This is a genomic window from Corynebacterium tardum, from assembly GCF_046717785.1.
Taxonomy (GTDB): domain Bacteria; phylum Actinomycetota; class Actinomycetes; order Mycobacteriales; family Mycobacteriaceae; genus Corynebacterium.
Window position 1 is genome coordinate 903495 of record NZ_CP177104.1, and the last position, 461373, is coordinate 1364867.

Here is a 461373-nt window from a genome sequence, read left to right on the forward strand (position 1 = left end):
ACCAGCCGACGCGAGCGCTCACGAGCCTGAGCCGGCGGCGGCCGTGCCCGCTTCCGAGGCCGACGCTGCTGAGGTTATCGACGCCGAGACTGACGACGCCGAAAGTGACGACGCCGAAACTGACCACGCAGAAGACGACGCAGAAATCGTTGAGCCTCACGCTGACGGCACTGACGGCACTGAAGGCACTGAAGACGCTGACGAGGCTGTCGACGCCGATGAGGCTTCAGAAGGGGAGACCGCGGCGGCTGCGGTGCCGGTGTCCCACATGGTGGCTGCCGAAGTCGATACTGATGCTGACTCAGAAGACGACACTGCTGCCGGCACTGATGCCGACACCGAAGACGAAGAAGAAGCGTCCGAAAAGGTGCCGGAGAGCGAAGAAAAAGACACGTAAATTCCGCGCGGCGGTGCTCACCGGCTAGGCTGTAGCGCGTGACTACACCGCACCAGCCCTCCGCTTCTGCCCGCCTGAACGTCGTGGTCCTCGTTTCCGGGACCGGTTCTTTGCTCCAGGCCATCCTCGATGGCCAGGATGAGAACTACCGCGTGGTGAAGGTTGTGGCGGATGTGCCGTGTATGGGGGTGGAACGCGCGGCGTCGGCAAGCATTGCCACCGAAGTGGTGGAGATGGGTGCTGACCGCGCCGAATGGAACCAACGTCTGGTTGCTGCAGTTACTGCTGCGCAGCCAGACGTTGTTGTTTCTGCGGGCTTCATGAAGATTCTGGGACAGGACTTCCTGGACCGCTTCGAAGGTCGCACCATCAACACGCATCCGGCCCTGCTGCCCGCCTTCAAGGGCGCGCACGGTGTGCGCGATGCGCTGGCCTACGGTGCCAAAGTCACAGGCTCCACCGTCCACTTTGTGGATGCCGGCGTGGATACCGGCTCCATCATTGCCCAAGAACCCGTGCGAATCCTGGCTGAGGACGACGAAGCCAGCCTGCACGAGCGCATCAAAGTGGTCGAAAGAGAACTCATTGTCGCAGTCCTGCGCGCCACCCGCGTGCAGGGTACAGCACTTAGCATCCAGCTCTAACAACCTCAGGAAGGCTTAACGTCCCCACACCATGAGCGAAGACCGTAAGAATATCAAGCGCGCCCTGATTAGCGTCTACGACAAGACCGGTTTGGAGGACCTTGCCCGGGCCCTCGATACGGCTGGCGTGGAGATTGTCTCCACCGGTTCCACCGCGAAGAAGATTGCGGACTTGGGCATTGAGGTCACCCCGGTAGAAAAGCTCACCGGCTTCCCGGAGTGCCTCGAGGGTCGCGTGAAGACCCTGCACCCGCGCGTGCATGCGGGCATCCTGGCGGATACCCGCAAGGAAGATCACCTCAACCAGCTTGCTGAGCTGGAGGTCGAGCCCTTCCAGCTCGTCGTCGTGAACCTGTACCCGTTCCGTGAGACGGTTGCCTCCGGTGCGGACTTCGACGGCTGCGTGGAGCAGATCGACATCGGCGGCCCGTCCATGGTGCGCGCGGCTGCGAAGAACCACCCGTCTGTGGCAGTCGTCGTGGATCCGTCCCGCTACGGCGATGTGGCTGAGGCCGTGGCCAACGGTGGTTTCACCCTGGAGGAGCGCCGTGGCTTGGCTCGTGATGCCTTCCTGCACACTGCAGATTATGACGCCGCTGTCTCCTCTTGGTTTGTGGAGCAGCTCAGCGAGGGCGAGGTGACCACTCCGCTGCGCTATGGCGAGAACTCTCACCAGTCCGCGACCGTGACCCGCATCGGTACTACCGGTCTGGCCAACGCGACGCAGTTCAACGGCAAGGAAATGAGCTACAACAACTACCAGGATGCCGACGCCGCGTGGCGTGCCGCCTGGGACCATGAGCGCCCGTGTGTAGCGATTATCAAGCACGCCAACCCATGCGGCATCGCGGTGTCGGAGGACTCCATTGCGGCTGCCCACCGCGCGGCACACGCCTGCGACCCGATGTCCGCCTTCGGCGGCGTCATCGCCGTGAACCGCGAGGTCACCGTGGAGATGGCCGAGCAGGTCAAGGAGATCTTCACCGAGGTCATTGTGGCTCCCTCCTACGAGGAGGGCGCCATTGAGGTGCTCAAGGCCAAGAAGAACCTGCGCGTGCTGCAGGCAGAGCACGAAGCACCGGAGGAGGAAGTTAAATTCATCTCCGGCGGCATGCTCACCCAGGAGCCGGATACCTACCAGGCCGAGGGCGATAACCCTGCCAACTGGACGCTGGCTGCCGGCGAGGCCCTGAACGAGTCTGACCTGGCACAGCTCGAGTTCGCCTGGCGCGCTGTACGCGCGGTGAAGTCCAACGCCATTCTGCTGGCCAAGGACAACGCCACCGTGGGCGTGGGCATGGGTCAGGTCAACCGCGTGGATTCGGCCAAGCTCGCCGTCGAGCGCGCGAACACGCTGGCCGACGGCGCCAACCGCACCGAGGGCTCCTTCGCCGCCTCCGACGCCTTCTTCCCGTTCGCCGATGGCCTCGAGGTGCTCCTCGACGCCGGAGTTAAGGCCGTGGTTCAGCCGGGTGGCTCCATCCGTGACGAAGAGGTCATCGAGGCCGCCAACAAGGCAGGCGTGACCATGTACTTCACCGGTACCCGCCACTTCTTCCACTAAGGCTTGAGTCCAGCTTAAGAAAGAAGCCTAAAAAGGCCGCCCTGCGCACTGCGCAAGGCGGCCTTTTTAGGTGCTGGATGGCTGTATCCGGGGCCCGATGGGTGGGCTAAGACGCAGGGCCTAGAGCACGTGGAGGGAGGCCACGGCGAAGCCAGAGTCCTCCACGGGATTGCCGTCGGAGTCCTTGTACGTGAAGGTAAAGCTCAAATCAGTGTGGCCGTTGATATCGATGGGCATCTTCAGCGCCTCGTCAGCGCTGACCTCGAAGGTGTTGAGCTCTTCGCCGTCAGGGGTGTTGATGTTGACCGTGGCGGTCTGGGCGTCCTGATTTACGCGGTCATCCACGAAGCCATAGACGGCAATGAGCTGGCTGGCGTCGTCGGTCAGCTTTACCTCGGCAACGTTGGTGCTGCCGCCCTGAGATACGTAGGAATCAGGGAACTCAATTCCGGAAATGGTGACGGTATCGGCCTGCAGATCCGTATCGATGCTGCCGTGCAGGGGCAGCGGTGAGCCCTCAACTGTGGTTGTGGACTGTTGCGCCGACGAGGCAGACGAGTCCGACGCAGAGCCCGAGCCCGAGGAATCGCGTCCCCAGATAAACCAGGCGCCCACGCCCAGAACGATGGCGAGGACCACCAGGATGGCCAGAAGGGCGCCGATTGCCGCGCTGAAGCGGCCCCTGCCTTTCGCCGGTGTAGCGGTAGGGCCCTGCTGCGGGCGGCCCGCAGCAGGGTTAGGAGGCGGCGGTGTCGGCTGGCCGCCGGGCTGCGCCGGTGCGCCACCAAACGCGGGCCGGGAGTTCGCACCACCCGGACGCGCGCCGAACGGCGGCTGGTTACCCGCGCCACCGAACTGCGCACCGCCGCCCACGCCAGACGACGGGCCCGGAGAACCAAACCCGGAGGAGGGGGAACCAAACCCGGACGGGTTGCCGCGATTGTTCGAAGAGGAGCCCGACGGGCCGGAAGGAAACGTCATGAGAGAAAGAACACCTTTCCGCAAGTGAGGGTCTGTCCCTAACAACTTAAACCCAAAACCCACCCGCGTGTGCACCACAGCAGAAAATAAGGGGCATTCCCCGCGCGATGGCGGTGGCTTAGGGAGCACACGACGGCGCGCAGTATCTTGGTAGTACAGACAAGGCCACAGCGAACATGGAGGATTCGGTGACTGATCCATTCCACAACCAAGGATTTGGCTCGCCCCGCCCGCAAGGATGGGGCGACAACGCCGCGCCGCGCAATCAGGAGACCCACCCTGAGACCGCGGACTTTGAGGCAGCGCCGCCCACCCAGCAGCGTCCCAACAGCTACGCGAATAGCGAGCCTCAGCATTCCAATCCCTTTGCCGGCAACGGCGGCCAGGCCCTACAGCCGGAGTATGGCCAGCCCTCCGGGCAGCAGCCCGGCGGCGCCTACCCCTCCGGCTACGCGCAGAGCGCGCCGTCGGGTGAGGGCCCGGGTAACGGCGGCAAGGCGGTGCTCATCGGCGTGCTGATCCTCGCCGTGCTCTTGGTCATCGCGGCGCTGGCCTACATCCTCTTCTTCAAGAACTCTGGCACCGATGAGGCAGCGCCCGCCCAGACGAGCACCGCGGCGGAGGCAACCGGCCAAGCCCAGGATTCGGCCGCTGCCACCACCGAGGAGGCCACCGCGTCCTCGGAGGAACCGGCCACGACCTCCACGGCGAAGAAGCGCCCGGAGCACCCGCAGCTGCCCAACGGCGCGGTGCCGGTCAACGACGCCGCACGCAACAACGAGCCGGCCGGAAACTTCAACAGCGTCTACCGCGACTCCGCCCTGACCACGGCGCCGTTTGCGGAGGTCGTGCGTGATGAATACGTCAAGCACTACCTAGAGACCCGGGAGCTCAACGCCACCATCGACGCCTATAGTCCGATCACAGGAATCACCTACACGATGACCTGTGCGGATAACGGGGAATTCGTTACCTGCAAGGGCGGCAACAACGCGATTGTGTACATCCTCTAATGCGCTCTCTGCCGAATTCGCCGCGGGCGAAGAAGCACACAACCGTTGTCGCTGTCGCTGCCGCCGCGGTGCTGCTGAGCGCGTGCACCATCGGTGATGTCTCTGCGCCGGAGCCGGCATCTGACTCGGAGGCCGCCGGTCCGGAGCCCACGCTTTCGGTCGGCTCCTCTGCCGCACCGACCGCCCACACAACGCATCCGGAGGACACCCCAGTGAGCACCGCACGCACGCCCCAGGAAGCCATTGAGGCCATCGTGGCCGACAACCCAGGCACCGGGATAGCGGTAGCGGGTGGAGGCGAGGTCGTTAGCGCGGGCGTTACACAGCCCGTAGCGGCGTGGTCGACGGCGAAGGTGCCGCTGGCCATCGCCGCGGAGCGCGCCGGGGTGGCGGACCCTGAGGTCGTATCGCGGGCCATTACCTTCTCCGATAACGCGGCCGCCGATACGCTGTGGACTAGCCTCGGGGGCGGCCAGCAGGCGGCACAGGCAACCCAAGCCATCATCGGAACGGCTACGGTTCCGGCCACGCCGCCGCGCGAAGGTTTTAGCGCATTTGGCCAAACCCAGTGGTCGGTGGCAGACCAGGCGGAGTTTGCGGCCTCCCTGGGGTGCCTCGACGGCGCCGAGCCCGTCCTGGCCGCTATGGGAGTGGCCGATCCCGCGCAGGCCTACGGCCTGAGCACCCTCGAAGGCGCGCTGAAGAAGGGCGGCTGGGGTCCCGGCACCGACGGAAGCTACGAGGCTCGGCAGATGGGGCTGGTCACCTTGAGCGGTAAGACCGTTGCCGTGGCCATCTACGCCAAGGCTCCCACAGGAGACTACGGTCAAGCACAACAGATGCTCACGCGGCTTGCCCAGCAGCTGGCGGCTGCCGACGTCACCTGGCCCGAGGCCGACTGTCAACAGGCGGCGGTGTAGGCCGCCGCCTTCTGACGCGCCCGGCTAGTTGCTCCAATGGACATCGAACGTGCCGGCGTCGCCGTCGATGTCATAGTCGTTTCCGCGGATGCTGAGAATCAGGCCGGAGGAATTTCCGTTCTCCGGGTTGAGCACGTCGACGCTAAACGTGTCACCACCGCCCTTCGCCGGGCCAAAAGCGGCACCCTTGGGCCAGACCCCGCGGTAGTACAGTCCGCCCGCCTTGTCGCAGATGACGATATACGCCTGAGGATCACTGTCAGACTTGGCAGCGAAGACCATGTCCTCGTCGTTCTGGCAGCGGGCACCAGGCTGGCCGGACCAACCGCTGGCTGCAAGTCCCGCCGGACGATCGTCCGAGTCCTGCGACTGAGTGCGGGTGGAGGTCTTCTTCGCAGGAGAAGAACGAGTCGTCGGCGGCTGCGGGGACGGGTTCTGCACAGCGCTCTCTGCCGGAGGCGTCGGACCGGAAGCCTCGGTGTCCGGAGACTGCGAAGCTGCGCCCTGCGCCGCGGAGTTGCCGGCGTTCTCGGGAGCGGAGGTCGGGGTGAAGCTCTTCGCCACGGCAGCGCCGCTATCAGCGCCGCCCGGCTGATTCTGGCTGGCGGAGCGGGCGTCGTTCCAGATGACCACTCCGGCAATAACGAGCGCGAGGAGGATGGCTATGGCACACACGACCGGGACGAGGCTGCGTTGACGGGGTTGACGGGGTTGATTCGCAGGATTGGGTACAGGAGCTGCCGACGCCGGGGTGGGGGTAGGCGGCGTCGGCGTTGGTGGCTCGGAGAAAGGGTTAGTACCAAATCCTGGGGTGGTCATAGAATCCTTGGAAATCAGCGTGAGAACAACACGTAGCATAACGGGTGTTGCCCGCGGGGCTGGAACCGCGGGGGATTACCCTCCATTCGGGGGAAGAGGGGCCGGGGGATCCTTGTCACACGCTGCGCTTATGGTGCAATGGTGCAGTGACTAATTCCTATTTCGCCGAGTGGCTAACCCAACACAAGCGCTGCACAGACGTGTATCTGCTGGGTGAAGGCGGTATGGGACAGGTCTTTCACGCCACCGAGCCGGACTTGGCGCGCGAGGACGCCGTGAAGTTTTTGCTGGAAGGCGTTGGCGATGAGGCGTCGACCGCCCGGTTCAACAATGAGATGCGAGCGCTGACCAAGATTGGGCAGCACCCCGGAGTGGTGAAACTCTATTCCAAGGACACCACGCCGCAGGGCGATGCGGCAATGTTCATGGAGTACGTCGATGGCGGAACTCTGGCCCAGGCCATCCGGAACCGCGCCGAGACGCGCACCGGTTTCTCGATGGCGGAAGTGGTCTACTACCTTCGGCCCATTGCCGCGGCGCTGGACTACATGCACCATGAGCTAAGCCCGGGGTGGGTCCACCGCGACCTCAAACCGGCTAACGTGCTTCTGCGCCGCAACCCCGGCTCCTTGGCGCCGGCGGTACTCAGTGACTTCGGCATCAGTATCCAAGAGGGCCAATCGCGCATGACCAAGATTGGCCATATCGTGGGCACCGAGAAGTATGCCGCCCCGGAGAACAACGGCCAAGCGTATGGCGACGACGACTTATCGGCGCGGGCGGACGACTATTCCTTGGCGCTTATCGCGTTTGAGATGCTTACGCTGCATCATCTCAAGGACACGATGCCGCGCAGCGAGTGGTGGGGAACGCGGCGCGTGCCGGACCTGACCAGCGATGCCTTTGCAGCGTTCCTCGAGCCGGGGACTGCTCGCGTTGCCGGGCAGGTGCACCAGGTGATGGACAAAGCCCTCGATAGCGTGCCTATGCGGCGTTTTCCCAAGGCGATGGACTTCATCGACGCGCTAGAGCGCAGCGCTCAGGTGGGCAGCGGTGAGGCGTCGGCAAGCGCGGCTACTGCAGAGCATGCGCCGGCCCCGCAGTTCCAGTACGCTGCGAATCCGTTTCACCTCAACTCCGCGCAGCGCCCTGCCTACCACCCACAGAATGTTCAGTACGACGGCGCGGTGACACCGTCTGGGAATGCTGTGTCCTTTGCCGCCTCGCCCGGTGCTCAGAGCAGTCCCGTAAAGAAGGACAGCACCAACGCGCTGATCATCGCCATCACCGTCGTGGTCATCATCCTCATCGCGTTGGTGACGTGGGCCATAGTGGCGTAGGGGCGGCCTAGACCGCACCGAGCGCTGGCCTAGCGCGGCGCAGAACGCTGCAGCCGCTACACTGTGTGTAGTTTCCGGTATGGCCTTTCGCCATGCCTGCCGCGCAATTCGGAGGTGTCCCGCACATGAGCCAGCACGAATCCCGTCCCCAGCCAGGGCAGCACACAGGGCCGAGGCTGCGCATTGATGACCTGATTGGTGGCGTGCGGATCATCGCTCCGGGAGAGGAAATCGTCGTCGGGCGTGCCGGTGACTTCCGCGTCGGCGAGGACGACTTGTCACTGCATCGCCAGCTTTTCCAGCTCTGGTACAGCGGCCAGGGCTGGATGATCACTAACATGGGGCGCCACATTCCGCTGCGCATTGACCTGCGCGGGGTCAGCGGGTTTTCCCGCATCGACCTCGGCCCGCGCGCGGTAGCTGCTGTGCCGCCGGGGCCGTCGCGCATCACGTTCGAGACCCCCGAATGCCCCTATGAGCTTTACCTCGACGTCGAAAACGCCCACAACGCCCGCCGCACCCAGCGCACGTATGAATTCGATGAGGATGAGCGCACCCGCACCCGCCACGTCCCCAACGACGAGCAGGAGGAGCTGTTGCGCCAGCTAGCCAGCTACCTGCGCAAGCCCGGCGCCACCGACGCGGACATTCCTTCTGTCCGGGAGGTCGCCGAGGCCCTGGGCTGGACGGAGAAGAAGACGAACCAGAAGATGGATCGCTTGGTCGAAAGCCTCAAGGCTGATGGGGAGAAGGTGTACAAGCCTTATAAGACCTACCTCGCGCACTACGCGCTGCAGCGACTGCGCTAGGACTTCTTCGGCGCTTTCTTCCGCGCCGCGGCGGCTGCGGCGGCGGAGGAGATGGAATCATTGCGATTCTTGAGCAGCTCCAGCGTCTTCGCCTCCGCATCGGCAGGAGGGGTGGAGCCGAGGACGGCCAAGGCGGCGTCCGCCAACATGGCGGACTGCTCAGGCACCCGCTGCGAGGCATCGAACGGGGCGGTGCCGTCGTTGGGGCGCATCTCGATCACGGAGAGCGCGATGTGGAACGGCAGCTCAATGCGCGGGTCTTCCGCACCCACGATGCCGGCGGCGGCGGAGCGGAAGTGCTCCCGCAGCTTGTCGCGCTGCGCGTGGAACTCACCAAACTCCGGGGAATTAGCCACCGGGAGCTGGTACAGGCGGCCGACGTTCCACGCTGAGGTGAGCAGCAGGCGTGACTCTGCGGCCACGAGGGACCACAGGCGCTGGGCGGAATCCGCGTCGGAGGCGGCAAGCTCTTCTGCCAGCTCCAAGGAGGGCTCAATCGTGGCGTTGAGCAGCGTGAGGAAGATGTCCGTCTTCGAGGGGAAGTGGTAATACAGGGAGGCCTGGCGGATACCTACAGCGTCCGCGATCTGGTGCGTGGACGTGGTAGCAAAACCCTGGGTGGTAAAAAGCTCCGAGGATGCGTCCAGGATCTCCTCACGCGCGGTGTTTCCGCGGCGGCGCGGACTGTTCTTGCGCGGCCTGCCTACCGTACCTGCCATGCGGCGAACTCCCTTCGACGAGGATCAGACAACAACTATTTTCAACTCCGCTATCGTACTCCGCGGGGTGCAAAGAATTTAATTCGGTCCCGTACGCGCTCTTAGCTCCTACCGACCACACTACCGTGCCGGGCCACAATCGATTCGACAGCAGCGGAGACGGTACGGCACGCCGAGCCGTAGGCGGTGCGATCCAGCGGAGCGAGGTCCGCCAGGGTGACGCTGTGCTTGTCGACGCCATCGTGCCACCGCCCCAGCTCTAGCGCCACACCCGTGCCCCACGCCAGCGTGAGGCCCTCGGCTTCACCGGTAGTGAGCAGCTCGCGCTCTACGCCGATGGCCAGGCGGTCCGGGGTGGGGCGGGGCGCCGGCGCAGCCCACCGCGCGAGAGCAGCCACCGGTGCCAGCAGCGATGGGCGCACCGCGACCCGTGCGGTGCGGTCCGGTAGACCATCGACCAACTGCAGCGGGGCCGGGCGCTTGGCCAGGGCGTCCGCATAGAGCTCGTCCTCACCACCAGTACCCAGCGGAAGTCCCGCGTCGGCGCGCGTGGCGGCAGTCTCCTCGACGGCCGCGCAGCGCAGTCCGGCGTCAGTAATCACGCTTAACAGCTGTTCGTCGTGGCCTAGTCACGTGATGCGCATGGAAGGCAGCAGGTCGCCGCGGGCAGCCGGGCCGGTGAGGCGGACAGAGCTAGACAGCCCTGGCGAGCGCACCACGTCCGTGACAATCCGTGAAAACCACGCGGCCAACTCCACACCGTCAGCGCGGTGCTCGGTGGCGTTGCGGATAAGTGACTGGGCCTCCTCCAGTACTCCCCGGGCATGGGCAGGGGAGTGGCAGCGGGCGGCTAGCTCGCTTAAGTCAGTCAGTGACTCGTGCAGCGACATGAAAGTGGTGCCCCTTCTATCGAGCGGATCGTTCTAGCCCTTCAATCTAGCACTGGATGTTAGCTGGCCAGAACAGATTTGCTGGTGTGAAAACGACAACCGCCGCCTTGCCTCCACGGTGAGCGGAGGAAGGCGGCGGTTGGGAAGCTCTTTTGTCCTGTCCTAGTGAGTCACGAGTACAGCGGCAAAAGTGCGCTGTTGAAACCAGCTAGTGTTTAGCGGGACGTGAACGGCAGGAGAGCCATTTCGCGAGCGTTCTTGACGGCAGTAGCAACCTGGCGCTGCTGCTGCGGGGTCAGACCGGTGACGCGACGGGAGCGGATCTTGCCACGATCGGAGATGAAAAGACGCAGGGTCTTCACCTCCTTGTAGTCGACCTTCTCAATGCCTTCGGCCTTGAGCGGGTTCTTCTTCGGGCGGCGGGTCTGCTCCATACGGAACTTCTTGTGGTTATTACGCTTGACAGCCATTGTGTGGTTACCCCTTTACCAGCTGGACTTGCGAACGCCCGGCAGCTCACCACGGTGAGCCATGCCGCGCATACGGACACGGGACAGACCGAACTTGCGGAGGTAACCGCGCGGGCGGCCATCAGCTGCATCGCGGTTACGGACGCGGACGCGGGCGGCGTCGCGCGGCTGACGGTTCAGCTCGAACTGCGCGTCGAGGCGCTCGTCGTCCGGCGTGTTCGGGTTCTTGATGATTGCCTTGAGCTCAGCGCGACGCTCCGCGTAGCGGGCGACGATTTCCTTGCGCTGCTCGTTCTTGGCGATCTTAGACTTCTTAGCCATAAATTATCGCTCCTCGCGGAATTCGACGTGCTTGCGGACAATCGGATCGAACTTCTTCAGAGTGATGCGATCCGGGTTGTTGCGCTTGTTCTTACGGGTCACGTAGGTGTAGCCGGTGCCCGCAGTGGACTTCAGTTTGATGATTGGACGGATGTCATTACGTGCCATCTTTAGATCTTCTCCCCACGTGCGCGAATCTTGGCCACAACGGACTCGATGCCGTCACGGTCGATGATCTTCATGCCCTTGGTGGAAACATTCAGGGTGATGGTACGGCCCTCAGAGGGCAGGTAGTACCGACGACGCTGCACGTTGGGGTTCCAACGGCGCGAGGTGCGGCGGTGCGAGTGCGAGACCTGCTTGCCGAATTCCGGCTTGCGGCCCGTTACCTGGCAAATAGCCGACATGGGTCTTCTTTCTCCTAGCCGCCCACATCGAAAGCGACTAACGGAGTGCCTATATCCGCGGTGAGGCGCGGCGCTCTAAAAAGTGAGGTTGAGCAGGAGGCATATATCCGTTGAACACCAGTTGATGGGGCGTAAAACGATTACTTTGACAACAGCAAGGGGAAATCTTACATGCCAGCTGGCGCAGAACCTAATCGCTGCCTCGCATCCCCCGAGTCGGCGCGATAAAGGGATAGGGAAGCGGTTGCGGGACGGGGATTTAGCTTTTTAGCCGTAGACCTGTAGGATATCTCAAGTTGTCGGCTTAAGCCGCACAGTTTGTAAGCATTGAGACCCAACTCGGGCACGATCCACACCCAAGGCGTGTGGAACCGACCCGAAGTTCAACCCTGAGGGAATCGACATATGAAGAAAGATATCCACCCGGATTACCACCCGGTGGTCTTCAAGGACGCCGGTACCGGCCACTCCTTCCTGACCAAGTCCACCGCCACCTCCGAGCGCACCGTTGAGTGGGAAGACGGCAACGAGTACCCGCTCATCGTCGTCGACGTGACCGCTGAGTCCCACCCGTTCTGGACCGGTGCACAGCGCGTCATGGATACCGCCGGCCGCGTTGAGAAGTTCAACCAGCGCTTCGGCGCAATGGCCCGCCGCAAGAAGAAGAACGCGTAAGGAGGATAGGAAAAGATGGCAACTCCTAAGTTTAAGAAGTCCCGCGCGAACACCCACTCTCGCCGTTCCCAGTGGAAGGCAGACAACGCTGCCCTCCAGGAAGTCACCATCGACGGCCAGACCGTGCGCATCCCGCGCCGCCTGGTCAAGGCTGCCAAGCTCGGCCTCGTCGACGTGGAGCAGTTCTAAGCCCATTGTGCCCGCTGTGGCTTAACGCGGCTTAACGCTTTCATACAGAGCGCAACCCCGGAATCGTCCCGTGTAATGGCGGACTTTCCGGGGTTGTTGTCGTTTTATACTTATGTATTTTCCTAAAAGTGCTTCGTGAATACAGTGGTAGTGCCGTGAGGGGGGAATTTAAGGGGGCAAAATCTTACGTGAAACTTCGTGAAAATGCCCTGAATAAGCCATAATTGACACCATGAAGATTCTAGTCGTGGATGACGAGCAAGCTGTACGCGAATCCCTCCGCCGATCCCTCAAGTTCAATGGCTACGACGTCGCGCTAGCTGCTGATGGTGTCCAAGCGGTCGAGGCCGTACACAGTGACAACCCAGAGCTGCTCATCCTCGACGTGATGATGCCCAACATGGACGGCCTCGAAGTGTGCCGTACCTTGCGCAGCGAGGGATGGGACCGTCCCATCCTCGTCCTCACCGCGCGCGATGGAGTCTCGGACCGCGTGGCCGGCTTGGACGCCGGTGCGGATGACTACCTGCCCAAGCCCTTTGCGCTCGAGGAGCTGCTCGCTCGCGTGCGCTCCCTCGTCCGGCGTGCCGCTGCTGATTCCATCGGCGCCAAGCCTCCGGCAGAGACCCAGCTGAGCTTCGAGGACCTCAAGCTCGACGCCGATACGCGTGAGGTTACCCGCGGTACCCGCCAGATTTCCTTGACGCGTACCGAGTTTGCCCTGCTGCACCTGCTGATGAAGAACCCACGCAAGGTGCTGTCCCGCAACACCATCCTCGAGGAGGTGTGGGGCTACGATTTCCCCACCTCGGGCAACGCCCTCGAGGTGTACATCGGTTACCTGCGTAAGAAGACCGAGGAAGACGGCGAGTCTCGCCTTATTCACACCGTGCGTGGCGTGGGCTACGTGCTGAGGGAGGCCACCGCGTGATTTTGCGAAGGCCCGTGCCTGGCGCGGTGCCTTCTGAAGCCGAGGAGGCGGCCCCCGGGCTCGCCCTCTCCTCCCGCCGCCGCGGGTTCGCTTCACGGGCGCCGTTGCGCTGGCGCTTGTCCTTAGTCACGGGCGCCGTCGTGGCGATTTCCGTGGCGCTTATGACGCTGGTGACCTATTGGTTGGTTGCTGCGTCCATGACAGCGAGCGTGGACAAGCAGATGGAGCAACAGGCCGATCTGCTGATTCACCAGGCGCAGGATCCAGTGTTCATGCAGAACATTGATCAGGAGATCGCGTCCTTCAAGCTGTATAACCCTTCCACGCGGGTTTCTATCTCCCCGCCGGAAGGAATGTTCACCTACGGTGACGCGCTGCCGGTGGGCGGAGACTTCAAGCGTGACGGTGACACCACCGAGACCTCGATCCGCACGGTGAGCGGCGAGCGCGTGGTGGCCAAGCGTCAGGACGACGGGGCCGTGGTGGTCCTAGCCAAAGTGCTTTCCTCCACCGAAGACCTGATTTCTGCGGTGGGTTCCGTGCTGCTGATTATCGTGGCCTTCGGCGTGCTGCTCGCCATCTTCGCCGGCATGGTGGTGTCCAAGACGGGTATGCAGCCCATCGCCCGCCTGAAGCGCGCGGCGGACTACGTGACCCAGACCAATGACCTGCGCCCCATCGAGGTAGAGAACAACGACGAGATGGCGCAGCTGACCGTCTCCTTCAACCGAATGCTCTCTGCCTTGCAGCACGCGCGGGTGCAGCAATCGCAGTTCGTCGCGGACGCCGGCCACGAGCTGAAAACGCCGCTGACGTCGATGCGCACGAACATTGAGCTGCTCATGATGCTCAATAAGTCTGGCGGCGGTTTCGGCATTAGCGCCGAGGACCGGCACGATCTTGAGGAAGACGTGATGGCGCAGATGTCTGAGTTGTCGACCCTCATCGGTGACCTCGTTGACTTGGCGCGCGAAGACGCCACGGAGAAGGAACCGGAGCCGGTGGAGCTCCACGAGGTGCTGGAGAATTCCCTCAACCGCGCCCGGCGGCGCCGCCCGGACGTGGACTTCCGCGTGCGGTTTATTCCGTGGGAGTTGGACGGCGACCCGTTTGCGCTGGGCCGCGCCACGCTGAATCTCATGGATAACGCGGCGAAGTGGTCGCCGTCGACAGGCACGGTGCGTGTGTCCATGCGCCAGGTGGCCCCGGACAAGGTGTGCCTGCGCGTGGATGATTCTGGTCCGGGCATCGCTCCGGAGGAGCGCGAGAAGGTCTTCGAGCGCTTCTACCGTTCTGCGGAGGCTCGCTCGATGCCGGGCTCTGGCTTGGGCCTGGCCATTGTTAAGGCGGTGGTGGAGCGCCATAAAGGTGACATCACCATCAAGGAATCGGCCGATGGCGGTACCCGCATGGAGGTCATCCTGCCAGGCAAGCCGGGCGAGGGTGAGGCCATGGTTGACGGGTTGGAGGAACAGCCCAATGATTTCGATAACTATGAGCAAAAGGACCGCGGAGCCATCTTCGCCGAGCGGTGGTTCAACCAGGGTTAAGCAGGCGGCGTGACGCGTGTGCTTGGCGACGTTAAGCTGGCTAACACCCCAGGTCACTCCATACAGGAAACGTTCAGCTTTTCCTAGCACACTTGCAGTGGAGTAACAGACGCGCGTCAGCACGATGGTGCAGACTAAGAGGCATGAACATGAGGAACTCGAACATGGATAACCCGCAGGGCAACGGCGCACACAACGCAGCTCGCAATGAAGCTCAGAATGCGGCCCACAATGCAGCTGGGAACTCTGTGGGACACAACGGTGCCACCTCGTCGAATGGATGGAACCAACCGCGCTCCGACACCAGCGCAGGTCAGTCACACAGCCAGCAGGCTGGTCAGGTGCCTTACGCAGGGCACACCCCCTATTCCGGCCAGCAGCCGTACGCCGGCCAGGTGCCGGGTAACCAGGGGCGCGCCACCGGCTTCGGTGGCCAGCCGGTACCCGGCCAGCACACCCAGGGGCAGCAGACGCGGGAAATTCCGGCGTATGCAGGGCAGCCCTACACCGGGCCTCACGGTGCGCAGGGCCTGCAGGCCCGGATTGCGGAGGAGCCCAAGAAGAAGCGCTCCGTAGGACTGGGCACTGCCTTCATGATGCTGGTTGGTGCCGTCGCTGCCGGTGGTGTCACAGGTGCCGTCGTGGGGGCTGCGGCCAACGACAATGATTCCACGGCCACGGTCAACGAGGTCCTGCAGAATCAGCCGGTGGCCAACAGCACGGGCAAGGAACCGGCGGATGGCTCGGTCGAGGCAGTGGCGGCAAAGGTGCTGCCTGCAGTGGTGTCCATCTATAACCTCAACCCCAGCGGCGGGGCAGAGGGCTCCGGCTCTGTCATTTCGCCCGACGGCTACGTGCTGACTAACCACCACGTGGTCGCCGGTGCGGACCACGGCGGCCACCTTGAGGTGACCATGAACGATGGCTCCCGCCACACCGCCACGTTTGTGGCCTCCGATGCCACGACAGACGTTGCCGTGATCAAGATCGACGACGTGAAGGATCTGCCGTACCTGCAGTTTGGTGACTCCGACGCTGCGACGGTGGGACAGCAGGTCGTCGCCGTGGGCTCCCCGCTGGGCCTGAACGCGACGGTGACCTCCGGTATCGTCTCGGCGAAGAACCGCCCAGTGCGCGCCTCCCAGGAGGGAGGCGAGTCCTCGCTGATCGACGCTATCCAGACCGACGCCGCGGTCAACCCCGGTAACTCGGGTGGCCCGCTGGTGGATATGGACGGCAACATCGTGGGCATGAACTCGATGATTGCGTCGCTGGCAAGCAGCGTGAGTGGTGAAGGCGGCTCCATTGGCTTGGGCTTTGCCATCCCCTCCAACTTTGCCAAGCGCATGGCCGATGAGCTCATCAACAACGGTGAGGTCAAGCATCCCACCTTGGGCGTGAAGGTGCGCGCGCAGAGCGACGTCTACGGCGCGCAAATCGTGGAGGTCGAACCCGATAGCCCGGCGGACAAGGCAGGACTGAAGTCCGGAGACGTGGTCACCCGCGTTAACGATCGCCTCATCGAGAGCTCGGACTCCCTCATCGCGGCCACCCGTTCCCAGGAGTTCGGCGCGAAGGTCACGCTGGAGGTCAAGCGCGAGGATAGCGATGAGACTCGTCAGGTAGAGGTAACGCTGGCAAGCGAGTAAGTTAACAGTCAGCCGGCGGTGTCGCGTACACCGCACTAAGGGGCGCCCTGTGGGGCGCCCACTCAATTCAGAGAGCACGACACAGGCACCGACACCTTCCACCCACTAAGGAGACCTCCCGTGGCAGAGAACAACGACGCGACCAAGCTGCTGGGGCGTGATGCCTCGCACGAGCTGGATAACGTCACCGAGCCCGATGATGCATTTCTCATTGCGAGCGAGCAGGAGCAAAGCGTTCAAGCGCCGCGCCGCGCGCTGGTTGTTATCGTGACGGACCATCCGGATGACTCTGCGCAGGATACTTCCCGCCTGGCGGGTGAGCTGCTCACAGAGGCGGACTTTACTGTCGACGGTGCTGTCATTGTGAAGTCGAAGAAGTCCAAGATTCGCCAGGCCATCGAGACCGGCGTGGTCGGCGGCGTCGATCTTGTCCTCACCATTGGCGGTACCGGAGTGGGCCCGCGAGATAAGACCCCGGAGGCCACGCGGGCAGTGCTGGATCAGATGGTTCCGGGAGTGGCGCAGGCGCTGCGCTCTTCCGGGCAGGCCTGCGGCGCGGTCGATGCGTGCACGTCGCGCGGCATCTCGGGCGTTTCCGGCTCCACGGTGATCGTCAACGTGGCGTCGTCGCGTGCAGCCGTGCGCGATGGCATGGCCACGCTGACCCCGCTGGTTCATCACCTCGTCGATCAGCTGCAGAAGACCAGCGTCTAATGCCGCAGGAACACCGTCCGGGGCGGGGGCCGCGACAGCGCCGCCGCGCTACCCGGACCTCCACCGCGGAGAACTACGACCGCAGCTTCGACACCCCCACGGGCCCAGGTGCTGCGGGAGTATTCGCCGGGCAAGGTCGTAGCGGGGATGACGAGATGCGCTCCGTCGTCTTTGACGACGCCGACGTGGCGTCAGCTGCCGCGGCGGGCGAGGACGACCCGACCGGGGAGGCCTTTTACCGCGAAAATATTCCTCCGCACTTCGGAACGACGCAGTAGCGTCTCTCCAATAGCGTCATTACAAACGCCACTAAGCGTCACCATAGGAAAAGCCGCATGTCCCACGTGGGGAGCATGCGGCTTGTTATATATGCAGTGCCGGCGGGGGCTTACTTCGCGGTCGGCGGGGTGGTGCCGGTTCCGGTGGAGCCAGCCTCAGTGCTGCTGGTGCTGGTGCCGGTGCCGGCGGTGGTGCCGTTCTGAGCTGCGAGCAGGTCACGGATGTCGGACAGCAGCTGCTCGGTGGTCGGCGCCGGCTCCTCTGGGTCCACACCTTGGCGGCGCTTGGCGCGCTCGGTCAGCGCGTTGATCGGGGCAACGATGCCGAAGTACACAACGGCAGCGATGATCAGGAAGTTGATGGCGGCGGTGATGACTGCGCCGAAGTCTAGGAAGGTGTCCGGGCTATCGGTGATAGCGAAGCCTAGGCGGCCCACGTCGGCCGAGCCTACAGAGTTAATCAGCGGCCGAATGAGGTGGTCGGTCACTGCGGTGACGATGGCGGTGAATGCGGAACCGATGATGACAGCGACGGCCAGCTCGATGACGTTGCCGCGCATGATGAAGTCTTTAAAGCCCTTGAGCATAGGTATCCCTTTTCTGACTAGGTGAAAACTCGTGAAAGTGGTGAAAACACTGTGGAGACGAACCGCGCGGGGGCGCTGCTGCGCAGGCCGCGATAAGGGAGCCGTGCTGCACCCAGAATCCGTGCGGTCAGCACATAGAGTAGTACGCACAAGTTGGCGTCACCAACATGTGCCGAGCGTGCGGGCTAGCCAGAGGCGCGGTCGCCGACGATGACGACGGTAAGAGGTCGGGCCAGGGAAGCCGCCGCCACTGTCTCTGCTGCCTGCGCAGGTAACGCTACGAGCAGTGTGGTGCGCCGGCCGCTGTCCTCTGCCGCACCTACCGACACCACGCGCGCTCCAGTAGCGATGGTGGAAGCTGCTGCATCGAAGACCGCGCCGTTAGCGTCAACGTCAGTCACCGGAGCAGGCGCGGGGCCGGGGCCGGCGTCGCCGGCGACGATGTTGACGGTATCTCCATGGTGTAGGTTGCCGGCGATCTCCGGCTCCGCCAGTGTGATGGGGATAAGGTGTGCTTCCTCCATCCCAAAGTTGGCGACCAAGTCGGCGCTGAGCAATCGCGTGGTGGTGAGGATTTCTCCGGCCCCGGCGGAGGCCACGAGCACGCGGCCGACGGCTTGTTCGGGATTGCTGCCCAGGGCCGTGGCGGGCAGTGCGGAGGAGGGGATGCGGGCCACGGAGACGTCGCCCAGCACCAGCTCTTGCCCCGCCGCCACGTCGCGCGCCAGCACCACCGTGCGGGGCTGCTCCTGGGCGGCCGTCACCGCGCTGATCGCTGCAGCCAGCAACAAGAGTAAAGCCACCATGCGCCGCACAAGGACGCTGCGCCGGTGGCCCGGGGTGCGCAGGACGGAAAGCAGGTTCATGTCCTTCTTAGACTGCACCCAGGGCGACACGGTTCCCGGCCCGCAGCGATTGGACTTTAGAACCAGCGCAATTCCTGCTCCGTGAGGACGCCGTCCACGGGCCGGTCGTGGTCATCGAAGGGGACCGCACGCACCTCGGAGGAGTGCACGAGGGCGACTACCGGTGGGCATCCCGCCGGCAGGGGGTCAAGCGCACGATCGTAGTAACCCGCGCCCTTGCCTAGGCGCATGCCGCTGCTGCTGACGGCGAGGGCGGGGGCGAGGATGAGGTCGAGCTCTGCCAGAAGTGCGCTGGGGTGGCGTTCTCCGACCGGTTCCGCAATGCCCAGCGCACCGGGCACCATGTTCTCGGCGCCGGTATACCGCGTCCACGTTAGCTCCCCTGCGTCACCGGAAAGGGGCAGGTAGACCTCGCTGCACAGGGCGGCGACGGTGTCGACAAACTGCGGACCGCCGGGCTCGCTGCCCAAAGGAGAATAGGCGGCCACCCGCATGCTCGGGGTGAGGAGCTCGCGCACTCCCTGGCACCACGCCGCATTGTCGGCGGCGCGCTGCTCCGGGCTGCGGCTGCGGCGGGCGCTGGTTAACTCTTTCCTTACAGCGTCCTTGGCGGAAGTTGTCATGGATATAAATCATAGATGCACCGCGTAGCGCACCGCAGGAGTGCGGAGGCCGCATTGTAGACTGGCCTTTATGGCTATTGCACACGAGGATTCCCAATCCGGAATCACTACGGTTGTTGTCCCCGCTGCTGGCTTGGGTACCCGTTTCCTGCCAGCCACCAAAACCGTGCCGAAAGAACTGCTCCCCGTTGTGGACACGCCGGGTATTGAGCTCATTGCGGAAGAGGCCGCATCTGTGGGCGCTCGGCGCCTAGCAGTCATCACCGCCCCGAATAAGCAGGAAGTGATGCGCCACTTCGAGGCCTTCCCGGAGCTGGTGGAAACCCTGGATGCGCGTGGCAAAGACGAGCAGGTGGCAAAGGTCAAGCGCGCCGGGCAGCTCATTCACCCCATTTCCGTGCCGCAGGAAAAGCCGTTGGGCTTGGGCCACGCTGTGGGCCTGGCGGAATCCGTGCTGGAGGAGGACGAGGAGTTCTTCGCCGTTATGCTGCCGGATGACATTGTGCTTCCCGCTACGGTGATGGGGGAGATGGCACGCGTGCGCGCCGCACTGGGCGGCAGCGTGCTCTGCGCCTTTGAGGTCTCCCGCGAGGAGACTTTCAACTACGGCGTCTTTGACGTGGAGGACACCAATGTTCCGTGCGTGAAGAAGGTCGTGGGCATGGTGGAGAAGCCGGATCCGGAGGATGCGCCGTCGAACCTCGTGGCCACGGGACGCTACCTGCTGGACCGCAAGATTTTTGACGCGCTGGGCCGCATCAAGCCCGGCAAGGGCGGGGAGCTGCAGCTTACCGATGCCATCGAGTTGCTCATCCAGGAGGGCCACCCGGTGCACGTGGTGGTTCACCAGGGCAAGCGTCACGACCTGGGTAACCCGGGCGGCTACATCCCGGCCAATGTGGACTTTGGCCTGCACGATAAAACGTATGGTCCGGCGCTGTACAAGGCGCTCAAGCACATTTTGAGTGAGTATGAGGCAGAGAAGGGCCTGACGGACAGCTAGACTCGAGGGAAGATTTCCACGCTCCGATAGATCCCAGAAGAAAGGGCAGGCGGTTCATGCGTTCGGTCGATGACCAGCTGGCGTTCATTCTTGATGCGGCGGTGACTCCGGAACCCGTGCGCATCGCAATTGCGAACGCGCTGGGGCTCAAGTGCGCCGAGGAAGTGCAGGCCAACCAGCCGCTGCCGGGATTTCCCCAAGCGGCCATTGATGGCTACGCGGTGCGTGCCGTGGACGTGGGCGGCGAGAAAGCATTGAAGGCGCGTCCCCGGCCAGCCGGTGATGCCGACGATGCCACTGCAGAGCAGGAATCGGCAGAAGTCGAGCGTTCCCTTCCAGTGGTGGGCGAGGTTCCAGCAGGTTCCCGTCAGCCGCTGCGCCTGCAGCCCAAGCAGGCGGTGCGTGTGTACACCGGGGCGCCGCTGCCGACGCTTGCCGACGCCGTCTTGCCCCTCGAATGGTCCGACCGCGGACGCAAGCGCGTCACCTCGCACCGTCCGGTGCGCTCGGGTGACTTCGTCCGCCGCGTGGGCGACGACATTCAGCCGGGCGATGTGGCGGTGTCGTCCGGAACAATCCTGGGGCCTGCACAAATTGGCCTGCTCGCCGCCGTGGGCCGCTCCAAGGTGCTGGCCTATCCGCGCCCGCGCGTGACCATTGTCTCCTACGGCAAGGAGCTCGTGGACATTGACCGGGAGCCGGGATTGGGGCAGGTCTTTGACGTGAACTCCTATTCCTTGGCTGCCGCGGCGAAGGAGGCCGGCGCGGATGTGCACCGCGTGGGTATTGCCGCCGGCGAGCCGCGCCGCGTGCGCGAGGCGTTGGAGACCTACCTGTCCCGCAGCGAAGTCCTCGTCATCTCCGGCGCGGTAGGCGGCGCCGGCGCTGAGGAGTTGCGCGCTGTCCTCGATGAGCTGGGAGATGTTGATACGTCCCGCGTGGCCATGCACCCGGGTTCTGTCCAGGGCTTTGGCTTGCTGGGGGAGGAGCGTATCCCCACCTTCTTGCTGCCCTCGAATCCGGTGTCCGCGCTGGTCATCTTCGAGGTGTTTGTGCGGCCGCTTATCCGCGTGTCTTTGGGCAAGCGTAAGGGGCAGCGCCGCGTCGTGCGCGCCCGCGTGCTCAACCACATGGAGTCTCGTCCCGGGCGCCGCGGGTTTATCCGTGCCCGCTTGATGCGGGATGCGGAGACCGCCGACTATTTGGTGGAGGGCCTCGGCGGCGCAGCCGGTGCGCCGGCCCACTTGCTCGCCGGCCTGGCGGAGGCAAACGCCATGATCCGGATCCCGGAGGACGTAACTGAGATCCGCCCCGGTGACGTGGTTGACGTCCTGTTCTTGACCCAGCGCACCTAGGGCTATGCTCGATCCTTTTGGTACCGCCGCAGGGCGGATGGCGCACCCTGCCGTGGGGGAGGTGAATCCGGATCACCCGGGTTGGCCGGAGGCGACGCCGGCGGTGCGGCTGAGCCCCTCCGACGTTTTCCCGCGCGGTGCCCAGGTGCGCCTGCGCCCACTGATGCGCCGTGATGGCGAGGCGTGGCGCACCCAGCGGCGCGCCGACCGTGACTTTCTCAAGCCCGTGGAGCCTACCTTGCCGACCTCCTGGGAGGAGGCGCATAACCAGACCGCCTGGTGGAATCACCTCATGTACCTGCGGGAATCTGCCCGCGCCGGCACGGTAGTGCCCCTCGTTATTGAGGTGCAGGGCCGCTTTGCTGGGCAGCTAACCCTGGGAAATATCCAGCACGGCGGTGTCAGCGAATGCTGGGTGGGCTACTGGGTGCATTCCGCAGTCCACGGCGCCGGTGTGGCCACCGCTGCGTGCGCCCTAGGCGTTGACCATGCCTTCCACCGAGTGGGTCTGCACCGAGTGACGGCAACCTACCTGCCCGATAACCCGGCCTCCGGCAAGGTGCTGCACAGCAACGGCTTCCGGGATGAAGGGTTTCTGCGGCGCAACCTTCACATCGACGGCGCCTGGCGGGATCATCACTTCTTGGCTCTTAACCGCGAAGATTTTGCGTCCGGGGCGGTGGAGCGCCTGCGCGCCGCAGGGCGCGTGGACTAACCTTCGACCGACTCCACTCCGAGGTCGAATCAGCCCCCAGCGCGTCCGCGCGCTTGAGGGCTACTACCTCTGCTTTCACATGAGTCACAACCTTGTAATTTTCGGCCTGGTTGGCCCCATGCCGGCCCCGCGGAGCGATAGGGTGGTGGACGAGCTTTAGCTATATTCCGCCCCTTTTTCCCTTCGTCGACACTTGTGAAAGTGGGAATCCCTCTCATGATGACTACCGTCCCCATCATCCTCGTCATCGTCGTGTGGCTGTTCATCCTGGCTCCGATGCTGCTGCGTTCTCAGCGCCCGATGAGCCACACCGGTGAAGCCTTCGAGGAGACCCGCGTTCTCTTTGAGGGCGATTCGGGAGAGGTAGCTGGTCGCCGCAAGCCACGCCTGGGCAAGGGCGATGTGCGCGCGCGGAGCAACCGCGCGGCGGAGGCGGAGGAGAACTACGAGCTCGTCTCCGCAGATGAGGTGGACAGCGATGCCGCGAAGGCGGCCCGAAATTCCGACGGGGCCCAGGCGGGTGCCGAGGAGACCATCGAGGGCGAGCTGGTGACGAGTGGTGATGTCGACACCACCAACACCACCAACGATGCTGACGGCGCAGACGGCGCAGCCGGCGCGGATAGCAAATCCTCGGGGGCGGAGAAGAGCCGCACCGTGGGGGCACCTCAAGCAGAGCGCGTGAAGCCCATCGCGGCAGCCACGGCACATGACGCCGCTGATGACGCGGACGACGAGGACGAGGATGACCTCATTGTTGATGACGAGCCCACGCAGCTTGTCGACGGCGCGGATGCGGAAACTGCCGATTCTGCGGCGGCGGGTGATGTCGACGCCGTCGACGCGGAGGTGTTCACCATCCCGGCTGGTGCCACCGTGGCGGAGGACGCCTACGATCTCGACGACTCTTACACCTCCCCGGTCGATTTGATGTACCCGGGTGCAGTGGACGCGGAAGAGGAGAAGGCCGGCGCCGAGAACGAGGCCGACGACGCTGCCGCTTCGACTGCGGAAGGCTCCGCGGTACCGGTGAGCGCTGATAGCGCGGACGAGGACTCCACGCGCGATGTCGATAGCGCGGAGAACACCGAGCTTTCTGCGGAAGAGGTTGCTTTCGCGCAGCGCCGCTTGGGCCGCGGTGGCTGGGATCCGGTCAAGGAGAAGGAGGCGTCTGCTACCCGGTACCAGCGCCGCCAGCGCACCCTGATCGGTCTCGCGGTGGCTGTGGTGGCCACTGTGGCCCTGGGCATCGTCGTCGGTGGCTGGACCTGGTGGTTGGCCGCCATCGCGGGTGTTATCACCGTGGTCTACCTGGTTGCCTTGCGCGCACAGGTGCGCCGCGAGCAGGAGTTGCTGCGCCAGCGCGTCTATCACCTGCGCCGCGCCCGTCTGGGCGTGCGTCACGCGGACAACCCGGCGGAGACTCTGCCTCGTAACCTGCGCCGCCCGGGTGCCCTGGTGCTGGAGATCGACGATGAAAGCCCGGACTTCGACTACCTGCCCGTGCACGACGGCGATGACACCGACGGCGGCTTCGACGGGCCGCATGCCTCCTCGCGCCAGCGCCGCGATGACCTCGCAGCACGCCGCGTGGGCTAGTTCTCCCAGACCCCGGAGCAGCCGCGCCGGTGTGAGCCCACCAGGTGCGTATCGATCATGCCAATGGCTTCCATGAGGGAGAAGCACGTCACCGGCCCGACGAACTTGAAGCCGGCCTTCTTTAGCGCCTTGGACATGTCCACGGCCTCATCCGTGTACTTGGGAATGTCCTCGAGTTTTTCCGGCGCAAGTGTCTGCTCCGGCAGGAAGCTCCAAATAAACTCGTCCAACCCGCCCTCTTCGCGCAACGCAACGGTGGCCCGCGCGTTGGCGAGCGTGGCGGTGATCTTGAGCCGGTTGCGGATGATATCCGGGTTGGCCATGAGCCGTTCTACTTCCTCCTCCCCAAAGCTGGCGACGAGGTCGGCGTCAAAGCCGGCAAACGCCGCGCGGAAAGCCTCACGCTTGCGCAACACCGTGGCCCAGCTCAGCCCGGACTGGAATCCCTCGAGGCAGATGCGCTCCAGGAGCGCGGACTCTTCGTGGACAGGCATGCCCCACTCGGTGTCGTAGTACTCCTGCATCAGGGGTGAGGTCACCGCCCAAGCGGGCCGCCCGCGTCCCTCGGCGTCAAAGACCAATCCGGTCTCGTCGCTCATCTGTGTCTCCTCTCTGTGGTGCGGTGAGTCTGGTGTTGCATTGACGTGGTGAGTTTCGTGCGTGAGTGTCATGGACTTTTAGACTGTGCAACGTGTGCCCAGGTTCCCAAATGGTGTGGAAGTCTCACTAGCGGGGTGGGCGCTTTGGTTTCTACGGGGTGGCGCGTATCGCGGACTCGTGGTCGAGGAGGAAGCGTTTGGCCTCACTCCCGCCGCGGTAGGAGCCGATGGTTCCGTCGGCGCGCACGACGCGGTGGCACGGCACCACAATCGGCAGCGGATTGGTGGCGCATGCGCTTCCTGCCGCGCGCACCGCGCCGGCGCTGCCGGCCGCCCGGGCCAGCTGCGCATAGGTCCACCGCTCACCGAACGGAATGGTGGAGAGCGCGCGTTGGGCCCGGGCGCGGAAGGGAAGCGGTGAGGCAGTGGGGAGGTCGAGCTTCAGTGAGAAGCTGGTTCGTTGTCCCGCAAAGTATTCGGTGATCTGCCGGGCGGCGTCGGCCAGCGCTGGGCTTGGCTCCATCGCCGATAAATCGGGTGACTCGGTGCTGAAGTACACGTTGGTGAGGCCCGTGGAGCTGCCCACGAGGGTAAGCCGGCCCAGCGGGGATTCCACTGGCATCCACGTCTGCATGGTGCGAGAGTCCTTTCGTTCGCGCGTGGGCATCCAGGGTAGTCTATGAACCATGAATAACCCCGCCGTACGTGATGCCGCCCTGTTCATTTTTCGGGCTGTGCTGGGCACCATCTTCGTCGCGCACGGTGTGGACAAGATGTTTTTCGCCGGCATGGAAGAGACCACCGGACAGTTCTCTGCAATGGGTATCCCGCAGCCCCAGCTGTCGGCGTATTTGGCGGCGATCTCGGAGATGCTGGGCGGCGCCGCACTAGTCGTGGGGCTGCTCACCACCTTCGTGGCGGGCGCATTGGCCTTGCTGATGGCCTGCGCGCTGTACTTCGTGCACTTGGGCCACGGGCTGTTTGCCGCCGATGGCGGATTTGAATACCCCCTCGTCCTGATTGCGGGATTGCTCATGATCGTGGTGTTCGGCTCCGGCCGCGCCAGCGTCGATGGGGTGTTGAGCCGTGCTGACGCATGAGCAGGTCCAGGCGGCGATTTCCGCGCAGCTCGACGGTGAAGAGCCGCAGCTTGCGCCTGATGTAATTGAGGCGCACATCGCGCACTGTGCCGAGTGCGCCGCATTTCGGGACAAGGCGGCGGCCTTGTCCCGCTCCCTGAACTTCGTGGAACCAGACGGCGGAATGGCTCCGCCGAAGGATCTGTCTGACATCATTCTGGCCGGCGTAGAGCCGGAGTGGCAGCGCGCCTCGAGTGCCCGGCAGGCTTCGCTCACGCTGGCGCGCATCGCGCTGGGGCTGCTGGCTCTCGTGTTCGCAGTGTGGGCCGTGGTGGTCGTGGTGAGCGCCTCCGGACTGGCAACGACCGGCACGGAGGGCACCCTGGCTGCCGACGCCGACCCGGAGCGAGCCCGCTTGCTCATGGAGGCCGCCGCCTTGCGTTTTGCCTTGGCCAGCGGCCTGGGCTTCGCCGCGTGGCGGCCGGCGTCCGCCCCCGGTCTCATGCCGGTGGCCTGCACCATGTTCGCGTTCCTGTGCGGCTTTACCATGCGAGATTTCGCCCTGGGCACCGCCAGCGCCGGTCAGGTCTACATCTTGGTAGCCACCGGGCTGGCTACCGCGGCGCTGGGCTGGGCCTGGGCCGCCGACCGCGGGTTTGTGCCGCGCGAGGTCTTCCGGGGGCTAAGCGCCAACCCGCGCTAAGCCGCGGGCTGGGCGTAATCCTGGTTCACCGCCTGCTAGCGCCAGGAGGGCAGCCACATGAGGGACTGGTACCACGATTCCGGAATGGCATAGCCGTAGAGAATCGGGGAGAAGTAGATAAACATCGCCACCACCAGCGCGACGTAGCAGACCGCCACCACGGTGCCGACCGGGACCGAACCGCCGTAGAGGGAGCGGAAAAAGCCCCACTGCAGCTTGTGCCCGCGGCCGATCATCTGCCCCAGCGCCAAGGAAATTAAGACGATGACGAAGGGGATGAAAGCGGTGGCGTAGAAGAAGTACATCTGGCGGTCAAAGACTGTAAGCCACGGCAGGAAGCCCGCGGCCGCGCCGATGAGCGGGATGAGGAACGCACGGTTGCGGCGCACCAGCAGGGACCACAGGCCCCACAGCACCGCCGGGATAACCAGCCACCAGATGGCCGGGGTACCGAAGAGGAAAAGCATCTCGCGGCACGAGCCACCGCCCCGGCACGTGGCCTCCGTATCGGAGTAGTAGAGGATAGGGCGCGCAGCCACCAGCCATGCCCACGGCTTGGAATCCCAGGGGTGGTGATGCCCCGCCGAAGACGTCAACGAGGCGTGGAATTCCAGCACGGAGATGTGGTAGTGCAGCCATCCGGCTACCGGCTCAGGAAGATTGAGCAGCCAGGAACCGTCCTCAATCGTGCCGTCGACCTTGGCGTGGCGGTACACCGCGGTTTCGTCCGCAAACCATGCGCGCCACGACCACACATACAACACTGCGGGGAGGAGGACGAGGGAGGCCAGTGCGGCAGGCGTATCGCGGAGCAGGGTTCCGGTGACGTAGCGGCGCACCCCGTAAAGGCGGCGAAGGGCGAGATCAGAGAAGACGCTCATGAGGCCGAAGAACATGATGTAGTACAGGCCGGACCACTTCACCGACAACGTCAGCCCCAAGAAGATGCCGGCGGCAAAACGCCACCAGCGGAAGCCAAAGCGCGGACCAAACGGAGAATCCCCCATGCTGCCGTTGAGATAGGCCGCGTGCAGGCGCTCCCGCATCTGCTGGTGGTCACGCGCCAAGGACCAGGCGGCGGCGACGACGAAGAAGACCTGGAAGATGTCGAGCATGCCGAACTTCGAGGACACGAGCAAGACACCATCGCACACGGCGATAAGACCGGCCAGGAAGCCCACCTGCCAGGAACCGGAGACGCGGCGCGCTAGCGCCATGGTCAACAGCACCGTGCCCACGCCAAAGAGCGCTGTCATAAAGCGCCACCCCAGCGGGGTGTAGCCAAAGACGGCCTCCGAGATGGCAATGATCTGCTTGGCCAACGGCGGGTGGACCACCAGGCCGTAGCCCGGGTTGGTCTCGATTCCGCCGAGGAACAGGTTGGTCCAACTCGTCACGATGTCCCAGGCCTGCGGGACGTAGTGCTTCTCATCGAAGACCGGGGTTCCGTCAGAAACGCGGTCGGTGAGACCGACGTAGCGCGTAATTAACGCCAAGAGTGCTATCACCAGCGTGCTGATGGTATCTGCCCTGCCCCACACATAAGGGCGGGGTGCCGGCGGTGCTGGGCGTGGGTGCTCGCCGCGCTGCACGGGGCGGGCGGCGCGGTGGGGAGCGGGGGACGTTGCGATACTCACCCGGAAGAGTCTAGCGTGCGCCGCCGACAGGGTGTGCCATGCTGGGGTGTATGAGTATTCAGCTTGATCCCCTGCCGCGCGGTGTCATCCTTGCCGCCACTCCCTTGGGCAATCCGGGTGATGCCTCTGCGCGTCTCATCCACGCCCTGGCGAACGCCGATGTGGTTGCAGCGGAGGATACGCGGCGCGTGCGGAACCTCGCGCAGGCATTGGGCGTAGAGATTCGCGGCTCGGTGGTCTCCAACTTTGACCACAATGAGGCAGAGCGTTCGCAGCGGTTGGTGGAGCAGGCTCGTACCGGCAGTGTCTTAGTGGTCACTGATGCCGGGATGCCGTTGGTGTCGGATCCCGGGCACTCCATTGTCTCCGCCGCGGCTGCAGCGGGTGTGCCGGTGACCTGCTTCCCGGGGCCGTCGGCAGTGCCTACGGCGTTGGCCCTGTCTGGGCTGGGCGTGGGGCATTTTCTTTTCGACGCCTTCCCGCCCCGCAAACCCGGTCCGCGAGCGGCGTGGTTGGAGTCGCTGGTGGGGGAGCGCCGTGCCATCGTCTTCTTCGAATCCCCGCACCGCGTAGCGCAGACGCTGGGCGACGCCGCCCGGATCCTCGGCCCCGACCGCCCCGCCGCCGTCTGCCGCGAGCTGACCAAAACCTACGAAGAGGTACAGCGCGGCACCCTGGGGGAGCTTGCCGAGTGGGCCCAGGACAACGCGCGCGGTGAGATTACCGTTGTTATCGAAGGCGGGGCGGCGGAGCCGGCCTCGCTGGAAGAACTGGTGGCACAGGTCGTGGCCGAGGTAGGGCGCGGGGTGCGCGCGAAGGAAGCCTGCAAGCACGCGGCGGCAGGCACCGAGTGGTCCAACCGTGAGTTGTACGATGCGTATCTTGCCGCCCGCGACAAGGAGGCTGAGCAGTAGGGAGGCCGTGTCGGTGTCAGTGGTCGTATGTGGTGACCCGAAAATACGCGACTGTTACGAAATTGTTATAGATTTCAGCTGTGAGTAGCCTGCCAGTGCTCGTAAAATCCGCCGCTATCTGCGTCATTTACGAAAATGCGGGAGAGGAAAGCGGTATAGGGGGAGGCGCTGGCATGGCGCTTATGCGGTGAAAGGGCGTGGACTTGTGCCCGTTTCGGTTTGACTCGCTGCGGAGATGTTACCAAAGTCAGGTCTATGACAGACTCGACCAATAGTGACAATGTAAAGGATGTGGGTTCCTCGCCCAGCGTTCCCAGTTCGCACACTGACCGCACAGACTACGAGACCGTCGACGAGCGCCTTGAGGCGGCGTCCGCCACGAGTCAGCTCCAGGACATGCTGTCCAACAAGGATTTCAATCCTGCGGCCGCCCCGGCCGTGGAGGAGCAGTACGACGAGGACGAGGAGTTCGGCCCTGGCGGCATCGACTCGCCCATTGATTGGGGCATCGTAGGTGTCGCTGGCATCCTGGTTGCCGCCATTGTGGCGTGGGGCCTTGCCGCTCCCGACAACTTTGGCTCTTTTGCTAGCGATGCTCTGAACTTCGTAGTCACTGACTTTGGTTGGGCATACGTGCTGTTCGGCACCGTCTTTGTGGTCTTCGTGATCTACATTGCCTCGTCCAAGTTCGGCACCATCCGTTTGGGCAACATCGACGAAGAACCTGAGTTCTCCACGGTGTCCTGGATTGCGATGATGTTTGCCGCCGGCATGGGCATTGGTCTGATGTTCTACGGCGCCTCCGAGCCGCTGAACTACTTCAAGAACGGCGTGCCGGGCCACGGCGAGCACGAGGTGGGGACTTCCATGGCCACCGCCATGTTCCACTGGACGCTGCACCCGTGGGCTGTCTACGCCATCGTGGGCCTTGCCATTGCGTACTCCACCTTCCGTATTGGCCGTAAGCAGTTGCTGAGCCAGGCCTTCGTGCCGCTCATCGGACAGCGCGCCGCCGACGGTGCGGCAGGCAAGATCATTGACATTCTGGCCATCTTTGCCACTGTCTTCGGTACCGCCTGCTCCCTGGGCCTGGGCGCTACCCAGATCCAGGCCGGCCTGCAGGCCTCCGGCATCATCCAGAACCCGTCCCAGGGTGTTGTCGTCGGCATCGTCCTGGTTCTGACCCTGGCCTTCATCCTCTCCGCCATGTCGGGCGTGGGTAAGGGCATCCAGTACCTGTCCAACGCCAACATGATCCTGGCAGCACTGCTGGCCATCTTCGTGTTCATCCTGGGCCCGACGGTTTCCATCCTTAACCAGATCCCGGGTTCCATCGGTAACTACCTGGCCAACTTCACCGAGATGATCGCCCGTACCGCGGAGTCCAACAACGGCACCGCCGGCGAGTGGCTGTCCACCTGGACCATCTTCTACTGGGCATGGTGGGTGTCCTGGTCCCCGTTCGTCGGTATGTTCCTGGCACGCATCTCCCGCGGTCGCTCCGTGCGCGAATTCTGCATCGGCGTGCTGCTGGTTCCGGCTGGCGTGTCCACCATCTGGTTCGCCATCTTCGGCGGCACCGCCATCCACATGGAGCAGAACGGTCAGTCCATCTCCGGCGACTCTTCCGAGCAGGAGCTGTTCAACCTGCTGCACAACCTGCCTGGCGGTTTCATCGCCGGCATCATCGCCGCCATCCTGCTGGCCACGTTCTTCATCACCTCGGCCGACTCGGCGTCGACAGTCATGGGCTCCATGTCCCAGTCCGGCGCCACCACCGCTAAGCCGTGGCTGTCCGCCGCGTGGGGCCTGCTCACCGCAGCTGTTGGCCTGACGCTGCTGCTGTCCAGCGAGGACTCCCTGTCCAACCTGCAGAACGTCACCATCGTGGCAGCGCTGCCGTTCCTCTTTATCGTAGTGGGCCTCATGTTCGCCATCTACAAGGATCTGAGCAACGACGTCATCTACCTGGAGTACCGCGAGTCGCAGGCCTTCCAGCGCAAGCTGGCCCGCGAGCGCCGTCTGCACCGCGAGTTCCAGCGCGAGCAGGCCTACAAGGCCCGCCGTCACCACCACAAGCACAAGGCTTAATCAGCCCGCGCTTGTCCGCTAGGCCCTAGAAGCCTAGCCTGCATCAATCACCCCCTCACTGTGTATACGGTGAGGGGGTGTTCGATAGAGTAGAGGCCATGACTGAGACAGTTGTCGTTAATGTTGCTTGGCCCTACGCCAACGGACCCCGCCACATCGGACACGTGGCGGGTTTCGGCGTTCCCTCCGATGTGTTCGCTCGTTTCCAGCGAATGCGTGGCAAGGACGTCCTCATGGTCTCCGGTACCGATGAGCACGGCACTCCGCTGCTGGTCCAGGCCGACAAGGAGGGCGTGACCGTCCGCGAGCTGGCGGACCGCTACAACCGGCAGATTGTTACTGACTTGGCCGGTCTCGGCCTGTCTTATGACCTCTTTACCCGCACCACTACCCGCAATCATTACGCGGTGGTGCAGGAGCTGTTCAAGGGGCTGTACCAGAACGGCTACATGATTAAGGAGACCACCAAGGGCGCTATCTCGCCCTCGACCGGCCGCACCTTGCCGGACCGCTACATTGAGGGCACCTGCCCCATCTGTGGCGCCGACGGCGCACGCGGAGACCAGTGCGATGAGTGCGGCAACCAGCTGGACCCGATCGACCTCATCAACCCCGTGTCCAAGATCAACGGTGAGACCCCAGAGTTCATTGAGACCGATCATTTCCTGCTCGACCTTCCCGCGGTCAAGGACGCCCTGGAGGAGTGGCTGAAGACCCGCGAGGACTGGCGCCCCAACGTGCTGAAGTTCTCCCTCAACCTGCTCGAGGATATGCGCCCGCGCACCATGACTCGCGATATCGACTGGGGCATCCCGATTCCGGTCGAGGGCTGGCAGGACAACGGCGCGAAGAAGCTCTACGTGTGGTTCGACGCGGTGATCGGCTACCTGTCCTCCTCCATCGAGTGGGCACACCGCACCGGCAACCCGGAGGCGTGGAAGCAGTACTGGCAGAACCCGGAAGCCCGCCACTACTACTTCCAGGGTAAGGACAACATCACCTTCCACTCCCAGATCTGGCCCGCCCAGCTGCTGGGATACGCCGGAAAGGGCGCCAAGGGCGGTGATCTGCACACCTACGGCGAGCTGAACCTGCCCACGGAGATCGTCTCTTCCGAGTACCTGACCATGTCTGGTTCCAAGTTCTCCTCCTCCAAGGGCGTGGTCATCTACGTCAAGGACTTCCTCAAGGAGTTCGGTCCGGACGCGCTGCGGTACTTCATCTCCGTAGCCGGTCCGGAGAATAACGACACGGACTTCACCTGGGATGAGTTCGTCCGCCGCATCAACAACGAGCTGGCCAATGGCTGGGGCAACCTGGTCAACCGCACGGTGTCGATGGCGTACAAGAACTTCGGTGAGGTCCCCGCCCCGGCCGCGCTGGAGCAGGCCGATACGGACATCCTGGCCTTGGCGGAGGAGACCTTCGCTACCGCCGCTGAGTTCCTGGAGCAGTCCAAGTTCAAGCAGGCCATGACGGCCATCATGCACGTGGTGGGCGAGGCCAACGCGTACGTCGCCGCCATGGAGCCGTGGAAGCTGGCCAAGGATGAGACGCAGCGCGAGCGCCTGGCTACCGTCCTGTGGACGGCGCTCCAGGTGGTCTCGGACTGCAACGTCATGCTCACCCCGTTCCTGCCGTTTACCGCGCAGAAGGTGCACGAGACGCTGGGACGAGAGGGCGAATGGGCAGCGCAGCCGCGCATCGAGGACGTGGTGGACGACATGCCCGTTGAGCTCGTCGGCGTGGGACTGCCGCCGGAGAACCACCCGTACCCGATCATTACTGGTGACTACTCCGCGCAGCAGGCCTCCTGGCAGCGCGTGGACGTTGCCCCGGGCACCCCGCTGCAGAAGCCGAAGCCGCTGGTGGCCAAGCTCGATCCGGAGCTGGGGGAGACCGGCCCCGAGTGGGCGCCTGTTCAGAAGTAGCCGCGGAGGCTAATAGTGTCCGCATCTACGGCGCGCAGGATCGCGCCCGCACTCGCATTTGCCGTCGTGTGTCTTACGGCGGTGAATCTGCGCTCCGGCATCGCCTCGGTGGCGCCGGTGTTGGGGCAAATCCAGGACTTCTTTGGTATTAGCTCCGGGCAGGCCGGCCTGCTGACCGCATTGCCGGGACTGTGCTTTGCCGTCATGGGGTTGGCGGCCGTACCGATTGCCCGCCGGTTGGGGCTAAGCCGCACCCTGGCGCTCGGCTCGGTGGCGCTTGTCGCGGGCTTGGCGCTGCGCCCCTGGGTGGGAAACTTTGCGCTCTTTGTTGCGCTCACCGTCTGCGTGGTGGCGGGCATTGCGCTGGCCAACGTGTTGCTTCCCGCGTGGGTGAAGCAACATGGCTCGGGCCGCTTTCTGGTGGCGCTGATGACCACCTACACCACCATGCTGGGCGTATCCAGCGCGGTGGGGCCACTATCTGCCGTGACCAGTAACTCGTGGCAGTCGGCGCTGTGGATCTGGTGCTTGCCGGCCGCCGCGCAGCTGGCGGTCTGGCTGGTTATCCTGCCGCGCGCGGGCAAGGACGTCGCGCACGGTGCGGTCGACGGTGCGGAGGCCCCGCGGCCTATCTACACGTCTGTGACCGCGGTGGCCATGCTGTTCTTCTTCGGGCTGCAATCCACCATGGCCTACGTCCAGATGGGCTGGTTGCCGCGCATGCTCGTGGAGAAGGGCGTGGGCGAGAACACTGCGAGCGTCGCGCTTGCCGTCATCGGCGTGTTCAACATTGTTGGCGGTGTGGTCATGCCGTGGCTCATCGCCCGCCTGGACCGCCTGGCGCCCGTGCCCGTGGTGCTGGCGCTGAGCACGTGCGCCGGCTGGGCCGGGGTGCTCTTGGTCGCGGAGCACGCCCCGCTGGTCTGGGCCACGCTGCTGGGCATCGGCGGAATGTGCTTCCCGCTCGCCTTGGCGCTGCTGACCGCCCGCACTCGTACCGCGCTGACGACGGCGCGCTTATCCGGGTTTGTTCAGCCGGGCGGCTATATCCTGGCCGGTCTCGTGCCGCTACTGGTGGGAATGGTGCGCGGTGCTACCGGAAATTGGAACGCCGTGCTCATCGGGCTCATGGCGCTCACGCTCGGCATGCTGGTCGCCGGCCTGCGGGCGACGAAGCACGTGTATATCGACGACGAGCTCGCCGGCGCCCACTAATAAGCCCGCTTCCGCTACCAGGGCACGCCCTGCTAGGAGCGGTCGAAATCGCGCTGCAGGTGCACCAGGCCCAGGCGCTGGCCGTCCTTGGTGTGGATGTTGGGCATCCGGCCGGTCTCCACAAAGCCGAACTTCTTGTGTAGCGCCAGCGATGCTTCGTTGGTGTCCACGATGTAGGTGATCATGGTCTGGACGTAGTCGTTGTCCTTGGCATGCTCCATGAGCGTGTCCATGAGCTCCCGGCCCACGCCTTTGCCGCGCGCGGACTCGGCGATGTAGATGGAGTCCTCCGCGGTGCCGTAGTAGATGGCGGGGGTGACGAACTGGAAGTAGGCGGCCCAGCCGACGACTTCGTCGTCGTGCACGGCGACGTAGACGGGGTAGTCGTCCTTGTCCATCTGGGCCAGCCACTGTTCGCGGTCTTCAACGGATTCCTGCCACGTCACCAAGTTCGCCGCGGGCTTCGCGGCGGAGGCGGCGTTATAGATGGCGGCGATCGCGGGGGCGTCGTCAAGCACTGCGGGACGAACGTGCATGATTCTCCTTAAACCATGAGCTGCAAATGGGTGGGGTCGAGCCAGCGCCCAGCTTTGCGGGTGACTTCCTGGAACGTACCTACACTGGCAAAGCCGAACTTTTCGTGCAACTTGATGGACGCCACGTTGTTGGCCACGATGAGTGCCAGCAGCGTATGGACGTTCTCCGCCGCGCGGGCGTGGGACACCAGGGCGTCGAGCAGGCGCGTGCCCACCCCGCGTCCCTGTGCCGCGGGGTCGAGGTAGATGGTGGTGTCGTAGCAGCCCACCCACACTTTAGGGTCGCGGTAGGGGTGGTAGAGCGCCCAGCCCAGATAGGTGCCGTCGTCGGCGCAGGCAATGAAACAGAGGCAGTTGTTGCGGCGCAGCTGGTGGAGGTGTTCCGTGCGCTCTTCCACGGTGGCGGGCTCGGTGCGAAAGTTGTAGGAAGACTACACTCGCAGCCATGTCCAAGAAGAAGCCACGCCCCACGCCCGTGCCCGCCGAGGGCCTGAGCCAGCTTATCGACGCCCACACGCACCTCGCCTCCTGCCGCGATGCCGACGCCGACCTCGTGGCCCGCGCGCACGACGCCGGAGTGGAGCGCCTAGTGACGGTGGGTGACGGCCTCGCGGAGGCCGAAAAGGCCTTGGCCGCAGCCCACGAGTTCGACAACGTGTTTGCCGCCTGTGCTATCCACCCGACGAAGGCCGGGGAATTGGATGCGCAGACCCGGGCACGCCTGAGCGAGATGGCCGCCGACCCGCACTGCGTGGCCATCGGTGAAACCGGCCTGGACACGTACTGGATCCATCACGAGCCGGAGACCACGGCACCCCTGGAGGTCCAGGAGGAAGCGCTGCGCTGGCACGCCGAGCTGGCAGCCAAGGTGGGCAAGACGCTCATGATTCATAACCGCGAGGCGGACGAGGAGCTCATGCGCATCCTGGGGGACTGCGCTGAGCCGCCGACGGTGATGCTGCACTGCTTCTCCTCGCCGCTTAAGGTGGCCAAACAAGCGCTGGAGCGCGGATTCGTGCTGTCTTTCGCCGGCAACGTGACCTTTAAGCGCAACGAGGAGATGCGCCGGGCCGCGGCATTAGCGCCGGCGGGCCAAGTGCTCATCGAAACGGATGCGCCGTATATGACTCCGGAGCCCTTCCGTGGTGCGCGTAACGAGCCGTCCCTCATAGGGCACACCTACCGCTGCGTGGCCGAGGCGCGTGGCCAGGCGGTAGAAGATCTGGCCGCCGAAGTTCAGGAAACCTTCGGCCGGGTATTCGGTGTGTGACGATCTTCACTTTGGGAAAACGCGCTGGCCACCGGTGGCGGGCGTGCCTGTTGTGACGAGAGTGTTGCCAGTGCATGCGGCGTGGGATTACTCCTCGATCGCTTGACGCTGTTACCGTAATGTTATTCAAAGTTGCCCGGCCCCTGTTACGGCTAGGGCGCGCGAATCTTCGCGCCTTCACCAGATGCCGGCTGAAAGCCCGGCTCTTATCGTTGCACAGAAGAGTAAGAGGTTTATGTCCCCGAAGAAGCAAATCAAGCGTATTAATCGCTCCCGCTCCTTGCCGCTGCGCGTGGCAACCGGCGGCGTGTTGGGCACGCTCGCCGTGGGCGGCGTCGTAGCCGCTGGCACTCAGAAGGACATCACGCTGGATGTCAACGGTGACACCACCACGCTGGCTACCTTTGCGGGCGATGTCAACGGTGCGCTGGAGGCCGCCGGCGTCAGCGTCGAGGGCGACGACGTTGTGTACCCGGCCCTGACTGAGAAGGTGGCCAACGGTGACTCCATCACCGTGCGCACCGCCAAGCCGGTCGCCGTGACCATCGATGGCGTACAGAAGCAGATGTCCTCCACCGACCTCACGGTGTCGGACCTGCTCAACGGCTTGGACGGCGTAGTGCCGGGTGCGGCGGTAACCTCCGGGGAGAAGGCCGTAGACGAAGACGAGGTGGTGACCGAAGGAATGGATATCGAGGTCGTCTCTCCCAAGATTGTCAAGGTCTCCGATGGCGGCCGTGTGTCCTACGCCAACGTGGCGGCTAAGGACGTCAAGGGCGTGCTGGAGGCCCGCGGCATCACCGTGGACAAGGATGACCGTGTCAGCCCCAGCCTGGACACCAAGGTCACCCCTGGCATGGCCATTACCGTGGACCGCGTCGAGGTGAGCGAGGAAGAAAAGACCGAGGACTTCGACGCGCCCGCTAACTACGTCGATGACCCGGAGCTGGAGGAAGGTACCGAGGAGGTCCGCGAGGAAGGCACCCCGGGCTCGCGCACGGTGACCCACAAGATTGTCAAGGTCAACGGCAAGGAAGAGTCCAACGACGTCATCAAGGAAGACGTCCACACCGAGCCCGTTGCCGCCCTCATCGCACGCGGCACCAAGCCGAAGTCCACCGCGCCGGACGTTGCTGCAGGGTCTGTCTGGGATTCCATCGCGCAGTGCGAGGCCACCGGCAACTGGTCCATCAACACCGGCAACGGCTTCTCCGGCGGCCTGCAGTTCACCCCGTCGACGTGGGCATCCTTTGGTGGCACCGAGTACGCGCCGGAGGCGTGGCAGGCCAGCCGCGAGCAGCAGATCGCCGTGGCTCAGAAGGTGCAGGCAGCTCAGGGCTGGGGCGCATGGCCCGCCTGTACCGCCAAGCTCGGACTGCGCTAAAGCTTCGTCAGCTTTGTCAGCTTTGTCGCGGCGCGTATTAGTCTGGAAGACATGACACAACCCCACCTGCTGGGCCCGGTGGAGATCCGTGAGCTCGCTGCCGAGCTCGACGTGACTCCGACGAAGAAGTTGGGCCAGAACTTCCTGCATGATCCCAACACGATCCGCCGCATCGTCGCCGCCGCGGAGCTCAGCCCCGAGGACCGCGTGGTGGAGGTCGGCCCCGGCCTAGGCTCACTCACTCTGGGCCTGCTGGGGGAGGTCGAGCACGTGACCGCCGTGGAGATCGATCCGCGCCTAGCACAGAAGTTGCCCGATACCGTCGCCAAGCGCGCCCCAGAGCAGGCTGATCGCCTGAGGTTGGTCCACAAGGATGCGCTAGCCGTCGAGCCGGGCGAGCTTGGTCAGCCCACCGCGCTCGTGGCAAACCTGCCCTATAACGTTGCGGTGCCGGTGCTGCTGCACCTGCTTGAGCTCTATCCCTCGATCCGCCGCGTGCTCGTCATGGTGCAGCTGGAGGTAGCAGAGCGCCTCGCCGCCGCACCGGGCAGCAAGGTCTACGGCGTGCCCAGCGTGAAGGCAGCCTTCTACGGTCCGGTGCGCCAGGCCGGCACGATTGGTAAGAACGTGTTTTGGCCAGCGCCCAAGATTGAGTCCGGCCTGGTGCGCATCGACTGCACCCACCCGTACGACGACGCGCTACGTTTGCAGCTCTTCGCGTTGGTTGACGCAGCCTTTGCGCAACGCCGCAAGACCTTGCGCGCGGCTCTGGCCGGGCACTATGGCTCCGCCGCCGCGGCCGAGGAAGCGCTGCGCGCAGCGGATATCGATCCGCGCCTGCGCGGCGAGAAGCTTGCGGTGGAGGACTTCGTGCGTCTGGCGGAGAACTCATGAGCAGCCGGTGGACTGCGCGCGCACATTCCAAGGTCAACCTGCACCTCGGCGTCGGTGACGCCCGCGAGGACGGCTTCCACGAGCTGGCCACGGTGTTCCAATCGCTGGAGCTGCACGACGAGGTCTCCTTCACCCCTGGCCCCGAGACCGAGATTGTGGTTACCGGCCCGCACGCCGCTGGTGTTCCGACCACGCCCGACAACCTGGCCTGGCGCGCGATCACTGCCGTGGCAGAGACCCTGGGCAAGCCGGATGCCGCCACCGGCACGCTGCGCCTGACTAAGAACATCCCCGCCGCCGGCGGGATGGCGGGCGGTTCGGCGGATGCCGCGGCAGCGCTACTCCTGGCCAACCAGGCCATAAGCGAAGAGATCGGCTGCGCCCCCGTGGCCCACAAAATCCTCTACCGCATCGCCGCAGACCTCGGCTCGGACGTGCCTTTTACGCTCATGGGCGGCACGGCCCTGGGCCGCGGCCGCGGCGAATTGCTTACGCAGATGCTGGCGCGCGGTCACTACACCTGGGCCATCATCACGAACGCGCAAGGCCTGTCCACCCCGAGCGTGTTCCGCAAGCTCGACGAGCTGCGCGCCGCCGGCCGCGGCAGCTCCCCGCACCTTGATACCGAGGCGGTGGGCAAGGCGCTGGTAAGCGGGAGCCCGCACGAGCTCGCGGCCGCGATGCACAACGACCTACAGGCAGCCGCGCTGTCCCTGCGCCCAGACCTACGCAAGGTCCTGGATACCGGAGAAGCCGCCGGCGCGCTCAAGGGCATGGTGTCAGGCTCGGGCCCGACGTGCGCCTTCCTCTGTGAGGATGCGGACACCGCCCACGAGGTGGTAGCCCAGGTGTGCGCCGATAACCGCGGCACCCGCGGACTGGTCACCACTGGACCCGCCAGTGGCGCAGCGTTGGTGGAGTAGTCCCTGGCCCGGTAGCGCTGATCTAGTTCTGGGGCATGCGCCGCGAGGCACTAAGATGGACTCTCGTTATGGCGAACCTCATTAACCTGGAAAACGTATCCAAGTCCTTCGGCCTCAAGACCCTTCTCAACGGGGTCTCCCTCGGCGTTCAAACGGGGGACCGGATCGGCATCGTCGGCGTCAACGGCGGCGGTAAGACCACCCTGCTGGAGGTCCTCACGGGGATCGAGCCACCGGATCAGGGGCGCGTGTCCCACAACTCGGACTTGCGCATGGCGGTGGTGACCCAGCGCTTCGAGCTGGACCCTGCCCTTACTATTTCCCAGGTCATTATTGAGCCGCTGGGCTTAGAGACCTTCGAGTGGGCGTCCAACGCCAAGGTCCGCGACGTCCTTGGCGGCCTCGGCATCGTGGATCTCGGGCTGGAGACTCCCGTGGGTTCGCTGTCGGGCGGTGAGCGTCGCCGCGTGAACCTGGCTGCGGCCTTGGTCCAGGACTTAGACATCGTGGTGCTGGATGAGCCCACTAACCACCTCGACGTGGAGGGAGTGCAGTGGCTAGCCCAGCACCTGCTGGACCGCAAGCTAGCCGTGGTCGTGGTGACGCACGACCGCTGGTTCCTGGACACCGTGGCCACCACGACGTGGGAGGTGCACGATGGCGTGGTGGATGCCTACGAAGGCGGCTACAACGACTGGACCTTCGCCCGTGCCGAGCGTGCCCGTCAGGCCGATGCCATGGAGCAACGCCGCCAGAACCTGGCGCGCAAGGAGCTGGCCTGGCTGCGCCGCGGTGCGCCGGCGCGAACCTCGAAGCCGCGCTACCGCATCGAGGCCGCTGAGGCGATCATCGCCGACGTACCCGCGCCGCGCGACAAGGTTGAGCTCATGGCCTTCTCCAAGCAGCGCCAAGGCCGCGTGGTGATCGAGCTGGAGGACGCCACGGTGACGACGCCGGACGGCCGTACCTTGGTGGACCACCTCACGTGGCGGCTGGCGCCGGGCGAGCGCATTGGTCTTGTCGGCGTCAACGGCTCCGGTAAGACTACTTTGCTGCGCGCGCTCGCCGGTGAGGTGTCGCTGGCTGCCGGCAAGCGCATCGAGGGCAAGACGGTGCGCCTGGGCTGGCTGCGGCAGGAACTCGATGACTTGGATCCGCAGCGCCGGCTTCTCGACGCCGTGGAGGACGTCGCCACGTACGTCCAGCTGGGCAAGAAAGAACTGTCGGCCTCCCAGCTAGCGGAGCGCCTGGGCTTTTCCGCCAAGCGCCAGCGCACCCCGGTGGGCGACCTCTCCGGTGGTGAGCGCCGCCGACTGCAGCTCACCCGCGTGCTCATGGCCGAGCCGAACGTGCTGCTTCTCGACGAGCCCACGAACGACCTCGACATCGATACCCTCCAGGAACTGGAGTCTCTCTTGGACTCCTGGCCGGGCACCATGGTGGTCATCTCGCACGACCGTTACCTCATCGAGCGTATTGCGGATAACACCTACGCCCTCTTCGGAGATGGCAGGTTGACGAACCTGCCCGGCGGCATTGAGGAGTATCTGCGCCGCCGCCAGCAGATGGAGGCCGGTGCCGGGCGCGGTCCCATTGACCTGGGAGAGAAGTCTCCGGCAGGGGAGGACTCGGCCGATGCCGCCGACTCGACCGACACTGCCGGCACTGCCGGCACGGCTCCCGCGAAGCGCCTGAGCTCTCAGGAGGAGCGCGAGATCACCAAGAAAATGAACTCCCTGGAGCGCAAGATGGCCAAGCTGGACGCGCAGACGGAGAAGCTCAACGCGCAGATGGCTGAGGCCGCAGAGAAGATGTCCTCCGGCGAGGGCGATTCCGCCGAACTGGCCCAGCTCGATGCCGATGTGAAGGCCGTGGCCGGCGAGCGCGAAGAGCTCGAGATGGAATGGCTCGAGCTAGGGGAGAAGCTGGAAGGCTAGCCAAAAAGCGCGGCGATACCCAGCATGGCAGGCAGGGAGAGAAACGTGGTGAGGAAGACCGTATCGCGCGCCACGGTTTCTCCCACCTGGTAGGTCGCGGCGTAGTTGTAGACGTTCTGCGCGGTGGGCAGCGCCGCCAGAATGAGCGCTGCGTACAGCTCGTTGCCGCCCAGACCCAGCGCCAAGCCAGCGGCGAGAGCGATGGCCGGCATGCCGACGAGCTTGAGTGCCGTCGCGGTCAGCGAAGGCAGACGGTCGTGGGCGAGGAGGCCCTCGCCCTTGAGGGACGCTCCAAAGCTCATGAGAATCATGGGAATGGAGGCGCCACCGAGGATTTCCAGCGGAGCCATGATGACCTCAGGCGTCTGCCAGCCCGCGGCGGAGACAATAAATCCCAGCACGGCTGCAACGACGACGGGGGCGGTAATGCCTGATACCACTGACTGTGTAACTGAACGCAGGCTCGTTCCCTGGGCGTTGAGGCCAGCAATGATGAAAGGGGAGAGCACCGCCATCTGCAGCACCAGCGCAGGGACGACAAAGGTGGCATCACCGATGACATAGGTGGCAATGGGAAGGCCGATGTTCACGGAGTTGTAGTAGCTAGAGGCCGCAGCACCAGCCATGGTCTCCGCGCCGCTGCGCCGGAAGAACAGCAGGCTCAAGAGCGCGTAGAGGCACATGGTGGCCACCGATGCGATCGCGATAACCGCCACCACGGGCGAGGCGAAGGCGGAGGTATCTGACTTCGCCACGCTGGAAAAGATCAGCGCCGGCGTCGCCGCCCAGAACGCCACCCGGTTGAACTGGAGTCGCGCTTCTCCTTGGCCAATCACGCCGCGGTGCGCCAGCACGAAGCCCACCCCGATGACCACGAAGATGATGGCAAAGCCTGTTAACACGTCCAGCACGAGTGACTTTCCTTTCGAAGTAGGGAGTTGCGGCAGCGAGTACAGCGAGTCAACGAGTAAAACAGCCCCGAAGAGGGCAAAACAACTCCGGAGAATAACAATGCCATATCGAATTCCCGGGCAGACAGTGAGACCGCTTCCCAGCTGCGGCGCAGGTGTGGCACGGTAGAGGTCATGAATGCATTCCGTCGTGTTTCCCGTCTCACTACTTCCGCTGTAGCCGCAGCCGTCGCGCTCAGCGGCGCCACCGCGGCCCAGGCTCAGGCCCAGGACCTCAATCAGCTGTCCTCCCAGGCAACCCAGCAGATCAACTCGCTGCAGATCGAGCTGCCGGCGCAGGCCTACGATCTGGCGCAGCAGTACAACGTGCAGCTGCCGGACTTCATCAAGAAGCCGACCCCGGCCGTTGCCGGTGAGTTGGTCACCGCCACCCACGATCACCTGATCAAGCAGGGCCACCACGATGACGCTAATGCCAAGAACATTGCGCAGGAGTGGGCTAACCAGGCCGCTGCCGGCCAGGTGACTTTTGAGGGCAACGCGGGCGATGGCCTGACCCACCTCGAAGAAGGCACCGGCAACATTTACAAGCTCACCGTGTCTGAGGCTCAGGACCGCGTTAACTGGCTCAACCGCGATGTGCCGGTGACGAAGTCTGACGGCACCGGCTTCGGCGTTGCCCAGTCCTTCGACGGCACCTACGTCTACGTGGCGGAGTACTTCTTCAACAAGTAGATAGCCACGCTACAACCTGCCTGTCGCGCCCCAGACCACGCATTTCCTGTGCTTGAGCCGGGGCGCAGCGCGTTTTCTACAGACGCGCTACAGTGGGCGGCATGATTTTGATCAACGTACAGTTCCACGTCAAGCCCGAATACGCTGAGACCTTCCTCGATGAAATCGATTGGTACACCTCCGCGTGTGCTGCTGAGCCGGGCTGCATTGACTTCAAGTGGTTCCGTGATCCGGAGGATCCCCAGCGCTACTTCCTGCTGGAGTCCTACGCTGACGGCAAGGATGTCGACCATGTCAATACCGACCACTTCAAGCGTTCCTGCGAGGAGCTGCCGAAGTACCTCGTGGAGACCCCGAACATCATCAACACCCACATCGACGGCAAGACCGAGTGGGACAAGATGGCTGAGTTCTCCGTTGAGTAATTCCGGCGGTCACCACACCGGCTAGACGCCTACACGAAGGGGCGCCGCACACAGTGTGCGGCGCCCCTTCTGTCATTTCCAGGTTTCGTTCCTCTGCCTTAGCCGCAGCGGGAGGTGAGGTTCTTGTCGTCGTTGACGTACTGCTCGAGCGCATCCTCGAAGGCGTCCGCGTAGAGACCCGCACCCTCGGGCATCGGGTGAATGCCGTCGTCGTAGACCATCTCGGGGTGCTCCTGAGCAATGCCGCACCAGTCGGCCACATAGACGTTGTCGTGCTCGCGGGCAGTGTCGATGATTTCCTGGCGTGCCGGAACCATCCACTCGCGGTCGCCGTTGGGCAGCGCCATGATGACGGTACGGTCGGGGCCGATGATGTCGAGCATTTCGTTCATCTGGTTGTCCAGGGACGCGCCGTTAGTGCCCAAACCAATGAGCACCGTGGAGCGCAGCTGGCCGGAGTCCTTGAGAGCCTGCAGAATCGGGATGACGGCGGTGTAGTGGCGGGAGATAGCCGCGTCGATGACGATGCCCGGGAACCTCTCATTCAGTCCCTCAGAGGCCGCGAGCATGACCGAGTCACCCACGGCGTTCATCTCGGCGCCGGTCGGCATCGCGCGCTTCGGCGCTGCCTCCGTGGTCGGCGGCTGCGTCGTGGACGGCGCCGGGGCAGCGGACTCGGCAGCCTGCTGATTCGACTGCGCCATGCGCTCCAGCTCCTGCTCCAGCTCCGTCTTATCGTTCGACGTCACTAGGCCGTAGCCAACTCCCACCAAGGACAGGATGACGAGCACCGGCACCAGCGGCCACATGGTTTTGCCAAAGCCTTCCTTGAGCTCGTGCAGCGTCGGGCGTGCCGCCCAGAACCCGCGCCACGTCTTGAGGTAGCCGCCGCGGCGGAAAGGGTTCTCCACGAATTGGTAGGAGATTTCCGCCAGCACGAAGGAGAGGGCGAGTGCAATGAGTCCGAGGACCCACCCGGGTGCGTCAAACAGCTCCCGCAGAATCATCACGACCGGCCAGTGCCAGAGGTACAGGGAGAAGGAGCGCTGGCCCAGCCACCGCATCACCCGGGTGCTGAAAATCCACTTCAGCGGGCCGGCCTCACGCACGGTTCCCCAGATCATGGCCGCGCCCAGAACACTGGTGAGGACCAAGCCACCGCGGTAGGTGAAGTCGAGGTCTGCACCCATCATGAACAGCTGCACAACGTAGGCAATCAGCGCCAGGGCGCCCACCGTTCCAGCGAGACGACCCTTGCTGCGTGTGGGCCAGGAATCCGCCCGCGGGTCGTTGGCCGGGGAGGTCAACAGGAAGGACAGGAGCGCGCCGATGAGCAATCCGAAGGCGTGGGTATCGGTGCCGTAGTACACGCGCGTGGGGTCCTCACCCGGCACGAAGAGCAGCGCCATAGCGACGGCAGAAGCCACAGCCAAGAAGATCGCTAGTGCACTAGGCAGGCGCTTGGGCTGGCGCCGCGAAATCACAAAGGCACCATAGGCCAACAGTGGCCAGATCAGGTAGAACTGCTCTTCCACGGCCAGGGACCAGTAGTGAGCGAAAACCTGTACCTCATTGGGGGCGAAGTACGTCTGGCTGGTGGCAATTTGCGTCCAGTTGTTGACAAAGAAGAAGGTGCCCAGGAACTGCTCGCGAATGCCCACGGCGAGATCGCCGCCAATGGCAGACACAATGGCCGTACACACAATGAGCACCACGAGCGCAGCGGGAAGGATGCGGCGGAAACGCCTGATCCAGAAGTCCTTGAGGCTGATGCGTCCCGAGACGTTGAATTCACGAACAAGCAGGGACGTAATGAGGAATCCGGAGAGGACGAAGAACATGTCCACGCCCAAGTAGCCGCCGGGGAGGAGATCACCAAAGAAGTGATAGATCACCACGGCCAGAACGGCGAGACCACGCAGACCGTCCAGTCCTGGGACCTGACGCAAGCGTGCGCGGCGCTCTCGCTTTACCGCCGCGGACTCCTTCGGCACAGCCAGAACGTCAGTGTGGTGGTGCGCTTCCGGTGGGGCAGCAGGTACCGCTGCGGGCTTGGCTGCCGGGGCTGGAGCGAATGCCTGCGGTGCAGCTTTAGGCTCTGTCGGTTGCTGGCGCGCAGGGTGGCGCTGTTCCCGCGTGGGCTTGGAGGCCTTGAGCTGCTTGGAGGACGGCGTTCCCACGGACTGGGAGCGTCGCGCGAGCGCCTGAGCGATCTCTTGGTCAGAGTGCGGCTTCTGTGCTGATGGCGTTGCCGGTGCCGCCTGCGCCGACTGTGCCGTGGGCTTGTGTCCCGACTGCGGCTGCTGCGGAGCTTGTCGCTGCTGTGGCGCTTGGCGCTGCTGCGGCGGCTGCTTGACCGACTGCTGAGCGGTCTTCGGCGCAGAATCCTGGCGGGGTGCAGAAGGCTTTTCGGACGCAGGCTTGTGCGGTGCGGGGCGCTGAGGCTGCTTCTGCTTCTGTGCGGGCGCAGGACGCTGTGCAGCCGGCTGCTGTGTCGCTGGCTTCGTGGTCGGCTCCTGCTTGGGGGCCGACTTCTTTGGCTCGGGGCGCTGTGAAGCACGTTGCGCGGCAGCTGCAGAAGCCGCGCTTGCCGACGCCACCCCGGCAGCACTCGCCGCCGCAGTTGACGGCTTCGGCTGTGGGCGCTGAGGCTTCTGCTGCTTCTGCGGGGCAGCTGGCTTTGCCGGGGTCTGCTTCGGGGCGGCTTGCTTGGGCTGCGGCTGCGACTGTGGCTGTTTGGGAGCCGGCTTCTGTGCCGGCTTCGCGGGTGTTGTGGCCTGGAGGCGCTGGGCCTTCTGCTGTTTTTGCTGAGCAGTTGGCTTTGCCGGGGTCTGCTTTTGAGCAGCTTGCTTGGGCTGCGCTTGTGGCTGTGGCTGCTTGGGTGCCGGCTTCTTCGGCTCTGGTCGTTGTGCTTGTGCCGGCTTCGCGGGCGTCGTGGCCTGGGGGCGCTGAGGCTTCTGCTGCTTTTGCTGAGCAGCTGGCTTCGCCGGGGTCTGCTTCTGAGCAGCTTGCTTGGGCTGCGTCTGCGACCGCGGCTGCTTGGGGGTCTGCTTCTGTGCCGGCTGTGCGGCCTTGGACTTCTGCGATCGTGCCGGGGTGGTGGAGGGGCGGGGAGTACGAACTGCGGAAGCGTCGCGGCGTGGCTTGCGTCGGGATGCAGGAGTGCCGCCGGGCTTGGGCGTCGTGGAATCGTCGCGAGTCTTGGCTAGCTTGGCTTTCTTCACGGCTGAAGCCTTGGGCAGGGCGCCGGGAACGAACTCCAGAGAATTGTCGCGGTCGCGGTGCGGCTTCGGTGCCGCAGGCTTGCGGGATGGGTGCGGTGCAGCCTTGCCGCTCTTTGTGGCGGCTGGCTTCGCAGAGGGCTTCTTCGCCGCCGGCTTCTGTGCGGCGGGCTTTTGTGTAGAGGGTGTAGCGCCCTTAGTCGGCGTCGACGCTTTAGCAGCAGGTTGTGCTGGGTTCTTCGCAGCGGTCTTCGCCGGGGTAGCCGCCGCGGTCTTGGCGGCTGCCGGGGCAGGGGTGGCCGGCTTTGGCGAGGGGGCCGGGCGCGTCGCGGATGTCGCCGGTTGCGTGGGGTGTTTTGTCGTCGGCTTCGTGCGCCTCAAAGGGCGAGGCAATATCGACTTCAAGAGGTTCTTCACAACTCACTCCACAAACGAGCATCCCGGGCACTGAACTTCGGTAATACTACTCCCCAGCCCAGTGAGGGACGCGAACGTGCTAGGTCTGCGTGTTAGAAATATAAGTATTAGTTGACGTCGGACTCGCCCAGTAGACGGCGCAGAACAACGCTGACGCCGTTGTCTGTATTTGCGGGGGCGATGATGTCCGCTACTTCCTTCAGCTGCGGGTGAGCATTCTCCATCGCCACGGCGGTGCCGGCAGCGCGAAGCATCTGCAGGTCATTGAGATAGTCACCAAAGGCCACGGTGCGGGAAATGGGGACGTCGATAAGCTCCGCCAACTGCGTGAGTGCTGCGCCCTTGTCCACATCACGCGCCATGACGTCGAGCCACACCTTGCCGGAAATTGCCACGTTGTCGTTCGGCACCGCCCGCGAGATAGGGCCATAGATGTGTGCTTCCGTGCCGGCCGCACAGAAAATGGCGATCTTGATGATTCCCGTGTTGGGGACCACGTCCAAGGAAGGGACCCACGTGACGGCCTTGTAGTACTTGGCAATCTCTGCGCGCGCGGTGGCGTCAGCGTCCTCGGCCACAAAGGCGGTCTCCGGGGTGCACAGCACGGTGGTGTGTGGCTCCGCGATGTCAGCCGCGGCGGCGCGAGCGGCGGCCACCGTGTCCTCATCAATGGGGGAGGTGGCAATGAGATTTCCAGCGTGGACCACGACGCTGCCGTTTTCTGCAATAAATGTGCCCCCGTTGGGGAACATGTCCTGCAATGTGGCCAGCTGGCGGCCCGAGGCCGGCACGAGCTCGCAGCCGCGCTGGGCGGCGAGGGCGGAAAGCTCGGGGAAGTCAGCGGGCAGCTGGCCGTGGGCGTTAAGAAGCGTGCCATCCATGTCGAGGGCTACGAGCTGAGGGAGCAAAAACACACCGTCCTGAACAGAAATATGAGGTAGCCGGAAGCTTTGTGATGTGGAACACTGGTGCGTATGACTACGACTGACCCAGTACTCGTTTCCGTACGTAACCATACCGGAGTACTCGAGCTCAACCGCCCGCAGGCGCTTAATTCCCTGAACCCGGAGATGATCAACATCATCCGTCGCGCCCTTGAATCATGGCGCGAGGATCCGGCTATCGAACAGGTGCTGATCCATTCCGCTAGCCCGAAGGCATTCTGCGCGGGCGGGGACGTTCGCCACGCGCGCGAGGGGATCGAGTCTGGTCAGCTCGAGGCCGTCGATGAATTCTTTGCCACGGAGTACCTCACCAACGGCGATATCGCGGAGTTTCCTAAGCCCTTCATCGCGGTCATCGATGGTGTGGCTATGGGCGGCGGATTGGGCATCTCGCTGCACGGCTCGCACCGTGTGGTCACCGAGCGTGCGTTTGCCGCCATGCCGGAGATGAACATTGGCTACGTCACGGACGTCGGCGTGGCATTTGCCGCCCAGCGCATGGTGGGCACCCGCGGGGTGGCCTCCCCAGGCTTGGCCAAGTTCTGGGGGTTGACCGGCTACCGGATGTACGCCGCGGACATGCTGTGGACCGGCGTGGCTACACACGTGGTCAAGGACGCCGGGGCGTTTATCGACGCCACACTTGCCCATGGTATCGATTCCGCAGTAGCGGAGCTTGCCCTCCCCGCGCCCGCCGAGCCCGCGCCGCTGGCGCAGGTCGCCCACGACCTAGAGGAGACCTTTGCGCTGCCCACTTGGGAGGAGATTTCCGCGGAGCTGGATAAGCGCCCGCAGATTGGCGGTGAGGTCCGCCGGCTGATGGAAAGAGCGTGCCCGGCGTCGGTGGTGGCGGCCAACGCACTCTTCGAGGCAGAGGCGCAGCTGGAGGACATCCGCGAGGCGCTGCTGCTCGAACTCAAGCTCGGCATGCACATGTACCGCCGCCCCGACTTTGCCGAGGGCGTGCGCGCAGTCCTCGTGGACAAGACCCACGACGCGCAGTTTGCCCCCGGTACTACCGCGGAGGTTGACCCGGAGGAGTTTCGGGCTGTCCTGAAGGCTTAGGTTGAACGCCTAGAACTGATTGCGCAGGCGCTGGTAGGCGGCGCGAGCGCGCTGTTCGTCCACGCCCGGCGGCACCGGTACCTCGAGCGTTCCTTGCGTGGCCGCAGGGGTGGGCGCGGGAAGGCGGAACGCTGGGGCGTCGGACAGCGCGAGCCCCTGGCGCGAATCCGGCAGGCGCACCGGAATGAGCGTCCACAGGTTGGTGATGGGCATGGCCAGCTGCGGCAGGCGGCTGCGGCGGGCGACGGCAATAGGAACGCGTGGGCGCAGTAGTTCCGGCACGGCGTGGTCATAGCCAAAGCGGCGCAGGTTGGCCGCGGCCGCTGCCGCGGGGCTGGCGGAGAAAGCACGGTCGGCCCAGGCCCAGGTAAACGTGTCGCCGCTGAGCGTGGCGATGAGATGGGACATGACCGTCACCGAACCATGCGCCGTGGTCACCACGGTGCGGGCCGAACCGGGATCGAGGTCCGCGGTGAGCTGCGGGAAGCGCGCCTCAAGGAAGAAGTTGTGCTCGGCGGCGAGGAAGTGCGCGTCAGCCAACACGTCGCGGGCAGACAGCCCGCCCGGCAGATCGGCGATATGGGAGCCGTCGAAAAGCGCCAGCGAATCCCGCTGCGCGGCAGGAATGCCCAGGTAGTTTGCCAGCCCCGCCACCGCGCGCCGCTCATCGACCATGCCGCTGTGCTTTTCCAAGCCGGCCAGGATGCTGGGGCGCGGATCCGGGTAGATGTCGAGGACGTCCACTGCCACGAGTGCCTCGTGTTCGCCCTGCGCCACCAGGACAGCGGGGCGATTGTCCACCAGGCGGCGCGCCAGGCCCCGCACGAGGTCGGAGTCCGGCTGCGGGGAATTTTGGGAGGAGTCTTTCAGGGCAGTTGCCCAGTGGAACTCGCCGTCCTTGAGAACGGCGAGGCGCAGGCCCTGAAAGTCGCTCACGCCGCGATCCGAAGTAATCCGGACCGTGGCAGCCTGGTCCAGCACGGAGGGGTCACTGGGGCCGTCGAAGTTGACCTCCACGCTGGTGACCCGGCCAAGGCGGTCTGAGAAGGCCAGATCCACCCCGGCTTGGATGAATGCGCAGTCCGAATAGGTGCTCATCGCGGTATCCATGACTAGTCTTAGCGGTCCTTAGTGGTCTCGGCGGAACGGGTGCTCAATCGCCTCCTCGTAGGCGGCAAGGAGGGCTTGGGTGGATTCTACCCAGGAGTACTTCTCCGCTTCGCGTCGAGCCGCATCTCCCATCGCCTTTCGCCGGGATGGATCGCGCAGAAGGCCCAGCGCGGCGTTCGCCCAGGCGGAATCGTCAGCCTCGTCTGCGATGAGGTGCCCGGTCACTCCCTCCTCGATGACAAAGGGGATGCCGCCGGCATTGGTGCCGATGACCGGCACACCGGATGCAAACGACTCCAGGGCCACCAGGCCTAGCGTCTCCGTGGCGGAAGGGAAAAGGAACACGTCGCCGACGGCGAAGGCCGCGGCTAGTTCCTCGCCCGACAGGTAGCCAGTAAAGACCGTGTAGGCGGGGTCGAAGGAGTTCCTGAGCTCCTCCAGGGAGGGGCCGTCGCCGACAATGGCCAGGCGGGCGTCGCTATGCTCGGCGCGTACTAGCTGCATGACGTGATTGAGACGCTCCAAGTCCTTTTCCTTGGACACGCGGCCGACATAGGTGAGCAGCGGTGCCTCGGGATTGCCGCCAGTGAGCCGCTCACGCATGGCCGCGGTGGCACGGGAAGGCTGGTAGGCCTGCGTGTCCACCGCCTTGGGCCACAGCTTCACGTTGCGGATTCCCACCGCACGCGCCTTGTCCACCATGGGGCCCGACGTGCACAGGTTCACCGCAGCCTGGTTGTGCAGGTACTTCAACGCGGCTTCCGTCAGCGGGCGGGTCCACCCAATGCCGAGTGCGTCCACGTACTCCGGAACGTTGGTGTGGAAGCTCGCTACCAGGGGAACGGCATCGCGCTGCGCGGCGAAGACGCCCAGGGCAGCGGTCCAGATCGGGTTCACCGCATGGATGACGTCCGGATCGAAGTCCCGGATCTCCTTAAAGAAAGTCCAGGAGGGGAGACCGAACTTGATTTCCGGGTACACCCACAGAGATAGGCTCGGAATGCGGGTGACCTCGAATCCGGCGTAGGTGGCCGGAGCCTGGCCCGTGGCGAAGATGCGGACCTCATGCCCGAGGGCAGCGAGTTGGTCCAGCGTGCGCGTGAGGCGCGTGACCACACCGTCGATTTTGGGGAGGAAGACCTCAGTAACAATGGCGATGCGCATGGAGGGACTTAAGCCTCCGCCGCGCCGGGCAGGCCCGCATGCTGCTGCTTGGTCCACAGGGACTGTGCTGGAATCTTGGAGCGGTCCGCGCGGTCGGCGTACTTGCGGGCAACTTCTTCGACCTCATGGAGCAAGCCTTCCGACAAGGTAGTGGGCTCAAGCCCCAAGGACAGGAACGTGTCATTGGATACGAAAAGCTCGTTTTCCGCGGACTCCTTGCGCGGATTCGGCACGTAGGCCACCTCCGCGCCAGAGATCTTGGACACCAGCTCGGCCAGATCGCGCACGCGGTGGGTTTCCGTCATCTGGTTGATGATCTTGACTCGGTCGCCGCGCTCCGGCGGGTTGTTGAGTGCTAGCTCGATGCAGCGCACCATGTCCCGGATGTGGATAAACGCGCGGGTCTGGCCGCCGGTGCCGTGGACGGTGAGGGGGTAGCCAATACCTGCCTGGATGAGGAAGCGGTTGAGCACCGTGCCGTAATCGCCATCGTAGTCGAAACGGTTGATGAGGCGCTCGTCGCGCGCGGTCTGCTCGGTGTGGGTGCCCCAGATAATGCCCTGGTGCAGGTCGGTGATGCGCAGCTCGTCGTTCTTGGCGTAGTAGGCAAACAGGTGCTGGTCCAGCACCTTCGTCATGTGGTAGACCGACCCCGGGTTGGAGGGGTAGAGGATTTGTTGCTCCACCACGCCGTTATCCCCGGTATCCACCTGGACGTCCAGGTAGCCCTCCGGGATCTTCATGCCGGCGGTGCCGTAGCCGTAGACGCCCATGGTGCCCAGGTGCGCAACGTGAATGTCCTGGTCGGACTCCACGATGGCGGCGAGCAGGTTGTGGGTGGCGTTGATGTTGTTATCCACCGTGTAGCGCTTGGTGCGAGAGGACTTCATGGAGTACGGCGCGGCGCGCTGTTCGGCGAAGTGCACAACGGCGTCAGGGCGCTCGGTGGACAAGAAATCCAGCAGGGCATCGTAGTCCTGCGCTACGTCGATGTTGCGGAAACTAATGGTCTTGCCGGTCACTTCATTCCACGCGGCAAGGCGTTCGTCGATGCCCACGATGGGGGTGAGGGACTCAGCACCCAGCTCCGTGTCGATAGCGCGGCGGGAGAGGTTGTCCACGATTGTAACCTCGTGGCCTTGGTCGGAGAGATAGAGGGAGGCGGGCCAGCCGCAGAAACCGTCGCCGCCGAAAATCGCTACCTTCACTGTTTGTTTTCTCCACATCACTTGGTCGGGGGGCATTACCTACGGCGCCTTGTGCTCCGCCGTTTTGCTCCCGGACAGAGGGGAGTGGGGCGATACAGAACTAGCCGCCGGATGTGGAAGATCCACGCCGCGGCGGCAGGCACACTTTTAGAAACGATACCCGCCGGGCGCCTCCTGAGAGGGCCCGGCGGGTAAACAGTGAGTGAATGTTTCCTAAGGGTGTAGAAAATACGTGCGCCTAGGGCGCAGGAGAGACAGTGCGCAGGGCCGAGAACGCTCGCTTGACCAATTCTTCGGCACCGACCGAGTCATTGGTGAGCTGGTGCGTGGTGCATTCCTTCAGCGCCACGATGGCGGCACCGGCGCTGGCCTGCAGGAGAACTGCTACCTCGAAGGAGTCACGCGCGGGGAAGCGTGCGTGGAAGGCATCCAGGACGCCGTGTGTCACGGCTTCGTACTTCCTTTTCTCCTCGCTAGAGGTGCTGAGGTTCTCCAGGGCCTCGCCGACGCGGAACAGGGAAGGCAAGGAATGCAGCTGCGCCTGTTGGTCGCCGAGGGAGTCCACGACAATGGACTCGAAGAGCTCGGTCACCCCGCGTGCCTCCGGGAAGAGCCCGGGAACCTTGGCACTGAACTCTTCGAGGACGTCAGCAGTGAAGTACAGCAGCGCGTCGGCCGCGGAGGTGAAGTAGTTGTGGAAGGTGCGGGCGGAGACCCCGGCGGCCTCGGCGATGGCGCCGACGGTGACCGCATCGCTGCCACCATCCAGGGCGAGGCGCGCGGCGGTGTCGGCCAGCGCGTGGCGCGTCGCTTCCTTCTTGGTTTCGCGCAGGCTAGCCATTGCGCACCTTTTCCTGCTGGAAGGCCAGGAGCTCGTCGCGGTTGCGGGACAGGGCTTCGCCCTCGATGTCGAGGTTCGGGGTGATCTTGTCCAGCCACTTCGGGTAGTACCACGCGCGGGAATCCAGGATGAACATGGTGGCCGGGATGATGAGCATGCGGACCACGAAGGCGTCGAACAGCACGCCCACCGCCAGGGCAAAGCCCATGGTCTTGATGAAGGGCTCATCCATGAGGATGAAGGCGGCGAAGACCGAAATCATAATCAGGGCGGCGGCGGTCACCACGCGGGCACCGTGCTTGAAGCCATTCGAGGTGGCGTTGCCCGCCGTCTTGCCGTGCGCATAGCCCTCGCGCATGCGGGTGACCAGGAAGACCTGGTAGTCCATGGCCAGGCCGAAGGTGAGGCCGATGAGCATGATGGGCAGGAAGGACAGCAGCGGCTGCGGGTCGTCAATGATGCCCAGCATGCCCTCCTGGAAGATGGCCACGGTCACGCCGAAGGCAGCACCCATGGACATAGCGAAGCCAGCCGCGGCGATGAGTGGTACCCACAGGGAGCGGAAGACGAGCATGAGCACGAGGAAGGCCAGGCCCAGGACGATGGCGATGTAGGGGACCAGGACGTCGCTCAGCTTTTGCGAAATGTCGTCGAAGATCGGGGTAATGCCCGTGATGCCGTAGCTGCCGCCGGTGGAATCCTCGAACTCCTGCTGGTAGTCGCGCAGGTGGTTGAGGGTCTCGGTGGTGGCCGGGTCAGTAGCGCCAGTGGTCGGGGTGATCATGACCTGGGCGGCGTCGCCGTTCTCCGTGGTCTGGACAATCTGGGCGTTCTCCACGCCCTCGGTGCCCTGAATCTTGGTGAGCAGCTCCTGGAAGGCCGGCATGCGGTCCTGCTCGGCCACGTTGGCGACGTCCACGAACGCGATCATCGGGGCATTGCGGCCAGGGCCGAAGGCCTCCTCCGTCATCTCGTAGGCGTCGCGCTGCGGCGTGCCGAGCTTCGCGGTGCCGTCCGTGGGCATGGCCAGGCGCAGCTGCGCGGCCGGGATGGTGAGAATACCCAGCAGGACCACGCCCGCGATGAGATGCAGCCACGGGTGAGCACGGATGCGGCGCACCCAGAGCAGGCCCATGGTCGGCTTCTCGTCCTCCGGATCCGGGACCTTGGGGCCGGGAACGCGGCCAGCAAAGATCTTCGTGCCCAGCAGGCCGAGCAGGCCCGGAATGAACGTCAGCGCCACGCACACCGCGATGATGACGGTGGCGGCCGCGGCCAGCGCCATGGTGGACAGGAAGGGGATGCCGATGATAATTAAGGCGGCAAGAGCAATGACCACGGTGATGCCGGCGAACACCACGGAGGAACCGGCGGTACCCAGCGCGATGCCCATGGCGTGCGCGCGGGTGGCTTTATCCATCTTCTTCAGCTCCTGAGCCAGTTCCTTCGGGCTCAGGTTATTGAGGCCAGAGGAGGTAATGAGCTCGTTGCGGAAGCGGTTCACAATGAACAGGGCGTAGTCAATGCCCACGGCCAGGCCGATCATGGAGGCCAGGGTCGGGGTCATATCAGAGATGGAATCCGTAAACAGGGTGCACAGCTGCACGCCCAGGATGCCCACGCCGACGCCGATTACGGCGGAGAGCAGCGGCATGCCGGCGGCGACGAAGGAGCCGAAGGTGATGAGCAGCACCACGGCGGCGACGATGAGGCCGATGATTTCGGCGGAGCCGTTCATGCCCTCGGCCGCGCCGTTGAAGGCGTTGCCGGAGTACTTCACGGTGAGATCGCTGCCCTCGCCATCGAAGTCCTTGAGCACGTCGGTGACTGCGGTGAGGTCTTCGTCCGGAATGTCCATGACATTCTCGGAATCAAAGGTCACAGACACGGTGCCGGTGCGCTTGTCCGCGCTGAGCGGGGAGAGCTGCTGCAGGTTCTTCTCAATCTGCTCCTGCGGCATGCCCTGCGCGGCCATCTTCTCGCTCATCTGCTGCTGCATTCCGGCGGCCGCCATGACGGGGCTGACCAGAGCGTCAGTATCGGTGAGAACCCCGGTGTCTTTGAGCTCACCGAGCAGCTTGTCGACGTCCCCCGCAACCTCCGGGTCCTCCAGAGTCTTTCCCTCGGGAGCCTGGATGAGCACGGAGCCCGACGGCTCGCTCATGGCATCGGTCTCGGTGCCGAAGCGCTCCATCATCTCCTCTTGGGTGACGGTGGAGTCCATGTCCGGCATGGAGAAGTTGGGGTTAGGGGATTTGGCAAAACCCGCGGCGAGGCCGCCGAGGGCGATGAGTAGTACCAACCAGAAGGCAAGGAAGGGCCATACCTTGCGGTATGACCAGCTGCCCAGGCGGTAGAGGAAGGTTGACATTGGATAGTCCTTTGCAGACGCGATGGGAAATTTCAGTATCAATGAAACTTTGCGCAGTATATGTAAGTTTGCGGGGTGGGTGCAACTTGAACGTGGTTGCTCGGACCCCGTGCCGGCACGTCACGGTCGCGCTGTAGACTGGCCCGCATGCTTGAAGCCGTGCTCAATGCCTTTGCCGATTCCGTCAACGCGCTGCTCATCGGCATCCTCGTGGCCATCGGCATCATGCTCCCGCGCGGCAGCTACCGGAAGATCGCCGCCCTGGTCATCGTGGGGGACTGGTTCGGCGTGCTCACCGCCGCCGCCGTGGTCATGTTCATCTTCGTCGGCATCCAGGACAAGGTCGCCGCCGCCTTGGGGTCACCGCTCATTGGTTTTGGGCTTATCGTCATCGGTGCGGCCTTGGGCCTTCTGGCCTGGCGCTCGAAGGGCGAGCCGAACGAGATGGTGCACAAACTCCTCGGCCCGCTGCGCACCCCGTCCCCGAAGACCGTGGTGGTGGGCTACCTCATGGGCGTTATCCAGTCCCTGACTTCCGTGCCCTTCTTTTACGGGCTGATGCACCTGGCCGCCGGGGACTTTAGCCGCACCGTGAAATACGGCGGGCTCTTCTTCTACGCCACCTTCGCGCTCTCCCTGCCCACCCTGTGCGGCCTGTTCATCGCGGTGGTGCGGGCCAAGCCGCACTCCTGGGCCGGGCGCGCCTTTTCTTGGGCGCGTGAGAACTCCACCGCCGTCTCGCTGTGGAGTGGCTACGGCGTGGCAGCCTTCCTCATCATCATGGGTGTGGTGTCCCTCCTGACGGCCTAGGCGGCCTCGATCGATACGGCAAGGGTGTTAGAGATTTCATAGTCGCCGGGTGCAGCGCTAAGCTCTGCCAGCCGTTGCTGCTCGCCGGCGTTCAGCGGAATGACCCAGCCTTTCGACGGAACATGCACCGCGCGCTCCTGTGCGCCGGTGGGGGAGAGATGCACGGTGGTCTGCGGCCCGCGCAGCCGCGCTGGCTCGCCAGCGCGCCCCACTTCCGCCAGCACCCGGGCCCCGGCCGGGGAGGTCACCAGGATGATGAGGTCCTCTGCGGTATGCACGGTCAAAGAATCCACCTCCACCTGCACCGCATGCGGATCGGGCGAGGCTAAGCGTGCGCCGGGCGTGGACACCAGATTCTTCAGAGCTGACAAGAGACCCATGGCGCGATCCTAGCCCGCGGGTACCATCGTTGACTGTGATTGACGCGAAAAATACAGCACTGGTCATCGAAGGCGGCGGGATGCGCAATTCCTACACCGCCGCCTGCATTGTCAAGCTTCTGCAGGAAGAGGTGGAGTTCGGCTGGGTCGGCGGCGTATCCGCCGGGTCCTCCCACACCGTGAACTTCCTCTCGCGCGACCCAATCCGCTCCGAGGACTCCTTCGTGGACTTTGCCAAGAACCCCAGCTTCGGCGGCCTCGGCTCGCTGCTGCGCGGCACCGGCTATTTCAATGCCGAATACATCTACGAGAAGGCCGCCGATCAGGACATGCCCTTTGACTGGGAGGCCTTCCGCAGCAATCCGGCGCAGGTGTGCATCTCCGCTGCCCGCGCCGATACCGGGGAGACGGTCTATTGGGGGCGCGAGGACATGCCAACGCAGGACGACCTTATGGTGCGCGTGCGCGCATCCTCGACGCTGCCGCTTATCATGCCCATGCGCATTATCGACGGCGCCCCGTACGTCGACGGCGCAATGGGCGAATCCGGGGGACTCCTCATCGAGCAGGCGGAGGAGGCCGGCTTTGAGAAGTTTCTCTTCCTCGGCACCAAGCCCCGCGGCTACGTTCGCCCAAAGGTGGGCCGCCCCACCGCGTTGCGCCGCATCTTCCGCAAGCACCCGGCCGTGGCGGAGGCCATGATTGCGCGCCCCGCCAAGTACAACGCGTCTAAGGACCGGCTCGTGGAACTGGAGAAGCAGGGCAAGGCCCAGCTCTTCTTCCCCGAGGACATGCAGGTTGCTTCCACCGAGCGCGACGTGGCCAAGCTCCGCTCCAACTTTGAAGCCGGCCGCGCGCAGACCTATGCGGAGTGGCCGGCGTGGCGGGAGTTCCTCACTTCCTAGCAGAAAACCAAGTGGGGCCTGCCAGTGTGGAGGGGGCGGGCGGATTTCCTAGAATATTATTCCGTGTTGTCAATATTTGATGGAAATATTTGGCTGAGCATCTTCTTTATTGCTCTGCTCGGCACGCTATTTGGAATGATTCCCTTCGGCCCCCTGCGCTTTGGCGCGGCGGGCACGCTGTTTGTCGGCTTGGCCATCGGCGCCTTTATAGACCTCGATGGCACGATCCTAAGCAGCCTGCAGGAGATGGGGCTGGGCCTCTTCATCTACATGCAGGGCCTGGCTGCCGGCGAGAGGTTCTTCAAGGGCTTTTCGGAGCAGCTCAAGCACATGATTACTGCGGCAGTCGCGGTCGTCGCCGCCGCCGGTGTGGCCCTGCTCGCGGGCGGCTGGCTGGGGCTATCGCCGCTGGCGTCTGTCGGTGTGTTCTCTGGCGCGACGACGTCGACGGCGTCGCTCGCCGTGGCTCAGCAGCAGACCGGCGAGGATCTTCCCGCCGTGGGCTACTCCCTGGGCTACCCCGTGGGCGTGGCGGTGGCCATCCTGCTCGTGGCAGTACTGCTCAAGCAGTCCTGGCCCGGCACCAAGGACAAGGACACCTCTGCAGAAGAGATCTTCCGCTCGCGGACCATTCGCGTGACGAAGAACATTTCCTACGAGGAGCTGGTGGAGCGCTTTGAGGATCACTTTGTCATCGCCACGATTCGCCGCGGCAATTCGGTGCGCGTGGCCGGTGATCACCCGGAGATCCGCAAGGGAGATATCCTCCGCGTGCTCGTGACCAAGGCCAAGCGGCATGAGCTTACCCACGCCCTGGGCAAGCGCCAGCCGCAGGTGCCTTTCGTGGACAAGCGTCTCACCATCGAAACCGTCGTCGTCTCCAACACTGATATCGCCGGACACACCGTGGAGGAGCTCGACCTGTTTAAGCGCTACGGCGGCCGCATCATCCGAATCCACCGCGGCGACGACGAGTTCCTCGCCGCCATGGATACCCACCTGGACGCCGGTGACCGCGTCGACCTCATTGTGCAGCAGGATCGCTTGGGCGATATCCGCGATTACTTTGGTGACTCGGTCCAGGCCTATTCGCAGTTGAACTGGGTGGCCGTCGGCGGCGGCCTGTTCCTGGGCTACCTTCTCGCGCTCGTCGTGGTTCCCCTTCCGGGCGGCACGTCCTTCGAGCTCGGCTTCGCGCTCGGCCCGCTCATCGTCGGTCTCATCCTTGGCGCGCTGCACCGCACGCGACGCGTGCCGTGGAAGGTGCCGGCCTCCATTAACACCGCGTTCCAGCAGTGGGGCCTAGTCATCTTCCTGTCTTCTGTGGGTCTTGCCTCTAGTGAGGCGTTCCTCTCCACGGCCTTCTCCATGACGGGCCTGAAGTGCATGGTGCTCGCAGCGATCATCACGGTGGCGGCCATTGCCATCTTCGCCGGGGCCAGCCGCCTGCTGGGCCAGTCCGAAACCCGCACCGCTGGCGGCATCTCCGGTGTGTTTGGTCAGCCCGCCGTGGTCAACTACGCCACGGAGATGAGCTCCGACTCCCGCATTATGACCGGCTACGCCGCCACCATCGTGGTGGCGCAGGTGGTCAAGATCGCGATTATTCCCATCATGCTGACGCTGTAGCGGGCTAATCCGCCACGAGCGTGTCGATGGTGAGCTCCGGGTGCTCCTTCTCCACGAAGGCCAGCTTCCACTTATCGCCGAAGAGGGCGATGAGCTCGCCATCGCTGCGGGTAAAGATTTCTACGCCGCGCTGGCGACCCAGCTCGGGGGCGGACTCGGCGTCGGTGCGGCGCGCCACGGAGTAGGGGATGGGCTCGGTGACGGTCTCCACGTTGTATTCGACCTCCATGCGGGCCTGCATGACCTCGAACTGCATGGGGCCGACGGCGGCCATGACCGGGGCGGCGTCGCCGCGGGTGTCGTTGCGCAGGATCTGGACCACGCCCTCGGCGGCCAGCTGATCCAGGCCCTTACGGAAGGCCTTGTAATCGCCCAAGGACTTCGCGCGCAGAATGCGGAAGGCCTCCGGTGCGAACTGCGGCATCGGCTTAAACTGCACCTTCTTGCCCGTGTAGATGGTGTCACCCGGGGCCAGCGAGCCGGCGTTGACCAGGCCCACGATGTCACCCGGGTAGGCGGACTCCACGGTGTCACGCGTGCGGCCGAAGACCGTCAGCGCGTACTTGGTGGAGAAGCTGCGGCCGGACTGGGCGTGGCTGACCTGCATACCACGCTCGAACTCACCGGAGACGACGCGCATAAACGCCAGGTTGTCGCGGTGCTTGCGGTCCATGCCCGCCTGCACCTTAAAGATGACGCCGGAGAACTCGTCGGTGACCTCACGGGTCTCATCGATGGCGGAGGACGCGGCCTCAATGGCCTTCGGATCAGACTCGCGCGAGTGCGGCTGCGGGGCAATGGCGCACAGCGTATCCAAAATCTGGTGCACGCCGAAGTTGAGCATGGCGGAGGCAAAGATGAGCGGGGAGGTCACGCACTGCTCGAAGAGCTCCTGGTCGTGCAGAGCGCCATCGGCAGCCAGCAGCTCCGCTTCCTCCACGGCGGTCTCCCACGCGTCCTCTTCCTTGTCCGCGGCCGCAGCGGGCGCGTAGTGCTCCTCCGGGGCAATGGTGGAACCACCGGCGGTGCGTAGGAAGTGAACGTATTCGTCGGCCTCGCCGTCATCATTGATGTGGGCTAGCCCGCGGAAGTCGCCGGCGATACCCACCGGCCAGTAGAGCGGCGTAGGTTGCAGCTGGATTTCGTTCACGATCTCGTCGACAAGCTCCAGCGGCTCCCGGCCCGCACGGTCCCACTTGTTGATCACGGTGATGATGGGCAGCCCGCGCGCCTTGCACACGCGGAAGAGCTTGAGGGTCTGGGGCTCGAGGCCCTTCGCGGCGTCGATCAGCATGACCGCCGCGTCGACTGCGGTGAGCACGCGGTAGGTATCCTCTGAGAAGTCCGCGTGGCCCGGTGTATCGACGAGGTTGATCATGTACGGCTCGCCCTCGTGGCCCTCCGGGGCGTACTCGAACTGCAGCGCCGAGGAGGCCACGGAAATACCGCGGTCCTTCTCCATCTCCATCCAGTCAGAGACCGTGGACTTGCGGTTGCCCTTGCCGTGCACCGCGCCGGCCTCATTAATAACGTGGGCGTGCAGCGCCAGCGCCTCCGTCAGCGTGGACTTACCAGCATCCGGGTGGGCGATGACGGCGAATGTGCGGCGGCGGGAAGCTTCGGAGGCAATACTCATGCGGGCTAGTTTAGCCGCTGGGTGCTACCACTCCACATCGAGCTGGCGTCCCAGATCATCAAAGATGCGGCGCGCCACGGAGAGCTTCTTCGCAATCGGGCGCCGCAGTCCCGGCTTGCGCTTGTTGGTGTAGTACTCACCGGACTCGAAGTGGATGCCGGGAGTGCCGGTAAGGAAGAACGCGAGGTTCTCGCCGCCCTCCTCGGCCTTGCCAAAGCGCTTGCCCACCACGCTGGCGTAGAGCTTGCTGGTGGCGCTTGTCGACGTCGTCCCGAACCCCGTCTTCAGCACACCCGGGTGGAAGGCCACGGCGGTCAACCCGTGCGAATCCAGGTAGCGGGTGAGCAGAATATCTCCCAGCTTGGCGTTGCCGTAGGCGCGCTCCGCAGTGAACTTCTCAAACGTGTTGGGATCACCCGGATCGAAAGAGGACATGAGCATGTTCGCCACCGAGGAGGTCTGCACCACGGTGGCGTCGCTATCCCGCAGAGTATCCCGCAGCAGGGACGTCAGCAGGAACGGGGCCACCACGTTGACCTGCCAGGTGCGCTCGAAGCCATCGGCGGTGGCAAAGGGGCCGTCGAAAATGCCGCCGGCGTTGTTAGCCATGGCATCGATCCGGTCGTACCTGCCCAATTCCTCAGCCAAGCGCCGCACCTGGCCCAAGGACTCGAAGTCCGCCACGTGATAGCTGGCGCCAACCTCATCTGCCACGGCCTGAATCTTCTCCGGGTTGCGGCCAACGAGCACGAGCGTGTCCTGCGGGCGGCGTTGGCGCAGGATGCGCGCGGCGGATGCTCCAATGCCGCCAGAGGCTCCGGTGATGACGATGGTGCGGGGTTCGTGCGGGGAGGATGGGAGGTGGCTCATAGTTGTCCAGTTTAGGGCGAACTCACCGAACTCGCCGTGGCTTTACTGCGCTTTGACGGCTTTGACGGCTTTAACGCCGCGAGTGGATCTCGTTCTGGGCCTTGCCCAGCCCCTGGGCGATGATAAACCGCGCGGCCTGGGCGGCAGTGGCGATGGAGGCATCGAACTCCGGGGTGGCGTCGACAGGCGCTAGCACCCAGTCCGAAATGGAGCCGCCCTTGGCCGGGCGGCCGATGCCTACGCGCACGCGCAGGTAGTCTCGGGTGCCCAGGCGCTCGGTGAGGGACTTGAGCCCATTGTGGCCGTTTTCGTTTCCGCCCTTTTTCACGCGCACCGTGCCGGCGGGCAGATCCAGCTCGTCATGAATGACGATGATGCGCTCCGCTGGCACTCCCAGCTGCTGGGCTAGGGGAGCGATGGGATCCCCGGACAAGTTCATGTAGGTGTGCGAGCGCAGTACGACAACGGGGGTGCCGGCGACATCGATGCGCGCGGCACTGAGCTGGTGGCCCGTGACCGGCTCGAGCACGTCGCCCGTCTCCGCCAGCAGATCATCTAGTGCCATGTAACCCACGTTGTGGCGGGTCGCCGCGTACTTCGCGCCGGGGTTGCCCAGGCCCACGACGATCCACTCGGCGCTCAGGGACGCCGGATCGATGCCCGAATCTGCGCGCCGAGAGGACGCCGTGGATCCAGCGGAACCAGCGGAGCCGCCGAAGAGGCGGGTGAAGAAGTCACGGAGGGTGGACACAACTACTCCCTTCAGGGATTGTCTTTAAGCTTGGGGCCATGAGCCAGCTTCTTGAGACTATCACCTGCCCCGTCCTACCTGCCCCGATGGCCGGTGGGCCCACCACACCGGCGCTCGTGCGCGCCGCGGAATCCGCCGGTTCCTTCGGCACTCTGGGGCTGGGAAGCGCCACCGTAGCCTCGGCGCAGGAGTCCATTCACGCCTGCGGGGGTACTCGTTTCGGCGTCAACCTCTTCCACCCGCAGCGCGCGCTTACTGCTACAGAGATGGCGGCCGTGCGCGACCTAGCGGACCACGAGGGCGCCGTGCCCGGCAACGTCTCCCTGGACTTCGGCTGGCACGACAAGCTCACCGCGGCACTCACCGGTGGGGCAGCGGTTCTGTGGTCCATGTTCGGCACCTTCAGCGCCGAGGAGGTCGAGCGCATCCATGCACAAGGCGCGGAGGCGTGGACCACGGTGACTACCCCGGAGGAGGCGCGTAGTGCCGCCGAGCGCGGCGTCGACGCGTTGTGCGTTCAAGGCCCGGAGGCCGGCGGCCACCGCGGAGTGTGGGACCCGGGTGCGGAGCCGGACCAGCGCCCGCTGGCAGAGCTCGTGAGCGCCGTGCACGCAGTGGTGGACTTGCCGCTCATTGCTGCGGGTGGGCTGCGGACCAGGGAGGACGTGGCCCGCGCCCTGTCGTGGAGTGGAGTTCGTGCGGTTAGCTGTGGCTCGGCCTTCCTGCTGGCCGACGAGGCCGGAACCAGCCCCCACAACCGCGCGCTGCTGCGCCGGGGTGGCGCCACTGTATCTACCCGCGCATTCTCCGGGCGCTATGCCCGCGGCCTAGAGACCCCCTACACCCGCGCCCACGCGGAGCTGCCGCTGGTGTACCCCTACCTCAACGCGCTGCTCAAGCCGCGTCGTGCCGCCCACGATCCGGAGGTGGACTACTGCCTTGTCGGCACCGAGGTGGAGAAAATCAACGGGGGTAGTGTGGCGCAGATCCTCGCGCAACTGTGCCCAAACGGACATCCTTAATGGTTAATATTTACGGTTGGACAGAGTTATACACCCCCTTATTAATTAGAAAAGGAAACACAACACGTGACTGCGAACGCGCACATTGGACACGAGGACTGGAACGAGCGCCTGGAGCTGGCCCAGGAGATGATTCCGCTCATCCACCAGTTGCACCGCAACAACAATGTCGTGACCTCCATCTACGGTCGCCTCCTCATCGGCGTGACGGACATCGACATCATCAAGGCGCACCGATACGCCCGCCGTATCGCCGAGCGTGAGCTTTCCACCGCGGAGACCCTGCCCATCCTCAAAGAACTGTGCGCGATGAACCTGGGTACCGCGTCCGTCGACCTGGGCCGCCTGGCCACAGGCTTTGCCGAGTCCGGTTCCGACAACCTGCGCAAGTACCTGGAGGAGACCCTCGTGGATCTCGTCGGTGCCGGCGTAGACAAGGAGACCACCGACGTGGTCCTGTACGGCTTCGGCCGCATCGGTCGCCTCCTCGCCCGCATCCTCATCGCCCGCGAGGCCGCCTACGGTGGAGTGCGCCTGCGTGCCATCGTGGTGCGCAAGAAGGGCGACATTGACATCTTCAAGCGCGCTTCCCTCCTGCGCCGCGATTCCGTCCATGGTGCCTTCAACGGCACCATCGCCGTGGACGAGGAGAACGAGGTCATCTGGGCCAACGGCACCAAGATCCAGATGATCTACGCCAACGACCCGGCGGAGATCGACTACACCCAGTACGGCATCGACAACGCCATCGTTGTCGACAACACCGGCGTGTGGCGCGACCGTGAGGGCCTGTCCCAGCACCTTGCAGCCAAGGGCGTGTCCCGAGTGCTGCTCACCGCGCCGGGCAAAGGCGACCTGAAGAACATCGTCTACGGCATCAACCACGGTGACATCGACGACACCGATCAGATCCTCTCTGCCGCATCCTGCACCACCAACGGCATCACCCCAGTACTCAAGGTCATCAATGACCGCTACGGTGTTGTCCACGGCCACGTGGAGACCGCTCACTCCTTCACCAACGACCAGAACCTCATCGATAACTTCCATAAGGGAGATCGCCGCGGCCGCGCCGCCGGCCTCAACATGGTTCTCACGGAGACCGGCGCAGCAAAGGCCGTGGCCAAGGCCGTTCCGGAATTTGAGGGCAAGCTCACCGGCAACGCTATCCGCGTTCCTACCCCGGACGTGTCGATGGCGGTGCTCAACCTGGAGCTGGAGAAGGAAGCAGACCGCGACGAGGTTAATGACTTCCTGCGCAACGTCTCCTTGCACTCCAACCTGCGCCAGCAGATCTCCTATATTGCCTCCCCGGAGGTCGTCTCCTCCGACTTCGTGGGCTCTACCCACGCCGGCGTGGTTGACGGACTGGCCACCATTGCCTCAGGCAAGCACCTCGTGCTCTACGTCTGGTACGACAACGAGTTCGGCTACTCCAATCAGGTCATCCGCATTGTGGAGGACATCGCCGGTGCCCGCCCGGAGGTCTACCCCAAGCGCGTTGACGTCTCTGAGCTCTAAGCGCTAGAAAACGAACACCGCCCACACCATGCAGCGCGGGCGGTGTTTCGCTGTTTTAGGGTCCTGCTCGGTCTGCGAGCTAGCTTTGCCAGGATGCTTCAAACGCGCAACTGCCCGATCTGCCAAAAGTACGGGCCAAGATCGAAAAATCTAGACTGCTTTTGTCAGATTCGTCAGTTTTAGCGGGGAGACAGCGCACGCGTGTGGAGCAGACGCCGTGCGAGCAACGCGGCAACCACACAGAGCACCGCGGTCAGCGCCATGGCGATGGCGTAGCGCAGAGGCGAGTGCGCAACTAAGGGCCAAGCAGGGAAGGCAAGGAGCCAGAGGCTGGTTTCTGCCAAGACATCGCCGCCCAAGGTGACGGAGACGATCGTGCCTACGATGGTGAGGGCGATAGCGCTCACGGTGCCGAAGCGAATAACCAAAACGAGTGACACAGCCGCGATGACAAAGCCCACCCCAACTGCAAGGGGGAATGCCGAAAGCTGGGCAGCGACATTGCCACCTGCGAGCGCACTGGCCAGGTAAGCGGCAGCGCATACCGCCAGGATGACACACAGGAACCAGAGGAGAATCCCGGATGTGCCGAACCGTGTTTCCATATGGACCAACGGCCATGAATCAGCTACACGGGGCCAAACGAGGACCGGCAAGATACCTGCGCCGACCGGAAGCAGAAAGAAGTGAAAGAAACCTTCGACGTAGTTAGCGGGATGCAGAGCTACAAAACCGAGCGTGGAAACGCTGAGCAACAGGCAAGATAACACCGCTGGGCTAAAAGCCGCGTGGTGCAGCCCCAACAATGTGGACCACGGCGAGGACTGCGCTGCGGCACGGGAATGTTCCGTTGGTTTCCATGATTGGGCTTCTTCCACGGTGGCATTAGTCCGCGTCGCCGTAGACCGTGCGACGGTGAAACGCAGCGGGAACACTGGCCGGTATCGACGCGGCGTGAAGACCGCAGCTAATGACCCAAGCAGGGCAAGGATGACACACAAAACGAGAGCTGGAAACGGACTGCTGGTCAGTAGTGGGTCGTGTGGCTCAAGAGGCACCGAGTTCTGATGAATACGCAGTGCGGGCAAAAGAAGCCGTTGCGGCCATGCTGGTGGAAAGGCCCACCACCTGCCTGTTTCGACAGTGCTCGGAAGGACGCTGACTATTTGCCACAGGACCGCTGCCACGAGTGCTAATGCGAAGCCCAGTCGACGGGCACAGGCTGCGGAAAGCCCAGCAATGCCAAGCGCACCAAGGAAGGAGTAGAGCCCAGCTACGAGGATAAGTTCATGATTCTCGCGCCCCTGGGCAGCGACAACGAACCAGGAAACACCAAAGTTCAGAATATGGAAGACCGCAAGGCTGACAATGACAACGATAAAGCGGGCAGCATTCTCGAGACGCGGGTTGAGGTTTCTCCATTGCGTTCCGCCGCTGCGAGTGATGGTCTCGCGGCGTTCTGGAATGGCAGCGAACAGCCCAGTAAGAGGGGCATACATGCCGGTAACAAACAAGGATTGCCAAGCCAAGACGCCCGTGGCATCAGTGCGTGCTGAGGCCATTAAGGAGAAAATGATTGTCATGATGACCAGCGGTAGCGCCAGCAAAGGCAACCACTGTAGGGCACTTCCGCGGCTGCGTAGTAGTTCTGCCGAAAGGTAACTCGGGCGAGGTGCTGTGGTGTGCTTAGGCACGTGATTCCCCTTCCCGAGAGGTAGGTGCTTGGGAGGCATGACCCGGTGAGGTAAGCCGGAAGAATTCCTCTTCCAACTGGCCACGGGGTGCTAGCTGGTGCAGGGAACCGGAATATCGAATCCTGCCCTCGGCCAAGACCGTGATGTCATGTGCAAGATGCAAAACTTCACCAAGCTGGTGGGAGCTTACGATAACGGTGTGCCCAGCCGCGGCCAGTTGCTGTAGTAGCTCCCGCAACTCCATGATGCCTTGGGGATCGAGGCCATTCTGAGGCTCATCAAGGACAAGAATCTCTGGATCACCGAGGAGTGCTTGTGCCAAAGCCAAGCGGGCCTTCATACCGGTGGAAAAGGATTTCGCCTTCTTAGTGCCTACGCCGCTGAGCCCAGCGATGGAGAGAACCCGATCAATCTCGGAATCAGGAAGGCTCAGAAGTCGAGCGTGAACGCGAAGATTCGCCGTGACAGACAGATGACCATAAAAAGCTGGCCCGTTCACAGTGGCACCAATACGGCGAAGCACATTGCGGTTCCAAGGTTGGCCCGCCACGTTGATGGAGCCCGAGTCAGGCGGCAGGAGACCTAAGAGGATGGAAAAGAGCGTCGATTTTCCTGCCCCGTTGCGCCCGAGCAGTGCATGCACGCGGCCCGGGGAGATGCGGAAGGAAACATCATCGAGGACTCGTTGCCGACCAAAAGATTTCGAAATGTGCTCAAAAGAGATATCGCAATTCATAGAATGCAGTATCGCCGGGGCGCATCATAAAGTAATCCGCCTGCATGATGGTCTTCAGTGAGCAGACCTCCTACCGTGGTAGGAGCTTAGGCAACCCCAGCACGCTGCGCTAAGAGAACGAGGGCCACTCGGTCACGTGCGGCGAGTTTAGACATGAGTGCGGAGACGTGAGTTTTCACCGTGGTTTCTGCGATGACCATGTCGGCGGCTATCTCCGCATTTGTAGCACCACGCGCGATGAGCGAAAGCACTTCCATCTCGCGGCGCGTTACGAGGCTGAGTCCTTGGCGTTCCTGGGCGCTGAGGTTTTCGCGCGTCAGCGCCGAGCGATAAGCTTCCAGCACTGGGCCGGTTACCTCGGCGGCCAGCACCGATTCTCCTTGCGCCACGTTGCGAACGGCGGACACAAGAACCTCTGGGTCGGCATCCTTCAGCAGGAAACCGTGGGCGCCAGCGGAGATGGATCGCGCCACGAGCTCTTCATCATTGAATGTGGTGAGCATGATGATGCGGCACTCGGGCTTGCGTTCGAGTATGGCCTGAGCCGCTGCAATGCCGTCCATACCGGGCATGCGAATGTCGAGGATAGCCACATCAATGTGGTGGCTCAGCGCTGCTGTCACGGCGTCCGCCCCCGTGGCCGCGGTGGCCGCGACCTCGATGTCTTCTTGCGCAGTGAGGATGGTAGACAACGCTGAGAGCAGCATTGCTTGATCATCGGCCAATAAGACGCGGATTCTAGAGCTGCTGGGATGCATCCTTGGTCTCCTTCATCGGTATCTGTGCATGCAAGGAAAAGGAATGAGCATCGCCGGAATAGTCGAGGCGACCGCCGAGCGAACGGGCTCGTTCCGCCACTCCGACTAAGCCCACGCCGCTTCCCGCGACGTTGCTTGGTGTGGGATGAGGATTGGTGGAGGTGAGGGTGAGCGTGGCGGCGTCATCAAGTACAAGCTCAACGAAGACGCGCGTGCCGACGCCCTGATGGCGCAGAGCATTCGTCAATCCTTCCGTGATAATGCGTACCAAAGCCATCTGCACCAACGATGGAACGGCGTATTCAGGCGGGAGGTTGGCGTCCACCTTTAGCCCTGCAGCGCGGAAGCCTTCGAGGATCCCTTCGATGTGCTCAAGCTGTTGAGCAGGCTCAAGAGCCGTGGGACCGGGTGAGCGCAAGGCAGCGACGATTCCGCGAACCTCGCCCAGGACGGTATCCGCATTATCGCGGATAGAAACAAGTGCTTCTTCAGCCGCGCCGGAGTCCGCAGTCGCTGCAACGATGCCTGCATTAGCCTGAACCTTAATCAATGTGAGGGAATGGGCGAGGACATCGTGTAACTCCCGCGCAATGAGGAGGCGTTCTTCTTCTTGTGCCTGGTGGAAGCGCTCGCGGGCCAGTACTTCTCGTTGGCGATCACGGTCGAAATAGCGGGCAGCAATGAAATATGTGCTTCCTAGTACCGTCCAGTGAGCCACAACCATAGCAAGGAAGGGTGTGTCAACCTCATAGCGCAGAAGATAGGACTCAGCATCGATCCGCCACATGAAGGGGGAGATGAAGGTACCGAGCGCAGTGATGAGGAGGACCGCCCGAGGAAGTAGCCTGTGGTTTATGTACCGTGAGGTGGTGTACACGGCCATCGGGGCGGTTAATGCCCAAGGCGTCAAGCCGCTATTAGTAGGAAGCTGGCTCATCCATATGACAGCCCAGGCCAGGAGAAGAACTAAGAAGCCTGTTGCGCTCACGATTGGCCTCGAGCGCCACACTAAGAAAAGCGGTATGAACAGCAGCGACAAGAGAGCCTGGAGAATTTCCACCGTTCCGGCAGAGGGAAACGCCAAGGCACAATAAAAGGCCGCTACGAGCCCCGCGACTCCTGCGAGCAGCGCGTCACCCAAACGCACCGAGGACAGGAAGGCGCGCGCGGTGCGGGAAAAGCTCATAGACGGCCATGGTAGTACATACAGAAAGTACTACTTCTTCTTTTTGTCCTTCTTGGACTTCTTTTTCTTGCCCTGCTTCTTGCCGTCGCCGTTGACCTTGGCACGCTCCAAGTCGGCAGCGACATCCGGAACGTAGGCGAACTCGTTGCGCGGCGGGCGCACGTACTCGGCCTCCAGGTCGGGGCGCTGAGGGATCTTCGGGACGTCCTGCTCCACGTGCTGGTAGGGGACAGTCTTCAAGATGTGGTTGATGACATTAATACGGGAGCGCTTCTTGTCTTCTGACTCCACGGTGTACCACGGCGAGATCGGGGTATCGGTATGGACGAACATCTCATCCTTGGCGCGGGAGTAGTCCTCCCAACGGGTGATGGACTGCAGATCCATAGGGGAGAGCTTCCAGCGGCGCAGCGGGTCATTGCGGCGGGACTTGAAGCGGGCAATCTGTTCCTCATCGGAAACGGAGAACCAGTATTTAAGCAGGATGATGCCGTCCTCAACCAGCATGCGCTCCAGGATGGGGGCCTGGTGGAGGAAGCGCACGTACTCCTGCTGGGAGCAAAAGCCCATGACGCGCTCTACACCGGCACGGTTGTACCAGGAGCGGTCAAAGATGACGATCTCGCCAGCGGTGGGCAGCTTTTCGACGTAGCGCTGGAAGTACCACTGGCCAGCCTCGCGGTCCGTGGGCTTGGGTAGTGCTTCAATGCGGCAGGAGCGCGGGTTGAGGTACTGCGTGATGCGCTTGATGGCAGAGCCCTTGCCGGCGGCGTCGCGGCCCTCCATGATGATGACCACGCGCGCGCCGGTCTCTACCACCCACTGCTGCATCTCCACGAGCTCCGCCTGCAGGCGCTTGAGCTCGCGCTCGTAGGCCTCCTTGTCGAGCTTCGGAGGGGTAGAGGGGGACTTCTTTGACGTTGAACTCATACCCTCAACGCTACCCCCTACCAGGGAAAATCCCTAAACCGTCGGAGTGCGGTACGTGGGGGTTCTCCCACACGGGGGCGGTTGGGCTACCTAGTCAATCTCGTGGTTGCGGACTTCACCGGTGGCGGCGTCCACGTCGAACTCATGCTCCTGGCCATTGGCCTTGAATTCGATCTCCCAGTGCGGGCCGAATCCGTCGTCGCCGTCATCCAGTTCCTGCTCCAGCTCGGAAACATCAGACTCCTGGACACCGGCCTGGGCGTAGGCCTTGGCAAGGGCGTCCTCGCGGCTAACCTGCGGCGAGCTCTGTGCCGCCTGGTCATTTCCGGCTGGCGCAGCAGCTGCGGTGTCGTTGGTGTCGTCAGCGTCGTCGGTGTTAGCAGTGGCGGTGTTGGCTGTGGTGTTCTGCTCAGCCACGGTTTCCTTCACCGTCGTCGTGGCCGCCGTCGTGGCGTCAGAGGAGTCCTGCGAGGAGCACGCGGAGAGGGCAGCCGCGGCGGTGACAGCGATGCCGATAGCGGTGAAGCTCGTGCGAAGAGTCATAAAAGGCTCATCCTTCTAGATCGGGGAAAATGTGGTTCCCTACAGTATCGATACTTCTCGTGTGCCGCAGAATTAATAAAAGGTCTAGTCCGTTGTACAGGTGCAGTTCGGGCCGCATCCGCCGGCGGGCGGCTCGCCAAAGCGGGTGGTGTTCTCGATTGCGCCTAGGCCCTCGATGCTGATGTGGGTCACGGAGCCGTCGCCCAGCAGCGCGTCCTCGCCCCGCGCAAAACCTACGCCCTCCGGGGTGCCGGTGGCGATGACATCGCCCGGGTTGAGTGGGTACAGCGAGGAGCAGAAGGCAATGAGCTCGGCCACGGAGAAGATGAGGTCATCGGTGTTATCGTCCTGGCGCACGTCGCCATCGACAGTCGTGGTGAGCCGTGCCCCGCGCCCAGGTGCCCACTCGTCGGCAGTAGTAAGCCACGGCCCAAAACCAGCGGTGCGGTAGAAGGACTTCCCGGCGTGGAACTGCGTAGTGGCACGCTGATAGTCACGCAGCGTGTAGTCATTCATAATGGCGTATCCGGCGACGTGGTGCAGCGCCTCCGCCACGCGCACGCGGTGCGCGCGGGTGCCTATCACTGCGGCGAGCTCGCCTTCATAGTCCAGCTTCTGCGTGGCAAAGTCGGGCACATAGACATCGTTGTAAGGCCCGGTGAGCGCCTCCGGGAACTTGATGAACAGTGTGGGCTGCGTGGGAAGCTCGCGGCCCATTTCCCGGGCGTGCTTGGCGTAATTGACGCCCACACAGATAATCTTCCCGGGATTCGGAACGACGGGGGCAAGGTCGGCGTTGTCGAACACGACGGGCTCGCCCGACAGTTGCGCGGCCTTGCGCCAGTCCGGGCTGGCCAAGAGCTTGCCGACGTCCTCGTAGTCCAACTCCGTGCCCACATTCGGGCCGTCGATGCGGATTGCGGAGGTACCAAAACTGGTGCGTAGGGTAGCAAGCTTCATAGCGGTCAGTCTAACGCGCGCAGAATCTCATCGACCGCGTCTGCGCACATAATGGGAATCTCCTGAGACTCCTGCTTGGTCCACTGCTTGAGCACGAAGGAGGCCGGGTCCATGCGGCCAGGCGGGCGGCCGATGCCCACAGAGAGGCGCTGGTAGTCCTTGGTTCCCAGGGACTTCGTGGTGGAACGCAGGCCGTTGTGGCCGTGGTCGCCGCCGCCCACGCGGAGCTTGATGGTGGCGAAGTCGCGCTCCAGCTCGTCGTGCACCACGATGATGTGTCCTGGGGCGATGTGGAAATACTGGGCGAGGGCCTTGATAGGCCCGCCGGAGAGGTTCATGAAGCTGCGCGGCTTGGCAATGATGACCTTGGCCGCACCGCGGCGTGCCTCGGCAACGTCCGTGTTGGTCTTTTTGTGCACGGAGAAGGACGCGAAGAGTTCGTGGGCCAGTTCATCGACCACATCGAAGCCAATGTTGTGGCGCGTACCGGCGTACTTCGGGCCGGGGTTGCCCAAGCCTACGACAAGGAAAGAAGAATCACTCACGCCGCCCATTCTAAACAGCGGGTGGGTGAAAACGGCGAACCGCGCCCCGCCTCCCACGATAGGGAAGCAGCGGCGCGGTGCGGGTAGGAGGGGAGAGGTTTACTCCTCGTCGCCCTTCTCCTCGGAAGCCTCTGCGTCGTCGTCAGCGGACTCGGCGCCAGCCTCAGCGCCGCCGTCCTCGGCGGCCTCAGCAGCTGCCTCGAGCTCCTCATCAACCTCCGGCTCGGAGATGGAGACGATGACGGTGTCTTCCTCGGCGGCCAGGGTGGTGCCCTCCGGCAGGGTGACATCGGCAGCGGTGACGACAGCGCCATCCTCGAGGCCCTCGATGGACACGGTGAGCTCTTCCGGAATGTTGAGAACGTCTGCCTCGACGAGGAGGACGTCCGCATCCTGGATGGACATGAGGCCCGGAGCCGGCTCGCCCTCGAGGACGACCGGAACCTCAACCTCAACCTTCTCGCCACGCTTAATGGAGAGCAGGTCGATGTGGTCGATGTTGAAGGTCAGAACATTCTGGTCAATGTTCTTGACCATGACGAGGTGCTGCTCGCCCTCGAGCTCCAGCTCGAAGACGGCGTTGACACCGTTGTTGCGGACCAGAGCGGTCATCTCCAGGCGGTCAACGGCGAAGTGCAGAACGTCGACGGCGTGGCCGTAGACAACGCCCGGGATCTTGCCGGCAGCGCGCAGGCGGCGAGCGAAGCCCTTGCCGAACTCAGTACGAGCTTCAGCCTTGAGAACAGGACGGGTGTTAGCCATGTGTAATCTCCTTGAAGTATTCGGTGCGGCGAGGGCTTTTAAAGCCGTATAGATACGACAAAAGCCTGCCGATGGACGTCTTGGACGAGTCATCGCAGGCTTGAAAAGAATTCCTCAACAAGAATTCACTGCTTAACTTATGTAATCGCGTCGATAACGGATTTCTCCCTCGCCGAGACCATAAAAATCTAGCACGGACGAGGGGAAAGAAGCAAACTTCTCTCTAGTGCGGCAGCAGGCCAGCCAGCTGCGGCGGCAGCAACTTGACCAGCTGCGGGCCAACGACGGAGCCGATACCGAAGAGGGCGAGGATGGCGGCGATGACGCCGCCCACGATGACGCCAGTCTGCAGATCGTCACCGCTGGAGGCCGGCTTATCCGGATCGCCGTCCTTGGAGCTCAACGAGCTCATGAGGTCAGCGCCAGCCGCCGCCTGATCAAAGCCCTTGGAGCTGCCAGCCAGGGATCCGCGCGGGGTAGCCGTGACCAGGCCACAATCCTGGGCGCGGTCCGCAATGTCATCGAAGTACTCGGCACCGATCAGCTTGCCAATCGGCTCCTCCGACATGTTCGTGCGGCGCAGCTTCTTGGAGAGTTCTGCGTGGTTGTACTCGGCGGTATCGATACCGGACTTGCGCAGGGCGTCATCGAGCGTGCCGCACGGGACGATTGCGTTGAGGCCCGGCTTGTTCAGCTTTGGCACGTCGGTGGTGACGAAGCCGCAGTCCACGGCCTTGTTCAGGCGGTCCTCCCAGACGTTGCGCAGTACCGCGGAACCGGTCTCGCCGCGCTGGTAGTTCACGGCGTCGAGGATGGCGGTGCGCAGGGCGGAATCGTTTGTGTAGTCATCCACGTCCACGCCGTGGGCGGAGAACTGGCTCTTGTTGAGCTTGCACAGCGGCTTGAGCGCCGGCTCATCTTCAGCCGGGGTGGCAGGCTTATCAGCTGGCTTGTCCGCCGGCTTCTCGGTGGGCTTCTCGGTGGGCTTCTCGGTGGGCGCGTCCTCCGGCGGGGTAGAGGGGTCGGTGACAAAGCCGCACGAGGTGGCCTCGCCCACGCGGGCCGTCCACCAGTTCAGCTGGACCTTGGCGCCAACCTTGCCTTCGGTGTAGCCCACGGCGTCGAGCGTGGCCTGGAGAAGCTCGTCGGGGGTGTCGTAAGCGGTGACATCGACCCCGTAGTCGTTGAAGTGGGACTGGGTGACCTTGCACCCAGTGGACACGGTGGAGGGTTCGGCGGCGTGCGCTGCCGGGGCAGCGACGACTGCGCCAGCAAAGAGAGACGTGGTGGCTGCGGCAATGAGAGCTGTGCGCAGCGAGGTTTTAGCGTAAGTGAGCATGTGCTTAATCTAACACTACTGGTGAAGGTAGTGGACACTTTTTGGCTCAAAAATTCACTAAATTCTAGCCGCGCAGTGACAAGCCGCAGCCACCACGGTGGTAACTAGTGAGCCTCGAAGAGGGTGGTGACAGAACCGTTCTCGAAGATCTCGTGGATGGTCTTTGCCAGCAGCGGGGCGATGGAGAGCACCGTGAGGTTGCTCCAGTCCTCCGTGGACTGCGGCAGGGTATCGGTCGTGATGACCTCCTCCGCGCCGCACTCGGACAGGCGCTCGCGTGCCGGGTCGGAGAACACGCCGTGGGTGCAGGCGATGATGACGGACTTTGCGCCGGCCTCCTTGAGGACGCGGACCGCGCCGGCGATGGTGCCACCGGTGTCAATCATATCGTCGAGAAGCACGCAATCCTTGCCCTCAACGTCACCGACCACGCGGTTGGACACCGTCTTGTTGGCCTCGGTCTTGGAACGGGTCTTGTGAACGAAGGACAGTGGGGCATCGCCCAACTCGTGCGCCCACTTCTCCGCCACCTTGACACGGCCGGCATCGGGGGAGACCACCGCCAGGTTGTCCAGCGAGTAGTTGTTCTTGATGTAGCGCGTCAGGATCGGCTGCGCGTGCATGTGGTCCACCGGGCCGTCGAAGAAGCCCTGGATCTGGTCGGTGTGCAGGTCCACGGACACAATGCGGTCCGCGCCGGCGGCGGCGAGCAGGTCTGCCACCAGACGGGCGGAAATGGGCTCGCGGCCCAGGTGCTTCTTGTCCTGGCGGGCGTAGGGGTAGAACGGCAGGATGGCGGTGATGCGCTTAGCGGAACCACGCTTGAGCGCATCAATCATGATGAGCTGCTCCATCAGCCACTTGTTGAGCGGCTGGGTGTGGGACTGCATCACGAAACAATCGGCGCCACGCACGGACTCCTCGAAGCGGATGAAGATTTCGCCGTTGGCGAAGTCCCGGGCGGTGGTCGGAACCAATTCGGTGTTGAGCTCCTTAGCCACAGCCTCAGCCAACGCCGGGTGTGCGCGGCCGGTGAAGAGCTTCATGTTTTTGCTGCTGCCGGTAACCTTGCCAGTCATCAGTACATATCCCTTTGCTTGTTGTTAGTTAGTGGTCTCGTCGTCTGCTGCAGCACCCTGTGCCTTGTCGGCGGCTTCCGCCGCCGGCGTGCCCGGGCGCTTCTTCTGGACCCAGCCCTCGATGTTGCGTTGCTTGCCACCGGAGACCGCGAGCGCTCCCGCAGGAACGTCGTCCTTGATTACTGTACCCGCCCCGGAGTACGCGCCATCGCCCACGGTGACCGGCGCAATGAACATGGTGTCGGAGCCGGTGCGCACGTGGCTGCCAATGGTGGTGTGGTGCTTGTTCACGCCGTCGTAGTTGACGAAGACGGAGGACGCGCCGATGTTGGAGTAGTCACCCACGGTGGCGTCACCGATGTAGGTGAGGTGTGGAACCTTGGTGCCGCGGCCGATCTGCGCCTTCTTGGCCTCCACGAAGCCGCCGAGCTTGCCTTCCTGGCCCACGATGACGCCCGGGCGGATGTAGGTAAACGGGCCAACCTGTGCGTCGGTGCCAATGACGGAATCGAAGCCGTGCGTGCGCACGACGCTGGCTCCCTTGCCCACCTGCATGTTGGTCAGGGTGGTATCGGGGCCGATCTCGGCGTCATCAGCAATGGAGGTGGCACCCCACAGCTGCGTGTTGGGGTGAATGACAACGTCTTTGCCAATGGTGACGTTGACGCCGATCCAGGTGGTCTCCGGATCCACAATCGTGGCGCCGCCGCGCATGGCTTCTTCCACCACTCGGCGGTTGAGCATGCGGCCGGCAGCGGCGAGCTGCACGCGGTCGTTGACGCCGGAAAGCTCATCCGGGTCCGCGGCGACGTGTGCCCCCACGTTGTGGCCGCCTTCGCGGGCAATCTCGAGCACGTCGGTGATGTAGAGCTTGCCCTGTGCGTTGTCGGAGTTGAGCTTGGTCAGGGCGTCACGCAGCACAGCCCCGTCGAACGCGAAGACGCCGGAGTTAACTTCGCGCACTGCGCGCTGCTCCTCGGTGGCATCCTTCTGCTCCACGATGGCCGTCACCGAGCCATCCTCGGCGCGCAGCACGCGCCCGTAACCGGTCGGATCCTCCAGGGACATCGACAGCACCGTGACCGCGTTGCCCTGGGAAGTGTGAGCCTCGTGCAGCTGGCGCAGAGTCTCCGGGCGCAGCAGCGGGACGTCACCGTTGGTGACGATGACGGTGCCGGTGAAATCCGGCAGGGCGGTCAGGCCGCACTGGACGGCGTGGCCCGTGCCGTTCTGCTCTTCCTGAACGGCCTGGGATACCTCACAGTTCAGCTCTTGCGCGATGGCCTCGACGGCGGGGGAGACCTGGTCGCGCTGGTGGCCAACGACGACCACGAGGTGCTGCGGGTTTAGACCCGCCGCGGCATGGAGCGCGTGGCCAAGCAGGGACCGCCCGCCAATCTCATGCAACGTCTTTTGGGTCGAGGATTTCATGCGGGTGCCCGCGCCGGCAGCAAGGACAAGTGCGGCGCAGTCAGTAGTTTCAGCCACGGGTGTGTGCGTCTCCTGTAGTTGGGTGTCAGGACTTACAAACAAACATCATAACGCGTATGTATCACTTTCCGTGCGAGACCTCCGGCAGGGCCCGGGCACGCCACGCTCCGAGCAACCCGACGATGGCCAGAAAGAGGATGGCGGCAGATGGGCCAGCCAGCGAAATGACCGCGGAAATACCGCCGACTACGAGCAGGATGACGCCCATCATGGTGTTCGCCGCGCCCACGTAGCGGGTGCGCTTGTCCTCACCGGCCATGTCCACCACGTAGGTCTTACGGGCTACGCGGATAGCGGCGTGGGCGAGGTTTACCAGGAAGAATCCCACGGGCAAGGCCCAGGCGCTTACCGACGCCGACGCCCACGCCGCACACGCCACAATTGCCAGGAGGATGAGCGCTGCGGCTCCAGCTGCGAAGGACATCACCAAGCGCGAGGACCTATCAGAGAGCACGCCTGAGACGCGCCCGCCGACAAGGCTGGCCAGGCCGGAGGCCAAGACGAAGCCACCGAGCCCGCTCAGCGTCTGCGAACCAACGGACTGGGAGAGCACCACGATAAAGGACGTCGACAGCGCGGAAACCAGCAGCAGCGCGCGCACGTTGACGAAGTTGCGGAAGCGCGCGTCCTCGGTATAAAGCTGCCACGTGTCCTTCCACCAGCTCTTATCCAGGCCCTGGTGGCTTGCGTCCTCCGGCACGGGCTCGTCAATGTGGCGGAAGACCGCCGCCGCAATAATCCAGGTGACCGCGCCAATGGCCAGCAGTAGTGCCAGGCCCCAGCGGGGCAGCTCCCCCCAGGAAGGCCAAAACGCCGCCGGTCACCAGAGTGACGGCGCCGCCCAACTGGGTAGCCCTCCCGGTAACCAGGCCGCGGCTGCCCTTGGAAATGGTACGTCCCTGCACGTCCTTGCCGGTCAAGGAACACAGGGCTCGCAGCAGAGCGAGCACGGCGAGCGCGACGCACACGATGACGCCGAGCAGTGGACCACTGACCAGCACTGCAGCCGCAGCAATCACGGCTGCGCACACGCCCTGGCCCACCGAACCCAGGATCCACAGGCGCTTGCGTGCCGGGTGCGAGGTCACCCACGGGGTCAGCGCAGCCTGGGGCAGCATGGACCCGGACTCGCGCAAGGGGACGAGCAGGCCGGTGAAGAAGCCAGGCACGCCCGCAGCACTGAACAGCCAGGGCAGTACTGTCTTGCCGGAGAGAAGTTGATCACCCACGCCCTGCAGGCCGTTAGACCAAATGAAGCGACGGGCATTGGCGGATTCCTGTGCAGGAAGAGACATGGCTGTGATCTTAAGCCCGGTGCGGTCAAAGCGTGGATTAAGGATTACCTGACCGCCTAACGTGAGAGACATGTCTGTCTCACGTCGTGTATTTGTCCAGGGAACGGTTCTTAGCGCGGCGGGCGTCGCCCTCGCCGCGTGCTCGAGCTCCGCGGATCAGCCTGCTCCCCAAGGGTTCGACGGCGAGCCGCGCGCCCTGCCCATCCCACCTGTTGAGGAGGGAGTGATGGACGGTGATACCCGAGTCTTCACCCTCACCGCACAAGCTGGCCACTCGGAGATTCTGCCGGGCAACAACAGCACTCGCACGTGGGGCTTTAACGGACCCTTCCTCGGCCCAACGCTGCGGGCGCGCCGCGGAGAGAAGATTCGCGCGGAAATCAGCAACGACCTGGAAGAGATGACCACAGTCCACTGGCACGGGATCCAGCTGCCTGCCTATTGCGATGGCGGCCCCCATTCGCCCATCCAGGTCGGTGAGACGTGGAAGCCCGAGTGGGAGATAATCCAACCGGCCGCCACGGTCTGGTACCACCCGCACCCGCACCTCGCCACGGCCACCCACGCCTACCGCGGGCTTGCTGGCATGTTCATCCTCGATGACGACACCTCCGACGGACTCGACCTGCCACACGAGTACGGAGTGGACGATATCCCTGTGGTCATCATGGACGCGAAATTCACCGAGGATGGCCAGATGGATGAGGAAAGCGATGGCACACTGGGGCTTCTGGGCACGACCCCGCTGGTCAATGGCATCACCAACGCCCGCTTCGAGGCGACGACGCGCCGGGTTCGCCTGCGGCTGCTCAACGGTGCGTCCATGCGCTTTTACACCCTGGAGCTGGGGCAGAGGCCGTTTCACGTCATCGCGACGGACGCTGGGCTTCTCGACGCCCCCGTGGAGGTCGACTCCCTCCTGCTCGGTCCCGGCGAGCGCGCCGAGGTGATCGTGGACCTGGAGCCGGGGAAGGACGTGCAGCTGCGCTCCGTTCCACGCAAGGACAACTTCGGCGTCCCTAAGGACGACAACGCCGCCGACTTCGGCTTCCGCGACTCCTTCGATCTACTTAGCATCGCCGGCCCCGACGAGTCCGCCCCCGAGCCGCCGGCGCTACCCGCGACACTGGACCCCGCTGCGGCTAAAACTCCCTCCCCGGAGGGGCTCACCGAGCGCGAGTTCGTCCTCAATACCTTCATGATCAACGGCGAACAGATGGACATGACGCGGGTCGATACCGTCATCGACCACGCAGCGCCGGAGATCTGGACCGTCACGAACGAAAACTCCGATTGGCCGCACAACTTCCATATCCACAACGCCCGCTTCCAGGTGCTGGACTGGGATGGGGAGGAGAAGATGAAGGTCTTCAACTCCGGCTGGAAGGACATTGTCAACCTGCCGCCGAAGGTCACTGCCCGGCTGCTGGTGGAATTCGGGCACTTCCCCGACAAGACCATCCCGTACATGTATCACTGCCACATGCTGCTGCATGAGGACCAGGGGATGATGGGGCAGTACGTCATCGTGGACAAGGGCGAGAAACCCGACGTGCGCGTCAAGCCCGGAGCCCTAGTCTTCGACAAGGACGCCGGCGACCACGCCGGGCACGCCAACCAGGTCGTGGACTCCTCGCGCAGCCCGTATGCCTCACCCGAGGGCGGGGCGTAGCCCAGCGCTGAAACCTGCCGAGGAGACCACGCGCGAAAGGTGGATCGTCGGCGTTACTCGGTAGTTTTCGCCGGTTGCCACCCTCCCGCGCGGAGCCCGAATTACGCTATGGTCAATACCTGTGATTCAGGACGTCGACCCACTCATCAACTCTCTCTACCAAGCCTTTGACCTCATCGGCGTGGTGCTCAACGGCATCATTGGCGGCACCATCGCACGCCGGCGGGAATTCGACATCATCGGCTTTGTCTTCCTCGCCCTCTTCTCTGGCCTCGCCGGCGGCATGATTCGTGACATGCTCATCGCCAGCGGCCCGGCGGCGGCTATTTCTGACCCGCTCTACCTCACGCTTGCTTGCGTGGGCGCGCTGATCGCCTTCCTTACTGATCTCAAGGGCAAGGCCTGGGAGATCTTCCGCGAGCACGGCGACGCCATCATCTTGGGCGTGTGGTCGACCACCGGTTGCGTGAAGGCGCTGGCCAATGGCATGCCACTCATCGCCTGCGTCTTCCTGGGCGTGCTTACCGCGGTGGGCGGCGGCATGGTGCGCGACGTGGCCTCCGGGATGATCCCCGCCGTCTTTGGCGGCACGCCGCTCTACGCCGTCCCCGCTGTGCTCACCGGCGTGGTGATGGTCGGGTTCGCGCACTTCGATCACTTTGCCCTGGGCATGATTATCGCGCCGATTGTGGGCAGCGGCATGGCCATCACGTCCTATTGGCGCGGGTGGGTGCTGCCGCGCGCGGGCGTGGCGCCGGTGAACGACACAGCGGCTCAGGTCGCTGCCATTGCGAAGAAAGCGGAGCTTAAGGGCTTTCGGCGGGGGCATGGAAAACGCAAAAAGCTTCCCCACCAGGACTCGAACCTAGAATGACGGTACCAAAAACCGTAGTGTTGCCGATTACACCATGGGGAAACAGCACTCTGCGCGAGCGCTGGATGACATGTTACCTGACGCGGGGCGGACAGACCTAAACGCCTCCACCCCACAGGGCGTGTCCGACGGGGGATATACAGTAGGGGCATGGTTCGACAGAGGATGACCGGCCGCGAGCGCCGTGAACAGTTGATTTCCGTCGGCCGGGCGGCGTTTGCTGAGCTCGGATTCGACGGCGCCAGCGTGGAAGAAATCGCTGCGCGGGCGGGCGTGTCCAAGCCCGTCGTCTACGAGCACTTCGGGGGCAAAGAAGGCCTCTATGCTGTCGTCATCGACCGCGAACTGGTGGCCTTGGAAAAGGTCATTACAGAGTCGCTGGAAACCGGCTCGTGGCGCGAGCGCATCGAGCGCGCTGTGGTGGCGATCCTGACCAACGTGGAGGAACAAACGGATGGCTTCCTGATCCTCGTGCGGGATTCCAAGCCAGGGGATGAGCGCAGCTTCTCCACGCTGCTTAATACCGCAGTCAATCAGGTCGCACACATTCTGGGAGAAGCCTTCGAACACCGCGGTCTGGACCCGGAGCTGGCCACGCTGTATGGCCAGGCGCTAGTGGGCATGGTTGCCACCACTGCGCAGTGGTGGTTGGATGAGCGCGAACCGTCGCGCGAAACTGTCGCGGCGCACATTGTTAATCTGTGCTGGAACGGCCTGTCCGGGATGCAAGCCGCGCCGAAGCTGAAGGGAGAAAACTAAATGACCACCCCGATGCTGGGCGGGCTGCTGAAAGTCGCCGCCTCTGATCCGAAGCTGAAGGGACTGGCTTCGCAGGTAGGCACCCAGTCCCTGCACATTACGGGCATTGACCAGGCGCGTCCCTGGGCCATTGGCACCGTGGCGCACCACGCGCCCGTCCTCGTCGTCACCGCCTCCGGGCGCGAGGCGGAGGATCTCTCCGCGGAGCTGTCCGCGATGATGGGGGATAAGGTGGCGTATTTCCCCGCATGGGAGACCCTCCCGCATGAGAGGCTGTCGCCGGCTCCGGATATCGTCGGCAAGCGTGCGCGTGTGCTGGACCTCGTCGGCGCAGGCAAAGCTCAAGTGGTGGTGACCTCCGCGCGCGGTTACTGCCAGCCGGTTCTCAGTGAGGTCGAGGGCCGCGCGCCCATCTTCCTCAAGGAAGAAGAGGAGCACGAGTTCTCTCATATCGTCTCTGAGCTGGAGTTTCGTGCCTACAAGCACGTGGATATGGTGGCCAAGCGGGGCGAGTACGCCACCCGCGGCGGCATCCTCGATATTTTCCCCACCACCTCGGATTACCCGGTGCGCGTGGAGTTCTGGGGCGATGAGATTACGGACATCCGCCAGTTCTCCGTGGCGGACCAGCGCGCCTTTAGTGAGATTGAGGTCGGCGAGGTAGCCATCTACCCGGCCCGCGAGCTGCCCATCACCAACGAGGTCGCAGCCCGCGCGCGCGAGCTGTCACAGAAGTTTGGCGGCAACGCGGCGTTGGCGGAGCTGCTCACCAAGGTAGGCGAGCACATTCCGGCCGATGGCATGGAGGCCCTGTTGGCAGTGCTGGCCGAAGGCTCCTTTGTCACCCTCCCCGAGCTGCTTCCCACTGGCACGCACGTGCTGCTCGTGGCGCCGGAGAAGATCCGTACCCGTATCGCAGATCTGGAATCCACCGATTCCGAATTCCTGGCCGCCGGTTGGGAAGCCGCGGCTATGGGTGCGGACGGCCCGCTGGCTGCCGAAGGATTGGATACTGAGGCCTCCAGCTACCGCTCCTACGAGTCCCTGGAGGCGACGTGCGCTGCCATCAACGCGCCGCTGTGGACCTTCGCGCCTCCGGGGATGTTCGCCGCCGCCGAGTCCGAAACCTTGCCGCTGGACTTTGAGCCAGGACCCACCCCGCGCGGCGACATCGAGCAGATCGACGCCATGATGGCGCAGCTGCTTGCCCACACCACCGCGGGTGGGCGCGCTGCCTTCATCGCCCCCGCCCAAGGTGCGATCAAGCGCATGGTGGAGCGCTTCGCGGAGAAGGGAATTCCCACCAAGGTGGCCACACCTGGTTGGGAGCCGAGTCCCGGCGAGGTCACGCTCTACCAGGCACTGAGCCACGCTGGCCTGGTCTTTCCCAAGGTACGCAAGCTCAAGGACGCCGAGGCGCTCCCGCTCGTCGTTGTCACGGAGACGGATCTCACCGGTAACCGCGTGGGCGATATTGCGGGCGCCAAGCGCCGCCCGGCCAAGCGCCGCAATCGCGTCGATCCGCTGGCGCTCAAGCAGGGTGACTATGTCGTGCACGAGACGCATGGCATCGGCAAATTCCTCAAGATGGCCGAGCGCACCATTCAATCCGGCGATGAGACCTCGCGCCGCGAGTACATCGTGCTGGAGTACGCCGCCTCCAAGCGCGGCCAGCCGGCAGACCAGCTCTGGGTCCCCATGGATTCGTTGGACCTGCTGAGCAAGTACACCGGCGGCGAGGCACCGACTCTGTCCAAGATGGGCGGCTCCGACTGGAAGAACACGAAGAAGAAGGCGCGCGCCGCCGTGCGCGAAATCGCCGGCGAGCTGGTGGAGCTCTACGCCAAGCGCCAAGCCGCGCCCGGCCACCAGTTCAGCCCGGATTCCCCGTGGCAGGCGGAGATGGAAGACAACTTCCCCTTCGTCGAGACCGAGGACCAGATGCTGGCCATCGATGCGGTCAAGCACGACATGGAATCGACGGTGCCCATGGACCGCGTCGTCGTAGGCGACGTGGGCTACGGCAAGACGGAGGTGGCCGTGCGCGCTGCCTTCAAGGCTGTCCAGGACGGCAAGCAGGTCGCGGTGCTCGTGCCCACCACGCTGCTGGCGCAGCAGCACACCGACACCTTCCGCGAGCGCATGCAAGGCTTCCCGGTAGACATCGAGGTGCTCTCGCGCTTTACCTCCACCAAGGAGTCAAAGGAGATCCTCGCCGGCCTGGCGGATGGCTCCGTGGACATCGTCATTGGTACCCACCGCCTGCTGCAGACCGGCGTGCAGTGGAAGAACTTGGGACTCATTGTCGTCGATGAGGAGCAGCGCTTCGGCGTGGAGCACAAGGAACACATCAAGGCGCTCAAGGCCAGCGTGGATGTGCTCACCATGTCCGCCACCCCGATTCCCCGTACCCTGGAGATGTCCATGGCGGGCATCCGCGAAATGTCTACCATCCTCACCCCGCCGGAGGACCGCCACCCGGTCCTCACTTACGTGGGCGCGTACGAGGACAAGCAGGTTGCCGCGGCCATTCGCCGCGAGCTCTTGCGCGATGGCCAGGTCTTCTTTATCCACAACAAGGTCGCGGACATTGAAAAGAAGGCCCGCGAGCTGCGAGATCTCGTGCCGGAGGCGCGCATCGTGGTGGCGCACGGCCAGATGAATGAGGAGGTCCTGGAGCAGACCGTGCAGGGCTTCTGGGACCGCGAGTTCGACGTGCTGGTCTGTACCACCATCGTGGAGACCGGCCTGGACATTGCCAACGCCAACACGCTCATCGTGGAAAACGCCCACCACATGGGCCTGTCGCAGCTCCACCAGCTGCGCGGGCGCGTGGGCCGCTCCCGCGAGCGCGGTTACGCCTACTTCCTGTACCCCAAGGGCGCCACGCTGACCGAGACCTCCTACGACCGCCTGGCCACCATCGCGCAGAACAACGACCTGGGCGCCGGCATGGCCGTGGCCATGAAGGACTTGGAGATGCGCGGTGCCGGCAATGTCCTCGGTGCGGAGCAGTCCGGCCACATCGCCGGGGTGGGCTTCGACCTCTACGTTCGCCTCGTGGGCGAAGCCGTGGAGACCTTCAAAGCGCTGGCCAGGGGAGAAGCCCCAGCAGTCACAGAGGAGGGCCCGAAGGAAATCCGCATCGACCTGCCTGTTGACGCGCACATTCCGGAGTCCTACATCAACTCCGAGCGCCTGCGTCTCGAGGTCTATCGCAAGCTGGCGGCGTCCAAGGACGACCAGGACCTGCAACAGGCGGTGGAGGAGATGGAGGACCGCTACGGTCCCGTCCCGGAGCCGGTGCAGCGGCTTCTGGCCGTGGCCCGCTTGCGCCACCAGGCACGCCGGGCCGGTGTTTCCGACATCACGGTGCAGGGCACGCGCATCAAGGTCCACCCAGTGGAGCTGGCGGATTCCAAGCAGATTCGCCTCAAGCGCCTCTTCCCGGGCTCCAACTACCGCGCGGCGGCCAAGGCGATCCAACTCAGCTTCCCCAAGGCCGGGCGCAACGTCACCGACCCGAAGCTGCGCGACGTCGAGTTGGTGCAGTGGATGGCAAACTTCTTGAGCTCCATGTTTGAGCTGGACCACGTGGACGTGACCGGCGGAAAAGCCGAGAAGAACGTCATTAGCGTAGGGGAGAAGTAATGAAGGCGGCCAACCTCCGCATCGTGTTGCTGGCAGTGTGGATGGTTGCAGCTGTGTTGACTATTCCGCTCTCGATTGCAGTGAAGTTGTTGGGTAAAAGTGGGGGCTGGCTAGTCATCGTTGTGCTGTTCTACGGGTTGTTTATCGTAGGCATCTGGATTGCTCTGGGCTTACTCCCCTTACTTATTCGTAGAGAATTCCCTAGCAAGCTTGCGTGGGCGTGGGCGGGGTTAGTCATGACCTTTATCGGCTTCGCGGTGTTCTACTCGAACATGCCTGATTTTGGTGATTATGGACCCGTTTCGGTTCCTGCCTGGTGGTTTGGAAATGAGAAGGCTGCTGTTGTCACAGCCTGCGTTGGCCTGGGGATCAGCGTCGTAGGCCACCTTCTGTGGATTGGCTCCTGTCTCTTCTACGCGGTCCGCTCGCGCTCCAAGCCAGAAGTGCTGTAGAGCATCCCCTTTAGCGCGCCCGGGTGTCGTCGATTGTCGCGGCAGTAGAGTTCATACTTCACTGCCGCCTGTGGATGGCTGGACCGCGTGGACGCGACCGGTGGAAAGGCGAAAAAATACGCCCTCAGTGTCGAGGGAATGACATACTAAGGGCGTGAGACCTGTTAACCACAGAATGTGGCTGTTTATCACCTGGTTAGTGTGCTCCCTGGTTGTCATTCCCTTCGCCCTTCTCATCAAGTTGCTGACACAGAACGGCGGTTGGCTGTGGCTCCTCCTCGGGCTGGGGGCATTTATCCCTGTCGCGTTCTGGGTGGCGTTGTCGGCGCTGCCGTTTCTTATCCGCAGCGGCTTTGTGTTTCGCCCGCGCGTGGGCTATCTCTTCTGCGCGCTGTCCTTCTTAGGTTTTCTGGTCTTTATCACCAGCATGCCGGACGCCGGTGACATGCCGACCACCTTTTATCCGCCGTGGTGTGGACCGGATACGTGCGGGGCCTTTGTCAACGTCGGGCTCGCGGTGTCGGTGGCGGGCCATCTGGGGTGGGTGGTCTGTTGTGTGATGTGGGCCGTACAGTCGCGCCGAGTCCCGAAAACGCCCGAAAGCTGGGACAACGCGGCGTAAGAACGGGGTCGCAGGGTCGTTTCTGGAAAGGAGACATCACATGTCTGAGAAATTCACCGCGGCAGTCGTGGAGGAATTCGGCCCCACCCTCACCATCCGTGAAGAGGATCTTCCCGAGCCTGGCCGCTTCCGGGCACTGGTCAAGAATGTGGCGTCGGGAATTTGCCACACTGACGTGCACGCCGCCGGGGGGAGAGATTGGCCCGTCAAGCCCCCCGCTGCCCTTCATTCCCGGCCACGAAGGTGTCGGCGAAGTGGTCAAGCTGGGCCCCGGTGAGCACGACGTCAAGGTCGGTGACATGGTGGGCAACGCGTGGCTGTGGTCCGCGTGCGGTACCTGCGAATTCTGCCGCACCGGCCGCGAAACCTACTGTCCCAACGCGGAGTACGGCGGATACACCGTCAACGGCTCCTTCGGCGAGTACATGCTCGTGGACACGCGCTATTGCGCCCGGATCCCGGAAGGCTCCGACCCCCTTGAGGTCGCGCCCATTCTGTGTGCCGGCGTGACGGTGTACAAGGGGCTGAAGGAAGCCAATACCCGCCCCGGCGAGTTCATGGTCATTTCCGGTATCGGCGGTCTGGGCCACGTGGCGGTGCAGTACGCGGTGGCCATGGGCATGCGCGTCATTGCGGTAGATATCGCCGAGGACAAGCTGGCCCTGGCCAAGGAACACGGCGCGGAGTTTGTGGTGAATGCGAAGGAGCAGGACCCGGCTGAGGCGGTCACCGCCTACACCCAGGGCGGCGCTCATGGCGTATTGGTGACCGCGGTCCACCCGCAGGCCTTTGGCCAGGCCATCGGCATGGCGCGCAAGGGCAGCACCATCGTGTTCAACGGCCTGCCGTCGCGTCATTCGCTACTAGGAGCTAGAGCGTAAGTCGGCCGGTGCTCAAGCCCCAGACGGCAGCGACGGCACCGGCGATGACGAGGACGACGACGACCCACTCGAAGGAGTTGAACACCCGCTCCTTCTTGTATAGGCGCGTGGCCACGTACGGCAACATGCTCGGTACGACGGCCAGCGCGCCCAGGAGCACGTAGACCGGATCGGCGGCGTAGATGAGCCACAGGGAGTAGACGAAGGCGATGATGGCGATGCCCAGGTGGCGTCGATTGTCGCGGCGGCTGATCTCCGGTCCGGACAGATCAAACTGCACTCCCGCCTGCGGGTGGCTGAGCCCCGTGCCACGCACCGTGAGCAGCAGAAGGTACAGGGAAGAAAAGATGTAGGGCAGCAGGTACATGATGGTAGCCAGCTGCACCATGGCGTTATAGGACGTCTCGTTGAGGAAGAAGACGAGCACGAGGAGCTGAATAGCCAGAGTGGAAATCAGCTGGGCCACCCACGGCGCGCCGGCGACGTTGATGGTGCCAATCTTGCGGGGGAGCAGGCCATCGATGGCCATCATGACAATCGGTTCCGCGCAGAGCATCTGCCACGAGACGTAGGCGCCGAGCACGGAAAGGCACAGGCCCAGCGAGATGAGCGCGCCGCCCCACGAACCGACGGCAGCGGTGAGCACGGAGGCCATGGAATTATCCGGAAGCGCCGCCAGCTCTTCCTGGGTGAGCACGCCGAAGCTCAGCGTAGAGACGGAAACTAGGAGGGCGAGCACACTAATGAAGCCGATGACGGTAGCGCGTCCGACGTCGGCTCGCGTGCGCGCCTGCTTGGAATACACGGACGCGCCCTCCACGCCGATGAACACCCACACCGTAAAGAGCATGATGCCCTGGACCTGCTCAAACAGGGACTTATCGGAACGCTCTCCCCAGAAATCCAGAGTGAACTTGTCCCAGCTGAACCCTAGGAAGGCGATGAGCACGATAAATGCCAAGATAGGCACGATCTTGGCCACCGAGGTCACCATATTCATGATGGCGGCCTGCTTAATGCCGCAGGCTAGCACGGCGAAGATTCCCCAGGATAGCAGGGAGACGGCAATGGCGGACACCCATTGGTGGTTCGCATCGAAGAATGGCAGGTAGTGGCCAATCGTGTTGAAGAATAGGGTGGCGTAGCCCACCTGCGCCATGACAGAACCTAGCCAGTAGCCCCAGCCGGAAGTAAAACCAATGAAGTCTCCCAAGCCGGCGCGCACGTAGGAGTACACGCCGGAATCCAGGTGCGGCTTACGGTGCGCCAAGATCTGGAAGACGAAGGCGACAGAGAGCATGCCCACTCCAGCGATAAACCAGCCCAGCAGCATGGCGCCGGGGCCGGCCACGGAGGCGATGTTCTGCGGCAGGGAGAAAATGCCGGCGCCCACAGTGGAACCGATGATGAGCGCAACAAGCGTCCACAGCGTCACGGAGTGCGGACGCGGCGATTCGGTGATGGGTGTAGTGGTCATGGGTCAAAACTACCCTTTATGGCGGGCTGGTGCGTAACCGTGGGGAAGCCTCGGTAGGGCACGGCTTATACTAAGGGCTTATGACTGTGCTGTTGCTCGATCCGCGCTGGCCCACGATGATCCCCATGGAAGCCTACGGAAAGCTGCGCGGACCTGTGGTTTTTACTGGCGAGGTGCCGGTGAAGGTGCGTTGGAATTTCGACGACTTATTGTGCGGTGAGGATCCGCAGGGCGAGGGTACGCTGGTTAGCACAGACGCCACTGATCCGCAGGTGCGGGCGCTTATCGACGCCAACGTGGACGTTATCGAGGCGCCCTCTCGGCAGGATCCGCTGTGGCAGGCGCGCGCGGTGATGTCGCGGGCGCGGAGCATTGGTGAGTGGGAGCGCGAGCAAACTCATGAGAGCCTCCTGCCTTACCTGGAGGAGGAATCCGCGGAGTTCATACAGGCAGTCCGGGGCCGAGCCGAGGAGGCCGAACTGTTGAAGGAACTGGGGGATGTGTTCCTGCAGGTGCTGTTCCACGCAGAGATTGCCGCACGGCGTGGCGCGTTCACGCTTGATGACGTGGCCCAAGCCTTTGTAACAAAAATGCGCTCCCGCGCGCCCTACCTTTTCGACGGCACGGAGGACGTCGTCGGGGTAGAGGCGCAGGAGCGCCTGTGGGCCGAGGGGAAGGCCCGAGAGAACGCTTAGTTCTTCGTCAGCATGGAGGAGAGCATCGGGGCGTAGTCCGCGATCTTGGAGGACAGGCCGGTGCCGCCGGTGAGGAGGGTATCTTCCTTGACGATCTTGCACTCCTGAGCGCGGTCAGCAGTCTGGCTCGCGTACTTGATAGCGACGAAGCCGAGCGGGCCTAGATCCTGAGTGGCGCCCAGCCCGGAGAGGTTCTGAGAGAGCTGGTTGCGGGTGGTGTCCGCCGTGAGGAGCTCGCCCTCAGTGGAGGCGTCAATCAGGTTCAGCGTGCTGCGCAGGGTGTTGCAGTCTACGGTCTCGATGCCCTGGGACAGGACGCCGCCCAGCTCGTCGAGAGGTGTGGCAGACGCGGAAGCAGGGGCAGCGGCGCCCAGGGTGAGGGCTGCGGCCGCGGTGGCGGCAATTCGGCGGATGGACATAGAACTCCTTGGTGCTTGCGGGGGATACTCCGGATCCCGACGTGAAACGACAGATGACTTTAAGGTGCGAACGGCGAGGACGTAGGGCGCCGCTCAAAGGAGAAGTCTAATCCACGGTGTTAAGGATGGGAATTCTATGACATAACATTTTGACAACAATGGGCGGTGTCGCATCCCGTCGGCTGCAGGGTTGGCCTGTACTATTCCTCGGTATGACCAAGGGGATGCGAAGAATCGGGGGCTGTGGCCTCGCCATCGTTCTGGCCATCATCCTGATCATCTCCATGGTGGGATGGGCGCTTTCTTTCTTGGATAAGCCCACGCCATTCCAGCAGCTTGATCCCGTTCCGGAGGCATTGCCGCCGGTGGGTGGGGCAGAGGTTCCGGATATCAACGTCGATGCCCCGGGGCGTACGTCGGACAAGCTGACGTGGTGGTCGGAGCGGCTGGCGAATGACACCAGCATTCCTGACCAGGCGCTGCGCGCGTACGGCAACGCCGAGCTCATCGCGCGTGAGTCGTGGCCGAAGTGTAACCTGCGTTGGAATACCCTGGCCGGAATCGGCTGGGTGGAAACCCGGCACGGCACATATAACGGAAACCTCTTCCACCGTTCTTCACTGGATGAAGGAGGCTACCCCCAGCCGCCGATTGTGGGAATTGCCCTCGATGGCTCGAACAACACCACCGTCGTTCCGGATAGCGACGGCGGCGCGATTGACGGCGACACCGAGTTTGATCGGGCAGTCGGCCCCATGCAATTCATCGCCTCCTCGTGGGAACATTTAGGGCGCGATGCCAACGGCGACGGCGACGCCGATCCCAACCAAATCGACGATGCTGCACTAGGTGCGGCCGCCCTACTATGTTTCGGGGACCGAGATTTGTCCACCGAAGAGGGCTGGCGTGCTGCGGTGATGAACTACAATCAATCCGAGGATTACCTGCGTAAAGTGGCTGCTGCGGCGAATTCTTATGCCATCCAGCAGCCGGCGACGTCCTAGCGCAGCCTAGATCTTTGTCACGTTGCCCGTTTCTGCCCGACACGGTCCGAGATTTTCTGGAACAATTGGCTCCAAGTGGTTTGGGACCAACTCCCGAAGCACAAACCCAAAATCAATTTAGCTCAATAGGAGTGAAAGCAGCATGGCTGACATCATCCACGTAATGGCACGCGAAATTCTTGATTCCCGCGGTAACCCGACCGTTGAGGCAGAGGTCTTCCTGGACGACGGCGCACACGGCGTCGCTGGCGTTCCGTCCGGCGCCTCCACCGGTGTTCACGAGGCTCACGAGCTGCGTGACGGTGGCGACCGTTACCTGGGTAAGGGCGTGCTCAACGCGGTGAAGAACGTCAACGAGGAGATCGCCGACGAGATCGCTGGCTTCGAGGCTGATGACCAGCGCCTCATCGACCAGGCCCTCATTGACCTGGACGGCACCGAGAACAAGTCCCGCCTCGGCGCTAACGCCATCCTCGGCGTGTCCATCGCCGCTGCAAAGGCTGCCGCTGAGTCCGCTGGCCTGCCGCTCTACCGCTACGTTGGTGGCCCGAACGCTCACGTCCTGCCGGTTCCGATGATGAACATTGTCAACGGTGGCGCACACGCTGACTCCGGCGTTGACGTGCAGGAGTTCATGATTGCACCGATCGGTGCAGAGAGCTTCAAGGAAGCCCTGCGCATGGGCGCTGAGGTGTACCACGCACTGAAGTCCGTGGTGAAGTCAAAGGGCCTGTCCACCGGTCTGGGCGACGAGGGCGGCTTCGCCCCGGAGGCTGAGTCCACCAAGGCTGCTCTGGACCTCATCATCGAGGCTATTAAGAAGGCTGGTTTCGAGCCGGGCAAGGACGTTGCCCTGGCGCTCGACGTTGCTTCTTCCGAGTTCTTCAAGGACGGCAAGTACCACTTCGAGGGCGGCGAGCACACCGCTGAGGAGATGGCCAAGGTCTACGAGGATCTCATTGCCAACTACCCGATCGTCTCCATCGAGGACCCGCTGCAGGAGGATGACTGGGAGGGCTACACCAAGCTCACCGAGACCATCGGCGAGAAGGTCCAGATCGTGGGCGATGACTTCTTCGTCACCAACCCGCAGCGCCTGGCCAAGGGTATCGAGGAGAAGGCCGCTAACGCTCTGCTCGTGAAGGTTAACCAGATTGGTACCCTGACCGAGACCTTCGACGCCGTCGACATGGCTCACCGCAACGGCTACCGCACCATGATGTCTCACCGCTCTGGCGAGACCGAGGACACCACCATTGCTGACCTCGCTGTCGCTCTGGGTTGCGGACAGATCAAGACCGGTGCACCGGCTCGTTCCGAGCGCGTTGCCAAGTACAACCAGCTGCTGCGCATCGAGCAGGAGCTGGGCGAGGCTGCCGTCTACGCCGGACGCTCCGCATTCCCGCGCTTCCAGGGCTAATTCCCTAGACTCGCATTAGAAATAACAGGTGCCACAGGAAACTGTGGCACCTGTTATTTTTGTGACTTGTGAGCGCGCCGTCTAGTCAGCGAGCGCACGGGCGATAGAATGGCACAACAATGGCACGCACTACCTCCACCCGCAGCACACGCCGGACAACCGTTCCGGTTCACACGCGTGCGCGAGATGCTCAACGTGCGAAATTCCACAAGTCTCTGAAGGCTAAGGGAGGCCCGAACCAGCCAAAGGGTCTGGACATCCTTGGCGTAGGCGTCATCATCGGCGTGCTCCTCTTGGTGCTGTTGGCCATCGCGGTGCCGCTGCGCAACTACTACCACGGGCAATCGGAGATTGCGCGCTTGGAATCTTCCATCGTCGCAAAGCAGGCAAAGAAGAATGAACTACTCACGGAGATTGATAAGTACAAATCCGAGGAGTACATCAAGCAGGAGGCGCGCCGCCGTTTCGGCGTGATGGATGAGGGCGAGATCGCCTACCGCATCATGGACCCGCGCATGGACTCCGGCGACACCGTGACGTCGGACCACCGCGAAGAGACGGACGACCGAGACTGGTATGCGGTCCTGTGGGATTCTGTTGCCGACCCAGACGAGCAGGTCGAGCCGCCGGAGACGTCGATGAAGCTGCCCACGGAGCCGACGGCGGAACAACCAGCTGAATAGGTCAAGCCCTTCCCGTCGTGTCACAATGGTTCCATGACCGTGACTGATGCAGACCTTGACGTCGTCCGCGAGCAATTGGGCCGCACCCCACGCGGCGTCGTGGACATTGCCTACCGCACCCCGGACGGTGCCCCCGCGGTGATTAAGACCGCGCCCAAGCTTCCCGACGGCACCCCGTTCCCCACGTTGTACTACCTCACCGACCCGCGTCTGACGGCGGAGGCTTCCCGCCTCGAGGTCGCGCACGTGATGAAGTGGATGGAAAAGCGGTTAGGGGAGGATGAATCTTTGGCCGCAGACTATCGTGCCGCACACGAGCACTACCTGGCCGTACGCAACGACATGGAAGACTTGGGCACCGAGTTCTCCGGGGGAGGGATGCCGGAGCGCGTGAAGTGCTTGCACGTGCTCATTGCGTACGCGCTGGCTGAAGGCCCGGGCCGGGTTCGCTTCGGCGCCGAGGCCGTCGCCATGGCAGCGGAGCACGGTAACCTGCGGGGCAGCGCCATTCCGGAAGACTGGCCCACCGTGGAGGACCTGGGCATCGACATGTCTCAGTTCGACTTTTCCAACGCCGGCTAAGAAGCGGCACTACAGAAAGGCTCATAGATGACTCGTGTTGCAGCTGTCGACTGTGGAACCAACTCCATCCGCCTCCTGATTAGTGAAATCCAGGAGGACGGCAAGATCCGCGATATTTCTCGCACCATGGAAATCGTCCGTCTGGGCCAAGGCGTCGACGCCACTGGTGAATTAGCCCCCGATGCGCTGGAGCGCACCCGTGTGGCCTTGGAGGGTTATGTCAAGCAGATGAAGTTCGAGAAGGTTCAGCGCGTGCGCATGGTGGCCACCTCCGCTACGCGCGATGCGAAGAACCACCGCGAGTTCTTCGACATGACCTCGGAGCTGCTGGGTCAGGTCCAGCAGGGCGCCCGCGCGGAGGTCATTTCCGGTGAGGAGGAGGCGTTACTGTCCTTTACCGGCGCAGTGGCGGACCTGAGCTCCGAGAAAGGCCCTTATTGCGTCATTGACTTGGGTGGCGGGTCCACCGAGTTCGTCGTCGGTACCATCGACGGCGACATCTTGGGCTCTCACTCCGCCCAGATGGGCTGCGTGCGGCTGACCGAACGCATCATGCGCAGCGACCCGCCCACCGAGGCGGAGATTGAGATCGCCACAGACTACGTGGCGGAGCGCATGGCGGATGTGGAAAAGATCGTCCCCATTGATAAGGCGGTCACGTTCGTTGGCTGCGCCGGCACGTTTACCACACTTTCCGCGCTGGCCCAGGGGATGGAGCGCTACGACGCCGACTCCATCCACGGCTCCGAGCTGCGTTTTGACGCTTTGCGCGTGCTCACCCGGCAGCTCATCGGTATGTCGTCGGATGAGCGGGCCCTCAATCCGGTGATTCACCCCGGCCGCGCCGACGTCATCGGTGGTGGGAGCGTAGCCGTCGAGGGCATCATGAGCATGATTGAGCGCAACAGTGATGCCCGTTCCTTCTTCATCAGTGAGAAGGATATTCTGGATGGCATTATCGCCGGCCTTGCGGCTGGCTGACCCTATTGTCAGGTTCCTGGCCACGGTGCCCTAAGATAGTAGGGCGCCGCTTGGCCCCTATAGCCCAATCGGCAGAGGCAGTCGACTTAAAATCGATTCAGTGTGGGTTCGAGTCCCACTGGGGGCACCATCGCTCCAGCTCAGGGCGTACTGGAAGTGTTCAGTAAACGCCCTGGAAACGTGTCGGTACCGTTCCGGAGATGTTTCGGCACCCGTCGACGGACGCACACGATCGGCGCTTACCTCGAGTGACATGAGCGCACACACAAGCATCTATTCGAAGGTCGGCGACTAGCCCGCCCGCGGGAAGATATCGAAGACCAAGGTCTCACATTCGACCTTCAGACGGTCCTGTTGCGCCGCCGCATGCTGGGCTAGCGATGGAGGCCTGTTCAACGTCGGCCGAGGAGGCGTCGTCAAGCACTGCCTCCTCTGATGCCGCAGAACTCTCTACGGAGACCTCCGGTCCCTAACCAGGAGTGGAAGCAACGGCCCCGACGTCCTCGAGAAAAGTGGCATCGAACGTCGTGACCTCACCCGCTCCATAGCCGGAAATGGCACTGCAATTCCGAAGGTCAGTACTCCACGTATTCCTACGGTGTTACCGACCAAACCTGGCTGCTACGAAGGCCGATGGCCGCACATCCACTTCGAGGTGTTTAGCTTCAATAAAGTCATCTCCGATGCCACCACCAATGTGCTGACCTCACAGATCGCCCTGCCAGAATAGGTGGCGCAGGAAGTGTACAAGGATTCGCACTACGTGGACTCCGCGGACAATCTGGCTGGCGTCTCTTTGAGCAGCGACATGGTGTTCTCCTACGGCTGGGATATGCAGTTGCCGCCCATGACTGGAGACGCCTCCCGCGGCTACACCTTTAGCATCGACGTCAGGGGGGGAGCCGCCTGCAGGGCCGCCGCCGACGGAGCGCTAAGAAAAAACTGCTTTCTTTGGAATTTGTGGGAACTTCCTTGGAGCACAAGGCGTTAACACTTGTGAGACCATGATTACGACGGCCCGCGCGCGGGCCGAAAATGTACAAAGACTGTGAAAGGAATCGGGATTCACGTGCGTTCAAGCAACCCCGTCATGAGTTCCCTCACCTCCAATCAGAACAACGGCCAGGTTCAGGGCAACAACCCCTTCGGCCAGGCTGGCAGCCCTTTTGGACAGGCCGATAACCCATTCGCTGAGCAGGGCCGTTCCTCGGAGCGTCCGCTGACTGTTGATGATGTGGTGACTAAGACCGGCATCACCCTCGGCGTCATCATTGTGATGGCCGTGCTGAACTTCGCTATCGGTACCTTGATTAACCCCGGAGTCGCCATGCTTCTCACTCTGGTGGGTGCAATCGGTGGCTTTGTCACGGTTCTGGTATCGACCTTTGGCAAGAAGTACGGCTCCGCCGCTGTCACTCTGATTTACGCGGTGTTCGAGGGCCTCTTCGTGGGCGGCTTCTCCTTGATGTTTGCCGGCGTGGCCTTCGGTAACTCCGATGGCATGGCGATTATTGGCCAGGCCATCATGGGTACGGTCGGCGTATTTATCGGCATGCTCATGGTCTACAAGACCGGTGCGGTGAAGGTTACCCCGAAGTTCAACAAGATTATGTTCGGCCTCATCGCCGGTGTCGCCATTATGGCGCTGGGTAACTTCCTGCTGGCCATCTTCTTTGGCATGAGCCCGCTGCGCGATGGTGGCATCCTGTCCATCATCTTCTCCCTGGTCTGCATCGTGCTCGCGGCCCTGTCCTTCATGACTGACTTTGACCAGGCTGACCGCCTGATCCGTCAGGGTGCTCCGGCTAAGTACGCTTGGGGCGTGGCCCTTGGCCTGGCCGTGACCCTGGTGTGGCTGTACACCGAAATTCTGCGGTTCCTGAGCTACTTCAGGGACTAGGATTCGCTCTTGTAGCGACACTTAAGTAGAGCCCGCTCTTTCTCCTACTTTGTGGGAGGGGAGCGGGCTTTCGCTGTGTGGGGCGTGCTGAAGGGGGCTGGCGCGAGTGTCCTCTCGGAGGCTCGACTGTGATACTGGACACGTTTTGACGGCATCGCGGGATATAATCCGCCGTTTATAAATCCAGTTGGGAAAAGTGTGTTTCAAGTTCGAATGTGTATTTGGTCTAGGGGGCCTGTCGAGGGCGTGAAAAATATACCTCTGGTGCATGTCCGGGTTGATGTTTAAACTCGAGGGTAGAAAATCTGTTCTACTCTCCATTTGGGAGACTCCGACTTCAAGGGGGTGTCACGATTGTGGCAACGTCAACGACAGCGGTAGACCCACCGCCTTACTTCTCACATTCGAATCCGCGGGATCCTGTCTGCACGGCAGGGATAGCCATGCGTCGGGTGGAGTACGAATTCTGGAGTTCGGTTGTGCCAGTGCTTGACGACGACGCCGACGTTGCCTTTAGTCGCATCGCCGGCAAGACGGGGAAGACACAAAGTCAGGTAGCGCGTAATGTCTTGGCGATATTTCGGCTCGGGGAGCTGCCGAAAGTCAAAGCGCTGCAGGACGCGGGGTTCATCCTAGACATGCAAGCCTTGGTGGCTATCGACCAAGTGCTGGCGAAGTTGGGGAAGGTTGAGGGGGATATTCTGGAGCAGATCGATAACCTGCTAGCGGCTTATCTGACGCCTACCAAGCCGAACCAGGTGTTCCCGACTGTGGGAAAGATTCGCCGTCGTCTGCGGGATATTTGCCAGGCGCTTGACCCGACCATTGCCTTCTATAATCCCCAGAAAAAAGATGCGTACCGGTGCACGGTAAGTGGCAGCAGAGCCTACATTGAACTTGACGTGGAAGCCGCTCACGGGGTGGTGTTGCACGAGATTGTGGCGCAGGTGGCTAAGGAGCATCAGGTAACACTCGCCGAAGCGCTCGTGCTTCTGATTTCGGGCTCGGTCACACCGGAGGCCGGGAAGGTGGTCATCTATTCCTATCGTGCGTCTGACGTTGAGAATGGCCCTACGTACGTGCAGGGCCATGGGTGGATGATTGGAGATATCCCCGCCAAGCGAGAGCGGCACCGAGACTTTAGCGAAGCACCGAAGGAAACAGCAGGGTACGGTCCGTCCGAGGACGTGCGAAAATACGTTGAAGGACGGGATTTAACCTGTCGTGCTCCTACCTGTGACCAGCCGGCCTACCTGTCGCAATTGGATCATCGGATCAACTACCGGGATGGTGGAAAGACGCATCCATCGAACATGGTGGCCCTATGCCAGCACCACCACAATATGAAAACTGACGGCCGCGCGTTCTATATCTTGGACCCGGACACCGGTGATGTGGTGTGGCTGTTCGAGGACGGAACGTGGCTTATTACCGAGGCTGAAGGGCCCTTGGCACCGAAGGCAAAGCGCTGGGCACAGACCGTGGGTCAGCTCATTACTGCGAACCGTACGAAGGCTCACGAACGGGCTCAGGCTCTCAAGGAGGAGTTTGAGCAGGAGGCGGCGAAGCCAAGTGCGAAGGGTGGCGTCGACGGCGGCTACGGCGGAAAGGGGTGCGACGAAGACATTCCGTTCTGACCCACTAGGTGCTGACGAACTTGCAGGGCCGATCTGTAATTTACCGGGGAAGTTTGTGGGCGAATTGGCTTCAAAGTTGACGGTGGTAAATTTGCAAAACCCCAGGATACAGCTTTACAAGCTTGTAATTTCGGGTGTACCCATGAAGTTTTTTTCACCGAAATTTGGAAAAATTTTCCCAATCTGCATCCAGTCGGTGCACAGGGTCTAACCAGCGAGTATTTAAAATATTTCTAACAGAGAGTTCTTATATGTGAGGATGCGTGAAATTTCGATTGCATCGAGGTGTCAAAAATTGGCGCGACAAGCCGTGAAGTTTCGTGCATTCTTGTTGCAGAAGCCACTGGCGGAGTCACACTCCAAGAGCTGGTTTCGAGAAGTTGGTGAAATGTATTGAAGGGAAACCATGAAGCGAATCGGGGGCCTGGTGCTGGGAGCCGTGGCTTGCACAGGGGTGCTAGCGAGCTGCGCGCTGCCAGGTGGCCTGGGTGCTCGCGTTCATGGTGGTGAATCCGGGGGACTTCATGATTTCGCCGACGGGCAAAGCGGCGGTGGCTCAGCGGACTCGGGGGTCGCTGATGTCACCGCCACGACCGTGGAGGAGTCGGACGCTGCGGCTGACGACGCCGACACAGGCAGAGGGGTGCTGCCGCCTTTGGGCACATTTGACCGCACTGTACCGGGGTTTCGGGTCTTTGACCCGTGTAGTGAGATACCGAGCGAGGTGCTTGCCGAATTGGGGTTGGAGCCAAACTCTGAGCCCGAGAGGGAGAGTGGCTATCGCTCGTGTCATTTTTCGACGAAGTACTCACAGACGGGTCAGGCTGATGTACTGATTGCATCGGACCACGAGAGTATTGAGACCGTAAAGAATGGGGACCCTATTATTTTTAGAGGGCTGAAAGGGGAACAGGAAGAAATTCTCGTTATCGAGGATACTTTCATCAGAGATGTCAGCTGTACTTCATATGTTGAAACAAAAAGGGGGATGGTTTCGTTGTCGTGGACTGAGTTGAGCCGCGATGTGTCAATGAATGAACGTTGCCAAGCTTCTCTCGACTTATTAAAGGCACTCATTTAGTGAGGAATTTAAGATGATCATAAACGGAAAATCTATTGCGCAAGAAGTATCTAACATTGTTAATTTGGGACGTCGGGTGGGTAGTTCCTCAGCAAAGGCTTTTTCCCCGCTAGACGGCGGATACTCACCAGTCGCGGGGCTCAGCGAGGTGGGTACGATTCACCAAAGGGTGCTCGCCACTGACCCTGGCTCAGCGCGGAATTCGCTAGAGCGCTTTCGGGAACAGGTGGCGTGGCTGGGGGATACGCTGCAAAGGGAGCTTGCGGGGTTAGAAGCGCAGGATGAGCTCAATAGTCGGGGGTTGGACGTAGCAGACGCCGGGGGAGGCGGGGGACAAGAATCAATGCCAATCATGAACCAGCCGGACCCTGGATACAGCCCCTTTGGGTTTGTGGTGCCGGTGGTGCAGCCGGGGACCAACATGGTGAAACTGGCGGTTGACTTAACGAACACCAATTACTGGCATGTGTCTTCGGCGAAGGCACGGTGGAATGAGCTGAGCGCCGAGGTGATGGATATTGTTGCGGGGCTCCAGGAGTCTGCAACGGCGCTCGAATCTGACAATGACAGTGAGACGACGACTCGGGCGGCGCAGAAGATTAGGGAAGTCGCACAGGCGGGCACGCACTTCATTGCGAATTCGCAGGTGATGCAGGGAAAGCTGTTTGGCTTCCATTCGCACCTTATCGGCGCGCAGGCGAAGGCGTGGGCGATGGCGCTGGAGATCACGGCAATTCCAGAGCCCGCGGTGCGAACTGCAGCCGAGCAGGCGGCGCTGGCCCATATGCAGGCTATGTTGCAAAGGGGTGCGATTGCTGCGATGCCCTATCAGCATGCGCTTATGGAGTCGGCACCACCGAGCGGCGGCGGTGACGCCAGCGCGGAGTTTGGCGCGGTGGCTGGCGACGGCACCCGTTTCACAACTGACGGCGTGATGTGGCCGCGGGAAATCCAAGAAGCAATGAAGAGTGGCCAGATGGGGCCCGGTTCCTTTGATGTGGCGAATGGCCAAATTCAGGGGCTGCACAAGCTGGGGATGAGTGCAGAAGACATTGCCCAATTCCACGCGGATCTGCGCAACCAAGGGCGTGCGCTGCTGAGTGAACTGGGGTTTGGGGATGAGCTGGCGCCAATCGACGCCTCGTCGCTCAGCACAACCAGCGCCACTGCGGGAACATTGTCGCCCGGGCCGATGAACGGGGTCGCGGGGTCGGTGGCGGGAGGTGCAACGTCTATGGGTGCGGTGGGAACGCCGAGTGCGGCCGGACTTTCAGACGGGGCCGGGGTAATCGGGAGGGGTGCAGGGCGCTTGCCTGGCGGCACAGTGAATGCACCTGCACACCCGGCAGCCAATCCGACGACGGCTGCGGCCGGAGTGGGCGGTGGTGCAGCGGCTGCGGGTGCTTCCGCCGGTACTGGTACTCACCCCATCGTCGGCGGCTTGCCCGGTGCTGCGGCTGGTGGTACGGGGCAGAAAGAAGGAAAGGCGTCGTCAAGCACGGGCTCTGGTGGTGGCGCTGCACTTCCCGTAACCGGTGGCAGGCAGAGCGTTGTCGGAGGTAGCGCCGCGGCTGGTGCGCGGGGAGTTGGCATGCGCGGGATGATGCCCATGATGGGCGGCGCCGGACGAGGCGGTGACGGCGAGAAGCGGATCAAATCGGTAACGACGCAGGTAGAGCGCGATCCGAATCGACGTGACCTGCTGGGGGAGTCGCCCGCGGTGGTGCCCGGTGTCATTGGTGACTGGGCACGGGAACAGTAAGAAACGGCGCCACGGAAAATAACCGTGGCGCCGTTTCGACTCTGCTCTTGAGAGTTACTGCTGAACCGGGGTGGTGTAGGGGGCCACCTCAGAGTCGGTCACTACCTCAGTGTTGGTTGCTACCTCAGTTTCGGTCTCGGTGACCGGGGCGACGCTGGACTCGGCGCCGGCGCCAGGGGCCTCACCGGTGTAGGTAGCACCGGTGTCGATCTTTTCCTCAGAATCCTTCTGGTTCGGAGGGTGGCAGGCAGCGAGCGAGAGACCGGCGGAGAAAACCAGGCCGGCAGCAGCGAAACGAGTGAACTTCTTCATGGATGAAACTCTTTCTCAGAAATACGGTGATATAGAGCAGTATAAATTAGGACTCGCGCGGCGTCGCGGCCTTTGCGGAATCGTACGGTGCGGCGGAGACCACGGTCACGGAGATGGTCTTGCCATTCGGTGCGGTGTACTCGCGGGTCTCGCCCTCAGCGGCGCCCAGCAGCGCGGCGCCCAGCGGGGACTGCTCGGAGTAGGTCTCCAGATCCTTGTTGTCGGAGGCAGCGGCGCGGGTACCAATAAGGAAGGTCTCACGATCCTCCTCGTCGCCGTTGTAGTACACGTGAACCACGGAACCGATGTGAGCAACGCCCTCCTGGACGGCGGTGCGCTCGGTGGTGGAGTTCGCCAGAACCTCGGAAATCTGCTTGATGCGGGCCTCCTCCTGGTCCTGCATCTCACGAGCGGCATCATAGCCGGCGTTCTCCTTCAGATCGCCTTCCTCGCGGCGCTCATTGATCTCCGCGGCGACGACCGGGCGGTGGTCGATGAGGGACTGCAGCTCGGCCTCGAGCTTGGCCTTGGTCTCCGGGGTGATGTACTGCTTCTGCTGCTCAGCCATGGTGCAACCTTCCGTGTAACGGTCTAACTTTCAAAGAATGGGCCTCATAAACGCAGGTGGCGCGGCCTATTCTGAACGCTCAACATACTAGCATAGCTGGGCGTTTACTCGGCCGTAGCGTCCTCGGATACGTCCGCCGTATCCATTGTGTTCATGTCCAGATAAGCGGGGATGTTGCCGGAGCAGCCATAGACGCCGCCGGCGACGGCGCGGTGGTTGGTGGGGATGTCTACCGCAATGCGCTGGGCCTCCTCGCCACCGGCAGGGACGGCGATTTCGCGGCGGCCTACTTCCGCCTTGGAATAGTCGAAGGCCTGCACGATGCAGTAGGCGGGCTCCTCCACGCGGTTGCGAGTGATATCTGCCCACACCCGCGTGGTGTCATCGGAGAGGATCTCGTGGGTGACGTAGGAGATGTTGGCGTTGACCTTCTGCTGGGAGCGGAAGTATTGCACACCGAAAACGACAAGTGCGATGAGCATGGCGGCAAAGACGAGGACGAGGGCGCGGTTGGTCCACGATCCCTTGGAAGTAGGGGCGGAGCCGTAGCGCGAGGAGGGGCGAGCAGAACCTGCAGAAGTCATGAGCTTTAGTCTATCCAGTCCGTCCGACAGCAGGGAAACCCACGCCATCTACTACACTGGGCCACTGTTTCTAGATCAGACTGAGGGAGATGTTTCACCGAGTGAGCAGCAAGCGGCTTCTAGCTATTCACGCGCACCCCGACGACGAGTCCTCGAAGGGTGCGGCCACGACCGCCAAGTACGCCGCTGAGGGCGGCGAGGTCCTCATCGTGACCTGCACCGGCGGCGAGCGTGGCGACATCATCAACCCGGCGATGGATCGTCCCGGCGTATTGGAGAACATCGGCAGCGTCCGCCGCGAAGAGATGGCGAAGGCTGCGCAGGCGCTGGGGGTGGACCACCAGTGGTTGGGCCACGTCGACTCCGGCCTGCCGGGCGATCCGCTGGCCCCCAATATCAAGGACTTGCTGCCGGAGGGATGTTTCGCCCTCATGGAGGATGACGAGGTGGCCCAGGAGCTGGTGAAGGTCATCCGTGAGTTCCGCCCGCAGGTCATCGTCACCTATGACGAGAACGGCGGCTACCCGCACCCAGACCACTTGATGGTGCACAGGGCGTCGATGATCGCGTGGGAGAAGGCCGGGGACGCTGACTATCATCCGGAGCTTGGTCAGCCGTGGGAGCCGAAGAAGCTCTACTACTCGCACGGCTTCGTGTACCAGCGGATGAAGATCTTCCACGATCTCCTTCTGGAAGAGGGCAAGACCAGCCCGTATGAGCCTATGTTGGCGCGGTGGGACACCACGTTCGGAGACATCATGGCGCGCGTGACCACCCAGGTGGAGTGCGCGGAGTACTTCCAGAACCGCGAGGATGCTCTGCGCGCACACGCCACGCAGATCGATTCGGCGGGTGCCTTCCTTGCTACGGCGGTGAGTGTTCAGCAGGAGCGGTGGCCTACCGAGGAATTCGAGCTGGCGAAGACTCGCGTGGCGACGGAGCTCCCGGAGAACGATTTATTTGCGGGAATCCCGGAAGTAGGGGAGTCTTAAAGCATGACTGCTTATTACCTTGCGGCGCACGACGTCGCCCTGCTGGCACAGGGAGCTCAAGGCGGTCCGGTGGGGCCGGAATTTGGTAAGGCCTCACCCATCGGCCTGCTCATCCTCGCTCTGATGGGCGTGGCCGTCATTTTTGCGGGGTGGAACTTTCACCGCCGCTATTCGCGCTTCCGCCGTCGCACCATGTTTGCGCAGGACCACGGCATCGATCCTTTCGACGACGCCGCAGTGGACGCGGCGATGAAGGAAGCCGGTATCCTTGACACCAGCAAGAAGTCCATCTTCTAGGCACGAGGGGAGGCTGACGCACCGTGAAGTTCTTGAGCCAAGCGCTCTACCCCCTCTATGAGGCCCGCCTGGCGCGCGAAATTAAGGGCAAGCCGCAGCCGCGGCACGTGGCCATCATGGCGGACGGTAACCGCCGGTGGGCGCGGGAGGCCGGGTTTACGGATATCAGCCACGGCCACCGCCAGGGCGCGCGGAAGATTAGTGAGATGATCTCGTGGTGCCAGGGCACCGACATTGAGGTTGTCACCATCTACCTGCTGTCGACGGAGAACCTCAAGCGCAGCGAGCAGGAGGTGCAGCTGCTTTTCGATATCATCTCGGACGTGGTGACGCACCTGTCTGAGGGCGATCTCGATTGCCAGATCCGCTTGGTGGGCCACCTGGACCTGCTGCCGGAGGAAGTGACAGCCAAGATGCGTTGCGCCGCCGAGGCCACGGAGGACCACAAGGGTGTCATCGTCAACATCGCCGTGGGCTACGGCGGACGCCAAGAGATTGTTGACGCGGTTCAAAACCTCATCCGCAGCGAGGCCAGCAAGGGACTCAGCGCCGAGGAGATCGCCCAAGGTGTGACGGCAGAAGCGATCACCAGCAACCTGTACACCAAGGGCTTGCCGGACCCGGACCTGGTTATTCGTACCTCTGGCGAACAGCGCCTGTCTGGTTTCCTGCTGTGGCAGGCGGCCTATTCCGAAATCTGGTTTACGGACACTTATTGGCCGGCGTTTCGGCGCGTGGACTTCCTTCGCGCGCTGCGCGACTATACGCAGCGCTCCCGTCGCTTCGGCCGCTAAATCTTGCGCATCCGCACCCGGTCCACCAGGTGGTGGGAACCCTTGCACAGCACCAAGGAGGCGCGGACGCGGGTGGGCAGGATGTTTTCGATGAGGTTGGGCAGGTTAATGGACTGCCAGATTTCGCGTGCCTGATTGAAGGCTTCTTCATCCGTCATGTCGGCGTAGGCGGCGAAGTGGGCTCCGGGCTCGCGGAAGGCGGTGTGACGGAGCTGGAGGAAGCGGTCGATGTACCAGTGCTCAATGTCGTCCACGCGCGCATCGACGTAGACCGAGAAATCGAAAAGATCGGAGACCATAAGGGTGGGCCCAGTCTGCAACACGTTAAGGCCCTCCAAGATGAGAATGTCGGGCTGGTGCACTTCTTGGAACTCGTCCGGCACGATGTCGTAGGTCACGTGCGAATACAGGGGAGCTTTGACCACAGGCTTGCCTGACTTGACGTCGGTGACAAAACGCATGAGGGCGCGGCGGTCGTAGGACTCCGGGAAACCCTTGCGATTCATCAGCCCGTGCTCTTTGAGGTGCGCGGTGGGGTAGAGGAATCCGTCGGTAGTCACTAGGTCCACCTTGGGGTGCGATTCCCAGCGCTGGAGCAGCACTTGGAGAAGTCGCGCGGTGGTGGACTTGCCCACTGCTACGGAGCCGGCCACGCCGATGACGAAGGGTACGTGACTGGGCGGATTGCCCAGGAATGACTCGGTGGCAGCGGTGAGATTCTGCCGCGCCTTGACCTGCATATGGATGAGACGGGACAGCGGCAGGTAGACCTCCGCCACCTCCGTAAGATCGATGCGGTCACCGATGCCCCGGAGCTTTTCTACTTCCGTTTCCGTGAGCACCTGGGGCATGGATTTACGCAGGTTGCGCCACGTATCGCGGTCAAAGTCGAGGTACGGGCTAGCATCGGTCATTCGCGCCATGCCGTCATTGTCCCATTGTGACGCCGCGCTCATGCAATTAAAGGGAATCCAAAATCCCCCGGCCGGGGGAGGAGGGCGTTAGGATGAAGGGCAAGCTTTTGTAGGCGACAATTCTCCAGAAGGGATACCACGCTTTCATGACCACTTCGAACTCTGCTGACGTGCGCTACCAAGAGATGCGCGAGCTTGACCCCGAGGTCTTCGACGCCATCTCTGGCGAGATCGCCCGCCAGCGCGGCACCCTCGAGATGATCGCCTCGGAGAACTTCGTTCCGCGCGCCGTGCTGCAGGCGCAGGGCTCCGTGTTGACCAACAAGTACGCCGAGGGCTACCCGGGACGCCGCTACTACGGCGGCTGCGAGCACGTCGACGTGGTGGAGGACCTGGCCCGTGACCGCGCCAAGTCCCTGTTTGGTGCCGAGTTCGCTAACGTGCAGCCGCACTCCGGCGCGCAGGCCAATGCTGCGGTGCTTGCTTCCCTGATCAACCCGGGTGACAAGATCATGGGCCTGTCCCTGGCCCACGGTGGTCACCTCACCCACGGCATGAAGCTGAACTTCTCCGGCAAGCTGTACGACGTCGCCGCGTACGAGGTTGACCCGGAGACCATGCGCATTGACATGGATAAGGTTCGCGAGCAGGCCCTGGCGGAGAAGCCGCAGGTCATCATCGCAGGTTGGTCCGCCTACCCGCGCACCATTGACTTTGAGGCATTCCGTTCCATTGCTGATGAGGTCGGCGCGTACCTGTGGACGGACATGGCTCACTTCGCAGGACTCGTCGCCGCCGGTCTGCACCCCTCCCCGGTCCCGTACTCCGACGTTGTCTCCACCACGGTGCACAAGACCCTGGGTGGCCCGCGCTCCGGCATGATCCTGGCTAAGCAGGACTTTGCCAAGAAGATCAACTCCAACGTCTTCCCGGGACAGCAGGGCGGCCCGCTCATGCACGTCGTAGCTGCCAAGGCCATTGCGCTGAAGATCGCGGCGACCGAGGAGTTCAAGGAGCGTCAGGAGCGCACGCTGGAGGGTGCTCGCATCCTGGCTGAGCGCCTTACTGCGGAGGATTGCACCAAGGCCGGTGTCGACGTACTCACCGGCGGCACCGACGTACACCTGGTGTTGGCGGACCTGCGTAATTCCGAGCTCGATGGGCAGCAGGCAGAGGATCTCCTCCACGAGGTCGGCATCACCGTCAACCGCAACGCCGTGCCGAATGACCCGCGTCCGCCGATGGTGACCTCCGGCCTGCGCATTGGCACCCCGGCGCTGGCTACCCGCGGTCTTGATTCCGCCGCCTTTACCGAGGTCGCGGACATCATCGGTACTGCGCTGGCGAATGGCAAGAATGCCGATGTGGCCGCCCTGCGCGCCCGCGTGGACAAGGTTGCCGCGGACTTCCCGCTCTATGACGGCCTCGAAGATTGGAAGCTGGTCTAAGCCTGGTCCGGAGTGTTTTCCGCGCGCTCCTCGGCGTGAGCCTTACGGGCGGCCTCGAGCCACTCGGGCATCGCGTCGAGGAGTTCTTTGATCTCAGCGGTGGTCAGCGGGCGGTCCATGTCGTTCTTCTTCAGAGCGGTTACGGAAATGCCCAGTTTTTGGGCCACCACGGGACGGGGGTGGGGTCCTTCGCGGCGGAGGGTTGCGAGCCACTCGGGCGGGTTTTCTTGCAGGTCGCGCAGCTCGGCGTGGGTTACGGCGTTGGCCTGAAACTCTTCCGGCGTCGCGGGCAGGTAGATGCCCAGCTTCTTGGCGGCGGTTTGCGCGCGCATGGCGGTGCCGGAGGGCTGCGGCGTGTCATTATTCGTGGTATCAGTCACGCCCACCACGGTAGCAGCCCCGTATTATGAGATGCATGCTTCGCCTCGTCTTTTGCACTGGAACTGAACCGGGAAAGTGGTTCCGCCGCTACCGCGATTCGCACGCACCTGATGCTTTGCAGACTGTCGACGCCGACGATGCCGCCACAGTGCTCCTCTCCGGCGACGCAGATCTAGCGCTGATGCGCTTACCGGATGCGCGCATCGACGAGTCCTTTCACACCGTGCGCCTGTACGAGGAAGCCCCTGGCATCGCCGTGCCCAAGGACTCCGTCTACGCGGAGGTCGGGCAGGAGGTAGCTCCGGCAGACGTGGCGGATGAGATTGTGAACTATCGGATAGGGCCGGACGCGCTTGTCGACGTCGCCGCGGTCCGCACCGCCCTCCAAGTCGTGGCCGCCAACGTGGGCGTGGCCATCGCTCCACGTCCACTGCTCAAGGTGCTGAGCAAGAAGCAGGTGGTGCCGCTGGGGTTTGCTGATCCTACGGTGACGCGCACGGAGATCGCCTTGGTCTGGCGCAAGGACGATGACAACGATGAGATTCAGGATTTCGTTGGGGTAGCGAAGGGTCGCACTAAGAATTCCTCCCGCAATTCGGCGCCGAAACGCAGTGCCAGCCAGAAGGCGAAGGACAAGCAAGCACGACGCGCTGCTAGCTACAAAAAGGGGAACAAAGGCGCGATTCCCAAACCGTTATCAAAAAGATACAAGCCCTCTAAGCAGCGTAAACGTCGCTAGTGGCCACATTTTGTTGTCGAATCATAGGGTTGCTGGTGGCGAATAGCTTGGTGGGGTGTTTACGGTGGGTTCCGTTCTCGTAAGTTACTGAGAAAGGATTTAAGTAATGAAGAAGATGACTCGTCGTTTCGCTGCCGGTATCGCCGCTGCAACCCTGTCCCTGGGCGTTGTAGCCTGCTCCGATGCTGAGGACGCTGCTAAGGATGCCGGCGACGCCGCCAAGTCCGCTGCCACCGAGGCCACCGACGCCGCTGGTTCCGCTGCCAACGATGCCAAGGACTCCATGAAGTCCTCCGATTCCGCTGAGGCTTCTAACTCCGAGGACGCAGATGCTTCTGAGGGTGTTGACTCCTCTGAGGCTGAGGGCGCTGAGAACTCTGAGGGTGCAGACTCCTCCGAGTCCGCCGACGCTGAGGGCGACATGGTTGGCGTGTCCACCGCCGACGGTGAGGTAGAGGTCTCTTCTGACTTCGCAGACGCCATCAAGGAGAAGGCTGGCGAGTGGGGCGACCCGCAGTCCATCGAGACCTCCGCTGACGGCGACGTTGCTACCTTCGCCAAGGACAAGCTGATGACCTACAGCAAGGACGCTGGAGCCCAGCCGATCATCGGCAAGATTGCTGAGACCTGGACTGAGGACGGCGGCCTGCAGAACAAGGTTGGTCTGCCGACTGGTCCGGAGCAGGAATCTGGCGACGGCTGGGTGCAGGAATTCACCAACGGCACCATTTCCTGGATGAAGGGTGAGTCCGGCAAGTACGAGGCTACCGTCAAGTAAGGCTTCATCTGCCCACTGATTGTCCCCGGCGCTCCACCGTCCCCCGCGTTTAACGCGTGGGAGAGGTGTGACGCCGGGGATTGTCGTTTTAGTACTGTTCATCTTCCACCCATGTAATTTCAACCTTTGGTCTCTAGTTTGGGTCGTGTCCGGAGGTTTCCACAGCCTCTCTGGATAGTTTGAAAACCACCAGCTTCACCACGCCGCCCCGGTTCGATGAGTTGGGGCGGCACCACAAGGGAGAACCCTGCCGCTATGACCACTCCTTCCGTCCTGACCGAGCAGCCGTACGAGGCCACCGTGGCCACCAAGACCTACGTCATCGATACTTCCGTCCTCCTTTCCGATCCCTGGGCACTGCGCAAGTTTGCAGAACACGATGTGGTGCTGCCCATCGTTGTTATTTCCGAGTTGGAAGGAAAACGTCATCACCCGGAGCTTGGCTGGTTCGCCCGTCAAGCTCTTCGCTATTTGGAGGACCTGCGCTCTACCTACGAGGCTCTGGATCAGCCCGTACCGGTGACGGCGGAGGGCGGCACGCTGCGCGTGGAGCTCAACCACCAGGACCAGTCCTTGTTGCCGGCGGCCTTCCGCGGCCCGGAGGGTGATCACCGCATCTTGGCCTGCGCACTGAACCTGCAGCACGAGGGCAAAAACACCGTTCTGGTGACCAAGGACGTGCCGCTGCGCGTCAAGGCCGGAGCCGTGGGCCTGCAGGCCGATGAGTACCACGCGCAGGACGTCGTACTCACCGGTTACACCGGTATGGCCACGGTCCAGACCTCGGCTGATGTTATTGATGCGCTGTACCGCGATGGGGAAGTCCTCATTGATGGTGCTGTGACCGATGCCGGGACCGCCGCCGAGGAGCTGCCGGTGCACTGTGGCGTGACGCTGCAGGCGGGCGGGCAGTCGGCGTTGGGACGCGTTACTGCCGACGGCGCCGTGCGCCTCGTCCGCGGGGACGCTAACGTCTTCGGCCTGCAAGGCCGCTCCGCGGAGCAGCGCGTTGCCCTGGACCTGCTGCTGGACCCCTCGGTGGGCATCATGTCCATCGGCGGGCGCGCAGGAACCGGCAAGTCGGCGCTGGCACTGTGCGCCGGACTGGAAGCGGTGCTGGAGCGCGGTGAACACCGCCGCATCGTGGTCTTCCGCCCGATGTATGCGGTGGGCGGGCAGTCCCTGGGCTACCTGCCGGGCTCTGAGAGCGAGAAGATGAATCCGTGGACGCAGGCGGTGTACGACACCCTGGAGGGCCTCGTGTCCGACAACGTCATGGAGGAGGTCCAGGACCGGGGACTGCTCGAGGTGCTCCCGCTGACGCACATCCGAGGCCGCAGCCTGCATGACTCCTTCGTCATCGTGGATGAAGCCCAGTCCTTGGAGCGCAACGTGCTGCTCACCGTCCTGTCCCGCCTGGGCCGCGGCTCGCGCGTGGTGCTCACGCACGACGTTGCACAGCGCGACAACCTGCGCGTGGGCCGTCATGACGGCGTGCAGGCGGTCATTGAGAAGCTCAAGGGCCATGAATTGTTCGCCCACGTGACGCTGCAACGCTCTGAGCGCTCTGCCATCGCGGAACTGGTCACCGACCTTCTGGAAGGCGAGAACTAGCGCGTTCGCACGTGGCGATCATCGCCCCGTGTAGCTTGGCAGAAATGCCACTAGCCCAGTAATAATGGTGAGCATGAGCGAAACCGCTAAAGACAAGAAGAAGGATTTCCGCATCCGCCCGTTCACCGCAGCGGATTACCCGCAGATGCGCGAAATTTACGAGCAGGGCCTCAACACCGGCCACGCCACGTATGAGACCCGCTCGTTGACCTTCGACGAGTTTAAGTCCGCGAAAATCATGGCCTCAGTCCATGTCGCCGTCGAGGAAGACGACGACTCCAAGGTGCTGGGCTGGGTGTCGGCCGCGCCGATTTCTTCGCGCACCGTGTTCCACGGAGTGGTGGAGGACTCTATCTATCTGGGCACGGAGGCCCAGGGCCGCGGCATCGGCGGCGCCCTGCTGGACCGACTTATTGAGGTGTGTCAGGACCTGCACAAGTGGGCCATCCACTCGTGGATCTTCCCGGAGAACGCCGGTTCTGCCGGGCTGCACAAGTCCCGCGGCTTCGTCAAGGTGGGCACCTACTCCCACATGGCGAAGATGACCTACGGCGAGCTGGCCGGCCAGTGGCGCGACACGGATGTGTACGAGCTGCTTCTTCCCAAGCCGGAGGAGAAGCGGGCGCGCGCCGCCGAGAGCGTGAAATAGTCCTCACATTTTCGGGATAGGAGAGCGTGTGGCGCTAGAGTAAGGACTGTTCCCGTTCGTACTCTCTCGCAAGGTGTCACATGTCTCTTCGTACATCTATCCTTTCCCTTACTACCGCCGCAGCCGTGACGGCCGGTGCCTTCACCGCACCAGTCGCCACGGCTGCATCGTATCCGTCGGCCGGCTCTGTCCCGGTGGCCCAGCTCGACGTCAACCAGCCCGATGGTGGCTTGGCTTATGTGTATGCCGAGCCCGTCATGGAGTCAGATATCGATCTCATGGTGCGCCAGATCCGCGCTATTCGGGCCCGCGCATGGGACACAAACCTTTCAATCGAAAATGTTCCACTGCGTGAACTAGCACGCCGCCAGGGATTAGGATCCCGTGAAGCCTACGTCAATTCCATTTCTTGGAGCCGCGGTCTCGAGCACGCTGCGCTGCAGCGGGCAGCGGAAGAAAACGCTGGGCCGCAGTTGGATCACGAGCGTGTTCCCGGCGTTGAGTGCTGGACCGTCACCGATGCTTTTAAGAGCGCGGAGAATATCAACTACCTCGGGGCGGATGAGGCGATTGATGGGTGGGCCGACGAATGGTCTAACAAGGTTAGTGGGCATGGCATCACGGGCCACCTCGACAATATGATTGCCCCGACCCACAGGTATTTCGCGGTTGCAGAAGTAGGCACAGCCACGGCCGGTCTGTTCTCAGACGGGCGTTTTGAAAATTCGGCGGAGAACCGCACCTCTACTCGCCTTGATCAAGGCCGGCATGCCTTCCCCATTGCCGTCCCGACGAGCAGTATTGATGATGCCGAGTTGTTCTTTTCCGGAGGAAGCACACCGGGTGCGAAGGGAAGCATTGGCCTTAGGATTGAGGGCTTCAACGGGGCTCGTTTGGGGATTCCGGCGGCGTCGCCAAGCTCGAGCGACCCGGACATTCTCCAGGTCAACGATGACGGCACCTACGAGGCCAAGTCTGAAGGAACCGCAACCATCACGCTCGACACGTATGAACTGCGCAACGGACAGCCCACGTTGTCGGGTAATACGGTGACCAAGCAAGTAACCGTGAAGAAGAAGTCCGTGATCGGGGACCTGAGCTCCGGAGGAACAGATGTCGGAGCGATCATGGGCATCATCACCGCAGTGCTCGCGCTCCTCGGCGTGGCTTCTCAGGTGTCTCGCCAGTTCGGGCTTTTGCGTTAAACCTAGAAACTAGAAAATCCTCGCTGCGTTAATACGCTAGCGAGGATTTTTCTTTGCACGTTCTACGTTAGGAAATGGTCTCCTTGAGGTGCTCCTCGCGGACCGGAAGGATGAAGAGGAGAGCGATGATGGCCATCGGAACCATGAGCAGGATGACCGGGGTCAGGCCATCGTTGTAGGCGTTGAGGATGACGTCCTTAATCGGATCCGGCATCTGTGCAACGAGGGCCGGGGTCAGGTTGGAGGAACCGCCTTCAGCACTGGCGAACTTCTCCGCGAAGGGCTTGCCAGCCTCACCCATGGACTTGATAGCGGCAGGCATGTTGGCGGCCATTTCGTCCTTCATGTTGTGGATGAAGAGGGAACCCACCAGGGAAGCGCCGATGGCGGAACCGATCTGGCGGAAGAAGTTGTTCGCTGCGGTAGCGGTACCCACCAGGGAGACCGGGAAGGAGTTCTGGACAATGAGAACCAGAACCTGCATCACAAAGCCCAGGCCGATGCCGAAGACGAGGAACTCGCAACCCAGGTGGACCAGGGAGGTATCCGCAGTCAGGCGGGACATCCAGAACAGTGCGCCGGCGGTGATGGCCAGACCAATGATGGGGTAGCGCTTGTAGTGACCGGTGCGCGCAATGATGAAGCCGACGCCGGTGGAGGTACCGATCATGCCGACCATCATCGGGATCATCATGAGACCCGCCTTGGTCGGGGTCAGGGTGTGGACCATCTGCAGGTAAGTCGGCATGTAGCCCAGGACACCGAACATTGCCAGACCCAGCACCATGCCGGCAGCGGTGGTGAGAACCATGTTGCGGTTCTTGAACAGCTGCACCGGGATGAGCGGCTCCTTGGCCTTAGATTCGACGAAGACGGTGATGATGGCGCCGATGACCACGGTGATGCCCAAGCCGATGATGATCGGGTCGGACCACTCGTACTGGGTGCCGCCCCAGGTCGTCATGAGGATCAGGGAAGCGGTGGTAATAGCGATGAAGATGGCGCCGAGGAGGTCAAACTTGCGCAGATCGGTGTCGCCCACGCGCAGGTGGAGCACCAGGGTGCACACGGTGATGGCGATCAAACCGAGCGGGATGTTCATCCACATGCCCCAGCGCCAGCCCGGGCCGTCCGTGAACCAGCCACCCAAGACCGGGCCCAGGACGGAGGACAAGCCGAACACGCCACCCATGATGCCCATGAACTTGCCACGCTCGCGGGAGGTGGTGACCTCCGCAATGATGGACTGGGAGGAAATCATCATGAAGCCAGCGCCGAAGCCCTGCACGGCACGGCCGATGATGAGCAGGTTCATGGTGTGGGCAAAGCCGCCGAGGGCGGAGCCGATGACGAAGATGCAGATGCCACCGATGTAGAGCCACTTGCGGCCCATCATGTCACCGAGCTTGCCGGAAATCGGCATCGCAATCGTCATCATGACAAGGAAGGCGGAAATGACCCAGCTCATGTGGTCCACGCCGCCGAGCTCGCCCACGATAGTGGGCAAAGCGGTGGAGAAAATCATCTGGCCCAGGGAGCTCATCAGCATGGTGAGCACAAGGGCGGAGAAAACGAGGGCAAGGTTGTTATCGGGCTTGCCGTCGTCGGCCTGTGAGACCGGCTTAGCCGCGGTATCTACCATGTCAGTCCTTTCGAAAAATCGTTAATGAGTGTGAGCGCAGATTCGAAGCGTTGCTCAAAGGGAATGTCGCAGCTGAAATCCGGCGACGCTGTAGCTATCCAGAAGGCTTCCCGGATGGTGGAGGCGATGAGTATGGCCTCCGTCTCCGCCGAGACCGCGGGCAACTGTCGCAAGCTGGGATCCTGATGAAGGCGCTCAGTGATGAGCCACAAGATCTCGTTGGACTTGGCTCGCTTTCGGCTTAACGACGCCGCCGCGGCGTCAGCGTCGGAGGAAATCCGGCGCCGGCGCTCCGTGATCACGTCGTTGACGTGTTGGCCAACGAGGTGGTCCTTCACGAGGTCGACTGCCAGGCTAAAGACGCTGTCAGTGGGGGCGTCGAGGAAAGTGCTCCTCTGTTCTTCCGTGAATTCGTGGCTCGGGGCACCGAGCACGGCGGAATCCTTGGAATCGAAATAGTTGAAAAAGGTGCGCCGAGAAATACCGGCTGCGTCGCAAATCTCCTCTACTGTCACGTCGGCGAATCCACGCTCGTCCACCAGTCGGGTGGCGGCGTCTTCGATTCGCAGGCGCGTCTTGAGGCGCTTCTGCTCGCGTAATGACATTTCTTCTTGCACAGAGTGCAAGACTACACCCGGTGCAAGTTTGCACCAAGTGCAAGTTCGGTGATTTTAGAGACGCGTAATTGAATATATGAAGGAAATCACATTTGGGTTCGTGCGAAAACGACGAAACCGCCCTCCGTGAGGAGGGCGGCATCGTGCGCGGAGGCGGCGGGGTTTAGAACTCGTCGCGGTCGCGGTTGGTCATAGTGAGAACGTTGAGGCGCTCATCCAGCTCCTCCTCGGTGAGGTTCTCGCCGTCGACGAAGCCCAAGTCGATGACTGCCTCGCGCACCGTGATCTTCTCGTGCAGTGCGTGCTTGGCGGCCTTCGCTGCGTTCTCATAGCCGATCTTGGAGTTCAGCGGGGTCACGATAGAGGTGGAGGACTCCGCGAACTTCTTCATGCGCTCCTCGTTGGCCTCGATACCATCGACGCACTTCTCGGCGAAGACGCGGGAGACGTTTGCCAGCAGGCGGGAGGACTCGAGCACGTTGCGGGCCATCATCGGGATGTAGACGTTGAGCTCGAACTGGCCGTTGGAGCCGCCGAAGGCCACGGCAGCGTCGTTACCGATAACCTGGCTGACCACCATGGTGGCGGCCTCACACAGCACCGGGTTGACCTTGCCCGGCATGATGGAGGAACCCGGCTGCAGGTCCTTGAGGTGAATCTCGGACAGCCCCGTCAGCGGGCCGGAGCCCATGAGACGAATGTCATTGGCAATTTTATTGAGGGAAACCGCCACGGTGCGCATGGCGCCGGAGAACTCCACGAGTGCGTCGCGGGCCGCCTGTGCCTCGAAGTGGTTCTTCGCCTCGGTGAGCTGCTCGACACCAGTGAGCTTCTTCAGCTCCTCGGTCACCTTGCCGCCGAAGTCAGCGGAGGTGTTCAGGCCGGTACCGGTGGCGGTGCCGCCGATGGCCAGCTCGCCTAGACGCGGAAGGGTCGCCTCGACGCGTTCGATTCCCAGCTCGATCTGGCGGGCGTAGCCGCCGAACTCCTGCCCCAGGGTTACCGGGGTGGCGTCCATGAGGTGCGTACGGCCGGACTTAACGATGTCCGCGAATTCCTTGGCCTTCTTCGTCAGGGACTCGTGGAGCACCTTGAGGCCCGGGATGAGGTCGTTGACTGCGGCCTCGGTCGCCGCGACGTGCGTGGCGGTGGGGAAGGTGTCGTTGGAGGACTGGCCCATATTCACGTGGTCATTCGGGTGAATCTCCACACCATTGTTGTGGGCAATGGAGGCGATGACCTCGTTGGTGTTCATGTTGGAGGAGGTGCCGGAGCCGGTCTGGAAGACGTCAATCGGGAAAGCATCATCGTGCTTGCCCTCAGCAATCTCGGTAGCGGCGGCGATGATGGCATCGGCCTTGTCGGCGTCCAGCTTGCCGGAGTCCTTGTTTACCTGAGCGCAGGCTGCCTTGAGCAGGCCGAGCGCGCGGATCTGCGCGGACTCGAGGCCGCGGCCGGAAATGGGGAAGTTCTCCACCGCACGCTGGGTCTGGGCGCGCCACAGGGCGTCTGCCGGGACCTTGACCTCACCCATGGTGTCGTGCTCAATGCGGTATTCAGTCATGAAGTCACCTTTTCTGTGATGAATAGTGATGAATTGTGATGCCTAATGAATCACTGTTTGATTTGTGTGCCGTGACACGGCGCTGCATGCCACGGTAGCACTGCTACTTCTCGTGCGGGTTGGTGTAGTCCACCACGGAGTATTCCTGCAGCTTGGGCAGCTGGTGGACGGAATCGACGTAGCGGATGGTGCCGGACTTGGAGCGCATGACCAAGGAGCGGGTGGTCGCGCTGTTCTTGCGGTAGGAGACACCGCGCAGCATGTCACCGTTGGTCACGCCGGTGGCGGCGAAGTAGCAGTTCTCGGAGGAAACCAGGTCATCGGTGGTGAGCACGCGATCCAAATCGTGGCCGGCCTGACGGGCCTTTTCTGCCTCAGCGTCGTCCTTCGGCCACAGCTTGCCCTGGATTTCCCCGCCCATGCACTTCATGGCGCAGGCGGTGATAATGCCCTCTGGGGTGCCGCCAATGCCCATCATGAGGTCAATAGAGTTGCTGTCCTGGCAGGTGGCGATGGCACCGGCGACGTCGCCGTCCATGATGAGGCGCACTTTCGCGCCTGCCTGGCGGATCTCAGAGATGAGCTGCTCGTGGCGCGGGCGGTCCAATACGACGACGGTGAGATCAGCCGGCCTGATGCCCTTGGCCTTGGCCACGGACTGCACGTTCCATTCCACCGACTCGTTGATGTTGATGGAACCCACGGCGTCGGGGCCGACGGCAATCTTCTGCATGTAGAAGACTGCAGAGGGATCGTACATGGTGCCGCGCTCGGCGGCGGCGATGACGGAAATGGCGTTCGGACGGCCTTCCGCCATGAGGCGGGTGCCGTCCACGGGGTCGACCGCGATATCCATCTCGGCGCCTTCGCCGGTGCCAACCTGCTCGCCGTTGAAGAGCATCGGCGCCTCATCCTTTTCGCCCTCGCCAATGACGACCACGCCGTTCATCGCAACGGAGTTGATCAGCTTGCGCATGGCGTCCACTGCCGCGCCGTCGCCCTCGTTTTTCATTCCACGGCCAACCCAGCGACCCGAGGCCAGGGCCGCGGCCTCAGTGACGCGCACCAGCTCCATAGCGAGGTTGCGGTCGGGGATGTATGACGTGTTATCGGACATGTGTGCTCGATGCCTTTCTCGTAAGGGGCTCAACCCGGGGTGAAGTGAACCCGGAATACACACACTATTGTTCCACTTTTGTGGTGGATTCAAGCCCGAATGGCTCCCCCAGATGTGGGATGGGGGTGGTGTGGGCAGAAAACGCTGGTGGCTGGCGGTGTCGCGCGGGGAATAGGCGGCGTGAAATACTGGGCGGGTGGCAGCTGAAGAGAAACCCAAGATTTTTGAGGGCGCGCGCGACATCATCCTGACGGTAGGCGGCATCCTCATCATGATGTTCCTCGTCGTGGGGGCGACCGGTCTATGCACCGTCAACCCGGAAAAGACGGGGCCGGTGCAGGACGTCGACGCCTCGACCTTCCTGGAGATGGAGGCGCGCACACAGGGCGCGGTGATTCGGGAGCCGCAGTTGCCGGAAGGCTGGCAGCCCACCGCCGCGCGCCGTATGCAGATGGGCGCGGAGTCCGGCGCAGTCGTAAGCTGGCTCACCCCGGACGAGGGCTACGTCGAGTCCGTGCAGACGCAGGTAGCGCTTGACGACGTCCCAGCGGCCTACGATTCCACCTATCGTGCAAACTCCGAGCAGCGCCACGTTGCCGGCCACGACGTCCAGGTGCTCACCAGTGACGACAAGGGCGTGCGCCCGCTGTGGATCACCGACCTGGGGGATGCCCGCCTGATGCTGACGGGCTCAGCCGCCGACGCTGACTACGAGACGGCGCTGGCCGCGTTCGTTGACGCCGCACCGCTGCGCATCGCCGAAGACGGCAGCGTGGTTAGCCAGTAAAGGAGACCTGTTCCACCGCGCCGTCGCGGACGACGGCATCGACTCCCGCGGCGAGGTCTAGCGGATCTACCTCGCTCAACCGCGTCTTGCCGACGTAGACGTCGACCTTTTCGTGCCGGGACCTGGCCGGATAGATCGTGACGCCGGACAGTGCGTCGTCGCTAAAGCTAAGCACGAGAGAACCAGAGAAGTAGCTGATGTCGGTGCCCTCTACTGCGTGCGGGGTGCCGAAGAATTCTTCTGCCAACTGGCGGGAATCCCCGAAGACCAAGGATCCGGCGCCGCCAGACTTGGAGACGAAGTCCACGCGTTCCTTCGGGTAGCCGTAAATCTTCACTTAGGCCTCCTCGCTCTGCTCGCTCTTGTTCAGTGCCTCTTCCACGCGCTTGGCGGCACCGTCGAGGTGCTCCTCGCAGGCCTTGGCCAAGGCCTCGCCGCGCTCCCAGTACTTCAGCGACTCGTCCAAGCCCATCTGGCCTAGTTCGAGGATCTTCACGGTTTCAATGAGCTCGTCGCGCGCCTGCTCGTAGCTCAGCTCCGCAATGGGCGGGAAGGCGTCCTGGCCGGGCTGTCCGGCTCCGATGGTGTTAGTCATAGTGTTCCTCTTCTTTTAGGGTTTTTCTACGGGGGTTGTGGTTAGAGTCAGTGTTCTGGGGCTAGTCGGCCGCCTGGGAGGCCATCGCTGCGGCGGTGATGGAGCCATCGCCCACGCGGATGCGCAACTGCGAGCCCGGTGGGGATTGCTCAAAGCTTGTGACCACCTCTGGCCCGCTCCCATCGCGCGGTACCACCTGCACGATGGCGTACCCGCGCTCGAGCGTGGCCGAGGGGCCCAGGGCGGACACTCGCGCGCGCAGCGATGCGATCTGGTTCGTCTCGCCATCGATCTGGTGGTTGATGACCCGGCGAATGGCCACCACGTTGCGCTCCAACTCTTCACGGCGCGCGGTGATGGGCACCATCGGATCCGCCAGCACCGGGCGGGAACGAATGTTGTCTAGCCCGCGGCGCTCGCGCTCGACCCAGCCGCGCAGGGCGGCGGCCATCCGGGAGCGGGCCTCATCAATCAGTGCGTATTCTTCGGCAGCAGACGGGACGACGCGCTTGGCGGCGTCGGTGGGGGTGGCGGCGCGGAGATCTGCGACGTCGTCCAGCACCGGGTGGTCCGGCTCGTGGCCGATAGCGGACACCACCGGCGTGCGCGCCGCCGCGACCGCACGCTGGAGTGCCTCCTCGGAGAAGGGGAGCAGATCCTCCACCGAACCGCCGCCGCGGGCGATGATGATGACATCGACCTCCGGGTCGGCATCGAGCTTCTGTAGTGCGTCCACTACCTGCGTGACCGCCGTAGCGCCCTGTACCGCGGTATTGATGACCTCAAACTGTACGGCCGGCCAGCGGTCCTCGGCCACGGAGAGCACATCCCGCTCAGCGTGCGAACCGCGCCCGGTGATGAGACCAATCTTTTTAGGCAGGTAGGGAAGCGGGAGCTTGCGGGACGGATCGCACAAGCCCTCCTGCCGCAGGCGCTGGCGCAGCATCTCCACGCGGGCCAGCAGGTCACCGATGCCGACGTGGCGGATCTCTGTGACCCAGAGGGAGAAGCTGCCGCGGCCGGCATAAAACGCCGGCTTTCCGTAGACCACCACGCGGTCGCCGTCCTTCAACGGGGACGGCGCGTTGCGGATAAGTGAGGTGGCACAGGTGAGCTGGACCGATTTCTCCTGCTCCACGTCGCGCAAAGTGATGTAGGACAGCTTCCACGTCGGCTTCATGTTGAGCTGGGTGATTTGCCCTTCCACCCACAAGAAGCCGAGGCGTTCGATCCAGCCCTTGACCTGTTCGTTGACCTTGCCAACGGGCCACGGCGTTTCCGCAGAATTGGCTGGTTGGTTCACGCGCGGTCCTTTCTCTGTACGGTATTCTGCCCGGCTCTTTCCACCGAGTTGTCAGTTGGCTGGTGAGTTAGCCGTTGAGACCAGTCTATGAGGTGGCTCGGACACGCGTAGTGGCGGGCACGTAACTACAGTATGCGGACAATTTTCGTTACTCTAGGAGCCATGACTGAAACTGCCAAGAAGGTGCTCCTGGCGGCTCCCCGCGGTTACTGTGCCGGTGTGGACCGCGCGGTGGAAACCGTTGAAAAGGCCCTGGAAAAGTACGGCGCACCCATCTACGTGCGCAAGCAAATTGTCCACAACCGCTACGTCGTGGAATCCCTGGCAAAGCGCGGCGTCGTCTTCGTTGAAGAAGCCTCCGAGGCTCCGGAAGGTGCGCACCTGGTCTTCTCCGCCCACGGCATTGCGCCCACGGTGCGCGCGGAAGCGCAGGAGCGCAAGCAGCTGACGCTCGACGCCACCTGCCCGCTGGTGACCAAGGTCCACAACGAGGCCCGCCGCTTCCACCGCGACGGCTACCACATCCTCCTCGTCGGCCACGAAGGCCACGAGGAGGTAGAGGGCACCGCCGGAGAGGCCCCGGAGGTCACGCACTTGGTGGACGGCGTCGAAGGCGTGGACAAGCTGCCGGAGTTTCTCCAGGAGGAAAAGCTCATCTGGCTGTCCCAGACCACGCTGTCGGTGGATGAGACGATTGAGATCGTCAACAAGCTGCGCGAGCGTTTCCCACACCTGGAGAACCCGCCGTCAGACGATATTTGCTACGCCACCCAGAACCGTCAGGAGTCGGTGAAGAATATCGCCCCAGCCTGCGATCTCATGATTGTCGTGGGCTCGCAGAATTCCTCCAACTCCAAGCGCCTCGTGGAGGTTGCCCTGGAAGCTGGATCGAAGGCCTCCCATCTGGTGGACTTCGCCTCCGAGATCGATGAGGCATGGTTGCACGGAGTGAACACCGTGGGCGTGACCTGCGGCGCCTCGGTTCCGGAATTGCTGGTGCGCGAGGTTCTCGAATTTTTGGATGAGCGTGGCTACTCCGACGTAGAGCAGGTCACCACCTCTACGGAGACCATCACCTTCTCGCTGCCGCGCGACCTGCGCCCGGCACGCACCGCGCGCTAAGAGGTTTAATCCTCGTCGTAGAGGTTTTCCTCCAGCCGCGGCGGCCGCTTCTCGCGGGGCTCCGGGAACTCCACGTTCTCGTATTTGTCCCACTCGGCGGCCTGTTCGCGGCGTCGTTCCTCGCGGTCGCGCTCGCGTACGCGCCCGCTGCGCTCACCTTCGCGGGCCACTAGGTCGGCCACAGAGAGCCGCTCCGAGCGGTTACGCTCGTCCGCGGCGGCGTCGTTGCGGCGCTTCTTCTGGGCCTCGGCCTGACGGTTTTTAGATTGGGCGGAGCTGCCCCAGAGGCGGATGACGGCCAACAGTGCGCAAGCCAGCACGGTGACAATGAGCACGGGGAAGTGCTGGACCACGGGGAAGAACGACGTCAACAGTGCCGTCTTAGAAAACGGCGACGCGCCCTCCGGAAGGGAGGAGGCAGAGTTGATAAAGCCTGCGCCCGCGGTGGCTACCGCGTAAAAAAGCGGCAAGCTGATGACCAGCATGTACAGGCCGCGGGTCTCCACCAGCCAGGTGGCGGCGAGGCTACCGATGCCAAAAATCAGCGCGAAGGCTATCCCCACGCTGCCCATGACGCCCGAAACCGCCATGGCCACGAGCGCGACGACGAGCGCCACGAGGAGCGCTCTGACGAGCGGCATTCCGCGGCGGGGCGGGCGGCTTCGAAATTTGGCAAGTGACACGCCGAACGAGTCTACCGGTTACGGTGACCAAAACGTTATTCATTGCTCGCGCGCCGCGGCCAAGAATCCACACTCTGCGGCTCTATGGGGAGACGGTCCACGCGCCCCGGTACGTCCATCTCCTTCAGCCTCCGGGCAGTCACGCCGACGCGCGAATCTAGGCTGGCCAGGCTCGCGTTATAGGCCTCCACGGCCTTGGCCAGGCTGCGCCCCACCTTGTCATAATGCTGATTGAGCGTGCCCAGCCGCGTGTAGAGCTCACGCCCCAAGCGCTGCACCTCTCGGGCCTTCTCGGACACGTCCTCGTGCTGCCAGCTCACCGCTACTGTGCGCAGCAGGGCAAAGAGGGTGCTGGGGGTGGCGATGACGACGTTGCGCTCAAAGGCGAACTCCAGCAGTTCGGGGTCCACGCCCAAGGCGGCATCGACAAAGGTATCCGCCGGCACAAAGAGGACGACGAACTGCGGGGTTGGGGCGAAGGCATCGATGTATTCCTTGCCGGATAAGGCCTGAACATGGCTGCGCATGAGGTGTGCGTGGTGGCGGAGGAAGCCCGCGCGATCCTCCGGGTCCTCGCTCTCCATGGCGTCCAGATAGGAGCTGAGCGGAACCTTGGCGTCCACGATGACGCTGCGTCCGCCCGCCAGGTGGATCACCAGGTCGGGGCGCACGGCAGTGCCGTTGAGGTACGCGGTGACCTGCGAATCGAAGTCGACGTGCTTGCGCATCCCGCCGAGCTCGACGACGCGCTCCAACTGCACCTCGCCCCAGCGGCCGCGAACATTGGGGGAGCGGAGCGCGCCGACCAGCTTGTCTGTGCGGTCGGAGAGCTGCGAGGAAGTACGCGTGACTGCCTGCACCTGACTGCTCAGCGCTGCCAGGGAGGAGGTTCTGTCCGCCTCCAGCTCCTGGAGCTGCAGCCCGAGGCGGTCCATGGCTTTTTCCAGCGGGGCGAGTTCCGCCTGTCGGCGCTGGGACTCCTGGAGGGCGCGATGCTCCTCTGAAGGCTGGTTGGTGTGGGCGCGGGCGAGCCAGCCCAGCACCAGACCCAAGATCAGGCCCACAAACATCAAGAACACGGGAAGGAAAGACGTCATGCCTCACATCCTGGCATGCGCCTTGGACACCTACTTGCTGCCGTTGTCCTTAGGTTGCAACATCTGTTCGAGAGTTCCGATGGCTCGGCGAATTCCCGCGCGGGCACTGGACTCGCTATCGCTGAGGTCGGCGTCGACGTCGACTCGCCGGTCCAGCTCGCTCGAGCCGTCGGTGGCTACGTCCTCGGCGGCGCCGCCGGGGGCGGCATGGTCAGGGATGGCGAGCCACTGTTCGCGCTTACGATCGCCCTGTTCCTGGGTATAGCGTCCAATGAGGAAGCCAGCCACCGTGGAGAACTTCAGGTCCTCGGCAGTCTTCTCGCCGGATTGCAGCATCATCATGTCCTGGAAATAGCGGTAGCCCACGGCGATGGTGGCGGCGGTCGGCACCGCCAGGAAGCCGCCGATGAGCCCGAAGAGGGCGGAGCCCACCGTCACCGAGATGAGGACGACCACCGGGTGCAGGTTCATCGCCTTGGACTGCAGCCACGGCGAGAGGACGTTGCCCTCGAGCTGTTGCACCAGGATCACCAGACCCAAGACGAGCAGGGCCTTGGTGACTCCCAGCGAGACCAGTGCGATGGTCACGGACAGCGCGCCGGCCACGATGGCGCCGACGAAGGGGATGAAGCCGGCAATAAAGGTGATGATCGCCAGCGCCATGGCGAGGGGAACGCCGATGAGGGCGAGACCGAAGCCAATGAAGATGGCATCCACGAAGGAGACCATGGCCTGGGCGCGCACGAAGCCTCCCAGGGTCGTCCACGCGCGGGTGAGCAGCTCGGTGAGGTGCCAGCCGGTGCGCCGGCCCGTGGCCGCGCGCAGCCACGGGAGGAAGTTGTGGCCGTCTTTCAAGAAGAAGAAGGTCAGCACCATGATGATGAGCAGCGTGACGATGATGGAGGTCGCCGTGCCGATGCCGGTAAAGACCGAGCCTGCGATGGAGCCGGCCTGGCGCTGCAGCCACAGGGCGATCTCGTCGATGTAGTGCCCCATGTCGTCCGGGTCAAGGTTGAGCGGTGGACCCTGGGCCCACAGCTGCAGCCGCTGGATACCTTCGACGGTTTGCAGGTAGAGCGTCTGGGACTGTCGGGCGAAGTCGGGCGCGATGAACAAAAACAGCGACCCTACGGCACTAAAGGACACCAGGATGGTTACCACCGCCGCCAGAGCAGCGGGTAGCCCCTTCGTGCGCATCCAGCCGGCGACGGGGGCCAGCACCGTGCAGATGATGAGTGCAATGAGCACGGGCAGGATGCCGCGCCAGAAGTTGCCCAGCATACGGAAGGAGGCATAAAGGAAGAGGCCAATGATAAAGAGCCGCAGCGCCCAGAGTGAGGCGGACTTGATGACCTCGCCGACCACCACGGAGCGGTCGACTTGGTTGCCGGGCGGGTGCGGGGAGACGTCGTCAAGCGCGGCGGCGTCAACGGTACTGTCGAATCGCCCGTCGAGTTCTGGCGAGGACGCCTGGGGGGATTGCTGTTCGGAACTCACCCCACCATCTTGCCTTATAAAATCCGGGGTGCGTTAGGATTGGCCCCGTGAGTCTTACACTAGGAATCGTCGGCCTGCCCAACGTGGGCAAGTCCACTTTGTTTAATGCCCTGACCCGTTCCGATATTTTGGCTGCGAACTACCCGTTCGCCACCATCGAGCCGAACGTCGGACTCGTGGAGCTGCCCGATTCCCGCCTGGACCGCCTCGCGGAGATGTTCAGCTCCGAGCGCATCCTCCCGGCCACGGTGTCCTTCGTGGACATCGCCGGCATCGTCGAAGGCGCATCCAAGGGCGAGGGAATGGGTAACGCCTTCCTGGCAAACATCCGCGAGGCAGACGCCATCTGTCAGGTCGTGCGCGCTTTTGCCGATGACAACGTCATCCACGTCGACGGCGAGGTTAACCCAGCGCATGACATCTCCGTGATTAACACCGAGCTCATCCTGGCTGATCTCCAGACCATTGAGAAGGCCCTGCCGCGCCTGGAGAAGGAAGCCAAGAAGAACAAGGACTTGGGCGAGACCGTGGAGGAGACCAAGAAGGCGCAGGCCATCCTGGAGGATGACCGCACCCTCTTCGCCGCGTCCAAGAGCAATGAGATCGACCTGTCGCTGCTTCGCGAGCTGCACCTGATGACCGCCAAGCCCTTCCTCTACGTGTTCAACTCCGATGAGGCAGTGCTTACCGACGACGCTAAGAAGGACGAGCTGCGCCAGCTCGTCGCCCCGGCCGAGTGCGTGTTCCTCGACGCGCAGACCGAAACCGAGCTCCTGGAGCTTGACGAGGCCGAGGCGCTGGAGCTGCTGGAGTCCGTGGGGCAGGAAGAGCCGGGCTTGGCGACGTTGGCGAAGGCCGGTTTCGCCACCCTGGGCCTGCAGACCTACCTGACCGCGGGCCCGAAGGAGGCCCGTGCGTGGACCATCAAGCAGGGCTCCGCCGCGCCGCAGGCAGCCGGTGTCATCCACACCGACTTCGAGAAGAAGTTCATCAAGGCGGAAATCGTCTCCTTCGATGACCTCGATGCCGCCGGTTCCATGGCTGAGGCCCGCAATGCCGGCAAGGTCCGCCAGGAGGGCAAGGAATACATCATGCAGGACGGCGACGTCTGCGACTTCAAGATCGGCGGCTAGCCTCCGCCGTCCCGTGTAGCCTGTGGGCATGAGTATTGCCGATATTCTCGCCCACGCCTCCGACGCCACTGAGTGGCAAGAAGTCCTGTACAAGGACCTGCATCAGCACCCCGAGCTCAGCATGGCAGAGGAGCGCACCCGCGGTGTCATCGCGGAGAAACTCCGCGAGTTTCCCGGCGTAGAGGTGCTGGAGCTCGGCGGGGGAATAGTTGGCATCCTGCGCAATGGCGCGGGCGCGACGGTTCTCGAGCGCGCCGACTTTGACGCTCTTCCCATCGTGGAGGACACGGGGTTGGAGTACGCCGCCACGGGTGAGGCCATGCATGCCTGCGGGCACGACGCCCACGTCACCGGATTGCTGGGCGCGACCGAGGCGCTGGCGAAGGCTACCGATGCGTGGTCCGGTACCTTTATCGCCCTGTTTCAGCCGGGCGAGGAAACCGCTGAGGGCGCGCAGTCCATGGTGGAGGCAGGTCTTACTGACACAATTCCCACTCCCGACGTGGCTCTAGGCCAGCACATCTTCATCGACGAAAACGCCCCAGCCGGCACCGTCCTCATCGCTCCCGGCCCGGTGCTGTCCACGGCGACGTCTCTGACCGTCACGGTCTTTGGGCACGGCTCGCATGGCTCGATGCCGCACTTGAGCGTCGACCCGGTGGTGCTGGCCAGCTCCATTGTGCTGCGGTTGCAGACCGTTGTTTCCCGCGAGGTCGATCCCCACGAATTTGCGGTGCTCACCGTCGGCGCCGTGCAGGCAGGAACCAAGGCCAACATTATCCCGGATTCGGCCACTCTGCGCATCAACATTCGTGCTTATGACGAGAACATCCGAGCACAGATCGTGGAGGCTATCCACCGCATTATCGAGGCCGAGTGCCAAGCAGCGATGTCCCCGCGCGAGCCGGAGTTTGTACAGAGTGATAATTACCCCCTCACCGTCAACGATAAAGACGCGACCGAAAAAGTGCGCGCGCAGCTTATCGACGTCCTCGGTGGCGATAGTGTCCTCGACATGGAGCCGTGGACGGCGTCCGAGGATTTCTCTCGCATCCCCGATGCCTTCGGAGCCCCCTATTGTTTCTGGGGCTTCGGCGGGCGAACTGATGGCGCATCAATTCCCAACCACAACCCGCGATTTGCGCCGGAGCTGCAGCCGACGCTGAACACCGCGACCCAGGCGCTCATCGCCGCGGCCTACGCGTACTTGGGTAATTAATTCTCCATCGCCGATTGCAGCACAGTGAGCACCGTGCGCCGCGCCGCGGAATCATCGAGGTGGGAATCCACCAGCGTGACGAGTGCCTCCAAAACCAGCAGGAAGGCCACGCGAGAGGCATCCGCGAGTTCAGCGCGGAACGTTCCATCGGGGGAGGGAATGACCAGCGTGTAGGTGGCAAGATCCGCCAAGGGCGAAGATGTAAACGACGTCAATGCGATGATGGCCGCGCCCGACGCGTGGGCCGCGGTCGCAGCTTTGAGCGTGAGCGTGGTCGAGCCGGATCCAGAGACCACGAGGCATACGCACTCGGAATCCAGTTGCGTTGCTGCGATGTGCTGGCCCGTGGCCTCTCCCACGAACTCTGCAGGGCGTCCGATACTGGTAAGGCGCAGCGCCATGGTTTGGGCAAGTGGAGCCGATAGTCCGTTGCCCACGATGAGGACGCGCTTCGCTCCCACAAGTGATTCAACCGTTGTCGTCAGTTCTTTCTCATTGAGCAGCGTGGTGAGTCCGTGCAGATAATTGCTGAAGCTGGCAATCTCGGCGGACATGCGGCCGACGTAGGTCGAATCGACACCGGGAAGCTGCCGTGGGCGTTGCGCAATCTCCTGCGTGAGAGCTACGCGCAACTGCTGGTAGCCGTCGTAGCCCAGCGCCTGCGCCGTACGGATGACTGAGGTGCGGGAGGTACCGACTTTAGCCGCGAGCTGATCCGCGGTGGCGTGGAGGACAAAGTCCATGTCCTCCAAGATGGACTGAGCCACGCGCTGCTCGATGGGCTGCAAGCTCGGCATGCGTGTAGTGATGTGTGCAGAGGGTGGGGCGAAATCTGTCATAGGTGTTAGGCAAACTTGGCGGCGACGATCCGGCGGCGGATGGCTCCGGAGATCGCGTCGATCGACATGGTGATGACGATGACGACGATGAGGAGAACGCCCACGACGTCCCACTGACGGTACTGCGTGTAGCCCGTGAGCATGTCACCGATGCCGCCCACACCGATGAGGCCCAGCACGGCCGACGTGCGGACGTTGATCTCGAAGCGGTACAGCGCCAGGGAAGCCAACTCAGGTTGGACGATGGGCCAGGTTCCCCAGCGCACCATTTCCGCGAGGGTTCCGCCAGACGCCTTGACGGCCTCGGCTGGGCCGGTCGGCGCGGTCTCAATTGCTTCATAGGTCCATTTGGCATGCGTTCCAATACCGCCAATGGCAAGGGCCAACGCGCCCGTGAAGGGCGTGAGGCCGGTGACGGTCAGGATGATGATCGCGATGATGATCTCCGGCACCGCGCGGATGATGGCGAAAAGCGCACGTAATGGAAGGCATACCCAGCCGGGGGAGACGGTATTGGCGGCCAGCACACCCAAGATAGTTGAGAGCACCACGCCGAGGATGGCGCCGATCCAGGCCATAGCCACGGAGCGCCAGGTTTGGAGGAGGGCCTCGCCTAGTTTTGACCAGTCCGGGTTGGAGAACATGAGCACGAGGTAGTGCCAAATGTTGGTGGGCAGATCTTTTAACGCCGAGAGGTTGACGTCGATGTACCCAAAGGACAAGGCCAAGATGACAAGAATTCCGGCCCAGGAGGCGTAGGATGCCCAGCCACGAGAACGCCGCGACAGAGTGCTGGTGGGGACGGCGGTGGTCATCGTTGTAGTGCTCATCGCAGCCTCTTTCGCAGGTTGACGGATACGATTTCAAGGGCAATGACTACGACGAGCAGCTCCAGCACGATGGCGGAGAGCGCATCGTAGCGGTAGAAGCCGCGGACTTCGTCGATGAGCAAGCCGATGCCGCCCGCGCCCACGAGGCCGAGGACCGCGGAGATACGGACGTTGAGTTCAAGAGAGTAGATGACCTGGCTGGCAAAGGCGGGCCAGGTTTGTGGGAGAGCAGTCACGCGATTGATTTGAGTCTGCGTACCACCAGTGGCGCGGCCGGCCTCCATGTAGGAGTCATCAGCGGAGTCGATCGCTTCAGAGACGAGCTTGACTACGATGCCGACATCGAAAAGCACCAGCGTTACGACGCCCGGAAGGGCGCCGACGCCGAGCATGGCGACCAGAATGGTGGCATAGACGAGATCGGGCACCGCGCGGACAACGTTGACGATGCCGCGTACGAGCGTGCGCCACGGTGTCGAGGGATTCGTGGGGCGTGCCGCCCACAACGACAACGGCAAAGCGATGACTGCAGAAATGGCTGCGCCCACCACGGCCATGGCTAGGGTCTCGAGCAGAGGCTCCCACGTGCGCGGAAGGATCGACCAATCTGGGCTGAGCATCAGCGCTAAACGGTCGGCGCCGTTGCGCCAGTTGCGCGCGATCTGCCCCAGGTTAATCTCGATACCACCCCAGGCGGGGATGCACGTGGCGATGGTCAGCGCGATGAACGCGGCGAGCCCACCGAGAATGCCGGGCCAGTTGCGCTGACGAGGAGGAAGCACGGCTGTCATACTGTGCTCCCTTGGCTCCCCAGCTGGTCCTCTTCGCGGATCCGGCGGCCATAAATAGCCTCGAAATCCTCCACGGTGGACCCGTGTGCGGGGCCATCGAAGACGATCTTTCCGTGGCGAATGCCGATGATGCGGGTCGCATAGTCTTGGGCTAAGTCCACAAGGTGCAGGTTCACCAACGTGGTGAGGTCACGCTCGGTATTGATGCGGCGTAGATCTTTCATGACGGAGTGCGCAGTGGGCGGGTCGAGGGACGCCACGGGTTCATCGGCCAACATAATGGCCGGCTTCTGGGAGAGGGCGCGGGCAATGGCCACGCGCTGCTTTTGTCCACCAGACAAGGCGCCGGCCTTGTTCCATGCCTTATCGAGGATGCCCACGGATTCCAATGCCTCGGCGATAATCGCTTTGTCCTCCGAGGTGGAGACGCCCAGCAACGTGCGCCAGCCAGGGTTGTGGGAGAAGCGGCCAACGAGCACGTTGGCGAAAACACTCGCGCGATCTGCCAGGTTGAACTCCTGGAAAATCATGCCGATGCGGCCACGGAGTTTACGCAGCTGCGAGCCTTTCGCAGCGGATATCTCGTGGGGACCAACGAAGATTTTTCCCGACGTTGGCTGAACGAGCCCGTTAATGCTGCGGATGAACGTGGATTTACCGGAACCAGAGAGACCGACGATAGCGACGAATTCTCCGGGGGCGATGTCCACGGAGACGTCGTCAAGCGCCAACGTTCCGTTGGGGTAGCGCACCGAGACATTCTCGAAGCGAATGCCCCACGCCTTCTCCTCCGTCATGGCGAACCTTTCTGAGTAGGAAATGGACAGTGGAGGAGCGCGAACCTACTGGGCGAAGCGCTCGTTGACCTTGCGCGCCATGTCGATGGACTCTTTCTTGGCCGGAACCCAGTCGGTGATATCGAAGATGGCGGACATGGTGTCTGGATCCACCTCGGAGAAGCCGTCCATGAGGTCGGTAATTTCCTTGCGGCGCTCCTCCGGGACATCATCCGAAATGACGACGCCGCCGTTGGGGTACATCTCGGTGTAGCCGAAGACGACGAGCTTCTCAGCCAAGTCAGGAGCCTCGGACGAGTCGATGGTGGAGCGTGCGTCCCAGAAGCTAAAGCCAACCTCAGCGTCGCCGTTGTAGACAGCCATGATGGACGCATCGTTGGAGGTTACCGGGACCTTCTTGAGGCCATCGACGTCGATACCCTGGGACTCCATCGCCATGACGGGCAGCTGGTAGCCGGCCGGGGAGGTGGCGCCGAGCATCGCGACAGTGGTCTCACCATCGATCTTCTTTAGCGCCTCGAGGCCCTTCGGCCCCTGTCCCTTGTTGTCGTCTGCGGTGGCGGTGCCGTTGCAGTAGAGGTACTCAGCGCCGTTGGCAGCGTAGGTGGAGGCAACCGGCTCATCTTCGCAGTACTTGTCCGGGTTGTTGGTGACGAACTGGCCGGCGTAGGAATCTGCACCAAAGCGCTCATCCTGCAGCACAGCGTGGGCGCCGTACATGTCTTCAGCGGACGCTAGCTGTGCAGCGGAGGCAATGGCGATGTCAGCCTGGCCGGAGCCGATGGCCTCGACAGCGGCCTGGTAATCCTTGGTGACGACACCTTCAACCTCCACGCCGAGCTCCTCAGAGAGGTAATCGGTCAGCGGCTTCGCGGTGGTCACCAGGTCATTGACCTTTTCGTTTGGGATCAGCGCGAGGGTGAGCTTTTCATCGGAGCCCTGGGCAGAATCGGAACCGTTGTCGGAGTCGGAAGAGCAGGCGGTGAGGGAGAGGGACAGGGCAAGGGCGGTGGTAGCAAGAGCGGTGAAACGGCGCATGAGGAATGTCTTTCTGTGCGTGTGTTCTAAAAAGCGGAGGTCAGTTCGGGAAAGATGTCGGTGACGCGGGTGACGCGCCACGTCGGGTGTGCCTCAGGCGAGGTTGCGAAGGGGGAGTCAACGAGCACGGTACGTCCGCCCACGGCGGCCACGGGTGCGAGGTCGAATTCCCAAATATCGCCGAAGGAGATGAGGTGAGTCGGATCCGTGCCGGTCAGGTCGGTGTCCAGAATGCGGGTAAGGCCTTCGGGTTTGCCTACCCTGGTGTAGATGGCGTCGAAGGACCTGTCGAGGCCCAGTGTGTGAAGGGCAGCGCTCAGGCCAATCTCTGGAGAGTTCGTTGCCAGAATGGCGCGGCCGGGGTAGGAAGCAAGGAACTCGGCAAGCCCCTCAGGGGCGGTGATGCCGGTGTCAGCGAGGTTCTCCCGGGAAGCCATATATGCCTCCTGGCAGGTCTCTTCCGGCACGTCGAGTTCAGCGGCGAGAGTACGGACGAGGTGGTAACCGTCGCGTGCTGAGCCAACGTTATCGGAGTTCAGCAGCGCTTCGGCGTCATGAGCAATGGATGGGTGCCCGGCTTTCTCTGCAATAAAGTGCGCATAGGCCAGCACGGGGCCGTGGCCAAGGCTGACGGTCCCGTCAAAATCGAAGAGAAGAACTGGGCTAGTTATGTCTATGGACATGAAGTACAAACTAACGACGGTTTATGTACTTCGCGACCGCACGCGGTAAACATTCAGTGAACAGTGCGTGCACATCTGGCTTTGGTACTCTAAAGGGCTGTACAAATCTCTCCTCGAAGGCTGGACATGTCTCTTTCAAGTGAGCAGTTGTTGCTCGAGCGCTTTATGAAGCTCTCCATCGCTACTGCAGTGGCTACGATCGCGCTCAAGATTGTCGCTGCTGCGGTGACGGGATCGGTGGGCTTTCTCTCTGACGCTCTGGAATCTGGTGTGAACCTCGTCGCTGCCGTCGTGGGGTTCGTGGCCATCAAGATCGCAGCCAAACCTGCGGATGCGAATCACCAGTTCGGCCACGGCAAGGCCGAATATGTTTCCGCGTTGGTGGAAGGCGCAATGATCTTCGTCGCTGCGGCGATGATTATCTATACGGCCATTCGTCGACTTCTGGATCCGCAGCCGCTGGAGCAGCCGAGCCTTGGCCTCCTACTCTCGCTGCTCGCCTCCTTGCTCAACCTTGCGGTTGGTCTGCTCCTTCTGCGTGCGGGTAAGAAGTCCCGCTCGGCCACTCTGCAGGCGGATGGAAAGCACTTGCTTACCGACGTCTGGACGTCCGTCGGCGTCCTCATCGGCATCGCCGCCGTAGCTCTGACTGGCTGGCTCTGGCTGGACCCCGTCATTGCGTTCGCGGTGGGGCTTAACATTCTGTGGACCGGCTACAAGCTGTTGTCCGAATCCCTGAGCTCCCTGCTGTCGGAATCCCTTCCGAAGGAAGAGCACGCGCGGCTGGATGCCCTCCTCAACGAGCTCGAAGAGCGTCACGACGTGGAGTTTACGTCTCGCCGCACCGTAGCCTCCGGCCGCAACCGCTTGGTGTATCTCACCATGGACGTGCCGGGGGAGTGGACGGTGGTGCATTCCCACACCATCGCTGACCGGATCGAGGACGCCATCGACGAGCTCTTCTCCGGCTCCGAGGTGTTTATCCATGTCGAGCCCGCCGGCACCGTGCACCGCCGCATCCTGCGGATGCCCTAGTGATTTAGCGCAGGCTGGCCACCCCGCGGCCGCCCTCCATCACCCACGGCCAGCTCAGTCCGTTTCGGGTGAGAACGTGTGCCCGAATTTCATCGGGGACGATCCAATCCTTGTGGGAATATCCCAGCAAGTACTCGTCGAACGCTGGCAGTTCGATGCGCAGCGCGAGGGCAGCCCGGATTTCCTTCTCAGTGACGTCGCCCTGCCAGCGCGCCATCCAGATGTCGTGGCCGGCGTGGCGGGCCTTAATCCCATCGGCCGCCGCCAGGGCCTTGGTGGCCTGGGACTTGCTCAGCTTCGACCACGCCTGCAGGTCTGCTACTGAGACGGGACCGTGGCCCGTGAGGTACCGCTGGGCGAGCTCCCGCAGGGGCTCGTCGGGGCTGTGCTGGACGACGGGTAGGGCATCGACATGCAGGAACGTCTCTTGTTTTCCCTCCTTGGGGCCCTGGACTAGATCGCCGGCGCCGCCGAAAGCGCGCAGCAGGTGCGAGCCCCGGCCTTCAGTGGGGTCCACGCCCGATTCAGCGAAGAGCTCGTAGACCGCCGCGCGGGTCAGTGGCTTCGTCGCCGCTGCGTGGAGGGCCTCCGAGCTGGCAGCGACCATTTCTTCCGTTAGCCCCAGCTGTGGCCGACGGGACTTCTGGCTGGTGGCCACTCGGGGATACAGCAGGCGGGACATCCAGCGGACGTCGGCAGCCGGCATGAAGTGCAGTGTGCCGCGCTGCGGCCAGCAGCGCACCACCCGGTAGCGCGCGATGTCGTGCAGGACGTCGTCGTCCGTACAACCGGCACGCAGTGCGAGTGCGCGGATACCGGCGTCGTAGGTTTGGCCTTGTAGGGCAAGCAGCTGCTTGGCGACGTCTTCCGCCGTCGCCATGGAAGGCCGCGCCTGCGACGGCGCGAGACCTTGGGCGATAAGCCGGCGAGCGAGCAGCTCGTCCCGGGAGAGTTCATTCATGCTGTCTACATTAGAGGCGCTTGGTTGCGCACCTCGCGGGGGAGGAGTTTTCTCAACTTTGTAAAGGATTCTATGGTTTCTCGTACGGTGTTGTTTGTAGGATTTCTGGCGTCGTTTGTGACTTTTAACCTGCTATATTGCTTCAATTCCTAGGTGGTTCTAACCGGAGGGGGAGCGTTCCTCAATTCGAAAGTGTCTCTGATCTTTGATAGCGTGTTGAAGTCCAAATTCCATAGTGTTTATCAAAGAAGGTGTCCGAAACGTCCGCCGAAAAGAAGTCCCTCATTACCCCGACCTTTATTTTTGCCTGGTTGGTGAACTTTGCACAGTTCTCGGTTTTCTATCTGCTCGTCACCATCATGGCGCTGTACGCGGTTGAGCAGTTCCAGGCCTCAGACACTGCCGGCGGATTTGCCTCCAGTGCCTTTGTGGTGGGCGCGACGATTGCCCGCCTCTTTTCGGGCTACATCGTGGACGCGATGGGGCGCAAGCGCTCGCTGGTGGTCTCCCTTATCGTCGTGACCATTGCGATGGCGCTGTACTTCCCCGCGCAGTCCCTGCCGCTATTGTTCGGCGTGCGCATTCTGCACGGTCTGGGCTATGCAGTGGCCTCGACAGCTGTTATGGCGGTGGCACAGTCGGTCATTCCGGATCATCGCCGTGCTGAGGGTACTGGCTACTTTGCGTTGGGTACCACACTGGCCACCGCTTTTGGTCCCGCGGCGGGCCTGGCAATTGTTCATTCTGCAGGCTACAACAGCGTCTTTGTTGTGGCTCTGACTCTGACTGTGGTGGCGCTGTGCTTGGGGCTTATTGTGAAGGCGCCGGCCCACGAGACTCGCAGCGTGACCTTCTCCTTGGGAAACATCATGCACCCGGGTGTCGCGCCCTTCGGCGTGTTTATCCTCTTCGTGGGCGTGGCCTACACCGGCATCATTACCTACCTGAATGGATACTCCGCCGACGCTGGACTGGAGAAGGGTGCGAGCTATTTCTTCCTGACCTATGCTCTCGTGAGCTTGGTATTGCGCTTTGTGCTGGGCAAGGTCCAGGACCGCCGCGGTGACAACATTATTATCTACAGCTCCCTGGTTTTCTTCATCGCGGGCTTGTGTGTTCTCGCCGCCGCTGCGGCGGACTGGCAGGTGGTTCTGGCCGGTGCGCTCGTGGGCATCGGCTACGGCTCCATCCTTCCGGCGGGGCAGGCCATTGCAGTTCGCCTCGTGCCAGTGCATGAGATGGGTGCAGGTATCTCAACCTTCTTCCTGCTTCTCGACGTCGGCATTGGCTTCGGCCCCATCCTCCTCGGCCAGATCATTTCTGCCACCAGCTTCTCGATGATGTATTGGCTCCTAGCAGCGCTTATGGTCGTAGCTGCGGTGGTCTACTTTATTGTGCATGGGCGGAAAGATGTTGCTCGTGGGGATGTGCGCTACGAATAATTCGGGCTGCAATTTGGGGCGGTTGGCATGGTGCTGGCCGTCCTTCGCGCAGTTTTACCCCCGTGGTGGTTAGGGAGGGGGTGTAGTAAAGTGCCTGTTCGATCTGGTTCGAACACAAACCCTAAACTAATCTTCAACACCCCCGAATGAGCAACCGGAAAAGAATAATCCTGCTGGCTATAGCTATATCGTCCTTGGGTCGGTATAGTTGTGGGTAGAACACCTATTCTATATCCGCCTCGGGGGCACAATGACAACCACCACCACACCACCAGCACCACCAACCGCATTCTTCGCCCACACCAACCCCACCAACCCACTCGCCCAAGCCCGTCACGACGTCCGCCGCGCGGACTTCGCCTGCTGGCGCGCCGCCCAACCGCAGTTGGATGCCGACATCGACACCACCGCCTTGTCCCTAGTCAACACCTGGGGCCTCGGCGAAGGACTGATCACCGCCGGGCTGCGCGCCCTTTTCCGCCTCGATACCCTGCCTGGGCTTAAAGCCCTGCAAGACACCCATTGCCTGCTGGACATCCAGGGGCTTATCGCCATCGACAAACCCCTGTCTGCCCTGGCCGGACTGGATGCGGCAACACTCGCGCTGATCGATGCCACCCTGGTGTCCTACTTCACCCCGACCCAGCCGAATCAGGTTTTTCCCACCACCGCCAAAATCCGCCGCCGGGTGCGCGATCTGGCTAAAACCCTGGACCCGAGCATTGCTTTTCGTGATACCAGGTCTAAAGACACCTACACTTTCTCTTCCAACGGCACGAAAGCCTGGCTAGAGCTCGGCGTGGATGAAGCAACCGGCATTGCTATCGATGCCTTCATTCGGGAAACCGCTACAAAGCATGTTCTTTCGCTTACTGATGCGATAAAGAAGCTTCTTACTGGGGCGATTGAACCACCAGCAACCATTGTGCTGCACACCTACCAGGCTTGTGATGTGGACAATGCCCCGACCTACATCAACGGCTATGGGTGGCGCAGTGCGCCTATCCCACACACGAAGAAGCGGGACTTAACTGAGCGTGTCAAGTTGTTTGTGTGTGGGGGTTAGGTTTATAGGTATTTGTCGAAGCGGTCGGGGTAGGCCACGGCCATTTGGTTTATGGCTTGTTTCCAGCCGGAAACCCGGGCTCCTTCCATGAGTCTGCCGGCTGTCGCTGAGACTCGTTTGCCCTGCTTCGCCTGGGGTTGCCCGCAAATCGTGGACACGTAGTGGAGCTACCTAGTGGTTAGGCAGCTATTTCTTTTCTACTGGTGGTTAGACCAATGTGGTTTTCGAAGTCGACGGGGCTGACCATCCCGAGTGCAGAGTGCCGGCGTCGGCGGTTGTAGACGACTTCAATCCAGTAGGCAACGGCCTTGCGTGCAGCATCACGGGTCGCCCAGCGCTGCCGGTCATAGAATTCAGTCTTTAGCGTCGACCAGAACGACTCAGCCATCGCGTTATCGAAGCACACACCAGTACGCCCCACAGACTGGGCAATGCCCAGGTTGCGGCAGACCTCCCAGAGCTTCTCACTGGTAAATTGCGTTCCGCGGTCAGCGTGAAACACCAGCCCATCAGGAACATCACCGCGTAGCGTATGCGCCATCCGCAGGGCCCGTTCAACCAGGTGTGTGTCTTGAACGCTATCCATAGCCCAGCCCAGTACCCTGCGGGAATGACCATCGCGGACCGCGCACAAGTACAACCAGCCCTCACCGGTGCGCAGGTAGGTAATATCTGACATCCACACTCGGTTGAGCTGACCAGTATCAAACATGCGCTTGACCAGGTCAGGAAGAGTTGACTTACGCTTGGCTTGAATCGTTGTCACCGGGACAAAGGCACGCGGTGAAATCCCTTCAATGCCCATCATGCGCATCCGTTTAGCCACAGTCTTGCGATTCAAGGTGATCTGGTAGCGCTCGGCAAGCTCTGCGGTGATCCGCGGAGCACCATAAACCTCATCGGAGTCTTTCCAAATCTGATGAATCTTTCGGTCAACATCATCGTAAAATGCTGCCCGATCATCTTCGCCGGATAGTCGTTTCTGCTGCGCATGGGCCCATTTGTAGTATCCAGACCGAGATACTTTTAATAGTCGTGCCATGCGCTTGATGCTGTAGTTCGCCTTCTCCTGCTGCATTAGTTCGAACTTTTCTGCTCGCGTTGCTTCGCGGCGAAGAAGGCTGTCGCTTTTGACAAAAACTCGTTATCCATCTTGGCTTCTGCCAGCTCCCGGCGCAGACGAGCATTCTCAGCTCGGAGGTCAGCCTCGCTCATCCCATCGGAGGATCCTCGGCGTTCACGTTCGAGTTTGACCCACCGGCCCAAAAGCCCGGCGGAAACACCGATTTCCTTAGCCACATGAGCGATCGGTCGCTCTGACTCGATTACCAGGTTCGCGGCTTCACGCCGGTACTCCGGCGTGTACTTCTTGCGCTGTTGACTCACAATGAACATCCTCTCTTACGGACACAAGATCCGTACAAATAGGGTGTCCACTAAACGAGGGTAACCTCACGCCCTCTTTGCAGCGCGTTTGTCTTCGATATTGCAGATCATCAGCCACAGCGTCTTGAGCGCTGATTCATCGTTGGTGAACTGCACCCTGTTGCGGGTAGCTTTACGCAGTTCATTGTTGAATGATTCAATCGAATTCGTCGTATAGATAACCTTTCTGGCCGCTGGTGGGAACTGTAGAAACGGTACGAAACGCTGCCAAGCATCTCGCCAGACCTTGACTGAGCGTGGATACTTTTCTCCCAATTCAGAGGCTTCAAAATCGTCTAAGGCAGCCTTAGCTGTGGACTCATCCGCGGCGGTGTAAATCTTTTTCAACGCGGCCGATACGCCCCGGCGATCCCCGTAGGCTACCCACCGGTTAGCGGCACGAATCAGGTGCACGATACAGGTTTGCACCATAGAGTTCGGCCACGTTGCCTCGACTGCTTCAGGCAGGCCTTTAAGCCCGTCACAGCAGACGATAAAGACGTCTTTGACCCCACGATTGGAAAGATTGGCGCATACCTGCGCCCAAAATGAAGCGCCTTCTTCTTTGGCAATCCACAATCCCAAAATGTGCTTGATGCCGTCCAGGTCCACACCGATTGCCATGTACGCGGACTTATTGACCACTCGGCCACCGTCGCGGACTTTAATGCGCAACGCATCCAGGAAAATGACCGGGTAGAACTCGTCTAGCTGGCGGTTTTGCCAGACCATGACCTCATCGAGGACGGCATCGGTGACTGCGGAAATCGTCTCATGGGAAATATCAACCCGCATCGCAGTTGCCATATGGTGCTGGATGTCCCTAATTGTCATCCCACCGGCATACAAGCTGACAATCATGTCATCGACATCAGTCAAGCGCCTAGAACCTTTAGGAACCATAGTCGGCAAGAATGTACCAGCCCGATCCCTCGGGACATCAACGGTTAATGGCCCGTAGTTAGAATCCACGGTCTTTGGATACGACCCGTTGCGGTAATTGTCTGTCCCAGCAGCAGCTTTAGCGCTCCTGTCGCCAGACTCGTAGCCCAGGTGGGCATCCATTTCAGCATTGAGTCCCCTGGTAATCGAGGCCTGCAACATGCCGCGAACCAGGTCATTGGCATCCGTTGTAGACGTGCCTAGGTCATCAATCAGCTTCGCGATCTCAGGGTTAGCAAGCAGCTTCTTTTCAATCGCATCAATCTTGGCCTTATCAGCCGGATCTCGTCGTGCCACAGTAGTCATTCTGGTCCATCTCCTCATGCAGGTTGGGAACCCACACACAAACCATCAGACACTCTCACTTAACTACACCGGTGAAAGAGTCTGATTCTTACCAACCATCGGGAATGATTCGTAGCGTTGTTGAGGGCCGTGATGAGACCTGCCGGTTGAGTGGGTGTGACAGGCCGGCGATGTATTCGCAGTTGGATCATCGGCATAACTATGCCGAGGGTGGAAAGACGCATCCGTCGAATATGGCGTGCTTGTGTCAGCATCATCACAACATGAAGACCGATGGGCGGCTGGGCTATGTCATGGACCCGGATACCGGGGATATTGTCTGGCTTTTCGACGACAGCACCTGGGCAACCACCAGCCCGGAAGGCCCGCTTTCTGACGGGATGAAAAGGTGGGTGCAAACAGTAGGCCAGCACATCACCGCCTACCGTAAATTCGCCCGCGAGCAAGCCCAGTACCTCAAACAGCAACTCGATGACTACCACGCCGAACAACAAGCCGAAGAACAAGCCAACACCGAAAAGGAAGCCGACGGGGAAGCCGGCACCGACACCAAAGACGACATCCCCTTCTAAACCACCGTCGAAAACAACGACGTCGAAGAAGACGACGTCGCCCGCCACAACGAAAACACAAAAAATCCCCCGCACACAACGGAGGACTTAAGGAAGGAGCCAACTGAGTTCGTCGTCGTTGAGAACGACGAAGGGGAGAAGCTAGGCAGAGATGCCTACGTGCTCCTTCTCGTCGTCGTGCATGATGTCGGCGACGCCGTTTTCGGCAGCATCCCACACGGCTTGGTCCTGGATGCCGGCACGCTTGGCCACGATGGTGGCACAGAGGGACTGGCCGGTGACGTTGACGGCGGTGCGGCCCATGTCGATGATCGGCTCGATGGCCAGCAGTAGACCGACGCCGGCCAGCGGAAGGCCCAGGGTGGATAGCGTTAGAGTCAGCATGACGGTAGCGCCAGTGGTGCCTGCCGTAGCGGCGGAGCCGATAACGGAGACGAAGATGATGAGCAGGTACTGGGTGAAGGAGAGATCAACGCCGTAGAACTGGGCGATGAAGATGGCGGAAATGGCAGGGTAGACCGATGCACAGCCGTCCATCTTGGTGGCAGCGCCAAGGGGGATGGCGAAGGAAGCGTATTCGCGCGGAACGCCCATTGCCTGCTCGGTAAAGCGCTCGGTGACCGGCATAACGCCCATGGAGGAGCGGGTTACGAAGCCTAGGGAGAAGACTGGCCACACGCGCTTGTAGAAGCCCATGACGGGAATGCGGTTAAACGCGAGCACCGCCGGGTAGATGACGACAATGACCAGAGCGAGGCCGACGTACATGGCGAGCACAAACTTGCCCAGGGAGCTCAGGGCATCCCAGCCGTAGGTAGATACAGCCTTTCCGATGAGCGCTGCAGTACCGATTGGAGCGAGGCGGATGATCCACCACAAAACGACCTGGATGACCTTGAGGAAGGACTCGGTGAAGCGCAGGAACGGATCGGCAGCCTTGCCGGCCTTGACGGCTGCAATGCCCAGAGCGAGGGAGATGACCAGCAGCTGGAGTGCGCCGAAGCCGAGGGATACCTCGCCGTCGCTGAAGGAAGCGTTAAGGCCGATGAAGTTGGACGGTACGAGTTCCTGGAGGAATGCGGTCCAGGAGCCGACGTGGGAGGGGTCGACGGCCGTGGAGGCGTCGACAGTCGTGCCCACGCCGGGTTTCATGACCACCGCAACCAGGATGCCTGCCAGCACCGAGAAGAAGGCGGTGATGGCGAACCATACGAGGGTGGAAATGGCGAGTGACGCCGCGTTGGTGACTTTTCGCAGGTTAGCCACGGAGGTGACGACCGCTGCAAAGATCAGCGGCGGAACCATGACCTTGAGGAGCTGAACGTAGGCGCCGCCGACGCCTGTGAGTGTGTCAGAAAGCCAGGTTGACTCCATGCCGGAGGCGATGAAGCCGAGAATAAGGCCGACGATGAGGCCGGCAATGACTTGCGCGCCGAAGCCAGTGGCCCATTTCGGCAGTGCGCGAGAGGAAATGTTGGACACGGGATATTCCTTCTAGACAGTGTGGTATAGAAATGAACCGGATAGTTCGTTTGCGCTGAACTGATCGGTTCGCTAGAGACCTCAACACGTTACGTCCTCTGGAAATTCCTGTACAACTCTAGGAACTTTTTGGTTACGCGGCGCTGCTTGGCGACGTCATTCCTGTCCGCTCACATTCGACAACGGAAAGTTGTTTAGACCTTTTTCTCGATTGGGAGGGGGCGGGGGTAGCGAGCTTGTATTAGAAGAGCCTGTGAGTGGGGTGGCGGTTCGCCTTGAGTGGCGATGATAGGTGTTATGAATGCGCTTTGGTTTGGGTTGTGCAGGCGGCGGCTGCGTGGTGTCGAAATGGGTGGCATCGACGGGCGATAACGCCCTAAGGTGCAAAACGTTTCCGTTATAAGATTGTTATCAGTGTGATGACCTGCACTAAGGCGGGCAAATAGTGGCAAGTGTGGGTAGCCCGGTGGCGAAATGTTGATTTGTCCGTATCGTGGGAACCAGAGCAAACGAAATAGCAAATCGCCCGCCCCGGATGAAGATCTTCGGGGGTGGCTGAAGCTATGAAGGGTTTGCCGCTCGAAGATAGACCAATTAAAGAAAGGTTTAGCGAAACAATGGGTAAGAACATCAAGGATCTTTTCAACGCAACCGCATACGACAAGGCTGGCGAGAAGCTCGGCTCTGTCAAGGAGGTCTTCGTTGATGAGCAGACCGGTCAGCCGACCTTCGTTGAGGTCAACCACGGCCTGTTCGGCATGAGCTCCAGCCTGGTTCCGCTGCGTGGTCACGACTTCAACGGTGATGACCTGAAGCTGGCTTTCTCCAAGGACCGCATTGAGAACGCTCCGGACTTCGATTCCGACAAGCCGCTGACCCCGGAGGCACAGTCCGACATCTTCAAGCACTACCAGCTGGAGAACGCACAGGACGTGACCACCTACCAGGACGGCAACGTCGACGCTGAGCAGCGTCGTGACGCTGACCTGAAGACCGGTGCTGCAGGCGCTGGCGTTGCAGGTGCCGGCGTTGCTGGTGCTGGCGCTGCTCACACCGACACCACCGCTACCCACACCGACACCACCGCTCGTACCGGTGCTGCTACCGGCAACAACGCTGCCGACAACAACGGTGAGATCATCCGTTCCGAGGAGCGCCTGGACGTCAACAAGGAGCGCGTCGCTACCGGTGAGGCTCGTCTGCGCAAGTACGTCGTGACCGACACCGAGACCGTTGAGGTTCCGGTTGAGCGTGAAGAGGTTCGCGTCGAGCGCACCCCGATCTCTGAGGCCGAGGCTGCTAACTTCAACGGCACCATCGGTGACAACGACACCGAAGAGGCTTCCGTCACCCTGCACGAGGAGCGCGTGAACGTTGACAAGAAGACCGTCCCGGTCGAGAAGGTCAACCTCTCCAAGGAGACCATCAAGGACACCGAGACCCACACCGAGGAGCTGCGCAAGGAGCAGATCGATACCGACGGTATCACTGACACCCGCAAGTAATTCGGGATAGCGTAAAGGGCTTGGAGCTTAAATGCTCCAGGCCCTTTCGGCCGTTTTGGCGGTTTGCTAGCGAAGCGGGGCGGAAGCCAGTAGATTAATAGGCATGTCTCGTTTTAGTCCGCTGAACTGGCCGGTCGTGCGCCAGATCCGAAGCAAAGATGCCTTTGGCCGCGACCTGTCTACGCAGTCGGCACAGAGCGAAGAGCTGCGGGGGCGTACCGTCGATGCTGACCGCGTAGTGCAATCCGTGTGCCCTTATTGCGCTGTGGGCTGCTCGCAGCGCGTCTACGTCAAGGACGACAAGGTCATCCAGGTGGAGGGTGATCCGGATTCGCCAATCTCCCGTGGGCGTCTGTGCCCCAAGGGGTCGGCCTCGGAACAGCTGATTAACTCGGCTTCACGCATCACCACCATCAAGTACCGTGCGCCCTATGCCACTGAGTGGCAGGAGCTTGATGAAGAAACCGCGATGAACATGATTGCGGATCGCTACGTGGAGGCGCGGAGGAAGCACTGGCAAGACGTCGATAAGCAGGGGCGTCGTCTCAACCGCACCATGGGCATTGCCGGACTGGGTGGTGCGACGCTGGACAATGAGGAGAATTACCTCATTAAGAAGCTTTTTACCGCCACTGGTGCGATTCAGGTGGAAAACCAGGCGCGCATATGACACTCCGCAACTGTTCCTAGTCTAGGAACATCGTTTGGCCGCGGCGGCGCAACCCAACCGCTGCAGGATATGGCGAATGCGGACTGCATCGTCATTCAGGGTTCCAACATGGCGGAATGTCACCCGGTGGGCTTCCAGTGGGTGGTTGAGGCCAAGAAGCGCGGTGCGCGCATCATTCACGTTGACCCGCGCTATACGCGTACTTCGGCGTTCGCGAACCGTCACATCGGTATTCGTGGAGGCACCGACGTTGTCCTGCTGGGCGCAATCATCAAGTATGTGTTGGACAACGACCTGTACTTCCGTGATTACGTGGTGAACTACACCAATGCGGCGTCGATCATTTCGTCGGACTACCAGGACACCGAGGACCTCGAGGGTCTGTTCTCCGGCTACGACTCGGAGACGGGTAAGTACGTCACCGACTCGTGGCAGTATGTGCGAAAGCCAGAGGGATCGTCGTGGAACGTGGAGAAGGACCCGACGCTGGAGCATCCTCATTCCGTGTTCCAGATTCTCAAGCGGCACTACTCGCGCTATACGCCGGAATTGGTGGAGGAAACCTGCGGTATTTCGCAGGAGGACTTCTACTACTTGGCAGACTCCATTGCGCAAAACTCCACGCCGGAGCGCACCACCTGCTTTGCCTATGCCTTGGGCTTTACGCAGCACACCCTAGGCGCACAGTTCATCCGCACCGCGGCGATCCTGCAGCTTCTCATGGGCAACGTGGGCCGTCCGGGCTCCGGAATCATGGCGCTGCGCGGCCACGCCTCGATCCAAGGCTCGACGGATATCCCGACGCTGTTTAACTCCCTGCCGGGCTACCTGCCCATGCCGCACGTGAGCCAGGATGGCTGGAGCGACTATCTCGATTCCTTCCGCAAGGAAGACCAGAGGGCTTTTGGCAGCAGGGCGAGAACTACGCGGTGTCCTTGATGAAGTCCTACTGGGGTGACGCCGCAACCGCTGAGAATGACTGGGGCTTTGACCTCATGCCGCGGCTCTCCGGTGCGCACTCGACCTATGAGACGCTGCTGGCCATGCTGCGCCATGAGGTGGAAGGGTACTTCGTCTTCGGCCAGAACCCGGCGGTTGCGCAGTCCAACGGTGGCATGCAGCGTCGCGGCCTCGCTGCGCTGAAGTGGCTGGTGGTGCGTGACTTCCAAGAAATTGAAACCGCGAGCTTCTGGAAGGATTCGCCGGAGATCAAGAATGGCGAGCTCAAGACTGAGGACATCGCCACCGAGGTTTTCCTCATGCCAGCTGCTACCCACGTGGAAAAGTCTGGCACGTTTACCCAGACCCAGCGCATGGTGCAGTGGCGCTTCCAAGCGGTTCCGCCGCCTGGGCAGGCGCGCAGCGAGGCGTGGTTCTTCTACCAGCTGGGCAAGAAGATTAAGGAGCGCCTGGCGGACTCCACGGATCCGCGGGATCTGCCGGTTCAGGCAGTGACCTGGGACTACACCGAGGATGAGCACGGTGATCCGGACTCTGAAGAGATCTTGCGCGAGATCAACGGCTACTACCTTGATGGGCCTAAAAAGGGCGAGCTCTTGCCGGCGTTTACAGAAATGCGCAGCGACGGTACTACCTCCGGCGGCTGCTGGATCTACACCGGCGTGTTTAAGGACGGCATCAACCACGCAGCCAAGAAGGTGCCAGGCTCGGAGCAGAATGAGGTTGCCTTGGACTGGGGCTGGGTGTGGCCGGCGAACCGCCGCATCCTGTACAACCGTGCGTCCGCAAAGCCGGACGGAACTCCGTGGTCAGAGCGCAAGAAGTACATCTGGTGGGATGAGGCCCAGGGGAAGTGGGTCGGCGATGACGTGCCCGATTTCCCGGCAACCAAGCGCCCGGATTACGTAGCGGACGTGGACGCGGTGGGTCCCGATGCACTCGATGGCGACGATCCGTTCATCATGCAGGCGGACGGCCTAGGGTGGCTCTTTGCCCCGCAGGGGCTTTCCGACGGACCCCTGCCCACCCACTACGAACCCCAAGAGTCCCCGGTGCTCAACGCACTGTACAAGCAGCAGCAATCGCCGACTCGGTTGACCATCAAGCGCGCGGATAACCTCTCGCGTCCAGAGCCGGGAGAATTCGGTGCTGACGTGTTCCCGTTCGTCTTCTCGACGTACCGCCTGACGGAGATGTACACCTCGGGTGCGATGTCTCGCCGGCTGCCTTTCTTGGCGGAGCTGCAGCCGGGGCTGTTCTGCGAGGTGGACAAGGATCTTGCCGCCAAGCGCGGGTTGGTTAATGGCGAGTGGGCCACCATCATTTCCCCGCGCGGGGTTATCGAGGCGCAGGTGTTGGTGACGGAGCGAATGGAGATGCTCACCATCAATGGCCAGGAGTTCCACCAGATCGGCCTGCCGTACCACTACGGCGAGTCCGACACCACCGCGGTGGCGGGAGACGGTGCCAACGATTTGCTGGGACTGACCCTCGAGCCGAACGTGTTCATCCAGAACTCCAAGGTCGGTGCGTGCGATATCCAGCCGGGCCGGCGCCCGCGCGGAGAGGCACGCCTAGAGCTTCTGCGTGAGTACCAGAAGCGGGCAAAACTGACCGTGGAGTCCGGTAACCAGATCCTCGATGTTTCTGATGAGTTCACCACTCACGCGCAGTCTGTCGACGAAAACACGGGCGACGATTCGACCGCGGGCAACGTGGCTGATTACGAAGGTAAGGAAGGCTAGCAACCGTGGCGAATGCATTGACGGAAAAGGCCGATAAGCACGGCTACGAGCACTATGAGCGGATGGCGTTCTTTACCGATACGTCGATCTGCATTGGCTGCAAGGCCTGCGAGGTGGCGTGCAAGGAGTGGAACCGCAACCCCGTCGAGGGCTATGCGGTTACCGGAAACTCCTACGACAACACCGGCTCCCTCGGCGCGAATACGTGGCGGCACGTGGCATTTATTGAGCAGAACAACGAGCGCATCGAGCGCGCCCGCGAGGAAGGCCGCCAGCTTATCTCGCTCGGCATGCCCACGGTAGCGCCCTCGACGACGCCGCCGGATACCGACGATTTTCGGTGGCTCATGTCTTCCGACGTGTGCAAGCACTGCACCAATGCCGGCTGCTTGGACGTGTGCCCGACGGGTGCGCTGTTTCGTACCGAGTACGGCACCGTCGTGGTACAGGACGATGTGTGCAACGGCTGCGGCACGTGCGTCGCTGGGTGTCCCTTCGGTGTGATCGAGCGCCGCGACGACGGTGGCGTGACCCTCAAGGAAGACAAGACCGCGCTGGAGGACGTCCCGGATCATGCCGGCATCAACGTGCTGGCCAAGCTGAAGCAGCTCAAGCCGCAGGGCCCGGACCACGTGCCAGGGGAGACGATGCCGATTAAGAATTTGGGCGTCGCCCAGAAGTGCACCATGTGCTATGACCGCCTGAAGATCGGTGAGCAGCCCGCCTGCGCCAAGACCTGTCCCACGGACTCTATCCAGTTTGGGCCCTATGAGGAGATGCTCGCCGCGGCGCAGGAGCGGGTCCGCGTACTGCATGAGCAGGGGCTGACGGAGGCGCGCCTCTACGGCGCGAACCACAACGACGGCGTGGGCGGCACCGGCTCCATCTTCCTGCTGCTGGATTCGCCCGAGGTCTACGGCTTGCCGCCGGATCCGCGCGTGCCCACAGCGGATCTTCCGCAGATGTACAAGACCGCTGCCAAGGCAATTGGTGGCATGGCGTTGGCTGTGGCCGGAGCGTTTGTGTTGGGAGGACGCAAGTGAGCGAATTTGATGAGTACCGCCCGCCGCAGGAGCCGCGGCGCTACGGAAAGAAGAAGCGCGGTAAGCGGAAACGTCGAGGCGCCGGTGCTGTCGACGGTTCCAAAGAGGAGCGCATGGCAGAGGACTTTGAGTTCTCTTCCTATTACGGAAAGCCCGTGGTCAAAGCCCCGCCGTGGGAGTGGCCCATTGGCGCCTACCTGTTCCTCGGTGGTCTGTCGGGCGGCTCGGCGCTGCTGGCTGCGGGCGCGCAGGCAACGGGGAACCGTGCGCTGCGGCGATCGACGCGGCTGACGGCGTTCACGGCGGCGTCGGCAGGCTCGGTGTTCTTGGTATTGGACCTGGGACGCCCCGAGCGCCTGCTCAACATGTTCCGCGTGTTCAAGGTGACCTCGCCGATGTCCATCGGCTCGTGGATCTTGGGCGCGTTTGCCAGCTCGGCGGCGCTTCCAGCGCTGGTAGAGGCAGACGATCTCGTAGGCGGGGTGCTCCCGGGGCGCCGGCTTGTCGACGCCGCCGCGGGCCCGGCCGGAGTGCTGGCCGGCCTCCTCGGCGGCCCGCTGGCCGGCTATACCGCAGTCCTTTTGGCCAATACCTCGAATCCCACGTGGAATGACGCGCGCCGGCACCTGCCGTATGTGTTCGTGTCGTCGGCTGCGGCGGCGTCGGCAGGCGCGGCCATGGTTCTCACCCCAGTGGAGAACGCCGGTCCGGCCCGTGCGCTGGGGATGGGGGCTGCGGTCAGTGACCTCGCCGCCACCCGCATCATGGAAGACCACATGGAGCCCGAGCCCAAGCGCCCGCTGCACCAGGGCGTGCCGGGCAGGCTCATGCGGGCCTCCGAGTGGCTCATCGCCGCGGGCGGGGTAGGAACTGCGGTGGCTGCGGTGACCAAGTCCCGTGCCGTGTCGGTGGCGTCGGGATTGGCGCTCATGGCGGGGTCGGCGTGCACGCGTTTCGGCGTGCTCAATGCTGGGCGCGAGGCTGTCAAGGACCCGTCGACGACGATTGGGCCGCAGAAGCGACGCGCTCAGGCGCGCGCGGACCTGAGTACGTCGGTAGTAACCGGCGGGTAGGGGAGAATGCGCGGAAGCCCGTGGGCATTTTTAGAAGGGAAAGTGCGCGTTATTCGCAGGTAATTGACCGGTTAAAAACTAGTTGATACTCTCCTACGGTATTCTCTTCTAAGATTTGAAAAAGGAAAATATGTCTCTACGTTTCGCCCGGCGCTCCTCCGTCGGCGTCGCTGCATTCTTGACGGCCGTGAGCTCAGCAGCAGTTGCCGCTCCCACCGCTTCCGCCGCCCCGTATGGCGGGACCGAGGCCGTCTTCTTTGGAGACTCTTTCTTTGCTAACCCCTCCTACTTCCAGGTGGGGGACTGGCGTGGAGACCTTGCCCGCCAGGGCATGAGCAGCGAGCACTACATCGAATCGGAACCCGGCGCGCCGTCCCCGCAGGGCTGCCCGCAGGGAAAGAAGACGGTGGCCAACCAGTACGGTGCTATCACGGGCCGCTCCGTAGCGAACTACGCCTGCTCCTCGGCAAAGGCTATCGGTGATTCCAACCGAAAGAACTTCCAGCAGCAGATCGATGGCGCCGTGGCCAACCACGATCTCACTGGCGATACCAAGCACGTCTTCGTGCAGTTTGGCGCCAACAACCTGCAGGAAGTCTTACTGGCGGAGTTCAACGGCGACACCTACAAGCAGTCCCTGGTCAACAACGCTTGCCGCATCCGCCAGGTTGCACCGAACGCCACCATTACGTTCGTGGGCTACCCGGCCATTTCCGCCTCCAATGGCGCCGTGTGCCCGGTGCGCACCCGGCAGAGCAGCCAGGTCGGCCTCAATGTCGACGTGCTCGGCGCCGTCCGCGCGGGTGAGGACCGTATTAATTCCTCGATGTGGGATGCGGCCAACGCCGCCGGCGCGCGTTACGTGGATCTGCGCAGCGCTAGCATTGACCACAACATGTGCGCGCCCGACGATATCCGCTGGGTGGCGGGCGTGAGCGAGTACGCCGTACCGCACAACCTGTACAACCACCTCACGCACGCCGGCGTCGACGGCGTGGCGAACATCCTGAAGTCCCGCTCCTAAGCTTCTAGAGCTTCTAGGGGCGGATGGTGATGCCGGCGCCCGGAACGGTGCGGCCGATCACCGGGTAGCCAGGGACCTCGCCGATGACGAGGAGGCCACCGGAGGTCTGCGCGTCGGCGAGGAAGATGAGCTCCTCCTCACTCAGGGTCGTGCCGAGGTGGGGGCGGACCCAGTCCAGGTTGCGGCGCGAGCCGCCGGGGATGAACCCTTCCGCCAGCGCTTCCTTGGCACCGTCGATGGCGGGGACGGCGGAGAAATCCAGTTCGGCAGCGATGCCGGAGGCACGGCACATCTTGTAGAGGTGCCCCAAAAGACCAAAGCCGGTGACGTCGGTAGCCGCGCGCACGCCGGCCGCCACGGCTGCCGCAGCGGCGTCGCGGTTGAGAGTGGTCATCGACTCCACAGCCGCCTGGGAGACCTCGCCGGTGGCCTTGTGCTTGTTGTTGAGGATGCCCACGCCAATCGGCTTGGTGAGCGTGATGGGCAGCCCAGCCTCGGCGGCGTCGTTGCGCAGAATCTTGTCGGGGTGGACGATACCCGTGGCGGCCAAACCATACATCGGCTCCGGGGCGGTAATGGAGTGCCCGCCGGTAATGGAGATGCCGGCTTCGGTGGCGATGTCCATGCCGCCGCGCAGGACTTCGCGCAGAATGTCGAGGCCAAGCACCTCGCGGGGCCAGCCAACCAGGTTGATGGCGGTGATGGGGGTGCCGCCCATCGCGTAGACGTCGGAAAGCGCATTGGCCGCCGCCACCCGGCCCCAGTCATAAGGGTCGTTGAGCATCGGCGTGAAGAAGTCCGCGGTGGAGATGACGGCGAGGCCGTTTGGGATGCGCACGGCGGAGGCATCGTCGCCGTCATCGAGCCCCACCAGGACGTTGGGGTCTGCGGTGCCGACGAGGCCTTCCACAGCTGATTCGAGCTCGCCTGCGGGAATCTTGCAGGCGCAGCCGCCGCCGGCGGCAAAGGACGTGAGTTTGATGTCAGACATAGGTGCTATTTTACGCCCGTGTAATGTGTCCTTTCGGAGGCGTACGTGTCCTGGTGGGCGCCCCGGTCTTCAAAACCGGTGAGGCCGAGCATCTCGGTCTGGCAGGTTCGATTCCTGTCCGTCTCCGCCATCCGCGCTGCTAGGAGGACCCATGACGCCAGACCCCCGACGTTTCATTCCCAAGATGGATGAGATCCTCCAGTACCCGGCGGTACGTCACGCGCACGAACGCCTAGCGCCGCACAGGGTTCGCTCGGTAATTGACGCCGTGCTTGCCGACGCCCGCTCGGGCACCCTCGCACCATCCCGCATTGAGGAGGAGCTGACCGCGCGGCTAGACGATGTGCGCCCGTATTCCTTGCACCCCGTCATCAACGCCACGGGTGTTATCGTGCACACGAACTTGGGCCGCGCCGCGTTGCCGCCGGCAGCAGTCGACGCGCTGGTGGCCGCGGCCTCCTACACGGACGTGGAGATGGATCTGGGCAGCGGCCTGCGCTCCCGCGACCGGGGGCGCGCAGCAGTAGAGGCGGTGCTGGCCGCGTGCCCGGGCGCGGAGGACGCCCTCGTGGTCAACAACGGCGCCTCCGCGCTACTGCTGGCCACCGCGGCCCTGGCGCCGGGCAAGGAGGTCATCATCTCCCGCGGGGAGCTCATTGAGATCGGCGCGGGCTTCCGCCTGCCGGAGCTCATCGAATCTACGCCCACGCGCCTGCACGAGGTCGGCGCCACCAACCGCACCCACCCGGCGGATTATGAGCACGCGCTGGGGGAGAACACCGGTGCCATCCTCAAGGTCCACCCCTCAAACTTTCTCATCAGCGGCTTCACCTCCTCCGTCACGGTGGCGCAGCTGCGTCAACTTACGGACCTGCCGCTCATCGTGGACATTGGCTCGGGCCTGCTCTCGCCAGACTCGGCGTTGCCGGACGAGCCCTCCGCCAGCGAGGCCCTGCGCGACGGCGCCGACGTGGTGCTCTTCTCCGGCGACAAGCTCCTGGGCGGCCCGCAAGCCGGGGTGCTCGTGGGCACGAAGGAAGCAATCGCTGCGTGCAAGAAGCATCCGCTGGCGCGCGCGGTGCGCATAGATAAGCTGCGTCTCAACGCCTTGGAAGCGGCACTTTCTACCTCTGACAACGCGGTGCACCGGGCGCTGCACCTTAACCCCGCGCGGCACAGGGAGCGCACGGAAGCCATTGCGGCGGCCGTGGGTGCCCAGGTCGTTGAACACGACGGCCGCGTCGGCGGCGGCGGCGCCCCGGAGGTGCCGCTTCCCGGGTGGGCTGTTTCGCTGCCGGAGGAACTGGCGCGCCCGCTGCGGCTGGGGGAGACTCCTGTTATCGCGCGCGTGAGCCACGAGCGCTGCCTGGTGGACGTGCGCTGCGTGCCAGAATCCCAGGACGGCGAGCTCATCAATGCTATCCGGGCGGTGATGTAGGTGTTCGTCGTCGCTACGGCGGGCCACGTCGACCACGGCAAGTCGAGCCTGGTCAAGGTGCTGACCGGGATGGAACCGGACCGCTGGGAAGAGGAGCAACGGCGCGGACTCACCATCGACCTAGGATTCGTGTGGACCACGCTGGAATCGGGCGCGGACGTGGCCTTCGTGGACGTGCCGGGCCACGAGAAGTTCTTGGGCAACATGCTCGCCGGGGTAGGGCCGGCGCCGGTCGTGCTCTTCGTCGTCGCGGCCGACGAAGGCTGGCAGGCCCAGTCCGCCGACCACCGCGACGCCCTGCGCGCCCTGGGTATCCGCCACGGCATCGTGGCGCTTACCCGGGCCGATAGGGCGGACCAGCACCGGCGAGCTGAGGTGACTGCGCAGGTGCGTGCGGAGCTAGCGGGCACCGCGCTTGCCGACGCCCCACTGGTCACCGTCTCCGCGAAGAGCGGGGAGGGCGTCGATAAGCTGCGTGCCTCGCTGGATGCGGTGCTCGCCGGCCTGCCAGCGCCGGATAGCACCGCCCGCGTGCGTCTCTGGGTAGACCGCGCGTTTAGCGTCAAGGGTGCAGGCACCGTGGTGACGGGAACCTTGGCTGCGGGAACTATCGCGGTGGGCGATGAGCTCACGATCGGGGAGCGAAAGGCCGTGGTCCGCGGCCTGCAGAGTGAGAATACGTCCGCGGACTCGGTGGGGCCGGTCTCCCGCGTTGCGGTGAACCTGCGCGGCGTCGACGCTGACGAGATCCATCGCGGCGATGCGCTGTGCAGCCCCGGTCAGTGGGAGGTGCTGGACACGGTGGACGTGCGACGAACCTTCGGTACTGAACTGGCGCAGCTCCCGCAGAACCTCGTGGTCCACACCGGGACCGCGGGAGTGGGCGCGCGACTGCGCCCGCTGGGAGGCGACTTCGCTCGGCTAACCCTGGAGGAGGCGCTGCCGCTTACTCTCCTCGATAGATTCGTGGTGCGCAGTCCCGGCGGGCGACACGTCGTGGCCGGGGTAGAGGTGGTGGACGTGCACCCGGTAGAGCTCACCCGGCGCGGTGACGCGAAGCGGAGGGCCGAACAGTTGGCAGAGGTGTCGCCACTGGAGCCTTCCGACTGGCTCGCCCGCTGCGGTTACGACCGCTTAGAAAACCTCATGCGCGACGGCTTCTGTGTGCAGCAGCGGCCGGCCGGCATCATTGAGTTCCGCGAGTGGTGGATTACGGCCGGCCAGGTAGCCACGTGGAAGATGGCGCTGCTGCGCGCGGTGGCCGAGCACGCGGCGGCGCACCCGCTTGCTCCAGGTTTGCCGCGCGCTGCCGCCATGGATGCGCTTGGTCTCAGTGAATCCGCCTTGTTGGGCCTGGCGGTGGCCGCGTCTAAGGTCGAAGCTGTCGACGGGGTGCTGCGGCTGCCCGGCCATGCCGCGGACCTGGGCCCGGCGGAGAAGGGTGTTGCCGAGGTGGAAAAGCGCCTGCGCAGCCAGCCCTTCGCCGCCCCGGAAGCGCACGAGTTGAAGGAGCTGGGGCTCGGGCCCAAGGAATTGGCCGCCGCCGAGCGCGCCGGGCGCCTGCTGCGCCTGGCCGGTGGGGTAGTGCTCCTGCCCACGGCTCCGCGCGTGGCCCAGGACGTCGTCTCCGCGTTAGAGCAGCCCTTTACCCTCTCGGCCGCGCGCCAGGCACTCGGCACCACGCGCCGGGTTGCCGTCCCGCTGCTGGAGCACTTGGACGCTCTCGGGGTGACCCGCCTGGCGGACGGAATGCGGACGGTGCGCTAGGCCTGGCGCCGCCCGGCGAGGAAGTAGTAGTACGTGGGGTCTTCGCCCTTCCAGATGCCTTGTCCTCCCTCTGCCTCGGCCTTGCCTAGGGCTTCGGCGGCGGCATCGTTGTCGCCTAGTTCAAAATGGCACTGGCCTATTCGCAGCCACATAAAGGCCGTGTTACTTCCCCCGATGTCGTTGGCTGCGCGGGCGTGAGTGATGGCCTCGCCGAAGCGGCCGAGCACGAAGAAGGTAGTGGCCAGGGCCGCATGGAACGTGGCGCTGTCCCTGCTGACCGAAGGCGCCTTGAGGAGGTCGAGCGCATGCTCCCAGATGGCGATTGCCCCGGCGAAGTTACCCTTGAGCAATTCATCGTTACCCATATCAAACAGCTCGTCGGGGTTGACAATGCCATATAGATCCGGGGTGATGTGGGGAAGCAGGAGATCAAGGTATTTCGTAGCGGACCCGCGAAACGCCCGCCTGCTGCTCTTAAGGTAGCTTTCTGCAAAGGCAGCTACGGCGGCGCGTTCATCGCCTTCCTCGTACGCAAGCACCCCGTCAACGAACAGCAGCATCCCTTCGAAACCGGGATTGCTGATGTCGCAATGTGGCTCCATATAGAGCGCCCGGCTGCGATCCCGCCACAACCGCGCATACTCGGAATCTCCCCGGACCGCAGCGATAAACGAAAAGAGCACGGGCACCGAGGCGACGGTTGTCCACCGGCCCTTGGGAGCGGGCAGGCCCTCCCAGAATTCGCGGCTGAGAACGTGCGCGGCTATCGTATCGCCTCGGTTCCAAGCGGAGATGGCATCGTCGCCGAGCTTTTGCAGCGTGACGTGGAAGTAGGGATTGAGCGGCAGGTTCACGGAGGGGCCTTTCGCGCAGAGAGAAGGTAGAGCGTTGCTTCTAGGCTACCTGCGCCGCGGGCTGCGGGAGAGGGAAGTCGGTGGAGGGCAAAGGAACCAAACTAAAGATGCCTTTTGCGAGCTTTGGGGAGAGAAAGTCCAGGTCACTGGATAAGGTTGGGTGCATAAGGTGCTAGTGAAAAGGTGCCTTTGGGGCTATAGTAGAGCGCAAAAATAACGAATTCCGTTATTGACGGAAAGCGTTATGCTTTGTATGCTGAATTTATGATCCAATCCTTCGGTGATCGAGAGACCGAGCTGGTGTGGTTGCGCAAAGCGTCGCCGCGGATCGACTCAAGAATTTACAGAACTGCTAATCGAAAACTCCATCAACTCGATGCTGCTGTGTCTCTGCATTCCCTTCGTGTTCCGCCAGGCAACCGTTTGGAGGCGTTGAAAGGGGATCGGAAGGGAACATTTAGTATTCGAATAAACCAGCAGTGGAGGATTACTTTCCGCTGGACTGATGCAGGTCCGGCAGACGTTGCGATTGAGGACTATCACTAAGGAGTGAAATGAGTACTGTGTTGTATCCACCGATTCATCCCGGCGAAGTGCTCAATGAAGATTTCATCAAGGCATTTGGCATCACGCAGCACAAAGTTGCCATTGATATAGGCGTACCGCCCCGCAGAATCAACGAAATCGTTCATGGAAAGCGGGGAATTACCGCCGATACGGCGCTAAGACTTGGAAAGTACTTTGGGATTGAACCGCAATTCTGGCTTAACCTGCAAGGGCGCTATGAGCTCGAAGTTGCTCAAGATTCCATCGCTCAAGAAATCACCGAAATACAGCCGCTTGAAGTGGCGTAGCGGCAGGCCCTAGTAGCGCGAGCGGTTCGACTGGACGCGGCCTCCTGAAGACGATCGGACCGAATTCCGACTGCCCAAGTCTGGATCATCGCTGCCCCACGAATCTTCTGCCCACACTGCAAAGTCTCGTTCTGCGTAGCGCTGTTGTCTGCGAGCAAGGTGCTCCAGTCGGCGGTTGTAACGATCTATGGAGGCTTGGGCGAGGTCCTCTGGAGAGTGAGAGGTGCGTCTATTTTGCTTCTGGTGCGGCATGCGTTTACTCCTGGAGATGACGCGGCTTCCTACTCGTAGGGGACTCTACTCCTCACCGTTGCGGGTCTTAGTCAGGGAAGTCGGTGGAGGGCAAAGGAACCAAACTACAGGTACCATTTGCGGGCTTTGGGGAGAGAAAGCCCAGGTCACTGGATAAGGTTGGGTGCATAAGGTGCTAGTGAGAAGGTTCCTTTGGGGGCCTGGAGCTCGTGGGGTGCGCGAAGGTGCGTGCACCGGTGGGAAGGGGCGCGGCGAGGGGGTCGCCCGGGGCGGTGAACTCCCAGTCGGCGGAGAGATCGAGCGTAGGCGGGATGACGGGCTGGCTGTCTGCCAAGGGCAGGGGAGGAACCGCCGGTGCGAAGGGGGCCGCGGGATCGAGAGGCAGATCGACAGCGATGCGGCCTGCGGCAGAATAGGCGCGGGCCACTACAGACACGCCTGACTGGGACGCGGCAGTAAAGGCGGCGGAGAGAGCAGTGACAGGAGCCGAGGCAGGGGCGTCTGGGGCGAGGGAGAAGCACGGGCCGAGGACGAGCTCGCCCTGGGTGGCGAGGACTGTGCCTTCCAAGCGCACGAGGGTGGCGAAGAACTGCTGGGTGCCCATCCCGCGCAGCTGGTGGGCGGTGAGCTGGCCTGCGGAGACATCGACCAGCGCGCCGTGCCCGCCGGCGAGCAAGGCAGAGCCCTCCGGCTGATTGGAAGCGGGAACCATCCACGGATCGAGGCCGAGGGCCACGGCGACGTCAACCGTGCCGTCGACGATCTCGACCGTGGCGTGTGTCGCCGGGTGAAAACCGGCCGCGCGCAGCCGGGCGAGCGACGGGTACTCGGCGGACTCGCTCTCGTCCAAGGCCCCGAGAAAGCCGAAGGGCGAGTGCACGCGCCAACCGTGGGTGGCCGGGTTGGGGAGCAGGGAGACGTCGACAAGCGCGGGCTCCGTAGCCAACCCCGGGATGCTCAGCGCCGTACCGAGGCTGACGTGGTCCAATACCGCCACGTGCTCGACGCCGAAGTAGGAGGGGGCAAGTGGGTACAGCGCCATGGTCGGGGGAGTCACCTCGTGCGGGTCGTGGGAAGAGACGTACTACATCAATCTTACGCAGGAGAGCGGAAACTTCGTTACGTTCGAAGGAGTACCTTTCAACCGACCAGAAGAAGTGACCTGCTATTACTGGGGAATCGCGAAGTTCGGTGAACAATACTGACAAGAGTAGAAAGCGCACGCGCGAAGCCAAGCGAATACTCAAGGACATAATCTATCCTCACAACATTCACCCGGCGCTGGTGCCGGGCGTGTCCATTGAGGACCAGAAGGTCAAGTACGGAGTGGACAAACCCATCCTTATCGTGGTCGGCAGCCTCATCGTGGCCTTTGTGGCGTGGGGAATTTTCGCTCCCGAGCAGGTGTTTAACGCCTCCTCCGCGGCGCTGGATTGGGTCATGCGCAACCTGGGGTGGATCTTTACCACGCGGGCGACCTTCCTCATGTTCGTGCTCCTGATCCTTGCGTTTTCAAAGTACGGCAAGATCCCGCTCGGCGTGGACGGCGAGAAGCCCGAATTCTCCACCGTGAGCTGGGCAGCCATGCTTTTCGGCGCCGGCATTGGCATCGGCATCATCTTCTTCGGCCCCTTCGAGCCGCTGAGCTACTATCTCTCGCCCCGCCCGGGCGCCTACGAGGCCGCCAGCGATGAGGCAGTGATGGGAGCGATGGCGCAGGCGGCGATGCACTGGGGAATCAACGCGTGGGCCATCTACGCCATCGTGGGCTTGTGCGTGGCCTATGTGTCCTACCGGCGCGGCCGCGTGCCGCTGATGAGCTCCATCCTCATGCCGCTGTTTGGCAACCGCGATACGGATTCCGTGCCGGCGCGGATTATCGACGGCCTGGCGATCATCGCCACCCTCTTCGGCACGGCGGCCACGCTGGGCATCGGCGCCCTGCAGATCGGGCGCGGCGTGGAGATTGTCAGCGGCTGGTCCACCACGGGCAACACGGCGGCGATGATCATCATCATGGTGCTCTCCATCGGAACCATCTTCTCCGCGGTCTCTGGCGTGTCCAAGGGCATTCGGTGGCTGTCCAACATCAACCTGGTCCTCGCGGTCGGGCTGGCCGTCTTCTTCTTTGTGGTGGGCCCCACGGCCTTCCTCATGAACATGCTGCCCTCCGTCATCATCGAATACCTCGATGAGATGCCGAGCATGCTCTCCGCCAACATGGGCCAAGGCGAGGACATGGTCGCCTTCCTCTCGTCGTGGACCACCTTCTACTGGGCGTGGTGGGTGTCCTGGGCGCCGTTCGTCGGCGTATTCGTGGCCAAGATTTCCCGCGGGCGCACCATCCGCCAATACATCCTGGGCGTGCTGCTTATTCCTTCGGCCATCATCGTGTGCGCCTTCACCATCCTGGGAGGCACCACCATCTGGCTGCAGCGCCGCGACGGCGACATCGCCCCTGACGGCACCATCAACTCCATGCCGCCAGCGGAGGACATCTTCTTCACCGTCCTAGATCATCTGCCGGGCGCGCAGATCATGGCGCCGCTGGTACTGATCATGCTGGTAGTCTTCTTCATCACCACGGCGGACTCCGCCTCGCTGGTCAACTCCCAGCTCACCCAGCGCGGAAACCCCAACCCCAAGCCGGCGGTGACCATCTTCTGGGTGCTCTGCATGGCCGGTATCGCGGTGGTTATCCTCTTGGCCGGTGGCCGCAATGCGCTGCAGGGACTGCAGAACCTCATTACGGTCACGGCCTTGCCGTTCGCTGTCATCATTGTGTTCATGTGTATCTCGCTCATCCGGGAATTGCGCCATGATCCCGCCGCGATCCGGTCCTTCTACGAGGAACAGGCCGTCTCTAATGCCGTCATCCATGGCGTGCGCGAGCACGGCGATAACTTCGCTTTGGCTATTCAGCCCACGGACGACGATTCTGAATACGCCACCGGTGCCGAGTTCGACTCCACCGCGGCCGAGGTCACCGAGTGGTACGCCCGCACGGACGAAGAAGGCCACGCGGTGGGCTATGACTATGAGACCGGTGAGTACACCGACGATGACCCGACTGTCAGCGACGGCGAGTCACTGGTGTAGCTACTTGACGCGCTCTGCGGTGGCCTTGGCCGCCATGATGACGGTGGCCACGACGGTGCCCAGGATGAGGCCGAAGACCATGGACATGCCGGTATCCGCCAGCCAGGTCAGCGCGCCGTTGCTGATGTTGTCGGTCACGCTGTGGATGAAGCCGTAGGGCTGGTCCGCGCCGAAGTCGTGGAGGCCCTTAATAACGATGTGGCCGCCTACCCACAGCATGGCGGCGGTGCCGATGACACCGATGATGTCGAGCACCACCGGCATGCCCTTGACCAGGGCGGTGCCGAGGGCGGATTCGCCGTTGTTGCGCTTGAGCAGGCCCATGCCGATGTCATCCATCTTCACCAGGACAGCAACTGCGCCGTACACGCCGAGGGTGAGGATGATGCCCACGATGATGAGGGAGGCCAGGCGCATCCAGAAGGGCTGGTCAATGACCTCGTTGAGGGAGATGACCATGATCTCCGCGGAGAGAATCAGGTCCGTGGTAATGGCCGAGCGCACCAGCGAGTCCTCGGCATCCGCGCCTGACTCGCGGACGGGCTTTTTCTCCTCCTCGCCGCGGTGGAAGAGGAAGTGCAGGATCTTCTCGGCGCCCTCGAAACAGAGGTAGGTACCGCCGCACATGAGAATCGGAGTCAGTGCCCAGGGCGCAATCCAGGAGAGGATGAGCGCGATGGGCAGAATGATGATGAGCTTGTTGATGAGGGAACCCTTGGTGATGCGCCAAATCATCGGCAGCTCACGCTGGGGTTTGACACCATCGACAAACTGCGGGGTGACTGCGGCGTCGTCCACGACGACGCCCACGGATTTCATCGAGGTCTTGCCCGCGAGGGCAGCCACGTCGTCCACGCTGGAAGCGGCGGAGCGGGCGATCAGGGCAACGTCGTCAAGCAGGGCAAAGAGGCCTCCGGCCACGGTGAGATCACATCCTTCGAGAGTTATTCAGCAGGAATTAACTCTACCTTCTCAGCCCAGGTGAGGTCGATGCCGAGGGCGCGCAGCCAGCTCATGGCGTCATCGTCGTAGCGCGTGATGCCCTCCACGGCGTTGAGCGTGCGCTCCATTGCGCGTTCTGCCTCCTCGGCGCTGATGAGGCCCGTGGAGGTGGCGGCGGCCAGCTCGTCGATGTCGAGCACGTCCACCGGCTCGCCGGAGGTGGAAACGAGGTCCACGTAGAGATCCCGGGTGGTCCACACGTCCCCCTCCACGGCGATATCGGCCACGTCAATGTAGAAGTCCTGGTGCACGTCCACGTCCTCGCGGAAGTGGAAGATGTTGGCGCGCAGGCCGAGCTCCGGCAGTAGCCAGGATTCGAGGTAGCCAAAACGCGGGTGGTTCGCCCCGCGGGCCATGTAGAGGCCGAAGTCGGTGACGCGGTAGGTGTCTACCTCACGAAGGAAGCCCTTGGGGTCGACGTTGATGTTGTCGGCGGTGTTAAAGGTCTCTTGCTTGACTGGGTGCAGATCGACGCTCACTAGTTTACCTCGAGGAAGGCTGCGGTTGGGGGGAAGGAGCACGCGGATTCTGCGGTGTTGACGGCCCCGCTCAGTACGGCGACGACGGTGCCCTTGCCGGTGGCGGCGCGGCCGGAGACCGTGGTGGGGCCGTCGGTGTTGATGCCGTTGTTGACCAGGGGAGTGGTGCCAAACTGGAAGGTATCCAGGTTGAACCACTGCACGTTCATGGAACCCTGCTCTTCCGCAGCAGTGGGGGTGCCCAAGGCGGTGAAGAGGAAGACGGTTTCACCTTCCCCGGCGCCCGGCGCCGGCATATCCGTGGGGCCGGGCACCGCGATGGCGGAGCCCACCGAGTTGCCCTGCCCGCCGATGCACTGCGCGGAGACCGTGGGCCAGTAGAACTGGCGGAAGGCCGGGTTATTGCCCTCCGGCAACGGCGCGCCGCCCTCGCCCCCGCCGCTGGCGAAGTTGAGGGCGGTCAGGATAGTGGAGCGCGCGTCCTGCGGAACCCACGGCTGAGCGGCGAAGTCCCGGACGCGCTGCTGCGTCTCCGGGGTAGGCCGGCCCAGGCCGTCGAGTGGATTGCTGCTGGCCTCGCCGTTCAGCGCGGCCAGCGAGGAGAGGTCCGGCGCGTCCGCGTGAGCAGGGGAGATGCTCATGAACGCCATCAGTGCGGTAGCGGCGATCGCAGCTGCGCCGCGCGGGGCGGAGCTGGACGAGCGCTGGGCGGTGGTGAACATGGGCATGAAGAATCCTTGTGTGGGGGCAAAAAGTGAATCACAGAAAGCAACAACCGTCACTTTAGTATCTGGTGTCACAATATTCACTTTTTCGGAGTAGTCAACCCGCTATGGGTGCTACTGCCCGGTATGTCGGCCGCCGATACCGTTTCGTTACACACGGTCGCGGCGTCCGCGGCCCTCGATGCTGCGTGCGAGGGAACCAGCGGGTATATTTAAGGGCCGTTCACACGCACATCGCATTCTGCTTTAAGGAGCACCCCACACGTGAGTAACACTGAGTTCCGTAACGTAGCCATCGTCGCACACGTTGACCACGGTAAAACCACCCTCGTCAACGGAATGCTGGAGCAGTCCGGCGCTTTCGGCGACCATGGCGAGCACACGGACCGCGTCATGGACTCCAATGACCAGGAGCGCGAGCGCGGCATTACCATTCTGGCGAAGAACACCGCCATCCACCGCAAGGGCCTGGGCAAGGACGGCCAGGACCTCATCATCAACGTGATCGATACCCCGGGCCACGCCGACTTCGGTGGCGAGGTCGAGCGCGGTATCTCCATGGTGGACGGCGTCGTGCTGCTGGTCGACGCCTCCGAGGGCCCGCTCCCGCAGACCCGCTTCGTGCTCACCAAGGCGCTGGAGGCCAAACTGCCGGTCATCATTTGCGTGAACAAGACCGACCGCCCGGACGCGCGTATCGACGAGGTTGTTGCTGAGTCCCAGGACCTGCTGCTGGAGATCGCCGCCGGCCTGGAGGACGAAGAGGCCGCTGCCGCCGCCGAGGAGCTGCTGGACCTGCCGGTCCTCTATGCCTCCGGCCGCGAGGGCAAGGCATCCACCGAGAACCCGGGCGACGGCAACGTTCCGGCCTCCGAGGATCTGCAGGCGCTTTTCGACGTCATCTATGACGTCCTCCCCGAGCCCTCCGCGTCGGTGGACGGCCCGCTGCAGGCACACGTGACCAACCTGGACTCCGATGACTTCCTGGGCCGTATCGCCCTGCTGCGCATCTACTCCGGCACCATCAAGAAGGGCCAGCAGGTGGCCTGGATGCACTACGATGACGAAGGCGAGATGCACACCAAGACCGTCAAGGTGGCGGAGCTTTTGCGCACCGTCGGCTTCGAGCGCCAGCCGGACACCGAGGCCATCGCCGGTGACATCGTGGCGATCTCCGGTATCTCCGACATCATGATTGGTGACACCATCGCCGACGTGGAGGATCCGAAGCCGTTGCCGCGCATCAAGGTGGACGAGCCGGCCATCTCCATGACCATCGGCGTCAACACCTCCCCGATGGCGGGCCAGGGCGGCGGCGACAAGCTCACCGCCCGCATGGTCAAGGCCCGTCTGGACCAGGAGCTCATCGGTAACGTGTCCATCAAGGTGCTGCCGACCGAGCGCCCGGATGCTTGGGAGGTCCAGGGCCGCGGCAAGATGGCTCTCTCCGTGCTTATTGAGAACATGCGCCGCGAGGGCTTCGAGATGACCGTTGGCAAGCCGCAGGTGGTCACCCAGGTCATCGACGGCAAGACCATGGAGCCCTACGAGATGCTCACCATCGACTCCCCGTCGGAGTTCCAGGGTGCCATCACCCAGCTGCTGGCCTCCCGCAAGGGCCAGATGCAGTCCATGGACGTGCGCGAGGGCGACTGGGTCCGCATGGTCTTCCGCGTCCCCGCCCGCGGCCTCATCGGCTTCCGCACCCAGTTCCTCACCGAAACCCGTGGCTCCGGTATCGCCAACTCCATCTCCGACGGCCTCGACGTGTGGGCCGGCGAGATCAAGTCCCGCGCCACCGGCTCCCTCGTGGCGGACCGCTCCGGCCAGATCACCGCATACGCGCTGATGCAGCTGGCTGACCGCGGCGACTTCTTTGTGGAGCCGGGCATGGAGGCCTACGAGGGCATGGTCGTCGGCGCCAACAACCGTGATGAGGATATGGACATCAACATCACCAAGGAGAAGAAGCTGACTAACATGCGCTCCGCCACCGCGGACGCCACCGTCACGCTGGCCAAGGCCAAGACCCTCTCCCTGGATGAGGCCCTTGAGTTCTGTGGCAACGACGAGTGCGTCGAGGTCGGCCCGAAGGTCCTGCGCGTGCGCAAGGTCGAGCTGTCTGCCACCGACCGCAAGCGCGCGGCCGCCCGCGCCAAGCAGCTGAACAAGTAAGGCCGAACTGCAGCCCCTAACTGCAGCTTAAGAAAGCGCCGCCAGCACGGTGGCGACTGAGGCGAGGGAGGTGCGTTGGACGTCGCTAAGCTCAGGCTCTGCCTGCAGCGCGTCCATCCGCTCCCTCGCCTCGTGGCGATCTAGCCCCTCTAGCTCCTCCTGTAGGAGGGTGTAGGCCCCGCCGGCCTCGCGCAAAATGGACACCAGGATGACCGCCTGCAAAGACGCGGGGGCGGTGCCGTTGATGGCAGCAACCAACGTGCGCTTGAGCTCCTCCCGTGCGTTCGGGTCCGTGACCTGCAGGCGCTCGCTGCGCCACCAGCGCTCCTCCTCCACATCGACCGTGCCCTGCGCCGAGAGCGCCTGGGCTATCTCCGTGCGCGGGCTAAACCACTCCGCCTGGAGGAGCATGTCTGCATCGAGGTGTTTGTGATTGCGCATTTCCTCCACCGCCCAGGCCAGCACGGGATGCCTGGGCGTGGCGGTGGGAAGCACCTTGTGGTTGCCGTCGATGTGCGCGGCTTCCTCCAAGAGGAGATCCGCCAGCAGCGCGGCGCGCAACAGGACCTCGTGGTGGGCAATCGTGGTGTCATCGGTCAGGAGTAGGAACATCTCTTCACAGGCCAGCATGCGGGGTACCTTCCTCAGTGCAGTAATCATGCTCGGTTTATGTGCGCAGTGCGATGTGCCCACCAGGATAGTGAAAAATGGGTTCAGACAACGGCGGGTATTAAGCTAGAGCAGACAAGTGTGCCAAGCGTAAAGGTGTGTGGGCGTGGACCATTTCCTCCCTCGGCTGGCAGCGGTGCTCGCCGCCGGCGTGCTCGCGGGCTGCCAGGCCAACCCCGGACCACCCCCGGTGGTGGAAGCGGAGTCTCCTGATATGACCTCGGCGTCTCCGACCACGACCACCCCGGACGAGGCGGAGCAGGAGGAGGCGCTGCCGGAGCGCAGCACGGTGGCTATCGGCGTCGATCCGCTGCGCGGCGGGCTCAACCCGCATATCATGGCCAACAACTCCGAGCTGGTTAGCCAGATTGCGGAGCTGGTCTTGCCCTCTGCCTTCCACGGCGACGAGATGGACGCGGACGTGCTGGAATCCGCCGAGGAGATTGAGGCGCCCGGCAGCGTGGCCATGCGGGTGCGCTATACCATTGCCGCCCCGGCGCAGTGGTCGGACGGCACTCCCATTAGTGGCTCGGACTTCACCTACCTGTGGGAGCAGATGAACCAGACCGCCGGAGTCAATAATGCTGCCGGCTACCGCGCTATTTCGGCGGTGCGTACCTCCGGCAACGGGCGGGTGGTGACGGTGGACTTTGACCACCGCGTCAAGGACTGGCACGCGCTCTTTGCCCACCTGTTGCCCTCCCACCTGCTCGAAGACAAGGACTTTGTCTCCGCCTTGGCCGATGGGATCCCTGCATCCGCCGGCCGCTTCCTGGTCGCCGGGATGGACCGCAGTCGGGGCGTTATCACCCTCAACCGCAACGACCGCTTCTGGGGTAAGGAGCCAGCGCTTGTCGACGTCATCCAGCTCCGCGGCATCCGCGATACCGCCCAGGCCGTCAACATGCTGCGCTCCGAGCAGATCGGGTTTGCCGATATCACCCCGGAGCAGACCACCCTGGAAAATCTGGGGCTGCTCAGCAACGTCAACACCGGGGTAGTCACCCGCCCGCGCGAGCTGCGCCTGCATGTCTCGGCGCGTCCAGGTGCCCTGCCGGAGGAGTCGCAGCGCCGCGCGCTGGCCTCGCTGCTTGATACCGACCAGATCGCGCGCTTGGCCACTGGCCGCGCCTCCGAGCTCGAGGCAGGGGAGAACCCGTTCGGGGAGGAAGAAGACTTGAGCCCGCTGCGCGAGCGGGCCGGACGCCAGCCGCTGCGCATCGCCGTCGACCCGCTCAACCCGACGGCCCTGGCAGCGGCCAACACCATCGTGGACGTGCTCCGCTCGAAGGCCATCGATGCCGAGCTGGTCAGCGAGCGCCTGAGCACCATCACCTCCGAGTGGCTGCCGGATGGCACGGCGGATGCCGTGGTGTCCTGGGATGAGACCAGCGGTGGTGCCACCAACCTGGCGGACTACTTTATCTGCGAAACGCCGACCCGCCCGGCGGCTGATCTGTCCGGCTATTGCCCAGAGAATTCGCAAGCCGCGGCGATGGAAATTCTGTCCGGCGAGGTGGATGAGCGTGGAGCCGCAGAACGCGTGCGCCAGCTCAACGAGGACAATGTCCTCTTCGTGCCCCTGCTGGAGGAGGTGCGAATCCACGCCTTGGGCAAGGGTATTGTGGGGCCCGGACAAAGCATTGATGACTGGGAATCTGGCCTGGTGAGCGCAGGCCAGTGGAGGAAAGATGACTAAGCACGATTTGGCCGGCTACCGCGTGGTGGCCGTGCACGCGCACCCGGACGACGAGGTGCTTTTTACCGGTGGCACCCTGGCGGACATGGCCGCCCGCGGCGCCGAGGTCACCGTGGTGACCGCCACCTTGGGGGAGGAGGGCGAGATTATCGGAGAGCCCTACCAGGGCCTGGCGGTCACCGACCAACTCGGCGGCTTCCGTGCCTGGGAGCTCAAGCGCGCCCTCGACGCGCTGGGCGTGCGCGGCGTGCAGCTCGGCGGCTTTGGGCACTTCCGCGATTCCGGCATGGAAGGCTCTCCGGCGCACGATAACCCGCGCGCACTGGTCAACCGCGTCGACGAAGCCGCGCAGCTCCTCGAGCAGCAGTTCGCCGCCCTGCAGCCCCACGCGGTGCTCACCTACGGGCCGGATGGCGGATACGGCCACCCCGACCACATCGCGGTGCACCGCGCGGTGCACGCGGCCGCGCCCCAGGATCTCCACATCTGGTGGGCCGTGTTCGAGCGCGGCGCTCACTACTCCGGTCTGGAGTCCATAGATGCGCCGGAGGGCTGGAGCCTGCCGGATCAGGCCTACCTGGACAACTTCACCAACCGGGGCGCCGACGTGACCTACGAGCTCTCCAGCGAAGCCCTCGAGGCCAAGCGCGCTGCTATGCGCGCCCACGCTACCCAGATCTGGACGGCGGATGGAACGCTGAGTGCCGTGAACCCGTACGCGGCCCAGGCGGGCCTGCGCGCGCCGGCAGAGGTGCCCGGCGCCTACGCGCTGTCCAACCTTCTCACCATGCCGCTGCTGCGCCAGGAGTTCTACCAGCTGGGGCAGGGCACCCCGCAGGAAACTCTCTTGGGGCAGATGTGAGCGAGCGCGTTATCCGCACCGACTTTTCCCGCGCGGAGCAGGTAGGCGGACTTGCCTGGCTGGTCCTTGGCGCGCTGTGCTCGCTCACCCTCGAGGTGGTCTACCTGACGGCTCGCCTGCCGTGGCCGGGCGGGGCCAGTGTAGCCTTTCCCATCACGATCCTTATCGCCTTCTGGTTCAACGGGGTGCTCACGCGCACAGCGCGGCTGTGGAGTGAGAATCCCTACATTGCGAGCATCCCGGGCTTCGCGTGGATAGCCGGATTTTTCGCGTTCCTGCTGGGAGGCGCCATTGGGGGCGATACGCTGCTGGCCAATAATATTCTCAGCCTGCTGCTGCTCGGGGCTGGAATCGCGGGAAGCGTTTGGCCATTTTTTAAGCAGTAGTAGCATACTGTTAGCTGTAGAAAACCCGTGACATACAGGAGTTTGAACACCCTATGACTTACACCATCGCGCAGCCCTGCGTCGACGTGATGGACCGCGGCTGCGTTGAAGAGTGCCCGGTCGACTGCATCTACGAGGGCAAGCGCATGCTCTACATCCACCCCGACGAGTGCGTGGACTGCGGTGCCTGCGAGCCGGCATGCCCGGTGGAGGCCATCTTCTACGAGGACGACGTCCCGGATGAGTGGCTGGACTACAACGACGCCAACGCCGCCTTCTTCGATGACTTGGGCTCTCCGGGTGGAGCCGCGGCCCTCGGCCCGCAGGACTTCGACGTCGCAATGATTGCGGCGCTGCCGCCGCAGAACCAGGAGTAGGGCATGGCACGCACGCCGCTGGGAAGCATCCTTCCTGACTTCCCGTGGAACTCGCTCGCCGGGGCCAAGAAGAAGGCCCAGGCACACCCGGACGGCATCGTGGACCTGTCGGTGGGCAACCCCGTGGATCCGGTAGCGCCCGGCGTGCAGCTCGCACTTTCCTCGGCCGCCGAGGCCCCCGGCTACCCGCAGACCCAGGGCACCCCGGAGCTGCGTGAGGCCATCGCGAAAGCCTTGCGCCGCCGCTACAACATGGACGTCGACGCGGTCCTGCCGGTCGTCGGCACCAAGGAGGCCATTGCCTGGCTGCCTACCCTGCTGGGCATGCGCGGCCAGACCGTCGCGTTCCCCTCGGTGGCGTACCCGACCTATGAGGTCGGCGTGCTGCTGGCGGGTGCTAAGCCCCTGCGCGCGGATGCGGACTTCGAGGACGCCTCCCTGGTTTTCATCAACTCGCCGTCGAACCCGACGGGCGAGGTGCTAGGCGTCGAGAAGCTGCGCAGCATCGTGGCGTGGGCGCGCGAGCACGGCGCCATCGTGGCTTCCGACGAGTGCTACATGGGCCTGGGCTGGGACGACGAGAACCCGCCGGTCTCCATCCTGGACCCGCGCGTGACCGACGGCGACAATACCGGGCTCATCGCCATGCACTCGCTGTCCAAGTCGGCGAACATGGCTTCCTATCGCGCCGGTTTCTTCGCCGGCGATAACGAGCTCATCGCGGAGCTGTTGGAGCTGCGCAAGCACGCCGGGCTCATCGTCCCCGGGCCGATTCAGGCGGCCATGGTGGCGGCATTGGAGGACGATGCCTCGGAGGCTCTCCAGCGCCAGCGCTACGCTAAACGCCGCGTCCAGCTCATTCGCGCGCTCACGGACAATGGCTTCCGCATCGAGCACTCCGAGGCCGGGCTCTACCTGTGGTGCACCCGCGGGGAGAACTGCCGGGAGACCGTCGACTGGCTGGCGGAGCGCGGCATTCTCGTCGCCCCCGGCGATTTCTACGGCCCCGCCGGCGAGGAGTACGTGCGCATCGGCCTCAACGGTACCGACGAGCGCGTGGCCGCGGCCGTCCAGCGCCTGGCTCAGTAGTGGCGTTTCGCCCGCCGGCGCGCGACGGAATCAGCCCGCGCAAGGTGATGCTCAACGGCATCGTGCCTGCTTCGCCCACCTACGTGGCGGGAGAGGCGGGCGATTCCGCGTTTTCCCCCGGCACTGTCCTCGAGCCCGGAACCGAGCTGCCCGGCCCGACGCTGGCCTGGTACCACCCGCACGTGCCGGCGGAGCAGCCCATTCCCTTCGACTACCGCGTGCTTTACGAGGACTCGGATCTCATCGTCGTCGACAAGCCGCACTTTCTCCCCACCACGTCCAACGGGCGCCTCGTCCGCGAGACCCTGCAGACGCGGCTGCGCGTGGACTTCGGCGAGGAAGACATCGTGCCCTTGCACCGCCTGGACCGGCTGACCGCGGGGCTGGTGTTGTGCTCCCGCAACCCGCACACGCGCCCCGCCTACCAGCGGCTTTTTCAGGACCGCGCGGTGCTCAAGCACTACCGGGCCCGGCTGTCCTCGCCCTTGACCTTCGACGGCACCGTCCGCCTCGGCATGCGGCGTGTGCGCGGTGAGCGCCAGGTCCTCGTGGACCCCACCGCGACGCCGACGGTGACCCGTGTGCACGCTGTGGGCCTGCTTGCCGACGTCTACCCCCTCACCGGTCACACCCACCAAATCCGCGTGGTGCTCAACCATCTGGGCCATCCGATTGTGGGCGATGATACCTACCCCGTCGACCGTGGCCTGGACCTCTACGATTTCTCCACTCCGCTGCAGCTGGAGCACGTCGCGCTGTCCTTGAGGGACCCTTTCACCGGGCGGACCCGCCGATTTTCCCGCTAGGATGCGGCGCGCGTTTTCTTATCGGGATGGGGGAGCGACTAGAATCAATCGGAGTTTTATTCATTACGTGTTAGTTAGAAGGGCTCGTTCATGGCGGATCTGAGCTTCGCTCGCTTTGCCTCGAACCTAGGCCAGTTCATCAAGTTTGGTCTGGTTGGCGGTTCGGGGGCACTGGTCAACATTGCAACCTCTATCGTGGCCGCGAAGTGCGCCCTCAACTGGTGGGGTGCTACGCCGCACGACGCTATGTTCAACCTCTTCGGCACCCAGTTCCACGTCCGGTGGTTCATGCTGCTGTCCACCATTGCCTTCCTTGTGGCCAATACGTGGAACTACCAGCTCAACCGCATGTGGACGTTCAAGTCGGTGACGAAGGTGTCGTGGCTCCGCGGCTTCTTCCCTTTCCTCATCACCGGTTTCGGCGCCTACCTGGTCACTCTTGCTGTGCAGTACCTGCTCATGAACCCGACCTCGCCGCTGCAGCTGCCGCCCCACATCTTCGATGACTCGACCGGCTTCCGCACCATGTACTACTGGGCCAACGCCATCTCCATCGTGGTGGCTACGCCCATCAACTTTGTGCTCAACAAGCTGTGGACCTTCCGCTCGAAGCCTTCGAAGCCGGTCGTGGTGCACGAGACCGAGCCGGCTTAATATCGGCCCTTCGCCCCGCCTCGCCCCGCCTCGCCCCGCACCCGTCGCGCTCCCGCCCCGCACCCTTCGCGCTCACCAGCGTAAGGCTGCGGGGCCTTTTTATCGCGGCGGTGAGCGGGAGGGGAGGCTTGGGCAAGCTCCGGCCCCTTCGCGCTCACGGTGGGGTGAATCGTGGCGTCGGGTGGTCGCAGGGGTGAGCGCGAAGGACAGCCGGCACCCTTGCCGCTCACGGGGGGGATGTTTGGGCGCCGGGTGGTCGCGGCGGTGAGCGCGGAGGGTAGCGGGCACCCTTGCCGCTCACGGGGGCCGTAAAACGGTCGCTCCCGCCGTCCGCGGTGAGCGCGAAGGGCGGGAGGAGGGATGAGAAAGGCTAGTCTTCGAGCTCTGCGTCGAGGCGAGCCTGGTCGCGGCGGTGCTGGTGGCGTCGGATGAATGGGGTGAGGATAAGCACCGCGATGGCGCCGACGGCGGTTCCGGCTAGGTACGCGGCTGGGTTGTGGCCGTCGGCAGGCGCGTAGGCGTGGTAGGCGATGCCAGCAAACATGACGAACATCGGGATGAGGTAGATGGCCATCATGGTCCAATTGCGGCCGACGAGCGGGGTGGCGACGCGCTGGCGCAGCCATACCGTGCCGATGACGTTTCCGACGATGGAGGGGAGCAGAGCGAGGAAGCTCAGCAGGCTGAGTTGGCCGGGGAGGGCCCACGCGAGAATGGCGGCGATGACCAGCTCCGCAAACTGCACCGGGGGTGCGGCGATGGCGCAGGCCTTGTAGAAGGTCTCGCGCTCGTATTCGTCGTGGGCGACGCGTTCGATTTCGTTGAGGGAGTAGTTGGCAATGGCGTTAATCATGTTGTTCAGCTCCAAAAATTTCTTCGACGGACTTTCCTAGTTCGCGGCAAATGTCCAGCGCGAGGTGCACGGACGGCGAATAGTTGCCGCGTTCAATGTTTGCGATTGTTTGGCGGGAGACGCCGGCCCGCTCGGCGAGTTCGGCCTGTGATAGTTCGAGCCAGCGCCGCCACTTGCGGACCATATTGGGATGTTCGGGCACCTTTCCTCCTTTACGGCCTGTCGTGCCTACATGATTAAGTGTAAAGAATACTTGTCACTATGGCAACCTTTACAAGCACACGTGCCACGTCCAATAGGGCTGGGTCACCGATGCAGGCAGCCTGGGCTTGCGCCCTTTGAGCAGCTCGAGCATGGTTTTGATGAGCAGGAGCGCGTCGTCGAGGTGGTAGCGGATGTCGTCGGCTGTAAAGCGCAGAACCGTATAGCCGTGCGCGACCGCCGCGTTCTGCTTTGTGCGGTCCGCCTGGAAGCTCCGGCTGTGCTTGTGGTGCTCCCAACCATCAATCTCCACGACGAGCCGGCCAATCTTGATGTCGAAGTGATAGCCAGCAATGAGTGCATTGTGCTCAGGGACGATGCCGTCGCCACGCAGACTCCGGCTGAGGGTGCGCTCCGGCGGGCTGTCTGTGCCAATCGGCGTCTTGCGGAGTGCCTCCTTCAGCAGCCTTGGAATCCTGCGCATGCGCTGCCGGTCGGCGTCGAGGCGGTCCGGGCCCCGCTTGCCGCGATAGTGCTCTTCCAACAACTGCCCGCAAGCGGTAGCAATCCGCCGAGCCGCCCATAACACCTGCACAACGGGTAAGCCGTTGACCGTGGATGTTGCCGCGAGCCGAGAATGCGTCACGCGGAAATTCTTTCCCTCGAGCGTGCGCGGCCCCTCAGCTTCCAGCGGAAAAGTCAGCTCCCGGCCAAGGTGAATTTCCTGCGCAGTCTTGCCCGTATAGTGAATGCGTCTGAGCCCGTGCGCGAGCGCCCGAGCGACCGCCAGCGGCGAAGTGTCATCGCTATAAATCCCGCGGTGCACACGATGAAGTGCGCCCTCGCGCAGCTTCCGCCTAATCGCTTCCTTGCTCAACCCCATGTCGCGCAGCTCTGCAGTGGTCCATGCCTTCATAAGGCTTCAACGTATGCACTGCTTGGCGACGCGTCGATGCTCTCATCCTCGCCTGTGGATAACTCGGCATCTGGGTCCGGTTTTCGGTGCTTTATGTTGTCGTGTCCGCGATTTGTGCGGTTGTCCGCGCGCCTCTCTTCGCGCCCCGCGACCCCCGCTCCGCACCCTTTTGCGCTCACGGGGACGGGGCGGAATGACTGCGGAGCGCTCGCGGTGAGCGCGAAGGGTGGAGGGCGGAGGGGAAGGCGACGGAGCGAGGGGCGGAGGGGGTTGCGGCCGTAGCGCTGATGGGCTTTGCGCCCTTTGCGCTCACCGAGGGCTGCTTTCCGACGCCATGCCAGTCGCCGGTGAGCGCGAAGGGCGAGGGGGCGGAGAGGAAGGCGAGGGGCGAGGCGTGAAGGGCGCGGGCGAAGGGCGGGGAGGAGTGGAGCGGGTCGGGGTGCAGCGGGGTGGAGCGGGACGGAGCTAGGCGCTCGGCAGCGGCAGGCGCGCCGTGGGGGCGATGCCGCGCAGCTTGGCGTTGATGACCCCGGCGACGGCTAGCACGACGAACATGGCGGCGGCGGAGTAGAGCTGGAGGCGGGCGGAGGCGTCGGTAAGCATGAGCACCGCGATGGCCGCAAACAGTGCCAGGGCGAACCACGTGAGGTAGGGGAAGGCCCACATGCGCACCGGCAGCGGGTGGATGGCCTCCAGCTGGCGGCGCAGGCGCAACTGGCTTACGGCGATGAAGACCCACACGATGAGCAGGGACGCGCCGGCGGCGTTGAGCATGAAGGACAACAGCCAGCCGGTGTCGGCGTAGTTGAGCACGACCATAACCACGGACAAGGCGACGGACAGGGCGATAGCGGGGGTGGGCACGCCGCGGCTGTCGGTGGCAGCAAAGAGCTTCGGTGCCTCGCCGCGGGAGGCCAGCGAGTGCATCATGCGGGAGGAGGCGTAGATCTGCGCGTTGAAGGCAGACAGGAGTGCCAGCACGATGACGACCTCCATGATGGCGGCAGCGCCCGGGATGCCGGCGCGCTCGAGCACCATGGTGAAAGGCGACTCGGCGGCGGACTGCGCGGAGCCGAGCGACGAGTAGGGCAAGAGGAACGTGATGACGAGCACGGAGCCCAGGTAGAACACCGAAATGCGCGTAATCGTGGTGCGCACGGCATTGACCAGGGACTTTTCCGGATCCTCGGATTCGGCAGCGGCGATGGCCACGACCTCGATGCCGCCGAAGGCGAAGGCCACGGCGAGCAAGCCGGCCGCCACGCCGCCGAAGCCGTTGGGCATGAAGCCATCCTCGAGGAAGACCGAGGTGCCGATGAAGGAATGGCCGGGCAGGAGACCGAAAATGAGCAGCGCGCCGATGATGAGGAAGGCGACGATGACCGCGACCTTGATGAAGGCGAACCAGTACTCGAACTCGCCGAACATGCGCACGCGCAGCAAGTTGATGGCGCCGAAGAGGGCGACGCAGACGGCGGCGGGGATCCAGGGCGGGCAGTCAAACCAGGCGCCGATGAAGCCGGCGGCACCGGTGATTTCTGCGCCGAGGACCGCGACGGTGGCCAGCCAATAAATCCAGCCCTGGGTGAAACCTGCCCAGCGGCCGATGCCGTGCTCCGCGTACTCGGAAAAAGAGCCGGAGGCGGGGATGACCGTGCCCATTTCGCCGAGCATCTGCATGACGAGGATGGCCAGGAAGCCCGCGATGACGTAGGCCAGCAGCACGGCGGGGCCGGCGGCGGAGATGCCCACGCCGGTACCGAGGAACAAGCCCGCGCCAATGGTGGAGCCCAGCCCCATCATGGTGAGGTGGCGGACCTTGAGGCCGCTACTGAGCGAGCGAGTCGAGGAATCGTTTTGAGCAGTCACCTTTAGCATTCTAGGCAGCGGCGGGCCCGGGTACACACAAAGGCCCCCGCGGGCGGATACCCACGGAGGCCTCAGGAGCGCTAGTTCTTAGTTCTTGTGCAGGTCCTCGTTGAGAGCCACAGCATCGGACTTCCAGTCCACGGCCTCTACGGCGCCGGAGACTGAGTTGCGGCGCAGCAGCACGCCGGAGACGCCGGAGAGCTGGGAGCCCTTGATAGTGTCGCCCTCGGCAACCTCGAGCGCCTGGGCAATCTTGCCGTGGACGGCGATCTTGGTGCCGGCGGTGACGTAGAGGCCGGCTTCGACCACGGCGTCGTCGCCAAGCGAAATGCCAATGCCGGAGTTGGCGCCGAGCAGGCAGCGCTCACCGATGGAGATGACCTCCTTGCCACCGCCGGACAAGGTGCCCATGATGGACGCGCCGCCGCCGATATCGGAGCCGTCGCCCACGACGACGCCCGCGGAGATACGGCCTTCGACCATGGAGGCGCCGAGGGTGCCGGCGTTGAAGTTGACGAAGCCTTCGTGCATGACGGTGGTGCCCTCTGCCAGGTGGGCGCCCAGGCGCACGCGGTCGGCATCACCGATGCGCACGCCGGACGGAACCACGTAGTCCACCATGCGCGGGAACTTGTCCACGGAGTAGACCACAACCGGGCCGCGGGAGGCGAGACGGCCGCGCACCATCTGGAAGTCGGAGACGGCGCACGGGCCGTAATTGGTCCACACCACGTTGGCCAGCTTGCCAAAGATGCCGTCCACGTTCAGGCCATGCGGCTTGACCGCGCGGTGGGAGAGGAGGTGGAGGCGCAGGTAGGCGTCGTAAGTATCGGCCGGGGCCTCGTCGAGGTCCTTGATGGAAGTCTCCACCGCGATGCGGGCCACCCCGCGCTCATCGTCCGGGCCGACTAGTGCGGCGAACTGCTGCGGGGTCTCCTCCAGGCGCTCGGTGCCACTGGTTTCTACTGGGGTATCGGTGTGAACAGCGGGAAACCACACGTCCAAGACGGTGCCGTCGTGGGTAATGGTTGCCAGGCCGCGTGCGGATGCAGAAGTCATAGGGACACACCCTAGCAGCTACTGGGAGTCCGCGCGCTGTCGCGTACCTGGTAGCACGAAGAAGGCCACGATAAGGCCTACCGTGAGAATGAGCACAGCGATGACCTGGTTGCGGGCAGAAGGATCGAAGAGCATGAGCACCGTCAGGCCCACCAGGGCGAGCGCGCACAGCCACGGCAGCCACGGGTATCCGAACATCCGCAGGCTGGTGAGCTCGCCGTTGGCCTTGAGCTGCGGGTGCAGCTTGAGGTAGGAAGCCACGATGAAGAACCAGATGACCAGCAGGCAGCCGCCCACCGCGTTGAAGAGGAAGGCCAGTAGTCCCGGCGGGTTCCAGTACTGCAGGATCACGGACGCGAAGGCGAAGACGATGGACAGCAGCACCGCGAAGACGGGGGAGCCGGAGGTGTTGGTCTTGAGGAAGACGTGGTGCGCGCTGTGGTCCTTGGCCATGTCGAAGACTAGGCGCGAGGTGGCGTAGATCTGCGCGTTAAACGCGGAGAGCAGGGCCAAGGCGATAATCGCCTCCATGAATCCCGCGGCGAAGGGGATCTGGGCAGCGGAGAGAACCAGGGTGAAGGGGGAGTCGGCGGCAACGTCGGCGTCCTGGATGGAGCTAAACGGCAGCGCCATGGTGATGACCACGATGGAGCCGATGTAGAAAATCATGATGCGCACGATGCTGGCGCGCACGGCGGTGGCCACGTTGTGGGCGGGGTCTTCGGATTCGGCGGCGGCGATGGTCACTAGCTCAATGCCGCCGAAGGCGAAGGCCACGGCGAGGAGTCCGGCGGCGAAGCCGGGGCCGCCGTTGGGAAGGAAGTTTTCGGTGAAGTTTGTTCCGGCCTGGGAGAGATCCATACCGGGCAGGATGCCCAGCGCCATGAGCGCGCCGACCACGAGGAAGGCCACGATGGTGGCGACCTTGATGATGGCGAACCAGAATTCGAATTCGCCGAAGCCACCCACGGCGGCGAAGTTGACCACCGCGAAGAAGACCACGGCAATAAGGGCCGGTATCCACGGATCGATGCCGAACCAGCTGGAGATAATGGCGGCGGCGCCGGTGATTTCGGCACCCATGACCATGACCAGCATGAACCAGCAGATCCAGCCCAAGGTGAACCGCGCCCACGGCCCGAAGGCCTGGCCCGCGTAGGTGGAGAAGGCGCCCAGGGAGGGCCGCGCGGCGGCCATTTCTCCCAGCATCCACATCACCAGCGCAATAAGTGCGCCGGCCACGGAGTAGGACAGCAGCACGGAGGTGCCGGAGATCTGGATTCCGAGGCCGACTCCCAGAAAGAGGCCCGCGCCCACCGCGGAGCCGAGGCCCATCATGGTGAGGTGTCTAGATTTCAACTGTGCGGCCATGGGGAGATCACCTTCGGTAACAAATAAGTATTTAACAGTGGTTTTAAGTAGATAGGTGTACTTTACGCAATGCGGCCTCGCACCGGGGGCGCTAGCATGGCGGGTTGTGACTTTAGATCTTTTTGCCGACCCTATTGAGCTCACCAAGGCGCTCGTGGATATTCCCAGCCCCTCGCACCACGAGGAGGCGATTGCGGACGCCGTCGAGAAGGCCCTGCGTGGCCTGGACCAAGACATGGTGGAGGTGGAGCGCTTCGGCAACACCGTGTGCGCCCGCACCAACAGGGGGCTGGGGTCCCGCGTGGTGCTGGCTGGCCACATCGACACCGTGCCGCTGGCAGATAACGTGCCGCACTCCATGTCCGAGGACGGGCAGACCATGTACGGCTGCGGCACCGTGGACATGAAGTCCGGCATGGCCGTCTACCTCAATGCCTTCGCGCAGCTCTATGACTCCGCGGAGCTCAAGCACGATCTCACGGTGATTGCCTATGAGGGCGAGGAGGTCGCCACCGAGTTCAACGGCCTGGGTCATCTGCAGGAGCAGCACCCGGAGTGGCTGGAGGGAGATCTCGCCCTGCTAGGTGAGCCCTCCGGGGCCATGATTGAGGCCGGCTGCCAGGGCACGATTCGCCTGCGTGTGACCGCACACGGCACCCGCGCGCACTCGGCCCGCGCCTGGCTGGGCTCCAACGCCGCCCACACCTTGGCGCCGGTGATGCTGAACGTGGCGAACTACCAGCCGCGCGACGTGGAGATTGACGGCTGCACGTACAAGGAGGGGATGAACATCGTCCATCTCGAAGCCGGCGTGGCCACCAACACCCTCCCGGACGAGGCCTGGATGTTCGTCAACTTCCGTTTCGCCCCGGATCGCACGGCGGAGGAGGCCCTGGCGCACATGAAGGAGGTCATCGGCGAGCACGCTAATGTCAGCATCGAGATCGATGACATTGCCAGCGCCGCCAAGCCCGGCCTGGGGCAGCCGGCGGCGCAGGCGCTTGTCGACGCCGTCGGGGGCAACGTCCGCGCCAAGTACGGCTGGACCGACGTCGCTCGCTTCTCTGAGATGGGAACCCCGGCCGTCAACTTCGGCGCCGGCGACCCGGGTTTTGCCCACAAGAAGGACGAGCAGGTCCCCGTCGCCCAGATCACCGAAGTTTCGCACGCTCTCTTGACCTACCTGAAGGGATAAACACCATGACGCCTGAGCAAATCCGCACCCTGCGCGGCCCCCTCCTGGTTCGCACCGCCGGCGAGCAGTCCTCCACCTTTGACCAGCGCCTCCTGCAGTCCGGCGCGGACCACGAGTGGCAGCACGCCGACCCGTGGCGCGTCCTGCGCATCCAGGGCGAGTTCGTCGACGGTTTTGATGCCTTGGCTAAGCTGCCGAAGGCCGTCACCGTCTTTGGCTCCGCGCGCTCGAAGGAGGGTGACCCGAACTACGAGCTGGGCGTGGCCATGGGGCGCCGCCTAGCGGAGGCCCAGTACGCCGTCATCACCGGCGGCGGCCCCGGCATCATGGAGGCCGCCAACCGCGGCGCGCACGAGGCCGGCGGGCTCTCCGTGGGCCTGGGCATTGAGCTGCCGCACGAGCAGGGGCTCAACCCCTACGTGGACTTGGGCCTGAACTTCCGCTACTTCTTTGCGCGCAAGACCATGTTCCTCAAGTACTCCCAGGCCTTCATCTGCCTGCCGGGCGGCATGGGCACCATGGATGAGTTCTTCGAGGTCATGTGCATGGTCCAGACCGGCAAGGTGACCAACTATCCCATCGTGCTCATGGGGCGCGACTACTGGTCCGGCCTGGTGGAGTGGATGAAGAGCACCCTGGCGGAAGGCGGCTTCATCAGCGAAGACGACCTCGATCTCTTCCTCATCACCGACGATCCGGACGAGGCACTGGCCCACATCCTGGCCTCCCACAAGGTCATGTCGGACAAGCGCCTGCGCGAGGAAGCGGCCAAGTGAGCCCCGACCGCGGCCTTGCCCAGGTCATGGCGATTGTCAACCGCACACCGGACTCCTTCTACGACAAGGGGGCAACCTTCGAGCTGGACCCCGCAGTCCAGCGAGGGGAGCAGGCGCTTGCCGACGGCGCCTCGATCATCGACATCGGCGGTGTCAAGGCCGGTCCAGGCGAACACGTGGACGCAGCAGAGGAAATCGATCGCGTCGTCCCGACCATCGCGGAGCTGCACCGCCGCCACCCGGAGGCGCTGATTTCCGTGGACACGTGGCGCGCACCGGTGGCGGAGGCGGCCATTGCTGCCGGCGCCGGCCTGGTCAACGACACGTGGGCCGGCTGGGACCCGGAGCTCATCGAGGTCGCCGGCGACAAACAGGTGGGCTACGTGTGCTCGCATACCGGCGGGGTAGTCCCGCGCACCCGCCCGCACCGCGTGCACTTCGACGACGTGGTGGCGGACGTCATCGCGGAGACCACGCGGCTAGCGGAGCGCGCGGCCGGGCTCGGGTGCCCGGAAGAGCTGACCTTCATCGACCCCACCCACGACTTTGGCAAGAACACCTTCCACGGCCTGGAGCTGCTGCGGCGCGTCGACGAGCTCGTAGCCACCGGTTGGCCGGTGCTCATGGCGCTATCGAACAAGGACTTCGTGGGTGAGACGGTAGATAGGGACGTCGCCCAGCGCGTGCCCGGCACCCTGGCCGCCACTGCCTGGTCGGCCGCGCGCGGCGTGGCCGCCTTCCGCGTGCACGAGGTGGGGCCGACCCTCGACGTCATCCGCATGACCGCCGCCATCCAGGGCGAGATGGTTCCGCTGGCGACCACCCGCGGGCTGGCATGAGCGTTTCCGTCATTATCCCGGCACTGAATGAGGAAGCCACCGTCGCGCACGTGGTGCGCGCTTGCCTGGCGGACGGGCCCGATGAGGTGTTGGTGATCGATGCCGACTCGGAGGATGCTACCGCCGCCGAGGCCGCTGCCGCCGGCGCCACCGTGCGCAACTGGCGCGACATCCTGGAAGAGACTCCGCGCCCGGGCAAGGGCGAGTCACTCTGGCGTGGGGTCGCCGCCGCCACGAGCGACATCGTGGTCTTCGTGGACGCCGACCTCGAATCCGCCGCCCCGGGGATGGTTACCGCGCTTACGGAGCCCTTCGTGGATCCGCACGTGCAGCTGGTCAAGGCGCGCTACCGGCGCAGCTTCCAGGGTCGGCCCACCGGCGGCGGGCGCGTCACGGAGCTCACGGCCAAGCCGCTGCTGCGGCAGTTCTACCCGGAGCTCGGCCACATTGACCAGCCGCTGGGCGGGGAGTACGCGCTGCGGCGCGACACCGCGCGGCAGCTGCCCTTCGTCGACGGTTACGGGGTGGAGGCGGGGCTGCTCATAGACGTCGCCCAGCGCCACGGCGCACACGCCATCGCCGAGGTGGACCTGGGCACGCGTACCCACCGCAACCGCCCGCTGGTCGAACTTGCGCCGATGGCGGAGGTAGTGGCCGGCACCATCCTGTCGCGCGCCGGGGTGATTGGACCGGTGGCGCAGCGCCCGCCGCTGATGGGTAGGATTTAGCGCATGATGTCCTGGATTTTGCTCATCGTGGTCCTGCTCGCCCTCATTGTCATCGGCACGTGGGTCTCTGCGGTGATCTTTGGCCGTGGCACCGTGATGGAGACGCCGGACGCGGCCACCGACGTTACGGAAGGCAACCTCCGCGCGCTCTATTCTGGTTCCTTCGACGATCTGCGTTTTGACGTCGCCCCGCGCGGATACCGCCAGGATCAGGTAGACGAGCTGCTCGCAGCGGTGGAGACCCTCCTCAAGTCGCACCCGGAGTTGCTCACGGAGCAGACGCCGCAGCGAAGCGTGCCGGTTGGCGGCGAAAAGACGGTAGACTGGGCGGAAGAACAAAAATAGTCGAAGGAGACTCACTATGGCAGCGATGAAGCCCCGTACTACCGGTGGAGAGATGGAAGCAGTTGAGGAGTCCCGCAAAATTGTGATGCGCATCCCTTCCGACGGGGGTGGGCGCATCGTCATCGAGCTGAGCAAAGAGGAAGCAGCGCAGCTCGGTTCCCTCCTCGTGGAGGTTTCTAGCTAGTCTAGGTACATGCTTTCTCATATCGTCGACATTCTGGCCGATCCCGCCGATGGCAGCGCGCTGACAGGCGCCGATGACTTTGCTCGCCTCGTGTCGGAGACCGGCCACTCTTATGACGTGGCCAAGCAGGGCTACGTCACCCTTGCCGCCAGCGCTGGCCTCAAGCACCAGGGCGATGACGCCGCCATGGTGACCGCGCGCGAGACCTACCTGTCCATGGGGCATTTTGCGCCCTTCGTGGAGGCGGTGACCGGGGCGGTGCAGGATTCACTCGACGCAGCGCATCTCGACGATTCCGTGGCCCCCGCCCTCCTCGAGGTCGGCGCGGGCACGGGCTACTACCTGGCCCACACACTCGATTCGATTGCGGGCGCGCGCGGCGTGGGCCTCGATATTTCCACCCACGCGGCCAAGCACCTGGCTAAGTGCCACTCGCGCGTGGGCGCAGTGGTGGCGGACGTGTGGGAACGTCTGCCCATCCGGGATACATCGGTGCACGCGATTTCCGTGGTGTTCGCGCCGCGCAACCCGGCGGAATTCCAGCGCATCCTCGCCCCCGGTGGGGAAGTGATTGTGCTAACGCCACAGGCAGGCCACCTGGATGAGCTGCGCGAGCCGCTGGGAATCTTGGGCGTCGAGGCCGGCAAGGTTGACCGCATGTATGCCCAGGCGGAGGGGTACCTGGAGCAGGCGGCCGACCCGGTGGATATTTCCTTCCCCATCGAGCTGGACAAGCAGTCTATCGCCGCCCAGGTGGGGATGAGCCCGTCCGCGCGCCACATCAGCGCCGCGGAACTGGAGGAGCGCATGGCGGCCCTGCCGCAGACGCTGACCGTCACGGCCCGCGCCCGCCTGGACCGCCTGCGCGCGGTCTAGAATCGAGCGCCGGATCTAGCGGCGCGAGCCGGAGCGAGTCCAGGACTGCTCAATGACCGCCTCACCGGTGGCCTCCACCTCGATGGCGGAGCAGCCGCCGTCGAAGTAGACGCGGGAGCTCATGGCCACGAGTCCGCCGTCGACGAATACCTCCACCGTGGCGCCGTCCTGGATGATGGTGAGGGTGTCCGAGTCGCCTTCGGCGAGCTCGGCGACCGCCGGAGCCGAATCCTTGAAGTAGTGGTCGAAGGCCTTCGACATGGAGCGGTCCAGGCTGATCTGAGAACCCGAGTGGCAGATAACTGTGGCGGGATCGCCGGCGCCATCGCGCAAAGTTACGGTGACGCCGGAGCCCTCCGGCACCTCCAGCACGCCGGTCCACGATTGGGCGCGGTCCGATAGTTTCACTGCATCCGGCAGGCCGATGGCCGGAGTCTGATACAGCACGCCGCCCTGCAGCGTGACGGAGCGCGGCAGCGACAGGCTGTTGGCCCAGCCCTCTGCCTCCCACGTGGGGTGCTTCGTGGCGTCGTCGCCGCGGCCGTTGCCGTTGAGCAGGCCCAGGATGACGGCACGGTCGTAGCGGTGCTCCTGGTCAATGGTGCCCGTGGTGGTGTTGGTGTTGCGCGGCCGGGAAAAGTCGTGGCCAAAGTCCACGAGCTGGAAGCCAGTGGACACGGTGAACTCGGTGCCGTCGAGGCGGCCGACGATGTAGCCCGAGACGTCGCGCCCGGCGCGCTCGAGGGTGACAAAGAGGACATCGTAAATCTCGCCGTCAACCTCATCGCGCAGGCGCACCAAGCGCGGGGAGACCACCGGCGGGATGGCGGAGGTGGCCGGCACCTCACCCTCGTCGAAGCCCGGATCGCCCTTAAATGTCAGGGGGCCGAGGAGGTTCCAGGAAGAGCCGTTGGGGCTGTCCAAAATTACCGGAACCGGGGCGTCGGAGTGGCCGGTCAGTGCCAGCATGATCCAGCCCTCGTGGCCCTCCTCGCGGTCGCCCTCGGCCCAATCCGGTACCACCGACGGCGAGCGGAAGCGGTCGAAGCTGGTGCGGGCGCCGACGGCCTCACCGAAGCGGACGACGTTGGGATCGAGCGCAGAGTCATCGTCGGAGACCTCGCACTCGTCGCGGAAGTCGGTGTAGCGAGCCAGGCGCACCGAGGTTCCCACCGAGGTCACCGAGGTGAAGTACAGGTGGAGGGCGTCGGGGCCCTCAGCCACCGAACCGGCGCGCAGGGACAGCTCGCCGCCGACGGGGGCAAGGACATCATCGCAGTCGAGCCACGCGTACGGGGTTTCCGCGGAATAGGTGTGGCCCCAGCGCGCAGGCTGGCCGGCGTTCGGGCGGTACTGGTGGAACAGGTGCCACGTATCGCCATCGCGCACGATGCCCGCGGGGGCATCGAGGATTCCGGAATCTGGTACGAAGTGAAGTTCTGGGCGGTGTTGAGTCACGGCAGTCCTTCCTACATCAACGAGCGGTAAATGTCCACGGTCTGCTGCGCGATGGTGGCCCAGGAGAAGTCCTGGATGGCGCGCTCACGACCGGCAGCGCCGAAGCGCTGAGCTAGGCTTTTGTCCGCTGCGACGCGGTTGACGGCGGCCGCGATATCCTTTTCAAAGCTCGCCTCATCCGCGGCGTCATAAGGGACCAAAAGACCAGTCTCGCCGTCGACGACGACCTCCGGGATGCCGCCCACGTTGGAGGCCACCACGGCCGTGCCGCACGCCATGGCTTCCAGGTTGACGATGCCGAGGGGCTCGTAGATGGAGGGGCAGACAAACACGTCGGCACCGGAGTACACCTGCTTGATCTCCTCCCGGGAGAGCATGTCCTTGACCCAAAAGACGCCCTCGCGCTGCGCACGGAGCTTATCGACGAGTTCCTCCGTCTCAGCCGCGATCTCCGGCGTATCGGGCGCGCCGGCGCACAGCACAAGCTGGACATCCTCGTCGAAATCCTGCGCCGCCTTGAGGAGGTGCTTAACGCCCTTCTGGCGGGTGATGCGCCCGACGAACGCGGCGACGGGGCGCTGCCGGTCCACGCCCAGGCGGTCCAACACCGCGGACTCACCCGGCTGCCAGGTCTTGGTGTCAATGCCGTTGAGCACCACGTGGACCTTGTCGGCTTCAATGCGCGGGTAGGCCTCCAGGATGGACTCCTTCATGCCGGCGGAGACCGCGATGACCGCGTCGGCGTACTCCATGGCGTTCTTCTCCGACCAAGAGGAGATGTCGTATCCTCCGCCGAGCTGCTCGCGCTTCCACGGGCGGTGTGGCTCGAGGGAGTGGGCGGTGACTACGTGCGGGATGCCGTAGAGGCGCCCGGCCAAGTGACCGCCGAGGCCGGTGTACCAGGTGTGGGAGTGGGCGACGTCAATATCGGAGGCCGCGTTGGCCATCCGCAGTCCGGTGGAAAGCGTCTTGATGGCCCCGTTGGCCTCCGCCAGCTCCGGATCGACGCCGTGGACGAAGACGTCCTGTTCTTCGCGCGGGGACCCCATGCAGTGAACGGATACGTCAATAATCTCGCGCATGAAGCGGGTCAGCTCCGCCACGTGCACGCCCGCCCCGCCGTAGATTTCCGGCGGGTACTCCTTTGAAAAAATTCCGGCTCTCATACCTGCCCAGAATACGGATCTTCGCCCCCGCGTGCAGGAGTCACGGAGAAGGATTCGCAGTGGGATCCACGGGGCGGCCACAGATCCGTGCGGTCCCTCTCGTCATCCCCCCGGAAGTGGGGCGGACGTGGAGGTAGTGGGGGTAAAAGCGTGCATATTTCTCCTGCGAAATGTGGAAAATGTCTATAGGTTGGAAGGCGTGAGAAGCCTTCCAAATGTCCTTGCCATTGTCCTCGCCGGCGGTGAGGGAAAGCGCCTGTTCCCGCTAACGGAGGACCGCGCCAAACCCGCCGTCCCGTTTGGCGGTTCCTACCGCCTGATTGACTTCGTGTTGTCCAACCTCGTCAATGCCGGGTTCCTCAAGATTGCAGTCTTGACTCAGTACAAGTCGCACTCCCTGGACCGCCATATTTCCCAGGCCTGGAACCTGTCGGGGCCCACGCCGCAGTACATCGCTTCCGTGCCCGCCCAGCAGCGCCGCGGCAAGCGCTGGTACAACGGCTCCGCGGATGCGATTGTGCAGTCCCTGAACCTTATCTACGACGAGCGCCCTGATTACGTCATCGTTTTCGGCGCGGACCACGTCTACCGCATGGACCCGGCGCAGATGGTGGAAGAGCACATTGCCACCGGCCTGGAGTGCTCCGTGGCGGGCATTCGTGTTCCGCGCTCGGAGGCCACGGCCTTCGGTTGCATCCAGGCAGATGGCATGGGCACGATTACTGAGTTCGTGGAGAAGCCCGCGGACCCGCCGGCGACGCCGGATGATCCGAACATGTCCTACGCCTCCATGGGCAACTACGTCTTCACTGCGGACGCTCTCATTGAGGCCCTGCTGCAGGATGAGAAGAACGAGGACTCCGCGCACGATATGGGCGGGGACATCATCCCGTACTTTGTGAACCGTGGTCAGGCGCATGTCTACGACTTCATGGCGAACCAGGTTCCGGGCTCCACCGACCGTGACCACGGTTACTGGCGTGACGTGGGCACCATCGACTCGTTCTACGAGGCACACATGGACATGATTTCGGTGCACCCGATCTTCAACCTGTACAACCGCGCGTGGCCCATCCATTCCACGGATGATTCCAACTTCCCGCCGGCGAAGTTCGTGCAGAACGGCATCGCGCAGTCCTCGATGGTGGCGCCGGGCTGCATCGTCTCCGGCGGCACGGTGCGCAACTCCGTGCTGTCCTCGGACGTGCACGTGGCCGACGGCGCGACGGTCGAAGGCTCTGTCATCCTCCCCGGCGTGCGCATCGGCCGCGGCGCGGTGGTGCGCCGCGCCATCATTGATAAGAACGTGGTGGTCAGCGATGGCGCCATCATTGGTGTGGACCGCGAGCGCGATGAGCAGCGCTTCAAGGTCTCCGATGGCGGCGTGGTCGTCGTGGGCAAGAACCAAACGGTCTAGCTCAACGCAGACAGAAAGCGGGGTTGCTGAGCGCAGCCCCGCTTGTGCGTTTGTGCCTACAGCTTCGTGATGAGGGTGAGACCTGCGCCGTAGGGCAGGCGGGTGACGGCTGCGCCGTCGAGGGTGCGGGCCGCCTCGTCGGCCTCGCGGGCGGCGGCGGTGTCGCGGTCGGTGCGGGAGGAGTCGGCCACTGTGCCGTCGAGAAGCGAGTTCGCTACCACCAGCGTGCCGTGCTGGTGCAGCAGTGGCCACGCCGCCTTGATGAGCGCCGGCATATCGAGCGCCGGGACCTCGGCGTAGATGACCTGGTAGGAATCATTGGCCAGGCGGCCCATGATATCGAGCGGGCGCGAGGGCAGGAAGCGTCCGCGGCTGGCGGGGTAGCCGGCGTCCCGGAAGGCCTGCTTGGCGCTTGCCTGGTGCTCTGCCTCCGGGTCGATGCAGGTAAGAATTCCGTTGTCCGGCATGCCGGCCAGCAGGTACAGGCCCACGACGGAGGCCGCCGGGGTGATCGCCACCGCTTGGGGGCGCTCGGTGGTACCGGCGGAGATCGCTGCGAGGGTGCTCAGCAGCTGGCCGGTGGCCTCGTCCGGTACCGGCAATCCGTACTCCTCAGCGTGGGCGCGCGCACCGGCGAGAGCCTCAGAGACCTCGCTGGTGGATTCGATGTAGGTTCGCAGTGCTTCATATGCCGTAGTAGTCACAAACCACGACTTTACTAGACCCGTACAGCGCGGCCGCGGCGTTGCCCACAATCGACGGGAAATACGTGAGAGATGTGGCGCGTGAAGCGCGTGAAAGGGGAGGGATGGATTCACAGGGCGTTCACAGCACCGTGGCTGGAGATCCGGCAGGGACTATAGAATGATGTACTTCATGACCAAGAAGCAGCGTGACGTTGAGACCGCCCTTAACTCCACCTCTGATGAGGAGCTGACGGGCACCGCCGCGTTTGATGCTGGTGAGTCCGCAATGCCGTCGTGGGGCGAGCTCGTGGCCGAGCACGCCGACGGTGTCTACCGCCTGGCCTACCGCCTCTCCGGTAACCAGCACGATGCTGAGGACCTCACCCAAGAAACCTTTATGCGCGTCTTCCGCTCGCTGCACAAGTACCAGGCGGGAACCTTTGAGGGCTGGCTGCACCGCATCACCACGAACCTGTTTCTGGATATGGTGCGCCACCGCTCCAAGATCCGCATGGAGGCGCTGCCGGAGGACTATGAGCGCGTGCCCGGCACGGACATGACCCCGGAGCAGGCCTACTCCGTGGCCAACCTGGACCCAGCACTACAGACCGCCCTGGATAGCCTGGCCCCGGACTTCCGTGTCGCCGTGGTGCTGTGTGACGTGGTGGGTATGAGCTACGACGAAATCGCAGAAACCCTCGGCGTGAAGATGGGTACCGTGCGCTCCCGTATCCACCGCGGCCGTTCTCAGCTGCGCGCTGCCTTGGAAAAGGAAGCGCAGACCAACGCGGACGCCCGCATTCTGCTCCGCACGCGCTAAACTGGCGCGACAGTGCTAGGGCACGCGCTCTTGGAAGCGGAGCTGTGGCGCCCGGCTACAGCGAAAGGCAGGTCAGAATAGTGGAGGTGTAGGACCAGTGGAGTCATCGCACGACAAGGACCGCGCGCAGTCTCTCACTATGCCGGGGATCTTTAACGCCGCCCAAGCCAAGGTGCGCGATAAAGCTAAGGCACGCGCACGACGCGCTGACATCATCGGCCACTTGGGCCCGGAGGCGGTGGTTGCGTTTGTGGACGGGGAGATGCCCGCCAAGTCCGCGCACCGCGTGCGCATCCACCTTGTGCACTGCCCGGAATGCCGTGCCGAAATTCACCAGCAGCGCAACGCGTCCGAATGGGTACGCGAGTGCAGCGTGGAATCCCACGTCAAGGCGCCGGACTCGCTGATGGCCAAGCTGGCCGGCATCGCGCGGGAAGGCGCCGGTCCGGGGCCCGATGCCGCCACGCCAGCGCACCAGCCGCGCCAAGATTTCCTAGACAAGGTGGAGATGGTCGTGCGCGCCATCAAACACAATCAACGCGGCTAACCCGCGCGAGCACGCAATGAACCAAGAGCAGATAAGATAGGTCCGTGTTTTCTTCAATCGGTTGGGTTGAGATCATCGTGGTGGTGCTTCTTGGCCTTGTCATCATTGGCCCGGAGCGCCTGCCCGGCGTGATCATGGACGTGCGCGCCGCTATCTACGCCGCGCGCAAGGCTATCAACAACGCCAAAGCCGAGTTGAACGGGGAACTGGGTGGCTTGGGCTCCGAGTTCGATGATCTGCGGGTGCCGCTGTCCCAGGCGGCGCAGTGGACGCGGCTGGGCCCGCGCGGGGTGATTACGAAGGCGCTTTTCGACGGCGACGATTCCGCCTGGGACGACTTCAACCCGAAGAAGATGGCAGAGGACATCAAGTCCAGCACCGCGCCGGTCGAGCCGCAGGGCACGCCCGCGGACAAGCAGGGGCAGAACCCTCAACAGTCACCGCAAGCCCGGCAAGCTCAGCAGGCTCAGTCCCCGCAGCGGCCCACCTTTGACTACTCGCAGGTGTACGCCGAGCAGCCGGCGGCCAAACAGGAGCAGCCGGCACAGCCTGAGCCAGTAAAACCAGAAACGCCCCCTCGCGGTGGCACTGGTTCCACCGGCGGGGGCTTTTCGTGGGGAGACGTGACCTAGCGGCTAGCCCTTGCGGGTCACACCCAGGCCCAACTTCTTGCCCACCAGGGAATCGGAGCGCACGGCAATCGTGTCGGCCACGGCGTTGATGGCCTGCGACGCGGGGGAGCTGGGGTTCTTGAGCACGGTCGGGGTGCCTTCATCGCCGGAGGAGCGCACCTCTGGGTCCAGCGGGACGGACGCGAGCAGCGGGACGTCGTGGCCCAACAGGACGCTGAGGCGCTGGGCGACGACCTCACCGCCGCCCGAGCCGAAGACATCCATGGTGGAGCCATCCGGCATGACCATCGCACCCATGTTCTCAATCACGCCGGCGACGCGCTGGCGCGTCTGCTGGGAGATGGAACCGGCGCGCTCGGCCACCTCCGCGGCAGCGGCCTGCGGGGTGGTCACAATGAGCAGCTCGGCGTTGGGGATGAGCTGGGCCACGGACAGGGCGATATCGCCGGTGCCGGGCGGCAGATCGAGCAGCAGCACGTCGAGGTCTCCCCAGAAGACGTCCGCGAGGAATTGCTGCAGCGCGCGGTGGAGCATGGGCCCGCGCCAGACCACCGGGGCGTTGCCCTCCACGAACTGGCCGATGGAAATGTGTTTGATGCCGTGAGAGATTGGGGGAAGCAGCATTTCGTCGTCAAGCACTGTGGGGCCCGCCGTCGAGCCGAGCAGACTGGGGACGGAGTGGCCGTAAATGTCGGCGTCGACAATGCCGACCTTGAGACCCTTTTGCACCAGCGCGGCGGCTAGGTTGACCGTCATCGAGCTCTTGCCCACCCCGCCCTTGCCGGACGCCACGGCGAAGACGCGGGTGGTGGATTCCGGCTTGGCAAAGGGGATTTCCGGCTCCGCCTGCCCGCCGCGCAACTTCTGCTTAAGCTCGCGGCGCTGCTCGTCGCTCATGGGCGTCATGGAGATGGAAATGGCGCCTACCCCGTCGAGCTCCTCCACCGCCGCGCGGGTATTGGACTCAATGGTGCTCTTCATGGGGCAGCCCGCAATGGTGAGGTAGAGCTCGATGTCCACGTCCGCGCCGTTGACGGTCACGGACTTCACCATGCCAAGCTCAGTAATCGGGCGGCCGATTTCGGGGTCGTCCACGCGCTCGAGCGCGGAACGAATGGCAGATTCAGTAATAGCGCTAGTCATAACCCCACCTATTCTAGTCACCACACAGTGCGCGGGCGACACCGTGCCCCAGCGCTGGGCGTGTAGGATCAGCACGACACAATTAACCTCTTCCCGCGGCACCTCAGTAAGGACGACTTTGCTCACTATGCCACCCACCGTCACCTCGCACCGCACAGTCACCCGCGTTGTCGGAGCGGTGGCCTCGGTGGCCGCTGTGGCGTCGGCACTAGCCCTGAGCTCCTGCACCCACGCCACTCCGCAGCCTCCGCTGGACCCAGCAGCGACGGCTCCCATCACCATCATGATTGACCCGGATTCCTACGAGCAGCGGGTGGTGGCAGAGATCTACCGCCAGACGTTGATGGACTTCGGACGCAACGCCACCGTGGCCCAGGAACCCATGTTGGTGCAGCACGATGACCACCACGATGGGGTCAGCCGCAACGGAAACTTCTTCATCGGCTGCACCGGCGTCTTCCTTAATGCCTTCAATCCCACCGAGGCCCGCGCGGTGTCCAAGGACTACGCCGCCGCTCAGAAGGAAAAGACGGGTAGTGAGGACTTCTTGGCGCGCACTCATATTTCCCTCATGGCCTCGCTTCCGCCGGAGCTGGCTGTGGTGGAGCCTGCTGGGGCAGAGGGGTGCTCCTCCGCCGAGCCGGCGCTGCCGGAAAACTACGTGGTGGTCTACGCCGACGGCCTGTTTGACCGCGAGGAAAAGCTCGAGGTCGCGTCCTTCACCAAGTTCCTCACCGAGCAAGACTTGGAGGAAGTCGTCGAAGAGGTTAAGGAGGCCGATAACTTTGAGACCGCCGTGCGCTCGTGGATGGAGGCCAACCTCATGCAGAATCTCAATGAGGAGGGGGACTCCGATTCTTCTGGTGGATCGGATTTGGTGAACGATACAAGCCAGAAGTAGTCATTTATATCGGGGGAGATGGGCCCGTGTGGGCAAGTAACGGGTGCTCTCCGAAAACCCGCTGAAAGTCCGAGTGAAAGTTATTAGGCTGTGGGCAAGAGCTAAGTACTCACTGAGGCTCGCCTAGAGTGAATTCTTGTGAATACTTTTGGTTCCTTGGTAGTTCATGCGTAAAATTTCTAGCTAACGACCATGTTTTACGCCAAAAACTCACTAAGAATTTGGGCGCAGTCGCAACTATTTCTCCCTAAGGAAGGACTCTCTCACATGGCTTCTGACCCCAAGAAGCTCGCGGCTCGGCGCCGCGTCAAATCCAGCGCTAAGACTGGCATTGCCACGATGTCCGCCATCGCTATCGCACTGGGCTCCTCGGCGGTTATTCCCGGCGTGTACAGCGAACGCCACAAGTACGAAGCAGTCGATATCCAGCAGGTGGCGGAATCGGAGAACACCGGCGGAATCCGCGGGGCCGATGGAAAGGGCGCCATCGAGCCGGCGGACCAGCTAGCCTCAGATATCGGTTCCGGCAGCTGTACCGTCAATTTCAGCGGCCAGCAGGGAAGCAAGGGCGGGTTCAGCTTCTTAATTTCGGAACCGTCTAAGGATACCCCTAACAGGCGAGAATTCGGCGTCAACGTCAAAATGGACGGTTCTAAGGATAGAACTTGGCGCGATTTCCTTATCTTAGGAAACAATAATGGTGCTCCTGTGCGAACCCATACCGTTGCCGCGTCCGCACCGGGTGATAGCCTTACGGGTGAGGATATTACCCACTCCACCTCGTCGGTGATGAGCATTGGTCGGCAAGGTCCGCGCGGTCCACTCACTGCGACGATTGCGGCTGACCTGAGTGCCGACGATATTGCGGAGGCAGCCACGGAAACCGGCGTGTCCTACGGTTGGAAGGATTCCTACACGGAGGACAATACGGACTCCACCAAGCACATTTTTAGGACCCCCAACGCCGAGGTCTCATTTAACCCATGGCCTAGTGAGAACGATAACTGTTCTGCGATCTCGGTTGACTGGGTACCGAAGGAAAAGCTCGTCATTCGTCCTGGCGAGGAGCTGAAGGTCGGTCATATTAACGCTGATGCTAACTCCATGCCTCGTATGGTGGCGGAGGCTTATGACGCCCAGGGCAAGTACATCGGTTCGAGCAACACCACTGCCTCTGGTGGGGAGCAGAAGCTGCGCATCGACGACAACGGCGACATTTTCTACACAGTGCCGAAATATAAGGGCACGAAGCTGTCCGCGCAGCAGGGCACTCGCTTTAGCGTTATGGCCCAGCCGCGTACGGTCAAGCAGCTGCGTGATGCGATCCCCTCCGATGCATTTGGTCAGGTCTTTGAGGAGTCCAATGGCCCCGAGCGCTACAGCAAACCCAACGTCATTTCGGGCCACCAGTGGAGCTTGGACGATACGCAGTTCCATGATCCGGAGTACAGCCCTGCGCAGCAGGCCATCCTTTCCGGTGTGGATAGCGAAAACGGCCCCATCGCCACCGGACCGCAGTCGGTGACCTTCAAACAGAGCGGCGACAAGATTGCTGATTTGGTGAAGTCCCGCGATGAGGGCGGCGTCGAAGCCGAGGTCAAGCTGGATACCCGCTACGTCTACACCGGGTGGAAAGCCACCATGGATCCGAACACCTACGAGGTCACGGTCACCGCTCCGCCGAACCCCGCACCGGGTACGTTTGCGCAGCCGCGCGTCATCGTGACCTACTCCAACGGCTCGCAGGACATCATTCCGCTGCTTACCGTCGTTGACCCGAACGACACCCAGGTCACCAACCTCACCGGACCGGGCTTGGTGCAGGGCGTACCAGGCAAGCCGATGACGGGCACCATCGATGTCGCGCCCGCCATGGACGGTCACGATGCTTCTACGCCGACGAGCTTTGAGGTCGACCCGGACACTGTCCCGGAGGGGTGGACGGTGGAGGTCAAGAATGACGGAACGATCACCGTCACTGCTACCTCCCCGGAGAATGCTGCTAACAACAGCAAGATCACCCCGAAGATCACGGCTCGCTACCCCGATGGCACAACCGATGAGGTCGAGGCCGTATTCCAGGTGACGAATAACGTCAAGGTGCCTGACTACACCGCGGTCACCGGCAAGGCCAAGGAGGAGGTAAAGCTTCAGCCAGCCATGCCGAATATCGGCTTGGGCGGCAACGCTGACGACGAGGAGCCAAACCGCTACACCTTCCCGGATGGCTCTTTGGAATACAAGACCGGTGACTGGACCGTTACTATCGACGAAAACACTGGTGAGCTCACCTCTACCATCCCGGATTCCGCACTTCCGGGAGCACAGATCACGGTTCCGGTCAAGGCCTACTACCCGAGCGGGGCGAACCCGCAGGTCACCACCGGCGCCATCAACGTCATTGGTGACGGCACTGGTGAGGATGAGGCTTCCTACCGGCCGCAGGTGACTAAGTCCGGCGTTCCGGTGACCTCGGATATCAGCACGCAGCTCTCCGATCCGAAGCTGGGCACCTATAAGCTGCCCTCTAAGCTGCCGCCGAACTGGACGTTCTCCATCGATGAGAACGGTACCGTGACCGCCACCCCGGATGAGAGCGTTCCCAATGGATCGAGCGTGTCCGTCCCAGTTGAGGTCACCTACCCGGATGGCTCCAAGGCTACGGTGCTGGCGGACTTTTCCGTCGTGGACGAGTATTCGAGCGCGAACAGCCCGTCCTACCCGACGGTGACTGGCAAGCCCGGCACGTCCGTCACGAGCACGGTGAACCGCACGCACCTCAGCGATGCCGCAGAGCCGAAGTTCTCCATCATCACCGATCCGAACGATCCTTCCTACATTGCGCCCCCACGTAACCTGAAGTGGGAGGACGTCAAGATCGACCCGGATACCGGTGACATCATCACCCCGATTGCCCCGAATGCCCTGCCAGGTTCCTCGGCCGACATCCCAGTCCGCGTCACGTACAAGGACGGCTCATCGAACAACACCATCGCCACCGTGGTGGTTGTTGCCAACCAGAACCAGGTCTACGAGCCGCGCTACCGCCAGCAGACCACGATTCCAGGCCAGCCGGTAGATTCCCCGATCCCGGATGAGTCCAAGGTCCCGGAGCGTGACCTCATCCAGGATCCGTCCAAGCGTTACAGCGTGCCGGAGACCCTCAATGGGTGGACGCTTAGCGTCGATGAGAACGGCAACGTCACCGCCACTCCTCCGGAGGACGCCAAGCCTGGCGATGGCGTCGATGCCCCCGTTACGGTTACCTACATCGACGGCTCAACCGATACGGTCTATGCACCATTTAAGGTGAAGTCCCAGCAGAAGGACATCAATGAGCCGGTGTATCCGGTGGAGTCCACAAAGCCGGGAACCCAGGTGACTCGCAACGTCAACTTGAACAATGCGCCGTCCGATTCCACGTTCTCCTTCGGCGTGGGCGAAGATGGAAACCCGATCAAGAAGACGACTGTTGACGGGTGGGATTACGAAATCGACCCGCGTACCGGTGAAGTTTCGGTCACACCGCCGAGCACGGCGAAGCCGGGTGACAAGCAGATCACCAACGTCACCGTGACCTACCCGGACGGGTCTACCGATCTAGTCCCCGTGGGCACCGTGGTCAACCTGACGAAGAACTACGAAGCCGAGCCCACATACCCGCCGGAGACCGTTTTCCCGGGTGAGACCGCAACGGCGCCGCTGGACCTGAAGCTGCCGGATGGCATCAAGGTCGCTGAGGACGATCCGAAGACGGGCACGAAGCCATACCGCATCGAGCCCACGGACGACATGAAGCCGACGGGCCAGGACAACGAGTTCGGCAACCCGACGTACTACTACACGACCGATCACGGCAATTGGATTGTCGGTCTTGATGCAAACGGCAACGTCGTGGCCACGGCCCCGGACCAGGCCGAGCCGGGCGATTCCATTGACGTTCCTGTCACCGTGACGTACGACGATGGATCGCAGGACAAGGTCACCGCACCCATCACCGTCAAGGATGTGCCGACGCGCAAGGTGCCTTTCGACGTTGAGTACGTCTATGACCCGGCAATCCCCGCAGGCACCTACGAGGTCGTCACCGAGGGCAAGGCCGGCGAAGAGAAGCAGAAGGGTGACGGTACGTGGGTGCAGACCTCCGCACCGACCAACGAGGTCGTGAAGGTCGGCACCAAGCCGGCCGAAGCCGCTAAGGACGTCACCTGGACTGCGCCGACCCCGTATAGCACGGTGACCCGCCCGAACCCGGACTTGGCTCCGGGCGAGACCAAGGTGGTCCAGAAGGGTGTCAACGGCGAGCGTAAGTACACCGCAAAGTTCACCGCGACGGGCGACCAGGCCTCTGTAGCCGAGAGCGAGGAGACCAAGGCCCCAGTTGAGGAGATCATCGAGTATGGCCCGAAGGCCGAGGACACCTCCGTGGTGACCAAGACCGAGAAGCCGGTGCCGTTCGAGACGAAGGTGACGTTCGACGACACCTTGGAGGCGGGCCAGCAGGTTGTTGACAAGCAAGGCGAACTCGGCACCGACGTCGAGACCTCCACGCAGAAGATCGTCGACGGCAAGCCACAAGGCGACCCCGAGGTCAGCACCGAGCGCACTAAGGAGCCGGTCGCTGCTGAGATCCGAGTGGGTACTAAGACCACCGGTGAGAACACCGAGTCCTTTAAGGCGGAAGCACCGTACAAGGTCGTCGTTAAGTACGACCCGACCATGCCGGCAGGCGAGTCCAAGGTGACCACCCAGGGCGTGCCGGGCGAGAAGACGGTGACCATCAAGCGCAACATCACCAACTCCACCCCGGACGGTGAGCCGACCGTGACCGAGGAAATCACCAAGGAACCAGTTGATGAGGTCATCACCGTGGGCACCAAGCAGGCCACGGCGTCCGACACGGTGGAGTGGACCGAGCCGATTCCGTTCAGCACCACTGTGCGCCCGAACCCGGACCTTGCACCGGGCGAGACCAAGGTGGTCCAGGAAGGCAAGAACGGCGAAGCGTCGTATACCGCTTCCTTCACCGGAACTGACGGTAAGGCCGAGGTGACCGAGTCCAAGGATCGCACCGAGCCTGTCGAGCGCATCGTCGAGTACGGCCCGCGGGCCGAGGACACCTCCGTGGTGACCAAGACCGAGAAGCCGGTGCCGTTCGAGACCGAGATCGTCTTTGATGATTCGCTGAAGGCGGGCGAGCAGGTCGTCGACAAGCAAGGCGTGAACGGTACTGAGGTGGAGACCTCCACGCAGAAGATCGTGGACGGCAAGCCTTCTGGCGAGCCGACCGTGACCACTGAGCGCACCCAGGAGCCGACCAACGCGGTCATCCGCGTGGGCACCAAGACTGAGGGCACGAACACCACCGAGTCCGAGGTTGAGGTTCCGTTCGAGACCGAGATACAATTCGACGACTCCCTGCCTGCTGGAACCCAGGAGACCGTCCAGGAAGGCCAACCGGGCAAGGATAAGGTCACCACGACCCAAACCATCGAGAACTCGAAGGTCACGGGTACCACGACCGAAACCGAGCGCGTCAAGGAACCGGTGAAGAAAATCATCAAGGTCGGCACCAAGGGCGCGACCACCTCCAAGACTGTGGAGTGGACCGAGAACACCCCGTTCGAGGTGGAGGTTCGTGAGAACCCGAACCTCAAGGCCGGCGAGACCAAGGTGGTCCAGGAGGGCAAGCCGGGCGAGGTCAAGCACACAGTGACGGTGATTACCAACAACGGCGAGATCTCCACTGATGACTCAACCGAGACCGTCAGCGAGCCGACGAAGCAGATTATTGAGGTCGGCACCGCGCCGTCCCAGACCGAGCTGACCGATAAGCACACCGAGCAGCTGCCGTTCGAGACCCTCATTGAGGTGGACCCGAACCTGGAGGCCGGCAAGGTGGTCGAGGACCAGCCGGGTGCCTTCGGCTCCAAGGACGTCACCAAGGTCTGGCAGCTTAAGGACGGCCAGGTTGTGGGCGACCCGGAGGTTTCCGAGAACGTCACCAAGGAGCCGACCCCGCGCAAGCTGCGCGTCGGTGCCAAGCAAGCTACCGAGACCTCTGAGGTTCCGGTCCAGCAGGACCGCGGCTTCTACGGCGCCGAGCTGACCAAGCCTGGACAGTCTGCATCCCAGAGCATTCAGGACGGTGCTGAGGGCAACACCTACGAGATTGGTGCGCTCCCGGCCGGCTGGACTGCGACCGTGGATGAGAACGGTACGGTTACGGCCACGCCGCCTGCCGACGCTAAGTCGGGCGACTACGCCGAAATTCCAGTGACGGTGACCCCGAAGGGTGGCAAGCCCTATGTGGCCAATGCCGTGTTCATTGTCAAGGAGGACCAGGCGGTTGACCCGACGGACCCGACCGATCCGACTGACCCGGAGATCGTCACGGCCCCGACCTACAACCCGGACGTCATCACAGCCGGCGACACCAAGACGGTCACCATCAACACCGGCCACGTCGAGGGCAACTCCTACGAGCTGGGCGAGGTCCCGGCCGGTTGGACCGTGACCATTGATGAGACCACCGGTGAGCTGACGGTTACCCCGCCGGCCGATACTCCGAGCGGCACCATCAAGGAGATCCCGGTGAAGGTCACCACCAAGGACGGCGAGGTCTTCGATGTGAAGACCGTCATCGGCGTGGTGAGCGACAACTGCGGCTGCGACCCGGTTGAGCCGACCGATCCGACGGACAAGCCCGACCCGTCGGACAACCCGGACCCGAGCGAGAACCCGGCCCCGACGGACAAGCCGGACCCGACCGATAAGCCCGAGCCGACGGACAAGCCCGAGCCGACGGACAAGCCCGACCCGACCGATAAGCCCGAGCCGACGGACAAGCCCGACCCGACCGATAAGCCCGAGCCGACGGACAAGCCGGATAAGCAGAGCTCCGAGGGCTCGAGCGTTTGGCCGGTTCTCGTACCGCTGATCCTGGTTCCGGCGATCATCGGCCGCATCTTCGGCCACAACCAGGGCTCCTCGTTCCCGGACTTGAGCCCGAAGGATCCGTCGAAGCCGGAGACTCCGGCAAAGCCGACTGATAAGCCCAAGACGGAACCGAAGGACGAGCAGCCGAAGGACGAGGCGAAGGCCACGGAGTCGCCGGAGGCTCCGCGCACGGAGGACGTCGAGTCGACTGACGTGACCTCCACCGTCCAGGAGACCACCGCGCCGACTACTGGAGCGGCGCAGAACACGGCGGCACAGAGCACCGCGGAGACGTCCTCCACCAGTGCTCCGAGCTCCTCGTCGAGTTCCTCCTCGCGCCACCTGGCTAATACCGGTGCTAGCGTCCTAGGCATCATCGCAGCCGGCCTGGCACTGATTGCCGGTGCTGTGCTTATCCTGCGCCCCGGTCGTCGCAAGGAGTCCTAGAAAAGCTCTTAGAGCTTTCTAGGCCGCGGCCTGCTCGGCCGTGAGACAATGCCCAAGCCCTTCTTTGGGGCTTGGGCATTAGTCGTTTTCACCGCTGTGGCCGCTGGCAGCGCTGTGTAGCGGGGGGGAGGAGCACGACTGCAAGAATCCGACGCGATAGACCTTCTGGAGGGGAAGAATTCGGGGCTAGCGTGGAGAAAACTTGCGGTAAGGGGAGCGCAGCCGACGAAAAGAACACCTGCGCAGGACGCAACTGGGGGAGTAGCTGCGCTGATGGATAAGACGTGAGAAAGGGCCCCAGCACCATGCGCGGTGCTGGGGCCCTGAGCGGCTCTCGCAGCTAAAGACTAGACGTCGAACGCCTCGTCCAGCAGGTTCTTCTGCTCAATCTGGTGAACCTTTGCGTTACCGGTAGCAGTGGAAGACTGCGCACGGCGGGACACGCGGACCATCTCCGGCATATCCGGGATGAGCTCGCGCAGGTGCTCGTTGTAGAACGGCCATGGGCCCTGGTTGGCCGGCTCGTCCTGGACAAAGCGAATCTGCTCAGCGTTCGGGTAAGACTCGAAGGCCTCACGCAGACGGTTGAACGGAATCGGGTGGAGCATCTCCACGCGGACGATGGCGATATCGTCGCGGCCGTCGGCCTCCTTCTTCTTCGCCAGCTCCCAGTAGAGCTTGCCGGAGACCAGCATGATGGTCTTGACCTTCTCGGCGTCGCCCACCTTGGAGCCATCGACGTCGAAGAAGTTCGGGTCGTTGATAACGGACTGGAACTTCTTGACCTCGGTGAAGTCGGCGACGGAGGAGGTGGCAGCCTTGTTGCGCAGCATGGACTTCGGGGTGAAGACCACGAGCGGGCGCTTCATCTCACCGAGGGCCTGGCGGCGCAGCAGGTGGAAGTGGTTGGCCGGGGTGGAAGGCTGAGCCACGGTCATGGAGCCCTCAGCACACAGCTGCAGGTAGCGCTCGATGCGGGCGGAGGAGTGGTCCGGGCCCTGGCCCTCGTAGCCGTGCGGCAGGAGCAGGATCAGGTTGGAGAGCTGGCCCCACTTGGCCTCACCGGAGGAGATGTACTCATCGATGATGGTCTGAGCACCGTTGGCGAAGTCACCGAACTGTGCCTCCCAGGCTACGACTGCATCGGGGTTGCCCACGGTGTAGCCGTACTCGAAGCCCATGCCGGCGTACTCGGTCAGCGCGGAGTTGTAGACCATGAACTTGCCGCCGTTGCCCTTTTCGGCTGCCAGGTGCGCAACCGGGTTGTATTCCTCGCCGGAATTCGGGTCAAAGGTGACGGCGTGGCGCTGGGTGAAGGTACCGCGGCGAGAGTCCTCGCCGGCCAGGCGGACAACCTTGCCGGAGTTGGCCAGGGAGCCAAAGGCGATGAGCTCGCCCCAGCCCCAGTCGATGCCACCTTCGCGGGAGGTCTTCTGGCGGTCCTTGGCCACCTTGCCCACGCGCTTGTGGTACTCGAAGCCCTCCGGCGGGGTGCCGTAGGCATCGCCGATTTCGGCAAGTTCCTCGGCGGTGATGGAGGTGTCCAGGCCCAGGGTGAGCTCCTGGGAGGAGGTGATGCCGGTCTGCTCGGACGGGCGTGCCTTCTCGGCTTCCTTGTGCTCGGTGAACACGGACTCCATCTGGTCGTGGAAGTCGCGCGCTGCGGCCTCCGCCTCGTCGTCGGAGAGGTCGCCGCGGCCGATGAGCTCCTCAGTGTAGCGCTCGCGCACCGACTTGTGGTCATCGATGATGTCGTAGAGGCGCGGCTGGGTCATGGACGGATCGTCGGCCTCGTTGTGGCCGCGCAGGCGGTAGCACACCAGGTCGATGAAGACGTCCTTGCCAAAGCGGCGGCGGTACTCGGTGGCCAGCTTGCCCACCCAGACCACGGCCTCCGGGTTGTCGCCGTTGACGTGGAAGACCGGGCAGTCAAAGCCCTTGGCCAGGTCGGTGGCGTAGTGCGTGGAGCGGCCAGAATCCGGGGTAGTGGTGAAGCCCACCTGGTTGTTGACCACCACGTGGACGGTGCCGCCGTTGGTGTAGCCGCGCAGCTGGGACAGGTTGATGGTCTCCTGGACAATGCCCAGGCCGGCGAAGGATGCGTCGCCGTGCAGGGTGACCGGAACCACGGTGTGGCCCTCCGGGCCCTTGTCCAGCAGGTCCTGCTTGGCGCGGGCGATACCTTCCATGACCGGGTTGACGGCCTCGAGGTGGGACGGGTTCGCAGCCAGGGTGACCTTGATTTCGCCATCACCAAACATCTGCAGGTGCTCGCCCTCGGCGCCGAGGTGGTACTTCACGTCGCCGGAGCCGCCGAGCTGGCCGCCCTTGTAGTTGCCGTCGAACTCACCGAAGATGTCCGCCAGCGGCTTGCCCACGATATTGAACAGGACGTTGAGGCGGCCACGGTGCGGCATGCCGATGACGACCTCGTCGAGGTCCTGGCCAGCCGCGGTGTCCACGATGGAATCCAGCAGCGGGATGAGGGACTCGGCGCCCTCGAGGGAGAAGCGCTTCTGGCCCACGTACTTGGTCTGCAGGAAGTTCTCGAAGGCCTCAGCGGCGTTAACTTTCTGCAGGATGTACTTCTGCTCGGAGTTAGTCGGCTTCGGCATGCCAGCCTCGATCTGCTCCTGCAGCCAGCTGCGCTCGTCGCGGTCCAGGATGTGGGCGTACTCGGAGCCCACCTTGAGGGTGTAGGCGCTGCGCAGACGGGTGACCACCTCGCGCAGGGTCATGGTCTCCTTGCCGCCGAAGCCGCCGACGTTGAAAGTGCGGTCCAAATCCCAGATGGTCAGGCCGTGCGTGGCCAGATCCAGGTCGCGGTGGTCCGGCCAGGGCAGGCCCGGCTGCTTCCAGCCCAACGGGTTGACGTCGGCAAGCAAGTGCCCACGCGAGCGGTAGGACTCGATGTACTGCATGACGCGCGTGTTCTTATCGACGCCCGTGTTGGGCACGTCAGACGCCCAGCGGAACGGCTGGTACGGCACGCCCATCGATTCGAAGAGCTCGTCCCAGAACGCATCGTCCAGAATGATCTCGCCGATGGTGCGCAGGAACTCGCCGGACTCCGCGCCCTGGATGACGCGGTGGTCGTAGGTGGAGGTCAGCGTCACCAGGCGGCCGACGCCCAGGTCAGCCAGGCGGTCGGCGGAGGTGCCGGCGAACTCAGCCGGGTAATCCATGGAGCCGACGCCGATAATGGAGCCGGCGCCCTTGGTGAGGCGGGCGATGGAGTGGCGGGTACCGATGCCACCCGGGTTGGTCAGGTTAATGGTGACGCCAGAGAAGTCATCCATCGTCAGCTTGTTCTTGCGGGAGCGGTCAACGATGTCCTGGTAGGCGTCAATAAACTCGGCGAAGGACTTGTTCTCCGCCTCCTTGATGGCGGCAACCACCAGCGCGCGGGAGCCGTCCTTCTGCGGCAGGTCGATGGCCAGACCCAGGTTAATGTGCTCCGGCTGGATAACGGACGGCTTGCCGTCCTTCTCCTCGTAGCGCACGTTCATATCCGGGTGGATCTGGACAGCCTTGACCAGCGCGTAGCCCAGGATGTGGGTAAAGGAAATCTTGCCGCCGCGGGTGCGCTTGAGGTGATCGTTGATCATGGAGCGGTTTTCCCACATCAGCTTCACCGGGATATCGCGCACGGTGGTAGCGGTGGGGATCTCCAGCGACTCGTCCATGTTCTTGGCAATGGCCTTGAACATGCCCTTCAGCGGGCGAGCGCCCGGCTCCGGGGCCTCCTTAATGCGGTCCAGTGGGGACGGGGAGCCGGCGTCCTTCTGAGTCTTAGACTTTGCGGCGGCCTTGGACTCCTTCTGCGGGGCCTTGTCTGCCTTGTCGGCCTTCTTGTCAGCCGGAGCCGAGGCGGCCGGCTTCTGCGCCTTGGCAGACTTGGCGTCCTGCGAGCCCTTGGCGGACTTAGCGGACTGAGCAGCCTTGGCGGACGGTGCCGACTGAGTGGAGGATGCCTTGGGCTGTGCGGCTGGCTTCGGCGCTCCGTTGGCCTCAAAGTACTCGCGCCACTCCTGATCGACGGAGTTGGGGTCCTTCGAATACTGCTGGAACTGTTCGTCAATCAGCCACGCGTTCGGGCCGTAGATGCTCGAGTTGCTCACGGCAGGTGTTCGCCTCTTTCTGTGCTTCTAAGTTTGTCTTGTTCGACTGTGTAAAAAGTAGGCCTTTTCGCGGGTGCACTCGGCACCCCGAAAGTGTCTCCCCACATGATACGGCCCCTGTAACTTCCCCCACTACCCCGGGCTGGGGAATTGCCCATTTACTCCCCCTGCAAAGGGGAGAGCTGGGTGGAAGCATGGTCAATGACTTGGCGCGCCAGTTTGCGGTTTGCGGTTGTTCCCAGCACCGCGCCCACACCCATGGGTAGCAGCTTGGCCACCCACGCCCACTTCAGCTTCTTCGTGGCCTGCTTCATGAACAGCTTGGCCAGGCGGCCGTTGATGCCGCTGAGCGTGGGGCCGGAAAAGCGCGACAGGGTAGCAGCAGACGTCATTCCGGACAGCGTTCCCACGTCACCGATGAACGTATCCACCAAGGCGCTGCCCTGGGAGCCGGTGAGGACCATGAGCACCAGCGTGCGCCGGTGCTCCTTGTCCCGGATATCGTCGCCCCGCAGGTGGGAGGACGCCAGGATGTACCAGGCGGAGGCCTCGAGGAAGACCAGGGACTCGGCGCCGATGGCAGCCGCACCGGAGATAAGCCCGATGCCGGGGATGGCGGAGGAGGCGCCGGCAGCGGCACCCGTGCCAGAGACAATGTTGAGGTAGTGCTTGTCAATGAGCTTCTGCAGCTCGGCCGTGCTGGCGTTCTTGTTGCGCTTCTTGAGCTTATCGACGTATCCGATGATGACGGAGGACTGTACAGAGACGACCTTGTTGACAACGTCCATGAACCCCTGGCTTATGCGGTTGGCGTCCTGGGAATTGAGCTTGTCCAGCGTCTCTGCGGAGTGCTTCTCATCAGTCTTGAACAATGGCATGGTGAAACTTTCCTAACTCTATTGACTCTATTGCTGATGTATCCACTCCACCGTAGCTAATTTTGTGCGAAGGCCGCTTTTACCATTCCCAGCGCGTACACAGTCCGCGGGTTTAGGGTGGTGGGTATGAGTGAGCAGGAATCCGAGCGCGCGATGGCGGACGATGGCCTGACCGTCCGCACGCGTGCGGGATGGGTGCGGGGTTCCCGGGAAGAGGAGCTGCGTCCGGATACGCCGCTGACTAGCCCTGTGCGGTCGTGGCGCGGCATTCCCTACGGTGCGGATACCTCGGGGCCCAACCGTTTCCTGGAGCCACGCCCGGCCCCGGCGTGGGAAGGGGTGCGGGACTGCTGGGAGTTTGGTCCGGTAGCACCGCAGCCGGTGTATTCGTGGACCGACCGCATCGAGGGGGCGGAGGATTGCCTAACTCTCGACGTCGTCCGGCCCGACACCGATGCTGCGGGTGAGGGTGACCAGCTGCCCGTGGTGGTCTACTTGCACGGCGGCAGCTTCATCCTCGGCTCTTCCCACATGCTTATGTTGCGCGGCTACGAGTTCGCCGCGCGCATGGACGTGGTTTACGTATCCATCAACTTCCGCCTCGGCGCGCTGGGCTATCTGGATGTGCGCAGCCTGGGAGGCGAGGCCTGCGCTAATCCGGCGGTGGCGGACCAGGTCTTAGCTCTGGAGTGGGTACGCGACAACATCGCGGCCTTCGGCGGGGATCCGGACAACGTGACGCTCATGGGTGAATCCGCCGGCGGGGCAGCAGTGCTGACCCTGATGGCAGTGCCGCGCGCCGAAGGCCTCTTCCACCGGGCGATTGCGCAGTCCCCGCCGATCGGCATGATCCACTCCCGGGCGCAGTCGATGTTCTGGGCCCGAGAGCTGGTGAACAAGATGGCGCTGCCGCGCGATACCAGTGCGGACGATCTGCGCGCGGAAAACTTCGCGGATCTCGTGCGCTCCGGGCAGTCCATGATGTGGCGCGCCGGGGAGCTGATGTACCTCAACTCCTGCTATGCGCCGACTGTCGACGGCGACCTGATCCCGCAACATCCCGTCGAGGCCTTCGAGGACGGCGCGCAGCACCCGGTGCCGTTGCTGGTGGGCACGAACTCGGGTGAGGCGAGCTTTGGCAAGTTCCTGTATCAGCGGCAGCGCTCCCGGGAGCGCGCCGCTCTGCGCCTGTTGGCCAGCTTCGATCCGGATAGCGCCCCGGACGTCGTTGCGGCGTACGGCGGCGCGGTGTCGCGACAGGGCTTCGGGGACTTGCTTACCGACGCTCTCTTTTGGGCCCCCACCGTCCGGGTCGCCTCCGAGCACTCTCGCCGCCATCCGACGTGGATGTACCGCTTCGACTTCACCCCGGGGGCACTGCGCTGGCTGGGACTCGGCGCGATGCACTCGATGGAGCTGTCCAACATTTTCGGCGATCCGGGTGCCTCGCGAGTGTCCTTCCTAACCACTATGGGCAGCTCTGCTGACATGGAGGAGGTGACGCAGTCGATGCAGGCGCAGTGGGCGTCCTTCATCCGCACCGGAGCTGCGCTGGAGGAGTGGCCGCGCTATCGCGCCCCAGAGCGCTCCACCATGGTTTTTGACGTGGAGCCGCAGGTAGTTAAGGCCCCGATGGAAAAGCGCCGCCAGGCGTGGGAGGATTACGACATGCTGGAGTGGGGCACCGGCCGGCCGGAGATTCTCCAGCGTCTGGGCTTCGCGCCCGACGGCCCAGCCCGATAGCCACGATCGCGGGTAGGATGTGGGGGGCCTTGGCAGCTGCCGAGGTGTCACTGCCACATGGATGGATGTTTACCACATGAGCTTTTTTGAAGATATCGCTTCTGCGCTGGACGCGGAGGGCATTGAGTCCCGCGTTAACGACGATGTGATGTTTGTGCCCATCACCTCGGACCTGGAAATTCAGTTTGTGGAAATTGACCCGCTACTGCCGGCGGCCAACGTGTACATTGCCGCGGCGGATGTGGACGAAGACGATGAGGACTTCGAGGCGGTGCTGGTGTCCGTGGCGTTCTCCGTGGAGGATGCCGTCGAGGCCGTCTCCCGCCACATCGCTACCGACCAGGTAGTGACGGTGCTCCGGGACCTGCTCGAGGGCACCGATGAGCGCATTGCGGAGCTGGAATTCATGCAGGATGAGTTCAACCCGAACCTCGTCGTGGCGGAGGTGGCCACCGATTCGGAGCTGCGCGTGCTCGTCGAAACAATTGACGGTGTTCCGAGTGCTGTGGTGCGCTTCCTGTCCTTCGACCTCGACGAAGAGGAGCTGGAGGAGCTCGAGGATGAGGCAATCGTGGAGCTGTGGGAGAACGACCCGTTGGGGGAGTTCGACACCGACGATGAGGATGACAGTGACTTCGACGGCTTCGACCCGCTGGCATTGTCCCCGGTAATTGAGGTCCCCGCCGAAGCCCTTGAGCTGGGTACCTACACCGACTTCGACCGCCTCTTTGACGTGCTCAGCCTTGTCTCCGATCAGGCATTGGACTGGGAAGCCCAGTTGGTCAGCGTCGAAGACCCGGACTTTGACGAGCCGGAGGTCTACGATCTCTTCGGTGCTGACGACGATGATGACGACGTCTTCTTCGACGACGATGAAGAAGATGCAGATGACGAAGACGCCGGAGACGACGTCGAAGACGGCGATGACGATGCTGATGCGGAAGGCGAGCGCGCACGCGACTAGGTGATGACAAGGTGACTAGTCCGGTCACACCGCCGCGCTCCATCCCGCCTAGGCCCGACCTTGCCCGCTTGGCCAAGCATTTGGCCCCTTCACCGGCTTGGCGGTGAGCTGCGCGCTAGGATGATCGGATAAATATCCACGAGTTCTTGAGTTTGGTGAGGAGTGGGCAGTGACCCATCCGGTTGAAGTGCCCTTTCGCGTTCAACGCATATGCGTGGGAGTGGCCTTGGCATTCGCCGCCGTTGCGTGGTCGCTGACGCTACGCCCCGGCTTTGCGTATGAAACCCACACCTTTTCATCGCCCTTAGGCGCCTCGGTGTGGGGCCTAAGCCTTGTAAGCGCCGCGTTTTTCTTTGCTGCCCAGTGGCGTTCACTGCGCAGCTACGCGGTCATCAACCCACTCCTCGCCATAGTGGTCAACTTGGTGTTGTCCTCCATCATTTTTGATCTCAATATCCCGCTCTACCTGGATACGGTGGGAACCGCGTTCATTGCCATCATCTACGGCCCTATTTTGGGTATGGGCACTGGTGTGCTGTCGCTGACGCTCTTTAGCGTGAGTAGCCCTTTGCTGTTGGCGTATCTGCCGCCGGTTATCGTGGCGGCCTATTTGATTGGTTGGCTAGCTCGCCGCGGCGTTTTCAAGCGGATGATATCGACGCTCTTGGCAGGCTACGGTGTGGGCATCATCGCCGCCTTGCTGTCTGCGGTGGCCACCATTTGCTCGCTAGATGAAAACGCGCAGCGGGGTCCTCGTGAGCTCAAGAACTTCTACCTGCTTCTCGTTCACGAGGAAGGGGTGGCGAACTTACTCCAGGCCTTGAGTTCCGATCCGATTGATAAGGCCTTTACCGTACTTCTTGTATGCTTGGGAATCCGCTTTGCCCCTGAGCCGATCCGCAGGCTGTTTGACTCCCCAGAGACACACCCCGCGGTGGAACGCGTGCTGACGGAGGACAGGTTCTCCATCGAGCTCGACCCAGAACCACCCCGGACGCTCACGGATCGTCTTCAGCGCTACCTGTAGAGAGGTATCTCTGGCGGAATGGTACGGACAGGTAGTAGCAGAGCCCGTACTTAGGCCGCTTGGCTAAAGCCCTCAAAGAGCGATAGCGGAGAGTGGACCGGGGTGTAGGTGTTATCTACCAACCACACGAACGTGGCCGCGCTGCTGCTGGAAATCTCGTGGACAGCTGAAACCAGTCCGGGCGGAACCAGCGCGCGTACCCACGCTTCTGCCAGCGAGGGGGAGACGGTTCGGCCTGAGGGGTCGGTGACTCGGACAGTGATGAGATACGAGGGCACGCGCTTTTCGCCGTAGCCCAATACGCGCGCTCGTGCGCGCTCGCCTACGCGGTGACGGGACACCGTCATGTTCAGTTCAGAACTGCTCATTCCTGGCACTTCTGGGAGCGCCTTGGAAGGTGGACGCCACTGCGGCGTCGGCCGCGCCAAGGAACGCGGGTGGCGCATGATGCTGTCGAGTGCGTGCAGGGTATCGTCGTGGTGGAAGAGAATATCGGCGGTAAGTTGTGCGGTGCTCGGCGGAACGGGGGACGTGGAGTGAATGCTGTTGTAGTTCTTCATGCTGCACACACTAGGAGGCGAGGTCGACACCCCCTTCGTGCAATAGAACTCATGTTCGATAATTTGCACGGGTGGGTACAGTGAGAGTCGCTATGACAGATAAGAGCAGAGATATTAAGGGGGCTACGACGGCCACGGACGCAGTGAAGATCCCACGCGAGATCTGGGTGATGGTCACCGCGGCCTTCATTATCGCGTTAGGTTATGGCCTGATTGCGCCACTATTGCCGCAGTTCATTGTGAGCTTCGATGTCTCGATGGCCGCGGCAGGATTGGTCGTCTCCATCTTCTCCGCCAGCCGCCTCATCTTTGCGCCAGTCGCCGGAAGGCTGATCGACCGCGTGGGCACGCGCGGCGTCTATATCGGCGGACTTCTCACCGTGGCGGTGACAACGGGGCTTGTAGGAATCGCGCAGGACTACTGGCACATCGTGCTCCTTCGGGCCATCGCAGGAATTGGCTCGACCATGTTCACCGTTGCGGCAATGGGGCTAATCGTCCGGCTCGCACCCGCTGAGATTCGCGGCCGCTGCTCGGCTACGTATGCCACGGCATTCTTGCTGGGCAACGTGATTGGCCCTTTGGTAGGCGCCAGCCTGTCGTTCCTTGGCTTCCGCTGGCCGTTTTTCATCTATGGTGTCGGTGTTGCGCTGGCAGCAGTTGTGGTCTGGGCGCAGATGCCGGCGGTAGATTCCGCGTCGGAGCGCTCCCATCGCTTGCCACCGATGCGCCTTTCGGAGGCCTGGGGTGACACGGCCTTTCGTGCGGTGCTGACGTCGAACTTTGCCCAAGGCTGGATCAATATGGGAGTGCGCGTGGCGGTGCTACCGCTTTTCGCTGCAGCAATTTTCCACAACGGTGCGGCCGCGTCGGGTGTTGCGCTGGCAGTGTTCGCCGCGGGCAACGCTACGGTGCTTCAGTTCTCGGGAACGTGGTCTGACCGCTATGGCCGCCGCCCCCTCATCCTCATCGGGCTGGTGGGCTCAGGAGTCTTCGTTGGCACCTTGGGGCTAGCGGATTCCGTATGGCAGCTGCTGCTACTGTCTGCGCTCGCCGGCGGCTCGTCGGCGCTCATTGCGCCCTCGCAGCAGGCTGCCATCGCGGACGTCGTCGGCAGTACTCGCTCCGGCGGTCAGGTTCTGTCCGCGTTCCAGATGGCCGGTGACTTCGGGCAGATTATGGGGCCTATCGTGATTGGATTCCTGGCGGACCGCTACGGCTTTGCTGTGGCATTTGGGTTGTGTGGAGTGGTCGCGCTCGGCGGTGTTGTTGCGTGGGCATTCGGGCGCGATACGTTGGCGGATAGGAAGATTATTTTGCGTCCTCTGCGTCGTCGGTATAGCCGCAACCAATAGCTACTTGAAAGGTAATAAATTGCTTATCTTGTGGGAGGTAAACGGGGGAGAGGATCGTGAAAATTTATCTGATTTAGTCGCTATTGGGAAATTTTTTTGTTAGTATGGCCGTGTGAATTTTCAACAGAGGGTGGAGCGACACCGGTCGGAGCTGAGTAGGGCGGACGAGGCAGTTGTGGATGTCTTGTTGAGCCGCCCGCAGGAAGCTGCACTGTGGCGCGGTGAGGACGTTGCTGCCAAGGCTGGCGTGCACGGCTCCGCGGTGACGCGTACCGCGAAGAAGCTGGGGTACAAGGGCTACTTGGAGCTGCGCCAAGAGCTCCGCATGCTGCATGACCAGTACCTGGCTGCTGAGCAATCCAGCGGCCGCCGAGGGTTCCGCAACGACGCCGGACAGACCATCCTCGGCCGTCTAGTGACCCAGGAGATGGATTCACTCTCCGCGGCCTCGAGCAGCGTTGACCAGCACTCTGTGAACAAGGCTGCGGACCTAGTGATGAACGCGCGCGACATTTATATCTACGGCCGCGGCAACTCCATCCCGCTGTGCGATCAGGCTGAGCGCCGCCTGCGCTGCCTGGGCCGCTCCGTCCGTGGACTGGCCGGCAAGACCGATCAGGATATCGCGGAGCAGCTTCTGCTCATGGGGGACCGGGACCTTCTGATTGTCTTCGCATTCCGTCGCTCCACCCGTTCCCTGCGGCAGCTGCTGAACTACGCCGAAAGCGTCAATTGCATGGTCATCCTCATTACTGATGATCTGCGCATCGTGCACCCCGTGCCAGTGGTGACGCTGGCCGCACCGCGTGGCGATGAAGGATCGTTTACCACCCTGTCGGTCCCCATGCTCATGCTCAACGCCATCGTGCTGTCCATTCTCCAGCGCTACGAGCATGACGTGCAGCCTTACCGCGATAAGCTGCAGAATATCCTCTTGGGGTTTGAGGTCTAGGGTCCTCACTCACCGCCAGGGGTGAACATAAAAAGACCGCCGATACAGCAAGCTAAAAGAGCGGAGCTGTACCGGCGGTGTTGTTGTAAGTAGTGCCTAGCCAGTCGGGCGGGCCTTCTGGCTGCATGCTGCCCACCGTGGCGCGTGGCGCAGGGCCGACTTGAAGGAAGCGCGTTCGCGGTAGCGAGTGAAGCCGTAGGAAGAGGTGCTCCAGCCGCCGTCGGTTCGACTCGACGGCTTGCGGCTATGGTCGCTGGCGGCTTCCATCTCTCTCCTTCACGGTGGCAGTGGCTAGGGGCTATGTTAAGGCATTCCAAACGCCCATACTGATAAGAGAATGTTAAATAACAATTGGGTCTCCGTCAATCCGCGCGTTACTACTTTTGCCATTCGGGGGTAATTTATTGTTGCCACTGTCCACAATTACGAGCTCTGGAATTCCCGCTATGCAGTTAGTTTGTGATGACATCTCAGCTGACGGGGGGATAATTTCACGATGGATGGAACGAATATCCTAGGGGTCTGCTAAACCTGAAAATTCTTATTGCATTTCGATTAAACACGGATAATTCGTTTGCAAAATAGGAAGTGTGGAGCGCCGGTGCGGGTGCCAGATGAGGCCGTGCTTGGCGACGACATGGCGGTCGTCCGCCAGGCCTAAGCGACGGTCCGCCCAGCGGCATAGAGCTGCTTGGGCATGTGGCGGCGCAGGCTCCACTCAAACTGGATCGGCTTCTCTCCGCGGTGCGAGACGTAGTCGACACTTCCCAAGAAAGTGTAGGCAGCTGCCGTATCCACCCCATTTTTCTTATTAAATCGTGTGGCGACGATGATATTTCCACCCAATTCGTGGTGGTGGATATAGCGCTTCGCCATCGCAGATTTCAGTGACGTGGTGGACTGAGATTCCCAGTGCAGGCGGTCCGGAGAGAGGGGATAGTCCCGGTAATTTGTCGTTGCGCTGACGTTGTCGTCTTTGTGAAAGGTCACCAGGAACAGGTCGGTATTCGAGGCGTCGAAGCGCTTGACCCCCTCGCGGGGAAGGTAGGCGAGGGAGCTTAGTGGTCCGTCGTCCAGCGCGCCTACTAGCTCGGCCAAGCTGTAGTCCGCGTGGGTTTCCAAGATGCTTATCGACGATGGTTGGGGAATAACGCGGGAGCGGTCCACGCTAAGCCGCATTACCTGGTTGAGCTCAGCCGAAAACGCGGGATAACTCCGCAGAATTGCCAGGGCTTCGTTAAGAGTGGAAGGAATAGTGGTGTTGGAATTCGCCCACAAGGCGAGCACCAGCATGGTGGCATATCGCTTCATCTCCGGGGACATGTCGCGCTCTACCGGACCGTCCGGTGCGATGAGCTGTCTGTATGCGTTCATACGTGCAGCGTCGTTTACGTGGAGCAGGACTCGGATTCGGCTGAGCAGGAAAGCTTCCATCTCTACGGCGGAGCCTTCAGGTGCTAGGTTTACGTCGCGGAGGAGAGTTGTCCACGTGATTCCTTTGCGCCGGTAGATGTCCTCGACAGGTACTCCCGATCGATCAACGAATGCCGCGAGATCAGTAGTGTTCTGCTCCGAAACAAGTGCGCGAATCTTCTTTACGGAAGTGCGGGCAAGTCGACGGACGTTTGCGAGCACACGTTCCGTGGTGGCGCGGTCGAGCGTGATATTTGATCCGGGTGGGGCAGAGGGGAAGCCTCCCTCTATCTCTTCGACAAACCGCTTGCCGCGCGCTGGGGTAAGGGCCTTGAAGCGTTCCTCAAAGTTGAACTCCTCATGCTGCAGCCCGAGGAAGTCGAAGACTGTGCAGGCGTCTTTGCCGTGGTGCAGGCGCAGTCCGCGGCCGAGCTGCTGGACGAAGAGCACCGGGCTTTGCGTCGGGCGCAGCAGGAGAAGAGTGTTAACGGCGGGGATATCAACGCCCTCGTTGAAAATATCGACGGAGAAGATGACCTTCACTTCGCCGCTTTCTAGTTGGGCGATGGAATCCCGGCGCTCCTGCAGGCTTTGCTTCGAGCTCACGGCGAGGGACGGGATGCCGAAGTTCGAGAACTGCTCAGCCATGTATTCGGCGTGGTCAATGGATACGCAGAAGCCCAGGGCTTTCATCTGGTTGAGGTCGACAATGCGCCGATTGAGCTCGTTAATGATGAACCGGGTCCGCTTCTCGCCCGCTTTGATGTAGAGCTCATTCAGCTCTGAAGTCTTGTAGCCCTTCTTGCCGCGAACCCAGGTCAGACTGGTGAGATCTGTGTTGTCGTCTACTCCGTAGTAGTGCAGCGGCGTTAGGAGCTGGAGGCGCAATGCATCCCAGAGACGCAGCTCGTGCGCTACGCGGTAGTCGAAATATTTCTGAATGTTCTCGCCGTCGCCTCGCTCGGGGGTAGCGGTCAATCCGAGGAGCTCTCGCGGGTGCAGGTAGTCCAGGAGCGCGCGATACGTCGCGGCTTCTGCGTGGTGGAATTCGTCGATAACGACAACCTCAAAATGGTCGGCAGCCAGGCGGTTGAGCCGCTTCCCGCTCAGGGATTGGACGCTGGCGAAAACGTGATCCCACTGGCGGGGCTCGTCGCCGCTGACGAGAAGCTCACCGAAGTCTGAGGCTTGAAGCACTTCTCGGTAGGTGCGCTGCGCCTGCAGCAGTATCTCGCGGCGGTGGGCTACGAAAAGCAGACGTGGGCGGCGCCCGTATTCTTCGCACAACCGGCGATAGTCGAGTGCTGCCACAACGGTCTTGCCCGTACCTGTTGCTGCGATGAGCAAATTCTTGTGCCGATCGTGGACCTCTCGCTCCGAGCGCACTGCCTCCAGCATTTCTTCCTGGTAGGGGTAGGGCTCGACGCGGAGACCAGAGAGCTCGAGTGCTTCTGACTTCTTTCCGCCCAAGTGTCGGGCACTGCGGAGTGCATCATCGAGGCGCTCGAAGTCGTCCTTGGGGTCAAAGGGCTTGAAGTGGTTGTCGTACCAGTAGCTATCGAAGGTCTTGGTGAACTTCTCGATGATTTCCGGAGTCGAGGTGCGGGTGCCGCGGACGTTCCACTCCCAGCCGTCGACAAGCGCGGAGCGAGACAAATTTGAGCTACCGATGAAGGCGGTGTCGAAGCCGGACGTGCGGCGGAAGAGCCACGCTTTGGCGTGCAGGCGGGTGGATTTGTGTTCGTAGCAGATTCGCACCTCGGCGTTGTAGTCTTCCACCAGCCTTTGCACTGCGGCAGCCTCCGTGGCGCCGCAATACGTCGAGGTGATGACACGCAGTGGAATCTGGTGATCTCGCAGATACTCCAGCTCGTTGCTAATGACGGAGATGCCCGAGCCCTTGATGAATGCGCACAGCAGGTCCACCGAGTCTGCCGTGCGGATTTCGCGGGCAATTTCCACCGACATGTTCGTGTCCCCGACGCTATTGGTAAACAGCGCAGACTTGTTGAGCGATACCTCCGGAAGCTCTGGGGGCTGTGCCAGCTCTGAGTTGTACATGGCATAGAGCAGCTGTTCTGCAGTTATGGTCTCGTCGGCTCCGAGGTGCTGGGCCAGGTTGTTGATGAGGGCGACCCGGTCCTCGGGGTTGCGAATCTCGGTGAGGCGGTCTTCCAAAACACGCGCGAAGTGCTGCGAGACTGCGGCGGCAAAGCGGGGGCTGACTGATGCGGTTGCAGGTTCCGTGATGGCAGATGCAGCAGTGGGCACAGCTTTGATTGTTTCGGCAAGGCGTTCATGGACGCGCGCGGTTACCGGGGTTTCGTAAATGCCAAAGGGAAGGACGGAATCGGAAGTCATAGGTGAGAAGAGATGAGTTGGACAGCGGGCACGTCTGCCGGGGCCCACTCCAGTTCCAGGGCCTCGGCAGCGGTGACCCACCTCGTTGCGTCGTGGTCGGTGAGTAAGAGCTCTCCGGAGACGATGGTGCAGTAATAGGTGGAGAGCTCGATGGTGCCGAACTCATACTCATGCACGGTCGTGGTGACGGGATCTCCCACAGTGGCGGTCAGGGATAGCTCTTCGGCGAGTTCGCGGGCAAGTGCCTGCTGCGGGGTTTCGCCGGGCTCAATCTTTCCGCCGGGAAATTCCCATGTGCCAGCCAGCGGCTTTCCGGGGGCCTTGCGGCACGCTAGGAAGCGGTTGCCGTCGACAAAGACGGCGGCGACGACTCGTATGGGGGAGCTCATGGGAACAGTATGCCGGCTGGGGCCGGCCAGAGCGAGACAATTTATGCAGTGGCGCCTGAAAAGTGCGCAGTCACAATATCGTCGATAAGCCGCGCGGCCAGCTTGGCGGTGCGGGCGTCGAGGTCGAAGGTGGGGTTGAGCTCCACGACGTCGACAAGCGCGAGGCGTCCCGTGGAGGCGATGGTGAGCGCGAGCTCGCGGATGATGGCGGCCGGAACGCCCTGGCCGGCGGGCAACGCTGCCAGGCCCGCTGCCGCGCCGGGGCGGCCGTGGTTGCGCGCCACGCCCTCGTTGGATGCAAAGCCCAGCAGTGCAATGCCCGGGGCCGCATCCGGAGTGGCAGTGTCTAGCGGCTTGATCGTGCTGTGCCAGCGCGCGTGCTCACTGCCAGGGCCGTCGGAGCGCCCGGTCCACTCGGGGCGGAAATTCTGGAGGAACTTTTAGGAGCCGGCGGCCCCTGCCTCGGAGGCGGTGGCGCGGCTGCGGCGGCCGGTGAGGTAGAAGATGCCCGTCATGATGAGGATGAAGGCAACGCCCACCGCCAGTGCCGGACGATACTGTGCCTGCCATGCCATGATGCCAAAAGTAAAGGCGATGAAGGCGATGGCGAAGTATTGGCCCCACGGCCAGAACGGGACCGTGTAGGTGAGCTCGGCTTGCTCCCGGGTGGGCATCTTCCGGCGGGAGGCCAGGTGCGCGAGCAAAATCATCAGCCACACGTAGATGGTGGCGAAGGTGGCCAGGGAGGCGATGACCTCAAAGACGTTGTCCGGGATGAGCGCGTTGAGGGCGGTGCCAATGATGAGGACGATGAGGAGGATGACCATGGTCATGACCGGCACGCCGCGCGTCTTCTTCGCCATGACCTGCGGGGCGAGGTTCTGGCGAGCCAGCCCGGTGAGCACGTTGCCCGCACCGAAGAGGTCGGCGTTGATGGCAGAGACCGCGGCGGTGATGACCACGACGTTGAGGGCGGCCGCCGCCCAGGACACGCCCAGGGTGGAGAAGATTTGGACGAAGGGGCTTTCCGCACCCGTGATGCTGCGCCACGGATTGATCATGAGGATGACCAGGATGGCCAGCACGTAAAACAGGAGGATGCGCACCGGGATGGTGTTGACGGCCTTGGGCACGGACTTCTCTGGGTCTTCGGCCTCTGCGCTCGCCACGCCCACGATTTCGGTGCCGCCGAAAGCGAAGAGGACCAAGATGAAGGACGCCACCATGCCGGAGGGGCCATTGGGGAAGAATCCGCCGTCGTTGACCAGATTGGCCGGCCCGGTGGTCTCCGCGGTGGAGAGGCCGAAGACTAAGACGGCCACGCCGCCGAGGATCATCGCCACCACCGCGCCGACCTTGACGATGGTAAAGGCGAACTCCAGCTCGCCGAAGGCCTTGACGGTGGCCAGGTTGGCGCCGCCGACCAGCAGGAGGGTGGCCGCGACCCAGACCCATTGCGGCGAGCCGGGGAACCAGAACTGCATGTAGACGCCGATGGCGGTGAGGTCCGCCAGTGCCACAATGACCATCTCGAAGGCAAACATCCAGCCGGTGATGTAGCCCGCCCAGGGGCCGAGGAAGGTGCGGGCGTATTCGGCGAAGGAGCCGGTGACCGGGTGATGCACGGACATCTCACCCAGCGCGCGCAGGAGGAAGTACACCACCGCGCCGCCGAGGAAGTAGACCAGCAGTACTGAGGGGCCGGCGGCCTGGATGGCGCTGGCGGAGCCGTAGAACAGGCCGGTGCCGATGGCGGAGCCGAGCGCGATGAAGTGCAAGTGGCGATGTTTCAGGCCGCTTCGCTGAGGCGTGGATTCTGGCACTAGTCCTCCTTAGGCAGCTGGGTGCATGCTGGGCGGCATGGCGCGACAAAGGTCATGTGATGCTACTTTCCTCCTTGTTAAGCGCAGGGTCAATTTATTAGCTAAAGCGTGTGTGACCGGGTGCGTGTGGGGCGTTCGGAGTGGTCAGAGTAAAGGGACCGTACGAGTAGCACCCTATGAACGAAACCGCATGTTTCGGCCTGGGGTTTTGCAATTATGGGGTGATAAATGGTTCCTTTGCTCTCTCCGTGCCTGCCCGGTGTCCTCCCCAGGTGCAGAAAGTGCAGTCCTGTGCGGGGGGAATAGCTAATCTCACTGCAGTGCCGTACTCTGGTTTGGGCAATGAGCATTACCGATAACGCCACCGGCGGCGTGAACGAGCCGGAAGAATTCAATAAGTCGGAATCTCAGGAAAACTCGCAAGGTGGCGAGGCGCAGGACGCCTCGCAGGTGAACAACCAGGACACCGGGGCTGCGAATAACCCTGAGGACACCGGCGCTGAAGATACTTCAGCCACTGACAATTCCCAGGGTTTTGCACACCTCGGCCTGCCTGATGATGTTCAGGCCGCCGTCTCCAAGGTGGGCTTCACCCAGCCATCCCCAATCCAGGCAGAGACCATCCCGATCCTCATGGAGGGTCGCGACGTCGTCGGCCTGGCCCAGACCGGTACGGGTAAGACCGCGGCCTTCGCGCTGCCGGTGCTGTCCCAGATCGATACCGATGCCCGCCACCCGCAGGCACTCGTCCTCGCGCCCACGCGGGAGCTGGCCCTCCAGGTCGCGGACTCCTTCCAGTCCTTCGCCGACCACCTGGGCCGCATCGAGGTCCTGCCCATCTACGGCGGTCAGGCCTACGGCATCCAGCTCTCTGGCCTGCGCCGCGGCGCGCAGGTCATCGTGGGTACCCCGGGCCGCGTCATCGACCACCTGGAGAAGGGCTCGCTGGACATCTCGCAGCTGCGCTTCCTCGTCCTCGATGAGGCGGACGAGATGCTCAACATGGGCTTCCAGGAAGACGTCGAGCGCATCCTGGAGGACACCCCGGAGGACAAGCAGGTGGCACTTTTCTCCGCCACCATGCCGAACTCCATCCGCCGCCTGTCCAAGCAGTACCTCAACAACCCGGCGGAGATCACGGTCAAGTCGGAGCGCCGCACCAATGACAACATCACGCAGCGCTTCCTTCTGACCCCGCACCGCCACAAGATGGACGCGTTTACCCGCATCCTTGAGGTCATCGACTACGACGCCATCATTGTCTTCTGCCGCACCAAGCACGAGACCGAAGAGGTGGCGGACAACCTCAAGGACGCCGGGTACAACGCCGCCGCCATCAACGGCGATATTGCGCAGCAGCAGCGCGAGCGCACCGTGGACCAGCTCAAGGACGGCCGCCTGGACATCCTGGTGGCCACCGACGTGGCTGCCCGCGGTCTCGACGTCGAGCGCATCACTCACGTGGTCAACTACGACATCCCGAACGACACCGAGTCCTACGTGCACCGTATCGGCCGCACCGGCCGCGCGGGCCGCAGCGGTGAGGCGATCCTCTTCGTTACCCCGCGCGAGCGCCGCATGCTCCGCTCCATCGAGCGCGTCACCAACGCTCGCTTGGAAGAGATGGAGCTGCCTACTGCCGACGAAGTCAATGCGAAGCGCAAGGAGAAGTTCTTCGCCTCCATCGGCGCCTCCCAGCAGGATAAGCAGTTCGACTTCTTCCGCGACATGGTGCGCGAGTACTCCGCAGCGGAAAACGTGGCGATGGATGACATCGCCGCCGCTTTGGCCGTGCAGCTGCAGGGCGGACAGGACTTCCTGCTCAAGGAGCGCCCGGTCAGCAAGAAGGATCGCCGCGAGCGCGACCGCTTCGACCGCGACGGCCGTGGCCGCGACCGCGACCGTGGTGGGCGAGGACGCGACCGTGACCGCGGTCCGCGCCGCCCGGATGGGGACTTTGAGACCTACCGCTTGGACGTGGGCAAGCGCCAGGGCGTGCGCCCGGGTGCCATCGTGGGCGCACTGGCCAACGAGGGCGGTCTGATCTCCAAGGACTTCGGCCGCATCACGATTGCCGTGGGCCACACCTTGGTGGACCTGCCGAAGAACCTGGACCCGGCTGTGCTGGACCGCCTGAAGGATACCCGCATCTCCGGCCAGCTCATCAAGATCCAGAAGGACACCGGCCGCCCGCCGCGCCGCAACTTTGACAACGATCGGGATGGCCGCGGTGGCCGCGACCGGGGTGGCCGCGGTGGCCGTGGTGGCTACCGGGACCGTGACCGCGGCGGACGCGACAGGGACCGTGGCGGACGCCGCGGCGGCTGGCGCGACTAGTCTCCCCAGAACGCCAAAACCTCCCGAGCTCTACCCTTCCCCCTCACTCAGATAAACACTCTGCGTGGGGATGGGGGAGAGGAGCTCGGGAGGTTTTGCTCTGTGCGCGTTATGCGCGGAGCGTACTAGACATACATCAGGATGGCGCAGATAACCCACAGCAGGTTGAAGACGCCGGAGAACATGGCGATCTTCTTGCGCAGCTTCGTGATGTCAGCGCCAGCGCCCGGGGTGGCGATGGCGGCCATGGCCTTGTTCTGCTTCGGGATGACCACGACGAGCAGGATAACCCAGGCAACCACCGCCAGCAGCAGGGCGATGTGGAACTGGATCTCGGACTTGTAGGCGGAGAGATCCGTCAGGAAGATGGCCAGACCAATGACCGGCACGATGGCGGAGATGTAGCCGTAGGTCGAGGTGATCTTGTTCAGGATGCTCGCAGCACCGGCGGCACCGGCATCGCCCGCCGCAGCCTTTTCCAGCTGGCCCGGGAAGGCGGAGGTTGCAACGCACACCGTGCCGATGAGCAGGATGGCGGCGATAGCGTGGAGGAAAATGAGAAGTGAGGTCATGACGTAAATGTGTACCTTTCTTTGTGAAGGGTTTTGCCGTGCGAAAGTCTATCGGCGCTGCACAATGAAATCGAATCGACATTGGTGGCGCATGGCCTGGTAATCCCGGGCCGGGAGGGGAAGCTGATACTTCCGGGCCACGGCGGCCAGGCGCTGTGAGTAGTCGCAGCGCCCGGCGGGCGGGAGCCAGTCCGCCGGGAGCAGGTCGGACTTTGCTTGATTGAGGGCGCGGTCCGTTGCCACGAGGTTGAGCGGGTCGTTGGCAAAGGCCAGCTTTTTCTCTCGGGGCCAGGCAGCGGCGCCCAAGTCCCACGCGGCGGCCAGGGGGAAGACGTGGTCCACCTCCACGCGCGCGGGGGCGGGGCTGCGGGCGTAGGGGTCGTACAGTAAGCCGTTGACAAGCTGCGCGTCCTTGACCTTCTCCCGGGTGCCCGGCGCCCAGCCGCCGAAGTCCTCGCGCACGTAGCCCGGCTGCGGGATGCGGGCCGGGACGGTGGCTACGCCGAGGTCCGGTCCGGGGACTAAGTGGTAGGCCGCGTAGAGCAGCGTTGCAGTGATAAGGAGACAGAGATAGGCGCGATAGGCCGGGCGAGGGCTCATGCCCCATTAGACTGCCAGGCAGCGCTAGAGGTTCCCGTGGGGCTGGCAGCAGGGGGCGCCAGGAACGGCGAAACCCCGCCGAGAGCAAAAGCTGCTGCAGCGGGGGCTCGCGAAAGAGGAGGGAGGGGGGAGAGGCTACTTCTGGACCTTCTCCGCGGCCTCCTCGAAGTCGAGGTTCTTGTTCTCCTCCACCAGCTTGGCCAAGCGGGAGGCCTCCTCGAACTCCTGGGTCACCTTCGCGTCCGGAGCCTTGGTGGCAAGAGAGACGGCGACGGTCACGACGAGGGAGGAGATGAAGCCCGGAACTAGCTCGTAGAGGGAGTCACCCAGCGGGCTCATGCCCCAAGCAATGGCCACGATGGCGCCGACAGCCATGCCGAAGATAGCCCCGGTGGAGTTGAGGCGCTTCCAGTACAGGGACAGCAGGACCAGCGGGCCGAATGCGGAACCGAAGCCGGCCCACGCGAAGCCGACTAAGCCCAGGATGGAATCCGACGGGTTGATCGCGAGCACTGCGGCGATGACGGCGATGGCCACAACAGCAGTACGGGAGAGATTGATCAGTACGTCTTGGCTCGGCTTCTTCTTAGCGAAGATGAGGAAGAGATCCTCAATCAAGGAGGTGGAGACCACCAGCATCTGAGACGACATGGTGGACATGATGGCCGCCAGAACGGCGGTGAGAACCAGGCCGGCGAACAGCGGGTGGAACATGACCTGTGCCATGTCCAGGAAGATGGTCTCGTAGTTCTCCTGGTCCGTGATGGCGTGGTTGGTCTCCGTGAAGAAGACCGTGCCGGACAAGGCCACGAAGATGGCGCCGATGAGGGAGATGCCCATCCAGCTCACGCCGTAGAAGCGGCCCGCGCGGGCGTCGGAAGGCTTGCGCAGCGCCATGAAGCGCACGATGATGTGCGGCTGGCCAAAGTAGCCCAGGCCCCAGGCCAGGTTGCCGATGATCACGGCGGCGGACACGCCGGAGAACAAGGAGAAGTAATCCGGGTTCTCAATAACACCGTCGGTGGCGTACGGGTTGTTGGCCGCGAAGCTGAAGATGTCACCCGGGTTGTCCAGAGAGAACAGCACCATAATCGGCACGATGATGAGAGAGGCGAACATGAGCAGGCCCTGGACGGTGTCGGTGTACGACACCGCCAGGAAGCCGCCCACGAAGGTGTAGAACACCGTCACGGCTGCCACGACGAGCATGCCGACCAGGTAGTCGCCACCGAAGGTGGACTCGAAGTAGCGGCCGCCGGCGACCATGCCGGAGGAGACGTAGAAGGTGAAGAAGAAAATGATGATGGCCGCAGCGATGATGCGCAGCAGGCGCGACTTATCGTGCAGACGGTTTTCGAAGAAGGACGGCACGGTAATGGAGTTGCCGGCGATTTCAGAGTAGGAGCGCAGGCGCGGGGCGACCCACTTCCAGTTGGCCCAAGCGCCAATGAGTAGGCCGATGGCCATCCAGAGCTCCGACATGCCGGTCAGGAAGAGGGCGCCCGGCAGGCCCATGAGCAGCCAGCCGGACATGTCTGATGCGCCGGCGGACAGTGCGGCCACGAACGGGTGGAGCCCGCGGCCGGCGAGCACGTAGTCGTCGTATTCATCCGTCTGCTTGTAGCTCCAGAAGCCGATGCCGGCCATGACAAGCAGGTAGATGATCATTGCAACGACATACCAAGTCTGTTCTTGCACTGATCTCTCCTTGAGATTGAGATTGAGAGTAGGACGTACTCAACGTAACGAGGGGGTTCGGCCAACCCAACCGAGAAATTGGTTCCGTGACCAGTATCTGGTTACCTTCGTCACAGCCTATTGCATCGTCTTACTGGTGTTACGCCTTTGTGTAACGAAAATGTAACGATTGCGTATTTGTGCTGGATTGGGGAACTTTCTCTCGCCAGTGCCCCCGAATGGTAGGCTGCTAGACTGGCTCCTATGGCTTCTTACCTGCTGCACGGCCTTTGGCTGCCCGTCTCGGGCCTGAGTCTGTGGATCGAACAGGTTGAAGGACACAAGATCGTCATGCCCTCCAACGTCCCAGACGGCACTTTCCCCGACATCGTGGATTCCCTGTTGGAGAAAAAGTCCTTCCGCAACCGTGCGCGTGTCTCGCTGCGCACGCCCAAAGGCAAGGACGTATCCCTCATGGTGCCCATGGCCATGTTCGCCCCGGATGAAGCGGTGGCCACCCTGGCCAAGCTGGAGTACCTGGACACTGATAGCCAGGCGGCCACCGCGGAGCAGCGCGCGAGCATCGCCCCGGATCTCAAGTGGCTCATCCGTGTCTACCGCGGACTCTACCGTTTCGTCCGCGCGGGACGCGTGACCATCCGCCTGTCCTACCAGGCCGGGGAGTGGTACCCCATGTGGCAGCTGGCTTCCGGTCTGGGCGAGCGCAGCTGGCTGGCGGAGATGGTGGCCGCCGCCCCCGGCATCCTCACCATCAACAACCGGGCCTTGTCCGATGACATTGCAGATGAGCTCACGCACTGGATCGCGTACACGCAGTTGCAGCCGCAGATCGACGCCCCGCGGGCCGCACCCTGGCACGACTTTGCCCAGGCGCTGCTCAAGACCACCCCGGTCAAGAAGGGGCGCGCGCAGCTGCTGCGCGGGCTCAACGAGTGGAAAGACTCGATTACCTCGGTGGACCTGCAGTTGGTGTTCATCGTGGAGGAGCCGGGCCGCAATGAAGACCCGGAGGAGTCCATCTGGCCCATCCGCGTGCGCGTGCGCTCGGGCACCGATGCGCCCCAGACTGTCCGGCAAGATCAGCTGGACCGCGGCAGCGTGGAGAAGCTGCGGGATGCCCGTCGCCATGCCTTCGACGTGGCGCCGCGCCTGAAATACAACGCGGCCCCGCCGGACCGTGGGGCGGGGGACTGGGACGTCTTCCTCACTACAGATCAGCTGGTCGAGTTCATCTCGAAAGACGCGGCGGCGCTGCGCAAGGCTGGGTTTACCGTCCTGCTACCCAAGGCGTGGTCCCGCATGGAGACCAAGGCCAAGCTGGAAACGCGTGAGGCCCACGATCCCGCTGAGGCCGCCACGAAGGCGCATATGGGCATGGATCAGCTCGTCGAGTACGACTGGAAGCTGTCTGTGGGAGACACGCAGCTGACCGACGCCGAAATGCAGGAGCTCATCAACTCCAAGTCCGGCTTGATTCGCCTGCGCGGCGAGTGGGTCATGGCGGATACCCAGGCGCTGGGCAAGATCTCGGCGTACATGCGGGAGCTCGCGGATACCGCCCGCCGCCGCGCGCTCAAGGAGCTGGAGAAGCTCGCGGCGGCTGCGGAGATGGCGCGTCAGCTGGAGCAGCCCGGCTGGCAGGAGTTGGTCAAGGACGTTGAGCGCCGCCGCAAGGAGTTCAACGAGGAGGCCGAGGACGCGCCGGTGTCCCTGGCGAACCTGCGCGAGATGGCGCTGAAATCCATGGCGGATCAGCCGGTGGAGTTCACCGGCTCTAAGTGGCATACCTCGCTGCTGGGTGGGCTGGATACCACCGCGCCGGAGCGCGTGGAGATTCCCGCTACGGTCCATGCAGAGCTGCGGGACTACCAGCGCCGCGGCGTGGACTGGCTGTACTGGATGTCACGGAACAACGTTGGAGCCGTGCTTGCCGACGATATGGGGTTGGGCAAAACGCTTCAGCTGCTTTCCCTGCTCGCCGTGGAGAAGGCGGCATGGGAGGCGTCGGAAAGCGATGCAGAATGGCACCCCACGCTGGTGGTGGCACCTACCTCCGTCGTGGGCAACTGGGCGCGGGAGGCCGCGCGCTTCGTGCCGGACTTTAAGGTCTTGGTCCAGCACGGCACGGGCCGCCTCAAAGGTAAGGAATTGGCGGAAGCCGCCCAAGCCGCGGACATCGTCATCACCTCCTACGGCACCGTGGGCCGGGACTTCCTCACCTTGGGCACAGTGGAGTGGGATCGCGTGGTTCTGGATGAAGCCCAGGCCATCAAGAACGCCGCGACGCGCTCCTCCAAGGCGGTGCGCTCCATTCCCTCGCGCCACCGTGTGGCGCTGACCGGTACCCCGATTGAGAACCGCCTGTCGGAGATGCGTTCCATCCTGGACTACTGCAACCCCGGAATCCTGGGCTCGGCCTCTTTCTTCCGCAACCACTTTGCCAAGGCCATCGAGCGCGAAAACAGCGACGTGATGGCGGAGCGGCTGCGCCTGCTTACCGCGCCGTTCATCCTGCGCCGCTTGAAGACCGACCCCAGCATCATCGACGACCTGCCGGAGAAGTCCGAGCAGATCATCACCGTGCGCATGACCACGGAGCAGGCCGCGCTGTACAAGGTCCTGGTCAATGACGTCGAAGCCGCCCTCCAGAAGCGCGAGGGCATGTCCCGCCGCGGCCTGGTGCTGGCCTCGCTGACCCGCATCAAGCAGATCTGTAACCACCCGGCGCACTTCTTGGGCGATGGCAGTGCGGTCACTATCAAGGGCAAGCACCGCTCCGGCAAGGTCGAGGAGCTCATGCGGATTTTGGACCAGGCCATCGAGTCCCGCGAGCGGGTTCTCATCTTTACCCAGTACAAGGCCTTCGGAGACATTCTGCAGCCCTACCTGGAGGACCAGTTTGGCTGCGAGATTCCCTTCCTGCACGGCGGGGTGAGCAAGAACAAGCGCGATAAGATGGTGGAGGAATTCCAGACCCCGGACGGGCCGCCGGCGATGGTGCTTTCCCTTAAAGCGGGCGGCACGGGCCTGAACCTCACGGCGGCGTCAATTGTCGTGCACATGGACCGCTGGTGGAACCCGGCGGTAGAGAACCAGGCCACGGACCGCGCCTTCCGCATTGGTCAACAGCGCAATGTCCAAGTGTACAAGATGATCACCGCCGGCACGCTGGAGGAATCCATCCAGGATATCCTCGACGGCAAGACGCAGCTGGCCGGCGCCGTGGTGGGCGAGGGCGAAGGCTGGCTCACGGAGCTCAGCCCGGAGCAGCTGGCGGATCTGATGAGCTATAGGGGACAGGAGAGGTAAATGGCACCGCAGGATTCGGGCGAGAATAACGTCATCTACGCCAATTTTGGCACCCGCAAGCGCGTCAGCACGCCGGAGGAGGTCAACCGCGTCGACCGCGTGCGCACCATGCAGCCGGCGGCCACCCGCGTGGTCAACTTTGTCAACCAGCACGCGGATTCCGGACGCATCTCCCGCGGGCGCCAGTACGCCGCCGGCGGGCACGTGGTGGGCCTCGATGTGCGCAACGGCGCCGTGCACGGCAAGGTGGCCGGCTCCCAGAACGAGCCTTTTGCGGTGCTCATCCAGGTTCCTTACCGCAACAACGACGACATCGGGCGGCTGTCGGAGATGTTTGCGCGCACCGCCAACTCCGTGGCGCGGGCCCGGGAGGGCCTGCTTGACGACGGCGCCCTGGACATCCTCTTTGCGGAATTCCCCGACGATCTGCGCTTCTCCTGCACCTGCCCGGATCCGGAGTACGTGTGCAAGCACGTCGTGGCCGTGGCGGACCGCCTAGCCGCGCGCATGGATGCGGACCCGTCCGTCATCTTCGCCCTGCGCGGGCTGGACTTCGCCCGGTTGGAGCAATCCGTGATGGCACAGGCCAAGTCGGCCTCGGAGGATTCTTTCACAGCTAATGAGCTCTCCGCGGAGGAGCGCAACGCCCTGTTTTGGCAGGGGCGCGAACTCCCGCCGTTGCCCGAGCCCAAGTACGCGCCCGCCGTGGATGACTCGGACCCGGAGCTGCTGCGCAAGGCCATGCGCTCCGTCAGCCATACGAACATAGATTTGCTTCGGGCGGTCTCCGATGTCGACGACCTTTACTATCATCTGACGCATTAAGAGATTCCCCGCCCCGCCGTCGCACCTGAGGAGCACATAGTGGCAAAAGTAAAGTTCATCCATACCTCCGACTTTCAGCTGGGCATGACCCGGTGGTTCCTCAGCCCGGAAGCGCAATCCCGCTTTGACGATGACCGCCTGGAGGCCGTCCAACGGTTAGGGGAGTTGGCGCAGGAGACCGGCGCGGAATTCATCGTCGTGGCGGGAGACGTGTTCGAGCACAACGCCCTGAGCCGCTCCACGCTCCTGCGCGCCAAGGAGGTGTTCAAGCATCTGCCCGTGCCCCTCTACCTCCTGCCCGGCAACCACGATCCGCTGGTGGCGGATTCCATCTTCTTCAACTCCTTTGCGGACAACGTCCACGTGATCGAAAACAGCGATCCCATCGAGGTCCGCCCGGGCGTGGAGATCGTCGGCGCGCCCTACCTATCCAAGCGCGCGAACTACGACCTGGTGCGCCGCGCGTTGGAGCCCTTAGCACCGCAGGACCGCTCCGCTGGCGCGGTGGCCCGCATCGCGGTGGGCCACGGGCAGGTGCTTTCCCGGGCGGGTGAGGGGGACGAATCTGATGCCGACACCATCGACCTTGCCTTTGTAGAGGACTGCATTGACCGGGGAGTCATTGACTACCTGGCCCTGGGGGATACACATTCCACGGAGTCACTGAGCCGAACGGGGCGGGTGTGGTTCTCCGGCAGCCCGGAGACTACGGCTTTCGACGACCGCGAGCGGGACTCCGGCAACGCCTTGGTGGTGACCATTACAGATGGCACGCCGGAGGTAGAACGCCGGGCGGTGGGACGCTGGGAATTCCGCGCCATCGATGCGGACGTGAACTCCTTGGAGGAGGTGCAGGGCTTCCTGGACCAGCTGGAGGAGCTACCGAACAAGAGTCGCACCGCTGTGAAGTATAGCCTGCGCGGCACGGTGGGTCTTAACGCTCAGGCCCGCTTGGAGCAGGGCCTGGCAGATTTGGAAGAAGTCTTCGCCTCTCTGCGGCCGCGAGAGAGGACGATGGACCTGCACCTGGCGCCCTCCGAGGAAGAGCTGGGAGGTCTCGAGCTCAGCGGCTACGCCGCCGACGCGCTGGGGGAGCTGGTGGAGGAGCTGGATAACCCCACGGCGCGTGATGCCGCCAACCTGCTATTCCGCCTGACCGCGAAGGGAGCCTAAATAATGATGAAGCTGCATTCTGTTGAGCTGAGAAACGTCCGCGGCGTCGAGCACCTGTTGCTGGAGGACCTCCCGGAGACCGGCGTGGTGGTCATCGAGGGCGAGAATGAGGCCGGCAAGTCCACGGTGGTGGAGGCCATTGACATCGTTCTCACGGAGAAGCACTCCGCGAAGTCGAAAAAGATCAAGGCGCTGAAGCCAGTGGGGCGGGACGAGTCCCCGGAAATCACCGTGGAGGCCACAGTGGGCCCGCACCGCTTCCGCATTCATAAGCGGTGGCTGGGCAAGAAGGCCTCCGAGCTGCACGTGTTCACCCCACGCCAGGGCCAATGGACCGGCGCGGAGGCGGACAACGAGCTCGCCCGCATCCTGAATGAGCACATGGACCGCGCGTTGGTTGGCGCACTCTTTGTCCGCCAGGAAGACGGTAACGAAGGCATTGCGGCCGTCGGTATCCCCTCGCTCACTGCCGCCTTGGAGAAAGAATCCGGGGCTGAAGCGGTGGCGGAGGACTCCGAGCTGCTTAGCCGCATCGAGGCTGAATACACCACCTACTACACCGCCAAGAAGGAGCGGCCGGCGGGCGAGTATAAGGCGGCCATCGAAGCACGGGACCAGGCCGAAGAGCGGCACCGAGAGGCGCTCGCCGCGGTGCGCGAGCTCGACGGCGTGGTCGAAAGCTACGAAGCCGCCGAGCAGGCGCAGGCCGAGGCACAGGCGCAGCTCCCGGCCGCGGTAGAGGACTGCGAGAAGCGCAATGCCGAGCTGGCCCAGGCACGCGCAGCGCAGGAGAAGGTGACGGCGCAGGAAGCGGCTGTTGCGCGCGCGGCGGAGGCTGTCGATCGCGCCCAGGCAGAAGCCGCGCGCCGCGCGGGGCTCATCGCCGAACACACCGCTGCGGCGCAGGCGGCGGAGCGCGCCGCTGCCACGGTGACGGAGGCCGCGCAGCGCGCGGAGGCAGACGCTACGGAACGCAGGAAGCTGGAAGAGCAGCGGGCAAAGGCGCAGGCCTCCTACGCGGCCGTCCGCGCGGAGCTGCAGCGAGCCCGCCGTGCCCAGCAGCGCGCCGAGTACACGGCACTGGGCACGCGCCTGGAAGCGCTCAGCGAGCTGGAGGAGGCGCTGCGACAACGCCGCCGCGAGCTTGCTGTGGCTCCGGCCGTGAAGAACCTGCCCCAGCTGGAGGAGGCAGAGCGTGAAGTCACTATTCAGCAGCGCCTGCGCGCGGCCGCGGCAGCTAAACTGCACGTGTCCGGCACCGGGGTTATGAGCGTCGACGGTGATGAGCGCGAGCTGGGGAGCGAAGAAGAAGCCATCGAGCTGCGTGATGGAACCACGCTGCAGATCGGAACCGTGACCGCGCGCTACGCGGCAGCCGCCGGGGACTCCGGCGACGACGGGGTGGAGCGCACCCGCGCGGAGTTGACGCGCTTGCTCGAGGACGCCGGCTGCGAAGACGTGGATGCCGCGCGCGCCGCGCAGGAGAAGCATGCCGAACTCGCCGCGGCTGCCACCAACGCCGAGCGCGAGCTCGCCGCAGCTTTAGGTGGCGACGACATAGGGGAGCTGCGCGCGCAGTACGAGGCCTTCGCCACGGACGATGCGGACGATGCGGACCATGCGGAGTCAGACTCTGCCTCTGCGATTGAGCTGGAGACCGCGCAGGAGGACACCCCGCGCCAGGTCGCTGAGGTAGAGCGCGAAGAAGAAGAGCTGCGCCGGCGGCTAGATGAGCTGGACCGCGCCCTCGCCCCATATCGCGAAGACAAGGCCGGTCGCGCGCTGGATGTTGCCACTGTGCGCGCCGAGGAAGCGAAGTCTCAGCTGGAGCGGAAGTCGCAGGAGCTGGACGCTGCCCGCGAGAAGCGCGCGGATGCGGATATGGACAGCGCCGTGGCTGCCGCTGAGGCCGAGCACGCCAAGGAGAAGGCAGCGTTGAAGGAGCTATCCGGCGTGGACCTCGAGACTGCGGAGTCGCTGGCTCAGGGTGCTAAGGCCCACCTGGAATCGTTGAAGCAGGCGGAGCGCGACGCAGAAAGAGAACAGCTTTTGTTGAAGGGACAGATCACCCAGCACGAAGGCGCGGCCGAAGCACTGGAGAAGGCAGCGGCCGACCTCACCGTGGCGACGGAACGTCACGCTGCTGTCGAGCGCCGCGCACACGCCGCCCGGTACCTGCGCGCACTCATGCTCCGACACCGCGATACCGCCCGTCAGCGCTACGCTGCGCCCTTTGTCAATGCGCTTAACGCGCTGGCGCGCCCCGTCTTCGGCGGCGACGTGGACTTCCAGTTGTCCGAGGAGCTACAAGTGGAAACCCGCAGCCACGACGGGCAGACGATTGACTTCGGCGACCTGTCTGGCGGTGCCAAGGAGCAGCTGGGAATTCTGACCCGCTTCGCCATTGCGCAGCTCGTCGCTGGTGGAGGGGCACCGGTGGTCATCGATGACGCGCTGGGCTCCACCGACGCCACGCGTCTGCAACTTATGTCCACACTTTTCGACCGGGTGGGAAGGCAAGCGCAAGTCATCGTGTTCACGTGCATGCCAGGCCGCTTCTCCCGAGTGCCGGGCCGCACGGAGCTAAGTATGAAGAAGCTGAAGTCAGTGTAGGACCCACAGTGTAGGGTAATTGCCATGACAGCGGACATTCGATGGCTCAATGAAGAAGAACAGGACCTCTGGCGCCACCTGCTTGCCTCCATTCGCAAGATCAACCGGGGCATGGAAGAGACGCTCTTGGCCTGCGGCGAGATTTCTATCTCGGAGTATTCCGTACTGGTGTCGTTGTCGGAAGCGCCGAATAAGACCCTGCGCCTGCGCGAGCTGTGCTCGGAACTGGACTGGGACCGCTCGCGGGCCTCTCACCAGATCACCCGCATGGAAAAGCGCGGCCTGGTGCGCAAGGAGCGCTGCTCGGGCGACGCCCGCGGCGTCGAGGTGGTGCTGACGGACACTGGCATGGAGCGCCTCGAAGCATCCGTTCCGGAGCACGTGGAGTCGGTCCGCCGCATGGTCTTCGACCACCTTGATCCCGCCGATGCACCGGCTCTCAAGAGGTTCTGCCAAGGCGTGCTCGAGGAGAACAACCTCCCTGGCTACTCCGGCTTCGTGCCGGATGAGCGCCTGGGCGGAAAGAACTCCTAAGCAGCGCACACACCAACTCACCTGGAGGTGACCCCACGCCATGATGGGACAAGAATTATTCGAGCACCCGGAGCGTCAATACACGCAGTACCGCGTCACCGCGCTGCGAGAGCTCAGTGAACAGGTCGGCCGTGTCGAAGACGTCGAGGAGCTCAGCGACGAGCAAGCCGAGGCGATGGAACAGGTACTAGAGCAGCACCCGGAGGGCGCGCTGACCTTCGACGAGGCCTCGCAGCTGTGGATCATCGGCGCCGAGGACGACATCAACCGCATGTTCCAGGACCGCGAAGACTTCATCGAGGCTCTGGAGAACGACGAGGACCCCGGAGTCTAGACTGCGGTCCTAGTCACAGGGGGTGTCAAACTTCTGAAGGATTGACCCGAAAAATGGGCAGCAAACTTCGGACTAGTCTGCATAACCTGCTAACATACAGTGTGTTAAAGGGCGAGCACCCCTCTCGCTATTGGTCAGGGGAGCTAAGTGAAAGGACAAAACATGATCGACGAGCGCGATTTGGCTCAGGAGCAGCGCGAAGCTGCCGCACGTGACAAGGCTGACGGCTGGGTGTCCGTCTTCGTTCAGTGGATCCCCTCCATGCTTCTGGCCCTGGTTATGCTGCTCGCCATGTTCCTGGGCATGTACTACATCGAGCACGGCACGCTCGATATCACCCAGCAGATTGTGAACCCGTTCATCACCCAGTAAGAACGGTACGCGGCCCGTCGTTTAAAACGACGGCCTAGTGGAATCCACGCAGCCCGGCAGTATCACTGCACGGGCTGCTTTGTGGTTTTGCGGGTTTCACGTCCGGCGATTCTGGCGTGAAGGAGGCAAATCCTGCCTGCGGGATTAAGGTGAACGGCGTCTCTTCTCCTATCTCTTTCCGTATGGTATCTCCACGCGCTGAAAGGCTATCTCCGTGCCCCGCTTGTCACTTTTCCCTACACGTTCTTCAACCGCTTGCGCCCAGGCCACGCCTGGACCGCGCGGAGGAGCGAGTATCCGAAGTGCGCGTCGCTGAGCCGCGCACTTTCAGCCCGAAGACGTCTGGTGCCGCCGGTGGTAGCAGTACCGCCGGGACCGTCATCGGCATCATCGTCGCCATCCTAGCGGCGTTGGGGTTGGCCGCCACAGTCGCCCCGCAGACGGGAATCGATCTTTCCCAGTTTGGCTTGTAGCCCGTGAGCGAAAGTCTATACATAGATCTTAGAAACTTAGCGTTTCACGCTACCTCCGCGATCTGGTGCGGGGAGGGCCGCGGGCGCCCAACGCTACTGGGGTGGGGAGTTCATGTGGGCTCTCTGGAAGGGCGCAGGCGAGCGGATTCTTCGGAATTGCCTGGCAGTACCCTGTGTCATTACGGAGAGCGGGTAATTCTCCGGCAAAACTAGCCCCGCTAGAGGGAATAACATTCACTAACGCTAGCGCGGGTTGGTGGGTGGGTTTAACGTCAAAGGTGTCACCGAGTTGTCAACACAAGGAGTGCTGCCGTGCGCTACACCAACGGAAACTACGAAGCCTTTGCCCGCCCCCGAAAGCCAGAAGGCGCTGACGAGAAGACCGCGTGGATCCTCGGATCCGGTCTGGCAGGTCTTTCTGCCGCTGCCTTCCTCGTACGCGATGCCCAGGTCCCGGGAGAAAACATCCACATCCTCGAGCAGGCGAACATCGCCGGCGGAGCTCTCGACGGCATCAAGGAGCCGGAGGATGGCTTTGTCATCCGCGGCGGCCGTGAGATGGAGAACCACTTCGAGTGCCTGTGGGACCTATTCCGCTCCGTGCCGTCGCTGGAGATTGAGGACGCCAGCGTTCTCGATGAGTTCTACTGGCTCAACCTCGATGATCCCAACTACTCCCTGCAGCGCGCCACTGTGAACCGCGGCCAGGATGCGCAGACTGAGGGCAAGTTCACGCTGAGCCGCACGGCTCAGAAGGAGCTCATCAAGCTCTTCCTAGCTACGCGCGAAGAAATAGAAAATGTCCGCATCAACGAGTGGTTCACTAAGGATTTCCTGGAGTCCAACTTCTGGATGTACTGGCGCACGATGTTCGCCTTCGAAGAATGGCACTCCGCGCTGGAGATGAAGCTCTACGTCCACCGCTTCATTCACCACATCGTCGGCCTGCCGGACTTTTCCGCGCTCAAGTTCACCAAGTACAACCAGTACGAATCTCTCGTGCTGCCGCTGACGAAGTACCTGCAGGACCACGGCGTGCAGTTCGAGTACGGCACGCGTGTGACCGACGTGGACTTCCGCATCGCCGATGGCGAGAAGCAGGCTACCTACATCCACTGGGAAAAGAATGGTGAAGAGGGCGGGGTGGCCCTGACGGAAAACGACCTCGCCTTCCTCACCATCGGTTCCTTGGTGGAGAATTCCGATAACGGCAACCACCACCGCGCCGCCAAGCTCAACGAGGGCCCAGCCCCGGCGTGGGACCTCTGGCGCCGCATTGCCGCGAAGGATCCGTCCTTTGGCCGCCCCGACGTCTTTGGCAGCCACATCCCGGAGACTAAGTGGGAGTCCTGCACGGTGACCACGCTGGATGAGCGCATCCCGCGCTACATCGAGAAGATTGCCAAGCGCGATCCCTTCTCCGGCAAGGTGGTCACCGGCGGCATCGTCACCGCCCGTGACTCCAACTGGCTGATGTCCTGGACGGTCAACCGCCAGCCGCACTTCAAGAACCAGCCGGACGACCAGATCGTGGTGTGGGTCTACGCCCTCTACTCGGATAAGCCGGGCGACTACACGGGTAAGACCATCGAGGAATCCACCGGTGAGGAAATCACCCGTGAGTGGCTCTACCACCTGGGCGTGCCCGTCGATCAGATTGACGAGATGGCCGCCACAGGTGCGAAGGCCGTGCCTGTCATGATGCCGTACGTCACCGCCTTCTTCATGCCGCGCCAGGCCGGCGACCGCCCAGACGTCGTCCCGGAGGGCGCGAAGAACTTCGCGTTCATCGGCCAGTTTGCTGAGTCCGCGCAGCGTGACTGCATTTTCACCACGGAGTACTCGGTGCGCACCCCGATGGAGGCCGTCTACACGCTCATGGACCTCGAGCGCGGAGTGCCGGAGGTCTTCAACTCCACCTTCGACGTGCGCGCGCTTCTCGATGCCACCGTGCAGCTCCGCGACGGCCAAGCCCTCGGCTCCGGCCGCGATACCAAGGCGGGCCGCTTCATGCGCAAGCATTTCCTAGACAAGCTCGAAGACAACGAGATTGGCGAACTACTCCACGAGGCCGGCTTGCTCACGCCGCGCTCCTAGGTAGCATCGAGGGCTATGGGTGACAACGTTTACGTGCGCTATCTCAATGGCCCTCTCCAGTGGCTCGGCATCATCGTCGGCATCACTGTTGTGGCAGCGCTGGTACCGACGATGACCGATTCTAACTGGGCAGCTATTCTTTTCGGTGTGCTGGTCATCGCAGCAACGCTGGCCTGTATTGCCATGCGGGTTAAGCTCGTCGTGCGCGACGACGTCGTAACGGCATCTGTCTTGGGTGTTTTCAAGAAGACGATGCCGCTCGACGACATTTCCGGCGTGAGTGTCGGCCCAGAGACAGGGCTGAAAGAAGGCGCAGGCCCCCGTGTCGTCGATGGCGCGGCAGCCTATATCGTTTCAGGTCCCACCGTACGCATCGACTATGGTGCTAGCTCCTTTATCGCCTCGACGAAGAACCCAGAAGAAGTTGTTGCGGACATTCAGTCCCGCTTGGCGGCTTAAGCGGCAGGACGTGTTGGGGAGGGGGTAGCGCCCCTAATCTAGGCGATAAAAGGTATGAAAAAGTGCCCCTGACAGGGATCGAACCTGCGACCTTCGGTACCGGAAACCGATGCTCTAATCCGCTGAGCTACAGAGGCATAAGTGGCGAAATGCCAACGATGCGATTCTAGCGCATCGACGTGTGACCACAGAAATTGACACCCAGCAGCGGGGGCGGAGCCGCAAGGCCACGGCCCGCGTGTGCTGGGTGTCGCGCTTGCCTGGTGTTAGGCGGAGGCGTGCTCCTGGTCGAAGTAACCGGGGGCATCGGCCGTGTGGACCTCACCGGTGAGCAGGTAGTCCACCACAATCTGGTTCACGGCGTCGTTGCCCATGGCAAAGTGGCCGTGGCCCGGGCCGTGGACGGTGACCACGTGGGACTGCATCGGGTCAGACAGGCCGCGGTAGTAGGCGTACGGGGTCTGGGGGTCGCCGGTGGACTGAATCTGCAGCGGCTTGGTGGCCAGCTGCGCGCCGCTGACCTGTACCGGCTTCGTAATCGGGGCACGGCCGCCGCAGCCGACGCCAGAGGCGTACATGGAGTTAAACAGCGTGAAGGGGTCAACGGTGACGTAGTTGGCCCACAGGAAGGCCGGGATGCGCGTCGGATCCATCGGGGAGGTGTTCTCGTTGCACATGATGATGTTCTGCATGCTCTGGGTGTTCACCAGGGTCTGCAGCGCGGCTTCCTGGTCCGCTTCGCTAGCCTGCGGATCGACTGCGTTGAAGTCGAGAGGTTCGATGCCGCCGATGTGCTTGGCCATCGCGTCCCAGGCCTCTGGGCGCGGGACAACCTGGTCGCGCGTGACCTGGAGGGTGGGGGAGGTGGCCTGGATTCCCTGCGGGTTGGATGCCTTACCCGCGAGGTGCTCGGCCTGCACGCGCAGCTCGCCCGTGGCGGTCATGATGTTCGCGCCCGGCTGGCCGGCGAATTCCAGTCCCGGCGGGAGGTCACCAATCTCGGCGTCCGGCGGCAATACGGTGGGGCGCACGCCGGCCTCGGCGGCGACAATCTGGGACCAGCGCTCGTAAGCCTTCAGCGGGGTCTTGCCCGCATGGTAAATGTCATCGTTCTTCGCCACGAAGCTAAAGAAGTCATGCAGGGCATTCTCGTAGCCGGCCTGCTGGGATGCGAAGATCCGGTTCCAGGCCATGCCCGGGTCCATGCCGGAGTCCAGCACCACCTTGTCGGTGTGCTGTGGGAAGAGCGTGGCGTAGGTGGATCCCAGGAAGGTACCGTAGGACAGGCCGGCGATGTTAATGCGTTCATCGCCCAGTGCTTGGCGTACAACCTCCCAATCGCGGGCGGTGTTCTCCGTGGTGAGGGAGTCGGTGTAGCCCGGGGTGTTCTTCTCGCAGTTGTTGCGGGTAACGGCGCCTGCCTTCGTGAGATCCTCTAGCGGATTGCCCGAGGCCGCGGTCATGGAGCAGTTCAGCGCGCCGGAATCGCGCAGGCCGCGCGGCTGGACTCCGATGATGTCGAACTCCTGCTCAATCTCATCTGGCCAGTTCGCGTTGTTCACCCAGGCGTATGCATCGCCGTTCGGGCCGCCCGGGTTGGTAAACAGGCTGCCCTTGCGCTCGCCGGTGGCCTTGAGGCGGATGAAGCCGACGTCGATGGTGCCCTTGTCCGGTGCGTCGTAGTACGTCGGCGCGGTGACGTGGCCGCACTCGGCGCGCTCGTGGTCCACTCCTTCCGGGCACGGACCCCAGGAGATGGTGGGCTGATCGGCCTGCGCAACGGGGGTAGCGACGAGGCCGGCGGCCACGGCTATCGCCCCCAAAACGCGAGAAAGACGCATGGAATGAGACTCCTTTACTATCGAGATGGTACTCGTCTCATTCTATGCGCCGTGGGTGATGCATAACAGGACGTTACAGGGGCGGGTGCCCCCGAGCGTCGCGTTACTTAACAATCACCACAATCAGGTCGCGGGGGCCGTGCACGCCCTCCACACGGGTGAGCTCGATATCCGAGGTTGCGGACGGGCCGGAGATCCAAGTGGCCGGGCGGTCCGGGTTCATGCGGGAGACAACCTCCGGGATGCCGTACACAATCTGGTCCTTGCGGACGATGCAGATGTGGCGGTCCGGCACGAGGGTCAGGGCGCGGCGGCCGCAGACCTCGTCGGACTCGAGCACGATGGTGCCGGTCTGCGCGGAGGTGACGTGGGACTCGGTGATGACCGCGTCCACGTCGTTCAGCTCGCGCGGATCCTTGTTCTTATCGTCCGGCGTGGCGGTGCCATCGAAGCCCTCGAGCAGACCAGTATCCAGGCCCGGTGCGTAGACGAGGGTGGAGCAGCCACGGTCCTTCAGGATGTCCACGATGGTGCCGTTCAGGCCGGCCTCATCGGTGACGTGCACGTCGGCCCGGTAATCTACCAGGCGGTCCACCAGCATCTCACGCAGCTCCTCAGCATTGAGCGTGCCTTCGTGCTGGTATTCGCGCGGAACCTCTACGTGGTCCGGCAGGCCCGCCTGCTTCTGGGCGGAGGCAATACGGTTGAGGATTTCCTCTTTTGCGGTGGTCACTTGATGCCTTCCTTCTTGGCTTGGGCAAGGAGTTCTTGAGCTTCGTCAGATTCGAACCACTGGCGGAAGGACTTCTTCGGCGGCACAGCGGTGTCGCGCACATCCGACCAGCCGGACATGAACAGCGGCAGCTTGTCCATCACGCCATTGAAGCCGCCGAGCACGCGGCCCAGCGCCACCATGTGGGTGACCTGGTTCCACATCTTCGGGTTAGACCACAACAGCTCAATGACCTTGAAGAGCTTCTGCTCAACCGGCGGGGTGGCGTGGGTGACCTTCTGGTGGCGGTTCTCCAAGATGACCTGGGACAGCGGGATGCGGACCGGGCAGACCTCGTCGCAGCGGCCGCACAGGGAGCAGGCGTAGGGCAGGCTTGCTGACGGATCGTTGTGGTCCTTCATACCCGTCAGCTGCGGCGTCAGGGAGATTCCAATCGGGCCCGGGTAGACGGAGCCGTAGGCGTGGCCGCCGGCGCGCTCGTAGACCGGGCAGACGTTGAGGCACGCCGAGCAGCGAATGCACTTCAGGGCCTGGTGGCCGATGGGGGAGGACAGGGCGGCGGTACGGCCGTTGTCGATGAGAACTAGGTGGAAGTTCTGCGGGCCATCGCCCTCGGTCACACCGGACCACATGGAGGTGTACGGGTTCATGCGCTCTGCCGTGGAGGAACGCGGCAGCAGCTGCAGGAAGACCTCGAGATCCTGGAAAGTCGGCACGAGCTTCTCAATGCCCATGACGGTAATGAGGGTCTCCGGCAAGGTCAGGCACATACGGCCGTTGCCCTCAGACTCCACGATGTTGATGGTGCCGGTCTCTGCCACGCCGAAGTTGGCGCCGGAGATGGCCACCTTGGCCTTCATGAACTGCTCGCGCAGGAACTGGCGGGAGGCCTCAGCCAGCTCTGCCGGCTCTGCCTTCAGGGAGTCATCCGTGTTCGGCATCTTGTTGACAAAGATGTCACGGATTTCCGCGCGGTTGCGGTGGATAGCTGGAACCAGAATGTGGGATGGGCGGTCCTCACCGAGCTGGACAATGAGCTCAGCCAGGTCGGTCTCCTGGGCGTGAATGCCAGCGGCCTCGAGGTGCTCGTTAAGGCCCATCTCCTGGGTGGCCATGGACTTGACCTTGATGACGTCGGTCTCGCCGGTTTCCTTGATGAGGCCTTCGATGATCTCGTTGGCCTCCTTTGCGTCGCGTGCCCAGTGGACGATGCCGCCGCGCTGGGTAACCTGCTCCTCAAACTGCAGGAGGAGCTCGCCCATGCGGGACGCAACGTCCTCCTTGAGGGCGGAACCGGCGTCACGCAGCTGCTCCCAGTCCGGGGTCTCGTCCACGGCGTGCTGGCGCTTGTCACGGATGGAGGTGGTGGCGTGGTGCAGGTTGTGGCGCTGGGTGGAGTTGTTCAGGCCCACGTGTGCCAGCGGCACGAATGCCTTAGAACCGCGCAGGTTGCCGTAGCCTTCCGGGGCGCGGGGCGGGGTGGTATCGAGGAAGGAAGTCATTAGAGCATCTTCTCCTTGGAGTAGGCCGCGGAGGTCGGGGTCCACGGGTGTTCCTTGGTGGAGGCAAGGATTTCCGCCATGTGGATGGCGCGCACACCGGAACGCTGACGGGACAGGGCGCCGCCGATGTTCATCAGGCAGGAGGAGTCACCGCCGGTGACGTACTCCGCGTCGGTCTCGCGGACGTGGCGGGTCTTATCGCCCACCATGGCCTGGGACACCTCGGCGTTCTTAACGGCGAAGGTGCCGCCGAAGCCACAGCACTCCTCAGAGTTTTGCAGCGGGACGAGGTCGATTCCCTCGACCTCCTTGAGCAGCTGGTACGGACGGTCACCGAGCTTGAGGAAGCGCAGACCGTGGCAGGAGGAGTGGTAGGTGACGCGGTGCGGGAAGAACGCACCAACGTTGGTCACGCCGGCAACGTCCACGAGAAATTCCGGCAGATCCAGCGTCTTCTCAGAAGCCTTCTTGGCGCCGTCAACGTCTGCGGAGGAGCCAAAGCGGTCGGCCACGCGCACGTGTTGCTCACGGACGGCGCCGACGCAGGAGCCGGAGGCTGCAACTACGTAGTCGATGGACGGGTCAGCGAAGGCATCCGCGTAGCTGCGGATCATTCCCAGGGTTTCCTTCTGGTAGCCAGTGTTGATGTGCATCTGGCCGCAGCAGGTCTGCTGCTCTGGGAAGACGACCTCGTGTCCCAGGCGGGACAAGACGAGGGCCGTGGCCTTGTGAGCATCGGGGAACAGCGAGTCGCCGATACACGTAGAAAACAATGCTATTCGCATTAGTGTGCGCTCCTTTTCTGACCCACGTGCTCGCGCTTCCCTGCGGCGAGGGAGCGCAAGCGCGACGGACATTTTCCTATGGGTGTGGAGATGAGCCTACCGTGTAAAACACGGAATATCGATGTAAAAAACAGCTCCTACCTGGCGCTTTAACGCAACACTAATGTTGCAAAATTTCTCACGTGCATTAATGACGAGACAACTGAGTCAAGTAACAACGAAGCCCCCAGAACGGGCCGGTAAATGACCCGAATCTGGGGGTGAGTTGTGGGAAAAACCTACGCAACTGTCGGAAAGTTGGAAGGAAAGATGTTAGGGGCCAGTTCTAGGGAACCAAGAATCCCAACACGTTGGTCATGAGGAAGACAATGACACAGACCACGGCCAAGAAGGCCACGGAGTAGCCCACCACAGACTTGAGGATGCGGGATTCCTCGCCTTCCATCTTCACCGCGGTGGCAGCGATGGCCAGGGACTGCGGGGAGATCATCTTGCCCACCACGCCGCCGGAGGTGTTTGCAGCCAGCATGAGGTCGGGGTTGACACCAATTCGGTCGGCGGCTGTGACCTGCAGGTTGGCAAACAGGGCGTTGGCGGAGGTGTCGGAGCCGGTCACGGCGGTACCGATCCAGCCCAGCACCGGGGAGAAGAGCGCGAAGATGCCGCCCACGGAGGCCACCAGCTGGCCGATGGAAATGGTCTGGCCGGAGTAGTTCATGGTGTACGCTAGGGCCAGAACCAAAATAATGGTGAGCGCGGAGAACTTCATGCGGTTGACTACCTCGCCGAATTTGGCCACTGGTGCGGAGGCTTCCAGCTTGTAGCGGCCGTTCTCGTTGAATGCCATGTAAACAGCTGCAACGATGATGCCGGAGATGAGAAGCAAGGTGCCCGGGTTGCCCAAGACGTTGAACTTGAAAGCGGTGTCCATGGCGTTGCCGTCGGCGTCGATAATCGTGCCGTCGAGAAGCGGCCACGGGTTGTTGATCTTAATGAAACCGAAGATGGCAGGCCATGCGGTGGCCACGGCGAAGACGGCGGTGACAACGGCGTAGGGCAGCAGGGCCATCCAGATGCGGCGGCCGTTGAGGTCGGTGACCTCTTCCTGAGCGGGCAGCTCCATGCGCTCGCGCAGGCTGTCAACGCCCTTGGGCTTCCACACACGCAGGAAGAGCACGCCCGCGCCCAGGGACACGATGCAGGCCACCACGTTGGTGAGCTGGTAGGCAAAGAAGGTGGCGGCAGCCCACTGCGCGATGGCGAAGGACACGCCGATGACCGCGGCGGCCGGGGCGGCTTCCTTGACACCGCGCATGCCGTCGAGGATGAAGAGGATGAAGAACGGCACCACGGCGGCGATGAGCAGCACCTGCAGGGAGATAAGACCCGCGATGTCGCCGGTCTGCTCGGCGGTGCGCCCGCCCACGGAACCAGCGGTGGTCACCGGGATGCCCACCGCGCCGAAGGCCACGGGGGCGGTATTGGCAATCAGTACCGTGGTCGCTGCCTTAAGCGGCTTGACGCCCAGGGCCAGGATCATCGTGGCGGTAATGGCCACCGGGGCGCCGAAGCCGGCAAGAGCCTCCAGCAGGCCACCGAAGCAGAAGGCGATAAGGATGGCCTGGATGCGGATATCGCCATCGCCCAGCAGGTCGAAGGTCTTGCGCAGGTCGTTGAAACGACCGGAGGCCACCGTCACCTCGTAGAACCAGATGGCGGTGATGATGACCCAGACGATGGGGAAGAGGCCGAAGAGTCCACCGCGCAGCGCCGAGTTCACAGCCATGCCGGTGGGCATGCCCATGCCTAGGATGGCAACGGCCAGGGCAACGATGAGCGCTACGGCACCCGAGGCGTGGGCGCGGGCCTTGAAGCCCAGTAGCATGATGAAGAACGCAATGAGCGGCAGGGTGGAGACCGCTGCGGTCAGCCCGCCACTGCCGGCGATGGCGTCGGTAGTGATGTGAAATGTAGACATATAACTCGCTACAGTGAGTACGTGAAAACTACTGAGAACTGCGATGCAGATAGTGGGTTTAGGGTAAAGGGTCACACCCTGATGTGCCGCATCGATCACCCAGCGGGGGTAAGTGATGCCCTTAACGCGCAGCCAGTCGGGTGCGCAGCCTGCGCCCTGACGGTGCTTCCGCGGCGGGGGGACGATAGACTTTGGCCCTATGAATCCTGAAGATCTTTCCGTCCTGATTAAAGAGACCGCGGCCGCTGTGCTTGACCAGCACGAGCTGGACGCCTCCGTGCTGCCGGAGACCGTGACCGTTGAGCGCCCGCGTAATCCGGAGCACGGCGACTACGCCACCAACCTGGCCCTCCAGGTGGCCAAGAAGGCCGGCACCCAGCCGCGCGAACTGGCGCAGTGGCTGGCTGACGCCCTCGCGGGCAACGACGCCATTGAGGAGGCCTCCATCGCCGGACCGGGATTCCTCAACATCCGCCTCGCCGCGGCCGCTCAGGGCGCAATTGTCTCCCAGGTTCTCGCCGCGGGCGAGGAATTCGGCCGCAATGCTACGTACGCCGGGAAGAAGATCAACCTGGAGTTCGTCTCCGCGAACCCGACGGGCCCCATCCACCTGGGCGGCACCCGGTGGGCCGCGGTGGGTGATTCCTTGGGCCGCGTCCTCGAGGCCTCCGGCGCGGACGTTACCCGCGAGTACTACTTCAACGACCACGGCGGGCAGATTGATCGCTTCGCGCGCTCCCTGGTGGCGGCCGCCAAGGGCGAGCCCACCCCGGAGGACGGCTACGGCGGAGATTACATCAAGGACATTGCCCAGGCGGTAGTGGAGAAGAACCCGGGCGCCCTCGAGGGCAGCGACGCCGAGGTGCAGGAGAACTTCCGCGCCGACGGCGTGGAGATGATGTTCGCCCAGATTAAGGACTCCCTCCACGAGTTTGGCGTGGACTTCGACGTCTACTTCCACGAGAATTCGCTGTTTGAGTCCGGCGCGGTGGACAAGGCCATCCAGACCCTCAAGGACAACGGCAAGTTGTACGAATCCGAGGGCGCGTGGTGGCTGAAGTCCACCGAGTACGGTGACGACAAAGACCGCGTGGTGATCAAGTCCGATGGCAACGCCGCCTACATCGCCGGCGATATCGCCTACGTGGCCGACAAGTTCGACCGCGGCCACGACCTGGCTATCTACATGCTCGGCGCGGACCACCACGGCTACATCGCCCGCCTGCGCGCCTCTGCCCAGGCGCTGGGCTATGACCCGGAGGCCGTCGAGGTGCTCATCGGCCAGATGGTGAACCTGCTGCGCGACGGCCAGGCGGTCAAGATGTCCAAGCGCGCGGGCACCGTTATTACCTTGGATGACCTGGTGGAGGCCATCGGCGTGGACGGCGCGCGCTACTCGCTGGTGCGTTCCTCGGTGGATTCCAGCCTGGACATCGACCTGGGCCTGTGGGCCTCCCAGTCTGCGGATAACCCGGTGTACTACGTGCAGTACGGCCACGCCCGCATCTGCTCCATCCTGCGCAAGGCGGCGGAGCTGGGGCTGGATACCGCCGCGCTTGCCGACGCCTCATTGGACCTCCTCACCCACGGCAAGGAGGGCGACCTCATCCGCACCCTGGGCAAGTTCCCTGAGGTCGTGGCCACCGCGGCCTCCCTGCGTGAGCCGCACCGTATCGCTCGCTACGCCGAGGTTCTGGCGGCTGTGTTCCACCGCTTCTACGACCAGTGCCAGGTCTTGCCGAAGGCGGACGAGGAGACCGAGCCCATCCACCTGGCCCGCCTGGCGCTGGCCAGCGCTACCCGCCAGGTCATGGCCAACGCCTTGACCATGGTGGGCGTGAGCACCCCGGAGAAGATGTAGGTCGCGCGGCTATGGCTGATTTCAATTCTCTTCCCTCTCACGTCTGGCCGCGCAACGCCGCGCGCGGCGCAGACGGTGCGGTGTCTATCGCCGGCGTTAGCCTGTCTGAGCTGGCGGAGGAATACGGCACCCCACTCTACGTCTTCGACGAGCAGGACTTCCGCTCGCGCTGTCGCGACATGGCCAAGGCCTTCGGCGGCCCGGAGCACGTGCACTACGCCTCCAAGGCGTTCATTACCAAGCGCATTGTGCGGTGGGTAGACGAGGAGGGCCTGTGCCTCGACGTCGCCTCCCTTAACGAGGCCAAGCTAGCGCTCGCCGCGGGTTTCCCGCCCGAGCGCATGACCGCGCACGGCAACAACAAGGACGATGAGTACCTCCAGCTGTGCGTGGACAACGGCATCGCCCACGTGGTCTTGGACAACGAAGAGGAGCTTACCCGTCTCAACGGCATTGCTGCTGCGGCTGGCCGTGTGCAACCGGTGATGATCCGCGTCAAGCCCGGCGTGGACGCCCACACGCACGAGTTCATCGCCACCTCGCACGAGGACCAGAAGTTCGGCATCTCGCTGTCCACGGGCGCCGCCTTCAGCGCGGCGCAGCGCGCGCTCGACGCGGCGAACCTCTCGCTGGTTGGCCTGCATTGCCACGTCGGCTCCTCGGTCTTCAACGCCGAGGGCTTCAAGCTCGCCGCGGAGCGCGTGCTCAGCCTTTATAAGCGCATCCACTCCGAGCTCGGCGTGGCCTTGGAGGAGCTGGATCTGGGCGGCGGCTTCGGCATCCCTTATATGGAGTACGAGGAGGCGCTGGATGTTGCCTCGCTCGCGGCCGACCTGCTGGAGGCGGTGGAGCGCACCGCCCGCGAGATCGACATCACCCCGCCGTTCGTGCTGGTGGAACCGGGCCGCTCCCTGGTTGGCGCCTCCGCGGTGACTGTGTACCGCGTCGGCACGGTCAAGGACGTGGAGACCGGCAAGGCGGATCTGCCCATTCGCCGCTACCTGTCGGTGGACGGCGGCATGTCGGACAATATTCGCCCGGCGCTCTACGGCTCGGACTACGATGTGCGAGTGGTCAACCGTCGCACCCAGGGCGAGCCGGTGGACTCGCGCATCGTAGGCTTCCATTGCGAATCCGGTGACATTCTGGTCAACGAGCGCCGCTTCCCGTCCGATATCACCACGGGAGACCTGCTGGCCTTCGCCACCACGGGCGCCTACCAGTACATGATGGCCTCGCGCTACAACGGTGCGCTGCGGCCGGCGGTAGTGTCCGTGCGCGACGGCAAGCACCAGCTCATGCTGCGCCGGGAGACGGTGGAGGACCTGCTGGCGTTAGACGTCGATTAGCGCTGCGGCGCCATTTCATTCAGCCTTAGCGGTGAGATGGTGCCGGTCGCGGGCCTCCCGCGCCTCCCCACGTAGAAATAGACAGCTCGTTCTGTATAGTGATGGGCTGTACCGCACCAACAACACGCAACTTGTGAGGAAACCATGACGACGAAACGCACCGGAAAGCTCGAGGGCGAGCCCGTAGGAATCGCACTGCTCGGATTCGGCACCGTGGGCGCAGAGGTCTTCCGCCTGCTGGGGGAAAACGCTGACGCCTTCGCGCACCGCATCGGCGGACCCGCGGAGATTCGCGGCGTGGCTGTCCACAATAAGAACAAGTTGCGCCCAGGGGTGCCGAAGGAGCTGCTTACGGACGACGCCAAGGCGCTCGTCCTGCGCGATGACATCGACCTCGTGGTGGAGGTCATCGGCGGCATCGACTTCCCGCGCGAGCTCGTGCTCGCTGCGCTGAACGCAGGTAAATCCGTGGTCACCGCCAACAAGGCGCTGGTGGCCGCCCACGCGGAGGAACTCGCGGAGGCAGCGGACCGGGCCGGGGTGGACCTGTACTTCGAGGCCGCGGTGGCCGCTGCCATCCCCGTGGTGGGCATGCTGCGCCGCTCCCTGGCTGGTGACCAGATCCAGCGCATCTCCGGAATCGTCAACGGCACCACCAACTTCATCTTGGACGCCATGGAATCCACCGGCGCGTCCTACGAGGATGCGCTGGCAGAAGCAACCCGTCTGGGCTACGCGGAGGCCGACCCGACCGCGGACGTGGAGGGCCACGACGCCGCCTCCAAGGCCGCCATCCTGGCCTCCCTGGGCTTTTACACCCGCCTGACCTTCGACGACGTCTACTGCGAGGGCATTTCCAAGGTGACCGCGGCCGATATCAAGGCCGCGAACCAGGCCGGGTACTCCATCAAGCTGCTGGCCATCTGTGAGCGCCTCACGGACGCGGAGACTGGGCAGCAATCCGTCAACGCCCGCGTGCACCCGACGCTGGTACCCAAGGACCACCCGCTGGCCTCTGTTAGCGAGTCCTACAACGCTATCTTCGTCGAGGCGGAGGCCGCCGGCTCGCTGATGTTCTACGGCAACGGCGCGGGCGGCAACCCGACGGCGTCGGCAGTATTGGGCGATGTCGTGGGTGCGGCCCGCAACATCGTGCACGGCGGCCGCGCCCCGGGGGAGAACACCTACGCTAACCTGCCCATCGCGGAGTTTGGCGCGGTGGAGACCCGCTACCACGTGGACATGGAGGTTGATGATCGCACCGGCGTGCTCTCCGCCATCTCCGGTGTCTTCGCCCGCCACGGCGTCTCCCTGCGCACCGTCCGCCAGGAGGACGGAGAGCAGACCGCGCGGCTTATCGTGGTCACCCACGCTGCGAAGGAAGCAGTGCTGGAGGATATCGTCGCTGAACTGGGCGCGCTCGACGAGGTCAAGGCTGTCCACTCCGTCATCCGCTTGGGCGATTAGGCCAGAAGGCTAGACCGGATGATGAGGCCCGATAAGGTGTAAAGCATGAGCATTGACATCGAACTAGGCACCCAAGTCACAGTCAAGGTCCCGGCCTCCTCGGCCAACTTGGGACCGGGCTACGACACCCTGGGCATCGCCCTGTCCCTCTACGACACCGTGGAGGTCGAGGTAATCAAGTCTGGACTGGAGGTGGAGATCTTCGGCGAAGGCGCCGATGAGCTCCCGCGCGATGGTTCGCACTTGGTGGTCAAGGCCATTCGGTCTGCGCTCAAGGCCGCGGATGCCTCCGTGACCGGCCTGCGCGTGGTGTGCAACAACACCATCCCGCAGTCGCGCGGCCTGGGCTCCTCGGCCTCCGCTGCGGTGGCAGGCGTGGCCGCGGGCAACGCGCTGGCCGGCTCCCCGCTGTCGGGCGCGCAGCTGGTGCAGCTGTCCTCGGCCTTTGAGGGCCACCCGGACAATGCCGCGGCGTCGGTGCTGGGCAACGCGGTGGTCTCGTGGACCACGGTGCCTGTCGACGGCCACTCGCTGCCCGAATACCGTGCCGCCACCCTGGACGTGCATCCCTCGATCAAGGCCACGGCCCTAGTCCCGAATTTCCACGCCTCGACGCAGGCCGTGCGCCGCGTGCTGCCGTCGCACGTCACCCACGCCGATGCTGCCTTTAACGTCTCCCGCACCGCGGTCAACGTGGCGGCGTTGACCTCGTACCCGGAGCTGCTGTGGGAGGGCACCCGCGATCGCCTGCACCAGCCTTATCGCGCCGACGTTCTGCCGGTGACGGCGGAGTGGGTCAACCGCCTGCGCAACCGGGGCTACGCCGCATACCTTTCCGGTGCGGGTCCGACGGTCATGGTGCTGCACACCGAGGAGATTGAGGAATCCATCCTCGATGACGCCCGCGAGCAGGGCCTGAAGGTGCTCGAGCTCAGCGTCGCCGGGCCGGTCACCGCGGAGCGCGGCTAGTCCGGCTAGCGCAGTTAGCCGGCCTTTTCCACGTTGATCCGGCACACGCCGTTGCCGGACTTCGGAATGAGCTTGAGGCTGAGGCGCCCGCCGGCGTCGGCAGCAGATTGCTCCAGGTAGCCATCGTGGATGGCGCAGACGAAGGGGGAGGGCTCCACGCCGGCCGTGACGAACGGGCAGGCGTGCAGCTCGACGTCGGTGCGCCCCTCCTTGGTGAACTGGTCAATGGAAGTCACCGGGTCAAAGCCCATATCGCGCATCGTCCGATAGAGCGGGGCGAGCGCCTCGGCGCTGTGGCCGCTGGATGCGGATTTGGCCCAGGTGCGGCCGATTTCCCGGGCCTGCTCGGACGCGTAGTCATCGAGCTGGTCCTTGTCCGCCAGCATCTTCGCCAGCACGCTGATGAGCGTGACGTATTCCTCCGCCACCGAGCGATTATCCGGCACGCGCACCTGGAAGATGAGGGAAGGCCGCCCGCGCCCGTGGGCCGGGGCGGTGATGACGCGGACCGCACCCGCGTGGACCAGCTCATCGAGGTGGCCGCGCGCAGTATTGACGTGCATGCCCATCTCCTCAGCGATGTCCGCGGCCCGTGCTCCCTGCGGGAAGTCCTGCAGAACGGAGAGGACCTCGCTCTGCTTAGGGGAGAGCTTCATCGTGTCAGGGAAGAGCTCCGTGGATGAGCGGGGGCTATGCGTAGATGGTGTGGACATGGACGGTGGCTCCTTGCGTAGTGCTACAAAGATTCTACATCGCGTGCGCTGATTTTCTACTACTCAACCGCCAGTAGGAGCTAGGATTTATCTCACTACGTGCGCAAATACTGTGGATTAAGTACGGGGATAGACGCTCAGCGCGGCCCCGTCGAGGCACACCGCGACGCGTTCGCCGGGCGCCATGCCGCCCGCCGGCTGGCCCGCTGTGACCCGCTGTCCGTCAATCTCTAACAGGGTTTCAGCTCCCAAATCTGCTAGTACGGTGGCGTTCAGCTCGCCCTGGGGCTCACAGTGCAGGGCGCTGTAGGTAAAGGCAGCCCAGTGCTCACCGTTGCGGTCGGGGGAGAAGTCCTCTCCGCGCAGGTGGCCGCGCAGTAGGTTCATGCCCGCGAGTTGGGCCACAAAGCGTGAGGTGGGCCGGCTCAGCATTCGCTCCGCAGGGCCCTGGGAGACTACCTCGCCGGCGTCCATGACCGCGATGTCGTCCGCCAGCGCGGTGAGGTCCACGCGGCTGTGGGTGACGATGATAGTGGTGCGCTCAGGAGCGGCCAGCCGCAGTAGGTGGCGCCACCGGGCAGCAGAGGCGACGTCCATGGCGGCGAAGGGCTCGTCCACCACCAGCACCTCCGGGCGCGCCGCGAGGGCGCGCAGCAGGGCCACCTGCGCCGCCTGGCCACCGGAAAGCTCGGAGACGTGCCCGAGCTCCTGTAGGCCAGCGGCGCGCAGCAGGTTCTCGGTGCGCTGTGCGTCCTTGGTCACCATGGTCAGCGCCTGCCGCACGGTGGCGGTGGGTGGCAGGCCGGGGTTCTGGGTGAGCATGACGACGCGCTCGGCGTTGGTCTGCGCCCCGCGCAGGCGCCCGCTAATAAAGCGCATGAGTGTGGTCTTGCCCGCTCCGTTGGGGCCGACCACCGCGGTGACGCGTCCGCCGCGGAAGGTGGTGCTGGCTTCCCCCACGGTAACGGTCAGCTCACGGGGCGAAACGTGCGGGGCGGTCGCCGCGCGGAGTGCGGCCGCGTCCAACGGCTGCACCGAGCGCACCGCCTGCCCGCGGCGTCGCCGCAGCAGCAGGGGTAGTCCGGCCACGGCGAGGGTGAGGATAGCTATCCCGATCAGGAGTGCGGAGAGGGCGTAGGCGTTCTCTGCGCTGACTTCGCGCTCGAGGTAGATGCCGCTGGGCATGGTTCGGGTAATGCCGGGCAGGGACCCGGCGAAGGTGATGGTGGTGCCGAATTCTCCCAGGGAACGGGCAAAGGCCAGCGCGCCGCCGGTGAGCACGGCCGGCAGGATGGCCGGCAGGATGATGTGCCGCAAGATGGGGCCTGGGCCCAGGCCGACGCTGCGGGCGCTGGCCACCACCTCAGCGTCGAGCTGCCGCAGCGCCGAATCCACCGCCACCACCACGAAAGGCAGCGTGACGAAGAGGTGTGCGGCCACCACGCCAGGAAAGGCGAAGGCGACGTGGGCGCCTAGCTGTTCCAGTACCGGACCCAGCAGGCCGCGGCGCCCCAGCAGTGCGGTCAGTGCTAGACCACCCACCACGGGTGGCATGGCCAGGGGCAGGTAGACCACGAGCCGGACCAGGTGAGAGACCCGCCGCAGCTGTTGGAGCCACAGCGCCAGGCAGGTGCCTAAGCAGGTAGAGAGGACGGTTGAAATGACCGCCGCGCTGAGCGTGGTGCGGAGCAGATCGTGGGTCTCGGGCGCGGAGAGAGTTTCCGACAGGTGTGCCCAGGGCACCCGCATCCCCAGGGCAAGCACCGGGGCGAGGATGTAGACAGCGGCGAGCACGCCGGCGGCGATGACTCCCCATGGCATTCGCGGGCGCTGCTCGCGCAAGACTACCGGCGCCATTTAGTGCTCCGGCCTAAAGCCGAACTTCTCCCACGAGGCGTCGAAGTCGGACTCAAGGAGGGAGAGGACTTGTTCGGCTTCCTCGTGCTGCGATGAATCGGCCACCACGGCGCCCATGACCTCGTTGCGGAAGTCCTCCGCGTGATCGAGCGGGATGGCTTCGACGTCGTCGCTGGCGGCGGCGTCGGTGGAGTAGACCCAGCCGGCGTCCGCCTCGCCGGAAGCGACCTTTCCCAGGACGTCCGCTACCTGTGCTTCCAGGGAGGAGGCCTGAAGATCCCAGCCATTGGCGTCCATGATGCGCGTGGAGATAGCCCCGCACGGCACGCTGGGATCGCACAGAACTAGGCGTGCTGAGGGATCGAGGTCGGCGGCAGATTTGATGCCCGCCGGGTTGCCCTTCGGCACCACCATGACCATGACGTTGGTGGCCAGCGTCACGGGAGCGTCCACGCTACCGGCATCCGTGGCTGCCTCCATGGTCTCGCGCGAGGCGGTCAGCAGCAGGTCCGCCGGTGCGCCTTCGTTGACCTGGTGCACCAGGGCGGAGGACCCGCCGTTATTGAATGCCAGAGGGGTAGCGGAGGCGGACTCTAGTTCGCTGTTCAGCACGCGCGTGGAGGAGGCTGCAAAGACCTGCAACGGTTCTTCGGAGTGGGACGCACAGCCGGTCAGCGTTAACGCGGCGGCGAGAACTGGGGCAGCGAATCTAAAACGGCGCATGCCCCGATACTTTACGGTGCCGCTAGGCGGTGCGCGTAAATTTAATGTGGACTTCTTGTGGCTCCCGCTTGAGGTACTCGCGCTCGAAGCTCTCCTCGCGCTGGTCTACTTCCTTGAGCAGCGGGAGCGGATCGTGCGGGGCAATGAGGATCATCGATTCGCCCACGTTGAGCGTGCCCAGCGCGCCATGGATGGCACCGTGGCGCACCGCATGCGGGATTTCGGAGGCGTTGAGGGTGGGGATGTCGCGGCCCTTGGCGGCGTCGAAAAGCGGCAGGTTCATTGGTGTACATACCTTTCGTGTTGTTAGGGCGGCTGGCGTTGCTGCCCTGGGGATCAATTTACTACGATTAAACCCGTGAAAAAAGATATGTCTCTGCGTGATGTGTCTCTCGCCGGGCGCCGGCGCTGGCACACCCTTGCATTCAGCCTCGTGGCCTTCTGGATCGTGGTGGGTGTGGGCATCACCGTGGCGGGCTTCCTGGGCGCGCCCGTAGTGTGGTGGGATCTCATCCACCCCTTCACGCTGGGCGCGCTGACGACCGCCATCCTGGTCTTTAGCACCCACTTCACCGAGGCACTCACCCGCACCCCGTCGACCGGATACCGCGGGGTGGGCGCGCGCGTGGGGCTGGTCCAGCTGGGCCTGGTCCTGCTGCTCATCGACCGCGCGGGCTACGACTGGGGAGTGCTCGCGGACACTGCTTCCGCGCTCGTCATCGTCGCCATGGCGTGGCACCTGTGGGCACTGTGGTCCACGCTCCGGGGCTCCTTGTCCGGCTCCTTCGCCGTCACCGTGCCTTTTTACCTGGCAGCGGCGTGCTTCATGGTGGCCTCAGTACTGTTCGTGTTGCTGGCCGCGCACGGCGTGGGTAACTACTCGCTGCTGGTGGCCGCGCATTCCCGCGGCATGGTGTGGGGCTTTGCCTTCCTCACCATCCTGGGCACGGTGGTCACCCTACTGCCCACGTTTACCCGCACGCCGATTTCTGCGGTGGCCCGCGCGCGGTGCAGCCGGGCGCTGACCGTGCACTGCGTCGGGCTGGGCATAGCCATGCTTGCCGACGCCTCCGGGCTCACCCGCGCCGCCGGCATGGCGCAGCTGCTCGCCGTCCTAGCCGCGGTGCTCATCATCCAGCCCGTCCTTGCCGGCGCGCTGGGCGGGGCGAAAACCACGGCAAGCGTGTCCGTCATGGCGGGACTGGTGTGGATGGTGGCGCTGTGCGCGGGCGACGCCGCGGCCACCGTCGCCGGCGCCTACCCGCGGGCGGTCACCCTGCTGCTCATGCCGGCGTTCGTCGGCGCTGGCTTGCTGCAGCTGGTGACCGGCGTGCTGCACCACATGCTGCCGATTCTGGCCGGGGCTGCCCGCCCCGCACGCGGCCAGACCGCGGGGCTGGTGCGCGTCGGCGCCATCAACCTCGGCGGTGTGCTCAGCGTTCTCGGTATTGCGGGGGTGTCCACGGCCGGGCTTATCATGATGGGGTTAGGCCTCATCGCCAACATTGCGGCCCTGGTGTGGGCCGTCACGTCGTCTCAAGGAGAAGGTCATGTCAAGCGTGCCCGTTAAGCAGGAGCACTCCGATAAGCAGTGGGCGTCCTGGCTCATCATCATCGCGGCGCTGGTCGCTGTTATCGCTCTGGCCGTGTACAACTCGGCCGCAGGCAAGCAGGACCCAGCCACGGTGGCCAGCGCGGACGCGGTGACCATCGATGTGTCCGTGGACGGCATGGCCTTTACCCCGAGCTCGGTGGATATCCCGGCCGGCAGCCACCTCGTGGTCAACTTCACCAACTCTGGCGACCAGGTCCATGACCTCAAGATTGGGCGCGCCGAGACCGGGCGCGTGGATCCGGGCAAGACCGTGCAGCTCGACGCCGGGGTGATCGATGAATCCGTCGAGGGATACTGCACCATCGCCGGCCACAAGATGCAGGGCATGACGTTTAAGGTCAACGTCGACGACTCCGCTAGCGCCGATCACACCGGTCACTCCGGTCATTCCGGCGCCGGGGCGCAGGGTGCGGCAGCACCGGCTACCGTCCCCTCCGCTGCCGAGCGCATGGCCCCGCGCGAAGGCTTTGAGGCCTTCGACGCCTCCCTGAAGCCAGCCGAGGGCTCAGTCCACGAGGAGACGTGGACCATGACCGAGGAAGAGGTCGAGGTAGCCCCGGGCGTGCGCCAGACCCGCTGGCTCTTCAACGGCCAGGCCCCCGGCCCGACGCTGCGCGGCAAGGTGGGCGATACTTTCCGCATCACCATCAAGAATGAGGGCTCGATGGGCCACTCGGTGGACTTCCACGCCGGCGAGGTCAGCCCGGATGAGACGATGAAAACCATTCAGCCGGGCGAGGAGCTGACCTATGAGTTCGTGGCTCACCGCGCGGGCATCTGGATGTATCACTGCTCCACCATGCCGATGAGCCTGCACATCGCTAACGGCATGGCTGGCGCTGTCATCATCGATCCGCAGGGCGACGATGCCCTGGCCCCGGCGGATGCCGAGTATCTCATGACCTCCAACGAAGTGTTCCTGGCTTCCGCCGGCCAGGAGTCAGAAGGCGCGAACGCGCAGCGTGTCTCCGACGGCGACTATGACCTCACGGCATTCAACTACTACCCGAACCAGTACGACAAGGGCTTAGCCCCGCTGCACGCCAAGGTGGGTGACACCGTGCGCATCTGGCTGGTTAACCTGGGCCCGGACCTACCTTTGAGCTTCCACGTGGTGGGCGAGCAGTTCGACACCGTCTACAAGGAAGGCGCCTACCTTCTCAAGGGGGCGAAGGACTCCGGCTCCCAGGCGCTCGACCTGCTTCCTGCACAGGGTGGCTTCGTGGAGATGACCTTCAACGAGCCGGGCACCTACTCCTTTGTTAACCACATGATGACCAACGCGGAGAAGGGCCAGCACGGCCAGATTATCGTCGAGTAGCTAGACCGGCCTGCCCGGCTGCCCAGCCAGCCCAGCTAGCTCAGCCTGGCGGGCCGCGCGCCGGGCCCGCAACTCGTCGACAGTATCGATATCGCGCGCCGCTGCGGAACCAGGGACTTCTGTCACACTCGCGGCCTGTCGGAGCAGGCGCATGGCGGGCTGATTGCGAGGTGAGCCCACGCTGTTCAACGCTCGACTTAAGGCCTCGGTGCGCCACACCCCGCACAGCGGCTGGAGGTGGCCGTCGAGCGAGGCCACCGCGACATCTACGCCAGCTGCAGCGCGGGCACTGCGAAGCGCGGGGAGCATCTGTGGGGAATCAGGGGCATCGACGGCCAGGATGGCCGTCAGAGAAACTCTCGTGAGGGCGGCGTGGCCCGCAGCTATACCAGCCACGGGACCGCCGAAGAGCGGGGACTCGCACACCTGCGGCACGCCTAGGTGGTAGGGCGAGACGACCGCCGTCGGGGTGCCGTACGGCAGCTGGCGCATAAGACGGTCCAGGAGGCGCTCACCAGCAATGGTCACGCTGGCCTTGTCCACCCCGCCCATCCGCGTGCCGCGGCCGCCGGCCAGCACGATGACGCCGAGGTCTAGCATGACGCGCCGGGCAGCTCACGGGACCAGTCGCCGGAGCGCCCGCCCGACTTCGCGGTAATCCCGCAGCGGCGGATATACGCCGAGCGGTCCACGCCCTTGACCATGTCAATGAGGGCCAACGCCGCCACATTCACTGCGGTCAGGGCCTCCATTTCTACGCCGGTGCGGTCCGCGGTGCGCACGGTGGCTTCGATGAAGACATGGTCCTCCTTCAGTTCCAGGTCCACCGCGCAGCCGTGGACGCCGATGGTGTGGGCCAGCGGCAGCAGATCCGGGACCTTCTTGGCGGCGGCAATACCGGCCACGCGCGCCACGGCCAGGACATCGCCCTTGGGCACGGTGCCGTCGCGCAGCGCGGTGAGGATGTCCGGGGAGCAGGCTACCTCCCCCTGCGCGGTGGCGGTGCGCACGGTGGGCTGCTTCTCGGTGACATCCACCATGTAGGCGGCGCCGGAGTCATTGAGGTGGGTGAACTTCATGGTCGAATGGTCCTTTCCTGCGGGTGAATCCACCCTAGCGTCAGTGAGGGCAGGTGTTGGGAGTTGGTGGTAGCTAATAGGGATAAATAGTGAGTATCTCCCCGGCGGCGACCGGGTCAGTGATGACGGCAAAGCCGCCGGTGCCGGGAAGCGCGCCGACGTGGTGGCTGCGCATGCGCGGTCCTGGTGGTGGGGAAGCGGTGACCGCGCCCGCGAAGTCCAAGACACAGGGCTGGATAAGCGGCGTAGTTGAGGCGGGGAAGTCCGCGCCGGCGATGGCACGAAGCGCGGGTCGGTCGATAGCGCCGGCTGGCCGGGGCAGGCCGCGGAGAATCCTCAGTGCCGGGGTGAGGTACAAGTGCGCCGAGACGAACGCCGCCACCGGGTTGCCGGGCAGGCAGAGAACCGGCACACCCTGCCACAGCGCGTGGCCTTGAGGCGCGCCGGGGCGCTGCGCCACGTGCCCGAACCAGGCACGCTCGCCGCGCTGGGAAAGCACCGTGTGGACTACGTCGAAGGCACCGGCGGACACACCCCCGGAGGTAACGATGAGGTCGCTGTCCGCGGTGGTGACCGCGTCATCCAGCACCCGGGCCAGTTCCGCCGGGTCGTCGCCGCAGCGCAGGCGAGTGATGTGGGCCGGACCGGTGGCAGAAACCAGTGCCGCGAGCATCGGGCCGTTAGAATCCGGCAGCTGACCGCTGACCAATTCCGCGCCGGTGGCGATGACGGTCACCCGCGGGATGCGGTGCTGCGACGCGGCGTCCACCCCAGCGGACAGGAGGGTGGCGAGCAGTGAGGAGTCGACAAGCGTGGCAGAGTCCGCCAGTAGCTGCCCGGGCACCACGTGGGAGCCGCGGCGGCGGATGTGGTCGCGTGCGGGCAACGTGTGGATAGTGACCGTAGCGGGAAGCGGGCCGGGGCCGGGGGAGACGTCGGTGTTTTCCACCGGGACCACCATGCCATCAAAACCCGTGGGCACGGCGGCACCCGTCATGATGCGCACCGCAGTACCCGGACGCGGGGTTCGCGCCGGGGAGCCCGCCGGAACATCGCCTATGACCTTTAGCGTGCAGGGCCCGTCGAGCGGGGGCGTGAGAAAGCCGTCCATCGCCGAATTGTCCAGGGGCGGGATAGCCACGCGCGCGGAAACCGGCTTTGCCAGCACGCGCCCCGCAGACACCGGGGCGACTTCCGCGGCCAGCGGGTGCAGGATCCCGCTCAGGCGGTCGAAGTACTCCTGGATGCTCAAAGGGGCGGGCGTCATTGCTCCCAATCTAGCCGCCAATGGCGGACATCGGGCGATCCGGCTGCAGGAAGCCCTCATCGTTGACACCGTGGCCAGGTAGCTTGGCCCACATTTCGCCTGCCCAGGCGGCGGCCAGCTCCTCGTCGGTGGCCCCGGCGCGCAGAAGGTCACGCAGGGACGTCTCCGAGTTGCCAAACAAGCAGTTGCGCACCGCGCCGTCCGTGGTCAGCCGCGTGCGGTCGCAGTTCCCGCAGAACGGCCGGGTGACAGAGGCGATGACGCCGATGTGCCCCGCGGGGAGCGAACCATCGCGGGAGGACGCCTCCCACAGGGCAGCCGGCGCAGAACCGCGCGGCTGGCCGGCCGGGCGCAGCACGAATTCCTCGCCCAAGCGCGCCAAAATGTCGTCAGCGGTCACCATCTTGGAGCGGTCCCACTTCTCCTTCGGCCCCAGCGGCATCTGCTCGATAAAGCGCAGCTGCGCGCCGCGCTGTAGGCAATAACGCGCCAGGGGCAGGATGGCGGACTCGTTGACGCCCGGCATGATGACTGCGTTGATCTTGAGCGGGCTAAGCCCGGCGGCCAGTGCGGCGTCGATGGAAACGAGGACGTCTGCTAGGCGGTCACGCCGCGTCAGGCGCGCATAGAGCTGCGGATCGAGCGTGTCTAAGGAGATGTTGACGCGATCCAGCCCGGCGGCGACAAGCCCGTCGAGGCGCTTGTCCAGACCCAGGCCATTCGTGGTTAGTGCAGTAGAGGGGGCCTGGCCCTCATCGGTGCGCAGGCGGGTAGTTTCCGCAATGATGTCCTCCAGAGACCTGCGCAGGAGGGGCTCGCCGCCGGTAAAGCGGACCTGGCGGATGCCCAGCTTCTCCACACCGAGGCGGATGAGGCGCACCGTTTCTTCGTCGCTCAGCGTCTGCTCCGTGGGCATCCATTCCAGGCCCTCTGCCGGCATGCAGTAGGTGCAGCGCAGGTTGCAGCGGTCAGTCAGGGATACGCGCAGATCCCGCGCCTGGCGGCCGTAGCGGTCCAGCAGAGCGCGCTGGCCGGAGGCGGTGGGCGCCGGGAGGTCGGTGGGAAGGCTGGGCGCGCCGGGGACGCGGGGCAGGGGCAGAGGGATGGAATCGGGCATTGCCCGCTATTTTATCCCGAAGAAAGCCGAATTAATAGGTGGGGGTTGTGGACAGAGGCTGCTAGTCGTCGGAGTCGAGGCGCTGGGACTCACCCGGGCCCTTGAGGCGGATGATGTTGTACTCGCCTTCTGCCAGGTGGGAGCGCAAGTCCTTCTTGTCGAACTTGCCCACGGAGGTCTTGTCGATGCTCTTGACGAAGGTCCAGTACTCCGGGAGCATCCACGACGGCAGCTCGGAGCGCATGCCTTCGCGCAGGCGCTCCGCGGTGTCGATGGTGGGGCTAATGCCCGCCGCCAGCACGGTGACCGCCAAGGGGCGCTCCACCCACTGCTTATCGGGGTAGCCGATCACCGCGCATTCGAGCACGTCCTCGTTGGCCATGATGAGGTTTTCCAGCTGTACTGAGTAGATCCACTCGCCGCCGGAGCGGATGACGTCGCGCGCGCGGTCCTCCACGGTGAGGAAGCCCTCTTCGTTGACAAAGCCGACGTCGCCGGTGCGCAGCCACCCATCGGCGGTGAACTTGGACTCGGCATCCTCGACGTCCTTGCCGCGGAATTCGTGGGCCGCGCCCCCGTCCTCGGAGGTCGGTGAGTGATAGTAGGAGCCGGTCACCAGGTTGCCGCGGACCTGGATCTCGCCCGCGTTGCGGTCGGTGGTGTTGACCACGTGACCGTCATTGACCACGCGATATTGCAGGGAGGCAGGGAAGCGGCCCTGGGAGACGCGGTAGGTCCAGCGGGCCTCGCCGGAGGCACCTGAGGGCGGGCGGGCTACCGTGCCGACCGTGGTGGTTTCCGCCATGCCCCAGACGTGGACTACGTCGACGCCGTAGCGCTCTTCCCACATCTTGATGAGCTGGGGCGGGACGGGCGAGCCGCCGGCGAAGATCTCGGTGAGCGTCATGCGCTCCGGCGGGTGCTTGAGGTAGTGCACGAAGAGCTGAATCCAGATGGTGGGCACTCCGTGGGCCACGCGCGGGGAGGTATCGGCGATGACTTTGGCCAGGGTGGCGGGGGAGACGTCGGCGTCGGGAAGCACCAGCGGGGCGCCCGTCATCCAGGCGGCGAAGGGAACACCCCAGCTCAGCACGTGATAGATGGGGATGCAGCACAGAAAGGTCTCGCCGTGGGTCACACACAGCGAGTCGGAGGAGCGCAGCTGCATGCCCTCCAAGTACAGCGCGCGGTGCGAATAGAGCACGCCCTTCGGCGCGCCGGTCGTGCCTGTGGAGTAGCACAGCGCCGCGGCCGTGCGCTCATCCAAGGTTGGCCACTCGTAGACGGTGGAGCGCCCATCCAGCAGCTCCTCGTAGCTGTACACCTCCACGCCGCGGGGCATGAGCACGGGCGGCTTAGTAGCGCCCGTGAAGACCACCGCCCGCACCGAGTCGGCGCCGGCAAGAACCTTGGAAAGCTGCTCCGCGAGGCGGGGATCCGCGACGATGACCTGAATCTCTGCATGGTTGATGATGTGCCGGATCTGGTCATTCATCAGCTGCTTGTTGAGCGGGGTAAAGACCGCGCCCTTGCAGGCGGTGCCGAAGAGTACCTCGAGGTGCTCGGCGCAGTTCCACATGAAGGTGCCTACGCGCTCGTCCCCGGTCACGCCGAGGGTGTCGTGCAGGGCGTGGGCGAAGGCCGCGGCGCGGGCGCTGATAGTGGCAAAGTTCGTCTCCTCGCGCTCGGCGCCATCACGCGCGCTGTGCCACGTCACGACCTGGGTCTGGCCGTGGACCGCGGACCCGTAGTCCAGGATGCGGGTGAGGGAGAGCGGGATATCCTGCATTGTGGAGAGCATGCGCCCCACTTTAGCCGTGTCAGTGTGAGCGCGATATAAGGATGCGGTATAGTTGTTCGCGACTGGCGGGGAGATGCTTCCCGCACATTCCGAGCAGGAATCGATTCGCTCGCAGTCGTCTTCTTATACTTTCTCCCAGAATCAGCCCTCCATTCATGGCTCGCACGAGGCGTGTGCCGCGGGGCTGACAGGGGAGAGTCATATACAACCACCGCCCACAGGGATCGCCGGTGCGATCCTTCGCTAGTGGCGGCGGACCATCTCAATTACACACTGGCTTCCAACGCTGATGCTGGGCGCCCCGCGGGAGTGCGGCGCGGATGCGGCACAGGTTGGTCAAGCGACGAAAGGATATCCGTGAGCGATACGGACAAGACCGCAGCACAGGATCTCGCATCCCTGAAGCTGCCGGAACTGCGCAAGCTTGCCGCGGAGCGCGGACTCCGCGGCGTCTCCGGACTGCGCAAGGGGGATCTCATCACCGCCCTGACCACCGGCCAGGTGCCGGCCAAGGCCAAGGCTGCCGCCGCGAAGGCGGAGAAGGCGGACCAGCCGGTAAAGGCTGAAAAGGCCGACAAGGGTGCGGGAAAGGCCTCAGAAAAGGCCCCGGAAAAGGTCAATGCCCAGCCGGAGCAGGGCGCCCAGTCTGACGCCGGCCAGTCCGCACAGGACAAGGGCGGCAACCGCGATAACAACGGCGGTGGCAACGGCAAAGACGAGCAGCGCTACGAGTCGCGCTCGCAGGCCCGCCGCGCCCGCCGCAACCGCGCCCGCCGCCAGGAGCGCGAGGCCCGCGAGGAGGCCAAGGCCCAGAACAACGGCGGCCAGGACCAGTCCGGCAACCACCAGGACGGTGGCAACGGCAACAATAATGGCGGCAACAACGGCCAGCAGAAGCAGGACGACAACCACCGCCAGAACAACGGTGGCAACGGCGGCAACGGCAACAATAATGGCGGCAACAACCGCCGTGACAACAACAACCGCCACGACGATGACAACAACAACGGCGGCGGCCGCCGCAACCGCCGTAATCGTCGCAACCGCCGCGGCCGTGACCGCGATGGCGGCGGCAACGGTGGCAACGACCTGCAGATCCGCGAAGGCGATGAGGTGCAGGCAGTCGGCGGCATCCTGGAGGTCGTAGACAACAACGTGGCCTTCCTGCGCACTACTGGCTACCGCGCGGCAGGCTCCGACGTCTTTGTCAACAACAACCTCGTGCGCCGCTTGGGCCTGCGCTCCGGCGACGCCGTGACCGGTCAGGTCAAGGTCTCCGGTCCCACCCACACCCATGGCAATGGCCGCAACCGCCGCAAGTACAACCAGCTGGTGCAGGTGGACACGGTCAACGGCCTGGAGCCGGCGAGCGCGAAGGAGCGCCCGGACTTCTCCAAGCTCACCCCGCTGTACCCGAACCAGCGCCTGCGCCTGGAGACGGATCCGAAGATCCTCACCACTCGCGTCATCGACCTCATCATGCCGATTGGTAAGGGCCAGCGCGCGCTCATCGTCTCCCCGCCGAAGGCCGGTAAGACGACGATTCTGCAGAACATCGCCAACGCGATTGCTGCCAACAACCCGGAGTGCTACCTCATGGTCGTCCTCGTGGACGAGCGCCCCGAGGAGGTCACCGACATGCAGCGCAGCGTCAAGGGCGAGGTCATTGCCTCTACCTTCGACCGCCCGCCGTCAGAGCACACCTCCGTGGCGGAGCTGGCCATCGAGCGCGCCAAGCGCCTGGTGGAGCAGGGCAAGGACGTCGTGGTCCTGCTGGACTCCATCACCCGCCTGGGCCGCGCGTACAACAACTCCTCCCCGGCTTCGGGCCGCATCCTCTCCGGTGGTGTGGACTCCAACGCCCTGTACCCGCCGAAGCGCTTCCTGGGCGCTGCCCGCAACATCGAAAACGGCGGTTCCTTGACGATTATCGCCACCGCGATGGTGGAGACCGGCTCCACCGGTGACACCGTCATCTTCGAGGAGTTCAAGGGCACCGGCAACGCCGAACTCAAGCTGGACCGCGCCATCTCTGAGCGCCGCATCTTCCCAGCTGTCGACGTCAACCCGTCCGGCACCCGCAAGGACGAGCTCCTGCTGGTCCCGGAGGAAGCACGCATCATGACCAAGCTGCGCCGCATCCTCTCCGGCCTGGATTCCTTCGCGGCCATCGACCTGCTTATCAAGCAGCTCAAGAAGACCCGTTCCAACGGCGAGTTCCTCATGCAGGTGGCGTCGTCCGCGCCCATGGCAGCCGATAGGGACGAGGAGGACTACAAGTAATGTCGAATCAGGTTTCCCTCGTTGACGATATCGTCTCCGAGTACCAGGGCATCGAGATGCAGATGGCTGACCCGGAAGTAGCCGGGGACCAGTCTCAGTTCCGCAAGCTGTCCAAGCGCTACGCGGAGCTGCGCCCGATTGTTGCTGTTAACGACGAGCTGGTCCAGGCCCGCCAGGACTTGGCCGATGCCAAGGAGATGGCCTACGAGGATCACGAGTTCCAGCCTGAGGTAGACCGCCTCGAGCCGCTCGTGGTGCAGCTGGAGGAAAAGCTGGCTGATCTGCTCGCCCCGCGCGACGAGCAGGACTCCGAGGACATCATCATGGAGATTAAGGCCGGCGCCGGCGGCGAAGAGGCTGCCCTCTTTGCCGGCGACTTGGCCCGCATGTACGAGCGCTTCGCCGACAAGGCTGGCTTCCAGTGGGAGGTCCTGGGCCTCAACGAGTCTGACCTCGGCGGAGTGAAGGACATGTCCATCTCCTTCAAGTCCAAGACCCCCTCCCGCGATGGTGCGTGGAGCGTGTTCAAGTTCGAGGGCGGCGTGCATCGCGTGCAGCGCGTGCCGGTCACCGAATCTCAGGGCCGCATCCAGACCTCTGCCGCCGGTGTGCTGGTGTACCCGGAGCCAGAAGAGGTGGAAGCGGTCAACATCGATGACAAGGACATCCGCGTGGACGTCTACCGTTCCTCCGGTAAAGGCGGCCAGGGCGTGAACACCACCGACTCCGCCGTGCGCATTACCCACCTGCCCACGGGCCTGGTGGTGACGTGTCAGAAGGAGCGCTCCCAGATTCAGAACAAGGCGCGTGCCCTGCAGGTGCTGCAGGCCCGCCTGGATCAGATGGAGCGCGAAGCCCGCGAGGCCGAAGCCGGCGAGCAGCGCGCCTCCCAGGTGCGCACCATGGACCGCTCCGAGCGCATCCGCACCTACAACTGGCCGGAGAACCGCATTACCGACCACCGCATTGGTTACAAGGCCAACAACCTGGACTCGGTGCTCAACGGTGACATGCAGGATCTTATCGACGCCCTGCAGGCCCAGGAGCGCGCAGAGCGCCTTGAGGCTGAAGGCTAAGGCTATACGGTGACTTTCCGCACCTATCAGGAGGCGCTTCGCGATGCCGCGGGGCGCCTTCGCGCTGCTGGAGTGCCGTCCCCGGAGTGGGACGCGCGGCTCCTCGCCGCGCACCTTATTCACACCAGGCACATGGACATCCCGCTGCAGCAGGAGCCGATGCCCGGCTTCGACGTAGCCTTCGACGCGCTGATCACGCGCCGCGAAGCCCGCGAACCGCTCCAGCACATCCTGGGGGTGGCGTGGTTCGGCCCGCTCGAGCTCGAGGTCGGCCCCGGTGTGTTCGTCCCGCGCCCAGAAACGGAAGTTCTCGCCGACTGGGGCGTGAGGCTACTTAAGAATTCTCCGGCGGGAGAATCGGCGACGGGCCGTCACGACTTTCGGGTGGTGGACCTGTGTGCCGGCTCCGGAGCCTTGGCGCTCTACGTCGCGCACTACGTGCCGCAGGCGCAGGTGTGGGCTGTGGAGCTTTCCGACGCCGCCCTGGGCTACCTCACCCGCAACGCGCAGCGTTGTACGGCACAGGGCGGGGGACCAGTAGACCTCGTTCAGCGCGACGTTACCCACCCCGACACCCTGGCAGACCTGGACGGGACCGTGGACCTGGTGCTGAGCAACCCGCCCTATGTTCCGGAGACACCGGATTTGGAACCGGAGGTGTATCACGATCCACACGAGGCCGTCTTCGGTGGTCCGGACGGCATGGTGACCATCAACGCCATGATTCCCACGATCGCCCGGCTGCTGCGCCCGGGTGGGCGAGTGGGTATCGAACACGACGACGCGACCTCCGAAGCCGTCCAGCGCGCGCTGGTGGAGCACGGCGGATTCGAGGAGGTCGCGCCGCTGCCGGATCTCACGGGGACCGCCCGGTTTGTGACGGCGCGGCGCGGAGTACAGTAAATTGGTCAAAGATTGGCCGACAACCCCCTATAGCGGAGGACGCCACGCGGCCGGGTGATTCTGGCGCCGACGTGACAGTAATAAAAGGAGAGACCTATGCAGGGACAAATTTATAACTGCGCGGATGCCACCGAACGCGAGGAGGGCATGCTGCTGGCCGCCAAGGCCGCCAAGTCCGGGCGGCTGGTGGTCATGCCCACCGATACGCTCTACGGGCTGGGCTGCGATGCCTTCGACAACGACGCCGTGGCAAGCCTGTTGGCCACCAAGCACCGCGGGCCGGACATGCCGGTGCCGGTGCTCGTCGGTTCCTGGGACACCGTCAAGGGCCTCGTGGCCACGCTGGATGATACCGCGAGGACTCTCATCGAGGCCTTTTGGCCGGGCGGGCTGTCCATCGTGGTCCCGCAGGCGCCCTCCCTGCCGTGGAACTTGGGGGATACGCGCGGCACCGTGATGCTGCGTATGCCGATGCACCCCATTGCTATCGAACTGCTGCGTGAGGTCGGGCCGATGGCCGTATCCTCCGCCAACATCTCTGGCCATCAGCCGCCGACTACGGCCATCGCGGCCAAGCAGCAGTTGGGCAAGGCCGTGACAGTGTACCTGGACGGGGGAGAGGCCAAGATTGGCAAGCCCTCCACCATCATTGACCTGTCCGGGCCGCACCCGTACCTGCTGCGCGAGGGCGCCCTGACCGCGGAGCAGATCGGCGAGGCCATCGGCGTGACCCCGGAATCCCTGCGCACGCGCCCGGGCGCGGCCTCCTAAAGGAGCGACAATCGTGGGTGGAACCGGAGTGCCGCTGCGTGAGCTTGCCTTGGTGATCTTTGTCGCCGCGGCATTCACGTACCTCACCACTGGGCTGGTGCGTACCTTCCTCGTGCGCACCGGACAGGTGGCGGAGATTCGTCTGCGCGATAGTCACTCGCAGCCCACCCCGCAGCTGGGTGGCGTGGCCATGTTTACCGGCTTTGCCGCCGCGGTATTCCTGGCAGGCCAGCTTCCAGCCTTGACCCGCGGCTTCATGCCCGTCACCCCGGAGATGAACGCGGTGCTGTGGTCGGCCGGCGCCATCGTGATCGTCGGCGTGGTGGATGACCTGGTGGAGCTCAGTGCCCTGGTCAAGCTCATTGGCCAGCTCGTCGCCGCGGCCATCATGAGTGGCTTGGGCTTGACGTGGACGCTGCTGTTCCTTCCCGTCGGGGATGGAACGACGGTCATTCTGGATCAAGTCCAGGGAACACTCTTGACTACGTTCTTTACGGTGCTGCTCATTAATGCCATCAACTTCGTCGATGGTCTGGACGGTTTGGCTGCCGGCTTAGGCATGATTGCCGGCGGGGCGATTCTGCTGTTCTCGCTGACGGTTTTGCACGACCAAGGCGGCGCAGTTTCGGCTTACCCGCCAGCCATCATCGCGGCGGGGCTCGTGGGAATGTGCGCGGGCTTCTTGCCGCATAACTTCGAGCCTTCGCGCATCTTTATGGGGGATAGTGGCGCGATGCTCATTGGCTTGCTGCTGGCGGCTGCATCTACCTCGGCTTCGGGTAAAATCAACATGTCGCTGTATGGAACGGTGGACATGGTGGCACTCATGTCACCGGTGATTGTGGTTATCGCGGCGGTTTTTATTCCAGTCCTGGACCTTGTCTGGGCGGTTATTCGCCGCGTCTCTCAGGGGCGCTCGCCCTTCGCAGCAGACAAAGCGCATATCCATCACCGCTTGCTGTCATTGGGGCATACGCACCGCCGTACGGTGCTGGTGCTCTACTTGTGGGTCTCAGCGGTGGCGTTCGGCGCGGTGTCTTTTTCCATCGTTCCCGCGCCCGTGGCGGCGGCACTAGCCGTGCTTGCCCTTGTTGGTGCCTTCGTCGTGACCCTCATTCCGCTGCGCCAGGGCAGGATTGGGCGCAAGTCTCGTCCGACCAGCGTGGTGTTCGAATCGGATCCCTCCTGAGGTAGGCTGTCACAGTATGACTGAGACCCCTGCCGAGAACCAGGATGCGCTTATCAACGACGTCTCTGACTTTGATAACCCACGCCGTCCGCTTGAACGTGCCGTCAAATATGGCGGTTGGGCCCTGGTTGCCATCACATTCCTCTCGCTTGCCATGTGGGGTGGTGCGAAGGGCCTTCCGGGTATCTGGGGCGTCCTCATCGGAGCGGCGCTGGGCGGTGGATTCGTCCTCATTACGGCACTATCGGTGCTGCTTACCTCGAATTCCAACCCCACGACCACCCTGATGGTGGTATTCGGTGGATGGCTCCTGAAGATTCTGGTTCTCATTATTGTCTTGGCCCTTATCCGGGACCTCGAATTTTACGATCGCCTAGCCCTATTCCTTACGGTAGTTTTTGCGCTTATCGCCACGCTCGGCACCGAAGTCTGGGGCGTGATTACAGCGCGGGTGTCTTATATCGGCTAGGCGCAGATTGGATTCGCGCAGTTTACTTGGAGCACGGGTGGGGGTGCCAGGCACCGGCCCAAGTAACAGGAGTAACTCAGAGCGGGGAGACGCTGAACTCCTCCGGGTTTTCTGGCTTCGGGGGTTCCGCACATGGGTGTATGTGGGTGGTGTTTTCGGAGCTAACCCCCTATATTCTGGGGGTTAGTTACCCCCGACGTAATGGGCCTTAAAGTGGACGTGACAAAGGTCATAACGAACCTTTTGCCTAGTCAGGGGTACTAAAAGCAAAAAAGCCGTGATCAAGGAATTCGACGCGCATGTTGGGGCCACCCCACCCTCCATGAGACCGCCTCCCACCTGATATTATATCCTCCGGGTTACCGCGGAGTTGAAGCTACGTGCTCGCTACCTGCGACTATTCAAGCTTTTTCTATGCGCGGTCAATCCCTGCCATGGCTTCGAAGATGTGCGACGGAGTCCGGAGCTGTGGCAGAGAGCTTGAGACGTCCATCGCACCGCCCGTAACAACCCAGTTACGGCGGCCCAAACACGGGAGAGAACGCTGAGCGTTACAACATTGGCCATGAAAGGGCATTTTCACTCGCCCGATCTAGGTGAAGAATTCTTCCCGGGGCAAACAGAGCCTGGCCACCTGTTTTTCGGTGACATTGCCGGTGGGTGGTTCGCTCTTGATCGCCTAATGCTGATCCGCATCCTCATGACGCTGATCTTGGTGATCCTATTCTGGGCGGCCTTCCGTAGCCCCAAGTTGGTTCCGAAGGGCCTTCAGAATGTCGGCGAACATGCGGTCGACTTCGTCCGCGTCTACATCGCCGAGGACATTTTGGGTAAGAAGGAAGGAAAGCGATTCCTCCCGGTAATCGCAACTATCTTCTTCGCAGTCCTCTTTATGAACGTATCGACCATCATCCCAGGGCTTAACGTGTCCCCGAACGGTCGTATCGGTATGCCTATCGTGCTGGCAGCCGTGGCGTACATCGCCATGATTTACGCTGGCGCTAAGCGCTACGGTTTTGGCAAGTTCGTGAAGTCGTCGGTGGTTATTCCTAACCTGCCACCGGTCTTGCATCTGCTCGTCGTGCCGATTGAGTTCTTCTCTACCTTCATACTGCGTCCGGTCACCCTTGCCATTCGTCTCATGGCGAACTTCCTCGCTGGACACATCATTCTGGTTCTCCTTTTCGCTGCCTCGAACTTCTTCTTCTGGCAGCTAAATGGCTGGACCGCGCTGTCTGGTCTGACCATCATCCTTGGCTTTGCTTTTAGCTTGTTCGAGATCTTGGTCATCTTCCTGCAGGCGTACATTTTCGCTCTTCTGTCGGCGGTGTACATCGAACTGTCCCTCCACGCGGATTCGCACTAGGACGAGGTTGCGGAAGCGACCGAGAAAATCTCCACTTAATCAGAACACACCCCGAGCCCCGCAGTGGGGCGTGGGAAACAAGAAAGGGAACGACTTTCACCATGAACGAAATCATTCTGGCTCAGGATGCTGCGTCCAACCTTGACAGCCTGAAGGCTGTTGGCTACGGCTTGGCCGCTATTGGCCCGGGCATCGGTATCGGCATCGTTGCCGGCAAGACCGTTGAGGCTATGGCACGCCAGCCTGAGATGGCGGGCCAGCTGCGTACCACCATGTTCCTTGGTATCGCCTTCACCGAGGCCCTGGCCCTCATCGGCCTTGTTGCTGGCTTCCTGTTCTAAAAGCGCGCGTTTCACCAAACCCACACTTTTAAGAACGGAGACCCATGAACAACGTCTTTTACCTCCTGGCGGAGGGCCAAGAGACCTTGCCGGGTGACGGCCAGTTCTCTGTGCTCCTTCCCAAGAACTATGACATTTTCTGGTCCCTGATTTGCTTCATTGTCATCTTCTTGCTCTTCTGGAAGTACGTATTTCCGCTGTACAACAAGATGCTTAGTGAGCGCGAGGACCGGATCGAAGGTGGCCTTAAGCGTGCGGAGGCCCAGCAGGCCGAAGCAAAGGCCGCTTTGGAAAAGTACAACGCTCAGCTAGCTGACGCTCGAGCAGAGGCTGCTGAGATCCGTGAGCAGGCGCGTGAGCGCGGCAAGCTGATCGAGGCTGAAGCTAAGGCAGCTGCCGAGGAAGAGTCCCGCCGCATCGTCGCCTCCGGCGAGAAGCAGCTGGAAGCTTCCCGCGCACAGGTCGTGTCTGAGCTGCGTTCCGAAATTGGACAGAACTCCATCACCCTGGCAGAGAAGCTGCTCGGCGGCGAGCTTTCGAGCGCCACCAAGCAGTCCTCCACCATTGATGGCTTCCTGTCCGAGCTCGACTCTGTGGCACCGGCCGGAAAGTAGGCAACGATGAAGGCAGCTAGCCGCGAAGCACTCGCCACCGTCGAGTCCACGCTGGATGGAATCCTGTCCGGCGACAACTCGGTGGCGACTGCTACACAGGCAGGGCAGGACCTCTTCGAGGTGGTCAGCGTCCTCGATAGCGACCGCGAACTGCGCGTCGCGTTGACCGATGACGCTGCTTCCGCCGAGGAGCGCAAGTCCCTGGCGCGGACCCTCTTCGCCGGCAAGGTTTCCCCAGTAGCACAGCAGGTGCTCGAGGAAGCCGCCGCCGCTCAGTGGTCCACCCCGCGTGATATCGCCCGTGGCCTCGTGAAGATCGGCCGCCGCGCACTGCTGCGCGGAGCGGAATCCGAGGGCAAGCTGGGCCAGGTGGAAGACGAGCTCTTCTCCTTGTCCCGCGTGCTTGACCGCGAAGGCGAACTGACCCAGCTGCTTTCAGACCGTACTGCGACCACCGACCGCAAGGTTGGGTTGCTGGCAAGCGTGCTCTACGGGAAGGTCACCATGGTTACTGAGGCGCTCGCGCTGCAGGCCATTGGCCGCCCGGAGCAGAACCCGATTGATGATATCGCCGGTTTGGCGGACACTGCGGCACAGCTGCAGGGCCGTTCCATTGCGCGCGTGACCACTGCGGGTGAGCTGAACGATAGCCAGCGCGCAGCACTCGCTGAAAAGCTGGGCAAAATTTATGGTCGTGCGATGTCCATCCACTCTGAGGTTGACACCAGCCTCCTCGGTGGTATGACCATCCGCGTCGGCGATGAAGTCATTGATGGCTCGACGGCAGGCAAGATTGCCCGCCTGCGCGCCCAGATGGCATAAGCCGAAACGACAGAAACGATTAAGTAATTGCTGGAAGATACTACCGAGAGCAGGAAGAACATGGCGGAGCTGACGATCTCCTCCGATGAGATCCGTAGCGCGATTGCGAACTACACCTCGAGCTACTCCGCGGAGGCCTCCCGTGAGGAGGTCGGCGTGGTCATTTCGGCAGCTGACGGTATTGCGCAGGTTTCGGGCCTGCCGTCCGTCATGGCGAATGAGCTGCTCGAGTTCCCCGGCGGCGTGATTGGCGTCGCACAGAACCTTGACACCAACTCCATCGGTGTCGTGGTCTTGGGCAACTTCGAGTCCCTTAAGGAAGGCGACGAGGTCAAGAGGACTGGTGAGGTCCTCTCCATCCCTGTGGGCGAGGAATTCCTCGGCCGCGTTATTAACCCCCTGGGCCAGCCGATTGACGGCTTGGGCCCGATCACCGCTGAAGAGGACCGCGTCCTCGAGCTGCAGGCACCGTCCGTGCTGCAGCGCCAGCCGGTGGAAGAGCCGATGCAGACCGGCATCAAGGCAATTGACGCAATGACCCCGATTGGTCGCGGTCAGCGTCAGTTGATCATTGGTGACCGTAAGACCGGTAAGACCGCAGTCTGCATCGACACCATCCTGAACCAGAAGGCTAACTGGGAGTCCGGCGACAAGAACAAGCAGGTTCGCTGCATCTACGTCGCCATCGGCCAGAAGGGCTCCACCATCGCCGGTGTGCGCCACACTCTGGAGCAGCATGGTGCGTTGGATTACACCACCATCGTGGCAGCCCCGGCGTCCGACGCCGCCGGCTTTAAGTGGCTGGCACCGTTCTCCGGTGCCGCGCTGGGTCAGCACTGGATGTACCAGGGCAACCACGTCCTGATCATTTACGATGATCTGACCAAGCAGGCTGAGGCCTACCGTGCGATTTCTTTGCTGCTGCGCCGTCCGCCGGGCCGCGAGGCTTACCCGGGTGACGTCTTCTACCTCCACTCCCGTCTGCTGGAGCGTGCTGCAAAGCTTTCCGACGACATGGGTGCAGGCTCCATGACCGCACTGCCGATCATCGAGACCAAGGCGAACGACGTCTCTGCCTTCATTCCGACCAACGTTATTTCCATTACCGACGGCCAGGTCTTCCTGGAGTCCGACCTGTTCAACCAGGGCGTCCGTCCGGCAATTAACGTCGGTGTGTCCGTCTCCCGTGTCGGTGGCGCTGCACAGACCAAGGGCATGAAGAAGGTGGCCGGTAACCTCCGTCTGGAGCTGGCTGCCTACCGCGACCTGCAGGCCTTCGCTGCCTTTGCCTCTGACCTAGACTCCGCGTCCAAGGCTCAGCTGGAGCGCGGCGAGCGACTGGTCGAGCTGCTGAAGCAGTCCGAATCCTCCCCGCAGCCGGTTGAGTACCAGATGGTCTCCATCTTCCTCGCCGACCAGGGCATCTTCGACGTCGTTCCCGTCGAAGACGTTCGCCGCTTCGAGGCGGAGCTGCACGATCACCTCAACTCTGCGACCCCGCAGGTGTTTGAGCAGATCGCCGGCGGCACCCCGCTGACCGATGAGTCCAAGGACGCGCTCGTCAAGGCTGCGAAGGACTTCACCCCGTCCTTCCGTACCTCCGAGGGCCACAATCTGGGTTCCGAGGCGCCGGTCGATCCGCTCTCCGCGGACGAGGTGAAGAAGACCGAGCTCAACGTCTCCCGCAAGGCGGCCAAATAGAGTCCCGCACACTCTACGAATACCGTCTAGATAAAGAAGGGAGGAGCGAACACCATGGCTAATCTTCGTGAACTGCGCGACCGCATCCGGTCCGTTAATTCCACCAAGAAGATCACCAAGGCACAGGAGCTCATTGCTACCTCGCGCATTACCAAGGCACAGGCCAGGGTTGAGGCGTCGCAGCCTTATGCGCACGAGCTGTCCAACGTGTTGAACAAGCTCGCCGCGCACGCGACCCTTAATCACCCTATGCTCCGTGAGCGTGAAGATGGCAAGGTCGCCGCTATTCTTGTGGTCTCTTCGGACCGCGGGATGTGCGGTGGCTACAACAACAACATCTTCAAGAAGGCAGCCGAGCTCGAGGCCCTGCTCAAGCAGGAGGGCTATGAGACAGTTCGCTACGTCACGGGTAACAAGGGCGTCGGCTTCTACAAGTTCCGTGAGTCCGAGGTCGCAGGCAGCTGGACTGGCTTCTCGCAGGATCCGTCCTGGGAGACCACCCACGATGTGCGTCATCACATGATTGATGGCTTCATCGCCGGCTCTCAAGGCCAGGCCAAGACTCGCGAGGGTATTCACCTCGAGGGCGAGACCGTTCGCGGTTTCGACCAGGTACACGTTGTATACACCGAGTTTGAATCCATGCTGACCCAGACCGCGCGTGCGCAGCAGCTGCTGCCGGTGGTACCGGTGATTCAGGAGGAGGACTACCACGTGGGGGAGTCCGCGCTGTCCGACGCCGAGCCCGAGGATCAGGTCACCCCTGATTTCGAGTTCGAGCCGGACGCGGATACCCTCATGGACGCGCTGCTTCCGCAGTACGTCTCCCGTATCCTGTTTGCGATGTTCTTGGAGGCTTCGGCTTCTGAGTCCGCCGCACGCCGTACCGCAATGAAGTCTGCAACCGACAACGCAACGGAGCTGGTCAAGGACCTCTCCCGCGTGGCCAACCAGGCCCGTCAGGCGCAGATTACCCAAGAAATCACAGAGATCGTCGGTGGCGCTGGGGCGCTCGCCGAAAGCGCAGAAAGTGACTAGATTATGACTACAGCTCTGCAAGAGCAGAACACACAGTCGTCGGCTACCGCCGGCCGTGTGGTGCGTGTCATCGGTCCGGTCGTCGACGTGGAGTTTCCGCGTGGCGGGCTGCCGGCACTGTACAACGCACTGACCGTCGAGGTCTCCCTCGAGGCTGTTGCAAAGACCGTCACCCTTGAGGTCGCTCAGCACCTCGGTGACAACCTCGTCCGTGCCGTGTCCATGGCTCCGACCGACGGCCTCGTCCGTGGCGCCGCCGTGACCGATACCGGCAAGCCGATTTCCGTCCCTGTGGGCGATGTGGTCAAGGGCCACGTCTTCAACGCTCTCGGTGACTGCCTGGACCAGCCGGGTCTCGGCCGCGATGGCGAACAGTGGGGTATCCACCGCGAGCCGCCGGCATTCGACCAGCTGGAGGGTAAGACCGAGATCCTCGAGACCGGTATTAAGGTCATCGACCTGCTTACCCCGTACGTCAAGGGCGGCAAGATCGGCCTCTTCGGCGGCGCAGGTGTGGGCAAGACCGTGCTCATCCAGGAGATGATTACTCGTATCGCACGCGAGTTCTCCGGTACCTCCGTCTTCGCCGGAGTCGGCGAGCGCACCCGTGAGGGCACCGACCTCTTCCTCGAGATGGAAGAGATGGGCGTTCTTCAGGACACGGCCCTTGTGTTCGGCCAGATGGATGAGCCGCCGGGAGTCCGTATGCGCGTGGCTCTGTCCGGCCTGACCATGGCGGAGTACTTCCGCGATGTGCAGAACCAGGACGTGCTGCTGTTCATCGACAACATCTTCCGTTTCACCCAGGCAGGTTCTGAGGTCTCCACGCTGCTCGGCCGTATGCCGTCCGCCGTGGGCTACCAGCCGACCCTGGCTGATGAGATGGGTGTGCTGCAGGAGCGTATTACCTCCACCAAGGGTAAGTCCATTACCTCCCTGCAGGCCGTCTACGTGCCGGCCGATGACTACACGGACCCGGCTCCGGCGACCACCTTCGCCCACCTCGATGCCACCACCGAGCTGGACCGCGCGATTGCGTCGAAGGGTATCTACCCGGCAGTGAACCCGCTGACCTCCACCTCCCGTATTCTGGAGCCGTCCGTTGTGGGCGAGCGCCACTACGAGGTGGCACAGCGTGTCATCGGTATCCTGCAGAAGAACAAGGAGCTCCAGGACATCATCGCCATCCTCGGTATGGACGAGCTGTCTGAGGAGGACAAGGTTACTGTTCAGCGCGCACGTCGTATTGAGCGCTTCCTGGGCCAGAACTTCTTCGTCGCAGAGAAGTTCACCGGCCTGCCGGGCTCCTACGTGCCGCTGGCTGACACCATTGATGCTTTCGAGCGCATCTGCAACGGCGAATTCGACCACTACCCGGAGCAGGCCTTCAACGGCCTGGGTGGCTTGGACGACGTCGAGGCTGCGTACAAGAAGCTGAACGAGAAGAAGTAGGGAGAGGCACATGGCTGACATCACCGCCGTATTGGTTTCCGTCGAGCGCCTGCTGTGGACCGGCAAGGCCACCATGGTGACGGCTGAGACCACCGAGGGTGAGATCGGCGTGCTTCCTGGGCATGAGCCTTTGGTCGGTCAGCTGATCGACAACGGCGTTGTGACCATCCACCCGGTCGATGGCGAGCGTCGCGTCGCCGCCGTCCAGGGTGGCTTCCTCTCCGTAACTGAGAACGAGATCACCGTCCTCGCAGACTGGGCCGTGTGGGCCAGCGAGGTCGATGAGGCACAGGCTCAGGAGGACGCCCAGTCCGAGCGTGAGCTGACGAAGTCTCGCGGTGACGCCGCCCTGCGCGCCGTCCGCCGCTTGAACAGCTAGCGTCGCAGCGGAGAGGGGAATATACGGGCAGCAATGACCGCCCTTCCCACTCACAGTGATGAACCCCGCGTCCCTGGATTACCAGGGAGGCGGGGTTTATTGCATGCTCGTAGAGTAACCTGTGGCGCTGCTGGGACTAGCGCCTGAGCCTGGCAAAGCGCTACAATCTACGAAACACTTTCGCACTGCCGTAAAGGAACAGTCAACCATGAATTCTCAGGTGCTCCAGGGACTGCTTTTCGTCCTCGTCCTGATTGTGGTGGGCGTGGTGCTCTTGGCGGCGGTGCGCTTTTTTACGCTGCGATCCCGCGGCACCTCCGTGCTGCTGCGGCGTCTTCCCGCGAAGGATTCCCATACCTGGCGCCACGGGCTGGTGCGCTATAACGGCGAATATATGGAGTTCTTCAAACTGCGCTCCGTGCTTCCGCGCGCTAACCTGCGCATCAACCGCCTCGACATCGACCTGAACGGCACCCGCCCGCTGGACGGTGACGAGGCTTCTTTTATGCCCGAAGGGGAGCAGGTGATGGAGTTCTCCGCGCACGGCGTTGACTATGAGTTCGCCGCGGATTCGCACGGCATCATGGCGCTGGGCGCCTGGGTGGAGGCCGCGCCCTCCAAGCGGAAGGAAAAGCTGGATTACCGGCAGCTTCAGAAGCGTGCTACCCGCTATTCCAAGAAATAAGGCGCACCCGATAGGGTAGAGGGCATGCGTGTTGTCATCGCCCGTTGCTCTGTAGATTACGTCGGCCGCCTCGACGCCCACCTTCCCATGGCGGACCGCCTCATCCTGATTAAGGCGGACGGCTCCGTGTCCGTACACGCGGATGACCGGGCGTACAAGCCGTTGAACTGGATGACGCCGCCGTGCACGTTGGAGGAATCCGACATCACGGATCTGGATGGCGAGGACACCGGTGAGAAGCTGTGGCTGGTGGAAAACCCCAAGGGCGAGCAGCTGCGAATCACCGTGGCGGAGGTTCACCAGGACATCGCAATGGACCTGGGAGAAGACCCCGGCCTGGTCAAGGACGGTGTGGAGGCCCACCTACAGGAGCTGCTGGCGGAACACATCGAAACGTTGGGGGAGAAGTACTCGCTGGTGCGCCGCGAATACCCCACCGCGATTGGGCCCGTGGACATCATGGCGAAGAACTCCGAGAACGAGTTCGTGGCGGTGGAGGTCAAGCGCCGCGGCGGGATCGACGGCGTGGAGCAGCTCACCCGCTACCTGGACCTGCTCAACCGCGACGATCTGCTCGCGCCCGTCCACGGCGTGTTTGCCGCCCAGGAAATCAAGCCGCAGGCTCGGACTTTGGCCGAAGACCGCGGCATTCGCTGTGTGGTGCTGGACTACCAGGAACTGCGCGGCATCGAATCCAACGAGCTGCGGCTGTTCTGATGCCACGCCGCAATCGTCGAATCCGCGAGGAACCACGCTTCTTGCCCCGCGATGGCAGTTCCTTCCTCGGTTCACAGACCGTCGCGGGCCCGCGCTGGGCCCATGGCGAGCCCTATGTCATGCGACATATCGGCAGCTCCGCCGCAACTAAGTTCTACGTCTGCCCAGGCTGTAACCAGAACATTCCGCCCGGGGTAGCGCACATTGTGGCGTGGCCTCGTGATACCGGCGGGCAGGGCGATGACCGCCGGCACTGGCACCGCCACTGCTGGGACCGGCGGTAGACTAGCGGGCATGATTGTTGCCTTTTCTGTAGCGCCTTCCATTGTGGGCGATGAGAGCGCCGAGATGTCTGACGCCGTGGCGGAAGCCGTGCGCGTTGTCCGTGCCTCCGGCTTGCCCAACGAGACCAACGCCATGTTCACCCTTATTGAGGGCGAATGGGACGAGGTTTTCGCCGTGATCAAGGAGGCCACCGACGCCGTCCGCGCCGTCTCGCCGCGCACAAGCCTGGTCATCAAAGCCGATATTCGTGAGGGCGTGACGGGCCAGATCACGCAGAAAGTAGAATCCGTCAACCGTTACCTGGAGGAGAACAAGTGACCGGACCATACGTAGGCGGCGCCCTTGACTTGGGCGCCATCAAGCAGCAGGCCGAGGCTAAGGCGAAAGCGCAGGAACAGGGGAACGCAGGTGCGCCAGCTGGCATTCAGCCGTTCTTCGATGTCACTGAAGAGAACTTTGAAAATGACCTTGTGCGTCGTTCCGCCGAGGTTCCGGTCATCGCGTTGATTGGTTCGCCGCGTTCGCCCGCCTCGGAGCAGCTCAAAAAGGATTTCGAGGAGATGGCCGCCGCCGGTGGCCTGAAATTTATCGTGGGTTACGTTAATGCCGATGTTGTCCCGCAGGTGGCCCAGGTCTTCGGTGTCCAGAATTTGCCGACTACCGTGGCCATCGCCGCTGGCCAGCCTGTCACCAATTTTGAGGGTAGCCAGCCGCGCGAGAACCTGGAGCAGTGGGTCGCGGCGATTGTGGAGAAGCTTGGCCCCCAGCTGCGCGGCCTTTCTGAGGCTCAACCAGAGCAGCCGCAAGAGGATGAAGCGGATCCGCGTCTTCTCGTGGCGGAGGATGCCCTCAATGCCGGCGATTTTGATGCTGCTATCGCAGCCTACGACGAGGTCCTTGCCGCCGAGCCCGATAACGCAGAGATTAAGCAGGCACGCGCCACGACCGTTGTGCTCAAGCGCCTCAAGGCATCCTCCGGTGAGGGTGATCCCATCGCAGCGGCCGAGGCTGATCCTCAGGATGTGGACAAGCAACTTGCGGCTGCCGACGCTCACATCGTCGCCGGCACCCCCGACCGTTCCTTCACTCAGCTTATCGACGCCATGAAGGTCACCGCTGGCGAGGACAAAGCCCGCCTCAAAGATCGCCTTCTTGAGCTCTTTGCCCTGTATGATTCCGGCGACCCGCGTGTGCTTGCCGCGCGCACACAGCTCGCTAGCGCCCTGTATTAAGAGCTATTCATCCGCAGCTGGGGGGTAATGACCACCTGGCGAAGTGTGCAAAAGAACGCTGATGAAAGTGGCTCTGGCCTGCGCCCCGGTAACCCCGGGGCTATTTTTCTGCCTACCCCCAAGGTGCGGGATTGTTCATGTCCCACAGCTTGGTTCTAATATCTTGATTGTCAACGCTGAACAGTGAGCCCTTTGACGCGAAATGAAAAAGTTGTCCTAGGCCACTGTGAGGTTCCCTCTCACCTCATTGAAGGGAGGACTCATGTCCCTTCTCCCCCCGAACGTCCCACAGGGGCCGAAAATCGCGGAAAAAACAAGACCCCGAAAAAGGACCGCACTCACTGGCTGTACATCGCCGTCATTATTGCCGTCGTGGCAGGCATCGTGTTTGGCATCATCGCACCAGATCAAGCGAAAAGCATGAAGGTCGTCGGCACCATGTTTGTCTCGCTAGTGAAGATGATCATCGCTCCGGTGATTTTCTGCACCATCGTCCTCGGCATTGGATCCGTGCGAGCAGCAGCCTCCGTGGGTAAGGCAGGCGGCATCGCCTTGGCTTACTTCGTCACTATAGCCCCCGAAAGGTGTTGTTGCAAAGTTGGGTGGAGAGCAGCGAAGACTCAGTTTCTCATTCCCTGGTGGCCGCTGCGTGTGGGCGTTGTTAGGCCGTCTCGAAGACCTGGTTGACGATCACCGCGTCTGGGTTCGGTTGCCTGTTGGCAAACATCGCGCCTTGCCCTTTCCGCATTGAGTGCATCGCCTCCATCCCTTTCAACGTCCGATATGCAGATGTCCGGTTCTTAAACGCGCCTTTCGGCCCGAGGATCCGCTTCAGCCGACCATGGTCGCCTTCCAGGATGTTGTTGAGGTGTTTCATCTGCCGGTGTTCCACTGTTGGCGGGCAGATTCCCTCTGACTTCAACTTGGCGATTGCCCTGGCTAGGGAGGGTGCTTTATCGGTGTTGATCACTCTGGGATACCCGGCTGACGCATTGGATTTGAGGGCCTTGGCTAGGAAACGCTTCGCTGCGGCCACGTTTCGCTTCGGAGAGAGGTAAAAGTCCAGGGTCTGGCCACCGGCGGTGATCGCCCGATAGAGGTAGCACCACCTGCCGCCGACCCGGATATAGGTCTCATTCACCCGCCAGGAACTGGCCTGCCAGTCAGGTACCTGTCGGTACCACCGTGTTTGCTTGTCCAGCTCAGGGGGGGTATTTCTGGACCCAGCGGTAGATCGTGGTGTGATCGACCGGCACGCCCCGTTCGGTCATCATTTCCTCCAGATCGCGGTAGCTCACCCCGTAGCGGCAGTACCACCGCACTGCCCACAGAATGATGACACGGGGGGAAATGACGACCGGAGAAGATACCCAGGGCTGTGACTATTTCACGTCGCTCTTCCTACTGCCCCAACTTTGCAACAGCACCCGTGATGATATCTGCGCTGCGCCTGGGAGGTTGAATATGAATTATAGCCTTGAAACCTTAATTGTTACCATACCGATGATGATAGCAATGGTTGCAATGATAAATGATAAGCGGATTGAGTTTGATAACAGCACTCCAATGACCGCCGGGCCGACGACTTGTCCTAGGCTATACCAAGTCGTTAGACGTGCAGCTCCTCCGTTTATTCTATAAGCGACTCCCGTTGAAATAGTAAGCATCGTAATTCCCATGAAAGTAGCACCAAAAAGAATGGCAGCAACCATCAGTAAAACAGTCGTATTGCCAAAAGTGGCGGCAATTGCTCCAGCTACTTGGAGTGTATAGCAGCCAAGTAATGCACGACGTCGGCCAAAACGCTCTGCAAGTGCTGACCAGAAATAGGGAGAGGGGATTGCTGCGACGCCAGCTACGGCCCATGTGATGGCAGCTGCTGATGAGCCGAAAACAGGGCCGGCCAGCACAACGAGATATGTGCCAATAATAATGTATCCGAAACCTTGAAAAAAGTATCCCGCATTCAGTAATCGAAAAGCTTGATGAAGTTCTGGGGTGGATCGTTCCGTAGAACTGGCCAGTACCTTGCGATCCTTAGTCTTCTCTTCAGAGCCAATGGGCCAAGTCCAGGCGATGATGCTAAATAACGCACTGATTAGGGTAGCGATACCCCACAAGTGTGTCCATGCCAAGGTTTGACCTAGTGACCACACCGTTAGTCCAGAAACGGTAATGCCTAAGCCAACACCACCATAAACAAAGCCAACTAGAGAGGGGGACTGTACATTTTGGGTAACAAACTGGGTGATGCATACAAAAATGAATGCAGACGCTATGCCGGCTAAGAACCGTAGTAAAACATGCATTCCTGGACTATCTGTCAACGCCATTGCAGCAAGCAGTAGAGTTGAAAATATTAAGGAACTGCGATAAAGAGTTTTCGTTTTAGATAGCCAGTTTTTAGAAAGAGTCAAAGACCCGAGCAGATAGCCGAGATAATTTGATACTGCAATCCAGGACGAGATGGAACTTGACCAGTGTAAAGCTGCCATCATGAGGGGAAGCAGTGGCGTATAGAAGAACCTGCCGATCCCCATTGCCACTGCAAGTCCAAGGGTGCCTTGAATGCTTGAATACGTTGCTCTCATCTATCTGAATCCGGTTACTTATGAAGTTACTTATTGCTCGGGCCTGACCCCCGACGTGTCCACTTTCTGAGGGTCAGGCCCTATGGTAAGAGTTCGTCAATGATTTGTTTGGCAGTTGCTTCTCGGCAATAAGCGAATCCTTCGCCTGCCCACAGGTTAAGATATTCGGGATCCTTTGCGTTATTGGCCTCAGCTCTCATTCCCGCAGTTAAGTAGTGGATTTCGGGGTAGATGTAGGGCGCCTGTGGTGTGAATGTTTTGGTGAATGTATTGGAAATTGCTCGAGCCGGTTTCCCGGAGAAGGCATGGGTAATAACAGTGTTTCGGTGAGTTAGCTTCAGAAGTGCATGCCGGTGTGTGTCTTTTGTCCCTGCTTCCTGCGCAGTGAGGAAACGAGTCCCTACAATTACTGCGGTTGCGCCGGATCTGAGTAGGTCTAGTGTATCTTCTGCTGTACCTACGCCCCCGCCGGCAAATACAGGTTTTTCCGTCTTCGCTACTGCATGGTGCAGGAGAGTTTTTGCATCGTAGGAAGATCCCTCTATGTTATTGTCTAGGACTGTTGCCCGGTGACCGCCAGCAGCCTTTCCTTGAAGAGACAGAATATCGCAGTCGAGCTGGATGATGTGATCAATTTCTCGTGGAGTTGTGGCATTGAGAACTACTTTCTTGCCTGCTCGACGAATCGTTTTTAGCGTATTTGCGTCAGGGTATCCGAAAGTTAAGGAAATGAACTTAGCGTTGGACTTCAGCGCAATATCGAGCTTTCGATCGTAATGATCATCTGACCACTTAGGGCGTGAAGGAAAATCGGAGTAGCTTACGCACTTTTTAGTCAGTGCCTGATGATATTTAGAGTATTCGGCGTACTGGTCAGAATTGGGATGGGAAGGGTAAAACAGGTTAATCCCAAACGGCTGAGTAGTTAAAGACTCAACAGTGCTTACTTGTTCTTCAAGCCTCGATGGAGTGAGGTAGCCGCCGGCGAGAAAGCCTAACCCGCCCGCATTGGTTACTGCTGCGCATAGCTCAGGAGTTGACGGCCCTCCTGCCATAGGCGCAAGAACGATAGGTTTTTCGAACAGAGTCACTGGAGCTCCTTTCCAAGTGAATGTGGTGCGATGTGCATGGGATAAAAGCGAGCAGTGGTGGTGCTTTGGGCGCTTCTAGCGGTTTGCTATCTTGCTTGGATAGGGGGATTGGCTTTCGGATGTAAAGTTTTCACGTTGGCCTCACGGCGGAATGGTGTTAGTTCCCCGTGAGAGGGTTTCGGCATCCGCTGTAATCAAGGCGCTGTTGCTATCTTTACCATAGATTCATGTTCATAGCAGAGAGTGAGAAAAATGTTAGGACCACGGATTTAGTAACGCTGTGGTGAGCAATGGTTGGCGCAACGGGCTTTGCAGCCGTGAAGTCCCTTGCCGTACTGATGCTGGCCTTCTACATCACCTGCTTCCTCTTCGTCTTTGTAATACTGGGATTGATTGCGCGTGTCTTTGGCGGAATTAGCATTTTCAAGCTGTGCAAGTATTTGGGCCGCGAGTTCCTTCTCATCGTTGCTACCTCGTCTTCGGAGTCTGCGCTGCCGAACTTGATGCGCAAAATGGAGCATGTGGGCGTTGAAAAGCCTACGGTAGGCATTGTTGTGCCGACCGGATACTCCTTTAACCTCGACGGCACAGCAATCTACTTGACCATGGGAGCGTGTCAAGTTGTTTGTGTGTGGGGTTAGGTTTATAGGTATTTGTCGAAGCGGTCGGGGTAGGCCACGGCCATTTGGTTGATGGCTTGTTTCCAGCCGGAAACTCGGGCTCCTTCCATGAGTCTGCCGGCTGTCGCTGAGACTCGTTTGCCTTGCTTTGCTCTCTTGGCAGCTCGTTTGTCTTCGATATTGCAGATCATCAGCCACAGTGTCTTGAGCGCTGATTCATCGTTGGTGAACTGCACCCTGTTGCGGGTAGCTTTACGCAGTTCATTGTTGAATGATTCAATCGAATTCGTCGTATAGATAACCTTTCTGGCCGCTGGTGGGAACTGCAGAAACGGAACGAAACGCGCCCAAGCATCTCGCCAGACCTTGACTGAGCGTGGATACTTTTCTCCCAATTCAGAGGCTTCAAAATCGTCTAAGGCAGCCTGAGCTGTGGACTCATCCGCAGCAGTGTAAATCTTTTTCAACGCGGCCGATACGCCCCGGCGATCCCCGTAGGCTACCCACCGGTTAGCGGCACGAATCAGGTGCACGATACAGGTTTGCACCATAGAGTTCGGCCACGTTGCCTCGACTGCTTCTGGTAGGCCTTTAAGCCCGTCACAGCAGACGATAAAGACGTCTTTGACCCCACGATTGGAAAGATTGGCGCATACCTGCGCCCAAAATGAAGCGCCTTCTTCTTTGGCAATCCACAATCCCAAAATGTGCTTGATGCCGTCGAGATCCACGCCGATTGCCATGTACGCGGACTTGTTGACTACTCGGCCACCATCACGGACTTTAATGCGCAACGCATCCAGGAAAATGACCGGGTAGAACTCGTCTAGCTGGCGGTTTTGCCAGACCATGACCTCATCGAGGACAGCATCGGTGACTGCGGAAATTGTTTCATGGGAAATATCAACCCTCATCGCCGTTGCCATATGGTGCTGGATGTCCCTAATTGTCATCCCACCGGCGTACAAGCTGACGATCATGTCATCGACATCAGTCAAGCGCCTAGAACCTTTAGGAACCATAGTCGGCAAGAATGTACCAGCCCGATCTCTCGGGACATCAACGGTTACTGGCCCGTAGTTAGAATCCACGGTCTTTGGATACGACCCGTTGCGGTAATTGTCTGTCCCGGCAGCAGCTTTAGCGCTCCTGTCGCCAGACTCGTAGCCCAAATGGGCATCCATTTCAGCATTGAGCCCCCTGGTAATCGAGGCCTGCAACATGCCGCGAACCAGGTCATTGGCATCCGTTGTAGACGTGCCTAGGTCATCAATCAGCTTCGCGATCTCAGGGTTAGCAAGCAGCTTCTTTTCAATCGCATCAATCTTGGCCTTATCAGCCGGATCTCGTCGTGCCACAGTAGTCATTCTGGTCCATCTCCTCATGCAGGTTAGGTACCCACACACAAACCATCAGACACTCTCGACCATGGCGTCTATCTTTATTTCCGATGCCATGAATAAGCCTATGAACCTGGGTGAACAGATTGGCTTGCTCGTCTTCATGATTATCGCGTCGAAGGGCGCTGCAGGTGTGTCCGGCGCCGGCTTGGCCACGTTGGCTGCTGGTTTGCAATCACATAGGCCTGAGCTTCTCGACGGCGTCGGAATCATCGTCGGTATTGACCGCTTTATGTCCGAAGCCCGTGCTTTGACCAATTTCGCAGGCAATGCACTGGCCACCATCCTGGTGGGGCGTTGGACCCACACCGTTGATATGGAACGCGTGCACAAGGTTCTCAACGGCGAGCTTCCATACACGGAGCACGTAGATGACTCTGAAGTAGACCTCGCGCGTCCGGATGTGGTGAATCCTGCGACTGAGCGTCTGCAGCCGACCCAGCAGGTGGACCTTGATAACTACCAGAAGGGTGCTGACGCATACTAGGGCTCCAGCCCGCCGTGTGTTATTTCACTTCTGGGGTTTGTCCCTGAGAAGAGACCTTGTCGCACCTAGTGGTGCGCGGGGTCTTTTCTCGTTTTGCTTGAATGTGACTTAGGGCATGCTAGATTCTAAAAAGTGTTCTAACCCACATTCCTGTTTTGTGGTGCTCTAACAGAAGGAATCTCATGCACACATCTCGTACCATTCGCTCGGCGGCCGCTCTCTGCGGCGCGGCGGCTCTCTCCATGTCCCTCGTAGCTTGCGGAGGGAGCAACTCTGCGACGGGCTCCGATGATGCGGCCATCATCCGCGTTACCGGCACAGAACCCCAACAGGGCCTTATCCCGGCCATGACTAATGAGAACGGCGGCGGCCGAGTGGTAGACATGCTCTATTCCGGCCTCGTTTATTACGACGCTGAGGGCGAGGTCCACAACGAGATGGCAGAGTCCATCGACAAGGAAGGGGACAAGACCTACAAGGTCACCCTGAAACCAGACATCACGTTCTCCGACGGAACTCCCGTAACGGCCGCGACCTTCGTCGATACGTGGAACTACGCAGTGGCCAACGAGCAGCTTAATGAAAGCTTCTTTTCCTCCATCAAGGGCTACAGCGAAGGCGTGGAGGAGATGGAGGGGCTCAAGGTCCTCGATGACCTTACCTTCACCATCGAGCTCACCCAGCCGGAGAGTGACTTCCCCAGCCGCCTGGGCTACAACGCCTATTTCCCACTGCCTCCCTCAGCCTTAGAGGACCCGCAGGCCTTTGGAGAGAAGCCAGTGTCTAATGGCCCGTACAAGCTCAAGGAATGGAACCACAACCAGAATCTCATCATCGAGCCGAACCCAGAGTACAAGGGCGAGCGCACCCCGAAGAATGACGGCATTGAGTTCGTTTTCTACGCCGACAGTGGTGCGTCTTACATGGACCTGCTCTCCAACAACCTTGACGTGCTGGAGGCCATTCCGTCCTCGGCCTTCGGTAGCTACGAGCAGGACCTAGGCGAGCGCCAGGAAACCAAGCCAGCCGCCACCTATTTGGAAATGACCATTCACGTAGACACCCCGCACTTCAGTGGAGAAGAGGGCCTCCTGCGCCGCCGCGCTATCTCCATGGCGATTAACCGCGAGGAGATTGCTACGACCATTTTCCACGGCACCCGCACCCCAGCCCGTGAGTTCACCTCCCCAGTGCTGCAGGGCTACAGCGACAGCCTGCCAGGCTCAGAGAATCTGGACTACAACCCGGAGAAAGCCAAGGAGCTCTGGGCAGAGGCAGATAAGAAGTACGGCGCCTTCGAGGGCACGTTCCCCATCAACTACAACACCGACGGCGATAACAAGGACTGGGCTGACGCGGTAGCCAACAACATCAGCAACACGTTGGGTATCCAGGCGGTGGGAAACCCGTATCCGGACTTTAAGTCCTTCCGTGAGGCTTACCGCTCCGAGCGCATGGACGGTGCCTACCGCACAGCATGGATTGCGGATTACCCGTCCATGGGTAACTTCCTTGGCCCGAACTTCACCACGGGCGTGGCCTCTAATGACTCCAAGTACTCCAACCCGGAGTTCGACGAACTCATCGTTAAAGCCAACGGCGCCGACAGCCCCGAGGAGGCGTCCAAGCTCTATAACCAAGCTCAGGAGCTGCTGTTGCGTGATCTGCCGTCCATCCCGCTGTTCTACCCGAACGTCGTTGGCGGTTGGTCGGAGAACGTCAGCAACGTCACCTTCAACTGGAAGTCACTGCCGGTCTACTACGAGATTGAGAAGACTCAGTAACAGTGGACAGCTACAGTACAAAGGTATGACTTCCGTACTTTTTCTCTGCAATACTAACCGCGGAAAATCCCAGATGGCAGCCGCTCTAGCTAAGAAGCATGCGCCGGAGTGGGAGGTTCACTCCGCAGGTGTGAAGACCACTGAGCAGCATCGTGAGCAGGGCGTGAACGCCGAGGCACAAGAGTCGCTGGCCAAGGTCGGTGCTGACATGTCGGGAACGCCTACGCTTATCGACGCCACCCTCGCCGCCAACGTCGACCACGTCATCGTCGTCGGCGATGCCCACTACGAGGGTGAGGCCGAACACTGGGAGATTGAAGACCCGTCGCTGCGCGGCATAGAGGGTGAGGAGCGTATGGATGCGCTGCGTGATGACATCGATGCCCGCGTGCGCGCCTTTATCGACTCCCATTCCTGAAACTGCAACAACCGCCCGAACCGAGCAGGATAGTCTCTCAGTTCGGGCGGTTGCTGTGTGCCTGAGCCGCGAGCCTTAGCCGCGGAAGGAGTACCACTGCACCGAGTTCAGCCGGCAGGTGCAGGTGCAGGTGATTGCCTTCCGAGCGAAGCTGGTGGGCAAGGTCGTTGCCGGCACCTTGGTAGACGGCGTCATCGGTGTTGACGACCAGCTCCCACTCGCCATCGCGCGGTACCCACAGGTCGTAGTTCGGCACGGAGCTGCCGGAGAAGTTGCACACCGCGAGTAGCACAGATCCGTCCTTGCCATAGCGGACATAGCCCAGCATGTTGTTGTTGGCGTCATCCGCCTTGACCCATTGGAAGCCGTCTTGGCTGAAGTCCTGCGACCATAGAGCCGGGTGCTGCTTGTACACCACATTGAGGTCGCGCACGAGGCGCTTAATACCGTGGTGCCATTCGTTGCCCCAGCCTTCCAGATTGGACCAGTCCACGGAGTTGCCCTCGGCCCACTCGGTGGTCTGGCCGAATTCTTGGCCCATGAACATGAGCTGCTTGCCGGGGTGGGAGAACATGTAGCCGTAGAGGGCGCGCAGGCCTGCGGCCTTATTCCAGTCGTCCCCAGGCATGCGCTCCCACAGTGAGCCCTTGCCGTGGACGACCTCGTCGTGGCTAAACGGCAGCACGTAGCGCTCGGAGTAGGCGTAAACCATGGAAAAGGTCAGTTCGCCATGGTGATAGCGGCGGTGGATGGGCTCGTGTTTGAAGTACTCCAGGGTGTCATTCATCCAACCCATGTTCCACTTCAGGTTGAAGCCCAGGCCGCCCTCGGTGGTCGGGGCGGTAACACCCGGCCAGGAGGTGGATTCCTCCGCAATCGTCAGCACGCCCGGGTTGGTGCGGTTGAGCGTGGCGTTGGTTTCCTGCAGGAATTGGACGGCCTCGAGGTTCTCGCGTCCACCGTAGATGTTGGGTAGCCACTCGTCGCGGGAATAATCCAGGTAGAGCATGGACGCTACAGCATCAACGCGCAGGCCATCGATGTGGAACTCCTCCGCCCAGTACAGGGCGTTGGCTACGAGGAAGTTGCGGACCTCGTTGCGGCCGAAGTCAAAAACGTAGGTGCCCCAGTCGGCCTGCTCGCCGCGGCGCGGGTCCGGGTGCTCGTAGAGGGCCTGGCCGTCGAAGCGTCCGAGGGCCCACTCGTCCTTGGGGAAGTGGGCGGGAACCCAGTCGATGAAGACGCCGATGCCGGCGTTATGCAAGTCGTCGATAAGCGCGCGCAGCTCGTCCGGGGAACCCCAGCGGGCAGATGGAGCATAGTAGCCGGAGACCTGGTAGCCCCAGGAGCCGCCGAACGGGTGCTCCGCCACCGGGAGCAGCTCCACGTGGGTGTAGCCGTGCTCCTGGAGGTAGGGGATGAGCTCTTGGCGCAGCGAGTTGTAGTTGGCGCCGATTTTCCACGAGCCCACGTGGAGCTCGTAGATGCTCATCGGCACATCCAGGTCATCAGTGCGTGCGGACATCCACTCCGCGTCGCTCCACGCGAAGGTGGTGCTGGAGACTACGGAGGCGGTTTCCGGCGGCGCGATGGTGCGCTTAGCCAGCGGATCCGCCTTGTCCACGCGCGGGGAGTTCTTGCCGTGGACGGCGAACTTGTAGCGCTCGCCCTCACCCACGCCGGGGATGAACACTTCCCACACACCGGTGGAGCCCAGGGCGCGCATGGGGAACTGCGTGGGGTTCCAGCCGCAGAAATCACCGACCACGGCCACACCTTCGGCGTTCGGTGCCCACACGGCGAAGGCAGTGCCGGTGACCTCACCCATGTCCGTGGTGTAGGACTTCAGGTTGGCGCCCAGCACCTCCCAAAGGCGCTCGTGGCGGCCCTCACCGATTAGGTGCAGGTCCAGCGTGCCCAAGGTGGGCAGGAAGTGGTATCCGTCGGCGACCTCGACGGCAGGCTGGCCTGGGTAGGTGATCTGCAGGCGATAGTCTTCCTCAACCGCCAGCGGTGCCTCCCACAGGTCGTTGCCTGCAGGAGTCATGGCGATGGTGTCAGTTGCGGTGACCAGCTCTACAGCTTCGGCCCCGGGGCGGCGGGTAAGGACGGTGCCTGCGTGCCACCCGTAAAAATCGTGCGGCGCGTGGTGGCGGCAAATATTGAGGCGTTCAAGGTCGGATGCCGGGATGTTCATACAGACCAAATTACCTAATCACGCGCCTGCGCGCGGGGCCTAAGACAAATTAGGCGCGGTAGTCCTCCACCCGCCGCCAGGCCAGGCGTTCCTGCAGGTCGTGGGCTGCCGGCGGGAGGATGAAGACGTGGGCCACGTCCCGCAGCGGCTCCAAGCGCACAAAGTTGTGGTCCGACCACTCGTAGGCCGCGCCGCTGATCGCATCCTGCACAGTAAACGTATCGCCCGGGTGGCGGCCCACTGCCGGGAGATCGAGGTGCACCGTGGCTTCCTGCGCGTTGCGTGGGTCCAGGTTGACCACCACGAGCACCACGTTGCCCGTGGCCGCATCCGCCTTGGAGTAGGCCATGATGGCGTCGTTATCCGTGTGGTGGAAGCGCAGCGAGCGCAGCTGCTGCAGAGCCGGGTTCTCCCGGCGGATCAGGTTGAGCAGGCGCAGGTAGGACTCCAGGGAATCGCCCGACTTCACCGCCGCCTGGAAGTCGCGCGGGCGCAGCTGGTACTTCTCCGAGTCGAGGTACTCCTCGCTGCCAGGCTTGACGGCCTGGTGCTCGTAGAGCTCGAAGCCGGAATACACGCCCCACAGCGGGGACAGGGTGGCGGCCAGGGTGGCGCGGATGGCAAACATGGCGCGCCCGCCGGTCTGCAGGGACTCGTGCAGGATGTCCGGGGTGTTGACAAAGAGGTTGGGGCGGCAAATGTCCGCCTGGTCTACGTGCATCTGCGCAAACTTGGTCAGATCGTACTTCGAGGTCTGCCAGGTGAAGTAGGTATAGGACTGGGTAAAGCCCGCCTTGGCCAGGCCGAACAGGCGCGGGGCGCGGGTAAAGGCCTCGGAGAGGAAGATGACCTCCGGGTGGGTGACGTGGACCTTGGAGATCAGCCAGTTCCAGAAGTTGGCCGGCTTGGTGTGCGGGTTATCCACGCGGAAGGTCCTCACGCCGGCGTCCACCCAAATTATGACGATGCGGTAGATCTCCTGGTAGATGGCGTCCGGATCGTTGTCGAAGTTCAGTGGGTAGATGTCCTGGTACTTCTTCGGCGGGTTCTCCGCGTAGGCAATGGTGCCATCCGCCAGCACGGTGAAGAACTCCGGGTTGGTCTCCGCCCACGGGTGGTCCGGGGAGGCCTGCAGGGCCAAGTCGATGGCGACCTCGAGGCCCAGCTCCTCGGCGTGGGCGACCAGCTCTTTGAAGTCCTCCATGGTGCCCAGCTCCGGGTGCGTCGTGGAGTGGTCCTGGATGGCCCACGGCGAGCCGACATCGCCCGGCTCCGCAACCACGGAGTTGTTCTTGCCCTTACGGTGCACCTCACCAATGGGGTGGATGGGCGGGAAGTAGACGGTATCAAACCCCATGCTGGCCACTCGCTCCAGTTCGGCGGCGGTGGTCTGAAAAGTGCCGTGCACCGGGTTTCCCTCGGCGTCCCAGCCGCCGGTGGAGCGCGGGAAGAGCTCGTACCAGGAGCTAAACAGGGCCTCACGGCGCTCCACCAACACCTCGTGAATATCTCCCTCCACCAACAAGTGGCGCAGCGGGTGGCGGTGGAGGGTGTCCCAGGTATCGTCGCAAAGCGCGGTGCGCACGCGCTGATCGACGTCAACAGTCTCGTCCCGCAGCTCCTTCGACGCCTGGAAGAGCCTTTCGGCCTTCTCGCTGGGAGACTGGATGGCCGCTTCCTCGAAGAGCTCCGCGCCGTGGAGGAGGTCATTATTGAGCTCGTGGACAGACTGGCCGGCCTCCATCTTCTTGGTCACCGCGTTGCGCCACGTGGACATGGGATCCGACCACGCATCGACCCGGAAGAACCAGCGGCCGGGAGTCGCCGGAGTAAACACGCCGTGGACGCGGTCCTGGTCCTCCGGATCCACCGTCATGGTGTAGGAAGAGGTGGAAGGGGATTCGGTGTTCCACACCGACAAGGTGGCGGCCACGGCGTCGTGGCCCTCGCGCCACACCAGAGCAGTCACCGGGACAACCTCACCGACCACGGCTTTGGAGGCGACGCCTCCGTGGAGGCAAGGGCGGACATCGTCTATACCAAGGCGTTGAGTCATGCCCATAGAATAATGCAGCTGTGTCACTTTCACCGGGGAAGGAAGAATTCGGCCACAATAGGAGACATGGATCCTGTGAACCCCGCGACTTCTGCTGTGAACAACCCCGTGCCCTCCCCAGAGAGCGAGACCGACGAGGACTGGCTCATTGACTTCCGCGGAGTGGAACTGCGCCGCGGCGGGCGCACCCTGGTAGGGCCCGTTGACTGGCAGGTAGAACTCGACGAGCGCTGGGTCATCATCGGCCCCAACGGCGCCGGTAAGACCTCGCTGGTGCGCATGGCCGCCGCCGAGGAGTTCCCCTCCGCCGGACGCGCCTTCATCATGGGTGAGCGCATTGGCAAGACGGACATGCGCGACCTGCGCGCGGCCATCGGCATCTCCTCGGCCGCCGTGCAGCACCGCATCCCGGACAGCGAGCGCGTGGACGACCTGGTGATCTCCGCCGGCTACGCCGTGCTGGGCCGCTGGCGCGAGGACTACCAGGACATGGACTTCTCCCGCGCCGGGGAGATCCTGGCCCAGGTCGGGGCGTCCCACCTGGCAGACCGCACGTGGGGCACCCTGTCGGAGGGGGAGAAGAAGCGCGTCGTGCTGGCCCGCGCACTCATGTCTAATCCGGAGCTGCTCATCTTGGATGAGCCGTCTGCCGGCATGGACCTCGGCGGCCGCGAGGACCTCGTGGGCTACCTGGGGGACCTCGCACTCGACCCGGACGCCCCCGCCATCGTGATGATTACCCACCACGTGGAGGAGATTCCCTATGGCTTTACGCATGCCATGCTCCTGGATGAGGGTAAGGTCGTGGCCAAAGGCCTCATCAATTCGGTGCTCACGTCGGCGAATCTCTCCGCCGCCTTCCACCAGCCCATCCAGGTGGACCGGATTGGGGAGCGCTATTTCGCCCGCCGCATCCGCTAGAGCCTTCCTGGAAAATTGAATGAGCAACCCCATCCACGACAGTCTCGACGCCATCGATCCCAGCGAGACCACCGGCTTTAACGGTGCGCGCCTAGCCGCCACCGTGCTGCTCTTGCGCGATGGCGACGACGGGCTCGAGGTATGGGTCCAAGAGCGGGTGCCAACCATGCGCAACTACCCCGGGCACGTGGTCTTCCCCGGCGGCGGGGTAGATCCGCGTGACTTCCCTCCACGTATGTGGCACTCCGGCGACCTGTGGGCAGGCCGCTCCGTCATCTCCCTGGCCCGGCGCATGGGCGTGACCAAATACAAGGCCCACGCCCTGGTCTTCGCCGCTGCCCGCGAGCTCTTCGAGGAAGCCGGTACGCTCCTGGCCATCCGGGAGGACGGCATCGTCTCCGACGCCTCCCGCTACCACCGCGAGCGGGGATTGCTCGAAACCCACGCCATTTCCTTCACCGAGTTCCTCTTCCACAACGGCATGCGGCTCGACGCCGACATGCTCCAACCGTGGTCCCGCTGGGCAGGCGAATTCAAGGGCCACTGGTTCGACACCTTCTTCTTCATCGGCGTGCTCCCGGACGGCCAAGAACCCGACGGCGACACCGGGGAAGCTGACGACGCCGGCTGGTTCCGCCCGCAACTGGTACTCGATGGGTGGCGCGCAGGGCTGGTGCGCCTGGCCATCCCCACGTGGGCACAGCTCAAGCGCCTGGCCGCCTACGCCAGCGTCCAAGACGTTGTGCAGGACGCGTCCTTTTCGGACCTGCGTCCCATCATCGGGGACCCCATGGATGACGAGCGCTACCGCGAGTACTTCACCACCAGCCCCGTCAACCGCATCTAAACTGCTTTTCCATCATGAGCTATACCCCAGACGACGTCGAGTTCCTCGCCACCCATGCCACCGACATCACCGCGGCGGCCGCCACGCTGGAGCTGACTAAGAAGTCACAGCTGCGGGATGCCGCCGCGCTGAAGGACAGGTTCGGCGAACACGGACGCGCCGTCTCCGAGCTGCTCCACGCTCGCCGCTCCGGAAAGCTGCCCGCGCACTGGCTCATGGACCACGACTCTGCCCAACAGGCCACCCCGCCCGCAGTGGCGGCTTACCGCGCGCGTTTCCTGCGCGAGCAGGGCGTGCGGTTGGTCCACGACCTCACCTGTTCCATCGGCACCGAGGGCCAGGCCTTTAAGCCGGGGGAGTACGTGGGAAGCGACCTCGACGCCTCCCGCGTGGCCATGGCGCGCCACAACATCGAGCACCCAGTCTTCCGCGCCGACGCGCTCACTACGACGACGAGCGCGCAGGTCTGCATCGCCGACCCCGCCCGCCGCGCCGGGGGCAACCGCATCACCAAGCTGGACCAGCTGCTGCCGCCGTTGCCGGCGCTTATCGACGCCCACCCGTCGTTAGCCATCAAATGCGCGCCCGGCATCGACCACTCGGAGTGGGCGGGCCTGGCCAGCGTGGTCAGCGTGGACGGTGGCGTGAAGGAGACCTGCCTCTATACCCCCGACCTCAGCGCCGGGCTGGACAAGCGCGCAGTGGTTATCCGCCACGGGCACACGGACGTCATCGATTCCGATGTGCCCGAGGGCGAACTGCCGGAGGCCGGGCCCGTGGGGCGCTTCGTCATCGACCCGGACGGCGCCATCGTGCGCGCGGGCCTGGTGCGCCACTTTGCCGCCCGGGAGGGGCTCCACCAGCTGGATCCACGGATTGCCTACCTCACCGGCGAGCGCCTGCCGGCCGGGACGTCCGGATTTGAATTCATCGAAGAAGTGCCGATGCGCAAGCTCAAGGCGGCCATGGCGGCGCACGACGTGGGCTCGCTGGAAATCCTGGTGCGCGGCCAAGACGTGGACCCTGACCAACTGCGCAAGAAGCTTAAACTGAAGGGATCGACGGCTAAGACGCTCGTGATTACCCGCATTGGGAGCCAGGGGGTCGCCCTGCTGTGTGGACCGCGAGTAGTATCGTCCGAAGGTAATTACGCACCCTAATTGTTCTTAAAACTAGTGGAAGGGGAAGTGCCCACATGCCAACTATCGTGGCTCTGGTTAAGCACGTACCGGATACGTGGTCAACGAAGACCCTGGAGGCGGACCACACCTTGGACCGCACCTCGGTGGACAACGTCATCGATGAGGTCAATGAGTACTCCGTCGAGCAGGCCCTGCGTTTGCGCGACGACAACGCCGACGCCGGCTACGAGGTCGTAGCACTCACCATGGGCCCGGCGGCTGCCGACGAAGCCCTGCGCAAGGCCCTGGCCATGGGCGCGGATCACGCAGTCCACGTCGTCGACGACTCGCTCGCCGGCGCCGACGCCCTGGCTACCGCCTGGGTCCTCAACGCCGCCATCAACCAGGTGGCGGAAAAGTTCGGCGAGGTCCAGGTCATCACCCTGGGCAACAACTCCTCCGATGCCTCCACCGGACTCGTCGCCGGCCTGCTTGCCGAATACCGTCAGCTGCCCGCCCTGACTGAGCTCAAGGCTGCCTCCCTGGCTGGTGCTACCGCCACCGGTACCCGCGAGGATGCTCACGGCCACTGGGAGCTTGAGGCCAACCTGCCGGCCATCTTGTCCTTTACGGATAAGGCCGACAAGCCGCGCTTCCCCAACTTCAAGGGGCTGATGGCCGCCAAGAAGGCCGAGGTGACCACGCTCGCCGTGGCAGACCTGGGCATCGACGGCGTGCCGTCCACCACCACGGTGACCGCCTCCGCGCAGCGCCCGGCCCGCACGGCGGGCGACGTCATCACGGATCCGGATCCGGCCGTCGCCGCTGCGAAGATCGTCGACTTCCTGGCCGCCAAGAATCTCATCGAGGGTTAAGGAGAAAAGTTCATGTCTCACGTTTATGTCCTAGTTGAGCACGAAGCAGAGCAGCTCAGCCCCGTGACCGGCGAGCTCATCACCGCCGCCTGCGCACTCGGCACCGTCTCCGCCGTCGTCGTAGCCAAGGACGCCGCTCTGGCTGCATCCTTCGACGCCGAGCTGGGCGCCCTGGGCGCAGCCCAGGTGGTGCAGGCCACCGCCGCGGACTACGACCAGCGCATCGTCACCCCGGAGGTGGACGCCCTCCACGCCTTGGCCGCCAACAACCCGGCGCCCATCGTGCTGGCCGCCACCCCGACGAACAACGAAATCGCCGGCCGCCTCGCCGCCCGCTTGGGCTCGGGTGCTTTGGTCAACGTCGACGGCATCAACGCCGACGGCACCGCCCATCACACCATCTTCGGCGGTTCCTACGAGACCTCCGCCACCGCCACCGGTTCCGTGGTCTACACGCTGCGCCCGGGTTCCGTCACCGCGGACCCACAGCCGGTGACTGCAGCGCCCGCTCCCTTTGAGCTGCCGGCCGCCACCGCGAAGGACGTCACCGTCACCTCCTTCACCCCGGCGGAGAAGACCGCTCGCCCGGAGCTGACCTCTGCCAAGGTCGTCGTCGCCGGCGGCCGCGGCGTGGGCGACAAGTTCGCCGACGTGGTGGAGCCGGTGGCTGACGCCCTCGGGGGCGCCGTCGGTGCCACCCGTGACGCCGTGGACGAGGGCTTCTACGACCCCGCCCACCAGATCGGCCAGACGGGTGTCACGGTCTCCCCGAAGCTCTACATCGGCCTCGGCATTTCCGGCGCCATCCAGCACACCTCCGGCATGCAGACCTCGGAGACCATCGTGGTGGTCAACCAGGACCAGGACGAGCCCTTCTTCCAGATCGCCGACTTGGGCGTGGTGGGCGACCTTCACGAGATCGCCCCGGCCCTGGCCGCGGAGCTGAAGTCCCGCAAGGAGGCCGGCAACTAATGCCGCTCTACCTCGATTACGCAGCCACCCAGCCCATGCGCCAGTGCGCCATTGACGCGTGGACCCAAGCAGCTAGCTCCCTCAACCCGGGCGCGTCTTATGCCTCAGGCCGCAAGGCGCGCTCCGTGCTGGACGACGCCCGCGAGACCGTCGCCGAGCTGCTCGGCTGCGAACCCATCGAGGTCATCTTCACCTCCTCCGGCACGGAGGCGGACAACATCGCTATCCAGGGTCTTTTCCGTGCGGCGTCGGATACGACGCCGCGCATCGTGTCGACACCCATCGAGCACCCGGCGGTTCTCGAAACCGTCGCCAAGCTCAGCGCCGAGCACGGAGCCACCGTTGACTTGCTGCCGGTTGACTCCACCGGGCACGTGAGCGATCTTGCCGCCCTGGATACCCCGGCTTCCGTGGCCACCTGCATGTGGGCCAACAACGAGACCGGCGCAATCCAGCCGGTTGCCGACATCACCGCGCGTGCCGCCGCGCAGGGCACCCCGGTGCACGTCGACGCCGTGCAGGTCACCGGCAAGCTGCCCATCAACTTCCACGAGTTGGGGGCCACCACACTGGCGGCCAGCGCCCACAAGTTCGGCGGGCCGCGCGGCATTGGGCTGTTGCTCTCGCGCCGCAGCCCCGCCCCGCAACCCATTGCCTTTGGCGGCGGCCAGGAGCGCGGCATCCGCCCCGGCACCGTGGACGTGGCCAGTGCCAGTGCGCTCGCCGCAGCTCTGCGCGAATCCGTTGCGGAGATGGGCCAGGAGACCGTTCGTCTCGCCGCTTTGCGCGACAAGCTCAGAGCGGGCATCGAGTCCACCATCGACAACATCATCATTAATTCGACCGAGCCCACCCTGGCCTCCCACCTGCACGTGTCCTTCCCAGGCACGGACGGTGACAGCCTCATCATGCTGCTCGACGCCGCCGGCATCGAAGCCTCCGCCGGCTCCGCCTGCCACGCCGGCGTCAACCGCATGTCCCACGTGCTCGAAGCCATGGGCATCGACGAGGAACACGGCCGCGGCAGCCTGCGATTTACCCTGGGTCGCCTCACCACCGACGAGGACATCGACGCCGTGCTGGCTGAGCTCCCCGAGATCATTCGCCGCGCCCGTTCGGTCTAAGCCGCACCCTGCCTTGCCTCAAGCGCCCCTCACGCAAACGCAATCAGCCGCTTTTCGCAATCTTCCGCGTTGTGTCACGGAGTCTATAGCCCGTCAGGCACAATGCTGTCATTTCGAAGTTCACTTAGGTCCTTGAACAGCTGCGTGAAAACCAACCAAAGGCAAAGTACGGCATTGCTTTTGAGAAGTTTATGGTCAACTATTTCAAGACAGACCCGACCTTGAAGAACCAATTCGATGAGGCGTGCTGCTGGACGGAATGGCGCTATAACGGCGGTAAGGCGGATATCGGCATCGACTTGGCAGCCCGCTGTGTTGAAGACGAACGTCAATGGGAAATCCGGTGTGAACGCGTTGTCCGACGTCGTCGACCACGAACTCTTGCGGAATACCCCGGTGGAAGCGGTCTTGCGGGTGCTGGGGGTTGTCGGTGTGCCAGGCGCAGAGAGTGGAGGAGGTCACCCTCTACGGTCACCGGCTGTCGGCTGCGTTGGTCATTGACATCGCCGCCTAGAACCTACGGAGCCAGAGTCCCTTTGCTGAGCGGGTCACCCATCGGTTGTTTGCGTGGGGCCGAGACGGCGTTCAATGGAATGGAAACGGTTCGAACTCGGACCGGACCCTGCCGCTTACTTCATCCTTACCGCGTTCCGTGAGACAGTGGCTGCGATGGTGCTAGTCTCGGCGGACTCGTGGCCGCGTCCCTACAGCCCGGCAAGCAAGGAGGCGGCGGCGCGCCGTACCTGGAGCTGGTGAATGTGTATCCGCACGTGCCGGCTTAGCTGTCAGATGCGAGTTTTTGGTACCGGTGTTCTGGGGACTCGGTACTGCCGTGTTCCGAGTAGTTGGTACCGGGCCGAGGGGTGCGTCGGCCCGGACGGGCTACAATTTCAGGGTGGAATCACAGCTAGTCGCCTACATCGATGAGTCCTCCGCCCTTAGACCCCCAGACCGGCAGGAGTACATGGTGTGTGCAGCCATCATCGACACTCAAGACTTGGAAAAAATACGCGAGGAGCTGCGTTCACTACGACTTCCTGGCCAGGTCAAACTTCACTGGACCGACGAACGTGATAGCCGACGCCGAAAAATCGTGGACACCCTTTCTGAGATCGACTCCATGCAAGCGATCATCACCCACCAGAGTGAAGTGAGCAAGAAGACGGAGAGGCACCGCAGGAAATGCTTGGAGCAGATGTACTTCGAGCTCTCCGAGATGCACGTCCACAACGTCACTTTGGAAAGCCGGCAAGAAGCACAAAACAGGCGAGACGTCGCCCATATAGTTGCCCTGCAGGGCCAGGGACAAAGTGCTGGCATCCGACTTCGACACGTACGCGGTGGCGATGATCCCCTGCTCTGGATTCCAGATGCCGTTCTGGGAGCACTGAACTCCGTCCATCTAGGGGAAGAGCAGTACTGGGAGAAGCTGCACGAGAAAGTGGTCCTCAACCGTCCCACCCCGGATTCCCTCTAGAGGCAGGCGAAGACCCCGGGTCCAGTCGTCCGGCTGGGGTCCCAGGGTCTTCTTCCGATCCTGTCGTAACAGGTGGCAATAACACTAGGGTAGCACCATTTGGCACCATTTGACACCGACATGCCCCGCCGAGATACAGCAGGTCATAGGACAAAGACCTCTTACTCCGGTCATCACTGAATCGATCATCAAACCACCCCAGCGGGAGCTGACGGATAATCTCTGAAGTCAACCCTCATCAGAGATGACTTTCTTTGCCCGGGATACTTCCCGTCGTGAACACCCCAATGCGTGTGTGATCTGCGCCTAGCTAGCACCATCAAGGCACATCGCAATGATCTGCTTGAAGCTGGCCACAAGGACCAGCTCCTTCCAAGTAGAAGTTGACGCAACACCAGCGGATTGTGGTGTCGCCAACATTAACTATGAAAGAAAAACCCAATGCAGTACCGAGTAAGCGGAACACCGGTACCAACTACGCGGACTCGCGGTACCAACTACCCCAAATCGACATTAGCGGTTGTTTTGAGGAAAACACTTCGTTGCGCCTTTATCCAACTCGGCTTATTCTAGGCACTCCGATTGGTACAGGATCGAGGAGCTTGGTCGGTAGGTCGTGGAGGTACTGATGGCTTCTTCAATAACGTTGTTCTCGCATGAAGGTGCTCAGTTCGCATTGCCGTTTGGCGAAGGTACTATTCATTTCGGTGACAGTGCTGAGCAGGTGGTAGCGGTTCTCGGGGAGCCGGAGAATCACCCGAGTGAAAGCCCCTTGTACTACTCCCAAGCAAACATTCAAGTTCACATCGGTGACAACGGTGTCGAGTTCATTGAGTTCGCGACCAACCCTGAGAAAGACGGTGTCACGGTGGAATGGGAAGGCCATAACCTCTCCAGCATGAACGCCATCGAGTGCGCCGAGCTGTTGAAGAGGCTCAACGACGGGTCTCGGGTTGACGAAGATCAAGCTCCAGAGTCTTACGCTTTCGAGAAACTGGGGCTTAGCGTATGGCAACCGTACGCGCTTGCCGATGCCCTTGAGGAACTCGAGGAAGCGCGAGCTGCGGGCACCGAGGGTGAGGAACTCGAGTACTTCGAAGAAGAAGCCAAGGAGGCAGAGTACTTTGACGCGATCGGCCTGGGTTCTCGCGACTACATGAACGAATACTTCTAGGCGCGCCTTTCTCCAGAGCCGCGTCCCGCTCCACGCAGGCCAGCGAGAACGTGCGAGATTACGGAAGCCAATGGCCACGGCCAGGGGAGCGGGTGCGGAGGGCGTCGTCAAGCACTGCGTGAAGTGCTGGACCCGCAACTACTGTGACGAAAGAGTCGAATGTTGCGCGTGTTGCGACTGTGACTATTGGGGTGAATTCGGTAGTGTTGCGCGCATGAGCCATGCACGTCGCCTTGTTACCGCCGCCGTTACTGCCGTAACGGCCCTAGCGTTGTCCGTATCCACCGCCGTTGCCATCCCGTCCACCGCGCCGCAGGGCGTGGATGTTTCCGGCAACAACCACATGTCCCTGCGCGGCATCGACTGGGATGCTGTGAAGTCGGACGGCCAGTCCTTCGCCTTCGTCAAGGCCACTGAAGGAACCTCCTTCGTGAACCCGAAGTTTGTGGGCGACGCCAACGCGGCGTCGGCAGCCGGCCTCAAGGTGGGTGCGTATCATTACGCCCGCCCGGCCAGCGACGCCAAGCAGCAGGCAGCGAGCTTCGCCTCCCAGATCGCCCTGGTGCCGTCCCAGACCCTGCCGCCGGTGCTGGACATTGAGGTCACTGAGGGCTTGAGCGCCGACCAGCTCGCCGATTGGATCGATACGTTCATGACCGAGGTCAAGTCCCTGACCGGCCGTACGCCGATGCTCTACACCTACAAGTTCTTCTGGATGGGGCAGATGGGCAACACCACGCGGTTCTCCGAGTACCCGCTGTGGCTGGCCGCCTACCAGGACACTGCTCCGGAGCCCGTCGGTGGCTGGGACAAGATTGCCTTCTGGCAGCGCTCCGGCTCCGGCCGCGTGGCCGGCATCGAGACCGTCGTGGACATGAACCTGTTTAACGGCAGCGAGTCGCAGCTGAATGAGTTCTCCAACGGCAACTACATCAACTTCGGCGGCATCGTCGACGACCTGGTGGTGCCGGGCATTGACCTGGGCGATGACGCCGGCGTGATCATCGCGGGCATCCTCGCCGTGGCCGCCGGTGCGATGGCAATCCCGGCCGTGGCCAAGGCTGCGCAGGACGCTGGCATTTCCATCGACCCGACCGAGCTTATCGAGCAGGCGGAGAAGCTGCTCAAGACCGGCGCTATTAGCACCGGCGACCTGGACAAGCTGGCCAACCACGACGCCACCACCGGCGACTTGGCCCTGTTCCTCGATAACGCGGAGCATGTCCAGGACTTCGACTCCAACAACATTGACCAGCAGGACGTGGACACCGCCGCCGACGTGGCGCGCACCGCCGGCCATGGCGCGGGCGTCGAGGTGCCGGCGTTCGACTCCAAGCAGGTGGCGGACCTGCTCAACAGCCTGCTTTAGAACGCGGGCGTATCGCGACGCGGGCTCGCGCCGTTGAAGAAGTGGCGCGTCCACGCCTCGTCGCGGTAGTGCGCGGGCACGGCCCCGGACAAGAGGGGCTTGGATATCGTGGCGGCTGCGGGGGAGCCGTCTGTGGGAAGCTCGGTATCCGAGCCGATGAGGATGATGTTGCCGTAGCGCCGGCCTTTAAGCATGGGAGGATCGGCAATAACGGCAACATGCGCAAATACCTCCGCCATTCCGGCGAGCTCCGCCTTTGCGCCCTGCAGGTCGGAGTGGTCGCCACAATTGGCCACGTAGAGCCCGCCCGGGCTGAGCGTGGCGTGGGCGTGCTGGAAGAACTCCTGGGTGGTCAGCGGCTCTGGGGTCTTCGCACCGGCGAAGACGTCCCGGATGATGACGTCGAAGCGGTTCGGCGGAAATCCTTCGGTGACAGCGCGGGCCTCGCCGGCGCGGGTTTTCACGCGGGGCGCTGAGGGGATGGCGGCCAGGTCACGGATGAGCTCCGCTAGCTTGGCATCGAGTTCGACCACCGTGTTGTGGGAATCCGGCCACAGGTCGGCGAAGTAGCGGGGCAGGGAACAGCCCCCGCCGCCTAAATGCAGCAGGCGCTTGCCGGAAGCAAGATTCTCCACGGCGGCGGCAATCCAGCGCATGTACTCAAACTCCAGGGCGCGCGGCTCGTCAGGGATGAGGTGCGAGGACGGCACGCCGTTGATGTTGAGGATGAAGGCGCTGTCGCGGAAGGGATCCGGCACGACGACGAGCTCGCCGGTGGAGATATCGTAGGTACCCGCGATGGAGTGTTCGGTGTTGCGTTTCCTGCCCATAATGCTGATTAGCTTAGGGAATACCTCAGCGCGATGGCGTGTTGGGGTAGGAGGCGCACCGCGACTAGCCTGGGTGCACGACGAAGATTTTAGAAGGGGAGAGCATGCGAGTACTGGTAGCCATGTCCGGCGGCGTCGATTCCTCCGTCGCCGCGGCGCGCGCGGTGGAGGCGGGCCACGACGTCATTGGCGTGCACCTGGCCCTGCACAAGGACGCCCAGCAGACCCGGGAGAAGGCTCGGGGCTGCTGCTCGCTGGAGGATTCCGCCGACGCCCGCCGCATCTGCGACAAGCTGGGCATTCCCTTCTATGTGTGGGACTTCTCCGAGGAGTTCAAGGAAGCCGTCATCGGTGACTTCGTGGACTCCTACGCCCGCGGTGAGACCCCCAATCCGTGCCTGCGCTGCAATGAGAAGATTAAGTTCGCAGCCCTACTGCGCAAGGGCATGGCGCTGGGATTTGATGCGGTGGCAACGGGCCACTATGCCACTATCGACGCCGACGGCTACATGCGCCGCTCCCTGGATGAGAACAAGGACCAGTCTTATGTGCTGGGCGTTATCACCAAGGAGGAGCTGGACCACTGCTTCTTCCCCATCGGGGATACCCCGAAGCCACAGATCCGCGAGGAGGCCAAGCGCCACGGCTTTTCCACCGCCTCCAAGCCGGATTCTTATGACATCTGTTTCATTCCGGACGGCAATACCCAGGCCTTCCTGGGCCGCTCCATTGGCCTGCGCCCGGGCATGATTGTGGATACGCAGGGCAACGAGCTCAAGGAGCACGACGGCGCGTGGAACTACACCATTGGCCAGCGCAAGGGGCTCGACATCAAGACGCCGACTGCCGACGGCTCCCCGCGCTACGTCACCGACATCGACGCCGCCACTGGCACCGTCACCGTGGGTTCACGCGCCGATTTGGTCGTGACCAGCATTGAGGCCGACCGCTTGAAGTACCTGCACCCGGCCATGGAGGGCGACTTCGACTGCGAGGTACAGGTGCGCGCCCACGGCTCGGTGGTGCCCTGCCGCGCGCACGTGGACCGCGAGTCTGACCGCATGGCGCTGGAGCTTAACGAGCCTCTCTCCGGCGTGGCCCGCGGCCAGGCCGCCGTGCTCTACCTGCCGAGCCCGGACGAGCTGGGCGATATCGTGCTGGGTTCCGGCACCATCTGCGGGACGAAGTAGATGACCGGATTCGCCCTTGGCCCCATGCCCGGCATGTCCATGGCGGAGGCAGCGGACATCATCCTAGGGGAGACCGCGCTTCCCGCCCTCCCGCAGCTTCCCGAGCGCGGCTTGGGCTCGGATGCGGTGGGCCGCACGGCCAGCATGCTGGAGGCCATCTCCATCGACCGCGGGCCGCGCGCGTGGCGGATGACGGCGCGCCCGCAACTGCTGACCCGCCGCGCCTGGGACCGCCTGGAGCGCGATCTCGACGAGGTCCAGGAGGTCTGGGGCGAGACCGTGCCGCGCGTCAAAGTGCAGGCGCTTGGCCCGTGGACACTCGCGGCGAGCATTGAGCTTGCCGACGGCCACCGCGTCCTCACCGACCGCGGCGCCTTCGCCGAGCTTTCTGAGGCTCTCCGCCACGGCCTCCGTACCCACGCCGCGGATGTTGCGCGCCGTTTCCACGGGGAGGTCGTCGTCCAACTCGATGAGCCCTTGCTGAGCGACGTTACGGCGGGCCGCCTTCCCGGCACCACCGACTTCGACACCATCCCCGCCGTCCCCGACGAGGTCGCGCTCGACCTCCTGCAGTCTTTCGAGGCGGATTACCTCCACGCCCCGCCGCTGTGGGCGCTCGCGCCCGCGGCAACGACTTTCCTCACGGACTTCCGGGGCCTGGACACCCCGCGCAATCTCGACGGCTTGGGGGAGCACCTCAGCGCCGGCCACCGCATCGGGCTAGGCATCCCCGGCGCCGATGCCCGCGCCGAGGCGATCGCGCTGGCCCGCCACCTCGATCACGTGGGCCTGCCCCGTGAGCTGCTCGTCGATTACTTCGACGTCTATCCCGTCGCGGCCTCCGCCCGCACTCTGCGCTCGGTGTCCGAGACTGCCGACATCCTCGCCCGCGACGCCGGCGATCTTTAGTCCACGCGCCCCAGGCTGTCCGTCGCGGTGAAGAAGGCCTCCATGTAGGGGATGACGAACTGGAGCTGGCCGTGGGCGGTGGGTTCGATGAGGTCAGCGTCGATAAGCCGCTGGCGCGTGGCCGAGAGGGATCGCACCGTCCGGTCCTGGTGCGCGGCGATGTTCTTGATCTCCGCCGTGCCGTCCTCCATGACCGCGCTCATCGCCTCGAGGAAGAGGCGCTGCGCCGGCGGAAGCGCCAGAGTGGCCGGCTGGTGGACCTGGGCGCCTAGGACCGAGATGGCCTCAGCCGATACCGCCTGAACGTCGCGCTCTTCGATGCGGCTGCCGCCTTCGCGCTGGGCCCTGCCCCAGGCCAGCGATCCGACGAGCTGCACCAAGTAGGGATACCCCCGGGAAAGCCGTACTGCAGCCGCTACGGCCTCCTCGGTGAACTCCAGGTCGGAGTGCGCCGCCGTCTGCGTGAACGCTACCTCGGCATTTGCGGGGGAGAGCGGGCCCAGGACGAACTTCTGCGCGCGGCGCAGGAAGGTCACGCCCGGCAGATCCAGCAGGCGGTTAACTCCTTGCGGCAGGCCCGCGGCCACAATGGCGACGTCGAGTTCATCGCGCACCAAGTCCTGATAAGTCACGGCCAGGGAGGTGAGATCCTCGGCGTCCGCATCCTGTACTTCGTCGATGGTGAGCAGAACGCCTGTGCCTTTGAGCAGGTCTAAAAGCTCGCGCAGGCGCGTGTTGAGCGTGGGCTTATAGGCTTCCTCGGTGTTGTGCTGGATGCCAATCGTGGCTAAACCGCCAATGCCGACGCGATTGACCTTGTGCTTGTCCGCCGGCGCCAGCTTCTCCATGATGCGCGGGATGGTGGTATCCACCAATTCCTCCACCATGGAGCTGCGCCCCGAGGCCCGAAGCGTAATCCAACCCCGGCTGGAAGCGATATCTTCTAGCTCGTTGAGCAGCACCGTCTTACCAATACCGCGGGCACCGCTGATGATAAGCGAGCGGCCGGGAGTTCCCGGACGGGAGTCGAGCGCAGCCCGAAAGGTGTCGAGCACTGCCGTGCGGCCGACCCAAAAGAGTGGTGGAACGCCGAAGGTGGGGCGGAAAGGATTCTCGTTCATGGCGTACATCCTAGCGGAGTGGGAGATTTGGGAGACTTTCTCGAAGATGGAGATTTGGGAGACTTTCTGTCACTTAAGGCAAGCTGTCCAAGTCGATCGAGTTCGGCCACGCGGCCATGAGGCGAGTGTCTCGACTGACAAGAGGCGCTTCGAAGATGTTGGACACTGCTACATAAGCTGAATCATAGATGGAGAAGGTGTGTCGACGGCTCCACACATGGTTGGCAATGTCTCCGACGCTTATCAATACAATGTTCAATTCCATGACATCGTTGGCTAGAAGGCTTGCCGTAGCGCTGTCGATTGCTTCTGCTTGCTCCAACCTTTTCAGCACGTTGAGGCATTCCAAGGGCATGTGGCTCGGGGCAATAAAATCGGCCTCGGGGTAAGCAGTGCTAAGTCTTTGAAGCGCATCGCGTTTTAAGAGGAATTCGATCGCTGCGGAGGCATCGATGACTAACAGCGTCATGAAGCGTCCCGTGCTTCACGTATTGCGGCCACCACGTCAAAGTCCTTTTTCAACTCAATGGGTTCGCGCTGCGAGAGTTCCTCCAACTTCTCTTCTAAGGACGGGCGAGAAGCGACCTTTTCAAGGGTCTCTCGCAGGTAGCTAGAGAGGGAAATGCCCTTACGGTCGGCGCGCTTTTTGAGAATGTTGACGACGTCAGCATCGACATCACGGATCTGAACATTGATGGCTTTCGGGTTTGTCATACCCGCCATAGTGCATGCACTATGGCTAGGCTTTGTCAGTCTTTGGCGCGCCGGCCTGCCAAGCTACTGCGCCGGCGTACGCAGCACATGCGGCGACGAGGCCGTACCACCAGAAGAAGTGGAGGGCTGAATTCCAGGGCATGGCAAGTCCGATAACGGCGACAGCGAGGGTATTCGTCAGGACGGAAATAACGCGTGGGCTCGTCTTTTGGGGACAACGATTGCTTTCCATGCGGACCCTAAAAGGGAAGCAATGATAACGATCATGCTGATAGTGAGGATCACGGCTTCTCCTTAGGGCGCGAGCTCATCGAATAGTGCTTGGGCTAGGTCTTCGGTGCCGGTGAGGGAATCGTTGTTGGCGAAGGCGCCTCGTTTGGGGGGGCTTTCACGAAACCACTTCAATCTTTCTACGAAACCTCCTGCCAGCCAAAAAACTGGCCGCGAATGAAAAATGACCCACTCCCTTCGTTTGGAGGGGACTTGTAGCGCTCCATGGCGGTCTTGTTGCTGCGCTCACGCAGGACTGGCTGCGGGTAGTTGTCGGGGTCTGAACCGAGAGGGGTGCGCCCAGTCGGGGCCGTTTGGAACGCAGTCGCTACGTCAAAGCCCGAAGGCTCCGCCACTGACGAGGATCACGATGCCGAGGCCGATGAGAACGATGGGAAAGAGGATGCCCTCCCAGCGTTCGAGCACTTCCGCGATCGGGGGGCGGGTAGCGACGAACTTTGCCAGGGCCACCAGGACCGCAACGAGCACGAGGAAGATAACGCAGTAGGCGACTACTGCGAGAGGTTCCACGCTGACGAATACAGGGGTGTAGACGCCGATGTTGTCGCCACCGTTGGCAAAGGTGACGCCTGCGACTGTCCCCACGCCGACCTTCTTGCCGGCAATCTTGGCCTCGTCGTCATCGTCGTCACCGTCTCCGCGCCAGGTCTGCCATGCGGCCCAGAGGCCGAGGCCCAGCGGGATGAGACCGAAGTACGGGATTGCTGTCGAGGGCAGGAATGCTCCGGCGCCCATGGTCACCAGAACCGCGGCACCGAGGATACCGGCGAATCCGAGGTACTGGCCGGCCAGAATGCGGGCGGTAGTGCCGCGCTGGCCTGCCCCTCGCGCGAAGAAGAGGGAGAGCACGATGATGTCGTCGATGTTGGTAGCTGCGAACAGGCCTATCGCCTGCAAGACCGAGGTGAGGATCATGCGTCCTCCCCAGCTGCGTAGCACCCGGGAAGCGAGCAGGCGGGATCGATGCACGGGGCGTCTTCGTCTACTGCCAAGGTGGCATCGACCAATGTGGTCAGCGCCTGCGCCAGGTGCGGATCGGCGATCTCGTATCGTGTCCGACGCCCCTCGGGCTCGGAGACGACAATTCCACAATCGCGCAAGCATGCCAGGTGGTTGGACACGTTCGAGCGTGTCAGGTCCAGATCTCGGGACAGTTCCGCCGGGTAAGCGGGGTGGTCGAGCAGAGTCAAGATGATCCGGGATCGAGTGGGGTCGGCCAGTGCACGACCCAGGCGGTTCATCACGTCGAGGCGAGAAGCAATAGTCAGCATGCGCTGAACTATACAGCGATCACTGAACTAGTCAAGTTCCGGATAGCGGTGCAGCTGTGTGCGCTGCTCAAGAGGCAGTGGAAGTAGCAGAGATGGCAGAGATTTTGGAAAAGTTGCGAAAGCGCGTCGTTAGCTCGAGATTCAACTTGCGCACGAGCCTGGCGTAGTTCGCGAGATCCGTTTTCAGGCCCCAAGCAATGACCCGAACGGGACAAAGCTCGATGACCTCATCATCTTGAACTGGGAAGGCTCGAACAAACTTATCTACCTCATCCGCAGCCTTGACTCGATTCCCGTTTGCAGCGGGGACACCCCAGGGTTCGACGACGGTTCGCGCCGCCAGCGCGCTTCTGAAGGGTGGCAATTACGGTGGGGGCGACGTTATGGATGTGGACCGTGCGGTGAGAGGGAGCAGTCATAACGTCAGTTTGCGGGAGGACTTAGATTGCGCTTTTGGGCTTCGATTCTGCGGCTCGCCAAGCCACCGCGCCGGCGTACAGAGCGCATGTGGCGACGAGGCCGTACCACCAGAAGAAGTGGAGGCCGTCATACCAGGGCATGGCATTTCCGATCAAGACTATGACGAGGGCAGTTATCGCTACAGAAATAGCGCGGTAGACCGTCTTTCCTGGGGTGGTAAATGCCTTCCATGCGGACCACAGGAGGGAGGCGATGATAACGATCATGCTGATAGTGAGGAACACGATTTCTCCTTAGGATGCGAGCTCGTCGAATAGTGCTTGGGCTAGGTCTTCGGTGCCGGTGAGGGAATCGTTGTTGGCGAAGGCGGCGCGTTTGGTCTCTGGGTCGATGATGAGCATCGTGGAATAGCCATAGGTGCCGCCGTTGTGCCAGTACCCAGCTTTGTCCTCGCTGGGAGACTGCCAGCCGTAGGCGGTATCGCCGTTGTTGATGAACCACGCGGCGAACTTGGCCATGTCACTCGCCGTGGAACGGATGGCGCCCGCGGGCGCGGAGCCGTCCATCTCCCAGGGCTCGGCGTGGCGGCCGGTGTCGGTAAGTCCCCGTGGGGCGTCTTCGGGCACGGAGCCCGGCGCCATGAGGTAGGTTTCGGTCATTTCTGCAGGCTCGAAGATTCGTTCTTTGAGCATCTGCTCATAAGGCTGCCCGGCAACGGTCTCCAGCATGTGGCCCAGGAGCCCATAGCCAAGATTGGAATAGGATTCTTCGCCGCGGTTCTTCAGCTTGGCCTTCGTGGCGGCAGCCAGGATGTCCTCTACGGTCTCGCCTTTATAGGGGTTCGAACCGGTAAGGACGGAGACGAGATCGTTGAGAAGATTCGCGTTGGCCAGCCGGGGTAGTCCAGAGGTGTGGTCGAGCAGTTCCCTCACTGTGACGTCAGCGACGGGCGCATTGCCGACATCGAGGACCTCGCCCACAGTGGTATCAGGTTTCAACTTTCCTTCTTCGACGAGCTGGTGGGCCAGTTCGCCGGTGAACATCTTGGTCACGGAGCCGATTTCGACCTCGGTGTGCTCGTCGCTGCCCAGTCCCGCGAAGGTGGCTTGGCCGTCGAGAAGCGTGAAGGCGGTGAGGTTGTGGAAACCGGATTCGGAGTGCTTTTCTAGCTGGATTGCTAGGGCTTCGTCGCCGGTCCTTTCTGTGGCCAGAGCAATTCTTTGTGGCCCTACAACAAGGAGGACGGCGGCAACAACAATGATGGTGATGATAGCTAGGGCAATCTTGGATGCGACACGGTTCTGCATTAGTGGTCCTCGCTTGCAGTGATGATGGTGAGAAGGGGGATAACGCGGGGAGGGCGGATGGCATATTCGCCACCGGACTTTGTGGTCCAGCCGGCGTGGGTCAGTGCGCTTAAGTGGTGATAGGCGGTGCCGGTGGAGGAGACGATGTTTTCTTCGACAAGCTCGGCTGCCGTCGCAGGTGCGGCGAGCAGGCGGCGGAGGATCTCGCCGCGGATGGGATGGGCGAGCGCGGAGAGGCGTTCAAGATTCTCCGTCCATTCCTCATCGGTGACGAAGGTGGTTGGGCGCTGCCATTGATAGGCATAGGCGCGCTTGCCGACGTTGATATTGCCGCCGAAGATGACGGAGCCGTCGGGAAGCTGCTCGTTGGGCGCGAGGGCGTCAACGAGCCAGTAGATCGAATCCTCGGTGGTTGCTTGGGTGGAGGTGCGTGAAGCGGGGTCGGTGTGCTCGGCGCTGGCGCGTCCCTCAAGTGCGGCGACGCGCGCTTCAAGCTCGGCGAGGCGTGCTTCGACTGTCGTTTCCATGTTTTCTAGAATTCCAGAACTCTAGAAAACTGGCAAGGGTTAACGGGAAAGGGGGGTCCTGGAATTAGGAGATCATCGGCCACGCGGTGGAGACATTTGAGGCATCCCGACCGCGTCCTTCCAGGTATTTCTTGAAGGACTCGCGGTCCTTGTACCACTCCACTGCCTGGTACTCCATGAGCTCGTTGGTATCCATCTGTGCTAGTTCGGGGAAGTGCTGGCGCACTTGCTTCCAGGCGACGCGGGCGGCCGCGAGAGCGTCGGCAGTAGCTTCATGCGCGTTACTCAGCTCCACGCCGTAGTGAGAGGACACGTCCTCTAGAGTGCGCTTTCCTTTGCGCCACTTGTCTTTGACGCGGTCGATGACAAACGGGTCATACACCGGACCATTGACCGTGAAATCCCCGGTCAACGCGCGCAGTACGGAGAGATCGTAGGCGGCGTTGTACACGATGAGAGTGAGCCCATCCTCCCAGGCCTGGTGGATGGCATCGACCGTTTCCTTGAGAACCTCCTCGTGCGGGCGCCCCTCCGCGCGGGCCTTCTCAGTAGTGATGCCGTGAATCTTCGCGGCCTCCTCCGGGATTTCCACGCCCGGGTCAGCGAGCATTTCCCGCTTGTCCACTTCGCGCCCGTCAATGCGCACGAGAGCGGAGGTGACGATGCGGGCTTCTTTGGGCTTAACGGAGGTGGTTTCGAGGTCGAAGGAGAGCATGCGGGTGGCGTCGAAGTTCATGGACAACACTCTAGCGCCCGGCTCGGACACGCACTATGGGAGTCCTGCAGAATGACGGACGAACACGTGCAGAATGACCAACTGCAGGTCACAGGCATGTCCGGCAGCCCGGCTACACTAGTGACTCGTGAGTGATGCAGTAGATATCCAACGCGAATGGTCCGAGCTTGCGCAAGAGGTGCGCAAGCACCGCGAGCTGTACTACAACGGTGAGCCCGCGATTCCAGATGCCGACTTTGACGCGCTCTTCCAGCGCCTGTTGGCCCTCGAGGCCGAGCACCCTGAACTGCAGACGCCAGATTCGCCTACCCAGCAGGTGGGCGCCGCGCCCGAGGGCGCCGTCGACATTGAGCACTTGGAGCGCCTGTACAGCTTGGACAATGTCTTTAGTGCCGATGAGCTGCAGGATTGGCTGGATCGCACTCCAGGAGAGTCCTATCTCACCGAGCTGAAGATTGATGGCCTGTCGATCGACTTGGTCTACCGCGATGGCACGCTCGCTACGGCAGCCACGCGTGGCGACGGGCGCATGGGTGAAGACATCACCGCGAACGCTCGTGTCATCCCGGACATCCCCCAAGAGCTGACGGGTACGGAGGAGTACCCCGTCCCGTCCTTGGTGGAGGTGCGCGGCGAGGTCTACATGCGCCCGGACGAGTTTGAGGAGATTAACTCTGCGCGCCGCGAAGATGGTAAGCCCACGTTTGCTAATCCGCGCAATGCGGCGGCCGGTGGCCTGCGCATGAAGGACCCCGAAGACGTGAAGAAGCGTCGGCTCCACATGGTCTGCCACGGAATCGGCGCGCGGGAGGGCTTCCAGCCCACCTCGCAGCACGACGCCTACCGTGCTCTTGAAGCGTGGGGATTCCCAGTCTCGCCCTATACCAAGCGTGTGACCAGCGCTAGGGAGGTGCAAGACCAGGTTAAGCACTGGGCAGAACACCGCCACGATGCCTACTTCGAGATGGATGGACTCGTCATCAAGGTCGATGACCTAGCCAGTCAGCGTGCCCTCGGCGCCACCTCGCGTGCGCCGCGGTGGGCTATCGCGTACAAGTACCCGCCGGAGGAAGTGACGACCAAGCTGCTCAATATCGAGGTCGGTGTCGGGCGCACCGGACGTGTGACACCATTTGCGATTATGGAGCCGGTCTTTGTCTCTGGCTCGACGGTCTCCATGGCCACCCTGCATAACCAATTCGAGGTCAAGAACAAGAACGTCCTCATTGGGGACACCATCATCATCCGCAAGGCCGGCGAGATTATCCCGGAGGTCCTAGGCCCTGTGTTGGATAAGCGCGACGGCAGCGAAACGGAATGGGTCTTCCCGGAAAATTGCCCAGCCTGTGGTACGAAGCTAGCCCCGCAAAAGGAGGGCGATCAGGACTGGCGCTGTCCCAACACGCGTAGCTGTCCGGCGCAGCTTGCAGCTCGTCTGGAATATCTTGCCTCCCGCAAGGCGCTCGATATCGGGGCGCTGGGGGAGAAGGCTGCGGCTGACCTCATCTCTTCCGGTGTGCTGAAGGACGAGGCAGACCTCTTTGACTTGGACGAGGAGGCCCTGCTCAAGTCTTCGCTGTATACCACGCAAAAGGGCGCCCTGAATGCCTCCGGCAAGAAGCTTCTGGAGAACCTCAAGACCGCCCGGCAGACTGAGTTTTGGCGAGTGCTGGTAGCCCTGTCCATCCGGCACGTGGGGCCGATTGCCGCCCGAGCCCTTGCCACGCGCTTTGGGTCGATGGACGCACTGCGGAGCGCGTCGGTGGAAGAACTGGCAGATACAGACGGAGTCGGCGGGATCATCGCCGAATCCTTCAAGGCGTGGTTCGAGGTGGACTGGCACGACAACATTGTGCAGCGCTGGACTGCCGCGGGTGTGACCATGGAGGACGAAGTGTCAGATAAACCCGAGCAAACCCTCGAGGGTCTTACCGTAGTGGTCACCGGCACGTTGGAGAACTTCACGCGTGATTCCGCGAAGGAGGCCATCATTTCGCGTGGTGGTAAGGCATCGGGTTCGGTGTCCAAGAAGACCAGCTATGTGGTGGTTGGTGACAACGCCGGATCGAAGGAACAGAAGGCCCGCGACCTCGGACTCAGAATTCTGGATGAAGCGGGCTTTGAGCGCCTTCTGGAGGTGGGAGAAGCATGAAAATTGCGGCGCTCGATATGGACGGCACGGTATACGTCGATGAAGAGATCACGCCCGCGTGCCGCGACGCCATCGCCACGTGGCGAGCAGCCGGTAACCTCGCAGTATCCGCCACGGGCAAATCGATTTCCAGTGCCCGCGGCACCCTGGAGGATTTCGGCGTGGAACTGGACTACCACGTGCTTTACAACGGCACCGTCATTACTACTGGGAACTATTCGATCATTCAGGAGGAGCATCTCCCCAGTGACGTAGTCGGGGAGATTGTCCAACGGTTTTCCGGACGTCAAGGGATCAATATCTACGTCACAACCTTGACTGGTTCTGATGCCTTGGTATGGAACGGCCTCGCAAACCGAGAATCCTCCATGGTTCCGAATGCTCGGCCGACCGATCTGGATAGTGTGGGTGACACCGTCCTACTGTCGTTGTGGATTCCGGATGACGAGGCGTTGCGCCATGAGGTCGACGCGTGGGTCAGTGCGAACTTCGACGTCGAGTCCTCCTTCAACGTGGGGTTCTACGACATCATGCCGCCTGGCCATAACAAGGGCGAGGGCTTGACGCGGCTCATTAGGCACCTTGGTATTGAGGGAGCTGAGCTCTACACCTTTGGCGATAGTTTCAATGATCTGTCTATGCACGCCATCGCTACCGAGTCCTTCAGCTTCCCGGACGCGGCTATCGGTGACCAGGTCACCCACGTTGTGCCTAACGTGGCCGCCGGGCTGCGCCAGCTTCTTAAGTGAGGAATTTGCCAAGGATAGCGCCTAGGTCTCCGAGGTGTTGGACCTCGGAGGCCAAGTAATCCGGTCCGCCCACGCGGCCCATGACCACCACATAGTTGGTGCCCACCAGCGGTGCAGCGGCCAGTGAGGAGTCCAGCAGCGTCCACGATTCCGGAATCCACGTATCGCGGTCTTTGTTGAGGATGCGGGCCTCGGTGATGCCGAGCTCGGTGGGGTTCGTGCCATCGTCGGCAGGCGCGGCATCCGACGCTGCGATGCGCTTGATGGGGGAGATATTCGTGGTAATGATGGCCCAGTTCGATGTCAGAGCCTTGGGAATCGCGGCACAGACCTCTTGCATAGCGGCCTTCACGCTGGTGCGTGCCGCAACGCGTGCGAGCAGGTGAATCTGACCACGGCGATCGACGCGGCCGCTAAACGGACGGATGGAATCAATTTCCACACCGTCGACGCCCTGTGCAGCTGTAATAATTTCATCGGCCATTGTGGACTGTGGAAGGTCCACCACAATGTCATCCATGACGGTGCCGTCGGGGAAGTTCTCCACGATGTCTACCGACTGGATATTCGCCTCAATGTCTCCCAGTGCGTGCGCCAAATAACCCAAGCTACCGGGGCTATCGGGAAGCTGGACGCGGACAAGGTAGGACATGATGATCTTTCTGTGTAACTGGCGTTAAGCGGTTGATTTAACGTGATCTATGGTACATAACCCGCGGAATACTATTCAATAGTCAGATAGATAGGAGCGGTGGTGGCGCGCTGGAAGGCGTGAAGTACCATGGGAGAGCATTAACCGTCTCAGTGAATAAAAGGATGGAGTTCGCGTGTCTGATATTTCGCGTGACGAGGTCGCGCACTTGGCAAAGCTGTCGCGATTGGCCCTGAGTGAGGAAGAACTGCAGCAGTTCGCTACTCAGATTGATGAGATTGTGGATTCCGTATCCGCAGTCGGCAAGGTCGAAGCGGAAGGCGTGGAGCCGATGTCGCACCCGCACTCCGTTAACGCGCCGATGCGTGAGGACGTCATCGTGCGTACCCTCACCGCCGAGCAGGCTTTAGACCAGGCGCCTGCATCCGAGGACGAACGCTTCATGGTTCCGCAGATTCTGGGTGGAGGAGACGAGTAAAAAATGGCACAGTTTATCGCGCCCGCTGAGGGCTTGACGTCCCTGACCGCCGCCGAGCTTGCGGAGAAGATTCACTCCCGTGAGGTGACCTCCCGCGAGGTAACCCAGGCGTTCCTTGATCGCATTGGTGAAACCAATGATGAGCTCAACGCCTTTCTGCACGTCGGTGCCGAGGAAGCGCTGGCGGCTGCCGACGCCGTCGATAAGGCTCTCGACGCTGGCGAGGAGCCCGCGTCCGCCTTGGCGGGCGTCCCGCTGGCGCTGAAGGACCTGCTGGTTACTACCGACGCCCCGACGACCGCCGCCTCCAAGATGCTCGAGGGCTGGGTCTCGCCTTACGATGCCACCCTCGTGACCAAGCTCCGTGAGGCCGGCATCCCGATCCTGGGCAAGACGAACCTCGACGAGTTCGCCATGGGTTCCTCCAACGAGAACTCTGCCTTCGGCCCGGCGCATAACCCTTACGACACCGAGCGCACCCCGGGCGGCTCGGGCGGCGGCACGGCCGCAGCGCTGGCCTCCGGCCAAGCTCCGCTGGGCATTGGTACGGATACCGGCGGCTCCATTCGCCAGCCGGCCGCGCTGACCAACACCGTGGGTGTGAAGCCGACCTACGGCACCGTCTCCCGTTACGGGCTTATCGCTGCCGCCAGCTCCCTGGACCAAGCGGGCCCGACTGCCCGCACTGTCCTCGACACGGCGCTGCTCCACGAGATCATCGCGGGCCACGATTCCTTCGATGCAACCTCGGTAGATAAGCCGGTTGCCCCGGTCGTTGCCGCCGCGAAGGAAGGCGCCAAGGGCGACCTGACCGGCGTCAAGGTCGGTCTCATCAAGCAGTTTGAGCGTGACGGCTGGCAGCCGGGCGTTATGGAGGCTTATCACGAGGCCGTTGAGCAGCTGAAGTCTCAGGGCGCCGAGACCGTTGAGGTTGATTGCCCGCACTTCGACGACGCCCTCGCCGCGTACTACCTCATCATGCCGTGTGAGGTGTCCTCCAACCTGGCTCGCTTCGACGGCATGCGCTACGGCCTGCGCGTCGGCGACGATGGCTCCCACTCGGCGGAAGAGGTCATGTCCCTTTCGCGTGCGGCTGGCTTTGGCCCCGAGGTCAAGCGCCGCATCATGCTCGGTACCTACGCATTGTCCGTCGGCTACTACGACGCGTACTACCTGCAGGCCCAGCGCGTGCGTACCCTCATTGCTCAAGATTTCGAGCGCGCCTTTGAGCAGGCCGACGTCTTGGTCTCCCCAACGACTCCTACTACGGCCTTTAAGTTGGGCGAGAAGGTTGAAGACCCGATGGCGATGTACAACTTCGACCTGTGCACGTTGCCGCTCAACCTCGCGGGTCTGTGTGGCATGTCGGTACCGTCCGGTCTGGCATCGGACTCCAACCTTCCGACTGGCCTGCAGATCATGGCACCTGCCTTTAAGGACGATCGCCTGTACAAGGTGGGCGCAGCCTACGAGGCAGGCCGCAAGTAGCCAGCCCAAGGGCACTGAACCCACGACTGTCCTCCCGGTTCTTCGGAGCCGTGGAGGACTTTCGCGTTGTGGGAAGGGAGGTGGCGTCGTTTATTTCGACGCCGCCGTTTAGAAGGGGATGTCGTCGGGGAGGTCATCGCCCTTCGCCTCCGCTTCTTTCCTTTCTTTTTCTTTGGCTTTTGCTTTCTGCTTGGCGTTGTATTCGTCGATTTCTTCTTTGAGCTTCTGTGCTTGTTCGCGGACAAACGTGCGGCGGTTGGTAATGTGCTGGCCTACGGTCTGCGCCCACCGTTGCATCTTTGGTGCTAGGGGTCCTTCGGGCTGAGTGATGGTCCACGTACCGTCGTCGAAAAGCCAGACGATGTCCCCGGTATAGGGGTCGATGAGATAGTGCAGGCGACCGTCTGTCTTCATGTTGTGGTGGCCCTGGCAGAGCGAACCCAAGTTAGAAGGATGGGTGGCGCCTCCCTCGGAATAGTTGTGCCGGTGGTCCATTTGGGAGTGGTAGGCGGGTTTATTACAGCCGCCAACGCGGCAGGTGCCGTCCCTGCCTTCGACTATTTTGCGCATGACTTCCGGACAGACATAGCCTTGTGCAGGCTCTACATCGTCGAAAAGATCGCGGATGCGGGTATGCGGCATCGGGGCGGAGCGCCACCCATGATTTTCGATGAAGGTGGGTGCTCCCTCCACGTCCGTAGCGCGATAGGTGTGGAGGATGACCGTGGCAGGCGGTGTGATTTCTCCGGAGAGAAGCTTCTTCATGGCATCCGTAATGGAGATTCCGTGCGTAGATGCGGTCTTCCGGATGAAGGCGTCGAGCTTGATGCCAGTGTCCTCATCGACGCCAAGCTCAATCCAGGCCTTCGTTCCGTTGCTGGAGAAGGCATAGCTGTCTTTCGGTCTCGTATCCCGATAGGCAATAGTGTCGTCCAGAGAGCGGCAGATGTCGCGCATGCGACGGCGAATCTTGTCCACGGTGGGGAAGACTTGATGTGGCTGGTCAGCGGTGAAGTAGTCCACCAACAAGTCGTCGATAAGCGCGAGCGTGTCCACGTCGGGCCCCGCTAAGGCTTGCATCGGCCCGTCTATAGCGATGAGCCCGGCCATATCGAGGAGGTAGTGGGTTTCCTGGAGCTGCTTAAGTTTAGGCAGGCTATCGAGCCGATTGAGTGCTCGCAGTCCAGATTTGATGTAAGCCTCCTTGAGGCCCCATGCGTTCACGAGGCTAAGCGCCACCGTGTCAATATCGGCATCCAGATCTGGCTGTGCTTGACGCCAGCAATCGTAGTCGGCGCGTCGGACTGCAGCGCGGGCTTGGGCAAGTGGATTGGAAGGGTTGGCGTGGGCGAAAAACTTTAAGTGCTGAGAAGTTGGTGGGCGAGTGGTCGTGCTCATGAATCCCCCGGGTGGCATAGTCGAAATGATGTTCTATCCCTAGACTAGTGGCACGGGGTGAAAATGGCCATACTCTGCGTGTATTTGCAGGGAATCAGTGTCGCGGTGGGGGTGTCAAGCTTCACTTTAGGTCAGGTGTGCGACTCTGTCGAGCTGGGCGTATGTCTTCGCGAAGAATTGGAGGGTGGGGGTAGAGTTTCGCAAAATTTCATGCGTTAAACAGTTGGGGTGCCGGGCGGGCTGTGTAAATTGGCGTCTACTAAACGGTGTCTATGCTGCGAAAACCTGGCATTAAAAAATATTTCCACAAGGCTTTACAGAAGGAAAGCGTTAGGTTAGAATCAACTTAGTGATTGCATCTGCTGGGTGCGGATCACACTGTGAGAGAGACAGATAGAACGCCCGCGAGTGCCGCCCCTATTATTCGGCACACGCTGGGCGTTCTATTTATGTGGATCTACTTGGCGTCGGAAAGCGCGTAGGCAGCGCCGGCGGATGCTGCGGTCACGGTAAGGACGGCCGGCCATGCCCCGATCTTCTTGGCCAGCGGGTGGGAGAGGCCAAACGCGCCCGTGTACAAGGCGGCCAAGCCCGCGGTGGTGGCGGGAGTAGTCTTAGCCCACCAGCTGCGGCCGGCCCACACTCCGGCGGCAGCGAGGATCACGCCACCCAGTGGGCGGATTCCTGTTTCCTTAGCGGTAATCCACCCGCCGATGAGCCCCAAGGTTACGGTGGTGGCGGTGGAGACGTCCTGCGGTTTCTTAATGTCAATCATTCCCATGCGGACCAGTCTAGGCCCGTGTCCGAGGCGGTGGCTAGACTTCGCTGCATGAATATACCCACCGTGCTTCCACCGGAGAGTAACGCCTGGCGGGCAATGGCAGCGCTGTCTCTCGGGTTCTTCGTGTCCTTGCTTGACCAGTCGATGATTGCGGTTGCGCTGCCCGGCATCCAGCGGTACTTCGATGCCGGGGTCAACCAGGTGATGTGGGTATCCGCCGTGTATCTGCTCGCAGTCGTAGTACCCTTGTTGTACACAGGCAGGCTGGGGGATATCTATGGCCAAATGCAGATGTTTCAGCTGGGTGTGGGGCTGTTTGGCGTCGGTGCCGTTTGCTGTGCGCTGGCTCCGAACGTGGAGCTTCTCATCGCGGCGCGTGCGCTGCAAGGCCTCGGTGCGTCAATTCAAATGCCGCAATCCATGGCTGTGATTAACCGAATTTTTCCCCGGTCGCGGCGCGGTCGTGCCCTGGGCGTATGGGGAATTGTGGGGTCGGTGGCCACGCTGGCGGGCCCGCTCGTGGGCGGCTTCGTAGTAGGCGCTTTCGGGTGGCATGCCGTGTTCTGGGTACATGTTCCGTTCGTTATCCTCGCCATCGTCTTGGCAGCGCGCTGGGTGCCAGCGTTGCCGACGTCCGGCAGGCGAATCGACTATGCCTCCGCTGGCGTCTCCTTCCTGGCCCTAACGTGCTTGGTCTTCGCGGTCCAGCAAGGCCCGGAGACTGGCTGGCCGTGGTGGATTTGGGCCCTTCTAGTCGGCGGCGTCGTGGGACTGTTGGTGTTCGTTAAGCTGCAGGAACGCAATCGGGAACCGCTGGTCCCCCTGGTGCTCTTTAGGGACCGAAACTATTCGGTCGGGTCGGTGGCTATCGTGGCGATGGGCTTTATGGCGGCATCGATGATGATTCCCATGATGCTGTGGCTGCAGGACGACCGAGGATTGTCGGCAGGGGATGCCGGACTGGTCGTCACCCCGATGGCGTTGGTATCGCTGTGCATTTCACCACTGGCTGGAATCCTGGCAGACAAACTCGATCCGCGGCGTCTCGCGCTTATTGGATTCGGAATCCTGCTCGCCACTTTCATTGGGGTGTGGGCATTAATGCTGAGTGACACTTCAGGGTGGTGGCTGGCGCTGCCGTGCGCCGCACTAGGAGCGGGACAGTCGTTCATTTGGGGCTCCAATGCGGCAACCACGATGCGGGATACTCCGCCAGAACTCATGGGGGCTGCCTCCGGTGTGTACAACACCTCACGGCAGGTGGGATCGGTGATTGGTGTAGCTGCAGTTTCGGCGGCTCTGCAGGCGGCGGGGGTGGCTAGCTCCTTGTTCGTCATCATTGCGGCGCTGGCCGTGGGGTTGTGCGCATCCCTATTCTTCACCGACACGCTCCACGGCTGATCCGCTCACTGCGGGCCGGATGGCAAGGGGGTAGATTAGAAAGCATGCGTCTTGCTGTACTGACATCCGGTGGTGATTGCCCCGGTCTGAATGCTGTTATCCGCGCGGTCGTTCGTACCGCATCCAACGAGTTCGGCGATACGGTTGTCGGCTATGAGGACGGCTGGGTTGGCCTCATGGAGGACCGCCGCCGGGACCTCTACGACGATGCAGAGATCGACCGCATTCTGCTGCGCGGCGGCACCATCCTGGGTACCGGACGCCTGCACCCGGACAAGTTCAAGGCGGGCCTGGACACTATCAAGGCCAACATGGCTGACGCCGGCGTGGATGCGCTCATCGCTATCGGCGGCGAAGGCACCCTGAAGGGCGCTAAGTGGCTGTCTGACAACGGTATTCCGGTTATTGGTGTGCCGAAGACTATTGATAATGACGTCAACGCCACCGACTACACCTTCGGCTTCGATACCGCCGTTTCTGTGGCAACCGACGCGATTGATCGTCTCCACACCACCGCAGAGTCTCACAACCGCATTCTCATCGTGGAGGTCATGGGCCGCCACGTGGGCTGGATCGCCCTGCATGCAGGCATGGCTGGCGGCGCTCACTACACCGTTATCCCCGAGGTGCCGTTCGATATCGCCGATATCACGAAGGCGATGGAGCGCCGCTTCCAGATGGGTGAGAAGTACGGAATCGTCTGTGTGGCCGAGGGCGCGCTGCCCAAGGAAGGCACCATGGACTTCGAAGAGGGCGGTGTGGACCAGTTTGGCCACCAGACCTTCAATGGCATTGGCCAAGTCATCGGTGACGAGATTAAGAAGCGCACGGGCTACGACGTGCGCACGACGGTCTTGGGTCACATCCAGCGTGGTGGCACGCCGACCGCGTACGACCGCGTTCTGGCTACCCGCTACGGCACCCACGCGGCTCGCGCGGCCCACAACGGCCAATCCGGCATGTGTGTAGCACTGCACGGCGAGAACATCGACCTTGTCCCGCTGGAAGATGCCGTGGGCAAGCTCAAGGTTGTCCCGGCTAAGCGCTACTCCAATGCGCAGGCGCTCTTTGGCTAAATAGCCCTCCGTTGGGCACCGCACTAGTCATGACGAACGTGATGGCGTTTTTCGCCGAGCAGCCCATCTTGTTGGTGTTCCTGCTCATTGGCATTGGTATGGCGCTGGGCAGCGTCAAGTCTCGCGGCATCAGTTTGGGTGCCGCGGCGGTGCTCTTTTTGGGGATCGCTTTTTCGGCCGCCGCGCAGGCAGCGGGGGTGGAAGCCTCCGTGCCGCCGATTTTGGGGACCTTGGGGTTGGTTCTCTTCGCCTTCGGTATTGGTAACAACTCGGGCGTGGCGTTCTTTAAGTCGCTCAAAACGGCCACAGGGCCGGTCCTCTCAATGATCGGGGTCTTTCTCGTGGCGGCGGGGTTGGCCTTTGGCGTGGGAAGGTACGTCTTCGACCTGAGCAATGCCACGATTGCTGGCACGTTTGCCGGTGCGGTGACGAATACGCCGGCGTTGGCGGCGGCGTCGGAAAGCACGGGCGATCCAGGCGCGGCCACCGTGGGGTACGCGGTGTCCTACCTTTTCGGTGTCATCGGGATGTTGGCGGCGACGGTGCTGGTGCTGCGCGACGCCGGCAATGACGACGACATCATGTCACCCGTCACGCGGCAGCATATGCAGGTGATGCGGGAAATCTCGATCGCGGAAATCGACAGTATTGGCAACGGTGAGGTGCAGGTCACGCGCCTGCGCCGCGTGGGCAGCAATGAGCTGACCATTCCGAAGTACTTCGACGTGCTGCACCCGGGCGATGTGGTCACCTTGGTGGGCGCGCCCGAGGACCTCGATAACATCTTGGGGAGTGCTGGCAGGGAATCGCCGCAGATTCTGAATGACGATCGCCACGACCTAGATTTCCGCCGCATTACCATCTCCGAGCACGAGTTGGCGGGGAAGACCATCGCGGAGCTGAATAATCAGCTGGCGGATCGCTGGGGGGCGCGTATCTCGCGCGTTCGGCGCGCCGATAACGACCAGGTGGCGATTCCAGAACACGTGGTGGAACTCGGCGACCGCGTGCGGGTGGTGGGCACCCAGCGGGCGCTGCGGGAAATCTCGACCTTCTTGGGGGATTCCTCACAGGGATTGACCGACATTAATCCGGTGTCGTTGGGCTTGGGGCTCGCCGTGGGCATCTTTGTGGGGCACATTGATATCCCGCTGCCGGGCGGAAGCTCCTTTAACCTAGGCGCGGCTGCCGGCGTGCTCATCGTGGCGCTGGTGATGGCGCGTATCGGGCGCATTGGCTCGACGGTGACCGCGCTTCCGCACTCGGCGAACACGGTGCTAGCGGAGCTGGGGCTGCTCTTGTTCCTTGCCCAGGCGGGCACCAACGCTGGCGGTGAAATCGCGGGGGCCTTTAGCGGCGGTTCCTGGTGGAAGATTCTGGTTTTGGGCGCGTTGATCACCACTGTGGTGGCCGCGGGATTCGCAGTGGTCCTGCGCCGCGTGCTGCGGGTGGGGGCGACGAAGACTGCCGGGGCCCTGGCAGGCGCGCAGACGCAACCGGCCGTGCTGGCGTTTGCTAATAACCGGACGAACACGGATCAGCGCGTGGCGCTGGGCTATGCCATGGTGTATCCGGCGGCCATGATTGTAAAGATTCTCATCACCCACGGCATCACGCTGCTGGGCTAGCCGTATGAGCGCGGGGGAGTGCGCGCATACTAAGATGGCACCCATGACTGCTGCGATGTATGACCTGATGGACTACGACGAGGTCCTGGAAAAGTTTGATCCGGTGATGGGCATGGAAGTCCACGTGGAGCTCAATACGGAGACCAAGATGTTCTCCACCTCGCCCACGAACTTCAACGCAGCCCCGAACTCCAACGTGGACCCGGTGTCCCTGGGCCTGCCGGGCGCGCTGCCGGTGGTGAATTCGAAGGGCGTCGAGGGCGCAATTCGCATCGGCTTGGCGCTGAATTGCTCCATCGCGGAGTCCTCGCGCTTTGCCCGTAAGAACTACTTCTACCCGGATCAGCCGAAGAACTACCAGATCTCCCAGTACGACGAGCCGATTGCTTACGACGGCTACCTGGACGTGGTCCTCGATGACGGTACTGAGTGGCGCGTGGAGATCGAGCGCGCGCACATGGAGGAGGACACCGGCAAGCTGACCCACCTGGGTGGCGCCGACGGCCGCATCCACGGCGCAACCTCCTCGCTGGTGGACTGCAACCGCGCTGGCATCCCGCTGATTGAGATCGTGACCAAGCCGATCAACGGCGCCGGCGAGCGTGCCCCGGAGGTCGCCCGCGCGTACGTGTCCGCGCTGCGTGAGCTGGTGGCGGCGCTCGGCGTGTCCGATGCCCGCATGGACCAGGGCTCGATGCGTGTGGACTCCAACCTGTCGCTGCGCCCGGTGGGCCAGGAGGAGTTCGGCACCCGCACCGAGACGAAGAACATCAACTCGCTGCGCTCGGTGGAGCAGGCGGTGCGCTTTGAGATGCAGCGTCAGGCGCAGGTGCTTGTCGACGGCGGCGCGATCGATCAGGAAACCCGCCACTATCAGGAGACCGACGGCACCACCTCGAAGGGCCGCCCGAAGGAGACTGCGGAGGACTACCGCTACTTCAACGACCCGGACCTGCCGCCGGTGATTGTCTCCCGCGAGTGGGTAGAGGAGATCCGACAGACCCTGCCGGAGATGCCGTGGATCCGCCGCGCCCGCATTCAGGAGGAGTGGGGCCTCAAGGACGAGGAGATGCGCGACTTGGTCAATGCTGGCGCGCTCGACCTCATCATTGAGACCGTCGAGGCCGGCACCACCCCGGACGAGGCGCGCTCCTGGTGGGTGTCCTACCTGACGGGCAAGGCGAACGAGGCCGGCGTCGAGCTCAACGCGCTGAACATCACCCCGGCGCAGGTCGCCCGCGTGGTGGAGCTGGTCAAGGAAGGCAAGCTCACCACCAAGCTGGCCCGCAAGGCTGTCGACGGTGTGCTGGAGGGCGAGGGCGACGTCGACGAGGTCGTCGCCAAGCGTGGCCTCGAGGTCGTGCGTGATGACGGTGCCATTGAGAAGGCCGTCGATGAGGCGCTGGCCGCCAACCCGGACATCGTGGAGAAGTACAAGGCCGGCAACAAGAAGGTCACCGGCGCCATCGTCGGCGCGGTCATGAAGGCCACCCAGGGTAAGGCGGACCCGGGTCAGGTGAACAAGCTCATCGCTAAGAAGCTCTCCTAGTTGGGAAGAGTTTCCATTATGCGAGGTCAGGCGGCTGCGGGGTACCGTGGTCGCCATGACCATTAAAGCGAAAGCACTTCAAAAGACCGGCCCCACCGAGCCCTTCAAGGTTGTGACCATTGAGCGTCGCGACCCGCGCGCGGACGATGTCGTCATCGACATCAAGGCGGCCGGCATCTGCCACTCGGATATTCACACCATCCGCAACGAGTGGGGAGAGGCGCACTTCCCGCTCACCGTCGGCCACGAGATTGCCGGCGTAGTCTCCGCGGTGGGGGAGAACGTCACCAAGTTCCAGGTCGGCGACCGCGTGGGCGTTGGCTGCATGGTGAATTCCTGCGGCGAATGCGAGCAGTGCCAGGCCGGCATGGAGCAGAACTGTCTCAACGGCAATGTGGGCACCTACAACTCGAAAGACGTGGACGGCACCGTCACGCAGGGCGGCTACGCCGAGAAGGTCGTTGTCAACGAGAACTTCGTACTGCGCATCCCAGACTCCCTCGATTTTGACGTGGCGGCACCGCTGCTCTGCGCGGGTATCACCACTTACTCGCCGCTGGCTCGCTGGGACGTCAAGGAAGGCCAGAAGGTCGCCATCGTAGGCCTCGGCGGACTGGGTCACATGGGCGTCCAGATTGCCGCCGCCAAGGGTGCGGAGGTCACCGTGATTTCCCGCACCTCCCGCAAGGCGGAGGACGCCGCGAAGCTGGGCGCTGCCCGCTCGCTGGCCACCACCGAGGAAGAAGACTTCTTCAACAACCACCGCGGCGAGTTTGACCTCATTCTGTCCACCATCTCGGCCGAGTACGATCTTGAGGATTACTTGGGCCTGCTCAAGCCGCGCGGCATCATGTCTGTTGTGGGCCTGCCGCCGGAGGCCCTCCCGCTGCACCTGCGCAGCATCGTCGGCGGCGGCAAGGTGCTCACCGGCAACAACATCGGTGGCATCGCGGAGACCCAGGAGATGCTGGACTTCTGCGCGGAGCACAACCTGGGTGCGGTCATTGAGAAGGTCGGCGTCGACGAGGTGGACGCAGCCTATGACCGCGTGGTGGCCGGTGACGTGAAGTTCCGCTTCGTCATCGATACCGAAACTTTCGCATCACACTCCTAAGATAGAGTGATGCCCCTCATGGCCGGCTGTGATTCTGAGCAATTTCTCGGCCGTGAACAATGCGTTTTCCGTGTGAAACAGCGTAGCGTGAGATAAGTACCGCGCCATGGTTAGACACCGTGGCGCGTTTTATCTGTCAGACGACTATCGGTAGGAAAACGTGTCTATAAAAAACGTCGTGGGCATTGCCCTGTCCTTCATTGGCCTACTCGTGGGAGCGGGTTTCGCCACCGGGCAGGAAGTTGTCCAGTATTTTACGTCCTTTGGTATTCCCGGCATCTGGGGAATCGTCGTAGCCGGCTTGGTCATGACCCTGGCCGGCACGGTGTTCCTCCAGCTCGGTAGCTACTTCCACGCCAGCGAGCACAACCAGGTGTTCCGCAACATCACCCACCCCATCATCTCCCGCATCTTGGACGTGGCGGTGGTGCTCACCCTCTTCGCGGTCGGCTTTGTCATGCTGGCCGGGGCGGGCTCCAACATGCAGCAGCAGTTCGGCTGGCCGGCGTGGGTCGGCTCCCTGCTCATGCTAGTACTCGTTATGGTGACCGGCATGATGGATGTGGATAAGGTCTCGCAGGTCATCGGTATGCTGACGCCGACCATCATCATCGCGGTGCTCTTTGTGGGCGGCTACACGCTGATGCATATGCCGGAGAGCGCCTCCGCTGCCATTGACGCCTCTGCGGCTATCGAATCTCCTATTTCGAACTGGCTGGTCTCCGCGCTGAACTACAATGGCCTGGCACTCATCCTGGCGGTGTCGATGTCCCTGGTCATCGGCGGCGACAACATCAGCCCGCGCGAGGCCGGCTGGGGCGGCGTCGTGGGTGGCGCGGTGTACGCCATCCTCATGGGTATTGCCGGCTTCGCTCTGCTCATGAACGCTGAGTCCCTCGGTGATTCCGATATTCCGATGCTCACCCTGGTAGACCGTATTCACCCGACGTTGGGCCTCATCATGGCCGTCATCATCTACCTGATGATCTTTAACACCGCTATCGGTATGTTCTACGCTCTGGGCAAGCGCCTGTCCTCCGGCAATGAGTCCAAGTACCGCATCATCTTTATCGCCGGCTGCCTGGCGGGCTTCGCGGTGTCCTTCGCGGGCTTCAAGGCGCTGATGCAGTACGTCTACCCGGTGCTGGGCTACATGGGCATCGTGCTCGTGGTCATCCTCGTCGTGGGCTGGCTGCGCTCCCTGGGCCAGATCAAGGACGAGGGCCTGCGCCGCGAGCGTATTCGCGCCCTGCTGCACCTCAAGCTGCACCCGGATGAGAGCTACGATGCCGAGCGCTACGACGATGAGATTGGCCAGCAGATCGCCGATTCCAACATGGACGATAAGGCCCTCTTCGAGGACCTCGTCACGGAGGTCGTGGACGAGCTGCACGAGGACGATGAGGTGGACTTCGACAAGGAAGACTGGGAAGAAAACCGCAACGACCACTCCTACTACACCGAGCGCGACGCCGTGGAGCAGGACCGCAGCGAAGAAGAAATCAAGGCGTGGGTGGAAGAGACCGGCGCCGTGGGTGATCCCAGCGAGGACGAGCCGCTGGACGACGCCGCCAAGCGCTCTTAAGCACTGCTCTTAAACACGCTGCCTATTTGCCCAATTGATTAGTGCAGCAGCAGGTTGGCCGTGAGCACAATCATGACGCAGCCGATGACGACGTTGACCACGCGCCACGTCGCTGGCTTGGCCAGCACACGTGAGAGCTTGTAGGCGCCGAAGCCGAGGGCCGGGAACCAGACAGCGCTCGCAGCAATGGCGCCGGCGGCGAAGACCCAGCGCTGGTCGCCGTAGTGGTTGGCAATTCCACCCAGCATGACCAGCGCGTCCACGTAGGCCAAGGGGTTGAGCCAGGTCAGGGCCAGGACGGTGAGGACGGGCTTGACCCAGGTGCGGGACTTGGTGCGGGTGAGCACGGTCCCGCCGGGGGCGGGGGAGTGCGACGTGGGGGACTTCTCGTGGACCACGAGAGCTTCCTGCTCCTTCTTGAAGGCGTCGCGGAAGCACGTGAAGCCGAAGTAGAGCAGGTAGGCTGCGCCTAGATACTTGATGACTACGAGTACGGTGGGGAAGCGCTCCACCAAGAAGCCGACGCCGGCGGTGCCGGCGTTGATCAATATGACGTCGGAAAGCAAGCACGCCAGCAGAATGGGGCCGACGTGGTCGCGCTTGATGCCCATCTTGATGATGTAGGCGTTCTGGGGGCCGATCGCGATGATGAGGGATAGGCCCAGGGAGAAACCCGCGAGGAGAACAGAAACTACGGACATGTCCACAAGTGTGCGGTTTCGCCTCTATGAAGTCCAGTTAACGGTTCTACAGTTGGTTTAGAATAGCTTCATGAACCCGCTGCACACTGAAACTCTGCTGGCCATCGTGGATGAGGGCTCCTTCGAGGCCGCAGCCGCTGTGTTGGGAATCACTCCATCCGCGGTTAGTCAGCGCATCAAGGCGCTGGAGGTGTCCACCGGCCGCATCCTCCTGCGGCGTGGAAACCCCGTCACCGTAACGGAGGCCGGGGAGATCGTGGCCCAGGCGGCGCGGCGTATGGCGCTGGTGCAGGCGGAGGCGGACGCGCGCCTCACCGCGCGGCTTTCCCGCGTGCCCCTGACCCTGGCGGTCAACTCCGATTCGCTGGCCACGTGGTTCCAGCCCGTGATCAAATCCACCGCTGAACGCGGGGAGGCGGCACTACGCATCCGGGTCGAGGACGAGGCGCGAACCCTTGCCATGCTGCGCCGCGGCGACGTGTTGGGGGCGGTGACCCGTGAGCACGCTCCGGTCTCCGGCTGTGAGTCCACCTACGTGGGAACTACGCGCTACTTTGCGGTGGCCGCACCTCACCTAGCGGCGGAGTTTAAGGACTGGGAAACGCTGCCGCTGGTGGGCTTTGGTCCCAACAACGCCACCCTGGATGACGCCATGCGGGAGCGTTTCATCGACTCTAGGGTGCTGCGAGCCAAGGTCTCGCAGATCCCCTCCTCGGAGTCCTACGTGGACGCGGTCCGCTACGGGCTGGGCTGGGGGCTGGTGCCGCGGCTGCAGGCCCAGCCTTTGCTGGATGCCGGGGAGCTGGTGCTTCTCGACGATTTCCCGCTCGACATCGATCTCTACTGGCAGCGCTGGCGCCTGGAATCGGAGGTACTGGCCAGCCTTACTGCGGACGTCCTTGCTGCAGGGCGCTCAATGCTGGCACAACGTTCTTGACCTCTTCGCCCTCCGGGAGGGGACCCGGCATCGTCGTACCCGCGGCGAAGGGGGAGCCGCCGAAGCGGGCGCGATCGTGCGGTTGGGCCAGCCAGGACATATCGGGGCCGACGGGGACAATACCGGTGGGATTGATCTCGCGGTGCACCTTGAAATAGTGCTGCTTGATCTCCGTGAAGTCCGTGGTGTCCCCAAAGCCGGGGAGCTGGAAGAGCTCCTGGAGGTAGCCGCGGATATTGGGCAGCTCGGAGGTCTTGTGCCGGGAGCACTTGAAATGGGAGTAGTAGACGGGATCGAAACGGATGAGCGTGGCGTAGAGGCGGATGTCTGTCTCCGTGATGTGCTCGCCCACCATGTAGCGCTGGCGTCCTAGTCGGTCCTCCACCCACTCCATCGCTTCCCAGAGCTCGTGGTAGGCCTCCTCATAGGCCTTTTGGGATGCGGCGAAGCCGCAGCGGTACACGCCGTTGTTGATGCCGTGGAAGAGGTAGTCGTGGACCTTGTCAATCTCCGCTGCGTGTGCGGCGGGGTAGAGCTCGGGGGCGCCGTCGCGGTGGTAGGGCGTCCATTCGGTGATGAAGTCCCGGACCAAGAGATTGTAATCATTGGTGACTACCTGGGTGGAAGGGAAGTCAACAATAGCGGGCACCGTGATGCCGTGGGAATAGTCGGGGAAACGCTTGAGGTAGGCCTCCTGCAGGCGTGGGATTCTGAGCACCGGATCTACCCCGCCTGCGTCGAGATCGAAGCTCCAAGAGCGGACATCGTGGGTCGGCCCGGCGAGACCCAAGGTAATCGTGCCTTCTAGGCCCATGAGGCGGCGGGTGATCACGGCGCGGTGTGCCCACGGGCAAGCGCGGGCGGCAATCAGCCGGTAGCGGCCTGCCTCCATCGGCCACTGCGTGCTGCCGTCTTGGGAGAAGCGATCTTGGATGTAGGTGGTATCGCGGACAAACTCTCCGTCGTCGGAGGCATTGTGGGCGTCGCCGGCCCAGTCATCGTCGTATGTGCTCATGGCGTGCTCCATCCCTCCGTTTGTATACGTGTCAACAATGGTGATGGTACGCCTTTCCGGCTCGCCGCGCCGATGTGGATGCACAAAATTGGCGCTGAACTGCCTTAAGTTGTAGGTATGAGCGATAAGAACGTGCCCGACAAAGCCACCGACCTTGACGATGATCTCCCGACCTACGACGGCAGTGCTAACTCTGCGAAGGATGCTGTAAAGAATTCTGGGAAGAATTCTGATAAGACGTCCAACTCCGTAAAGGTGACCAGCCAGGACGTTGACGATGTCACCAGTACTGACGCGGTGGAAGAAAAGCCCAAGAAGAGTCGCCTTTTCCAGCGTGCAGGCCGTGCCGAGCCGAAGGTGATTAAGCCGAAGCCGGCTGAACCGGCGCCCGCCCTAGAGCCGGAGGTAGACACTGTGGGGTCCGCGGAGTCTACGGAGTCCACGGAGCGTGTGGATGCCGCAGACTCTACCGAGACCCGCGCCTTTGAAAGCCCATCGACGGCAAAGTCTTCCGCCGTCGCGGACAAGGAGTCTCTGGAGACCACCGCCTTCCCGAGCGCGGAGCCGGCCGAGGTGGAGCCCGCGGCCGTGGCGATCGACGAGGACGATGAGGTGGAGGAGCGCGGGACTACCCGCGCCGAGGTGCAGCCGGCGCGCCGCGGCACCATCGACTTCGGCCTGCTGTTCGTGCGCCTGGCGCTGAGTGCCTACTTGCTGGTGGCCGGTGCGTCGACCTTCTTCAAGCTCGGCGGCAACGAAGGCCTGTCCGGTTTGGAGAACGAGTTTGGTGACTACACCATGGCCTCCGCCCTGGCTATCGGTGTGCCTACCGTCCAGCTGATTGCCGGTGCCTTCTTGCTGCTGGGCCTGGTGACCCCGCTGGCCGCGATGTTTGGCCTTATTGTCACTGGCTTCGCGGCTATCCACGGCCTGTACGCCTCCGGCGCTGGGTTTGACGTGTTTGCGTGGGACGAGTCTGTCTGGCTTGGCCTCGTGCTCTTTGTTATTGCTGTGGCCCTGCAGTTTACCGGCCCGGGCTTTATCTCCCTAGACTTCAACCGTTCGTGGACTCGCCGCCCGCTGGCCACATCCTGGGTCTTTGTTGTCATTGGCATCGCAGCTCTTGTTGCCGTCTGGTGGTTTGGCGCAGGGGTCAACCCGCTGAGCTAAACCTCGTTTCAGAGCTTCCCATGCGCTAAATAGCTCCCCACACCTGCAGGTATAGGTCAAGCCTTGTTGTTTTCCATCTTGTAAAGTAAGTTGGTTTCCGCAAAGGAAAACATGGTGATCCGAGCCGTGGAAAAGGAGCCTTAGTCGTGCAAAATCAGGATATACAGGAAGCGCTCGCATTTGAGGAGCGGCAACACAAAGCCGCGGCCAAGCGGCCGCCCGTGTGGGCGAACCTGATGGTGGCGGGGGCATATGGTGCGTGGTTTGCCTATATGTGGATCAAGGTTGATGTCCACCCGCTCGTCCTTGTAGGTGGGCTTCTGCTTATTCTCGGTCTACTGGTGGGGCTAGCTTTCTTTTATCGCACAGGGGTTCGGGATTCGATGCGTCAGAAGGTGGATCCTCATGCTTCCCGTAGCGTTACGCGGCGCTACTACGCAGGTTTAGGGTTTTTGTTCTTACCGGCGCTCTTCGGGCCCTTCGTTGAAGGTCACCTCGTAGCCTCGTGCATTGCAGGTGTCCTCTGTGCCGCGGCGGCCTTCTGGACGCTGCACACGGGCGCGCTGGATAGGATGCCGCGATGAATGAACTTGATCCGGTCATCCACCCGCTCAACCGCTTCAAAATTTGTGCCACGCTCACTGCGTTTGGAGCCACGCAGGGCGGGGAGGTAAACCGCGAGATGAAGTTCGCCGTGCTGCGTGACCGCACAGAGCTTTCCGACGCCACCCTGTCCAAGCAGCTGGGCGCCCTCGAATCCGCTGGGTACGTCACGCGCTTCCGCCAGTACGGCACCAGCCGAGCCAAGGATTCGGTGTGGGTGGCGCTTACGGAGTCTGGCAAAGCGGCCTTCGGCGGGCACCTGGCGGCGCTTAAGGAGTTGGCGGGGGACTAAAACCACCACTTCGGAGGTGCGTCCGATGAAGGAATTTCCGAGCATATGTCCTAGGATTTAGGGGCTATGCCGAAATCATCCACCTATCGCACGGACATTGACGGGCTGCGAGGCTTGGCCATCGCGCTGGTCGTGGTCTTTCACGTCTTCGTTGGCAAGGTCTCGGCGGGCGTGGATGTTTTTCTCCTTATCGGCGGTGTTTTCTTCTTCGGGCCGCAGATCCGCAATGCCTTCAACCCCCAGGGACTTACTCCGGTCCAGGCGATCATCCGCATGCTGCGCCGGCTCTTCCCGGCCCTGGTAGTGACAGTTGCTGTCACGCTGGTGCTGGCGCTGCTGGTCTTTCCGCCGACACGGTGGGGCAGGGAGGGCCGCGAGGCGCTGAGCTCTCTGGCCTATATCCAAAATTTTGCCCTGGCGGCCGCCGGGCAGGACTACGCCGCCATCGGCCAAGACGTGAGCACCTACCAGCATCTGTGGTCCATGTCGGCCCAGTTGCAGATCTACATCGGCTCCCTGTTCGTCATCTTTCTTTTCGCCGCCGCGTTCCGGAGCGTCGGCCGCGAGAAGGGGGAGGCCGCAGGTCGCCGCGCGGCGCACTGGATGCTCGGCTTGGCTACCGCGGCAAGTTTTGTGTATGCGATCTACCTGCATGGCGTCGACCAGGGCACGAACTACTACTCGCCGCTGAGCCGCTTCTGGGAGATCGGACTGGGCGGCCTGCTGGGGCTGTGGCTGACGCAACCCGGCACTCAGCGCATGGCGGGCGCCGCCGGGGACGGGCGCAGTCGCACAGATTGGAGCCTCATCGGCCTTGTCCTCATCTTGGCCACGGGCGTGGTCATGGACGGCGCGCAGCAGTTCCCGGGCCCGGCCACTCTCATGCCGCTGGCAGGTGCCGCACTGATCATTACCGTCGGTCCCTCGTCTCTCATGGGCCGCATGCTGACAACCTCGCCATTCCAGTTCTTAGGCCGTATCTCCTATAGCCTCTACCTGTGGCACTGGCCGCTGCTGGTGCTCGTGACCTACCTGCTGAGCGGGGGAGAGTCCAACCGTGATGGCAAGGGAATCCTGGCCGCCGCCGGCACTACTCGCGGGGTCGTGGCAGGCATCGGCGTCATCGTTGTCTCCCTGGTGCTGGCGTGGCTCACGCTGCGCTTCATCGAAACGCCCACCCGGCAAAAGGCCAAGCCCGCGGAGCGCTCCTGGGTTCCGGGGCGGCTAATGGGCAAGGAGCTGGCGGCGTCGGCAGGCGTGGCAGTGCTGACGGTGGGAACCGTGGGAATGGCTGCCTGGGCACAGCCCTCGGCGGTGACGGAATCCAGCCCGAGTGCTAGTGCGACTGCCACCAACGAGTACCCGGGACCGGATGCGCTCCTGCGCGGGGTCAGCGCCTCGCCCCAAAATCCGGTGCCGAACGTGCTCAACCCCATCGAGTCCTTCTACCCGGCCTCACACGACGATGGCTGCACGGCCCTGTTTGATGACGAGGAACCCATCCTGACGCACGACCAGAATGCGGGGTCCACGCCGTGCGCCTACGGCGACGTGGATTCCCCGCGCACGATGTACCTGTTCGGCAATTCGCATGCCGATCACATGCTGCCCGCACTGGACATCGTGGGCGAAGATCAGGGGATCCGCATCATCCCACTGCTGAAGATGGGCTGCTTCCCGGGCGGCGAGCCGAAGCGCTCCGACGGCGTGGACTACCCCGAGTGCGCAACCTGGACCGAGGCGGCGCTGAAACACATGGAAGAGAATCCCTCCACGGACGGCGCCTTCTTGATTTCCACTCAACCCGCGCCCGGAACTTTGGGGCCGGAGCAGACCCCAGAGGGCCTGCGCGGAGTGGTCGAACGCCTCAACAACGCTGGCATGCCGGTGTGGGGCTTGCGCGATGTTCCCTGGCCGCATAACGCAGCCGGGCCCTTAAACGTGCGCGATTGCGTGGCGGCCGGGGGATTCATCCCAGGAGATCCGCTGCTCGATTGCGGCACGGCGCGCGAGGACTCGTTGCTAGCAGAAAACCCAGCGCCGGGCGTACTGGCTGGTTTGGACGTGACTCACATGGACCTCACGCACGCGATGTGCGGGCCGGAGCGCTGCCCCGGAGTCATTGGCAATGTGCTGGCGTATCGCGATTCCTCACACCTGACGAACAAGTACGCGGCAATGCTGAGCGACGAGCTGGAGCGGCAAATGTTCGGTGGTACGCTACCTAGCGATGAACCTGTTGAAGAACCTGCTCCCGCCGGCGTCTGACCCAGACTGGCGGGGCCCGGCAACCCGGTTGCTGTACCTCATTGCCGGTTTCATGGCTTTCGGGGCCGTGGTGTGGTCCCCGGCCGGGACCAGCGGCTCCGATTTCGATCCCATTTGGTACGCAGTGGAGAAATACGTCCATGGCCGTCCGGTCTATGACGAGGACTATTCCACGCTAGACCCGCACTATCTGTACTCGCCGGGGGCGACGTTTTTGCTGGGGCCCATTGGCTGGCTGCCCGGCCGGGACAGTGCCCGCACCATTATGATGTGGCTGGGCGCGGCCTCGATCTTCGCTGCGCTGTGGCTGTTGGCCGCCTCCGTCGCGGTGCGTTATCGAGGAAAAATTTTCGCCGGGTTGGTCATTGCGGCCTGCGCCTTCGATGAACCGGTGCAGAGCACGCTGAGCCTGACCAACATCAACGGTTTCCTCTTCCTCTTGGAGGTGCTGTTCGCGCTGCTCACCGTCAAGCTGCTGGCGCGCGGCTGGCGGGCGGGGCTGAAGTCCTGGGAAGCGGTTGCCGCAGGCGTCATCCTGGGCGTGGCGATGACCATCAAGCCGCAATTTCTAGCACTGGCCGTGGTCTCGCTGCTGGCTGGGCAGCTTACCGTGCTCATCGTGGCCGGCGTATTCATGGTGGTGGTTTTCGCCGCCGGGTGGCTGACTATGGCGCGGCCACAGGACTACTTTGAGCGCCTCGTGCCGTACCTGGGCCAGGCGCGCGACTATGACAACGGCTCGATTGAGGGCGTGGGCCGCCAGCTGGGCTGGTCAGAAGGCGTTATTAACGCTGCGATTGTGGCACTCCTCGTCGTGGTGGCCATTGCGCTGGTGGCGCTGTGGCGCTATAAGCGAGAGCAACCGGTGGTCTGGGTGTACTGCTCACTAGGCGTGCTGTTCGCCGGCGTGCTCATGTCCACCGGACTCATGCAGGGCTATTACTGCATCTGGCTGCTGCCGTTGATCGCCACGGTGATGATCCCCGGCAGTCCTGCCCGTACCTGGGTTCTTGCGCTGGCTGCGTGGTGCTTGGTCTCGTCCGCTGCGGCGCCGGAGGGCCTGTGGGCGCCGGCGGAGGCCATCTTCCGCTGGCGCTCCTCCCTGGCCTGGGCGGCCGTGCCACTCATCACGGCCTGGATGGCCTACCGGACGAGGCCGTCGACCACGCGCACCGCACCCCGATCGGCGGAGGTCGCCATGGCGGCGTAGGCACGCAGCGCCTTGGTGACCGGCCGGTTGCGGTCCTTCGGGGTCCAGGGGCGCTCGCGCTGTTCCTCGGCGGCGCGACGGCGCTCCAGCACGTCCTCGTCCACGTCGAGGGTGAGCTGGCGCTCGCGGATGTTGATGGTGATGGGGTCGCCGTTTTCCACGAGGCCGATGAGGCCGCCGTGGGCAGCTTCGGGGGAGATGTGCCCGATAGACAGGCCGGAGGTGCCGCCGGAGAAGCGGCCGTCTGTAATCAAGGCGCAGGCCTTGCCCAGGCCGGAGCCCTTCAGGAAGGACGTCGGGTGCAGCATCTCCTGCATGCCCGGGCCGCCGGACGGGCCCTCGTAGCGGATAACGATGACGTCGCCGGCCTGGACTTCCTTCTTGAGGATGATGGACACCGCCTCCTCCTGGGATTCCACCACGCGGGCGGGGCCGGTAAACGTCCACAGCTCCTCGTCCACGCCGGCCGCCTTGACGATGGCGCCGTTGGGGGCCAGGTTGCCGCGCAGGACCACCAGGCCGCCGTCGGCGGTGAAGGCGTGCTCGGCGTCGTGAATGCAGCCGTTGACGGCGTCGGTATCGAGCTCGTCCCAGCGGTTGGACTGGGAGAACGGCTCGGTGGTGCGCACGCCACCCGGGGCAGCGTGGAAGAGCTCGAGGGCGGCCTCGGTGGGGGACTCGCCGCGAATGTCCCAGTCATCGAGCCATTCCTCCACGTTGTCGTAGAGGGCGGAGTGCACCTTGAGGTTGAGGTGTCCGGCGCGGCGCAGCTCTCCCAGGATGGCGGGGATGCCGCCGGCGCGGTGCACGTCCTCGATGTGGTACGTGCCGTTGGGAGCCACCTTGGACAGACAGGGCACGCGGTAGGAGATCTCGTTGATGTCCTCCAGCGTGAAGTCCACCTCGCCCTCTTGGGCCGCAGCCAGCGTGTGGAGGATGGTGTTGGTGGAGCCACCCATGGCCATATCCAGTGCCATGGCGTTGGTGAAGGCCTCCTTCGTGGCGATTGCTCGTGGCAGGACGCCGTCGACCTCCTCGCCGTAGTAGCGCTGGCACATCTCGACGATGGTGCGCCCGGCGTCCTCGAAGAGGCGACGGCGGAAGGCGTGGGTTGCCAGGGTCGTACCGTTGCCGGGCAGGGCGAGGCCCAGGGCCTCGGTGAGGCAGTTCATGGAATTGGCGGTGAACATGCCGGAGCAGGAGCCACACGTGGGGCAGGCGGATTCCTCCACCTGGGCCAGGCCGGCATCGGAGACATCCTCGCTAGCTGAGGCCGTAATGGCCGTAATCAGATCCGTCGGAGCATGGGCGACACCATCGACGACGACGGCCTTGCCGGCCTCCATCGGGCCGCCCGAGACGAAGATAGTGGGGATATTGAGGCGCAGCGCGGCATTGAGCATGCCCGGGGTGATCTTGTCGCAGTTAGAGATACACACCAGGGCGTCGGCAGTATGGGCGTTGACCATGTACTCGATGGAATCGGAGATGATCTCGCGCGAAGGCAGAGAGTAGAGCATGCCGCTGTGACCCATGGCAATGCCGTCATCGACAGCAATGGTGTTGAACTCCTTGGGCACGCCGCCGGCCTCCCGCACGGCGTCGGCCACGATATCGCCGACGTTTTTGAGGTGGACGTGGCCGGGTACGAACTGGGTATACGAGTTGGCGATGGCAACAATTGGCTTGCCAAAGTCGTTCTCCTTGGTGCCGGTGGCGCGCCAGAGGGCGCGGGCGCCAGACGCCTGGCGGCCGACGGTAGTGACTTTGGAGCGCAGGGGATACATGATTAATCCTTCAGTTCGGGGTGGGCTTTGAGGTAGGAGGCGTATTCCTCTTGGGAGAGGAGGACTTGCTGGCCGTCGCGGTGGATGATGACCACCTTGTCGTCGGCGGCGTCGCGGCCGGCGGTGAGAGCATCGGGGATGCGACCCCGAGAGGCCTGTGCCAAGCGTGGGAGTGAATTAAAAGTCACGCCGGGCAGGTTGAGGGTCTTGCCCGCAGCGGTGCGGGCGAAGGCGCGGGAGCGCTGGAACCCGATTCCCCGGAAGGTGTCCCACCCGATGTGTACGGGGCCGCGGAAACCGTAGGTGATGTCGATGCCCTTCTCGCTCACGACGGTCCGCGCGCGCAGCACCCACCAGATGGCGAGCGCTGGGAAGATAAGTACCCAGGCCAGGTATTTCGGCGCCCAGCCGATGCTTAAGAAGGCGATGGCGGCTAGTAGTCCGATGCCCAGGAGGTGCTCGCGCGTGGGCTTGAAAACCTCGGCCGTGGAACGGCCTGAGGGCTGGGACGCTTTCTGCGGGTGTGAGGACGTCATAACAGGCCATCGTAATTGACAGTGCGACGCGGTGGCGACATGCCCCGTTGATGCCGCGCCTCATAATGTTTCATAACTTGGGATTTAAATCTCAAAAATCTGGTTTTAGTTATGCAAGGGCCACCTATAGGTGTATAGTTTGTCACATGATGAATATTCGACTTCTTCCTGTGGTATCAACGCGGCGCGTGCCGTAGTGGCTCACTAGGTGACGTCGACAAGCAAGCGCCCTCGCCGCCTTCCCTATAGAAGGTGAGACGGGGGCTTTGCTTTTTCATCAATTTCTCCGAATAACACTTCAGTAAGGAGTACACCTATCGTGGCAGCTTCCACACCGCCAACGCAGAAACCCGAACGAATTACGGGCGCACAGGCAATTGTCCGTACCCTTGAAGACCTTGGCACCGAAGTTGCCTTCGGTATTCCCGGAGGTGCCATCCTTCCGTTCTACGATGCTCTGTCTGAATCCACGACTCTGCGACACGTACTGACACGCCATGAGCAGGGTGCCGGCCACGCTGCCGAGGGCTATGCCCAGGCCAGCGGCAAGGTCGGCGTCATGATCGCCACCTCCGGCCCGGGTGCAACCAACCTGGTCACCCCGCTGGCCAACGCCAACCTGGACTCCACTCCGGTCGTGGCCATCACCGGTCAGGTGGGCACCTCGCTGCTGGGTACCGATGCCTTCCAGGAGGCCGATATTCGCGGCGTGGCCATGCCGATCACCAAGCACAGCTTCATGGTTAAGGACGTCAATGACATCCCGGCGGCGATTGCTGCCGCGTTCCACCTGGCCTCCAGCGGTCGTCCCGGCCCGGTCCTCGTGGACATCCCGAAGGACGTGCAGAACGCCCACATGGACTACACTGGAATTTCTGAGATGCCCCTGCCGGGCTACAACCCGGTGACGACGCCGGAGTCGAGCGAGATCGCCAAGGCGGTGGAGCTCATCGCCCGCGCCGAGCGGCCGATTCTCTACATTGGCGGCGGTGTGGTGAAGGCTGGCGCTACCCGTGAGCTGATCGAATTTGCGGAGCTGACCGGCATCCCGGTTACTACCACCCTGATGGCGCTCGGTGCCTTCCCGGAGTCCCACGCGCAGCACCTGGGCATGGCCGGCATGCACGGCACCGTGCCCGCCGTGGCGGGCCTGCAGCGCTCGGACCTCATTATTGCCATCGGCGCTCGCTTCGACGACCGCGTGACCGGTGATACCTCCACCTTCGCTCCGGAGGCTGAAGTTATTCACGCCGACATCGATCCGGCGGAGCTGGGCAAGATCCGCGAGGCCGCAGTGGGGATCGTGGGCGATGCCCGCGAGGTCCTGGCGCAGCTCACGGAGGCCTACCGCGGCAAGTCTGCACCTGACATCGCGGAGTGGATGGATTACCTGCGCGATCTGCAGAAGCGTTTCCCGCGCGGCTACGAGCGCACCTCGGATGGCCTGCTCAACCCGCAGCACGTCCTGGAGGAGCTCAGCGCCCAGGTGGGTCCGGAGGCAATCTACTGCGCCGGCGTGGGTCAGCACCAGATGTGGTCCGCCCAGTTCCTGGACTTCGAGCACCCTCGCACCTGGGTCAACTCCGGCGGCGCGGGAACCATGGGCTACGCCGTGCCGGCTGCCCTCGGTGCCAAGGCTGCGTGCCCGGATAAGGAAGTCTGGGCTATCGATGGCGATGGCTGCTTCCAGATGACGAACCAGGAGCTGACCACTGCTGCCGTGGAGGGCCTGCCGGTCAAGGTGGCTGTGATCAACAACGGCAACCTGGGCATGGTCCGCCAGTGGCAGACGCTGTTCTACGACCAGAACTACTCCAACACCAAGTTGCGCGAGCGCGACGAGTACATTCCGGACTTTGTCCAGCTCAGCGAGGCGCTGGGCTGCGAGGCAATTCGCGTGACGAAGGAAGAGGAAATCATCCCGGCGATTAAGCGCGCGCGGGAGATCAACGACCGCCCGGTGGTTATTGACTTCATTGTGGGGCAGGACGCCCAGGTGTGGCCAATGATTTCCGGTGGCTCCTCCAACGAGGAGATCCAGTACGCGAAGGGCCTGCGCCCGCTTTTCGACGACGACGAGTCCGCGGCCGAGGAACCGGCCAACATCGACGAAACTATTGAGGAGGCCGAGAACGATGACTAAAGACGATATCTCCCGCCACACCCTGTCGGTCCTAGTCCAGGACATCGAAGGCATCATTTCCCGCGTGACCGGTATGTTCACCCGTCGCGGCTATAACCTAGTGTCCCTGGTCTCTGCACACACGGAGACCGAGGGGATTAACCGCCTGACCATCGTGTTGGATTCGACCGATGCCATGGCGGAGCAGGTGGCCAAGCAGCTCAACAAGCTGGTCCCGGTACTCAAGGTGGTGGAGCTCGAGCAGGAGCACACCATCGCGCGCGCCATTGTGTTGATTAAGGTCTCGGCGGACAATTCCAACCGCACGCAGGTGGTCGAAGCCGCCAAGCTCTTCCGCGCTCACGTTGTGGACGTGGCCCCGGAGTCTGTGGTCATTGAGGCCACCGGTACGCCGTCGAAGTTGCGTGCGCTTCTCGACATTGTGGAGCCCTTCGGTATCTGCGAGCTGGTGCAATCCGGGCACGTGGCGCTGGAGCGCGGTCCGCAGGCGTTTGCGCTGTCGGAATAAATATCTCACATTATGGGCGCAGCGTCCCATATTGTGATACAACGGAGTCGGCACATTCGCACACCAGAGTAAGGATTGAGCATCATGGCTATTGAAACTCTCTATGATTCCGACGCCGACCTGTCCATCATCCAGGGCCGTAAGGTGGCCATCATCGGCTACGGATCCCAGGGGCACGCTCACGCGATGAACCTGCGTGATTCCGGCGTTGAGGTGGTCATCGGTCTGCGTGAGGGGTCCAAGTCCCGCCAGAAGGCGGAGGAAGCCGGTTTTCAGGTTCTGTCTACTGCAGACGCCGCCAAGGAGGCCGACGTCATCATGGTCTTGGCGCCGGATACCTCCCAGGCGGACATCTTTAGCCAGGATATCGAGCCGAACCTGGAAGCGGGCAACGCCCTCTTCTTTGGCCACGGCCTCAACATCCACTTCGGCCTGATCAAGCCGGCGGAGAACATCACCGTTGGCATGATCGCCCCGAAGGGTCCGGGCCACTTGGTCCGCCGCCAGTTCGTCGACGGCAAGGGTGTTCCGTGCCTGATTGCGACCGAGCAGGACCCGCAGGGCGAGGGCCGCGAGCTGACTCTGTCCTACGCCGCCGCCATTGGTGGCGCGCGTGCCGGCGTTATCCCCACCACCTTCAAGGATGAGACCGAGACCGACCTGTTCGGTGAGCAGGCTGTCCTGTGCGGTGGCGTGGAGTTCCTCATCATGAAGGGCTTCGAGGTTCTCACCGAGGCCGGCGACGAGCCGGAGATGGCTTACTTCGAGGTCTGCCACGAGATGAAGCTCATCGTTGACCTCATCGTCGAGGGCGGTATCCAGAACATGAACTACTCCTGTTCTGACACCGCCGAGTTCGGCGGCTACCTCTCCGGCCCGCGCATCATCGATGACTCCGTGAAGGAGCGCATGAAGGACGTCCTGAGTGACATCCAGGACGGCACCTTTGTCAAGCGCCTTGTTGCCAACGTGGAGGGCGGCAACAAGGAGCTGGAGGACCTGCGCGCGAAGGTGAACAACCACCCGATTGAGCAGACCGGTACCCAGCTGCGTGACCTGATGAGCTGGGTCAAGAACCCGCTGGACGCCACTGCTTAAACAAGCTACGTAACGGTTCCACTGAAAGTCCTTCTTACTGGATTAGATTCCGGTGAGGGGGACTTTTCCCATGGATGGGTAGGGCAGTGTAGGGAAGGGACGGCGCAGATTAGTGATATACGCACACAAACGGGCATATTCTCACATCGACGGGTAGTCTCAGAAGCATGGGTTTCACAACGCCAAGCTATGACCTCAACGACCTCTTCGCCCGTATTGACCGCGGTGATATCCAGCTCCCGGATTTTCAGCGCGCCTACGCGTGGGATGAGGATCGTATTCGTTCTCTCCTCGTTACTGTCCTGCGCGGCTATCCCGTCGGTGCCTTCATGGCCCTGGACACCCGCAACGAAGCCATGCGCTTCCGCCCCCGCGCGCTGGCCGGCGCACCCGATACCGGTGTAAACCCGGGCCTGCTGTTGCTGGATGGACAGCAGCGCCTGACCACCCTGTATCACTGCTTCCGCGGGGATGGTTACGTGGACACCACCGACTTCCGCTCCAAGAAGGTCTCTCGTAAGTACTACGTGGACCTGCGCAAGGCCGCGTCCGAGGACATCATGCCGGACGAGGCAGTCTTCGCCGTCAATCAGCTTGGAGACCTGCGCTCCCACTTTGCGCCAGATATCGAAGGTGCCATCACCAGCCGTGAGGCCGCAGTTAACGAATGCTGCATCCCGGTGTCGGCGCTGTTGAGCGAAGAGGGTACGAGCATGCTCTTCGAGCTTGCCGCCGCCAACGACGGGGCATACCGCGATGCCGTGGCTGCCTTCAACAACCGCATCCTGCGCCCGCTGTCCGGCTACACCGTGCCGATGATCCGCCTGTCGCGCGAAACGGCGCGTTCCGGCATCGGTTCCATCTTCGCGCAGGTTAATTCCGCGGGCTTGCAGATGGACGTCTTTGATCTTCTCACCGCGGTGTTCGCCTCGGAGGACCCGGACTTCCATTTGGCGGATGACTGGGCAGCAGCGGAGAAGCAGCTGCGCGTGTCCCCGGCGCTGGACGGCATTGGCCGCAACGAGTTCCTGTCCGCCGTCTCACTGCTGGTGTCCAGCGAGAAGGGCAACGCCGGCGGACAGCGTGAGGACATCCTGCAGCTGTCCCTGGCGGAATACCGTGAGGCATCTCAGACCCTGGTTATCACCTTCAAGGAGGTCGCGGAGTTCCTGGCTGAGCGCTGCATCCTGTCGCTCGCGCAGGTGCCCTACAGCGAGCAGATTATCCCGTTGGCGGTCATCCTGGCTCGCCTGGCCAAGCGCAGTGGCGTGCTATCCAAGCAGGATGCGTGGAACCGTCTCAACCAGTGGTTCTGGAGCGGCGTATTCGGTGAGCTGTACGGCTCTGCGGCGGTTCGCCTGCGGGCCGGCCGCGACGTGGACGAGGTCACCCCGTGGGTCGCGGGTGAGACCGAGGAGGTGCCAAAGACGGTGCGTGACGCGTCCTTCCGCGAGTCCCGCCTGCTCTCCGTCGGCGAAAACGACGGCGTGTGGCACGGCCTCTACGCTCTGCTCATGTCCCGCGGCGCGAAGGATTGGCGCACCGGCCAGCCATTCAACCGCCGCACGTTCACCGACCTGCAGCCGGGCTTTTTCCCCATCTTCCCGCTGGGCTGGTGCCAGCGCCATGGCGTGAGCCCCGTCTTGGCCAACTCCGTGCTCAACCGCACCCCGATGGGCAAGCGCACCGAGGTCGTGCTGGACGGGCACTCGCCGGAGCGCTACCTGCCGCGCGTGCAGTCTAAGTCCATCATGGAGGACGCAGAGTTCGACAGCGTTCTCGCGTCGCACGACCTTGACCCGGAGCTGCTGACCTCCAAGACCGCGTACCAGTTCTTCGCGGACCGCCGCGAGCGTTTCGTGGGCATGGTGGAATACGCGCTCGATAAGGCGGTTGTCCGCGATGTTGATGAGGCCAACCTGTCCGGTGGTGAAGAGGGGCCACAGGCATTTGCGCGGTAGCCCACTTCTAGCCCTGCTCGCGGCGCTGGCCGTGGGCGGGGGAGCGCTGAGCGGTTGTTCCACGTACGGGCGCGGCGAGCCGCTGGTCACGCAGGAGATTACGGACGTCCCCGACGCCGACATTGATCTCGATCGCGCGAGCGAGGAGAACCGCCTGCGGCTGATCGATCCCAGATTCGATCACATGGTGGCCGTCTTCGACGACACGACGGGCATGGAAAGCGCCAGGCTGTTGTTCCAGGAGTCCAACACGCTGATTATTGCGGCGGATTCGGACGCGGCGTCGCTCAGGGCGGCGTCGCTCAGCGTGGCCCAACGCGTGCCAATGGTGACCTACAGCGATGACATCCGCACGGACATTGCGGAACTGGCCACTGACCTGGGCGTCAGACAAATCGTCGTGGTAGGCAACGTGCCGTGGGCTAGCCACTCCGGGGAGTGGGAGGTGGTGCAGGACCCCGGCAACACGAAGGCGCTGGGTGAGTACACGGCCTTCCGGTTCACCTCCAAGGTGGTCAAGGATCCCTCCCGCATGGTGGACAACATTGCGCACCTCGACGCCAATGCCCACACCGAATTGAAGGCGGCGTGGGAGCCTCTTGAACAGCACCTGAGCAAGGAGAAGATGCCGGCGATCCCGGCCCAAGCTCGGCGCGACGCCCAGATGGCTCCCGTGATGGTGGCGACGGCGAACAGTCCGTTGGCCAATGTGGCCAACGCCAACGCGTACGGAGCTACGGTGATGGTCATGCCGGATCCGGATCCGTCGGCCACCAAGGTAGGTGCGGCGATGACTGCGGGTCTGGCGAAGGGGCCGATCGTGGCGCTGGGCCCAGAATTTGGTTCGGTGACAGATTTTACGCATAAAATCGCTCGAGGCTGGAAAGAATAAACTACACTTCACGGCATCCTATTCATCCCTCAACTGAAGGAATCTATGTCGAAGCCGGTCGTCCTCATTGCAGATAAGCTCGCCGAATCCACCGTCACCGCCCTGGGAGAATCCGTCGAGGTCCGCTGGGTAGACGGCCCGAACCGCGCGGAGCTGTTGGCGGCGGTTCCAAAGGCGGATGCGCTGCTCGTGCGTTCTGCCACGACTGTCGACGCCGACGTGCTCGCCGCCGCACCGAACCTCAAGGTTGTTGGCCGGGCCGGCGTGGGGCTGGACAACGTGGACATCCCGGCCGCCACCGAGCGGGGCGTCATGGTGGTCAACGCGCCGACCTCGAATATTCACTCGGCCTGCGAGCAGGCTATCGCCCTGCTCCTCGCCACCGCGCGCCAGGTCCCGGCGGCAGATCAGTCGCTGCGGCAGGGCGAGTGGAAGCGTTCCGCCTTCAAGGGAGTGGAGATCTTTGGCAAGACCATTGGCATCGTCGGTTTTGGGCACATTGGCCAGCTCTTCGCCCAGCGCCTCCAGGCCTTTGAAACGACGGTGATCGCGCACGATCCCTACGCCAACCCAGCCCGCGCGGGCGCACTGGGTGTGGAGCTGGTGAGCTTGGATGAGCTCATGATGCGCTCGGACTTCGTGACTATTCACCTGCCCAAGACTCCGGAGACTGCCGGCATGTTTGATGCCGAGCTGCTGGCCAAGGCCAAGCAGGGGCAGATCATCATCAACGCCGCGCGCGGCGGACTCGTGGATGAGCAAGCTCTGGCGGAGTCCATCAAGGCGGGGCACCACCGCGGCGCGGGCTTCGACGTGTATGCCACCGAGCCCTGCACGGATTCCCCGCTCTTCGCGCTCCCGCAGGTCACCGTGTCCCCGCACCTGGGCGCTTCCACCGTGGAGGCCCAAGACCGCGCCGGAACGGACGTTGCTGCCTCCGTGCTCAAGGCCCTGGCCGGTGAGTTCGTGACGGATGCCGTCAATGTGGAAGGTGGCAAGGTGGGCGAGGAGGTCGCCGGCTGGTTGGACCTTACCCGCAAACTGGGCCTGGTGGCCGGCAACCTGCTGGGATCGGCGCCAGTGGCGGTGGAGGTGGAGGCCTGCGGTGAGCTCTCCACCGAGGACGTCTCCGCTCTGGGACTCTCCGCGGTGCGCGGCCTGTTCTCCGGGGTGGTGTCGGAGTCCGTCACCTTCGTCAACGCCATGCAGATTGCGGAAAGCCGGGGAGTGAGCGTTGATGTGAAAACCAACGTGGAGTCCAAGGGGCACCGCTCTTCCGTGGTGGTGAAGATTATCGGCGCGGGCGGCGAGGTATCGCAGCTTACGGGTGCGCTGATTGGCATCGACGGCGTGGAGAAATTTGTCCGCATCAACGGCCGCGGCGTGGACATGCGCGCGACGGGGCGTAATCTCTTCTTCTCCTACAAGGACGCCCCGGGTGCTCTGGGTACGGTGGGCACGAAGCTGGGCTCGGCCGGCATCAACATTGTCGCTGCAGCGCTGACCCAGGGCAAGGAGGTCGATGACGCTGTCCTTATCCTGCGCGTGGAGAGCGAGGTGCCGGAGGAGCTCATCGAGGACATCAACGCCGCGCTGGGGGCGAACTGCCACCAGCTCGACCTTGACGCTTAAGTAGTCTTTCCGGCTGCTGCGTTGGTGTGCAGAGTTCCCCGAGTCGCTGATCTGCCGCGGCCTAACTGGTACGCTCGCAAGTATCCAATATGTGAGAAAGGAATTCCACAATATGAAACTTGCAGTGATTGGCGGCGACGGTATCGGCCCGGAGGTCACCGCGGAGGCGCTCAAGGTTCTGCGCGCCGTGCGCGCGGACATTGAGGTCACCGACTACGACCTGGGGGCGCGGCGCTACCTGCGCAACGGCGAGCTGCTCACCGAGGAGGACCTGGCCTCCCTGCGCGAGCACGACGCCATCCTGCTTGGTGCTATCGGCGCCCCGGGAAAGGTTCCGCCCGGGGTATTGGAGCGCGGCCTGCTGTTGAAGATGCGGTTCGCCCTGGACCATCACGTCAACCTGCGCCCCTCCAAGCTGTATCCCACGGCCACCTCGCCGCTGGCGAACCCGGGGGATATCGATTTCGTCGTGGTGCGCGAGGGAACCGAGGGGCTGTACTGCGGCAACGGCGGAACGCTGCGGGAAGGAACGGAGCATGAGGTAGCCTCCGAGGTCTCCCAGAACACCCGCTTTGGCGTGGAGCGCGTGGTGCGCGACGCGTTCGAGCGCGCCATGAGGCGGCGCAAGCACGTCACGCTCGTGCACAAGACCAACGTCCTGGTCAACGCCGGTGGGCTGTGGCAGCGCACTGTCGACGGGGTGGCGAAGGACTACCCCGAGGTCACGGTAGACTACAACCACATTGATGCCGCCACCATTTATATGGTTACGGATCCGGGGCGTTACGACGTCATCGTAACCGACAACCTCTTTGGCGATATCCTCACCGACTTCAGCCGGCGCCGTCACCGGCGGCATTGGGTTGGCGGCCTCGGGAAATATTGACGCCTCGGGCGCGAATCCCTCGATGTTTGAACCAGTGCACGGTTCCGCGCCGGATATTGCGGGCACGGGCATCGCAGACCCGACCGCCGCGATTCTGTCTGCGGCCATGCTGTTGCGCCACCTGGGAGACGAGGAGAACGCGGCGCGCGTAGAAGAGGCGGTGGCCCAGGATGTGGCCGCCCGCGGCGAAGGCCCGGTGCGCACCGCCGAGGTCGGGGACCGCATCGCCGCCGCGCTTTCTACCTAGCGGGAAACTCGCCCGCAAAGAGCGGGGAATTAGCAGCCTTCACAGTGCGGGCTGGCTCGCGTGTGAAGAAACCTCACGAGTAGGATGTCCGTTATGCGTTTAGGACGAATTGCCCACACTGAAGGAATCTGTTTCGCCATCATCGATGGCCCCGCCGACGCCCCGCTGGACCAGCTGGTGGCCAAGGAAATCGCCGGCACCCCGTTCACCCCGCCGGAGCCCACGGGCCGCGTGTGGCCGCTGAGCCAGGTTCGCCTCTTGGCTCCGACGCTGCCCACCAAGGTGGTTGCCCTGGGCCGCAATTACGCCGACCACGTGGCCGAGGTGTTCAAGGAGTCCGCCGAGCACCTGCCGCCGACCATCTTCATCAAGCCGTCGACGGCCGTGGTGGGCCCGGGCGCGCCCATCAAGATTCCGGAGTTCGCCACCAACGTCGAGTTCGAGGGCGAGCTCGCCGTGGTGATCTCCAAGGTGTCGAAGAATATCGATCCGGAGAACTGGCGCGATCACGTTGCGGGCTACACCATCTGCAACGATGTTTCGTCTCGTGACCTGCAGTTTAAGGACGGGCAGTGGGCCCGTGCTAAGGGTATCGACACCTTCTGCCCGCTGGGACCGTGGATCGAGACGGATCTGGATTGCATCGACCTGGAGGATCAGAAGATCAATGCGTACCTGACCCACGAGGGCAAGCGCGAGCAGAAGCAGGACTCGAACACCGACCAGATGATCGTCAAGATGGGCGGCATTCTCGCGGAGATTTCGCAGTCCTACACGCTGCTGCCGGGTGATGTCATCACGACCGGTTCCCCGGCCGGCACTGCCCCCATGGTTCCGGGCGATACCATCGAGATCGAAATCCCAGGTGTCGGCAGCCTCACCAACCCGATCGTAAGGGCCTAACGAGGACGGATACGTCCAGCACCCACAACCACGCTCCACAGCTTCCCACTGCTGCGGAGATGGAGCAGAGCTACCGCGACAGCGAGCAGGTGTGGTCGGGCAATCCCAACGCCACGCTTGTCGACGTCGCCTCGGGCCTCCAGCCAGGAACGGCGCTCGACATCGGGTGCGGTGTAGGCGTCGATGCGTGCTGCTTGAAGGAGCAGGTGGCTACTCGCCCGGCCTAGAGGCCAAGAGCCTTGAGAATGGTTCGTAGCTTCGCGCTGGTCTCCTGCAACTCTGCGTCGGGCTCGGAGTCGGCCACGATTCCGCCGCCGGCCCAGGCGCGAGCGGAGAGGCCGTCGCCAGCGACCTCCGCGCAGCGGATGGCCACCATGTATTCGCCGTCGCCGGAATTATCACACCAGCCCACTGCGCCGGCGTAGAAGCCGCGGTCAGTTTCCGCGGTTTCGATGAGTGCCTGGGCGGCCTCGGTGGGAGTGCCGCAAATCGCGGGGGTGGGGTAGACCAACTCGGCTAGCTCTAGTGCCGTCATATCTGGGTTCTTCAGCGTGCCTGCGATCGGCGTGCCCAGGTGCCACATCTCATTGGTGGACATGAGTTCTGGGGTGGTGGGGGCGTCCAAGCTGGTGCATAGCGGCTCCAGGATGCGGCGCAGGTGATCGACCACAAAGGCGTGCTCGCCCAAGTCCTTCTGCGAGTGCTGCAGATCCTTGCCCGCCATGATGTCCCGAGAATTATCGGCGTGGCGCGGCGCGGAACCCGCGAGCGGGAAAGCGGTGACGGTAGAGCCCTGCTTCTTGATGAGCACCTCCGGGGAGGACCCCACCAGCATGGCACCTGGCCGCCCGGCCGGGGTGAGATCCGCGATGAACCCATCGCGGTGGGAGGACATATCGATCAGGCGTGCTGCCACGAGTAGCGGGTCCACTGCCGTGAGAAACTCGATGTCCACAGCGCGGGCCAGCACCACTTTGTCCAGCTTGGAGGATTCGATGGTGGCGATGGCCGCCTCGATGCGGCGCAGGTGCTCCTCCGGTTCCGGATCGAAGCCGGTGACGCGGGCGCCCAGGGCACCGCGGCGGTAGTAAGCATGGGGTTCCAGCGGGCCGTCTTCCCGAATGATCTTCTCGGGCACCGTGAGGGCGGCATCCTCGCCCTTGTGAAAGGGCAATGCTCCGACAACCATCTCCGCCGCGCCGCTGCGCAGGGCGTCTACGGCGTCGTCGACCTGGGTAAACGTCCGGCGTGCGCCTTGGGTGCGCACGGAGCCTGTCGCGCGGGACAGGAGGAAGTCGGGGGCGGTAGACGGTCTGCTTTCACACATGACCGTTAACTTTAGTTCCTTTGCACCTGCGCGTTCACATCGGTCCTGAATTTAATCCTTCCGGCGCGGGCGGAAAAACTGTACGGCTACGAACAGACCGATGCCGAAGAGCAGTGCCAGGGCACCCATGCCGGCAAGGAACCCCGCCCAAAAGCCCACCATGGGGGCGCCGTAGCTTAAGGGCTGAATCGGTTTGGCGTCGGCAAGCGTGGCGTCCTCCGTGCCCCGTTCATCAGCGCTGCGGGAATGCTTTCCTGATGAGCGTTGCGTGGTGGGCTTCGCTTCCTTTGCGTTACCCGTGCCGCGCGAGCCGCCGCGCGATCCACCGCCGGACTGGGGTGGCTGGGCCTGACCCGCGGGCTGGTTACGTGTGCTGCCGGCGCGTTGGCCGCCCGATGCCGGGCGTGAGTCCTGCGCAGGGGAGGCGGCAGTGTTCTCTCTGTTCTCCCTGTCCTTGCTGTCGGTGTTGTCCTTTCTGCTCTCTTTTTTGTTGTGCCGTGGGGTGTTCTCGGTGCTTTTCTTAGCGTCCTGGGGCTTGTCTCCGTTGACCAGGGTGTCGGCCTCCTTGAAGGTTTTGTCCATGGTCTTATCCAGCTGGCCAATCGCCTTCGACGTATCATTGATGTCCTTGGCCAGCTGCTGCGGCCGGTTCGCGGTGCCGCCGGAGGCGTCGCCATCCCCGGCCTCCGAGTCCCAGGTGAGCTCGCACAGTTCGGAAGGATCGGCCCCTCCCACGAGGAAGGGCACGTCGATGGAATGCTCGGATCCGTCGTTGAGGTGGAAGGTAAAGGTGACGGCATACGCACCCGGCTCGGTGAAGACGATGCCCACGTGGCTGTGCGCGTGATCGGGGTAGTCCCAGGCAGCATCTGGATCGTCGGAGTCGAAGACGATGTCCGCCCCACCCAGCTGCGTTTGGTAGCCCACCATTCGCCCGCCCGCGGGGGCGCTGTGCAGCTGCGCGGACAGGGTGGCATCGCTGACGACGGATTCGTCGTCGACGTGGCTCGTGTTAAAGCCCACCCACGGCACGGTCTCGTCCTGAGTCTGCGGGATCTGCCAGCCGTGGCTGGGCACGTCACCGGCGCCGGACTCGTCGAATTCTTTGCTCACCTCCACGTAGAACTCGCCGGAGGCGTAGTCCTGGTGGGATTCGTCGTCGCGGGCGACGAATTCAATGCCGTTGGAGCCCTGCAGCAGGGCGAGGTCCTGGTGGCCGCGGGTAAAGGCGTGGCGCGAGTCGGCATCGCAGGTGGCGGCGGTTGCCTCGTCCGTGTCCGCGGCGTGGGCCTGCGGTGCGGCGGGCGTCAAGACCGGGGCGGTCAGGGCCAGGGTAGTGCTCAGGCTGAGGACGAGGACTCGGTGGGTGAAGACGCGGTTCATGAGGTGACGGACTCCTTGTGTCGGGAGTGGAGGACGGGGGAGATGGCCCACGCCACGAGGAAGCAGGCGGTGAGCAACAGGACGATGGTGGCGCCGGCCGGCAGGTCGATGGCCCAGGCCAGGTAGATGCCGAAGAAGCTGCCCAGCGAGCCGATGGCTGCTGCGGTCACCATCATCGAGCCGAGAGACTCGGTGAGGAGGCGGGCGGTAGCCGCCGGGGTAATGAGCAGGGCTAGGACCAAGATGTTGCCAATGGTGCCCACGGAGATGACCACCGCGCCGGTGACGCAGAGGTAGAGCACGATGTCGAGCGCAAAGACCGGCAGACCCATGGCACGGGCGGTCTCCTTGTCCAGGCAGGCGGCGGTCAGCTGCGGGGACAGCAGGACGATAACGCCGACAATGAGCACGGTGACGCTGAGCGCGGTGTACAGGTCGGTGCGCGAGACTCCAGTCAGCGAGCCAAAGAGGAAGCTGGTGAGCGACGCCGTGTAGCCATCGACCCGGGAGATGATCACCATGCCCAAGGCGAAAGACGCGGCAAAAAAGATGCCGATGACGGAATCCTCACGGACCGTGCGGCGCTGCGAGAAGCAAGCGATGAGCACCGCCACCGCGCAGCCGGCCACTGCGCCGCCGAGCAGAACTGAGCCCTGCAGGACGAACGCGATGGCCAGGCCGGGAAAGACGGCGTGGGATACGGCATCGCCGATGAAGGCCATGCCGCGCAGGACCACGAAGCAGCCCACCACGCCGCAGACGACGGCCGCAAGGACGGAAATGGCAAGCGCCCGGGCCAGGAAGTCCAGGTGCGGGTTGGCCAGGTCCTGGAAGAACTCGACGAGGGAAATGTCGATCATGCGGCCACCCCAATCGCGGATAGCAGCGGCGAGGAAGGCTTCACTCCGAAGGCGGCGCTCCACGGTGCGGGGTCGAGGCGGAGCTTTTCGGCCGGGCCGTCGGCCACGACGCCGCGGTTGAAGAGCACCAGCCGCGAGCAGGAGTGCGCGGCCTCGGACAGGTTGTGGGTAGACATCACCACGCTCGTGCCGTGCGACGTTAATTCGTCGAAAAGCACCAGCAAGTCCTCGGTATTGGGGGCGTCGAGGCCGGTAAAGGGTTCGTCGAGAAGCAGCACCTGCGGCTGCGTGGCTAGCGCCCGGGCGATGAGGACGCGTTGGCGTTGGCCGCCAGAAAGTTGCGCAATCGGGCGCGCGGCAAACTCTTCGAGGTTGGTCAGTGCAATAGCCTGGCGCGCGGCCTCTCGGTCCTTACGGCCGGGGCGGCGCAACCAGCCCACCAGGCCAGTGCGGCCGCTGAGGACGGCCTTGGACACGGAGATGGGAAAGTCCCACTCCACGTCGTGGCGCTGCGGGACGTAGCCCAGGTGGGCATTGACAGAGATCGCGCCGGTGGCGGGGATGAGCCCCAGGATGGCGCGCATGAGCGTGGTCTTGCCCGCGCCGTTGGGGCCCAACAAGCCAATGAACTCGCCGGGGTGAACGGTGAGTGAGGCGTTGTCCACCACGCGGCGCCCGGAGAGGGACACCGAGAGCTTGTCGACGCAAATGTAGGGCTTAGTCACGGTGACCACCCCGTGCGCGCAGTGCGAGGGCGACGGCCCCGAGGAGGACGAGGATGCCGGCGCCGGCCAGGACCCAGATCCAGACGGGAACGCCGGCGAGTCCGGAGTGCGACGCCGAGGATGCCGAGAGTTCAGCGGCGGATTCGTCCCACTCGGTGGCCTGAGCCTCTGCCACGTCTGTTCCGTCACCGACGGCAAAGGTCAGCACGCTCTCGGCCGACACCTCGTTACCTTGAGCGCCGGCTGTATCGCCCGTGCCGCTCTTGCCCTCACCGGACATGCGCACGCGCACCTGGTGAATGCCCGGTTCGGTAAAGACCCAGTTGGCGTGGGTGTGGGTGCCCAGATCGACCCAGAAGCCGTCCGTCTTCTGCTCCGCGGTGGACCATAGCAGCTGCGGCGGCTCGAAACCGCCGTTCTGGAGGAACATGGAAAATTCGCCGGGCCCGGTGTGGCCCAAAAATTCCATGGTGACTCCGCGGTCCACGGACTCGTTCAGGGAGGGCGCCTGGGTATTCCAGCCCAGCCAGGGGACCTCTGCCTGTTCGGTTTGGGGCACGACCCATACCTGCGCGCCAGGCTCCGCGCCGACGAAGGAAAAGGCCTCGTCCTCCGGAAGGGTCAGTTGGGCGTTGTCGCCGACTTTGAAGACGATGTCATCGAGGGCGCGCCATACCGGGGTGGCTGCGGAATCGTCGCGGGCGAGGAAGTCTGCCTGTCCGTCGATGACCTGCAGGCCCAGGTCAACATGGCCGTGGTCGATGGTGGCTTCTTCACCCGCCGGGGCGACCTGTTCGTCGCCGCTGACCACCTGAGCTAGGTCGCCCGCCCACGCGGCGGAGGGGGCGAAGGCAAGGACGGCGGCGGTAATGGTGGCTGCCAGGGATGTGGTGAGCTTATGCATGGGAATTCTCCTGATTCGTCTCATTCGTCAGAGTTGCTTGAGTTGTTTAGGTTGTTTTGGGCTGTTGCGGGGTTGTGAGGCAGCGGTGCAGGGAGTTCGCGTTGAACCGCATGAGATCCAGGTAGGTGGGCACGCGGTCATCGAGCGTGTCGCCATAGATGGGACACACCGCGATGCCGAGGGAGTCGGCGGCCTCCGTGATGACGTCTGTGCTTGCCTGCTGGGTGGGTTCTACGAACACGGCAGGCAGCTGCAGGTTCTCCAACGTGCGGCGCAGCGCGATGACATCGCGCGGGGAGGGCTCGATGGCCGGGTTGGGAGTGACGAAGCCAGCGATGTCAATGCCGTAGCCTTGCTCCAGGTAGGCGTAGCCGTGGTGTGGGGTAACCAGATGACGCGCGCGGTCCGGGATGCTGCCGATAAGGTCGCGCACCTCGGCGTCAGTGGCCTGGAGCTGTGCGGCGTAGTTCTGGGCGCGGGCGCGGTAGTCGGCGCCGTGGGTCGGATCCGCCAGTGCGAGCTGGTCGGCGATGACCTCGGCGTAGGACATGACGTTTCGGGCGTTGTGCCACAGGTGCGGATCGACCTCACCGTGGATGTGCTTGCCCAGCACGGCCTGCGGCAGAAGGTAGGTCTCCGAACCCGGCCTGCCCAGGAAGCGGTAGGAGGCATCCGCGGGGATCTCCTGCAGGGTGGAGGAGGGAATGGCCAGTGCCGTCGTTGCGGGATCGAAGCGCTCACCCTGGTCCTCCAGGCCGATCGTGCCGGCGTCCAGGTCCGCGGTGATGTCCACGTGGCCCTCGTCCACAGCATGCATCCCGTCCGGCGGTGCCACGCCCACCGCGACAGTCAGGTCCTGGTCTTTGACGCCGGTGGCGGCAAACCTCACATGGTAGATTCCAGGTTTACTAAACGCCCAGGACACGTGGGTGTGAGCATTTGCCGGCAAGGTAGTGGAATCCTCGCGGGTGTCAACGCCGTCCGCGGAGTTGAACAGGGGCTCAGGCGTGCCAAACGTGGAGACCACGTAGGCCGCCACGTCACCGGGGCCATCGGCGCTGACCATGCGCATGTCCACGCTGTTGCGACCCGCGGGGGCGTTGCGCACGCGCAGTCCCAACCAGATGGCGTCGAGCGCGACATTTTCCACCAGCGGTACGAGCGTGGCGCCGCGGGTAGCGGCCTGGTCAGCAACCTCGGTGACGGGCACATCGGAGGACTCCCGCATCGCCTTCATGAGATTGTGTGGCTCAAGCAGCAGGCCGTTGGCCAGCAGAACGTCTGCGTTGGCAATATCGCGCACCGTGCGCAGGCTGGGCTCGAAGGTATGTGGATCTTTTCCAGCTGGTACCAGGGTGGTCACATGGGCGTCTGGACCGGCCACCTGCGTAGCCACGTCCGCGAGGATCGGGGTGGTCGCTACGACCTGCAGGCTCTCGGAGTCAGCCTCGCCGCGTGCCGGCACCGAGCAGCCCGAGACCCCAAGAGCGCAGCAGGCGAGCGCGCCCACCATGCCGAACGCAGCGAAGCGCGGTGAATTCTGGTGCATTACTCGCGCCTCCCGGCCAGCGCGAGACGGGCGACGGCTAGCCCTAGCACCAGCATGCCGATACCGAGGATGCCGATGCCCCAGGGCAGCAGGTTGGCGCCACTGTCGTAGGAGCCGGTCTCAGCGGCAGCGGCCAGCTCCTCGCCCGGCGCAGCGGTACTCCCGTTGCGCCGAGTACCGCGCTCGCGGCGGGTTTTCTCCTGCGAGTTCTTCTGGGCTGACTTGTTGGCGTTGTTCTTCCCCTGCTGGTTCTTGCTGTGGTGCGCTGTGCCCCCGGCAGCATGGGAGCCGCCGTTGGCTTGAGCTGCGGAATCGGCAGCGCCTGCGGCGCCAGCACCGTCTGCACCAGCTGAGTCTTCTGAGTCGAATTCAGAGTCGGCAGTGCCTTGTGCGGTGCCCTCTGAGCTGCCTTCTGTAGATCCTTCTGCGTCATTGTCGCGCGGGGCGGCCTCGCCATCGCCGACGTCCCAGGTGTAGGTGACCTGATTGCTGGCATCGCCGTTGGAGACCGCCTGCACGGTCATGGTGTACACGCCCGGGTCCGTAAATGCCCAGTTGACGTGGCGGTGCGCCGGGTAGGCCTGGTTGATGACGTCGCCGCTGACAAGATCCATCTCCCCGGCGTTGGTGACCGGTTGGACGTCGCCGAAACCGGCGGTTTCGAAGACGAAGATATCGCCGGGGCCGGTGACCTCCACGAATTCGAAATCGACGTCCGTATAGCCCGCGGATTGCGCCGGCTGGGTGTCCCATCCCGGCCACAGCAGCGCGCTGTCCTGGGTCTGCGGCAGGTAATACGTCGGCGTGCCGATGCCACTGACGCCTTCCGTGGCGTCGTTCCAGGCGTCTTCGGAGACCCTGAGGGTGACATCGTCGCCGGGGTGGGTCACACCACTGCCGGTGATGTCTTCCTTCAACCCCAGGGTGAGCTGCCCTTCGGGGGCGGTGACGTAGAAGGCATCGACGTGGCCGGAGTCAAAGACCTGGCCGTCCGCGCGGGCAGGAGAAAGCGGGGCGCAGAGGACGACCAGAGACAGCGCGCCGACTGCAGCCGCGGCAGGGCGTGTGCCGTGTACAAGCCACGCGCCCCGGTAAGCGGCATGGCGGGAAAGAGCAGAGACCACGGGAGAAAACTCCTTTGATTAGAACGTGACGGTAATGGCGAGGGAGTGGGCAGCTAGTGCGGGAGGAGTCCGCTGAGGCGGGACTCAATCTGGGCGCGGTTGTCGTTGAAGAAGTTGAGGAAAGCCTGGAAGATAACGGCCAACACGACGGGCAGGACCAGGCTCCACAGTCCCTTGGAGACCCGCTCGGAGGAGCTATCCTCCCGCGACGGGTTGTTCGGCTCGTGAGGGGCGGAGGGCTGCTCGGACTCGCTGCCGCCCTTCCCGCTCACGCAGGACTCGATGGCGGCGTCGCCCACCGCCACAGTGAGCGTCTGGGGCTGCGACGTAATGTCCTTACCGTCGCGGGTGGTAGCGGAATAGGTGACCGTGAGCTCATAGATTCCCGGCTTGGTGAAGGCCCAATTGGCGTGGGTATGGGAGGCAAAGGTGGTCTCCACGGTGGTGTCGCCCTCCGCGGTGTTCAAAAGCGGGGTAAAGGAATTGCCCACGCCCTCGGTGAGGAACATGCCCACGTTGCCGCCGTCCGGCATGGAGGTCGGCTCAATGGTGAGGTCGACGCGGCCGTCCTTGAAGTCGCTGTACTTAAGGGACTGGGTGTTATATCCCGGCCAGATGATGCCCTGCTGCTGCGTTTGCGGGAGCAAATAGAACTTGTCGCTGCCCAGGTAGTCGAACTCCTTTCCTGCTAGCGCCTGCGGGCGCGGGCGGCGGGCGTTGTCGTGCACGGCCAGGACCACGTCATCGAGCGGGCGCTCAACGGCCTGCTTGTCGACGATGGCCGTTTCGTCCTTCAGGCGAGCTGTAAAGGAATCACCGTCGCGGGTGGCGGCGATGTCGACGTGTCCGTGGTCCAGGACGACCTTGTCCGTGCAGCGCCCGGTGCCCGGGGTGGATGGCGGCGCGGGCTTCTCGGTCTCAGCCGGCGTTTCCGGCGATTCCGCGGGCGCGGGGTCGGTCGTGCCCAGCTCGCCGTGTGCCTTATACGTCGTGCCGTAGGCGAAGTCATCGCTCAGCGTGAGGGATGTCCCGGCCGTGGTGACAGTGGGGTGAGGCAGGATGTCGAGACGAATGGTGTTGCCGTTGTATATGTCGTCGGCGCCCACCACGAAGTCCGCGCGGCCGTTGGTCATCACCCCGTCGAAGTCGATATCCGGAAGCTTGCTTCCCGGGCTGAAGAAGCCACCGTGGACAAAGCCGTTGAACTTCTTATCCGCTGCCTCCACGACGATGCGTGTTGCGCCCTCGCCGGCGGGTTCCGCGCGGGCGACAAGGCCCGTATCGGAGACCGTGACCTCGTCTTCGCTCTGGAGCTGGCGGGTATTCTCGGTGTCGGTCCAGGAGTCCTCGGATTTCTGCGAGGTGGTGCGCAGCGTAGCGCCCTCGGTGTAGGAGAGCTTCTCCGATACCCACCGCGGCTTCGCGCCCGCCGGGGTGTAGACGGCCTGGAGGGAGGACGCCTCCGGTCCGAGGAGTTCCTCCCAGTGGGCCTTTCCATCCTTGACTGGGAGATCGGTGAGGAAGTAGCCGTCGATAAGCAGCGTGAGCGTGCCGTCGGAACCACCGGTGAAGTCGATGGTGGACAGATGCTCGTCGCCCGGCTTGTCCACCTTCTGTTTCGGCGCGATGCTGAGCTGGTAGTTCTCTGCGCTGGGGTCACCGGACGGGGCGGCATCGAAGCGTTCCTGCAGCGTCGGGGTGGCATTGTCTGCCGGCCGCTGGCCGCCCACTTGGATGGAGGTGGTGGTGGGCGCAGAGGTGATGAGCGTGCCGTCCTTGTCGCGGGCGGTGGTGCGGTAGGTAAGCCGGTAGCGTCCGGGCTTGGAAAAGACGGTGTAGTTGTGCGTGTGCGTGCCGCTGGTCAGCCAGGCAGATCGCGGGGCGCCCTCGCTCGTGCCGAAGAAGCGCTGCAGGCCGCCCGGGCCGGGAAAGTATCCAAACATCTCCACCTCGCCGGGCCCGTCCACGCTGAGCAGGTCGAGAGAAGCGATGTTGTCGCGGAAGCTATCTACGGGCAGTTCGGTATCGGCACCGAAGCCAATCCAGATGGGGTTCTGGTTGCCGTTCACGGTGGCGGGCGCGGAGTAGTAGGTCTTACCGGTTGTGCCTGCGAAGGAGAGTGCGGGGTCTTCAGGAACCGTGAACTGGTACTGGGGGGTGTCGTTGTTGCCCCAGCCCTTGCCTACCCAGGCCACGGTGTCTGCGAGGTCGGAGTCGGTGTCCGGCTGGTGGGTTTTGAGGGTGAGCGAGTCGTTCTCCCAGAAGGCTTTGGGGGAGTCGATGTGGGTCTGGGTGGCCACGTGCTTGCCGTCGTCGGGCCCGGCGACAGCGGTAGCGGGGGAGGCGAAGAGCGCGGCGCAGGTAAGCAGTGCCGCGTAGCGGGTTCGTGCCACGGTGGGAGACCTTTCTTCAGTTCTTACGTGAGGACTTCACTATAGAGAATGAATATCATTCCAGTTAAGTGAAACTGGAAAGTTCCTGCGTGCACTTAGTGGAAACCTGATTCATTTACCCCCAAGTGGGGCGGGCGGTGCGTCGAGCAGGGGCTGAACTACGATGGGGGACATGACTGAAACAACTTCCGACGTCCGCGTACGTTTTTGCCCGTCACCTACCGGCACGCCCCACGTGGGCATGGTCCGCACGGCCCTGTTTAACTGGGCCTACGCCCGCCATACCGGCGGCAAGCTCATCTTCCGCATCGAGGACACCGATGCTGCTCGTGACTCCGAGGAGTCCTTCCAGGCCATCATCGATTCCCTTAACTGGCTCGGCATGGGCTGGGACGAGGGCGTCAACGTGGGCGGCCCCGACGAGCCCTACCGTCAGTCCCAGCGCATGGACATCTACGCGGATGTCCTGCAGAAGCTCAAGGACGGCGGCTACGTCTACCCGGCGTACTCCACCAACGAAGAGGTTCAGGAGCGCCACAAGGCGGCCGGCCGCGACCCGCAGCTGGGCTACGACAACTTCGACCGTGACCTCACCCAGGAGCAGATCGACGCCTTCGAGGCGGAGGGTCGCAAGCCGGTGTGGCGCCTGCGCATGCCGGACAAGGATTGGTCCTGGAACGACCTGGTCCGCGGCGAGATGACCTTCAAGTCGGAGACCCAGCCGGATTACGTGGTGGCCCGCTCCAATGGCGCGCCGCTCTACACCCTGGTCAACCCCGTCGATGACGCGCTGATGGGTATCACTCACGTGCTGCGCGGCGAGGATCTACTGTCCTCCACCCCGCGCCAGCTCGCCCTCTATGAGGCGCTCATTGAGCTGGGAATTGCCAAGCAGACCCCGGAGTTCGGCCACCTGCCGTTCGTGATGGGTGAGGGTAATAAGAAGCTGTCCAAGCGCGATCCGCAGTCCAACCTGTTCAACCACCGCGATGCCGGCATCATTCCGGAGGGCATGCTGAACTACCTGTCCCTGCTGGGCTGGTCCCTCTCCGCGGACAAGGACATCTTCTCCGTCGACGAGCTGGTTGCCAACTTCGACGTGCATGACGTGCTGGGCAACCCCGCTCGTTTCGACCAGAAGAAGCTCGAGGCAATCAACGCCGACCACATCCGTCTGCTCGACACGGCCGACTTCACGCAGCGCCTGCGTGATTACCTCACCGAGTACACCGACTTCCCGGCGGATTACCCGGAGGAGAAGTTCGCCTTCGCTGCGGAGCTGGTGCAGACCCGCATCAAGATGCTCGGTGATGCCTACGGCCTCCTGTCCTTCCTGACGACTCCGGATGCGGAGCTGGAGCTCGACGCCAAGGCGGCCAAGAAGAACCTCAAGGAGGAGGCTGTGCAGCCCCTCGAGGTTTCCATTGCCAAGCTGGAGGAGCTCGACTCCTGGAAGGCGGAGGACATCGAGAAGGTGCTCTCCGCAGCGCTTATCGACGACCTCCAGCTCAAGCCCCGCAAGGCCTACGGTGCTTTGCGCGTAGCCATCTCTGGCCAGCAGGTCTCCCCGCCGCTGTTTGAGTCCATGGAGCTGCTGGGTAAGGAGTCCACGCTGGCTCGCCTCAAGGCCGCTCTCGCGGTGACTCCGTGGAGCGCTGAGTAGTCTCACAGAGGTGTAATTTCGGGGCGTTTGAGTTCACTCTCGACGCCCCGAAAATCATATCTGGCCAGGCGATTTGTGTGGATCGGGTGTGCTGGATATAGTTATAAACCGTTGCAGCGAGCGGCGAGGGGTTACAGCCCCGAGCAAGTTCACAGCAATAATGGCCTATGGTGTAATTGGCAACACAGCGGTTTCTGGTACCGCCATTCTAGGTTCGAGTCCTGGTAGGCCAGCAGTGATAACCACCTTTAAGGTGGCGGTCACAGTTCTATGCCCCGTTCGTCTAGCGGCCTAGGACGCCGGCCTCTCACGCCGGTAACACGGGTTCAAATCCCGTACGGGGTACCACTGAAGAGTGGCAAGCACAATGTGTTTGTCACTCCTTTTCTTTATGATTGGCGCCGCGTTTTTGGCTTAATCTCGGATCGTCGAGTATTTGGCATCACTTGCGTGTGTGTCGTCGTCGGTCAGGGTGCGTGCAGCTACGATTGTGCCATGCCACCAAAGCAACCCACCCCTAGAGAGCTCTATGAGAATTGGCCGCACGGATTTATTCAGGGAAATATGGCCCATGAAAGGATTCGGCATTTGGTGCTCAATGTTAAGCGAGAAGCGTTGAGAGATAGATACGGCTCCTACAGAAAATTCGCCCAAGCCTGCGGCATGAACCCCTCAACCATTACGGATATGATCAACGGGCGCGCCTGGCCGAGCTCCCTAACCATCGCCAAGATTGAAACGGAGATTGGTGTGATGATGTGGCCGACCTGTCAGTAGGCGAACAGGCGAAAGAAGAAGGGCTATGAGATTATTCGACCTCGAAAGGTTGCAGCCGGAGACGAATCCCTCTGATGTGGTGCAGTGACGATTTTCACGCGTTTGGCTTGAATCAGGATACGCGAGGTGTTAGGTGGGAGTTGCACAGATAGCGGAGATAGATGGACTATTGCGGCCGGTGAGATAACGTGTCGGCAGCGAGTTGTTTCAACGTGATAGGCGGACAGGAGGGGTTCACGCTGGCTGCGATTGTGAGGAGTTTTAGATTCGAAAGCATGGATAGTACGAAAATGGGTACGGTTCTGATTTAGAGGAGAAAGGTTTGAAAGAATAGCCGAACCTCGGCAAGAGGATAGGCGGTTTCAGGACCCAAATCATGAAAATACCGGGAGACTAACTTATCTCGATTGTTCCCGAAACTTGACCCGCATAGTTGCGTGCAGTAAGTGTCCACTCGGCAATTGCAGGCCCATCGGAACCTGGATTCTTTACTAGTCGGTATTCACTAAACGAAAAGCGGCGTGGTTCGCCAAAGCGAACCTCCTTGAGATACACAACGCATTTGTGGTCATTAATCTTTGTGACTGAGGTAGGGCTTTGAAGGTGTCGAAGCTCTTGGAGCATAGGCGCAACTCTGTGTCTCTCTGACAGGTCAAAAGCGTCTCGGAGCGAATCCTTCCACGGTATAGGTAGGTATTCCCCCGTAAGTCTGCGTATGTCTTCCTCTGTAACCTCATCAATGATGAACACAGTTGTTCAGAAGATTGAAATGGTAGCGGTGTGGTGAGTATCTGGTAGCGCCTGAGTGAGTATCCGGTAGCGGTGTCTCACTCAGGCGTTGTTGGTGGTTATGCGTGGGTGGTCAGTCTCATGTTTGGTCCTTCGAGTGTGATGATCTCGGCGCCGGAGACGAGTCGGTTGAGGATTGACTCGGAGATCACGGTGTCGGGGATGGACTTGTACCACTCCTGCGGGGTGAATTGTGAGGTCACAATTGTTGACACTTTGCCTTCACGCCCGGCGAGGATGTTGAGTATTTGGTGCGCGGTTGCGGCATTAATGGGTGTGGTGAGGAAGTCATCTAGGACCAGGACGTCGACGTCGTGGAGGTGTTGGATGAACTTCAGCCGTATGGGGTCATCGGGTTGTAGGACTGCTAGTTCGGCGGCGAGCATGTCGGTGCGGTAGAACCGTGCGGAGTAGTCGTTGCGGCATGCTGCTGTGATCAGTGCTTGGGCGAGGTAGGTTTTGCCGACTGAGGATTTGCCCAGGATGACAATGTTTTGGCCCAGGTGGCACCATTGTCCGTGAGCGAGTCTGCTGACTTGCTCGGGGTTGATGTTGCGGTCAGGTGTGCAGACCACGTTTTCAAGGCAAGCATCAAGGTTTGGCGATCGGGATGCTTTCAGCAGTTTGTTGATGCGTCGTTCACGCCTGGCCGCGACTTCTTTATCGAGTGCGTAAAGCACTTTTTGGGAAAACGTCCATGCGTCGAATGCGGGGTCGTTGGCGATGTCGATGACGCTTCTGCCGAAGGCAGTCATCCGCAGCGCGGTGAAGTCGGCCAGGACGGATTCATCAAGGAAGCGATCTGTTGGCGGGGTTGGTGATGACATGGGCTTTAGTTTCCTTTCTGAATGAGGTTGTCCATGCTGAACTGTTCTGCACCGCCGAGAAACGCGCCGGTGGTATCCCGGTCGGAGGGTGCTGTGCCGGTGGGCTGGTTGGTTGTGGTGCTGCGCGGGAGCTGGTCTAGACCACTAGGCCGTGTGGCGTGTTCTTTGCGTACGACGGCCATCATGTTTTTGACCGCGGTATAGGACACCGCCCGTCGGCTGTCGTCGTTGGCGGTCAGGCGCTGGCATGCCTCTTCCAGGATTGGTTTGTTGCCGTGTTTGCCCATTGACAGAACGTTTCTGCAGGACTGGTATGCCTGGGCCGGGATGGCTTTCGCCGCGATGAGTTCTTCGATGACCTTGCGTGTTGCCGGGCCGGTTTTGCTGGCTTCACGGTAAAAGTAGTCGCTTGTCCACAGTCCACGGGTGGAGTCCATTCCAGATGGAATGTGCTCATAGTCAGTGACATAGGCCCCACGCTTTTGCGAAACCCGGTGGGTTGCCACGGTTGTTCCCTGGTCAAAGACGGTCAAGACTTGCCCGGTGATGCGTACATCGACAGTGCGGCCAACAAGCTGGTGTGGGACGGAGTAGCGCACGGTTGAAACCGTGATATGGAAATCTGGGGCCACTTTCGCGCGCTTCCACTCGGTGTGTTGCCACGGGGTTTCCGGCAGGTCAGCAAGGAGATGTTGCTCGTGTTCTTCAAAGAGATCCCTGCGGCTTGACTGCTGACTGCGAAACGGCACGGAGGTGTTGATCGCGTCGACTAAGCCCACAATCTTTCCGTTGAGCTCGTCTAAGTCAACACACTGGTGGCCATCGAGCGCGTGGATGACTTTGTGCGTGACGATCTTTACCGCAGCTTCCACATTCGCTTTATCCTTCGGCCGACGCGCACGAGTGGGAAGTGCTGCTGTGTTGTAGTGCTCCAAGAACTGCTGGTAGGTGTCGTTGACCTTCCGATTCCTATCGGCAGTGCTGATCGCGTTCGACGCCGTCGATGCGTTATCGGGTACAACAACCTGGCAGACCCCGCCGAAGTAGTCAAACGCTTGGCGGTGGGCATCAAGCCAGGACTGCTGCCGCTGGTCAACACACGCACAGGCAAACAGCATCCCTGAATACGGCAGCGAGGCGACGAAAATGCTGACTTTCTCACCCGGTGTGCCGGAAGGGGCGTACAGGCGCATTCTGGTCCCTGCCCAATCCACCTGCATCGTATGCCCTGGTGCGTGAGTGATCCGGGCGGTCAGCCCGGCCGCATCGACATGGGAGGCAACCAGCTGGCGGAACCGGTCGTAGCTGTAGTGCCGCTGGCCCGGCTGGGCGGGGGTGGTAGTGTAGCGAGTCCACAATACTTGCAGTGTCTGCTTCGCACGCCCTGTGCGTGCTTTAACGACCGCGTCAAAGTCAATCGGGACGAATTCGCCTTGCCCGCTGGTGCGTTTATCAACGAATATCTCATCCAGCTCGTCATTCGTCAACGCCGCGACCTGCTGGGCAGTGGTCAGGCCAAGGCTTCGCAGCGCTTGGTTCGCTCGGGAAATCGCGCGGTGCGAGCACCCGAGCTGGTCTTCAATCTGGCGGTAAGAACGCTTCCCTAAAAGCAGCGTCATCACCGCACGGTAATCCGTCATCAGCGGACTCCTTCCAGTACACGCCGCACCCGGATGGTGCGACTACCGGAAGTATCATCCCGAGCGCCCTGAGCTGCTACCAGATACTCACTAAAGCGCTACCAGATAGTCACGACGCTGCTACCAAATAGCCGGTCGCAACACACAGTTTCGGGAAGGTTAATAGCGAGTTCGATTTCCTCAGCGTGAATCTTTGACGCAAGATTGAGCTCTAGTGAAATCGGTAGAGTGCATTTCTTTGCCAAGGCTAGCGCGAGACTGTGATGTCTAGCGACATTTTGGACACGGAGTCCAGGATGTTTTTGGACGGGATGTCTAGTGGCTTTTTGGACGTTTGCGGCGGTGGAATAGCCGGATGGCTATTCCATTGCATAAGCGTAGAAAGGTCGCAGATTTCGATCCCGTTCGTGACGGCAAGACGGTCACACAGTTTTGCAAAGAATTGGGAATCTCGCGGCAGACGTACCACAACATCAAAAGCCGGATAGCGCAGAAGGGTCGGGCAGGCATTGTGCCGGATTCGACTGCCCCGAAGAATCCGATTAAGAAATTCCACGAGGCCGACAAAATCGCAGTCGTCCACGCCAGGCAGGAGTTGATGGAGCAAGGCTTGGATTATGGGCCTTGGTCGATCTACTACTTCTTGTTCGACACTGTAGGTCCAGATTCCACACCGTCGCGTTCTACAATCGCCTCGTGGCTTCATGAGCTGGGATTCGTTGATGCCAACGCCCGCAAACGGCCACGCAGCTCCTATAAGCGCTTCGCCCGCGCTCTCGTCGGTGAACTCTGGCAGATCGATGGACTGGTCTATCGCCTCTTTGACCACGCCCACACACATGTCACGATTTACCAGGTTATCGATGATGCCAGCAGGTTCGATGTCGGAACCACAGCGTTCGCTCTGCCAGAAAACGGTACTGATGCGCGCGCTGTGCTGGCCGCAGCGTTCGCCGCCTACGGCAAGCCCCAAGAAATCCTTTCCGACAATGGCGATGCGTTTGCCACCTATCACCGTGGTTTTCTCTCTGCTACTGAAACTTGGCTCGCCAGCCAAGGCGTTCTTGCTATTGCTGGTTTCGCCCCGACAACCCAGGGAAAAGACGAGCGCTCTCACCGCACGTTGACCCAGTTCCTCGATGCACGCCACCCAGTTAGCCTTGCTGAGGTCAACGCCTATCTGGCTGAATATCGCCAGGTGTACAACGAGCGACGACGGCATCAATCACTGCTGGTCGGCAAAATGCACATCACACCACGCCAGGCTTTCGATACCTTCCCCAAGGCACCGTCGCCTACGCATCCACTCGATCCTGAGCAGGTCTGGGCCCGCGTAGTCGCCTACAACCAGGCTCACAATCCACACGCTGTACCCGAAATGCTAAACGGCCCCGTGGAAGCGGCAACTTCACACGAGGCCAGCACCGATGACATGGCAGCTCAGCAGGGCATACCTTCCACCGATACCCCCACACTAACGGTGCCGACGACAAATTCAACAAACCATTGGGGCATCCCAGACCAGCTCTGCGTGAGCAAAGATGGCGTTGTACGCGTGTGCGGCTTCGGTCTCTACATTGGTCTGAGGTTTAAAAACCGCAGGCTCTACTCCACGGTCACAGCCGATAACGTTGCGGAGTTTTACACGGCCCATGACGGTGAATTCCTCTTCAGCGTGCCGCTGCCAATCACGTTGAGCCACAGGCCACCAGGTGGCCAGATCAACATCAACCTCGTTGAAGGAATGAAACATCGCCAACCACCGCGGATGAACCCGAAACTATCCAAACCCCGGCCGAAACGCAGGCCATAACCATAAACCGCTAGAAGTGTCCAAGAACTCCATGGATTCCGTGTCCAAGAAGACACCGGACTCCATGTCCAAAAACCCTATGGACATAACAAGGCTAGCGCGAGACCTGAAAGTTCGTGTTCTGTAATGCTCCCAGCCATGTCTAAGTCTGCGTGAAATTCCTCGGGAGTTCTTCCATAGAAATCCTTCGAGTTTTTCAGTCTGCCCGTGATCTGGATGTTCAACATCGATGCAATGTCGTTAGGCTCGTCGGACTTCTCTACAACCGCTGGCGCATCTTCCCGTAGCCTCTTAGCTTGGTTCATAACTAGCTCGCGTGCGGATCCAAAGCGGGGCTTGAGCTCGACGATAGATCCTAGGTGATTAACGCTAAGTTGTAGATTGGGGTTGGAGCCCGCTTCGAGCTTTCGTACCTTTGCACGCAGCTGTGGTCCGGTAATCGCCTTGGTCTGACCTGGATTTCGTATATAAACCGTGCCTGAAACTAGCTCCTTTCCTGTTGTTGCAAGACAGGGATAGATACTTCCGGTGGGTGGCGATACGAACACCATCAGAACTGTCTTGCCGTCTTCAAAATCGACTCGCTCAGTGAACCAATCAGGGCCGTCACCGGGAGCTCCGATAAGTTTTTGGACTTCTTTACTAAGATCTATAAGTTCTTCACCTTGGATGCCGATGATTCTATCTCGGCCCAGGCCTGCCACTAGCACCGCGTATCCGCCAAGGTGTCGAGAAGCAGAATCCGGTGTACGGTTAGCCGCGCCAAGAATGAACTTGGCCACCTTGATTTGGTGTTGTCGATTCATGAGATCGAATTCTGACTTCACCTCGATGAAGTCACTTTCTCGAAGTTCAGATTGTCCTAGCAAACTAAGGACGAAGTCGCGGCGATGGTTGAGGCCTTGAGGGAATTTGGAGTAATCGTAAAGGGGCATTAGTTACTTTCTTCGAGGCTCTATCTCCCATCTTCTCACCATAAAGGGAGACGGGATAACGGTTTCGATACTAGAGTGGAGCATTGTTCCCATCGGCCAGTCAGGCTGAACATGGACACCTAACCATCGTAGATTGAGGTCAAGTCAATGGTGAATGGAGTACGATATGCAAATCTAATCCCTGCGAGTCTCTTCGAACCAGTTACGATTGAATGAGGCCCAGCATTCTAAATCGTGGAGTGAGATGTATTTATCTAAGGTAGCAATTGAATCAGCAGTGCGGAATCTTCGCGGGACGGCCGATCATTTGCTTAAAATATGGTTTGCACTCAAACACATGGGACTATCGCAAAGCCAAAGCGTATTGGTTGACACCTCAAATTCAACACCAAGTTTGCAACGACTTTTTCATAGCGGTGCACCTGACGGGACCTTCTTCATCCCGTTCTCGGAGCAAAAGCGTTTTGCGACCATGAAGAACGACGCTGCCCGTTCCGTTATTCAGACTACTATTCAGCGGTGGAACACATCAGGTTCTGTGGTGTCCGTAGCGCCTACTGAGTTCCTTGCAATGAGCACAGCTGAGGGAGGGAAGATTCGAGTTTCATGTTCTCGAATTTATCCTCAAGGTCTCGGACATTCTAAAAACGGTTTCGCGACTGGTGATGATTCCCGGGTCCGCTTAGGACTTTTGGATTTCGCGGCCTGGGTGTTTAAGCAAGATTTCATCCCAGATGACGCTGACGCTGAGGTGTGGTTAAAAGATAAACTCATCAGCGAACTAAACCTCAGTCAAAGTGAGATTGAAGCCATTTTCGTCGACTCTTCTCTTAGGATTGACTTGGCTCCGGATCCTATATCAGATAGCGAACTTTGGGAGATATGCCAACAGGTCTTCACTGAAAAGGCAAAAATAGAAGCGTCGTTCGAGAACCGAAAAGAATACCTCAGGAGAATTAGTTCAGTGTCCACGTTTAGCTCGTCACCGGCATGGGTAAATGCAGAACCTGCGCAACAGTTGCGTCGAGCCATTGAAGCTGGTGAGAAAGCAGTCTTGCTTTACGGCCCACCTCGTACAGGAAAAACTCGTGCTATTGACCTGTTGTACGAACGGTCCAACGTCGCCCGCGAAACTATTCAGCTCCATGAGGGGTGGGGTTATTCGAACCTCATCATGGGGCTAATGCCTGTTGCTGGCACATCAACGTTTGAATGGCGAGAAGGTGTGTTGCTAAAGGCGTTGCGTTCGGGAGTAAAGGTGATAGTGCTTGAGGAAATTAACCGCACACGGGTTTCTCAAGCATTAGGTGAGGTGTTTTCTCTCATTGAGTCCCAATATCGCGGTGTGGAAAATGCGATCAAACTGCCAGACGGAAGTGACTTCTACATTGACGAAGACGTCACCTTCTTTTTCACCATGAATACAATAGATACGTCAACCGAAGCAATTGATGACGCACTAATGGGGCGTATAGCCGCTGTTTATTTCCCACCCCGCGTTGAAGACTTGACTGCGATGCTTCAGGAGCGAAATGTGAATCAAGAGTCTTCGCGAGCAGTACGAGAATTTTTCACATTTGTGCAGTCGTTCTATCTCTTAGGGCATGGATATTTTGCAGGGGTGAGATCGGAAGCCAACTTCCTCGACTATTACATGTTTAAGATTCGGCCTGTACTTTCCAACAGGTTTAGCTTGGGCAAACCCGAGTTCATCGAACAAGTTGACAACTTCGTGGATCAACGGTTTGCATGAAATCTTGGGTCATCACTGAAAACGAAGCTAGCTTCTGCCCGGGTTTGACGTTAGAGCAACTCCCAGACGATTTTCCTTCTCAGATTAGGATTTTCAAGGATTCAGAAGGCCTCACGTTACTCGCGTCAAACGTCACCGGTACCTTGAACCTGAAAGGCGCATCGGTTGTCATTGAACCCAAGGTTTCTTCGCTCAGCCCTGTCGAAATGTTGCTGTATCTCAACGTAGATGAGTTGGAAGATTCCAAGGATATGAATCTCGGCTTGGGAGACTCATCGGCCAGCGTCGGAAGTCTTGAGCGGCAGTTCGTTGATGCTTTGACGAAGATGAGTCATCTTCCTCGCAAAATTGATCGTGTCCCAGTTACTCGACATCGTCGATCAGTAGCTGGACGGGTTGACTGGGTGTCAACAGCGCGAAGGATGTATCAGAACAATTCAGATCCCGTGGTATCGACGACCATGGAAGCGACATTGTCAACACCTGAAAATATTTCACTTTCGCTAGCATCGCGGCAAGTTACGGCCTCACGGAAGTGGTCCGGTAAAGAAGCCAAAATACTCAACTCGTGGGCGACTGATTATTCAGGAGAATCTCTTACTGATTCTCAAGTCCTTGCGTTACGCGCCAAAGTCCGCGAGAACAATTTCGGTGGTGTGTACGATTTTTACCGCCCTCCAGTTGCCATTGCTCTCATGCTTCTTGGCCTCGATGGAGCAAGTGACTCTGCAGAAGTTGAGGGGGCACCTGGTTTGTTAAACTCCCCGAGCCTTTACGAAGAATTTGTACGTACCGCTGTCATGCGCCAAGCGGGCCCGTTAGCGCTTACTGTCCGAAAGGACTTCCTTGCACCATCGTTTCTTTTCGAAGGCGGGCAACACCAACTCATTCCTGATATCACCATTTACCGAGGTAGTCAGTTGTGTGGAATTGCTGACGCAAAGTATAAGGCACCTGATTCATCAGACTTGTATCAGCTCTACACTTATATGAGATACGCGGGGCTTAGAAGATGCGGCGTGCTTTCACCGTGTGTGGAACACAAGTCAGTTGTTCGAAGCTTTGACGGCCTTGAGGTGCATTTTTTTCAGGCTGATTCTTCTAAGCCTGCGCGCATTGAGTATGTCGTTCGAGAGTTGCTGGACGAACTAGTTTAGAATAACGAATCTTTGATTGAATCGACTTTGCGATGTGCAGCACTGAGATACTCAGGGCTGACATCGAAGCCGATATATTGACGTTTCAGTTTTGCAGCAGCGAGTGCGGTGGTCCCCGAACCAATAAACGGATCAAGGACAATGTCAGATTCCTCTGTGGAGATGGCAATGCACCGTCCAGGTAGTTGGAGAGGGAACTGTGCCCCGTGTCCGTCGCGTCCTGAACTTGTGGGCAGATACCAGAAGTCCGACAGCTTTTCAGACTCGAGAGGCTGCTTTCCGCCAAGAATTGAAGGAAGTTTGAGGTAACTCTCTTTGAAAAACTTTGGGGTCCGGTGCTTGGAAAGGTGCAAGACGTATTCAACATTGCGGCTAACCCGCGATAGCTGAGGCTCGGGTGTAGTGGCGGTCTTACACCACGAAATTGTGGACTTGTTGTAATAACCAATTCGTGACGCGCGCTCAGCGATTCGATGGGGGATGAGTGCCTGTTCGCCGTCAAAAAGGTACGAGTGCCCTGATGAGTAACGACGGTACTGATGATCGCTCCAAGAGCGGTGGTCTCTACCTTGCATGGCATGAAGCGCCTCGGCTGCGTTACTGCGAATCTGAGTCCGGGTGTTATATGTGTCGAGAAGGTTCCAAAAGATGGATCCCTTCTCTTTCACCTTGGGAGAGAGCCTGTGTAAGATTTCTACGGTGTGGCGGATGAAGCCCTCAGGAGTTTGTTCAAGTCCGAAACTGCAAGTCTCGCCGTCGGCCCATGTGCGTTCAATGATGGTGTCGTAGACCCGCATAGCCCAGTAGGGGGTCGAGGTTACAACACAGTCAATCGACTGGTTAGGCAGTGACTGGATGAGTTCAACTGCATCGCCTTGGGCTAGGGAATTGAGGTGCTCTGGGAACTCGAATGCGATCTCTGGCTTCTTGTCGATCTGAGCGACTTCCTGTCGAAGGAAACCTAACACCTTGCTGCGTGGAACAAAAGTTTCCGCAAAGGCATCTTGGTCGAGAAGAACGCGTACGTCATCCTCTGTGAGAAGCGGCTTGCGTCCTAATATCTTTCGAACAAAAGGCTCAGACATGCCCACGGCGGGTGCAACGATTTCAGTGGGGAAGAGGGTTCCCGTGTTCGCTGTGTCTGGATGCGAAACTGGGGTGTATGGCTTGACCGTGTACTCACTTGGAGGGGAAAGGGTCTCGTGGTGTGAATCTTCCGACATTCACTGCTCCATGCTTACTAGGGTCGTCTGGTAAGGGTAGATGAGGTTGAGTATTTTATAAGATTCGTACACGGTCGAACGCTCGGGATAACTGTACTCGTATTCGATGTTTAGGGGTGAATCACGTTAGCAGTCGGGAGGCGTTAATGTCGCCATATTTGATTGCTGCGACTGTGTATGAATCTGCTATGAAACACAAGCATAGTGACCGCTAATCCGGTCGGCAAGGGGCAGTGTAAATATATTCGATAAGCTGCATAAACCTCCTGTTGCCCGCGTCATTATGATAGTGATTGCCCCTACTGAGCTGACGCTTTCTCGAATCCCCTTTGTTACCTCGGTTGATGTGGGATTGCAATGACACTACTTATGTGTGCGGGCTGTTCCACAAGAATTGGTCTTGCAGTCTCGATGGTTTGAGGGTTGTGTGAGTGGATGAGGGGAGAAGTGAAGGAAAGCGACCTGTTTGAATTGGGCGGCTCGATTTGTTTTGGCGATAAAGCTAGGGTGGAAAATAGAATTCGGGGTGAGGAGGGTTCATGAGGTTAGAGGGGGAGGATTTATGGGGTTCTGGTAGGGCTCTACGATGGAGTGTTGAGCGAAACGCGTGTACTACCCTCTGCCCTTAAACGACCGCCACGCGTTTCTACGCGGAACGAGGGTGTCGAGCCGTCACAGTCGGTTGCTGGATGTTTCGCATCGAACAGAACTTCGTTGCGGTGGGAACCGCGAAGCAGCCAGCTCTTTCGGCAGGCGCGCATTGATGTGCAAAGCGTTAAGTCGGCCATGGACCATTTTGAAGTAATTTTTCTGATGTGGTGCACGTGGTTACAGTGCCAACACAGCAGCTTGCCGATGCTCTCTTGGGCACCCCATCACCATCCACGATGCGGGGCATTTCTTCGAGAGCGACGGGTATACCGAGTTCCCATAGTTGGACGATCGCATCACACAATGGCTGTGCGGTCTAAAGCCCTTCTGTCATGGCTTTGAGCGCCTTCACGTGTTCCGTGTAGGCCTTTGTGCCCGCACCGGTGAGAGCGACCCACACGGAGTCCTTGGCGCGGGTGGAGCCGTATTCCCGGGTGCGGCTGACATAGCCGTGGTCTTCAAGGTGCTTCAGCTGCTTGGACAACGTGTCCGCTGGGAGCTCGGTGAGCTCAGAGAGCGTGGCGTACTTCATCTGGCGGCCCACGGTAGCGCCAGCGGAGAATAGCGTGGCGCAAATCTTGAGCCGGTTGATGGGGTGGATGACCGGATCCAATTCTGGTGGTCGGTCCTCGTGCTCTTTAGGCATTGATGCCCTTTACTGCCGCATTGCGGTTCTCATAGAGCATCCACGCCGTGGCTGCGGAGACAACCACACCGCTGACGACCATCCATGGCCACGAGTCCGGGGTCGGCGTGGTGGACATGATCATGGCGAAGGGGAGCAGCACTCGCGACCACGTCGCGCGATCGTTGCCTGGTCCCACATTGGGGTCTGGGCGCACGAAGGGGTTTGCGATCTTGTCCTTGAGAAGATAACCAAGGACGAAAACCGGAATAAGTATTGCCAGGGCGTACCACCACGATGCTTTGCATGCGGCGAGCCCGCAGCCGACACCTAGGGCCACGAGCGCCACGGCCCACCAACTCTGCGTCCATGCGGTTCGCGCTTGGGCGTCGTGAACGACCTTGAGATTGCTATCCATGTCCTCACTCCTTTGCTTGCAACTAGTGCAAGTCTATCAGTTGCAACAGTTGCAAGTAAAGGGTCTGCAGTAGTGGGAAAGTGGTCTGGGGCTACCCCTTACCGGCATGTGGAAAGCGCATGGTTGAACGGGGTGAAATTCATAACCAGGGGGCGAACCTGCGCCCAATTGGTCTAAGTCCTTCCGGTGTGCCTGAGCTGGGCATACACTGCAGGTACAGTACATTCCCGGAAGGAAGGAGAGCGGATGGCGGAAGCTGACAATCATCACTATCGCCGACGCGACTCTAGCAGAAGGCACTAGGCGGCAACGCCAGAATTCACGACTTCTTCAAGCCAACTATCGAGCGAAGTAGGAGCCTTGTGCTTCATGCAGCTAGAGCCAGCGCGTCACCCCGAAGCTCGAGCGATGGGAAGAAGCACCTCGGCCTCAGCTGCCCCCGGTGCGCCTGCGGAATAACCACTGATTCGATCCGCACCTCGGCCGATTGAGTGCTTGCTTCACTACCGCCGCCGAAAGGCAATGGGCTTCGGGTTTTTCTTTGGGTAAAAATGGTCATGTACTGGGGATTTGTAGAACTTATTGGGGATCCTATAGTGTTTAGCAAGTCCGCAACGGACAGCTAAACGAGCCCCGTTCGTCTAGCGGCCTAGGACGCCGGCCTCTCACGCCGGTAACACGGGTTCAAATCCCGTACGGGGTACAAACTAAGAGAGTGGCACGCGCAAGCGCGGGCCACTCTTTTTTCTGTGTGGTCAGTGATCTCGGGGTTAAGGGCCAGCCCTCTAACCCCAGTTCCTACACAATGAGAACCTCAGCGTTGTCGCCGCCGGTGCAGCGGATGATTTCATGCTCGTCAACGCGGCAGGATAGGTCGTAGTCCTTCTGGGTGATTGGACTGTTGACAGTGATGTTCGCGGGGACGTAGTTGCGGAGATCAACGCGGGAGCCAGGGGCGAAGTTCAACAGGGTTCGCGTTGCAGTTTCGGCAAAGTCACAGCTCGTATTGGGGGCTGCCATTGTGATGCCGATGTGGTACCCATCGCCCATGAGGCACACTTGGGCCTGGGTTCCGTAGACGTTGATGGTGGCACCGTTCTTGGGGTGTTGCCCATAGATGTGGTCCATGGTGGCCTTGCGGGCGGCTTCATTGGTCTGGTGTTGAGTAGCCGCCTGAGGCTGCTGGCCCTGCTGGCCTTGCTGTGCTTGTTGAACCTGTTGTGGCTGCGTGTCTGGGTTGCCGCCACCCGCGGCGCCTGGCACCGTCGGCTGCGGGGCGGCGGGCTCTTCCTCGCTGGGGACGGGGACCTCAGAGTCGTCGTTGAGCGGCCTGAAGGCAGGGTACGAGGTTGTGCTGCCCTGTGCGGGTGCCGCGGAGCTGGGGGAGGCAACGGTGTCCGGTTGCGAGGAACATCCCACGGCCATGAGTCCGGCGGCGGCGACGGCCGCGAGGGCGGTGAACATACGGGATGGTCGTGAGGAGCTCATGGGACCACCATAACGGGAACTCGTGTGCACCTGCAGTAAAACGGGGAACGCTGCCCAACCGAACGCCGTGAAGTGGCAAGGTTTCGGAGTGGGCAGCGTGTGGCGGAGTGCCGCGTGGGCTAAGCGCCTTAGTGGTCGTCCCAGTGGCCCTCGTGGGCGGCGTGGCGGTGGCCATCGTGGAGGTAGTCCACGTGATCGCCGTGGGGGATGGCAACGTGGCCGCAGCCCTCGCCGTGCTCGTGAGCGTGATCCTCATGAACGTGGTGCTCGGTGGTCTCGCACTCGTCCCAGTGGCCCTCGTGCTCGCGGTGGATGTGGCCGTCGTGAGCGAAGTCGGTGTGATCGTTGTGCGGGAAGGCGACGTGGCCGCAGCCCTCGCCGTGGGTGTGGGTGTGCTCGTCATGAACGGTGTGGGTCATGGCAACTCCTTGGTGTCGTGGGAATTTTCAATCTGTTTTCAGTAAACCCTATTTTCAGTTCAATTTCAATAGCGGGGGTATGGGGGTAGATTCCGGGGGCTGAGTAGCGATGTCCCGGGGGAGCGCTATTGTGAAACGCATGATAAGCAAGTTTTCTCGCAAGGTTTGCGAAACTCGGGGCAGCCGCCGCGCGGGGGTTCTCGCCGGGGCGGTGTTAGCACTTTCCACACTGTCTGCTGTGGCGGCGCCGGCGATGGCAGAAGAGCAGGTCACGATCACGCAGGGCCAGAAGATTGTGGCCACAGACGGGACTGCCTGCAGCGTGGGCTACGTGGAGCCGGCCCGCGCGTGGACCTCTGCGCACTGCGGATTGGACGGGGAGCAGATCTATACCGAGTGGGGTCAGCATGTGGGCACCCTGCGCTGGTTTAGCCCATCTGGTGCAGCCGGTCACGATCTGGCGTACATCCAGTTTGCGGGCGGTACTCTGCCCGGCGGCAATCCGCTCACGGGCGACGGTATGGCGCCGCCGCCTGCCGATGGCACCTCGGTGTGCATCGATGGAAGGTACTCCGGGCGTCACTGTGGTCAGGCCGTGCGTGGTCCAGGCGTGTTCCCCGGCATGCACTATGCGGTGGGGATGCCGACCTCCCCGGGAGATAGCGGAGGACCGGTGTCAGCTGCAGGACGCCCAGGTGTCGTGGGCATCTATCAGGGAATTACTGAGGTGAACCGGAACGGGCAGCACCTGACCTTTTCCAATTACGCACGCGTACCCAACGCGGATGAGCTGGCGAAGCTGCCGCACCAGGGCTTTGTGCCGCGCCGCCCCAACCGAGAGCCGGGCAACCCGATCCGGGAGGCGCAGGAGCGCGGCGAAGCGCTGTCGTCCACCAGTAGTAAGGGGATCGATGGCCTGCGCGGCCTGGCGGTCTACTTCGGCCTGCCCGTGTAAGCGAAAAAGTCACCGTTTTCCGGCGCGCTTAGGCGTCGGCCGCGAGGGCGTCGCTGAGCTTTTTTGCTGCGGCGGTGAGCGTAGGCGCGAACTTGTCCGCAGGGGAGGGGCGGAAGCGCTCGGCGGAGCCGGAGACGGACAGGGCGGCGATGAAGGTGCCGGCGCCGTCGAAGACGGGCGCGGAGATGGAGGCCAAGCCGGCCTCGCGCTCCTCGATGGACACGGAGTAGCCATCTTCCTTGGCTAGCTCGATGTCGTGCTCGCTAAAGGTCGCATCGGGCATGTGGATGCCGGCGAAGGCGGCGATGACACGTGCGGCGGACCCGGACGTGAGGGGAAGTTGGCGGCCCACGGGAACGACGTTGTGGAGGCCAGCCTCCGGCTCGCGGGTGGCGATGCACGTACGGGTGGTGCCGGAGACCTCATAGAGCTGGACGGATTCCCCGGTGGACTGGAGGAGTTCCTCCATGATGGGGCCGGCGGTTTCGATGATGCGATCCCGGTTGCCGGGAAGCGCAGGGCCCGCGCCCCACTTTCCATCGGGGGTGCGCGTAAGGATGCGGTGTGCTTCCAGCGCCGTGGCGAGCCGGTGGGCGGTTGCGCGGGGCAAGCCAGTAGTTTCGCAAAGCTCGTTGAGGGTGGATGGCCGGTTGGTGGCGGCCATCATGATGGCAACGGCGCGATCGAGCACCTTAATTCCTGAAACTGCGCTATACTCTCCCATACAATGAAATCTACGTCCCATTAATTGAGATTTCAAGTGGAGAGGCTTATGACTGAGAAACTGACACTGGCAGAGAAAGTGTGGCGCGATCACGTCGTGCGCGCAGGAGAGAACGGCGAGCCTGATCTCCTCTACATCGATTTCCAGCTCCTCCACGAAGTTACCAGCCCACAGGCCTTCGATGGGCTGCGCCTGGCTGGGCGCCGCTTGCGTCACCCGGAACTGCACCTGGCTACCGAGGACCACAATGTCCCCACAGTAGGCATCAAGACCGGAAACCTGCTGGAGATCAAGGACGAGGTGTCTCGTACCCAGGTGTCCACCCTGCGCAAAAACTGCGAGGAGTTCGGCGTGCGCCTGCACGCAATGGGTGACGCCCAGCAGGGTATCGTCCACACCGTGGGACCGCAGCTGGGCATTACCCAGCCGGGGATGACCATTGTGTGCGGTGACTCCCACACGTCTACCCACGGCGCTTTCGGCTCTATTGCCATGGGAATCGGCACCTCCGAGGTGGAACACGTCATGGCTACCCAGACGCTGTCTTTAAAGCCCTTTAAGACCATGGCCATCGAGGTCTCCGGCGAGCTGGCCGAAGGGGTATCTGCCAAGGACCTCATTCTGGCCATCATTGCCAAGATTGGTACCGGCGGCGGGCAGGGCCACATCATTGAGTACCGCGGTGAGGCCATCCGGAAGATGTCTATGGAAGCCCGCATGACCATCTGCAACATGTCCATCGAGGCAGGAGCTCGAGCCAGCATGGTGGCCCCGGACGAGACGACGTTTGAGTACGTCAAGGGCCGCGAGTTCGCGCCGCAGGGCGCGGACTGGGACGCCGCTGAGGAGTACTGGAAGACGCTGCCGACTGACGACGGTGCCGAGTTCGACACCGTCGTCGAGATCGATGGCTCTGCTCTGACCCCGTTCGTAACCTGGGGAACCAACCCGGGGCAGGGGCTGCCCCTTAGTGCGTCTGTGCCTGACCCGGAGGCTTTCGGCGATGAAGGGGAGAAGGCTGCAACGGAAAAGGCGCTGGCCTACATGGACCTAAAGCCCGGCACGCCGCTGCGTGATATCCAGATCGACACGGTGTTCCTCGGTTCTTGCACGAATGCGCGGATCGAGGACCTGCGGGCGGCCGCCGAGGTGGTCAAGGGCCGCAGCATCGCCGCGGATACCCGCATGATGGTCGTTCCCTCCTCTGCCGTGGTCAAGACCCAGGCAGAGGAGGAGGGTCTGGATAAGATTTTCACGGATTTTGGCGCCGAGTGGCGCACTGCCGGGTGCTCGATGTGCCTGGGTATGAACCCGGATCAGCTGAAACCGGGGGAGAGATCGGCGTCGACAAGCAACCGCAACTTTGAAGGCCGCCAGGGGCCCGGTGGGCGCACGCACCTGGTCTCCCCGGCCGTCGCGGCGGCTACCGCGGTGCTGGGGCACTTGGCTTCGCCGGCGGACATCAACGCATCGTAAGGAACGGAGAAGAACGATGGACAAGTTTGTGACACACACCGGTGTGGGCGTTCCGCTGCGCGCCTCGAACGTCGATACCGACCAGATCATTCCGGCGCGCTACCTCAAGTCCGTAAAGCGCACCGGCTTTGCCGAGGGTCTGTTTTCCAACTGGCGCTCCGACGAGAACTTCGTGCTCAACCAGCCGGATTTTCAGGACGGTTCCGTGCTCTTCGCCGGGCCCGACTTCGGCACCGGCTCCTCCCGTGAGCACGCCGTGTGGGCGTTGGCAGACTACGGCTTCAAGGCGGTGTTCTCCTCGCGCTTCGCGGACATCTTCCGGGGTAACTCCGGAAAGGCGGGCGTGCTTACCGGGCTGATGGAGCAGGAGGACATTGAGCTGATCTGGAAGCAGCTCGAACAGGGCGAAACCACGGTCACCGTGGACTTGGAAGCCCGCTCCGTGACCGTCGGCGGCAGCGTCTACGCCTTCGACATCGATGACTACACCCGCTGGCGCCTCATGGAGGGCCTAGACGATATCGGCCTGACTTTGCGCAACGAAGATGCCATCGAGCGTTTTGAGGCCCAGCGCCCAGCATTCAAGTCGCGCGTGCGCGCAGAGTAGCTGGCTAGACAGGCGTGGGGGCAGGCAGCTCCCCACGGTGAACAATACGTAACAATCCCCCGCTTCCGGAAGCACCCGCAACCGGGGGAATTTACTATGTGCGTATGACGAATCCGTTTGATAGCAATGGCAATTACCCCGCCGGTCAGTCCGGTGGCAACAACCCGTTCGGCGGGTCAGACTATGAGTCCGGTTCCTACACCGCGGACCAGGGTGGCTTCGGCACCCAGAATTCCGGCTCCGGCTACAACAACTCTGGCGCCAACATGTATGGCGGAAGTCCGAATGGCTACGGTGCGGGCTATCAGCAGCAGCCCGGTGGCTACGGGCAGGGCGGCCTTATGGTCTCGCCCGTGGACGCCATGGACTCCATCAGCCAGGCTTTTAAAGGCACGCTCGATAAACCCGTCATGGGCATGCTCGCTGCCGCTGTGCACGGAGTTATTCCGTTTCTTCTCATCTTCGGCTCGCTTATTTACGCTGTCCTGACGGCGCCAACAGAAACTACGAGCTCTTATGGCTCTGAGTACTACTATTCCAGCGAGACAACAGGTGAGCCTACTGCAGCCGGCATCGCCGTCATGGTGGTGGGCTTCGCCCTGGGGTTCCTCTACCTGGTGTGGGCTATGGCGAATTTCTACTGCGCTGCCCGCAAGATTGCCGACGGCCAAGAGGCCACATTCGGCGATTACTTCAAGGGCGGCGACCGCTTCGGCGTTGCCTTTGTTTACCTGCTCTTCTTCATCTTGTTCTTTGTTGGCAGTCTCATTTTCGTGCTACCAGGACTGGCCGTTGTCATCCTCTTCTGGGCCGCACCGATTATCAAGGCCAATGATCCCTCCAAGAGCATCGGAGAGTGTTTCTCGGAGTCCTTCTCGCTGGTGACCAGCAACTTCGGGCAGACGCTTCTCTTCTACATCGTCTTTACCATCGTGAACAGCGTCTTGGGCGTGATTCCTGTCATCGGAGCTCTGTTCAGCTTTCCGGTCTCCGCATTGGGCTACACCCTCTTCGTTCGCTCCGCGCAGAAGCGCCCGGCTCGGCGCTGGGCTTAACCTTCGCTGAGCGTTTCGGATTTTTAGGGACTTTCGGCGCATGACGAACTACAACGGCTACTCTCAATTTCCGCAGTACCAGCAGGCCAGCGAGACCCCTTACGCCCAGCCACAGTACGAGGTAGCACGCCGGATGTCAGTGCCACCTCGTGACGTGTCCTTCGCTATCGGGCAAGGCTTTGACGGAGTGTTTAAAGAATGGTTGGTGTGGGGCGTGGCGGGCTTCGTCTACTACTTCCTTCTGCAGTTCGTGGCCATCGCCTCCGTACTGTTGACCGCTGGGGTGGGCCCCATGATCACGGCTCCGTTCCTAGAGAATTTTGACTTTTGGGATGGGTTGTACGATTGGCCGTTCTCCGCAGCGGTGTGGCTGACAATTCTTGCGCCGCTGGTTGTCCTGTGGTTGACCGCCTTGTGGGGGCGGGCAAATTACCATGTCGGCGCGCGCAAGGCAGTAGACGGCGAAAAGGTCAACATTGGGGATGTGTTTGGTTTTCGGGGCCGCGGGGGAATCATGCTTGTCCTCGCCTGCGTGGACGTCCTCGTTTTCGGCGGCCTCGTTCTCTTTGTTGTGCCGGGTCTTGTCGCCGCCGTGCTGCTGTGGGCGGCGCCGCATATTAAGGCGGACAACCCGGATAAGGGGCTGGTAGAGTGCCTCCGGTTGTCGGCGAAAACGTCGCCTCGCCATGCGGGACGGACCACTCTACTTGTCGTCCTCACAGGAATCGCGGGACTAGTCTTCCTCTTCATTCCCATCCTGGGGATGTATGGGTTTGCCGTGGTCTGCCTGGCACAGGCGCTGTTTGCGCGGGCGCTACTGGAGCGCCCAGCGGTGCGCTGGTCCTAGCGCACCGGAAGTGGGCTGGCCAGGTAATCTGCCCCGGTGAGCTCCCCGTCGTTGAAGGAGAGGACCCACACCGACGCCTTCTTGAACTTGAGCTCTTCGATGGGCGTGGTGATGAACTTCGGCGCGTAGGACTCGATGATGCCCGGGATGGTGAGGCCCTGGCTCACGATGACGGGAACGCCACCGCCGTCGACCACGCGCTGAAACGCCGCCTTAGCGTTATCCGGAGTGGCATCGAAGACGTCATCACCAAAAGCCTTGTTGACGGCGATGTCCAAGCCCAACTCATCCGCCAGGGGAGCGGCCGTCTGCTGGCAGCGCTGCGGGGTGGCGGAGAAGATAGCCGTTGGGTGGTACGGGGTGAGCATCGGCACCAGCATCTCGGCCTGGCGGCGGCCCTTCTTGTCCAGCGGGCGCAGATTATCGTCGCCCTCCCACGTGCTGCGCTCGTGCGCGCGGGCGTGGCGCACGTAGAGCACGCGGGTGGTGGGAGCCAAGCGCAGGCGTTTCTGGGCCTTGGCCAACACCTGGGTATCGACCTCGTAGGAGAGGAGAGCGCAAGCCTCATCGAGCTTGAGCCAGCGCAGCTCATCGGTTTCGTCGTTGGGGGTGTAGTCGCCCTCGAGCACGCGGGCCATCCAGTAGTACACCACCTTCGTGCGTCCCTGGACCGGGTAGGCCACCTTGCCAATGAGCTTGCCCAGGCGCACGGAGTACCCGGTTTCCTCGAGGATTTCCCGCGCGGCGGTGGTGGGAAGGGACTCGCCCGGATCCACCTTGCCCTTGGGCAGGGACCAGTCGTCGTAGCGCGGGCGGTGAATGAGGGCTACCTCGGGGTCCTGGGGGTCGCCGCGCCAGAGCACGGCCCCGGCCGCCAGCGTGGTGCGCTTGAACTCCTTCGCCGGATCGGCGGGAATCTCTTGGTGGCGCCCGCTGACGAACACCTCCGACTTAGAATCCTTGTCGTTCTCGTGCATCTTCTTTGCCTTCGGCATGCTGCTCCTTTGAGCCGGGTGGTCAATTGTCTGCCCCATTTTCCTCCACTCCCCGAAAAGATGCAGCCTTACGCGCCGAGCGTGCTTTAATGGTGAAAACTTCAACTCACCACAAAACTCATCACAGAGAGGCAGGCTCGGCATGCTCAAGGTTGCGGTTATGGGTGCGGGTTCCTGGGGAACCACGCTGGCGAAGGTCTTCGCAGACGCCGGTAACGAGGTGCGGCTGTGGGCTCGCCGCGCCGAGTTGGCGGAGGCCATCAACACCCGCCACGAGAACCCGGACTACCTGCCGGATCTGCCCCTTCCGGAGTCCATCGTGGCCACCACGGAGCCGGAGCAGGCGCTTCGTGACGCCGCCATCGTTATCTTTGGCGTCCCCTCCCAGACCCTGCGCGGCAACCTGGAAAAGTGGGCCCCGCTCTTGCCGGAGGACGCCACCCTGGTGTCCATCTCCAAGGGCGTGGAGAAGGATTCCCTGAAGCTGATGAGTGAGGTCATTGCGGACGCGGCAGGTGTTGAGACCAGCCGCATCGCCGCGCTGTCTGGCCCGAACCTGGCCAAGGAGATCGCCCAAGAGCAGCCCGCCGCCACGGTGATCGCCTGCACGGATACCCAGCGCGCCGAGACGGTGCAGCACGCCGCTGCCGCCCCGTACTTCCGCCCCTACACCAACACTGACGTTATCGGCGCGGAGATCGGCGGCGCCTGCAAGAACGTCATCGCGCTGGCGTGCGGCATGGCCTCTGGAAAGGGGCTGGGCAACAACACCATGGCCACCATCATCACCCGCGGCCTGGCAGAAATCACGCGCCTGGGCGTGGAGTTGGGGGCGGACCCGTTTACGTTCTCCGGGCTGGCTGGCATGGGTGACCTTGTGGCCACGTGCAGCTCCACGCTGTCGCGCAACCGCACCTTCGGCTACCGCCTGGGCCAGGGCGGCACGCTGGAGGAAGCCAAGGCCGCTACCAACGGCCAGGTGGCCGAAGGCGTTGTCTCCTCCGACTCCATCTACCGCCTAGCCCAGCGCGCGGGCGTGGAGATGCCGATTACCCAGGCCGTCTACGGTGTGTGCCACCGCGGAGTGAGCGTGGACGAGATGATTGTGGCTCTGATGGGTCGCACCAAGAAAGCGGAATAATACCGAGTAAAGTTGCCCGGTATGACTGAAGCGAAACCTGTGCGCGTTGCCGTAGTGTACGGCGGCCGCAGCTCCGAGCACTCGGTGTCCTGCATCTCCGCCGGCGCCATCATGGCTCACCTTGACCCTGCAAAGTACGAGGTGCTGCCCATCGGCATCACCCAGGAAGGCACCTGGACCCAGGGCACCCGGGAGGGGCTGGCTATCGTGGACGGCCGCCTGCCTGAGGTAGAGCTGCAGGACGAACTTGCGCTGTCCCTCAACCCGTCGACGCGCGGGCGCATCCACAACGTCACCCGCCACGAGCACTACGCGGAGGTGGACGTCATCATGCCCGTCCTCCACGGCCCTTATGGTGAGGACGGAACCGTTCAAGGCCTTTTCGAGCTCTCTGGCATCCCGTATGTCGGTGCGGGCGTACTGGCCTCCGCCGCCGGCATGGATAAAGAGTTTGCCAAAAAGCTCCTCGTAGCCGAGGGACTGCCCGTCGCCCCGCAGGTGGTGCTGAGCGGCGAGACCTCGCTGGATGAGGAGCAGAAGGAGCACTTGGGGCTGCCGGTGTTTGTCAAGCCCGCCCGCGGCGGCTCCTCCATTGGCGTGTCCAAGGTGGCGTCTTGGGAGGACTTCGGTGCGGCGGTGAAGCTGGCCTACGAATCTGATGACAAGGTGCTAGTGGAGCCGGAGATCAGCGGCGCGGAGGTCGAAGTCGGCGTCCTCGAGCACCCGGATGGTAGCCTCCAGGCCTCCGTGCCCGCCCAGCTTTTGGGCACTACGGACTCGGACGAGGGCTTCTACGACTTCGATGCCAAATACATCGACGAGGGCGTGTCCGCACAGATCCCCGCTCCGCTGGGTGAGGGGCGCAGCGCCGAAATCCGCCAGCGCGCCGTGGAGGCTTTCCGCGCGCTGGGTGCTGCAGGTTTGTCGCGCGTGGACTTCTTTGTCACCGAGGACGCCTACTACATCAACGAGATCAATACCTTCCCCGGCTTCACCCCGATCTCGATGTACCCGCAGGTGTTCGCGGCAGTGGGGGTTAGCTACGAGGAGCTGCTCGATACGCTGATTCAGACCGCCCTGGCACGCGGCTAGTTCCCCGCGGCCGAGCTACTGCTCCGGAGTGGCCTCCGTGAGGGCGTTGCTCAGCCGCACCAAGGCGGAGTTGGCGGCGTCCTGCGGGGCAGACAGCGCGAGGTCGTCGGCGCGGCCCAAGGCGAACCATGTGCCTGCCGTCGTGCCCTCCGCGAGCGTGGTGTCCTCGAACCACGGTACGTCGTTAACCTGCTGCAGCTGCACGCCCGCGCGGTAGTTTTCCGGGGCGGCCACGCCGCAGCGCACCACGATTTCTTCGCGGCCGGGGGCGCTGTAGACCCACGTGTCCTTTCCGCCCGCATCGGTGCGGCGGGAATAGCCGTCGGCGATCTCTGCCGGTAGCGCCGCTTCCAAGTCTGGGCACATGTCATTGGGCCCGGACGCGAGCTGGGACAGGGGAGCCGCGTGCGGTTTCTGGTCCTCGGCTTCCAGCTGCTGGAGGGCATCGCCCAGGCCCTCCGGAGCATTCTCGCCCGTGGCCGTCACCGCGACGACGGGGGAGCGCTGCGTGGTGTACCACGTGGTGAGATCGGAGCCGGGGGTGGCATCGATTATCCGCAGCCACTGCTCGCCCTCCACGTCCACCGGCTGGGAATATTCGGTGTACTGCTGCGGCAAATCGACGCCGCAGCGCAGCGTGACCTTGTCCTCCGACGTCGAAGCCCAGGCGGCGGCGCCGGCGGGAGCGGGGTCCGCCAACTCCGCGCGCGGGTGGTCTAAGAGCTTGTCCGGGAGTGCGCCCACCAACGCTGCGCACTCCGGGGATTCCGCCTCCTTCGAGGGCGTGGGCGGAAGCGCCACTGGCTGCTGGGCGGCGGAGTCAAAGACGTACTTAGCGCCAAAAATAACCGCCAGCACCATCGCGAGGGCGAGCCCGAGTGAGATGTAGATGGCAGTGCGGTTAAATTGGGTATCCATAGGCGCATATCGTAGCGCCCCCGGCTGAGACCACAACGCCGGGGGCGTGGTCGGCAGCGCTCAGCCAGTAACCCAGTAACACTGCCACAATCACAGCCACGAACTATGTAAGGGAGGCCGCGGGTTTGTCCTACACGCTGGAACAAGCGGGAGAGTCGCACGTCATTCATGAAATCGTCGCTGCGGCACCAAGCGCGCTCAACGGCGACGACGCAGCGGTGCTGTACCCGGCCGCACCCAATTCCCGGGCAGTGGCGTCAACGGACATGATGGTGGAGGGCCGGCACTTCCGTCGGGACTGGTCAACCGCCGGCGAGATCGGTCAGAAGTCCATCGTGCGCAACTTCGCCGATATCGAGGCCATGGGTGCGCGGCCCACCGCGGCCTTGTTGGCGATTGCGGCGCCAGGGGATACCCCGGTGGACTTTGTGCGGGGCATTGCGGAGGGCATTGCGGAGCGCTGCGCGGTGTACAACGCGGAGCTGGTAGGCGGTGACCTGACCCGCGGAGACACTCTTGTCATCACCGTTACGGCCCTTGGCTCCCTGGGCGGCAGCGGCGCCCCGCTCACCTTGGACAAGGCGAAGGCAGGGCAGAAGGTAGTGGCCCACGGCGGGATTGGGTACTCGGCCGCGGGCTTGGCCCTACTGGAGCGCTTCGGCCGCGCCCTGCCGCCTGAGCTGGAGGACCTGTGGCCGCTGATCGATGCCCACTGTGCCCCCACCCTCACCCCGGGGCGCGGTGTCATTGCGCGCGCGACGGGGGCGACGTCCATGACGGATAACTCGGACGGGCTCGTTCCTGACTTAGGCTTGATGGCCCGCCGTTCGGGGGTGCGCATTGACCTTGACCAGGCGGCGATTGGGCCCGATCCGCTGCTCGCTTCAGCCGGCGCTGTGCTCGACGTCGACCCGTGGGAGTGGGTGCTTACCGGCGGAGAGGATCACACCCTGCTCGCGACCACCTACAACGCCGTGCCCTCCGGTTTTCGGGAGATTGGGCAGGTGTGCCGCGGCACCGGGGTAACCGTCGACGGTAAAGAAGCTCGCTATACCCAGGGATGGGAGGCAACGGCATGAGTCTCATTGATACGTCCAGAATTCATTACTCGTGGATGCCCCACATCCGCCCGGCCTTAGAAGAGCACCTCCCACGGCTCCAGGAGGAGCTCGGCACCGACTACCTGCCGCCGGCCGAGGACGTCTTCGCGGCCTTCTCCCTGCCCCTTGACCAGGTGCGGGTGCTCATCGTGGGCCAAGACCCCTATCCCACGCCGGGGCATGCTATGGGTCTGGCCTTTTCCACCCGGCCGGGCGTGGCAGCGCCGCGTTCGTTGCGGAATATCTACGCCGAGCTTGGCGACGACTTGGGCCTGCCTGCTCGTGCGGACGGGGACTTGCGGGCCTGGTTCAACCAGGGCGTGCTGCTTTTAAACCGGGTGCTCACTGTGGCGCCCGGGCAGGCCGGATCACACCGCCGCAAGGGCTGGGAAGCCATCACCGAGGCGGCCATTCGGGCCCTGGCCGGCCGCGATATCGTGGCGATTCTGTGGGGCCGGGACGCTCAGGCCTGCCAGTCTTTCCTGCCGGGCGTGGAGTGCATTACCTCCCCGCACCCTTCGCCGCTGTCAGCCCGGCGCGGCTTCTTCGGCTCCCACCCGTTTTCGCGAGCCAACGCGGCACTGGAAGCCCGCGGAGTGCCGCCGGTGGACTGGCGCTTGTAAACTGGCCCGCATGTCTTATCCCGCCGAGTTGGATGCGCACGGCCTGCACCAGTGGGCCGCGCGCACCGTGGAGGAACTCACGCGCCGCCGCGCGGACATCAATTCGCTCAACGTCTTCCCGGTGCCCGACTCGGACACTGGTTCCAATATGCTGCACACCATGGAGTCCGCGCTGGAGGAGGCGGATAAGTGCATCGATCCCACCGCCGTGGCTCAGGCGCTCGCTATTGGTTCGGTACGGGGCGCCCGGGGCAACTCCGGCATGGTGCTCTCCCAGGTGTTGCGGGGCGTGGCGGATGCGACCACGCAGTCCCGAATCGACGGCCACGTGCTCGCTGCCGCGCTGGGCCTCGCCGTGGATTTGGTGGACCGGGCCCTCGCCACGCCGGTGGAGGGCACCATCATTACCATTCTCCGCGCTGCAGCCGAGGCGTCTAAGGAAGCCTCTCTAGAGCCGCACGCCGAGCTCTACGGCATAGCCGTTCGCGCGCTGGAGGCCGCCCGTGTGGCGCTGAAGAATACCCCGTCGCAGCTTCCCGCCCTGCGGGAGGCCGGGGTGGTTGACGCCGGCGGTGCGGGCTTGGTCATCCTCCTCGAATGCCTGCTGGCGCAGCTTACCGGTGAGCAACCAGCAGAGCTGCCGCTGAGCGCGGGCGGCCCAAAGCGTAGTGCCGTTGCACAGGAGGAGGAAACGGACAGCGCTTCGGCAGCGGCGGAGATCGAGGTTGTCTTCTTCTACGACGGCGAGCTGGGGACGCTCGAAGAGGCCCTGAAACCCATGGGAAATAGCCTGGTCATCGCGCGGTCCACGGAAGACTCCGGCAGCGTGCACATCCATAGCGCGAATGCCGGGGCCGTCATCGAGAAGGCCTTCTCCCTCGGCAGTGTCAGCGGCCTGCGCCTCGAAGCCCTTCCGGCCGGCGGCGCCGACCACGCCGCGGCGGATCCGCACGGTTCGGATCGACGGCGCATCTTTGCGGTGGCACCGGAGGGCGCGGCAGGGGAGCTCTTTGCCAAGGTCGGGGCGGACGTGGTCAAACCCGGCGCGAGCGTGCACGGCGAGAGTGACCGCGACCTTTTCCTGCCCAATGGGTTCGGCGGCGAGGCCGGCGCGGCCGCCATCATCCCTACCCACTCCCTGGTGGCGGGGCTGGCGGCGATGTCCGTCTACGAGCCCGGCAACCCGGACACCGCGGAGGTCGTTGCGGCGATGGGGGATGCGGCTACCTCCATGCGCGTGATACACCCCGCGGCGGAGAAGGCGGATGCTGTCGAGACCGCGTGCGCCACGCTGCTAGCCCAGGGCGGCGAGCAGGTTACGGTGCTCACCGGCCTGGATCTCGGCGAAGAGGACTTAGCCGCGCGCCTGGGCGTGGACGTGGCGGTGCTACGCGTGCCTGGCCTGCGCACTGAGATCGGGGTGGAGTAGAGCGTGCTGGGCTGGCAAGACGAGCGCGCGCTGACAGAGGTGCTGCCGAAGAAGGACGCCACCGCGCTCAAGAAGGCCTTCGGCTACACCACGTGCGGTGAGCTGCTGAGCCACTATCCGCGGGACTACATCCGCCACAACAAGGACGTCGGCCTGGCCGGCGCGGAGGAGGGGGATTACGTCACCATCACCGGCCTTATTGACCAGGTACGCGTCCGCCACACGTCCAAGGCCATGGTGTTTACCCTCTACATGGAAAGCGGCATTCAGGCCTCCTTCTTTAACGCGTACTACGTCCAGCGCGCGCTGGGCCGCGGCATGCGCGTCATGCTGTCTGGCAAGCTGAAGTACTTCCGCGGCCAACCCAGCCTCCAGCACCCGGATTTCCTCATCCTCGATCCTGGCCGCTACCAGAACTCGCAGTTACCCACCAACGCCGGGCAGGCAACCGGCTCGCTGAAAAGACTGTCGCAGTTCGGTTCCTTGGAGACCTTCCTCCAGCGCGAGTGGATTCCGGTGTACCCGGCCAGCGGCAAGGTCACGTCTTGGTACATCATGGGTGCCATCCACAAGGTCCTAGAGAACACCCCGCCTATTCCGGAGCCGTTGGACTACCGCATGATGGTCACGCTGGACCAGGCGGTGCGGGAGATTCACGAGCCGGGGGACCGCGGGCCGGAGCGGGCCATCCAGCGCTTGAAGTACAACGAGGCGCTGTCGATCGGACTGGTTATGGCGCTGCGCCAACGCGACGTCAAGGGGCGCACGGCCACAGCTATGCCCGCCATCATCGATGGCTACCGCGACGAGCTGCTCACCGATCTGCCCTTTGCGCTTACCGACGGCCAGCGCCGCGTCATTGGCGAGATCGACACCGACCTCTCCGGCATCGTGCCCATGATGCGCCTTCTGCAGGGCGAGGTCGGTTCCGGCAAGACGCTGGTGGCTACCTGCGCCATGCTGCAGGCGGTCGACGCCGGCAAGCAGGCCGCGTTGCTGGCGCCGACGGAGGTGCTGGCGGCGCAGCATGGGGCGTCGATAAGCGCCAGCGTCCCCGAAGGGGTGACCGTGACCGTCCTGACCGGTTCGATGAAGACCGCGGAGAAGCGCCAGGCGTTGCTGCAGATCGTCTCCGGCGAGGCCGACATTGTCATCGGCACCCACGCACTCATCCAGGACACCGTCGAATTTTTCGACCTCGGCCTGGTTGTCGTGGACGAGCAGCACCGTTTCGGAGTGGAGCAGCGCGATAGTTTGCGCACCAAGACCCGGGAGGGAACCAGCCCGCACCTGCTCGTCATGACCGCCACCCCGATCCCGCGCACCATCGCCATGACGGTGTTCGGAGACCTCGCGGTCTCCACGCTTAAGGAGCTGCCGGGCGGGCGCAAGCCGATCCTCTCCGCCGTGGTACCGGAGTGGAAGCCGGAGTGGGTCAGCCGCGCCATCGAACGCATCCGGGAGGAAGTGGACAAGGGCCACCAAGCTTACGTGGTCTGCCCCCGCATCGAGGGCGACGGCGGGGTGGAACAGCTCTCCGTGCAGCTGCGCAATCTGCCCTTCCGGGGGCTGAGCGTGGAGATGCTGCACGGCAAGATGCCGGACAAGGACGAGGTCATGGCCGCCTTCGCCCGGGGCGAGATCGATGTGCTGGTCGCCACCACGGTGGTCGAGGTGGGCGTGGACGTGCCCAACGCCACCGTTATGCTCATCCGCGAGTCGGAGAACTTCGGCGTGTCCCAGCTCCACCAGCTGCGCGGCCGCGTGGGACGAGGCGGCAACGCCTCGGTGTGCCTGTTGCATACCCTGGCTGAGCAGAACACGAAGTCCTACCGGCGCATCGCCGCCATCGCGGACACGCCCTCCGGCTTCGACCTGGCGGAGCTGGACCTGCAGCAGCGCCACGAGGGCGACATCCTAGGCACGCTGCAGTCCGGAACGAAGCGCACGCTCAAGCTGTTGGATCTCAGCCACGACCGCGAGATTGTGGAGCGCACCCATGGCGATGCCGCCGCGCTGGTGGAGCGAAACCCTGCGCTAGCGGAAGAGCTCACGCACAACCTTACCGCCGATGAGCAGGGATTCCTGGAGAAGAATTAGCCGGTCCCTGCGCCCTGCGGGGCGCGGGTAGCTTGCGCAGCAAAGGCTCGGCGCAGGGGGTGTTATAGGGTAGAGGCCATGACCAGAATCATCGCCGGGGACGCGCGCGGACGCACCATCAAGGTGCCAGAGTCCGGGACGCGGCCCACCTCCGATCGCGCCCGCGAGGGCCTGTTCTCCTCCCTCGATGTCCGCTGGGGCTTTAACGACTCCCGGGTGCTTGACCTGTTTGCGGGCTCCGGGGCATTGGGGCTGGAAGCAGCCAGCCGTGGCGCCGAGGAGGTCGTGCTGGTGGAACATAGCCCTGCAGCGGTGAAGGTGATCCGCCACAACATTGGCGTGGTCAAGCACCCAGGCGTAGAGGTCCGGGAGATGAAGGCTTCTTCGTACTTGGCCACCGCGCCGCGCGGCTACTTCGACATGGTGCTCGCGGACCCGCCCTACGCCTTTGAGGACGTGGACGAACTAGTAGCTGCCATCGAGCCAGTGCTGGAGGATGCGGCCATTGTGGTGATCGAACGCCACGTGGACTCGCCCGCCACACAGTGGCCCGAAGGTTTTGAACCCACCGGCCAGAAGCTGAAGAAGCGTACCTTCGGGATCGCCCGCTTCGACATGGCTATCTACCACCGACCGTCCGCTGAGGAGGACTAGCACCATGCCCACCCACGCCGTATGCCCCGGATCCTTTGACCCCATCACGCTGGGCCACGTGGACGTCTTTACCCGTGCCGCTGAGCTTTTTGACAAGGTCACGGTGCTGGTCACCGCCAACCCGGATAAGCCCTCCGGCCTGTTCACGGTGGAGGAGCGAGTAGACCTTATCCGGCAGACTGTGTCCGCGGACATCGAGGTGGATTGGTGGAGTGGCCTGTTGGTGGACTACACCAGCGCCCACAATGCGGACACGATTGTCAAGGGCCTGCGCTCCTCCCTGGACTACGAGTATGAGCTGCCCATGGCGCAGATGAACCGCCGCCTGTCCGGGATCGATACTGTCTTTTTGCTCACGGACGAAAAGTACGGCTACATCTCTTCTTCCTTGTGCAAGCAGGTAGCCAAGTTCGGGGGCGACGTCACGGGCATGTTCCCAGAACCCGTGGCCCAGGCCGTCATGGACCGCTACCGCGACTAGGCAGCGGGAGTGACAACGAGGTGGGCGTACTTCTTATCCCGCTGATCATCCTGGCAACCGTCACCGTCGGTTCGTGCCTGCAGCGCGTCTCCGGAATGGGCCTAGGGCTCATCGGCGGACCTATTTTGACGCTGTTGCTGGGCCCGGTGGAAGGCATCATGGTCATCAACGTGTTGGCCTGTATCAACGCCGCGCTGACCACGTATTCCATGCGGGAGCACGTCAAGTGGTCCCAGTGGCTGCGGATTGGCCCGTTTATGGTTTTAGGCTCCATCCCGGCAGCCCTGCTCATTGCCCGCATTGATACCGCCATGCTGCTGGTCCTCGTGGGCGGTGCGCTGCTCGTGGCTTTGGGGGTGGTGAGCTTCGGACGCCGCTTCGTTCCTGAGCTCCATGGCACTGGGCCGGCCATCTCCGCGGGTATCCTCGGCGGCTTCACCAACACCCTGGCCGGAGTGGCGGGGCCAGTCATCACCGTCTACGCGCAGGCCGCGCGCTGGCCGCAGTCCATGTTGGCCGCCACGCTCCAGCCGTGCTTTTTCATCGGTGGACTCTTCTCCGTGCTGACGAAGTACTTTCTTGGTGCGGGTGGCTTTGCGGGCCTGCACTGGCTGGTGTGGCCCTGCGGCATCCTCGGCATGTTCATCGGCATTCAGGTGGGAACGCGCATTGCCAGCCGGGTGCCCAGGGAGAAAGCGCGAAAGCTCTCGCTGTCCGTGGCCAGCCTCGGCGCCGTCAGCGCCCTCATCCGCGGCCTCACGAGCCTCGCGGCGTAAAAGAAACGACCGTCGCGGGTCCGGCGTGATGGGTAGGGTAGGCCCATGGCGAAATTTAAGATCGAAGACGCACTCACCCTGCGTGCAGGAAAGAACTTCCAGATCGACTCCGTGGATCCCGCATCCACTCCCGGCTTCGACGGGGACAAGGACGAACTAGACGCACGTTTTAGCAAGTACGACGACGAGTTGTACGAGCTGCAGGAGCGGCTCTTTGCCAACGGGCGCAGCTACGGCGAGGACGCGCCTGCCGTGCTCATTGTCCTGCAGGGCATGGACACCTCCGGCAAGGGCGGTGCCATCCGGCACGTACTGAGCACGTTTGACCCGCAGGGCACCACCACTGTGGGGTTTGGAAAGCCCACGGAGGAAGAGCTCGCACACGACTTTTTGTGGCGCATCCGCAAGCACGATCCGCAGCCCGGACAAATCGTGGCCTTCGACCGCTCACACTACGAGGATGTGCTCATCCAGCGGGTGCACGAGTGGGTCGACGAAGAAGAAGTAGATCGCCGCATCGAGGCTATTCGTGACTACGAGCTGGAGCTCACCGCGCGCGGCGTCAAGGTGATCAAGGTCTTCCTGCACCTATCCAAGGAAGCCCAGAAGGAAAACCTGCTCGAGCGCACCGAGCGAGCGGACAAGTACTGGAAGTACGATCCCTCCGATGTGGAGGAGCGTGCGTACTGGGATGACTACATGGCGGCGTATCAGGACGCCATCCAGCGCACGGACGAGAACTACGCGCCGTGGTACGTCATCCCCACGGACAATAAGAAGTACGCCCGCATGGCGCTGAAGTTCCTCATGGTCGACGTATTGCGCCACCTTGACCTGGAGTGGCCCGCCCCCGACTTCGACCCCGAAGCCGAGCGCCAGCGCATCGAAGACGCTGACTAGATGCTGACTAGTCGCTGATGAGGCGCCGACTACACGCCGGCGCCGCGCAGTCTACTCGCCGTCCTTGTCCGCCAGCTCGCGGGCGGTGGCGTTGAAGGTGTCGAGCACCGAGAGCAGCGCGTTCTGGGCCGCGATGATGGCGAGGTTCAGGGCGTGGAAAAGCTGATCGTCGCTCAGACCCGCCGCGGTGACAAAGCAGGCGTCACCACGCAGCTCCACCTCGCCCGCTACCACGCCGACGAGCGCGCGGCCGTCAAAAGCGCCCGTGTTGAACTCGTTGCACAGCACGTGGAAGAGGGACGCGATCTCCGCGTCGAGCTCCGTGGGGAGCACGCATTCTATGCGGACCAGGCCGTCGTCTACGGTGACGACCCAATCCAGATCGTTGAGGCGGGCTACTGCCGCGGACTCGTCCTCCGGATGCGCGGTGGCTGCCATGTCGAGCTCCGCGCCGTTGAGGAGCGTGAGCACGCGGTCACGGGTGACCGCCGGCAACTGGGACCCAGCAATGATGTCGTACGGATCAACACTCATGTTTAGCTCTCTCCTTCAACGTCGCCGTCATCGTTCCATGTCACAGCCTGCGGAAAACGCTGCGCCACCACGTCGAAGACCTCGGCAAAGCTCGCCAGTGAGCTCAGCAGGAACTGACCCAACTGGGCCAGGGAGAGGCCTTCGCCCACCGCCATTGCCCGGTTGGCACACAGCTGAATCTCGCTAGCGGCGGCATCGCGCGAGCCGCCGGCCTCGGCGGAGCTATCGTCCGCCAGGTAGCTCAGTGTCGGGGCCACGCTGGCCCAGTTGATCTCTGCCACGGCGGCGGCGACCTCCTTTTCCGCGGAGGCGGGAAGAGTTCCTTCCCACGTGGCAAAAGCACTGAGCGTTTCGCCTTCCTCATCCACGTCGCAGTGCACGGCGATGTGTGGCACACCGGTCTGCAGCACGCGGTGTGCTCGTGCTGCTTCGCCATCTGTACCTTGTACCGCAACATCCGCGTCGTCGGGCAACGGCGCTTCGATGATGGCGTAGTCAGCGTCAATCAGCTCGCACAGCTGCGCCAGCCGCTCAATAGTGACGGGTTCGATGGCGTGTAGGTCCGCCACTACTGTGCACCCTCGGTGTTAGCGGTGCTCTCGGCGCTATCAGCGCCTGCCTCAGCAGCGGACTCGGAGCCCAGCTTCGCCATCTCTTCGGCGGCGGCGACCATGGCGTTCTGGGCATCAATGACGCCGTCGACCGAGCGCTTCAGGGCATTAGCCAGCTGCTCGTCGTTCATGCCGGCCGCGCACGGAATATCGGCTTCGGTACGCACCAACAGCGTGCCGTCGAAGTCAGCGATGACGGCGCGGGCGCCCATGGACACGGAGTTGATCTGGTTGGCGGCCAGGAAGAGGCCGGCATCGGCCTTGGCGTACTCCACGTCCGTCGGCACGTCACAGCGCACGATGGCCACGGTGTCCAGCACCGCGAACATGCAGGGCAGGCCGTTGAGGTTTGCCGTAGCGGCATCGTCGCGGCCAGCGACGCGCTCCAACTCGATATCGAAGGTCTTCATGCCCGCGATGATGCGGTCCAAGGTCACGTCCGGCAGAGCGTGCGGGTCGGCGTTCTGATCAGCAAATGGATTAGTCATGGTTGTGCTCCTCCCAGGTCACGAGCTGCGGGTACTGCTGTTCAATCCACGCGAAGGACTGCAAGATGGCATCGAGCGTGGACATGACGAAGGCGCCCACCTGGTTGCGGGAGGCGCCGTGGGTGACGTCGAGCTCACGCGCGCCGGAGACCGCCAAGGCGTTGTCCGGGGCCTCGAAGAAACGGAACGTCGGCGTGAAGTGGTCCTGATTCCAGGCGTTGATGTGCATGAGCAGTGCCGGGGCCTCGCTCGAGGGCACGGAGCCGCGCCAGACCGAATCGACGATCAGGCGGTTATCGATCAGCTGAAAGGCAATCGCAGCGTTGGAGAAACCGGTGCGCAGGAGGGTGACGGTCTTGTCGTCCTTGACCTGCTGTTCCTCAATGCGGTACTCCAGCTTCTCCGAGTCGAAGATCTCTGCGATGCGCTCCAGGGTCACCTCTTCAATGGGGGTATCCGGCAGCAGCGTGCGCTCGGTGGGTTGTTCTTCAGTCACTGTTAATTCTCACTCACTTCGTCTAAATACTTCTCTTTCGTGTGTGTACCGTCCCGACAGTACCGGAGCGGCCGGACACGGATCAGAGCGAGGGGAGAGCGCAGAGGGATTCGCCACCTAGTTCGTGGGCTAGCGCCTTGTCTATCTCGGTGTAGCGGAACACGTGGCCTAGGCTTTGCAGCTTCGCAGGCAGCACCTTTTGGTTGGCTAGCGCCAGCTCACGGGCACCTTCCTTGCCCAGCAGCAGTGCTGGGCCGAGGTCGGGCACGGGGACCAGGGCCGGGCGATGCAGCAGCGACCCCAACGCATCGACAAACTCCCGGTTGCGCACCGGAGTGGGGGAGACCGCGTTGATGGGGCCTTCCCACGCCGGATCGAGGGCTGCGCGCACGTACATGTCTGCCAGATCGTCTTGGGTCACCCAGCTGTACCACATGGACCCGGTGCCGAACGGGCCGCCAAGCCCCGTGTTAAACAGCGCGCGCAGCAGTGGAAGTACGCCGGCGTTGCCGGATTGGACGATGCCCGTGCGCAGCGACACCACGCGGGTGCCGGCCGCGCGCGCCGGCTCGCAGGCCTGCTCCCAGGCCTCGACGACGTCTGCGAGGAACCCCTCGCCGCGGTCAGATGCTTCCGTAAGCTCCTCCTCACCGCGGTCCGCACCGTAGAAGCCGATGGCGGAGGCGCAGACCATGGCGCGTACGGAGTCGGTCTCGGCGGCACGCTGAGCCAAAAGCCGGGTAGGACCCACGCGCGAATCCCGGATCGCCTGCTTATGGGAGTCATTAAAACGCCCGAAAATGGGCTCACCAGCGAGGTGAATCAGCACGTCGACGCCCTCTAAGAGGTCCCTGGCCGGCAGGGTGGGGCGCCACAGGCGCTCGCCCGCACCTGGGGTGGCGCGCACCAACGGGATGACCGTGTGACCCAGCGTGCGCAGCTGCGCGGAGACCGCTTGGCCGATAGTGCCGTGGGAGCCGGTCAGCGCAATGGTGAGCGGCCGGGCGTTGAGAGCGCCGAGGCGCTTTGTGAAGCGAAAGTCCTCAATGAGCTGGTGCTGCCGGTAGGCAAACATCCTCTTCACTGCCGCGGTAGGCACACGCGTATCCACGTCGTCGGTGATCAGCGTGCCTTCCGGATGGTCCGCAAAGCGGTGCTCGTGGCGCCACTTAGACAGCGTGCGCAGGGGTGCGTGGACGCACACGTCGGCGAAGGAGCGCTGCGGCTGAAAGTGGGTGAGATCGTGGCGCGCCACCCACTTCAGGCCGCCGGGAAGTCCGAGGATGGAGATTCCGTCAGCCAGCGAATCTGCCTGCGCGATGGGCGTCATGGGGCCAAACGGGGCGTTGAGCCGATTCAGCGCCCCGGGCCGGGTGTGCCACTCCCAGACCTCGTCGCGTGGGGCGGGGACTACGTGTTGAAACGTGAAACTCAAGAAGAACACCTGCCTCGACTAGTTGTGGAAACGGTTCGTGCCGCCATGCGCCGGTGCTTCTCTGTGCCTCTCTGGGGGACGCAGTAGCGCTAGCCGGAGGGGCAGCACAAGTGCTATGGTCGTGGCTGACTTTCAAGCATAGACAGTCACCCACAACCGAAATATTTTTGTCCGAAACCATTGTCAGACATCCTTTAAAGACCGCACCGTGAGGCGGGGAAGGAGGTCACGATGAGTGAAACCGGCACCCACGCGGAGTCTAACGAGCTGCTGAGCTCGGACGACGTCGCGCGTACTGTCGCACGCATCGCGCACCAGATCATTGAAAAAACGGCGCTTGATTCGAGCGAAGCGCCTCGAGTCGTGTTCCTCGGCATTCCGTCTGGTGGCGTGCCCCTGGCGCAGCGCCTCGCGCGCAAGATCGCGGAATTCTCTGGGGTGGAGGTTCCCTGGGGCTCGCTGGACATCACATTGTACCGTGATGATCTCTACGCCCGCCCGCACCGCGCGCTGCAACCCACCACCGTGCCGTCTGGGGGAATCAACGGCGCGACCGTCATCGTGGTCGATGACGTCCTCTATTCCGGCCGTACCATCCGCGCCGCTCTCGACGCGCTGTCCGATATTGGCCGGCCCGATATCATCCAGCTCGCAGTCCTCGTGGACCGCGGCCACCGCCAAGTCCCCATCCGCGCAGACTACGTGGGCAAGAACATTCCCACCGCGCGCGATGAGGACGTCACCGTCTACAACGCCGAGATCGATGGCCGCGACGCCGTGGTGCTCACCCGCTCCACGGCGGCCGAGTCCGCCGGTGCAGGCAAGGAGAATGCATAAATGAAGCACCTCATTGGCATTGCTGATCTGAGCGCGGAGGAGATCCTGGCGCTCATGGATGAGGCGGACCGCTTCCGCGAAGCGCTTGACGGCCGCGAGGTCAAGAAGCTGCCGACCTTGCGCGGGCGCACCGTCTTTACCCTCTTCTACGAAAACTCCACCCGTACGCGCTCTTCCTTCGAGACCGCGGGTAAGTGGATGTCGGCGGACGTGATCAACCTGTCGGCGTCGACAAGCTCGGTGAAGAAGGGCGAGTCCCTCAAGGACACCGGCTTGACCCTCACGGCAGTCGGCGCGGACGCCATCATCATCCGCCACCCGTCCTCCGGTGCCGCGCAGCAGCTGGCCGGCTGGGTGGCACCGAACGGTGACGGGCCGAGCGTCATCAACGCTGGCGATGGTGCACACCAGCACCCGACGCAGGCGCTGCTCGACGCCGTCACGATGCGCCAGCGCCTCGGACTGCCTTCCCAGGCCGCCGGTTCTGCACGCTCTGCCGCCGGCACCGGCTTCGAGGGCCTGCACGTCGCCATCGTGGGTGACTGCCTGCACTCGCGTGTGGTGCGCTCCAACGTGGACCTGCTGACCACCCTGGGCGCCGAGGTCACCTTGGTGGCGCCGCCGACCCTGCTGCCCTTCGGCGTGGAGAACTGGCCGGTGCGCGTCTCCCACGACTTTGACGCGGAGGTGGCCACCGCCGACGTCGTCATGATGCTGCGCGTGCAAGCAGAGCGCATGCACGGCGGTTTCTTCCCCTCACACCGCGAATACGCCTCCCTTTATGGCCTGTCCAAGGACCGCGCGGCGGCGATGCAGAAGGACGCCATCGTTATGCACCCAGGCCCCATGGTCCGCGGCATGGAAATCAACTACGCCGTGGCGGACTACGACAACACGGCCGTCCTGCAGCAGGTCCATAACGGCGTCCACGTGCGCATGGCCACACTGTTCACGCTGCTGACCAACGGCGAGAACGCCAGAATCTAGAAGAGGAGATCACCCCACTATGACTACCTATCCAGACACCGGCGCCCTGCACGCACCGGAGCAGGGCACTCTGCTCATTACCAACGTGCGTCCCTACGGCGAGGGCGAGCCCACCAACGTCCTCATCAAGGACGGCGTCATTGCGTCGATTGGCGCGGGCGCTGAGGCCACCGCGGCGGACCGCACTATCGACGCCGCCGGCCACGTCCTCCTGCCGGGCCTGGTGGATATGCACGTGCACCTGCGCGAGCCGGGCCGCGAGGATACCGAGACGATCGAGACCGGTTCCCGCGCCGCGGCCAAGGGCGGGTTCACTGCAGTGTTCACCATGGCGAACACCACGCCGGTCACCGACCAGCCGATCATCGCTGAGTCCGAGTGGGCGAAGGCCCAGAAGCTCGGCCTGTGCGACGTCCACCCGGTGGGCTCCATCACCAAGGGCCTGGAGGGCAAGACGCTGACGGAGTTCGGCATGATGGCGCGCTCGGACGCGAAGGTGCGCATGTTCTCCGATGACGGCAAGTGCGTCCAGGACCCGCAGCTCATGCGCCGCGCCCTGGAATACGCCAAGGGCCTCGATGTCCTGCTGGCGCAGCACGCCGAGGACCACCGCATGACCGAGGGTGCCTGCGCCAACGAGGGCGAGGTAGCGGCCCGCCTGGGCCTGCGTGGCTGGCCGCGCGTGGCGGAGGAGTCCATCGTCGCCCGCGACGCCCTCCTGGCGCGCGACTACGGCAACCGCATGCACATCTGCCACGCCTCCACCAAGGGCACGGTAGAGCTGCTGAAGTGGGCCAAGGAACAGGACATTCCGCTTACCGCGGAGGTCACCCCGCATCACCTGCTCATGACCGATGACAAGCTGGTGTCCTACGACGGCGTCTTCCGCGTCAATCCGCCGCTGCGCGAGGAGTCCGATACCGCGGCGCTGCGCCAGGCGCTTCTCGACGGTCTCATTGACGTCGTCGCCACCGACCACGCACCGCACGGCAGCGAAGACAAGTGCGTGGAATTCGAGAACGCTAAGCCCGGCATGCTGGGCCTGGAGTCCTCCTTGGCAGTCGTGGCGAAGCTCTTCGTCGCCACCGGCCTGGCGGACTGGCGCTTTGTCGCCCGCGTGATGTCGGAGCGCCCCGCGGAAATCACCCGCCTGCCGGGCCACGGCCGCCCCATCGCGGAGGGCGAGCCGGCGAACCTGACTATCGTGGACCCGGAGCACCCCTGGGTGTCCGATTCGACGGACCTGGCCTCCAAGTCCGCCAACAACCCTTACGAGGGCGAAGAGTTCGGAGCGCGCGTCACCCACACGATCCTGCGCGGCCGCGTGACCTTCGACCTAGCAGCCGACTCGGCAGCCTCGCAGTAGCTCCCTGAACAACGTTATCCCACGCCAGCGACCATTTTGTAGCCACATTCTTTTCAACGAAAGGCCTCACACTGTGACCTCACACACTCCACAGACGTCCACCCCCTCCGCGCAGAGCGTCCCCGCCATCCTGGTGCTGGCAGACGGCCGCACCTTCCGCGGACAGGGCTTCGGTGCTACCGGCACCACGCTGGGTGAAGCCGTCTTTACCACCGGCATGACCGGCTACCAGGAGACGATGACGGACCCGTCCTACCACAAGCAGATTGTCGTTACCGCCGCACCGCAGATCGGCAATACCGGCTGGAATGACGAGGACAACGAGTCCCACGGCAATCAGATCTGGGTAGCCGGCCTGGTCATCCGTGACCTGTCGCGCCGCGTGTCCAACTGGCGCGCCGCCCGTTCCCTGCCGGAGGAGATGGAAAAGCAGGGCATCATCGGCATCAGCGGCATCGACACCCGCACCCTGGTGCGCCACCTGCGCAACCATGGCTCCATCAAGGCTGGTCTGTTCTCTGGCGCGGACGCCGAGGAAGACGTCGAGAAGCTGCTTGAGAAGGTCAACGCGCAGGAGTCCATGGCGGGCCTGGACCTCTCCGAGGAAGTATCCACCACTCAGGCCTACACCGTTCCGGCGGAAGGGGAGAAGCGCTACACCGTCGTGGCCTACGACATGGGTGTCAAGACCGCCACCCCGGGTAACTTCTCCAAGCGCGGCATCGAGACCGTCGTGGTGCCGGCCAACACCCCGTTCGAGGAGATCAAGCAGTACAACCCGGACGGCGTGTTCGTCTCCAACGGTCCGGGCGACCCGGCAACGGCGGACACCATGGTCCAGGTCGTGCGCGACATCCTGGCAGCGAAGTACCCGTTCTTCGGCATCTGCTTTGGCAACCAGATTCTCGGCCGCGCCTTGGGCATGGACACCTACAAGCTGAAGTTTGGCCACCGTGGCATCAACGTGCCCGTGCGCAACCAGCTCACTGGCAAGATCGACATCACCTCGCAGAACCACGGCTTCGCCCTGGCCAGCCCGTCCGGTAAGAAGAACCCGGCCGGGGAAGAATTCGACACCGACTTCGGCCCGGCCGTGGTGTCGCACACCTGCCTCAACGACAACACCATCGAGGGCGTGGCCCTCAAGGACGGCATGGCCTACTCCGTGCAGTACCACCCGGAGTCTGCCGCCGGCCCGCACGACGCCAACCCGCTCTTTGACCAGTTCATCGAGCTCATGGCTGAGAAGTCTCCGAACAAGTAGAACGCAACCAGGAAAAGGAAGAAGAAACTTATGCCAAAGCGCAACGACATCAATCACGTCCTGGTTATCGGCTCCGGCCCGATCGTTATCGGCCAGGCCTGTGAGTTCGACTACTCCGGTACCCAGGCGTGCCGCGTGCTCAAGGAGGAGGGCCTGCGCGTCACGCTGGTCAACTCCAACCCGGCCACTATCATGACTGACCCGGAGTTCGCGGACCACACCTACGTGGAGCCCATCGAGCCGGGGTTCATTGAGAAGATCTTCCGCAAGGAGCAGGAAGAGGGACACCCCATCGACGCCGTGCTGGCAACGCTAGGCGGCCAGACCGCGCTGAACGCCGCGGTGCAGCTGGACCGCCTGGGGATCCTGAAGAAGTACGATATCGAGCTCATCGGTGCCGACATCGACGCCATCGAGCGCGGCGAGGACCGCCAGAAGTTCAAGGACATCGTGGCCTCCATCGGCGGCGAGTCCGCTCGCTCCCGCGTGTGCCACACCATGGACGAGGTCCACGAGGCCGTAGCTGAGCTCGGCCTGCCCGTTGTGGTCCGCCCGTCGTTCACCATGGGCGGCCTTGGCTCCGGCCTGGCTTTTAACGAGGAGGACCTCGATCGCATTGCCGGCGGCGGCCTGGCCGCCTCCCCGGAGGCCAACGTGCTCATCGAGGAGTCCATCCTGGGCTGGAAAGAGTTCGAGCTCGAGCTCATGCGTGACGGCGACGACAACGTCGTGGTCATCGCCTCCATCGAGAATGTCGACGCGCTCGGCGTCCACACCGGTGACTCCGTCACCGTGGCCCCGGCACTGACCCTGACGGACCGCGAGTACCAGAAGATGCGCGACCAGGGCATCGCCATCATCCGCGAGGTCGGTGTGGATACCGGCGGCTGCAACATCCAGTTCGCCGTCAACCCGGAGGACGGCCGCATCATCACCATCGAGATGAACCCGCGTGTGTCCCGCTCTTCCGCGCTGGCGTCCAAAGCCACCGGCTTCCCGATTGCGAAGCTGGCTGCCAAGCTGGCCATCGGCTACACCCTGGATGAGGTCCGCAACGACATCACCGGTGTGACCCCGGCCGCCTTCGAGCCGACGCTGGACTACGTCATTGTCAAGGCCCCGCGCTTTGCCTTTGAGAAGTTCCCGGGTGCCGATGACACCCTGACCACCACCATGAAGTCCGTGGGCGAGGCCATGGGTATCGGCCGCAACTACATCTCCGGCCTCAACAAGGTCATGCGCTCCCTGGAGACCAAGCCCGCCGGGTTCTGGACGCAGCCGGACGAGTTCTTCGCCGGCGAGCGCGCCACCGATCTGGATGCCGTGCTCAAGGACCTGGAGCGCCCGACCGAGGGCCGCATGTACGACATCGAGCTGGCTCTGCGCCTGGGCGCGACCGTGGAGCAGCTGCACGAGCACTCCAAGCTGGATCCGTGGTTCCTGGCTGAGCTCGAGGCCCTCGTAGAGTTCCGCGCAGAGCTTGTCGCGGCACCGGTGCTGGATGCTGAGCTGCTGCGCCGTGCCAAGGTCTTCGGCCTGTCCGACGCCCAGATTGCCGCCTTGCGCCCGGAGTTCGCCGGCGAGGATGGCGTGCGCTCCCTGCGCTGGTCCCTGGGCATCCGTCCGGTGTACAAGACCGTGGATACCTGCGCCGGCGAGTTCGAGGCCCAGACCCCGTACCACTACAGCGCCTACGAACTGGACCCAGATGCGGAGTCCGAAGTCGGCCCGATGGCCGAGGGCAAGAAGGGCAAGGTCATCATCCTCGGCTCCGGCCCGAACCGCATTGGTCAGGGCATCGAGTTTGACTACTCCTGCGTCCACGCCGCCCTGGAGCTCTCCCGCGAGGGCTACGAGACCGTCATGGTCAACTGCAACCCGGAGACCGTGTCCACGGACTACGACACCGCGGACCGTCTCTACTTCGAGCCGCTGACCTTCGAGGACGTCATGGAGGTCTACCACGCGGAGGCGCAGTCCGGCGAGGTCGCCGGTGTGATCGTCCAGCTCGGCGGCCAGACCCCGCTGGGCTTGGCGGAGCGGCTTACCGCCGCGGGTGTCCCGGTCGTGGGTACCTCGGCTGCCGCCATCGACTTGGCCGAGGACCGCGGCGAGTTCGGTAAGGTCCTGGCTAACGCGGAGCTGCCGGCGCCGGACTTCGGCACCGCTACCTCCTTCGACGAAGCCCGTGAGGTCGCCGCCGGCATTGGCTACCCGGTGCTGGTCCGCCCGTCCTACGTGCTGGGCGGCCGCGGCATGGAGATCGTCTACGACGAGGCCTCCCTGCGCGACTACATCGAGCGCGCCACCGAGATCACCTCGGACCACCCGGTGCTGGTGGACCGCTTCCTCGACAACGCCATCGAGATCGACGTCGACGCGCTGTGCGATGGTGAAGAGGTCTACCTCGGTGGCGTGATGGAGCACATCGAGGAAGCCGGTATCCACTCCGGCGACTCCTCCTGTGCGCTGCCGCCGATGACGCTCGGCCCGGAGGACATTGAGAAGGTGCGGGAGTCGACGCGTCGCCTAGCGCACGGCATTGGCGTCAAGGGCCTGATGAACGTTCAGTACGCGCTCAAGGACGACACCCTCTACGTCATCGAGGCCAACCCGCGCGCGTCCCGTACGGTGCCGTTCGTGTCCAAGGCCACCGGCGTGCCGATGGCCAAGGCCGCTGCGCGTGTCATGCTCGGCGCCTCCATCGCACAGCTAAAGGATGAGGGCATTATCCCGTCCACCTACGACGGCGGCTCCCTGCCCATTGAGCACCCGATTGCGGTCAAGGAGGCCGTGCTGCCGTTCAACCGCTTCCGCCGTCCGGACGGCCAGCTGCTCGATACGCTGCTGTCTCCGGAGATGAAGTCCACCGGCGAGGTCATGGGCTTGGCAGACAACTTCGGTGCGGCCTACGCCAAGGGCGAGATGGCGGCCTTCGGCGATCTGCCGACGGAGGGCACGGTCTTCGTTTCCGTGGCCAACCGCGATAAGCGCACGCTGATCTTCCCGATTCAGCGCCTTGCCTACATGGGCTACACCATCGTCGCCACGGCGGGTACCGCGCAGATGCTGCGCCGCAACGGTGTAGAGTGCGAGGTGGCCGTCAAGGTTTCCGAGGCTAAGGAGGGCCAGGAGTCCATCGTCGACGCCATCCTGGGCGGCAAGGTGGACCTGATCCTCAACACCCCGGCCGGTTCCGCCGGCGCGCGCCACGACGGCTACGACATTCGTGCCGCCGCCGTGTCCGTGGGTGTGCCGCTGGTAACCACCGTCCAGGGTGTTACCGCTGCGGTGCAGGGCATCGAGGCGCTGCGCATGGGTGACCTCAAGGTACGCGAGCTACAGGAGCTGGATCATGACGCAGTCAACTAACTTCGGCGAGCGCGCCGTCGCCGCCGGGCGCGAGCGCGGGCGGTTGTGCGTGGGCATTGACCCGCACCCGCACCTGCTCGAGGCCTGGGGCCTGACTGTCGACGCTGCTGGCCTGCGCAGCTTCACCATGACCTGCGTGGAGGCTTTTGCCGACACGGCCGCGATGGTGAAGCCGCAGGTGGCCTTCTTCGAGCGCTTCGGCTCGGCGGGCTTCGCCGTGCTAGAGGACGCCCTGGCAGGGCTCCGCGACGCGGGCTGCCTGAGCCTGGCCGATGCCAAGCGCGGCGATATCGGCTCCACCATGGCCGGCTACGCCGATGCCTGGCTGGGGGAGACCTCCCCATTGCGCGCCGACGCCGTGACCGTCTCGCCCTACCTGGGCGTGGGCGCGCTCGGCCCGGTCTTCGATGTGGCGGCCGAGACCGGCCGCGGGGTCTTCGTCCTCGCGGCGACCTCCAACCCAGAGGCCGTGGGGCTGCAGTCCCTGACGGTGGAGGGCCGCAGCGTGGCGCAGCGCGTGGTAGACGAGTGCGGTCAGCGCAACCTGGCCTGCGGCGCGAACGCCGAGGGGGCTGTCGGCCCCGTGGGCGTGGTCGTGGGCGCCACGCTGGATACTCCGCCGGTATTAGACCAATTGCGCGGTCCCGTGCTGCTGCCGGGCGTGGGCGCCCAAGGCGCGACGGCGGCGGATGTTCGCCACCTGACGCAGGCGGCCCCGGAGCGGGGCTTCGCTAACGTGTCCCGAGCCATCCTTTCCCGCGGTCCGCAGGTTTCTGACCTGCGCAAAGCGGTGGAGGAAACGGCGGCAGAGTTCCGGGACTAGAAACGCGGCGCGCCGGATTAACGGGCGCGCCGTTTACCTGGTATTTTGTTTAAGGCATGCGTGTTGACGTGCGGGAACCTTTAACGGGGCAGACCCGGATTGCGTCACCGCGCACAGACCAGTGCTAGGATTGCCAGAAGTCGGTTCGCTGGGACGGCAGAAAGCTGTTCCGCGCTGGGGGAATAGCCCCCGCGCAGGACCGAGGATCTGGTGCCAGCCATCAGACGATATTGTTCAGACTAATGAAATCGGAGGAAACCCGTGGCCCTTCCCAAGTTGACTGATGAGCAGCGCAAGGAAGCTCTCGCAAAGGCCGCTGAGGCCCGCAAGGCTCGTGCTGAGCTCAAGGCTGCGCTGAAGCGCGGCGAGACCAACCTGCAGGACGTTCTGGAGAAGGCTGAGACCGATGAGATCATCGGTAAGACCAAGGTCTCCGCACTCCTCGAGGCCCTGCCGAAGGTGGGCAAGGTCAAGGCCAAGGAAATCATGGAGGACCTGGAGATTGCACAGACCCGCCGTCTGCGCGGTCTGGGTGACCGCCAGCGTCGCGCCCTGCTCGAGCGCTTCGGCTACGGCGAGTAAACAGCGCAATGGCTGACGAAACTGCACGCGGGCGCCTGGTCGTACTGGCCGGGCCGTCCGCGGTGGGCAAGTCCACCGTGGTTTCGCGCCTGCGCGACGATGTCGACAACCTGTACTTCAGCGTCTCTATGACGACGCGTCAACCCCGTCCTGGCGAGCGCGACGGGGTCGATTACTTCTTCGTCACTCCGGAAGCATTCCAGGAGCACATCGACGCCGGGGACATGCTCGAATGGGCAGATATCCACGGCGGCCTGCAGCGTTCGGGAACGCCGGCGCAGCCGGTAGTCCGGGCGATGGAGGAAGGCCGCCCGGTGTTGGTGGAGGTTGATCTGGCGGGCGCTCGCAACGTCAAAGCCGCGATGCCGGAGGCAGAAACCGTGTTTCTTGCCCCACCGTCGTGGGACGTGCTCGTGGAGCGCCTCACCGGGCGCGGCACCGAGCCCCAGGATGTCATCGATCGCAGGCTGCACACCGCGGAGACTGAGCTCGCCGCACAAAAGGAGTTCGACCACGTCGTGGTCAATGAAGATCTCGATGAGGCCGTAGCTGCCATTAGTGCTATCCTGCGTGGATAGACCAAGATTTTGACCATCTACCAACAGTAAAGGTGCATGTGACTAACGTGACCACACCTGCTAATTCTGAGGCCACCAAGCCGGAGCCCGTCTTCGATCCGCCGACCGGTATTACTGATCCGCCGATTGACGAGCTGCTTGGTAAGGTCTCCTCCAAGTACGCACTGGTGATCTTCGCCGCGAAGCGCGCGCGCCAGATCAACAGCTACTACCAGGAACAGGACGAGGGCGTCTTCGAGTTCGTCGGGCCGCTGGTGACCCCGGAGGCCGGCGAGAAGCCGCTGTCCATCGCTCTGCGTGAAATTGACGCCGGCCTGCTGGACCACGAGGAAGGCAACTAAGCCTTGCCTTCGGGGCACAGCGTGCCGCGCACGGAACCCACCCGCACCCCGTTTCGGGGCGTGCCGGTGGGTTCTTTTATGTCTTGGGTAGTATCGGCCGAGTGAAGGAAGCTCAGGATTCTCAAGACAACTCCACCGCGGCAGACTCTACGCCCCAGGCGCGCCGCATCCTCGTCGGCGTGGGCGGCGGCATCGCCGCCTACAAGGCCTGCCACCTCATTCGTGACTTCAAGGAGCACGGCGACGAGGTGCGCGTGGTGCCCACTGCGTCTGCGCTCAACTTCGTGGGCGCGGCTACCTTTGAGGCCCTGTCGGGCCAGCCGGTGTCTACGACCGTCTTCGATGCCGTCGACGAAGTTCAGCACGTTGCTCTGGGGCAGCAGGCGGACGCTATCGTTATCGCACCGGCCACTGCGGATCTCATGGCCAGGCTTGCCGCGGGTCGAGCCGACGACCTTCTTACCGCCTCGGTTTTGGTGGCGACGTGCCCGGTCATCGTGGTGCCAGCCATGCACACGGAAATGTGGCTCAATCCGGCTACCCAGGACAACGTGGCCACCCTGCGCCGCCGCGGCGTCACCGTCATGGAGCCAGCGCACGGGCGCCTCACGGGCAAGGATTCGGGGCCAGGCCGCCTTCCGGAGCCGGGGCAGATTGCGGAATTCGCGCGCACCGTCATCGCTGGACATTCCGTGCCCTTCGACTGGCAAGGAAAGAACGTGGTGGTCTCCGCGGGTGGCACACAGGAGAACCTCGACCCGGTGCGCTACCTGGGCAATCGCTCGTCGGGGCGGCAGGGCTTTGCCTTGGCAGAGATTGCCGCCCAGCGCGGAGCTAACGTGACCATCATTGCCGGAAGCACCGAGGGCCTGCCGTGTCCCTCCGGGGCTAACGTAGTGCGCGTGACCTCCACGCGGGACATGGAGGAGGCGATGAACGCGGCGGCTGCCCGCGCCGACGTGGTCATTATGGCCGCCGCCGTGGCGGACTATCGGCCGGCTTCTGTAGCGGAGTCCAAGATGAAGAAGGGGGAGGCGGACGCAGACTTGGCGCACCTGGAGCTGGTGGAGAACCCGGACATCCTCAAGGGGCTTGTCGCCCGCCGCGACCGCGGTGAGGTAAAGCGCGATGCGGTGATAGTGGGATTTGCCGCCGAGACTGGGGACGCTGAGACCTCCGTGCTCGAGTACGCGCAGCAGAAGTTTGTGAAGAAGGGCTGTGACCTGCTTATGGCCAACGAGGTGGGCGAGGGCAAGGTTTTTGGGCAGCCCACGAGCGCGGGGTGGATTCTGCGCCGCGATGCGGAGCCGTTGGAGGTAGCTCCCGGTTCCAAGCAGGTCGTGGCGGCCCAGATACTTCAAGCGGTGAATGAAATCCTGGCGGGAACCGAGTTGACCTTGCAGTTATAGACCGCTTGGTCTACGATGGGCTTCTGTTACCACGCCGAGTACGTGGGGATGAGCGCCGGTGGGGCGCAGTTTGGTGCAGCTCCACCATTTCGCGCTTCCCACGACGCGCACGACTAGCTTAAGGAAGATTTGTGACTGATACAGCTGCTCAGGCGGTACGCCTTTTCACCAGCGAATCCGTGACCGAAGGTCACCCGGATAAGATTTGTGACGCGATTTCGGACGCCATTCTTGACGCCCTCCTCGAGGCCGACCCCAACGCCCACGTGGCCGTCGAAACCCTCGTGACCACCGGCCAGGTCCACGTGGTGGGTGAGGTCCGTACCTCCGGCTACGTGGAGATTCCACAGCTGGTGCGCAAGACCCTCGTGGACATTGGCTTTACTTCCTCCGATGTCGGCTTTGACGGGAACACCTGTGGCGTCAACGTGGCCATCGGTGAGCAGTCCCAGGAGATCGGCGCTGGCGTAGATGCTTCCACCGAGGTCCGCTCCGGCGAGTATGAAGACGACGATCAGTACGGTGCCGGCGACCAGGGACTCATGTTCGGCTACGCCACGAACGAGACGCCGGAGTTCATGCCGCTGCCGATTTCCACGGCGCACCGCCTGTCCCGCCGCCTGACCCAGGTACGCAAGGAGGGCATCGTGCCTTCGCTGCGCCCGGATGGCAAGACGCAGGTGACCTTTGCTTACGACGAGAACGACGTCCCCACCCGCCTGGAGACCATCGTTATTTCTACCCAGCACGACCCGGACGTCACGCAGGAGTGGCTGGCGGAGCAGCTGCGCGCGCACGTGGTGGAATGGGTGGTCAACGACGCCGACCTGGGTAAGTACTACACCGAAGACACTGAGCTTCTCATCAACCCCTCCGGCTCCTTCATCCTGGGTGGCCCGATGGGTGATGCCGGGCTGACCGGCCGCAAGATCATCGTCGATACCTACGGCGGTATGGCCCGCCATGGCGGCGGTGCGTTCTCCGGCAAGGACCCGAGCAAGGTGGATCGCTCCGCCGCGTACGCCATGCGCTGGGTAGCCAAGAACATCGTGGCTGCCGGCTTGGCAGATCGCGCTGAGGTCCAGGTGGCCTACGCCATCGGCCGCGCTAAGCCGGTGGGTCTCTACGTGGAGACCTTTGGCACCGCCAAGGATGGGCTGAGCGACGCCGCCATTCAGGCCGCCGTGGACCAGGTCTTCGATCTGCGCCCGGCCGCCATTATCCGCGAGCTTGACCTGCTGCGCCCGCTGTACCGCAACACCGCGGCCTACGGTCACTTCGGCCGCACCGACGTCGACCTGCCGTGGGAGGACACGTCCCGCGCCGAGGATCTGCGCCGCGCCGCCGGCCTGTAGAATCGGGCGCTATGCCCAAGAAGACACCCGCCGCCCACCAACCGGTCGCGCGGGTGTTGCCCTTACTAGGGGTCTCTCACCTCGATCGCGCCTTCGATTACCTCATCGATGAGGACGATTCGGCCGCCGCGCAGCCGGGCGTGCGCGTGCGTATCCGCTTCAACGGCCGCCTGGTGGACGCCATTCTGCTCTCGCGGGGAAGTGACTCCGACTTCGATGGCTCGCTGCGTTTCATCGACCGCGTGATTTCGCCCTTCGCGGTCTATACCCCAGTCATGTCCTCCCTAGTGGAGTCTCTGGCCGCTCGCTATGGCGGCGTGCGCTCCGACATCATCCGCACTGCCATTCCTGCCCGGCACGCTAAGGCGGAAGAGGCGGACCTTGATACCCCGTGGGAGGAGCTGGGGACTACGGAACACCCTGACCTGTCCGCCTGGACCAGCTACGTGCACGGCCAATCCTTCGTTGACTCGGTACTGGCCGGCCACATCGCCCGCGCGGCGTGGCAGATCCTGCCAGGTGCTCACTGGGCCGACGCCCTGGCTAGCTTGGGGACGAGCGTAGCGCTCAAGGGCGGTGGCGTGCTCATCGTTGTGCCGGACCAGCGGGACCTGGACCAGCTGGAGGCGGCCTTCCGCCGTTACGTCTCTGCCAAGCAAATCACCGTGCTGGCGCACAGCACTGGGCCGCAGGCTCGGTATCGCCGGTACCTGTCTGCGCTTACCGGTCAATCGCGCATTGTCATCGGTACCCGCTCCGCCGCTTTTGCGCCGGTGCAGGACTTGCAGCTGGCGGTCATTCTTGGCGACGGCGACGACAACCTAGTGGATAACTTGAAGCCCTATGTGCACGCCCGGGAAGTGCTAAGCACCCGCTCGGCACTGGAGGGCTGCAGCCTCATCGTGGCCGGGCACTCCCGGACCGCCGAGGCCCAGCTGCTGGTGGACTCCGGCTGGGCCCACGATTTGGTTCCTACGCCGGAGGCCATCGCGGCGAGCAAGCCGGACATCGTTCCCGTAGGCCCCTTTGGCGTAAACCTCACTAGGCAGATGCAGGGCGGAACCACCTCAGTGGCCGCCGCCGCCTTCCATGCCACGCGCGCCGCCTTGGGCCGCGGCGAGCCTGTCTTGGTTCAGGTACCGCGCAAGGGATATGCCCCGATTCTGGCATGCGGACAGTGCTCAGCCCCGGCGCGCTGCCGTCACTGCAATGGACCGCTGGGGCTGCCCGCGGCGGCGGAAAGCGGGGCGCCTGCGGCCTCGCTGCCGACGTGCCGGTGGTGCGGCCGCGTGGACGCGCACTACCGCTGCCCGGACTGCGGCTCGCCGCGCCTGCGCGCCATTGTGCTGGGCTCGGAGCGCACAGCGGAGGAATTAGGCCGCGCGTTCCCACAGACGCGGGTCATCCAATCAGGCGGCTCCAAGGTGGTGGATGAAATAGCGCTGGGACCCGCCCTGGTTATTGCGACTCCCGGCGCGGAACCCCGGGTAGAGGGAGGCGGACACTACGGTGCGGCCCTGCTCGTGGAGACGGGCGCCTTGTTGGGCCGGAGGATCTGCGCGCTACCGAGGACGCGTTGGCCAAGTGGGCGGCCGCGGCGACTCTCGTGTGCCCGGCCGCTGACGGCGGGGTAGTGATCATCGCTGCGGACGAGGAGCTGCCGGTGGTCAACTACCTGGCGAACTGGGACATGGTGGGCGCTGCTTCCGCGGAGCTGACAGCGCGGCGAGAGGTGCGCTTTCCACCGGCGGTGCACATGGCAGCCATCGACGGAGTCGACGCGTCCCTGGACTCCTTCCTGGAGCTGGCGGAGCTGCCCGAGCATGCGGAGCTTCTCGGTCCGGTGCCGCTGCCGCCCGGGGTGAGTCTTCCCGGGGACTACGACCGTGAGCGCGGCGGTGAGCCGCAACGGCTCCTGATCCGCACGCCCCTGGGGCCGCGCGCGGAGTTGGGCAGTGCTCTACGGACTGCTAACGCCCTGCGCAGCGCCCGCAAGGACGTGCTTCCGCTGCGCATTGCCGTGGATCCGATCAACATCGGATAGGTGGAGCGCCCGCAGCCAGCTACCCCGGCTCAGCACGGGTGGTCAGTGGTGAACTATTCTCGGATTCATCAACGGCGTGGGGTCGGTGCGAGCCAAAGGGCTTTCCCGGCCCCTAGACAAAGGAAGTGGAGAATTCCCCTATGACAGTTCGCGAGGTTCGCTTGTACGGCGACCCCGTCCTGAACACCCGTGCCGACGAGGTAACCGAATTCGGGCCAGCACTCGAGCGCCTAGCCCAGGACATGCTGGAGACCATGGAGCATGCAGGTGGCGTTGGCCTGGCTGCCAACCAGATTGGTCTCACGCAGCGCATCTTTGTCTTCGATTGCTCGCACTATCAGCATGGGCTGCGCGGGGCCATTGTGAACCCGGTGTGGGAGGCAATCGGGGAGGAGACCGAGCTCGGCACCGAGGGCTGCCTGTCCATCCCGGACATTTCGCTGCCCACCGAACGCTTTTCCACCGTGCGGGTGCGCGGCATGGACGTCTATGGTCGGCCCGTCGCCCTGGTGGCCTCCGGGCTGATGTCGCGTTGCGTTCAGCACGAAACGGATCACCTGGATGGAATCCTCTTCCTGCAGCGCCTTAGCCCCGAGCGCCGCAAAGAGGCGATGAAAGACATCCGCCAGTCCAGTTGGTTCGCCGCCCAGAAGGCTTAGACTGCCAGGACTGCCAGTGCTCACCGCCAGCTAAGCAGAACCCCACCACTTACCCACAGCGCGAGAAGAAAGGGAACTTCACACCGTGCGCATCATCTTTGCCGGAACTCCTGAGCCCGCCGTCGTGGCGTTGGAGAAGCTTATCGCTTCCCGCCACGAGGTTGTCGCCGTCATTACCCGCCCCGATGCCCGCAAGGGCCGCGGCCGGACGCTTCACCCCAGCCCCGTGAAGGCGCTGGCACTGGAGCACGGTATCGAGGTACTCACCCCCACAACGCTTAAGCCGGGGACGGAAGACGGCGAGGCCTTGCGCGCCCGCCTGGCGGAGTTGGCGCCCGAGGCAATCCCGGTCGTGGCCTACGGCAACCTCATTACTGAGGATCTACTGGACACTCCGGCGCACGGATGGGTTAACCTGCATTTCTCCTTGCTCCCCGCCTGGCGCGGCGCCGCGCCGGTGCAGGCTTCCATTGCTGCGGGCGATGAGCTCACTGGTGCCACCACCTTCCGCATTGACAAGGGCCTCGACACCGGCGACATTCTGGCGACGATGGAGGAGGCAATCCAGCCCACGGATACTGCTGATGATCTGCTCACCCGGCTGGCGTATGCGGGCGGAGAACTACTGGTGGAGACCATGGATGGCCTCGAAGAGGGCAGCATCACGCCGCAGCCGCAGGAGGGCGAGGCAACGTACGCACACAAGATTGCCACCGCGGACGCGCGCATTGACTGGACGCGTCCGGCCGCGGAGGTAGACCGCCACATTCGCGCCCACACCCCGGGCCCAGGCGCGTGGACGATGCTGGGGGAGTCGCGCCTCAAGGTGGGGCCTGTGAGCCTGCTCGACGATGAAGCGGAGACCCTGCGCCCTGGCGCTGTCCGTGTTAGCAAGAAGGACGTTGTCGTGGGCACCGGCAGCGGCGCGGTCCGGCTGAACAGAATCCAGCCGCCCGGAAAGAAGATGATGAATGCGGCCGACTGGGGCCGCGGACTCAGTGCCGGAACTAACGACGATGAGGTGGTGTTCTCGTGAGCGGAGGGTTTAGATCTCGCAGCAAGTCCGGCGACCAGCCGAACAATGAGCAGCGCGGAGGCCAACAGCGCCGTGGACAGCAACGCGGTGGACAACAGCGTGGCGGCAACCAGCGACGCGGTGGGTCCCCGCGCGGTTCGAGCCAGCGCGGACGCGGTCGTGGCACCGACCACCAGCGCAGGTCCGGGTCCTTCCCGGCCGCGGCGCGAAGCGCTGGCGTCGACCTTGCCCGCGCGGTGGTCTTTGACGTACTGCGTCGCGTGGACGCGGACGACGCCTTTGCCAACCTCACGCTGCCTAAGGCCTTGAGCGAGAACAAGGTGAGCGGGCGGGACGCCGCGTTTGCCACCGAGCTGACCTACGGCACCTTGCGCACCGAGGGTGTGCTTGACGCGATCATCGCTGAGTGCGCCTCGCGCGGCTTGGACGCCATGGCGCCGGAGGTACTCACGGCCCTGCGCCTGGGCACCTATCAGGTCCTCTACACCCGCGTTGAAGCGCACGCGGCGGTGGATACCACTGTTCGCTTGGTTGAAGCCTCTGGCCACGACAAGGCCAAGGGCTTTGCCAATGGCATCATGCGCACCATCACGCGTACCCCGGCCCACGAGTGGCTGGAGCGCCTCAGCCCGCAGGGCGACTTGGCCGCGCTGGCCTTCCGGCACGCGCACCCGGAGTGGATTGCGCGCTCCTTCGAGCAAGCGCTGGGAACGGACGCCGCTACCGAACTTGAGGCGGCCCTGGACGCCGACTCGCAGCGTCCCATCGTGCACCTCGTGGCGCGCCCGGGCGAGATTTCCGCCGAGGAGCTGGCGCTGATCACCGGCTGCGAGGAGGGGCGCTATTCGCCCTACGCGGTCTATCTGGAACACGGGGATCCCGGTTCCTTGGAGCCTGTGCGCCAGGGGTTGGCCGCCGTGCAGGACGAAGGCAGCCAGCTCATTGCCCGCGCGGTGACGGAGGCTCCAGTCGAAGGCGACGACTCCGGGCGCTGGCTCGACCTCTGCGCCGGTCCGGGCGGCAAGGCCGCTCTCATGGGGGCTATTGCGCGCATTGAGGATGCTCACGTCGATGCCGTGGAGGTCTCGCAGCACCGCGCCCGCCTCATTGAGAAAACGGTCCGGGATCTCCCCGTCACGGTGCACACTGCCGACGGTCGCCGGCCCGGCCTCGAGCCGGGTCTTGATCGCGTGCTTGTCGACGCCCCCTGTTCCGGCCTCGGCGCCCTACGCCGGCGTCCGGAGGCCCGGTGGCGCAAGTCGGAGGGTGACATCACCGACCTCACTGCCTTGCAGGCAGAGCTGTTGGACTCCGCTTTGAACCTGGTGCGGCCCGGCGGAGTGGTGGTCTACTCCACCTGCTCGCCGGATCTGCGGGAGACCCGTGGCATCGTGGAGGCGGCCCTGTCCGCACACGGCGACGGCGCCGAGTTCCAGATTGAGGAGCTTAACGCGCGCGACTTCTTGCCGGATATGGGCAACGTCGGCCACGAGCTCAGCGCCCAGCTGTGGCCGCACCGCCACGGCACGGACGCGATGTTCTTTGCAGTGCTGCGCCGAAGCGTTAAGGGTGACTAGGATCGTAGGCATGTCTGCCACGTCTGCACCGATCATTTCCCCGTCCATTTTGGCCGCCGACTTCACCCAGCTGGGTGAAGAGGTGCGCGCTGTCGCCAACGCGGACTGGATCCACGTCGACATCATGGATGGTCACTTCGTGCCCAACCTGTCCTTCGGTCCGGACATCACCGCGGCAGTCGATGGCCTCACCGCGCAGCCGCTCGACGTGCACCTGATGATCCAGGAACCGGAGAAGTGGGTAGAGACCTATGCCAAGGCCGGTGCGGACTGCATCATTTTTCACGTCGAAGCCGTTGAGAGCCAAGAGGCCGCCGTGGCGCTGGCGCGCACCATCCGAGACCTGGGCGTGCGGGCGGGATTCTCCATCAAGCCCGGCACCCCCATCGAGCCGTGGCTGGATGTGCTCGAGCACTTCGACGAGGTCCTCGTGATGTCCGTCGAGCCCGGATTCGGCGGGCAGAGCTTCATGCCGGCCCAGCTGGACAAGGTCCGCGCTCTGCGTGCAGCCATTGACCAGCGCGGTCTGGATATGACTATCGAGATCGACGGCGGAATTTCCCGCGACACTATCCGCCAGGCGGCGGAGGCCGGGTGCGACGCCTTTGTGGCGGGCTCTGCCATCTACAAGCAGGACGATAAGGCCGCGGCGGTGGAGGAACTGCGCCAGGAAGCCACCCTCTAGTGGGTACGGCAGCACCCGCGCCCGCGGGGTCCCTTCGCGCGGCCTTGGAGCGCGCCATGGAGGCCGGCCGCAGCGTCGCCGGCACCACGAGCCCGAACCCGCCGGTGGGGGCAGTGATCCTAGAGCCCGCTGGCATTGTGGCAGGGGTCGGCGCTACGCAGCCGCCCGGCGGGCCGCACGCGGAAGTGATGGCGCTGCAAGCAGCCGGCAGCCGGGCCCGGGGTGGTACGGCGGTGGTCACCTTGGAGCCGTGCAACCATACCGGGCGCACGGGGCCGTGTGCGCAGGCGCTCATCGCCGCGGGCGTCGCGGCGGTGTACTACCTCCACCCGGACCCGACGCCGCAGGCGGGCGGCGGCTCCGCCACCTTGGCTCAGGCCGGGGTCACGGTGGGCCAGCTTGAGGCTCCAGCGAACACCGCCGATTGTCTGGTCCCGTGGCTGACCGCGGTGGAGCTCGGACGCCCCCACGTCACCCTCAAATTTGCCCAGAGCATTGATGGTTTTACCACCGCGGTCGACGGCACCAGCCAGTGGATAACCGGACCGCAGGCGCGCGAGCACGTGCACGAGGATCGGGCGCGGCGCGACGCCATCCTCATCGGTACCGGCACCGCTCTAGCGGATAACCCCTCGCTCACCGCGCGCTATCCGGACGCCACGCTGCGGGCGCACCAACCCCGCCGCGTGGTCATCGGCAGCCGCGATGTGTCCGCCATGCCCAACCTCGCGCGCCTTGGTTTTGAGCAGTACGCCACGCCCGCTGAGGCCCTGCACGAGTTGTATGCCAGCGGTGCTCGTGACGTGCTCGTTGAGGGTGGTGCGGGCCTGGCCGGCAGCATGCTTGAGCAGGGCGACGTGGACTGGATTCAGGCCTACGTCGGCAACGTACTCGTCGGCGACGGCCGGGGCGTTCTCGATCGTTCGCTCGCAGCCACGTTAGCGCCGACCCTGGCCCAGGCGCCGCGGTGGCGGCGGCGCACCGTGGTGGGCCTCGGCGACGACGTGCTGGTGGAGTACCAGCGGTGCCGAGGCAACTAGAGGCCGAAAAAAGGGGCCAGAATAGTGGCCAAGTGAGAGCGCTGTATTTACGTGCAGGATTGATGAGAAAGGACGCAATGTTTACCGGACTTGTAGAAGAAGTAGGCCGCGTGGAAGAGCTCCAGCCGCAGGGCGACGCGGTGCGGCTGAGCATCGCAGCCACGACGGTGCTGGGGGACGCGCAGCTGGGTGACTCGATTGCTGTCAACGGCGTGTGCCTGACCGTGGCGGAGTTGGGGGAGAACGCCTTTACTGCCGACGTCATGCAGGAATCCCTCAACCGCAGCGCGCTGGGCCAGCTGCAGGTGGGCGACGTTGTCAACCTGGAGCGCGCGCTGCTGCCCACCACCCGACTGGGCGGGCACATTGTCCAGGGCCACGTCGACGCGACGGCCACGCTTCTGACGCGTACCCCATCGGAGCACTGGGACGTGCTGCGCTTTAGCCTGCCACAGCAGCTGGGCCGCTACGTCGTGGAGAAGGGCTCCATCACGGTGCAGGGCACGTCCTTGACCGTCGCCGCGCTGGGGGAGGACTACTTCGAGGTGTCGCTCATCCCGACGACGCTGCGGGATACCGTATTTGGTTCCTTGGAGCCCGGGGCAGTGGTAAACCTCGAGGTAGACGTGGTGGCCAAGTACGTCGAGAAGATGCTTCACCCCGACGTCACCGCGGAGCCGCAGGAGGGATAGAGTAAGTCCCTATGAGCGCCGCACATTCAACTGTTGCTTTAGATAGCGTCGAGCAGGCTATTGCTGATATCGCTGTCGGCAAAGCAGTCGTGGTCGTCGATAACGAGGACCGCGAAAACGAGGGAGACCTCATCTTTGCCGCCGAGTTGGCGACCCCGGAACTCGTGGCGTTTATGGTCCGCTACAGCTCGGGCTACATCTGCGCGCCACTCCTGCCGGAGGATTGCACGCGCCTGAACCTGCCGCCGATGATGGCGGTGAACCAGGACGTCCGCCACACCGCCTACACGGTCACCGTGGATCTGGCGAACGGCTCCACCGGCATTTCGGCGACCTCGCGGTGCGCTACCATCCGCGCGCTGGCGAACGCGTCGTCGAGCCCGGCTGACTTCACCCGCCCCGGCCACGTGGTCCCGCTCGCGGCGCGCCCCAACGGCGTGCTGGAGCGCGACGGCCACACGGAGGCGGCCATTGACCTTGCCCGCCTAGCCGGGCTGCGCCCGGCAGGCGTGCTCTGTGAGATCGTCTCCGAAGAGGACCCCACGGACATGGCGCGATCGCCGGAGCTGCGCCGCTTTGCCGATACCCACGGGTTGAGCATGATCTCCATCGAGCAGCTCATTGAATGGCGCCGCCACCACGAGCAACAGGTTTCCCGCCAGGTGGAAACCCGCCTGCCCACCGAGTACGGCGAGTTTCGCGCGGTGGGGTACCGGGGAGACGTCGACAAGCACGAGCATGTCGCCCTCGTCGTGGGTGACGTGGAGAGCTACGCCGGGGCCGAGGATGTCCTCGTGCGCGTGCACTCCGAATGCCTCACCGGTGACGTCTTTGGCTCACAGCGCTGCGATTGCGGCCCCCAGCTGCAGGAATCTCTGCTCGCTGTCCAAGAGGCCGGCCGCGGCATTGTCATCTACCTGCGCGGTCAGGAGGGCCGGGGCATTGGGCTGGTGAACAAGCTCAAGGCATACAGCCTCCAAGATGGCGGGCTCGATACCGTCGATGCCAACGTGGAACAGGGGCTCCCGGAAGACGCGCGCGAATACTCGGCGGCCGGGCAGATCCTGCGTGACCTGGGGGTGAAGTCCGTGAACCTGCTGACCAACAACCCGCACAAGGGTTCCGGCCTGCAGGGATTCGGCATCGATGCCACCGCCCGCACCCCGTTGGCCACGCCGGCTACCGCGGAAAACATTAACTACCTGCGGGCCAAGCGCGACCGCATGGGCCACGATTTGCCCCAAGTGGCACACTGGGACGAAGAACACTCCTAGATAACGCCGAGAAGGAGCACGCAATGAGCAAAGAAGGACTTCCCGCACTGGATGGAGTCGACGGCAGCGGCATCCGCGTCGCCGTGGTCACCGCGACGTGGAACGCAGAGATCTGCGATCAGCTGCATAGTCGCGCCCTGGCCACCGCCCGGGAGGCGGGCGCGGAGGTGACCCCGCTGCGCGTCGTCGGTGCGCTGGAGCTGCCCGTCGTGGTGCAGGCGGCCGCCCGAACGCATGACGCCGTGGTGGCACTCGGCTGCGTGGTGCGAGGTGGTACACCGCACTTCGACTACGTGTGTGACTCGGTTACGCAGGGGCTTACCCGCATCGCCCTCGACGAGTCCACTCCAGTGGCCAACGGCGTGCTTACCGTCAATGACTATGAGCAGGCGGTGGACCGCGCCGGCTTCCCGCAATCCGAGGAGGATAAGGGCGCTGAGGCCATGGTCGCCGCTTTAGAAACCGTGCACACGTTGCGTACACTAGACGGATCGCGCGCAGAGTAGCCGCACGGAAGTGAATCGAGGAGACGCAGGGGAGATGCAGGACGAGATGACGGACCCACACAAGCCCTCCACCCGGAAGGTGAGCGACGAGCAGATGCTGGCCTACACCAGCGCCGACCCGTTTGCCATGACGAGCTCCAAGCCGTGGGAGTTCGAGGCCACCTCTCCCTTCTTGCGCAAGGTGGCCATCATCTGGATTGTTGTGGTCATGGCCGCGCACCTGTTCATGGGCTTTACCGTAGGCCTGTCCTTTACCGGCGCCACGGTGACTACCATCGACAAGTTCGCCTTCCCCGGCGTGGGCGTCATCATCTCCATCTTGTCCTGGTTCGCCCTGACCCGGCCCCGCGTGCGCGCTAATAGCGACGGGGTAGAGGTGCGCAACATCGTCGGCACGCGTTTCTACCCGTGGCAAGTCATTTATGGCCTGTCGTTCCCGGAGGGCTCGCGTATGGCGCGCATCGAGCTCCCAGACTTCGAATACGTCCCGGTCTGGGCGCTCCAGTCCGGCGACAAGGGTGAGGTCATCTCGAAGGTTCGCGCCTTCCGCGAGCTCGAGGCACGCTACATGCCGCAGGACGACTAGTGGCGGATCCCACCACCTACCGCCCGGCACCGGGAAGCATTCCTACCGACCCGGGCGTGTACAAGTTCCGCGACGAGAACCGCCGGGTGATCTACGTGGGCAAGGCGAAGAACCTGCGTGCCCGCCTGTCCAACTATTTTCAGGACATCACCCAGCTCCACCCGCGCACCCGGCAGATGGTGCTCACCGCCGCGTCGGTGGAGTGGACCGTCGTGGCCAGCGAGGTCGAGGCCCTCCAGTTGGAATACACCTGGATCAAGCGCTTCGACCCGCGGTTCAACGTCATGTACCGCGACGACAAGACTTACCCCATGCTCGCGGTATCCGTGGGGGAGGCAATTCCCCGCGCATTCTTCTACCGCGGGCCGCGGCGCAAGGGGGTGCGCTACTTTGGTCCCTATTCGCATGCGTGGGCCGTGCGCGAGTCCCTCGATCTGCTTACCCGCGTCTTCCCCATGCGCACCTGCGCCAAAGGCGTGTACAACCGCCACGAGCGGTTGGGCCGGCCCTGCTTGCTGGGATACATCGGAAAGTGCGACGCGCCCTGCATCGGCCGGGTCAGCGCCGAGGAGCACCGCGAGACGGTGAACCAGCTGCTGAGCTTCATGAACGGCAATACCGGCCCGGTGCGCAAGCGCCTGACCCAGCGAATGGAGGAGGCCGCAGAGAACCTCGAGTTCGAGCTGGCCGCTCGCCTGCGCGACGATCTGGGCGCGATTGACAAGCTCATGGAGCAGCAGGCGGTGGTGCTCTCAGACGGCACCGACGCCGACCTCATTGCGTTCAGCTCCGATGAGCTGGAGGCCGCCGTGCAAATCTTTCACGTGCGCTCCGGGCGCATCCGCGGACAGCGCGGCTGGGTGGTGGAACGCTCCGGCGACCAAGCCACCACGGAGCCGATTGAGGAGGGCCAGCCGGACCCGGGGCTGCCGGCGCTTATCCAGAACTTCCTCATCCAGTTCTATTCCGATGCCGTCGAGCGGCAGCGCCAGGAGGCTGCTGAGGACGCCAAGCTCGAGCGCCGGGGAGTGGACCAGGAGTCTCACGCGGAGTCCCACCGGGGTAATGCCATCCCGCGCGAGATCTTGGTGCAAGCGCAGCCGGAAGAAACAGATCAGGTGAAGGTGGTGCTGGAGGAGCTGCGCGGGGCACAGGTGGACCTGCGCGTGCCGCAGCGCGGCGACAAGCGGGCGCTGATGGAAACCGTCGAGCGCAACGCCAAGGAGCAGCTGCGCCAGCACAAGCTCAAGCGCGTGGGAGATCTCACAGCGCGCTCCGCGGCGCTGCAGGAGCTGCAGGAAGCCCTGGGCATGGACTCCGCACCGCTGCGCATCGAATGTACGGATATCTCCCACATCCAGGGCACGGACGTGGTGGCCTCCCTCGTCGTTTTTGAGGACGGGCTGCCGCGCAAGTCCGACTACCGGCGCTACCGCATTAAGGAGGCGGCTGGCGACGGCCACTCGAACGACGTCGGCTCCATCGCCGAGGTGACCCGCCGCCGCTTCAAGCATCACCACGAGGACAAGCGCGCGGTGCCGGACGAGGAGCTGGAAAACACCACCTTCGCCGAGGAAATGGTCCGCGAGGAAGCCGCCAGCCAGACGAAGCAGAGCTCCTATCCACCGCAGCTGTTCATCGTGGACGGCGGTGCCCCGCAGGTGGCCGCGGCCCAACAGGTCTTCGACGAGCTGGGCATCGTGGACGTCACGCTGATTGGTCTGGCTAAGCGCCTAGAAGAGGTGTGGGTGCCGGGCGACGACGAACCGGTGATCCTCCCGCGCAACTCCCAGGCCCTGTTCCTGCTTCAGCATTTGCGCGACGAGGCGCACCGCGTGGCGATTACCTACCACCGTCAGCAGCGCTCCAAGCGCATGCGCAGCTCGGTGCTGGATTCCGTACCCGGGCTCGGCCCACAGCGGCGCACAGACCTGGTCAAGCACTTCGGCTCGGTGAAGAAGCTGAAGGCCGCCTCCGTGGAGGAGATCGCCGCGGTGAAGGGCTTTGGGCCGAAGCTCGCACAGACCGTGTACGAGCACCTGCAGGGCTCCTAACGCCCCGGAAACTGCCGAACATCAGAGGGCGGTTGCGGCAAATTCTCACCCGCATTTCAGGATCGGTGGTAAGAATGGAGCCCATGACGTTTGAAGATTCGCCGTTTGATTCGCCGCCCATTCTGGTGACCGGCATGTCAGGCGGCGGCCTGACCTCGGCCGCCAAGGTACTGGAGGACAAGGGCTACTACGTGGCCCACAACATTCCGCCCAAGGCCATCGTGGACCTGCTCAAGCTGTGTGCGCGTGAGGATTCACCAGTGGCCAAGATCGCTGCTGTCACGGACGTGCGATCACGCATGTTCCCCGGCTCGCTCGCGGAGACCCTGGATGAGCTGGAGCAGCTCAACATGAAGCCCACCCTGCTCTTCTTGGACGCGCGCGATGACGTCCTGATTCGCCGCTTCGATTCGGTGCGGCGCACCCACCCGCTGCAGGAGGGGGAGACCCTTAAGGCGGGCATTCAGCGCGAGCGCGCGGCGGTGCAGGCCATCCGGGACCGGGCAGACATCATCATTGATACGACCAATTTGTCCGTCCACGATCTGCGTCGGGCCATGGAGGCCGCCTTCGGTGAGATCGGTCACGAGCGCCAGCACGTCACGCTAGAATCCTTCGGCTTCAAGCACGGTTCCCCGCGAGATGCCGACTTAGTAGTGGACGTGCGCTTCCTGCCGAACCCGTACTGGATCCCGGAGCTGCGGGGCTACCGCGGCACGGATGAGCCCGTGGCGGACTACGTGCTGTCCCAGGATGCGGCCCAGGCCTTCATTGAGCACTTCCTGGAGATGTTTGACTCCATGCTCACCGGCTACCGCCACGAAGGGAAGAACTTCATCACCGTCGGCGTGGGGTGCACAGGCGGGCATCACCGCTCGGTGGCTGTGGCCGAGGAATTGGCGCGGCGCCTGCGTCAGCGTGGCGACCTAGACGTGAGCACCTTGCACAGGGACTTCTCCCGCGACTAGATTCCTGTCTATACTTTTCTTCTCACAGTTTCTCAAAAGTTCGTAGTATCCGGAAAGCCAGCACTCAGTGACCACACCTCCTGCACATATGGCCAGCCTTGGCGGCGGCCACGGCCTGTACCAAACTCTTCTCGCCGCGCGGCAGACGGACGCGGAAGCCATTTCCGCGATCGTCACCGTCGCCGATGATGGCGGCTCCTCCGGGCGGCTGCGCCGCGAGCTGGAGATCATCCCGCCGGGAGACCTGCGCATGGCGCTGGCGGCGCTGTCCAGCGATTCCGATAACGGCCAGCTGTGGGCGCAGACCCTGCAGCACCGCTTCAAAGGCAATGGCGCGATGGCTGGGCATGCAGTGGGCAACTTGCTGATTGCTGGCCTGAGCGACGTGCTGGGGGACTTCCAGGACGCGCTGGACGCCGTGGCGGAACTCACGGAGTCCGCCGGCCGGGTGGTGCCGTCAGTGAGTCACCCCCTCGATATTGAGGCGGAGGTGGCCGGGCTTGACGACGATCCACGGATCATGCGCTCGGTCCGCGGCCAGGTCGCCGTGGCGTCGACAGTGGGGCAGGTGCGCCGCGTGCGCATCCTTCCGGAGAAGCCGGACGCGAACCCGGTGGCGCTGGCCGCGCTGCGCGACGCCGACATGATCACCCTCGGCCCCGGCTCCTGGTTTAGCTCGGTGCTCCCACACGTGTTGGTGCCGCAAGTCGTGGAGGCCATCACCTCGTCGGATGCCCTGCGCATCGTCGTGCTTAACCTGTCCGCGGAACCGGGGGAGACGCACGGCTTTTCCGCCGAGCGCCACCTCCATGTGCTGGCCCAACACGCGCCGAGCCTGCGCGTGGACAAGGTGATCGTGGACGGCTCGGCGCTGCCCAATTCCTCGGAGCGGGCATTCGTGCAGCGCGCCGCCAGCGTGCTCGGAGCTACAGCGGTGTTCCGGGATGTGTGCCAAGTCGATGATGATGGCCGCCCGCTGAACAAGCACTGCCCAGATAAGCTTGCCCAGGTATTCAACGAGCTATACGCGGAATACCGCGCGGAAAAAGCCTGACAGAAGGGGCAACCGCGCATCACGCGGCGGCGGTGTCCCGCGAGTAGCGCACCCCGCGTGCAAGCGGGGCCACAGTGAGCACGATAAACTGTGGGACATTGTGCCGCCCCTGGCGAGCTGCTGTCACCCTTAAAGCGGCCGCGCGGGGCGGTAAGTGAGCACCGGCGCCGGTATCCCAGCGCCTATTTTTGACTGTACGTCCTAAGGAAAGGGGAGGCACGAGGTGTCTGCGTCATTGACCGATCAGGTCAAGGAGGAACTTTCGGCGGTATCCGTCCCACGCCAGTCCGCGCGGGCGGCGGAGGCCGCAGCCATCCTCCGCTTTGCCGGCGAGCTGCAGCTCCACGGTGAGCAGGTCAGCTACGACGTCGAGTTGGCCTCTAAGCGGGTGGCAGACCGATTGGTAGCTACCCTGGATGACCTGTACGGCATCGCCGCCACGACGCACTTGGCAGGCCCCGCTGCCTCGGCGAAGAAGAACCGCATACAGGTGCGCATCACTGACGGCGCGAAGGAGCTCACGCGGCGTCTGGGCCTGGTCACCCGCTCCGGCCACCCCGTGGTGGGGCTGCCGCCCCAGGTGATTTCCGGTTCCGTCGCGGACAACGAAGCCGCGTGGCGCGGGGCCTTTCTGGCGCAGGGCTCGTTGACTGAACCGGGCCGTTCCTCTGCCTTGGAGGTCACCTGCCCCTGTCAGGAGGCCGCCCTAGCCTTGGTTGGGTGCGCGCGCCGCTTGGGCGTGTCCGCCAAGACGAAGGAAACCCGCGGCGCCGACCGCGTTGTGGTGCGCGATGGCGAGGCTATCGGGGCACTTTTGACCCGCATGGGCGCCCAAGAAACCCGCTTGACGTGGGAGAAGAAGCGCATTGCAAGGGAAGCGCACGATACGTCCCGGCGCCTAGACAACTTTGATGACGCCAACCTGCGCCGCTCCGCACGTGCTGCGGTGACCGCCGCCGCCCGCGTTGAGCGCGCGATGGTCATTCTGGGTGATGAGGTTCCGGAGCACCTGGCAGATGCAGGACGCCTGCGCGTGCAGCACCGCGAGGCCTCCCTGGAAGAGCTGGGGCGACTGGCGGACCCGCCGATGACCAAGGATGCCGTGGCGGGCCGCATCCGCCGCCTACTCTCGATGGCGGATAAGCGGGCCAAGGAACTGGGAGTCCCGGATACCACGGAGGCTGTTACCGAGGAGCTTTTCGACGAATCTTAAGGGCCCGGCGGGCATCACCTAGTGCCCGATACCCCTGATAACTGCCCCGAAGACCTCGAAAGAAATTCACGAGGAACTCACGCGGATCTATGCCACCCTGAATTTATGTCCGGGTGGCTTCATTCGTTTTTGCTCGCGTGACATATCCCACCCCAGGCAACATGATCCCACATGAACGGGCATAACTGCAGGTATGTGTGAGGAAACTCCCCTGAAAGCCATAAGGTGCTCATCTAGTGTACGCCTCTTTTGCTTTGTCTGCGAGTGCCAAACAATCGGGCGCAAACGGAGACTGCGAGAGTGAGAATTGGTGGGTAGTATCGGCCGTGTTGGGAAAACCACCGAGTCCGCCACAGGACCGGCAGGGCTTAAGAGGCTAGATTTACTAGCTCCAACGCACTGCTGAGAGGCAACGTCTCGGAAGTCCCCACATTGAACTTCACTCGATTATTTGAGGAGACATTACAGTGACCATTCGCGTAGGCATCAACGGCTTTGGCCGCATCGGCCGTAACTTCTTCCGTGCAGTTGCACAGGGCAACAACGACCTCGAGGTTGTTGCTGTCAACGACCTGACCGACAACGGCACGCTCGCCAACCTGCTTAAGTATGACTCCGTGCTGGGCCGCTTCGACGGCACCATCGAGCACGATGAGGAGTCCATCACCGTCAACGGTCACCGCATCGCTGTCTCCGCAGAGCGTGACCCGAAGAACCTGAAGTGGTCCGAGCATAACGTTGACCTGGTCATCGAGTCCACCGGCTTCTTCACCGACGGTGAGGCTGCTAAGGCTCACATCGAGGCTGGCGCCAAGAAGGTCATCATCTCCGCACCGGGCAAGAACGTCGACGGCACCTTCGTCTACGGTGTCAACTCCGACCAGTACGATCCGGAGAAGCACAACGTCATCTCCGCTGCTTCCTGCACCACCAACTGCCTGGCTCCGATGGCCAAGGTCCTCAACGACAAGTTCGGCATTGAGAAGGGCCTCATGACCACCGTTCACTCCTACACCGGTGACCAGCGCCTGCAGGACGCTCCGCACCGCGACCTGCGCCGCGCCCGCGCCGCAGCCGTGAACATGGTTCCGACCTCCACCGGTGCTGCTAAGGCTGTCGCCCTGGTTCTGCCGGAGCTCGAGGGCAAGCTGGACGGCTACGCAATGCGCGTTCCGACCATCACCGGTTCCGCCACCGACCTGACCTTCGAGGCTTCCCGCGAGGTTACCGTCGAGGAGATCAACGCTGCCATCAAGGAAGCGGCTACCGGCGAGTTCGGCGAGACCCTGGGCTACACCGAGGACCCGATCGTCTCCACCGACATCATCACCGACCCGCACGGCTGCATCTTCGATGCCGGCATGACCAAGGTCTCCAACGGCAACCTGGTCAAGGTTCTCGGCTGGTACGACAACGAGTGGGGCTACACCAACCAGCTCGTCCGCACCACCGCTCTGGTTGCTTCCAAGCTCTAAAGCTGTAGGCACTCTGTGATACACCGGCCCATGCGCCACGCCCTCAACCTTCGTGGCGTGCGCTGGGCCGGTTGTCGTCTATCTGCGCTCGTGCGCGCGGAAAAATACGTACGATTTTAGTTAGTCAATCACTTCCCTTAAGGAGAATCACTATGGCTTTCAAGACTCTGGACGACCTGCTCGCTGAGGGCGTTACCGGCCGTCACGTCCTTGTCCGTTCCGACTTAAACGTCCCGCTGGACGATGAGGGCAACATCACCGACTCCGGTCGTATCACCGCCTCGCTGCCGACCATCAAGGCGCTGATCGAGGGTGGCGCAAAGGTCATCCTGTCCGCACACCTGGGCCGCCCGAAGGGCGAAGTCAACCCGAAGTACTCCCTGGCTCCGGTCGCTGAGGCGCTTTCCGAGGCCTTGGGGCAGTTCGTCGCCCTGGCCGGCGATGTGTCCGGTGAGGACGCACACGAGCGCGCTAACGGCCTGAACGACGGCGACGTCCTCCTGCTGGAGAATGTCCGCTTCGACGCTCGTGAGACCTCCAAGGACGAGGCCGAGCGCGGAGCCTTCGCCGACGAGCTCGTCGGCCTGGCTGCCGACAACGGCGCTTTCGTCTCTGACGGCTTCGGCGTGGTCCACCGCGCACAGGCTTCCGTGTACGACGTTGCCAAGCGCCTGCCCGCCTACGCCGGCAAGCTCGTCCAGAAGGAAGTTGAGACCCTGGCTGCCGTGGCTGAGAAGCCGGAGCACCCGTACGTCGTCGTCCTCGGCGGCGCCAAGGTATCTGACAAGCTCGGCGTCATCGAGGCGCTGGCTGGCAAGGCTGACAAGGTCATCATCGGTGGCGGCATGTGCTACACCCTGCTGGCAGCCAAGGGCTACAACGTTCAGAAGTCCCTGCTCCAGGAGGACCAGATCGACAACTGCAAGGACCTGCTTGAGCGCTTCGGCGACAAGATCGTCCTGCCGGTTGACCTCGTTGCTGCCACTGACTTCGATGCTAACGCCGAGAACAAGGTTGTCCCGCTCGACGGCATCCCGGAGGGCTGGCAGTCCCTCGACGTCGGACCGGAGTCCGTGAAGAAGTTCGACGAGGTCATCGCTACCTCCAAGACCGTCTTCTGGAACGGCCCGATGGGCGTGTTCGAGATGGAGGCCTTCTCCAAGGGCACCGTCGGCGTGGCACAGGCCATCATCGACGCCACCGCTAAGAACGGTTCCTTCACCGTCGTCGGCGGCGGCGACTCCGCTGCTTCCGTCCGCCTGCTCGGCCTGGATGAGAACGGCTTCAGCCACATCTCCACCGGTGGCGGCGCTTCCCTCGAGTTCCTTGAGGGCAAGGAGCTGCCGGGCGTGAAGGTCCTCGAGGCCTAAGCCGCCCCCACACCGGTCCTCCCTTTAGACACCTCTAGAAAGGCATATCATGGCACGTACCCCGCTTATTGCTGGTAACTGGAAGATGAACCTCGACCACAAGGAAGCAATCAGCTCCCTGCAGAAGTTCGACTTCTCCCTGCCCAAGGAGTACTACGAGAAGGTCGACGTGGCCTTCATGGTTCCGTTCACGGATATCCGCACCGTCCAGACCTTGGTCGAGGGCGACAAGCTGCAGTTCACCTACGGCTCCCAGGACATCTCCAAGCACGAGTCCGGTGCCTACACCGGCGAAGTTTCCGGCTCCATGCTGGAAGCACTGGGCTGCTCCTGGGCAGTGGTGGGCCACTCCGAGCGCCGTCAGTACCACGGCGAGACCGACAAGCTCGTAGCCGAGAAGGCAGCCGCCGCGCTGTCCCACGGCATCAGCCCGATCGTCTGCGTCGGCGAGCCGCTCGACGTGCGCGAGAAGGGCACCCACGTTGACTACGTGGTCACCCAGACCCGCAACTCCCTCGAGGGCCTGGACGCTGAGCAGCTGTCCAAGACCGTTATCGCCTACGAGCCGGTCTGGGCAATCGGTACGGGCAAGGTCGCTTCCGCTGATGACGCTCAGGAAGTCTGCGCCGCAATCCGCGAGCTCGTTCGTGAGCTCGCCGGCGACGACGTTGCAGAGGGCATCCGCATTCTGTACGGCGGCTCCGTCAAGGTTGACTCCGTGGCTGAGATCGTGGGCAAGCCGGACGTCGACGGTGGCCTCGTTGGCGGCGCCTCCCTTAAGGGCGACGACTTTGCCAAGCTGGCTGCTAACGCCGCAACCGTCGCTCAGTAGCTAGCGCGCTGAGGGCGAAACTCAAATGAGTTTCCCTCACGCACCACAGCGGGTCGGAATGGTTTCCGTCCCGCTTTATGGTGTATTATCGAACAATGTCTTGCGCCGGCCGGGTATTCTCGGCCGCGGGCGCACAATCCCGGTCACAACGTGTAAACAAGGAACCTATTCATGATCTTGGCACTGGAAATCATCTTGGTGATTGCCGCAATCCTTATGACCATCTTCGTGCTTCTGCACAAGGGCAAGGGCGGCGGTCTGTCCAGCCTCTTCGGTGGCGGCGTGCAGTCCAATCTTTCTGGTTCCACTGTCGTGGAAAAGAACTTGGACCGCTACACCGTTGTTATGGTGATCATCTGGCTGGCGTGCATCATCGCGCTGAACCTGCTGCAGGCATTTAGCGGCTAAGCCGCTAAGCCAGAGCGCACAGCGCTCTGTGCAGACGGTAGCGCAAAGCCCCGCCCTGACGCTTCCTGGAAATCCAGGAGGCCAGAGGCGGGGCCTTCGCTATGCGTGGAGGAAACTCGGCCGAGGGGGGAGTAGCTTAGAGCTCCTCGGCGGCGTCGTCGGTGAGGAAGAGGACGGTCTCCTCGGTGCCGTGAGCTCCTGCGGCAGGCCAGTCCTCGGCAGCAGCGCCGGCCACCAGCTGGGCTGCGGCCTCTGCCTTCTGCTCGCCTGAGACCAAGAGCCACACGCGCTGGGAGCGATTGACGGCCGGGTAGGTCAGCGTCACGCGCTCTGCCGGCGGCTTGGGGGAGTCATGGACGGGGACCGCGAAATCTTCCGTCTCGTACACCGCTTCAGAGTGCGGGAAGATGGAGTTGATGTGGCCTTCCGGGCCCATGCCCAGCAAGTGGAGATCGAAGCCCTCGGGTGCGAACTCGCGAATCTCGCCCTCGTAGGCCTGAGCGGCGTGCTCCATGGAGATGGCGCCCAGATCGAAGCCGTGAATGTTGTCTTCCGGAACGCCCACCGGGCCAAGAAGAGCCTCGCGGGCTTGTCCCTCATTGGAGTCAGGATCCGTGGACGGCACGTTGCGCTCATCGCCGAAGAACACGTGCACTCGCGTCCAGTCCACGGCGAGCGCTGGGAAGTCAGGTCCCTGATCCTTGGCCGCGCGGTCCAGGCGCGCGAGTTCGCGGAGCAGTCCGATACCTGCACCGCCTCCCGTGAGGACGACGCGCGCCACGCCGTCGTTGTGGAGGCCCCCACCCGGGGCCTGGGCCGCCGCAATGACATCAATAAATGCCTTCGCGGCGCTGGATATGAGCTCGTCTACATCGCTGACGCGGTGAAGAGTAACCATTGTGCAGGAAAATCCTTCGTAACGACTGTGTATCTATTGCTTCTCACTGTAGTCCACGCGCCCCAAAGCGCGAAGAGCGTGGGCGTATGTCCGGTCCAGGTCGAGGTGACGCAGTTCCTCCGAGAGCACCTCGGCCTCTGCGCGCTCGGTGAGACTCACCAGGGACTCCGGCGACCCGGGAACGGTGACCTTCACCGTGCTGTCATCCACTACCGTCACCGAGACGTCTGCGGTGGGGCGATGGAAGATAAGTGACGTGATGGGGAATGCGCCCTCCGACACCTCGGCGTCGGAGCGGGTGACGGGGACCGAGAGGGAGTCCAGAAGCCAGCCCGCCGCAAAGTCCACGGCCGCGTGGTTGTGCGCGCCGGCGATCTCCACGGAGGTGACGTCCTCGTGCGGGTGCCGGTCCAGCGCGGAGGCGACGATGCCACGCCACAGCGTGATAGCGCCCCAGGACATGTCCGAGTCACCCGGCTGGTAGCCGCTAGACAGAAGGTGCAGGTCGTACTGGTTTACGCCCTCACCGAATGCCACGTTGGTGATGCGGCGCTGCGCCAGGGCACCGATGGGTACCGCGGACGGAACTTCCGGACAGGCGGTGGGCCACCACGCCACGATCGGAGTATCCGGCAGCAGCAGGGGAGTAACCACTGCCTCTGCTTGGTCTGCCAAAGCTCCGTGGAGGTGCATCACCACGATCTCGGAGGCACCGGCCTCGCCGCCGACGCGCAGCTCCGCGTCCAGACGGGTGTCGTCCTCGGCACTGCCAGTTGCAATGACGACGACGCGCGAGGGGTGCTCGTGGGAGGCGTCGCGGACGGAGGCCAGGAGGTTGTCCAGGTCGTCGCCGTCCTCCGTCATGACGATCAAGGTGAGGACGCGCCCAGTGGTGAGGGTGTAGTGCTCCTGCATCTCCACCAGCTTCTGGGAAATCTGACGCGTCGTAGTGTCTGGCAAGGGGATAATCATGCGGCTATTCCTCCTAGAAACCTATGGCCGGCGCCAGGAATGGCCCTGGCGGCGCAGCATCTTATCAGCGGACTCGGGCCCCCACGTGCCCGCGCGGTATTGCTCCGGCTGGCCGGCTTCAGCCCAGTACTCGATGATGGGGTCCAGGATCGACCAGGACAGCTCGACCTCTTCGTTGGTGGGGAAGAGCGAGGACTCATCCAGCAGCGCGTCCAGGATAAGGCGCTCGTAGGCCTCCGGGGATTCCTCCGTGAACGCCTCGGCGTAGGCGAAGTCCATGTTGACGTCCCGCACCTCCATGGTGGACCCGGGGACCTTGGAGCCAAAGCGCATTGTGACGCCCTCGTCCGGCTGGACGCGAATGACCACAGCATTCTGGTCCAGGCCGTCTGCCTGGCCCTTATCGAAGGGCTGGTGCGGAGCCGTCTTGAACACCAGGGCAATCTCCGTCACGCGCCGTCCCAGGCGCTTGCCGGTGCGCAGGTAGAACGGGACGCCGGCCCAGCGGCGGGAATTGACCTCGAGGGTGCACGCCGCGTAGGTCTCCGTGGTGGATTCTGGGTCGAAGCCCTCTTCTTCGCGCAGCCCCTTGACGTATTCGGACCCCTGCCAGCCAGACGAATATTGCCCGCGGGCAGTGGTCTTGTTGAGCGGGTGCACCGCGTTGGTCGCGCGCAGTACCTTGATCTTCTCCGCCTGCAATGCCTCCGGATCGAAGGAGGAGGGCTCTTCCATGGCCACGAGAGCCAACAGCTGCAGGAGGTGGTTTTGGATCACGTCGCGTGCGGCGCCGATGCCGTCGTAGTAGCCGGCACGGCCTCCCAGGCCAATGTCCTCCGCCATGGTGATCTGGACGTGGTCGATGTAGTGCGCGTTCCACATCGGCTCAAAGATCTGGTTAGCAAAGCGCAGCGCCAGGATGTTCTGGACGGTCTCTTTGCCCAAGTAGTGGTCGATGCGGAAGACCGAGGACTCCGGGAAGACGGCGTTGACAATCTCATTGAGCTCGCGGGCCGATTCTTGGTCGTGGCCGAACGGCTTTTCAATGATCACGCGCCGCCATGAGCCATCGGTGCTGTTGGCCATCCCGACGCGCTCCAACTGGTGGCAGATATTGGAGAAGAACTCCGGCGGGACCGAAAGGTAGTAGGCCCAGTTTCCGCCAGTACCGCGGGAGCTGTTGAGCTCGCTGAGGCGGGAAGACAGGCGGTCGAAGCCTTCGTCATCGAAATTGCCGCGCACGAACTCGATGCCCTGCGCCAGGTGCTCCCACACGTGTTCCTTGAACGTGGTGCGAGCTCCAGCCTCAGCGGCTTCGCGTACGTAGGCGCAGAAGGCCTCCTTGTCCCACTCACGGCGGCCGTAACCCACAAGGGTGAAGCCGGCGGGCAGCAGACCGCGGTTGGCAAGGTCATAGATTGCCGGGAGCAGCTTCTTGCGTGCCAAGTCACCGGTGACGCCGAAGATCACCATGCCGGATGGCCCAGCGATGCGGGGTAGGCGCTTGTCTTTCGCGTTGCGCAACGGGTTGACCCACGCGCTGGTTGTGCTCACTAAGTGTCCTTTCGGTCTGTGTGAGTAAAGTCCAACCGCCCAGCATAGTGCCACGCGCCCAACCACCGACAGTTGCCTGGAAAGCGGTGGGGCGCGCGGGGGCAGCGGGAGGCGGAGAAGTGAATATAAACCAGTCTAAGACTAACTTGCTTAGGCCAAGCGGTCAGTCATCGAAGCCAGCAAGTCTTCCCAGGCCGCGACAAACTTGTCCACGCCCTCACGCTCGAGGACGGCGAAGACATCGTCGAAGTCGATTCCGACCTCCGCGAGTTGCGCGAAGACCTGGTCGGCGTTGTCCTTGGTCCCTCGCAGCGCGTCGCCGTGGAGGTTGCCTTGCTCCAGGACTGCATCGATGGTCTTCTCCGGCATGGTGTTCACCGTATCCGGGCCAGCGAGCTCAGACACGTACAGCGTGGCCGGGTAGTTCGGGTTCTTCACGCCAGTCGACGCCCACAGCGGGCGCTGGAGGTTTGCTCCTTCCGGGAGCGCCTCGGCGTCCTGCGCAGAGTCCTGTGTAAAGCTGCGGATGAAGAGGTCATACGCGCGCTGCGCGTTGGCCACGCCGGCCTTGCCGCGCAGCTCCAGTGCCGCGTCGGTGCCGATGAGCTCGAGGCGCTTGTCCACCTCGGTGTCCAAGCGGGAGACGAAGAAGGATGCCACCGAGTGGATGGTGGAGACGTCCTTGCCGGCGGCGGCCGCGCGGCGAATGCCGTCCTTGTAGGCGGCGATGACCTCGGCGTAGCGCTCTACGGAGAAGATCAGGGTGACGTTGACGGAGACGCCTTCTGCTAACGCGTCGGCGATAGCCGGCAGGAGCCGGCGGTGGCCGGAATCTTGATCATCAGGTTGGGGCGGTCCACCGCGGCCCACAGCTCACGCGCCTGCGCCAGGGTGGCCTCGGCGTCGGCGGAGATGCGCGGGTCTACCTCGATGGACACGCGGCCATCGCGGCCCTGCGAAGACTCGTAAATCTCCGTGAATAGGTCGCACGCCGCACGCACGTCGTCGATGGCGAGGGCATAGACGGCGTCGTCAGCCGGGGTGCCCTTGTCGCGCAGGGTGGCAATGTCGGCATCGTAGGCGGTGCCAGTGGACATCGCGGCAGCGAAGATAGCCGGGTTGGTGGTAACGCCGACGATGGACTTGGTGCTGAGAAGCTCGCGCAGGTTGCCGGATTCCAAACGCTCACGGGAGAGATCATCCAACCACGTGGAGGTACCGATCTGTGCGAGCTCGTCAATATGAGTCATGGTGTTTTGCGTTGTCCTTTCCAGGAATGGTGAATCTAGGCGGCGTCGTTCAGCGCGGCGCGGGCGGCGTCAGCGACGGCTTCCGCGGTGAAGCCGAACTCCTCAAAGAGCGTGCCGGCCGGGGCGGAGGCACCGAAGTGCTCGAGGGAGACAGTGCGGCCGAAGGTGCCGGTGTACTTGTGCCACGGCAGGGACACGCCAGCCTCGACCGAGACGCGGGCGCGAATGGAGGAGGGAAGAACGGACTCGCGGTATTCAGCATCCTGCTCATCAAACCACTCCAGGCAGGGAGCGGACACCACGCGGGTCGCGGTGCCCTCGGCCTCCAGCTGCTGTGCGGCCTCCACCGCAAGCTGCACCTCGGAGCCGGTAGCCAGCAGGATCACGTCCGGAGAGTCCTTGGATGCTTCGACAAGGATGTACGCACCGCGGCGCACGCCCTCAGGCGCCTTTTCCTTGGTGCCCTCCAGAACCGGCAGGCCCTGGCGTGACAGGGCCAGGCCCTTCGGGGCGGCCTTGTGCTCCAGCGCTGCGGCCCAGCACTGCGCGGTCTCGTTGGCGTCGGCCGGGCGGATAACGGACAAGTTCGGGATAGCGCGCAGAGCCGCCAGGGTCTCCACCGGCTGGTGCGTCGGGCCGTCTTCGCCCAGACCAATGGAGTCGTGCGTCCATACGTAGTAGGTGTCCGTGGACATCAGAGCGCCCAGGCGGACGGCGGGGTACTGGTACTCGGAGAAGATAAGGAAGGTGCCGCCGTAGACGCGGGTGTTGCCGTGCAGGGCGATACCGTTCATGATGGCTGCCATCGCGTGCTCGCGGATACCGAAGTGGAGGTTGCGCCCGTACGGCTGCGCGGCCCACGCGCCGGTGGTGATGGACTCCGGGCCGAAGGAATCCGCGCCCTTGATCACAGTGTTGTTGGACCCGGCCAGGTCAGCGGAGCCACCCCACATCTCCGGCAGGGCCGCGGCCAGGGCCTGGATGGCGGCCTCGGAGGCCTTACGCGTGGCCAGAGACTCTCCCGGCTCCCAGGTCGGCAGCTCGGCGGCGAAGTTCTCCGGGAGCTCACGCGCCTGGAGGCGGTCGAAGAGCTTCTTCTCCTCCGGATGGGCAGCCGCCCACGCGTCGAACTTCTCCTGCCACTGCGCGTGCTTCTCAGCTCCCCGCTCGGCCAACTTTCGGGTGTGCTCAAGGACATCCGCATCGATGTGGAAGGACTGCTCCGGGTCGAAGCCGAGGATCTCCTTGGTGGCGGCCACCTCGTCCTCACCCAAGGCGGCACCGTGCACGCCGCCGGTGTTCATCTTGTTCGGGGCAGGGTAGCCAATGACCGTCTTCACGCGAATGAAGGATGGGCGAGTGGTCTCCGCGCGAGCTGCAGCCGCGGCTGCTTCGAGCGCTTCGACGTCCTCGCCGGATTCCACCGTCTGCACGTGCCAGCCGTAGGCCTCGTAGCGCTTGACCACGTCCTCATTGAAGGCAATGTTGGTGTCATCTTCGATGGAGATGCGGTTGTCATCCCAGAAGACGATGAGGTTGCCCAGCTGCTGGGTGCCGGCCAGCGAGGACGCCTCCGCGGTAACCCCCTCCTGGAGGTCGCCGTCCGAGGAGATGACGTAGACGAAGTGGTCGAAGGGGGACTCCCCGGCGGGGGCGGAGCCATCGAACAGCCCGCGCTCCTTGCGCGCCGCCATGGCCATGCCGACTGCCGACGCCAAGCCCTGGCCCAGCGGGCCGGTGGTGATCTCCACGCCGTCGGTGTGGTGCACCTCCGGGTGGCCCGGGGTCTTCGAGCCCCAGGTACGCAAGGACTTCAGGTCCTCCATCTCGAGGCCGAAACCGCCGAGGAAGAGCTGAATGTACTGGGTCAGCGAGGAGTGGCCCACCGAGAGAACGAAGCGGTCGCGGCCAGCCCAGTGCACGTCAGCCGGATCGTGGTTGAGCACGCGCTGGTAGAGGGTGTATGCCAGCGGGGCGAGCGACATGGCGGTGCCGGGGTGGCCCGAACCGCACTTCTGGACGGCATCGGCAGCCAGCACGCGCACGGTATCCACGGCGCGAGTGTCGAGGTCACTCCAGTCAGACGGATAGCGGCGCTGGACCATAGCCTGCAGTTCTGGGGACAACTTATCGTGCGACACGGTGGAAACCTCACTTCGCTTCTGGAAACAGATATACCGTCTAACAGTGTAAAGGTTTTTGATCCCCCGGCGGGGAATTATTGAAACCACGTCGTGAGCGGTAGGCTGGCATGGTTGACAGCGCCACGTACGGCGCTATGACGGCGCCCAAGACGATGCCGGGAACTTTTGGCACCCTGGGGCCGACAACTACTTCAGACCTACACACCAGACCCGAGCCGCTTGTCGTAGCGGGATAGACGGAGGATAGTTCCTTGGAGACCATCAAGGCCTACTTTGCGCTCACGAAACCGAGGATCATCGAGCTCCTCCTCGTGGCGGCAATCCCGGCCATGCTCCAAGCGGAGCGCGGTTTCGAAGCCGTCTCCTCTAACTTCTGGCTCATTATCTCCACCATCTTCGGCGGCTGGATGGGCGCCGCGGCAGCGCACACGTTTAACAACGTCGTGGACTATGAAATCGACCAGAAGATGCAGCGCACCCGCGCACGGCCCTTGGTGCGCGCGAAGATTTCGCGCCGCAATGCCGCCATCTTTGCCTGGATCATGCTGGCTCTGTCCGTCTTCTGGCTGGGCGTGCTGGCGCATTCCTGGCTCGCGGCCTTCTTCGTGCTGCTCACGAACTTCTTCTACGTGTTCGTCTACACCAAGTTCCTCAAGATGCGGAACTCGCAGAATATTGTGTGGGGTGGCCTCGCTGGCTGCATGCCCGCCATGGTGGGCTGGGCCGTTATCCGTGACAACGCCCCGGCAGGGGAGCCGGACCGCTGGTGGCAGGCCATCGTGCTCTTCCTCATTATCTTCTTCTGGACACCGCCGCACACGTGGGCGCTGGCCATGAAGTACAAGGAGGACTACCGCAAGGCAGGAGTGCCGATGCTGCCGGTCGTGGCCCCGGAGAAGGAAGTCACCCGCCAGATCGTGTGGTACACCGTCGGCACCGTGATCGTGACCTTCCTGATCATTCCGGCTGCCTCGTGGATCTACCTCGTGGCGGCAGTAGCCTCCGGCGCGGTGTTCTTAGCCATGGCCATCCGCCTGCATCAGGGGGTCAAGCAGGGCGCCAAGGTCAAGCCCATGCGCTTGTTTATCTACTCCAACAACTACCTGTCCGTGCTGTTTATCGGCCTGTCTATCGACGCCGTGCTGGGCTGGGAGCCCATCGGCCGGATGCTGGGCTGGTCAGCGGCGCTGTTCTAGGCCCTGCCCCCCAGGAGGGACCGACAGGAATTAGTCTTCGCGGACGCGGAGCACGATGGACCCCGTGGTCTTTCGCTCCTGTAGGTCGCGGTGGGCCCGTGCGGCGTCGGCAAGCGGGTATTCCGCCGAAACCCGGAAGCTCACGTCCCCCTCCGTGACCGCCTGTACCACCGCCTGCGCGCGCATCTGGAACTCTCCCTCCTGGGCCGTCCATGCGCCCAGCGACGGGCGGGTAAGGAAGATGGAGCCGTGCTTGTTGAGCAGCTGCGGATCCATGGGCTCCACCGGGCCCGACGCCGCGCCAAAGAGCGCCACGGTGCCGCGGGGGCGCACGACCTCGAGGGACTCCTGGAACGTCGCCTTGCCCACGCCGTCATAGACCACGTCGACGCCGCGGCCGCCGTTGTGGCGGCGAACCTGCTCCGCCAAACCGCTGCCATAGCGAAAGACGTGGTCCGCGCCGGCCTCGTACGCCAGGGCCTCCTTCTCATCGGTGGACACCACCGAGTAGATCGTGGCGCCGAGTGCCTTCGCCATCTGGGTCAGCACCAAGCCCACTCCGCCGGCACCGGCGGTGATGAGGCAGGAAGCGCCTTCCCCGAGTTGGTACACGCCCTGGGAGAGGTAGTGGGCAGTCATGCCCTGCAGAAGCATTGAGCCTGCAACAGCAGACGGGATCTCATCCGGGACGGCAACGACGCGCTCGCGGGGGACGCAGACCTGCTCGGCATAGGAGCCAAAGGCGTGGTCCCAAGCCACCATGGTGCCCTCGGCGATTTCCCCCTTGGGATCGTGGACCACCCGGCCGGCGCCCTCAAAGCCGGGGATGAAGGGCACAGAGGCGTTGTAGATACCCTCGCGGTAGTAGGTGTCGATGTAGTTGACCCCGGCCACGGTGACGTTGACCAGCAACTGATCGTCCGTGGGGGCCGGGGCGTCGACGTCGGTGTAGGTGAGGACCTCGGGTCCTCCTGTCTGGGTCACCTGAATAGCATGCATAGCTACAGGTTAACGGACAATCCTGCGGCATCGCAGGAAAGTCGCAGCAAAAAGGCCCACAGTGCTTCTGGGCTTCGTGCACGTGGGCCTGTAGGGCTTTCCGGAGGCTTAGGAGGCGTGGGTTGTGTGGGGTGTAATGCGGCGCTTGCCGTGTGCCCACAGCAACGCGGTGTACGCGGTGACTACGGAGGACATGCCGACGTGGAAGGGCACCGTCCAGCGGGGGATGTGCATGTAGAACTGTGCGACACCGATGGCCCACTGGATGAGAATGCAAGCGATGAGGACCCAGCCGGCCTTTTCGCGGGCGCCGGTGCGTTGGTACGGTGCAGCAAGAAAGCCACCACCAGAGTTAGCGCAAGGTAGACGTACATGCACACGGCGTGGATGACGGCCATCCCGTAGGTGTCGACGCCGAGGCGGCCTTCCATGCCCACGCCAGCATCACCCGAGTGGGTGCCGGAACCGGTAACGAACGTGCCGGTGAGCAGAACAATGCCGAGCGCCACGGCGGCGATGACGGCCGTGGTGCGCACAGCGGCGGGGAAGATGCGAGTCGGTGTGCCGTTGTCCGGCTCATTGATGCGGGAATACAGCATGGCGGCGATCCACACCAGCGCCATGGAGGGCAGGAAGTGCAGAGCGACGGACCACCACGACAGCTGGAGTTTGACGGACAGGGCGCCGATGAGCGCCTGGACAGCAATACCGGCCAGCCCCAGCCAGGCATACACCTTGAGCTCCGTGCGGCGGTGCGCGCGGTGCATGGCCACGATGGTGGCCACGGCGGCAGCACCAACGACGAAGGTAAGCAGGCGGTTGCCAAACTCAATGGCTTGGTGCAGCATCGGCGCGGCGCCGGCGAGCGGCACCAGCGAACCTGGGTGGCAGTTCGGCCACGTGACGCAGCCCAACCCGGACCCCGTCACGCGCACCACCGCTCCGGAGACGGTAATACCCGCCTGGCAGAGCAGAAGGATGAGCGCGATGATGCGCTGCGTCTTCACGGAGGGCCCGGCGGTGGATGCGGTGGGCCGGGCGGGGCTTTGAACTGTCGACGAATTGGCGGTACTCACGGCTTAATAGCCTACCGCTCGGGCGCCACCGGAACTAATACCACGGCGCTTGAGAGCCCGCTGGGGAGAAAAGTCACATTTAGCCCTCGAAACGGAACCAACGCACCGCGGCAAACGACGCCACCGCCGCCCAGCCCGCCAGCACCAGGAGCTGGAATCCCGGGAAGGTACCCGTGAACGCATTGTCTAGCCCACTGGCCAGGGCCACCGTCGGCACCACGGTCAGGAGGCCATCGTTGCCCAGCCCCTGCGAATACATGGCCCAGCCCACGACGCCGAGGAGCAGGAACCAGATGAGGTTGGCCACCGCCAGAACGATTTCTGAGCTCAGCGTGCCGCCCAGCAGTAGGCCCAAGGCCGTAAAGGTGGCTACACCGAGTACTAGCGTCAGCGCGCCGACGGCAATGCCCGCTGGGCCCACGCGCAGGCCCAAGAACGCCGCCACCGCGCCGAGGACCACCACTTGGACGACCACCATGGACAAAACCGCCAGGATCTTGCCCACCACGATGGCCCAGGCCGGCACCCCCGAGGCGCCCGTGCGCTTGAGCGCTCCGTAGCGTCGGTCAAAGGCAAGAGAGATGGCCTGCCCGGTGAAACCGGAAGAGGTTGCCGCCACAGCGAGGACCATGGGGAAGATCTCTTCCACGCCATGCCCCGTGATGTCTTTCATCTGCGCCGCACCGATGAGGATGGCCAAGGGCACGACGACGCTAAGCAGCTGCTGCTCACCGTGGCGCAACATGAGCTTGGACTCGATTGTGCCTTGCGCCCGGGCCATGGCGGCCACGCCCACGCGTTTCGGTTTGGGGCTAAAGGTGCCGGGGGCGAAGGTGCTCATGGGGGGAGTCTCCTTGGGGTTGAGGGTGGGTCGTGGACAGGGTTGAGGGTGGGTCGTGGACAGGGTTGGGGTGGGTCGTGGACAGGGTTGGGGAGGGGCCTAGCTGCGGAGTTCGCGGCCAGTAAGGTCGAGGAAGACATCTTCGAGGTTGCGGTGAGAGGTATCCAGGCTGCGCAACGTCACGTTCTGGGCGGCCAGCGCGCCGGCTAAGGTCGCGATGATGTCCGGGGTCACGGAGGTAACGAGCCGGTAGTGCAGCGGCCGAATGGCTTCGGCGGCGATGCCCGCGTGGTGCAACGCCGCCAGATCTACCTCCGTGGCGGTCTCAAAGCTGACCTGCGGGGTGTCAGCGGAGTCCATGAGCTCCTTGGTGGTGCCGCTGGCGACAATTTCGCCGTGATCGATGATGACCACGCGGTCCGCCAACGCTTCGGCCTCATCCATGAGGTGTGTGGTGAGAACCACGGTCACGCCGTCGGCGCGCAGTGAGCGGATAAGCTCCCAAACGGCCAAGCGCGACTGCGCATCCATGCCGGCGGTGGGCTCGTCCAGAAAGACCAGTTCCGGCCTGCCGATGATGGCCAAGGCGAGGGACAGTCGCTGCTGCTGGCCACCGGAGAGGCGGCGGTAGGTGTTGGTGGCCACGCCGCCCAGTCCCAGGGAGTCCAGCAGCCAGTCGGGATCGAGAGGGTCCTCGTTATAGGAGGCGCTCAGGTGCAGCATCTCTCGGACCTTGATGCCGGAGTAGGAACCGCCGCCCTGCAGCATGATTCCGATCCGCGCGCGCACCGCGTCCGGGGTACGTGCGGGGTCGAGTCCCAAAACGGAAATCCGCCCTGCGCTGGGTTTCTTAAAGCCCTCGCACATCTCGATCGTGGTGGTTTTGCCCGCTCCGTTGGGGCCCAGCAGGCAGAGGATTTCGCCGCGGTTGACTTGGAAGGTCAGGCCATTCACGGCGGCGACCTCACCGTAGCTTTTAACTACATCGTCCAGGGAAAGCGCTGGTTCTTCGCCGTGGTGGGCAGGGATAGCTGGGGAGTTCACGAAGGCCTAGTTTAGGACACGCACACCCGTTCTGCGCAATGCCACCCATCCGACTACGGCCACCACAGCAAAGGTTCCAAGGGCGGCTAGATAGATGGCCAGCACCGTGCCGGGCGGCAATCCGAGGCCGCGCGGAAGCACGATGAAACTCATCACGGAGGAATAGATCACCACCGCCATACGGAAGAAGCGGCGGTTCGCCCACGCCGCCAAGGGCAGGACCGCCCACAGGATGTACCACGGCTGGACCACGGGGAAGAACACCACGAGAACGAACGTAGAAACGCCGAGCCCGCCCACGGGGTGAATGGCCCCGCGCAAGGTGGCAAAAAGCATGCGGCCCATGAACGCTACTGCGATCAAGACACCCACGGCGCGCGTCACGGTAAGGATCGCCTCGGTGTGATCCCCCAGCCCTAGGAGCATGCCAAGGAAGCCAGCGCCGACGCCTATCGACGTCGTGGTGGACAGCCATGAGCGAATAGTTGCCGCGCCGCCTTGCCCGAAGATCCACCCAATATCGATGCCAGTAATCAAGGTGACGAGCACGATGGACACGGCCAGCACTGCGAGCTGGATGAAGCTGGCGGTCAGGACCGCGCGCAGCGCCGACCACACGCGCTTCTGCATGAACCTGCGCGCCAGGGCCATCCCGACGAAGCCGAGCCCGATGAAGCCGGTGACCTTGACCATTCCGGCGCAGGAGATCAGCACGCCCGATGCGGCACAGAGCGCCCAGGGGTGCCAGCGCTGCGCTGGAGAATCGTCGACCGCTCGCAGGCCCAGCTCCACGCCGACCAGCGCCAAGCCGAGCATGACGGCCTCGTTGTGAATACCGCCGACCAAGTGCAGGATGGTCAGGGGGTTGAGGATGCCAAGCCACAGTGCTGCTTCCGGCGTGACTCGGCAGCGCGCGGCGAGTCGGGTGATGGCCCAGCCGGCGGCGACGATTCCGATCAACGACAGCACGCGGTGTAGCAACACCCCCCAGGCAATCGAATTGCCGGTCAGCCAACTCACCGCGGCAGCAAGCCCCAGGGCTACCGGGCCGTACGGCGAAGGCGAGTTTGCCCAGATAAACGGCACTGAGCGTGCGAGGTCGTCCGCGGTGCCGAGCAGTTCCACCGGGCCGGCAGAATAGGGATCGAGGCCTTGGAGCACGATGGAGCCGTTAGCCAGGTAGGAGTAAATATCCTGCGTGAAAAGGGGAGCGGTAGCCAGGAAGGGGAGGACCCACCCGAGCCACGTGCGCCACATCTGGGACTGCGTAACCACGTGTGGCGCGTGGCTGAACCGCTCGGGGGCAACATGACCGTCGGCCGAGCGTCGGCGCAGCGGTGCGCCCACGAGAAACGCCATGGCCACCCACGCCAGGACCATGAATGCTACGCCAATGAAGACGAGGGCGGATGCGGATTGCAGCATTCGGGCCATCAGTGAGCCGAAGGGGAAAGACTCGTACGGGTTTCCCACCACCGGCAGTGCGCCGGCCCCCACCCCGCCGAGGGCGATGAGCAGCGCACCGGTGGTTCCTATCCACCGCAGAGCGAACAAGGTGCGCAACTGCGCGATGGTCCGGCGATGCGCCTCGTGGAGGCCGCCGGAAAGCGCCGCGGGGTCGTCTTCGTGCAGCTGGGCCGAGCGGGAGCCGGGGAAACCCATGCGGGGCAGCTCCTCCCGCACGCCCCACAGGGCGCGTTCGAACCGCCCCGATCGGGTGTAGTGGCGCTGCTTCTCCATGAGTGTCTACCTTAGACGCTCGCGGTCAGTGCGGGCAGTCGGCGCGACATGCAGCGAAAAAGTGGAAATCGGGAATGAATTAAGGAACACTAGTGTTGTCTAAACAGAGACGGCTTTAACGCACACGAGAACGCACTTGAGGAGGTGTACACCGTGGCTAAGGAAAATAAGGAGACCCGCTCTACCGAGGGGGACACCCGCCGTCATGTCATGTTGTTGCTTCTCAAGGATGGCCCGGTCACGGCCTCGTACTTGGGCGAGCGGCTTGGTCTCTCGGCCGCCGGCATCCGCCGGCATTTAGACATCTTGGTTGAAGAAGGACTTACTGAGGTGGTCCACCGCCGCCCGCCGGCCCGCCCGGGCCACGCGGCGGGCCGTGGCCGCCCAGCCAAACACTTTCGCCTCACCGATCAGGGCCGTGCTCAGTTCGGACACGCCTACGACGAGCTTGCGTCGGAAGCGCTGACCGCGCTGCGGGATGCCGGGGGGCCGGAGGCGGTTCGCCGCTTCGCACGGGCTCGCTTCGAGCGCCTCGTGGAGGACGTGAAGCCGCTGGTGACCGAGGATGAATCGGTCCCGGAGGTAGCTCAGCAGCTGGCGGAGATACTGGATGCCCACGGCTACGCTGCCACAGTCACTACCGTGGGCCACGGCGTGCAGATCTGCCAGCATCATTGCCCGGTGGCTCACGTGGCCGCGGAGCACCCGGAGCTGTGCGAGGCGGAACAGGAAGTCTTCTCTGCCTTGTTAGGAACACACGTGCAGCCCTTGGCCTCCATTGCTGATGGCCATGGCATCTGCACCACAAATATCCCCATTACTCCCGTTCCGCCCTCGGCACCGGCTGCGCAGGACGCGCAAGCCGTGCGGGCGGCGGACGGACAATAAACGCTAATCGATGAGAAACGACGAGAAAGGAGCGGGCTTTGACACAGGCACAACCAGCACCAGGGCTTGAGACCAAGATGAGCGATGACGAGATCATCTCCTCCATCGGCGGCTACGACTACGGCTGGCACGATTCCGACGAAGCCGGCCAGGCAGCACACCGCGGATTGAGCGAGGATGTCGTCCGCGACATTTCGGAGAAGAAGAACGAGCCGGAATGGATGCTCGAGTCGCGCCTCAAGGCTTTGCGCGTGTTTAATAAGAAGCCGGTTCCCACCTGGGGCCCGGATCTGTCCGCCATTGACTTCGACAACATTAAGTACTTCGTCCGCTCCACCGAGAAGCAGGCCCAGACCTGGGACGACCTTCCGGCAGATATCAAGGAGACCTACGACAAGCTAGGTATCCCGGACGCAGAGAAGAAGCGCTTGGTCTCCGGCGTGGCCGCTCAGTACGAGTCCGAGGTGGTCTACCACAAGATCCGCGAGGACCTTGAGGCCCAGGGCGTTATCTTCGTCGATACCGATACCGCTGTGCGTGAGTACCCGGAGATCCTGCAGGAGTACTTCGGCACCGTGATCCCGGCCGGCGACAACAAGTTCTCCGCGCTGAACAACGCCTGCTGGTCCGGCGGTTCCTTCGTGTACGTGCCGAAGGGTGTGCACGTGGACATCCCGCTGCAGGCTTACTTCCGCATCAACACCGAGAACATGGGCCAGTTCGAGCGCACCCTCATCGTTGTGGAGGAGGGCGCATACGTCCACTACATCGAGGGCTGCACGGCCCCGATCTACAACTCGGACTCCCTGCACACCGGCGTTATTGAGATCGTGGTTAAGAAGGGCGGACGCTGCCGCTACACCACGATCCAGAACTGGTCCACCAACGTCTACAACCTGGTGACTCAGCGCGCCAAGGTGGAAGAAGGCGGCACCATGGAATGGGTCGATGGCAACATCGGCTCCAAGGTGACCATGAAGTACCCGTCCTGCTGGCTCACCGGTGAGCACGCTAAGGGCGAGGTGCTTTCCCTGGCCTTCGCGGCGGACAACCAGGTGCAGGACACCGGCTCCAAGATGATTCACATGGCGCCGAACACCTCCTCCAATATCGTGTCCAAGTCGGTGGCTCGCAACGGTGGCCGCGCCGCCTACCGCGGTCTGGTGCAGGTCAACAACAACGCCTCGAACTCCACCGCTAACGTCGAGTGCGACGCATTGCTGGTGGACAACAACTCGCGTTCGGATACCTACCCGTACAACGACATCCGCAACGATCACGTCACTTTGGGCCACGAGGCAACTGTCTCCCAGGTCTCCGAGGAGCAGCTGTTCTACCTCATGTCCCGCGGCATTGCCGAGGAAGAGGCCATGGCCATGATCGTGCGCGGCTTTGTCGAGCCTATTGCCAAGGAGCTCCCGATGGAATATGCCCTGGAGCTGAACCGTCTTATCGAACTGCAGATGGAAGGATCGGTGGGCTAAGTGGTAGCCTCCAACGAATTCAACCCCGCTGACGTCACCAAGGGCGATCAGTTCACCTCGTTTAACGTCGAGGACTTCCCGGTCCCGCACGGCCGCGACGAGGTATGGCGCTTCATTGCCCTGCGTAACCTGCGTGGCCTGCACAACGGCGAGTTCGCCCCGGCCACCGCGCAGAAAATTGAGGTCGCTGCTCCGGAGGGCGTGACCTCCGAGACCGTCGCGCCTGACGACGCCCGACTGGGCACCGCCGGCGCCCCCGCCGACCGCGTAGCCGCGCAGGCGTGGACGTCCATGCCGGAGGCGCAGGTCATCACGATCGATGCCGAGAAGCAGCTGGACAAGCCGGTGGAGATCACCATCACCGGCGCGGGCGAGGGCGTGACGTCCTTCGGTGCCACCTCCATCCACGTAGGCCATCACACCGAGGCCACCGTTGTGCTTAAGTACGTCGGCTCCGGCACCCACGCGGACAACGTGGAGTTCGTGCTGGACGATGGCGCTCAGGTCACCGTCGTCGTAGACGCCGACTGGGAGAACGACGCAGTGCACCTCTCGCACCAGGTGGCCAAGCTCGGCCGCGACGCGGTGCTGCGCCACAACGCCGCCATCTTCGGCGGCGAGATCGTCCGTCTTGTCCCGCGCGTGGTCTTCGACGGCCCCGGCGGCGACGCGGAGCTGCTTGGCGTCTACTTCGCCGACGCCGGCCAGTACTTCGAGAACCGCCTGCTGGTGGACCATGACGTGCCGAACTGCCGCTCCCGCGTGTTCTACAAGGGTGCTCTGCAGGGCGCCTCCGCCGCGGAGAAGGAAGAGGCGGGTTCGAACTCCCGAACCCCGGAGGCTCGTACCTGCTGGGTCGGTGACGTGCTCATCCGCAAGGACGCGAACAACACCGATACCTACGAGACCAACAACAACCTCATCCTTACCGAGGGTGCGCGCGCGGACGCCATCCCGAACCTGGAGATCCAGACCGGAGAGATTGTTGGTGCTGGTCACGCCGCCACCGTAGGCCGCTTCGACGACCTTGAGCTGTTCTACCTCATGTCCCGCGGTATCCCTGCCGCCGAGGCCCGCCGCCTCATCATTCGCGGCTTCTTCTCCGAAGTCATCTCCCGCATCCCGGTCGAGTCCCTGCGCGAGGATCTGGAATCCCGCGTCGTCGACGAGCTGGCTAAGATCAACGCTTAACACTTCCCGAAAGCAGGTACTAACTCCATGTCTACTCTGGAAATCAAGAATCTCCACGCGCAGGTGCTCCCCAACGAGGAGGACGGCGAGCCGAAAGAGATCCTCAAGGGTGTCAACCTCACCATCAAGTCCGGTGAGACCCACGCCGTGATGGGCCCGAACGGTTCTGGCAAGTCCACACTGTCCTACGTCATCGCTGGCCACCCCAAGTACGAGGTCACCGAGGGCGAGGTGCTGCTCGACGGCGAAAACCTCCTCGAGATGGAGGTGGACGAGCGCGCCCGCGCCGGCCTCTTCCTGGCTATGCAGTACCCGACTGAGGTCCCGGGCGTGAAAATGGCCCAGTTCATGCGCTCCGCAGTCACCGCCGTGCGCGGCGAGGCCCCGAAGCTGCGCGAATGGAACAAGGAGCTCACGGACGCTCGTGAGAAGCTCTCCATCGATAAGTCCTTTGCGCACCGCTCCGTTAACGAGGGCTTCTCCGGCGGCGAGAAGAAGCGCCACGAGGTCATGCAGCTCGATCTGCTCAAGCCGAAGTTCGCCGTCATGGACGAGACGGACTCCGGCCTGGACGTCGACGCCCTGCGCGTCGTCTCCGAGGGCATCAACCGCTACCAGGAGGAGACCAACGGTGGCATCCTCCTCATCACCCACTACAAGCGCATCCTCAACTACGTCACTCCGGACTTCGTCCACGTCTTTGCTGACGGCCACGTCATCAAGACCGGCGGCGCCGAGCTGGCTGACCAGCTTGAGGCAGACGGCTACGACCAGTTCCTCAAGTAGCGGCAGCGCGCACACCTTTTCACCGCAACCAACCACAGAACCGAGCATAAGGATTTATGTCTGATCTAGACGTCACAGCGATTAGGGAGCAGTTCCCCATCCTCCAGCGCACAGTGCGCGATGGTAAACCCCTGGTGTACCTGGATTCGGGTGCGACCTCGCAACGTCCGCTGCCGGTGTGGAAGGCGGAGGAGAACTTCGTGCTGGGCACCAACGCCCCGGTTCACCGTGGCTCGTACCAGCTGGCGGAGGAGGCCGACGAGGCCTATGAGTCCGCCCGCCAGGCCATCGCAGACTTCGTGGGTGCGGACCGCGACGAAATCGCGTTCACCAAGAACGCCACCGAGGCGCTTAATGAAGTTGCTTACGTGCTCAGCGATGAGCGCGCGGGTGAGTTCTACGTGGGCGAGGGCGATACCGTCGTGGTCACCGAGCTCGAGCATCATGCAAACCTCGTACCGTGGCAGGAGCTGTGCCAGCGCACCGGCGCCACGCTGAAGTGGTACTCCATGACCGAGGATGGGCGGATTGACCTCGACTCGCTCGAGCTCGACGACTCCGTCAAGGTCGTGGCGTTTACCCACCAGTCCAACGTGACGGGTGCCATCTCGCCCGTCGCCGAGCTGGTGCGCCGTGCTCACTCGGTCGGGGCCATGGTAGTGCTCGATGCCTGCCAGTCCGTCCCGCACATGCCGGTGGACTTCCACGCGCTGGACGTGGACTTCGCGGCGTTCTCTGGCCACAAGATGTGCGGTCCCTCGGGCGTCGGTGCGCTCTACGGCAAAGCGGAGCTGCTGGACAAGCTGCCGCCGTTCCTCACCGGCGGCTCCATGATTGAGGTCGTGAAGATGGAGGGCACCACCTTCGCCGAACCGCCGACGCGCTTCGAGGCCGGTACCCAGATGACCAGCCAAGTTGTGGGCTTGGGTGCCGCGGTGAAGTTCCTCGACGAGGTGGGCATGGACGCCATTCATGCCCACGAGAAGAAGCTCACCGCCTACGCCCTTGAGCAGCTTACCCAGATCCCGGGTCTGCGTATCATCGGCCCCGAAAGCGCCGAGGAGCGCGGGGGAGCGGTGTCCTTCGTCGTCGAGGGAATCCACCCGCACGATCTGGGGCAGGTGCTCGACGCACACGGCGTGTCCATTCGCACCGGCCATCACTGCGCATGGCCGCTGCACCGCGCGTGCCAGGTGAATTCGACCGCGCGCGCCAGCTTTTACCTGTACAACACCGAGGACGAGGTCGACGCCCTCGTAGAGGCGGTGCGGGCTGCCCGTACCTTCTTTGGAGTGAGCGAATGAACCTAGATTCCATGTACCAGGACGTCATCCTGGATCACTATAAGAACCCGAAGTTCTCCGGCCTGCGCGAAGGACAGGCGGAGGTCCACCACGTCAACCCCTCCTGCGGCGACGAGATCACCTTGCGCGTGAAGCTGTCCGCTGACGGGAAGACAGTGGAGGACGTGTCCTACGACGCCGAGGGCTGCTCCATCTCGCAGGCCTCAACCTCCGTCATGGCGGAGGAGATCGTGGGTATCCCGCTGGATGAGGCCAACGCCAAGCTCGAAGAGTTTGACCGGATGGTGACCTCCCGCGGTGAGGTCGAGGGAGACGACGAGATTATCGGGGACGGCATCGCCTTTGCCGGCGTGGCCAAGTTCCCCGCCCGTGTTAAGTGCGCACTGCTGGGGTGGAAGGCCTTCCAGGCTGCCACCGCGCAGGCGCTGACCGAATTGGAGAAGTAGATGGCGGATACCACTAGCGATAACCACCCGACCGACCCGTACCAGGACGAAAACGCCAACTTCGGTGGCGGCGGAATCAAGCCTGAGCAGACCGAAGAGCAGATTGCCAAAGCCTTCGACATCACCGAGTACCTCCGGGACGTCATCGACCCGGAGCTGGGCATTAACGTTGTTGACTTGGGCCTGGTCTATGACCTGTGGCTCGAGGACATCAACGGCAAAAACACCTGCGTTATCAACATGACGCTGACGTCCCCGGCCTGCCCGCTGACGGACGTTATTGGTGAGCAGATCGACGACGTGGTGGTGGGCAACAAGCTTGCCGACGCCGTCCAGCTCAACTGGGTGTGGATGCCGCCGTGGGGCCCGAACATGATCACCGAGGAGGGCCGCGAGATGCTCCAGGCCCTCGGCTTCGCCGTGTAGCCTCTCACGCGACGCCGCGGCGTACTGCACCGCCTTTCTCACGTTTCCAGATCCCCAGACCTCGATCCCCATACACCCTGTCGGACGTCGTCAAGCACTGCGTCACAGCGCACACGCGAACAGGGAGTTGCGGGTTTCGGGTCTGGGGATCTGAACTTCGACGCTGGGGCAGCTCCCGTTCCGTCGCCCGGCCGCCGTGCGGTTCGGGTTTATCTGCGCTGGTTGCTAGACTGTTTCGACGTGATTGTGACCAATGATTTCGAGGTGCGCGTGGGCGCACGGACGCTTCTCGACGCTCCCGGCCAGCACCTTCGCGTGCAGGCAGGGGACCGCATCGGCCTAGTCGGCCGCAATGGTGCGGGAAAGACCACGACGATGCGCATCTTGGCCGGCGAAACCGAGCCTTACGGCGGCTCGGTGACACGCTCCGGCCCCATTGGTTACCTCCCGCAGGATTCCCGCGAAGGCAACATCGAGCAGACCGCGCGCGAGCGCGTGCTCTCCGCACGAGGTCTCGATGAGATCAAGCGGCGTATGGCCAAGCAGCAGGAGCTCATGGAGACGGCAACGGACGACAAATTCCGCGATAAGGCCATCCGCAAGTTCTCCCGCTTGGAAGAGGAATACCATTCCCTCGGCGGCTATGAGGCGGATTCTGAGTGCGCGCAGATCTGCGACAACCTAGGCCTGCCGCAGCGCGTCCTCGACCAGCAGCTCAAGACGCTTTCCGGTGGTCAGCGCCGCCGTGTGGAACTGGCACAGATTCTGTTCGCAGCATCTGCTGGCTCCGGCAAGTCCCAGACCACGCTGTTGCTCGATGAGCCCACGAACCACCTCGATGCTGACTCCATTACCTGGCTGCGCGGCTTCCTGGCCAAGCACGAGGGCGGGCTGGTCATGATTTCGCACGACGTGGACCTGCTCGAGGCGGTGTGCAACAAGGTCTGGTTCCTCGACGCCGTGCGTGCGGAGGCCGATGTCTACAACATGGGCTTTAAGAAGTACCTCGATGCCCGCGCCACCGATGAGGCTCGCCGCCGCCGCGAGCGCGCCAACGCGGAGAAGAAGGCTTCGGCCCTGCAAAAGCAGGCCGCCAAACTGGGTGCGAAGGCCACAAAGGCCGCCGCCGCCAAGCAGATGCTGCACCGCGCCGAGCGCATGATGAGCGAGCTTGATGATGTCCGCGTGGCCGACAAGGTCGCCCACATCAAGTTCCCCGAGCCTGCGCCGTGCGGCAAGACCCCGATGAACGCGAAGGGCCTGACCAAGATGTACGGCTCGCTCGAGGTCTTCGCGGGCGTGGACCTAGCCATCGATAAGGGCTCGCGTGTCGTGGTGCTGGGCTATAACGGTGCTGGTAAGACGACCCTGCTCAAGCTGCTGGCGGGAGTGGAGCGCACCGACGGCGAGGGTGGCATCGTCTCCGGCCATGGCCTGCGCATTGGCTACTTTGCCCAGGAGCACGACAACATCGATCCGGACAAAACGGTGTGGGAGAACACCATCGAGGCCTGCCCGGATGCCGGCCAGCAGGACCTTCGCGGCCTGCTGGGTGCCTTCATGTTCTCCGGCGACAAGCTGGAGCAGCCCGCCGGCACACTCTCCGGCGGTGAGAAGACCCGTTTGTCCCTGGCCACGCTGGTGTCCTCGCGCGCGAACGTGCTGCTTCTCGACGAGCCCACGAACAACCTCGACCCGCAGTCCCGCGAGCAAGTGCTCGACGCACTGGGCACTTACACCGGAGCCGTGGTCCTCGTGACCCACGACCCGGGCGCGGTCAAGGCGCTCAACCCGGAGCGCGTCATCATCATGCCGGATGGCGATGAGGACCTGTGGAACGACGAGTACATGGAGATCGTCGAACTGGCCTAACCGCCGCCCGGCCTAACGTCCGCGCGGCAACGGCTCACTCTAGTTGCGGAAGCCGTGCACCGGCGCCGGGATAAAGCCGCCGCGGTTGATGAAGGTGGCGTTGCCCACCTCGTTCACTGGGATGACGGGGGCGTAGCCCAGCAAGCCGCCGAAGTTGACCTCGTCGCCGGCCTGAGTGCCCGGGGCGGGGATGACGCGCACGGCAGTCGTCTTATGGTTCATGACGCCGATGGCTGCCTCGTCCGCGATCATTCCGGCGATGGTTTCGGCGGAGGTATCGCCTGGGATGGCGATCATGTCGAGTCCCACCGAGCAGATGGAGGTCATTGCCTCCAGCTTGTCAATGGAGATAGCGCCGCTGCGCACCGCATCGATCATGCCCTTGTCCTCGGAAACCGGGATGAAGGAACCGGACAAGCCGCCCACGCGGGAGCAGGCCATCATGCCGCCCTTCTTCACGGCGTCGTTCAGCAGCGCAAGTGCTGCCGTGGTGCCGTGCGTGCCCACCTGATCCAGGCCCATGTGCTCGAGGATGTGGGCAACGGAATCGCCCAACTCAGCGGTGGGGGCCAGGGAGAGGTCGATGATTCCGAAGGGAACCCCGAGGCGCTCGGAGGCCATGGAGCCCACGAGCTGACCGGCACGCGTGACCTTGAAGGCGGCCTTCTTGACCTCTTCGGCCACCTCGTTGAGGGAGGCGCCCTCGAGGGAACCGAGCGCACGGTCCACGACGCCGGGTCCGGAGACGCCAACGGAGACAACGCAGTCCGGCTCCTCCACACCGTGGAAGGCGCCCGCCATGAAGGGGTTATCGCCCACGGAGTTGGCAAAGATCACAAGCTTGGCGCAGCCAATGGCGCTGCGGTCCTTGGTCAGCTCGGCGGCCTCCTTGATCACGCGGCCCATCTGTGCGGCGGCGTTCATGTTGATGCCGGCGCGGGAGGAGGCAATGTTGACTGAAGAGCAGACCAGGTTGGTATCCGCCAGTGCTTCCGGAATGGAGCGAATAAGTATCTTCTCTGCGATGGTCGCGCCCTTTTCTACGAGCGCGGAGTAGCCGCCGACGAAGTCTACGCCGGTCTCGGTTGCCGCACGGTCGAGCGCGCGGGCGATGTCCACGGGGTTTCCCTCGACGCCGGCGGCGATGAGGGAGACCGGGGTGACGGAGATGCGCTTGTTCACAATCGGAATGCCGAGGTCCGCCTCGATGCCCTGGCAGACCTCCACGAGCTGGCCCGCGCGGCTGGTGACGTGATCATAGACAGCTTGCGCGGTGGCCTCCATCGTAGGGCGCGTGCAGCCTAGCAGGGAAATGCCCATGGTGACGGTGCGAATGTCGAGGCGGTACTTCTCGATCATCTCGATCGTGTCGAGAATGCTGACAGTATTAAAACGGTTGAGCATGACTGGTCCTTGTGTGAGTCCGGGGAGCGCTTAGAGGTCGTTCATGGCGGTAAACAGCGCCTCAGACTGGACGCGGATGGACTGATTGATGGACTCACCCACGCTATTCATCTTGTCCTGGATCTCCCGGATGGTGACGTCGTCCTCTGCAAACTCCACGCGCAGAATCATGGTGAAGTAGCCGGACATCAGGGTCTGGGAGACATCCACGATGTTGACGTTGAGCTCGGCAAGGGCGGTGGTCACGGATGCGATGATGCCGGTGCGATCGGCACCGGTGACAGTCATGATGGCAATCATGCCCCGATTGTAACCTGCGTGCTTTAGCCCGCTGTCCAGCGGTCCTGCATTACCGCACGCACCCGCGTACGGTGGCGGCCATGACTGATACGACAACTAACGCACGTAAGAAGGCTCTCTACATCGGCGGGCACGGCAAGGTGGGCCTGCTAGCGACGCCGAAGCTTGTCGACGCTAACCTGGACGTCCACTCGCTCATCCGCAACCCCAACCAGGTGCCGGACATCGAGGCGCTGGGTGCAACGCCGGTACTGCGCGATCTCACCGAGATCAGCGAAGAGCAGTGGGCGGAGCTGCTCGGTGACTACGATGTTGTTGTCTGGGGCGCCGGCAACGGTGGCCGTGCCGGTGCTGACGTGACCTGGGCCGTTGACCGCGACGCCGCGCTGGCCTCGATCGCGGGCATGGAGAAGCTCGCTGCCGAGGGCAAGAACGCTCCCGCCTACATCATGATTTCCTACATGGGCGCTACGACGAATACCACCGACCCGGCGGACGAGGCGTGGTACGCCTACGTCGAGTCCAAGAAGTCCGTGGACAAGAAGCTTAACTCCACCGACCTTAATTACCTCATTCTTGGCCCGGCAGCCCTGACGGAGGAGCCCTCGCGGGGCATTACCGTCGTCGAAGACAATTCCGAGCTGACGGGGGACCAGCACACCTCGCGCGATCTGGTGGCCGATGTTGTTGCGGAGCTGGCCTCCCGCGAGACCCTGCCGGACTCCCCGCTGGAGTTTATTGACGGCGAGGGCAGCGTCAAGGACATTTAAGAACGCTGCACCTGTGCGTGCAGGGCTTAGACGGCCTAGACAGCGTCGAGCCCTGCTCTGACCTGTGCCTCGGTGAGGCCGTGGCGAAAACTGGCCTCACTGATCGGCTTGGTGGCTACGTGCGCGGCTAGATACCAGCCGTTGGGCCGGTCAAACAGTGCCTCTTCTTCACGGTTGACCTCCACGATGCCCCTGCGCTTGAACCCGTCGCTGTCAATCTCAGAGCAGAACACCTCGGTGTTCACCTCCTCGGTCGAGCCGTTGGGCAGCTGAATGCGCGCCTTGGCCATGTACTCATATTCCCGGGGATCATGCTCGTGGTTTATCACTCCAACCACCCAAATCTCGCTGATGAGCGCCGGATAGTAGTTCACCCACCCGTGGCGGGTAGCGCTGTCAACGCGGAATGCTCCCACTACCTTGCGCCAGACTGAATGAGCTAGGTAGGCAGCACCGGCCAGGCACACCAGCCCGAAAACTATAGTGATGAGCAGGTAGAGAAAGACCGAGAGTTCGCCTCTGGCGCCTACCGCGAAGGCCCACGCAAGTATAACGAGCAATGGCGCGCTCACGGTTCGGACCAGTAAGGGCCACCACTTCAGCGCAGATATACCGGGCCTGCGCCCGGCGGCGTAGGCAGCCGCGGCCACCGCCGGCGTTACCGGGGCTGGGTTGGGGGAGCGAACCGATGCGAAGCTATCGGGGATGAAGCGATCAGAGTAGAAGTGCTTCCCGAAGTCGAACGGAGCGAGTGTGTACTGGTTCATCGGAGCTAGTTCACCCAATTTCCAAACTCGGACGGAGCGGTAACCTAGCTCACATTCTACCGTGTGCTACGGATAGACTGTTCCACCACATCGAGAACCTTCTCCAGGTTCTCCGTATCACCCAGCGCTAGCCTGTTGATAAAACCATCCATGAAGGTTTCCAGATAGGTCACGAGAGCGTCGATCGACATATCGTCGCGCAGCCGGCCCTGCTCAGCGTTGGACTCCAAGCGGGCCCGCACGGCCTTGTCCAGTACCTGCTGCTCCTCGCGCCAGCGGGTAGCGAAAGAGGGGTCGGTGCGCAGCATCGAGGTGACCTCGAGGCGGGTAGCCAGCCAGTCGTGACGTTCGGGGTGGCGGAGCATCTCGCTCATCACCTCCACCAAACCGTTGTTGGCCACGACCTCGGCCTCACGGGCGGCGTCCTCCCGCGCAAGGGCCAAGAAGAGCGACTCCTTATCGCCGAAGTGGTGGAAGATGGCACCGCGGGACTTTCCAGTGGCTTGCTCAAGCAGTCGCACGGTCGCGCCTTCGTAGCCATGCTCGGCAAAGCACTTGCGGGCGCCGACGAGGATGTCGTGTCGGCGGCGGTTAAGTTCGGAGTCGCTCATGATCGGCATGGCTAACGGGTCTCCTTTGAAGGCGCAGCGGAAAGCGGAAATGTGGGAAGAAAAGAAGAGAAAAGAATAGGGCATGAGAAAGGCCAGCCAGCATGTGGTGTTGCTAGCTGGCCCTTCCGGCTACCGGTAGCCCCGCGGCGTGCGCAGCGCTACGCGGTGGTGGTCGCGGCGTTTAGGCCTTGACCATCTGGCGCAGCACAAACTGCAGGATGCCGCCGTGGCGGTAGTAGTCAGCCTCACCAGGCGTGTCGATGCGGACCTTGGCATCGAACTCGACGGTCTCGCCGGACTCCTTGGTGGCGGTCACGTGAACCGACTTCGGGATGCCGCCCTCGTTCAGGGCCGCGATGCCATCGATGTCGAAGGTCTCGGTGCCGTCCAAGCCCAGAGACTCGTGGGACTCGCCCTCCGGGAACTGCAGCGGGATAACGCCCATACCGATGAGGTTGGAGCGGTGGATGCGCTCGAAGGACTCGGTGATGACGGCCTTGACACCCAGCAGGTTGGTGCCCTTGGCAGCCCAGTCGCGGGAGGAACCGGTGCCGTACTCCTTGCCGGCCAGGACGACCAGCGGGATGTCAGCGGCCTTGTAGTTCTCGCACGCGTCGAAGATGAAGGACTGCGGTGCGCCCTCCTGGGTGAAGTCACGGGTGTAGCCACCGGCAACGTCCACCAGCTGGTTCTGCAGGCGGATGTTGGCGAAGGTACCTCGCATCATGACCTCGTGGTTACCACGACGGGAACCCAGGGAGTTGTAGTCCTGGCGCGCCACACCATTCTCATCCAGGTACTGGGCAGCCGGGGTGCCCGGCTTGATGGAGGAGGCGGGGGAGATGTGGTCGGTGGTCACGGAGTCACCGAGCTTAGCCAACACGCGAGCGCCCTTGATGTCCTGGACCGGCTCCGGGTCGGTCGGCATGCCGTCGAAGTACGGTGCCTTGCGGATGTAGGTGGAGTCCTCGTTCCACTGGAAGGTCTCGCCCTCCGGAACGTCCAGGTTGCGCCATGCATCGTCGCCCTTGAAGACGTCGGCGTAGTCCGCCTCGTACAGCTCGCGGGAGATAGCCTGCTGGATGGTGTCTTCGATCTCCTGCGGGGAGGGCCAGATGTCCTTGAGGAAGACATCGTTGCCGTCCTTGTCCTGGCCCAGCGCCTGGGTCTCGAAGTCGAAGTCCATGGTGCCGGCAATAGCGTAGGCGATGACCATAATGGGGGATGCCAAGTAGTTCATCTTGACGTCCGGGGAGATGCGGCCCTCAAAGTTGCGGTTACCGGACAGCACTGCGGTGGCTGCCAGGTCGTGCTCGTTGATGGCGTTGGAGATCTCCTCCGGCAGCGGGCCGGAGTTACCGATACAGGTGGTGCAGCCGAAGCCGGAGAGGTAGAAGCCCAGGGCCTCCAGGTCCTTCCACAGGTCTGCGCGCTGGAAGTAACCATCGACCACCTGGGAGCCCGGGGCGCAAATGGTCTTGACCCACGGCTTGGAGGTCAGGCCCTTCTCTGCAGCCTTGCGGGCGATGAGGCCAGCGCCCACCATGACGGACGGGTTGGAGGTGTTGGTGCAGGAGGTGATGGAGGCAATGGCCACCATGCCGTGGTCCAGGGTGTACTCGCCGCCGTTCGGGGAGGTCACGGTCACCGGGGTGGACTGGCGTCCGGAGCTGCCCTTGGCAGCGGACTCGCCCTCGCCCTGGCGGGACTTGTTCAGGCCGCCGGTGACGTCAACGAGAGAGTTCTCGTCGCCGCCCTCAGCGGTCATGCGCTTTGCGGCCACGGTGGACTCGTCAGCCACGACGTCGCCAGAAGCGTAGGTCGGCAGATCCTTACGGAACTGCTCCTTCGCCTCGGACAGCAGGATGCGGTCCTGCGGGCGCTTCGGGCCGGCGATGGACGGAACGACGGTGGACAGGTCCAGCTCGAGGTACTCGGAGTACTTTGCCTCCGGAGCGTCCTGCTCCAGCCACATGCCCTGTGCCTTGGCGTAAGCCTCGACGCGGTCGATCTGCTCCTGCGGGCGGCCGGTGAGCTCGAGGTACTTGATGGTCTCCTCGTCGATCGGGAAGATTGCGGCGGTGGAGCCGAACTCCGGGGACATGTTGCCGATGGTGGCGCGGTTAGCCAGCGGCACGGACTTCACGCCGTTGCCGTAGAACTCGACAAACTTCTGGACTACGCCGTGCTCACGGAGCATCTCGGTGATGGTCAGAACGACGTCGGTAGCCGTCACGCCGGTCGGAATCTCGCCGGTGAGCTTGAAGCCGACGACGCGCGGGATGAGCATGGACACCGGCTGGCCCAGCATGGCAGCCTCGGCCTCGATGCCGCCGACGCCCCAGCCCAGGATGCCCAGGCCGTTTTCCATGGTGGTGTGGGAGTCAGTACCAATACAGGTATCCGGGTAAGCAAGGCCCTCGTTGTCGAAGACGACGCGGGACAGGTACTCAATGTTGACCTGGTGGACAATACCGGTTCCCGGGGGAACAACGCGGAAGTTGGAGAAGTTCTCAGCACCCCAGCGCAGGAACTGGTAGCGCTCCTGGTTGCGCTCGTACTCGATCTCTACGTTCTTCTCCAGAGCCTCGGAAGAACCGAAGGCCTCAACGATAACGGAGTGGTCAATGACCATCTCTGCCGGGTTGAGCGGGTTAACCTGGTCCGGCTTACCGCCCAGTGCAGCGATGGCCTCACGCATGGTGGCGAGGTCAACCACGCAAGGAACGCCCGTGAAGTCCTGCATGAGGACGCGGGCCGGGGTGAACTGGATCTCCGTGTCCGGCTCGGCGGACGGATCCCAGTTAGCCAAGGCGTTGATGTGATCCTTGGTTACGTTCTTGCCATCCTCGTAGCGCAGCTGGTTCTCAGCCAGCACCTTGAGGGAGTACGGCAGCTTCTCCAGGCCCTCAACCGCGTTGATATCAAAGTAGTCGTAGGACTTACCGTTGACATCTAGGGTCTTCTTGGCGCCGAAGGAGTTCAGGCTTTCAGTCACAGGGAGCTCCATTCCTTACGTTTCGCTTTTCGGTTTGTTGAACACTTAGTCAAGGTTCAGTGAGCACATCATTATGGCGCGCAGGAGCGGCGCATATCGACGTTCTCAGAACGCGAAGGTTCCTCGACCATTGTAGAGGGAAGAACCCACGGTTGGTGCCACTATAACAGTACAAGCGTTCTGTTTCATCCATTTTGGGGGTACCGGCGAGTCCGCACACCTTCCGTCGTGCGCGCGGCCTACCCTCAAGACGACCAAAGGGGTGGACGCGGCTCCGGCACTATTGTCGCCGGCGCGGCTCAGTCCATCGTTGGCATGACTGTTGCCATAACTAAGGAGTGGACAATGATTCCGGCCGGACTGGATGTAGACGACATTGCTCAGCAACTAGAGGCTGACGGTGTGGCCTTCTCGAACCCGGAGCTGGCGCGTGACGACGCCCTCCAAGAGCCCATCGCGGAGGCACTCCATCCCAACCACGGCATCGCCGTGGTGGACGTCTATCCGGAGAAGATCCCCGACTTGCGCGACCTAGCGACAACACTTCAGGAGCAAACGGGGCTCGATACCGTAATCCTCCAGGCGCCGATGAAGGTCTCCGCCGTGAGCGATTCTTATGACCGCGCCAGCCTCGAGGCGGCCGAGGACTCCTTGCCGACGGGCCTTGATCAGGTCACTCTCCTCAATGAGTTCTACGGCACGGCGGACGGCTTCTCGGCGCCGTGGGTGCTCATTCTTATCGGCATGCTTATCCTTGCCGCCGCGGCCGGCTGGGCCGCGTACCGCCACGCCTGGCGCGGCGCAGATCCTGCTGACGAATCCACTGCCAAATCCGCTGTCGCCGCCACAGTCTGACGGCGACTAAGACTCGCGCGGAAGCGTCGGGGAGGGGAGTGGAGTCAACCCCTAAGGCTTTATTTTGGCACCGGGGGAGGGGTTTGAGGGAAGCGACGCCGCTCTTCGGCGGCCCCGGCACCGGGTCGGTGCGCGAGTCGCGGGAGGGTGACCCTAGGCGTCGACAGTTCACTCCCTTGAGGTGCTTTGGGGAGCGGTCCGGGCCACCTTGAGGAGCCTCCCTTGCGCCACTCGTCGGGCTCGTGTGGGCCCGCTTCGGGGAGTCCTCCCGGGACGCGAGGGGGCAGTGAGTGCACGGTGGGGACGGCCGGATAAGGCTTGCCGCGAAACGGGTCGGCGAGACGCTGTGGGGTGAAGCGCGGGTCGACCGGCAGGGGCTGGAGGAGGGTAGCGCACAATTCCCAAATGTGACCAAGGTTACAGTCACACCTTGGTAACGAAATTGTTGCAGGTTGGGGACACTTGTAAGGACCTGTGGCTGGACTTAACTCATGTGAAAGTTGGGGAAAGTGTGCGAGGCGGCGTGTCGGTGACGTATGGTTCACGTATCGACTCACGGGTTGACTATTGCTCCATACGTTCATGGGCCAAGCCTTGACTCTCAACTGAGACGACGCACGGGTATGTGGGGAAGCACGCCACGCGCGAACACGACAGTTGGGGTTCTCCGCCTGGCGGATGACCGCGCATCTAGGAGTCCCCGCCGTAGTCGGTATCAGTGTTATCAGTGTTCGACTTTTCACAAATTAAGCACCTACCTACCGAGTAGGAGAGGCTCGCACGCCCGCGCTCTTACAGAAGGGCGCGGTTCTGTCAGAGCTTTTCGGCCCTGTCGGTTCCCGGTTGGGTGCCAGCCTTAACGTAGGCGCGCACACGGTGTGTCCTACAGATTGAGAGCGCGGCGCCTGGCGAGGAGGAACGAGAACAGCGCCTGGAATATCTGTATGCGCTTCGCAGAACGCAGACTTCTTCATTCGCAGCCTTTTCCACTTGATTCTTCTGGGCTCGCCGCTAGGGAGACACCTGTATCTTTGCGTGTCTTCATGTCTCTATGTGACCTATACAGAATGAACCCCCATATCCGCGTCTCGCAGTCTTGAGCGTTTCCGCTTGCCGCCGGCAAGTATGCGCCAGGAGGGCGAAGCGTCTACGTCGTCATGGGTAGGTGCCGAGGAGATTACTCTCGTGGCCACCACTTCATCCTTTGGCTTTCGCCGCCTCAAAGCAGCTTGTGCTGCGATAGCGACGACTGCCATTCTGTCCACCGTTTCTTCATTGACCCCAGCAGTTGCGGCGGAACCAGAGCAGCTGGACATCGCGCAGCTGCTGTCTTCTGACAACCCGTCCATCGCCGACCTGGCCGGTGCCATTGCGCAGATCGAAGAACAGATCGCACAGGCAGAGGCCGCCATCGGCGCACAGCGCGAGACCGTCAACCGCGCGCTCGTTGACCTCAACGATGCGCGCACCGAGGCTGCCCAGGCGCGCCGCGGCACCACGACGGCCAAGGAGCAGCTCGATTCCGCACAGGATGACGTGGCGGCAGCGCAGTCCAAGCTCGATGAGGTTTCACGCTCGGCATACCGCCGCGCTAACACGTCGGACGCCGTGTCTAACGCGGCGGGCAGCGAGGCACGCTCCACCATGCTGGAGCGCCAAGCATTCCTCCGCGGCCAGTCCCAGAAGCAGCAGGACGTCCTGGACCAACTTGAGCGCGAGCGCACCGAGAAGGCCAACAAGGAGTCCCAGCTGCGCAAGACCCAGCAGTTGGCAGAGCAGCGAGAGACTCGTGCCTCCGAGGCAGAGGCTGCCGCGCGCGAACAGCTCGCTGACTCCGAGACCCAGATTCAGGAATCTGCCGGGAAGCGTGAGGATCTCCTATCCCAGCTGTCCAGCCTCCATAAGGCACTAAATCAAGCCAAGGGCGTTGACGATAATACTAAGTCAAGTCAAGACACTGGATCTAAGGTCAAGCCTGATAGCGAGACTACCCAACCCTCTCACTCCACCCCTGACACCAGCGCCGCTTCGTCGGCTCCCACGACCAAGCCCCAGCAGAGTGCTCCCGCGGATGCCCCTACCTCCGCGACGGCCAGCGGCGCGACCGCCGGCACCACTAGCACGGGCGCGACCGGCACCACCGATGCCGCCAGTGCCGAGTCGAGCGAGTCCGACGCCGCCGCAACCGACAATGCGGTCGACGGTGCCGTGGTGGGCCCGTCGGCAGAGGAGGCTCAGAACCGCACCCTGCAGGCGGAGGCCTCTCGGACTGCGTCGCAGCAGATCTCCCCGGAGGAGATGAAGGAACTGTCGAGTGCAGCGGACACGCTGTCCTCCGATCCCAACGTCCAGGAGCTGTCCTCTAAGGACGAGGACCGCAAGGAAGCCTCCGGCGGCAGCTCCATGGGTTCGAGCGACATCGACCCGGAGACCATTGCCCTCGGAATCGGTGTTGTCGGCAGCGTGGCCTCTATGGTCGCCGCCTCCCAGCCCGATCACTCCAACAGCCTCACACCAGAGGAAATCGACGCCTTGGCCCAGGGGTCCTCTAGGCTCTTCGCTCTGCAGGGCGACGGCACTGCGTCCGATAGCACCGACTCGGCATCGGATTCCGCATCCACGTCGACGACGTTGACAAGCACCAGCAACACCGCAGACGAAGATGAGCTGGCCTCCGACGTCTCCGGCGTACTGGAGGAGCTCGACACCACCGACTCTGTGACAGAGAAGGCTAGCGCCACGCTTGGCGACGCCTCCCGTCAATCCAAGATCGAAACCGTCATCTCCCGCGCTGAGTCCCAGATCGGCGTGCCCTACGCGTGGGGTGGCGGCGACGCGAACGGCCCGACCAAGGGCATTCGAGACGGCGGCGTGGCCGACTCCTACGGCGACTACAACAAGGTGGGCTTTGACTGCTCCGGCCTGGTGCTCTACGCCTTCGCGGGAGTGGGCATCTCCCTGCCGCACTACACCGGCTACCAGTACCAGAAGGGTACAAAGGTGTCGCCGAGCGAGATGGAGCGTGGTGACCTCATCTTCTACGGCCCGTCCGGTAATACGCACGTGGCGATCTATCTGGGTGATGGCCAGATGATCGAGGCCCCGCAGTCGGGCCAGACGGTCAGCATCTCGCCGGTGCGCCAGGGAGGCATGGCCCCCTACGCCGTGCGCCTGATTTAACCGGTTCGAACCGGTCGGATTGCTAGACTGGGCGGTATGACTGAAACACAGCGTACTGCTCTGGTTGAGCGCACTGACTCCCCATTCGACGCCCTCCTCGTTCTTTCTTTCGGTGGCCCGGAAGGTAACGAGGAGGTCGTTCCGTTTTTGGAGAACGTGACTCGCGGGCGCGGCATTCCGCGCGAGCGCCTCGAGGTTGTTGGAGAACACTACTTCCACTTCGGTGGCGTCAGCCCACTCAACCGTCTCAATCGAGAGATTATCGAGAACGTCGAGGGGGAACTGAAAACTCGCGGACATAATCTACCGGTCTACTTTGGCAACCGGAACTGGCATCCCTTCGGCACCGAGGTAGTGGAGCAGATGGCCGCGGATGGCATCCGCAACGTCGCCGTCTTCGCCACCTCTGCGTGGGGCGGCTACAGCGCCTGCCGCCAGTACGACGAGGACATCGTTGCCCTCCGCGCGCACCTGGAGGAGAAGGGCCTGCCGGAAATCACCTTCACCAAGCTGCGCCAGTTTTTCGACCACCCCAAGTTCATCGAGGAGATGGCGGCGGCCGTCAAGGACGCGTACGCCGAGATTCCGGAGGAGAAGCTGGAAACTACCCGCATGCTCTTCACTGCGCACTCTGTTCCCACGGCTCACGACGCGGTGGGCGGCGCCGAGGGCGACAAGCACATCTACTCGCGCCAGGTGGCCGAAGCATCCCGCCTGGTTGCCGAGGCAGCAGGCATCACGGAGTATGACCTCGTGTGGCAATCCCGCTCCGGTAGCCCGAGCACCCCGTGGCTGGAGCCGGACATTGTGGACCACACCACGCGGCTGCACAACGAAGAAGGCGTCGACGCTGTCGTGGTCTGCCCGATCGGTTTTATCTCCGATCACATGGAGGTCATCTGGGACCTTGATTCCGAGCTGCAGGACGCCGCCGACGAGATGGGGGTGCTCGTCCAGCGCACCCGCACGGCTGGACCTTCCCAGCGTTTCGCCTCACTGGTCGTGGATCTCATCGACGAGCTGGAGGCTGGCTCAGAAATCGCCTCGTTGGGCTCCGTCACAGTGCAGGGCTGTACCGTCAATGGCCAGCCGTGCGCGGAAGGCTGCTGCGACATCTGGTCGCTGAAGAAGTCCCACTAGAGGCGTCCTCTTAGCGGGAGAAGTCACTGAGCGCATAGGCCACGCCGGCCATGCGCGCCTGGCGAATGTGCCGCCACAAGCGCAGCAGCTGCGGATCGAAGCTGTGGTCGTTGATGCGATCCGTCACCGTTTCGATGATTGCGGCAACGCGGTCAGCTCGGGCAAAAAGCTTCGCGGAGCGTCCGGGCACGGCTGCGGGTAGCCCCGGGGTGTCATAGAAATCGCTCAACGTGCCCACGGTCAGTCGCGGGTTGGGAAGGGCGTCGCTGTGCTCGCCGCTGGCTTCAATGAGTGCCGCCGACTCGTTCGTCGCCTGGCTCAGGAGAGCATCGGCCTCGCCCGGGCTCAGCCACGCCGGTTGGGGCAGCGGCTCCGTCTCCTCAATGACATCCCATTGCGTCAGCGCGGCGGCGTCATCGTAGGTGGGGATGAGAACAAGGTGGCGGTCGCGATCGTTGGTGCGCACCACGATGGCGCCGGCCGGGTTCTCGGTAGCTGCGCGTGCCGACGCGGACCCGGCGGGCAGGGCCGGGGCCTCGCCGGGCCCGGACAAAATGAGGCGCATCGCCGGTTCGCGCTCACCGCGCTCCACGATTCCAGCCGTTTCCCGCCGGATGAGTGCGAGGACATCGGTGAAAGGCGCGCCGCTGTACGGCCCTGCTCCCACGTGCTCGCCGCCGAGCTCCGTCAGCGCGTCCAGGAGATCATCGGTGGACTCGTGCCCCCAGAGCCACGCCCCACACCACACGGCAATGTTTTGAACTGGTGACCAGACCTCGGCGCGCATATCCATGGCAGGACAGTGTAGACGATAAGGTAGACCGCTATGAATAACACCCACGACCCGTACGGCGGCGACATCTTCGCCGGCCACTCCCGCACCAGAAAGCCTTCCTACCCAGCGGTGCCCGCAGAGCCTGGCATGGTGGTCGAGGTCCGCGGCGATGACTTCGTTGGGGCAGTGCTCGGTGTAGACAAGACGGCCTGGGGGCCGGTTGTCCGCTTGGAGGACCGCCACGGTGTCCAGCGCGTGTTCAAGCTGATTAAGGGCGGCTTCCTCGTGGAAGGACAGCCAGTGACTCTGACCCGCTACGTGGAAAAGCACGCGCCGCGGAAATCCAATTCCGGTTCGCGCCGCGTGGAGAATGTTGAGGCTAAGGTCGCCGCACCCTCGCGCATCTGGGTCGAGGGTATCCACGACGCGGCCATCGTGGAGAAGGTGTGGGGTCACGACCTTCGCGTCGAAGGTGTGGTCGTCGAATACCTCGAAGGCTTGGACAACTTAGAGGAACGCTTGGCGGAGTTCCAGCCCGGACCCGGACGACGCGTCGGCGTGCTGGCGGATCACCTGGTGGAAGGCTCCAAAGAAACGCGCCTAACGCAGACAGTGGGCGAGCACGTTTTGGTCACGGGCCACCCTTTCATCGATATTTGGGCCGCGGTTAAGCCCGAGCGTTTGGGGCTTCGGGCCTGGCCGGAGGTGCCGTATGGCGAAGACTGGAAGACCGGCATCTGCCGGCGTGTGGGCTGGTCCGATCCGAAGGAAGGCTGGAGCAGGGTCTACAACGCGGTCTCTTCCTTCCGCGACTTGGATTCCACGCTGATCGGCGCAGTGGAGCGTCTCGTGGACTTCGTCACGACGCCCGAACTCACTAAGGCCGATTTGCTCTAGTCCTTATTGGACCTCTCAATGAGGTTAACCGCCAGCTGGCAGCCCGCGGTTTCCGCGGCCCAGCCGGCAGCTTGTAGGCGCTGGGACATTGCCTGCTTGGAGATACCCAGCTCCTCCGCGGCCTCGTTCTGATTCAGCCCGCCGCGCACGAGCGATGTAGCCTCGCGGCCTTCCATCGTGCGCTTGGAAAGGACAAAGCCCAACAGGGCGAAAGCGGCGGCGATGTCGTTGGCCTCTGCGGCGCGGCCGCGCCGGTCCACCTTGGCATAGACGTGGCCGGCCCGCGCGGACTTCTTCACCGCGGCCGTGGCGACCGCGCGGGTGTGCTTCTCGCGGGCAGTATCGCCCGGGATGATGCCGATGCCGATGGCCCAGTCGCCGTCGGCAAGCAATGCCATCGCCACGTCGCACACCGCGGACGCCGAGTACGCCACGGCGCAGATGTCTTCGACGCCGAGGACCTCGAATTCGCCGATCCCCTCCAACGTGGACAGGGCAGCGGCGGATCGCTGGACCAATTCGGCGCGACGCACCGAGCGGCCGCGATAGCGAGCATGAACGGCGAGCACTGTGGAGGGCTCCTTTCTAGGCGAAACTAGAGGCTAGTCTACCCCTTGCGCTTGACCGAGCCGGGTAAGGGGCTGGGGTCGGGCAGATGCGTGTCGAGGATGAGTCCCGCCACTCCCAGCACCGCGGCAACGAGAAACGCCACCACGGTCAACGGATCCGGGCGTCCGGAGAGTGTATCCCCAAGGAACACGCCGATGGCCGTGGTGGGGATGGAGCCCAGCAGTGTGGCGACGGCAAACTGTCCCACCGGGATGGGGGTCAACGCCGCGACATAGTTTAGTAAGGAAAACGGAACTCCCGCGACCATGCGCAGTGATGCCACGGCCAACCACCCGCGCCGCTCGAGGCGCGCGTTGATAGGAAGCACCGCCGGGTGGGACAGGTGGGGTCGGATCCAGTCACCGAGCAACCACCGAACAATAAGCAACGAGAGCGTGGCCGAGACCGTCAGCGCCACCAAAGAGATGCCGAGTCCCAGCCAGGGACCGAACAAGAGCCCCGCGGCTAACGTCCACACCGTGCGGGGGAAGGGGAATTGCGTGAAGAAGACGTAGGCGGCCGCGAAGGCCACAATAAACCACGGGCCCAAGTGCCGCGACCAGGCGCGCAGCGCTGCGACATCGGGGATACCCACCACCATAACGAGGGCAACGAGGCCGGCACCCGCGGCGAGTACTAGCGCCCAGCGCCACCATGGCCAGGCAGCAACGCTGTGCCACGCCGACCGGGCGAGCGACGTAAGGAAGTCACCCGCGGTGCGCGCCCAACGCTTAAGCCTTTGCGAATCCATAGAGTTCTAAGCCTAGACCCTCGCCCTCGTTGGATAGAACGGGGCGTGCCGCACACTGTGGCTTAACTGTGGGGTTGGCGAAAAGTACCTAGCAACGCCGCTCGCGATGCATGGAATTGGAAGTGGGAGGAGGATACTAAGCGGAGACCAATCTGGCGCCTCGATCTACCTCGATCTTCAACGCGCCGATTCTTACACCGAATATGGAGTACTCCATGGACTTTATCCATAACCTGACATCCTACATGGACGCCGCGACCCTGCTCGAGGCCTTCGGCCCATGGGTTATCGCCGGCATCGCACTCGTGGTCTTCATCGAGTCCGGTGTCCTGTTCCCCTTCCTCCCCGGCGATTCCCTTCTGGTCACCGCAGCCATCCTCCGCGACGAGCTACACGTGTCCATTTGGCTCCTGCTTATCGTGGGCATGGCTGCCGCAATTGCCGGCGACCAAGTGGGCTATTGGCTGGGGCACCGCTTCGGGCGTGGCCTATTCAAAGAGGACGCGCGGATTCTTAAGCTGGAGTACCTGCATTCCGCCGAGGATTTCTTCCACAAGCACGGCCCACTCGCGCTGGTGCTGGGCCGCTTTGTTCCGATTGTGCGCACCTACATCCCCGTGGCGGCCGGAACGGCGGGCATGCCCTATAAGCACTTTGTGGGCTGGAACATCGGCGGCGCCGTGGCGTGGGTGCTCTCCATGAACTTGATCGGTGTCTTCTTGGGCCATATCCCCGGTATTGCGGATTCGATTGAGAAGATCATGCTGCTCATCATCGTCATTTCCGTGGCACCGATCGCCATCAAGGCCCTGCATAGCTATTTCACCGACAAGAAGAAGTCCGCGGCGGTAGAGAGTTCCCCGCGGGTTTAGAGATTGACGTAACGGGCGTATTCGCCACGCAGACGCGCGTGGGTGACGTAGATGGGCTCGTTATCCACGGCAGTCTTAAACTCCGCAGTCAGCCCCGCCATGACCGCCTCACGCGCCTGGGCGTGGCTGGTGTGGAAGCTCATCACCTCGCCGTCGACCACGGCCTCCCCACGGCGCTTGACTACTACGTACTCGGATCCTTCCGGAGCCTCAATGAGCTTTCGCTGTGCGGTAAACGGGTCGAGGTACGTAAAGGTAGCGTTCATTCGGTACTCCTTATTTTACGAGGTCACTGCTAGGGGGCAGGCCTCAAAGGTGGGGTAGTTGTTGTCGTAGCATCCCACTGTACCGTGCAACGGCGCTGTGCAGTGTGAGGCGAAAACGAGAAAAACTCGAGACACCGTAGATATGATGTCTCGAGATTTGGTTTGTGCCCGAGGGGGGACTTGAACCCCCACGTCCGTTAATAGGACACTAGCACCTCAAGCTAGCGCGTCTGCCATTCCGCCACCCGGGCTAGGGTGTTTGTTCAGCCTCTCGGCTGGGCACTCGAATACTGTATCCCGATCGGGGTGCAGTACACAAATCCCCATGTGAAGGGATATTTTAGGCTGAAATTGTGGCACTAAAACACAACGGTGGAAGTTGCCTCCCGTTGCGGCTGCCGGAGACCCACTGACTGATTCTTCCCCGAGCAAAAGTTCCGTCCGGTACAAAGGAAAGCATGACCAATAACGATGCGACCAACAACTCGGCAACACCCCAGACTCCTGCGAGCTACGCCACCGATTCTTGCTTCCCCGGCCCAGACCCGTATGCACCGCTGGGCGAGGTACCGGCCTTTAACGTGACCTCCCAGGACATCGCGGAGGGGGAAGAGATTGCAGAGCGTTTCCGCGCCCCGGAGAACGTCTCCCCGCAGCTGTCCTGGAGCGACGTGCCGGAGGGCACCAAGTCCTTTGCGGTGACGTGCTTTGATCCGGATGCCCCGACGGGCTCTGGTTTCTGGCACTGGGCGGCCTTCAACATCCCCGCTGATGTTCGTGAGCTGCCTACCGGCGCAGGTTCCTCCGAGGACCTGGGCCACCCCGGGGTAGTGAGCCTGCGCGGTGACTCCGGCCAGCGGACCTACTACGGCGCACAGCCGCCCGCCGGGCACGCGCCGCACCGTTACCTGTACGCGGTGCACGCTGTGGACGTGGAGAAGCTCGACATCGATCCGGAGTCCACCCCCACGGTGCTGGGCTTCAATCTGTTCTTCCACACGCTCGGCCGCGCGGTGACCTGGGGATGGTACGAGGAGAAGTGAAACCCCTCCCGTTGAACAAGCACCCAGACGGCGCAGGAGGCGAGAAGGGGTCCGACCCTATAGTTCTTCGGGCCGCGGGCGCACTCGCTTTCCTTGCAGCCATCCTGGCACTGCTAGGGCTGGTTTCCATCTTCAGCGATGGCCTTGACGCACCCTTCGAGTGGACTTGGCGGCGGGTAGCGCTCATCGCCGCGGCGATTCTGGTGGGCGCGTTCAGTGCCCAGCACCGCGAACAGCGCGGCAGCCTTGGACAGATTGCCCCGCTAATCCTCGCGCTAGTCTTCATCATCGCTAGCCGCGTCCTGCCGGACGCCGTCCTGGCCACGATGGGGCAGAACCTACTGTTTGTCTTCGCCGTCATAGCGGCGCTGTGTGCGGCGCTCATCCGCCGCGCAGTGCGCTAGTCGCGCCAGGGGAGACC

Annotated in this window: 417 protein-coding genes, 7 tRNA genes and 11 pseudogenes (2 of these 435 running past the window's edge); 256 read left to right on the plus strand and 179 right to left on the minus strand. The window is 63.1% G+C overall.

Annotated elements, in window-relative coordinates:
* The 3 genes in view from ACLI1P_RS04385 to purH are tightly spaced (at most 38 nt apart) and all read left to right on the plus strand, a layout consistent with a single transcriptional unit that may run on beyond the window.
* On the plus strand, positions 1–397 hold the 3' end of the coding sequence (locus ACLI1P_RS04385) for a DUF6350 family protein (RefSeq protein WP_411709510.1). Its footprint begins 1121 nt before the window's first position; the window shows 397 of its 1518 coding nt (coding positions 1122–1518); the start codon falls outside the window, past its left edge; its stop codon occupies positions 395–397.
* 38 nt (positions 398–435) lie between these two features.
* The gene (gene purN / locus ACLI1P_RS04390) at positions 436–1041 is read left to right on the plus strand and encodes a phosphoribosylglycinamide formyltransferase (protein ID WP_411709511.1); all 606 of its coding nucleotides are present in this window, start codon (positions 436–438) and stop codon (positions 1039–1041) included.
* Positions 1042–1072: 31 nt separating this feature from the next.
* Positions 1073–2605: a bifunctional phosphoribosylaminoimidazolecarboxamide formyltransferase/IMP cyclohydrolase gene (gene purH / locus ACLI1P_RS04395; RefSeq protein ID WP_411709512.1), complete on the plus strand. Its 1533-nt coding sequence runs from the start codon at positions 1073–1075 to the stop codon at positions 2603–2605.
* A 120-nt stretch (positions 2606–2725) separates the two neighbouring features.
* On the opposite strand, the gene ACLI1P_RS04400 is transcribed toward purH, so the two are convergent.
* Complete coding sequence (locus ACLI1P_RS04400) at positions 2726–3586, minus strand: hypothetical protein (RefSeq protein WP_411709513.1); 861 nt, start codon at positions 3584–3586, stop codon at positions 2726–2728.
* 188 nt (positions 3587–3774) lie between these two features.
* Here ACLI1P_RS04400 and ACLI1P_RS04405 point away from each other — a divergent pair, with 188 nt between their 5' ends.
* Both ACLI1P_RS04405 and ACLI1P_RS04410 read left to right on the plus strand, forming a co-directional pair.
* On the plus strand, positions 3775–4599 hold the full coding sequence (locus tag ACLI1P_RS04405; RefSeq protein ID WP_411709514.1) for a hypothetical protein: 825 nt from the start codon (positions 3775–3777) through the stop codon (positions 4597–4599).
* A complete protein-coding gene (locus ACLI1P_RS04410; RefSeq protein WP_411709515.1) occupies positions 4599–5519 on the plus strand; it encodes a hypothetical protein in 921 nt (306 codons plus the stop codon). Before ACLI1P_RS04405 ends, ACLI1P_RS04410 begins: the two co-directional genes overlap by 1 nt.
* Before the next feature lie 24 nt (positions 5520–5543).
* Here the strand turns inward: ACLI1P_RS04410 and ACLI1P_RS04415 are convergent, their stop codons facing one another.
* Entirely contained in the window at positions 5544–6338 is a 795-nt protein-coding gene (locus tag ACLI1P_RS04415) for a hypothetical protein (RefSeq protein WP_411709516.1), read from the minus strand.
* 146 nt (positions 6339–6484) lie between these two features.
* On the opposite strand from ACLI1P_RS04415, the gene ACLI1P_RS04420 reads away from it, so the two are divergent.
* Both ACLI1P_RS04420 and ACLI1P_RS04425 read left to right on the plus strand, forming a co-directional pair.
* On the plus strand, positions 6485–7678 hold the full coding sequence (locus ACLI1P_RS04420) for a serine/threonine-protein kinase (protein ID WP_411709517.1): 1194 nt from the start codon (positions 6485–6487) through the stop codon (positions 7676–7678).
* A gap of 125 nt (positions 7679–7803) precedes the next feature.
* Positions 7804–8487 carry a DNA-binding response regulator gene (locus ACLI1P_RS04425; protein ID WP_411709518.1) on the plus strand — a complete coding sequence of 228 codons (684 nt, stop codon included), beginning with the start codon at positions 7804–7806 and terminating at the stop codon, positions 8485–8487.
* Here ACLI1P_RS04425 and ACLI1P_RS04430 read toward each other — a convergent pair.
* The 7 genes from ACLI1P_RS04430 to rpmB all read right to left on the minus strand — a co-directional run bounded on the left by ACLI1P_RS04430 (position 8484) and on the right by rpmB (position 11294).
* A complete protein-coding gene (locus ACLI1P_RS04430; protein WP_296133636.1) occupies positions 8484–9206 on the minus strand; it encodes a TetR/AcrR family transcriptional regulator in 723 nt (240 codons plus the stop codon). The genes ACLI1P_RS04425 and ACLI1P_RS04430 overlap by 4 nt on opposite strands.
* 101 nt (positions 9207–9307) lie before the next feature.
* Complete coding sequence (locus ACLI1P_RS04435; RefSeq protein ID WP_296133634.1) at positions 9308–9808, minus strand: hypothetical protein; 501 nt, start codon at positions 9806–9808, stop codon at positions 9308–9310.
* 27 nt (positions 9809–9835) lie between these two features.
* Positions 9836–10096, minus strand: coding sequence for a hypothetical protein (locus tag ACLI1P_RS04440; protein WP_296133632.1), 261 nt, complete (start codon positions 10094–10096; stop codon positions 9836–9838).
* Positions 10097–10311: 215 nt separating this feature from the next.
* Entirely contained in the window at positions 10312–10566 is a 255-nt protein-coding gene (rpsR, locus tag ACLI1P_RS04445) for a 30S ribosomal protein S18 (RefSeq protein WP_296133631.1), read from the minus strand.
* A gap of 15 nt (positions 10567–10581) precedes the next feature.
* Positions 10582–10887 (minus strand): 30S ribosomal protein S14, encoded by a 306-nt coding sequence (rpsN, locus tag ACLI1P_RS04450; RefSeq protein ID WP_408930287.1) that lies wholly within the window; start codon positions 10885–10887, stop codon positions 10582–10584.
* A 3-nt stretch (positions 10888–10890) separates the two neighbouring features.
* The gene (gene rpmG, locus ACLI1P_RS04455; RefSeq protein ID WP_010187624.1) at positions 10891–11055 is read right to left on the minus strand and encodes a 50S ribosomal protein L33; all 165 of its coding nucleotides are present in this window, start codon (positions 11053–11055) and stop codon (positions 10891–10893) included.
* Positions 11056–11057: 2 nt separating this feature from the next.
* On the minus strand, positions 11058–11294 hold the full coding sequence (rpmB, locus tag ACLI1P_RS04460) for a 50S ribosomal protein L28 (RefSeq protein WP_005279911.1): 237 nt from the start codon (positions 11292–11294) through the stop codon (positions 11058–11060).
* A gap of 405 nt (positions 11295–11699) precedes the next feature.
* Between rpmB and ACLI1P_RS04465 the strand changes: the two genes are divergently transcribed.
* The 7 genes from ACLI1P_RS04465 (at position 11700) to ACLI1P_RS04495 (ending at position 17280) form a co-directional block, all read left to right on the plus strand.
* Positions 11700–11969, plus strand: a complete 270-nt coding sequence (locus ACLI1P_RS04465) for a type B 50S ribosomal protein L31 (protein ID WP_070520710.1) — start codon at positions 11700–11702, stop codon at positions 11967–11969.
* Positions 11970–11984: 15 nt separating this feature from the next.
* Positions 11985–12158: a 50S ribosomal protein L32 gene (gene rpmF, locus ACLI1P_RS04470; RefSeq protein ID WP_296132105.1), complete on the plus strand. Its 174-nt coding sequence runs from the start codon at positions 11985–11987 to the stop codon at positions 12156–12158.
* 232 nt (positions 12159–12390) lie between these two features.
* A complete protein-coding gene (locus ACLI1P_RS04475; protein WP_411709519.1) occupies positions 12391–13089 on the plus strand; it encodes a response regulator transcription factor in 699 nt (232 codons plus the stop codon).
* Entirely contained in the window at positions 13086–14639 is a 1554-nt protein-coding gene (locus tag ACLI1P_RS04480; RefSeq protein WP_411709520.1) for an ATP-binding protein, read from the plus strand. Before ACLI1P_RS04475 ends, ACLI1P_RS04480 begins: the two co-directional genes overlap by 4 nt.
* Before the next feature lie 143 nt (positions 14640–14782).
* On the plus strand, positions 14783–16288 hold the full coding sequence (locus tag ACLI1P_RS04485; protein ID WP_411709521.1) for a S1C family serine protease: 1506 nt from the start codon (positions 14783–14785) through the stop codon (positions 16286–16288).
* 120 nt (positions 16289–16408) lie between these two features.
* Positions 16409–17002: a molybdenum cofactor biosynthesis protein B gene (locus tag ACLI1P_RS04490; RefSeq protein WP_296132091.1), complete on the plus strand. Its 594-nt coding sequence runs from the start codon at positions 16409–16411 to the stop codon at positions 17000–17002.
* Complete coding sequence (locus tag ACLI1P_RS04495) at positions 17002–17280, plus strand: hypothetical protein (protein ID WP_296132088.1); 279 nt, start codon at positions 17002–17004, stop codon at positions 17278–17280. Before ACLI1P_RS04490 ends, ACLI1P_RS04495 begins: the two co-directional genes overlap by 1 nt.
* 110 nt (positions 17281–17390) lie before the next feature.
* Here ACLI1P_RS04495 and mscL read toward each other — a convergent pair whose 3' ends face one another.
* The 3 genes from mscL to ACLI1P_RS04510 all read right to left on the minus strand — a co-directional run bounded on the left by mscL (position 17391) and on the right by ACLI1P_RS04510 (position 19356).
* A complete protein-coding gene (gene mscL, locus ACLI1P_RS04500; protein WP_306507671.1) occupies positions 17391–17867 on the minus strand; it encodes a large-conductance mechanosensitive channel protein MscL in 477 nt (158 codons plus the stop codon).
* A gap of 185 nt (positions 17868–18052) precedes the next feature.
* On the minus strand, positions 18053–18733 hold the full coding sequence (locus ACLI1P_RS04505; RefSeq protein ID WP_411709522.1) for an SAF domain-containing protein: 681 nt from the start codon (positions 18731–18733) through the stop codon (positions 18053–18055).
* 56 nt (positions 18734–18789) lie between these two features.
* Positions 18790–19356, minus strand: a complete 567-nt coding sequence (locus tag ACLI1P_RS04510; RefSeq protein WP_296132079.1) for a 5-formyltetrahydrofolate cyclo-ligase — start codon at positions 19354–19356, stop codon at positions 18790–18792.
* A 70-nt stretch (positions 19357–19426) separates the two neighbouring features.
* Here ACLI1P_RS04510 and ACLI1P_RS04515 point away from each other — a divergent pair, with 70 nt between their 5' ends.
* The 4 genes from ACLI1P_RS04515 to glpR all read left to right on the plus strand — a co-directional run bounded on the left by ACLI1P_RS04515 (position 19427) and on the right by glpR (position 24028).
* Positions 19427–20359: a UTP--glucose-1-phosphate uridylyltransferase gene (locus tag ACLI1P_RS04515; RefSeq protein WP_408930290.1), complete on the plus strand. Its 933-nt coding sequence runs from the start codon at positions 19427–19429 to the stop codon at positions 20357–20359.
* A gap of 56 nt (positions 20360–20415) precedes the next feature.
* A complete protein-coding gene (glp, locus tag ACLI1P_RS04520; RefSeq protein ID WP_296132073.1) occupies positions 20416–21714 on the plus strand; it encodes a gephyrin-like molybdotransferase Glp in 1299 nt (432 codons plus the stop codon).
* Positions 21715–21718: 4 nt separating this feature from the next.
* A complete protein-coding gene (locus tag ACLI1P_RS04525) occupies positions 21719–22429 on the plus strand; it encodes a GNAT family N-acetyltransferase (protein WP_296132070.1) in 711 nt (236 codons plus the stop codon).
* Between the two features lie 216 nt (positions 22430–22645).
* Complete coding sequence (glpR, locus tag ACLI1P_RS04530; protein ID WP_408930292.1) at positions 22646–24028, plus strand: gephyrin-like molybdotransferase receptor GlpR; 1383 nt, start codon at positions 22646–22648, stop codon at positions 24026–24028.
* On the opposite strand, the gene ACLI1P_RS04535 is transcribed toward glpR, so the two are convergent.
* Both ACLI1P_RS04535 and ACLI1P_RS04540 read right to left on the minus strand, forming a co-directional pair.
* Positions 24025–24627 (minus strand): DNA-3-methyladenine glycosylase I, encoded by a 603-nt coding sequence (locus ACLI1P_RS04535; protein WP_296132065.1) that lies wholly within the window; start codon positions 24625–24627, stop codon positions 24025–24027. The two genes, glpR and ACLI1P_RS04535, sit on opposite strands and share 4 nt — an antisense overlap.
* A gap of 151 nt (positions 24628–24778) precedes the next feature.
* Positions 24779–25294, minus strand: a complete 516-nt coding sequence (locus tag ACLI1P_RS04540) for a methylated-DNA--[protein]-cysteine S-methyltransferase (protein WP_296132062.1) — start codon at positions 25292–25294, stop codon at positions 24779–24781.
* A gap of 19 nt (positions 25295–25313) precedes the next feature.
* Here ACLI1P_RS04540 and ACLI1P_RS04545 point away from each other — a divergent pair, with 19 nt between their 5' ends.
* Both ACLI1P_RS04545 and ACLI1P_RS04550 read left to right on the plus strand, forming a co-directional pair.
* A complete protein-coding gene (locus tag ACLI1P_RS04545) occupies positions 25314–25727 on the plus strand; it encodes a DoxX family protein (protein ID WP_296132059.1) in 414 nt (137 codons plus the stop codon).
* Positions 25714–26409, plus strand: coding sequence for a zf-HC2 domain-containing protein (locus ACLI1P_RS04550; RefSeq protein WP_408930293.1), 696 nt, complete (start codon positions 25714–25716; stop codon positions 26407–26409). Before ACLI1P_RS04545 ends, ACLI1P_RS04550 begins: the two co-directional genes overlap by 14 nt.
* A gap of 35 nt (positions 26410–26444) precedes the next feature.
* Here ACLI1P_RS04550 and ACLI1P_RS04555 read toward each other — a convergent pair whose 3' ends face one another.
* The gene (locus tag ACLI1P_RS04555; RefSeq protein ID WP_408930955.1) at positions 26445–28001 is read right to left on the minus strand and encodes a dolichyl-phosphate-mannose--protein mannosyltransferase; all 1557 of its coding nucleotides are present in this window, start codon (positions 27999–28001) and stop codon (positions 26445–26447) included.
* A 95-nt stretch (positions 28002–28096) separates the two neighbouring features.
* Here ACLI1P_RS04555 and rsmI point away from each other — a divergent pair, with 95 nt between their 5' ends.
* The 4 genes from rsmI to ACLI1P_RS04575 all read left to right on the plus strand — a co-directional run bounded on the left by rsmI (position 28097) and on the right by ACLI1P_RS04575 (position 34197).
* Positions 28097–28960, plus strand: a complete 864-nt coding sequence (gene rsmI, locus ACLI1P_RS04560) for a 16S rRNA (cytidine(1402)-2'-O)-methyltransferase (protein WP_408930294.1) — start codon at positions 28097–28099, stop codon at positions 28958–28960.
* 255 nt (positions 28961–29215) lie between these two features.
* Positions 29216–31051 carry a BCCT family transporter gene (locus ACLI1P_RS04565; protein WP_411709523.1) on the plus strand — a complete coding sequence of 612 codons (1836 nt, stop codon included), beginning with the start codon at positions 29216–29218 and terminating at the stop codon, positions 31049–31051.
* A gap of 98 nt (positions 31052–31149) precedes the next feature.
* On the plus strand, positions 31150–32982 hold the full coding sequence (metG, locus tag ACLI1P_RS04570) for a methionine--tRNA ligase (protein WP_411709525.1): 1833 nt from the start codon (positions 31150–31152) through the stop codon (positions 32980–32982).
* A gap of 15 nt (positions 32983–32997) precedes the next feature.
* Positions 32998–34197: an MFS transporter gene (locus ACLI1P_RS04575; protein WP_411709526.1), complete on the plus strand. Its 1200-nt coding sequence runs from the start codon at positions 32998–33000 to the stop codon at positions 34195–34197.
* Positions 34198–34229: 32 nt separating this feature from the next.
* Here the strand turns inward: ACLI1P_RS04575 and ACLI1P_RS04580 are convergent, their stop codons facing one another.
* A complete protein-coding gene (locus ACLI1P_RS04580; RefSeq protein ID WP_296132041.1) occupies positions 34230–34733 on the minus strand; it encodes a GNAT family N-acetyltransferase in 504 nt (167 codons plus the stop codon).
* Positions 34734–34741: 8 nt separating this feature from the next.
* Positions 34742–35131, minus strand: a complete 390-nt coding sequence (locus ACLI1P_RS04585) for an N-acetyltransferase family protein (RefSeq protein WP_411709527.1) — start codon at positions 35129–35131, stop codon at positions 34742–34744.
* Between the two features lie 47 nt (positions 35132–35178).
* On the opposite strand from ACLI1P_RS04585, the gene ACLI1P_RS04590 reads away from it, so the two are divergent.
* From ACLI1P_RS04590 to ACLI1P_RS04610, 5 genes are all read left to right on the plus strand, one after another.
* Entirely contained in the window at positions 35179–36003 is an 825-nt protein-coding gene (locus ACLI1P_RS04590; protein WP_411709528.1) for a TatD family hydrolase, read from the plus strand.
* A gap of 235 nt (positions 36004–36238) precedes the next feature.
* On the plus strand, positions 36239–37387 hold the full coding sequence (locus ACLI1P_RS04595) for a transglycosylase family protein (RefSeq protein ID WP_408930299.1): 1149 nt from the start codon (positions 36239–36241) through the stop codon (positions 37385–37387).
* Positions 37388–37429: 42 nt separating this feature from the next.
* On the plus strand, positions 37430–38281 hold the full coding sequence (gene rsmA / locus ACLI1P_RS04600) for a 16S rRNA (adenine(1518)-N(6)/adenine(1519)-N(6))-dimethyltransferase RsmA (protein WP_411709694.1): 852 nt from the start codon (positions 37430–37432) through the stop codon (positions 38279–38281).
* Entirely contained in the window at positions 38278–39204 is a 927-nt protein-coding gene (locus ACLI1P_RS04605) for a 4-(cytidine 5'-diphospho)-2-C-methyl-D-erythritol kinase (protein ID WP_411709529.1), read from the plus strand. Before rsmA ends, ACLI1P_RS04605 begins: the two co-directional genes overlap by 4 nt.
* 68 nt (positions 39205–39272) lie before the next feature.
* On the plus strand, positions 39273–41141 hold the full coding sequence (locus ACLI1P_RS04610; protein WP_408930301.1) for an ABC-F family ATP-binding cassette domain-containing protein: 1869 nt from the start codon (positions 39273–39275) through the stop codon (positions 41139–41141).
* Here the strand turns inward: ACLI1P_RS04610 and ACLI1P_RS04615 are convergent.
* Entirely contained in the window at positions 41138–42052 is a 915-nt protein-coding gene (locus ACLI1P_RS04615) for an AEC family transporter (RefSeq protein WP_408930302.1), read from the minus strand. The genes ACLI1P_RS04610 and ACLI1P_RS04615 overlap by 4 nt on opposite strands.
* A gap of 174 nt (positions 42053–42226) precedes the next feature.
* On the opposite strand from ACLI1P_RS04615, the gene ACLI1P_RS04620 reads away from it, so the two are divergent.
* Complete coding sequence (locus tag ACLI1P_RS04620; protein WP_296132018.1) at positions 42227–42787, plus strand: hypothetical protein; 561 nt, start codon at positions 42227–42229, stop codon at positions 42785–42787.
* A gap of 101 nt (positions 42788–42888) precedes the next feature.
* Complete coding sequence (locus tag ACLI1P_RS04625; protein WP_408930303.1) at positions 42889–43212, plus strand: putative quinol monooxygenase; 324 nt, start codon at positions 42889–42891, stop codon at positions 43210–43212.
* A gap of 98 nt (positions 43213–43310) precedes the next feature.
* On the opposite strand, the gene ACLI1P_RS04630 is transcribed toward ACLI1P_RS04625, so the two are convergent.
* Entirely contained in the window at positions 43311–46814 is a 3504-nt protein-coding gene (locus tag ACLI1P_RS04630) for an acyltransferase family protein (protein WP_408930304.1), read from the minus strand.
* Positions 46815–46957: 143 nt separating this feature from the next.
* Positions 46958–47764 (minus strand): HAD family hydrolase, encoded by an 807-nt coding sequence (locus tag ACLI1P_RS04635; protein WP_408930305.1) that lies wholly within the window; start codon positions 47762–47764, stop codon positions 46958–46960.
* 60 nt (positions 47765–47824) lie between these two features.
* Here ACLI1P_RS04635 and ACLI1P_RS04640 point away from each other — a divergent pair, with 60 nt between their 5' ends.
* Positions 47825–48859: a 3-hydroxyisobutyryl-CoA hydrolase gene (locus ACLI1P_RS04640; RefSeq protein WP_408930306.1), complete on the plus strand. Its 1035-nt coding sequence runs from the start codon at positions 47825–47827 to the stop codon at positions 48857–48859.
* A 9-nt stretch (positions 48860–48868) separates the two neighbouring features.
* Here ACLI1P_RS04640 and ACLI1P_RS04645 read toward each other — a convergent pair whose 3' ends face one another.
* From ACLI1P_RS04645 to ACLI1P_RS04665, 5 genes are all read right to left on the minus strand, one after another.
* Complete coding sequence (locus ACLI1P_RS04645; protein WP_408930307.1) at positions 48869–49957, minus strand: DUF6882 domain-containing protein; 1089 nt, start codon at positions 49955–49957, stop codon at positions 48869–48871.
* A gap of 30 nt (positions 49958–49987) precedes the next feature.
* A complete protein-coding gene (locus ACLI1P_RS04650) occupies positions 49988–51133 on the minus strand; it encodes a glycosyltransferase family 4 protein (protein ID WP_408930308.1) in 1146 nt (381 codons plus the stop codon).
* A gap of 8 nt (positions 51134–51141) precedes the next feature.
* Positions 51142–52341 (minus strand): NAD-dependent epimerase/dehydratase family protein, encoded by a 1200-nt coding sequence (locus ACLI1P_RS04655; protein WP_408930309.1) that lies wholly within the window; start codon positions 52339–52341, stop codon positions 51142–51144.
* Positions 52342–52579: 238 nt separating this feature from the next.
* Positions 52580–53182, minus strand: a complete 603-nt coding sequence (locus ACLI1P_RS04660) for a TetR/AcrR family transcriptional regulator (protein WP_408931740.1) — start codon at positions 53180–53182, stop codon at positions 52580–52582.
* On the minus strand, positions 53175–55553 hold the full coding sequence (locus tag ACLI1P_RS04665) for an MMPL family transporter (protein WP_408930311.1): 2379 nt from the start codon (positions 55551–55553) through the stop codon (positions 53175–53177). The genes ACLI1P_RS04660 and ACLI1P_RS04665 overlap by 8 nt, the downstream gene beginning before the upstream one ends.
* A gap of 147 nt (positions 55554–55700) precedes the next feature.
* Here ACLI1P_RS04665 and ACLI1P_RS04670 point away from each other — a divergent pair, with 147 nt between their 5' ends.
* Complete coding sequence (locus ACLI1P_RS04670; RefSeq protein ID WP_408930312.1) at positions 55701–56363, plus strand: hypothetical protein; 663 nt, start codon at positions 55701–55703, stop codon at positions 56361–56363.
* Here the strand turns inward: ACLI1P_RS04670 and ACLI1P_RS04675 are convergent.
* Positions 56360–56743, minus strand: coding sequence for a hypothetical protein (locus ACLI1P_RS04675; protein WP_411709531.1), 384 nt, complete (start codon positions 56741–56743; stop codon positions 56360–56362). The genes ACLI1P_RS04670 and ACLI1P_RS04675 overlap by 4 nt on opposite strands.
* 35 nt (positions 56744–56778) lie before the next feature.
* On the opposite strand from ACLI1P_RS04675, the gene ACLI1P_RS04680 reads away from it, so the two are divergent.
* Both ACLI1P_RS04680 and ACLI1P_RS04685 read left to right on the plus strand, forming a co-directional pair.
* Positions 56779–57648, plus strand: a complete 870-nt coding sequence (locus ACLI1P_RS04680) for a patatin family protein (RefSeq protein ID WP_411709532.1) — start codon at positions 56779–56781, stop codon at positions 57646–57648.
* Positions 57649–57711: 63 nt separating this feature from the next.
* Positions 57712–59277: a TrkA C-terminal domain-containing protein gene (locus ACLI1P_RS04685; protein ID WP_411709533.1), complete on the plus strand. Its 1566-nt coding sequence runs from the start codon at positions 57712–57714 to the stop codon at positions 59275–59277.
* A 4-nt stretch (positions 59278–59281) separates the two neighbouring features.
* Here the strand turns inward: ACLI1P_RS04685 and ACLI1P_RS04690 are convergent, their stop codons facing one another.
* The 3 genes from ACLI1P_RS04690 to pth (ACLI1P_RS04700) all read right to left on the minus strand — a co-directional run bounded on the left by ACLI1P_RS04690 (position 59282) and on the right by pth (ACLI1P_RS04700) (position 62534).
* The gene (locus ACLI1P_RS04690; protein ID WP_408930315.1) at positions 59282–60913 is read right to left on the minus strand and encodes a peptide chain release factor 3; all 1632 of its coding nucleotides are present in this window, start codon (positions 60911–60913) and stop codon (positions 59282–59284) included.
* Positions 60914–60937: 24 nt separating this feature from the next.
* A complete protein-coding gene (locus ACLI1P_RS04695) occupies positions 60938–61783 on the minus strand; it encodes an SDR family NAD(P)-dependent oxidoreductase (RefSeq protein WP_408930316.1) in 846 nt (281 codons plus the stop codon).
* A gap of 70 nt (positions 61784–61853) precedes the next feature.
* Positions 61854–62534, minus strand: a complete 681-nt coding sequence (gene pth / locus ACLI1P_RS04700) for an aminoacyl-tRNA hydrolase (protein WP_408930317.1) — start codon at positions 62532–62534, stop codon at positions 61854–61856.
* Between the two features lie 38 nt (positions 62535–62572).
* On the opposite strand from pth (ACLI1P_RS04700), the gene ACLI1P_RS04705 reads away from it, so the two are divergent.
* Both ACLI1P_RS04705 and ACLI1P_RS04710 read left to right on the plus strand, forming a co-directional pair.
* Positions 62573–63556 (plus strand): NAD(P)H-dependent flavin oxidoreductase, encoded by a 984-nt coding sequence (locus tag ACLI1P_RS04705; protein WP_408930318.1) that lies wholly within the window; start codon positions 62573–62575, stop codon positions 63554–63556.
* A 66-nt stretch (positions 63557–63622) separates the two neighbouring features.
* Positions 63623–65077, plus strand: coding sequence for a glyceraldehyde-3-phosphate dehydrogenase (locus tag ACLI1P_RS04710; RefSeq protein ID WP_296131968.1), 1455 nt, complete (start codon positions 63623–63625; stop codon positions 65075–65077).
* A 179-nt stretch (positions 65078–65256) separates the two neighbouring features.
* On the opposite strand, the gene ACLI1P_RS04715 is transcribed toward ACLI1P_RS04710, so the two are convergent.
* From ACLI1P_RS04715 to ACLI1P_RS04775, 13 genes and pseudogenes are all read right to left on the minus strand, one after another.
* Entirely contained in the window at positions 65257–66684 is a 1428-nt protein-coding gene (locus tag ACLI1P_RS04715; RefSeq protein ID WP_408930319.1) for a hypothetical protein, read from the minus strand.
* A gap of 79 nt (positions 66685–66763) precedes the next feature.
* A complete protein-coding gene (locus ACLI1P_RS04720) occupies positions 66764–67507 on the minus strand; it encodes an ATP-binding cassette domain-containing protein (RefSeq protein WP_408930320.1) in 744 nt (247 codons plus the stop codon).
* An 86-nt stretch (positions 67508–67593) separates the two neighbouring features.
* Entirely contained in the window at positions 67594–68265 is a 672-nt protein-coding gene (locus ACLI1P_RS04725) for a response regulator (protein WP_408930321.1), read from the minus strand.
* Entirely contained in the window at positions 68246–69451 is a 1206-nt protein-coding gene (locus ACLI1P_RS04730; protein ID WP_296131954.1) for a sensor histidine kinase, read from the minus strand. Before ACLI1P_RS04730 ends, ACLI1P_RS04725 begins: the two co-directional genes overlap by 20 nt.
* 30 nt (positions 69452–69481) lie before the next feature.
* Positions 69482–70381 (minus strand): polyphosphate kinase 2, encoded by a 900-nt coding sequence (gene ppk2 / locus ACLI1P_RS04735; RefSeq protein WP_408930322.1) that lies wholly within the window; start codon positions 70379–70381, stop codon positions 69482–69484.
* A 90-nt stretch (positions 70382–70471) separates the two neighbouring features.
* On the minus strand, positions 70472–70924 hold the full coding sequence (locus ACLI1P_RS04740) for a PepSY domain-containing protein (RefSeq protein ID WP_408930323.1): 453 nt from the start codon (positions 70922–70924) through the stop codon (positions 70472–70474).
* Positions 70925–71008: 84 nt separating this feature from the next.
* Positions 71009–71884, minus strand: a complete 876-nt coding sequence (locus ACLI1P_RS04745) for a fumarylacetoacetate hydrolase family protein (RefSeq protein ID WP_408930324.1) — start codon at positions 71882–71884, stop codon at positions 71009–71011.
* A 5-nt stretch (positions 71885–71889) separates the two neighbouring features.
* Complete coding sequence (pth, locus tag ACLI1P_RS04750) at positions 71890–72438, minus strand: aminoacyl-tRNA hydrolase (RefSeq protein WP_408930325.1); 549 nt, start codon at positions 72436–72438, stop codon at positions 71890–71892.
* Between the two features lie 90 nt (positions 72439–72528).
* Positions 72529–73191 (minus strand): 50S ribosomal protein L25/general stress protein Ctc, encoded by a 663-nt coding sequence (locus tag ACLI1P_RS04755; protein WP_296132543.1) that lies wholly within the window; start codon positions 73189–73191, stop codon positions 72529–72531.
* Between the two features lie 223 nt (positions 73192–73414).
* Positions 73415–74530 (minus strand): hypothetical protein, encoded by a 1116-nt coding sequence (locus ACLI1P_RS04760; protein WP_408930326.1) that lies wholly within the window; start codon positions 74528–74530, stop codon positions 73415–73417.
* A gap of 104 nt (positions 74531–74634) precedes the next feature.
* Entirely contained in the window at positions 74635–75609 is a 975-nt protein-coding gene (locus ACLI1P_RS04765; protein WP_296132537.1) for a ribose-phosphate diphosphokinase, read from the minus strand.
* 24 nt (positions 75610–75633) lie between these two features.
* The gene (glmU, locus tag ACLI1P_RS04770) at positions 75634–77097 is read right to left on the minus strand and encodes a bifunctional UDP-N-acetylglucosamine diphosphorylase/glucosamine-1-phosphate N-acetyltransferase GlmU (RefSeq protein WP_411709534.1); all 1464 of its coding nucleotides are present in this window, start codon (positions 77095–77097) and stop codon (positions 75634–75636) included.
* A gap of 64 nt (positions 77098–77161) precedes the next feature.
* Positions 77162–78395: pseudogene (locus tag ACLI1P_RS04775) on the minus strand (MFS transporter).
* 70 nt (positions 78396–78465) lie between these two features.
* On the opposite strand from ACLI1P_RS04775, the gene ACLI1P_RS04780 reads away from it, so the two are divergent.
* The 7 genes and pseudogenes from ACLI1P_RS04780 to ACLI1P_RS04810 form a co-directional block, all read left to right on the plus strand.
* Positions 78466–80067, plus strand: a complete 1602-nt coding sequence (locus ACLI1P_RS04780) for a multicopper oxidase family protein (protein WP_408931723.1) — start codon at positions 78466–78468, stop codon at positions 80065–80067.
* 124 nt (positions 80068–80191) lie between these two features.
* The gene (locus ACLI1P_RS04785; RefSeq protein WP_296132569.1) at positions 80192–80941 is read left to right on the plus strand and encodes a trimeric intracellular cation channel family protein; all 750 of its coding nucleotides are present in this window, start codon (positions 80192–80194) and stop codon (positions 80939–80941) included.
* Between the two features lie 150 nt (positions 80942–81091).
* Positions 81092–81700: a TetR/AcrR family transcriptional regulator gene (locus tag ACLI1P_RS04790; protein WP_411709535.1), complete on the plus strand. Its 609-nt coding sequence runs from the start codon at positions 81092–81094 to the stop codon at positions 81698–81700.
* 12 nt (positions 81701–81712) lie between these two features.
* Positions 81713–85351, plus strand: a complete 3639-nt coding sequence (mfd, locus tag ACLI1P_RS04795) for a transcription-repair coupling factor (protein WP_411709695.1) — start codon at positions 81713–81715, stop codon at positions 85349–85351.
* The gene (locus ACLI1P_RS04800; RefSeq protein WP_411709536.1) at positions 85351–85803 is read left to right on the plus strand and encodes a hypothetical protein; all 453 of its coding nucleotides are present in this window, start codon (positions 85351–85353) and stop codon (positions 85801–85803) included. The genes mfd and ACLI1P_RS04800 overlap by 1 nt, the downstream gene beginning before the upstream one ends.
* A 175-nt stretch (positions 85804–85978) precedes the next feature.
* Positions 85979–86425 (plus strand): hypothetical protein, encoded by a 447-nt coding sequence (locus ACLI1P_RS04805; RefSeq protein ID WP_411709537.1) that lies wholly within the window; start codon positions 85979–85981, stop codon positions 86423–86425.
* Positions 86426–86465: 40 nt separating this feature from the next.
* Positions 86466–87273, plus strand: a pseudogene (locus ACLI1P_RS04810) (zinc-dependent alcohol dehydrogenase); the annotation flags it as partial.
* A 22-nt stretch (positions 87274–87295) separates the two neighbouring features.
* Here the strand turns inward: ACLI1P_RS04810 and ACLI1P_RS04815 are convergent.
* Positions 87296–88783: an amino acid permease gene (locus tag ACLI1P_RS04815; protein ID WP_411709538.1), complete on the minus strand. Its 1488-nt coding sequence runs from the start codon at positions 88781–88783 to the stop codon at positions 87296–87298.
* 80 nt (positions 88784–88863) lie between these two features.
* Here ACLI1P_RS04815 and ACLI1P_RS04820 point away from each other — a divergent pair, with 80 nt between their 5' ends.
* Entirely contained in the window at positions 88864–89478 is a 615-nt protein-coding gene (locus tag ACLI1P_RS04820) for a MazG nucleotide pyrophosphohydrolase domain-containing protein (RefSeq protein WP_411709539.1), read from the plus strand.
* Here ACLI1P_RS04820 and ACLI1P_RS04825 read toward each other — a convergent pair.
* Positions 89475–89897: a hypothetical protein gene (locus tag ACLI1P_RS04825; protein ID WP_411709540.1), complete on the minus strand. Its 423-nt coding sequence runs from the start codon at positions 89895–89897 to the stop codon at positions 89475–89477. The genes ACLI1P_RS04820 and ACLI1P_RS04825 overlap by 4 nt on opposite strands.
* A 212-nt stretch (positions 89898–90109) precedes the next feature.
* On the opposite strand from ACLI1P_RS04825, the gene ACLI1P_RS04830 reads away from it, so the two are divergent.
* The 10 genes from ACLI1P_RS04830 (at position 90110) to ACLI1P_RS04875 (ending at position 100947) form a co-directional block, all read left to right on the plus strand.
* Complete coding sequence (locus tag ACLI1P_RS04830) at positions 90110–90901, plus strand: hypothetical protein (protein ID WP_411709541.1); 792 nt, start codon at positions 90110–90112, stop codon at positions 90899–90901.
* Positions 90902–91043: 142 nt separating this feature from the next.
* A complete protein-coding gene (eno, locus tag ACLI1P_RS04835) occupies positions 91044–92321 on the plus strand; it encodes a phosphopyruvate hydratase (protein ID WP_408931716.1) in 1278 nt (425 codons plus the stop codon).
* 119 nt (positions 92322–92440) lie between these two features.
* Positions 92441–93004: a septum formation initiator family protein gene (locus ACLI1P_RS04840; protein ID WP_411709542.1), complete on the plus strand. Its 564-nt coding sequence runs from the start codon at positions 92441–92443 to the stop codon at positions 93002–93004.
* Between the two features lie 33 nt (positions 93005–93037).
* Entirely contained in the window at positions 93038–93586 is a 549-nt protein-coding gene (locus ACLI1P_RS04845) for a DUF501 domain-containing protein (protein WP_411709543.1), read from the plus strand.
* Positions 93587–93613: 27 nt separating this feature from the next.
* Positions 93614–94567, plus strand: coding sequence for an exopolyphosphatase (locus ACLI1P_RS04850; protein WP_411709544.1), 954 nt, complete (start codon positions 93614–93616; stop codon positions 94565–94567).
* A 53-nt stretch (positions 94568–94620) separates the two neighbouring features.
* Positions 94621–94697, plus strand: a tRNA-Leu gene (locus tag ACLI1P_RS04855).
* 939 nt (positions 94698–95636) lie between these two features.
* Positions 95637–96467 (plus strand): Bax inhibitor-1/YccA family membrane protein, encoded by an 831-nt coding sequence (locus ACLI1P_RS04860; RefSeq protein ID WP_411709545.1) that lies wholly within the window; start codon positions 95637–95639, stop codon positions 96465–96467.
* Positions 96468–96910: 443 nt separating this feature from the next.
* Positions 96911–98104, plus strand: coding sequence for an HNH endonuclease signature motif containing protein (locus ACLI1P_RS04865; protein WP_411709546.1), 1194 nt, complete (start codon positions 96911–96913; stop codon positions 98102–98104).
* A 406-nt stretch (positions 98105–98510) separates the two neighbouring features.
* A complete protein-coding gene (locus ACLI1P_RS04870; protein ID WP_411709547.1) occupies positions 98511–99185 on the plus strand; it encodes a DUF3558 family protein in 675 nt (224 codons plus the stop codon).
* Positions 99186–99696: 511 nt separating this feature from the next.
* Positions 99697–100947, plus strand: coding sequence for a hypothetical protein (locus tag ACLI1P_RS04875; protein WP_411709548.1), 1251 nt, complete (start codon positions 99697–99699; stop codon positions 100945–100947).
* Between the two features lie 54 nt (positions 100948–101001).
* Here ACLI1P_RS04875 and ACLI1P_RS04880 read toward each other — a convergent pair whose 3' ends face one another.
* The 3 genes from ACLI1P_RS04880 to ACLI1P_RS04890 all read right to left on the minus strand — a co-directional run bounded on the left by ACLI1P_RS04880 (position 101002) and on the right by ACLI1P_RS04890 (position 102411).
* Entirely contained in the window at positions 101002–101259 is a 258-nt protein-coding gene (locus tag ACLI1P_RS04880) for a hypothetical protein (protein WP_411709549.1), read from the minus strand.
* Between the two features lie 46 nt (positions 101260–101305).
* The gene (gene greA / locus ACLI1P_RS04885; protein ID WP_296132478.1) at positions 101306–101827 is read right to left on the minus strand and encodes a transcription elongation factor GreA; all 522 of its coding nucleotides are present in this window, start codon (positions 101825–101827) and stop codon (positions 101306–101308) included.
* Positions 101828–101931: 104 nt separating this feature from the next.
* Positions 101932–102411 carry a DUF4307 domain-containing protein gene (locus ACLI1P_RS04890; protein ID WP_411709550.1) on the minus strand — a complete coding sequence of 160 codons (480 nt, stop codon included), beginning with the start codon at positions 102409–102411 and terminating at the stop codon, positions 101932–101934.
* A 101-nt stretch (positions 102412–102512) separates the two neighbouring features.
* Between ACLI1P_RS04890 and mca the strand changes: the two genes are divergently transcribed.
* Genes mca through ACLI1P_RS04905 form a run of 3 tightly spaced genes read left to right on the plus strand, consistent with a single transcriptional unit; the run spans position 102513 to position 104494 of the window.
* Entirely contained in the window at positions 102513–103403 is an 891-nt protein-coding gene (gene mca, locus ACLI1P_RS04895) for a mycothiol conjugate amidase Mca (RefSeq protein ID WP_411709696.1), read from the plus strand.
* A gap of 3 nt (positions 103404–103406) precedes the next feature.
* Complete coding sequence (locus tag ACLI1P_RS04900; protein WP_306508121.1) at positions 103407–103700, plus strand: hypothetical protein; 294 nt, start codon at positions 103407–103409, stop codon at positions 103698–103700.
* Positions 103701–103723: 23 nt separating this feature from the next.
* Positions 103724–104494, plus strand: a complete 771-nt coding sequence (locus ACLI1P_RS04905) for an isoprenyl transferase (RefSeq protein WP_408930337.1) — start codon at positions 103724–103726, stop codon at positions 104492–104494.
* Here ACLI1P_RS04905 and coaA read toward each other — a convergent pair.
* Positions 104491–105417 (minus strand): type I pantothenate kinase, encoded by a 927-nt coding sequence (gene coaA / locus ACLI1P_RS04910; protein WP_411709697.1) that lies wholly within the window; start codon positions 105415–105417, stop codon positions 104491–104493. The genes ACLI1P_RS04905 and coaA overlap by 4 nt on opposite strands.
* Positions 105418–105554: 137 nt before the next feature.
* Here coaA and glyA point away from each other — a divergent pair, with 137 nt between their 5' ends.
* The gene (gene glyA / locus ACLI1P_RS04915; RefSeq protein WP_408931702.1) at positions 105555–106856 is read left to right on the plus strand and encodes a serine hydroxymethyltransferase; all 1302 of its coding nucleotides are present in this window, start codon (positions 105555–105557) and stop codon (positions 106854–106856) included.
* On the opposite strand, the gene ACLI1P_RS04920 is transcribed toward glyA, so the two are convergent.
* The gene (locus ACLI1P_RS04920) at positions 106853–107188 is read right to left on the minus strand and encodes a DUF5997 family protein (protein ID WP_296132561.1); all 336 of its coding nucleotides are present in this window, start codon (positions 107186–107188) and stop codon (positions 106853–106855) included. The genes glyA and ACLI1P_RS04920 overlap by 4 nt on opposite strands.
* Before the next feature lie 83 nt (positions 107189–107271).
* Here ACLI1P_RS04920 and ACLI1P_RS04925 point away from each other — a divergent pair, with 83 nt between their 5' ends.
* The 5 genes from ACLI1P_RS04925 to ACLI1P_RS04945 all read left to right on the plus strand — a co-directional run bounded on the left by ACLI1P_RS04925 (position 107272) and on the right by ACLI1P_RS04945 (position 112222).
* Positions 107272–107976 carry a LysR family transcriptional regulator substrate-binding protein gene (locus ACLI1P_RS04925; RefSeq protein ID WP_411709551.1) on the plus strand — a complete coding sequence of 235 codons (705 nt, stop codon included), beginning with the start codon at positions 107272–107274 and terminating at the stop codon, positions 107974–107976.
* A gap of 106 nt (positions 107977–108082) precedes the next feature.
* On the plus strand, positions 108083–108754 hold the full coding sequence (locus ACLI1P_RS04930; protein ID WP_411709552.1) for an LGFP repeat-containing protein: 672 nt from the start codon (positions 108083–108085) through the stop codon (positions 108752–108754).
* A 255-nt stretch (positions 108755–109009) separates the two neighbouring features.
* On the plus strand, positions 109010–110368 hold the full coding sequence (locus ACLI1P_RS04935; protein WP_411709553.1) for a PhoH family protein: 1359 nt from the start codon (positions 109010–109012) through the stop codon (positions 110366–110368).
* A 64-nt stretch (positions 110369–110432) separates the two neighbouring features.
* Entirely contained in the window at positions 110433–111017 is a 585-nt protein-coding gene (locus tag ACLI1P_RS04940) for a GNAT family N-acetyltransferase (protein WP_373692301.1), read from the plus strand.
* An 80-nt stretch (positions 111018–111097) separates the two neighbouring features.
* Positions 111098–112222, plus strand: coding sequence for a CAP domain-containing protein (locus tag ACLI1P_RS04945; RefSeq protein ID WP_411709554.1), 1125 nt, complete (start codon positions 111098–111100; stop codon positions 112220–112222).
* Positions 112223–112289: 67 nt separating this feature from the next.
* Here ACLI1P_RS04945 and ACLI1P_RS04950 read toward each other — a convergent pair whose 3' ends face one another.
* The 4 genes from ACLI1P_RS04950 to glpX all read right to left on the minus strand — a co-directional run bounded on the left by ACLI1P_RS04950 (position 112290) and on the right by glpX (position 117162).
* Positions 112290–113864, minus strand: a complete 1575-nt coding sequence (locus ACLI1P_RS04950) for an MDR family MFS transporter (RefSeq protein ID WP_411709555.1) — start codon at positions 113862–113864, stop codon at positions 112290–112292.
* On the minus strand, positions 113858–114469 hold the full coding sequence (locus ACLI1P_RS04955; protein WP_411709556.1) for a TetR family transcriptional regulator: 612 nt from the start codon (positions 114467–114469) through the stop codon (positions 113858–113860). Before ACLI1P_RS04955 ends, ACLI1P_RS04950 begins: the two co-directional genes overlap by 7 nt.
* Positions 114470–114644: 175 nt before the next feature.
* Entirely contained in the window at positions 114645–116045 is a 1401-nt protein-coding gene (locus tag ACLI1P_RS04960; RefSeq protein WP_296132447.1) for a class II fumarate hydratase, read from the minus strand.
* A 103-nt stretch (positions 116046–116148) separates the two neighbouring features.
* The gene (gene glpX / locus ACLI1P_RS04965; protein WP_306508130.1) at positions 116149–117162 is read right to left on the minus strand and encodes a class II fructose-bisphosphatase; all 1014 of its coding nucleotides are present in this window, start codon (positions 117160–117162) and stop codon (positions 116149–116151) included.
* A gap of 196 nt (positions 117163–117358) precedes the next feature.
* Here glpX and ACLI1P_RS04970 point away from each other — a divergent pair, with 196 nt between their 5' ends.
* Complete coding sequence (locus ACLI1P_RS04970) at positions 117359–117949, plus strand: DUF4245 domain-containing protein (RefSeq protein ID WP_306508131.1); 591 nt, start codon at positions 117359–117361, stop codon at positions 117947–117949.
* Here the strand turns inward: ACLI1P_RS04970 and ACLI1P_RS04975 are convergent.
* The 3 genes from ACLI1P_RS04975 to xseA form a co-directional block, all read right to left on the minus strand.
* Positions 117939–118286: a hypothetical protein gene (locus ACLI1P_RS04975; protein ID WP_411709557.1), complete on the minus strand. Its 348-nt coding sequence runs from the start codon at positions 118284–118286 to the stop codon at positions 117939–117941. The two genes, ACLI1P_RS04970 and ACLI1P_RS04975, sit on opposite strands and share 11 nt — an antisense overlap.
* Positions 118287–118544, minus strand: coding sequence for an exodeoxyribonuclease VII small subunit (locus tag ACLI1P_RS04980; protein WP_408930345.1), 258 nt, complete (start codon positions 118542–118544; stop codon positions 118287–118289). It lies immediately after the preceding gene.
* A gap of 61 nt (positions 118545–118605) precedes the next feature.
* Complete coding sequence (gene xseA, locus ACLI1P_RS04985) at positions 118606–119847, minus strand: exodeoxyribonuclease VII large subunit (protein WP_296132435.1); 1242 nt, start codon at positions 119845–119847, stop codon at positions 118606–118608.
* 162 nt (positions 119848–120009) lie between these two features.
* Here xseA and ACLI1P_RS04990 point away from each other — a divergent pair, with 162 nt between their 5' ends.
* Positions 120010–120969 (plus strand): 4-hydroxy-3-methylbut-2-enyl diphosphate reductase, encoded by a 960-nt coding sequence (locus ACLI1P_RS04990; RefSeq protein ID WP_296132432.1) that lies wholly within the window; start codon positions 120010–120012, stop codon positions 120967–120969.
* 5 nt (positions 120970–120974) lie between these two features.
* Here the strand turns inward: ACLI1P_RS04990 and ACLI1P_RS04995 are convergent, their stop codons facing one another.
* From ACLI1P_RS04995 to ACLI1P_RS05005, 3 genes are read right to left on the minus strand one after another with little or no spacing between them, the layout of a single operon-like run.
* Complete coding sequence (locus ACLI1P_RS04995; RefSeq protein WP_296132429.1) at positions 120975–121652, minus strand: DUF6542 domain-containing protein; 678 nt, start codon at positions 121650–121652, stop codon at positions 120975–120977.
* Between the two features lie 35 nt (positions 121653–121687).
* Complete coding sequence (locus ACLI1P_RS05000) at positions 121688–122749, minus strand: DNA recombination protein RmuC (protein ID WP_296132427.1); 1062 nt, start codon at positions 122747–122749, stop codon at positions 121688–121690.
* Between the two features lie 30 nt (positions 122750–122779).
* The gene (locus ACLI1P_RS05005) at positions 122780–124246 is read right to left on the minus strand and encodes an AI-2E family transporter (protein ID WP_296132424.1); all 1467 of its coding nucleotides are present in this window, start codon (positions 124244–124246) and stop codon (positions 122780–122782) included.
* A 47-nt stretch (positions 124247–124293) separates the two neighbouring features.
* Between ACLI1P_RS05005 and ychF the strand changes: the two genes are divergently transcribed.
* Entirely contained in the window at positions 124294–125379 is a 1086-nt protein-coding gene (ychF, locus tag ACLI1P_RS05010; RefSeq protein WP_408930347.1) for a redox-regulated ATPase YchF, read from the plus strand.
* 28 nt (positions 125380–125407) lie between these two features.
* Positions 125408–126598, plus strand: a complete 1191-nt coding sequence (locus tag ACLI1P_RS05015) for an amidohydrolase (RefSeq protein ID WP_411709558.1) — start codon at positions 125408–125410, stop codon at positions 126596–126598.
* Here ACLI1P_RS05015 and ACLI1P_RS05020 read toward each other — a convergent pair.
* The 6 genes from ACLI1P_RS05020 to ACLI1P_RS05045 are packed head-to-tail and all read right to left on the minus strand — an operon-like array spanning position 126595 to position 131576.
* A complete protein-coding gene (locus tag ACLI1P_RS05020) occupies positions 126595–127437 on the minus strand; it encodes a MurR/RpiR family transcriptional regulator (protein ID WP_408930349.1) in 843 nt (280 codons plus the stop codon). The genes ACLI1P_RS05015 and ACLI1P_RS05020 overlap by 4 nt on opposite strands.
* A gap of 5 nt (positions 127438–127442) precedes the next feature.
* Complete coding sequence (gene phnE / locus ACLI1P_RS05025) at positions 127443–128267, minus strand: phosphonate ABC transporter, permease protein PhnE (protein WP_408930350.1); 825 nt, start codon at positions 128265–128267, stop codon at positions 127443–127445.
* Positions 128264–129049 carry a phosphonate ABC transporter, permease protein PhnE gene (gene phnE, locus ACLI1P_RS05030; RefSeq protein WP_411709559.1) on the minus strand — a complete coding sequence of 262 codons (786 nt, stop codon included), beginning with the start codon at positions 129047–129049 and terminating at the stop codon, positions 128264–128266. Before phnE (ACLI1P_RS05030) ends, phnE (ACLI1P_RS05025) begins: the two co-directional genes overlap by 4 nt.
* A gap of 5 nt (positions 129050–129054) precedes the next feature.
* Complete coding sequence (phnC, locus tag ACLI1P_RS05035; protein WP_408930351.1) at positions 129055–129855, minus strand: phosphonate ABC transporter ATP-binding protein; 801 nt, start codon at positions 129853–129855, stop codon at positions 129055–129057.
* A 45-nt stretch (positions 129856–129900) separates the two neighbouring features.
* Complete coding sequence (locus ACLI1P_RS05040; RefSeq protein ID WP_408930352.1) at positions 129901–130893, minus strand: phosphate/phosphite/phosphonate ABC transporter substrate-binding protein; 993 nt, start codon at positions 130891–130893, stop codon at positions 129901–129903.
* A 26-nt stretch (positions 130894–130919) separates the two neighbouring features.
* A complete protein-coding gene (locus ACLI1P_RS05045; protein WP_408930353.1) occupies positions 130920–131576 on the minus strand; it encodes an HAD family hydrolase in 657 nt (218 codons plus the stop codon).
* 126 nt (positions 131577–131702) lie between these two features.
* Here ACLI1P_RS05045 and ACLI1P_RS05050 point away from each other — a divergent pair, with 126 nt between their 5' ends.
* Positions 131703–132611: a cation diffusion facilitator family transporter gene (locus ACLI1P_RS05050; RefSeq protein WP_408930354.1), complete on the plus strand. Its 909-nt coding sequence runs from the start codon at positions 131703–131705 to the stop codon at positions 132609–132611.
* 4 nt (positions 132612–132615) lie between these two features.
* Here ACLI1P_RS05050 and ACLI1P_RS05055 read toward each other — a convergent pair whose 3' ends face one another.
* Positions 132616–133572 carry a winged helix DNA-binding domain-containing protein gene (locus tag ACLI1P_RS05055; protein ID WP_306508300.1) on the minus strand — a complete coding sequence of 319 codons (957 nt, stop codon included), beginning with the start codon at positions 133570–133572 and terminating at the stop codon, positions 132616–132618.
* Positions 133573–133823: 251 nt separating this feature from the next.
* On the opposite strand from ACLI1P_RS05055, the gene ACLI1P_RS05060 reads away from it, so the two are divergent.
* On the plus strand, positions 133824–135014 hold the full coding sequence (locus tag ACLI1P_RS05060) for an MFS transporter (protein ID WP_408930355.1): 1191 nt from the start codon (positions 133824–133826) through the stop codon (positions 135012–135014).
* 250 nt (positions 135015–135264) lie between these two features.
* Positions 135265–136080, plus strand: coding sequence for a hypothetical protein (locus tag ACLI1P_RS05065; RefSeq protein ID WP_411709560.1), 816 nt, complete (start codon positions 135265–135267; stop codon positions 136078–136080).
* 178 nt (positions 136081–136258) lie between these two features.
* Here ACLI1P_RS05065 and ACLI1P_RS05070 read toward each other — a convergent pair.
* Both ACLI1P_RS05070 and ACLI1P_RS05075 read right to left on the minus strand, forming a co-directional pair.
* Positions 136259–137475, minus strand: a protein-coding gene (locus ACLI1P_RS05070) for an IS3 family transposase (protein WP_115021451.1) whose coding sequence is annotated in 2 segments (ribosomal slippage) — positions 136259–137214 and positions 137214–137475 — 1218 coding nt in all. Because the reading frame shifts where the segments join, the coding sequence is not laid out codon by codon here.
* Between the two features lie 57 nt (positions 137476–137532).
* Positions 137533–138753, minus strand: a complete 1221-nt coding sequence (locus tag ACLI1P_RS05075) for an IS256 family transposase (RefSeq protein ID WP_411709561.1) — start codon at positions 138751–138753, stop codon at positions 137533–137535.
* Between the two features lie 263 nt (positions 138754–139016).
* On the opposite strand from ACLI1P_RS05075, the gene ACLI1P_RS05080 reads away from it, so the two are divergent.
* On the plus strand, positions 139017–139325 hold the full coding sequence (locus tag ACLI1P_RS05080) for a hypothetical protein (RefSeq protein WP_411709562.1): 309 nt from the start codon (positions 139017–139019) through the stop codon (positions 139323–139325).
* A gap of 141 nt (positions 139326–139466) precedes the next feature.
* Here the strand turns inward: ACLI1P_RS05080 and ACLI1P_RS05085 are convergent, their stop codons facing one another.
* Positions 139467–140807, minus strand: coding sequence for a dicarboxylate/amino acid:cation symporter (locus ACLI1P_RS05085; RefSeq protein ID WP_411709563.1), 1341 nt, complete (start codon positions 140805–140807; stop codon positions 139467–139469).
* Positions 140808–141424: 617 nt separating this feature from the next.
* Here ACLI1P_RS05085 and ACLI1P_RS05090 point away from each other — a divergent pair.
* The 5 genes and pseudogenes from ACLI1P_RS05090 (at position 141425) to ACLI1P_RS05110 (ending at position 148827) form a co-directional block, all read left to right on the plus strand.
* Positions 141425–142312 (plus strand): PRC and DUF2382 domain-containing protein, encoded by an 888-nt coding sequence (locus ACLI1P_RS05090; protein WP_296134549.1) that lies wholly within the window; start codon positions 141425–141427, stop codon positions 142310–142312.
* Positions 142313–142415: 103 nt separating this feature from the next.
* Positions 142416–145687, plus strand: a pseudogene (fdnG, locus tag ACLI1P_RS05095) (formate dehydrogenase-N subunit alpha).
* Between the two features lie 5 nt (positions 145688–145692).
* Positions 145693–146730 carry a 4Fe-4S dicluster domain-containing protein gene (locus tag ACLI1P_RS05100; RefSeq protein ID WP_408930359.1) on the plus strand — a complete coding sequence of 346 codons (1038 nt, stop codon included), beginning with the start codon at positions 145693–145695 and terminating at the stop codon, positions 146728–146730.
* A complete protein-coding gene (gene nrfD, locus ACLI1P_RS05105) occupies positions 146727–147803 on the plus strand; it encodes an NrfD/PsrC family molybdoenzyme membrane anchor subunit (RefSeq protein ID WP_411709564.1) in 1077 nt (358 codons plus the stop codon). Before ACLI1P_RS05100 ends, nrfD begins: the two co-directional genes overlap by 4 nt.
* A 130-nt stretch (positions 147804–147933) precedes the next feature.
* Positions 147934–148827, plus strand: coding sequence for a GDSL-type esterase/lipase family protein (locus tag ACLI1P_RS05110; protein ID WP_411709565.1), 894 nt, complete (start codon positions 147934–147936; stop codon positions 148825–148827).
* Positions 148828–148840: 13 nt separating this feature from the next.
* On the opposite strand, the gene selD is transcribed toward ACLI1P_RS05110, so the two are convergent.
* Positions 148841–149818, minus strand: coding sequence for a selenide, water dikinase SelD (gene selD / locus ACLI1P_RS05115; protein WP_296134537.1), 978 nt, complete (start codon positions 149816–149818; stop codon positions 148841–148843).
* 35 nt (positions 149819–149853) lie between these two features.
* Here selD and ACLI1P_RS05120 point away from each other — a divergent pair.
* The 3 genes from ACLI1P_RS05120 (at position 149854) to selB (ending at position 153023) form a co-directional block, all read left to right on the plus strand.
* Positions 149854–149948, plus strand: a tRNA-Sec gene (locus tag ACLI1P_RS05120).
* Positions 149949–149969: 21 nt separating this feature from the next.
* The gene (gene selA / locus ACLI1P_RS05125) at positions 149970–151256 is read left to right on the plus strand and encodes an L-seryl-tRNA(Sec) selenium transferase (RefSeq protein WP_411709566.1); all 1287 of its coding nucleotides are present in this window, start codon (positions 149970–149972) and stop codon (positions 151254–151256) included.
* On the plus strand, positions 151257–153023 hold the full coding sequence (gene selB / locus ACLI1P_RS05130; protein WP_411709567.1) for a selenocysteine-specific translation elongation factor: 1767 nt from the start codon (positions 151257–151259) through the stop codon (positions 153021–153023).
* Here the strand turns inward: selB and ACLI1P_RS05135 are convergent.
* The gene (locus ACLI1P_RS05135) at positions 153020–153877 is read right to left on the minus strand and encodes a tetratricopeptide repeat protein (RefSeq protein ID WP_296133757.1); all 858 of its coding nucleotides are present in this window, start codon (positions 153875–153877) and stop codon (positions 153020–153022) included. The two genes, selB and ACLI1P_RS05135, sit on opposite strands and share 4 nt — an antisense overlap.
* A gap of 264 nt (positions 153878–154141) precedes the next feature.
* Between ACLI1P_RS05135 and ACLI1P_RS05140 the strand changes: the two genes are divergently transcribed.
* On the plus strand, positions 154142–154423 hold the full coding sequence (locus ACLI1P_RS05140) for a type II toxin-antitoxin system RelE/ParE family toxin (protein ID WP_411709568.1): 282 nt from the start codon (positions 154142–154144) through the stop codon (positions 154421–154423).
* Positions 154424–154431: 8 nt separating this feature from the next.
* On the plus strand, positions 154432–154731 hold the full coding sequence (locus ACLI1P_RS05145) for a HigA family addiction module antitoxin (RefSeq protein WP_411709569.1): 300 nt from the start codon (positions 154432–154434) through the stop codon (positions 154729–154731).
* Between the two features lie 427 nt (positions 154732–155158).
* Here the strand turns inward: ACLI1P_RS05145 and ACLI1P_RS05150 are convergent, their stop codons facing one another.
* Positions 155159–156025 (minus strand): hypothetical protein, encoded by an 867-nt coding sequence (locus ACLI1P_RS05150; protein WP_296133759.1) that lies wholly within the window; start codon positions 156023–156025, stop codon positions 155159–155161.
* 149 nt (positions 156026–156174) lie between these two features.
* On the opposite strand from ACLI1P_RS05150, the gene ACLI1P_RS05155 reads away from it, so the two are divergent.
* Positions 156175–158082: a BCCT family transporter gene (locus tag ACLI1P_RS05155; RefSeq protein ID WP_411709570.1), complete on the plus strand. Its 1908-nt coding sequence runs from the start codon at positions 156175–156177 to the stop codon at positions 158080–158082.
* Here the strand turns inward: ACLI1P_RS05155 and ACLI1P_RS05160 are convergent, their stop codons facing one another.
* The 3 genes from ACLI1P_RS05160 to ACLI1P_RS05170 are packed head-to-tail and all read right to left on the minus strand — an operon-like array spanning position 158083 to position 160291.
* Complete coding sequence (locus ACLI1P_RS05160) at positions 158083–159003, minus strand: DUF808 domain-containing protein (RefSeq protein ID WP_411709571.1); 921 nt, start codon at positions 159001–159003, stop codon at positions 158083–158085.
* 23 nt (positions 159004–159026) lie between these two features.
* A complete protein-coding gene (locus tag ACLI1P_RS05165; protein ID WP_411709572.1) occupies positions 159027–159563 on the minus strand; it encodes a DUF402 domain-containing protein in 537 nt (178 codons plus the stop codon).
* Positions 159563–160291: a hypothetical protein gene (locus ACLI1P_RS05170; RefSeq protein WP_411709573.1), complete on the minus strand. Its 729-nt coding sequence runs from the start codon at positions 160289–160291 to the stop codon at positions 159563–159565. Before ACLI1P_RS05170 ends, ACLI1P_RS05165 begins: the two co-directional genes overlap by 1 nt.
* A 261-nt stretch (positions 160292–160552) precedes the next feature.
* On the opposite strand from ACLI1P_RS05170, the gene typA reads away from it, so the two are divergent.
* On the plus strand, positions 160553–162463 hold the full coding sequence (gene typA / locus ACLI1P_RS05175) for a translational GTPase TypA (RefSeq protein WP_411709574.1): 1911 nt from the start codon (positions 160553–160555) through the stop codon (positions 162461–162463).
* A 27-nt stretch (positions 162464–162490) separates the two neighbouring features.
* Here typA and ACLI1P_RS05180 read toward each other — a convergent pair whose 3' ends face one another.
* Entirely contained in the window at positions 162491–163123 is a 633-nt protein-coding gene (locus ACLI1P_RS05180) for a GPP34 family phosphoprotein (protein ID WP_411709575.1), read from the minus strand.
* A 115-nt stretch (positions 163124–163238) separates the two neighbouring features.
* On the opposite strand from ACLI1P_RS05180, the gene ACLI1P_RS05185 reads away from it, so the two are divergent.
* From ACLI1P_RS05185 to ACLI1P_RS05215, 7 genes are all read left to right on the plus strand, one after another.
* A complete protein-coding gene (locus tag ACLI1P_RS05185; protein WP_408931662.1) occupies positions 163239–164831 on the plus strand; it encodes an ABC transporter family substrate-binding protein in 1593 nt (530 codons plus the stop codon).
* Positions 164824–165693, plus strand: a complete 870-nt coding sequence (locus tag ACLI1P_RS05190; protein ID WP_411709576.1) for a PIG-L family deacetylase — start codon at positions 164824–164826, stop codon at positions 165691–165693. The genes ACLI1P_RS05185 and ACLI1P_RS05190 overlap by 8 nt, the downstream gene beginning before the upstream one ends.
* The gene (locus tag ACLI1P_RS05195; protein ID WP_306507552.1) at positions 165690–166079 is read left to right on the plus strand and encodes a hypothetical protein; all 390 of its coding nucleotides are present in this window, start codon (positions 165690–165692) and stop codon (positions 166077–166079) included. The genes ACLI1P_RS05190 and ACLI1P_RS05195 overlap by 4 nt, the downstream gene beginning before the upstream one ends.
* A gap of 53 nt (positions 166080–166132) precedes the next feature.
* Positions 166133–166456, plus strand: a complete 324-nt coding sequence (gene fdxA / locus ACLI1P_RS05200; RefSeq protein WP_296133774.1) for a ferredoxin — start codon at positions 166133–166135, stop codon at positions 166454–166456.
* A gap of 3 nt (positions 166457–166459) precedes the next feature.
* The gene (dapC, locus tag ACLI1P_RS05205) at positions 166460–167545 is read left to right on the plus strand and encodes a succinyldiaminopimelate transaminase (protein ID WP_296133776.1); all 1086 of its coding nucleotides are present in this window, start codon (positions 166460–166462) and stop codon (positions 167543–167545) included.
* Positions 167545–168351 (plus strand): pseudouridine synthase, encoded by an 807-nt coding sequence (locus ACLI1P_RS05210; protein WP_296133777.1) that lies wholly within the window; start codon positions 167545–167547, stop codon positions 168349–168351. The genes dapC and ACLI1P_RS05210 overlap by 1 nt, the downstream gene beginning before the upstream one ends.
* Positions 168352–168441: 90 nt before the next feature.
* Positions 168442–169005 (plus strand): GtrA family protein, encoded by a 564-nt coding sequence (locus tag ACLI1P_RS05215; RefSeq protein ID WP_296133779.1) that lies wholly within the window; start codon positions 168442–168444, stop codon positions 169003–169005.
* Between the two features lie 370 nt (positions 169006–169375).
* On the opposite strand, the gene ACLI1P_RS05220 is transcribed toward ACLI1P_RS05215, so the two are convergent.
* The 6 genes from ACLI1P_RS05220 to ACLI1P_RS05245 all read right to left on the minus strand — a co-directional run bounded on the left by ACLI1P_RS05220 (position 169376) and on the right by ACLI1P_RS05245 (position 175274).
* Positions 169376–169858, minus strand: a complete 483-nt coding sequence (locus tag ACLI1P_RS05220; RefSeq protein ID WP_296133781.1) for a transcriptional regulator — start codon at positions 169856–169858, stop codon at positions 169376–169378.
* Positions 169851–170060 carry a helix-turn-helix transcriptional regulator gene (locus ACLI1P_RS05225; RefSeq protein WP_296133783.1) on the minus strand — a complete coding sequence of 70 codons (210 nt, stop codon included), beginning with the start codon at positions 170058–170060 and terminating at the stop codon, positions 169851–169853. The genes ACLI1P_RS05220 and ACLI1P_RS05225 overlap by 8 nt, the downstream gene beginning before the upstream one ends.
* 69 nt (positions 170061–170129) lie before the next feature.
* Entirely contained in the window at positions 170130–170975 is an 846-nt protein-coding gene (locus tag ACLI1P_RS05230; protein ID WP_296133785.1) for a type IV toxin-antitoxin system AbiEi family antitoxin domain-containing protein, read from the minus strand.
* Between the two features lie 465 nt (positions 170976–171440).
* The gene (locus ACLI1P_RS05235; protein ID WP_296133786.1) at positions 171441–172853 is read right to left on the minus strand and encodes an amino acid permease; all 1413 of its coding nucleotides are present in this window, start codon (positions 172851–172853) and stop codon (positions 171441–171443) included.
* 78 nt (positions 172854–172931) lie between these two features.
* Entirely contained in the window at positions 172932–173903 is a 972-nt protein-coding gene (dapD, locus tag ACLI1P_RS05240; protein WP_408930369.1) for a 2,3,4,5-tetrahydropyridine-2,6-dicarboxylate N-succinyltransferase, read from the minus strand.
* A gap of 18 nt (positions 173904–173921) precedes the next feature.
* Positions 173922–175274, minus strand: a complete 1353-nt coding sequence (locus tag ACLI1P_RS05245; protein WP_306507561.1) for an amino acid permease — start codon at positions 175272–175274, stop codon at positions 173922–173924.
* Positions 175275–175380: 106 nt separating this feature from the next.
* Between ACLI1P_RS05245 and dapE the strand changes: the two genes are divergently transcribed.
* Genes dapE through ACLI1P_RS05280 form a run of 7 tightly spaced genes read left to right on the plus strand, consistent with a single transcriptional unit; the run spans position 175381 to position 180217 of the window.
* Complete coding sequence (gene dapE, locus ACLI1P_RS05250; RefSeq protein ID WP_306507562.1) at positions 175381–176469, plus strand: succinyl-diaminopimelate desuccinylase; 1089 nt, start codon at positions 175381–175383, stop codon at positions 176467–176469.
* Positions 176470–176474: 5 nt separating this feature from the next.
* A complete protein-coding gene (locus ACLI1P_RS05255; protein WP_296134946.1) occupies positions 176475–177245 on the plus strand; it encodes a TIGR00730 family Rossman fold protein in 771 nt (256 codons plus the stop codon).
* A 26-nt stretch (positions 177246–177271) separates the two neighbouring features.
* Positions 177272–178084 carry a dihydropteroate synthase gene (gene folP / locus ACLI1P_RS05260; RefSeq protein WP_296134955.1) on the plus strand — a complete coding sequence of 271 codons (813 nt, stop codon included), beginning with the start codon at positions 177272–177274 and terminating at the stop codon, positions 178082–178084.
* The gene (locus tag ACLI1P_RS05265) at positions 178081–178812 is read left to right on the plus strand and encodes a glucosyl-3-phosphoglycerate synthase (RefSeq protein ID WP_296134944.1); all 732 of its coding nucleotides are present in this window, start codon (positions 178081–178083) and stop codon (positions 178810–178812) included. The genes folP and ACLI1P_RS05265 overlap by 4 nt, the downstream gene beginning before the upstream one ends.
* Before the next feature lie 3 nt (positions 178813–178815).
* Entirely contained in the window at positions 178816–179157 is a 342-nt protein-coding gene (locus tag ACLI1P_RS05270; RefSeq protein ID WP_296134942.1) for a DivIVA domain-containing protein, read from the plus strand.
* 16 nt (positions 179158–179173) lie between these two features.
* Entirely contained in the window at positions 179174–179341 is a 168-nt protein-coding gene (locus tag ACLI1P_RS05275; RefSeq protein WP_070537056.1) for a DUF3117 domain-containing protein, read from the plus strand.
* 9 nt (positions 179342–179350) lie between these two features.
* On the plus strand, positions 179351–180217 hold the full coding sequence (locus ACLI1P_RS05280; protein WP_411709577.1) for a methyltransferase domain-containing protein: 867 nt from the start codon (positions 179351–179353) through the stop codon (positions 180215–180217).
* Between the two features lie 15 nt (positions 180218–180232).
* Here the strand turns inward: ACLI1P_RS05280 and ACLI1P_RS05285 are convergent, their stop codons facing one another.
* Entirely contained in the window at positions 180233–181675 is a 1443-nt protein-coding gene (locus ACLI1P_RS05285) for a GH32 C-terminal domain-containing protein (RefSeq protein WP_411709578.1), read from the minus strand.
* A gap of 11 nt (positions 181676–181686) precedes the next feature.
* Complete coding sequence (glgA, locus tag ACLI1P_RS05290) at positions 181687–182841, minus strand: glycogen synthase (protein WP_408930371.1); 1155 nt, start codon at positions 182839–182841, stop codon at positions 181687–181689.
* 199 nt (positions 182842–183040) lie between these two features.
* On the opposite strand from glgA, the gene glgC reads away from it, so the two are divergent.
* The gene (gene glgC / locus ACLI1P_RS05295; RefSeq protein WP_408930372.1) at positions 183041–184258 is read left to right on the plus strand and encodes a glucose-1-phosphate adenylyltransferase; all 1218 of its coding nucleotides are present in this window, start codon (positions 183041–183043) and stop codon (positions 184256–184258) included.
* Positions 184259–184314: 56 nt separating this feature from the next.
* Here the strand turns inward: glgC and ACLI1P_RS05300 are convergent, their stop codons facing one another.
* Positions 184315–184962, minus strand: a complete 648-nt coding sequence (locus ACLI1P_RS05300; RefSeq protein ID WP_306507567.1) for an O-methyltransferase — start codon at positions 184960–184962, stop codon at positions 184315–184317.
* A gap of 172 nt (positions 184963–185134) precedes the next feature.
* Here ACLI1P_RS05300 and sigE point away from each other — a divergent pair, with 172 nt between their 5' ends.
* The 3 genes from sigE (at position 185135) to ACLI1P_RS05315 (ending at position 186943) form a co-directional block, all read left to right on the plus strand.
* Positions 185135–185764, plus strand: coding sequence for an RNA polymerase sigma factor SigE (gene sigE, locus ACLI1P_RS05305; protein ID WP_306507568.1), 630 nt, complete (start codon positions 185135–185137; stop codon positions 185762–185764).
* Positions 185765–185903: 139 nt separating this feature from the next.
* Positions 185904–186311, plus strand: a complete 408-nt coding sequence (locus ACLI1P_RS05310; protein WP_306507575.1) for an anti-sigma factor family protein — start codon at positions 185904–185906, stop codon at positions 186309–186311.
* 44 nt (positions 186312–186355) lie between these two features.
* Positions 186356–186943: a Sec-independent protein translocase TatB gene (locus tag ACLI1P_RS05315; protein WP_411709579.1), complete on the plus strand. Its 588-nt coding sequence runs from the start codon at positions 186356–186358 to the stop codon at positions 186941–186943.
* A gap of 3 nt (positions 186944–186946) precedes the next feature.
* On the opposite strand, the gene ACLI1P_RS05320 is transcribed toward ACLI1P_RS05315, so the two are convergent.
* Positions 186947–188086 (minus strand): Mrp/NBP35 family ATP-binding protein, encoded by a 1140-nt coding sequence (locus tag ACLI1P_RS05320; protein WP_306507570.1) that lies wholly within the window; start codon positions 188084–188086, stop codon positions 186947–186949.
* 127 nt (positions 188087–188213) lie between these two features.
* Here ACLI1P_RS05320 and ACLI1P_RS05325 point away from each other — a divergent pair, with 127 nt between their 5' ends.
* Positions 188214–188987, plus strand: coding sequence for a hypothetical protein (locus ACLI1P_RS05325; RefSeq protein WP_411709580.1), 774 nt, complete (start codon positions 188214–188216; stop codon positions 188985–188987).
* Between the two features lie 267 nt (positions 188988–189254).
* Positions 189255–196373 carry a G5 domain-containing protein gene (locus tag ACLI1P_RS05330; protein WP_411709581.1) on the plus strand — a complete coding sequence of 2373 codons (7119 nt, stop codon included), beginning with the start codon at positions 189255–189257 and terminating at the stop codon, positions 196371–196373.
* 347 nt (positions 196374–196720) lie between these two features.
* Here ACLI1P_RS05330 and ACLI1P_RS05335 read toward each other — a convergent pair whose 3' ends face one another.
* Both ACLI1P_RS05335 and ACLI1P_RS05340 read right to left on the minus strand, forming a co-directional pair.
* Positions 196721–200494 carry a multifunctional oxoglutarate decarboxylase/oxoglutarate dehydrogenase thiamine pyrophosphate-binding subunit/dihydrolipoyllysine-residue succinyltransferase subunit gene (locus ACLI1P_RS05335; protein WP_411709582.1) on the minus strand — a complete coding sequence of 1258 codons (3774 nt, stop codon included), beginning with the start codon at positions 200492–200494 and terminating at the stop codon, positions 196721–196723.
* A gap of 158 nt (positions 200495–200652) precedes the next feature.
* Entirely contained in the window at positions 200653–201372 is a 720-nt protein-coding gene (locus ACLI1P_RS05340) for a hypothetical protein (RefSeq protein ID WP_408930377.1), read from the minus strand.
* A gap of 126 nt (positions 201373–201498) precedes the next feature.
* On the opposite strand from ACLI1P_RS05340, the gene ACLI1P_RS05345 reads away from it, so the two are divergent.
* From ACLI1P_RS05345 to ACLI1P_RS05355, 3 genes are all read left to right on the plus strand, one after another.
* The gene (locus ACLI1P_RS05345; RefSeq protein ID WP_408930378.1) at positions 201499–203115 is read left to right on the plus strand and encodes a carboxylesterase/lipase family protein; all 1617 of its coding nucleotides are present in this window, start codon (positions 201499–201501) and stop codon (positions 203113–203115) included.
* Between the two features lie 76 nt (positions 203116–203191).
* Entirely contained in the window at positions 203192–204079 is an 888-nt protein-coding gene (locus ACLI1P_RS05350; RefSeq protein ID WP_408930379.1) for a DNA primase, read from the plus strand.
* A gap of 169 nt (positions 204080–204248) precedes the next feature.
* Entirely contained in the window at positions 204249–205106 is an 858-nt protein-coding gene (locus tag ACLI1P_RS05355; RefSeq protein ID WP_296132916.1) for a hypothetical protein, read from the plus strand.
* 50 nt (positions 205107–205156) lie between these two features.
* Here the strand turns inward: ACLI1P_RS05355 and ACLI1P_RS05360 are convergent, their stop codons facing one another.
* Positions 205157–205666 (minus strand): hypothetical protein, encoded by a 510-nt coding sequence (locus tag ACLI1P_RS05360; RefSeq protein WP_411709583.1) that lies wholly within the window; start codon positions 205664–205666, stop codon positions 205157–205159.
* 92 nt (positions 205667–205758) lie between these two features.
* On the opposite strand from ACLI1P_RS05360, the gene ACLI1P_RS05365 reads away from it, so the two are divergent.
* Positions 205759–207021, plus strand: coding sequence for an MFS transporter (locus tag ACLI1P_RS05365; protein WP_411709584.1), 1263 nt, complete (start codon positions 205759–205761; stop codon positions 207019–207021).
* A gap of 112 nt (positions 207022–207133) precedes the next feature.
* Positions 207134–207973, plus strand: coding sequence for a MurR/RpiR family transcriptional regulator (locus ACLI1P_RS05370; protein WP_408930381.1), 840 nt, complete (start codon positions 207134–207136; stop codon positions 207971–207973).
* Positions 207974–208630: 657 nt separating this feature from the next.
* Here the strand turns inward: ACLI1P_RS05370 and ACLI1P_RS05375 are convergent.
* The 4 genes from ACLI1P_RS05375 to ACLI1P_RS05390 form a co-directional block, all read right to left on the minus strand.
* Complete coding sequence (locus ACLI1P_RS05375) at positions 208631–211747, minus strand: DUF3427 domain-containing protein (protein WP_411709585.1); 3117 nt, start codon at positions 211745–211747, stop codon at positions 208631–208633.
* Positions 211744–212136: a (deoxy)nucleoside triphosphate pyrophosphohydrolase gene (locus ACLI1P_RS05380; RefSeq protein WP_408930384.1), complete on the minus strand. Its 393-nt coding sequence runs from the start codon at positions 212134–212136 to the stop codon at positions 211744–211746. The genes ACLI1P_RS05375 and ACLI1P_RS05380 overlap by 4 nt, the downstream gene beginning before the upstream one ends.
* Before the next feature lie 41 nt (positions 212137–212177).
* Positions 212178–212420 (minus strand): arginase family protein, encoded by a 243-nt coding sequence (locus ACLI1P_RS05385; protein WP_408930385.1) that lies wholly within the window; start codon positions 212418–212420, stop codon positions 212178–212180.
* A 156-nt stretch (positions 212421–212576) separates the two neighbouring features.
* Positions 212577–213959 carry an amino acid permease gene (locus tag ACLI1P_RS05390; RefSeq protein WP_408930386.1) on the minus strand — a complete coding sequence of 461 codons (1383 nt, stop codon included), beginning with the start codon at positions 213957–213959 and terminating at the stop codon, positions 212577–212579.
* 342 nt (positions 213960–214301) lie between these two features.
* On the opposite strand from ACLI1P_RS05390, the gene ACLI1P_RS05395 reads away from it, so the two are divergent.
* On the plus strand, positions 214302–216296 hold the full coding sequence (locus ACLI1P_RS05395) for a DEAD/DEAH box helicase (protein ID WP_408930387.1): 1995 nt from the start codon (positions 214302–214304) through the stop codon (positions 216294–216296).
* A gap of 125 nt (positions 216297–216421) precedes the next feature.
* On the opposite strand, the gene ACLI1P_RS05400 is transcribed toward ACLI1P_RS05395, so the two are convergent.
* The 3 genes from ACLI1P_RS05400 to putP all read right to left on the minus strand — a co-directional run bounded on the left by ACLI1P_RS05400 (position 216422) and on the right by putP (position 219166).
* Positions 216422–216868, minus strand: coding sequence for a DUF2269 domain-containing protein (locus ACLI1P_RS05400; RefSeq protein ID WP_411709586.1), 447 nt, complete (start codon positions 216866–216868; stop codon positions 216422–216424).
* 48 nt (positions 216869–216916) lie between these two features.
* A complete protein-coding gene (locus ACLI1P_RS05405; RefSeq protein ID WP_411709587.1) occupies positions 216917–217468 on the minus strand; it encodes a DUF1524 domain-containing protein in 552 nt (183 codons plus the stop codon).
* A 135-nt stretch (positions 217469–217603) separates the two neighbouring features.
* Positions 217604–219166 (minus strand): sodium/proline symporter PutP, encoded by a 1563-nt coding sequence (gene putP / locus ACLI1P_RS05410; protein ID WP_306507513.1) that lies wholly within the window; start codon positions 219164–219166, stop codon positions 217604–217606.
* Positions 219167–219409: 243 nt separating this feature from the next.
* Between putP and ACLI1P_RS05415 the strand changes: the two genes are divergently transcribed.
* The 10 genes from ACLI1P_RS05415 (at position 219410) to ACLI1P_RS05460 (ending at position 231355) form a co-directional block, all read left to right on the plus strand.
* Positions 219410–222475: a DEAD/DEAH box helicase gene (locus tag ACLI1P_RS05415; RefSeq protein WP_411709588.1), complete on the plus strand. Its 3066-nt coding sequence runs from the start codon at positions 219410–219412 to the stop codon at positions 222473–222475.
* The gene (locus ACLI1P_RS05420; RefSeq protein WP_408930389.1) at positions 222476–223300 is read left to right on the plus strand and encodes a hypothetical protein; all 825 of its coding nucleotides are present in this window, start codon (positions 222476–222478) and stop codon (positions 223298–223300) included.
* A gap of 39 nt (positions 223301–223339) precedes the next feature.
* On the plus strand, positions 223340–224473 hold the full coding sequence (locus tag ACLI1P_RS05425) for an exonuclease SbcCD subunit D (protein WP_408930390.1): 1134 nt from the start codon (positions 223340–223342) through the stop codon (positions 224471–224473).
* Positions 224474–224476: 3 nt separating this feature from the next.
* The gene (locus tag ACLI1P_RS05430) at positions 224477–227086 is read left to right on the plus strand and encodes an AAA family ATPase (RefSeq protein WP_408930391.1); all 2610 of its coding nucleotides are present in this window, start codon (positions 224477–224479) and stop codon (positions 227084–227086) included.
* A 24-nt stretch (positions 227087–227110) separates the two neighbouring features.
* On the plus strand, positions 227111–227620 hold the full coding sequence (locus ACLI1P_RS05435; protein WP_408930392.1) for a MarR family winged helix-turn-helix transcriptional regulator: 510 nt from the start codon (positions 227111–227113) through the stop codon (positions 227618–227620).
* A 40-nt stretch (positions 227621–227660) separates the two neighbouring features.
* On the plus strand, positions 227661–227954 hold the full coding sequence (locus tag ACLI1P_RS05440) for a molecular chaperone GrpE (RefSeq protein WP_408930393.1): 294 nt from the start codon (positions 227661–227663) through the stop codon (positions 227952–227954).
* 147 nt (positions 227955–228101) lie between these two features.
* A complete protein-coding gene (locus tag ACLI1P_RS05445) occupies positions 228102–228326 on the plus strand; it encodes a hypothetical protein (RefSeq protein WP_411709589.1) in 225 nt (74 codons plus the stop codon).
* A 302-nt stretch (positions 228327–228628) separates the two neighbouring features.
* Entirely contained in the window at positions 228629–228799 is a 171-nt protein-coding gene (locus ACLI1P_RS05450; RefSeq protein WP_408930394.1) for a hypothetical protein, read from the plus strand.
* A 312-nt stretch (positions 228800–229111) separates the two neighbouring features.
* Entirely contained in the window at positions 229112–230896 is a 1785-nt protein-coding gene (locus ACLI1P_RS05455) for an oleate hydratase (RefSeq protein ID WP_408930395.1), read from the plus strand.
* Positions 230897–230911: 15 nt separating this feature from the next.
* Positions 230912–231355, plus strand: coding sequence for a hypothetical protein (locus tag ACLI1P_RS05460; RefSeq protein ID WP_408930396.1), 444 nt, complete (start codon positions 230912–230914; stop codon positions 231353–231355).
* Positions 231356–231418: 63 nt separating this feature from the next.
* Here the strand turns inward: ACLI1P_RS05460 and ACLI1P_RS05465 are convergent.
* The 6 genes from ACLI1P_RS05465 to ACLI1P_RS05490 all read right to left on the minus strand — a co-directional run bounded on the left by ACLI1P_RS05465 (position 231419) and on the right by ACLI1P_RS05490 (position 238194).
* A tRNA-Arg gene (locus tag ACLI1P_RS05465) sits at positions 231419–231492 on the minus strand.
* A 129-nt stretch (positions 231493–231621) separates the two neighbouring features.
* Positions 231622–233196, minus strand: coding sequence for an alpha/beta fold hydrolase (locus ACLI1P_RS05470; protein WP_411709590.1), 1575 nt, complete (start codon positions 233194–233196; stop codon positions 231622–231624).
* A 103-nt stretch (positions 233197–233299) separates the two neighbouring features.
* The gene (locus tag ACLI1P_RS05475) at positions 233300–233929 is read right to left on the minus strand and encodes a LutC/YkgG family protein (RefSeq protein WP_411709591.1); all 630 of its coding nucleotides are present in this window, start codon (positions 233927–233929) and stop codon (positions 233300–233302) included.
* Entirely contained in the window at positions 233926–235431 is a 1506-nt protein-coding gene (locus tag ACLI1P_RS05480) for a LutB/LldF family L-lactate oxidation iron-sulfur protein (protein ID WP_296133125.1), read from the minus strand. Before ACLI1P_RS05480 ends, ACLI1P_RS05475 begins: the two co-directional genes overlap by 4 nt.
* On the minus strand, positions 235431–236216 hold the full coding sequence (locus ACLI1P_RS05485; protein WP_296133124.1) for a (Fe-S)-binding protein: 786 nt from the start codon (positions 236214–236216) through the stop codon (positions 235431–235433). Before ACLI1P_RS05485 ends, ACLI1P_RS05480 begins: the two co-directional genes overlap by 1 nt.
* A 325-nt stretch (positions 236217–236541) precedes the next feature.
* Positions 236542–238194: an L-lactate permease gene (locus ACLI1P_RS05490; protein WP_411709592.1), complete on the minus strand. Its 1653-nt coding sequence runs from the start codon at positions 238192–238194 to the stop codon at positions 236542–236544.
* 199 nt (positions 238195–238393) lie between these two features.
* Between ACLI1P_RS05490 and argS the strand changes: the two genes are divergently transcribed.
* From argS to thrB, 4 genes are all read left to right on the plus strand, one after another.
* On the plus strand, positions 238394–240055 hold the full coding sequence (argS, locus tag ACLI1P_RS05495; protein WP_411709593.1) for an arginine--tRNA ligase: 1662 nt from the start codon (positions 238394–238396) through the stop codon (positions 240053–240055).
* Between the two features lie 11 nt (positions 240056–240066).
* A complete protein-coding gene (gene lysA / locus ACLI1P_RS05500) occupies positions 240067–241404 on the plus strand; it encodes a diaminopimelate decarboxylase (RefSeq protein ID WP_411709594.1) in 1338 nt (445 codons plus the stop codon).
* 144 nt (positions 241405–241548) lie between these two features.
* The gene (locus tag ACLI1P_RS05505) at positions 241549–242871 is read left to right on the plus strand and encodes a homoserine dehydrogenase (RefSeq protein WP_411709595.1); all 1323 of its coding nucleotides are present in this window, start codon (positions 241549–241551) and stop codon (positions 242869–242871) included.
* 45 nt (positions 242872–242916) lie between these two features.
* Positions 242917–243840: a homoserine kinase gene (thrB, locus tag ACLI1P_RS05510; RefSeq protein WP_408930402.1), complete on the plus strand. Its 924-nt coding sequence runs from the start codon at positions 242917–242919 to the stop codon at positions 243838–243840.
* 14 nt (positions 243841–243854) lie between these two features.
* On the opposite strand, the gene ACLI1P_RS05515 is transcribed toward thrB, so the two are convergent.
* The 4 genes from ACLI1P_RS05515 to ACLI1P_RS05530 form a co-directional block, all read right to left on the minus strand.
* Positions 243855–244553, minus strand: a complete 699-nt coding sequence (locus ACLI1P_RS05515; RefSeq protein ID WP_408930403.1) for a helix-turn-helix transcriptional regulator — start codon at positions 244551–244553, stop codon at positions 243855–243857.
* 117 nt (positions 244554–244670) lie between these two features.
* The gene (locus ACLI1P_RS05520) at positions 244671–246410 is read right to left on the minus strand and encodes an ATP-binding cassette domain-containing protein (protein ID WP_408930404.1); all 1740 of its coding nucleotides are present in this window, start codon (positions 246408–246410) and stop codon (positions 244671–244673) included.
* Entirely contained in the window at positions 246411–247133 is a 723-nt protein-coding gene (gene modA / locus ACLI1P_RS05525) for a molybdate ABC transporter substrate-binding protein (protein WP_408930405.1), read from the minus strand.
* A 22-nt stretch (positions 247134–247155) separates the two neighbouring features.
* The gene (locus ACLI1P_RS05530) at positions 247156–247416 is read right to left on the minus strand and encodes a DUF2249 domain-containing protein (RefSeq protein WP_408930406.1); all 261 of its coding nucleotides are present in this window, start codon (positions 247414–247416) and stop codon (positions 247156–247158) included.
* 87 nt (positions 247417–247503) lie between these two features.
* Between ACLI1P_RS05530 and ACLI1P_RS05535 the strand changes: the two genes are divergently transcribed.
* Together ACLI1P_RS05535 and ACLI1P_RS05540 are read left to right on the plus strand one after the other, a co-directional pair.
* Complete coding sequence (locus ACLI1P_RS05535; protein WP_408930961.1) at positions 247504–248703, plus strand: beta-carotene 15,15'-monooxygenase; 1200 nt, start codon at positions 247504–247506, stop codon at positions 248701–248703.
* Positions 248684–250069, plus strand: coding sequence for a multicopper oxidase domain-containing protein (locus tag ACLI1P_RS05540; protein WP_408930407.1), 1386 nt, complete (start codon positions 248684–248686; stop codon positions 250067–250069). The genes ACLI1P_RS05535 and ACLI1P_RS05540 overlap by 20 nt, the downstream gene beginning before the upstream one ends.
* Here the strand turns inward: ACLI1P_RS05540 and ACLI1P_RS05545 are convergent, their stop codons facing one another.
* The 5 genes from ACLI1P_RS05545 to ACLI1P_RS05565 all read right to left on the minus strand — a co-directional run bounded on the left by ACLI1P_RS05545 (position 250070) and on the right by ACLI1P_RS05565 (position 255333).
* The gene (locus tag ACLI1P_RS05545; RefSeq protein ID WP_408930408.1) at positions 250070–250669 is read right to left on the minus strand and encodes a molybdenum cofactor guanylyltransferase; all 600 of its coding nucleotides are present in this window, start codon (positions 250667–250669) and stop codon (positions 250070–250072) included.
* Positions 250663–251148 (minus strand): cyclic pyranopterin monophosphate synthase MoaC, encoded by a 486-nt coding sequence (gene moaC, locus ACLI1P_RS05550; protein ID WP_408930409.1) that lies wholly within the window; start codon positions 251146–251148, stop codon positions 250663–250665. The genes ACLI1P_RS05545 and moaC overlap by 7 nt, the downstream gene beginning before the upstream one ends.
* Before the next feature lie 73 nt (positions 251149–251221).
* Positions 251222–252415, minus strand: a complete 1194-nt coding sequence (locus tag ACLI1P_RS05555; RefSeq protein WP_411709596.1) for a molybdopterin molybdotransferase MoeA — start codon at positions 252413–252415, stop codon at positions 251222–251224.
* A 10-nt stretch (positions 252416–252425) separates the two neighbouring features.
* Complete coding sequence (moaA, locus tag ACLI1P_RS05560; RefSeq protein WP_411709597.1) at positions 252426–253532, minus strand: GTP 3',8-cyclase MoaA; 1107 nt, start codon at positions 253530–253532, stop codon at positions 252426–252428.
* Positions 253533–253593: 61 nt separating this feature from the next.
* The gene (locus ACLI1P_RS05565; protein WP_411709598.1) at positions 253594–255333 is read right to left on the minus strand and encodes a long-chain fatty-acid--CoA ligase; all 1740 of its coding nucleotides are present in this window, start codon (positions 255331–255333) and stop codon (positions 253594–253596) included.
* 357 nt (positions 255334–255690) lie between these two features.
* Here ACLI1P_RS05565 and rho point away from each other — a divergent pair, with 357 nt between their 5' ends.
* The 20 genes and pseudogenes from rho to ACLI1P_RS05665 form a co-directional block, all read left to right on the plus strand.
* On the plus strand, positions 255691–257616 hold the full coding sequence (gene rho, locus ACLI1P_RS05570) for a transcription termination factor Rho (RefSeq protein ID WP_411709599.1): 1926 nt from the start codon (positions 255691–255693) through the stop codon (positions 257614–257616).
* Positions 257616–258692, plus strand: a complete 1077-nt coding sequence (gene prfA, locus ACLI1P_RS05575; RefSeq protein WP_296133101.1) for a peptide chain release factor 1 — start codon at positions 257616–257618, stop codon at positions 258690–258692. Before rho ends, prfA begins: the two co-directional genes overlap by 1 nt.
* Positions 258693–258701: 9 nt before the next feature.
* Complete coding sequence (gene prmC / locus ACLI1P_RS05580; RefSeq protein WP_411709600.1) at positions 258702–259595, plus strand: peptide chain release factor N(5)-glutamine methyltransferase; 894 nt, start codon at positions 258702–258704, stop codon at positions 259593–259595.
* Positions 259596–259691: 96 nt separating this feature from the next.
* Positions 259692–260366, plus strand: coding sequence for an L-threonylcarbamoyladenylate synthase (locus ACLI1P_RS05585; protein WP_296133099.1), 675 nt, complete (start codon positions 259692–259694; stop codon positions 260364–260366).
* 13 nt (positions 260367–260379) lie between these two features.
* The gene (locus tag ACLI1P_RS05590) at positions 260380–261555 is read left to right on the plus strand and encodes an MraY family glycosyltransferase (RefSeq protein WP_411709601.1); all 1176 of its coding nucleotides are present in this window, start codon (positions 260380–260382) and stop codon (positions 261553–261555) included.
* A gap of 16 nt (positions 261556–261571) precedes the next feature.
* A complete protein-coding gene (locus tag ACLI1P_RS05595; RefSeq protein WP_408930416.1) occupies positions 261572–262024 on the plus strand; it encodes a hypothetical protein in 453 nt (150 codons plus the stop codon).
* Between the two features lie 565 nt (positions 262025–262589).
* A complete protein-coding gene (gene atpB, locus ACLI1P_RS05600) occupies positions 262590–263390 on the plus strand; it encodes a F0F1 ATP synthase subunit A (protein ID WP_408930417.1) in 801 nt (266 codons plus the stop codon).
* A gap of 101 nt (positions 263391–263491) precedes the next feature.
* Complete coding sequence (locus tag ACLI1P_RS05605) at positions 263492–263731, plus strand: ATP synthase F0 subunit C (RefSeq protein ID WP_408930418.1); 240 nt, start codon at positions 263492–263494, stop codon at positions 263729–263731.
* 44 nt (positions 263732–263775) lie between these two features.
* The gene (locus tag ACLI1P_RS05610) at positions 263776–264345 is read left to right on the plus strand and encodes a F0F1 ATP synthase subunit B (protein ID WP_408930419.1); all 570 of its coding nucleotides are present in this window, start codon (positions 263776–263778) and stop codon (positions 264343–264345) included.
* A 6-nt stretch (positions 264346–264351) separates the two neighbouring features.
* Entirely contained in the window at positions 264352–265167 is an 816-nt protein-coding gene (locus ACLI1P_RS05615) for a F0F1 ATP synthase subunit delta (RefSeq protein WP_408930420.1), read from the plus strand.
* 60 nt (positions 265168–265227) lie between these two features.
* Positions 265228–266868, plus strand: coding sequence for a F0F1 ATP synthase subunit alpha (atpA, locus tag ACLI1P_RS05620; protein ID WP_408932750.1), 1641 nt, complete (start codon positions 265228–265230; stop codon positions 266866–266868).
* Positions 266869–266922: 54 nt separating this feature from the next.
* Positions 266923–267906, plus strand: a complete 984-nt coding sequence (locus tag ACLI1P_RS05625; protein ID WP_411709602.1) for a F0F1 ATP synthase subunit gamma — start codon at positions 266923–266925, stop codon at positions 267904–267906.
* Between the two features lie 3 nt (positions 267907–267909).
* Entirely contained in the window at positions 267910–269358 is a 1449-nt protein-coding gene (gene atpD / locus ACLI1P_RS05630; protein ID WP_408930422.1) for a F0F1 ATP synthase subunit beta, read from the plus strand.
* A 10-nt stretch (positions 269359–269368) separates the two neighbouring features.
* Complete coding sequence (locus ACLI1P_RS05635) at positions 269369–269737, plus strand: F0F1 ATP synthase subunit epsilon (RefSeq protein WP_408930423.1); 369 nt, start codon at positions 269369–269371, stop codon at positions 269735–269737.
* Positions 269738–269945: 208 nt separating this feature from the next.
* Entirely contained in the window at positions 269946–270422 is a 477-nt protein-coding gene (locus tag ACLI1P_RS05640) for a DUF2550 domain-containing protein (protein ID WP_408930424.1), read from the plus strand.
* Positions 270423–270446: 24 nt separating this feature from the next.
* Complete coding sequence (gene nucS, locus ACLI1P_RS05645) at positions 270447–271139, plus strand: endonuclease NucS (protein ID WP_306508281.1); 693 nt, start codon at positions 270447–270449, stop codon at positions 271137–271139.
* Positions 271139–271423: a hypothetical protein gene (locus ACLI1P_RS05650; protein ID WP_306508280.1), complete on the plus strand. Its 285-nt coding sequence runs from the start codon at positions 271139–271141 to the stop codon at positions 271421–271423. Before nucS ends, ACLI1P_RS05650 begins: the two co-directional genes overlap by 1 nt.
* 10 nt (positions 271424–271433) lie before the next feature.
* Positions 271434–271742, plus strand: a complete 309-nt coding sequence (locus ACLI1P_RS05655) for an MTH1187 family thiamine-binding protein (protein WP_411709603.1) — start codon at positions 271434–271436, stop codon at positions 271740–271742.
* Positions 271739–272656 (plus strand): tetratricopeptide repeat protein, encoded by a 918-nt coding sequence (locus tag ACLI1P_RS05660; protein ID WP_306508279.1) that lies wholly within the window; start codon positions 271739–271741, stop codon positions 272654–272656. Before ACLI1P_RS05655 ends, ACLI1P_RS05660 begins: the two co-directional genes overlap by 4 nt.
* Before the next feature lie 192 nt (positions 272657–272848).
* Positions 272849–273232 (plus strand): annotated as a pseudogene (locus ACLI1P_RS05665) (cation:dicarboxylate symporter family transporter); the annotation flags it as partial.
* A gap of 85 nt (positions 273233–273317) precedes the next feature.
* On the opposite strand, the pseudogene ACLI1P_RS05670 reads toward ACLI1P_RS05665, so the two are convergent.
* The 3 genes and pseudogenes from ACLI1P_RS05670 to ACLI1P_RS05680 form a co-directional block, all read right to left on the minus strand.
* Positions 273318–274030, minus strand: a pseudogene (locus ACLI1P_RS05670) (IS6 family transposase).
* A 95-nt stretch (positions 274031–274125) separates the two neighbouring features.
* Positions 274126–275247 carry a YbfB/YjiJ family MFS transporter gene (locus tag ACLI1P_RS05675; protein ID WP_411709604.1) on the minus strand — a complete coding sequence of 374 codons (1122 nt, stop codon included), beginning with the start codon at positions 275245–275247 and terminating at the stop codon, positions 274126–274128.
* 80 nt (positions 275248–275327) lie between these two features.
* A complete protein-coding gene (locus tag ACLI1P_RS05680; RefSeq protein WP_411709605.1) occupies positions 275328–276338 on the minus strand; it encodes a nitronate monooxygenase in 1011 nt (336 codons plus the stop codon).
* A 290-nt stretch (positions 276339–276628) separates the two neighbouring features.
* On the opposite strand from ACLI1P_RS05680, the pseudogene ACLI1P_RS05685 reads away from it, so the two are divergent.
* Positions 276629–276976: pseudogene (locus ACLI1P_RS05685) on the plus strand (cation:dicarboxylate symporter family transporter); the annotation flags it as partial.
* Positions 276977–276981: 5 nt separating this feature from the next.
* On the opposite strand, the gene ACLI1P_RS05690 reads toward ACLI1P_RS05685, so the two are convergent.
* Positions 276982–278325 (minus strand): IS256 family transposase, encoded by a 1344-nt coding sequence (locus ACLI1P_RS05690; RefSeq protein ID WP_411709606.1) that lies wholly within the window; start codon positions 278323–278325, stop codon positions 276982–276984.
* A 58-nt stretch (positions 278326–278383) separates the two neighbouring features.
* Here ACLI1P_RS05690 and ACLI1P_RS05695 point away from each other — a divergent pair.
* The 3 genes and pseudogenes from ACLI1P_RS05695 to ACLI1P_RS05705 all read left to right on the plus strand — a co-directional run.
* Positions 278384–278845 (plus strand): annotated as a pseudogene (locus tag ACLI1P_RS05695) (cation:dicarboxylate symporter family transporter); the annotation flags it as partial.
* 182 nt (positions 278846–279027) lie between these two features.
* Positions 279028–280629 carry an ABC transporter substrate-binding protein gene (locus ACLI1P_RS05700; protein ID WP_411709607.1) on the plus strand — a complete coding sequence of 534 codons (1602 nt, stop codon included), beginning with the start codon at positions 279028–279030 and terminating at the stop codon, positions 280627–280629.
* Positions 280630–280654: 25 nt separating this feature from the next.
* Complete coding sequence (locus tag ACLI1P_RS05705; RefSeq protein ID WP_411709608.1) at positions 280655–281047, plus strand: low molecular weight phosphatase family protein; 393 nt, start codon at positions 280655–280657, stop codon at positions 281045–281047.
* 37 nt (positions 281048–281084) lie between these two features.
* Here the strand turns inward: ACLI1P_RS05705 and glgB are convergent, their stop codons facing one another.
* A complete protein-coding gene (glgB, locus tag ACLI1P_RS05710; RefSeq protein WP_411709609.1) occupies positions 281085–283244 on the minus strand; it encodes a 1,4-alpha-glucan branching protein GlgB in 2160 nt (719 codons plus the stop codon).
* Between the two features lie 49 nt (positions 283245–283293).
* Positions 283294–285300, minus strand: a complete 2007-nt coding sequence (locus tag ACLI1P_RS05715) for a maltotransferase domain-containing protein (protein ID WP_411709610.1) — start codon at positions 285298–285300, stop codon at positions 283294–283296.
* A gap of 66 nt (positions 285301–285366) precedes the next feature.
* Here ACLI1P_RS05715 and ACLI1P_RS05720 point away from each other — a divergent pair, with 66 nt between their 5' ends.
* From ACLI1P_RS05720 to ACLI1P_RS05765, 10 genes are all read left to right on the plus strand, one after another.
* The gene (locus ACLI1P_RS05720; RefSeq protein WP_296134108.1) at positions 285367–286221 is read left to right on the plus strand and encodes an ABC transporter ATP-binding protein; all 855 of its coding nucleotides are present in this window, start codon (positions 285367–285369) and stop codon (positions 286219–286221) included.
* A 19-nt stretch (positions 286222–286240) separates the two neighbouring features.
* On the plus strand, positions 286241–287068 hold the full coding sequence (locus ACLI1P_RS05725) for an NUDIX hydrolase (protein ID WP_411709611.1): 828 nt from the start codon (positions 286241–286243) through the stop codon (positions 287066–287068).
* A 14-nt stretch (positions 287069–287082) separates the two neighbouring features.
* Positions 287083–288228 carry a THUMP-like domain-containing protein gene (locus tag ACLI1P_RS05730; protein WP_411709612.1) on the plus strand — a complete coding sequence of 382 codons (1146 nt, stop codon included), beginning with the start codon at positions 287083–287085 and terminating at the stop codon, positions 288226–288228.
* 35 nt (positions 288229–288263) lie between these two features.
* Positions 288264–289064: an electron transfer flavoprotein subunit beta/FixA family protein gene (locus ACLI1P_RS05735; RefSeq protein ID WP_411709613.1), complete on the plus strand. Its 801-nt coding sequence runs from the start codon at positions 288264–288266 to the stop codon at positions 289062–289064.
* A 12-nt stretch (positions 289065–289076) separates the two neighbouring features.
* Positions 289077–290036 carry an electron transfer flavoprotein subunit alpha/FixB family protein gene (locus tag ACLI1P_RS05740; RefSeq protein WP_411709614.1) on the plus strand — a complete coding sequence of 320 codons (960 nt, stop codon included), beginning with the start codon at positions 289077–289079 and terminating at the stop codon, positions 290034–290036.
* Positions 290036–291160: a cysteine desulfurase family protein gene (locus tag ACLI1P_RS05745; protein WP_411709615.1), complete on the plus strand. Its 1125-nt coding sequence runs from the start codon at positions 290036–290038 to the stop codon at positions 291158–291160. Before ACLI1P_RS05740 ends, ACLI1P_RS05745 begins: the two co-directional genes overlap by 1 nt.
* 191 nt (positions 291161–291351) lie before the next feature.
* Positions 291352–291816 carry a hypothetical protein gene (locus tag ACLI1P_RS05750; RefSeq protein ID WP_411709616.1) on the plus strand — a complete coding sequence of 155 codons (465 nt, stop codon included), beginning with the start codon at positions 291352–291354 and terminating at the stop codon, positions 291814–291816.
* A gap of 239 nt (positions 291817–292055) precedes the next feature.
* Positions 292056–292637, plus strand: coding sequence for a hypothetical protein (locus tag ACLI1P_RS05755; RefSeq protein WP_411709617.1), 582 nt, complete (start codon positions 292056–292058; stop codon positions 292635–292637).
* Between the two features lie 628 nt (positions 292638–293265).
* On the plus strand, positions 293266–293811 hold the full coding sequence (locus ACLI1P_RS05760; RefSeq protein WP_411709618.1) for a hypothetical protein: 546 nt from the start codon (positions 293266–293268) through the stop codon (positions 293809–293811).
* Between the two features lie 214 nt (positions 293812–294025).
* Complete coding sequence (locus ACLI1P_RS05765) at positions 294026–295180, plus strand: glycoside hydrolase family 25 protein (RefSeq protein WP_411709619.1); 1155 nt, start codon at positions 294026–294028, stop codon at positions 295178–295180.
* On the opposite strand, the gene ACLI1P_RS05770 is transcribed toward ACLI1P_RS05765, so the two are convergent.
* Positions 295177–296010, minus strand: coding sequence for a spermidine synthase (locus ACLI1P_RS05770; RefSeq protein WP_411709620.1), 834 nt, complete (start codon positions 296008–296010; stop codon positions 295177–295179). The two genes, ACLI1P_RS05765 and ACLI1P_RS05770, sit on opposite strands and share 4 nt — an antisense overlap.
* Before the next feature lie 104 nt (positions 296011–296114).
* Between ACLI1P_RS05770 and mnmA the strand changes: the two genes are divergently transcribed.
* Together mnmA and ACLI1P_RS05780 are read left to right on the plus strand one after the other, a co-directional pair.
* Positions 296115–297200 (plus strand): tRNA 2-thiouridine(34) synthase MnmA, encoded by a 1086-nt coding sequence (mnmA, locus tag ACLI1P_RS05775; protein WP_296134961.1) that lies wholly within the window; start codon positions 296115–296117, stop codon positions 297198–297200.
* The gene (locus tag ACLI1P_RS05780; RefSeq protein WP_411709621.1) at positions 297201–298109 is read left to right on the plus strand and encodes a methionine synthase; all 909 of its coding nucleotides are present in this window, start codon (positions 297201–297203) and stop codon (positions 298107–298109) included.
* Here ACLI1P_RS05780 and ACLI1P_RS05785 read toward each other — a convergent pair.
* The 9 genes from ACLI1P_RS05785 to ACLI1P_RS05825 form a co-directional block, all read right to left on the minus strand.
* Entirely contained in the window at positions 298106–299230 is a 1125-nt protein-coding gene (locus ACLI1P_RS05785; protein ID WP_411709622.1) for an AAA family ATPase, read from the minus strand. The two genes, ACLI1P_RS05780 and ACLI1P_RS05785, sit on opposite strands and share 4 nt — an antisense overlap.
* Before the next feature lie 73 nt (positions 299231–299303).
* Positions 299304–299699 (minus strand): type II toxin-antitoxin system VapC family toxin, encoded by a 396-nt coding sequence (locus tag ACLI1P_RS05790; RefSeq protein ID WP_411709623.1) that lies wholly within the window; start codon positions 299697–299699, stop codon positions 299304–299306.
* Complete coding sequence (locus tag ACLI1P_RS05795) at positions 299696–299944, minus strand: FitA-like ribbon-helix-helix domain-containing protein (protein WP_411709624.1); 249 nt, start codon at positions 299942–299944, stop codon at positions 299696–299698. Before ACLI1P_RS05795 ends, ACLI1P_RS05790 begins: the two co-directional genes overlap by 4 nt.
* Before the next feature lie 603 nt (positions 299945–300547).
* The gene (locus ACLI1P_RS05800; protein WP_411709625.1) at positions 300548–301150 is read right to left on the minus strand and encodes a cadmium resistance transporter; all 603 of its coding nucleotides are present in this window, start codon (positions 301148–301150) and stop codon (positions 300548–300550) included.
* The gene (gene cmtR, locus ACLI1P_RS05805) at positions 301147–301506 is read right to left on the minus strand and encodes a Cd(II)/Pb(II)-sensing metalloregulatory transcriptional regulator CmtR (RefSeq protein ID WP_092147900.1); all 360 of its coding nucleotides are present in this window, start codon (positions 301504–301506) and stop codon (positions 301147–301149) included. Before cmtR ends, ACLI1P_RS05800 begins: the two co-directional genes overlap by 4 nt.
* A 440-nt stretch (positions 301507–301946) precedes the next feature.
* Positions 301947–302210, minus strand: a complete 264-nt coding sequence (locus ACLI1P_RS05810) for a hypothetical protein (protein WP_411709626.1) — start codon at positions 302208–302210, stop codon at positions 301947–301949.
* A 9-nt stretch (positions 302211–302219) separates the two neighbouring features.
* Positions 302220–303233: a serine hydrolase domain-containing protein gene (locus tag ACLI1P_RS05815; RefSeq protein ID WP_411709627.1), complete on the minus strand. Its 1014-nt coding sequence runs from the start codon at positions 303231–303233 to the stop codon at positions 302220–302222.
* A complete protein-coding gene (locus tag ACLI1P_RS05820) occupies positions 303233–303760 on the minus strand; it encodes an ArsR/SmtB family transcription factor (protein ID WP_411709628.1) in 528 nt (175 codons plus the stop codon). Before ACLI1P_RS05820 ends, ACLI1P_RS05815 begins: the two co-directional genes overlap by 1 nt.
* 64 nt (positions 303761–303824) lie before the next feature.
* Positions 303825–304496 carry a 3'-5' exonuclease gene (locus tag ACLI1P_RS05825; protein ID WP_306506929.1) on the minus strand — a complete coding sequence of 224 codons (672 nt, stop codon included), beginning with the start codon at positions 304494–304496 and terminating at the stop codon, positions 303825–303827.
* 127 nt (positions 304497–304623) lie between these two features.
* Between ACLI1P_RS05825 and ligA the strand changes: the two genes are divergently transcribed.
* Together ligA and ACLI1P_RS05835 are read left to right on the plus strand one after the other, a co-directional pair.
* The gene (ligA, locus tag ACLI1P_RS05830; protein ID WP_411709629.1) at positions 304624–306648 is read left to right on the plus strand and encodes an NAD-dependent DNA ligase LigA; all 2025 of its coding nucleotides are present in this window, start codon (positions 304624–304626) and stop codon (positions 306646–306648) included.
* On the plus strand, positions 306645–307397 hold the full coding sequence (locus tag ACLI1P_RS05835; protein ID WP_411709630.1) for an HAD-IIB family hydrolase: 753 nt from the start codon (positions 306645–306647) through the stop codon (positions 307395–307397). The genes ligA and ACLI1P_RS05835 overlap by 4 nt, the downstream gene beginning before the upstream one ends.
* Here the strand turns inward: ACLI1P_RS05835 and ACLI1P_RS05840 are convergent.
* Positions 307390–308049 carry an amino acid-binding ACT domain protein gene (locus ACLI1P_RS05840; RefSeq protein WP_296132678.1) on the minus strand — a complete coding sequence of 220 codons (660 nt, stop codon included), beginning with the start codon at positions 308047–308049 and terminating at the stop codon, positions 307390–307392. The two genes, ACLI1P_RS05835 and ACLI1P_RS05840, sit on opposite strands and share 8 nt — an antisense overlap.
* Before the next feature lie 175 nt (positions 308050–308224).
* Here ACLI1P_RS05840 and gatC point away from each other — a divergent pair, with 175 nt between their 5' ends.
* Both gatC and gatA read left to right on the plus strand, forming a co-directional pair.
* Positions 308225–308527, plus strand: coding sequence for an Asp-tRNA(Asn)/Glu-tRNA(Gln) amidotransferase subunit GatC (gene gatC / locus ACLI1P_RS05845; protein ID WP_296132676.1), 303 nt, complete (start codon positions 308225–308227; stop codon positions 308525–308527).
* 3 nt (positions 308528–308530) lie between these two features.
* Positions 308531–310015, plus strand: a complete 1485-nt coding sequence (gatA, locus tag ACLI1P_RS05850; RefSeq protein ID WP_411709631.1) for an Asp-tRNA(Asn)/Glu-tRNA(Gln) amidotransferase subunit GatA — start codon at positions 308531–308533, stop codon at positions 310013–310015.
* 108 nt (positions 310016–310123) lie between these two features.
* Here the strand turns inward: gatA and ACLI1P_RS05855 are convergent, their stop codons facing one another.
* The gene (locus tag ACLI1P_RS05855; RefSeq protein WP_296132672.1) at positions 310124–311413 is read right to left on the minus strand and encodes an HNH endonuclease signature motif containing protein; all 1290 of its coding nucleotides are present in this window, start codon (positions 311411–311413) and stop codon (positions 310124–310126) included.
* Positions 311414–311870: 457 nt separating this feature from the next.
* A complete protein-coding gene (locus ACLI1P_RS05860; RefSeq protein WP_411709632.1) occupies positions 311871–312194 on the minus strand; it encodes a hypothetical protein in 324 nt (107 codons plus the stop codon).
* Between the two features lie 48 nt (positions 312195–312242).
* Between ACLI1P_RS05860 and ACLI1P_RS05865 the strand changes: the two genes are divergently transcribed.
* The 6 genes from ACLI1P_RS05865 to ACLI1P_RS05890 all read left to right on the plus strand — a co-directional run bounded on the left by ACLI1P_RS05865 (position 312243) and on the right by ACLI1P_RS05890 (position 320547).
* On the plus strand, positions 312243–313595 hold the full coding sequence (locus ACLI1P_RS05865; RefSeq protein WP_411709633.1) for a DHA2 family efflux MFS transporter permease subunit: 1353 nt from the start codon (positions 312243–312245) through the stop codon (positions 313593–313595).
* Positions 313596–313639: 44 nt separating this feature from the next.
* On the plus strand, positions 313640–314671 hold the full coding sequence (locus ACLI1P_RS05870; protein ID WP_296132667.1) for a 6-phosphofructokinase: 1032 nt from the start codon (positions 313640–313642) through the stop codon (positions 314669–314671).
* Between the two features lie 29 nt (positions 314672–314700).
* Positions 314701–316299, plus strand: coding sequence for an aspartate:alanine exchanger family transporter (locus tag ACLI1P_RS05875; protein WP_411709634.1), 1599 nt, complete (start codon positions 314701–314703; stop codon positions 316297–316299).
* Between the two features lie 43 nt (positions 316300–316342).
* Positions 316343–317848, plus strand: coding sequence for an Asp-tRNA(Asn)/Glu-tRNA(Gln) amidotransferase subunit GatB (gatB, locus tag ACLI1P_RS05880; protein WP_411709635.1), 1506 nt, complete (start codon positions 316343–316345; stop codon positions 317846–317848).
* Positions 317849–317903: 55 nt separating this feature from the next.
* Entirely contained in the window at positions 317904–318962 is a 1059-nt protein-coding gene (locus ACLI1P_RS05885) for an NAD(P)-dependent alcohol dehydrogenase (RefSeq protein WP_296132659.1), read from the plus strand.
* 160 nt (positions 318963–319122) lie between these two features.
* Positions 319123–320547, plus strand: coding sequence for a hypothetical protein (locus ACLI1P_RS05890; RefSeq protein ID WP_411709636.1), 1425 nt, complete (start codon positions 319123–319125; stop codon positions 320545–320547).
* 38 nt (positions 320548–320585) lie between these two features.
* Here ACLI1P_RS05890 and ACLI1P_RS05895 read toward each other — a convergent pair whose 3' ends face one another.
* Positions 320586–321248, minus strand: a complete 663-nt coding sequence (locus ACLI1P_RS05895) for a LysE/ArgO family amino acid transporter (protein ID WP_411709637.1) — start codon at positions 321246–321248, stop codon at positions 320586–320588.
* A gap of 70 nt (positions 321249–321318) precedes the next feature.
* Between ACLI1P_RS05895 and ACLI1P_RS05900 the strand changes: the two genes are divergently transcribed.
* Positions 321319–322185: an ArgP/LysG family DNA-binding transcriptional regulator gene (locus tag ACLI1P_RS05900; RefSeq protein WP_411709638.1), complete on the plus strand. Its 867-nt coding sequence runs from the start codon at positions 321319–321321 to the stop codon at positions 322183–322185.
* On the opposite strand, the gene ACLI1P_RS05905 is transcribed toward ACLI1P_RS05900, so the two are convergent.
* Positions 322133–323200, minus strand: coding sequence for a glutathione S-transferase family protein (locus ACLI1P_RS05905; RefSeq protein ID WP_411709639.1), 1068 nt, complete (start codon positions 323198–323200; stop codon positions 322133–322135). The genes ACLI1P_RS05900 and ACLI1P_RS05905 overlap by 53 nt on opposite strands.
* Positions 323201–323317: 117 nt before the next feature.
* On the opposite strand from ACLI1P_RS05905, the gene ACLI1P_RS05910 reads away from it, so the two are divergent.
* The 5 genes from ACLI1P_RS05910 to ACLI1P_RS05930 all read left to right on the plus strand — a co-directional run bounded on the left by ACLI1P_RS05910 (position 323318) and on the right by ACLI1P_RS05930 (position 328743).
* A complete protein-coding gene (locus ACLI1P_RS05910) occupies positions 323318–324370 on the plus strand; it encodes a DoxX family membrane protein (protein WP_411709640.1) in 1053 nt (350 codons plus the stop codon).
* Between the two features lie 146 nt (positions 324371–324516).
* Positions 324517–324954: a hypothetical protein gene (locus ACLI1P_RS05915; protein ID WP_296132645.1), complete on the plus strand. Its 438-nt coding sequence runs from the start codon at positions 324517–324519 to the stop codon at positions 324952–324954.
* Entirely contained in the window at positions 324951–325265 is a 315-nt protein-coding gene (locus ACLI1P_RS05920) for a transcriptional regulator (protein ID WP_408930453.1), read from the plus strand. The genes ACLI1P_RS05915 and ACLI1P_RS05920 overlap by 4 nt, the downstream gene beginning before the upstream one ends.
* A 66-nt stretch (positions 325266–325331) precedes the next feature.
* Positions 325332–327533: an acyltransferase family protein gene (locus tag ACLI1P_RS05925; protein ID WP_411709641.1), complete on the plus strand. Its 2202-nt coding sequence runs from the start codon at positions 325332–325334 to the stop codon at positions 327531–327533.
* Positions 327496–328743 carry a glycosyltransferase family 87 protein gene (locus ACLI1P_RS05930; RefSeq protein WP_411709642.1) on the plus strand — a complete coding sequence of 416 codons (1248 nt, stop codon included), beginning with the start codon at positions 327496–327498 and terminating at the stop codon, positions 328741–328743. Before ACLI1P_RS05925 ends, ACLI1P_RS05930 begins: the two co-directional genes overlap by 38 nt.
* Here the strand turns inward: ACLI1P_RS05930 and ilvD are convergent.
* Both ilvD and ACLI1P_RS05940 read right to left on the minus strand, forming a co-directional pair.
* Positions 328677–330530: a dihydroxy-acid dehydratase gene (gene ilvD / locus ACLI1P_RS05935; RefSeq protein WP_411709643.1), complete on the minus strand. Its 1854-nt coding sequence runs from the start codon at positions 330528–330530 to the stop codon at positions 328677–328679. The genes ACLI1P_RS05930 and ilvD overlap by 67 nt on opposite strands.
* Before the next feature lie 2 nt (positions 330531–330532).
* Positions 330533–331066, minus strand: a complete 534-nt coding sequence (locus ACLI1P_RS05940) for a PH domain-containing protein (RefSeq protein WP_296132632.1) — start codon at positions 331064–331066, stop codon at positions 330533–330535.
* A 319-nt stretch (positions 331067–331385) separates the two neighbouring features.
* Here ACLI1P_RS05940 and ACLI1P_RS05945 point away from each other — a divergent pair, with 319 nt between their 5' ends.
* The 9 genes and pseudogenes from ACLI1P_RS05945 (at position 331386) to ACLI1P_RS05985 (ending at position 341563) form a co-directional block, all read left to right on the plus strand.
* A complete protein-coding gene (locus tag ACLI1P_RS05945; protein WP_411709644.1) occupies positions 331386–333209 on the plus strand; it encodes an acetolactate synthase large subunit in 1824 nt (607 codons plus the stop codon).
* Positions 333202–333717, plus strand: a complete 516-nt coding sequence (gene ilvN, locus ACLI1P_RS05950) for an acetolactate synthase small subunit (RefSeq protein ID WP_411709645.1) — start codon at positions 333202–333204, stop codon at positions 333715–333717. Before ACLI1P_RS05945 ends, ilvN begins: the two co-directional genes overlap by 8 nt.
* 84 nt (positions 333718–333801) lie before the next feature.
* Positions 333802–334815: a ketol-acid reductoisomerase gene (ilvC, locus tag ACLI1P_RS05955; RefSeq protein ID WP_411709646.1), complete on the plus strand. Its 1014-nt coding sequence runs from the start codon at positions 333802–333804 to the stop codon at positions 334813–334815.
* Positions 334816–334982: 167 nt separating this feature from the next.
* Complete coding sequence (locus ACLI1P_RS05960; RefSeq protein ID WP_306506909.1) at positions 334983–336776, plus strand: DUF262 domain-containing protein; 1794 nt, start codon at positions 334983–334985, stop codon at positions 336774–336776.
* Entirely contained in the window at positions 336766–337668 is a 903-nt protein-coding gene (locus tag ACLI1P_RS05965) for a hypothetical protein (RefSeq protein ID WP_306506908.1), read from the plus strand. The genes ACLI1P_RS05960 and ACLI1P_RS05965 overlap by 11 nt, the downstream gene beginning before the upstream one ends.
* A 45-nt stretch (positions 337669–337713) precedes the next feature.
* Positions 337714–339300 carry a phosphoglycerate dehydrogenase gene (gene serA, locus ACLI1P_RS05970; protein WP_411709647.1) on the plus strand — a complete coding sequence of 529 codons (1587 nt, stop codon included), beginning with the start codon at positions 337714–337716 and terminating at the stop codon, positions 339298–339300.
* A gap of 112 nt (positions 339301–339412) precedes the next feature.
* Positions 339413–340433: pseudogene (locus ACLI1P_RS05975) on the plus strand (3-isopropylmalate dehydrogenase).
* A gap of 93 nt (positions 340434–340526) precedes the next feature.
* Complete coding sequence (locus tag ACLI1P_RS05980) at positions 340527–341336, plus strand: fumarylacetoacetate hydrolase family protein (protein ID WP_411709648.1); 810 nt, start codon at positions 340527–340529, stop codon at positions 341334–341336.
* A 59-nt stretch (positions 341337–341395) separates the two neighbouring features.
* Complete coding sequence (locus ACLI1P_RS05985) at positions 341396–341563, plus strand: hypothetical protein (RefSeq protein ID WP_411709649.1); 168 nt, start codon at positions 341396–341398, stop codon at positions 341561–341563.
* Here ACLI1P_RS05985 and ACLI1P_RS05990 read toward each other — a convergent pair.
* Genes ACLI1P_RS05990 through ACLI1P_RS06025 form a run of 8 tightly spaced genes read right to left on the minus strand, consistent with a single transcriptional unit; the run spans position 341560 to position 351601 of the window.
* Positions 341560–342663, minus strand: coding sequence for an isochorismate synthase MenF (locus ACLI1P_RS05990; RefSeq protein ID WP_296132603.1), 1104 nt, complete (start codon positions 342661–342663; stop codon positions 341560–341562). The two genes, ACLI1P_RS05985 and ACLI1P_RS05990, sit on opposite strands and share 4 nt — an antisense overlap.
* Positions 342664–342714: 51 nt before the next feature.
* Positions 342715–344046 carry a choice-of-anchor M domain-containing protein gene (locus ACLI1P_RS05995; RefSeq protein ID WP_296132599.1) on the minus strand — a complete coding sequence of 444 codons (1332 nt, stop codon included), beginning with the start codon at positions 344044–344046 and terminating at the stop codon, positions 342715–342717.
* Entirely contained in the window at positions 344043–344906 is an 864-nt protein-coding gene (locus tag ACLI1P_RS06000) for an anchored repeat-type ABC transporter permease subunit (protein ID WP_296132596.1), read from the minus strand. The genes ACLI1P_RS05995 and ACLI1P_RS06000 overlap by 4 nt, the downstream gene beginning before the upstream one ends.
* Positions 344903–345631 (minus strand): anchored repeat-type ABC transporter ATP-binding subunit, encoded by a 729-nt coding sequence (locus ACLI1P_RS06005; RefSeq protein WP_296132593.1) that lies wholly within the window; start codon positions 345629–345631, stop codon positions 344903–344905. Before ACLI1P_RS06005 ends, ACLI1P_RS06000 begins: the two co-directional genes overlap by 4 nt.
* The gene (locus ACLI1P_RS06010) at positions 345624–346535 is read right to left on the minus strand and encodes a choice-of-anchor M domain-containing protein (protein WP_296132590.1); all 912 of its coding nucleotides are present in this window, start codon (positions 346533–346535) and stop codon (positions 345624–345626) included. Before ACLI1P_RS06010 ends, ACLI1P_RS06005 begins: the two co-directional genes overlap by 8 nt.
* 46 nt (positions 346536–346581) lie before the next feature.
* Positions 346582–348084, minus strand: a complete 1503-nt coding sequence (locus ACLI1P_RS06015; protein WP_411709650.1) for an anchored repeat ABC transporter, substrate-binding protein — start codon at positions 348082–348084, stop codon at positions 346582–346584.
* Positions 348084–349208: a choice-of-anchor M domain-containing protein gene (locus tag ACLI1P_RS06020; protein WP_296132582.1), complete on the minus strand. Its 1125-nt coding sequence runs from the start codon at positions 349206–349208 to the stop codon at positions 348084–348086. The genes ACLI1P_RS06015 and ACLI1P_RS06020 overlap by 1 nt, the downstream gene beginning before the upstream one ends.
* Positions 349209–349261: 53 nt before the next feature.
* Positions 349262–351601 (minus strand): choice-of-anchor M domain-containing protein, encoded by a 2340-nt coding sequence (locus ACLI1P_RS06025; protein ID WP_411709651.1) that lies wholly within the window; start codon positions 351599–351601, stop codon positions 349262–349264.
* A 163-nt stretch (positions 351602–351764) separates the two neighbouring features.
* On the opposite strand from ACLI1P_RS06025, the gene gltX reads away from it, so the two are divergent.
* From gltX to ACLI1P_RS06045, 4 genes are all read left to right on the plus strand, one after another.
* Positions 351765–353264: a glutamate--tRNA ligase gene (gene gltX / locus ACLI1P_RS06030; protein ID WP_296132574.1), complete on the plus strand. Its 1500-nt coding sequence runs from the start codon at positions 351765–351767 to the stop codon at positions 353262–353264.
* A 161-nt stretch (positions 353265–353425) separates the two neighbouring features.
* Positions 353426–353497, plus strand: a tRNA-Gln gene (locus tag ACLI1P_RS06035).
* Positions 353498–353536: 39 nt separating this feature from the next.
* A tRNA-Glu gene (locus ACLI1P_RS06040) sits at positions 353537–353612 on the plus strand.
* A 216-nt stretch (positions 353613–353828) separates the two neighbouring features.
* Positions 353829–354041 (plus strand): helix-turn-helix domain-containing protein, encoded by a 213-nt coding sequence (locus ACLI1P_RS06045; protein WP_411709698.1) that lies wholly within the window; start codon positions 353829–353831, stop codon positions 354039–354041.
* 848 nt (positions 354042–354889) lie between these two features.
* Here the strand turns inward: ACLI1P_RS06045 and ACLI1P_RS06050 are convergent.
* Positions 354890–355657 carry an ATP-binding protein gene (locus tag ACLI1P_RS06050; protein ID WP_251247762.1) on the minus strand — a complete coding sequence of 256 codons (768 nt, stop codon included), beginning with the start codon at positions 355655–355657 and terminating at the stop codon, positions 354890–354892.
* 5 nt (positions 355658–355662) lie between these two features.
* Positions 355663–357297: an IS21 family transposase gene (istA, locus tag ACLI1P_RS06055; protein WP_411709652.1), complete on the minus strand. Its 1635-nt coding sequence runs from the start codon at positions 357295–357297 to the stop codon at positions 355663–355665.
* A gap of 355 nt (positions 357298–357652) precedes the next feature.
* Between istA and ACLI1P_RS06060 the strand changes: the two genes are divergently transcribed.
* Entirely contained in the window at positions 357653–359110 is a 1458-nt protein-coding gene (locus tag ACLI1P_RS06060) for an integrase core domain-containing protein (RefSeq protein WP_408929761.1), read from the plus strand.
* A gap of 77 nt (positions 359111–359187) precedes the next feature.
* Here ACLI1P_RS06060 and ACLI1P_RS06065 read toward each other — a convergent pair whose 3' ends face one another.
* Positions 359188–360045: a hypothetical protein gene (locus ACLI1P_RS06065; RefSeq protein ID WP_411709653.1), complete on the minus strand. Its 858-nt coding sequence runs from the start codon at positions 360043–360045 to the stop codon at positions 359188–359190.
* Between the two features lie 244 nt (positions 360046–360289).
* Here ACLI1P_RS06065 and ACLI1P_RS06070 point away from each other — a divergent pair, with 244 nt between their 5' ends.
* Positions 360290–361798, plus strand: a complete 1509-nt coding sequence (locus ACLI1P_RS06070; protein WP_411709654.1) for an AAA family ATPase — start codon at positions 360290–360292, stop codon at positions 361796–361798.
* The gene (locus ACLI1P_RS06075) at positions 361795–362955 is read left to right on the plus strand and encodes a 5-methylcytosine restriction system specificity protein McrC (protein ID WP_411709655.1); all 1161 of its coding nucleotides are present in this window, start codon (positions 361795–361797) and stop codon (positions 362953–362955) included. The genes ACLI1P_RS06070 and ACLI1P_RS06075 overlap by 4 nt, the downstream gene beginning before the upstream one ends.
* Here the strand turns inward: ACLI1P_RS06075 and ACLI1P_RS06080 are convergent.
* The 3 genes from ACLI1P_RS06080 to ACLI1P_RS06090 form a co-directional block, all read right to left on the minus strand.
* Positions 362952–364178, minus strand: a complete 1227-nt coding sequence (locus ACLI1P_RS06080) for a DNA-methyltransferase (protein WP_411709656.1) — start codon at positions 364176–364178, stop codon at positions 362952–362954. The genes ACLI1P_RS06075 and ACLI1P_RS06080 overlap by 4 nt on opposite strands.
* Before the next feature lie 967 nt (positions 364179–365145).
* Positions 365146–365475 (minus strand): transcriptional regulator, encoded by a 330-nt coding sequence (locus ACLI1P_RS06085; protein ID WP_411709657.1) that lies wholly within the window; start codon positions 365473–365475, stop codon positions 365146–365148.
* A complete protein-coding gene (locus tag ACLI1P_RS06090; RefSeq protein ID WP_411709658.1) occupies positions 365468–365872 on the minus strand; it encodes a hypothetical protein in 405 nt (134 codons plus the stop codon). The genes ACLI1P_RS06085 and ACLI1P_RS06090 overlap by 8 nt, the downstream gene beginning before the upstream one ends.
* Positions 365873–366502: 630 nt before the next feature.
* Here ACLI1P_RS06090 and ACLI1P_RS06095 point away from each other — a divergent pair.
* A tRNA-Glu gene (locus ACLI1P_RS06095) sits at positions 366503–366575 on the plus strand.
* 95 nt (positions 366576–366670) lie between these two features.
* Here ACLI1P_RS06095 and ACLI1P_RS06100 read toward each other — a convergent pair.
* Positions 366671–367360: a hypothetical protein gene (locus ACLI1P_RS06100; RefSeq protein WP_411709659.1), complete on the minus strand. Its 690-nt coding sequence runs from the start codon at positions 367358–367360 to the stop codon at positions 366671–366673.
* Positions 367361–367488: 128 nt separating this feature from the next.
* Positions 367489–367779: a hypothetical protein gene (locus ACLI1P_RS06105; protein ID WP_296135025.1), complete on the minus strand. Its 291-nt coding sequence runs from the start codon at positions 367777–367779 to the stop codon at positions 367489–367491.
* Between the two features lie 238 nt (positions 367780–368017).
* On the opposite strand from ACLI1P_RS06105, the gene ACLI1P_RS06110 reads away from it, so the two are divergent.
* The gene (locus tag ACLI1P_RS06110; RefSeq protein ID WP_411709660.1) at positions 368018–368734 is read left to right on the plus strand and encodes a hypothetical protein; all 717 of its coding nucleotides are present in this window, start codon (positions 368018–368020) and stop codon (positions 368732–368734) included.
* A 28-nt stretch (positions 368735–368762) separates the two neighbouring features.
* Here the strand turns inward: ACLI1P_RS06110 and ACLI1P_RS06115 are convergent, their stop codons facing one another.
* Complete coding sequence (locus ACLI1P_RS06115; protein ID WP_411709661.1) at positions 368763–369458, minus strand: IclR family transcriptional regulator; 696 nt, start codon at positions 369456–369458, stop codon at positions 368763–368765.
* A 48-nt stretch (positions 369459–369506) separates the two neighbouring features.
* Between ACLI1P_RS06115 and leuC the strand changes: the two genes are divergently transcribed.
* The 4 genes from leuC (at position 369507) to ACLI1P_RS06135 (ending at position 373443) form a co-directional block, all read left to right on the plus strand.
* Positions 369507–370934, plus strand: a complete 1428-nt coding sequence (leuC, locus tag ACLI1P_RS06120; RefSeq protein WP_411709662.1) for a 3-isopropylmalate dehydratase large subunit — start codon at positions 369507–369509, stop codon at positions 370932–370934.
* 16 nt (positions 370935–370950) lie between these two features.
* Complete coding sequence (gene leuD, locus ACLI1P_RS06125) at positions 370951–371541, plus strand: 3-isopropylmalate dehydratase small subunit (RefSeq protein WP_411709663.1); 591 nt, start codon at positions 370951–370953, stop codon at positions 371539–371541.
* Between the two features lie 104 nt (positions 371542–371645).
* Positions 371646–372596 carry a hypothetical protein gene (locus ACLI1P_RS06130; RefSeq protein WP_411709664.1) on the plus strand — a complete coding sequence of 317 codons (951 nt, stop codon included), beginning with the start codon at positions 371646–371648 and terminating at the stop codon, positions 372594–372596.
* Positions 372597–372636: 40 nt separating this feature from the next.
* Positions 372637–373443 (plus strand): hypothetical protein, encoded by an 807-nt coding sequence (locus tag ACLI1P_RS06135; RefSeq protein ID WP_296133829.1) that lies wholly within the window; start codon positions 372637–372639, stop codon positions 373441–373443.
* Here the strand turns inward: ACLI1P_RS06135 and ACLI1P_RS06140 are convergent.
* Positions 373440–374438: an NUDIX hydrolase gene (locus ACLI1P_RS06140; protein WP_296133828.1), complete on the minus strand. Its 999-nt coding sequence runs from the start codon at positions 374436–374438 to the stop codon at positions 373440–373442. The genes ACLI1P_RS06135 and ACLI1P_RS06140 overlap by 4 nt on opposite strands.
* 142 nt (positions 374439–374580) lie before the next feature.
* On the opposite strand from ACLI1P_RS06140, the gene ACLI1P_RS06145 reads away from it, so the two are divergent.
* Positions 374581–375579: an NAD(P)H-dependent glycerol-3-phosphate dehydrogenase gene (locus ACLI1P_RS06145; protein WP_296133826.1), complete on the plus strand. Its 999-nt coding sequence runs from the start codon at positions 374581–374583 to the stop codon at positions 375577–375579.
* 21 nt (positions 375580–375600) lie between these two features.
* Positions 375601–376671, plus strand: coding sequence for a D-alanine--D-alanine ligase family protein (locus tag ACLI1P_RS06150; protein ID WP_296133823.1), 1071 nt, complete (start codon positions 375601–375603; stop codon positions 376669–376671).
* Between the two features lie 15 nt (positions 376672–376686).
* On the opposite strand, the gene ACLI1P_RS06155 is transcribed toward ACLI1P_RS06150, so the two are convergent.
* A complete protein-coding gene (locus tag ACLI1P_RS06155; RefSeq protein WP_296133822.1) occupies positions 376687–377589 on the minus strand; it encodes a DUF3515 domain-containing protein in 903 nt (300 codons plus the stop codon).
* Between the two features lie 125 nt (positions 377590–377714).
* Here ACLI1P_RS06155 and ACLI1P_RS06160 point away from each other — a divergent pair, with 125 nt between their 5' ends.
* The 8 genes from ACLI1P_RS06160 to ACLI1P_RS06195 all read left to right on the plus strand — a co-directional run bounded on the left by ACLI1P_RS06160 (position 377715) and on the right by ACLI1P_RS06195 (position 385652).
* Positions 377715–378668: a thiamine-phosphate kinase gene (locus ACLI1P_RS06160; RefSeq protein WP_296133820.1), complete on the plus strand. Its 954-nt coding sequence runs from the start codon at positions 377715–377717 to the stop codon at positions 378666–378668.
* Positions 378665–379312, plus strand: a complete 648-nt coding sequence (locus tag ACLI1P_RS06165) for a uracil-DNA glycosylase (protein ID WP_411709665.1) — start codon at positions 378665–378667, stop codon at positions 379310–379312. Before ACLI1P_RS06160 ends, ACLI1P_RS06165 begins: the two co-directional genes overlap by 4 nt.
* Before the next feature lie 10 nt (positions 379313–379322).
* Entirely contained in the window at positions 379323–380741 is a 1419-nt protein-coding gene (locus tag ACLI1P_RS06170) for a DAK2 domain-containing protein (protein ID WP_411709666.1), read from the plus strand.
* Between the two features lie 3 nt (positions 380742–380744).
* A complete protein-coding gene (locus tag ACLI1P_RS06175) occupies positions 380745–382841 on the plus strand; it encodes an ATP-dependent DNA helicase RecG (RefSeq protein WP_411709667.1) in 2097 nt (698 codons plus the stop codon).
* Between the two features lie 78 nt (positions 382842–382919).
* On the plus strand, positions 382920–383495 hold the full coding sequence (gene rsmD / locus ACLI1P_RS06180; RefSeq protein ID WP_296133813.1) for a 16S rRNA (guanine(966)-N(2))-methyltransferase RsmD: 576 nt from the start codon (positions 382920–382922) through the stop codon (positions 383493–383495).
* A gap of 4 nt (positions 383496–383499) precedes the next feature.
* Positions 383500–383976 carry a pantetheine-phosphate adenylyltransferase gene (gene coaD / locus ACLI1P_RS06185; protein ID WP_296133811.1) on the plus strand — a complete coding sequence of 159 codons (477 nt, stop codon included), beginning with the start codon at positions 383500–383502 and terminating at the stop codon, positions 383974–383976.
* A gap of 20 nt (positions 383977–383996) precedes the next feature.
* Positions 383997–384752 (plus strand): sulfite exporter TauE/SafE family protein, encoded by a 756-nt coding sequence (locus tag ACLI1P_RS06190; protein ID WP_296133809.1) that lies wholly within the window; start codon positions 383997–383999, stop codon positions 384750–384752.
* 45 nt (positions 384753–384797) lie between these two features.
* The gene (locus tag ACLI1P_RS06195) at positions 384798–385652 is read left to right on the plus strand and encodes a PPK2 family polyphosphate kinase (RefSeq protein WP_411709668.1); all 855 of its coding nucleotides are present in this window, start codon (positions 384798–384800) and stop codon (positions 385650–385652) included.
* Between the two features lie 51 nt (positions 385653–385703).
* Here the strand turns inward: ACLI1P_RS06195 and ACLI1P_RS06200 are convergent, their stop codons facing one another.
* The 5 genes from ACLI1P_RS06200 to ACLI1P_RS06220 form a co-directional block, all read right to left on the minus strand.
* Positions 385704–386186, minus strand: a complete 483-nt coding sequence (locus ACLI1P_RS06200) for a hypothetical protein (RefSeq protein WP_296133805.1) — start codon at positions 386184–386186, stop codon at positions 385704–385706.
* A gap of 2 nt (positions 386187–386188) precedes the next feature.
* Positions 386189–386755, minus strand: a complete 567-nt coding sequence (locus ACLI1P_RS06205; RefSeq protein WP_408930478.1) for a hypothetical protein — start codon at positions 386753–386755, stop codon at positions 386189–386191.
* Complete coding sequence (locus tag ACLI1P_RS06210) at positions 386755–387285, minus strand: YbjN domain-containing protein (RefSeq protein WP_296133802.1); 531 nt, start codon at positions 387283–387285, stop codon at positions 386755–386757. Before ACLI1P_RS06210 ends, ACLI1P_RS06205 begins: the two co-directional genes overlap by 1 nt.
* Complete coding sequence (locus ACLI1P_RS06215; RefSeq protein WP_296133800.1) at positions 387278–387781, minus strand: YbjN domain-containing protein; 504 nt, start codon at positions 387779–387781, stop codon at positions 387278–387280. Before ACLI1P_RS06215 ends, ACLI1P_RS06210 begins: the two co-directional genes overlap by 8 nt.
* A gap of 82 nt (positions 387782–387863) precedes the next feature.
* A complete protein-coding gene (locus tag ACLI1P_RS06220; protein ID WP_296133799.1) occupies positions 387864–389216 on the minus strand; it encodes a TIGR01777 family oxidoreductase in 1353 nt (450 codons plus the stop codon).
* Positions 389217–389447: 231 nt separating this feature from the next.
* Here ACLI1P_RS06220 and pyrR point away from each other — a divergent pair, with 231 nt between their 5' ends.
* From pyrR to secG, 29 genes and pseudogenes are all read left to right on the plus strand, one after another.
* Complete coding sequence (gene pyrR / locus ACLI1P_RS06225) at positions 389448–390053, plus strand: bifunctional pyr operon transcriptional regulator/uracil phosphoribosyltransferase PyrR (protein WP_296133797.1); 606 nt, start codon at positions 389448–389450, stop codon at positions 390051–390053.
* Positions 390054–391040: an aspartate carbamoyltransferase catalytic subunit gene (locus ACLI1P_RS06230; RefSeq protein ID WP_296133795.1), complete on the plus strand. Its 987-nt coding sequence runs from the start codon at positions 390054–390056 to the stop codon at positions 391038–391040.
* Positions 391041–391059: 19 nt separating this feature from the next.
* Positions 391060–392406 (plus strand): dihydroorotase, encoded by a 1347-nt coding sequence (locus ACLI1P_RS06235; protein WP_296133793.1) that lies wholly within the window; start codon positions 391060–391062, stop codon positions 392404–392406.
* Positions 392407–392479: 73 nt separating this feature from the next.
* Entirely contained in the window at positions 392480–393670 is a 1191-nt protein-coding gene (gene carA / locus ACLI1P_RS06240; protein ID WP_296133791.1) for a glutamine-hydrolyzing carbamoyl-phosphate synthase small subunit, read from the plus strand.
* 30 nt (positions 393671–393700) lie between these two features.
* Positions 393701–397042, plus strand: coding sequence for a carbamoyl-phosphate synthase large subunit (carB, locus tag ACLI1P_RS06245; RefSeq protein WP_306506875.1), 3342 nt, complete (start codon positions 393701–393703; stop codon positions 397040–397042).
* On the plus strand, positions 397026–397865 hold the full coding sequence (gene pyrF / locus ACLI1P_RS06250) for an orotidine-5'-phosphate decarboxylase (RefSeq protein ID WP_296131807.1): 840 nt from the start codon (positions 397026–397028) through the stop codon (positions 397863–397865). Before carB ends, pyrF begins: the two co-directional genes overlap by 17 nt.
* 261 nt (positions 397866–398126) lie before the next feature.
* Positions 398127–398447: an integration host factor, actinobacterial type gene (gene mihF / locus ACLI1P_RS06255; protein ID WP_039675208.1), complete on the plus strand. Its 321-nt coding sequence runs from the start codon at positions 398127–398129 to the stop codon at positions 398445–398447.
* A gap of 8 nt (positions 398448–398455) precedes the next feature.
* The gene (gene gmk / locus ACLI1P_RS06260; RefSeq protein WP_296131800.1) at positions 398456–399025 is read left to right on the plus strand and encodes a guanylate kinase; all 570 of its coding nucleotides are present in this window, start codon (positions 398456–398458) and stop codon (positions 399023–399025) included.
* Between the two features lie 38 nt (positions 399026–399063).
* Positions 399064–399366 carry a DNA-directed RNA polymerase subunit omega gene (rpoZ, locus tag ACLI1P_RS06265; RefSeq protein ID WP_296131796.1) on the plus strand — a complete coding sequence of 101 codons (303 nt, stop codon included), beginning with the start codon at positions 399064–399066 and terminating at the stop codon, positions 399364–399366.
* Between the two features lie 167 nt (positions 399367–399533).
* Positions 399534–400775, plus strand: coding sequence for a bifunctional phosphopantothenoylcysteine decarboxylase/phosphopantothenate--cysteine ligase CoaBC (gene coaBC / locus ACLI1P_RS06270; RefSeq protein WP_296131823.1), 1242 nt, complete (start codon positions 399534–399536; stop codon positions 400773–400775).
* 131 nt (positions 400776–400906) lie between these two features.
* Positions 400907–402130 carry a methionine adenosyltransferase gene (gene metK / locus ACLI1P_RS06275; RefSeq protein WP_411709669.1) on the plus strand — a complete coding sequence of 408 codons (1224 nt, stop codon included), beginning with the start codon at positions 400907–400909 and terminating at the stop codon, positions 402128–402130.
* Positions 402131–402141: 11 nt separating this feature from the next.
* Positions 402142–404174: pseudogene (locus ACLI1P_RS06280) on the plus strand (primosomal protein N').
* A gap of 140 nt (positions 404175–404314) precedes the next feature.
* Positions 404315–404833, plus strand: coding sequence for a peptide deformylase (gene def, locus ACLI1P_RS06285; RefSeq protein WP_411709670.1), 519 nt, complete (start codon positions 404315–404317; stop codon positions 404831–404833).
* Positions 404834–404918: 85 nt separating this feature from the next.
* Positions 404919–405869, plus strand: a complete 951-nt coding sequence (gene fmt / locus ACLI1P_RS06290) for a methionyl-tRNA formyltransferase (RefSeq protein ID WP_411709671.1) — start codon at positions 404919–404921, stop codon at positions 405867–405869.
* Entirely contained in the window at positions 405866–407446 is a 1581-nt protein-coding gene (locus ACLI1P_RS06295) for an RsmB/NOP family class I SAM-dependent RNA methyltransferase (RefSeq protein WP_411709672.1), read from the plus strand. The genes fmt and ACLI1P_RS06295 overlap by 4 nt, the downstream gene beginning before the upstream one ends.
* Before the next feature lie 10 nt (positions 407447–407456).
* The gene (rpe, locus tag ACLI1P_RS06300; protein ID WP_411709673.1) at positions 407457–408131 is read left to right on the plus strand and encodes a ribulose-phosphate 3-epimerase; all 675 of its coding nucleotides are present in this window, start codon (positions 407457–407459) and stop codon (positions 408129–408131) included.
* Positions 408132–408187: 56 nt separating this feature from the next.
* Positions 408188–409171, plus strand: a complete 984-nt coding sequence (gene ribD, locus ACLI1P_RS06305; RefSeq protein WP_296131820.1) for a bifunctional diaminohydroxyphosphoribosylaminopyrimidine deaminase/5-amino-6-(5-phosphoribosylamino)uracil reductase RibD — start codon at positions 408188–408190, stop codon at positions 409169–409171.
* A gap of 77 nt (positions 409172–409248) precedes the next feature.
* Complete coding sequence (locus tag ACLI1P_RS06310; RefSeq protein ID WP_296131773.1) at positions 409249–409863, plus strand: riboflavin synthase; 615 nt, start codon at positions 409249–409251, stop codon at positions 409861–409863.
* Positions 409864–409874: 11 nt separating this feature from the next.
* Positions 409875–411137 (plus strand): bifunctional 3,4-dihydroxy-2-butanone-4-phosphate synthase/GTP cyclohydrolase II, encoded by a 1263-nt coding sequence (locus ACLI1P_RS06315; protein ID WP_411709674.1) that lies wholly within the window; start codon positions 409875–409877, stop codon positions 411135–411137.
* A 23-nt stretch (positions 411138–411160) separates the two neighbouring features.
* Positions 411161–411643 carry a 6,7-dimethyl-8-ribityllumazine synthase gene (gene ribH, locus ACLI1P_RS06320; RefSeq protein WP_296131770.1) on the plus strand — a complete coding sequence of 161 codons (483 nt, stop codon included), beginning with the start codon at positions 411161–411163 and terminating at the stop codon, positions 411641–411643.
* Between the two features lie 46 nt (positions 411644–411689).
* Positions 411690–412229, plus strand: a complete 540-nt coding sequence (locus ACLI1P_RS06325) for a PH domain-containing protein (RefSeq protein WP_408930966.1) — start codon at positions 411690–411692, stop codon at positions 412227–412229.
* Positions 412229–414283, plus strand: coding sequence for an excinuclease ABC subunit UvrC (gene uvrC, locus ACLI1P_RS06330; RefSeq protein ID WP_296131768.1), 2055 nt, complete (start codon positions 412229–412231; stop codon positions 414281–414283). Before ACLI1P_RS06325 ends, uvrC begins: the two co-directional genes overlap by 1 nt.
* Positions 414284–414366: 83 nt before the next feature.
* Complete coding sequence (rapZ, locus tag ACLI1P_RS06335) at positions 414367–415251, plus strand: RNase adapter RapZ (protein ID WP_296131766.1); 885 nt, start codon at positions 414367–414369, stop codon at positions 415249–415251.
* A gap of 88 nt (positions 415252–415339) precedes the next feature.
* Positions 415340–416305 carry a uridine diphosphate-N-acetylglucosamine-binding protein YvcK gene (locus tag ACLI1P_RS06340; protein ID WP_296131765.1) on the plus strand — a complete coding sequence of 322 codons (966 nt, stop codon included), beginning with the start codon at positions 415340–415342 and terminating at the stop codon, positions 416303–416305.
* A gap of 223 nt (positions 416306–416528) precedes the next feature.
* Positions 416529–417518, plus strand: a complete 990-nt coding sequence (gene whiA / locus ACLI1P_RS06345; RefSeq protein ID WP_296131763.1) for a DNA-binding protein WhiA — start codon at positions 416529–416531, stop codon at positions 417516–417518.
* Positions 417519–417985: 467 nt separating this feature from the next.
* A complete protein-coding gene (gene gap, locus ACLI1P_RS06350; protein WP_296131760.1) occupies positions 417986–418993 on the plus strand; it encodes a type I glyceraldehyde-3-phosphate dehydrogenase in 1008 nt (335 codons plus the stop codon).
* Positions 418994–419145: 152 nt separating this feature from the next.
* Positions 419146–420363 (plus strand): phosphoglycerate kinase, encoded by a 1218-nt coding sequence (locus ACLI1P_RS06355; protein WP_411709675.1) that lies wholly within the window; start codon positions 419146–419148, stop codon positions 420361–420363.
* 49 nt (positions 420364–420412) lie between these two features.
* Positions 420413–421195 carry a triose-phosphate isomerase gene (gene tpiA, locus ACLI1P_RS06360; protein WP_296131754.1) on the plus strand — a complete coding sequence of 261 codons (783 nt, stop codon included), beginning with the start codon at positions 420413–420415 and terminating at the stop codon, positions 421193–421195.
* A 171-nt stretch (positions 421196–421366) separates the two neighbouring features.
* Positions 421367–421603 carry a preprotein translocase subunit SecG gene (gene secG / locus ACLI1P_RS06365; RefSeq protein ID WP_296131751.1) on the plus strand — a complete coding sequence of 79 codons (237 nt, stop codon included), beginning with the start codon at positions 421367–421369 and terminating at the stop codon, positions 421601–421603.
* Positions 421604–421739: 136 nt separating this feature from the next.
* Here secG and pgl read toward each other — a convergent pair whose 3' ends face one another.
* From pgl to tkt, 5 genes and pseudogenes are all read right to left on the minus strand, one after another.
* Entirely contained in the window at positions 421740–422501 is a 762-nt protein-coding gene (gene pgl, locus ACLI1P_RS06370; RefSeq protein WP_408930484.1) for a 6-phosphogluconolactonase, read from the minus strand.
* A gap of 33 nt (positions 422502–422534) precedes the next feature.
* Positions 422535–423473, minus strand: a complete 939-nt coding sequence (locus ACLI1P_RS06375) for a glucose-6-phosphate dehydrogenase assembly protein OpcA (RefSeq protein WP_408930485.1) — start codon at positions 423471–423473, stop codon at positions 422535–422537.
* A 21-nt stretch (positions 423474–423494) separates the two neighbouring features.
* Positions 423495–424946 (minus strand): glucose-6-phosphate dehydrogenase, encoded by a 1452-nt coding sequence (gene zwf / locus ACLI1P_RS06380; protein WP_373692264.1) that lies wholly within the window; start codon positions 424944–424946, stop codon positions 423495–423497.
* Between the two features lie 231 nt (positions 424947–425177).
* Positions 425178–426277 (minus strand): annotated as a pseudogene (tal, locus tag ACLI1P_RS06385) (transaldolase).
* Positions 426278–426312: 35 nt separating this feature from the next.
* The gene (tkt, locus tag ACLI1P_RS06390) at positions 426313–428382 is read right to left on the minus strand and encodes a transketolase (RefSeq protein ID WP_411709699.1); all 2070 of its coding nucleotides are present in this window, start codon (positions 428380–428382) and stop codon (positions 426313–426315) included.
* Between the two features lie 290 nt (positions 428383–428672).
* Here tkt and ACLI1P_RS06395 point away from each other — a divergent pair, with 290 nt between their 5' ends.
* Entirely contained in the window at positions 428673–429617 is a 945-nt protein-coding gene (locus tag ACLI1P_RS06395; RefSeq protein WP_306506858.1) for a heme o synthase, read from the plus strand.
* 30 nt (positions 429618–429647) lie between these two features.
* On the opposite strand, the gene ACLI1P_RS06400 is transcribed toward ACLI1P_RS06395, so the two are convergent.
* The 5 genes and pseudogenes from ACLI1P_RS06400 to mptB all read right to left on the minus strand — a co-directional run bounded on the left by ACLI1P_RS06400 (position 429648) and on the right by mptB (position 435317).
* On the minus strand, positions 429648–430616 hold the full coding sequence (locus ACLI1P_RS06400; protein ID WP_296131734.1) for a quinone oxidoreductase family protein: 969 nt from the start codon (positions 430614–430616) through the stop codon (positions 429648–429650).
* A 108-nt stretch (positions 430617–430724) separates the two neighbouring features.
* Positions 430725–431692 (minus strand): annotated as a pseudogene (locus tag ACLI1P_RS06405) (COX15/CtaA family protein).
* A 79-nt stretch (positions 431693–431771) separates the two neighbouring features.
* A complete protein-coding gene (locus tag ACLI1P_RS06410; RefSeq protein WP_306506857.1) occupies positions 431772–432533 on the minus strand; it encodes an ABC transporter permease in 762 nt (253 codons plus the stop codon).
* 99 nt (positions 432534–432632) lie between these two features.
* A complete protein-coding gene (locus ACLI1P_RS06415) occupies positions 432633–433577 on the minus strand; it encodes an ABC transporter ATP-binding protein (protein WP_306508083.1) in 945 nt (314 codons plus the stop codon).
* A gap of 6 nt (positions 433578–433583) precedes the next feature.
* Entirely contained in the window at positions 433584–435317 is a 1734-nt protein-coding gene (gene mptB / locus ACLI1P_RS06420) for a polyprenol phosphomannose-dependent alpha 1,6 mannosyltransferase MptB (RefSeq protein WP_306508084.1), read from the minus strand.
* A gap of 153 nt (positions 435318–435470) precedes the next feature.
* Here mptB and ACLI1P_RS06425 point away from each other — a divergent pair, with 153 nt between their 5' ends.
* The 8 genes from ACLI1P_RS06425 (at position 435471) to ACLI1P_RS06460 (ending at position 443714) form a co-directional block, all read left to right on the plus strand.
* Entirely contained in the window at positions 435471–436205 is a 735-nt protein-coding gene (locus tag ACLI1P_RS06425; RefSeq protein WP_306508085.1) for a helix-turn-helix transcriptional regulator, read from the plus strand.
* Positions 436206–436243: 38 nt separating this feature from the next.
* On the plus strand, positions 436244–437689 hold the full coding sequence (sufB, locus tag ACLI1P_RS06430) for a Fe-S cluster assembly protein SufB (protein ID WP_408930487.1): 1446 nt from the start codon (positions 436244–436246) through the stop codon (positions 437687–437689).
* Entirely contained in the window at positions 437690–438880 is a 1191-nt protein-coding gene (gene sufD, locus ACLI1P_RS06435; RefSeq protein WP_306508086.1) for a Fe-S cluster assembly protein SufD, read from the plus strand.
* Between the two features lie 27 nt (positions 438881–438907).
* Positions 438908–439666 (plus strand): Fe-S cluster assembly ATPase SufC, encoded by a 759-nt coding sequence (gene sufC / locus ACLI1P_RS06440; RefSeq protein WP_296131710.1) that lies wholly within the window; start codon positions 438908–438910, stop codon positions 439664–439666.
* 56 nt (positions 439667–439722) lie between these two features.
* Positions 439723–440970, plus strand: a complete 1248-nt coding sequence (locus tag ACLI1P_RS06445) for a cysteine desulfurase (protein WP_296131707.1) — start codon at positions 439723–439725, stop codon at positions 440968–440970.
* The gene (sufU, locus tag ACLI1P_RS06450; protein ID WP_296131704.1) at positions 440967–441416 is read left to right on the plus strand and encodes a Fe-S cluster assembly sulfur transfer protein SufU; all 450 of its coding nucleotides are present in this window, start codon (positions 440967–440969) and stop codon (positions 441414–441416) included. The genes ACLI1P_RS06445 and sufU overlap by 4 nt, the downstream gene beginning before the upstream one ends.
* On the plus strand, positions 441417–441842 hold the full coding sequence (locus ACLI1P_RS06455; protein WP_296131702.1) for a metal-sulfur cluster assembly factor: 426 nt from the start codon (positions 441417–441419) through the stop codon (positions 441840–441842).
* Between the two features lie 240 nt (positions 441843–442082).
* Positions 442083–443714, plus strand: a complete 1632-nt coding sequence (locus ACLI1P_RS06460; RefSeq protein WP_408930488.1) for an ABC-F family ATP-binding cassette domain-containing protein — start codon at positions 442083–442085, stop codon at positions 443712–443714.
* 39 nt (positions 443715–443753) lie between these two features.
* Here ACLI1P_RS06460 and ACLI1P_RS06465 read toward each other — a convergent pair whose 3' ends face one another.
* Positions 443754–445118: a PFL family protein gene (locus ACLI1P_RS06465; RefSeq protein WP_408930489.1), complete on the minus strand. Its 1365-nt coding sequence runs from the start codon at positions 445116–445118 to the stop codon at positions 443754–443756.
* A 30-nt stretch (positions 445119–445148) separates the two neighbouring features.
* Complete coding sequence (locus ACLI1P_RS06470; protein ID WP_296131694.1) at positions 445149–445418, minus strand: ACT domain-containing protein; 270 nt, start codon at positions 445416–445418, stop codon at positions 445149–445151.
* 80 nt (positions 445419–445498) lie between these two features.
* On the opposite strand from ACLI1P_RS06470, the gene ACLI1P_RS06475 reads away from it, so the two are divergent.
* On the plus strand, positions 445499–446188 hold the full coding sequence (locus tag ACLI1P_RS06475) for an NAD(P)-binding oxidoreductase (RefSeq protein ID WP_408930490.1): 690 nt from the start codon (positions 445499–445501) through the stop codon (positions 446186–446188).
* A 35-nt stretch (positions 446189–446223) separates the two neighbouring features.
* On the opposite strand, the gene ACLI1P_RS06480 is transcribed toward ACLI1P_RS06475, so the two are convergent.
* The 3 genes from ACLI1P_RS06480 to can form a co-directional block, all read right to left on the minus strand.
* On the minus strand, positions 446224–446955 hold the full coding sequence (locus ACLI1P_RS06480) for a hypothetical protein (protein ID WP_408930491.1): 732 nt from the start codon (positions 446953–446955) through the stop codon (positions 446224–446226).
* A gap of 56 nt (positions 446956–447011) precedes the next feature.
* Positions 447012–447575 (minus strand): TetR/AcrR family transcriptional regulator, encoded by a 564-nt coding sequence (locus ACLI1P_RS06485; RefSeq protein ID WP_408930492.1) that lies wholly within the window; start codon positions 447573–447575, stop codon positions 447012–447014.
* 172 nt (positions 447576–447747) lie between these two features.
* Entirely contained in the window at positions 447748–450564 is a 2817-nt protein-coding gene (gene can / locus ACLI1P_RS06490) for an aconitate hydratase (RefSeq protein ID WP_408930493.1), read from the minus strand.
* Between the two features lie 228 nt (positions 450565–450792).
* Between can and ACLI1P_RS06495 the strand changes: the two genes are divergently transcribed.
* The 3 genes from ACLI1P_RS06495 (at position 450793) to ACLI1P_RS06505 (ending at position 455739) form a co-directional block, all read left to right on the plus strand.
* Positions 450793–451419, plus strand: a complete 627-nt coding sequence (locus ACLI1P_RS06495; protein WP_408930494.1) for a DUF6676 family protein — start codon at positions 450793–450795, stop codon at positions 451417–451419.
* A 1185-nt stretch (positions 451420–452604) separates the two neighbouring features.
* The gene (locus tag ACLI1P_RS06500; protein WP_411709676.1) at positions 452605–454599 is read left to right on the plus strand and encodes a DIP1281 family NlpC/P60 protein; all 1995 of its coding nucleotides are present in this window, start codon (positions 452605–452607) and stop codon (positions 454597–454599) included.
* Positions 454600–454635: 36 nt separating this feature from the next.
* Positions 454636–455739: a ferrochelatase gene (locus ACLI1P_RS06505; RefSeq protein WP_408930496.1), complete on the plus strand. Its 1104-nt coding sequence runs from the start codon at positions 454636–454638 to the stop codon at positions 455737–455739.
* A 10-nt stretch (positions 455740–455749) separates the two neighbouring features.
* Here the strand turns inward: ACLI1P_RS06505 and ACLI1P_RS06510 are convergent, their stop codons facing one another.
* Positions 455750–456532 (minus strand): hypothetical protein, encoded by a 783-nt coding sequence (locus tag ACLI1P_RS06510; protein WP_408930497.1) that lies wholly within the window; start codon positions 456530–456532, stop codon positions 455750–455752.
* A 33-nt stretch (positions 456533–456565) separates the two neighbouring features.
* Here ACLI1P_RS06510 and ACLI1P_RS06515 point away from each other — a divergent pair, with 33 nt between their 5' ends.
* Positions 456566–457411, plus strand: coding sequence for a DUF3097 domain-containing protein (locus ACLI1P_RS06515; RefSeq protein ID WP_408930498.1), 846 nt, complete (start codon positions 456566–456568; stop codon positions 457409–457411).
* Here the strand turns inward: ACLI1P_RS06515 and ACLI1P_RS06520 are convergent.
* On the minus strand, positions 457408–457980 hold the full coding sequence (locus ACLI1P_RS06520) for a MarR family transcriptional regulator (RefSeq protein ID WP_408930499.1): 573 nt from the start codon (positions 457978–457980) through the stop codon (positions 457408–457410). The genes ACLI1P_RS06515 and ACLI1P_RS06520 overlap by 4 nt on opposite strands.
* 38 nt (positions 457981–458018) lie before the next feature.
* Positions 458019–458771: a TVP38/TMEM64 family protein gene (locus tag ACLI1P_RS06525; RefSeq protein WP_408930500.1), complete on the minus strand. Its 753-nt coding sequence runs from the start codon at positions 458769–458771 to the stop codon at positions 458019–458021.
* A 215-nt stretch (positions 458772–458986) separates the two neighbouring features.
* Between ACLI1P_RS06525 and ACLI1P_RS06530 the strand changes: the two genes are divergently transcribed.
* On the plus strand, positions 458987–459643 hold the full coding sequence (locus ACLI1P_RS06530; RefSeq protein ID WP_408930501.1) for a DedA family protein: 657 nt from the start codon (positions 458987–458989) through the stop codon (positions 459641–459643).
* Here ACLI1P_RS06530 and ACLI1P_RS06535 read toward each other — a convergent pair.
* Together ACLI1P_RS06535 and ACLI1P_RS06540 are read right to left on the minus strand one after the other, a co-directional pair.
* Positions 459640–459909, minus strand: a complete 270-nt coding sequence (locus tag ACLI1P_RS06535; RefSeq protein WP_296131659.1) for a hypothetical protein — start codon at positions 459907–459909, stop codon at positions 459640–459642. The two genes, ACLI1P_RS06530 and ACLI1P_RS06535, sit on opposite strands and share 4 nt — an antisense overlap.
* A gap of 165 nt (positions 459910–460074) precedes the next feature.
* Positions 460075–460160 (minus strand) — tRNA-Leu (locus tag ACLI1P_RS06540).
* A 207-nt stretch (positions 460161–460367) separates the two neighbouring features.
* On the opposite strand from ACLI1P_RS06540, the gene ACLI1P_RS06545 reads away from it, so the two are divergent.
* Together ACLI1P_RS06545 and ACLI1P_RS06550 are read left to right on the plus strand one after the other, a co-directional pair.
* Positions 460368–460952, plus strand: a complete 585-nt coding sequence (locus tag ACLI1P_RS06545; protein ID WP_408930502.1) for a YbhB/YbcL family Raf kinase inhibitor-like protein — start codon at positions 460368–460370, stop codon at positions 460950–460952.
* Positions 460949–461356: a hypothetical protein gene (locus tag ACLI1P_RS06550; protein WP_408930503.1), complete on the plus strand. Its 408-nt coding sequence runs from the start codon at positions 460949–460951 to the stop codon at positions 461354–461356. Before ACLI1P_RS06545 ends, ACLI1P_RS06550 begins: the two co-directional genes overlap by 4 nt.
* Here ACLI1P_RS06550 and ACLI1P_RS06555 read toward each other — a convergent pair.
* On the minus strand, positions 461353–461373 hold the final stretch of the coding sequence (locus tag ACLI1P_RS06555) for a quinone-dependent dihydroorotate dehydrogenase (RefSeq protein WP_408930504.1). Its footprint extends 1092 nt past the window's final position; 21 of the gene's 1113 nt are visible here — the last part of the coding sequence; its start codon lies beyond the right edge, outside the window; it ends in the stop codon at positions 461353–461355. The genes ACLI1P_RS06550 and ACLI1P_RS06555 overlap by 4 nt on opposite strands.

Excerpts from the sequence above, each read along its gene's own strand:
- gatB (WP_411709635.1), top strand. The coding sequence starts at position 316,343 with ATGACTGCTGCGATGTATGACCTGATGGACTACGACGAGGTCCTGGAA.
- ACLI1P_RS05515 (WP_408930403.1), bottom strand. The coding sequence starts at position 244,553 with ATGTCCACACCATCTACGCATAGCCCCCGCTCATCCACGGAGCTCTTC.
- ACLI1P_RS05145 (WP_411709569.1), top strand. The coding sequence starts at position 154,432 with ATGAGTACTGTGTTGTATCCACCGATTCATCCCGGCGAAGTGCTCAAT.
- ACLI1P_RS04760 (WP_408930326.1), bottom strand. The coding sequence starts at position 74,530 with ATGCTCACTTACGCTAAAACCTCGCTGCGCACAGCTCTCATTGCCGCA.
- ACLI1P_RS04660 (WP_408931740.1), bottom strand. The coding sequence starts at position 53,182 with ATGGCTAGCCTGCGCGAAACCAAGAAGGAAGCGACGCGCCACGCGCTG.
- ACLI1P_RS05420 (WP_408930389.1), top strand. The coding sequence starts at position 222,476 with ATGGCACCGCAGGATTCGGGCGAGAATAACGTCATCTACGCCAATTTT.
- ACLI1P_RS04815 (WP_411709538.1), bottom strand. The coding sequence starts at position 88,783 with ATGACCACTACACCCATCACCGAATCGCCGCGTCCGCACTCCGTGACG.
- ACLI1P_RS05320 (WP_306507570.1), bottom strand. The coding sequence starts at position 188,086 with ATGACTAGCGCTATTACTGAATCTGCCATTCGTTCCGCGCTCGAGCGC.
- glgB (WP_411709609.1), bottom strand. The coding sequence starts at position 283,244 with ATGAACATCCCGGCATCCGACCTTGAACGCCTCAATATTTGCCGCCAC.
- ACLI1P_RS05490 (WP_411709592.1), bottom strand. The coding sequence starts at position 238,194 with ATGTCTACATTTCACATCACTACCGACGCCATCGCCGGCAGTGGCGGG.
- pth (WP_408930325.1), bottom strand. The coding sequence starts at position 72,438 with ATGGGCGGCGTGAGTGATTCTTCTTTCCTTGTCGTAGGCTTGGGCAAC.
- ACLI1P_RS05650 (WP_306508280.1), top strand. The coding sequence starts at position 271,139 with ATGCCACGCCGCAATCGTCGAATCCGCGAGGAACCACGCTTCTTGCCC.
- ACLI1P_RS06085 (WP_411709657.1), bottom strand. The coding sequence starts at position 365,475 with ATGCCTAAAGAGCACGAGGACCGACCACCAGAATTGGATCCGGTCATC.
- ACLI1P_RS04870 (WP_411709547.1), top strand. The coding sequence starts at position 98,511 with ATGAAGCGAATCGGGGGCCTGGTGCTGGGAGCCGTGGCTTGCACAGGG.
- ACLI1P_RS06400 (WP_296131734.1), bottom strand. The coding sequence starts at position 430,616 with ATGCATGCTATTCAGGTGACCCAGACAGGAGGACCCGAGGTCCTCACC.
- ACLI1P_RS05050 (WP_408930354.1), top strand. The coding sequence starts at position 131,703 with ATGTCTCTTTCAAGTGAGCAGTTGTTGCTCGAGCGCTTTATGAAGCTC.
- ACLI1P_RS04990 (WP_296132432.1), top strand. The coding sequence starts at position 120,010 with ATGACTGAAACTGCCAAGAAGGTGCTCCTGGCGGCTCCCCGCGGTTAC.
- glp (WP_296132073.1), top strand. The coding sequence starts at position 20,416 with ATGCGTTCGGTCGATGACCAGCTGGCGTTCATTCTTGATGCGGCGGTG.
- ACLI1P_RS05835 (WP_411709630.1), top strand. The coding sequence starts at position 306,645 with ATGAAAATTGCGGCGCTCGATATGGACGGCACGGTATACGTCGATGAA.
- ACLI1P_RS06375 (WP_408930485.1), bottom strand. The coding sequence starts at position 423,473 with ATGATTATCCCCTTGCCAGACACTACGACGCGTCAGATTTCCCAGAAG.
- ACLI1P_RS05395 (WP_408930387.1), top strand. The coding sequence starts at position 214,302 with ATGAGCATTACCGATAACGCCACCGGCGGCGTGAACGAGCCGGAAGAA.
- phnC (WP_408930351.1), bottom strand. The coding sequence starts at position 129,855 with ATGACGGAGGAGAAGGCGTGGGGCATTCGCTTCGAGAATGTCTCGGTG.
- ACLI1P_RS04765 (WP_296132537.1), bottom strand. The coding sequence starts at position 75,609 with ATGACTGGCAAGGTTACCGGCAGCAGCAAAAACATGAAGCTCTTCACC.
- ACLI1P_RS05715 (WP_411709610.1), bottom strand. The coding sequence starts at position 285,300 with ATGACTCAACGCCTTGGTATAGACGATGTCCGCCCTTGCCTCCACGGA.
- ACLI1P_RS06475 (WP_408930490.1), top strand. The coding sequence starts at position 445,499 with ATGACTGATACGACAACTAACGCACGTAAGAAGGCTCTCTACATCGGC.
- ACLI1P_RS05235 (WP_296133786.1), bottom strand. The coding sequence starts at position 172,853 with ATGCTAAAGGTGACTGCTCAAAACGATTCCTCGACTCGCTCGCTCAGT.
- mfd (WP_411709695.1), top strand. The coding sequence starts at position 81,713 with ATGCTGGGCGGGCTGCTGAAAGTCGCCGCCTCTGATCCGAAGCTGAAG.
- glgA (WP_408930371.1), bottom strand. The coding sequence starts at position 182,841 with ATGAGAGCCGGAATTTTTTCAAAGGAGTACCCGCCGGAAATCTACGGC.
- ACLI1P_RS05610 (WP_408930419.1), top strand. The coding sequence starts at position 263,776 with ATGAACAACGTCTTTTACCTCCTGGCGGAGGGCCAAGAGACCTTGCCG.
- ACLI1P_RS06545 (WP_408930502.1), top strand. The coding sequence starts at position 460,368 with ATGACCAATAACGATGCGACCAACAACTCGGCAACACCCCAGACTCCT.
- ACLI1P_RS05700 (WP_411709607.1), top strand. The coding sequence starts at position 279,028 with ATGCACACATCTCGTACCATTCGCTCGGCGGCCGCTCTCTGCGGCGCG.
- ACLI1P_RS04800 (WP_411709536.1), top strand. The coding sequence starts at position 85,351 with ATGAAGGCGGCCAACCTCCGCATCGTGTTGCTGGCAGTGTGGATGGTT.
- rpmG (WP_010187624.1), bottom strand. The coding sequence starts at position 11,055 with ATGGCACGTAATGACATCCGTCCAATCATCAAACTGAAGTCCACTGCG.
- ACLI1P_RS04525 (WP_296132070.1), top strand. The coding sequence starts at position 21,719 with ATGCTCGATCCTTTTGGTACCGCCGCAGGGCGGATGGCGCACCCTGCC.
- ACLI1P_RS05000 (WP_296132427.1), bottom strand. The coding sequence starts at position 122,749 with ATGACGTCTTTCCTTCCCGTGTTCTTGATGTTTGTGGGCCTGATCTTG.
- ACLI1P_RS05920 (WP_408930453.1), top strand. The coding sequence starts at position 324,951 with ATGAATGAACTTGATCCGGTCATCCACCCGCTCAACCGCTTCAAAATT.
- ACLI1P_RS05520 (WP_408930404.1), bottom strand. The coding sequence starts at position 246,410 with ATGGCGCCGGTAGTCTTGCGCGAGCAGCGCCCGCGAATGCCATGGGGA.
- ACLI1P_RS04535 (WP_296132065.1), bottom strand. The coding sequence starts at position 24,627 with ATGAGCGACGAGACCGGATTGGTCTTTGACGCCGAGGGACGCGGGCGG.
- ACLI1P_RS05730 (WP_411709612.1), top strand. The coding sequence starts at position 287,083 with ATGAGCTATACCCCAGACGACGTCGAGTTCCTCGCCACCCATGCCACC.
- ACLI1P_RS05255 (WP_296134946.1), top strand. The coding sequence starts at position 176,475 with ATGACGCCTGAGCAAATCCGCACCCTGCGCGGCCCCCTCCTGGTTCGC.
- ACLI1P_RS05375 (WP_411709585.1), bottom strand. The coding sequence starts at position 211,747 with ATGACTTCCGATTCCGTCCTTCCCTTTGGCATTTACGAAACCCCGGTA.
- rsmI (WP_408930294.1), top strand. The coding sequence starts at position 28,097 with ATGAGTATTCAGCTTGATCCCCTGCCGCGCGGTGTCATCCTTGCCGCC.
- ACLI1P_RS04960 (WP_296132447.1), bottom strand. The coding sequence starts at position 116,045 with ATGACTGAATACCGCATTGAGCACGACACCATGGGTGAGGTCAAGGTC.
- ACLI1P_RS05565 (WP_411709598.1), bottom strand. The coding sequence starts at position 255,333 with ATGCTCTCCACAATGCAGGATATCCCGCTCTCCCTCACCCGCATCCTG.
- ACLI1P_RS05350 (WP_408930379.1), top strand. The coding sequence starts at position 203,192 with ATGAGCTTTTTTGAAGATATCGCTTCTGCGCTGGACGCGGAGGGCATT.
- ACLI1P_RS05180 (WP_411709575.1), bottom strand. The coding sequence starts at position 163,123 with ATGATTACTGCACTGAGGAAGGTACCCCGCATGCTGGCCTGTGAAGAG.
- ACLI1P_RS04640 (WP_408930306.1), top strand. The coding sequence starts at position 47,825 with ATGACTACGACTGACCCAGTACTCGTTTCCGTACGTAACCATACCGGA.
- ACLI1P_RS04790 (WP_411709535.1), top strand. The coding sequence starts at position 81,092 with ATGGTTCGACAGAGGATGACCGGCCGCGAGCGCCGTGAACAGTTGATT.
- rsmD (WP_296133813.1), top strand. The coding sequence starts at position 382,920 with ATGACCAGAATCATCGCCGGGGACGCGCGCGGACGCACCATCAAGGTG.
- rpmB (WP_005279911.1), bottom strand. The coding sequence starts at position 11,294 with ATGTCGGCTATTTGCCAGGTAACGGGCCGCAAGCCGGAATTCGGCAAG.
- moaC (WP_408930409.1), bottom strand. The coding sequence starts at position 251,148 with ATGAAGTTCACCCACCTCAATGACTCCGGCGCCGCCTACATGGTGGAT.
- ACLI1P_RS04880 (WP_411709549.1), bottom strand. The coding sequence starts at position 101,259 with ATGAAGAAGTTCACTCGTTTCGCTGCTGCCGGCCTGGTTTTCTCCGCC.
- ACLI1P_RS06080 (WP_411709656.1), bottom strand. The coding sequence starts at position 364,178 with ATGTCGGAAGATTCACACCACGAGACCCTTTCCCCTCCAAGTGAGTAC.
- istA (WP_411709652.1), bottom strand. The coding sequence starts at position 357,297 with ATGACGGATTACCGTGCGGTGATGACGCTGCTTTTAGGGAAGCGTTCT.
- ACLI1P_RS06195 (WP_411709668.1), top strand. The coding sequence starts at position 384,798 with ATGGCGAAATTTAAGATCGAAGACGCACTCACCCTGCGTGCAGGAAAG.
- ACLI1P_RS06200 (WP_296133805.1), bottom strand. The coding sequence starts at position 386,186 with ATGAGTGTTGATCCGTACGACATCATTGCTGGGTCCCAGTTGCCGGCG.
- ACLI1P_RS06070 (WP_411709654.1), top strand. The coding sequence starts at position 360,290 with ATGTATTTATCTAAGGTAGCAATTGAATCAGCAGTGCGGAATCTTCGC.
- ACLI1P_RS05940 (WP_296132632.1), bottom strand. The coding sequence starts at position 331,066 with ATGACGTCCTCACACCCGCAGAAAGCGTCCCAGCCCTCAGGCCGTTCC.
- ACLI1P_RS04830 (WP_411709541.1), top strand. The coding sequence starts at position 90,110 with ATGACCAAGGGGATGCGAAGAATCGGGGGCTGTGGCCTCGCCATCGTT.
- secG (WP_296131751.1), top strand. The coding sequence starts at position 421,367 with ATGATCTTGGCACTGGAAATCATCTTGGTGATTGCCGCAATCCTTATG.
- ACLI1P_RS06315 (WP_411709674.1), top strand. The coding sequence starts at position 409,875 with ATGAGCGCCGCACATTCAACTGTTGCTTTAGATAGCGTCGAGCAGGCT.
- ACLI1P_RS04740 (WP_408930323.1), bottom strand. The coding sequence starts at position 70,924 with ATGACTCTTCGCACGAGCTTCACCGCTATCGGCATCGCTGTCACCGCC.
- ACLI1P_RS05230 (WP_296133785.1), bottom strand. The coding sequence starts at position 170,975 with ATGAAGGCATGGACCACTGCAGAGCTGCGCGACATGGGGTTGAGCAAG.
- ACLI1P_RS05505 (WP_411709595.1), top strand. The coding sequence starts at position 241,549 with ATGACGACGAAACGCACCGGAAAGCTCGAGGGCGAGCCCGTAGGAATC.
- ACLI1P_RS06340 (WP_296131765.1), top strand. The coding sequence starts at position 415,340 with ATGGCCAGCCTTGGCGGCGGCCACGGCCTGTACCAAACTCTTCTCGCC.
- rpe (WP_411709673.1), top strand. The coding sequence starts at position 407,457 with ATGTCTGCCACGTCTGCACCGATCATTTCCCCGTCCATTTTGGCCGCC.
- ilvD (WP_411709643.1), bottom strand. The coding sequence starts at position 330,530 with ATGTATCCCCTGCGCTCCAAAGTCACTACCGTCGGCCGCCAGGCGTCT.
- pyrF (WP_296131807.1), top strand. The coding sequence starts at position 397,026 with ATGACGCAGTCAACTAACTTCGGCGAGCGCGCCGTCGCCGCCGGGCGC.
- ACLI1P_RS04620 (WP_296132018.1), top strand. The coding sequence starts at position 42,227 with ATGAATGCATTCCGTCGTGTTTCCCGTCTCACTACTTCCGCTGTAGCC.
- ACLI1P_RS05275 (WP_070537056.1), top strand. The coding sequence starts at position 179,174 with ATGGCAGCGATGAAGCCCCGTACTACCGGTGGAGAGATGGAAGCAGTT.
- modA (WP_408930405.1), bottom strand. The coding sequence starts at position 247,133 with ATGCGCCGTTTTAGATTCGCTGCCCCAGTTCTCGCCGCCGCGTTAACG.
- ACLI1P_RS06145 (WP_296133826.1), top strand. The coding sequence starts at position 374,581 with ATGCTCAAGGTTGCGGTTATGGGTGCGGGTTCCTGGGGAACCACGCTG.
- def (WP_411709670.1), top strand. The coding sequence starts at position 404,315 with ATGACAGTTCGCGAGGTTCGCTTGTACGGCGACCCCGTCCTGAACACC.
- ACLI1P_RS05545 (WP_408930408.1), bottom strand. The coding sequence starts at position 250,669 with ATGCTAGACCTCGGCGTCATCGTGCTGGCCGGCGGCCGCGGCACGCGG.
- ACLI1P_RS05815 (WP_411709627.1), bottom strand. The coding sequence starts at position 303,233 with ATGCAGAACCGTGTCGCATCCAAGATTGCCCTAGCTATCATCACCATC.
- ACLI1P_RS05435 (WP_408930392.1), top strand. The coding sequence starts at position 227,111 with ATGACAGCGGACATTCGATGGCTCAATGAAGAAGAACAGGACCTCTGG.
- ACLI1P_RS05615 (WP_408930420.1), top strand. The coding sequence starts at position 264,352 with ATGAAGGCAGCTAGCCGCGAAGCACTCGCCACCGTCGAGTCCACGCTG.
- metG (WP_411709525.1), top strand. The coding sequence starts at position 31,150 with ATGACTGAGACAGTTGTCGTTAATGTTGCTTGGCCCTACGCCAACGGA.
- ACLI1P_RS06135 (WP_296133829.1), top strand. The coding sequence starts at position 372,637 with ATGACGAACTACAACGGCTACTCTCAATTTCCGCAGTACCAGCAGGCC.
- ribH (WP_296131770.1), top strand. The coding sequence starts at position 411,161 with ATGAGCAAAGAAGGACTTCCCGCACTGGATGGAGTCGACGGCAGCGGC.
- ACLI1P_RS06045 (WP_411709698.1), top strand. The coding sequence starts at position 353,829 with ATGGCCCATGAAAGGATTCGGCATTTGGTGCTCAATGTTAAGCGAGAA.
- eno (WP_408931716.1), top strand. The coding sequence starts at position 91,044 with ATGGCTGACATCATCCACGTAATGGCACGCGAAATTCTTGATTCCCGC.
- ACLI1P_RS05705 (WP_411709608.1), top strand. The coding sequence starts at position 280,655 with ATGACTTCCGTACTTTTTCTCTGCAATACTAACCGCGGAAAATCCCAG.
- ACLI1P_RS06355 (WP_411709675.1), top strand. The coding sequence starts at position 419,146 with ATGGCTTTCAAGACTCTGGACGACCTGCTCGCTGAGGGCGTTACCGGC.
- glpX (WP_306508130.1), bottom strand. The coding sequence starts at position 117,162 with ATGTCCGATAACACGTCATACATCCCCGACCGCAACCTCGCTATGGAG.
- ACLI1P_RS06535 (WP_296131659.1), bottom strand. The coding sequence starts at position 459,909 with ATGAACGCTACCTTTACGTACCTCGACCCGTTTACCGCACAGCGAAAG.
- purH (WP_411709512.1), top strand. The coding sequence starts at position 1,073 with ATGAGCGAAGACCGTAAGAATATCAAGCGCGCCCTGATTAGCGTCTAC.
- ACLI1P_RS05985 (WP_411709649.1), top strand. The coding sequence starts at position 341,396 with ATGGAGCAGAGCTACCGCGACAGCGAGCAGGTGTGGTCGGGCAATCCC.
- rpsN (WP_408930287.1), bottom strand. The coding sequence starts at position 10,887 with ATGGCTAAGAAGTCTAAGATCGCCAAGAACGAGCAGCGCAAGGAAATC.
- ACLI1P_RS05345 (WP_408930378.1), top strand. The coding sequence starts at position 201,499 with ATGAGTGAGCAGGAATCCGAGCGCGCGATGGCGGACGATGGCCTGACC.
- prfA (WP_296133101.1), top strand. The coding sequence starts at position 257,616 with ATGTCGAATCAGGTTTCCCTCGTTGACGATATCGTCTCCGAGTACCAG.
- ACLI1P_RS05325 (WP_411709580.1), top strand. The coding sequence starts at position 188,214 with ATGCCACCCACCGTCACCTCGCACCGCACAGTCACCCGCGTTGTCGGA.
- ACLI1P_RS05460 (WP_408930396.1), top strand. The coding sequence starts at position 230,912 with ATGGGTGACAACGTTTACGTGCGCTATCTCAATGGCCCTCTCCAGTGG.
- ACLI1P_RS04980 (WP_408930345.1), bottom strand. The coding sequence starts at position 118,544 with ATGACTAACACCATCGGAGCCGGACAGCCCGGCCAGGACGCCTTCCCG.
- ACLI1P_RS06050 (WP_251247762.1), bottom strand. The coding sequence starts at position 355,657 with ATGTCATCACCAACCCCGCCAACAGATCGCTTCCTTGATGAATCCGTC.
- ACLI1P_RS06115 (WP_411709661.1), bottom strand. The coding sequence starts at position 369,458 with ATGGGAGAGTATAGCGCAGTTTCAGGAATTAAGGTGCTCGATCGCGCC.
- ACLI1P_RS04610 (WP_408930301.1), top strand. The coding sequence starts at position 39,273 with ATGGCGAACCTCATTAACCTGGAAAACGTATCCAAGTCCTTCGGCCTC.
- ACLI1P_RS05540 (WP_408930407.1), top strand. The coding sequence starts at position 248,684 with ATGTCAAGCGTGCCCGTTAAGCAGGAGCACTCCGATAAGCAGTGGGCG.
- ACLI1P_RS06465 (WP_408930489.1), bottom strand. The coding sequence starts at position 445,118 with ATGCTCAACCGTTTTAATACTGTCAGCATTCTCGACACGATCGAGATG.
- ACLI1P_RS04950 (WP_411709555.1), bottom strand. The coding sequence starts at position 113,864 with ATGGTAGATACCGCGGCTAAGCCGGTCTCACAGGCCGACGACGGCAAG.
- ACLI1P_RS05855 (WP_296132672.1), bottom strand. The coding sequence starts at position 311,413 with ATGAGCACGACCACTCGCCCACCAACTTCTCAGCACTTAAAGTTTTTC.
- ACLI1P_RS06235 (WP_296133793.1), top strand. The coding sequence starts at position 391,060 with ATGACTACCTATCCAGACACCGGCGCCCTGCACGCACCGGAGCAGGGC.
- cmtR (WP_092147900.1), bottom strand. The coding sequence starts at position 301,506 with ATGCTGACTATTGCTTCTCGCCTCGACGTGATGAACCGCCTGGGTCGT.
- ACLI1P_RS04650 (WP_408930308.1), bottom strand. The coding sequence starts at position 51,133 with ATGCGCATCGCCATTGTTACTGAGGTCTTCCTCCCCAAAATCGACGGT.
- ACLI1P_RS05870 (WP_296132667.1), top strand. The coding sequence starts at position 313,640 with ATGCGTCTTGCTGTACTGACATCCGGTGGTGATTGCCCCGGTCTGAAT.
- ACLI1P_RS05865 (WP_411709633.1), top strand. The coding sequence starts at position 312,243 with ATGAATATACCCACCGTGCTTCCACCGGAGAGTAACGCCTGGCGGGCA.
- ACLI1P_RS05960 (WP_306506909.1), top strand. The coding sequence starts at position 334,983 with ATGGGTTTCACAACGCCAAGCTATGACCTCAACGACCTCTTCGCCCGT.
- gatA (WP_411709631.1), top strand. The coding sequence starts at position 308,531 with ATGGCACAGTTTATCGCGCCCGCTGAGGGCTTGACGTCCCTGACCGCC.
- ACLI1P_RS05735 (WP_411709613.1), top strand. The coding sequence starts at position 288,264 with ATGCCAACTATCGTGGCTCTGGTTAAGCACGTACCGGATACGTGGTCA.
- ACLI1P_RS05770 (WP_411709620.1), bottom strand. The coding sequence starts at position 296,010 with ATGGGCAGGAAACGCAACACCGAACACTCCATCGCGGGTACCTACGAT.
- ACLI1P_RS06065 (WP_411709653.1), bottom strand. The coding sequence starts at position 360,045 with ATGCCCCTTTACGATTACTCCAAATTCCCTCAAGGCCTCAACCATCGC.
- ACLI1P_RS06505 (WP_408930496.1), top strand. The coding sequence starts at position 454,636 with ATGACTGAAACACAGCGTACTGCTCTGGTTGAGCGCACTGACTCCCCA.
- ACLI1P_RS04875 (WP_411709548.1), top strand. The coding sequence starts at position 99,697 with ATGGATATTGTTGCGGGGCTCCAGGAGTCTGCAACGGCGCTCGAATCT.
- ACLI1P_RS06150 (WP_296133823.1), top strand. The coding sequence starts at position 375,601 with ATGACTGAAGCGAAACCTGTGCGCGTTGCCGTAGTGTACGGCGGCCGC.
- leuD (WP_411709663.1), top strand. The coding sequence starts at position 370,951 with ATGGACAAGTTTGTGACACACACCGGTGTGGGCGTTCCGCTGCGCGCC.
- ACLI1P_RS06230 (WP_296133795.1), top strand. The coding sequence starts at position 390,054 with ATGAAGCACCTCATTGGCATTGCTGATCTGAGCGCGGAGGAGATCCTG.
- rapZ (WP_296131766.1), top strand. The coding sequence starts at position 414,367 with ATGACGTTTGAAGATTCGCCGTTTGATTCGCCGCCCATTCTGGTGACC.
- gmk (WP_296131800.1), top strand. The coding sequence starts at position 398,456 with ATGGCTGACGAAACTGCACGCGGGCGCCTGGTCGTACTGGCCGGGCCG.
- ACLI1P_RS05340 (WP_408930377.1), bottom strand. The coding sequence starts at position 201,372 with ATGCCATTGTTCAAGACTGATGAGAAGCACTCCGCAGAGACGCTGGAC.
- ACLI1P_RS04505 (WP_411709522.1), bottom strand. The coding sequence starts at position 18,733 with ATGAACCTGCTTTCCGTCCTGCGCACCCCGGGCCACCGGCGCAGCGTC.
- ACLI1P_RS06325 (WP_408930966.1), top strand. The coding sequence starts at position 411,690 with ATGACGGACCCACACAAGCCCTCCACCCGGAAGGTGAGCGACGAGCAG.
- ACLI1P_RS05380 (WP_408930384.1), bottom strand. The coding sequence starts at position 212,136 with ATGAGCTCCCCCATACGAGTCGTCGCCGCCGTCTTTGTCGACGGCAAC.
- ACLI1P_RS05530 (WP_408930406.1), bottom strand. The coding sequence starts at position 247,416 with ATGAACCTGCCGCTTTTCGACGCCGCCAAGGGCCGCGACATCCCCACC.
- leuC (WP_411709662.1), top strand. The coding sequence starts at position 369,507 with ATGACTGAGAAACTGACACTGGCAGAGAAAGTGTGGCGCGATCACGTC.
- ACLI1P_RS05075 (WP_411709561.1), bottom strand. The coding sequence starts at position 138,753 with ATGACTACTGTGGCACGACGAGATCCGGCTGATAAGGCCAAGATTGAT.
- ACLI1P_RS04400 (WP_411709513.1), bottom strand. The coding sequence starts at position 3,586 with ATGACGTTTCCTTCCGGCCCGTCGGGCTCCTCTTCGAACAATCGCGGC.
- ACLI1P_RS05595 (WP_408930416.1), top strand. The coding sequence starts at position 261,572 with ATGACTGAGACCCCTGCCGAGAACCAGGATGCGCTTATCAACGACGTC.
- ilvC (WP_411709646.1), top strand. The coding sequence starts at position 333,802 with ATGGCTATTGAAACTCTCTATGATTCCGACGCCGACCTGTCCATCATC.
- ACLI1P_RS06530 (WP_408930501.1), top strand. The coding sequence starts at position 458,987 with ATGGACTTTATCCATAACCTGACATCCTACATGGACGCCGCGACCCTG.
- ACLI1P_RS04925 (WP_411709551.1), top strand. The coding sequence starts at position 107,272 with ATGCTTCGCCTCGTCTTTTGCACTGGAACTGAACCGGGAAAGTGGTTC.
- ACLI1P_RS06075 (WP_411709655.1), top strand. The coding sequence starts at position 361,795 with ATGAAATCTTGGGTCATCACTGAAAACGAAGCTAGCTTCTGCCCGGGT.
- ACLI1P_RS04690 (WP_408930315.1), bottom strand. The coding sequence starts at position 60,913 with ATGAGTATTGCCTCCGAAGCTTCCCGCCGCCGCACATTCGCCGTCATC.
- selA (WP_411709566.1), top strand. The coding sequence starts at position 149,970 with ATGACGCCAGACCCCCGACGTTTCATTCCCAAGATGGATGAGATCCTC.
- ACLI1P_RS05110 (WP_411709565.1), top strand. The coding sequence starts at position 147,934 with ATGTCTCTACGTTTCGCCCGGCGCTCCTCCGTCGGCGTCGCTGCATTC.
- ACLI1P_RS05930 (WP_411709642.1), top strand. The coding sequence starts at position 327,496 with ATGAACCTGTTGAAGAACCTGCTCCCGCCGGCGTCTGACCCAGACTGG.
- ACLI1P_RS05480 (WP_296133125.1), bottom strand. The coding sequence starts at position 235,431 with ATGACTTCCTTCCTCGATACCACCCCGCCCCGCGCCCCGGAAGGCTAC.
- ACLI1P_RS05020 (WP_408930349.1), bottom strand. The coding sequence starts at position 127,437 with ATGACAGATTTCGCCCCACCCTCTGCACACATCACTACACGCATGCCG.
- tpiA (WP_296131754.1), top strand. The coding sequence starts at position 420,413 with ATGGCACGTACCCCGCTTATTGCTGGTAACTGGAAGATGAACCTCGAC.
- ACLI1P_RS06170 (WP_411709666.1), top strand. The coding sequence starts at position 379,323 with ATGTCTTATCCCGCCGAGTTGGATGCGCACGGCCTGCACCAGTGGGCC.
- ACLI1P_RS05245 (WP_306507561.1), bottom strand. The coding sequence starts at position 175,274 with ATGGCCGCACAGTTGAAATCTAGACACCTCACCATGATGGGCCTCGGC.
- ACLI1P_RS06410 (WP_306506857.1), bottom strand. The coding sequence starts at position 432,533 with ATGAGCACCTTCGCCCCCGGCACCTTTAGCCCCAAACCGAAACGCGTG.
- ACLI1P_RS04940 (WP_373692301.1), top strand. The coding sequence starts at position 110,433 with ATGGTGAGCATGAGCGAAACCGCTAAAGACAAGAAGAAGGATTTCCGC.
- ACLI1P_RS05690 (WP_411709606.1), bottom strand. The coding sequence starts at position 278,325 with ATGACTACTGTGGCACGACGAGATCCGGCTGATAAGGCCAAGATTGAT.
- ACLI1P_RS05585 (WP_296133099.1), top strand. The coding sequence starts at position 259,692 with ATGCAGGGACAAATTTATAACTGCGCGGATGCCACCGAACGCGAGGAG.
- ACLI1P_RS06485 (WP_408930492.1), bottom strand. The coding sequence starts at position 447,575 with ATGCCGATCATGAGCGACTCCGAACTTAACCGCCGCCGACACGACATC.
- sufU (WP_296131704.1), top strand. The coding sequence starts at position 440,967 with ATGAACCTAGATTCCATGTACCAGGACGTCATCCTGGATCACTATAAG.
- ACLI1P_RS04595 (WP_408930299.1), top strand. The coding sequence starts at position 36,239 with ATGTCCCCGAAGAAGCAAATCAAGCGTATTAATCGCTCCCGCTCCTTG.
- moaA (WP_411709597.1), bottom strand. The coding sequence starts at position 253,532 with ATGCCCGATTCCATCCCTCTGCCCCTGCCCCGCGTCCCCGGCGCGCCC.
- pyrR (WP_296133797.1), top strand. The coding sequence starts at position 389,448 with ATGAGTGAAACCGGCACCCACGCGGAGTCTAACGAGCTGCTGAGCTCG.
- glyA (WP_408931702.1), top strand. The coding sequence starts at position 105,555 with ATGACCACTTCGAACTCTGCTGACGTGCGCTACCAAGAGATGCGCGAG.
- ppk2 (WP_408930322.1), bottom strand. The coding sequence starts at position 70,381 with ATGAGTTCAACGTCAAAGAAGTCCCCCTCTACCCCTCCGAAGCTCGAC.
- ACLI1P_RS05430 (WP_408930391.1), top strand. The coding sequence starts at position 224,477 with ATGATGAAGCTGCATTCTGTTGAGCTGAGAAACGTCCGCGGCGTCGAG.
- selD (WP_296134537.1), bottom strand. The coding sequence starts at position 149,818 with ATGTCTGACATCAAACTCACGTCCTTTGCCGCCGGCGGCGGCTGCGCC.
- atpA (WP_408932750.1), top strand. The coding sequence starts at position 265,228 with ATGGCGGAGCTGACGATCTCCTCCGATGAGATCCGTAGCGCGATTGCG.
- ACLI1P_RS04665 (WP_408930311.1), bottom strand. The coding sequence starts at position 55,553 with ATGTCAACCTTCCTCTACCGCCTGGGCAGCTGGTCATACCGCAAGGTA.
- ACLI1P_RS05440 (WP_408930393.1), top strand. The coding sequence starts at position 227,661 with ATGATGGGACAAGAATTATTCGAGCACCCGGAGCGTCAATACACGCAG.
- ACLI1P_RS04935 (WP_411709553.1), top strand. The coding sequence starts at position 109,010 with ATGACCACTCCTTCCGTCCTGACCGAGCAGCCGTACGAGGCCACCGTG.
- ACLI1P_RS06155 (WP_296133822.1), bottom strand. The coding sequence starts at position 377,589 with ATGGATACCCAATTTAACCGCACTGCCATCTACATCTCACTCGGGCTC.
- ACLI1P_RS05080 (WP_411709562.1), top strand. The coding sequence starts at position 139,017 with ATGAAGACCGATGGGCGGCTGGGCTATGTCATGGACCCGGATACCGGG.
- ACLI1P_RS05860 (WP_411709632.1), bottom strand. The coding sequence starts at position 312,194 with ATGGGAATGATTGACATTAAGAAACCGCAGGACGTCTCCACCGCCACC.
- carB (WP_306506875.1), top strand. The coding sequence starts at position 393,701 with ATGCCAAAGCGCAACGACATCAATCACGTCCTGGTTATCGGCTCCGGC.
- ACLI1P_RS05800 (WP_411709625.1), bottom strand. The coding sequence starts at position 301,150 with ATGATCCTCACCTCGGTCTTGCAGGCGATAGGCCTGTTCGCAGCTACC.
- ACLI1P_RS05270 (WP_296134942.1), top strand. The coding sequence starts at position 178,816 with ATGATGTCCTGGATTTTGCTCATCGTGGTCCTGCTCGCCCTCATTGTC.
- ACLI1P_RS05555 (WP_411709596.1), bottom strand. The coding sequence starts at position 252,415 with ATGACGCCCGCCCCTTTGAGCATCCAGGAGTACTTCGACCGCCTGAGC.
- ACLI1P_RS05765 (WP_411709619.1), top strand. The coding sequence starts at position 294,026 with ATGAGCCATGCACGTCGCCTTGTTACCGCCGCCGTTACTGCCGTAACG.
- phnE (WP_408930350.1), bottom strand. The coding sequence starts at position 128,267 with ATGAGCACTACAACGATGACCACCGCCGTCCCCACCAGCACTCTGTCG.
- ACLI1P_RS05415 (WP_411709588.1), top strand. The coding sequence starts at position 219,410 with ATGGCTTCTTACCTGCTGCACGGCCTTTGGCTGCCCGTCTCGGGCCTG.
- ACLI1P_RS04890 (WP_411709550.1), bottom strand. The coding sequence starts at position 102,411 with ATGACTTCTGCAGGTTCTGCTCGCCCCTCCTCGCGCTACGGCTCCGCC.
- ACLI1P_RS04465 (WP_070520710.1), top strand. The coding sequence starts at position 11,700 with ATGAAGAAAGATATCCACCCGGATTACCACCCGGTGGTCTTCAAGGAC.
- ACLI1P_RS05980 (WP_411709648.1), top strand. The coding sequence starts at position 340,527 with ATGCGTTTAGGACGAATTGCCCACACTGAAGGAATCTGTTTCGCCATC.
- ACLI1P_RS06105 (WP_296135025.1), bottom strand. The coding sequence starts at position 367,779 with ATGACCCACACCGTTCATGACGAGCACACCCACACCCACGGCGAGGGC.
- ACLI1P_RS06515 (WP_408930498.1), top strand. The coding sequence starts at position 456,566 with ATGAATAACACCCACGACCCGTACGGCGGCGACATCTTCGCCGGCCAC.
- ACLI1P_RS04670 (WP_408930312.1), top strand. The coding sequence starts at position 55,701 with ATGCTTGAAGCCGTGCTCAATGCCTTTGCCGATTCCGTCAACGCGCTG.
- ACLI1P_RS06090 (WP_411709658.1), bottom strand. The coding sequence starts at position 365,872 with ATGGATAGCAATCTCAAGGTCGTTCACGACGCCCAAGCGCGAACCGCA.
- ACLI1P_RS06100 (WP_411709659.1), bottom strand. The coding sequence starts at position 367,360 with ATGAGCTCCTCACGACCATCCCGTATGTTCACCGCCCTCGCGGCCGTC.
- atpD (WP_408930422.1), top strand. The coding sequence starts at position 267,910 with ATGACTACAGCTCTGCAAGAGCAGAACACACAGTCGTCGGCTACCGCC.
- ACLI1P_RS05065 (WP_411709560.1), top strand. The coding sequence starts at position 135,265 with ATGACAACCACCACCACACCACCAGCACCACCAACCGCATTCTTCGCC.
- ACLI1P_RS04865 (WP_411709546.1), top strand. The coding sequence starts at position 96,911 with ATGCGTCGGGTGGAGTACGAATTCTGGAGTTCGGTTGTGCCAGTGCTT.
- ACLI1P_RS04605 (WP_411709529.1), top strand. The coding sequence starts at position 38,278 with ATGAGCAGCCGGTGGACTGCGCGCGCACATTCCAAGGTCAACCTGCAC.
- ACLI1P_RS05785 (WP_411709622.1), bottom strand. The coding sequence starts at position 299,230 with ATGAACGAGAATCCTTTCCGCCCCACCTTCGGCGTTCCACCACTCTTT.
- ACLI1P_RS05790 (WP_411709623.1), bottom strand. The coding sequence starts at position 299,699 with ATGACGCTGTTAGTCATCGATGCCTCCGCAGCGATCGAATTCCTCTTA.
- ACLI1P_RS05215 (WP_296133779.1), top strand. The coding sequence starts at position 168,442 with ATGGCGGATCTGAGCTTCGCTCGCTTTGCCTCGAACCTAGGCCAGTTC.
- ACLI1P_RS05400 (WP_411709586.1), bottom strand. The coding sequence starts at position 216,868 with ATGACCTCACTTCTCATTTTCCTCCACGCTATCGCCGCCATCCTGCTC.
- ACLI1P_RS05045 (WP_408930353.1), bottom strand. The coding sequence starts at position 131,576 with ATGTCCATAGACATAACTAGCCCAGTTCTTCTCTTCGATTTTGACGGG.
- folP (WP_296134955.1), top strand. The coding sequence starts at position 177,272 with ATGGCGATTGTCAACCGCACACCGGACTCCTTCTACGACAAGGGGGCA.
- ACLI1P_RS05635 (WP_408930423.1), top strand. The coding sequence starts at position 269,369 with ATGGCTGACATCACCGCCGTATTGGTTTCCGTCGAGCGCCTGCTGTGG.
- ACLI1P_RS05725 (WP_411709611.1), top strand. The coding sequence starts at position 286,241 with ATGAGCAACCCCATCCACGACAGTCTCGACGCCATCGATCCCAGCGAG.
- zwf (WP_373692264.1), bottom strand. The coding sequence starts at position 424,946 with ATGGTGATCTTCGGCGTCACCGGTGACTTGGCACGCAAGAAGCTGCTC.
- dapC (WP_296133776.1), top strand. The coding sequence starts at position 166,460 with ATGGCACGCACGCCGCTGGGAAGCATCCTTCCTGACTTCCCGTGGAAC.
- ACLI1P_RS04805 (WP_411709537.1), top strand. The coding sequence starts at position 85,979 with ATGTGGCTGTTTATCACCTGGTTAGTGTGCTCCCTGGTTGTCATTCCC.
- ACLI1P_RS05140 (WP_411709568.1), top strand. The coding sequence starts at position 154,142 with ATGATCCAATCCTTCGGTGATCGAGAGACCGAGCTGGTGTGGTTGCGC.
- ACLI1P_RS04590 (WP_411709528.1), top strand. The coding sequence starts at position 35,179 with ATGTCCAAGAAGAAGCCACGCCCCACGCCCGTGCCCGCCGAGGGCCTG.
- ACLI1P_RS05485 (WP_296133124.1), bottom strand. The coding sequence starts at position 236,216 with ATGCGAATAGCATTGTTTTCTACGTGTATCGGCGACTCGCTGTTCCCC.
- ACLI1P_RS05780 (WP_411709621.1), top strand. The coding sequence starts at position 297,201 with ATGACCGGATTCGCCCTTGGCCCCATGCCCGGCATGTCCATGGCGGAG.
- ACLI1P_RS05895 (WP_411709637.1), bottom strand. The coding sequence starts at position 321,248 with ATGTCCGTAGTTTCTGTTCTCCTCGCGGGTTTCTCCCTGGGCCTATCC.
- ACLI1P_RS06130 (WP_411709664.1), top strand. The coding sequence starts at position 371,646 with ATGACGAATCCGTTTGATAGCAATGGCAATTACCCCGCCGGTCAGTCC.
- ACLI1P_RS04645 (WP_408930307.1), bottom strand. The coding sequence starts at position 49,957 with ATGAGCACCTATTCGGACTGCGCATTCATCCAAGCCGGGGTGGATCTG.
- ACLI1P_RS05825 (WP_306506929.1), bottom strand. The coding sequence starts at position 304,496 with ATGAACTTCGACGCCACCCGCATGCTCTCCTTCGACCTCGAAACCACC.
- ACLI1P_RS04515 (WP_408930290.1), top strand. The coding sequence starts at position 19,427 with ATGGCTATTGCACACGAGGATTCCCAATCCGGAATCACTACGGTTGTT.
- ACLI1P_RS04580 (WP_296132041.1), bottom strand. The coding sequence starts at position 34,733 with ATGCACGTTCGTCCCGCAGTGCTTGACGACGCCCCCGCGATCGCCGCC.
- ACLI1P_RS05265 (WP_296134944.1), top strand. The coding sequence starts at position 178,081 with ATGAGCGTTTCCGTCATTATCCCGGCACTGAATGAGGAAGCCACCGTC.
- ACLI1P_RS05760 (WP_411709618.1), top strand. The coding sequence starts at position 293,266 with ATGGCTTCTTCAATAACGTTGTTCTCGCATGAAGGTGCTCAGTTCGCA.
- ACLI1P_RS04410 (WP_411709515.1), top strand. The coding sequence starts at position 4,599 with ATGCGCTCTCTGCCGAATTCGCCGCGGGCGAAGAAGCACACAACCGTT.
- rpsR (WP_296133631.1), bottom strand. The coding sequence starts at position 10,566 with ATGGCTGTCAAGCGTAATAACCACAAGAAGTTCCGTATGGAGCAGACC.
- ACLI1P_RS04485 (WP_411709521.1), top strand. The coding sequence starts at position 14,783 with ATGAACATGAGGAACTCGAACATGGATAACCCGCAGGGCAACGGCGCA.
- mnmA (WP_296134961.1), top strand. The coding sequence starts at position 296,115 with ATGCGAGTACTGGTAGCCATGTCCGGCGGCGTCGATTCCTCCGTCGCC.
- ACLI1P_RS04755 (WP_296132543.1), bottom strand. The coding sequence starts at position 73,191 with ATGGCTAACACCCGTCCTGTTCTCAAGGCTGAAGCTCGTACTGAGTTC.
- ACLI1P_RS04415 (WP_411709516.1), bottom strand. The coding sequence starts at position 6,338 with ATGACCACCCCAGGATTTGGTACTAACCCTTTCTCCGAGCCACCAACG.
- ACLI1P_RS04730 (WP_296131954.1), bottom strand. The coding sequence starts at position 69,451 with ATGAGCTTTTCCCGCACCGCGCGCGCCTTCCTGTCCTCGGTGCGTTTG.
- ACLI1P_RS05190 (WP_411709576.1), top strand. The coding sequence starts at position 164,824 with ATGACTAAGCACGATTTGGCCGGCTACCGCGTGGTGGCCGTGCACGCG.
- ACLI1P_RS05365 (WP_411709584.1), top strand. The coding sequence starts at position 205,759 with ATGACAGATAAGAGCAGAGATATTAAGGGGGCTACGACGGCCACGGAC.
- ACLI1P_RS06510 (WP_408930497.1), bottom strand. The coding sequence starts at position 456,532 with ATGGATATGCGCGCCGAGGTCTGGTCACCAGTTCAAAACATTGCCGTG.
- ACLI1P_RS04545 (WP_296132059.1), top strand. The coding sequence starts at position 25,314 with ATGAATAACCCCGCCGTACGTGATGCCGCCCTGTTCATTTTTCGGGCT.
- ACLI1P_RS05910 (WP_411709640.1), top strand. The coding sequence starts at position 323,318 with ATGAGCGATAAGAACGTGCCCGACAAAGCCACCGACCTTGACGATGAT.
- ACLI1P_RS05405 (WP_411709587.1), bottom strand. The coding sequence starts at position 217,468 with ATGAGCCCTCGCCCGGCCTATCGCGCCTATCTCTGTCTCCTTATCACT.
- atpB (WP_408930417.1), top strand. The coding sequence starts at position 262,590 with ATGAAAGGGCATTTTCACTCGCCCGATCTAGGTGAAGAATTCTTCCCG.
- ACLI1P_RS05535 (WP_408930961.1), top strand. The coding sequence starts at position 247,504 with ATGTCTCTGCGTGATGTGTCTCTCGCCGGGCGCCGGCGCTGGCACACC.
- ACLI1P_RS06165 (WP_411709665.1), top strand. The coding sequence starts at position 378,665 with ATGAGTCTCATTGATACGTCCAGAATTCATTACTCGTGGATGCCCCAC.
- ACLI1P_RS04675 (WP_411709531.1), bottom strand. The coding sequence starts at position 56,743 with ATGGGTCTCTTGTCAGCTCTGAAGAATCTGGTGTCCACGCCCGGCGCA.
- argS (WP_411709593.1), top strand. The coding sequence starts at position 238,394 with ATGAATCCTGAAGATCTTTCCGTCCTGATTAAAGAGACCGCGGCCGCT.
- ACLI1P_RS04540 (WP_296132062.1), bottom strand. The coding sequence starts at position 25,294 with ATGCCCACGCGCGAACGAAAGGACTCTCGCACCATGCAGACGTGGATG.
- ACLI1P_RS04565 (WP_411709523.1), top strand. The coding sequence starts at position 29,216 with ATGACAGACTCGACCAATAGTGACAATGTAAAGGATGTGGGTTCCTCG.
- ACLI1P_RS05605 (WP_408930418.1), top strand. The coding sequence starts at position 263,492 with ATGAACGAAATCATTCTGGCTCAGGATGCTGCGTCCAACCTTGACAGC.
- dapD (WP_408930369.1), bottom strand. The coding sequence starts at position 173,903 with ATGACTTCTGCATCCGCACGCGGCCTGGCAACCATTACCCACGACGGC.
- ACLI1P_RS06525 (WP_408930500.1), bottom strand. The coding sequence starts at position 458,771 with ATGGATTCGCAAAGGCTTAAGCGTTGGGCGCGCACCGCGGGTGACTTC.
- ilvN (WP_411709645.1), top strand. The coding sequence starts at position 333,202 with ATGACTAAAGACGATATCTCCCGCCACACCCTGTCGGTCCTAGTCCAG.
- ACLI1P_RS05740 (WP_411709614.1), top strand. The coding sequence starts at position 289,077 with ATGTCTCACGTTTATGTCCTAGTTGAGCACGAAGCAGAGCAGCTCAGC.
- ACLI1P_RS06000 (WP_296132596.1), bottom strand. The coding sequence starts at position 344,906 with ATGATCGACATTTCCCTCGTCGAGTTCTTCCAGGACCTGGCCAACCCG.
- ACLI1P_RS05875 (WP_411709634.1), top strand. The coding sequence starts at position 314,701 with ATGACGAACGTGATGGCGTTTTTCGCCGAGCAGCCCATCTTGTTGGTG.
- ACLI1P_RS05925 (WP_411709641.1), top strand. The coding sequence starts at position 325,332 with ATGCCGAAATCATCCACCTATCGCACGGACATTGACGGGCTGCGAGGC.
- ACLI1P_RS05795 (WP_411709624.1), bottom strand. The coding sequence starts at position 299,944 with ATGACAAACCCGAAAGCCATCAATGTTCAGATCCGTGATGTCGATGCT.
- gltX (WP_296132574.1), top strand. The coding sequence starts at position 351,765 with ATGGGGGACATGACTGAAACAACTTCCGACGTCCGCGTACGTTTTTGC.
- ACLI1P_RS04780 (WP_408931723.1), top strand. The coding sequence starts at position 78,466 with ATGTCTGTCTCACGTCGTGTATTTGTCCAGGGAACGGTTCTTAGCGCG.
- ACLI1P_RS05310 (WP_306507575.1), top strand. The coding sequence starts at position 185,904 with ATGCCGGGGATCTTTAACGCCGCCCAAGCCAAGGTGCGCGATAAAGCT.
- ACLI1P_RS05990 (WP_296132603.1), bottom strand. The coding sequence starts at position 342,663 with ATGTGTGAAAGCAGACCGTCTACCGCCCCCGACTTCCTCCTGTCCCGC.
- ACLI1P_RS05220 (WP_296133781.1), bottom strand. The coding sequence starts at position 169,858 with ATGATTAACGCCATTGCCAACTACTCCCTCAACGAAATCGAACGCGTC.
- ACLI1P_RS06445 (WP_296131707.1), top strand. The coding sequence starts at position 439,723 with ATGTCTGATCTAGACGTCACAGCGATTAGGGAGCAGTTCCCCATCCTC.
- ACLI1P_RS04705 (WP_408930318.1), top strand. The coding sequence starts at position 62,573 with ATGAGCCAGCTTCTTGAGACTATCACCTGCCCCGTCCTACCTGCCCCG.
- ACLI1P_RS04430 (WP_296133636.1), bottom strand. The coding sequence starts at position 9,206 with ATGGCAGGTACGGTAGGCAGGCCGCGCAAGAACAGTCCGCGCCGCCGC.
- fdxA (WP_296133774.1), top strand. The coding sequence starts at position 166,133 with ATGACTTACACCATCGCGCAGCCCTGCGTCGACGTGATGGACCGCGGC.
- ACLI1P_RS04845 (WP_411709543.1), top strand. The coding sequence starts at position 93,038 with ATGACCGTGACTGATGCAGACCTTGACGTCGTCCGCGAGCAATTGGGC.
- ACLI1P_RS04510 (WP_296132079.1), bottom strand. The coding sequence starts at position 19,356 with ATGACAACTTCCGCCAAGGACGCTGTAAGGAAAGAGTTAACCAGCGCC.
- ACLI1P_RS04745 (WP_408930324.1), bottom strand. The coding sequence starts at position 71,884 with ATGAAGCTTGCTACCCTACGCACCAGTTTTGGTACCTCCGCAATCCGC.
- ACLI1P_RS06015 (WP_411709650.1), bottom strand. The coding sequence starts at position 348,084 with ATGCACCAGAATTCACCGCGCTTCGCTGCGTTCGGCATGGTGGGCGCG.
- sigE (WP_306507568.1), top strand. The coding sequence starts at position 185,135 with ATGACCAAGAAGCAGCGTGACGTTGAGACCGCCCTTAACTCCACCTCT.
- ACLI1P_RS06310 (WP_296131773.1), top strand. The coding sequence starts at position 409,249 with ATGTTTACCGGACTTGTAGAAGAAGTAGGCCGCGTGGAAGAGCTCCAG.
- ACLI1P_RS04625 (WP_408930303.1), top strand. The coding sequence starts at position 42,889 with ATGATTTTGATCAACGTACAGTTCCACGTCAAGCCCGAATACGCTGAG.
- ACLI1P_RS04920 (WP_296132561.1), bottom strand. The coding sequence starts at position 107,188 with ATGCGCGCGCAAACCGCCGCCAAGAAGCTGGGCATCTACCTGCCCGCG.
- ACLI1P_RS05905 (WP_411709639.1), bottom strand. The coding sequence starts at position 323,200 with ATGAGCACATACGACGATGACTGGGCCGGCGACGCCCACAATGCCTCC.
- ACLI1P_RS05280 (WP_411709577.1), top strand. The coding sequence starts at position 179,351 with ATGCTTTCTCATATCGTCGACATTCTGGCCGATCCCGCCGATGGCAGC.
- ACLI1P_RS04425 (WP_411709518.1), top strand. The coding sequence starts at position 7,804 with ATGAGCCAGCACGAATCCCGTCCCCAGCCAGGGCAGCACACAGGGCCG.
- ACLI1P_RS04850 (WP_411709544.1), top strand. The coding sequence starts at position 93,614 with ATGACTCGTGTTGCAGCTGTCGACTGTGGAACCAACTCCATCCGCCTC.
- serA (WP_411709647.1), top strand. The coding sequence starts at position 337,714 with ATGTCGAAGCCGGTCGTCCTCATTGCAGATAAGCTCGCCGAATCCACC.
- ACLI1P_RS05820 (WP_411709628.1), bottom strand. The coding sequence starts at position 303,760 with ATGGAAACGACAGTCGAAGCACGCCTCGCCGAGCTTGAAGCGCGCGTC.
- nucS (WP_306508281.1), top strand. The coding sequence starts at position 270,447 with ATGCGTGTTGTCATCGCCCGTTGCTCTGTAGATTACGTCGGCCGCCTC.
- ACLI1P_RS04930 (WP_411709552.1), top strand. The coding sequence starts at position 108,083 with ATGAAGAAGATGACTCGTCGTTTCGCTGCCGGTATCGCCGCTGCAACC.
- ACLI1P_RS04945 (WP_411709554.1), top strand. The coding sequence starts at position 111,098 with ATGTCTCTTCGTACATCTATCCTTTCCCTTACTACCGCCGCAGCCGTG.
- ACLI1P_RS06060 (WP_408929761.1), top strand. The coding sequence starts at position 357,653 with ATGGCTATTCCATTGCATAAGCGTAGAAAGGTCGCAGATTTCGATCCC.
- rpmF (WP_296132105.1), top strand. The coding sequence starts at position 11,985 with ATGGCAACTCCTAAGTTTAAGAAGTCCCGCGCGAACACCCACTCTCGC.
- ACLI1P_RS05015 (WP_411709558.1), top strand. The coding sequence starts at position 125,408 with ATGAGTATTGCCGATATTCTCGCCCACGCCTCCGACGCCACTGAGTGG.
- ACLI1P_RS04825 (WP_411709540.1), bottom strand. The coding sequence starts at position 89,897 with ATGTCCATCCGCCGAATTGCCGCCACCGCGGCCGCAGCCCTCACCCTG.
- ACLI1P_RS04840 (WP_411709542.1), top strand. The coding sequence starts at position 92,441 with ATGGCACGCACTACCTCCACCCGCAGCACACGCCGGACAACCGTTCCG.
- ACLI1P_RS05090 (WP_296134549.1), top strand. The coding sequence starts at position 141,425 with ATGGGTAAGAACATCAAGGATCTTTTCAACGCAACCGCATACGACAAG.
- ACLI1P_RS05675 (WP_411709604.1), bottom strand. The coding sequence starts at position 275,247 with ATGAGAGCAACGTATTCAAGCATTCAAGGCACCCTTGGACTTGCAGTG.
- ACLI1P_RS05995 (WP_296132599.1), bottom strand. The coding sequence starts at position 344,046 with ATGAACCGCGTCTTCACCCACCGAGTCCTCGTCCTCAGCCTGAGCACT.
- lysA (WP_411709594.1), top strand. The coding sequence starts at position 240,067 with ATGGCTGATTTCAATTCTCTTCCCTCTCACGTCTGGCCGCGCAACGCC.
- ACLI1P_RS04695 (WP_408930316.1), bottom strand. The coding sequence starts at position 61,783 with ATGAGCCACCTCCCATCCTCCCCGCACGAACCCCGCACCATCGTCATC.
- coaD (WP_296133811.1), top strand. The coding sequence starts at position 383,500 with ATGCCCACCCACGCCGTATGCCCCGGATCCTTTGACCCCATCACGCTG.
- ACLI1P_RS05655 (WP_411709603.1), top strand. The coding sequence starts at position 271,434 with ATGATTGTTGCCTTTTCTGTAGCGCCTTCCATTGTGGGCGATGAGAGC.
- glpR (WP_408930292.1), top strand. The coding sequence starts at position 22,646 with ATGATGACTACCGTCCCCATCATCCTCGTCATCGTCGTGTGGCTGTTC.
- mptB (WP_306508084.1), bottom strand. The coding sequence starts at position 435,317 with ATGGAGAAGCAGCGCCACTACACCCGATCGGGGCGGTTCGAACGCGCC.
- ACLI1P_RS04475 (WP_411709519.1), top strand. The coding sequence starts at position 12,391 with ATGAAGATTCTAGTCGTGGATGACGAGCAAGCTGTACGCGAATCCCTC.
- ACLI1P_RS04820 (WP_411709539.1), top strand. The coding sequence starts at position 88,864 with ATGACTGTGCTGTTGCTCGATCCGCGCTGGCCCACGATGATCCCCATG.
- ACLI1P_RS06140 (WP_296133828.1), bottom strand. The coding sequence starts at position 374,438 with ATGCCGAAGGCAAAGAAGATGCACGAGAACGACAAGGATTCTAAGTCG.
- pgl (WP_408930484.1), bottom strand. The coding sequence starts at position 422,501 with ATGGTTACTCTTCACCGCGTCAGCGATGTAGACGAGCTCATATCCAGC.
- ACLI1P_RS04720 (WP_408930320.1), bottom strand. The coding sequence starts at position 67,507 with ATGAATTGCGATATCTCTTTTGAGCACATTTCGAAATCTTTTGGTCGG.
- ACLI1P_RS05055 (WP_306508300.1), bottom strand. The coding sequence starts at position 133,572 with ATGAATGAACTCTCCCGGGACGAGCTGCTCGCTCGCCGGCTTATCGCC.
- ACLI1P_RS05640 (WP_408930424.1), top strand. The coding sequence starts at position 269,946 with ATGAATTCTCAGGTGCTCCAGGGACTGCTTTTCGTCCTCGTCCTGATT.
- ACLI1P_RS06455 (WP_296131702.1), top strand. The coding sequence starts at position 441,417 with ATGGCGGATACCACTAGCGATAACCACCCGACCGACCCGTACCAGGAC.
- ribD (WP_296131820.1), top strand. The coding sequence starts at position 408,188 with ATGGAGGCCGGCCGCAGCGTCGCCGGCACCACGAGCCCGAACCCGCCG.
- ACLI1P_RS06210 (WP_296133802.1), bottom strand. The coding sequence starts at position 387,285 with ATGACTAATCCATTTGCTGATCAGAACGCCGACCCGCACGCTCTGCCG.
- ACLI1P_RS05360 (WP_411709583.1), bottom strand. The coding sequence starts at position 205,666 with ATGAAGAACTACAACAGCATTCACTCCACGTCCCCCGTTCCGCCGAGC.
- ACLI1P_RS05170 (WP_411709573.1), bottom strand. The coding sequence starts at position 160,291 with ATGCCCATGTTCACCACCGCCCAGCGCTCGTCCAGCTCCGCCCCGCGC.
- ACLI1P_RS05330 (WP_411709581.1), top strand. The coding sequence starts at position 189,255 with ATGGCTTCTGACCCCAAGAAGCTCGCGGCTCGGCGCCGCGTCAAATCC.
- ACLI1P_RS05750 (WP_411709616.1), top strand. The coding sequence starts at position 291,352 with ATGGTCAACTATTTCAAGACAGACCCGACCTTGAAGAACCAATTCGAT.
- ACLI1P_RS05840 (WP_296132678.1), bottom strand. The coding sequence starts at position 308,049 with ATGTCCTACCTTGTCCGCGTCCAGCTTCCCGATAGCCCCGGTAGCTTG.
- ACLI1P_RS06480 (WP_408930491.1), bottom strand. The coding sequence starts at position 446,955 with ATGAACCAGTACACACTCGCTCCGTTCGACTTCGGGAAGCACTTCTAC.
- coaA (WP_411709697.1), bottom strand. The coding sequence starts at position 105,417 with ATGGCGCGAATGACCGATGCTAGCCCGTACCTCGACTTTGACCGCGAT.
- ACLI1P_RS05625 (WP_411709602.1), top strand. The coding sequence starts at position 266,923 with ATGGCTAATCTTCGTGAACTGCGCGACCGCATCCGGTCCGTTAATTCC.
- ACLI1P_RS05040 (WP_408930352.1), bottom strand. The coding sequence starts at position 130,893 with ATGCGCCGTTTCACCGCTCTTGCTACCACCGCCCTTGCCCTGTCCCTC.
- ACLI1P_RS04495 (WP_296132088.1), top strand. The coding sequence starts at position 17,002 with ATGCCGCAGGAACACCGTCCGGGGCGGGGGCCGCGACAGCGCCGCCGC.
- ACLI1P_RS05900 (WP_411709638.1), top strand. The coding sequence starts at position 321,319 with ATGAACCCGCTGCACACTGAAACTCTGCTGGCCATCGTGGATGAGGGC.
- ACLI1P_RS05720 (WP_296134108.1), top strand. The coding sequence starts at position 285,367 with ATGGATCCTGTGAACCCCGCGACTTCTGCTGTGAACAACCCCGTGCCC.
- sufC (WP_296131710.1), top strand. The coding sequence starts at position 438,908 with ATGTCTACTCTGGAAATCAAGAATCTCCACGCGCAGGTGCTCCCCAAC.
- tkt (WP_411709699.1), bottom strand. The coding sequence starts at position 428,382 with ATGGTCCAGCGCCGCTATCCGTCTGACTGGAGTGACCTCGACACTCGC.
- ACLI1P_RS05470 (WP_411709590.1), bottom strand. The coding sequence starts at position 233,196 with ATGCGTCTTTCTCGCGTTTTGGGGGCGATAGCCGTGGCCGCCGGCCTC.
- greA (WP_296132478.1), bottom strand. The coding sequence starts at position 101,827 with ATGGCTGAGCAGCAGAAGCAGTACATCACCCCGGAGACCAAGGCCAAG.
- ACLI1P_RS05150 (WP_296133759.1), bottom strand. The coding sequence starts at position 156,025 with ATGGCGCTGTACCCACTTGCCCCCTCCTACTTCGGCGTCGAGCACGTG.
- ACLI1P_RS06470 (WP_296131694.1), bottom strand. The coding sequence starts at position 445,418 with ATGATTGCCATCATGACTGTCACCGGTGCCGATCGCACCGGCATCATC.
- ACLI1P_RS05745 (WP_411709615.1), top strand. The coding sequence starts at position 290,036 with ATGCCGCTCTACCTCGATTACGCAGCCACCCAGCCCATGCGCCAGTGC.
- ACLI1P_RS04725 (WP_408930321.1), bottom strand. The coding sequence starts at position 68,265 with ATGCATCCCAGCAGCTCTAGAATCCGCGTCTTATTGGCCGATGATCAA.
- ACLI1P_RS04955 (WP_411709556.1), bottom strand. The coding sequence starts at position 114,469 with ATGTCATTACGCGAGCAGAAGCGCCTCAAGACGCGCCTGCGAATCGAA.
- mscL (WP_306507671.1), bottom strand. The coding sequence starts at position 17,867 with ATGCTCAAGGGCTTTAAAGACTTCATCATGCGCGGCAACGTCATCGAG.
- thrB (WP_408930402.1), top strand. The coding sequence starts at position 242,917 with ATGAGCATTGACATCGAACTAGGCACCCAAGTCACAGTCAAGGTCCCG.
- ACLI1P_RS04900 (WP_306508121.1), top strand. The coding sequence starts at position 103,407 with ATGACTGCTTATTACCTTGCGGCGCACGACGTCGCCCTGCTGGCACAG.
- ACLI1P_RS06010 (WP_296132590.1), bottom strand. The coding sequence starts at position 346,535 with ATGCATAAGCTCACCACATCCCTGGCAGCCACCATTACCGCCGCCGTC.
- ACLI1P_RS04440 (WP_296133632.1), bottom strand. The coding sequence starts at position 10,096 with ATGTCGCTGCACGAGTCACTGACTGACTTAAGCGAGCTAGCCGCCCGC.
- ACLI1P_RS05885 (WP_296132659.1), top strand. The coding sequence starts at position 317,904 with ATGACCATTAAAGCGAAAGCACTTCAAAAGACCGGCCCCACCGAGCCC.